Below are 459,344 nucleotides of genomic sequence, written 5' to 3' on the forward strand. Positions count from 1 at the left end.
GACGGCCTGCCAGAACTGGTGCTGGAAACCCTTCGAGACGATGGCGATGTACGGCGTGTCCTCCTCGGCGCCGGCACCGCTGCTGCAGGCCGCGAGCCCGAGCGCAAGGGCCAGCGCGGCCACGGCCGCTCCCGCACGTCGGATCTTCATCTGTCACTCCTTCATGAGTTGGTGCTGGGGCTGGAGCCGCCGCGACCGGTCGGCAGCGATGGTGCACCGCGCGCTCGCACGCCAGGGCGAGCGCGGGTCGTCTACGCCTCCCGCTTGCGGATGATGTCGGCGTACACGGCGACGAGGATCACGGCGCCGAGGATGACGTTCTGCCACTCCTGCGGGATCGACATGATCTGCAGGCCGTTGTTGAGCACGGAGATGATGAGCGCTCCGATGAGCGTCCCGACGATCGATCCCTTGCCGCCCGCGAGCGACGTGCCCCCGATGACGACGGCGGCGATGGCCTGCAGCTCGTAGCCCTGCCCCCCGGAGGGCTGCGCCGAGGCCAGCCGCGCGGAGATCATGACGCCGGCAAGACCGGTGAACACCCCGGCGAGCGTGTAGATCGCGATCTTCCAGCGGCGCACGTCGATGCCCGACAGCGCCGTCGCCTCCTCGTTGCTGCCGATGGCGTACGTGTACCGGCCCAGGAGCGTCGTGTTGAGCACGACGGCGCTGCCGACCGTGACGACCAGGAGCACGAGCACGGCGTTGGGGAAATCGAACCCCAGCAGGCTGCCGGTCGAGATCTTCGTGTAGCCCGGCGCGTCCTTGAAGTAGATGGGCGTGGTGTGCGAGACGACGAGCGCGAGCCCCTGGGCCACGAGCATCATCGCGAGCGTGGCGATGAACGGCGGGATCCGCAGCAGCGCCACGGTGACGCCGTTGAGCATGCCGATGAGCGCCCCGAACGCCAGCGTGCCGAGCACGCCCAACCAGACCGGAGCGCCCGCGTTCGTGATGAAGACGCCCGCCATCACCGCGCACAGCGTCATGCCGGTGCCGATCGACAGGTCGATGCCGCCCGCGATGATGACGAACGTCGTCCCCAGGGCGAGCGTGCCGATCACGACCGTCGAGAACAGGATGTTCGTGACGTTGCCGTAGGTGAAGAACGCCGGGTTCGCGAAGGAGAAGAACGCGACGATCACGATCAGGCTCGCGAAGGCCAGCAGCTGCTGGACGCGTTCGCGCAGGCGTGGGGTCCAGCCCGCCGCGGCGGCGCCGCGCGGGGCGATGTCGGTGACGGTGCTCATCGATGGTCCACCTTCGGGCGGTCGTCGGGAACGGTGCCGGGCCGGAGCGTCGCCAGGTGCATGACGCTCTCCTGGGTGGCGTCGGCGCGATCGAGCACGCCGGTGACGCGGCCCTCGGCCATGACGACGACGCGGTGCGCCAGGCGCAGCACCTCGGGCAGCTCGCTGGAGATCATGACGATCGAGGCGCCCTGCGCCGCGAGGTCCTGGAGCAACGCGTAGATCTCCTCCTTGGCCCCCACGTCGATCCCCCGCGTCGGCTCGTCGACGATCAGGACGTCGCAGCTCTTGAGGAGCCACCTGGCGATGACGACCTTCTGCTGGTTGCCGCCCGAGAGGTTCTTCACGCGCTGCGTCAGCGAGGGCGTGCGGATCGAGAGCGTCTCGACGAGCTCCCCGGCCCGCCGCCGGACGTCCGCCGCGCGCACGAGGCCGAGGCGGGTGAACCGCTCGGCGAGCGCGCTCAGGCCGATGTTCGTGGTCACGTCGTGATCGAGCAGCAGGCCCAGGCCCTTGCGGTCCTCCGACAGGTACCCGATGCGGTGCCGCGCGGCGTCGGCGGGGCTCGCGATCCGCACCGCCCGCCCCCGCAGCCGCACGGTCCCGGCGGTCGTCCGGTCGGCGCCGACGACGGCGCGCGCCACCTCGGTGCGACCCGCCCCCATGAGCCCCGCGACCGCGAGGATCTCGCCCTCGCGCACGTCGAAGCTCACGTCCCGCAGGAGGTCCCGGGTCGTCAGGCCCTCGACCTGGAGCACGACCGGCCGGTCCGCGCGCACGTCGCGCGGCTGCGCGTCCACGTCGATCGTGCGGCCGACCATGAGCGAGATGACCTCGCGCAGCGTCGTCGTGCGCGTGTCGAGCGTGTCGACGTAGCGGCCGTCGCGGATCACGGTGATGCGGTCGCTGACGGCCGTGAGCTCGTCCATGCGGTGCGAGATGTAGATGACGCCCGTCTCGGGGCTCGTGAAGCGCCGGATCAGGCCGTGCAGCGTCTCGACCTCGGCGTCGTTCAGGGCCGCGGTGGGCTCGTCCATGATGAGCACCCTCGCGTCGTACGACAGCGCCTTGGCGATCTCCACCATCTGCTGCTTCGCGACCGTCAGGCCCCCGACGACGGCCCGCACGTCGAGCGGCAGGCCCAGGCGCTCGACCAGCTCACCGGCCTGGCGCACGAGCGCCCGCTCGGACACGAACGGGCCCGTGCGCGGCTCCCGCCCGATCAGGATGTTCTGCGCCACCGTCAGATGCGGCAGCAGGTTGAACTCCTGGAAGATGATGCTGATGCCCTGCTGGAGCGCGTCCCGCGGGCCCGAGACCGTCAGCGGCTCCCCGCGCAGGCGGAACGTGCCGGCGTCGGGCGCGTGCACGCCCGACAAGAGCTTCATGAGCGTCGACTTGCCGGCCCCGTTCTCGCCCACCAGGGCGAGCACCTCCCCGTACCGCAGCGCCAGGTGCATGCCGTCGAGCGCGCGCACGCCGGGGAACCCCTTGCTGACGCCCTCGACCTCCAGCAGGTAGCCGCTCATCGCCCCTCCCCGGGGCCGGCGTCGAGCCCGTAGGCGCGCACCGCCGCACCGGCCAGCACCTGCGCCCGCTCGTCCGGCGCGAGCTCCGCGACCAGCCCGCGCACCACCGCCCAGTGCGGCCCGTACCCGCCGTCGGGCACCGTCATGGGCCAGTCGCCGCCGTACAGCAGCCGGGCAGGGCCGAACACGTCGAGCGCCACGTCCCACACGGGGCGCAGGGCCGCCGCGGTGAACGGCTGCCCGGCCTGCTGCAGCCCCGACACCTTGGCCACGGTGCCCGGCCGCGCCGCCACCTCGCGCAGCGCCCGCTCCCACTCCGCCATGGCTCCGGTGCCGCGCGGCGGCTTGCCCAGATGGTCGACGACGACGGTCAGCCCCGGCACCGCATCGGCGAGCGCCGCCACCGCGCCCAGGTGCCGCGGCCACGCGTCGGGCACGTCGAACGCCAGGCCGGCCTCGGCCACCAGCCGCAGGCTCGCCCGCACGGACGGCAGGGCGAGGAAGTCGCGCGGGTCGTCGTGGACCAGATGGCGCACCCCGCACAGGCGCTCGCCGTACGCCGCGAGCTGGGCGGCCGCCGTCGGCGGGTCGTCGAGCCGCACCCAGCCGACGACGCCCGCGACGACGCCGCCGCCGACCGGGTCGTCCGCCGCCGCGAGCATGGCGCGCGTGTCGGCCGTCGAGTCCTCGGCCTGGACCAGCACGGCCGCGTCGACACCGGCCGCGGTGAGCTCGGCACGCGCCTCCCCCACCGTGAACGTCCGGTCCAGCGGCCCCGGCGGGATCCACGCGTAGGCGCTCGCGGACCGGTCCCACAGGTGCAGGTGGCTGTCGAGGATCACACCGCCAGCCCTTCGCTCGCGAGCGCCGCCCACAGGGCCTCGGGCACGGGCCGGGCGAGGCGGGCGGCGTTCTGCCGCACCTGCTCGGGCCGCCCCCCGCCGACGACGACGGACGCGACGACGTCGGCGCGCAGCGGGTACTGCACGGCCGCGACGGGCAGGTCGACGTCGTGCTCACGACACACGGCGGCGATGCGTCGCACACGGGCCAGGAGCTCGGGGGCGGCCGGGCCGTAGTCGAAGCGCGCGTCGTCGGGCGGCTCGGAGCGGGCCGTGAGGCCCGAGTTGAACACGGCGGCGGCGACGACCCGCACGCCGTGGCGGCGGCAGGCGGGCAGCACCTGGGCCGCGGCGGAGGGGTCGGCGAGCGTGAACCGCCCGGCGATCATGAGCAGGTCGACGAGCCCCGAGCGTGCCGCGCGCAGCAGCGCCTCGTCGACCATCGACCCGACGCCGACCGCGCGCACCAGCCCGGCGTCGCGCAGCGCCGCCACGGCGGGCAGGCCCTCGCCCAGCCCGCGGTCGAGGTCGAACCGCTCGGGGTCGTGCAGGTAGACGACGTCGACGGCGTCCAGGCCGAGCCGCGCGAGCGACTCCTCGAGGCTGCGGCGCACGCCCGCCGCGGTCACGTCCCACTCGCGGCGCACGTCCGCGGGCACCGCGAAGCCCTCGGCCAGGTCGAGCGTGCCCGCGCCGGCGGGGTGGGGCACCAGGAGCCGCCCGACCTTGGTCGACACGACGTACTGGTCGCGCGGCTTGGTGCGCAGGAACGCTCCGAGCCGGCGCTCGGACAGGCCCAGCCCGTAGTGCGGTGCGGTGTCGAAGTGGCGGATGCCGGCGTCCCACGCAGCCTGGAGGATCGCGTGGGCGTCGTCGTCGGTCATGGCCCGGTAGAGGTTGCCCACGTTGGCGGCGCCGTAGCCGAGGCGCCCCGGGCCGGACAGGAAGCCGGTCAGCGCTGCGGCGCCCGGGCGCGCGGGCGGCGCGAGGTCGTCGTCCCGCGCGCCGGGGTCGGGCGCGGCGGGCTCAGGCATGGCGGTACGCCTCGATCGAGTCCGCGAGCATCTGCGCCCCGCTGCCCGGCGCGGTGGGCGTCTGGTAGCGGCCGCGCGTGACGACGGCGGGGGTCACGAAGTGCTCGTGCAGGTGGTCGACGTACTCGACCATGCGCCCCGCGGTCGTGCCCGAGACGGCGACGTAGTCGAACATCGACAGGTGCTGGACCACCTCGCACAGCCCGACGCCGCCCGCGTGGGGGCACACGCGCACGCCGAACTTGGCGGCCAGCAGGAGGTTCGCGACGTTCTCGTTGACGCCCGCGACGCGGCACCAGTCGAGCTGGAGCACGTCGATCGCCTGCGCCTGGAGGAGTTGCTTGAACACCACCCGGTTGGCGACGTGCTCGCCGGTGGCGACGGGGATCGGGCTGACCGCGCGCGCGATCGCCGCGTGGCCCAGCACGTCGTCGGGGCTCGTGGGCTCCTCGATCCAGGCGACGTCGTAGGGGGCCAGCGCGGCCATCCACTCGACGGCCTCGGCGACGTCCCACCGCTGGTTGGCGTCGACGGCGATGGCGACGCCGGGGCCGACGGCGTCGCGCGCGAGCGCGAGGCGCCGCACGTCGTCCGCGCGGTCGGCGCCCACCTTGAGCTTGATCTGGGTGAACCCGTCGGCGACCGCCTCGCGGCACAGGCGGACGAGCTTGGCGTCGTCGTAGCCGAGCCAGCCGGGCGTCGTGGTGTAGGCCGGGTAGCCGGTGGCCAGCAGGTCGGCCTCGCGCTCGGCGCGTCCGGGGAGCGCCTTCTCCAGCAGGTCGATCGCCTCGGCCGGCGTCAGGGCGTCGGACAGGTAGCGGAAGTCGACCAGGTCGACGATCTCGGCGGGGCTGAGCAAGGCGAGGACCTGCCACAGGGGCCGCCCCTCGCGCTTGGCGCGCAGGTCCCAGGCGGCGTTGACGACGGCGCCGATCGCCATGTGCGCGATGCCCTTCTCGGGGCCGAGCCAGCGCAGCTGGGAGTCGTGGACGAGCTCGCGCCACAGGCCGCCGAGGTCGGCGAGCGTCTCTTCGACGTCGCGGCCCAGGATGCGCTCGCGCAGCAGGTCGATGGCGGCGACCTGGACGTCGTTGCCGCGGCCGATGGTGAACACGAACCCGTGCCCCGTCAGGCCGTCGCCGGCGTCGGTGCCCAGCCGCAGGTAGGCGGCCGAGTAGTCGGGGTCGGGGTTCATGGCGTCGGAGCCGTCGAGCGACAGCGACGTCGGGAAGCGCACGTCGTCGGTGGCGAACGTGGTGAAACGACTCACGGTGATCCTTCGGGCTTGGCGTGCACGTCGTGGGTGGTGAGAGACGTCACACGATAAACATCGGATGTCTGCGCCGTCAACGAGATGACATCTCCGTTCTTGCTCGCCTAGGCTGGCCGAGACATCAGACCCACTCGTTCGTCCTGAGGCGCAGCGGCCTCGCGGCGTGAACGGAGCAGCATGCGATTCGCCCGACTCGGCCCGCGCGGCGCCGAACGTCCCGCGCTCGTCCACGACGGGACCACCTACGACCTGTCCGGCATCACCCCCGACATCGACGGCGCCTTCCTGTCGGACGACGGGCCGCGGCGCGCCGCCGCAGCCCTCGCCGCCGGCCTGCTCCCGCGCCTCGACACCACCGGGCTGCGCACGGGCGCCCCGATCGCCCGGCCCGGCGCCGTCATCTGTGTGGGCCTCAACTACGCGGCGCACGCCGCCGAGTCCGGGGTCGCGCCCCCGGACGCACCGGTCATGTTCCTCAAGACGCCCTCGACCGTCGTCGGCCCCGACGACGACGTCGTCATCCCGCGCGGCAGCGTCGCGACCGACTGGGAGGTCGAGCTCGGCGTCGTCATCGGCCGGCATGCGAGCTACCTCGACTCCCCCGGCCAGGCGCTCGCGCACGTCGCCGGGTTCGTGCTCGCCAACGACCTGTCGGAGCGCACCTTCCAGCTCCAGGACTCGGGCGGGCAGTGGAGCAAGGGCAAGTGCGCGCCCGGTTTCAACCCGACCGGCCCGTGGCTCGTCACCCCCGACGAGCTCGACCACCGCGCGCTGCGCCTGCGCAGCTGGGTCAACGGCGAGCCCCGCCAGGACTCGACGACGGCCGACATGATCTTCGGCGTCGAGCACCTCGTGCACCACCTGTCGCAGTACCTGGCGCTCGAACCCGGCGACCTCGTCCTGACCGGCACCCCGGAGGGCGTCGCGCTCAGCGGGCGGTTCCCCTACCTCGCCCCCGGCGACGTCGTCGAGCTGGAGATCGACGGCCTCGGCCGCCAACGCCAGGAGGTCCGCGCCTGGTCGCCGCCCGAGGGCGGGCGCACGGTCGGCGCGGCAGCCACCGCGGGGCGGGCACGATGAGCGCCGACCTCGACGGCCTGGTCGCCGTCGTCACGGGCGGCGCGAGCGGCATCGGCGCCGCCGTCGCCACCACGCTCCAGCGTCGCGGCGCGCGCGTCGCCGTGCTCGACCGAGACCCCGCCGGCGCCCCCGCCGGCACGCTCGCCGTGCGCGCCGACGTCTCCGACGACGCCTCGGTGCGCGACGCCGTCGCGACGGTCGTGCGCGAGCTGGGCCGGCTCGACATCCTCGTCAACAACGCCGGCGTCGGCGCGCAGGGCACCGTGGCCGACAACCCCGACGACGAATGGCGGCGCGTGCTCGACGTCAACGTGCTCGGCGCCGTGCGCGTCAGCCGCGCCGCGCTCCCCCACCTGCGGCGCTCGCCGTCGGCCGCCATCGTCAACACGGGGTCGATCGCCGCGACCGCGGGCCTGCCGCAGCGTGCGCTGTACAGCGCCAGCAAGGGCGCGGTGCTCGCGCTGACCCGCGCGATGGCCGCCGACCACCTGCCCGAGGGCGTCCGCGTCAACTGCGTCAACCCCGGCACCGCGGACACCCCGTGGATCGGGCGGCTGCTCGCGCACGCCGACGACCCGGCCGCCGAGCGCGCCGCGCTCGAGGCACGCCAGCCGCACGGGCGCCTCGTCGACCCGCAGGAGGTCGCCGACGCCGTCGCCTACCTCGCGAGCCCCGCCGCGGGCTCGACCACCGGAACCGCCCTGGCCGTCGACGGCGGGATGAACGACCTGCGGCTGCGGCCGCGAACCTGAACGGGAGGGTCCGGCATGCGCGTCGCCCTGTTCGCCACCTGCTACAACGACACGGTGTGGCCGCAGACGCCCCAGGCCGTGGTGACCGTGCTCGAGCGCCTCGGCTGCACCGTCGAGTTCCCGCTCGGTCAGACGTGCTGCGGCCAGATGCTCACCAACACCGGGTACGGCCGCGAGGCGCTGCCCCTGGTCGAGCGGTTCGCGGACGTGTTCGAGGGGTACGACGCCGTCGTGGCGCCGTCGGGCTCGTGCGTCGGCTCGGTGCGCCACCAGCACGCGACCGTGGCACGCCGGTGCGGTCAGCACGCGCTCGCCGAGCGCGCGACGGCGCGGGCCCGCACCGTCTTCGAGCTCAGCGAGTTCCTGGTCGACGTGCTCGGCGTGACCGACGTCGGGGCGGCGTTCCCGCACCGCGTCACCTACCACCCGACGTGCCACTCGCTGCGCATGCTGGGCGTGGGCGACCGGCCGCTGCGGCTGCTGCGGGCCGTGCGGGGCATCGACCTCGTCGAGCTGCCGGCGGCCGAGGAGTGCTGCGGGTTCGGCGGGACGTTCGCCGTCAAGAACGCCGCGGTGTCGGTCGCGATGGGCGCCGACAAGGCCCGGCACGTGCGCGAGACCGGCGCGGAGGTGCTGGTCGCGGGCGACAACTCCTGCCTGGCCCACATCGGCGGGCTGCTCGGCCGCCAGCGCGCCGGGGTACGCGTCATGCACCTGGCCGAGGTGCTGGCCGCCACCGAGGAGGTGGCCGCGTGACGGGCACCTTCGTCGGGATGCCGGCGTTCCCCACGGCCGCGCGGCGGGCCCTCGACGACGCCCAGCTACGCCGCAACCTGCACCACGCCACGCACACCATCCGCGCGAAGCGGGCCCGCGCCGTCGCCGAGGTCGACCAGTGGGAGCGGCTGCGCAGCAACGGCGCGGCGATCAAGGACCACACGCTCACCCACCTCGACACCTACCTCACCCAGCTCGAGGAGTCGCTGACGCGAGCCGGGGCGAGCGTGCACTGGGCGCGCGACGCCGAGGAGGCCAACCGGATCGTGACGGGCCTGGTCCGCGCCACGGGCACCGACGAGGTCGTCAAGGTCAAGTCGATGGCGACGCAGGAGATCGAGCTCAACCAGGCGCTCGAGCAGGCCGGGATCCGGGCGTGGGAGACGGACCTGGCCGAGCTCATCGTGCAGCTCGGCCACGACCAGCCCAGCCACATCCTCGTCCCGGCGATCCACCGCAACCGGGCCGAGATCCGCGAGATCTTCCTGCGCGAGATGGGCCAGGTCGGGGTGGGCGCACCCGCCGACCTGACGTCCGAGCCCGCCCGGCTCGCCGAGGCCGCGCGGGGCCACCTGCGCGAGAAGTTCCTGCGGGCGAAGGTCGCGGTGTGCGGGGCGAACTTCGCCGTGGCGCAGACCGGCACGCTCGTCGTCGTGGAGTCCGAGGGCAACGGGCGCATGTGCCTCACGCTGCCCGAGACGCTCATCGCCGTCGTCGGCATCGAGAAGGTGGTGCCCACGTTCGCCGACCTCGACGTGTTCCTCCAGCTCCTGCCGCGCAGCTCGACCGGGGAACGCATGAACCCGTACACCTCGATGTGGACGGGGGTCACGCCCGGCGACGGCCCGCAGGCCGTCCACGTCGTGCTGCTCGACAACGGCCGCACCGACGCGCTCGCCGACGACCTCGGGCGCCAGGCGCTGCGGTGCATCCGCTGCTCGGCGTGCCTCAACGTCTGCCCCGTGTACGAACGGGTGGGCGGGCACGCCTACGGCTCGGTGTACCCCGGGCCGATCGGCGCCGTGCTCAACCCCCTGATCCGCGGCACGACGTCGGCGGTGGACAGGGCGCTGCCCTCGGCGTCGTCGCTGTGCGGCGCCTGCTTCGACGCCTGCCCGGTGCGGATCGAGATCCCCGACCTACTGGTGCGGCTGCGCACCCGCGTGGTAGACGAGAAGCGTGGCGGCCTGCCGACCCCTGAGGCGCTGGCGATGAAGGCTACGGCCTGGACCCTCGCGTCGCCCGCGCGCCTGGAGGGCGCCCAGCGAGTGAGCGCGCTCGCCGGGCGTGCGCTGCGCGGGCGCGAGCGGATCGGCAGGCTGCCCGGACCACTGGCCGCCTGGAGCGACGCGCGCGACGCGCCCGTGCCGGCTCCCGAGACGTTCCGGTCGTGGTGGAAGCGCGAGAGGGGCGAGCGATGAGCGCGCGCGACGACGTCCTGGGCCGGGTGCGGGCGGCACTGCGCACCGCGGACCGACTGCCGGCGCCCGACCGGAGTGACGGCGCGGGAGACGACACGGGAGACGACACGGGAGACGACGCGGTCGCGGGCGCGGCCGACGTCGCCGCGCTGTTCACCGCGCGGGTCGAGGACTACCGCGCGACCGTCGTCCGCGTGGCTCCCGCCGACGTCGCGGCGGCCGTGCGGGACGCGCTCGGGGCGGCGCGGCGCGTCGTCGTGCCGCCGGGCCTGCCGCCCGCATGGCTGGGGGACGTCGCTGCCGACGTCGACGACGACGCCGACGCCGCCGCGCTCGACCGCGTCGACGCGGTCGTCACGGGCGCGACGCTGGGCATCGCAGTGACGGGCACGATCGTGCTCGACCACGGGCCGGGCCAGGGGCGGCGCGCGCTGAGCCTGGTGCCCGACCTGCACGTGTGCGTGGTGCGCGAGGCCGATCTGGTGCCGGACGTCCCCGAGGCCGTCGCCCGCCTGGCGGCGCCCGTGCGCGCGGGGCGCCCGCTGACGTGGATCAGCGGGCCGTCCGCGACGAGCGACATCGAGCTGGAGCGTGTCGAGGGAGTGCACGGGCCGCGCACCCTGCGCGTCGTCCTGATAAAGTGATATCAGTTTGGTATCACAGGATGACGAAGAGGGAGACCGATGTCCGACATCAGCGTTGCCGCCCACCCCGTAGGCCACCAGGGCGTGCGCGTCGACGTCGACGAGCGCCCCGCCTGGACGCTCGGCACCGGCCCGGCCGCCGCGGCCCTCCTCCTGGCCCTCGGCGGCCTCGTGCTGGCCGTCGTCCTGTGGGTCCGCGCCGACGCCGACGGCAGCGCGGCGCTCGGCTCGCTCGGCGCCGTCGTCTTCCTGGCCGCCCTCGTGCTGTGCTCCGGGATCACCGTCATCAGCCCGGGCAGCACCCGCGTCGTGCAGTTCTTCGGCAGGTACGTCGGGACGATCCGGCACACCGGCCTGCTGTACACCGTGCCGCTGTCGCTGCGCCGGCGCGTGTCCGTCCGCGTGCGCAACTTCGAGACCAGCGAGCTGAAGGTCAACGACGCCGACGGCAACCCGATCAACATCGCGGCCATCGTCGTCTGGCAGGTCGCCGACACCGCCAAGGCGGTCTTCGGCGTCGAGGACTACCAGGACTTCGTGCGCGTCCAGTCGGAGTCCGCGCTGCGGCACATGGCCATGGCCCACCCCTACGACGAGCCCGAGGCCGGCGAGAGCTCGCTGCGCGGGGCCACCGACGTCGTCTCGGGAGAGATCGCGGCCGAGGTCGCCGCCCGCATCGGCCTCGCCGGCGTCGAGGTCATCGAGGCCCGCATCTCCAACCTCGCCTACGCCCCCGAGATCGCCCAAGCCATGCTGCAGCGCCAGCAGGCCGGGGCGATCATCGCCGCCCGGCACCGCATCGTCGAGGGCGCCGTCTCCATGGTCGAGGACGCCCTCGCACGCCTCGAACGCGACTCCGTCGTCACCCTCGACGACGAACGCCGGGCCACCATGGTGTCCAACCTGCTCGTCGTGCTGTGCGGCGACAGTCGCGTCAGCCCTGTCATCAACACGGGGTCGCTCTACCAGTGACCGCCCCGGACGAACCGCGCGACGAGCCCCCGCAGGCATCCGCCCGCGAGCGCAAGGCCGTCCTGCTGCGGCTCGACCCCGCCGTCCACGGCGCGCTCGCGCGCTGGGCCGCCGACGACCTGCGCAGCCTCAACGCCCAGATCGACTGGGTGCTGCGCGACGCGCTCGCGCGCGCGGGCCGCACGCCTGCCGGGCTGCGGCCCGCGCGGCGGCGCGGGCGTCCTCCGGCGGACGACCCGCCGCCCGCTGACCGCGCCACCCGCTGACCGCGCCCGCTGACCGCGCCGCCCCCGGACCCGCACACGACGGCGTCGCGCGACGACCGGCCACCGACACGCGACGCACGGGACGCGACGCCCGCCCCTACGCTCGGGTGCCATGGCACGACGACGACCCGGGTGGGTGCCACACCAGCACGGCGCGTGGGCCATGCTCGCGCTGCCGTTCGCCGTCGGCGCCTGGCGCGGCATCGCCGCCCACGGCCCGCGCCCCGCGCTGGTCGCGCTGCTGGTGACGTGGTTCGTCGGCTACTTCGCCTACGACGCCGTCGGGCTGTGGCTCAAGTCGCGGCGCAAGGCACGCTACGCGCGGCCCGCGCAGGTGTACGCCGTGGCGGCCGCGGCGACGGGCCTGACGACCGTCGCGCTCGACGCGCGCCTGCTGTGGTGGGCGCCCTGGTTCGTGCCCCTGCTCGCGGTGGGCCTGTGGGCGTCGGCGCACCGTTCGGAGCGGACGGTGCTGGCCGGCGGAGCGCTGGTCGCGGCAGCCTCGCTCATGACGCTCGTCGCCGCCGCGGCCTGCCTCCCGCCCGCCGCACCGGCCGGCTGGGACGCGTCGCTCGTGCCCGTGGCCGGCGCGGCGGGGTTCGTGCTGGCGTACCTGTTCGGCACCGTGCTGTACGTCAAGTCGATGATCCGCGAGCGCGGCGTGCGCTCCTACGCCGTCGCCTCGGTCGCCTACCACGCCGTGGTCTGCGCGGTGGCGGGCGTGTCGGCCGTGCTGCACGACCTGACGTGGTGGTGGGCGACGGCGCTGCTCGCGGTGCTGACGGTGCGCGCGTGGGCGGTGCTCGGCCGCGCCGTGACCCCGCTCGCGCTGGGCCTCGGCGAGGTCGCCGCGTCCGCGGCGGTGCTCGCGGTGGCCGTGGCGCTGCACTGACGGCGCAGCAGCGGCCCTACGCGGGTGCGCCGGTGAGATCGGCCTCCCGCGGCGCCGGCACGCCGCCCGCCTCCCCCGCCCCGTGCCCCGGCACGACGAGCGCGGCGATCGCCGTCGTGATCGGGATGGCGAGCACGAGGCCGATCGAGGCGACGAGCGTCCGCACCACCTCGTCGGCGATCTGCCCCGACCCGACCGCGTTGAGCACCGGCTGGTCCATGAGCCACAGGTTCATCAGCACCGCGAGCGCCGCGCCCACGTACGCGAAGGCCATGGTGTAGACGGTCGAGGCGATGTGGTCGCGGCCGATGCGCATCGCGCGGGCGAACAGCACCCGCCGCGGGGTGTGCGGCGCGGCCTCGCGCAGCTCCCACACGGCCGACGCCTGCGTGATGGTCACGTCGTTGAGCACGCCCATGCCGGCCAGCACGAGCCCGCACAGCGCGATCTGCGGCAGCGTCACGCCGGGCGCGATCTGCGGCAGCCACATGGCCTCCTCGCTGGTCGCGCCGGTCAGCCGGGCGGCACCGACCGCCCACACCCCGATGCCCGAGGTGAGCCCGAGCCCGACGAGCGTGCCCAGCAGCGCCGTCGTCGTGCGTGCCGAGAACCCGTGCGCGAGGAACATGACGACGAACATGACGGCCGACGACGTCACGAGCGCCACGAGGAGGGCGTTCTGCGCGGCGAGCAGCGCGGGGATCGTGAACCCCACCACGACGGCGAACGCGATTGCCAGGCCCGCGAGCGCGGCCAGGCCGCGCCATCGCGCGACGGCGAGCACGACCGCGACGAACGCGGCGACCAGCAGCCCGAGCGGCGCCTTGCGCTCGAAGTCGATGAACACGTACGGGTCGCTCTGGCCGGCCTGGGCGACGAACAGGGCCGTCACCCGGTCCCCCGGCTCGATGAGGATCCACCGGTCGGGCGACTGCAGGGTCGACTCGCTGCCGTCCGCGGCGCGGATCGGGAACGACCCGGTCACCTCGTCGCGCGGGCCGGTGACGGTCACGGTCTCGAACCACGTGCCCTCGGCCGTGACGGGCGCACGCTCGGGACGGCGTCCCGGTCGGGCCAGAGCGCGACCATGCCCCACACGGTCGCGAGCATCGCCGGCAGGAGGATCAGGGCGAGCACGAGACGGGTGCGGGACGGAACGGGGGTTGCCGGCCCGTGGGCGTGCGGGTGTCGTGCCTCAGCCATGCGGCCCAGGCTGGCATCGCGGCCCGGCCGCGCCGCCGAGGCGCGCGGGGCTGGCGGCGGGTGTCAGCCCTGGCGGGCCTTGATCCGCGGGTTCTGCTTGTTGATGACGTAGAGCTTGCCGCGGCGTCGCACGACCTTCGAGCCGGGCACCTTCTTGAGTGCGCGCAGCGAACGACGGACCTTCATCGCGGGCCTCCCTTGGCGTCGTGCGGGTGTCCATCTTCGTGTCCCGTCCTCGGGGCGAGGACGCTCGCATGCGGCGCGGCCGGCCACGCCCGAGGTCCGTGTCAACGAAGGACGGCCCCCTGCGATTCCCGAGAGCCGCCGCAGGCCCTCCCCGGGATCCGCGGCAAGGCCGTCGCCGGCCTACTGCACCGGCCGCGGCGGACGGTTGCCGTCCTCGACCAGGACGAGGATGCCGGAGATCAGGCCGCAGAAGATCAGCGTGCACACGCCGAGCGCCGTGTGCTTGTACGGGTCTTTCGCCGCCTTGTGGAGACTGATCGTCATCGGGACGAACCAGGCGGCGGCGATCACACCGAACCCCAACGTGAAGACGATCGTGATGCCCAGCATCGCCCAGTTGATGATGGCGGCCGCGAGGTAGAGGCCGCTACCGGTGTAGGCGAGGCCGCCACCGGTGTACGCGGGCTGCTGGTACGGCGACGGCTGCTGGTACGAGGGAGCGGGCTGCTGGTGGACGAGGGCAGCCGTCGGATCCGCGTAGGGCACCGGATCGGACGTGGGCACACCGTACGGTTCAGGCGGTACCGGCGACGACGACGCGGACGGGTTGCTCGGGGGCTGGTCTGGTGGCGTGGTCATGAGCCGCACCGTATCGGGACGACGACGAGTCGTAGTGCCCGGAGTCCGCAACCTACGAACCCCGTCCAGCCGGCTGTACACATCGTCCCGGTGGTGCCTGCGACCTGGCGCCGCGACCGGGCCGCCACCGATCGGTGCCGGACGACGGCGCGCGCGGGACACGGTCGCCCGTGGGAGGCTCAGAGCCGACTGCCCGCCCTCTTTCACGGCGGCGCCCCGACGACGAGGAGCGGCACGATGACCGATGCGAAGCCCGGCTGGTACGACGACGGGACCGGCACCCAGCGCTGGTGGGACGGGCAGCAGTGGACCGACCAGACGCAGCAGGCGCTACCCGCCGAGGGTCTCGGCGGGGTCATCGACCGGATCCAGGCGGAGGCCACCTCGGGCGCCCGCCCGCGGCAGGCGGGCGCCGGGATGAGCTACGTCGTCCTCCAGGTCATCCTCAAAGAGAAGATGTGGGGAACCGGCTCGGGCAACCTCACGGAGCTGGAGCAGGCGATCAACAGCCAGGCCGCGCTCGGGTACCGGTTGCACACGATCACCACCGCGTCGTCGGGCAGCAAGGGCCTCGGCGGCGGCGACCGGATCCAGGCGACGCTGGTCTTCGAGAAGCTCGTCTGAGCGCCGGCGGACGCCGACGCCGCATGTGACGTCACCGACATCGCCGCGGCCCGGCGCTCGTGCCGCGGCTGGTCGCCGCGCCCGGTCCGGGGCGACCCGGCCGGCAGGCCCGCGCAGGGGCGCGCGGGCCGCTCCACCCTGCGTCACCTGCGCGCGCGCCACGCCTGGCGTGCTGCCCGGGCGACGAGCCGGCGGCTGACCACCTTCGCCGCACGTGGCGGTCGCATCGCCGGGACGTGACGATCTTGGGGGCCAGACCCCGACGTCACCCGCTCGCGACCGGGGGCTACACTCCACCGCGGCGCCGCACCGCGCGCCACGAGTTAAACCTTTTCGCGCCATCGGCGCCCTGTCCGCCCTCCGGGCGTGCTAGGGCGCCGAGCGGTGTCGCGAGGAGTGCCGCGAGAAGAGCCATGGACCAGGGGGTGGATCAGTGGCGGCCAGCCTACTGGTGTGCGTCGTCGGCGAACGTGGTCGAGGCCTCGACGACGACGTTCTCGCCGGGGCCGCCGTGCTGCCGCGCACCGGCGCCGACATCGACGCCACCCTGCGGTCGCACGCCGCACCGCACGTCGTCGTCCTCGCCGAGCGGCGCGACGAGGCGCTCGCCCTGCGCCTGGGGGCCGCCATGACCGACCGCGGCCGCAGCGTCGCGGTGCGCGTCCTGCCCCACGGTCCCGCCGCCGTCCTCGTCCTCGCCCTCAACGCGGCGCGGCTGGAGTGCGACGCCGGCCAGGTCGTCGGCTGGCTCGACGCGGCGGCGCCCCGCACGTGGAGCGGCGCCTGGGTCCCCTCGGTCGCCAACCTGGAGGACCCGGCGCCGAGCGTCGCCGAGCACCTACGGGGATACCTGCCCGCGGGCCCGGGCTTCGTCGTCGGCCTCGCGGGTCACGACGGCCGCGCCATCGTCAAGGCCTCCGCCGTGCCCGCCCCCGCCGGCCGGGAGCCACGCCCCCACGTGTTCGTCACCGCTGCGACGTCCGACGCCGTCGCGCGAGCGCTGCTGGGCGCGTCGGGTGCCGCGAACCTCGCTCCGCTGCCGTTCGGCGCCGACGCCGCGGCACGGCGTTTCGGTCACCGTGCCGCCGTCGAGGGCGTCGCGCTGCCGGCCGACCCGCTGACCCTCGTGCCGCACGTGCGCGAGACCTGCCGCGTGTGCGGGGCGGCGGTCGCCACCGCCTACTGCTCGTTCTGCCGTGTGCGGCCCGTGTCGCTCGGCTCGCTCGTCCCCGGAGGTGCCCTGTGAACCCGCGCCAACGACGCGGCGTCGTCTTCGTGAGCCTGGCGGGCGTGATGGCGCTCGTCGTGTTCGTCGCGGTCGCGCTCTTCGTCGCCAGCGTCAACAGCAAGGTCGGTGACCTGGTCACGGTCTACCGCGCCGCGGACGACCTGCCCGCGTACGCCGAGATCACCGAGGGCTCGGTGACCGGCGAGGAGGTCCCCCGCCGCTGGGTCTCGGACAACGCCGTCGTCCGGCCCGAGGACCTCGTGGGCCGCCGCGTCGCGTTCAACGTGGCCGGGGGCACGATGCTCAGCGACGACATGCTCGTCCCGGCGTCGGACCTCGCGCCCGACGAGCGCGAGATCGCGGTCAACGTCGACTCCGTCACCGGGATCGCCGACCGCGTCGCCCCCGGCGACCGGGTGGACATCTACGCCGTGTTCGCGGACGTGCCCGGCCTGCCCAAGCAGGTGCGCGTGCTCGTGCGCGACGTGCGGGTCGTCTCGGTGCGCGGCTCGCAGGTCGCGGTCGACGAGGACAGCCCCACGGGCCAGTCGAGCGTCATCCCCGTGACCCTGGCGCTCTCGCCGAACGACGCGCTCGCCGTCACGTACGCCGCGTCGTTCGCGGCCGAGGTGCGGCTCGTGGGCCTGCCGGTCGGATCGAGCGAGGACCGCGCCGGCGAGAACGGCGACTTCGACGCCGGGGACCTCGGCGGCCAGGCGATTCCGGAAGGGGGCCGGGGCTGATGGCCGGTTCGATCGTCATCGGCTGCGTGGACCAGACGCTCGCCTACGAGCTGCGCGCGCAGCTGGCCGAGCTCGCCGACGTCGAGATCGTCGGCATCGCCGAGTCGACCAGCGAGCTCGCCGAGCTCGTCGTCGCGCTCGAACCGAACGTCGTGCTCGTCCACGACCAGCTCGGGCCGGCCCGCGCGCACCAGGTGGTGCGCGACCTCGGTCTGCGCAGGCCGGGCACCGTGGCCGTCGTCGTGTCGGGCGACCCCGACGCCGAGGCGCTGGCCGCGGCGATGGACGCGGGCGCGCGCGGCGTGCTGACCTACCCGCTCTCGTTCGAGGCCGTCCAGCAACGCGTCACCAACGCCCTCGAGTGGTCGCGCCAGATCCAGGGCATGCTCACCGCGGCGGGCGACGGCGAGGTGAGCGCGCGCGGGCGTGCGACCGTCCTGGGGGTGACCGGGTCGAAGGGCGGCGTCGGCACCTCGTCGATCGTCACCCACCTGGCCTGGGACCTGCGCCGCCGCACGCCCGACCTGAAGATCGTCGTCGTCGACGCCGACCTCGAGAAGGGCGACGTCACCAGCTACCTCGCCGCCAGCGCCCGCACCTCGCTCGCCGACCTCGCCAAGGTCGCCGACGACCTCTCGCCGCGCACCGTGGAGGACGCCGTCTACGAGCACGAGTCGGGCCTGCACCTGCTCCTGCCGCCCGACGACGTGCGTGACGTGGAGTGGATCACGCCCCAGGCCGTCCGCCAGGTCCTGTTCCTGCTGCGCCAGCTCTACGACGTCGTGATCGTCGACGCGGGCGCGCACGTCACGCCCGTCCAGGCGGCCGTCGTGGAGGTCGCCGACGAGGTCGTCCAGGTCGTCACGCCGGACCTGGTGAGCCTGCGGGCGCTGCGCCGCAACCTGGGCTGGTGGGAGTCGCTCGGCGTGCGCAAGACGGAGTCGGTCCACGTCCTGGTCAACCGTCGCACGACGTCGGACGAGGTCCAGCTCGAGGCGATCACCCAGCTCGCGCCCGCCGCCGTCATGACGACGTCGGTGCCGCACGTGGGTCGCCGCCTCGAGACGGCGACGAACTCCCGGGCGCCGCACCTGGCGGACTCGGACGAGTGGTGGAACGCGCTGCGCGCGGTCGGCGACGAGCTCCACCTGCTGCGGGCGGTCGCCGCTCCCGCCGCCACCGGGTCCGGCCGCCGGTGGGCTCGCTCCGACGAGAGCGCGCCGACGACGTCGGCCGGCGCCGCCGCACCCCGCCGGTCGCGCAAGGCGCTGCGAGAGAGCGAGACGGGCGCGGTGTCGCTCGAGCTCCTCGGCGTGCTCCCGGTCCTCGTCGTGCTCCTGCTGCTGCTCGCACAGGTCGCCGCGACCAGCCTGACCTACGTGTGGGCCGGGCACGGCGCCGCGGCCGCCGCGCACGCCGCCGCCGTCGACCACCTGAACACGGCCGAGGTGACGGCTCAGGCCCGTGATGCGGTCCCGGCCGGGCTGCGCGACGACGTCGACGTCACGGTCGGCGCGTACGACGCGGCGGCCGGGGCCGTCGAGGTCACCGTCACCGCGCCCGTGCCGCTGTTCGTCCCCGGCGCGGCGGGCACGCCCTGGGACGTGACGGTGCGCCGGCAGGTGGTGACCGAGCCGTGAAGCAGCCAGACGACGAGCGCGGCGCCAGCACGATCGAGGTGCTCGGCGCGATCCCGGCGGTCGTCCTCGTGATCCTCGTCGTGGTCCAGGTGTGCGCGTTCGTGTGGACCGTCACCGCGGCCGACCAGGCCGTGCGCGACGGCGCCCGCGCGCTGTCCCTCGGCGGGTCTCCCGCGCAGGTCGCCGCCGCCGTCGAGCGCTCGCTGCCGGGCGGGCTCGATGCCCGGTCCCTGGACGTCGTCGGCGAGCGGGTCATGCTCCAGGTGGACGTGCCCCGGTTGCCCGTGGTCCCGGCCATGACCATCACGCGTGACGCCTCGATGCCGAGGACGGCGCGATGAGGGGGTTCTCGGAGTGGGCGCCGGCCCGGCCGGTGGCGCAGGCGTCGTCCGCCATCCACCGCAGCGATCTCGACGAGGGGTTGGTTGCGCTGTTCCGGCGCAAGCTGCTCGAGGAGGTCGATCTGCATGAGCTGGCGCGTCTGGACGCGGGCCAGCGGCGTGTGCGCCTGGAGCGGGTCGTGGCGCACCTGGTCTCGACCGAGGGCGTCATCCTCACGACGCGTGAGCGCAACGCGCTCATCCGCCGTGTGGTCGACGAGGCGGTGGGACTGGGCGTGCTCGAACCGCTGCTCGCGGACGAGACGGTCTCGGAGATCATGATCAACGGGCACCAGACGATCTACGTGGAACGCTTCGGCCAGGTCGAACGCGTCCCGACGGCGTTCGCCTCCGAGGAACAGCTGCGCCAGACGATCGACCGCATCGTCTCGACCGTCAACCGGCGTGTGGACGAGTCCAGCCCGATGGTCGACGCCCGCCTGCCCGCCGACGACCGCATGCCACGCGGCGCCCGCGTGCACGTGGTGCTCCCACCGCTGGCCCTGGGCGGACCGACCGTGACGATCCGCCTGTTCCCCAAGGCGTACGGCCTGGACGAGCTGCTCAACCGGCGCAGCCTCGACCAGACCACGGCCGAGCTCCTGGCGGCGTGCGTGCGGGCGCGGCTCAACATCATCGTCTCGGGCGGCACCTCGTCAGGCAAGACGACGCTGCTCAACGCACTGTCGGCGTTCATCCAGCCGCGTCAACGCATCATCACCATCGAGGACGCCGCCGAGCTCTCACTCTCCCAGGAGCACGTGGTGCGCCTGGAGACACGCCCGGCCAACGTCGAGGGCCGCGGCCAGGTCACGATCCGTGACCTGGTCCGCAACGCGCTGCGCATGCGCCCCGACCGGGTCATCGTCGGGGAGGTCCGTGGCGGTGAGGCCCTCGACATGCTCCAGGCCATGAACACCGGCCACGAGGGCTCGCTCGCGACCGTGCACGCCAACACCACGGTCGACGCGCTGATCCGCCTGGAGACGCTCGCGTCGATGAGTGACGTCGAGGTCCCCTTCACCGCCCTGCGCGACCAGGTCAACGGCGCGGTCGACATCGTCGTCCAGCTCCTGCGCGGCTCGGACGGCGCCCGCCGGGTCGTCGCCGTCGACTGGGTCTCCTCACGACACCGCGAGGACTTCCGCGTCGACCACCTCATGCACTGGGACCCCGAAGGCATCGGCGAGTCCGGCACACGCGGACGCTTCGTCGTCCACCCACTACCCCCACCCCTGCTCGACCGCCTCCGCATCGCCGGGGAGCCGCTGGGGACGCCGCTGGCCAGCCAGGGAGCGGTCTCATGATCCTCGCGCTCGTCCTCGCCGGGTCGGTGCTGCTGTGCGCCTTCCTGGTCGCCGGGCTCGTCGAGCTCGCGACCGTCGCCCAGCGCCGCCGCGACCTGGTGCGCGCACTGGAGTCGGAGGACGACACCACGTTCGCCCACCGGCTCACCCGCTGGGACCGGTCCTTCCGCCGCACCCGGCCGGGGCACTGGGTCGAGCGGCAGCTCGTGCTCGCCGGCGAGGAGCACCGCCGTCCGCTCGTCGTCGTCGCCGTCGCCGTCGCGGGCGGCCTCGCACTGGGCTGGGTCCTCGCGGTCACGCTCGCGCCGGCCTTCGGCGCCGTCGGCCTGGTCGCCATCGTCATCGGGACTCGTTGGTACCTCGATCGCGGGCGTGAGCGGCGTCGCGAGCAGTTCGTCGCGCAGATGCCCGAGCTCGCACGGGTCCTGTCGAACGCGACGAGCGCGGGCCTGTCGATCACCGGTGCGATCGGCGTCGCCGCGTCCGAGCTCGCCGCGCCGGCCGGGGCCGAGCTGGCCCGCGTCTCGTCGCGTCTGCGGTTCGGGGCCGGGCTGGAGGACGCAATGAAGGAGCTCGAGGAGCGCCTGCCCTCGCGCGAGGTCGCGGTGCTCGTCTCCACCCTGCTGGTCAGTGCCCGCAGCGGCGGCTCCCTGGTCACGGCGTTGCGGGACATCGCCGACACGCTCGAGGAGCGCAAGGAGGTGCGCCGCGAGATCCGCACCACGCTCGCCGAGTCCACCTCGACCGGCTACCTCGTCATCCTGCTCGGGTTCGGCCTGCTGTTCCTCCTCAACACCATCCAGCCCGGCACCGTCCAGGCCATGACGACCCACTGGGTGGGCCAGCTCGCCCTCCTGGTCTCCGGCTCCATGTTCGCGGGCGGGTTCCTGCTCATCCGCCGCATGACGAGGCTCGAGCCGTGACGCCGCTGCTGCTCATGGTCGTCGGCGGCGCGGCGGCCGCGGCCGCGACCGTGCTGCTGCTCGTCGGCCTGCGCTGGGCGCGCTCGGACGCGCTGGACATCCTGGAGGTCGACGACCTCACGCTGCTGCGCAAGGAGCAGCGGCGCCGGGCCGAGGGTGAGGGCCTGATCTCGCGGCTCGCGCGCGCCCAGGTGCCCCGGCTTCGCCGCTTGCTCGGCCCGGCTCGCATCGCGAGCCTGCAGCGGCGGATCGACGAGGCCGGCCGCCCCGACGGGCTGACCGTCGACCTGTTCCTGCAGCAGTGCGCGTTCTGGGCGGTGCTCGTGCTGCCGATCGTGTTCCTGTTCCTCGTCCAGGGGAACTTCCTCATGATCCCGCTGTGCGCCGTCGTCCCCGTGCTGCTGCCCCTGGTGCGGGTGGCGGCCGAGCAGCGCAAGCGGCGCGAGCGCATGGAGCGCGACCTGCCCGACTTCCTCGACGTGCTCGCCGTGACCGTCATGGCCGGTGTGACGTTCCGCGCGGCGCTCGCCCGCGTGGCCGCCCGCTTCGACGGACCCCTCTCGGAGGAGGTCACCCTGACGCTGCACCAGATCGCCAACGGCGCCTCGGTGCGCGAGGCGTTCGACGACATGCGGCGCCGCTCCTCCTCGGAGCCGGTGTCGCAGTTCGTGGGCGCTCTGCTCCAGTCCCAGGAGCTCGGCGCGCCGTTGGCCGAGTCTCTCGGGCAGATCGCCGAGGACATCCGGCGCGACTCGGCGCAGCGGCAGAAGCAGGCGGCCGCCAAGATGTCGCCCCGGGTGACGCTGGTCAGCTCGATGATCCTGCTGCCCGCGGCCCTGATCCTGGTGCTGGTGGGCCTCGTGCTGGGCCTGGACGTCGACTTCGGCGCCCTGCTGGGCGGCCTGGGATGACGACGCACGTGGTGGCGAGCGACGCCGACGAATACACCCGCCGGTTCGTCGGGGTGAGCATGCTCGTGCGCCTGCTGGCGATCCTCGTCGCGTTCGTCGGGCTCGTCGGCCAGACGATGACGCTGCCGGTGCTCGCGTGCGCCGTCGCGCTCACCGCGAGCGGCCTGGCGGTGCTGATGTCCGAGCGGGTCGCGGCGTTCCTCGCCGAGCACCCGTTCGCGTTCGTCGCCGACGTGCTGGTCACGCTCGCCGTCATCGCCGTCCTCGGCACCGAGACCCCGTTCGTCCTGGTCACGATCTCGACGGCGATCGTCGTCGGCTTCCTGCTGCAGCCCGCGCTCGCCGCGCTGTGCGCCGTCGTGCTGGTGGCCGGCTACCTGCTCGTCGAGACGCTCCAGCCGCCCGCGGTCGCAGGGTTCATGCTCACCGCAGGGGTCCCCGCTCTGTACGTCGGCGCGGTCGCCGTCGGCGGAGCCGCGCGCCACGCCCACCGGGCGCACGTCGCGGCGTCCCGCCAGGCGGGCGAGGCTCTGCTGGCCGCCGCCGCGGCCGAGGAGCGCGCCCGGCTCGCCCGCGAGATGCACGACTCGCTGGGCAAGACGCTGCACGGGATCGCGCTGGGCGCCCAGGCGCTGCCCCGCGTCGTGGAGCGTGACCCCGCCCGGGCTCAGGGCTTCGCCGCCGAGCTGGCCCAGGGCGCGAACCGCGCGGCGCTCGAGGCCCGCCAGCTCCTGGCCCGCATGCGCGCGGACCAGCCCGACCGGCCGCTCGCCGAGGTGCTGCGCAGCCAGTGCGACGCCTGGCAGCGGGAGTCGGGCGTGCCCTGCCACTTCCGCACCGACGGCGCCGTCGACCTGTCGACCTCCGCGCGCTACGAGCTCCTGGCGATCGTGGCCGAGGCCCTGGAGAACGCCCGCCGCCACGCAAACGCACGGCTCGTCACCGTCCGTCTCACGGGCCACGCCGACGGCGGCCTGGAAGCCGTCGTGACCGACGACGGCGCCGGCTTCGTCGTCGGCCCGCGCGCCCGGAGCCCGCACGGGCACTTCGGCCTCACAGGCATGGCCGAGCGAGCGGCCTTCGCCGGGCTCTCGCTCCAGGTGCGTTCGACCCCCGCAGGCGGCACCACCGTGGTCGTCTCCCACCCCGGGCACGCAAGGGAGGCCGCATGACGACGGGCACCGTCGGCGTCGTGATCGTCGACGACAACGCCGTGATCCGCATGGGCCTGCGGGCGCTGCTGGGCACCTCGGACCGCGTCGAGGTCGTCGGCGAGGCGCAGGACGGCGAGGAGGCGGTGCGGGTCGTCACGGAGCTGAGCCCCGACGTGACGCTGCTCGACGTCCGGCTGCCCGGTGGCCGCGACGGGGTCCAGGTGCTGTCCGCCATCCGCGACCGCACGCGCGTCCTCATGCTCACGTCCTCCGAGTCCCCCGACGTCGTCCATGCGGCGCTGACGGGCGGCGCTCACGGGTACCTCGTCCACGGCCACTTCGCGGCCGAGGAGCTCGAGCAGGCCGTGCGGACGGTCGCCGCAGGCGGGATGCTGCTCGCCGGCCCCGCCGCCGAGCTGGTACGCCGGGGCCTGCCGGCGCCGACCCCGCCCCATGCCCCGCGCGTGGGAGCGCAGGCCCTCGGGCTGTCGGTGCGCGAGGTCGAGGTGATGGACCTCATCGCCGACGGCCTGGACAACCGCACCATCTCCACCGTGCTGTTCGTGTCCGAGAAGACGGTGAAGAACCACGTCAACCACATCTTTGCCAAGCTCCGCGTCCAGACGCGAGCGGAGGCGATCGTGGCCTGGCTGGGCCCGGAAGTGGGCCCGGAGGTGGGCCCGGACATGAGCCCAGGCATGAGCCCAGGCATGAGCCCACGGACCCGCGACGGGCACGACCAGGCTCGTTAAGTTCCTCCACGTCACGAAGGAAGCCGGTCATCGCGTCGGCGCCGAAACCCTGAAAGGGACCCACCATGACCCGCACGTTCCTCACCGCAAAGGCTCGTCTCCAGGCTGCGCTCGCCGGGCGCGAGCGAGGCGCCAGCACCATCGAGTACTTCGGCGTCATCGTCGTCGCGGTCATCCTCATCGTCGCGCTCATCGGCGCGTTCACCACGTTCGACCTCGGCGGCAAGGTCTCCACCGAGCTTGCGAAGATCCAGTCGGGTTCGTGATCCGAGCGACGGACGACGAGGGCGCGGCCAGCAGCGGAACGCTGGCCGTCGCCCTCGTCGGCGTCGTCGTCCTGCTGTTCGTGGCGACGATCCCGCTGCTGAGCGGGATCGACCAGTCCGCCCGCGGGCGGACGATGGCGGAGTCGGCGGCGCTCGCCGGTGCCGAGTCGATCCGCACCGACCTCCTCACGACCCTCGACGACGTCCGGCAGGGCTGGCTCGTCGGGGACAGCGACGTGCACCAGCACTGGCAGCCCGACGGGATCTTCGCCCTGTCCGGCTACGGAGCGGCCTCGAGCTACGCCGCACGGAACGACGGCGAGCTCCCGGCCGACTGGTACCGGTTCGACGTCGGCCACGGAATCGTGGACGTCCGCGCACGCCTGACCGAGGCGGCCCCCTCGGGCGGACACACCGAGTCCACGGCCAGGGCCCGGCTCGGGGTCGACCCCACGTCGTGCCGGTTCCGGGCGGACCGGACGGTGACGTGGGTGACCCCACCGCCGCCGAGCCCGACGCCCACCCCGACCCCGACCCCGACCGAGACGTCGACGCCCACGCCCTCGCCCACCCCGACGGAGACCCCGGAGCCTCCGCCGCCGTACGCGGTGTACTCGCCCTGGGTGTTCAGCTTCGGGTGCGAAGGGACGCCGACGGTCAGCGGCGGCGACTTCACCGAGGTCCGGGACGACGCGATCGACCTGCTGCGGGACGCGGCCCGACCGCGCCTGATCGACTGAGACCAGCCCCACCCCCGTCCCGCGGACGGGGAACGCGTCACCGGACGCCGGAAGGAATCGACACGATGACGGGACGACACAGGCTCGCCGCCATGGCGCTGCTGGCCGGGGCAGCCCTGCTCCTGGGGGCGTGCACGGCCGAGGAGACCCCCGGCGGCGACGCGACGGACGCCACGACGAGCGGTGCCGCCTCCGGGCCGAGCGCCGCGCCGAGCGACCCCGAGTCCGTGGTCGAGTCCTTCCCGTTCGTCGCCGGCGGCGGCGAGGCGCGGGTGGACGTCCACCCCCTGGTGCACACGGGCGACCACCTCGTGCTGACCCTCGACATCACGCCCACCGCCACACCCGGCGGAGGGGACGACCTGGCGCTGCTCGACGTGCTCTACGACGACGTCACCTCGCGCCCCGCCGCCGGGGGCGCGATCCGCCTCGTCGACCTCGCGGGTGGGACCGTCGCCCTGCCCGCGGTCGACGCCGACGGCCGCGCCGTCGGCGCTCCCGCAGATCTCATGACCGTCCCCGGCGACGGCGTGCGCGTCCAGCGCGCCTACGCGGCGCCGGCGGGCGACCCCCCGTCGCTCGGCCTGCTCTTCCCCGGCCACTACGTGCCCGAGGTCCCCGTGATCGACGCCGGCCCGCCGCCCGCGTCGCTCACCGACGACGGCGCCCCCGAGATCGACCTCACGGCCGTCGCCGACGCACCCCACCCCGAGCTCAACCGGTACACGGCCGAGCTGGACGGCGCCGTCCAGGTGCTCGAGTCGACCGAGACCGTCACGGTCAGCCTCGGCGGCGACGTGCTGTTCGCGTCCGGCTCGGCCGACCTCGGCCCGCAGGCGCAGGCGGCGCTCGAGGCCGCGGTGACCCACCTGTCGGGCCGTGCCGGTGGCGTGATCGACGTCGTGGGCCACACCGACGACGTCGGCGACGACGCCTCCAACCAGGACCTGTCCGAGCGCCGTGCCGCCGCCGTCGCCGCGGCGCTCGGAGGCCTGGTCGACACCGGCACGTTCTCGCTCCGGCCCTCGGGCCGCGGCGAGACCGAGCCGTTCGTCGCCAACGACACCGACGCCCACAGACAGCTCAACCGCCGCGTCGTCCTCACGCTCACGTCCCAGGTCACCACCCCATCGACGGTGACCGCCCAGGGCGAGCTGCCGCCGTTCGAGGGCGGCCCCGTCGCCACCGGCGCCGAGGGCGTCGAGGTGGGAGCCAACCGTCGCTTCCGCATCACGGTCCCCGAGGCGACCCGCGTCGGCGACTCGCTCCTGGTGGTCGTGCGGGCCGAGGCCCTCGACACGGAGGTGGGTTCCGACTTCGGCGTCGGCGGGCTGACCGGCGTCGGCTCCTACCGGGGCGACACGACCGTCCTGCCGCAGCACGCGCTGAGCGTCGCCGTCGTCAGCGGCTCGACGGCGGTCTACCCGTACGACTACACGCTCGGGACGAACCCGGGCGGGCTCGACGTGTGGCGCCCGCTCGCCGACCTCGACACGCTGCGCCGCATCGACGGCGGTCAGACGCTCACTTTCGTGGGCCTCTACCCAGGGATCGCCGACACCGACACCATCGCCGTGCAGGTGCGGCAGGCCCTCGGCACCGACGCCTTCCGGCTGACCGACATCCCCGTGTCCGGGAGCTGATCACGTGCCCGTCCCCGATCACGCAGCGCGCCGAGTCCACGCGGGCGAGCGCGGCGCCGCCTCCATCGAGTCGCTCGGCGCGATGACCGTCGCCGTCGTCCTGGTCATCGCGCTGACCGTGAGCTTCCTGGCCTTCGACCTCGGCCCGAAGATCGCGGAGCAGCTGTGCCGCATCGGCGCGGCCGTCTCGGGCTCCAGCGCCGCCGCGTGCGGCGACGACCGCTCCCCGGCCCGCTCGGCGGAGGACTACGTCCCGCCTGCGCCTTGCGTCGTCACGGGAGACGGCAGCGCCGTCAACGCCTCGGTCGCGGTCGCCGTCCAGGTCGACATGGACACGTCGTTCCTGGTCGAACAGCTCAACGACGGCCAGATGCGGATCACCGTGCAGAACTCCTCGGGAGTCGGGGCCGAGGTCGGCGTCGGCTTCGACGTCTCGGCCACCGTCGACGACAACCGCTACGGTGCCGCGGCCTCCGCGGGCGCGACGGCAGGCATCACCAGCCGGATGGGCGACGTGTACTACGCGTCCACCCCGGACGAGGTCGACGACGTCATCTCGGCGCTCATGACCGACGCGACGAAAGACGCCATCGCCGGCAGCTCCGGGCCCGTCCGCGCCGTCGTGGACTGGGGTGCCGGGCTGTTCGGCGCGGACCCCCGTGAACCCGACGCGACGTTCCAGGTGGCCGGTGTCGACGCCGCCGGTTCCGCGGCGGTGACGCTCGTGACCATGGACGCGAGCGCAGCCGTGGAGGCGGGCATCTACGAGGGTCGCACCACCTACAAGGACGGCCGCACGACCGACGTCTACACGGCCTCCGCCTCGGGATCGGCGCGCGCCTCGGGCCTCCTCGGCAACGGCCTCGAGACCGACGACGTGTCGGCCGTCGCGTCGTTCTCGGGCACCATCACCGTCGAGATCGACAGGGATGAGGACGACAACCCGGTGGCGATGCGGCTCGTCCGCAACGGCATGGCCGCAGCAGACGTGTCCGCGTGGTCGAACGAGAAGGTCCCCCCGCGCTACACCGAGACGACCTGGCAGGTGCCGCTGGACTCCACGTCGGACAAGCAGACCGCGGCCCGGGTTCTGTGGGGTCTGGGCATCGACGCCGCCGGCGTCAACGACTCGCTGGGCCCGATCGACCTGAGCGGCCTCAACTACGCTGCGTCCTGGCAAGACCTCCACGACCTGGCCAAGGCGGACGGCTACGACTGGACGCAGGAGTACGTGAGCGACTCCTCGACCTACGGCGGCACCTTCGATGCGAAGTGGCTGCTCGAGGCAGGGCTCTCAGGCGGGTACACGACGACGAGCCGGTCGGCCACCGGCTACACCTACTGGAACGGCGTCGAGTATGTCTCGCGCCCTGCGTGCGTCGCCTGACATGAAGGGGCAAACGAAGATGAGGACGTCGATCCTGCGGGGGGCCGCGACGCGGTCGACCGCGCTGATGTCGGCCGCCGTGCTGTCGACCACGCTGCTGCTGACCACGCTGCTGCTGACCGCCTGCGGCGGGGGCAGCCCCGAAGCCGCACCCGTCCCGGACGACTGGCAGACGTTCACCGCGGGGCGCGTGGTGGTCAAGGCCCCGCCCACGTGGCGGAAGCTCGACGCACCGTCGGCCGGCGACGGCACCACGACGACGACCTTCGGCCTGCCCGACGACGGCAGCATGGTGCGCCCCGGCGTCAGCGTCACGTCCGTGCCGCATCCGGACCGTGACGCGGCGGACGAAGCGTCCGCCCTGGTCACACGCGAGAAGGCCACCAACGGGGCCAAGGACGTGACGACCACGGAGGTCGAGCGGGCCGGCGCGACATCGGCCGTCGAGGTCACCTTCTGGCAGGAGTTGCGATCCGCCGAGGGCCCCGTCGAGGTTGCCCACCACTGGCTCGTCGCCGACCTCGACGACGGCAGCCAGGTGCTCGTCGGCGCCCTGGGCGCTCGCGCGGACTTCGAGGAGCTTCCGCTCGACGAGGCGATCGCGGCCGTCGACCTGCGCGGCGGCGACTCGTGACCCCCGGCCCTCGGGTCCCGCTGCGCGCGTCCGGCTACCTCGCCATGCTGGCCGTGGTCCTGTTCGCCGTCGTCGGCACGATCATGCTGGTCTCCGGGGACACGCCTCGGGGCCCGTTCCGCGACGCGCTCGTGGTGGCCGGTGGCCGTGACCCGGTGCCCGCGGGAACCCAGAGGGTGGTCTGGGGCGTCGGCGCGGCGCTGGTCCCCGCCGACGTCGTCTGCACGGTCACCCTGGCGACGGGCGAGACGCGCGACGTCGACACCACGGCGCTCGGTCCCGACCGGCCGACGGCGCAGGTCGCCGGGTTCGGGACGGCGACCCAGCTCGGCGTGACCATGCGGACCCGCGACGGCGACCTGTCCTGCGCGGGCGGCGGGCTCGAACGGTTCGCCACCGCCGACAGACGTGGCGGCCCGCCGGGTGCCGTCCTGGCCGTGTTCTTCTACGTCCTGGCGGCCGTGGCCGCGCTGTGGGCGCTGGCCACCCTCGGGCTCCGGCGGTCGGCACGATGAGGCGAGACGCCTCGGCCGCCCGCCTCATCGCCTCCGGGGCGGGGATCGTGCTGTCGTACGCGGTCGTCCCCTTCGCGATCCTTGTCGTCATCGCGGTCCTCACCCGCTCGACCAGCGACCTCGACGGGGTCCTCGCGCTCAAAGCCGTCGCGATCACCGCATCGCTCGTCGCGATCACCATGGCTACGGACCGCCGCTGGCACCCCGCCGTCCTGCTCGGCCTCGCGGCCGCAGGGCTCGCGGCGAACCCCTCCACGTGGGCCGCACGGACCTACCTGGCCCAGCTGTGGGTCGAGCCGGGTCCCACGGCGATCATCATCGACGCGATCGCGTGGCTGGCCGTCGTCGGGCTCGTCGTCGCCGTCCGGCGCCGGCATGCGGCGCGGGTTCGCGCGCGCTGCTGACCCGCGTCACTGTCATGCTGAGTCCCGCGCCGTCCCGCTCCGCGTGGGCGCGCAGCACGGCACAGACCGGCTCCTCGCGCTCGACGAGATCGGCAACCTCGCGCCCCTGCCTGCTCTCCCCCACCTCCTGTCCGACGGCGGAGGCTCCGGCATCACCAGAATGCCCGTCCTGCAGTCCATAGCCCAGGCTCGATCGGAGGGGCGTCGACGACGCCGGGACGATCTGGGACTCCTCGATCGTGAAGGTGCTGCTCGGCGGCTGGTCGGTTGCCAAAGGCCTCCAGGACGTCTCGGCGCTGAGTGGCGAGCGCGACGAGAGCGCAGACACGGTTCTCAAAGCTCACACCTCGCAGCTGACCGAGGTGCGCGCCTGGCGGTGATTCATGCGATCGAGGCGCCACGGAGGGCACCTGGGCCGGGCGGCCGGCCCACACATCAACAAGAAATCGATGCCTGGCGCGGCCTCTGAATTGAAGCTGTACGGTCATGGGCATGACGCCCAGAACTCCGAAAAGAATGGCGCCCCTGATTGCGCTGACCTCTGTGCTCGTCGCTTGTCTCAGCCTCACGGCTTGCTCGAGCGGCGGCAGTGACGACGCTGCGGCGGACTCGACGGCCGCCACCACGACGGTGCCCACCGATGGCACGACCGCTGGGAGCATCGACGCCGAGGCTCCTGCGGGCGACGCACCAGTGGATCTCAGCGGGGAGTGGAAGCAGACTAACTCGAACGCTGACGATTCATGGCAAGCCGCGACGATCACCGACGCGACCATCCAGATCAACTGGGTCAGCGACAACGGCGACACGAAGTCGCTCTACTGGGCTGGAACCTTTGAGGTCCCGGCGGACTCAGCCGACTCGTTCACCGTCGTGTCGACAAACGACCACGAGCAGACTGACGCCGCAATGCTCGCTTCATCGGACGACACGAAGGACTTCACATACAAGGACGGCGAAATCTCCTATGAGGTCTCGGCGCTCGGCACGACGACGACGGTGAGGCTCCAGCGCCAGTGAGGAACTCTTTGACGCGGTACCGCAGGACACGCACGTCCAGGGCCACCCACGTCACAGCCCCTTCCTCCATGCGCCCAATCGCCTCGCGTTGCTTCACGGTGGACTCGCCGGCCGAGACGAGCCCTTGATCGAGCATCGGCGTGAGCCGGGCAGGCGCGGCGGGCATGAGCTTCAGCGTCGCCGCGCGACGATGAGTCCGTCCCAGCCCTTGACGCCGACGGTGTGAACTGCGGTGGCGTCGAGTTCGGGGTGGGCGGCGATTTCGCCTGCGACGGCGCGCACTTCCACCCTCGGATCGCCGCTGTCCGGTCGTGTCACTGCGCCGTCGCGCACGACATTGTCGATGATGATGACCGCGCCGCGGGTGGTGAGTTTGAGCGCTGCGTCGAGGTAGGCGGGGTTGTTCGGCTTGTCAGCGTCGATGAAGACGAGGTCGAAGGGCTCCGTCTGGCTGCGGATGAGTTGTTGTGCTGAGTCTGCGGCGGGGCCGACGAGCACATCGATGCGGTTCGCCTAACCTGCGCGCTCGAAGTTTGCTCGCGCGACTTGTGCGTTCTCTTCTGCCAGTTCGAGCGTCACAACGTGACCGTCCGCGCGAGCAGCCTCGAGGCGGTCCGCGCCTCGCATCCGCGTCTGGATGTGCTGCACCCGCACGCCCGCCGCGGACTCTTCGGCGCGCGCCGCGTTCACGGCTCCGATGGCCGCCAGTGCGAGAGGAATCAGAACGATCTCGATGCTCGTCAGAAGTCGACCCTTCGGCCGCCACGTGCCAACGGTTCAGCAGGGCTCGGAGTGGGAGTGGACGCTGGCGGCTCCTCCGTTGCCTCGTACCCCGATCGATCTTCCGTCGCCGTTGCCGCGACCGCACGGGTTGCCGCCCACGCCCGGACCGCGGCGATCTGCTCGGCCTGGGTCACGCCGAGGGGGACCATGCTCTCGACCGCGTGCACGACGTCGGCCTCCGCCAACGGCCGCCGGTCGGCGTACGCCTCGAAGAGTGCCGCAACGACTGCCTGCTCGATCTCGGCGCCCGAGTACCCCTCGGACGCCGCTGCGAAACGCGCGCAGAGCGGTTCGTCCACCAGCAGCGCACCACCCGCCACGCTGTTCGCCAGCCGCTTCGACAGGTGCAGCGACCAGATGTCCTCGCGCTCCTGCTGGGTAGGCAGGTCGACGAAGAAGATCTCGTCGAACCGGCCCTTGCGGAGGAACTCGGGGGAAGCCGGTCGACGCTGTTCGCCGTCGCGATGACGAACACCGGCGCAGACTTCTCCTGCATCCAGGTGAGGAAAGACCCGAACACCCGGCTCGAGGTTCCCGAGTCGCCGTCTCCCGACACTCCGGAGAACCCCTTCTCGATCTCGTCGAGCCAAAGAATGCAGGGGGCAGCCGCTTCAGCCGTGCGCAGCGCGGACCGCATGTTCTGCTCGCTCGACCCGACCAGGCCAGCGAACACCTTACCGATGTCGAGCCGCAGCAGCGGGAGCTGCCAGGCCGCCGCGATCGCCTTGGCCGTCAGCGACTTGCCACAGCCCGGGACGCCAGTCATGAGCACGCCCTTGGGCACGGGGAGCCCATAGGCGGCCGCTTCGTCGAGCCACGACCCGTTCCGCTTTGCCAGCCACCGCTTGAGGTTCTGAAGCCCACCGACGTCGTCGAGGTCGAGATCCGCGTTGACGTACTCCAGCAGGCCAGCCTTACGGACCGTCTGACGCTTCTCCTCCATGACGACGTGGACGTCGTCGGCGACGAGCCTGCCGTCGTTCACCATCGCCCGCGCGAAGGCGTTCGAAGCCTCGTTGAGCGTCAGGCCGAGGGCCGCCTTGGCGAGCCGCTCGCGCCCGGCATCATCGAGGTCGATGTTGATGCGTCCCGAACGGTTCGCGTCGATCATCCCGTCAAGGACTCGGCGGATCTCCTGCTCGGTCGGCAGCGGGAAGTCGACAAGCGTGATGTCCTTCTCCAGCTCGGGCGGGATGCGGAGCAGGGGCGAGACGATCACGAGCGCACGAGCATCGAGGCCCGCCTGGAACGCACCCACGACATCCCTCAGCGCGCGAACGAGCTGCGGGTCGGCCGGACGTCGCTCATCGCCGAGGTGGGCGTGCAGGTCGAGCATCACGTAGACGCCGGCACCCGGCTGGCGCTGCATCCACCGGACTGCCTGCGCGGGGTCTGTGGTGTTCCCCGCGACAGACCCGTCCGGTGCCATGAACCCCTGCGTCGCGCTCCACACGTAGACGGGTCTCACGGTCCTCATCTGCGCCTGGTCGCCGGCAACAGCCCGCACCTCGGCCAGGACCCGAGGTTCTTCGAACGACTCGACGTAGAGCACGGGAAAACGCGCGCGGAAGAGAAGCGCAAGGCTCTCCCTGAACGAAGGGGACTGCGTGGCCACGAGACTCCCATCCCTGCTCATCGGGCACCTTGGGCTGATCTTGCCAGCGCACCCCCGTCGAACGACGCCCTGAGCAACGACGCGCTGCCAACCGGTCGTCGATCTGGCGAGCTTTGAGCAGCCATGCGCCGCAATGCGGTCCGACACAACACCCCGCCACCACACGGTTCTGCCTTGCGTCCAACGACGATGGCGGCGGACTGCACGCCGCACCCGAGTACGGATGCGGCGATGGCTGGAGCTGCCGCCCGTTCGAAGGGGCGGAATGCCCGACCCGATCCCGACCCGCCTGGGTCGCGTGGCTGCGCAAGGCGCTCGGCCTGCCGCACACCCTCGTCCCGCCGCTGTGGCACCGGCACGACGAGCTCGTCTGGGAGCTCTCCGCCCTGCACACCCACTGGCTCGTCTGCTACGACCCCGACGCCTCACCGTCGGCGCCGATCACGTGGATGCGCGACGTCGCCGACGCGCTCGCCGCCCGCGACCACCTCACCGACCCCGCCCTGGACACCCACGAACTGGTCGCCGCCCAGATCTGGCGCACCATCAAGGCCCTCGGCCACCGGGGCGGGCACGTCCTGACCACTGGCGACAACAGCGCAACCCTCCTCGGCCTCCCCCGCGCGACCGGGCCGCGACACGGCTCCCTCACCGCGCACCTCTTGGGCCGACGCTCCGCCGCGCGGGCTCGCTCATCGAGCCACGCCCAGACGTCCGCCTCGTCGAGCATGAGGTGCCGTCCGATCGGATTCGCCATGGGCGCCGTCCCGCGCTTGCGCCACGAGTGGACGGCAACGCGGGTCGTGTGGCGCCTCTCGCACAGCTCGTCGAAGCGTCCAGGGCCACTAACCCTCAGACGGCCCCCAAGATGGCCCCCAAGGCCACCGCACCCCCGACATGACGAAGGCCCGGAATCGGCGGGATTCCGGGCCTGTCACCTGGTGGAGCTAGGGGGATTCGAACCCCCGACCTTCTCATGGCGGGTCATGCGACCCAGCGCTCCCGAAGTCCGTTGCTTCGATCGTCGACCGTCAACACCGCGACCGCCAGAATCGGCGGAATCTCGGCGATCCACAGGCCAACTCCACCAGGCTGGCACCGTCCGCCGGTGACAGTCAAACCTGGGCACCCTCCGTGCGACAGCCCGTGGAACTCGCGTGCAACCGGCACCTCGCGTGGAACTCGCGTGGAACCCATAACCGCGTTGGCCACGGCGTCCGGAGCAGATTCGGTCGGCATGGCGCGGAGACCGTCATCCTGGGTCCACAACCGGGCCTCGACCCACGGGGACTCCGACGACGAGCGAGTGGTTGTCGATGAGGGTCAGGGCGCACGGCGGAGGGGTCCTCCGGACGACCTGTCGAACGCGAGCTCGGATGTCGCATTCTTCGCTACGGCTCCCCGAGAGTCAACAGTTCGCCGAGAGCAACGTACGTCTGCAGGAAGATGAACCGGGCCTCGGCGACACCAACCTCGGCGTGGGTGCCCGCCGAGCACCTCTCGTAGAGGTCCGACAGTGTGCGGCGCAGCCTGTCGCGTCGGCTCTTCGGGGCGCCCGTCGAGTGAGCGTGAGCTTGCAGGCGGTTGAGGACGTTAGGCGACCCGACCGCCAACTGCACACCGTCCCCGATGTCGTACTTCTCGGGCCGGGCAGCAAAGAGATGCTCTGCGCAGGAGTCGATCAGGCGCCTGCACGTGGTCAGCGCCTGGCTCACAGACTCCGGGTCCGCGTCACGGAGCCGGTCAGACACCCGTTCGATCTTCTCGAGCGCGCTCCCGCTGGCCTCCGCGAGGGCTCCGTCCACCCGGCTCTGCGTGTCGCCGAAGAGGGTCGCCTGCAGCTCGCTGAACAGCAACTCGTGATAGATCTCGACGACCGCCGTGTACACGGTTGCAACGACCTGTCCGGTGATCCCGGAGAACGTCGCGATCGCTCGTGCGTGCGCGCCGACCTTCTGGTCGTGCTCCCGCGCCGCGATCACGACAGACTCGCCCGAGTAGTTGCCGCCACCACGGAGCGTCTGCAGCGCCTCGCGCGACGCATCGAGCATCCCCTCCACCTTCGCTAGGGGCATCGGATAGAACTTCCCGTCGTCGGCGTCAGCCCAGCGGCCCGCCCGACCGATCCACATGTTCGCAGCCGCGCCAGCGCCTGAGTACCCGTCCCGCTCGAGCCTGAGGAACTCCATCAGCTCTTCATGGTTGACCAACCGTGCGAGCCGGCTGGCCTTCAGCGCGATCTCCGATGCCTTGAGCCGCTGCATCTCGATGTCAGCTAGCAGGTCCTCGGCCAACTGCCGCGCCTCATCCGTCCTGTTCACGACGCCCATGACAGCACAGCGACAGAGGCATGCGTGTCATAGAGACGTCCAGACGGCCATGACGGTGGCGGTCCCCGGAGGGACGCTCGCCACACCCGGGCAGACAGACCGTGCCGGCGTCGAGGGCGCCGTGGCGTGGAGCTTCGCCCTACCCGAGGCAGGGCTCCGGCAAAGTCGCCGGTAGTTGGCTGGCGGGCGTGTGACCTGCGTCTTTGCAGGTGGGATGGGTGTGCGTGGGCGTGCTCGCCTCGGTTGGATCGGTAGTTCCTACACTGCCCGTCCGCCCGAGGGAACACACCCACGCGATGTCATCGTCTCCTGTCCCCGCGCCTTCGTCCAAGCCCGTCTCGCGTCAGGCGCTGCTGCTGGAGATGCTCTCTGGGGTGGAGGACCCGCGTGATCGTCGCGGGCGGCGGCACACCGTCGGCGCGCTGCTTGCGGTGGGGGTCTGTGCGGTGTTGACCGGGGCGCGCGGCTTCACAGCGATCGCGCAGTGGGCCCAGGACGCCGGCCCGGCCCGGCTGTCCGCCCTCGGCATGAACCGGGTGGCGGACGAGTCGACGTTCCGGCGCGTGTTCGCCCGCCTGGACGCCGACGCCCTCGACCAGATCCTCGGCGCCTGGGCTGTGACCCGCGCCCGGACGGTAGGCGGACGCCGGGTGCTCGCGATCGACGGCAAAGCGGTCCGCGGGGCACGCAAACGCGGGGCTGGCGTCTCGTTTCTCGTCGCGGCGCTCGACCACACCACCGGTGTCGTGGCCGGACAGATCGGCATCGACGACAAGAGCTCGGAGATCATCGCGGCGCGCACCCTGATCGAGCGGCTCGACCTGCACGGAGCGGTCGTGACGATGGATGCCCTGCACACCCAGCGCGAGACGGCCGCGAAGATCCGCGCCGCGGGCGCGGACTTCGTCCTCGTGGCGAAGGCCAACCAGAAGACGTTGCACGCCCGGCTCAAGGCGCTGCCTTGGAAGGACGTCCCCGCGTTGACCACCACCCAGCGCGGGCACGGGCGCCGCGCCACCCGCACGATCAAGGTCATCCAGGCACCCCGGTGGATCGAGTTCGCAGGCACCGTGCAGGTCGCCCAGTTGCGCCGCACCGTCACGGTCAAGGGCAAGAAGAGCGTCGAGGTCTGCTACGTAATCACCTCCGCCGACGCCCACGCCGCGGACCCGGCGACCCTCGCCGCCTGGGTCCAAGGCCACTGGACGGTCGAAGACCGCCTCCACTGGGTCCGCGACGTGACGTTCGACGAGGACCGCTCCCAAGCCGCGACCGGCGCGGCCCCGCAGGTCATGGCATCCATCAGGAACACCGGCATCGCGATCTTGCGCCTCGCCGGAGCGACGAACATCGCCCACGCCCTACGACATCACGCCCACGACCTCGACAGGCCCATCCGCGCCCTCCTCGCCGCATAACATCGCCGCAGGTCACAGGCCTAGACGACCGAGAATGCCGGAGCCCTGCTACCCGAGGGAGTCGACAGTGTCGACCAGCTCAACCGCGACGACTGATTGACCTCATCGACGCCTGCGACTGCACCATTCTTCGCGCTCTATCCCGTCGGCGGCGATCTCGGAGTGGCCCTTCGCCGCCTCCAGGAACAGCAGCGCGTTCGGCGGCTTCGAGCTCTGCCGATACGCCCCCTCAAGGGCGCGCACATCATCACCACTGCGGCCGAGCCGAACGCCATCGCCGACTCTCCTGGACCAGCCATCGCTAGCCCGTGCCGAAACAAGCCGATGGGGAGGCATGCCCGGGCACGGCACCCACGACGGCGTCCAGCCATGCGGATCGCACGAGCCGACACCACGGTCGCCCTGACCAGCGCCGCCCGATTAGCTTCGCCAGGCGGGAGCTGCGAAGCTCACGCCCGTGGATGGCTACTCGCGGCAGGTAAAGGCGGTCGTTCCGCCCGAGCTCGCCAGCGAACTGGCCATAGTCGACGGCCTGGCACTCCAGCTGGTCGAGCACATCGCAGCAACGCGGAACGTGATCGCAACCCTCCACATCCACGGCGCCTCGAGCCTGGCGATCCAGAACCACATCGCCGAACTCCTCCGGGTGAAACTCGGATTCGGTGAGGAAGTCGTCCTGACACCACAGACCGGCTTCGTCACCCAAGCCCGACCCGACTTCTTCTACCGACTGGCACCGGGCCGGGGCATCATCGCGGAAGTCGAACGTGGCGGCACGACGACGAACAACCACGACCTGAAGGACGTCTGGAAAGCGCACATCGCGCCAGACGCCCACCACCTTTTCCTGGTCGTGCCGAGGAACAACTGGAAGGCCGACGGGACACCCCGCGAGAGACCGTTCCAGCTGGTCTCGCGCCGGCTCGGGGCATTCTTCGGTGAACCACGACGGGAGATCGACGTCCTAAGCGCGCACGTCTTCGCCTACTAGACTCCGTGGCGTCCCACCCCGACGTCCAACTCCTCGAGCAGGTTCCATCCCAGCCCGTCACCAACGCGGTCTGCTGTGCGCCACCCCGACGGCGTCGGGTGCGCGTGGGGCGGCAGACGCGGCTGGGACGCCGCTGCCGCCGAGTGATCCGCAAGCAACCTCAGCACGAAGGTCGGACTCAGCGCGGCACCGTGCGCATGCGCCCGCGACGAGTGGCGTCACTCATCGAGTCTCCCAGCGACCGCGAACGGTCGTTGTTGAGCTCCGACACCGTACGTCGACTCAACCTTCGTTCGCTAGGGAGCCGGCTGGCCCGGCGTCGGCGACGGCGGGCATGAAGCCATACCTTCCAACGTTCACGCGCTTCGTGAAGCGGATGTCGAGGGCGTCGGGTGCAAGAGGGTCCAGTGGATCGGTGTTCTCCATGACGATGACCTGACCGCCGAAGCCATCCTGGATGTCGCGGTAGAAGGCCCGGACGACTTCCTCTGGTGGCTCGTCGCCAGCCTCTGCGGCCTGGTCTGGCGGCCGGTAGGTGACGAGGGGCGAGTCGAGCACGACGAACCCAGGGTGCGGCAATTCTCGGTCAATGCAGAATTGGGCGAGGGCGAGCGCAAATGCGGCGTGCAGGACCGCGCGCACGCCCTTGCCGTGAGCCGAGCGCCGTTGGTCGCCAGCGATGATGTCGAGTTCGTTGCGGTCGTAGCGGACGGACGCTGCGGACGGGTAGCCCCATTCTGCGAGACGCTTGGAGATCTCTGCCGAGAACTCTCGTACGGCGGTGAGGCTCAGTCCCGCGACCGCTGTTGCGACTTCTGCTTCAGTCTCGTCGGCGATCCGCCGAATCATACCCTCTAGGGTCGTGACTTGCTCATAGAGTCCGAGGTGCTTCTCTATCTCGCTGCGCTTGGCGAGAAGATCACGAAGGTTCCCCTTCTCGGGGTCATCGTCGCGTCGAGTTCACCTATGCTCTTCTGTAGCACAAATGCGTCTCGACGGGTCTTTCTGATCGATGCGCGAAGGACCTCTATTCGCGCGTCCAGGCTCTCGATCGTGACGCGAAGATCGTCGAGGAGGCCCCGCGTCTTTCGAGTCTCGGAGTCGACAGAGACGCCGAAGCTGGTCGTGTCTTCTCCGCAGTCCATGTTGTGGTGCTGGCTGGACGGCTCCGCGCCGCAGAATACACACGTGCCGCGCCGGAAGTATCCGAGAAGACTCCCAGCTTCCCGGATCATTCCAAGGCGTGCCAGATCGCTCTCGTACTGCTTCTGCAAGAGTGCGAATCGCTGCCGGAGCGCCGTTGCATCCGAGTACTCCGATCGCAGGGCGCTGTCTGCCGATTGGATACGATTGTGCTGCTGCAGCAGTTGACCGCGCTGTTCCGTGAGGCTCCCGATCACGGTGCTGTACTCGTCAATCGTACGGCTGAGCCTGCCGAGCTGCGAAGTGAGCACTGCTGGCTCGGCAACGTCTTGGAGCTGCGACTCAAGTTGGCCGAGCATCCTCTCGACGACTTCCTGCCGGGCGCCTCTTAGCCGCTTCTGCTCTTGCGCCGAGGGCACAGCAGTCAATGCGGAGTCATCCTCGCCTGACAGCAAGAGTTTGAGGACTGAGACCTCCTTTGTCTTGTTGACCGGGTTTCCGCTGAGGCCAGGGGCTTCCTCGGCCTGCATCTCTGTCTCGCCGATGAGGCACAGGCGAGTCAGGTCGCGAAAGCTGAGCATGTGGGTCTCGTTGCGCGCGTTCTTCCTCACCTGCTTCTCGTCGAGGCCGACTTGGTCGAGAAGGAATCGGGAGACATTCTTGGTGTTCGCGGCGCTGTGCTTCGCAGCGAGCGTATCGTCTGCAGGGGACGATGGCGCGACGCGGATGTCGGCTCGATAGAGGGAGATCCCGCCGCCATCCACCGAGCGTGCAAGCGTGATGGGTTCACCGGTGGGGAGCTCAATTCCAAGCAGTACGCGGCTGTACCCCGCTCGTTCGGGGATCTCCTTAAGTTCCTTGGCGCCAAGAACGAAGTCGATCGCGTCGACGATGAAGGACTTGCCCGTGTCTGAGGGGCCGTGGATGACGGTGACGTGTGGGCTGAAGTCGACCGACGCTGGAGCGGCATTGGTGCCAGTTAGCGTCAGGTGTGAAAGCTTGAGTCGACCCATCAGATGTCGTTCCCGCTCTCGTGCTGCATGACCTCGAACTCTTCCGACCAGTGTGAGGAGATCTCCCTCATGCGCTCCCGCAGGAGCGCGTCATCAACGGCGCCGAGTTCTTCAACAACCCAGCGGGCTCGGTCGTGCAAGGCGTGCGCGTAGTCGCTTTCGAACAGCGCCAGAAAACTCTCAGAAGTCTCGTTGGCCCAGAACTCGATACCACTGTCCTCGGCCGACATCTGAACGAGGCCTGCCCGAATCATGACTTGGAGTCCGTCTTCGATGTGCTGTCGCTTCACTCCGAGTTCGCCGACTCGTACCGGGATCGGCGGGTGGAGGCTCTCAGGACCGTCTAGGTCCGCACTGTGCAGTAGTCCGTGGTCGAGAAGAACCAGGCGATTGATATCGAGATGTGCGGGGAAGGCTTCAACCAGGATCATCAGAACGCGCATCCCCACTTCGAGAGGCCCATTGAGGGGGTTACTCATCAGCGGCTACCCACGTCAGTTTGTCGGCGTTGGCTAGCTGATGGCAGATGCCTTGACGATCTTGGAGCTTTGAGACCGATATGAGCGCATGGGCGCCAAGATCGAGTTGACCTGACTGCGCGAGAACAGCTCGAAGTCGATCGAGCCCACTGTCGTGGTTCGCATCCGCCGTATCAATCACTCCGGTGTAGACGTCGTCTTGGAGCAGTTCGTACGTACCGTCGGGCACGGAGTCCCTCGCGTATAGGCGCAGCGCCTCAGCGGAGTAGAACGCCTCTCGCTGCCTCTGGAGGTGCGGACCGTACTTGGCGTGTGCGGCAACTGAGCTAGAATCGAAGCAGGATGTGGGATCCTGTTCTTCGTACACGTCTACCAGTTTTTTGACATAGGTCGCTTCGCCTGGCGCGGGATGCTCCGGGGCACGTCCAACGGGAGGCCGGGCCGGGAGTGCTGTTCCGAACCTTGCGGCGTAGTATGGAGTCTTGCGGTGTACGTCGAGCATCTCGTTGAGCTCGAGTGACTGGAACATTGAGAAGTTCAAAGCTTCGGCAAGTTCACGGATGGACTGCAACGCTTGCTCGTCGTATAGCCGCGTGGCGGCGCCTCTGGCATCGAGTAGTTCGAGGAACTTCTTTCGAAGCTCCGTCGGCTTGCTCAGGAGACGATTGAGCGTCGGGCCGCACCCCCGTGGCGCGACGAACACGTATCGGTCAGGAAGACGATAGAAGGCGTCCACAACGCCGTGGAAGATCTTCAACATTTCGGGAAATGCGTCGGATAGAGTGAGCGATCCGTCGTAATGCTTGGCTTGGAAGCAGTCCCATGCGCCTTCAAGGCCCTGGTCGGTCTTGAACGCGGCGACGTCCACTCCCCGGTCTCCGGAGCCTCCGAGTTGCTTGATTTGCCTATATGAGACGGCGACTCCGGTTGCCCACTCAGTGATGAAGATCTCCCATTCGTCCGGCGAATAGAAGTAGATGCGGTGCGCCGGGGGCACGGGCGGCCCAGGGAGTGCCGAGTCTGGGGAGCCCGCTGCTGGGGGGACGGGAAAGTCGACAAGATCAGGGGCGCCGTTGGACGCGTTCGGCGGGGTCGCCAAGGACACGCGGGCACCTCCTCGTTCATGCGTCATCTCGGCCCTACCCTACGGGACCACGAGGGACCGCTCTGGGATCGTCTGCCCGCGGGTCGAGCGCCACTCGCCGCGTTCGCTATCTCTAGTGCGCTCCACGCCGCAACGGTGCGCACAGGCGGCCCGACGACACGAGAGCCGCCAAACAGAGCGGGCCCTTGCGAGGGGCCGCTCCTTGGTGACGTGGAGGTGCGACACGGGCGAGCTGGTGTCGACGACGCTCGAAAACTGAACACTTTCGGCGTTCGAAAAGTGAACGGTGTGGGGCCAGCCTAGGTCGGCTGGGGGTCGGTGGTCTCGCGGATGCTGGGCAGGGTGTCGAGGCCGCGGTTGCGTAGCCGGTAGCTGGCGCCTTTGAGGGTCAGGACGTCGGCGTGGTGGACGATGCGGTCGATCATCGCTGCGGCGACGACTTGGTCGCCGAAGACGCCGCCCCAGCTGCTGAAGGGCAGGTTGGAGGTCAGGATCAGCGAGGCGTGTTCGTAGCGGGCCGAGACGAGTTGGAAGAACAGGTTCGCGGCGTCTTGCTCGAAGGGCAGGTAGCCGACCTCGTCGATGATGATCAGACCGTAGCGGCGCAGTTTCGCCAGGTCCTGGGGCAGTTTGCCGGCGCGGTGGGCGTCGGTCAGGCGGGTGACCCAGCCGGTTGCCGTCGCGAACAGGACCCGGTAGCCGTGATGAGCGGCGGCGATGCCCAGACCGATGGCCAGGTGGGTCTTGCCGGTGCCGGGTGGCCCGAGCAGCACGACGTTGCGTGCCTCGGTCAGGAACCCGCCGGAGGCCAGCGCGGCGATCGGCTGGCGCACGGCGGGCTGGGCGTCGAAGTCGAACTCCTCGATCGTCTTGCGGGCGGCGAACCCGGCGGCACGGATGCGTAGCTGGGCGCCGGAGGCGTTGCGTGCGGCGACTTCGCGTTCGAGGACGGCGGCGAGGTACTCCTCATGGGTCCAGCCGGCATCGCGGGCGTGGTCGGCCAGCCGGGCGGCGGACTCGGTGATCCGTGGTGCCTTGAGCGCGGCGGCAAGGTAGTTCAGCTGCTTGAGCGTCTCGCCCGCCGCGGGCTTGGTCGCGGCCGCCATCAGACCGCCACCTCGCCGGTGATGATGCCGAACGCGCGGTCGTACTCGCCCAGGTCCCGCACCATCGACTCGGCCTGTGCCGGGCGGGGCGCCTGGAACCGCTCGCGCAGCATCTTCGCGGTCGCCACGTGGGCCGGGTCGGTGATCGTCATGCCGCGCGCCCAGACCCGGTCGTGGGCGGCCACCACGCGCCCGGCGTGGCGGACCTCGACCCGGGCCAGGTCGGCGTGCACGTCCACGAACCGGCCGATCATCGCCGGGTCGACCGAGTAGTCGTTTGTATCGGCACGCACGTAGTAGTCGTTGCCCAGCCGGATCCGGTTGACCCAGCCCACCGCCGGCGCCACCGGCGGCAGCGGCAGCATCGCGGCCTTGTCGGCCTCGAGCAGGTCCAACGGCCTGGTCCGGATCGTGCGCACGATCCTCGCGTTCGCCCCGGTCAGCCAGTCGGCGAACTGGTCGTTGAAGTCGCCCGGAGAGGCGAAGTCGCGCCCGGGCATGAACGAGGTCTCGAAGAACCCGTTGCGTCGTTCCACCACGCCCTTGGACTGCGGGTCATACGGCTTCAGGCGCAGCAACGTCGTGGCCAGGGTGCCGGTGAACGCCGCGACCCCCTCGGCATGCCGCTTGCCGCGCCCGATGCCCGACTCGTTGTCCCAGATCAGCCGCCGCGGAACCCGGCCCAGCTGCTGCAGCAGCACCCACATCCCCAGCAGCAGATCCTGCGTGTGCCGAGTCGGGATCATCGTGGCGAGCATGAACCGCGAGTACGCGCACGTGAGCACCAGCACCGGCAGCAACGTCATCGACCCGTCCTCGAGCGGGATCTTGCGCGGCGGGAACCACAGATCGCTGTGAGTATCCCGGTGGCTGATCTGGGATCGGCTCGTCAGGGTGGTGCTGGCCGTCCTGCCCGTGTGTGACTCGACAGATCGCTGACCCCGGCTCTGGGTGTCGTTGCAGTGACTTGTCCGCACGAGCAGGCGGCCGGCGCCGCTCTGGCCCACCTCGGTGTCCTGATCAGGAGACTGCCCGACCTGCGGGTCGTGGCCCATCACAGTGTTGCCCCGGAGTGACTCTTCCCCAGACCGGCGCCGGCCCTCGACGGCCGTTCAGTTCCCGATCTGGAAGGAAGCACGACCGCCGTGACCATCGTCGCGCAGGCCCGCCCCTACGTCATCGGCGTGGACACCCACGCCCGCACCCACACGCTGAGCGTCCTGGAGGCTCCGACGGGAGGCTTCATAGACTCGGCCCAGTTCCCGTCAACGCCCGCAGGACTCAAGCGAGCAATCGCCTGGGCGGCCCGCCGGACTGTTGGTGATCTCGATGCACTGTGGGTCATCGAAGGCATCGGTACCTACGGGGCGCTGCTCTGCCGTGCCGTGCTCGAGTCCGGATACGACGCCGTAGAGGCTCCACGCATGGCGGCGCGCAGCAACCGGGGACTCGGGAAGTCCGACGAGCTCGACGCCCGCAGGATCGCAGCGGCGGCCCTGCCTCTGACGGAGAACGAACTGCGAGTTCCTCGCACCAGCGACGGTGAGCGGGCAGCGCTGCGGGTTCTCGTCACCGCACGCGAGCACATGACGACCGAGCGCACCGCTGCCATCAATGCGCTGACCGCTCTGGTGCGCGCCATGGACCTCGGAGTCGACGCCCGCCGACCCTTGTCTGCCAAGCAGATCACCGAGGTCTCGCGCTGGCGCGCCCGGAAGGAAGAGATCGGCGCTGCCACCGCTCGCGCGGAGGCCGTGCGGCTGGCCAGCCGAGTCCAAGCCCTGGACGACGACCTGTCGACCAACGCCACGCGGATCGACGCCCTCGTGCGGACCACCCCTGCGGCCGGACTGCTGGAGAAGGCCGGGATCGGGCCAGTCACGGCAGCCGTCGCACTCACTGTCTGGTCGCACCCGGGACGCGTACGGTCTGAGGCCGCGTTCGCGGCGATCGCGGGAGTCAACCCGATCCCCGCATCGTCGGGAAACACCACCAGGCATCGCCTCAACCGCGGAGGCGACCGACGCCTGAACCGCGCCCTCCACATGGCCGTGATCACACGCATGGCGCACGACCCGGCCACCCGCGCCTACGTCGCTCGACGCACCGCCGAAGGATCCACGACGCGCGAGATCCGCAGGTGCCTCAAGCGCTACCTCGCACGGCACATCTACCGCTACCTCAACGCGGCCGCCGTGCCACTGCTCACGACTTGACGAGACATAGGAGAGTCACTGGCACGCGTCCCCGGCCAGCCACGTCAACCGGTCAGCGGGATCCACCGGCGCCTGCTCGGGCCGCAACCGCCGCACGTTGTCCCGAAACCACGTGATCGACCCCGTCCACCCGACCCGCTCGGCGATCACCGTAGCCGGCATGTCCGGGGTGTCGTTCAGCAACCGCCGCACCGCCGCCTCGAACGGCGTGAACGCCGTCGACGCTGCCCGCCGCTCGTACCTCGGCGGCCCGGCAGAGGCCACCGCCTTGACCACCGTCGTGCGCGAGATCCCCAACCGCGCCGCGATCTGAGCCTTCGGAACGCCCTCGCCGGCCAACCGCCGGATCAACGCCCAGTCCTCCAAAGTGATCACTCTCCGATCGTCGTGAGTGTTCACCTTTCGAGCGTCGCAACCGTCCAGACTTCAGGCGTCGTCGACAGCTGGGCGGAGCTGTGCAAGCGCGCACGTGTTCGCCTACCTGTCTCCGTGGCACCCCACCTAGACCTCCAACTCCTCCAGCAGGTCCCTCCCCAGCCCTTCTCCAACGCGATCCGGCGTTCCGATGAGTGCCACGCGGTCAAGGTAGATGTTCCGGTGTTCGCAGCTCGTTTCGGGCAAGAGCAGGCATGCGTGGCAGGCAGCGAGGTTTAGCCCGTCGGCGCCGGACGGTCCGGACTCCGAGCAGACCGGATCGTTCGAGCACCAACTGGCCCGATTGAAGGCTGCCACGAGGGCCTGCGCGAACCGCTGCTCGTCCGCGAGGGCGGCCAGACCACCAAGGCTCCCCGCCGCATCCGACGACGCCGTGTAGACGAGGAAGCCCGCCTGGTCCGCGTCGGCGTAAACGCGCTCGCGCAGCGACCCGACAGGGTAGCCGGCGTCAAGGCTGAGCTCCTTCAGCACTGCATGCGCGAGGGAGTGAATGGCGATGAACCGCGCCGTCGGCGCCACGGGGCTCTCGATGCCGGACTCAGCGGCTCGGCGTTCGAGCGACGTGGCCAGCTTGGCCTGCCGGTCAACCGCGAACGCCGAGTTCTCCCATGTCGCGACGAGGTCGTCATCGAGCTGGACGAATACCCCCTCGCCCAGCACCTCGGATGCAGGAAGCCAGTCTCGGGGTTCGGCGTTGAGGCGGGCGAGATGTGGAGTCGTCGAGTCTGTCGGCATGGGCGTAACCCGCGAGAAGCCGGTCAGCGCCCGGACCTCGCGCAGGCGGGGCGCCTTCGACACCTGACGAACGAACCCTCGCAGTTCGGGTGCCACGTCGACCGCGAAGCACTGGAAGGTGTCGTGCGACCCGCCGTCGTTGCCGTCTATGAGCGCTCGGTACTCCTCGGCGCGGAGGTCGGCGTCCGTGGGTACATGGTTGGGGCTGAGGCCCTTCCGCCGGTGCACCTGGTCGAGGACCCCTTCGACGCTCAGCCCGGGCGATCGCATGGACTTCACCGCCGCTTCTACTGCGGCAGTGATCGCGGCGTCAGGAAGGTGCTCGAGGATGTGCCAGTTCTTCGTGACGTACTGAGCGTTCGGGCTCGACCATGGCGGGATGGAGATGCTGGACCGAACGGCGGCAAACCACACGTTCGACGAGCCTCGCTGGAGGACTCGCAGCGGCTTCTCACACGCGTCGTTCTCGACACCGAGCAGCCACGGCCGCCGTCCGGAGCAGGACTTGATCTGTTGAAGCGCACCGGCAGCGAAGGATCCGTCCATGTCGTGGGCGGGGACGCCGCACGAACATGAGATGACGATGTCCGCGAGGGACGACGAGGCCCCTCGCGTCGTGAGCTTGAGCCGATGGTTGTCGCCGACGACGTCGTGGCCGCGGTGGACCCACTTGAAGTACGGGAAGTCCTCGATGTGCCCGTTCTCGCAGCAGGCGACGAACCGGGAGGGCGTGAGGTCGGTGTCACAGTCAGGACACTCCATCTTGCGTGCGTCGAACCGGTAGAAGTAGTCGAGGCGGCGACACTTCGGGCAGTAATGGAACTCCGGGAACCGCACGGCCGGGACGTCTCCCCGGCGCGATCCCACCGACGGCGCACGGAACGTCCGAACGCCCAGTGACCGCGCGAGGCGGGGCTCCTCAACCTCCGCACACCACTTCTCGTCCCACTCGTCGGTGCCGACGATCATGAAGCTCTCGTCACCCGCAGGAAACAAGGAGCCGACACCGTACGTGGTGACCAACTGGCTCTGTCGCGCCTTCGGCCTGTCAGTCGTCGACATCGGGGCTCCCTGTCTTTGTCCTCGTCCGCCGGATGATCCGAAGCGTGCTCTCCCTGTCGACGTTGCGTAGCGACGTCAACGTCGGCCATGGCGTCTCCCCTGGCGGGAATGCTTCGGCGAGCGCACCGCCCGCGCCGTCCCGTGGTGGGCTCCCGGCCGGCACCATCAACGCCTTGTCACCCGCCCCGCGCCAGCTCGCGTACGTGGCCAGGACTCCGTCGTCCCAGGAGGACGCCCAGGCCTCGGTGAGTTCGTCCAGTGCCCTCTCGACGTCGCCCGCGGTCGCCGATCCCGCGACCCTGTCGGCACGCTCGGCGATGATCCGGGCGATGCCGTCAAAGGCATCGGAGTCGACCGGCACTCCCACCGATCCATCAGCCGCGGCCCCGGCCGTGGTGTGCCTGGCAAGGATGGTCATCAGCCCGTGCAAGCCGCGGTCGAGCGCTCGCGGCGCGAAGGGCGTTGCGCCGGTCGCCTCGACCTGCTTGTAGAGCGCTCGGTGGTACGACGTGAAGGACTCGAAGTGCGAGAGGTCCCGTGACCGCGAAGCGTTGAACAACGTGAAGACCAGGCCCGGGTATCGGCGTCCGACTCGGCTCGTCGACTGGATGTACTCCGACGTCGTCTGTGGCTGGCCCATGACCGCCATGAGCCCGAGCCGGTCGACATCGACGCCCACGGAGATCATGTTCGTGGCAAGCACGACATCGGGCGTGTCGGGGTGCGGCAGCGAGGTCTGGAGTCGCTCGAGCTGCTCGGGGATCTCGCTCGATCGCTTGCGGGAGGTCAGCTCGGCAGGCTCTCGGATGTGGCGCATGGGCGTTCCCAGACGCCCGGCCACCACCTTGACGCGGTCGCGCACGTCGTCGCTTGTCTGGATGTACGCGGCACCGAGCACGCGCAGGCTGTTGAAGTACCCCAGCAGCGTCCAGTAGGCGTCCTTGACCGAGTCATCGGCATCGAGGTCGTGCGCCCCCTGGAGAAGCGCCGCATAGGTGCGGACCAGGAGCGTTGCATGGCTGGTGCTGGGCGCCATCAGGCCGACGTATCGTCGGGTTCCCTTCTCCTCCGGCAATGCGTCGACTGCGAAGAACGAGTCACCGGCGTCGATCCCCGGCGGCGGGAACTGCTGCGACCTCCGGTCGAAGACGGCGCCGACCTGGTCGCCGGCGCGCCGAATCGTGGCCGTCGACGCGATGAGTTTCGGACGGGCGTGCGTGTCCGGGTCGGTCGCGAGGAAGTCGATCGCGGTCTCGTACAGGCCGACGAGCGTGCCAAGGGGACCCGAGATCAAGTGAAGCTCGTCCTGGACGATGAGGTCCGGTGTGGCATCGCTGCTCGCGGTCGCGCCTCGGCCGAAGAGACGGCCGCCCTTCTCGCTCCAGGCAAGCATGGCGAACTTGTCGACCGTGCCGATAATCAGCGACGGGCGTTGGTCGTAGACGTCCTCGTCGACGAGACAGACGGGCAACCCGTCGCCGCGGTGGAACCGGCACTCCACGTTCGGGCACCGGACATACATCCGCGGTTCACGGATCTTCGCGTCGTAGTTGGCATTGGTCAGCCTGGTACCACACCACGGGCATCGCAGGAGCTGAACGGGGTTCCCGAGGTCTCCCGGGTCCTCGTGGTTGGCGAGCTTTCGTAGCGCTCGGGCGGCCGCGTCGACGGTGTTCGGCGTTGCACCCTGGCCCACCCAGAGACCGACGGTGAACGGAGCCGAGCGAGCAAGGGCGGCATCCGTCGCACGCAGGTTCTCGAGTGCGCAGATCAGGCCTGCCGCGCGCTCGAACTGCTGGAGTGTCAGGAGTCGCAACGTGTACCGCATGATGACGCCGACGCCCGCGCCCCGTCCGTCGTCGCCGTCGCCTCGAAGACGGCGATGGATCAGTGTGAACGCGATCAGACCGAGGTACGCCTCGGTCTTGCCGCCGCCCGTCGGGAACCAGAGCAGGTCGGCGACGTCACGGTCTTCGGCTGTGGGATCCACGAGCCCCTCAAGGTTCAGGAGGATGAACGCGATCTGGAACGGGCGCCACGAGCCGACGACGTCCGTCGCCCCGTTGCGAACGAACTCCTGCCTCGACCGCTGCTGCTGCATGACGGCGTTCATCATCTGGAACGACCGCCGTGAGACGGGGTCCCGCTCGAGCAGCGCGATGCCTGCGCGCATGCGGCCGGCGGCGCGCCGGGCGTCGGCGACGTGCTTCTCCGCGGTCTCACGGTGGTGAGCAGGTAGGCCCTCGGCGTGGGCCCGGCCATCCTGCTCGGCGATCCACCCCTCGTACGTCTCGACCAGCCCGAGGAGGGGTGCGGTCAACGCGGCCACGTCGGCGGCCTCTGCGAGGCTCGGCATCGAGAGGCCAGGGACGTCCGTGCGGTCCGCCTTCGCCAGCGCCAGGTCGTGCTGCGGAAAGAACGTCGTCCGAAGTTCGTCGACACGGGCGCCCTCGTCCCAGGTGACTGCGACGCCGTGCCCGACGGCAAGGTGACGCTCTCGGCGGTAGAGCAGTTCGCCGCCGCGCTCGTCTGCATCAAGATGCGCGAGGACCCGGTCCGGACGTCGATCCTTGAACTCGCCGTCGACGGCCTGGATGGTTAGTTCAGGACGGAACCAGCAGAGGTCGTCGACCCGACCTTTCGCGGGCCTCCGGCGGCCGTTGACCAGAACCAACGTCACATTGATGACGCCGTCGCGTACGGGCCGGACGACGACGCGGAGTTCCAGGCCTTCGACGAGGGTTCTTGGCTCCGGGGAGCCCTGCGTCAGGTCGACGACGACTGGCTCCGGTGCGGCGGCGATCCGACGCCACCGCCGAACACGTCGGGTTCGCGCGCGGGTTTCAGGACCCTCCGGGTCGTCGGCCGTGCCGGTCGGTTCGTCGGGCTCATAGCGGTCGGCGGCGACAAGGACTCGTACGGATGTCGTCGACTCCGATACCCCGAACGTGAGTCCGATCGTCGACGGGTACCGAAGGTGAGCGAACGAGACACCCGGGTCGTACTCGGCGTCCGGCGCCGCACCTTGTTCTGCCTCGGGCACCTCGTTGGCGTCCTGGATCTCGGCATCCACGCCGACGCTTGCCTGCGGGTAAAGGATGCCGACGATGAACCGTTCGAGCGGTTCCTCGCCGAGTACTTCGTCGTCGGCGCCGCCGTACAGGTCGGCTCGGACCGCGTCGACCATCTGATCGCGCGCCGTGTACCAGGGAGTGAGGTCGGTCATCTGTCACCGCTCCAGTCGAATCGCAGCATTCCGGCACAGACCGCTGAGAGCCACAGCCCATTTCGCCCGACGTTGCCACTTTGGGCGTCGCCCGAGATCGTGGCGATGCTTTCGACGCGCCCACCCGTGATGCGCGGCCAAGGGATCTTTGCCCTGTCACGCGGGCCGAGCCATCGCGCGATGCCCTCACCGAACTCCCGCGACGTCCGCGCGACGAGGTGGCCGTCGTGGAACAGGTTCCATGCAGGGAAGCTCAGCGACGTTCGGGTCAGGTCCAGCTCGAACCGAAGAACGTCACCCGGCCGCAGCGTCTGGGCGATGTACGCCTGAGTCGCGGCCTTGTCGTCGCCCGGTGGTTCGCTGCGGTCAAGATCGGTCACCCTGAACTGGTACCCGAGCTTCTTCCATCTCTGCCTGCCTGACAGGTACCAATGGTCCGTGCCGTCCCCCGGTGCGCGCAGGCCGCGATCGTCGGGTCCGTCACATCGGACGATGACGTCTCGCGCTCGCGACAGGGCGACGAAGAGCCTCCGACTCGCCTCGCCGTCATCGGGCGCGTTGTCTTCGAGCCAGGGCTTGTCAGGAAACTCGACGCGGACGACGTTGTCGAACTCCAGGCCCTTGGCTCGGTGGACCGTCGAGACGATGAACCGAGAGCCCATCGGCTCGATGAGGTCGGGAACGAGGGGCCTGGGACGACGCAGTCCACGTGCGAGTGCAGGAAGGCTGACTTCTTGTCCTCTTCCCCCGGTGACGGACCGAAGGGCACGCCACAGCGACGCGGGATCGCGGTCCGGCGCAACGGCACTCGCCCGGGCCTCGAGCTCGTCCCTCGTGATTCCCGTGGTGGGGTGGTCGGCCGCCACCCGGGCAATCCATTGCGCGAGGACCCTTTGGTGCGCGCTGCGGCGGACCTCGACGGGCTCGCCGGCGGCGGCGATCGCCTCGGCGGTCAGGAGGGCCTGTCCGTTGTTGTCCGTCAGGAAGACCGTGGTGCCTGCCCAACGGCGAGCGTGTTCGACGACGGATTTGATGTCGCCTGCGGGTACCAGGCCGGCGAAGAACTCGTCGAGCGGCGAACCCGGCTCGCCCCGCAATGCGGCGTCGCGAAGACCCACGACGGTACGCGCGTCACGGGATCTCGCCCGGTACTGGCCGGTGAGCTCGCGGACCTGGACCCCCGGCATGGCGCGAACGCTCGCGAGGAACGCGAGAGACGTCGTCTCGGACAGCGGCTTGTTCGCAGCCCGTAGCTGCCAGTCGTAGATGCCCTGCGCCGGGTCGCCCAGAAGGCTGAACCCGGCATCGTCCGGCAGCCCATTGAGGATCGCGAGGAGGAAGTCGGCGCGCACCCCGACGACATCCTGGATCTCGTCGACGACCAGATGCTGCAGAGCGTCGAGCCGGTCCCACGGCTCGGTGCGCAGCAGTGCGGTGGCCCGCTTGATTCGCCGGTCGAACCCCATACCGGCGACGTCCTCATCCGAGAGGTCCCGGATGACTTCTCCTGCGAGCGAGTCCATCGTCTGCACGACGACAGGAGCAGCCCCACGTGTGCGGAGGCGCGCGTCGGCAGCATGAACTGCGGCGTTAGAGAAGGAGATCACGAGGATCCCGTCTGCGGCGTCGACGCCCTCCTCCTCGACGAGATGATCGACGAGGTTCGACACTACTTCCGTCTTCCCCGATCCGGGCCCGGCGATGACGAGCTGCCGCGTCGTCGGCTCGACGAACGCCGCATCGGATTGGCTCTCGTCGAGCCGTGAGGTCGTCATCGCCGGGTCCAGAGGTACTCGAACTCGTTGAACGCGAGCATCTCCCCGTACTTCTGGAAGTTGTCCCTGACGTTGATGATCAGGACCTCCTCGGAGCCGCCGTTCTTCGGCCCACGAAGCCCTCGACCGATCATCTGCTGATACACGTTCGGGCTGAACGTCGGTCGCGCGACGAACACGGCCTGAACCTTGGGCGCGTCGAAGCCCTGGGTCAGGACGTTGTAGTTCGTGATGACCCGGATCCGGCCATCCTTGAACTCCCTGACGTAGTGACGTCGGGCCGCAGGCTCCGTGTCCGCCGAGATCGACACCGAGGGGATGTCGCGGTGCGACAGAAGGGCGGCGATGACTCGAGCGTTCTCCACCGACGGCGCGAACGTCAGGATCGTCCAGTCCTCCGGGAGCGCCGCGATCGCGTCGACGATCCTCTGCGTGCGCACTAGGTCCGCTCCGAGTCGGGTGTTGACCGAGGAAGGCAGACGACGCGTCTTCTCGATCTCCGCCAGGTCGCCCGGCGTCAGCTCGACATCGGTCCCGTCGATCACCTGATGACGCACCTGGGCGAGAACGCCCATGGCCTGGAGCTCGCCATAGGGATCATCCGCGTTGCGGAACGCGCCTCGGTCGAGCCGGTTGGAGTCGTATCGCTTGACCAGGCGCTCGGTTTCCTCGCTCGACGTGCCGCGGAACGGCGTGGCCGTGAGACCGATGAGCGGCTTCGGGTTGCGGGCGTCGCGCCCCCGCGTACCCCGTCCCATCCACTCGAGCACCTGGGTGTAGGTCGGGGCAATGGACGAGTGCGCCTCGTCGATCACGACGATGGACGGGTCCTTCAGCCACTCGTACTCGCCCGAGGACCGCTTGGCGACAACGTCGAGCTTGTCGATCGTCGCGATCACCAACTGGAAGGTACCCGGTTCCTCGGGCACCTCGTTTGCTCCCCAGAGCCGGCCGAGTCGCATCGGGGCGGAGCTGCCGATCGCCCGCCAGACGTAGGTCCACGTCTCGGCGGCCTGCTCGCAGAGCTCGTCCGTCTGTGCGATCCAGACGAGTGGCCGCTCCACGTCGAGGGTGCCCGCGTTGATCTCGTTCACCAGCGCCTCGACGGTCACACGTGTCTTGCCTGCACCGGTCGGGAGGGAGACCATGCCACGGTCGCTCCCCACCCCGCGCAGCATCGCGGCGATGTTGCGCGTGACCTGTACCTGGTAGTCGTGCAGCTCCCCGAGGATTGCGGGGCCGTCGATGACTTCGATCGCAGGACGCGACGACGACGGGAACCCTGCCCACTCCGCCGGGAAGCCGAGTGCCGTGACCCATTGCCGGGTCGTCCTCCGCCCGCTCCATTCCCGGGGCGGGTCGAGGCGAGCGTCCTCCAGTGCAGGGCGGAGCTGCTTCAGGATCCCTACGCCGTACACGGCCCGGGCCAGCGCGGCGATCTCCTGCGGCTGCGTCTCCTGCGGGCGATTCTCCAGCGCGGCGAGTGCCTGCGCGGGCACGATGGGGCGCAGGGCATCGACACCCACGGCGGCGAGCAGACGCTCGTCGTCATTCGCCGCCTTCCTGATCTCGACTCGCCGCTGGTTCGCGGCCGTCTCCTCCATCTGATCGAAGACTCGGGCGATGTCGGCGCTCGACATTCCGAGGCCGAGCACCTCCGAGACCTGCTGCAGTCGCCCGGCCGGAGTCGGCGCCGTCGTCAGGATGGTCTCGCCCTCTCGGCGCGCGGCAATCGTTCGCGCCTTCTGACCTTGCGGCGTTGCGATCATGCGCTCCAGCCGGCTGCACGGCTGGAGCATGAGGTCACGGTCCTCGATCGCCAGTCGAAGCTTCAGCGGAGGGAACAGGTCCGTGAGGTACTCGGCCTCACCCGCCGTCTCGACGACGATCTCCTCCTGGAGCAGGTCCTTGCCCAAGGGCATGTTCCAGTTCTCGACGAAGATCTCGACGTCCTCGGGCTCCTGGACGCGCAGTGCCGGAACCTGGGCCTCGATCATCGCGGCGTAGACGCCGTCGTCATCGGTGACGCCGACGTTCTTCGGCTCCACCAACTGTCGGCGGTGGCCGACGCGCACCATGATCGTCTCGGGCTGGATCGAGTCCGCGGTCCACACGTAGAACGCGGCACGGCGCGCGTCGTCGGCGTCGTCGCGGATCCAGGTGTCCGCGATGGACTTGTAGAGCGCCCAGTCCTCCGCACTCACCGATGCGGGGTCGTCCTTCAGCTGGAGCATCCGCGCGACTTGGGACGACGCCTCGTAGGCCGGTAGCGAGTCACAGGGCACGGAGTCGCTCGCGACGAGCACGTGGCGCGGCTTCATGAGCCCGAACGATGTGCGCAGCAGCCCGTATCTCCGAAGGAACCATGCCTCAGGCGGGATGACCTTCTTCTGCCCGTAGCTGGCGTTGCTCCGATGGCGAACGATCCGCGCTCCTGGGAGGCCCTGGGCAATGATGCGTGCCGTCGCCGCCGCGCGCGCCTCCGGGGACATCTCCGTCAGGATCTGCATCGGCCATAGCGGCAACGCACCATCGACGAGGACATAGTCGGGGTCGGGTTTCGCACCATGCTGATCCGCGATGAACCGCTCCTTCATCGCCTCGAGATAGCTCAAATACCACTGCTCGCGTGACATCTCGTCGTAGCGCGGCGATGGAGCCTCGACGGCGCCGATCTCCCGCAAGAGCTCGGCGTCGTCACGGTGGTAGCGAGGATCGATGAGGAAGTCTCGGTCGCGCGAACCGTCTGCCGGAACGATGTCGCCGGCAAGGAATGCCGCCCCTGGCGGGACCCATCTGCCGGCCGCGGTCTTGACCCTCGTGCGGAGGGTGATGTCGCGCGGCTCCTTGCAGTTGAGATCCGTCCGGAGGATCGAGAGCGCCGTGTCGTGGGGATCTCGCGGAGGATGTCCCAGATCTGGGGCCACACCGATGCCGGCTCCCTAAGCCCCGTCACGGTCATCGCCCGTGTCAGGAGCTCACGGAGCTGCCCTGAGCGGTCCATGAGGACGACACCAAGCCTGACGAGACCTTCCTTCACCCCGGGTACGGCGACGAGCTCGGGGTCGACGAAGTCCACCCCCGCTCGGTCCTCCCCCTCGACCTTGACGAACACGCGACCCTTCGTCGCCGCCCTGAGGCGACCTGTCTCGAGCCGGACGATCTGCGCCGTCGAGACCTCGGAGGCAAGTTTGCGCGCGGCCTCGAGATCGGTGAGCCTGCTCGACTGGTCGAGGGCCCACGCAGCGAGCTCGATCGCCTTGGCGCACTCGTCGACGGAGCCCTTCTCGACCAGGTCCTCGAGCCAGACATCTATGCCCGAGGGCGGCGTCTCCGTACGCCCGGGCGCCGAAAGGAGGCGCTGAACCTTGAGTCGCCGCTCGCGATTGGTGTAGACGAGAGGGTGGACCCACCGGTCGAGGTGGCCGCCCGCCTCACGCCAGCGCTCGAGCCACGCCACCGAGACAGGCGAGTTCTTACCGAGCGTGTCGCCACCCAGCCACCGAAGCTCGGATGCAACACGGAGGCGCCCGGACCCGTCCGGCAGGGAGGGGACGGTGCGCAGGTGCTCGAAGACGGGCTTGTTGATGATGTCGTCGGCGTCGCTTCGAGGCTCGTCACCTCGAGCGGGCATGGCATCGAGCACGGCGGCGATGCGGTCGGTTCCCTGGAATGCGCGGAACGCTCGAGACACGAGCGGAGGAAGCACCTGGGTGAGAAGTTCCTCGTTGAATGCTCCCCGCAGCAGGTGCTTGCGATCGTCCGACAACTTCCACGGGGCGTTCACGATGCCGGACAGCGTCGTCGCGTCCGCCGTGGGGAAGTACGACCAGAACTGGCCGATGTCGTAAAGGTCGTCCGTCAGGCAGACGGCGTACGCAGCCTCGACAATCTCGCGGCCTGCCGCGTAGGAACCCTCCGCCCGCGCGCGTGCACTTGGCGTGTGCGTGATGCGCGCCACCGACCAGTCTGCCGTGTCTTCGTTGACCTGGATCCTGTGCACGCCGCCGCCGACATCCGTGACGCCCAGGACCCGGTCCCGTGCAGGCTGCTTGGTAAGGAGGAACTTGATCTCCTCGGGGGAGAGCCCAAGACCGAGCACCTGACGGGGCGCCGTGAACCGGATCTGGTCCTCGTTCCTGATCGCCGCCCGCACGATGTGGGGCGAGAACAGCACGAACTCATTGCGGAACAGGTCGAGCTGGGCGGAGAGCAGGCGGTGTGCCTCGGCGTCGCGCAGGGGCAGGACGACGATCGTCGTCGCCCATGCCTTGAGCCTGGCGAGCGTCGGATCGGCGTCGAACGCTGCCGTGGGCTCCAACACCTCTGCCGTCCGCATGGTCGGGTAGACGCGCGACTGAAACCCGGCCTCGCGAAGGACCGCTTCGGCACGCGACTTGTCGAAGCCGAACGAGACGGACTCGCTGTACACACGAGGGCAGTCACTGACGGCGAGTACGGACTTGAAGCCGATGCCGAAGCGGCCGACCTGCGCCTCGTCCTTCGACGAGATGTCCGAGGCCATGATGGCCCGCACACCCTTCTCGGAGAACGGTGCACCGTCGTTGGCGACGTACAACGCGTCCTGGGTGAGGACGACCTCGATCTGGCGGCCACCCGATCGGGCAGCGTCGACTGCGTTCTGGACGAGCTCCTCGATCTGACGGGTGCTGTAGCCACCCGTGGAGATCTTTGCCTCGTTGTTTGCGTCCTCGAGGATTCGGGCCGGGTCCTCCCGGTAGACCTTGATGCAGGTCACGGTCTGGTTCTCGACTACTGCGGCCAGCTCAGTGCGGCCGTGGGTCCAACTCGGCACCGACTCACTCCAGATGATCAACGTTGGTCACGCGGACGATGCCCCCAGCGAGCATCATCGACTGCCGGTGACTGTACGGGGCACCGGTGACAGAGTCCGAGCCGCGGCGACCTGGAGGCGCCCATCCACCGGCGATCGAGCGCAAACTTCACCCGCTGCTCGGGATGCGCTATAGGGCTTGGGCCAGGTGGCTCCCGATCGCCTCCGCGAGCGGGACCGGGACGGCGTTGCCGATCTGCCGCGCAACCTGAGCACGGTCACCGACCCAGAGGTAGTCATCCGGGAAGCCCTGAAGCCTCGCCGCTTCCCAGTGCGTGATCGCGCGGTGCTGTGTCGGGTGGATGAACCGGCCCTTCTCTGGCTTGAAGAACTCGGTCCGGATCGTCACCGACGGCTTCTCCCACTCGAGCCGGCCCATCACATCCGATGCGCTGCGAGGGTTGTTGCGCCAGCAGTCCATGCTGAGCTCGTCGGGCAGGTCGTGCCGGTTCCCGGCATAGGGGATCGCGCGGAACCTGTCCTGGTAGAGCGGACTCCAGTCGCGCGTGATGTGGAGATCCGAACCCTTGAAGGCGCCGGGAAGCCATACGCCGCGGAACCGAGTCTTCCGCGGCGGGAGCGAGAGGCTCCCCGCGAACCCAGGAATGCCCGCGAGTGCGTCACGCACCGTCGCCGGCACGCGACCAGATGGTTCGGGGTGACCAGGGTGCGGGATGTCGCGGCGTACACCGATCACGATCACGCGCTTGCGGACCTGCGGTGCGCCGAACTCGGCAGCGTTGAGGATCTCTGCCCGGATCTCGTAGTCGCACAGCTCGCCGCTCGCGAACGTCTCCATGAACGCGGTGTACTCCCCGAGCGGAGGAACGCCGGAACGTTCTCCATGACGAACGCACGCGGCATGACCCGTCGGACGACCTCGACGTACGGCCGCCACAGCGTGTTCCGCAGGTCCAGGGGGTCACGCTTTCCGATCATCGAGAACCCTTGGCAGGGTGGACCCCCCAGCACTAGATCGGCGTGCGGGGTCGACTCGTCCGCGAGCCAATGCAATATGTCGCCGACGTAGACGACGTCCCCGAAGTTCTGCGCGTACGTCGCCGCTGCCGCGAGGTCCATCTCGACCGCGCGAGTCGTCGCGTAACGATTGCTGCTCTGGTGGAACCCCCGACTCAGCCCACCGGCACCTGCAAACAGATCGATGACCGGCACCTGGCGACCACCCGCCGACGTCGAACTGCCGATCTGCTCTGGCGGCGATACGTCGGAAGGCACCGACGCATCCTAAGCGCGGCCGAGAGAACAGCGCGGCAGCACAGGCCGAGCTATCCGAGCGCCTGGATCTCCGCCACGAGCTCGTCATAGTCGCGGATGCGACGTTGATCGACGAGACGTCGGAACTGATCCCGCCCCCGCACACGGGCGGGTGTCGAGTAGACGGCATCGACGGCCGTCGTGAGTGCAGGCAGGTCGAGGTGATAGACGCAGTCGACGTCGCCGGACCCGCCGCCGAGCAGGTTGAGCATGTACGGGCGGGGTTCCATGGTCACTACGGCGAAGTGCGGCATCCGCCCGCGGCGAAGCGCCGACATCTTCGCCCCCTGCGAGCGGCAGTCCTGGGCCCGATCGGTGCGCAACGACCACTTGAGGGATAGGCCGACCTCGAGCGTCGGCAGGCGATCCAGACGCCCTTGGCGTGCGACCGTGAGGTCCAGTCCGAGGAGCGACTCGTCTCCGATCTCGTCCAGGAGCTTGCGGAGGACCGCGTCCGCGGCGTCGACGGAGGTCTCGACGGCGGAGATCATCTCTTCGACACGGCGCGCATCGGCCTCCCGCGTCGGTTGCTTGCGCACGTAAGTGGTCAGTCGGCGCCAGGCAGCGTTGAACTCCTTCGACCGCCCAGGCTTCACGTCACGGATTGCGCCGACGTGACGGTACTGCTCGAACTCGAAGAGCTTCCGCTCGGGCCGGACCTCGATCCCACCTACGGCGATCGGAAACCGTTGACCGAGATCAGTGGTCACGGCGGCCGCGAGCACGCCGCCCGTTGGCTCATCCTTCTCGACACCAGCGGTGACACGGCTGACGCCGAGCACATCGAAGAGGGCCTCACCGATCTCCACGCTGAGGGCGTCCCCCGCGTCGGAGGTGTTGGGCTTTCCGTTCTTCGTCCTGTACTTGCAGAGGTCCTTGGCGAATGGCGCGGGCACGCCCGCGACGATAGGGGGTTTGGCCGTCGCACGGTTGGCGACACGGCGGCTCAGATGCCATCGGCGTTGCCGAGAGCCGCCTCGATGACGTCGGCGGCGGACGTGGCCGGCTCGTGCTCCCAAACGCGCACGACCCGCCAGCCCGCAGCCTCAAGGTCTGCATCGGTCTGCCTGTCGCGCGCGACGTTGCGGGCGAGCTTCTCCGCCCACCACGCGGCGTTCGTCTTCGGACGGGTCGCGTGCTGTGGGCAGGAGTGCCAGAAGCAGCCATCGACGAACACGGCCACCTTCGCGCGCGGGAACACGATGTCGGGCCGTCGTCGGCCCGGAAGGATGGCTCGTTGAACGAAGTACCTCCGTCCACGCCGGTGGAGCTCACGGCGAACCGCCAGCTCGGCGGCAGTGTCGCGGTTCCGAACGCGCGCCATGCGCGCGCTGGTCGCCGCATCGGTACGCATGGCGTCCATGGTCCCGCAACCTGCAAGCGGATCCGGTAGCGTCCGCGGCGTGACGGATCCTGCGGCCAGGCCGCCGCTGCCCGCTCCCGGGCACATCTGCACCCCTGATCCACGACCGGGCCGGGCCCGCGAGCCACATGTACTCGTTGCGCCCGACGACGATCTCGAGCTTCAGCAGGTCCATGCCTGGCTGACGCCGTCACCCGTCGAGCGTGCATTCACACACGCCGTCGACGACGCGGTCAAGTACGTACTCGACGGTTCTCGGACGGGTCGTTTCGATCTCATGAGCGCTGACGTCGACTCTGATGAGCGGGCATCCGTCGGCACGAAGCTGCAATACCGGATCCTCAACGAGCTCAAGCTCGTGAAGGAGCCGCCGTTGGATACCACGATCCTGGGCATCCCGGTCGAGCTGAAGGCGACCGTTCGGTCGAACTGGATGATCCCGACCGAGGGCCAGTGCGAGATCTGCCTCCTCGTCCAGGTCGACGCGGCACGATCCCGTCACCGCGCGTTCCTCATGCGCACCCACCGTGCGTGGCTGCGCGACGGAGCCAACAAGGACGGGAAGCGCGGGATTGCCAGCGCGGCGCTCGGCATGTATGCCTTGCCGGTTCTCGAGTGGACGCCGCTCCCACCCGAGCCCCTCAAGCTGTTGACCCGGCCGCAGCTCGACGTGGTCTTCGCCCCTCGCGTGGGCCAGACGGAGCGTCTTACTGCGTTGTTCGGGTACCTCCCCGATGTCGTGGTGCCGCGGTCGTCGATCGAGACCGTCTGTGCCGGTAACAGGGATCCAATGCGGCGCGCGCGTCAGGCCAAACCGCTCGTTGCCGAGCGGCACGGCCTGACGCTTCTCTGCGGGACTTGGCGCGAAGACCTTGAACTCGCGGCGTCGCGCGGCTTCGACATCTCGGGCGACGCGTGGGTGGCGCTTACGCCTGCGGCTCTCGACCGTCCAGGACCGGTCTGATCTGACGAGCGATCGCACGGGCCAAGCCGCTCGGCACGGCGTTGCCGATCTGCCGAGCGATCTGGATCTTGGTCCCAACCCACTTGAAGTCCTTCGGGAAGTCCTGAATCAACGATGCCTCGTAGTGCGTCAACACACGGTTGACCGAAAGCTCATCGTCGCCTCTGACCTTGCCTTCGTACCCGTGGTCCTGAACGGCGGCCTCGACCCACTGGGGGTGAAGGTACTGGCCCTTCTCCGGCTTGTAGAACTCCGTCCGGATCGTGACGGAGGGAGCGTCCCAGCGCCCGCGGCCCATGACGTCGGTCGTGCCCGTCGGCTTGTTCTTCCAGCAGTCGGGTAGCAGGTCGAACGGCAGGTTGAACCGCCCCCTCCGGGCGGCACGAACGCGTATCGCTCCAGGCTCTCCTTGCGCGGGTTCCGCTTGATGTGGAGCTCGAGTCCACGGTACGAACCTGGCATCGTCATGCCGTCGAACTCGAAGGCGTAGCTCGTTCCCGAGGGCAACTCGGTCGAGTCTGGCGCCTGCTCAGCCAAGTGCCCGATCACATCTCGGAGCGTCACCCACGGCTTGAGTCTGGTGCCCTCGCCACCGTTGCGGTCGTGAGTCGGTTCGGGCATCTCGATCTTGCCTACGCGCGAACCGATGACGATCGTTCGCTTGCGCCGCTGCGCAACTCCGTAGTCAGCCGCGTTCAGAACTGCATGTGTCAGTTCGTAGTCCTTGAGCGCACCGTGGTCCTGCTCGGCGAGGAGCATCTGGAACTCTGGGCTCTTGGAGAACCGATCCACATTCTCGATGACGAAGATCTCGGGCTTGGCAGCACCAACGAACCGCAGGTACTCGCGCCAGAGCTGGTTGCGCGGATCGTTGATGTCCTTGAGGCCGAGGTTGCTGAACCCTTGGCACGGTGGGCCGCCGATGATGACGCGCGCACGTGGGATGTCTTCGGTCGGCACCTCTGCGATGTCGCCTGCGATCACGTGCTTGTGGCCGAAGTTCGCGGCGTACGTCGCGGCCGCCGCCTTGTCCCACTCGACCGCAAGGATGGGCTCGAACCCCTCCTCGACGAACCCCTGAGTCATGCCGCCGCAGCCTGCAAAGAGGTCGATCATGGGGATGCCAGTCATGCGGGAGATCGTACGGCGGCCAACCGACACGCTCGTGATCCCCCGCGCAGGGGCGGCCTCATGCCGTTGGGCGCGGTTGCCTGCGGTTACCTGCGCCATCGATCTCATCCAGCCTCTCATCCCGGGTCACGACGACCGCATCGAAGCACGATGTGTGCGCCACATCGGTCGGCAGTCCTGGCCGCCTGTGGACAAGTGGCTCCTCGCCGATCTGCTGGGGAGGGGCCCGACGGCGAGACAAGCTGGGTGTATGGGTCGAGGCCCCGCTGATCGAAACCTTCACGACCGCGACCACTGGCAGACCGCAGCACTGAGCCACGCGTCACCTTCACCGACGATGCCTGACCCGCTCGCACCGGCAACGCGCCACCACGGCGCGCGTCATGGACACGCCGCCGAGATCTGCGTCGACTCACGACAAGATGGGCCGAGGATCTCGGCCCGCGATACCAGGCGCCATGGCCGGCGTAGGTCTCGCCCCATACCTTCGGGCGCGATCGAGTTCTCCAGCCGTCTCCACGATCCGGGTGAACTCGTCCCGCTGCGGCCCGCCGTCCACCAGCCTCGCCGACTCCCCCGCCGGTGCCAGCGCCTTCACCGCCGCGTACAGGTTCGGGTGGTTCCGCCCGTCGATAGGCTCGTACTTCCGCACGGCCCGCTTCATCCCGCCGAGGTCGACCCCCGACAGTGTGAACTCGTTCCACACGAAGTACCGGCGCTGCTCGATGCCCTGCCTGGTCCGCGCAGCGACGTACGCGTCGGTCATCATGAAGAGCCGGCGCAGCCACGCGAGCTGGTCGTCGCTTGCCCGCTCCCCTGTCCCCACGGCGTCCTCCATCGCTGTTTGGGCTGCCTGCGCGTCGTCGACGGCCGACCGCCCTCGCCCCAGCGGCCCGGCGACGCGACCCATCAGCATGGCGAGGAGCGTCTGGTAGTTCTCGGCGCGGCGCCCGAACCGGGTGGCCTGGTCGTCGGCGCCGACGTCGGATGCCGCGCGGGCGGCCAGCGCGGAGACCACTCTCTGGGCCCGCACGACGGCGGTCAGCGAGTCCGCGGAGGGGAACTCGGCGCCCAGCCGGACGAACAGGTTGTGCTGAGCGGCGATGGCTCCGTCGAACCCGAACGGGTACGGCACCGGCATGAGCGCTGTCGGGGCGCGGTAGCCGAGCCTGTCGACGGCGGCGGCGTCGGCGGCGGAGACCCCGGCCGCCCACGACGAGCAGAGCTGGGCGGCGGACAGCGCCGAGTCGACGAGATGGGGCGCCTTCGTGGAGTAGGCGTCCTGCCACTTGGACTTGGTGCTCAGGCGCTGCCACCCAGGCAGTGGGAAGTACCGAGCGTCGAGCGAGATCAGCGCCCAGGTGAGGTCCGCGGCGTCGCGCATCAACACGCGGGCGCCGTCAAGGCGAATCCTGTCGGCGACGTTCGGCAGTTCGCGCTCACGGCCGGCCATCGCGGCCACCGCTGCCAGGCGCCACGCCTCGGACAGGCGCGTGTCCTGTACTGAGGCGAGCTCGGCGGTGTTCACCCCTCGACCACCGGGCAGCGCGGCGGCGGTGGGCTGATCCTTCTGGAGCCAGTGCAGCAGGCGGCGTGGCGCCTCCCAGCCGTCGCTTGCGTAGATGGGGGTCGCGGTCTCGGCGAGCGCCAGCGCGTAGTCCCAGATCACCTTCCGGTAGCGCAGGATCTTCGCCGTCGCGGCCAGCCGTTCGGCAGGCGTGGTCGTCGCCGGGCGGTTGCCGTTGGCGCCGCCGAGGAAGAACGACGGGCGGCGCATGGCGAGCAGCTGCGTCATGGACGTGTGCAGGGCTGCGGTGACCTCGCCGTACATCAGGCCCGCCCCGGCAGGGCGGCGTGGCTGTCGCGCGACCACTCGCGGTCGAGAACGTCGCGGATCGACAGGATCACGCGGTTGTCGAGGTGGAACGCGCACAGCGCGGTGATGGCCGCGCGAGCGGTCGCGCAGTGCAGCGCCCGGTCGTTAGTGATGGGTGGCTCGGCAGCGGGTCTGCACAGCGGGTCGTGCAACGAGTCCAGGAGTTGCACGACGAACCAGTAGTCGGCGATCTCGACCGCAGGCGCGGTACGGGCCAGGGCGACGAGGTGCGTTCGCGCGACGCCGTAGAGCAGGTAGTGGTCCAGCGGGAGCGCGACCGTCCGGGCGATCGTCTCCACGCGGCAGTCCTCGCGGGAGGTGACGCGCTCCAGACTCCAGCCGTCGACGACGTCGGCCAGCACGGGGTACACGGCGTCCCAGGGAATGCCGAGGCCGATCAGCTGCCCGACGCACTGACGTGCCGCCAGGTACAGCTCACCCCGGCCGCCGACGCCGATCCTCCTGGGGTACTGCTCCCCAGTGGGGCGCCCGTCAGTGCCCAGAGCTTCGACAGCGCGCGGGCGTACCGGTAGCGGGCGTTGTCCGAGATGGCGGGGTCCACCTCGAGCGCGGCCAGGGCCTGGCCGGCGATGGCGAGTGTTCGACGGCGGTCAGGTTCCACGGGGTGCTCCGTCCTGATTGGCGCCGACGGCGATCGCCGGCCATGGGCTCAGGTGCGGCGGGAGCACCGAGGTCATGCGGACGCCTCGCTGCCACGGTGTGGGCGGGCCCGACGACGCATCGCGCGGACGGCCCAGACGAACGGTGTCCGGATGCCGACGGAGAGGAACTTGAGCGCGCCAAGGAGCGACCAGGCGAGCAGCGCCCACCACCACTGCGAGCCGCCGGCGTCGATCCGCCCCTGCGCCACCTGCCCGACCGTGACGTATGCAGGGATGAGCGCGGCGGCGATCGGCACACCCCACTTGAGGCCGCGGTCGGTGTAGATCCACCGCACGAGAAGGTTCGACGGCAGCCACGCCTGGCACATGCCGAGCACCCCGCCGACAGCGGCGAGACCGAGCCGAACGACCATGACGACCACCTCTGAAGGTTCCAGGCCGCCCGCGGCTCGGGCGGCACGGATCCAACCTCGTCGACCGCGCGTCCCCGGCGGCGCCGCGGCCGCTCGCTTTGTGGAGAACCCTCAGGATTCGCCAGCGGACCGGGCGGTAGGAGAGCGCCGCCCAGGAAGCTCCTCACCTCGTGAGACCAGCGCGCTCCCGTCCCGGTGCCGTCACAGTCGACGCCGAGAGGGCACGCGCGTCCCGCAGCGCGGCTCGGGCACGGTCGGCGTCACGCCGTTGGGCGGCGTCGACACCCTCGGGCCCCAGCGGGTCGCGCCCGGTGATGCCGTACCTGTCCCGGTAGGCAGCGATCGCCGCGAGCCGGTGCAGCCACCGTTCCCGGTCGATGACACCCTGCGGCAACTCGCCGACACGCTGCACCCACGGCGCCCGGCCCTGTACCGCACCTTGCGCGAGCGCCGTGGCGCGGGCGGTGATGAGGTCGCGGCGGGCGTCGAGCGCGGCGCGCACGTCGGGCGCAACGTCGGCTCTCAGGTCCGGCACGAGTCCAGCGATCAGGCAGGCGTCGCCGGCGTGTCTCCCCTTGCGTGCGGCCAGGGCGATGCGGGTGGCGAGGACCGCGCCGACGTCGTCGGCGTCGAGGAGGGTCTGCCCGGAGGCGGCACGTGTAAGGACCGCATCGACGGAGCTCCCGCACGCTTCGGCGTGCCGCAGCTCTCCGATCACCGCACCGAACGATCCGCCACGCACGACGGCGTCGGCCTCGGAGGGCGTGAGGCGTCCCTCCGCCACGAGCGCTGAGCGCGTCAGGTCGGCCCAGCGGGTGCGGACGGCGTCGACGGCGATCACCTCGTACTCGTCGGCGAGCTGCGCGATGCCGCCCCATCTCTCCTGCTCGGCGCGCATGGTCTCGTGCGCCGAGAGTTCGCGGCCTGTGTGCTGCAGGACGCCGTAGAGCACCGATGCGGCGGTCGCGTCGCCTGGGTGCGGCGGCGCGTGGGATTCGTCGGGCTTGTCGAGCGCGACGTAGGCAGTGTTCGAGTACCGGCCGCGCGTCATCGCGACGTAGAGGTTCTCCCGCGTGGTCGATCCGCTGACGACGACGTGGCAGGTGTCGACGGTGACTCCTTGCGCCCGGTGCGCGGTGACCGCGTAGCCGAGGTCGACGTGTTCGGTGACGTACCAGGCGGGCAAGGTGACGACGCCGCCGCGCCGCCCGGCCCGCCGGACCTCGAGCGAACCGTCCCGGCGGACGCGCAAGACCTGCCAGCGGTCCCCGTTGCGGACCCAGTCACCGTTGCCGGTGCGCAGTCGCCGGTCGTTGAGGCGGGTGATGACAAGATCGCCCGCCGAGACGCGCAGGTCGCCGAGCGTCGCCTCCCGCCAGGCGCGAGTCTCGCCGTCGAGGATCCGCTCGGCGCGGGCACGCTGGTTGAGCAGCCGGACCGAGTCCGCCGAGTCCGTGACGAGGATGCTGGCCTTGCCCGCGGCCTGGTCGGCGCGCCATGCCCCGTAGGCGGTGTCGACCATCTGCTCGGTCGTCCCGTCATGCAGGCGGCCGTGGTTCGCGTAGAGGTCGATGGCCTCGACACCGCCACGGCGAAGCGCCAAGGAGGCGACCCGCTCCCAACCGTGGACGAAGCGGTGCACGTCCGTCAGCTCTGCGACGTCGTCGCCGCGATCCTCAACGAGCAGGGAGAACGCGCCACCCGCGTCGACGGACTGCAGCTGCGCCCAGTCCCCGACGAGCAGGACCTTGGCGCCCGCCGCGCGGGCCGCGCCTGCGATCGCGTCGAGATCGCGTGTCGAGGCGAGTGTCGCCTCGTCCACGATCACCAGCTGCCCGCGGCGGAACGCCGCCCGGCCGTGGCCGTGCTCGTAGAGCCACTTCGCCGTAGTCTCGCACCCGATCCCGAGATCCGCCGCGAGCACTCCTGCGGCGACCGCAGACGGCGCAAGTCCGACGACGGCGTCGGCACCGTGCCGGATCGTCCACGCAAGCTGGAGCACGCGCATCGCCGTCGTCTTGCCCGCCCCGGCGGGGCCAACGAGCACGTCGATCGCTCGTCCCGACGTCGCCACCATCGTGACGGCCGCTGCCTGCTCGATGCTCAGGCGGCGGCCCTCGTGTTCGACCCCAGCAGCGCGGTCGAGGGCGGCCGCGTCGACCATAGGAGCGTCCACGGCGGCGGCGCCGTCGAGCAGGCGGGCCTCGGCCAGCAGGTGGTGCTCCGACGTGAAGCAGGCAGCGTGCCGCGGACGCAGCACGCTCGACCCGTCATCGCGCTGCAGCGCCGCCGGCGTGGGCGCAAGCTCGTCCGGCGTGAGGCGCACCGACAGCCGCGTCGCCTCCGCGACCACCCGCCCAACGGCTTTCTCACGCGCCTGCGCGGTGGCGAAGCGCCACCCCATCGTCTGCCTCGCCGCCTCCGCCCACAGGTTCCAGTGCCGCCACGTCGACCGCTTCTCCCCCACTACCTCGACAACCCGCCGCGCAACCGCCGCGACGTCATCGCCGGTCGGCCCGGCAGACCCGAACGAGCCGGACGCCCCGCGCATCAGCACCCCGCGCGCCCACTGACCGGCGTCGGTGCGCAGGACCGCGCCGGCGCGCCGGCGCCACGACGCCGACAGGTCGGACAGCGAGTGGACAACCTTCTCCGGCCGGGTCGCCAGCGTCGCGCGGGCGCGCATCGCCACGATCGCCGTGCGCGACGGGCGGCGCCCGTTCGCCGCCACATACCCGGCGACCATCTCGTCGGTGGCGACGTCGATAGCCCGCGATCGGCTCGAGAACTCAGCCATCAGATCGCCGGGAACGCCGACGACATCCCACGACGGGTTCCGGTCGGTGCCACGCGCCCGCTGCTCCCACCGGACCCCGAACGCGCCGGAGAGACGGTCGGCGAGGACGGCGTGGTAGTGCTCGGACAAGGCGACGACGGCGCCATGCAGCGCCCGGGAGTCCAGGGTCCGCCACAGGCCGTCGACCACCGTGCGGACCTTGTTCGAGACGACGACGTGCGTGTGCAGATGCGGGTCGTTTGCTCGCGAGTCGTAATGGTCGAACGCCGTCGCAGCCACACCACGGACGCCGACCTGAGCGATGCCGTGCGCTCCGACCCGCGCGGCCGCCACCTCACGTTCCAAGAAGTCGAGCACCTCGGCGACGGCAGCATGATGAGCGGCAACGATCTGCTCCTGCAGACCCGCGTCGGCGACCGCCCACAGCGCCGAGACCGACTTCGGGACGGCGAACGTCAGGTCGAACCCGGCGACGGCGATCTGCGGACCGCGCTTCATCTCGGCCGCGGTGATCGTTGCGACCTTCTCTTCGTACTCAGCTGCAGGCAGCGATCGATCGACCTTCGCGACCTGGGCCGCGACCCTCTCCGCGACCGTCGAGTAGCGCTGGTACGGACGTCCGAGCACCTCGCCGGTCAGGGGGTCAAGGCCCTTCCCGAGCAGCATCTGCAGCTGCTCGGGCGTCATGGTCATGCCTGCCCGGAGCTCACCGTTCCCGAACTCGACGACACCACTCCCCATCCAGGTGCCGGGTGGTGTGCCCTTGTCGGTGTAGTACCGCGTGAGAGCCGAGAGCCGGTCAGCCGTGCCGTCGCCGACGACGACGGTGCGCAATAGGTACGCGTACCCATCCCCGGCCGACATCACCCGCATCGAGACCGTCACGCTCACACCTCCGAACCGCGAGGTGCGAAGGGCCACCCTTGGCCGGCGTGTCCCTGATGACTCTGACAGCGGCGGCGTAGCCATCGAGGACCGCAACATCCGCCACGCAGTCACTGGGTTGCGACCTATTGGGCGTGGCGCCGCCGCCGCGCGCCATCAGTCGGGACATTGCCAGCCGATACACATCGACCTGAGGACATCCCACCGTTGACTGGGGTGGCGTGGCACGCGGCAGTCGGAGGGCGGCTCACGCGATGTCCAAGCGTCAGCGCTGACGACGTACCTGCCGAACACAGCGCCGACTTCCACGCACGCGGAAGAGCACACGATGAACCGAAACCGCCTGTACCGCCTGAGCGCCGCCGTCAGTCTCGGGGCCCTGACCGGCACGATCCTGGTTGGGTGCGCTGGCGAGGCCTCGCCCGAGAGCGGTCCGTCCACCACCGCGCTGGCGGGCTCCGCGGCCCCAGAGGCGACCGAGCAGGTGGACGACTCCACCGCCGAGTCTGCGCTGGTCTGCGACGCCGGAGCCGTTGTCGCCCGGGAAGACATCGAAGCCGTACGGGAGACGCTCCCGGAAGGCTGTGACATCTGGCTTGGCCCAGACCCTGAGCCGGAGCCCGCAAGCCTGCGCCAGCGACGCTTCTTCGAGTGGTCTCTCGCCGGGAACGACCTCGCCGAATTTCCCGAGATGGAACTGATCTACCCGGACGGCATCGTCTTCGACACGACCCAAGACCCGCCGACGGCAGTGGGCGATGTCGTAGCTCCGTACCGGGTCGACGCCGCCCGAGCCGCCGGCGCGTCGGTCTACGTCTCCCCGCACGGCGACGGCACCGGACTCGTCGTCGACCCTGACGGACCACTGCCGACAGAGGTTCGCTCAGACATGGACACGGTTCCGAACGAGATCATTGGCCTCGACGGCGCCGAGGACTTCACGTGGGGTGCAACCCCCGTGCTCGAGGCCCTACGCGACAGCAATCTCCTCGCCTTCGTGGTCGTGTACACGAACCTCCAGCCCACCCTTGGCCCAGGCACGTGGAGCGTGATTCTCTTCGGTCGTCCTCAGCCTCCACCCGGCGAGATTGTCGAGGGCGCGTCGGGCAACACTCGACAGCGGGCCATGGACAGAGCGGCGCAGCTGCACGCTGACCTCTGGGGGCGGGTGGAAGTCTTCGGCTGACGCTGCCGTGTTTCCCGGGCGAGGCTCGACGACTCCGATACCGCCCCTGTGTCGTGTGCTGGACTGCGCGGCAGCGTCGTCGAGCGGGCGTGACGGCGCGAGCGGCGTCGGCGCAGTGATGCTCAACGGCGAGGTCGTGGACGTGTCAACCGGATGAGTCGACGAGATGCCGGATCCTCGCGTCGTCCACAGATTCCAGACGCCGACGATCGGAAGCGACACGACGGCGCACCTTGGCTTCATGAGATCCGCAACCCCGCGTCCTCCGCGGGAGCCGCGCCTGAGTGCCAGAGGCGTGACCACCCTCGACCCGTCGGCTCCCGTCCCACCGACCCTTGCCTCGCCGCCGACCGTCACGCATCCCAGCCACCGTCAGCCCGACGCTGCCCCGCTGCACGCAACAACGGCGCCGCACGGCGCACCCGTCATCCCACGGCGCTCCTCCCACGGGCTGCCCGGATCCGACCCCGCACCTCTCCCCCAGGACGTACGACCGCGTGCCGCACGTCCGAGCCGGAACGAACGTTTGCGCATCGTCAAGGGCGCGCGTCCAATGGTTGCCAGGAGCGACCCGTGCCGCATTTCGCGGTGCGAGGCCGTTCGTGTTTCGAGAGGGCAGGGACGGCCCACTCGAGAGGGGTATCGGGGTATGCACATGAGACGGGTCGGCGTTGCCCTGGCTGCGGCGGTCATCGCGATGACCGCCGTCGCAGGCTGCACCGGCTCGCCTGGGTCCAGCCCGGTACCCACACCTCCGGCGGACACTTCCACGACGTCGGAGCCTGCGACCGGAGCGCCCTCACCGACCAGCGCTCCCTCCCCGGAGTCGGAGTCCGAGCAGGCGGCCGCGAGCGCGGAGGACGCCGTCCGCGACTTCTACGCCGTCGTCGACGAGCTCCGTTCCGATCCGGCGAGCGACGTCGCCGCGCTCGACGACGTCGCGACCTCGATCGCGCTCTCGTCCCGGCAGCGTCAGCTCGAGCGCGAGCGAGGCGACGGCTGGCACCAGACCGGCGAGACCAAGATCGTCACGCTCGACGTCAAGGGCGTGGACCTCACCAACACGGACGCGGACGGCGCTGTCGCCCCCGTCGTCCAGTTCGATGTGTGCATCGACGTCTCCGGCGTCGATGTCCTCGACGCGAACGGCAGCTCCGTCGCTGCCGCTGGCCGCCCCACCACCGGGTGGGAGCGACAGACCGTCGTCAACCACGACTGGGCGGACGACCCCGTCGGCGGGTGGCGGGTATCGACGAGCGAGACCCTCGGACAGCAACCATGCGAAGCCGACTCCTGACTCATGGCGTCGTCGTAGCCCTCGCCATCCTTGGCCTCGTCGCACTCCCGGGGAGTGCTGCCGGGGGCGCTCCACAGTGCCAGCAGGTCGACCTCGTCACGGGTATGTGCATCATCGCCGTCGAGGCGCCGAGCGGATCCGATGCCGAGCCGGCCGTCGACGACGGGCCGGCCGACACAGGTGACGGCTCGTCGTGCTGGCTCGATCCGACGAAGCAGTACGCCTCGGGCGTCGAGGCGCAGGCGGTCCCGTGTGAGCAGGACGGGATGTGGTGGTCGAACGGTTACGGCTGCTACTTCCGAGCGCTGGAACCCCAGCCCGATCCGTCCGACCCTGCGTGGGGCGGCCGCGACCCGGCCGACGGCGGGGCGATCTATGAGTGCTGGCAGCCGTTCACGGACTACTCGGTGTACCTGTGGCTCGCGAACCCGCCGGAGCGCTCAGGGCAGGGGCCGTCGCCGCGGGCCGTGGCGGAGATCGCGGTCGAGCAGATGAACCTCACGGCGATCACGATCGGCATCGTCCCCGAGCCGGGTGCGGGGTCCATGGGCATCGTCGGAATGCCGGTGTGGATGTGGGCCGCGAACCCAGGGCCGACGACGGTCGGCCCGATCACCGAAAGCGCGTCCGCCGGCGGCGTCACCGTCACCGCGACGGCGCGGATCCACACGATCACGTGGTCCATGGGAGACGGCACGACCGTCGTCTGCCGTGGGGCAGGAACTCCGTACGACGCGAGCCGGGGCGACGCCCCGTCCCCGGACTGCGGTCACGTCTACACCCGCACGAGCGCAGGCCAAGCTGGCGGTGTCTACACCGTGACCGCTACCTCGGACTGGGTCATCACGTGGGAGGGCGCCGGGCAGACCGGGACCATCCGCATGGGCGACCTCGAGCGGTCCACCCAGATCGCCGTCGGCGAGGCGCAGGTGCTCGTGACGCAGTAGTCACGACGAGCTTTGCAGGGGAAGGCAGGAGTCATGACCAGCACCACCCAGGGCAGCAGCACGCAGACGACGACGGCGGTCGAGGCCGCTCCGACACCGCCACCGAAGCCGCGTCGTCGGGCGTGGCAGGTCGCCGTCGCGGTCGTGCTCGGCGCCGCCGGAGCGATCGGCGGGACCCTGGCGTGGACGTCGACATCGGCGATGACGCCGGTCCTCGTCGCCAAGGAGTCGCTGCATCGCGGTGACGTGATCACCGCGGAGTCCTTCACGACGGCGCGCACCTACGACGACGCGGCACTCGACCCGGTCATCCCGGCCGAGCTCGCCGACCTTCTCGGCGAACGGCTGTCGCTCGACGTCGCGGCGGGCAGCATCGTCACGCACGACGCCGTGCGCGGCTTCGAGCCGACCCGGGCGGGCAAGCTCCTCGTCGGCGTCCGGCTCGACACCGCCCACGCTCCCGGGTCGCCCCTCCTCGTCGGCGACGACGTGCTCGCCGTCGTGACTCCCCCGTCCGGCGGGACGCCCGACGAGGCCATCCCGACCTCGGCACACGCGGAGGTCGCGTCGGTCGCCGTCGACCCGGAGACCAGCGACACGATCGTCGACCTCCTCGTCGCCGAGGGCGACGGACCGATGGTCGCCGCCAACGCCGCCGCGGGGAACGTCGCGGTCCTCCTCGAACCCCGGGGCGGGGCCGACTGATGGCCGTCATCACCCTGTGCTCGGCGTCGGGATCGCCCGGCGTGACGACGACGGCCGTCGGCCTCGCGCTCTGCTGGCCACGGCCGGTGCTCCTCGTCGAGGCCGACCCGCGCGGCACCTCGACGATCCTCTCCGGGTTCTTCCAGGGCGCGCGCGAGTACGACGGCGGACTCGTCGAGCTCGCCCTGTCCCCGCTCGAGACCTCCGACGCCCTCCGCGAGGTCGTCCGACCCCTCGCCGGCCAGGCGACGTTCGTCGCCGGCACTCGCTCGTACGCACAGGCACTGGGGCTCAAGGAGCTGTGGGGGCGGCTGTCCGAGGCCCTCGACAACCTCGAGGAGACCGGCCAGGACGTCATCGTCGACGCCGGGCCGCTCGGCTTCCCGGGCTCCCCGGAGGCGCTGCTCTCGCTCGCCGACCTCACGCTGCTCGTGACGCGATCCCACCTCCCAGCCCTGTTCGCGGCACGGTCCTGGACGGAGGCGCTGCACCGTGACGGACACGCCTGGCAGCACCCGGGACTGCTTCTCGTCGGCGCGGGGCAGCCGTACACGGCGCGCGAGGCGGGCAGGCTGCTCGGCCTGCCCGTCGTCGCCTCGATCGCCGATGACGCCGAGGCCGCCGCTGTGTACCACCGGGGTGCTCGCGCCCCGCGGAAGTTCTCCCAAGGCCCCTACATCCGCTCGCTGCGGGCCGCCGTCGACGCGATCGGCACCACCGTGAGCACCCGGCGCAAGGAACTCCTCCGAGAGGTGACACCGTGACCGACCTCCGCGAGACCCCGACTACGAGCGGCATCGACGAGGTGCCCCGCGTCGACCCGGCGGATCTCCCGTTCCTCGCTCAGCCGACCGCACCCTCGCCGGCGCCGCCGTCGGCAGAGACGTCGACCATGGGCGCCGCGGCCGCCGACGTCGACTGGCGGCTCGTCGCCACCCTGCGGGCGCGTGCCTCCGACCTGCTCTCCCAGGCGACCGCCGGTGAGCGCCTCGACAAGGAGAACGAGGAGCAGCTCGGTCGGTCCATCGTCCTCGACCTCATCGAGGCGGCGATGGCCGAGGACGCGAACACCGGGCGTCCCGTCTGGTCACCGGCCCGGCAGCGCGCCACCGCGAACGCCGTGTTCGACTCCCTGTTCCGGCTCGGGAGGCTCCAACCCCTGGTCGACGACGACCGCGTGGAGAACATCATCATCACCGGTTACGACCACGTCGTGCTCGACCTCGTCGACGGCTCCCGCACCGACGGTCCGCCCGTCGCCGACTCCGACGAGGAGCTGCTCACGTTCCTCCAGTTCCTCGCGTCGCGGTCCGAGGTCAACGCGCGCCCCTTCTCCGAGGCAGCCCCGTCGCTGCACCTGCGGCTCGACGGCGGCGCGCGCCTCGCGGCGCTCGCGTGGGTCACGCCACGCCCGTCCGTCGTCATCCGCCGTCACCGCCTGATCCAGGTCACGCTCGACGACCTCGTCGCCCGGGGCCTGATGTCCGACGTCGCACGCTCGTTCCTCGCCGCAGCCGTCCGCGCCCGCAAGGCGATCGTCGTCGCCGGCGACCAGGGCGCGGGCAAGACCACGCTCATGCGGGCCCTGTGCGCCGAGATCCCGTACGACGAGATCCTCGTGACGATCGAGACGGAGTACGAGCTCCAGCTACACTTGCTCCCCGAACAGCACCGGATGGTGCACCCCATCGAGGCCCGCCCCGGCTCCGGCGAGCGGGGCCCTGACGGGCGCGCGGCGGGCGAGTACTCGCTGTTCGACGGGCTCTACGACTCGTTCCGCCTCGACGCCTCGCGGCAGATCATCGGCGAGGTCCGCGGCAAGGAGATCTGGCCGATGATCCAGGCGATGGAGTCGAGCAGCGGCTCGATGTGCACGACCCACGCCACGAGTGCGGCCGGGGCGCTCGAGAAGCTCGCATCCTGCGCGCAGAAGGAGGCACCCGGGATCGAGGACCGGGTCATCGGCCGCAAGCTCGCCTCGACCATCGACCTCGTCGTCTACATCGACCTGCGCGACGTCGTCGACGCCGACGGCACGCGACGCCGGCAGCGGCGCATCACCGAGATCGACGCCGTCTCCCGCGGCGAGCGGGACACCGGGTACGCGCTGACGCACGTCTTCCGGAACGTCGAGCGCGGCGGCGTCGCCTGCCCGCACACCCTGCCGGACGACCTGCGCGAGCTCGAGGACTTCGGGTTCGACCTCGCCGGCTACCTCGCGAGCCGGCGGAGGGCGTCATGAGGGGCGTCGGGCTGATGGTCTCGGGCACGCTCGTCGGCCTGTCGATCGCGTGGCTCATCTTCGCGCTGCGACCAGAGCCCGACGGCGGCGACCGGGCCGCGCGAAGGCCTGGCCGGCTGAGCAAGGTCACTCGCCAGACGTGGATCCTGTTCGGCGTCGGCGTCCTCGCCGGCATCGTCACCTGGTTGCTCACCGGGTGGATGATCGCCGTGGTCGCCGTACCGGTCGGCGTCATCGGGCTGCCGATGCTCCTGACGAACACCGCGGCGAGCGCGCAGATCGCGCGGCTGGAGGCCATGGAGGAGTGGACGCGGTCCCTCGCCGGCGTGCTGACGGTCGGTGTCGGGCTGGAGCAGGCGCTCGGCGCGACCCTGCGGTCCGTCCCGCCGACGATCGCGCCCGAGGTCCGGCGTCTCGTCGCTCGGCTGCGCGCACGGTGGAACACCGAGGACGCGCTGCGCGCGTTCGCCGACGAGCTCGACGACGCGACCGGAGATCTCATCGCGGCCAACCTCATCCTCGGCGCACGACGGCGAGGCGCGGGCCTGGCGGCGGTGCTCCAGGCCCTGGCCGAGTCCGTCGCCGCGGACGTGCGGGCGCGACGGCAGATCGAGGCCGACCGCGCCAAGCCCAGGTCGACGGCGCGGTGGGTGACCCTCATCTCGGCCGGCGTCCTCATCGCCTTCACGCTCTCCGGGAAGTACGTCGAGCCGTACTCGACGGCGGTCGGACAGGTCGTCCTCGTCGTGCTGCTCAGCGCCTACGTCGGCACCTTGATCTGGATGAAGCGGATGGCCGGCGGCAAGCCCGCGCCGCGGTTCCTGACGGGGGGCTCGCGATGAGCGCCGGTCTGCTCGTCTTCATGGTGAGCGGCGCACTCATCGGGCTCGCGCTCTTCGTGCTCCTCATGGCGGTGCTTCCCGCTCAGCACGTCGACCTCGCCGACGCCGTCGCGCGCATCGGTCACCGGCAGCCGACGTCTCACCGGGACACAACGGCGGAGGACCGCAGTGCGAAGGACCGGCTCGGCAACTGGGCGATGAAGACCCTCCCCGCCGCCGCGTGGGTGCGCACACCGCGTCGCGAGCTCGCCCTGCTGCAGATGCCGCTCGAACGGTTCTACGGCGAGAAGGTCACCCTCGCGGCCATCGGTGTCGTCGCCCCTCCCGTCCTCGTGACGTTCTTCCGGTCCATCGGGCTCGGCATCCCATACCAGGTCACGCCCCTGCTCTCCCTGGGTCTGGGAGCCTTCCTGTTCTTCTACCCGAACCTCGACGCCGTCGACCAGGCGAAGAAGGCGCGCGCGGAGTTCCGCCGCGCCCTGGGCGCCTACGTCGACCTCGTCGCACTCGAACGGCTCAACGGCGCGGGGACGCTCCAGGCGATGGAGTCGGCCGCCGACATCGGCGGATCGTGGGTGTTCCGGCGATTGTCGGAGGACCTCGGCCGGTCGCGCTGGTCGGGTGTCCCACCGTGGGACTCGCTCGAGTCCCTGGCGGACGACCTCGGCTTACCGGAGCTCGACGACTTCGCCGACATCATGCGGCTCTCAGGCGAGCAGTCCACCGCCGTCTACGGCCACCTGCGCGCCCGTGCCGAGTCCATGCGCTCCGCGCTTCTCGCGGACGAGCTCGCGCAGGCCAACGCCGTGGGCGAGCGCCTCCAGATCCCCGGCGCCCTGCTCGGCGTCATCTTCATGGCCCTGGTCATCGCCCCCTCCCTGCTGAGCATGGCGCTGCGCACCTGACCGTTCCGATGCGCCGCCGAACGACGCACCGCACCTCTCACGAGCACTCCCGGAAGGAACCGAGAACATGTCCCACTTCTTCGCCATGATCGCCGTGGCCAAGGCCTGGCTGATCAAGCCCGACGACGACCCCGAGCGCGGCTCCCACACGACCGACGTCGTGCTGTGGACGCTCGGCGTGATCGTCATCGCCGGCATCGTCATCGCTGCAGTGACCGCGTATGTCACGGCGCAGGCCGGCAGGATCCAGTAGGCCCCGGCACGCCCGGGCGACCATCCGACGCCGTGAGCGGCGCCGGTGGGACGAGCGTGGCTCGACGTCGGTCGAGATGGCGATCCTCCTGCCGGCGCTGCTCATCACCTTCTGGCTCGGCGCCCAGGCCGCGCTCTACTACCACGCCCGCAACGTCGCGCTCGCCGCAGCGACCGAGGGAGCGCGGGCTGCCGCCGTCGAAGGTGGGCGCACCTCGGACGGCGTCGCGGCCGCCGCCTCGTTCGTCGCCGACGCGGGAGGCGATCGCGTCGTCGAAGGCCTCGACGTCGGTGGCGATCGCACGGCGGATCGCGTGGTCATCACCGTGCGCGGGTCGAGCGTGACCCTCGTGCCGGGCTGGTCTCCCACGTTCGAGGTTCAGGCCGTCGCACGGACCGAGCGGCTGACGGCGGCGGCACCGTGACGCGGCTTCTCCGCCTTCTGCGCGGCCACGACGAGCGAGGCTCGTCGTCGGTGGAGGCCGCCATCATCATCCCGGCATTCGTGCTGTTCCTCGGCCTCGTCATCTTCGCCGGACGGACCGCCCTCGCACACCAGGCCGTCCAGGCCGCCGCCTACGACGCCGCCCGAGCCGCGTCGCTCGAACGGGCACCAAGCGTGGCCCAGTCCGCGGCAGCGGACGCAGCTGCGCAGACCCTCGCGAACCGCGAGCTTCGGTGCTCGAGCACCGGCGTCGACGTCGAGACGTCCGCGTTGGGCGCGCCGCTCGGCGAGTACGGAACGGTGACCGTCGAGGTGACCTGCGTCGTCGACATCGGCGATCTCGCGGTGCCCGGGGTTCCTGGGAGCACCACCGTCACTGCCTCCATGTCGTCGCCCGTCGATGCCCACCGGGAGCGACCATGACGATCCCGTCCCAGCTCCGCGACGACGAGCGCGGGTCCGTCAGTGCCTGGGCGGTCCTCGCCGCCGTCGGGATGGTCCTGCTCGTCGGCCTCGTCGTCGACCTCGGAGGTCAGCTCACCGTCCAGCAGCATGCGCGCGCCGTCGCCGCGCAGGCGGCTCGAGCGGGGAGCGAACGGCTCGACGCACCCCAGGCGATCCTGGGGCGCAGCGCGTCGGTCGACGTCGGCGCCGCGAAGGCAGCGGCGCGCGGCTACCTGGAGGCCGCCGGCGTCAGCGGGACGGTGACTGTCCGCGACGGCACCACCGTGACGGTCGCAGTCAGCGACACCTACGACACCGTCTTCCTGGCCGTCATCGGCATCGGCCGGCTCGACGTCACCGGGACCGCCAGTGCCCGCGTGATCCGAACGTTCGGAGGAGTGGAACGATGACCTTCCGCCGCCGTGCCGCCGGCGTCGCCGCGACCCTCGGGATCCTCGCCCTCGTCGTCGGGGTTCCGACCCTGCTCGTGTGGGCGTACCGACGTCTGTGGACGTTCACCTGGTCCGAGCTGTGGGTGCGGGCGCAGATGCCCGACGACGGCACGCTCGTCATCGCGCTCGTCCAGGTCGTCGCATGGGTGGCGTGGGCCTACCTGGCCTGGGGACTGGTGCTGGAGGCCGTCTACCGGGTGCGCGGGATGTCGGCACCGCGGGTCCGCGGGCTCGGACTGTCGCAGGGCGCGGCGCGGCGCCTCATCGACGCCGCCGCGATGCTCTTCGTCGTCGTCCCGGCCACGCCGATCGTCGCGGCGCCCGCTCACGCGGTGGCATCCGCGAGCACCGGGCGGCCTGCACCCATCGTCGCCACGGCCGCTCTCGCAGCGCCCATCGTCGAGCGGACCTCGACTCCAGTGGTTGCGCCGGTCGAAACCACACCCCCGCCGCCCGCGACGTTCGACTACACCGTCAAGCGCAACGAGTCGCTGTGGAAGATCGCCGAGCGCAACCTGGGCCACGGCGCCGAGTGGACCCAGATCCGTGACCTGAACCGCGACGTCATCGGTGACAACCCGTCCTTCATCGAACCCGGGATGGTGCTGCGGATCCCCCAGACGGCCGATCAGCCGCCAGGCGCCGGCGGAACCTACGTCGTCGAACCCGGCGACACGCTCTCGGCCATCGCCGAGGAGCAACTCGGCGACGCGAACCGGTACCCGGAGATCTACGCGGCCTCGACGCAAACGACGCAGCCCGACGGCGAACACCTCAACGACCCGGACCTCATACGGCCCGGCTGGACACTCACGATCCCCGGCCCGGCGCTGGCTGAGGCCGTCGACGAGACCGATCCTCACGCCGGACTCCCGCAGCAGGCAGCCTCCTCGGCGCCGGAGCCGACTCCGACACCGTCGGGCACGGCATCGACGCCGTCGGGCACGGCATCGCCCGGCGAGACCCGCGTGCCTGCCGAGACTCGGAGGCCCGATCGTGGGAACGCCGCGGATGCCCCAGCCGACCCGACGGCCGATCCCACCGCACCACCGTCGCCGGACGACCAGCCCGACAGCGCCGAGATGCCTGCATGGCTCGTGCCCGGTCTCGCTGGCGCGGGCGGGATCCTTGCCGGAGCTCTGCTGCTGACCGTCGGCGCACGCCGCCGCACCGCCGCCCGGAGACGCGAGACCGGCATGATGCTCCCGCCGCTCCCGCCCGAGCTGCAGGCCACGGCGCGGACGGCGGCCGCCGTCGGGCAGGCACCGTCGGAAGCCGTGTCGCACCTGACCGGCATGCTCGCCGCGGTCGCCGCCGCGTCCCCCGACCGGGAGCTCCCGCCCAGCGTGGTGACGGCGATCATCGATAGAAGCGACGTCGTGCTGACGCTCGTGGACGATGCCGTCCTCCCGGCGCCGTGGGATGGCGACGGCACGTCCTGGCGGGCGCCGCTCACCGCGACCGATCCCGTGGAGTGCGATGCCCCATACCCGCTGCTGGTCCCGGTCGGCTCCGATGGCCGGGGCCGCATCCACCTCGTCAACCTCGAGCGCCTCGGGACGTTGAGCCTCGTCGGCGACCATGACCATGTCGCAGCGTTCGCCCGGTTCCTGGCAGCGTCCGTGGCGCTCAACCCGTGGTCCGCACGAGTCCACGTCTACGCACTCGGCGTTCTCGAGGAGATGGCGGACATCGATCACCTCCGCCTGCGGTACTTCCCCTCGGGCGACACCATGGGCATCGACGAGGCGAACCAGGCCGTCGCTGATGCGAGCAGCACGTCCGCGGACAACTACCTTCTGGTCCTGACCGCCGCACCGGGCGACACCGAGCGCAACCTCGCGGCATCGATCGCCGGGCACCCCGGTCGCTCACCGGTCGTGCTCGTCTCCCTCGGCGCCGAGATCCCCGGCTCTGCACGCGCTGAGATCACCGATGTCGGCCGGCTGCGCATCGCCAGCCTCGGGATCGACGTCGAGGCGCCGGGCCTCACCCGGGACGAGGCCGAAGCATGCGCCGCGGTCGTCGCGGCGACCGATGCTGCGACGAGCGTGCCCATCCCCGTGGACGACGCCGCGACCAAGGGCTGGCAGGTGCACGCGAACCTGGCCGGTGCGCTGCGGCCCGAACTCGTTGCCGACCGTCCCGTCGACATCGCTGCGCCCGCCGGCGAGTCATCCCTACTCCCCGCCGCAGCGGCCGAGTACGCGGCCACGGCACCCGTCACGACTGACGACGTCGCGGTGCTCGCACCGCTCGTGCGCGAGGGAGTCCGGGCCACCGTCGAGGAAGACCTCGACGACCTCGACCGCGACATCGCGCTGTTCGGGAAGAAGCCGCCGCGCCGCCCCTGGATCCGCCTCCTCGGGCCCGTCGAAGCGGCCGGGTGCGGTGACCGGACCGCCGCCCCGTACCGCGACAGCACACGACTCGAGACCTTCGCCTACCTCACACTCCACCCACGAGGAGCCACCGCCGCCGAGCTGAAAGAAGCCGGCATCGCGGGCAACAGCATCGCCCAACGGACAACCGAGCTCAGGACATGGCTCGGCCGGGACCCGGAGACGGGACGGCAGTTCCTCCCGAACGCCCACGCCTCGCCCGACCACGGCAAGGCCGGGCTCGTCTACCAGCTCGAAGGCTGCCTCTGCGACATCAACCTCTTCCGAGCCCTCCGGGTCCGCGGCGAGGCACGCGGCGGGGAGGGAGGGATCGCGGACCTCGTCGCTGCACTCGGACTCGTCAAGGGCATCCCGTTCGCACAAGCGCCCGGCCACTTCACCTGGGTGTTCGAAGGCGAACGGCTGGACCACATCATGACCATCGCCATTCTCGAAGTCGCATCCATCGTCATCGCACACGCCCTGGCCACCGGCGACCTCGCGACCGCGCGGTTCGCCGCCGAAGCCGCACACCGGGCCGCACCCGACGACGACCAGGCCAAGCTCGACCTCATCGCCGTCGCCGCCCGCGAGGGCCACGGCGATACCGCAGCGCTCCAGATGCTCGACGCCATCGGAGCGACATCAGAGGACTACCGAAGCCCCATCGACCCGTCCAACCGGACGAAGGCAATCATCGCCCGGCTTAGGACGTCAGCTGACGCACGCTAATAGGCGGCCCAGTGATCGTTCGTCGTCTCCTCGAGGCAGGTTCCGGAAGCCGCCGGGAACGTCCCATCACACGCTTGACGCAGGACGCTCGGCTCCCCGCTACGACCGCTTGCCCAGACTGGGGAGTCCCCCAGCCACAACACTCTTCACGAGCACGGGGTCGAGCTTGAAATCAGCCCAGGGGTCATCCATGACGTGACTCTTCCAGGCAGCCAGTGCGCTCCTCCGGATCTCGGTCTTGGACCCCACGGGTGCGACATCCTCGCGCCAGTCCTGCTCGCATGAGCACGCCGCCATGTATAGAGGGAGGAAGTTCGCCACGTCGGCGGGTGTGTCGTAGTCCGACCAGTCCACGAACTCGAAAGTGTGCCCAGCGCGCTTCGCCGCTGACTTGAATCGGTACTCCGAAAGCTCAAGAGGGCTCGTGGGCGATGATGCAGTGGTCGCCGCCTTGATGTCCTGATCGAGCGAGGCCGATGAAGGATCGATACGCTCATTGGCCCATTCAGCGATCTCTGCGTCGAGCGCTGCCTGTTCTTCCACGCTGAGGACTGGAGCCGCGCTGGACGGAGCGAAGACCTGCTTCAACCGGTCCGCGATCCACTTTCGAACGGCCTCGGGCGCAGACGACAAGGATTCCCATGCGGCCTGCGGTTTCGACTGCGTAACGGGGACCGGAACGTAGCCAGGGTCGCTCGATGCCAGTCGCTTCGCGATGGCCTCCGTAACGAGAGGGTTACCCTTCCAGCCCGCCGCTTCACGATCGGCCATTACCCTGATCAGTTCGAGCGGGGTCTGCGGGTCACGTGCGACTGCGAGCCGAGTCCCGTCTGCGACGTACCCCACCCTTGCGGCATCCCACAACTCCTGAGGGATCGCTGTTGGTCTCGCCACGACATCTCCTTTGAGTCTCAGGCCTGAGGCGACCTACGTGGTCCGATCGTGCGCGACCCGACGCGCCACCGCCATCAGTCTGTCTCTCGCTGAACCCCGGGGGACTACGCATCCCGACTGGACGACCGTCGGGACCGATGTGCGGGACGCACCTGGCCTGCAGCGGCATAGCCTCCCAGGATGCCGGACGCCCCTATGCGGTGACCCTTCTGGTCAACCGTCGGCGCGACGGTCGAAGGCATGGATGAGACGAGACCCACGCAAACGGGCGCTGTCGCGGCGTTCCGGGCAGCGGACCGTGCGCCCTCTCTGGCTGATTCCGCGCTGGCCTATGCCCGGTCTGGCATCCCGGTCTTCCCCTGTGTCCCCGGCTGCAAGCCGCCGCTGACCGGAGCCGGCTACAGATCCGCGACGACAGACGTCGCCCGCGTCGAGGCGTGGTGGCGTGCCCGCCCCGACGCGAACATTGGCATCCCGACAGGCGCCGTCTCGGGCCTCGACGTCGTCGATATCGACATCCACGGCGGCGCCTCGGGCCGCCCCACCTTCGAGCGTGCTCGTGACGCGCACCTCGTCGACGGGTGGGCGTGGTCGGTGCAGACACCGTCGGGCGGGCTGCACGTCTACTACCCGCACGACCGGGCAGTGGCGCAACGCTGCTGGACGACGTCGTCGCACGTCGACTTCCGCGGCGACGGCGGGTACGTCATCGCCCCGCCGTCGCGCATCGTCTTCGACAGGACGCACTCGGCCGCCTACGTGCTGGGCGCGGTCTCGACCGAGCCGGCCCACGCAATCGACGCGACGGCGCTGCGACGTTTCATCGACCCGCCTCGACCACCACGACCGACGCCAGGGCTCATCCCGGGGCGCGGCGGCAGCATCGACCGCCTCGTCGACTGGGTGGGTCGCCGCGGCCCGGGCACCCGCAACTCGGGCCTCTTCTGGGCGGCGTGCGAGATGGCCCGCCACGGGTACACCCATGACGTCGCCTTGTCCTCGCTCGGCCCGGCCGCGCTCAAGGCCGGCCTCGACGAGCGCGAGATCCGGGTCACTGTCGGCTCGGCCTACGACCGCCAGCCACCGCTCACCTCGTCGCAGCCCCCTGCCCGGCCCAGCGCGCGCGAAGGAGTCTCGTTGTGAACACGTCCGAGTTCTACGAGCGGCAACACAACATGCCGACGACGCCGCCTCGCGCGGCGCACCCGCAGCGGCCGACCGACGCACGCGAGCTCGCTGCGTTCGGCGACCCTTCCATCCAAGGCGCGGCGACAACGCAGGCCGCTCCCGCTACCGGCCCCGCGCGGGCTACCCGTTGGCTTCGCCCGACGGAGCTGACCGACGTCGGCATGCGCGCGATCGGTCGGGTCATCGACCGCGGCTTCGACGCGCAGGCGCGCACGATGCGCGCGGCCATCCGGGGCGTGGGCGCGGCAGCGAAGCACGTCGCGCCCCGGCGAGTCCCGCCGACGACGTCGCACCGGCACGACGGGATGACGCTGTGATGTCCGCCGCCGACCTGACCGATCCGGGAACACTGCGCGCTCTGCTCGTCCGGCTCCACGAGCTCCCCAGCCTGTGGAACGGCTCCGAGGCACACGAGCTGCTCCTGATGTGCCGAGCCAGGTACGCCGCCCTCGCGCGCAAGCACGGGCAGACACCCGACGACGCGATGCGGATCGCGTTCGAGCAGCTTCGCGCCGCGGGCGTGCGCTGGGCGCGCGATCCGTGGGGGTCGCTGACGACGGCGATGCGGATCGCCCTGGCGACAAGCTCGCTCGAGGACGCGCTGATGTGCAGCCGCGACCAGGCGTCGCATCTGCTCAAGACGCACAGCCCGCGTGACGTCGCCCGGCTCGGCGAGCACGAACACCTCGCGCGGTACGTCGAGAACCGGACCGCACACTCCCCTGGACCCGCGACCTCGGGCCGTGCCTTCGAGGCCGCCGAACGGCTCGTCGACGACGCCGTCCGGACCCTGGTGATCTGCGGCTGGCCGACCCAGGTCGCCTCGCAGGCCGTCGGGCTCGTCACCTCCCGGCTCATCGAGGCCGAGGATCGCCGTCGAGCACACGAGTACCTGCGCCACGACCACGAGACACCGCTTCTCCTCGGAGTGCCCCACTCGTCCTGGTGCGCGCTGGTGACCGCTCTCCTCGGCAGCCCGGCAACGACCACCGAGCACACAGCCGCTGGACGCGGCATCCTGTGGCGCCTCGCAGCCGGCACCTCTGTCGACGAACTCCTGACCGACGCCCGCGTCGTCGAACCGCTCATCGCCGCCGCCCCGTCGCAGCCGCCGGCGACGTCGAACCCCGATCGGGAGGAGGCGGCCTCCCATGTCTGAGCGCAGCACGGTCTTCCCACCGAGGAGCGGGCCATCGACAGCATCCGCGTCGGCGAACGCCGGCGTCGGTCGCTGGGCGACATCGAGAGTCTGGCCGTCTCGATCGACACCATCGGGCTGCTCCACCCTCCGCTGGTCACGGCCGACGGGATCCTGCTGTGCGGGGCCCGCCGTCTCGAGGCGGTGCGGAGCCTGGGCTGGGCGACTGTCGAGGTGCGCATCCACCCCGGCGCCTCGACGGACCTGAGCACAGCCCTGGCCGAGCAGCACGAGAACGGGCAGCGGCTCGACCTCCTGCCGACCGAGGAGGCCCGGCTCTTCGTCGAGCTCCGTGACCTGTACCGCGCCGACGCTCGGCGGCCGACCGAGACGGACGCGTACGCAGGCGCGCTGCCCGGGAGCGTGGTTGGGAAGGATTCCTCCCCACGGCGCGCGGTGCTCCGCAGCCGGCACAAGGCGGCCCTCGCGATCACGGGCAAGCTCTCGTTCCAGCGACTCGAACAGATCGCCAAGATCATCCAGATCAGCGAGGACCCGGACGCAGCGTGGCACGTGCGCCGCATCGCGGAAACCGCCCTGGCCGCGATCGACGACGGCGCGCCCGTCGATCCCCACCACCGCAAGGTCCAGGCCGCGCAGACGCTCTCGACGCTGCCCAGCGTGGACCGGGTCCCAGAACCTCCCACACCAGATCAGCCGCCCCGCCAGGCATCCCAGGACGAGGTCGCGGCGATGTCGAAGGCGGCCGAGGAGATCGCCCGCGCCCGCCGGGCCGCCGAGATCCGGGCCGCGGCGAAGCGGCGCCTGGCCGAGAAGCCGGTGCAGCGCAGCGTCAAGGCGCTCTTCGCGTGCGTGCAGGAACTCGACGCGCTCATCAAGCACTACGACGAGCGCCAGGTCGCCAGCGCCCTGACCGCCGTCGAGTGCGAGGTGCTGTGGCACGTCGACGCGTTCCTGCGCTCCGTCGCCGCCGCCCGCGAGCAGCTCGCGACCGAGAACGCACCCACCGGCGCGGGCGCGTCCTTCGCCGAGGCGGTGTGACGACCATGCCGCTCCCCCGTCTCGAAGGCCGCCGCCTCCCCACAGCCGCGGTGGTCCTTGGGCTCGGCCTGGCACTGGGTGCCGCGGTGTGGGCCTCCGTCGGTGCGTGGGTTCCCGACGACGCAGGCAGTCGTCCGGACCCCTCGTCGTCGGCGGCCACCGAACCGCCCGCACCGCCCACCCGGCCGACGCCTGCTACCCCAGCAACCGATCTCGCAGACGATCCGGGACGTACCGACCCGGAGGCGTTCGCACGCGCGGTCGGCGAGGCCCTCTTCACCTGGGACACGACCACCACCGAGCAGGGCGAGGTCCGTGGCCGACTGCTCGCCGTCGCCGACCCGACCGGGGCGGAGTCGCCCGGCCTGGTCAGCGACCTCGACGGGTACGTTCCGACCCCTCAGGCGTGGGAGCTCCTGCACCGGTACGCCACCCGCCAGTGGCTGGAGATCTCCGCGGCTGCCGAACCGGCGGGCTGGGAGGCCGCCCGCGCGAGCGCACCGTCGGGAGTGGTCGCGGCGGGCACGACGGCGGTGACGGTGACCGGGACCCGGCATCGCGCAGGGGTGTGGGAGGGAGCGCCCGTGACCTCGCAGCACGAGGTCGCGTTCACCGCCTTCGTCGTCTGCGAACCGGCCTACCCGACCTGCTACCTGCTGCGGCTGTCCGAGCTGGACAACCCCCTGCGCTGAGGGAGGCGAACCGACGTGGCACGCACACTCGCAGCCGGAGCCCTCGCTCTCCTCGTCGTCGCACCCGTGGTCGCGGTGCTGGGGGTCGCGGGCCTGGCCGCACACGCCTTCGCCGACGACTGCGCCTCAGGGCCGACCCGGGTCGGTACGATCCCCGACGGCTTCATCGGACACCAGGCCGACGGCACCGCCGTCCGCCTCACCCGCTCTCAGCTCGGGCATGCCGCGACGATCATCGACGTCGGCTCGCGCATCCCAAACGTCGAGCATGAGGGCGTGATCGTCGCGCTGACCGCAGCGCTCACGGAGTCGAGGCTGCACAACCTCGCCAACCCCAGCGCCTACCCCGAGTCCACCCGGTTCGCGAACGACGGCATCGGCTCCGACCACGACTCTCTGGGCCTGTTCCAGATGCGCCCCGTAGCCGGGTGGGGAACCGTCGCGCAGCTCATGGACCCGACCTACCAGGCCGAGGCGTTCTACGGCGGGACCGGTGGCCCGAACCACGGATCGCCGCGCGGGCTGCTCGACATCCCCGGCTGGTCCGAACTTGAACCCGGCGCCGCCGCGCAGGCCGTCGAGGTCTCCGCCCACCCGGACCGCTACACCGCATGGGTCCCGGTCGCCGAACAGGTGGTGGCCGCACTCACCCACGCTGCTCCGCTGGTTGAGCCTGTCGAAACCACTTCACCGGATGCCGGGAGTCCAGGGATGGCTTCAGCGGGCTCGGCCACCGCGACGGTCGTGTTCCCGCTCCCCCAGAGCACCTGGACGCGGACCAGCGGCTACGGCACCCGCACCAACCCCGTGCTCCATGTCGTGCGGCTCCACGCCGGGGTCGACCTCGCGGCGGTGGCGGGAACGCCCGTCCTGGCGACGGCCGACGGTCGCGTCGTCGTCGCGGAGCACTCCGGCGGCCTCGGCAACCACGTCGCCGTCGAGCACACGATCGACGGGACCCGGGTCGTGTCCGTGTACGGGCACCTGCTCGCCGACTCGGCCGCCGTGACCGTCGGCGCCGACGTCGTCGCGGGACAGGTCATCGGGCACGTCGGCTCGACGGGCAACTCCACCGGCCCGCATCTGCACTTCGAGATCCGCCCCGGCGGCGTGGACCAGCCCGCCATCGACCCCACGGCCTGGCTCAACGCCGCGATGGCGGGCGGCCAGATCGACCTCGGCGACGTCATCGACCGGCCGCCCGCCTGCACGAAAGGGGCCACGGGCCCATGAGAACCGTCACCCCCGACTTCGGCGCGGTCGCCGCGGCTGGCGACCTGTCCGCCGTCATCGGCGCCCTGCTGACCATCGCGCTCACCGTGGCGGTCGCGACCCTGATCGTCTGCTCGGTCACCTGGGCGATAGCAGCCGGCACCGGCGCCTGGCAGGTCACCGCGCGCGCCCGCACCGGCGTCCTCGTCGCCCTCGGCGGCGCAGCCCTCTCGGGCGGCGGGCTCGCGTGGCTCAACTGGCTCCTGAACACCGGCGCCCACCTGTAGACACGCACCCACCGGAGGTTCGCATGTTCCCGCACCGCATCCTCACCGACATCTCCATCACCCCGAACGCCAACGGGCTGCCCGGGATCGAACAGCTGCGCTCGGTCGTCGGGGCCGTCATGACCGTCGGCCTGATCCTCGCCGTCCTCGCCCTGATCGTCGCGGCGATCGTCTGGGCATTCGGGTCCAACAGCTCGAACCCCCACCTGGCCGGGCGCGGCAAGACCGGTGTGCTCGTCTCGCTCGCCGCCGCGATCGTGTGCGGCGGGTCGGTCGCGCTGGTCAACTTCTTCTGGAACGTCGGGCAGTCGGTCTGATGTCCATCTGCGACGTCATCCTCGTGTGCCGGGCCGCGCGCGCCGGCGTCGACACCGTCAAGGACGGCGCGACCAACCTCTTCGTCAGCGGCATCCAGTGGCTCGCCGACGGCGTCGCCGGCGTCGCCTCGTTCCTCCTGGAACGGGTCTGGCTCGTGTTCGAGGCGACGACGTTCGTCGACGTCACCTCCGACCGCTTCACGCGCGTGTACGCGATCCTGTTCGGGATCGCGGCGTTCGTGATGGTCGGATTCTTCCTGCTCCAGGTGATCGGCGCCATGATCCGCCGCGAGCCAGCCGCCCTGTCGCGTGCGGCGCTCGGGCTCGGCAAGTCGGTCCTCGGGTCGTTCGTCGCGTTGACACTGATCGCGACCGCGTTGGAGATCGTCGACCGCCTCTGCCTCGCCGTCATCGACGTCGCCGGCACGACGACCGAGCGTATGGGCGACCGGCTCAACCTGCTCACCGGAACGGTCGGGGTCTCCGTCGTCGGCGGACCCGCCGTCACGCTGCTGCTCGCGCTGTTCCTCGGCGGGCTCGCCGTCGCCGCGGCGTTCATCGTCTGGCTGACCCTCCTGGTCCGCAAGGCGCTGCTGCTCGTCGCCGTCGTGTTCGCACCGCTCGCCCTGTCCGGGGCGTCGTGGGACGCGACCCGCGGCTGGGTGTCGCGATGGGCGCAGTTCGTCGTCGCGCTCATCGTGTCCAAGCTCGTCATGGTCGTGATCTTCCTGCTCGCCGCATCCCAGGTCTCAGCGCCCATCGACGCCGACCTCGCCTCGATCGCCGACCCGCTCGCCGGGATCGTGCTGCTCCTCGTCGCCGGGTTCGCTCCCTACCTGACCTACAAGGCGATCAGCTTCATGGGCGTGGACTTCTACCACGCGATGAGCACCGAGCAGGAGGCCAAGCAGGCCCTCAACAGGCCCGTGCCCGTGCCGCCCACCCCGATGCGTCGCACGCCGCCCCGGGTGCTCTCGTCGGTCGGCGGCAACGGCGCGGGCGGGGCCGTTCCTCCACCGCCCGCGCGGTCGTATGCGGCGGGGCCCGGCAATGGGTTCGGCCAAGGCGGTGGGTCAGGTGCCGGTGGCGGCTCGGCGGGTGCTGCTGCGGGTCGCGGCGCTGGCCTGGTGCACGGCGCTGGTGGCGGCGCGGCCTCTTCGGCTGCCGGCGCCGGTGCGGCAGGCGCGGCAACCGGCGGCGCGGCGGTCGCCGCGGTCGCGCTCAAGGAGACCGCGACGGCCGGGCCACACCTCGGCGCCGCCGTCGGACAGCAAGCCAGCAGCCAGGCCGACGGCACCCAGGAGCGAGGAGAACGACGATGACGACGTCGAACACCACCACCGATGGCGGGACGACAGCCACGTTCTCCCGACTCACGCGGCGAGGAGTCCTACTCGGGCTGGGGCCTTCACAGCTCGTGGTGCTGGCGTTCGCGGGTGTTGCGCTGGTCGCGGCTCTCGTCGCAGGCGGCATGGCCGTCGCCTACGCCGCCCCGCTCATCCTCGCGTGCGCCGCACTCTGCTGGATCCGACTCGGGGGCCGACCCGTCGTGGAGTGGCTGCCGGTCGCCACCGTCTGGGTCCGCCGCGGCATCACTGGCCAGCTCGACTACCGGGCCCGGATCGGCACGCCGAGACCCGCAGGCACCCTCGCCCTTCCAGGGGATGCCGCCCGCCTGCGCCAGTGGGTCGACGCGGAGACGGGCGGGGTCATGATCCACGACCCGCACGCTGCGACGCTGACCGCCGTCGTCGGCGTGACGCACCCGTCGTTCGTGCTCCTCGACGCCGCCGAGCAGGCCCGCCGCGTCGCCGCCTGGGGGCGCGTCCTCGCTAGCACGTGCCGCTCGGGCAACGTCGCCACGCTCCAGGTCCTCGAGCGGACGCTGCCCGACTCCGGCAAGGGTCTGGCCGCCTGGTGGACGACCCAGGGCACCGACGACGGCGGCTGGGCCGCCCGCACCTACGCCGACCTCATCGACCGCGCCGGTCCCACCGGCGAGCGGCACGCGACGACGATCGCGCTGACGATCTCGCTACGCGCGGCGGCGCGGGCCGTTAGGGCGGCCGGCGGCGGACTACGCGGAGGCGCCACCGTTCTGCGTCAAGAGGTCACCTCGCTGACGACAGCCCTCCGAGCCGCAGACCTTACGCCGACCGGCATGCTCGACGCCGGCGAGGTCGCGCTCGCGATCCGCGCCGCCTACGACCCCACCGTCGGCGCCGCCCTCGAACGCCACGGAGCCATCGGCCGCGACCTCGCGACCGCGGGACCGCTCGCCGTCACCGAGTCCTGGGGGCACCTGCGAGCGGACGGCGCCTACCACTGCGTCCTGTGGATCTCCGAGTGGCCCCGCACGGTCGTCTACCCCGCGTTCCTCACCCCACTGCTGCTCGCACCCGGGGTGCGACGCACCCTCTCACTCACCTTCACGCCCGTACGCGCCGATGTCGCCGCCCGCGACTTGCGGCGCAAGAAGACCGAGTACATCTCCGACGCCGCCCAGCGGAACAGGCTGGGACAGATCGAGGACGCGTCCCAGGCCGCGGAGTACACCGACGTGCTCCAGCAAGAAGCCGACCTCACGGCCGGGCACGGCGTCCTGCGCGCTGTCGGGCTGGTGACTGTGACCGCCCCGACACTCGAGGAGCTCGAACGCGCGGTGGCCGCCGTCGAGCAGGCCGCGATCCAAGCGTCGTGCGAGACACGACGGCTCTGGGGGCAGCAGGCCAGGACCTTCATCAGGGCTGCGCTCCCCGTGGCGATGCCCATCTGAGGAGTCCTCGCATAGGTCTTCCGCTGCTGCGGCCCGAGGCGAACCGAACGGATCCGGGGCAGCCGGACCGCAGGCAGCCCATGTGGAGATGATGCTGCCCGCCCGAGTTTGGGTCCAGGTCCAGGTCGGCACGGGGCGAGGCATCCGCTCGCCGCGGTGCCGACGGAGGTACAGATGCTCGAGATGACTGGTGTGTCGCAGCGGTCACGAGGTGACCTCAGACCGGCTGCCCGATGTCGGGTCCTCGGCGCGCTCGTGCTCTGCGTGATCGCCGTCATCTACGTGGTCGCAGTGTCCCGCCACGCAGCGATCCTCTGGATGGCGTCAGCGCTGAGCTCCACGTAGTCGGTCGCGCTCGCTGTGTTGGTGGTCTTCGGGGTGTCCTTCATAGTGACCGTCGCCATCGACAGCCAGGGCCGCGGCGCCCTGCGCCTTGTCAGCAGCGCGAAGGCCACGTGGATGGCGTCAAGCAAGACCCTGTCCCCGTACGGACCTCAACGACGTCCCGGTCTCCTTCCGCGGTCCGCTGCGCGAGCCGTGGCGACAGGATCACCAACCCGCCACAGGGCCTCAGTCCGGCCGAGGCGGCCTGGGCGAGGGCGGGGGGTGAGCGTCTCAGGCGCCGTCGGGAAGCCCCAGTACTGCCTCAGGCTCGCCGCGTTCCCGTCGGCGCCTCATAACGACGATTCCGGTGACGACTGCTCCCGCCACGGCCAAGGCCGCTATCGCGCCTTGCGCTCGGAGGCGCGGCGTCGCCGCTTCGACGGCTGCACGCGTGATGGCGGGGGTGGCCGCTTCGACGGCTGCACGCTCAATAGCAGGGGTGGCCGCTTCGACGGCTGCACTGCCGATCAACAGGATGAGGTTACCGATGCCCCCGACGCCCTTCGCTGTGGTTGTGAGGCACTGGTATGGGGCCCATCCGGTGTTCAGTGCCGTCACTGCGGCGAGCGTCGCGTCTCCGCGTACCAGGTCGAAAGCAGTTCCAACGAGGCTGTCCACATCCATCTCCGTTCACTCAGTCGGATGGTCCGTCACGCGACGAACCCTGGTCAGGTCAGGTCAGGCCACTCTACCTCCTTTCTGCCACCGTCGCGCAATGTCGCCCGGCCGCGTACGGCGTCATGTCGACGGGCACGTGACCTCGTGGTAGAAGTTCTTGATGCACATCACTGACGTCGAGACCGACAATGAGCGGTTCGCCGAGTGCTTCGCCCGCCTGCTCACGGGACTCCCGTGGTTCTGGATGAGCGGAGGTTGGTCCAGCGGGGACACGCCGCCGATGCTGGTTCTGATGGACGAGGCAGCAAGGCACCAGAGCTTCGAGACCTGGTCGTACGAGGAAGCACGCGACGCGGCCCCGGCGTTCACGCGGGAGCAGAGGCTCCTGCTCACTGCGTGGCACTGGCCGGACCGAGAACTCCGATCGGTCGACGAGGACAAACTCACGCCAGCCTTGAAGATGGCATCCTCGCTGGAGATGGCGTCCTGGGTGATCCGCGAGGCGGCGGACAGGACATGCACGTTGGACGAGGGCGATGAACGCCGCGAATGGGCCCTTCGTGTGCTCGCGCACGTGAAGTGGCATACAGGCCTCTCCTCGCGGGAAGTTTCCGCCGTGGTGAGAGGTCGGGTGGATCGCGACAGGTTCGCGTTGACGTTGGATGAGGTCGAGACGTTAGCCCGCGTCCTCCACCTTGAGTACGACACCCAGACGAACGGGTGGGTTCTCGTCGACGCGCCGGGACTGCGGCGCGAGATCGAGGCATCTGCTCTGGCGATCGATCGGGTGGATGAGTTACGGCGGATGTCGCCAGCGCAGATCGCGACGACGGTGAAGAGGATTCCCGACGCAGCAAGCGCCGCCGGACCCACACCGCCAACGAGGACGAGTCGTTACCGCCCCCTCTACGCGACGCTCCGCAAGCGCGTCGACCAGGCATTCGTGCTGCCTTTTGGTGAGCTTGACAACATCTTGAGCGGCGACGGGGAACGTGAGGGTCTCCCGGAATCCGCGCGGACAGCGGGCTGGTGGACTGGAACGGTACGCGCTGCTCCGAGGCGGCCGCACCTCGGAGCGTGGCTTGCCGCCGGCTACACGGCGGAACCGATCACTGATGGCGGCCCCGTGGAAGCGGTGCAATTCAATGCTCTGCCAGACCGAGACGACTGGGTTGCGCACCGAGACGAGAACTTGGACAACGGGTTTCCGACGCAGCCGATCGCTGAAGCCTCGCGGATCAACCTCGGAAGGCGGCCGGGAGACGTGCGGGAACTGTTGATGGTCCACGAGGCGCAGTACCCGGACCCGCTAGCGGAGAAGCACGGGTTGATCCATCCGCGCTACCAGGTCTTGGCCGAGCTGGTCTCAAACGCCATCGCTGATGGGCGAGGTCCCGACGCCTCCCACACATCGCTCGCCGTCGAGACAATCGTTGAGGTTCTGAGGATCAATCCCGCCGGGCTTGGGCGAAGTGACATGCTGGCGGAGCTCGCCCGACTCGGATGCGATGTGAGGGCGGCAGACACGTGTCCGATCCCGTCGTGGCACAAGTGGTTCTCGTCGGTGCTGACGGTGGCGCGCCGAAGGGGGCTAATCGCGAACCACGGGACTCGCTCTCGGCCCCTTTGGAGGCTCACGCCAAGCGCCGTCCGGTGAAGCGGTGTCGTCTCTGTGTCGAACGACGGCGGTTGGGAGACACGACATGTCGGACGAGGCGTGAGGAGTGCTCCGGATGTCGGCAGCCTGCCATGCTGGCCAGCCCGCCCGTACGACGGTAAGTCCACCGCTCCCTGGTGGCCGGACGCGGGGTCTCCGACGCGGTTCGTACCGTAGTTTCATGGACGCGGGCTTCGACGACGACGGCATGTCGGAGAACTACCATCCGGGACGACCGCCGTCCCGAGGCGTGATGGCGCCCGTGATCCCCTGGTTTCGCGCCGTTCTGGTCACGGTGACCACCGTGCTCGGTGGCGCGGCAGCGTTCCTTGTGGACGACGCGGGCTCGCGCTGGACCCTCATCGTGTCGAGCCCGCTGGCCGCGGCAGCGGTGCTGACCGACGTGCGGACCCGTCGGATCCCCGCCGGCTCGCCGCCGCATGCGGCGCCATCGCGTTGGTTGCCTGCGTCGTGGCCGCGATCGTCGACCTGAGCTGGGCGCCGCTGCTGGCCGGATTGACCGCCGGCGCCGCAGTCGGTGTCGTGTTCCTGGCGTTGTGGCGGTTCACCGGGCTCGGCATGGGCGACGTGCGCCTCGCGACCGCCCTCGCCCCGATCGCCGGGCTCGCAGGCTGGCAGACGGTCGTCGCGTTCGTCGTCCTGACACACCTGCTCGCCGCTCCGGTTGCGCTGTGGGCGCTGGCCCGACGACGCCGCGACATCGCGTTCGGTCCTGCCGTCGTCGCCGGGCTCTACCTCGCCGTCGCGCTGGCACCGATGCTCTGACGGTCGCGAGCACGCACCTTCCTGGCACGAGACCCGGGAGGATGCCATGCCGAACTACGACCAGCCCGTCACCTCAGCACGAGAGGCGTCCGAGGCGGTGCGCGCTCTCGCGCACGCGACGGCCAAGTTCGCGAACCGCCCGCAAGACACGTTCGACGTCATGGGCGACATGCTGATGATCACCGCCGCCGTCGCAACCATCTTCCAGAACCTCGCCCGCGTCCACGACCAGCACGCCGAACACGCCGTCACCGACGACGACCCGCACGACCCGCACGCCGGTCGCGCGCGGGCGCAGGCTGCCGCCCGCTATCTGCGCAGGGCCGCCAGCGGAGTCGCCGACTCCTACGCGAGCGCCGACTACGCGCTCGCAACGACGAGCCACCTGATCTGGCAACACGACTACCCGGCGCGGGCGCCGCGCTCGACCGTGCGCCCCGCTCCATCACCCGGCCGGTCGTCGGTGGAAGCGCCAGGCGGGCTCTCACGGTGACCGTCAACGATCGGGTCCACGCCGCCGTCCTGGTGACACCGCACGGGGAGCGGCGCCGCCGTCGTCGGGCACGCGAGCGCGTGGCGTCCGCCGTCGTCACTACCACACGACAGGCGGACCATGCGGCGCGACAGGCGCGGCGGGACGACGAACGCAACGAGCGCCGTGCCACCAGGCTGCTCCCCGCCGCAGGCGAACCAGGCCAGGCCGCGCTGCGGATGCCCGGCAGGTTTCGGATCCCGAAGCACCAGGACACCTCCGCCACGTGGGACCATGCCTACCCGTTCCTCGCCGAGGGCGGACTCGGGCCCGAGGGGGTGTTCGTGGGCCAGGACCTCTACTCGGGGTCCTCGTTCGTCTACGACCCGTGGGTGCTCTACCAGCGAGGGCTCATCACCGCACCGAACGTCGTGCTCGCCGGGATCGTCGGCGCAGGGAAGTCCGCGCTCGCCAAGTCCCTCTACACCCGGTCGTTGCCGTTCCGGCGGCGCGTCTACGTGCCCGGGGACCCGAAGGGCGAGCACACCGCCGTCGCTCGCGCCGTGGGCGGCAGGGCGATCGAGCTCGGACCCGGGCTGCCGAACCGGCTCAACCCCCTCGACGCCGGCCACCGGCCATCCGAGATCCTCGATGAGCGGTGGGCAGCGGAGGTTACCGCCCGACGCCGTGACCTCGTCGGAGCGCTCACCGAGACCGTCCTCGACCGGCCCCTGACCCCGCTCGAGCACACCGCCGTCGATGTCGCGCTCGCCGCCGCCGTGCGAACGGCGACCGTGCCGGTGCTGCCCATGGTGGTCGACCGGCTGCTCCACCCCGACCGGGCCGACGACGTTGACCACCGGCTCGCCGAGGACGGACGTCTACCCGGGCACGCGCTCCGGCAACTGGTCGCCGGCGACCTCGCGGGCATGTTCGACGGACCCTCGACCGTCTCGTTCGACCCGAGCCTGCCGATGCTTTCGCTCGACCTGTCCCGGGTCTCGCAGAACCCGACCGCGCTCTCAGTGCTCATGACGTGCTCATCCGCGTGGATGGAGTCTGCGCTCCTCGACCCCGACGGCGGACAACGGTGGGTCATCTACGACGAGGCGTGGCGGCTCATGCAACACCCCGCGCTACTGCGGCGCATGGACGCCCACTGGCGGCTCGCGCGGCACTACGGCATCGCCAACATGCTCATCTTCCACAAGCTGACCGACCTCGAGAACGTCGGCGACGCCGGCTCCGCCAACCGCGCCCTGGCCACATCGTTGCTGGCCAACGCCGAGACACGGATCATCTACCGGCAGGAGACCGACCAGCTCGGGGCGACCGCCGCGGCGCTCGGGCTGAGCCGAACCGAGCAGGCGCTACTGCCGACGCTCGGGGTCGGGCAGGGACTGTGGCGGATCCGCGACCGAGCCTTCGTCTGCCAGCATCAACTCCATCCCGAGGAGCTTTCACTGTTCGACACGTCAAGCCGAGCAAGATCATCACCCCGTGCCTCAGAGCGCACACTTCCGTCTGCCGACTCCGCGAGTTCGAGACTTCAGTCCCGGTGATCGTTCCTGCGCGGTGGCGAACTCCGACGCTGTGCACACGGACAATGGAGCCGTGGAACGGTTGATCGACTTCTCCCGCGATCGACACATGCTGTGCCCGAGCTGCAAACATCGGTTCTGCGTCGACCTGGACTGGATCCATCGCTGGGAGCAGGCGAAGGAGACATGCCCCGGCTGCGGCCTGACGTGCGAGCACGAGGACGGGCCCCGAGTGACGGTCCGCCCTGACGACCTTGCCCTGGACGACGATCGGGTCGCTCAGTTCTTCTGGTACCACACGAGCACCCAGGCGGACTGGCCAACGAGGGACTTCGATCCGACAGCCGATCTCACGCCCCAGGCTCGCAGAATGATGGGCGGCGATCGGCGGGTGAGCGCATGGGCGGCGCGCCAGCGGGCGAAGGCTCTCCACGTCGGCACGTATGAGGCCGCGGTCCACAACATGCTTAGGCGCATGCGGAACCAGGCCGACCACAGCAGCCAGTTCTACCTCTACCGGGTTCACCTGAAGCCATCGATCGCCGTGCGGGAGGGTTGGCTGATCGATCCGAGTGACTTTACTGGCGGCGTCGTCCTGGACGAGGTCTGCCCTCCAGGTGTCGACGTCGCGCGCTACCTCAACTACCACGAGGACCCAGGCGGGCTCTCCCTTGCCCTGGGGCGGGAAGCGATCGCCAGCGTGCAGCGCGTCTCCATACCGTTGCCCGATGCATGGGACGATCACTGGGCGCGGGAGACGGTTGCGGCACTGGGGAGCGCTTCCGATGCGCCTGTCCCGACGACCGGTGCGCTGGGTCGGTTCCTGCCGCCGTCCTCGCCTCGGGCAGCGCTGGGCCGCGAGCTCGCCACGGCTCTCGCTGGCCGCGTGCCGATCAATCTACGGGACTGGTTCGGCTGGGCAGTCACGTTCAGAGAGGGCGACGATCCTGTGGAGTGGGGACGCCGAACGAGTCGCCTCTTCTCCCTGATTGAGAACCCAGGCGGGGCGCTGGCTGCGCTCGACGAGGCCGAGCACCGCCCGGTCTGACACCCCGATTTGCCTGCCCCAAGCATGGTCGTGCAGCGATCGGCCTTCGAAGCGCCCATGTCTACGCCTTCCAGGCGCGCGGCGGGGGCCGGCCGGGATCCCATATCTCCCAACCAATCGTCTTTCCTAGCTCACCGAAGCAGCCCTGGACGCCGAGCCGGTGGACGCAGAACCACCAGGCATCCAGTTCGTCCGCTATGAACCCTCGGAGCCTCTTCTGGTAGCCGTCGAACGCGGCGTTGTCGCCGAACGGGACATTCTGAAACTCAGGCCGGATCTCCCTGACGTGCCGCTCGACTCGCTCCCAGTACTCGGTCGGCTGGTCCAGTATCCCAGGGTCGTCGGTCGCCAGGATGTCGAGATGGTGGAACCGCCCGGACCTCCCGTACCGGGCGAACGCCGCGAAGAGCAGCGGCAGCACGGTGCTCTGCTGGACGTGCTCCGCGAGCCGAGCGGAGTACCCGGTTGCCGTCGTGGCCTCCACGCCGGCGCCAATCGTGGTGAGGACGCGAGCGTTCAGGCTCTCGACGTCGTGCCCCAGGCTTTGAGCTGCTTCTTCGTCGGCCAACTGCCCGCGTTCTCGACTGCCGCGCACCCGAGGAGGACCTTCATGGTCTTCTCCGTGCCGATGCTCCCGAGCGTCAAGACGGCGTCGCCGTTGGTGCCCACGAAACGCATGCCCCGTATCGCCTGGATCGAGTCGCGCATCAGGTTGCGCACGGACTCAGCCTCTTGCAGGAGGGCGAACCCCTGGCGCATGGAGAGCCCGGGGTGCAGCCTCGATGGGCGGTCGGCTGGCATCGGCGTCACTGGCCTCGTCTCTTCGTCCTGGCGACGGGTGGTCATCGCGAGGCCGCCCGACCGCTGCTGTCCCCCGCGTCACCAACGATAGGAACCGGCACCCACAACGTTGCAGCAGTCCGACCAGCGAGGCAGGACCGGTCCTGGAGCTGCCGAGATACGTGGAACCGGCCTCGGTGAGTCCCGTGCGTGGCAATGGAGCGGGGATCGCCAGGCGCTGCGTCAAGGTCGTCACGCGGCGGTGCTCCCGTCGAACTCTGAGAAGACACCACGCCACGCGTGTTCCGAGCTCGCGCGTAGTTGAGCGGGCACGTCGCGGCGGCGCTCCGCGCGCACCTTCCGACGGATGGGGAGGTGCGTGATGTACAGGATCGACGAGCCAAAGCGGGCCGAGCAGGAAGCCCACCTCAAGGCCCTGCACGAGAAGCTGACCACCGCCGTCGGCAACCTCGTCACGGGCGAGGACTGGATGCGTGCCCTCATGGTGAGCGCACGTCTCCGGGCCTACTCGGCGATGAACTCCGTGCTCATCTGGGTGGGCCTTGCCGAGCAATACGCGCAGGGCCTGGTGCCGACGGACACGCCCACGATGGTCGCCGGCATCAAGCAGTGGAACTCGCTGGGCCGAACCGTTATCAAGGGCCAGCACGGCCTCGAGATCCGCCTGCCCGTCTTCGGCCGCTACGCCGCCGAGCACCCCGATGCTCCCGAGGCCACGTGGCGTCGCCTGGGCAGCTGGGAGAAGCTCGCGCCCGGCGAGGTCCTCAAGCGCAAGCTCGTGAACACGAAGGTCGGCCGGGTCTTCGACGTCTGCCAGACGGAAGGGGCACCCGTCGAGCCGCTGCCATCACCGGTCCTACTGACGGGTCAGGCGCCGTCGGGTCTGTGGGATGGCGTCGCTGCCCAGATTGCCGCCCGCGGCTTCGACCTCCGGCTCGTCGACTCTGCGAAGGCGATCGGTGGCGCGAACGGCCTGACGAACTACCTCGCCAAGACGGTCCAGGTCCGCACCGACGTGGAACCCCTGTCGGCCGTTCGTACGCTGACGCACGAGCTCGCCCACGTGCTGGCGCACGGCCCCGACGCCGAGGACGCGGCGACACACCGCGGCATTGCCGAGGTCGAGGCCGAGTCCACGGCCGCGCTCGTGCTCGGTGCCCATGGTGTCGATACGAGCCAGTACACGGTTCCGTACGTCGCGACGTGGGCGTCGTCGGTCCCGGGCGACCAGGTCGAGACGGTCATGCGGACCTTCGACCGCGTCGCCAAGACCGCGACGACGATCCTGTCCCTGCTCGACACGACGCAGGTCGGTAACGGTCTGCCGCCCGGCCTGGACCGCGAGGCGCATGCTCACCAGCACGCCCCGGACCGTGGAGGCCCGACGCCGCGGCGCGCAGTCGGCCGAACCCGCGAGGCGGTGGCCCGATGATCCGCCACGACACCCGCGAGCGTCCCGCCCCGACGCCGATCACCCTCCCGCTGGTCGAGGTCACGATCCCCGACGACGGGCTGATCACCGTCGCCATCGACGGCACCCCGCTGACGCCGACGACGCCGCTGGACCGGTCCACCCTGCGAGCGCAGATCATCGAGCTCGCCCGCGCCCGCGGCACCGCGCTCCAGGTCCGGATCACCGAGGGCAACCTGCCGCCGTTCACGGACGTGATCACTCCCGACGACACGGCAGCAGCACCCGAACTGGCTGGTCCTGCCAGGTCCGTAGTGCCAGCCGAGCCCGGCGACGTCGCCCCGGCCGCACGGCCAGGCCCCAGCCGGGAAGGGCCGCGGTTGGCCGTTTCGACGCCGTCGGAGACGCCGTTCCACGTCGTCGACGACGGCACCGTCGTCGGGCTGACAGGCGAGGGGTTCCTCCCGGGTGAGCACGTCGCGTTCGCCGTCATCGTTACCCGGCACGTCGCCGACGACGGCGGCACCGCGTCGCTGCGTCTGCGGGGCGGCCTCCTGCAGCGCCGCCTGGGACCGTTCGTCCTGTTCGGCCAGACATCCGGCACGCTCGTCCTTGCCGATCCGTTCGGCGGCGACCAGCGATGACGACCCCCCGCACCACGGTCACCGGCAACGACCTGCTCGTCAACGTTGGCCTCGTGCTCCTCGCGGTCGCCGTCGCACTGGCCGGTCTGCTCCGGGGCGCCGCCTCGATCGCCGCACGCCTCACCAGGTCGCCGACGCCGTCGGGCGGCCTGGAAACCATCATCGACGTCGTGCGCCACCCGGGGCACCCCGGGGCGGCGTTCGGCACTCCCTCGCTGAGTACCGTCGCCTACTGGGGCATCGTCGCCGTTCTGCTCCTCGCGGTGGCAGCGACCACCTCGGGCGCCTCACGGCTGTTCCACGAGCACGCCGGCACGACCCGCCGCGACCCGCACCACCAGCCCGGAACCGCGAGCGCCGCCGACGTGCGCAAGGCGGCCTCCAAGCGTCAGCTCATCAAGCGGGCCAAGGACCTGCGCCCGACCCTGGCGCACCCGAAACCCACCGATGTCGGCTACCTGCTGGGTACGTGCCACGGCCAGCAGGTCTGGACGTCGGTCGAGGACTCCACCCTCGTGCTCGGCCCGCCCCGCTCCGGCAAGGGCCTTCACTTGGTGGTCAACGCGATCCTCGACGCCCCCGGCGCCGTCGTGACCACCTCGACCCGGCCCGACAACCTCGCCATCACCATCGCCGCCCGCGAGCGCGTCGGCCCGGTCGCCGTCTTCGACCCGCAGGGCCTCGCGGCCGGGATCACGTCGGCGATGCGCTGGTCACCTGTGCGCGGGTGCGAGCGCGCCCAGACCGCGATGGCGCGTGCCCACGGGTTCGCGGCGTCGACCGGGCTGCAGAAGGGCGGCGGGACCGACTCCGGCGGGTTCTGGGAGAAGAAGACCAAGACGACCCTCCAAGGCATGCTCCACGCCGCTGCCCTCGCCGGGCTCGGCGCCCGCGACCTGTACGACTGGTCCCTCTCCCCCGCCGCCGCCGAGGCCGCCGTCCAGATCCTCGCCTCCCACCCGGGTGCCGCGCCCGGCTGGGCCGACGCCCTGTCCACCGAGATCCATGCCGACCCCCGCACTCGCGACTCCGTGTGGATGGGCGTCTCCCTCGCCCTGGACTGCCTCGCCGACCCCCAGGTCATGGACGCCGTCACACCCAGACCCGGTGAACACTTCGACCCCGCGGCGTTCATCTCCCAGCGCGGGACGCTCTACCTGCTCGGCACTGCAGGCGGCGCCGCAGGCGCCGGCCCCTCGTCGCCGCGTTCATCGAGGACCTCGTCGAGGTCGCCCGCCGCATGGCGTCAACGCTGCCCAAGCAGCGCCTCGACCCGCCGCTGCTCCTCGCGCTCGACGAGATCGGCAACCTCGCCCCGCTCCCCTCCCTGCCCCAGCTCATGTCTGACGGCGGAGGCTCCGGCATCACGACCATGCCTGTCCTGCAATCCATGTCCCAGGCCCGCTCCAAGTGGGGAATCGACGACGCCGGGACGATCTGGGACTCGTCCATCGTCAAAGTCCTCCTCGGTGGCGGGTCGGTTGCGAAAGACCTCCAGGACGTCTCCGCGCTCATCGGCGAGCGGGACGAGACCACCGACTCGGTCTCCCTCGGCGCCGATGGGATGCGGTCCACGCAGAGGTCGACACGACGGATGCCGATCATGCCGCCCGAGGCCCTACGGACGTTGCCCTTCGGAACCGCGGTCACGCTGCTCAGGTCGGCGCCGGTGATGATCACGGACCTACGCGCCTGGACGTACCGATCGGATGCCGATGACCTATCGGTGGGACGTGTCAGCATCGAGGCGGCCATCCGAACCACGAGGGTGCCAGCTCATGCGTCCTCCGGCGCGTGGACAGCCCCGTCGATCAGCGAGCATCGAATGCAGTGATCGCGCAGCCGGAGGCGACCTCGCGCATGGGGTCGAATGCGTAGTCGGAGTCCACATCCCCAAGGTCGGGGATCTTCCAGTCGGTCATCCTCTGCGCCTGGATGCCCAGGGTGAAGAGTTCGCCGTCGCGCAGCGCGAAGTCAGGGACGGACTTGGTGCCTGCCTTGTGGAAGACGCCGTCAGGGAAACCGTCCGTCACGACACCGAGGTAGGTCACATCAGGGTGCTGCTCGCCAACGATCTGGTAAACCACGACGACGGGGACAGGCGACACGAACGCAGCGGCTACGCGCTCAACGACATCGGCCGGCGCTGTCACGCAACGAGCGTCAGCCACCGGTTCTGCGCCGTCATTCTTGTCCGCTCCGAGCTCCACCAACGCACCACTCATCACCTGATCGGTGACGGTCCAGTTCGACTCGACCAGGACGGCCCGCGCCTCGGACGTGCTGTCGTGCACGACCACCTCGTAACCCATTTCCTCAAGCACGGCACGGGCATCCGGGACGGACTTGCCGACGACGTTCGGCGCGTCGACGGCGGGAGCAGGCGAGGGAGGAGCTGAGTCACCGATGGCCGAGGCTGTTGCCGCAGGTGGAGGGGTGACAGTGGCGTTTGAGTCGTCTGTCACCATCCCGATAATCCCGAGAAGCGTGATGAAGCCGCCGAACGCGACGAGTGCGACGTTGAGCCGTCCGGCCGACTTGCCCTGCTTGCGGTTCGCGGCGATGCGGTAGATCCCGACACCGAGCGCGACTGGGGCGAGCAGGAGCGCGAGGAGCAGAAGGCCCGCGACCTTCCAGAAGCCGAACTTGGTCCGGCTGGTGACTACGCCAGCGGCCAAGCCGCCAATCGCTCCGGCGCCGATCGCGCGCCTGTTCTCCGAGAGCCAGGCACCGGCTCCGGTGAGAGACGACGGCTGCTGCGGGGTGGACGCCGTCGGGTTCGGCGTGGTTGTGGTCTGGTCGCTCATCGCGGAGGTGCGGTCCTATCGCTCGGTACTGAAGATGCGAGACCCGCACAGCGCCGGGGTCCCGGTTCGCTTGGGTCGAGGTGATCGTCGCATCGCGCATTGACACGTTTCGTCCTTCGCTGGGCGAGCTCGGCACTTTTCACCCTCGGCGTGCCGAGCGCACCTGGCAGTCATCGGCCACGACAGACCAGGCCGCCGCTATCACGTCAGGAGCAGCGCATGTCCGACACCATTCCGACCCGCGAGGCGCTCGCGGGGTTCATCGTCACCGAGCCCAGGCTCACCACGACGGCCGGCGGCATGTACCGCCTCGCAGCGCGCGTGGGCGTGGAGCACTGGCAGAGCGAACCCGACGGCGCGCGCTCGATGGCCGACCCGTCGTTCCATACGCTCGCGATCTACGGCCAGCTCGCCGCGAGGCTCGCGGGCGAGTTCCACAAGGGCGAGCGGTTCGTCGCCGTCGGCCGCACCCGGGGGTATCCGATCGACCGAGTGGGCGTCGAGGATGTGCGCTACGAGTTCGTCGCGACCCGGATCGGGCACGACGCAGCCGACGACGCCCTCGCCCGGTCGATGTCGCGGCACCCGGCGAGCCGGGCCCGGCACCTCGACACCCGCCACCCGCTCGAGCCCGCCGAGGCTCCGGCGTCGGGACGACGGCTGCGGGCAGTGCCGGACCTGCCCGCCCAGCCGACCTCAGTCCGGCACGACCGTCCGCTCGACGGCGTCGGCTCGCCGCTCGGAACCTGAGCGGCGGTGAACCACTATGAGCAGCACGCCCGAACCGGACGAGTGGCCCTTCGACAACATGTCCCTGCTGTTCGACGCGACCGGGCTCAGCGCACTGCCCGAGATCCACGACGACCCCCTGCCCACGCTCGCCCACGACGACGTCGTCCCGGTCAACTGGAACCACCTCAGCCCCGACGAGGCTCACGCCGCGTGGACCGACCTGAACGCCTGGGTCACCTGGCTGCGCAAGGCGTTCGGCCTGCCGCCCACGATCGTCCCGCCGCTGTGGCACCGCCACGACGAGCTCGTGTGGGAGTTGTCCGCGCTGCACACGCACTGGCTCGCCTGCTACGACCCCGACGCCTCACCGTCCGCCCCGATCGCGTGGATGCGCGACTTCGCCGACGCCCGTCACCGCCTGCGCGACTGGGTCGCCGCATGCGGCACCCGCCTCGACCGCGACCGCCCCACCCGCACCACCATGTGGCCCGGCGAGCCCCCGGAACCGGTCGCGGGCGACCAGGCGATTACCGACCGTGACGCCGACTTCGCCGCCTTCGTCGACGACGACGTCGCCTCGCGCCGCCGCCTGACCCACGAGCCGGGAGGTGCGTCATGAGCCCCGAGATCCCCCGGGAGATGAAGATCGCCGCCGACGCGCTCGCCGCCCATGACCACCTCGACGACCCGGCGTGGGCGACCCATGAACTGGTCGCCGCCCAGATCTGGCGCACCTTCAAGGCCCTCGGCAACCAGGGCGGGCACGTCCTGACCATCGGCGACAACTGCGCAACCCTGCTCGGGCTCCCGCGCGGGATCGGGCCGCGGCACGGCTCCCTCGTCGCTCACGTCGACCGGCACGACAACGCCATCGGGCCGCTCTCCGACATCACCCGATGGGACGAGCGCGAAGACTTCGACGTCGTCATCGCCGCGCTCGCCGGCTTCGACGTCCGCCTCACCTACGCCCCGAACATCATCAAGCGTCGTTCCGACCACCTCGTCGACACCGCCCTGGCCGTGTCGGTCACCAAGCCCGGCGGGCTCGCCGCCGTCATCGCCACCCACGACCTCATGGACAACCCCATGCCGTTCGGACGCCGTCAGATCGGTGACCTCGCCGACCTCGTCGGAGCAGTCCGCTTCCCCGCCGGCGCCTACCGCGGCGCCACGGGTACCGACGAGATCGCCGACCTCCTCGTCTTCCGCCGCCGCGAGGCCGGCGCCCCGCGCCGCGGCGTCGAATGGGAGGAAGCGACGGCCGTCCAGCTCGATGACGGCATGGTCTTCATCAACACCTACTTCGACACGAACGTCGACCAGGTCCTCGGCTCCACCCAGTACGACCCCACCGGGCGCGCACCCACGAACCTCACCGTCGTCGGCAACCGAACCCTCTTCCCCGGTCTCCTGACGAGCGCGCTCAACAATGTCATCGCCTTCGGACAGCGGGTGGGACTCACCGTCCCGCACGACACGGCCAACGACCGTCTCGACCGCGGCTTCACAACCAAGGGAAGGGCTCGGGCGGCACGGGAAACGGTCGCCCGCTCTCAGCCCGCCGAGCCTCGCCGCACCGCGCGGCCTGAGCCCGGACGCGGGCTGTGGTGACGCGGGCTTCTTCATCGCCCCACGGCGGCATCTGCCCCGGCTGTCTTGCCGTCATCCCGCTCGGCTTGTGCCGCTGCCTCCTCCTCGCCGATCTCGACCATCGCCTGCAGGATCGACGACACGTCCGGCGCGATGAGGAGGCGCTCGACGTAGTGCCGCTGCGTCACACCGCCCTGGATCTTGTGTCCAAGAAGCACCGCGGCGTCGGCGGTGCCTCTCTCGCGGGCAACGAACGTCGCCACCGTGGATCGCAGAAGGTGGGGATGGACCTCACCCTTCATGCCGGCGAGTTCCAGAGCGGCACGGAGCATACGCCGCACGTTGTGCGGGGTCTGCGGTCGAGGCTCCGCGCGACCCGCCCGGCGCCGCGACGGGAACACCGGGTCGGTGGGAGACGCGCCGTCCGGGTACAACCCTCGCAGGGCGTCGGCCGTGAACCGCGGGATGATGATCGTGCGCTTCCCGGAGTCCGTCTTCGGCATGGCCTGGCGAACGGTTCCCTGCCCCTTGATGTCGACCATCGTGGCGTCCACCCTCACGGTCGGCAGCCCTTCGGTGGTGAGGTTCACTTCGGACCAGTTGAGCGCGAGTACTTCTCCGATCCGCAGGCCCGTCCCGAGCATGACGTCGACCGCGACGGGAAGGTGCCCGTTTGGCGGGGACCTGGCCGACCGGCGCGAGCAGCCTCCCACGCCCGGACAGCCTCCCGGAGCCGATGGACGCTGGTCACGGTCAGCGCGGTCGGGTTCGGCTGTTTCCGCGGTGGCGTCGTCGTCTTGTCCATGGGGTTCGAGTGCAGGGCGTCGTGGACGATCGCGCGATCAAGGACCGCCTTGAAGACCATCCGCACTTGAGCGGCCGTGACGACCATGTCATGCGGGCCGCCCTGGCCCTGCTCGATGATCTCGTCGATCCATGCCTGACACCGCGCCGTCGTCAGCTCGTTGAGCCTGAGCTTCCCCAGCTTCGGGACCAACAGGGTTCCGAGGAGTCGCTCGTACTCGTCGATCGTCTGCGGCCTGCGCCGCGGCCGAGGCCAAGTTGCCTGCACTCGGAGTTCGTCGATCCACTGCCGTGCAGCGAGCCCGACCTTGCTGTCGGGCTTCAGGTCGACCGAGCCCCTGGGGCGCTTGAGGCGCTCATCGATCTCCGCCTGGACGGCGAGCCGTGCGGCGGCCCTCGTCTTCCGGCTTCGGGAGATCTGCGTGTCCGAGCCGTCCAACAGACGAACGCGAACACGGGCCTGAAACGAGCCGCTGGGCGTCTTCTTGATGAAGATCTCTCCGTGCTCTCCGGGGTTGAGCCTGTCGTGAGTCATCGCGCTCACCAGCCCGATCCGGAGCCCGTGCTGGGCTCGTCGTCGGTACGAGCGGTCCGAGCATCGAGCCACGCCCGGACGTCCGACTCCTCGAACATGAGGTGCCGTCCGATGACGTACGCCTTGGGCGCGGTCCCGCGCTTGCGCCAGGTGTGCACCGTCTCGTGGCTCACGCGGACCTTCTCGCACAGTTCGTCGAGGGTCCACATCGGCGTGTGCGTGAGCGGGGGTTCGTCTCTCGTGACCATGAGTTCCAGGTGCGCCGTCACGACCGGCGACCTGGGTCGATCACCGTCGCTCGCACGCATGCCCGGTGAGCACTCGCGTGGAACCTCGCGTGGAATCATGACGATCTCGGTCCTCTCGTTTGGAGGACTCCGGGAACGTCGAAGGCCGCTGACCAGGATGTTCATCCCGACCAACGGCCTTCATGGGGTGGAGCTAGGGGGATTCGAACCCCCGACCTTCTCATTGCGAACGAGACGCGCTACCAACTGCGCCATAGCCCCAAGGCGTGCCCTAGGTTAGCACCCGACCTGCCCGATCCTCCAAATCGCGCGGCGGCCGTCAGCCCGCCGCGCGCCGCCGCGCGAGGATCTGCTCGAGCGGCAGTCCCAGCGTCTCGGTGCGGGGTCGCGGCTCCTCGGCCGTGACCGGGTCGACGCTTCCTGCGGCGTCTCGGGCGGCGAGGGTGCCGGGTGCGGGCGCTGGCGTCGTCGCGGGTCCCAGGGCGGCCTCTTGCGCTGCCCGAGCGACCATGACGTGGTGGCTTCGCCGACCTCTTCTGCGGGGTTCTCGATGCGCCGCCACGGCGAGGTCGACCATCCGGTCGACACGGCGGGCTGGCTCGCGGTGAGCGGTCGGGGCTCGCGCCGCGGGGCGGCGGGCTTGGTCACGTAGGTCGGCAGGGGGACGGCCCGGGGCTCCCATGCGCCGCCGGCACCTGCCGCGCCTTCCGAGGCCGTGCGTTCCGAGGCCGTGCCTTCCGCGGCCGCCGTGCGCGTGGGCGCGGGTGTTTCCGCGCGGGTCTGCGGTTCGGAGTCACGCTCGTGTGCTGCGGCCGTCGGGGCGTGCGTGGTCCCGCCCTCTTCGGCCTCACCGTCGACGACGGTCACGGTCACGCGCGGGATCATCGTCGTCATCGTCGACGACCCGTGGACGGCTCGTCCGGTCACTCTCGCTCGGTTGCGCGGAGCGCGCGGGCCGCCTGCGGCGAGCGCGCGGGCCTGCACGGCGCGGCGCTCTGCGGCGCGACGTTCGGCGACCCAGCGTGCGTCTGCACGCCGCGCTGTCGCCGCGGCGGCACGTCCGAGCACGAGGACGACGCCGAGGAGCGCGGTCGGCGCGAGGCCCGCGTACCAGAGCAGCGGTGTCAGGGACACGGCGGCCCAGGTGGCGGCGGTCGCGGTGAGGAGGACGAGCGTGAGCGTGAGCCGACGCCGGGCGCGCTTGGCGCGCAGTTCCAGGAGCTCGAGGCGCGTCGTGCGCGCGGTGGCCTGCGGCTCGGCCATCGGTGTCTCCTCTCGGGCGCTGCGGGTGGCGGGGACCGGTACCTTCACGGGCCCGGGGCTGGCGGCCATGGTGAGCAGGCCGACGGACGGGAGGGGCGCCGCGGGCGCGGGTGTGCCGACCGTCGCGACCGCGAGGATGCGCATGCTGTCGGAGAATCGGTCGTCGGACCTGGCGTCGGCGAGCTCCTGGCGGGCGCGCACCTTGCGCGGCACCCAGTATCCGAGCACCAGGACGAACAGCACGAGGGCTGCGAGTCCGGATGCTTGGGATTCCACATCCTGACGGTAGGCGAGCAGCGCGCCGACGTGGTGGAGTGCCTCTCGGCGTGTCTTTCACGACCTGTGTGCGCGTCCCGTGTCATTCGGTGGGCCAACGCGCCTCGCGGGCCTTCTGCCAGCGCGCCAGGAGCCCTCCGGGGACGTCCTCGCTCGTCAACGCGAAGGTGCGATGGTCGCGCCACTTCCCCTGGATGTGCAGGTAGCGCGCGCGTGTCCCCTCGTCTCGGAAGCCGAGCTTCTCGACGACGCGCAGGCTGCGGTGGTTCTCGGGCCGGATGTTGATCTCGATGCGGTGCAGGCCGAGCACCTGGAGGCAGTAGTCGGTTGCCAGGGCGACCGCCGTCGGGATGACGCCCCGGCCGGCGACGTCGCGGGAGACCCAGTAGCCGATCGCGGCCGAGCACAGCGAGCCGTAGGTGATGGACGACACGGTGAGCTGACCCACCAGCGCACCGTCCAGCTCGACGGCGAACGGCAGCGTCGTGCCCGCGCGCGCCTGCTGCGAGAGCAGGCGCACGTACTCGCCGAACGTCGTCGACCCGCCCAGGCCGCGCGGGGAGGTCGCTTCCCACGGTTCGAGCCACGAGTGGTTGGCCGTGCGCAGCCGGAGCCACACCTCGGAGTCCCGACGGCGCAGCGGCCGCAGCACGACCGACCCCTTCGCGTCGTCCTCGCGCAACGTCACCGGCCACGCCTTGGTCACCGTCGTCAGCCCTCTCGCGCACGTTTGCGTCGACCGCGCCACCTGCGGTCCCCCCACGTTCTACCGCCTGTCACTGTGTCGGGTGGACACTGACACAATGTGCGCATGCGTGGCGACTCCAGAGACGCGTTGAAGCACCAGCCGTACCCGCTGACACCCGGCATGGAGCCCGCTGAGGCGAAGGACGAGCTGCGGCACGTCATCCGCCGGCAGCGTGCCGCACGGTCCGCCCGCCAGCGCGCGGACGCCGCGGTCGCGTTCGCCGACGTCCTCGAGACCATCCCGGCGGTCCGTGACGCCGCGTGCGTCGCCGCGTATGCGGCCCGGTCGAACGAGCCGGGCACGGGGGTGCTGCTCGAGCGGCTCGCCACGCGGGGCACGCGCGTGCTGCTGCCCGTGCTCGGCGCGGGGCTTGCGCGCGACTGGGCCCCTTACACGACCGCGGACGACCTGCGCGAGCGCGCTCCGGGGCGCCCCCGGAGCCGGGCGGCCCGGCCCTCGGTGCGTCCGCGATCGCGACCGCCGACGTCGTCGTCGCCCCGGCGCTCGCGGTGGACACCCGTGGGCGTCGGCTGGGTCAGGGCGGCGGTTGGTACGACCGCGTGCTGCGGCTGGTTCCTGAGGGAGTGTCCGTCGTCGCGATGGTGTTCGCGGACGAGGTCTACGACGCCGAGGAGCGGCCGCTGCCGACCGAGCCGCACGACGTGCGCGTGCACGCGGTCGCCACGCCGCAGTGGTGGCGTCCGCTCACGGCGTGAGCGTCAGCACGTCCGACGACGCCGCGTCGACCGCGGCCTTGGTGAACGGGAACGGGAACGTCCGCCCCCGGGACCACGCGTCGATCTGGTCGGTGTAGTGCCGGGTGCCCGGGTGCCCTGAGGAGCCGGTCACGACGACCCAGGTCGAGGCGTCGATGTCGCCAAAGTCGACGACCATGCGCATCGACGGGCCGGTCAGGACCTCGAAGCTGCCCGTTCCTGCGTCCCACCCGGTCGCGTTGACGACGGACGACGACCCTGGCATGGGCACGGGCGAGGGGTTCACGAGCCGACGCACGGGTGCGGGGATCGACTCTCCGCCGAGCACGGGGTGCTCGAGGCGGAGCTGGTGCAGCGTGCCCCATCTCCAGTCAGCAGGGTTCTTCGACATCTCGACCGTGAGGTCACGGCGGGCCGAGACCATCACCTGGTGGAGCACCTCGTCGCGCGACTCGGTGACGTTGAGCGTCGAGCGGTCGTCCCAGAACGGGTCGTTGGGCTTGTCGAGCATGTCGCGCACGACGACGAGCCACTTGCTGCCGCCGTCGGGGCGCATGTCTTGCGGCAGGTCGTCCCAGAACGTGTCCTGGAGGAGGTTGCGCCACACGGCAGCGAAGTAGGCGGCGCCGGCCGAGTCGGCGGACATGCGACGGTCCCAGCCGCGCAGCAGCCGCTGGCCGGCCGCCGAGTAGTCGTCGTCGAGCTGGACGTCGAGCAGCGCGGGCAGCAGCACCTGGGTGTACGGGCTCCAGTCGTCGTTCTGGATGGTGTTGAAGTCGCCGACGGTGAGCTTGCGACCCGAGTCGATCTTCTCCTGGAGCAGCGTGCGGATGCGTTCGGACCGGAACCCGTAGTCCCAGTCGTTGGTGAGGAACGGACCCGCGCCGTCGGGCAGCACGGCCTGGTTGGCGGCGACGATGAAGCCGCTCGCGGGGTCGAGGGCGCGCGGCATCTGGTCGGCCGGCACCCAGCCCTGCCAGTCGAAGCGGGGGTCGCGCCCGTCGCGCGGCCACGAGCCGTCCGAGGGCACCGGCCCGGGCACGCTCTCCCGCACGGGGATGCGCCCCGGCGCCTGGTAGCCGATGTGACCGTCCGCGGTGGCGAACACGATGTTCTGGGCGGGCACGTCGAACAGGGCTGCCGCGGCGCGCATGTCGGCGGCGTTCTGCGCGGTGTTGAACGCGAAGACGGCGTCGGCGGTGCGGCCCGGGGTGAGGGCCGTCCACCCGAGCGAGACGGCGTAGGTGCCCAGCAGCGTGCCCTGCCCCGTCGGGGATCCGGCGACGTTCCCGACGTCGAGCACGTCGGACACGATGGGTCCGTGCACCGTGGAGCGCACCTGGAGGTCGATCGCGGCCGACCCGGCGACGCGGATCGTCTCGGTCCGCGTCTCCACCGGCACCCAGTCGTCGCCACGCTGGTAGGTGTCGTCGCGCACACGCTCGATGAAGAAGTCGGTGACGTCTGCGCCCATGTTCGTCAGGCCCCAGGCCAGCGCGCCGTTGTGGCCGATGATGACGCCTGGGAACCCGGAGAACGAGAATCCGGCGACGTCGAACGGGCACTCGGTGCCCACGGTGGTGCAGTGCAGGCCGACCTGCGCCCAGATGCTCGGCGCGGCGAGCGACAGGTGCGGGTCGTTGGCGAGCATCGGCTTGCCCGATGCCGTGTGGTCGCCCGAGACGACCCACGAGTTCGACCCCGTGCCTTCGCCGCGTCCCACGAGCACGGGGACGGCGTCCAGCGCACTGCGTGCCGAGGCGAGCGCGGCGTCCAGGACCGGTGTGCTCGACGGCGCCGTCGGGGTGGTCGCGGCGGCCGCGGCGGCCTGCGCGGACCCGTCGTCCGCGGCCGGTGCGGCGAGGTCGACGTCGATGTCGGCCGGGTCGAGGATGGTCGCGTTGCCGCCTGCGGCGAACGACGGGAAGAGCTCGGCCACGAGCCCGACGTCGTCGAGCGTCGAGTACGCCAGGGCGCGCTCCAGCTCGTCGTCGTAGTTGCCGCGCAGGTCCCAGGCCATGGCCTTGAGCCAGGCGAGCGAGTCGACCGGATCCCACGGCTCGGGCTGGCCGACGTCGACGCTCAGGCCCAGCACGGTGTACTCGACGGCGATCTCGTCGGGCTTGCGTTCGGCGAGGTAGGCGTTGACGCCGTCGGCGTAGGCCTGGAGGTACGAACGCGTCTCGGGGGTCAGCAGGTCGAGCTCCTGCTGGGCGACGAGGCGCCAGCCGAAGGTCCGCACGACCTTGTCGGCGTCGATCGCCGCCGGGACGTTGCCGACGAGCTCGGCCAGCCGCCCGGCGGTCACGTGCCGGCGGTAGTCCATCTCGAAGAACCTGTCCTGCGCCGCCACGAAGCCCTGCGCACGGAAGAGGTCCACGGCCGTGTCGGCGTAGATCTGCGGCACCCCACGATCGTCGCGGACCACGCGCACGTTCCCGGTGAGCCCGTCGAGCTGCGCGGTGCCGCTCGTCTGCGGCAGCGGGCGGCGCACGACGACGGTGGCGAAGGACACCGCTGCCACGAGCACCAGCACGAGCACCACGGCCACCGCGACGACGACGCGGCGCAGCGTCGACCGGCGGCCACGCGGGGCAGGGGCGGCTGGCTCTTCAGCGGGAACGGCGGCGGTCGCGGGGGCTGACACGCAGGCGAGACTACCGTGGTAGCCCCGACGACAGGCGGGTTCCTGGTGGGTGTGGCCGATGCGCGCGTATCATTGGCACTCGGTAAGCCGGAGTGCCAGCGTTCCGGGGCTCGTCCGCCCGTGTCAGCCGCGCACCCGCCAGCGTCAGTTCCCGAGGAGATTCCGTGCCCACCTACGCCTATCGGTGCGCCGCCTGCGACCACGCGTTCGACATCCACCAGGCGTTCACCGACGACGCCCTCACCGTGTGCCCCGAGTGCGGCGGTGCGCTGCGCAAGCAGTACGGGAGCGTCGGCGTGACGTTCAAGGGCTCCGGCTTCTACCGGACGGACTCGCGCAAGGGATCCTCGAAGTCGTCGTCGTCGTCGTCGTCGTCGTCCTCGACGTCGTCGTCGTCGTCCTCGTCGTCCTCCTCGAAGAGCACGGCCCCGGCCTCGGGCTCCTCCTCGTCGTCCAGCAAGGCTGCCTCAGCCTGACTCCGCGCGCCGCCGGGCAACGGCGGACTCGGGCGGCGAGCCCGTCCCCAGCACGTCGAACCACGGTGGGTTCCACAGGTTCCCTGCGGCGCAGACCGACGCCGAGGCTGCCCACCTAGCCTCGCCCGGCATGAGCCACCCCGAACCACGCCCGTCCGGAACGACAGACCGCAGGCGCCTGCACCGCGCGGTCCGGCGCTGGCTGTGGCGCTCACGCTTCGCCGTCGTCGCGGTCTGCTGCGGCGTCTCCGCCACGAGCGCGGTGCAGGCGCTGCGACCCGAACCACCACCGATGCGCGACGTCGTCGTGCCCGCCCACCGGCTCGCGGCCGGAGTCGAGGTCGAGCGCACCGACCTCGAGGTCCGCCCCGTCCCCGCCTCGCTCACGCCCCAGGGGGCGCTCACCGACCCGGCGGACGCGGTCGGCCGGGTGCCGCCCGTCGCGCTCCCGTCCGGGCTGCCGTTGTCGGCCGACCTCCTGGCCGGCGGCGCCGTCACCGCGCTCGCCCCCGGCGGGACCGTCGTGGTCCCTGTGCGACTCGATGCGGCGACCGCACGGCTGCTGCGGGCCGGGGACCACGCGGACCTCGTCTCGTCCACGGCACTCTCCGCCGACGACGGCGCAGCAGACTCCCCCTACCTGGCGCGACGCGCGCTCGTGCTCCCCGCGGCCGGGCGCACCGCACCGGACGACGACGACGGCCCGGCAGGGCTGCTCGGGGGCGCGAAGGGCACGGACGCCGACCCGGTGACGCTGTTCGCGGTCGCGCCCGACGAGGCACCGGGGCTGTCGGCGGCATCGGGAGCCGGGGCGGTCGCGGCCGTGCTCGTCCCGTGATCGCGCCCCAGACAACGCCCACGAAGCCGCGTGGCTCTCGCACTCGGCCGTGTGCGACTCAGCGTGGGCGCTTGCGGGTGCGACCACCCGGCGCCCAAAATCGATTCCGGTCTGCGGGTCACCCGCGGGCGTGACGCCCATCCATCTCAGGGGAGAACATGCTCAAGGGTTTCAGGGAGTTCCTGCTGCGCGGTAACGTGCTCGACCTCGCCGTCGGCATCATCATCGGCGCGGCGTTCACCGGCGTCGTCAACGGGCTCATGGACGGGGTTCTGAGCCCGCTCATCGCCCTGATCTTCGGCCAGCCGGACGTGAGCGATGTCTCCATCCCGCTCACCGGCACCACCAGCATGCCCGTTGGTCTGTTCCTCCAGGCGGTGCTGAACTTCCTCATCGTCGCGACCACGCTCTACTTCGTCGTCGTCGTTCCGGTCAAGCGCTTCACCGAGCGCTTCAAGAGCGGCGAGGAGCCCTCGCCCGAGCCCGCTGCCCCGAGCGAGGACGTCGTGCTGCTCCAGGAGATCCGGGACCTGCTCGCGTCATCCCGGCGCGACTGACCGCCTTCGCCGCCGGCCGGATGGCGGTCGCAGTCGACCGGATGGCGGTCGCCGCCGACCGGAGCCTGGTCGCCGCCGGGCGGACCGCGGTCGCCGCCGGGCCGTGCGCGACTGGACGCGACGGCGAGGTCGGCCCGGCGAGACCGGACCCGCAGGTCAGCGGCGTCCCCAGTGGGGTGGCACGTCACCCAGCAAGCGCTGGTCGTTGTCGCCGTGCCCGCCGCGTTCGTCGTCGCTGACGCCGGGGACCTGCTCGCGCTCGTTCCCGGCCCGGACGACGCGCCGGTGGCGGCGGCGTGGGCTCGCGTCGCCGGGCGGCGACGCCGCCCCCGGGCCCGCCACCGTCTCGGGGTCTCTCCAACCGTCAGTCACGGGTCCATCCTCCCCGCTGCCAGGAGGCGTCGCGCCCTCCAGGGACCTGCGGGCGCGGGAGCCCGGCCACGACGGCCCGCGGCAGGGAACGGGCGCCCCCTGCGTGCGAGGGCCCTCTGCTCGCGACGCTCTGAGCCGCAACGCTCTGAGCCGCACCGGTCGCCGACCACGACCACGACCACGACCACGGCCACGGCCACGGCCACGGCCACACGCTGGCTCGCGCGCCCACGCCCGCGCACGGCACGCGTCGCCCGCGCCGGAACCCTTCGTCGGGAAGGGGCGGCGTCAGGAGGGGTCGCTCGGGAGGGGCGCCGGCGCAGCAGGCTCCTCGTCCGACGCGTCCCGCGCCGCCTGATCGTCCCGCACCCCGTGTGCGTCCGGCTCGTCCAGCCCACGGGTCTCGTCCCCGAGGGCGACAGCGTTCCCGTCCGGTCCGTCCACCACGCGGGCCGTGTCGCCCGCGCCCGTCCGGTCCGGCTCCTCGGGCTCGCCCGCCACGTCCCGTGCGGGTGCCGCGGTCTCGTCAGGATGCGGCGCGGCCGGCCCGGCGAACGGTGCCTCGTCCTCGTCGTCGTCCTCCGCCGGAAGGTGCGGCACCACGACCTCGCGCGGCGGCACGACGCCGCCCGCGGTTCCGATGCGCTCGTCACGCACCCGCTGGACGAGTCCACGCACCCGGTCGGCCTCGCCGTCCGGGTCGAGGAACGCGGCGGCGCTCCACACCTGGGTGACCACCCAGCCGAGGCGTTCGAGCCGTTCCGCGACCTGCCGCGCGCGGACCCGCACCGACGGCTCGGCCACGTAGGCGTCGTCGTCGGTGAGCACGGCGACCAGCAGCTCGCCGGGCAGGTCGGGGTGGCCTACCACGAGCGGGATGCGGTCGCCGTCGGGCAGGCCGTAGTCGGTCTCGACGAGGTAGCCGAGCCGCCACAGGCGCTCGCCCAGGTCGACCAGCAGCCGGTCGGGCGCGCTGGACACGTCGACGCCGTTGCCGAGCGCGACCTGGTCGGCGACGTCCGACCGCACCTGCGCGAACTGGAGCACCTCGGCGAGCAGGCGTGGTCCGGCGCCACGCAGGCGTTCGGGGTCGAGGTCGCCGGCGAGGAAGCAGGTCACCACCCGCAGCCGGCGCCGGGTCGCGCCGAGCGCGCCCAGCAGCATCGCGTCACCGCCGGGCTCGCTCAGCACGCCGAACCGGTGCAGCACGCGCCCGTGAGGTGTGCGCCCGAACCCGAGCGACAGCACGATCGCGTCGCGGGACAGGCCTGAGACGCCGGTGACGTCGGCGACGACGACGGGCTCGGGCCGTGCGCCGGAGAAGAACGGGGCGAGCGCGGGGTTGGCTCGCACCTCGGCGAGCAGGGCCTCGCGGATGCGGTCCGCGTGCACGGACGTCACCGTCACGATGCCGAGCGTCTCCTCGGGGCGGGTCAGCGCGTGCTCGATCGCGAGCTCGACGACGCGGTCCACCTCCGCCTGCGTCGACTCGACCGTCCCGGACGACGGGTCGGGCATGCCAGAGCCGTCGACGAGGTCGAGGTGGACGAGGGCTTCGGCGCGGGGCAGCGGCGCGGGCCGCACCAGCCCGGCGTACCCGTGGCGGGCCAGCAGCCGTGTCAGCTCGGGGTCGCGCCGCGACTCGCGCGGCTGGACGGTCACGTGCGGCAGCACCCCGGCGAGCTCGAGCACGGCCGTGCCCGACGCCGATCGCACGTCGCCGATGACGACGATCTGCCGGCCGCGGGCGAGCGCCGGCACGACGGTCTCCAGCGGCACGTGCTGGATCGCGTCGAGCACCACGAGGTCGACGGTCCGGACGGCGGGCAGCAGGCGCGGCACGAGCGTGGGTGTCGCGACGACGGCGGGCCGCAGGCGACGCAGCACCTCGCCGTGGCGGGTCGCCAGGTCGCGCAGCGACGTCAGCCGCCCTTCGATGAGCTCGGTGAACAGTGCTTCGGCGTCGGCGCGGTCGTCGCGCATCGCCGCGCCCAGGTGGGCGCGCACGGCGGCGCGCACGGGGCCGGACAGCGAGGCGACGTGCCGCCGGTCGAGCTCGCGGAAACGCCGGGCGAGCGCGTCGAGGCCGGCACCGTCCTGTCCCGCGAGCGCCGGGTCGGCGGCCAGGAGCTGCTCGAACACCGAGCTCCACCAGGCGAGCTCGAGCTCGGGGATGACGAGCGAGACGTCGACGCGCCGGGCGATCAGGTCGTCGACGAGCTCGCCGACCCCGGCGGCGCGGGCGCGGCGCAGCGCGGCGGTGCGCGCCGGCAGCGTGTCGAGGGAGTCGGCGTCGGCGGCGAGGCGTTCGAGCCGCTCGGCGAGCCCGTCCAGGGCGAGGTCCGCGAGCCCGCCGCCGAGCGGCGTCGTCGTGAGCACGGGTTCGAGCGCGTCGAGGTCGATGCGGACGGCCTCGTGGGTGTCCTCGATGGTCGCCAGGCCCTCGGGCAGGGTGGGCCAGCCGCCGCGTTCGGCGTGCTGCGCCCACACCTCGCGCTGGGCCTGCACCTCGCGCAGCGCGGCGTGCATGTCGGGCACGCGCACACCGGGGCGCACCATGTCCTTGGCGTGCTTGCGCAGTCGCCGCCGCGTGAACCAGCCCATCTCGACGCCGTGCTCGGCGCGCCACTTGCGCGTGGCCGTCGCCTGCACCATGTCGGCCGCGGTGCGTTCGAAGACCATCGGGTGGAACAGGTCGAGGGTGCCGCGCATGCCGCCGAGCATCGTGAGCTGCTCGCCGAACGCCCCCACCGTCGTCGGCGGGGTCAGGCCCGTGATCTCGGTGACGAACGCGACCTGACGGCGCAGCTGCGGCAGCGTCGTGTCCTTGAGCCTTCGCACGCGCACGAGCGCCTCGCGGGCGTCGTCGTCGGTGAGCAGCAGCGCGTCGAACCACGGCGTCGACGTCGCGCGCAGCGTGAACGCCCCGAGCTCGGCGGCCTGCTGGAGATCGGCGGCGACGGCGCGGCGCGCGTCGCCGCTGAGCGCGACGACGGTCGAGGGCGCCAGCCGCACGCTGGTCGACGGCGCGGGGCGGTCGGCGGTGAGGCGTGCGAGCGCCTGGAGTGCGTCGTACGCCGAGACCTGCCACGGTGCCCGGCTCTGGTGCAGCGCCGCGATGTACCCGGCGAGCTGGTGGCCCGCCCCGATGAGGGCGTCGCGGAGCTGGGCCACGCCGTCGTCGTCGAGCGGTTCGGGCTCGCTCGCCATGGCGGTCAGCAGCCGGCGCGCGACCTCCTGGCGCCACGTCGGCACGGGCGGGACGTCGAGCAGCAGCCCGTCGAGGTCGAGGGACGCGAGCCTCGCGGCCAGCGCGTCCGCGGCGCGGCGGTGGCCGGTCACGTAGAGCACGGAGCGGCCCGCGGCCGTGGCCTCGGCGACGACGGCGGCGACCGTCCCTGCGGCGTCGGAGCCGACGGGGGCGTCCACGTACAGGTGGCCGCCGGTCGCGAGCGCGTCGACCACGTGACGCTGTGACGGGTCGAGGTCGCCGACGCCACGCTCCTGGGCGGGCGGGGCGTCGCCGCGTGCGGGTGCCGGCACCTGGAGGGCGGTCACGGCGGCGGCGGCCGCGTCGACGCCGGCGAGCGCCGCGACGACCTCGTGCCGTGCGAGCGACGACGCGAGCTCGTCGATGTCGTCGACGAGGGCCTGCCCGGGGTGGACGAACGTCCCGACCAGCATGCGGCGGTCGAGCGTGAAGCCGTCGAGGACGGCCTCGCCGAGCGCTGCGATGCGGTCGAGCACGTCGGACGGGTCGAATCCTGCGGTGGAGAAGGTGGCCTGGGCGAGCGAGGCGGGGTCGAGCAGCGCGCCGTGGGCACGCAGGGTGCGTGCGACGACGGGGTTGAGCTCGGCGGTCGCCTCGAGCGTGAGGTCGTAGTCCGCCTCGCCGTCGCCGCGCGGGGTCAGGGTCACGGGCCGCAGGAGCACGGGGGCGTGGACGACGCGCACGGCCTGGGTGCCCGCGCTCGCGTCGCGGGCGCCGGCACCGACGCGGTCGGTCGCCCGGTCGGGGCCGGGCGCGGTGGCCGCGGCGCGCGCGGCCACCGTGACGACGGGCAGGGACTGCGTGAGGAGCAGTGTGTCGTCGGCGTCGGTCGCGGCCGGGTCGCTCGGGGCGTCCGAGGTCGCGGCGACGTCCGTCGCGGCGTGCGCGGCGGGTGTCGCGTCGAGGACCGGCGTCTCGCTGGCCTGTCCGGGTCCGAGGGGCCCGGGGGCCGCGGCGTCCGAGGCGTCGGTCGCAGCCTCGGTGGCGTCGGCCTCGGTCGGCCGCGGGTCGCGCTGCGCGGTGACGCGCGCGAGCGCGGCGACGTCCTGCGACAGGCCGCTCGACGGCGGGGGGCCGCCGACGGGCTCGGTCCAGGTGGCGACGCCGATCGCGAGGTAGGTGGGTGCCACACCGAACCGTTGCGCGTGCTCGGCCGACCGGGCGGAGACGGCGCGGGCGCGGCGGCGCGCCGCGGGGAGTGCCGCGCGTTCGCGCAGGAGGTTGGTGAGCCGGGTGGGCCGCCCGGCGAAGAGCTGCGCGACGCCCGAAGGGTGGGCCGCGGACAGGTCGATGACGGCGTCGCCGAGCAGGCCGACGTCGGCGAGCGTGGACCCTCCGACCTGGGCGACGAGCCGTTCACGCCAGCGCGCGACGGCTTCGGCCACGGCCTCCTCGGGCGAGGCGGGCGTGACCAGGCGTGGGCGGGGCGGCGCGGCGTCGGCTGGTGCCGCGGCCGACGGCCGGCCCTCGCGGGCGGCGGTGGTGCGTCGGACGGCGTTCACGCGCGCCACGCTAGGCGCCGTCGCGGCGCGGCGTGCGACGGCACGCCGGGGCGGGCCGAGGCCGACCGGGCTGACGCGCCCGGCTGCGGGGCGAGGTGTGCGGGAGCAATGGCGCCGGAGATGACGATGCCCTCCGGCAGGGGGTCCGAAGGGCATCGTTTCCGGGCCGGAACCCGGTCGAGGGTGGCGCACGCCACGCAGGGGGCGGGCGGCACGCGCCACCACGGGAGAGTGTTGCTCTAGGTGCGCCCGCACGTCAACCGTTTCCGAACAATCGTCCAACTCAGCGGGACGGCCGTGGTCGAGCCGTGAGACGTAGGATCTCGTACTCGTGACCGGAGTCCTCGAGGTGATCGCGCCCCGCTCCCTCGGAGGCCCGTACCGGTGGCTCCTGGCGTCCGCGTGGACGAGCAACATCGGCGACGGCATCGCGCTGGCCGCGGGCCCGCTCCTCGTGGCCTCCCAGACCCGCTCGGCCGTGCTCGTGGCCCTCGCGGCGCTGCTGCAGCGCCTGCCGTGGCTGCTGTTCGGGCTGTGGGCGGGGGCGGTCGCGGACCGGCTCGACCGCCGCCGTGTCGTCATGGTCGCCAACGTGCTGCGCGCCGTCGTCGTCGCGTCGCTGTGCGCGGCGATCGTGACCGGGGCGGTGAACATCCGCGTCGTGCTCGCCACGATGTTCCTGTACGGGGTCGCGGAGGTCTTCGCCGACACGACGTCGCAGACGCTGCTGCCGGCGCTGGTGCCGCGTCGTCACCTGTCGGTCGGTACGCACCGCATGCAGGCCGCGTTCCTGACGTGCAACCAGCTCGTGGGGCCGCCCGTGGGTGCGTTCCTGTTCGCGCTGGGCGCGGTGTTCCCGTTCGTGGTGCAGGTGGTGTGCGCACTGCTCGCGGTGGTGCTGGTGGCGCGCATCGCGTCCTCGCCCGCGCCCGACGGCGCCCCGGGCCTCGTGGTGCAGCGCGGCGCGGAGCGTACGCACGTGCGCCGCGACATCGCCGATGGCGTGCGCTGGGTGTGGGGGCATGCGCCGGTGCGGACGCTGGCGCTCGTGATCCTCGTGTTCAACGTCACCTGGGCTGCCGCGTGGTCGGTGCTGGTGCTGTGGTCGCGTGACCACCTGGGGATGAGCGAGGTGGGCTTCGGGCTGCTGACGACGGCGTCGGCCGTGGGCGGGCTGGCCGGCACGGCGCTGTACTCGCGCATCGAGCGACGGTTCTCGCTCGCGGCGGTCATGCGCGGCTGCCTGCTGCTGGAGGTGGCCACGCATCTCGCGCTCGCGCTGACGACGGCGGGGTGGCTCGCGATCGTCATCATGGTGGAGTTCGGTGCGTACGCGTTCGTGTGGGGCACGGTGTCGACCACCGTGCGCCAGCGGGCGGTGCCGCAGCGCCTCCAGGGCCGTGTGGGCTCGGTCTACATGATGTGCGTCTTCGGCGGCCTGGTGGCGGGTCAGGCGCTGGGCGGGCTGATCGCCGAGCGCTGGGGCCTGACGGCCCCGTTCTGGTTCGCGTTCGCCGGCGCCGGCCTGACCCTGGCCTGCATCTGGCGCCCCCTGGCCCACATCGCCCACGCGGACGCGGCCCCGACACCCGTGTAGGAGGGCGTCAGGTCGGCATTCCGTCGTCGGGTCGTGCGCCCGGGGGCACGAGTAGACGACGGAGTGCCGACCTGACCCGTCGTCCCCCGGGGGGACGGCGACGGGGCGGGAGTCGGGCGGTGGGGGGACGCGTCGTGGGGCCAGGGGTGTCAGCCTGGGGGCATGAGTTCACTTCTGAGTGCCCGTGGCCTGGGCATGGCCTACCGGGGCGCGCCGGCTGCGGCGCTCGACGGCGTCGACCTCGACGTGGCGGCGGGCGAGTCCGTCGCCGTCATGGGCGCCTCCGGCTCCGGCAAGACGACCCTGCTGCACGTGCTCGCCGGCATCCTGCGCCCGACGTCGGGCACGGTCACCCTCCAGACCGCGCGGGGCCCGGTGGGCGTCCACGCGCTCGACGACGCCGGGCGCTCGCGGCTGCGGCGCGAGGAGCTCGGCTTCGTGTTCCAGCAGGGCCTGCTGCTCGACGAGCTGAGCGCGCTCGAGAACGTGGCGGTCGCCCGCATGCTCAGCGGCGTGCCGCGCGCCCAGGCAGAGGCGGAGGCCGCGCAGTGGCTCGCCGCGCTCGGCCTGGCCGGGCTCGAGCAGCGGCGGCTCGGCGCGCTGTCGGGCGGGCAGGCCCAGCGCGTCGCGATCGCCCGGGCCCAGATCACCGGGGCCCGCCTGCTGTTCGCCGACGAGCCCACGGGCGCCCTCGACTCGCGCACCGGGGCCGAGGTGCTCGACCTGCTGCTGGGCGCCGTCGCGCAGGGGCGCACGCTCGTCGTCGTCACGCACGACGCCGGGATCGCCGCGCGCTGCGACCGCGTCGTCGAGCTGCGCGACGGGCGCGTCGTCGGGGACCGGCACCGTGCGGGAGCGCGGGCATGACCACGCTCGCCCTCGCCCGCCTGTTCGCGCGCCGCACCGAGGGCGACCGGCTCGCCTCCGCGCTCCCCGTCGCCTCGTTCGCGCTCGTCACGGCGCTGCTGCTCGTCGTGCTGGGCGGCGCGCGGGCGTTCTTCCGGATGCCGGGGCCTGAGGCGGGCACGTACCAGGTGCTGGCCGTGACCGCGCTGACGCTGCTCGTGGTGCCGCTGTTCACGCTCGGCGTGGCGGCCGCGAAGAACGCGGCCCGGCGCCGCGACGACCGGTTGTCGTCGCTGCGCCTGCTCGGTGCGACGACACGCACCGTCTCGCTGCTGACCGTCCTGGAGGCTGCGGGCGGCGCGCTCACTGGGGCCGTCGCGGGAACCGTGCTCTATGCCGCGCTCGCCCCGCTGGTCGGGCTGCTGCACTTCGCGGGCAGGCCGCTGGGGGCACAGGTGTGGCTGCCCTGGTACTGGCTGCCGGCGGTGTGGGCCGGCGTGGCGCTGGTCGCGGCCGGGTCGGCGGCCGTGGGGCTGCGTGGCGTGGCGCTCACCCCGCTCGGGGTCCGCACGCGGCAGCGGCCGGGCCGGGCCGGCTGGTGGCGGGCGGTCGTGGCGGTCGTCGTCGTGCTGCTGAGCGCGGTGACGACGGCTGCGCTGCGCGAGCTCGGCTCACGGTGGGGGTTCGCCGCGATCCTCGCGGGTGTCGCCGGGGCGTTCGGCTGCGCGCTGCTCGCGCTCGACGCCGTCGGGCCCTGGTACGTGCGGGTGCGTGCGCGCCGCCTGCACCGGCGTGCGGGAGACGTGCCGCGCCTGCTGGCGGCCCGGATGATCCTCGAAGACCCGAAGGCCGCATGGCGGCAGGTCGCCGGGGCCAGCGTGACGACGTTCGTCGGCGTGGTCGCCGGTGCCGGGCTCGCACTGGTCCAGCGCGACCCCACGTCGCGCTCCGAGGACGTGCTGTTCACCGACATCCGCACGGGCGTGTTCCTCACGCTCGTCATCTCGTTCCTCATGGTGGCGTGCACCGTGGCCGTCAACCAGGCGACGGCGACGCTGGACCGGGCGCGCGTGCACGTGTCGCTCGACCGGCTCGGCGTGCCGCCCGCGCTGCTCGCGCAGGCCTCGCGGCGCTCGGTCATGTCGGTGCTGTGGACGGTCGTGGTGGGCTCGGCGGCCGTGTCCGTGGTGCTCGTGTTCCCGATCGTGGGGGCGGCGGTGCTGATGCGCCCGCTCGCGGTGGGTGTCGTCGTCGCGGTGTTCGCGGGCGGGTTCGCCCTGGTGCGCGCCGGGGCGTCGGTCGCGGCACGGCTCGTGCCGGGGATCCTGGCGAGGCCCGAACGGGTGCTGTAGCGAACGCCGAGGCCCCGCCCGGGATCTGGTGGATCCCGGGCGGGGCCTGGCCCGCACGGCCTCGATCAGGCCCTGCGGCGCCGGAAGACGCCGACGGCCACCCCGGCCAGCGTCACCAGCGCGATCCCGACGGCCGGCGGTACGCCGCCCGTCCTTCCTGGCCCGCCTGTGAGCGGGAGCTGGAGGTACAGCTCGTCCGGCACGACCAGAGGCCGTTCCACCGGGTTCTCGGTGCACCGCGCGTCGCCGGCCGGGCACGCGTCGGGTGCCCGTTCGCCCGTGGCGGTCACCACGTTGCGCAGCACGGCCGACTGCGGCCCGTCGTGCGCAACCTGCACGGTGTAGCTGACGGTCGCCGTCGCCCCGGCGGGCAGGTAGCCGGCAACCCGGATGACCTGCGCGTCCTCGTCGAGCCTCGCGGCGATCGGGACGTCGGCGCCCGGTCCCGTCTGGAGCGACCCGGGCACGATCGCGGCGTCGTCGAGCACGTCCGCGAGGTGGTCGGTGAGGTCGACGGTCGCCTCGGTCCCCCCGCCGTTGCGGAGCGTGATCGTGTACCGCACGGCCTGCTCGCCCTGCACGGTGGTGCCGTTGCCGACGTCGGGCGACTTGGTCACGGTGAAGCCCTGGTTCAGCAGCCGCACGCCGGCGGCGTCGCCGGCGACGAGCACCGGGCCGCCCGGGTCGAGCGGGTCGTCGCCGGCCTTGACGGCCTGCGCGCTCGCGGTGTCGACGACGACGCCGGGGGCCGAGTCGTCGTAGACGACGTCGTACCGGCGGCACTCGCTCTGCCCGACGGCGAGCGCCGCCACGCCGAACCCGCCCAGATCGGGGTGCAGGTCGTCGGACACGACGACGTCGTGCAGCACGCCCTGGCCCGTGTTGGTGACGCACACGCGGTACGGCACCGGCTCGCCGACGGCGTACACCGGGTAGCCGGCGGCGTCGTCCGCGTCGAGCCACGACGCGTCGTCGTCGGGGTCGGCGCCGGGGCTGAGCACCGACTTGCGGACCACCGCCGAGGAGAACGGCGCCACCGTGACCACCGCCGACGCGCGCATGGCGAGGCGGGTCCTCCCCGCGCGTGCCGTCGCCGCATTCTCCAGCACGTCGTTGGCGCTCATCCCCTGCGTCCGGTACTCGACCTGGAAGCTCCGGATCCCCTGCGGGGCGAGGCTGCCGCCGATCACGCGGATCGCGGTCGGGTGCGGGGTCGGGTCGGTCGTCCAGCCCACCGTGTTCCCGGTGACCGATCCTGCGGAGCCGTTGCTCGCGCCGGCCGGGTCGGCCGAGATGAGCGACGGGTCCGCCTGCGTGTAGTACACCGTCGAGCCGGGGTCCGCGTCGACTGCCGTGATCTCGTAGGAGCCCGTGAACTGCGTCCTCCGCCCGTCGCCCACATAGGGCAGCACGTCGATGACGTCGGTGAAGGATTGCGGCACCGGGTCGGCCGAGGACACCGCCACCTGCCAGGTGCCCGTTCCCGTGCCCGTGCCGTCCGGGTTCGCGATCACCGGCGAGCCGGAGGTCTTCGACAGCCGGGTCACGCCCATGTCCATGATCCACACGGGTGCCGAGCTGTTCGCCGTCGTGCCGTCCACGGTGGCCCGGACGGAGTCGGTGACGACCGCGCCCGGTGTGGCGCCCGCGGGCAGCGTCACGTCGAAGGAGAGCTGTTCGGGGCGGTTGACCGCGAGCCCGTCGAACACCCAGGTGAGCACCTGGCGGCCGCCCGCCACCGTGACCTTCGGCGTGGCCGTCGCCGATCCGGGGACGTACATGACCCCGGGTGGCAGCGTCTCGACGAGCTCGAAGCCGTTCGCGACGCGGATGGCGTCCGCGTTGCCGCGCGCCTCGTAGGTCAGCGAGTACCGGACCGTCGCCCCGGGCAGCGCGGCGGCCTGGTCCACGGTCTCGGTGACGACGGGCCGGGTGGCCACGACGCGCAGCACGTCGCGCATGTGGCTGACCCACGGGTAGCGCAGCCCTGGCGTGGGCAGAGGCGTTCCCAGGTCGCTCCCGCCCACCCGGGTGTAGTACCGCCAGTCGGCCGCGGCCAGCGTGGTCGTCGTGGCGTTGGCGTACGTGGCCCACATCCAGACGTCCTGGCCGACCGGGGTGCCAGGCTTGATGACGGAGACGACGTCGAGGCCGACCCGGTCGGCGCGGACGCGTTCGTTGATCTGGTAGACGGCGCGGACGGCCTTGACCGAGCTCCGGTCGGCCGGAACCTGGGAGGTCCAGCCGTTCGCGGCTCCGCACCCGCGCCACGCGTCGGGGTTGTAGGCGGCGCTGCGCGGGTCCATCTGGGGGTCGGACCCGACGTAGTACTCGATGGTGGCGGTCGCGACGCTGCCGACCGCCTCACCGGAGTCGAGCGTGAGGCTCGCCGACTCGAACGTCACGTACTTCGGGTCGAGGATGCTGCACAGGCCACCCGTGCGGTCGGAGGCCGCCGAGGCAGGGGCGGACCGGTAGGCGAACCCGACCCGCTGGGAGACCCGGGCGCCGATCGGGGCGGTGTACGTGTTGGTGAGGGCACCGGCGTTCGACCCGCTGACCGAGGGGGTCCACCAGCCCGAGATCGTCCCCGACGTCCACAGCACCGACGCCGCGTTGTTCTTCGGGTCGTCCTTGACGAGGGTGTGGTTCTGATCCTGCGCGGTGTACTCCGGAGCGCTCGCGGTGATCGCCACGTTGCCCGTGGCTGCCGTCGTGACCTGTCGCAGGACGATCTCCCCGGACGCCACCGCGGCGGTCCCCGCGGGCAGCAGCTTGCCCCGGGAGTCCTTCGTGGGTCGCGTGACCTGGGAGTAGTCGATGCCCGACAGGTGCATCACGACGACGGCGTCACCGGACTGGGGCGTCTTCTCGCGCACGCTCACCGTGCACGACCTGACGAACGGCGCGGTGCGGTCCGGTTCGTGCCCGCCGCCCGACCAGGGGTGTCCGGCGACGGGCCCCGACGTGAACGCCCCGCACGACAGCGCCTGCCAGTCCCCGCTGACGGAGCCGTCGACCTGGATCTGGATGTCGATGTCCTGCGGACCGGCGGCCGCACGCCGGTTGTGGAACAACGTCCACTGGAACGTGAACACGCGCCCGGTGCCGTCCTGGTAGGAGTTGGGTGACGCGTCTCCCCAGGCCATGTCGAGGCCGAACGGGGTCGCGATGGGAACCGGGTCGAGCGTGACCTCCTCGCCGCCGTAGCTCCCCGACAGCTCGACGGCCTCGCCGCCGACGCCGTCGGCCACGACCGTGGTCGCCAGCCGCAGCGCGGTGCCCTCGGCCTGCGTCCCCAGGTTGCAGACGAGGCTTCGCCCGTCGGCGGAGATACCTGACGGCGGCGTCACGCCATCGACCCGGCACGCGATCGGGAGCCTGTCGAACGTGCCGTGGACCACCGTGAACGTCGCGGTGACGTTGTCGACCGCCGCGGGCTGGTCCCCGTCGTCGCCGACGTTGACGCTCAGGTACCAGTTCGCGGTCACCGAGCTGGCGACCACGACGACGTCCGGCACCGCGGCGCCCCACTCCCCCACCAGGAGCGCCTCGGCACCCACCGCCGGCAGGGGTGCCGCGATCAGCGCGAGCACTGCTGCGAGCGCCGCCACCCCGGCAGCGCGGGCACCACGCCACACGCCGTCACCGCCCCGGCCCATCGCATTCCTCCGTTTCCACGCGCCGCCCCCACCGGGCCACGCACGGCAGGATCGTGGGCCCCTCGGCGAGCGCCCACGACCGGGGGCGGCGAGACTTCCCCCTCGGTTCACCCCTGGGCCAGGCGTCGTTTTCGGCCACGCCGCGCGGCGCGTGCCGGGGCGCCGACGGCGTTCGCGCAGGCCAGCCCCGCCCCTCGGCGGGGTCTTTTCCACGCGTGGCACCGAACGGACGCCGGGCGATACGTTCTCGGCTCGACCCCCCCCCGGCACAGGGCACGACCCGACGCCGGGCACCCTCGCGAACTGGAGAACCCGTTGCCCGAGAACCCCGGGCTGGGCCAGGTGCTCGCACGGCCGACCGCGCCCGCGCACCGCCACCCCCACCCGTCCACGCTCGACGCCGCCGCGTCGCAGGTGCTGAGCGCATGCCTGCCAGGGTCGGCCCCGGTACGCCGGTCGGCGCTCGACGCCGTCCTCGACGCCCCTCTGCACTCCGCCCGCCGGTCCTGCTCGTGCTCGACGGCGCGGCTCACGGCCGCGCACGTGCGCGCCCTGCTGGTCTCGGGCCACGCCGCGCGGGCGGCCGGGTACGCCGACCGTGCCGCGCTCGCCGCGGTGGGCTCGGGCGCGGCGGCCGCACACGCGCCGCTCGCCGAGCGGGCGCTCGCCTATGCGGCGATCGCCGAGGCGTACCTGGCGACGGGGCGGCTCGAGGACGCGCTGACGTGCGCGCGCCGCGCCTGCGAGTACGCGGCCGAGGCGGGCGACGATCGCGTCCTGGCCGCGGGCCACGCCCTGCTGAGCCTCGGGCTCGCGACGCACGGCGAGGTGGCCGCGGCGCAGGAGCACCTGGAGGCCGCGGAGCGCCTGCGTGCCGCGCACGCCTGGGGGTCGACGACGTGGCCGCTCGCGTTCGCGACGGTGCTGCTGGCGATCCGCCGCAGCGACACCGCCTCGATGGAGGCCGCGCTGCGCGATCTGGAGGCGTCGGGGCAGGCGTCGACGCGCGACCACGTGCAGCGGGCGGTCCTCGGCCTCGGCCGCTGCCACCTGTACGGGGTGCGCGGCGACTACCCGCGCGCCATCTCGACGGCGCAGACGCTCACCCACGGCAGCCTCGCGCCGCTGGTGCCGCCCGCGCTGCTCGATCAGGCTGTCGCCGTGGAGGCGCTGTCCCTGCTCCAGCTCGGCAACCCTGCGGCGGTGCTCACGCTCCTGCACGAGCGCCCGTCGCCCCCGACCACCCGGTGTGCTTCGACGTCCTCGTGGCGACCGCGCACCTCCAGCTCGGCAACCCGCGTCAGGCCCTGCGCGCCACCGAGGGCTGCATCCGCGGCAACCCACGCCACAGCCTGGCCTCGCTGCCGTCGGTGTTCCTGCGCCGCGCCCTCGCTCAGGAGGCCCTGGGGCTGACGCACGCCGCCGACGCCGACTTCTCGCGCGCCGCCCACCTGGCCGCCGAGCTGGGGGCGGTCACGCCGTCGCTGGGCGTCAGCCTGGGGGCGGTCGGCGCGTTGCACGCGCGCCTGCGCGCCGCCGAGCCGGAGTTCGCGCGCACGCTCGCCGCGTCGCTGCCGCCCGACTCGAGCCGCCCGGCGCCCCGCCCCCTGGCGTTCGACCCGCCGTGCCTGACCAAGCGGGAGACGTTGCTCGCCGGGTGGCTGGGGACGGAGCGGACGCTGACCGAGATCGCGTCGGCGCTCCACGTCTCGCCGCACACGATCAAGAGCCAGTCGCGGTCGCTGTACCGCAAGCTCGGGGTCGGTACGCGGACGGAGGCGGTGGCGGCGCTCGATCGGACGGGGTTGTTCCCCGCCCCGGCGGATGCCGCGTGACAGGCGCCGCGTGACGGACGCCGCGTGACGGGCGCCGCGTGACGGCCCGCACCCGGGCAAGAGTGCGCCTGAAAGGATTCGAACCTTCGACAACCCGCTTAGGAGGCGGGTGCTCTATCCACTGAGCTACAGGCGCTCGCGGCCACTAGCGTACCGGGGCGTTCCGGGCGGGTCTCACACCCAGTCGGCCGGTGCGGCCAGCACGTCGCGCAGCACCTCGTGCGCGCCGCCCGCCATCGCGGCGTACGGCCCGGCCACGGCCCCGCGTACCTCGACGGGCGCGAAGGGGGCCGACAGCACCCGGTCGGCCAGCACCCCGGCCACGGGCTCGTGCAGCCACGGCAGCAACGTCGTGTACGCGCCGCCGAGCACGATGGTGCACACGTCGACGAGGTTCACGAAGTCGGCGAGCGCCGAGCCGAGCGCGAGCGCTGCCCGCCGCACTGCCGCCTCGGCGCTCGCCGAGCGCGCGTGCAGCGCGTGGACGAGGGTCTCGAGCGGCGCGTCGGGGCTGAGCCCGGCGGCTCGCATGACGGCTTCCTTGCCGGCGTACTGCTCGAGGCACCCGAGGGCCCCGCACCCGCAGCGCGGCCCGGCGGGGTCGACGACGACGTGCCCGATCTCGCCGTTCCACCCGCGCTCGCCGAGGAAGAGCCGTCGGTCGACGACGACGGCGGCGCCGATGCCGACGTCGGCGGAGACGTAGAGGAACGAGGAGGCGACGTCGCCGATGAGCTCGGCGAGTCCGGCGAGCTTGGCCTCGTTGGCGACCTCGACGTGCAGGTCGTCGAGGTCGAGCAGCGGGATGGGTTGGACGGAGGACCATCCGAGGTTGGGGGCGACCTGGAGGAGCCCGGCCCGCGAGTCGACGAGCCCGGGCAGGGCGAGGCGGGCGCCGGCGACGCGCATGCCGTCGGCGAGGCACGCCTCGACGAGCTCGCGCGCGAGCGCGCCGACGCGCGGGAGCACCACGGCGGGGTTGCTGTCGTGGAATGCTCCGGGGACGACTCTCTCGTCGACGATGTCGCCTGTGAGGTCCATCACGCTCGCGCCGAGGTAGCCCACGTTGACCTCGAGGCCGATGCCGACGACGGACCGCGCTGCGGGGATGAGCGGCACGGCGGGCCGCCCGGCCCGCTGTGCTGAAACCGGCGCCAGCTCGGAGAGCAGACCGCCCGCGACCAGCCGATCCACGAGTGTCGACACGGTGGCTCGCGCCAGTCCGGTGGACGCTGCGACATCGGCGCGCGACAGTGGATCCGGCGAATCGAAGACCGCTCGTGCCACCAGTTCGAGGTTGCGCTCACGCAACGTGTGCTGGCGGGCGGCGGACCCGTGAGACGTCGTCAGCGAATCGGCTAGCACGCCTTGACTGTAGCGGAGTCTCACGCAATAGTTCAGCCGTACAACTAATGCCGTGCGGGGTTGCTGCGCGGCTCGACGAGGAGAAGACAACCCGTGAGCGACATCAAGTACTCCTTCGGCCTCTGGACCACCGGCTGGCAGGGCGTCGACCCGTTCGGTGACGCGACCCGCCCCCACCTCGACCCGGCCGAGAACATCCGCAAGCTCGCCGAGACCGGCGCGCACGCCTTCACCTTCCACGACAACGACGTGTGGCCGATCGACGCCACCGACGACGAGAAGCGCGCCGCCATCGAGTCCGTCAAGGCCGCCGCCGCCGAGACCGGCCTCGTGTGCGAGATGGTCACCACCAACACGTTCTCGCACCCGGTCTTCAAGGCCGGCGCGTTCACCTCGAACTCGCGCGACGTGCGCCGCTACGGCCTGCGCAAGGTGCTGCGCCAGGTCGACCTGGGCGCCGAGCTCGGTGCCACCACGTTCGTCATGTGGGGCGGGCGCGAGGGCGTCGAGTACGCCAACTCCAAGGACCTGGGCACCGCGCACGCCCGGTACGCCGAGGGCATCGACACCGTCGCCGCGTACATCAAGGCGAAGGGCTACGACATGCGCGTCGCCCTCGAGCCCAAGCCCAACGAGCCCCGCGGCGACATCTTCCTGCCGACCATCGGTCACGCCATCGCGCTGATCAACACGCTCGACAACGGCGACATCGTCGGCGTCAACCCGGAGACGGGCCACGAGCAGATGGCCGGCCTGGACTACACGCACGGCCTGGCCCTCGCCCTGTACGTCGGCAAGCTGTTCCACATCGACCTCAACGGTCAGAACGGCCCCAAGTACGACCAGGACCTGGTGTTCGGCCACGGCAACCTGCTCTCGGCCTTCTTCACGGTCGACCTGCTCGAGAACGGCTCCCCGAACGGCACGATCGCCCCCTACCAGGGCTACCGCCACTTCGACTACAAGCCCTCGCGCACCGAGTACATCGACGGCATCTGGGAGTCGGCCGCCGCCAACATCAAGACGTACGAGCTGCTCGCCGCCGCGTCGAAGGCGTACCGCGCCGACGCCGCGGTCCAGGCCGCGTTCGAGAAGGCCGGCGTGCTCGACACGACGACCACGCTCGCCGAGGGCGAGTCGTTCGAGTCGTTCCTCGCCGAGGCCGACGAGAACATCGAGGACCTGGGCAAGCGTCACGAGGGCCTGGTGCACCTGCACCAGCTCGCGCTCAACCACATCCTCGGCGCCCGCTGAGCCTGAGCTCACCGAGCCCACCGAGGCACGCGAGCCCCGCCGTCGGCACCATGCCCGACGGCGGGGCTCGTCGCCGTCGCACCCCCTCCCCCCGCCCCACCGCCACCGCATCCCAAGGAGCACCGATGCCCCTCGTCGCCGGGGTGGACTCGTCCACCCAGTCCTGCAAGATCGTCGTCCGTGACGCCGAGACCGGTGCGCTGGTGCGCAGCGGGTCGGCCAAGCACCCCGACGGCACGTCCGTCGACCCCCAGCACTGGTGGACCGCGTTCACCGAGGCGGCGGCCGCCGCCGGCGGCCTGTCCGACGTCGCCGCACTGTCGGTGGGCGGGCAGCAGCACGGCATGGTGGCCCTGGACGCTCAGGGCAACGTGGTGCGCGACGCCCTGCTGTGGAACGACACCCGCTCGGCGCAGGCGGCCGAAGACCTCATCGCCGAGCTCGGCGAGGGCGACCGCGCGGTCGGCGCGCAGCGCTGGGCCGACGCCGTCGGCTCGGTGCTCGTGGCGAGCCTGACCATCACGAAGCTGCGCTGGCTGCGTGACGCCGAGCCGGCCAATGCCGCCAAGGTCGCCGCCGTGGCCCTCCCCCACGACTGGCTGAGCTGGCGCATCGCCGGCTACGGCCCCGCGGGCGACCCGACGGCGCCGCTCGGCCCGCAGCTCGACAAGCTGTTCACCGACAAGTCCGACGCCTCGGGCACCGGCTACTACGACGCCGAGGCCGACGGCGGCGCGGGCGCCTACCGGCTCGACCTGCTGCGCCTGGCCTTCGGCCGCGACGACCTCGTGCTGCCGCGCGTCGTCGGCTCGACCGAGGCGGGCGCGACGGCACACCCCAGCGTCGCCGGCACGGGCGACACGCTCGTCGGCCCCGGTGCGGGCGACAACGCGGGCGCCGCGATCGGCCTGGGCATGCGCCCCGGCGACATCGCGATCTCGATCGGCACCTCGGGGGTCGTCTCGGCGGTCGCCCCGGCCCGCACGGCCGACGGCTCGGGTGCCATCAACGGGTTCGCCGACTGCACCGGCAACGCCCTCATGCTCGCGGTGACGCTCAACGCCGCTCAGGTGCTCGACGCCGCGCGCGCGATCCTCGACGCCGACTTCGCCCAGCTCGCCGACCTGGCGCTCGCCGCGCCGGCCGGTGCGGACGGCCTCGTGCTGGTGCCCTACCTGCAGGGCGAGCGCACGCCGAACCGCCCGAACGCGTCGGGCACGCTGCACGGCATCCGGCTGAAGAACCAGACGCGCGCCCACATCGCGCGCGCCTACATCGAGGGCATGCTGTGCGGTCTGGCCGACGGCCTCGACGCGCTGCGCGCGCTCGACGTGCCCGTCGAGCGGGTCATGCTCATCGGCGGTGCGGCGCAGTCGCCCGCGGTGCAGCGGATCGCCCCGCAGATCTTCGGGCTGCCCATCTCCATCCCCGAGCCGGGCGAGTACGTGGCCGACGGCGCCGCGCGCCAGGCGGCGTGGGTGCTCGCGTCGGCGGTGGCGGGCGCACCGACGGCCGCGCCGTCGTGGTCGACCGCGATGTCGACGACGCTCGCGGCCGACCCGGTGCCGCTGGTCCGCGAGCAGTACGCGGCGGTGCGCGACCTGGTCTGAGAGGCGTCCTCGCCTGGTCGCGCGCCTGGTCGCGCACCCGTCAGGACCTCGCACGCCGCACGGTGTGCGAGGTCCTGGCACGTCCGGGATCCCCCGGGCCGATGCGGTGCCCTGGGCAACGGGCGGGACCTACGTCACGCGACCGCGGGGCCAAGCGTCCCTTGCGGCGCGCAGGGCATCGATGGTGGCCTTGTGGGTCGAGGCGCCCACGACGGAGTGGGCGCCCGCACTCTAGGAGGTTGTCCATGAAGGCCCTCGTCTACCACGGTCCGGGGAACAAGTCCTGGGAAGACGTGCCCGACCCGCAGATCCTCCGGCCGACCGACGCGATCGTGCGGATCGACACGACCACGATCTGCGGCACCGACCTGCACATCCTCAAGGGCGACGTGCCGGCTGTGGACGACGGCAGGATCCTCGGGCACGAGGGCGTGGGCACCATCACCGAGGTCGGGCCCGGCGTGCAGAGCCTCGCCGTCGGCGACCGCGTGATCATCTCGTGCGTCTCGGCGTGCGGCACCTGCGGGTACTGCCGCAAGGGCCTGTACTCGCACTGCCTGGCCGACGAGGGCATGTCGGGGATCGGCTGGATCCTCGGGCACCTCATCGACGGTACGCAGGCCGAGCTCGTCCGCATCCCGTTCGCCGACAGCTCGCTGCACAAGGTCCCCGCGGGCGTCGACGACCAGACCGCCGTCATGCTGTCCGACATCATCCCGACGGGGTTCGAGATCGGCGTGCGCAAGGGGAACGTCTCGGAGGGCGACATCGTCGCCGTCATCGGCACCGGACCCGTCGGCCTCGCGGCCATCGCCACGTCGATGCTGGACGGGCCCAGCCGTGTGATCGCCGTCGACCTCGACGACAACCGCCTGGAGCAGTCGCTGCGCTTCGGCGCGACCGACACCGTCAACTCCAGCACGCCCGGGTGGTACGACACGCTCATGGCGATGACCGACGGGCTGGGCGTCGACGTCGCCATGGAGGCCGTCGGCATCCCGCAGACGTTCGAGATGTGCACCAGGATCGTGCGACCGGGCGGGCACATCGCCAACCTGGGCGTGCACGGCGCGTCCGTCGACCTGCCGTTGCAGGACCTGTGGATCAAGGACATCACGCTGACGACCGGCCTGGTCAGCACGTCGACGACGCCGCTGCTGCTGAGGCTCGTGGAGCACGGCAAGCTCCGGGCGAGCGCGTTCGCGACCCACACGTTCGCCCTCGACGAGATCGACGAGGCGTACGACGTGTTCAGCCGCGCCGCCGACACCAAGGCGCTCAAGGTCATGCTGACGCGCTGACCGGCTGACCCACCGACCCCGCGGCCTGCCCGCCGTCGCCCGAGAGGCGGCGGGCAGGCCGCGGTCGTGTGCCCGGGCAGGGCCGGAACACGGCGAAGAGTCCCTCAAAAACTCGACAACGTTATTCACGCGTCCCGAGTGGCACAATCTGGTAGTCGCTGACTATGGTCGTCATACGTCCCTAGAAAGACAGGGACGAGCAAGAGCGGCCTACTGGAGAGGGGCCGCAAACAGTGTCGCGGACGATCGCCCGTCCGAGGTGCGACCTTGACGCAGGCCCGGACACGCTACTCCCGGGGCCACGCGAGGTTCTCCGCGACGCACGACGCCGCGAGCAACTCCAGATCAATCACCGTTGATTGCTCCTGCCAGCCACGCCGCCACACCGCGCATTCCCGCGGCCTGGGTCTGATGCGGCCTTCAACACCCTTCGCGACCCAGGAAAGGCGCTGACGCATGTCCACGAACCACCGCATCGCACAGCGATTCGCGATCGCGAGCGTCACCGTTCTCGGCGTGACCGTCGCCACGATCGGAATTGTCCCGACCGTCGCGGCGTGGACGGCGACGGCGTCCTTTTCCGGGACCGTCACGTATGACCCAGGCCCGAACCCGGAACCCCGCTCGAACTCGAGATGGGACGACCCCAGCGGTGACGCCGAGGCACCCGAACCCGGCACCGGCGCCGAGGCACCCGAACCCGACCCCAGCACGACCCGACCCGCCGACACCGGGACGCCACCCCACAGGCCCCCACGACACCGGCCACGTTCCTCGAGGTGCGCTCCGCCGAACCCGACCCGTGGGGCCGCGGCCCGATCAGCCTCACCGCGCGCCTCGGCCCGGACTCCGAGATCGCGTTCGACGTGCGCTCCGCCCCGGGTCCGGGCTCACGCTCGACCCCGACTCGATCGACGCGCAGATCGTTGACCAGGACGGACACGTGCTCAAGCTCGGCGACATCACCGTCACCCCGGGCTCACTCGCGACCGGCGGAACCGCCTGGTACCACGTGACCGCCACCCTGGCGGCCGCCGACACCGGCCCCGGCGCCGGCACCTTCACCCTCGCGGTCAGCGCCACGGCCGGCTGACCGGCGAGCGCCCTCCCCAACCTCTCTCTCCCCGGCGCACGGCCACAGACGTGACGCCCCCACCAGAAGGGAAGAACCATGAAAAAGAACACCCGGATCAGGGCGAGCCTCGCCGGCCTGGCGGTACTCGGCCTCGGCGCCGCAGCAACCGCGGCGGCTTGGACCACCGAGGCCACATTCGAAGGGAGCGCGAGAACGGCTGACTTCACAGTGACAGGAACGCTGAGCGGAACCCTGATTCCCGGATCCAGCCAGACCCTGTATGTCGCGGGAGTTCAGACCACTGGGGCCGAAAGCACATACGCAGTTGCCGACCTGGTGTTCGACGCGGCGACCGTATCGCTCCACCTTGAGGAACCCGACGCGGACGCTTGGGATTTCGGCTCTGCCGAAATCGATGGCGTCACGTTCACTGATGAAGGCTGGAGATGGAGGGTCGATCTCACGCTTACAGACGCCGGACTCGCCGAACTCAATACATTCGGTGCGGGTCGGGAGTTCGAGAACTCGATTCTCAGCATCGAGGCCTCACTCAAGTCCACCACGTAGAACCTGCCAGGACACTCCTGTTGCCGGGCGCCACTATTGCGGTGCCCGGCAACTTCCTCCCTCCTCTCCCCCTGCCCAACCCTGTCCTTGTCGATCTCGCGGGAGCCACCATGCGCCACCCCACCCTTCGCCTCGCTGGCGCCGCCCTGGTGGCCGCCGGTCTGATCGGCCCGGCTCTCCCTGCCGCCGCGGCACCGCCCGCGCCCGACCCGAGCAGCGCCGAGGTCACCCTCAACGCCACCGGCTGGTCGCTGTCCTTCACGCTGGACGGCCCGGACACCCCGGCATGGCAGACCATCGACCTGACTGCCTCCGCGCTCACCGCGTGGTCGGCCACGCACCTCGCGGTGACAGGCGAGGGCGACCTCGCCGACACGATCACCACGACCGTGCTGGGCTGCACCGTGCCGTGGGACGACGGCACCTGCCCCGGTCGGCAGGTCGTCCTGGCGCAGGACTGGACGTTCGACCACGAGGCGGACGTCCCGTACCTGCCGATCGGCCCGGCGGGGGCCGCCCACCTGCGCGTCGGCGTCACCGCCACGCACGACGCCTCTCCCGGCGAGACGGCCACCGTCCGCTACGTGCTGACCGCGAGCGGCGACGACGCCCGTCCCGCCCTCCCCGGCAACCTGCCTCGGACGGGTGCCACGTCCCTGCCGGCCCTGCTGGCGGCCACGGCCCTGCTCGGGGCGAGTCTCGCGCTCCTGGGCGCGTCGCTGGCCCAGCGGCGCCGGGCCACCGTCCGCTCACGAACAGGAGAGTCCTGATGACCCGGAACGCACGACGCCCGAGCCGCATCCGGGCGGCCGCGGCCGCGAGCGTGCTCGCACTGCTGGCGACGGCCATCCTCACGAGCGCGGCCCCCTTCGACACCGCGGACGCGCCCGCCGGCGACATCGCCGCCACCGCACCTGACGGAACCGCACCTGACGCCACCACACCTGACGGAACCGAACCCGGCGCCACCGAACCCGACGCCACAGGGCCCGTCCGCGACGTCGTCGAGATCCAGGTGACCTGGACGCTGGCGGACCCTGCTGACGACTCACGCGCACCGGAGACCGTCGCACCCGAGGACGCCGAGGACGCCGCGACGCTCCCCGTGGTCGTCCAGGACCCGGAAGGCACGGCCGACACCCCGACCGACCCCGGCAGCACACCCGGCAGCACACCCGGCAGCACGCCGGGCACCGTCCCGCCGCTTGTCGACCCACCGGAAGGAGGCTCGGCGCTGCCCGCGGACGCCGACGACACGTCCGCGCACTCCCCCGCCGACCTGCCCGCCCCGATGGCTTCGCACGGCGAGCCCGTCGCCATGCAGGAGCCGCGCCCGTGACGTGGCTTCGTCGCATCGGCGCGGTCGCCTTGACGCTCGCCGCGATCGCCGGGGTGCTGAGCGTCGTGCTCGCCGTCGCCGTCCAGGCGGGCACCCTGCGGCTGCTGGTGGTGACGTCCGGCTCGATGACCCCGACGATCTGCCAGGGCGACGCGCTCGTCTCCCACCGGGTCGCGGCCTCCGACCTCGGCGTCGGTGACGTCGTCACCGTGCCCCAGGCCGACGGCTCGCTCGTGACGCACCGCATCATCGCCGTCGCCCCCGCCGACGACGCCGACCCGCAGGCCCGCACGCTGACGCTCCAGGGCGACGCCAACTCCATCCCGGACAGCGCCACCTACACGGTCTCGACGGCGTGGGTCCCGGCGGTCCGCCTGCCGCAGGGCGGTGCGATCGTCGACACGTTCCGCGATCCCGTCGTGCTCGTGCCGGCCGGGATCGCGATGCTCGCGCTGTTCGCGCTGACCTTCATCCCGGCCGCCAAGCACGACGATCGCGCTCCGGCCGGCCCCGAGGCGGCGCCCGACGAGGAGCCGCACACCGACGAGGCGTCCCAGGGGACCTGACGGGCGGGCGGGGCTCGTCAGCGGGCGGCGTACTCCCGCACCCGGAACCGCGGCCCGTCCGGGGCGGACGAGACGGCCCACGCCCCGTCGACGTCGAGCCGCCAGCGCGCCACGTCGACGGCGGGCGCGAACGCGTCCCCCTCGACCTGCGCGTCGATCTCGGTGACCACCAGCCGGTCGGCGTGGCCCAGCGCGGCTGCGTAGATCTGCGACCCGCCCATCACCCAGACCTGCTCACCACCCGGCGCTCGCCGGGCCAGGCCGAGAGCCCGCACCACCGAGCCGGCCGCGAGCACCGGCGCGGCGTCGTCGGCGGCGGGCGACCACCCGGCGTCGCGCGTGACGACCACGTTGGTGCGCCCCGGCAACGGGCGTGAGCGCGCGGGCAGCGAGTCCCAGGTGCGCCGCCCCATCACCACGGGATGCCCGGAGGTGACCCGTCTGAAGTGCGCGAAGTCCTCGGGCACGCGCCACGGGATCTGCCCGCCGACGCCGATCACGGGCCGCCCTGCCGCGTCACGCGCCTGGGCCCAGATGAGTGCGATCACGCTAGACCGCCACCGACGCCTTGATCGCCGGATGGTGCTGGTAGCCGAGCACCTCGACGTCGTCGAACGTGTAGTCGAAGATCGAGCCGCGCGCCGCGAGCGTCAGGCGCGGGTAGGGGTACGGCTCACGCGAGAGCTGCTCGCGCACCTGGTCGGCGTGGTTGTCGTAGATGTGGCAGTCGCCCCCGGTCCACACGAAGTCGCCGACCTCCAGCCCTGCCTGCGCGGCGACCATGTGGGTCAGCAGCGCGTAGGACGCGATGTTGAAGGGCACCCCGAGGAACAGGTCCGCGGAGCGCTGGTAGAGCTGGCACGAGAGGCGGCCGTCGGCGACGTAGAACTGGAACAGCAGGTGGCACGGCGGCAGCGCCATGTCGGCGATCTCCGCGACGTTCCAGGCCGTGACGATGTGTCGCCGCGAGTCCGGGTCGGTGCGGATCTGCTCGATCACCTGCGCGATCTGGTCCACGTGCCCGCCGTCCGGTGTGGGCCACGACCGCCACTGCACGCCGTACACGGGCCCGAGCTCGCCCGACGGCGCCGCCCACTCGTCCCAGATCGTCACGCCGTGCTCCTGCAGCCAGCGCACGTTCGACTCCCCGCGCAGGAACCACAGCAGCTCGTACACCACGGACTTCAGGTGGACGCGCTTGGTGGTCACGAGCGGGAAGCCCTGCGAGAGGTCGTAGCGCAGCTGGCGGCCGAACACCGACGTCGTCCCCGTGCCCGTGCGGTCGTCCTTGTGGGTGCCGTGCTCCAGCACGTCGCGCAACAGGTCCTCGTACGGCGTCGGGATACCCATGGGGGGATTCTACGGTTCGTGGCGCACACCCTGCGGGCGTGCGTCAGCCCGCGATCTGGTGCGCGATGACGACCGTGTTGTGCGTCGTCGGGCGGCGGCCCTGGTCGGGCTCGCGGAAGCAGCCGATGATCACGAGCCGTCCAGGGACGGCCTCGTTGATGCGCTCGTCGTACGGCAGCGCTTCCTTGCTGACCGGCTCCAGGATCTCCTGGACCTCGTAGTGGATCTCGCCCGCCTCGGTGACGACCGTGACGACGGTGCCGGGCGTGACGGTGTGCAGGTGGTTGAACACGGCTTCGAGCCGCGAGACGTGACCGTACAGGTACACGGTGTTGTCAGGGTTCGACGACGGCGTGCCGCCGCCCTGCCACCACGAGACGACGTCGGCAGTGCTGGGATCGATCCAGCCGTTCGCCGCGGCGACCATCTCGTCGGTGTACACCTCGATGGGCGCGTCGACACCGATCGCGGGGATCAGCACGCGGATCGGGGTCGCCGCCGGGACGGGTTCCGGCTCCGGGTCGGGTTCCGGGAGCTGCGGCGGGGGCGGAACGACCTTGACGCTCGAGTCGAGCGGCGCGGCATCGGCACGCAGGTCGGCCCAGGTCGCGGTCGAGCCTGCCGTGGTGAGTGCTACGCCCACGCCGATGGCGAGTAGCGACAGCAGACGCGGGCCGCGGGAGGCGCGGCGAGCGTGCCTCAGAACGGGTGGCGGAGTCATGGTGGCGTCTCCCTTCTGTGGGGTGGGGCGGGGGTGTGCCAGAGCGGCCCGACCCTCACACGGAGGGCCGGGCCGCTCGGGCTGTGCGTGGTGCGGGTCAGCGCTGTGCAGCGCGACGACGGACCGTCAGCACGCCGGCGGTGGCGACGCCCAGGCCGAGCAGGGCGACGACGGCCGGGGCGATCCCGCCCTCGGCGTAGCCGGTGGCGGCTCGGGGCACCTGGTTGCCCGCGGCCGGCTTGTCGGCGTTCGGCCCGGGGGCGGCGGGGGCCTCGATCGTGACGTGGCTCCACGCCAGAACCGCGCCCACCTCTCCCGCGGCGGCCATCTCCGTCACGACGACGCGGTGGCTGCCCACGAGGTCGGCGGGCAGGGTCAGGTTGACCGTGCCGTCAGCGTTCACGGGGAAGCGGCCGATGAAGCGCGGCGTCGAGAACATCCAGACGTCGACCAGGTCGCCCACGCGGTCGGTGCCGACGTACAGCGAGGTGGCCTGGCCGGCCACGAGGGTGTTGCCCGCGGACGGCACCAGATCCTGCGACTGGATCTCCGGGACCAGAGCCTCGGGGGCCGGCGGCGCGGGGGCGGGGTGGGGGAGGGGGAGGGGGCCAGGTCGGGCTCCCGCACCGGCTCGGGGTTGAAGGTGAAGGTCGTCCCGCCGAAGGTCAGCCCGCGCAGCACTCCGGCACCCTGCACGCCCGATCCGAGCGAGAATCCGACAGACGCGACCCGTGCCGGGCCGAGTTTGGCATTGTCGATGGCGGTGACCCATTCGCTCAGCGTGCCCCAGGCAGACGAGCCGTGGCCGCCCGCTGTGTTCGGGGCGATCCCCTGAAGGATCGGATTCGACGTCCACCACGTGTTGCCGGATTCCTGCCAGACCCCGCCGGGCTGGTAGATCGCCTCGCCGACGAGAGTCCCGCCCCACGTGTCCTCGCCGAGAACCAATGTGATCTGGAGCCCAGGCTCGGCGCCCGACGTCTTTGTCCAGTCCATCGACGGCTCGGCAGCGTTCGCGACCTCAGCGAGGTTGGCGCCGAAGGAACGAAGAGCGCGAACCTGCGAATTACGTCCGCTGGTGGTCGAGACCTCCACGCCACCGTCGTCCAGGAAGACGCTCTGTCCGCCATCCTTGATCGTCGTCTCCCAGTTGTCCCAGCTCGACGAGTTGATCGTCGTCGCCGCGTGGGCGGGTGCTGCAAGGGAAACCGCGGTCACAGCGGCGACTGCCGCCAGTGCCCCGGCTCGTCCCAGTCGAATTCTCATGGTGATTGCTCCTGCTCCGAAGTGGTGGGCGTATCGCGAAGGCGTTGCGCGTCTGCTCGGGGCGAGACCGAACCCTACGACCAGCCCTCTGATCGCTGTCGCGTTCCCTTGACAGCAGAGGGGTATTCCATGTAAACACCGGTGTTTCCCCCATGGGCTTCGACTGGCGCTCAGCACTCGCCGGGCTGGCGTCAGATCGCACATTCCGCGGGAATGAGCACACCGCGCGAGAAACGCGCCGACGTTGCCGCGGTTCTCAACCGGGCCAATCCTGCCGTGCGCCGACGGGTTCGCAACCCGAAGCAACAAATCAATGCACGCCGACATGACGCGCACAGTGCGCCAAGAATGGACACCTGACACGGGAAGAACGGCAACCGCGCAGGTCGGGCACCACGAGCAGCGCGCCCGGCACCGTGCCCGGCACCGTGCCCGTCACGGCAGCTTCGGCACCCGCCCGCCGGTCGCGGACCGCGTGATCGGCAGCACCGGCACCAGCAGCGGAACGCTCACGCGGTCGCACGGTGTTGCACAGCGGTGTGGCCTGGTGTCACGGTGCGGACGGTCGCCGTCGTCCGAGGCCGCCGTGACGCCACGAGTGGGAGGATCCCCCTATGAGCGAGCAGAACCCGCACCATGCCGTGGCCGACGACGACGTCGCTCCGATGAGCCCCGTGCCGACCGACCCGCTGTGGGTCGAACGCAACGGAACACGCACCTACACGGGGTTCTCGGGCCGGGGCGCGCGCGTCGACATCGGCCCCGCGAGCGCGGGTGCGGTGTTCACGCCGGGCGAGCTGCTCAAGATCGCGCTGGCCGCGTGCGCCGGGATGAGCAGCGACCTCAAGTTCTCCCGCGTGCTGGGCGACGACTACGCGGTCACGATCCGCGTCGACGGCCCGAAGCACGCGACCGAGGACCGCTACCCCGAGCTGCACGAGACGTTCGAGATCGACCTGTCGTCGCTCGACGAGGACACCCGCGCCAAGACGTTGCTGCTGGCCCAGCGCTCGATCGACCGTGCCTGCACCGTGGGCAACACGCTGCGCGAGGGCGCGGCGGTCCCCCCCGTCGAGTACGTCCAGCCACGCGCGGCCCAGGCCTGACCCGATGGGCGCGATCGAGCCGGTGCCCGACGCCGACGTCGCCGCGGCGTCCCGCTGGGAGGCATACCACCCGACGTCGATCTTCGACGCGATGGTCGACAAGGCCGTGACCGTGCCGTCGTCGACCATCCGCAAGCACGTCGAGAACGTGCGGCGCCGCAACCCCGAAGCCTCGCCCGAACGGGTCATCAAGCTCCTGGAGAAGGAGTACCTGCGGGTGGTCACGGCGGCAGGCGGCGCCGTGGGAGCGGCGGCGGCAGTGCCCGCGGTCGGCACCGGCACGGGCGTGGCGCTCACCACGGCGGACGTCGCAACATTTTTCGCCGCCTCGGCCGCCTTCTCGCTCGCCGTCGCCGAGGTCCACGGCGTCCGGTCCGACGACGTCGCTCGCCGGCGCGCGCTCCTGCTGGCCAGCGTGCTGGGCGCCAAGGGCGCCCGGGACGTCGAGTCGGCCGTGGGCGGGTCGGCGACGGCGTGGGGCAAGGTGCTGCTGACGACCATGCCGCAGGGTTCGGTACGCAAGGTCAACCGCGCGCTGACCGGCGCGTTCATGCGTCGGCAGCTCGCCAAGCACGGGTCGCTCGCGATCGGCCGGCTCGCACCGTTCGGGGTCGGCGCGGTCGTCGGGCTCGCCGGTGCGCGCGCCCTGGGTCACGGCGTCGTCGGGCAGTCACGGCGCGCGTTCGGCCCGCCACCTGCGCGGTTCCCGCAACCGGGCGCGTGAGCGGCGCTACTCCCCCAGCCAGGTCGCCACGGCCTGGGCCAGGGCGTCCGCGCCGCTGACCCCCGACTTGCGCGACGCGTTGTACAGGTGCGTCTCCACCGTGCGGACGCTCGCCTGCAAAGCGTCGGCGGCGCGCGACGAGCTGCCCCACCGGGCGCGCGCCTGCACCACCTCGACCTCGCGCGCCGAGAGCGCCACCTGGGAACGCAGCCGCACGAAGAAACCCGCGCGGTGGCGCCCGCACGCCTCCGACATCTCCCACGCCTCGTCCGCCGCGAGCGCCGCCTCGCGCAGCTTCCCCGACTCGTAGAGCAGGACGCCTCGCGTCACCGCCGCCTGGACGGCATACCCGAGGACGCCCAGGTTGCCGAGCCGGATCGTGACGTCGGCGAGCCGATCGGCGTCGGCGAGGACGGCCGCCTCGACGTACTCGCCGAGCATCCGCATGACGGGGCTCTCCATGCGCGCCGCGACCTGGCAGACGCTGTCGGTGAGCTCCAGGTCCCGGCCCAGCTCGGCCGCCGCGACGGCGAACGGCACCGCGCTGGCCACGTGGCCGCGCTCGAGCCGCTCGCGCACCGCCTCCCACACGCCGGCGGCGTCGTCGGGCCGCGGCTCGGGGCCGCGCGCCGGGAGCGTCGAGGGCAGCAGCCCCCGGAACATGCCGTCGACGGTCCGGTACACCGGCGGCTGGACGGTCATCTGCCGCGCGAACTCGGGGCGCCCCTGGAGCACGGCGACCTCCGCCCCCATCGCCAGCAGACCCGACCGGTGCGGGTCGCGGGGCGGGAGCACGGACGACACGGAGAGCGCACGCTCCAGCACGTCGTCGGCCTCGTCGAGCCGACCGCTCATGTACAGGCCGGCCATCGCGGCCGTCGACCTGTGCTGCACCGCCTGCGGGTCCTGGTCCTCGTAGGCCTCCTCCAGCCCGCGCAGGTTGTCCTCGACCGCCCCGCGCACGTCGTTGCCGAGCATCCGGGCGTGGGCGTTGAGCGTCGCCAGCGCGGGAGCGAGCGCGCGGTGCGGGGACCGGACGCCGTCGGCGATCTCGGCGGCGGTGAGCACGTTCCCCAGCTCGAGCGCCACCTCGGCGCGCGCCAGCGCGACCACCTCGGCGCACACCGGATGGTCCGCGGGATCCGGGTCCGCGAGGAGCGCGTCGGCCGGGATCCGGTCGCACAGGCAGACGACGTACGCCTCGGCGGCGCGCAGCAGGGCGCCGAACCCCGGCAGTCTCTCGCGCGCACCACGCAGCAGGTCGACCGCGGCGGCCAGGTCGCCCAGGTCGACCGCGCGCCACACCGCCTCCCAGAAGACGAGCATGGCCGCGTCGAGCACGTCGCCCGGACGCGAGTGCTGCAGCACGCACTCGATGCTCGCCGTGGGCGCACCGGTTCCCCGCAACGCCTCGACGAGGTCGAGGGCCGCGCCCGGGCTCGGGTCCGCCTCCCAGGCGTCGCGCTGCCGGTCGACCCAGGCGGTGGCGATGCGTCGCAGCCGTTCGCTGACGACGGCCGCGTGCGCGCGGCCCGGACCCTCGGTCCGGCACATGAGCGCACGGTGCGCGTACGCCCCCGCGCGCTCACGCACCAGCAACCGGCCGACGGGCGACCCCTCGCGCCGCAGGTGCGAGGCCAGCAAGGGCGGGACGAGGCCCACGAGGGTGCGCGGCCCGTCGGCCACGTCGTGAGCGAGCCCCGCCGACAGCAGCGCGTCGAGCGCCGGCTGCCCGAAGATCGTGACGGCCTCCTTCGGCTCCAGCGGACCGGTCAGCGCCAGCGCCGTCGCACAGTCACGGGCCGTGTCCGACGTGCCGGCCAGGAACGTGTCCGCGAGCGCCGCGAGCTCGTCCGACCACAGGGACCCGGGCGCGAACCACGCGCCCTCGCCCTCGGTCAGGGCCCCGGTGTGCCGGCCGACCCGCATCATCGCCCGGGCCAGCCCGAACGACCCGCCCGTCAGCGTCGCGACCCGGGACAGCGTCCTCTGGTCGAGGGGCGCCCCGAGGGTGTCGACCGCGATCCGCTGGATCCGGTCGTGGCTCAGCGGAGGCACGGCGAGCTGGACGAGGGGTGTCAGGCCGACGACGAGCCCGTCCGGGTCGAACCGCTGGGCGCCGCGCGTCGTCGCGACGAAGACGAGGCGCCGACGCCGGCACATGGCCAGCAGCGCGCCGACCGTCTGCTGGTCGAGGTCGTCGGCGTCGTCGCACACCACGAGCCAGCGTCTGGAGCCCAGGAGCCTCGACAGCTCCACGACCGCCTGCGGCGAGGAGCGCAGGCCCGACGAGAAGTCGAGGCCCGACAGCGCGAGGGCGGTGAAGGGCTCCTTGCGCCAGGCAGGGTTGCCGGTGACGGTCAGCACCCCGAAACCCTCGTTCCGGGCGCGTTCGGCGATCTCGAGCGCGAGGAGGCTGCGCCCCGACCGGCGCGGACCCACGAGGTGGACGCTGATGTCGTCCCGGAGGAAGTCGGACGCCGACGTCAGCAGCTCCCCGAACGTGTCCTCGAGAACGTTGCTGGACATCTGACCCACCCCTTCCGCGTCAGGTCCGGTCGGCTCGCCGTCGTACCTTCGGCCGCGAGGGGCGGCACGCCGAGGGTTCCGGCGCACGCTGTGCACGGTCGCGTCGTCGAGGGCGGTGCGTCCATTGTTGGTCACGGGCCAGGGGTCCTTCCTGGAGGGGTGCGCGACGAGCCCGCTTTGGGTACCGGCCGGTGCCGCAACGGGTACGTCCTTGCACGGACCCCGGCAACGCGTCGCCGCCGGGTGCGCGGTCGCGGGCCGCGGTCCGCAGGCTCGAGGGCGCGGACGCCGTCGGCGCCCTCGGGCGCCGCACCCCGCCACGGTGGGGGGCTTGCCCGGCGCCGACCGGCCTGCGTGTCGCTCACGGCGCTCTCCTGTCGGTCGGGGGCGGCGTCGTGCGGGGTGAACCGGCGGCGGGCGGCCTGGAGGAACCACCCGCCGCCGGCCGGTGCCGGTCGGCCATCGCCTGCCGACCGGCGATCTAGGGGGCCAGGAGATCCGTTCGAGTCCCGGCGCGCGCACTCACCCCCGCACCTGTCGCCTGCGCGGACGCCGTGGTCGCCTGCTGGCCCGGGGCGGCGAGCACGCGGCTCGGGCGGGCGGCCGGGCGAGGACCGAGGGTGCGGTGGCGCGGTCGCTGCACGTGCCCTGCACCTCCTTCGGCTCCGGTTTGCCCGAGCGGCGGGTGGTGTCCGCCGACCTCGTGCTGTCTGACTCGGACGGTAGGTGCCACGGGCGAGCTTCCGGAAGAGCGGCAGGAGACCCTGCGTGCCTGGTGCGAACCCGTCCGGCACGTTTCAGGGACGACCGTCCGCGACCTGCGCATTGACGTGATCTCGCTACGTAACGGGCCGGAACGTGCCACACCGCGACCGTCGTGCCCCCCAGCCCGGGTGGGTGCTCGCACCTCGCCACGGACCGCGACAGGCGCAGGCGTGCCCGCTAGCCTTGGCCGACGTGAGCACTCCGACGTCGCCCGCCACACCCGCCGCTCCCTCCGCCGACCTGCCGGCCCTGCGCGAGGAGTACGCCGCGCTCCAGGCGCGCGGTCTCGCGCTCGACCTGACGCGCGGCAAACCCTCAGCGGCCCAGCTCGACCTGGCCGAGCCGATGCTCGCCCTGCCCGGCCTGGGCGTCCACCGCGACCCGGACGGCACCGACGTGCGCAACTACGGCGGGCTCGCGGGCCTGCCCGGCCTGCGGCGCATCTTCGCCGAGCTGCTCGACGTGCCCGCCGAGCAGCTGCTCGCCCTGGGCAACGCCTCGCTCACCCTCATGCACGACGCGATGACCTACGCCCACCTGTGGGGGGTGCCCGGGTCGCAACAGCCCTGGGGGCGCGAGGACAAGATCACGTTCGTGTGCCCGGTGCCCGGGTACGACAGGCACTTCACCGTGTGCGAGGCCTTCGGCGTCCAGATGGTCACCGTGCCGATGACGCCCGACGGGCCCGACGCCGAGGCGGTGGCCGACCTCGTGGCGAACGACCCGTCGATCAAGGGCATGTGGGTCGTCCCGACGTACGCCAACCCCGACGGCGCCGTCGTCTCGCAGGCCGTGGCCCGGCGCCTGGTCAGCATGCCGACCGCAGCCCCCGACTTCCGCATCTTCTGGGACAACGCGTACGCCGTCCACCACCTGACGGAGCACGAGACCACGTCGGCGGACGTCCTGCGCCTGGCCGCCGAGGCAGGCAACCCCGACCGGCCCATCATGTTCGCCTCGACCTCGAAGATCTCGTTCGCCGGTGCGGGCGTGGCGTTCCTCGCGGCCTCACCCGCGAACATCGCCTGGTACACCCAGCACCTGAGCGTCCAGTCGATCGGCCCGGACAAGATCAACCAGCTCCGGCACCTGATGTTCTTCCGCGACGCCGAGGGCGTGCGCGCACACATGCGCAAGCACCGCGAGATCCTCGCCCCGAAGTTCGCCGCGGTGGACCGCGTGCTGACGCGCCGGCTGGGCGACCGCGGCGTCGCCACCTGGACGCGGCCGCAGGGCGGCTACTTCGTCTCGCTCGACGTCGTGCCCGGCACTGCGTCGCGCGTCGTCGAGCTCGCCGCGGGCGCGGGCATCGCGCTGACGCCCGCCGGGGCGACATTCCCCTACGGCCGCGACCCGCAGGGCTCCAACATCCGGCTCGCCCCGTCGATGCCCCCGCTCGCTGAGGTCGAGGAGGCCATGGACGCGGTGGCCACGTGCGTGCTGCTCGCTGCCGCGGAGGCCGCCGCCTGACACCACGGGCGCGGCGCCGTCACGACACGCCGCGCAGGCCGGCCGCCAGCCGGCTCCTGCAGCCGGTGCACAGCGCGGGCGCGCGTCCGCCGTCGGCGGCTGGCGTCGGCTGACCGGAGTGCTGCGTGCGGTCCCTGCTCCCGCACAGGTCGCACCGACGGCGCGTGCTCGCCAGCAGCACCCGCCCGAGGCAGGCGAGCGCGACCGCGATCACGGCGGCCTGCACGCCCCTGCCGCCCGTGCGGGGCAGCAGGCCGGCACCCGCGCCGCCCGCCGTGGCGGGCGACGTGTCGTCGTGGAGCGCGACGACGACGTCGAACTCCACGCGCCCGGAACCCTGCCCGGACCCCAGCGGGGCGGCGTCCGGGGCGACGGCGAACCCGACGCGCACGGGCACGCTCTGCCCCTTCGCGACATGCACCTCGGCCACGTCGGTGTCTGGCCCGTCACGCAGCGTTCCGAACTGCTCGCCCCCCGCCACACCCGCCACGTCCCACTCGAGCCGTACGGCACGCTCGAGCGCCCGGTCGGTACCCTCCGTGGTCAGGGCACGCAGCACCAGGTCCACCGACAGCAGGCCGTCGGCGGAGCCCGCGTTGGTCACCACGAGCGTGCGGGTCACGCGATCGCCTGGCACCATGACCCGGTCGCCGACGAAAGTCGCCTGGGCGGCCGCCTCCCCCGTCCGGCCCTGCCAGTCGAGGCGGACGGCGGGGCCGTCCCACGAGGCATGGATCGCACCAGCGGTCGGGTTCACGTCCGGCACGCCCGGCGCCGGATGCGCAGAGGCGCGCGCCACCTCGCCCGCGGGCGCGCCCGCGACGCCCACCTGCGCGCCCTCCCGCAGCGCCCCCGCCGCCGACCCGGCGACGACAGCCACCGCGAGGAGGACGAGCAGCACCGCGGCAGCCCGCGCGGCAGGCAGACGGCGCGCGGGCCGCGCGGCCCGCGGGAGCAGCCCGGGAACCACCGCTCCGTCACCGCAGGCGCTCATCGCGGGTCGCCCTCGCTCGACGGTGGCGCCGCGTGCCTGCCGCTCGCGCGGTGCGCGCCGGGGGCGGTCCGGACGCTCACCGCGGCGCCCGAGGGCGACGCCAGGCGTGACGGCGACATGTACGACGGCGACATGTACGACGGCGACGTGTACGACGGCTCGGCCACGTGCTGCGGCTCGGCCACGTGCTGCCGCCGAGTGACGTGCTGCGGCCGAGCGACGGGCGGCTCCGGCTCCGGCGCCTCGGACGGCGCGGGCGCTGCCTGCGCCACGTGCTGCGGCACGTGGCGCGCCACGTGCTGCGCCACGTACTGGGCCACGCGCTGCGACGGAGCCTCGGGCATGCGCGCCCGAGGCGGCAGATCGGGCACCTGCGTCTCCACAGAGGCCTGCGTCTCCGCAGAGGGCTGGGGCACCACCGAGGGCTGGGGCACCACCGAGGGCTGGGGCACCACCGAGGACTGCGGCACCTCGGAAGGCCGGGCCACCTCAGGCGCCCACGGTGCCGCGGGCGCCTGCGCCACCTCTGACGCCTGCGCCACCTCCGACGGCTGCGCCACCTCTGACGCCTGCGCCACCTCGAGGACCAACGGCACGGCAGCCGGGCGCGGCGCCTGGTGGAACCGCGGCGCGACGGGCTCCGGCGGGGCGTCCGGCGGTTGCGTGGACGTCGGCGGGACGACCGGCAGCGCGGTTCGCCTCCGCACCGCGGGCGGCGGCGCGTACTGCTGCTCCACGGCCGGCGGCGGCACGACGTACGACCCCACCGTGTGCGGCCCCGCCACGTACGGCACCGGCACCGGCGACCACTGGTCCTGGAGCGGCAGCCCGTGCTCCGTCTGCACGACGTCGACCGGCACGACGTACGACGGCGCCCGTGATGGCGCCACGTACGGCGGCGGCACGGCGTCTCGCGACGCCACGGCCGGCGGCGCCTCCAGCGCCAGGGCCAGGGGCACGTCGACGACCCGCGTGCGCACGCGCCTGCCCATGCCCAGGACGCCCACTGCGGCGACGAGAATGATCGCCGCTGCGGCGGCCAGCACCGGCTGGTTGCCGGCCCACGTCCGCACGTGGCCCAGCCACGGCACCGCGTACATGACGACGCCGCGCACCTGGGACGGCGAGATGGGGTGGTCGGCAGCCTCGTTGGCGTCCCCTCGGGTCAGCAGGCGGCAGGACGTCCCGTCGTCGTAGGTCCCCACGGTCTTGCCGACGACGCGGTGGGTGACCAGCGCCGCGTCGTCGGACTGCGGCATGTACGTCACCGCCTGGCCCACGCGCACCTCGGCGCACACCTGCGTGCTCTGGACGCCGCGCAGCACGAGCACGTCACCCGGTGAGTACGCCGGGACCATGGATCCCGAGAGCACCGTCAGGCTTGTCCCGCCGGTGACGCGCGGGACCACCGCCACCGCGACGACGAGGCCCACCAGGACGACCGTCACGGCAAGCGCGACGACGCGCGTGACGACCCGCCAGGGCGACCCGTACCACGGCCGGACGCCGACATCGTGGCCTTCCTCAAACATGACACGTCCTCCTCGTTCTACGTCGGTCGCGTGGGCGTCCGGTGTGCGGCGCACCACCTGGCCGCCGCGGCGCCTAACGCTCGTTCGCAGCGGCACCCGGCGCTCAGGGCGCCACGAACGAGCCGAGACCCTGCGTGCGCACCTGCTCGAGCGAGAGCTGCACGTTCGCGAACGTGTACGTCTTCGACATGAACTGCTGCGCGTCCGCGTCGAACGTTGCCGTCACCAGCACCGTGAGCCGGTCCGTGGTCTGCCCGTCCGTCATCGCGAGAACGGTGCTGCCGTCCGCGTCGTCGGCCCCGGCCTCCTGGCCGTCGGTCGCGGCAGACAGGTACAGCAGCGGAGCGCTCAGGTCCGTGAGCGGCTTCGGTGCGACCAGCGTCGCGCCGTCGCGGTAGACCGCGTACGTGTAGGTGACGCCGTCGGACGCCAGGTCGATGCCCGTCGACCCGTCGAGCGTCAGGGCTGCGACCAGGTTGTCGCCCTCGAGCGTGACGTCCGCGGTCACGGTGACCCCCACGCGGTCCTCGGGAGACATCCGCCAGGCGGACGGGTCGTCGATCTCGTGCCCGAACACCGCGTCCGGGCCGTCGTCCTCGCCGTCGGGGAGGGTGCCGGGCAACGCCGTCGTGGCGTCGGCGCGATCGGCCGACACGTCCCAGAACTGCATCTCGCCGACCGGTGAGACGTCGAGCGTGCCGGAGACGATCGACCCGCCGGTGTACGTCTGGGCGTCGTGCCAGTAGGCGAAGGTCGATCCCCCGCCGAGCACGAGCACGGCGGCTGCGGCGACCCACAACGGACCGCGTCCGCGCCGCCTCTCCTCGGTCATGACGATGACCGGTGTGGTGGAACTCATGGTGCACTTCCTCTCGAAAAGTCACCCGGGACGGAGTCCCGGGAAGAGCGCGGCCCGGCGGGCCGATCGTGTGCCTACGGGACGAAGGGCCCGGAGGAGTCGTTGTGGCGGGTGACGAAGGGGGTGATCGTGATCGGCGTGTCCGGCTCGCCCTCGCTGCCAGGCGACACCAGCGCCCACCACTGCGCGCCCGCCCGCGCGGTGTCCCCGTTGTCGTCCAGCGCCTCGACGACGGCCGAGTTCGTGTGCTGGACGTCCTGGGGCCAGCCGCCGTCGGCCGTGAAGCACCACTCCTGCTCGGCCGGGGAGCCGGCGGCGCCGTCCCCCGGCGGCTGGAGCACCAGCGACCACGGCTCCTCCTGCGGCGCGGGCGGGGCCGAGCAGCCGTCGTCGCCTGCAGGGAAGACGCGCATGGTCGACGTGGAGGCAATCGATCCGAGCTCCGGCGCGGGGGCGGACACGCTGTACGACAGCCCGGCGGCGCCGTCCGCGTGCCCGCGCACCGTGAAGCGCCACACGACGGGCCCGTCCATCGCCTGGGCGACGACCGCACCCGGCACACGCACCTCGATCGGTTCCGCGGACGACGACGGCGTTCCCGCACGTGCGTACTGCGTCGTCCCGTCCTGGCCCTCGACCGCGAACCACACGCCGCCCACCGGGACCGCCGCGAGCGGCACGTCCGTGGCCGCGTACCACAGGCCCGAGGCGCTGGTCGCGACGGCGACGGCGATCCCCGCGCCGGCGGCGGCCCGCAGCGCACGCCGCACCCCGCTCACGGCGTCCCTCCCTCGCGCGTCACGAACCCGGGCCCCTCGCGCACCTGGTCGAGCGTGACCCTCAGGCCCCGCACGTCCCACGCGCCGCGTGTCGGCTCGTCGTCCGGCGCCCACGTGTACTCCCCGAGCACCCGGACGTCGACGACGACGACCCACCTCGCCTCGGTGCCACCGTCGGAACCGGCCAGACCCTCGACGGCCACCGGCTCGCCGAGCGCGGCCTCGCCGTCGGACGGACCCGCCAGCGCGCCGCCCGGGGCCTCCACGTGGTACGTGACCTCGGTCGGCACCCCCGGCACGACGTCCGACGCTCTCAGCGTCAGCGCCGCGGCCAGGTTGTCGCCCCGCAGGTACGTCGTCACCGGCAGGGTGACGCGGATGACGTCGCCCGGCATGGTCACGTCGCCGGGGGTGAGGGGCACCAGCCCCTCCTCGGGAACGACGCGGTTCCAGACCGGCGCCTGGGCCGTCAGCCGCAGGTCGCCGCTCGCGACGCTCCCGCCGGCGAACGGCGCGCTCGCGTGCCACATCCCCCACGCCACGCCGCCCACGGCCAGCGCAGCCGCGAGCGCGGCGGTCGCCGGAGCGGCGGCCGCGGCCACGACCCACCGACGCGGCGTCACCGGGTGCCCCCCGCGCGCGCCATGAGGTGCGGGCCGTAGCCGAGCAGCGCCGTCTTGCCCTGCGCGAGCGTTGCGACGGTGCCGATGTCGCCGAGCACGTCGTCGTGCACCTGGACGTCGTTGAGGCTGGTCGCCCACGTGCCCGACGAGGTGTTGCGCACCTCGAACACGAACCAGACCGGGGTGCCCGCGCCGATCTGCGCTCCGGCTTGCAGCTCCGTGCCCGTCGCGATGATGCGCTGCGGCGTGGACTGGTCGGTCACGCCGGCGAACGCGCGCTTGGTGAGCGTGACCCGCGGTTCGGCGGAGAACAGCAGCAGCTGCGCCGGCTCGACCACGAGCCCGTCGTAGGCCGGGTCCCCCGACGAGACCGTGTGCCGGACCGTCACGGGCGTGCCGTCGGTGGGAGGGCCGGCCGGCGCCGTCGCCGTGACCGACGCCGTCCGGCACCCCTCGGGGACGACGGGTTCGTCCGGGCCGAGGGTGAGGCCGTGCTCCTTGCCGACGTCGTCGATCTGGGTCGCGAACCGTAGGTCCGCCTGCGGGGCGGGCGCACCGTCCCGCACCTTGAGCGTGTACCGGCCGCCGTCGGCCTCACCCATCACGACCACGGCAGGGCTGGGCGCGACCACGATCGGGTTGACGAACCGTGCCGTGTTGCCGCTGCCGGACGGGCCGGCGACCGACCCCCTCGGGTTCTGCTGCCCTGTGGCGGTCGAGACCCGTCCGGGGGCACCGACAGGGACGCCGTCGTCGAGTTGGACACCCGCACGACGACGTCGAACTCGGTGCCGTCCGAGCCCTCGACGGCTCTCACCGACGCCACGTGGGGATCGGACCCCGCGCTCGCGTCGGACTCGCTCACCTCGAAGTCCTCGGGGCTGACGGTCGACGGGTCGAGGGACACCGAGGACGTGAGCCGGAACACGATGTCGCGTGCCATGGTCGGCTCGGTGCCGCCGTCCTGTCGCGTGATCACGAGCGTGGGCAGGCAGGTGCCCTCGACCCGGACGGCGCGCGAGTACTGCGCGGACTGGTGCTGCTCGCGCTCGACGTGCGCCTGGATCCGCACCGCGCCGTCGACCGCGCCCGTCCCAGGGTTGACCGGCCGGACGGTCGAGCCGTCAGGCAGCGTGATCTCCCCGAGCGGGAGCGAGAACAGGAGCGTCCGCGCCGCGCCGGGGGCAGCCGAGGCTCCGCTGACCGATCCGAGATAGACCTCGGCCTTGGTGCCGCTCGTCCAGTACAGGTCGATCGTGACGGGATCGCCCGGCACGTGGCCGTCGCTGAGAGTGGGGCGGGCGGCGGCGACGGTCGCCAGGCAGACCGGCGTGCCGGCCTGCGCGTTCGTCGACGCGAGGGCGTCCACCGGCACGGGACCTGTCAGCACCGTTGCCGCTCGGGTCGGGTACCACGTGCGGATCTTCTGGTTGGCCGTGGCGCTGACGTTGGTGAACAGCACCGTGCTGGTGGCCGTCTCCTCGTTGACGGTGATGTCCTGCGAGGCCGACGCCCCCCGAAGGTGTTCCGCTCGACGGTCGCCGTGCCCGCCGCCAGCAAGCGCACCGAACCGGAGGCGTTCCGGTACCCGTTGAAGTAGTTGTCCGAGATCGTCACCCCGAGGGCTCGACCGAGCCTGCGGGCTTCTTCCCCAGGAGATAGATCGCGACGTCACCGCTGCCGGGGGCCGAGGTGAAGACGTTGCGCTGGACCGTCGTCGTGCCGGTCAGCCTGTCGTCCATCGGCAGCAGGAGGAATGCCTCGCTCTCGCCCGTGCCGTAGACGTTGTTTCCGAGGAACACGCCGTCGGTGATCTCCAGGTCGTTGACCCATGCGAGCGGCATGTGCAGCGCGTGCACGTCCCGGAGGTTCGCGATCTTCAGGTGGCGCAGCGCAAGGCCGTCGATCCTGGCTCCGATGGCGCTGATGATGCGCGCGGCACAGCCGGTCCCGTCCAGGGAGCCGCACCCGCCGCCGGCCGACGGCGGGTAGCTGGTCACGACGTCGTCGATGACGACGTGCTCGACGGCCGACGCTCCGGAAGCGAAGTAGTAGATGCCCGCATCCGTCTGGCTGCCGTAGTACCCCCGCACGTCGTAGTGCTGGATCGTGACGTTCCGCGCGCCCGGGAGGAACGTGGCGAACCGTTCGGGGTTGTAGTTGTCGGTCGCGATCACGTGGCCGCGGGTACCGTCTGCCGACCCGTCGAGCACCACGTCCCTCGCCGCGGGGCCGAACACGAACGACGACCCCGCGGAGAGCACCTGGTCGGCGTTGCGGACGGTGATGCCGGGGCCGTTCAGGTAGAACGCCGCGCCCTCGGACGAGTCGCATGTGGTCGCGGAGCTGCACGCCGGGGCCGAGGCGCCGTTGACCAGGAGCCGGTGTCGCAGGTCGATGGTCACCGGGCCGGTGACCTCGAAGAACGCGCCGTAGTAGTCCTGGGACCAGATGGGCGTGACACGCATGCGTGCCGCCCTGGCGTCGAGGGAGGTCACGGACTGCCCGCCCACCATCCGCGTCGCCGGGCCGATCGAGTCGGCGACGGTGATCTCGATGCTGCCTGCCGCCCCGGCCGCGTTGAGCGCGTTGGCCTGCTCGACCGCCGCGCGCAGCGTGCACACCGGGGTGTCACCGTCGGTGCGGGTCCGGCAGATCCCGTCGCCGAGGTTGTCGTCGGGGCCACCCCACTCGACCGAGTTGACGACGAGCAGATGGTCAGGCGTCTCGGCCGCCTCCGCTCCCGCAGGCCACACCGCAGGGGTGGTGGCGAGAACGAGCAAGGCGATCACGGCCCCCCACGACCACCGTGACGCGGCAGCGCGGGGGCGCCGACGCGCGCGCCCAGACTCCTCCATGTGTCCCTCCTGGGGCCACGCCATGTGGCCCTACGGACAGAAGGACGCAGGAGATTTGGCACGTATGGCGCTCACGCGCGCCGACGGGCTTGTGAAGAAGTGCACAGGTGGCGTCGCCCGCGATCGCCGCCGAGGGAACACGCCCGGCCATTCGGGCGACGAATCGCGCCACCGGGCATCAGGGCACCTCTGCGGGAACTACCCCTCCGGCTGGCTCTTGCGGTTGATCACCAGCACCGGGCAGCTCGCGTGGTGGAGCACCGCCTGGCTCGTCGACCCGAGCAGCAGCCCGCGGAACCCGCCACGGCCACGCGACCCGACCACCAGCAGGTCGGCCGCCGTCGAGAACTCCGTCAGAAGCTCGGCACCGGTGCCGTCGAGGACGATGCGCTTGATCTTCATCCCGTCCGCCTCGGCCTCGAAGCGGTCGACGATGACGTCAAGCCCAGCCTTGACGTCGGCCAGCACCTGCTCATGGTCGATCTGCGCGGGCAGCCACGCCAGCACGCCGGCTCCGCTGCCCACCGGAACACCCGCGACGGCCACCAGCTCGGCGTCCCACACCTTCGCCTGCCCGACCGCAGCCCGCAGCGCTACCTCAGCCGACGGCGAACCGTCTACCCCGACGACGATGCGGTGCACCGTGCGCCCCGTGCCGCCCCCTGCGGGTTGCTTCTCGTCGGCGTGCGGCCGCAGCGGCACGACGACGACGGGGCACGCCGCGTGCGCCGGCAGCGCCGACGACACCGTGCCCAGCAGTCGCTCGGTGAACCCACCGTGCCCACGTGTACCGACCACGGCGAGCCCGTAGTCCTTCGACAGCTCGACCAGCACCCCGGCGGCATCGCCCGTCGCGACCGCGGCGGTGATCGGCACCCCCGAGTCCACGACGCGCTCCTGCGCCTCGATCAGGACGGACTTGGCCCCCTCCTGGATCGCGGTGTCGTCGAGCGCGGCGTACCCGCCGTCGAGGGACGCCGCGGTGAACGACGGCAGCGAATAGCTGCACACCATGTGCAACGCCCAGCCCACGCGCTTGGCGTAGGCCACCGCCCAGTCGAGCGCATGGAGGCTCGGTGCCGAGCCATCCACACCCACAAGGACGATCTCCGGTCGAGTCATCGTTACCTCCGTCGTCGCAGGTGCGCCGCGCAGTCGGCGCCCGGGCCGCTTGGTCAAGACTATCGAACGTCCTGGCAAAGCAGCATAGAACGCGTCTCGCCACGCGCGGGCCACGCGTGACGCCAGCGGACCCCGTCGCAGACGACGACGCCCCGGCCCGCCGAGAGGCGGACCGGGGCGTGTGAAGGTGCGGCGTCAGGAGACGCGCAGGAAGACGGGGTTCGACTGCCAGAGCTTGTGGACGCTCGCCGTCGTGCCGGGGCGCGATGCCTCGATCTGCATGCCGTCACCCAGATAGATCGCCACGTGACCGGGCGACCAGATCACGTCACCGGGCTGGGCCTCGGCCCGCGAGACCTGCGTCGTGTGCGACGAGTTGAGGATGCCGCGCGACTGGTGCGGCAGGTCGATGCCGAGCTGCGCATAGACGTACGAGACCAGGCCCGAACAGTCGAAGCCGCTCGGCGTGGCACCCCCGTACACATACGGGACGCCCACGTAGCGCAGCGCGACCGAGGCAGCACCCGAGGCACTGGACGCAGCCGGCGCTGCGGCACGCTCGGCCGACCGCGACGCCGTCGCGGCGCGTGCGGGCGCGGCCTGTGCCGGTGCGGCCGGCGTGACCTGGACGGCACCCTCGGCCGCGATCGACTCGACCTCCACCTGCGCGTCGGCGGGGACCGTCACGACCGGGGCTGCCTGAAGTGCCTCGCGAGCCTGCGCGGTCAGCGCGTTCAGATCGGCACCCGCCGTCTTCGTCGCGACGCCGCCCTCGGCCGGGGCCGCGTGCGCGGTCGTCGCGAAGGACGAGACGAGGATGCCACCCGCGGTGGCGACGACGGCGGCTCGACGACCGACGGCGGCAGCGTTCTGGTTCAGCCCGCTCAGCGGGGTCAACGGGCGGCGCGCGGCGCGATGCCGGGCGCGCGTCGTGCTAGCTGTCACGTGATCCCTCTCCGGAACGCCTGCGAGGTGAGCTGTCGGGTTCGGGTAGGAGATGTACCCGGCCGGTCGCGGCCCGGAGGCCGTGCCCGGCTTCACCCCAAGGCCGTCGAGACGGCCGGAGAACATGGTTCCCCCGTCCCCGTCAAACGGAAGGTCGTCACCACATCCCGGTGACGGGGCTCGGCGTCCGGGTGTGGACCGGGCTGGAGAACCAGCCCGGCGAGATCGACGGTATCGGACGCTCGACCAATTGTCACGGCCGGATCACGAACCGATCGGATTTCACCACGGCCGCTGCTCGCCGAGTGCCACCGCATCGGCCCGGCAGGGGCCCTCGAACCCTGTCCGCGTACGCCTCGGGGCCCCGTCGCACGCGACGGGGCCCCGAGGCTCTCGTTCCGGGTGAGCGGTTCAGCCGACGCGGATGAAGACCGGGTTCGACTGCCAGAGGCTGCGGAACTGGATCGACATCCCAGGCCGCGGCGCGTCGATCTGCATGCCGTTGCCCGCGTAGATGGAGACGTGGCCGGGCGTCCAGATGATGTCACCCGGTCGCGCGTCGGCCGCAGAGACGACGGTCCCGGCCGAGCGCTGGCCGCTCGACGTGCGCGGCAGGCTGATGCCCACCTGAGCGAACACGTACTGGGTGAAGCCCGAGCAGTCGAAGCCTGCGGGAGTGGTCCCACCCGCGAGGTAGGGCACGCCCACGTAGCGCCCGGCGATCGACACGACGTCCGAGCCGGCCGCGAAGTCAGGTGCAGGGGCCGCCGTCGCCGTCTGGGCGGGAGCGGCCGCGGTCGTGGTCCGCTCCGTCGTGCGCGAGGTCGCCGCGGCGCGCGCGGGACGGGCGGCGGCACGCGGCTGGGGCGCCGGGGTGACCTCGACGGTCGCGACACCGCCGTCGGGGCGATCGCCTCGACCTCGACCTGCGCGTCCGCAGCGACGGTCACGACGGGTGCGGCCTCCAGGGCCTGGCGGGCCTGGGCCGTCAGGGCTCCCAGGTCCACGGTGCTGAGCCGGGCTCCGGCGTCGTCGCGGGCCGGAGCCGCCTGCGCGGTACCGGCACCGAGGGTCGAGATGATGAGGCCGCCAGCGGTGGCCACGACGGCGGCGCGTCTACCTGCGCCCGCGCCGACGGTCTGGGCGATCTCCGTGAGGGGGGTCACGGGACGACGGGCGGCGCGGTGCCGCGCGACGTTCGCTGCGCTCACAAGCTCTACCTCTCCATGCCGCCAACGAGGTGAGCTGTCGGGTTCGGGCAGGAGATGCACCCGGCCTCGGCCGGCCCGCAGGCCGCCCAAGGCTTCACCCCAAGGGCTCCGTCTCCGGGAGCCCGCAAGTGGGTCCCCCGCCCCTGCCTTCGGAGGTCAGTCCGTAGCGCGGGCGGTGGCAGGGTTCGGCGTCCGTTCGCGCGCACTCGGGGGAAACCCTGAGTGCGTAAGGGACCGTACCCGAGCCGGTCCCGCGATGTCACGCTCTGGTCACGAATTCAGTCGGAACCGACCGGCACCCAGCGCGCAGTGCACGGTCGCTGGCGCGCAGACGACCGTGCGGGCGCGTCAGCGCTGCGTGACGAACAGGTGGCGAGCGGCGTCCTCCGGCAGACCGATCGCGTCGTCGCGGCCCGCGACCACGACCATGTACGTCCCGTCGGCCAGCGACGCCGACACGCTCGCGCCCGGCACCAGCCCCGCACCCGAGAGCCGCACGAGCAGCTCGACATCGGTCTGCAGCGGCTCTCCGATCCGCTGGAGCACCAGCTCCACCGGGCCGCCGGCGCCCGGGGCCGCGACGGCCGCCAGCGCCTCGAACACGCTCGGCAGCGGCGCGACGCCCGCGAGGTAGGGCTGCTCGCGGCCGGCGTCGTCCGTGCCGAGCTCGGACAAGCCGGGGATCGGGTTGCCGTACGGGTCCTGGTGCGGGTGATCGAGCAGCGTGAGCAGGCGACGCTCGACGTCCTCGCTCATCACGTGCTCCCACCGGCACGCCTCGGTGTGGACCTGCTCCCAGTCGAGCTTGATGACGTCGGTCAGCAGCCGCTCGGCCAGGCGATGCTTGCGCATGACCCGGCGGGCCTTGTCCATGCCGGGAGCCGTGAGCTCCAGGTGCCGGTCCCCGGTGACGACGACGAGGCCGTCACGCTCCATGCGCGCGACCGTCTGCGACACCGTGGGGCCCGAGTGCCCCAACCGCTCCGCGATCCGGGCGCGCAGCGGGGTGATGCCCTCTTCGACGAGCTCGTAGATCGTCTTCAGGTACATCTCGGTGGTGTCGATCAGGTCGGCCACGAGCTTTCCTTCCGGTCTCCAGGATCCACCGCGCACCGCGCGGACGACGCGCGGCGGAACGCACGACGAGACGGCGCGGGGGCGGGGCAGCAGGCCCGCTTAGTCTATGGCCATGCCGATGACGATCCCCGCCCACCTGCTCCCCGCCGACGGCCGGTTCGGGTCGGGGCCGTCCAAGATCCGGCCTGCGCAGATCGACGCGCTGACCTCCGCGGGTGCCGCCGTGCTCGGCACCTCGCACCGCCAGCCCGCGGTCAAGGACCTGGTGCGCCGGGTCCGTTCCGGCCTCGCCGACCTGCTCGCCGTCCCCGACGGCTACGAGGTCGTCCTGGGCAACGGCGGGTCGACGGCGTTCTGGGAGATCGCCGCGGCCTGTCTCGTCGAGCGCCGCGCGCAGCACGCCAGCTTCGGGGAATTTGGGGCGAAGTTCGCGGCAGCGACCGCGCGGGCCCCCTTCCTCGCGGCCCCGCAGGTGCTGCGCGCCGAGCCCGGCACCGTCGCGCTGCTCGAGCCGTCGCCCGGCGAGGACGCCGTCGACGTGCACGCGACACCGCACAACGAGACCTCGACGGGCGCGATGATCACCCCGACGCGCGTGCCCGGGTCCGCAGAGCGCGGGGCGCTCATGCTGATCGACGCGACGAGCGGTGCCGGCGCCCTGCCCGTCGACCTCACGCAGACCGACGTGTACTACTTCGCCCCGCAGAAGGTGTTCGCGGCCGACGGCGGGCTGTGGCTCGCGATCGCCTCCCCCGCCGCGATCGAGCGCGCGGCCCGCGTGGAGGCTGCCGCGCCCGCGGACGGACGCTGGGTGCCCGAGTTCCTGTCGTTCACCACGGCGCTGACCAACTCGCGCGCGAACCAGACCCTCAACACCCCGGCGGTGGCCACCCTCGTGCTGCTGGCCGAGCAGGTCGACTGGCTGCTCGCCCAGGGCGGCCTGGAGTGGTCGGCGGCACGCTGCCGCGAGTCGGCCACGGCCCTGTACGACTGGGCTCAGGCGCGCACGTGGGCGTCCCCGTTCGTGGCCGACCCAGCCCACCGGTCGACCGTCGTCGGAACGATCGACCTCGACGCCACGATCGACGCGGGCGCGGTGGTCGCGGCCCTGCGCGACAACGGCGTGCTCGACGTGTTCCCCTACCGCAAGCTGGGGCGCAACCAGCTGCGCGTGGGGATGTTCCCCGCGGTCGACCCGGCCGACGTGCAGGCGCTGACCGCCTGCGTCGACTACGTCGTCGAGCACCTGGGCTGACGCACGGCCCTCACGCGGTGGCCGTCTGGTAGACCACCTCGACGTGCGGGCGCGGGTGCAGGTGCGGGCGCAGGCGCAGGTTCCAGTTGCGCACGGCCCACACGGAAGCCGCGCCGACCACCAGGAACGTCGCGATCGACCCGACGAGGATCGACCAGCGCGGCCCGAACTGCGAGCCGATCCACCCCACGAGCGGCGACCCGATGGGCGTGGCGCCCTGGAACACCATCATGTACAGCGCCATGACGCGCCCGCGCATGGCCGGGTCGACCGACGTCTGGAGGGTCGCGTTCGCGGCCGTCATCATGGTCAGCGACGAGAGCCCCACGGGCACGCAGAAGATCAGGTAGCTCCAGAACGTGGGCATCAGCGCGTTGAGCGTCGTCGCCACCGCGAACGCCAGCCCTGCCCCGAGCACGAGCCGCACGCGCGGCCGCTCGCGGCGCGCGGCCAGCAGCGCACCCGTCAGCGAACCGATCGCGAGCACCGACCCGAGCACGCCGAACTCACCGGCCCCCTTGCCGAACTCGACGCGGGCCATCATGGCGCTCGTGAGCTGGAAGTTGAGGCCGAACATCGACACGACGGCCATGACCGCCATGATCATGACGATGTCGCTGCGCCCCCGGACATAGCGCATGGCCTCGCGGATCTGGCCCTTGGACCGCGGCGCCGAGGGCAGCACGCGCAGCGTCGCGGTGTTCATCACCGCGAGCGCCACGATGGTCGCCGCGAACGAGACGCCGTTGATCAGGAAGACCCAGCCCGCGCCGACGGCGGCGATGAGAAGACCGGCGGCGCCAGGTCCGATGAGACGCGCAGCGTTGAACGAGGCGGAGTTCAGACCGATCGCGTTGGGCAGGTTGTCCGCCGGCACGAGCTCGGCGACGAACGTCTGGCGCACCGGCGAGTCGATCGCCGAGGCGACCCCCAGCAGGAACGCGAGCGTGTACACGTGCCACAGCTGCACGGTGCCGCTGAGGGTGAGGGCGGCGAGCACGAACGCGAGCACGCCCATGGCTGCCTGGGTGGCCATGAGGAGCTTGCGGCGCGGGAGCCGGTCGGCCAGGAGCCCCGCGTAGGGCGACAGCAGGAGGAACGGCAGGAACTGCAGCGCCGTCGTGATGCCCACCGCGGTGCCCGAGTTGTTCGTCAGGTGGGTCAGCACCACCCAGTCCTGCCCGACGCGCTGCATCCACGTGCCGACGTTGGCGACGAGGGCCGCGCCGAACCACAGGCGGTAGTTGGGCTGGCGGAGGGAGGTGAAGGTGGAGGCCATGGGTCCTTCGGTTCGACGGTCAGGCAGGGGGCGGGTTTCGGGCGCGTGAGCGCTCGGGGTCTGGGCTCTCAGCAGGCGGCGAGGTCGGCGAGCAGCGCGCCGGCGCGGTCGAGAAGCGCGCGGTCCTCGGCGCTCAGCGTGTCGAGCTGGCGGGCGAGCCAGGCGTCGCGGCGCCGCCGGGTCTCCTCGACCTCACGCCGCCCGGCCTGGGTGAGCCGCACGACGACGAGCCGCCCGTCGGTGGGGTGCTCGGCCTTTGCGACCATGCCGAGCTCGGCGAGCGCGTTGACGGTGCGGGTCATCGACGGCGGCCGGACGCGCTCGCGCTGGGCGAGCGCGCCGGGCGTCTGGTCGCCGTGGCGCATGAGGTAGGTGAGGACGCCGAACTGCGCATCGGGCAGGTCGGCTTCGCCTCGTTCGGCACGAAGCCGCCGCACGAACCGGCCGACGGAGACGCGCAGCTCGCTCGCGAGAGGAGCAGGTGCAACAACCATTCCCTTACCTTAGGTCATTACCTCTGCTAATGACCACCCCTCCGGGCCGTCGCCTCGGCAGTCCGTCGTCCCCGCGTGCCCCCGGGCGCACGCGCTGACGACGGACTGCCGACGTGACTCCCGGCAACCCACAGGGTTGTGCACAGGGAGGCAGGGCGGGGGCAGCACCTGGGGCGGGCGCGGGCAGGGTGAGCGGATGGAGGGATCACCGAGACTGCTCATCTCCCGCGAGCACGACCGAGACGAGCTGCGCCGCGACCTGGCCGCAGGGCGACTGGTCCGGGTGCGGCGCGGTGCGTACGCGCCGGGACCCGCATCCTTCGACGCGCAACGAGCCCGGGTCCTCGCCGTCCACCGGCAGCTGGTCGCACCGCACGTCTTCGGCTTCGCCTCGGCGGCCGTGGTCCACGGGCTGCACTCCTGGAACCGCCCGGAGCAGGTCCACGTCGTCGTGGGCTCGCGGCCCTCGGGCCGCAGCGCGGCCGACATCGCGCGGCATACCGCCGAGCTCGGCCCCGCCGCGGTCACGACCGTCGACGGCCTGCCGGTCACGACCCTGACGCGCACCGTCGTCGACTGCGCGCTGACGATGCACCCGATGGAGGCCCTCGTCATCGCCGACGGCGCGATGAACCGGCTGGAGTTCGACCGCGACGCGGCGCTCGCCCAGGTCGCCGCCCGGCGCCGTCCCAACGGCAAGGCCCGCGCGGACTGGGTGCTGCGGAACGCTGCGGCGGGGACGCGCTCCGTCTGGGAGACCTGGCTGCGCTACCTGCCCTTGCGCGAAGGGTTTCCCACACCGGTGGTCGAGCCTCCCGTCGTGACGAGGCTCGGCGTGATGCACCCGGACATCGGGTGGCCCGACCTCGGTCTGTACGTCGAGTTCGACGGCCGGGTCAAGTACCGGGACGACGGCCTCCGGCCGGGGCACAGCGCGGAGCGCGAGCTCCTGGCGGAGAAGCGCAGGTTCGACGCCATCCGGGAGACAGGCGTGAACCCGCTGCGCGTCATGGCCGCCGACGGCCCCTACCGCTACATGGAGCGCCTGAGGTCCCGCCTCCCCCCGCACCTCAGATCCACATTGCGGGTGAACCCCGGCTCCCCCTTCCGCCCCAGCGCGTCAGGTAGGCAGTTCGTCGTCAGCGCGTGCGCCCGGGGGCACGCGGGGACGACGAACTGCCGACCTGACAAGGACGACCCTCGTCTGGGCAAGGCTCTTTAGGATGAAGCGGTGAAGATCGCCATCGCCGGTACCGGCTATGTGGGACTGTCCAACGCCGTCGTCCTCGCGCAGCACCACGAGGTGGTCGCGGTCGACATCGACCCGGGCAAGGTCGACCTGATCAACCGGCGCCGCGCGCCCATCGTCGACACCGAGCTCGAGCAGTACCTGAGCGAGAAGCCGCTGTCGCTCACCGCCACGACGGACGGCGACAACGCGTACGCCCACGCCGAGCTCGTCGTCGTCGCGACTCCCACCAACTACGACGAGGTGACGCAGTTCTTCGACACCTCGAGCGTGGAGGGTGTCATCGACCAGGTCTTGGCGGTCAACCCGGCCGCGCTCATCGTCGTGAAGTCGACGGTTCCGGTCGGATTCACCACCCGCATGCTCGCCGAGCACGACGGCGCAGCGATCGTCTTCTCGCCCGAGTTCCTGCGCGAGGGCCGGGCGCTGTACGACAACCTCCACCCGTCTCGCATCGTCGTCGGCGACCGCTCCGACCGGGGCCGGCTGTTCGCGAACCTGATGCTGGAAGGTGCGATCGACCAGGACGTGCCGGTGCTGCTGACCGATCCCACGGAGGCCGAGGCGATCAAGCTGTTCGCCAACACCTACCTGGCGCTGCGCGTGGCCTACTTCAACGAGCTCGACACGTACGCGGCCACCCGCGGGCTCGACACCGCGCAGATCATCGAGGGCGTGGGGCTTGACCCGCGCATCGGGTCGCACTACAACAACCCGTCGTTCGGGTATGGCGGCTACTGCCTGCCGAAGGACACCAAGCAGCTGCTGGCCAACTACCAGGACGTGCCGCAGAACCTCATCAGCGCGATCGTCGATGCCAACACGACACGCAAGGACTTCATCGCCGCCGACATCCTGCGTCGAAAGCCCCAGGTGGTCGGCATGTACCGGCTCATCATGAAGTCGGGTTCGGACAACTTCCGGGCCTCGTCCATCCAGGGTGTGATGAAGCGGCTCAAGGCGAAGGGCATCGAGGTCGTGGTCTACGAGCCCACCTTGGAGCAGGAGGAGTTCTTCCGCAGCGAGGTCATCCGCGACCTGGAGGAGTTCAAGGCCCGCTCCGACGTCATCGTGGCGAACCGCCGCACCGAGTCTCTCGCGGACGTCGCCGCGAAGCTCTACACCCGCGACATCTACGGCCGCGACTGACACCGCCTCCGTCCGGCTCAGTTCGGCAGTCCGTCGTCAGCGCGCGGCCCGGGGGCACGCGGTGACGACGGACTGCCGAACTGAGCGGGACGGAGTCAGGCAGTGCGGGCCGGGAGGGTGAGGAGCGGGTCGCCGGCGGCGACCGTGGTACCCGGTGCCGGCACCGGGAGTGCGCCGTCGGGGCCGGCGTCGAGCGCGACCACCGGCACGAGCGCGGACCGGCCGCCCGCGGTGACGGCGGCCGGGTCCCAGGTCACCACGACCTGCCCCGCCTCGACCGCGTCCCCCTCGGCGACGTGGAGCGTGAACCCCTCGCCCTCGAGCTGGACGGTGTCGATGCCCAGGTGGACGAGCACCGCCCGCCCGTCGGGCGCGGTCACGACGAACGCGTGCGGGTGCAGCTTGACGACGGTTCCGCTCACGGGCGAGACGGCGTCGCGGCCCGTGAGCGGGTCGGGGTCGACGGCCACGCCGGGGCCGACGAGCCCGGCCGAGAACACCGGGTCGGGCACGTCGGCAAGCGCCCGCACCGTCCCGGCGACCGGCGCCAGGACCGTCAGAGCCTCGCTCATCAGCGAAGGTCCTCGATGTCGGACGCGATGTTGTCGGCATCCGGCCCGACGACGACCTGCACGGCGGAGCCGCTGCGCACGACGGCGATGGCCCCCGCGGCGGTCAGGGCCTTGTCGTTGACGAGGGCCGGGTCCTCGACCTCGACGCGCAAGCGCGTGATGCACGCTTCGAGCTCGATGACGTTGTCGTCGCCGCCGAGCGCGTCGAGGATCTGCTGAGCCTTGGACATGTGTGGTTCTCCTTCATGACGGCGTCGCTGCGGCGCGGCGCCTGGTGCGGACCGGACGGGAGCCGGGATTACATGAGGTCCTCGAGCGCCGAGGCGAGGTTGTCGACCTCGGGGCCGATGACGATCTGGACCAGGCGTCCGGTCCGCATGACGCCGTGGGCGCCGGCGGCGCGCAGGGCGTTGCAGTCCACCAGGTCGGGGTTGTCCACGAGGGCACGCAGACGGGTGGTGCACGGGTCGATCTCGACGACGTTGTTCACGCCGCCGATGGCGTCGAGCACCGCTCTGGCTTTGAGGGCAAGGGACGTCATCGTTCCTCCGGGTGGGGTCTACCCGCGCTCATCGGGGGCGGAGTCCGAGCGTCGGGTGCGCGGCACGATCGTAGGTTGGGGTTCGCGCAGCGGCACGACGAGCGTGTGTCTGTCGCCACGAGTGCAGTTCTGACCGAACATGACGGGGGTGTCACCGCTGAAGGTGATGCGCCTGGTGCGCAGCACCGCGTGAGGCAGGGTGACATCGAGGAACTCGGCTTCGCGGTCGGACGCGAGCCCGGCCGAGATGGCGTCCTCCCCCAGGTGGGGGGCAGCTCGGCGGCGCGCAGGGCGTCGTAGAGCGACGGCGGGACGCCGTGGTCGAGCAGCTCGGGGGCGAGGCTGACGGGGATCCAGCTCTCCTCCAGGGAGACCGGCAGACCGTCGGCGGTCCGCAGCCGCTCGAAGTGGTGCACCAGCGCGCCAGGGTCGATCGCGAGCGCGTCGGCGAGCCATCGCGGCGCCTGCAGGCACTCGACGACGAGGGCCCGTGAACCGGGGACGAGCCCGCGGTGCCGCATCTCCTCGCCGAACGTCGTGAGCCGCAGCTCGAACTCGCTGTGCACGCGATCCGCGACGAACGTGCCGCGACCGTGCTCCCGGCGCAGCACTCCCTCGCTGACCAGGCCGTCGATCGCCTGGCGCACGGTCATGCGTGAGATCCCGAAGCGGTGGGTCAGGAAGCGCTCGGACGGGATCAGGTCGCCGACACGGAGCTCGTCCGCGATGAGCTCCTCCAGGTACTCACGGACCTGGAGGTGCTTGTAGGCACCGGCAACGTGCCCGTTCACTGTGGTCGTGGGGATCACCTTCCTGTGCCGTGCCCGGGACCGCGTCGTCATACCCGTGCCGCCGACGTTCTCTTCGCGCTGCTCGGGTTGACACATTATCTGGTCTGGACCACTCTTGCCGCAAGTGGTCCAGACCAGACCGAGGACGGTGTGAAAATGTCTGCTCAAGCAACGGTGCCTACCACCAAGAAACGCTCGATCCCAGGGTTCGCTCAGCTCCAGCGCATGGGGCGCTCCCTCATGCTCCCGATCGCGTCCCTGCCGGCCGCAGCGCTCCTGCTGCGGCTCGGCCAGCCCGACATGCTGGGGGCCGACGGCCTCGCCAAGTCGTGGGGCGACTGGCTCCTGCCGGTCGCCGACGTGCTCGGCGCAGCGGGTAACGCGCTCTTCGCCAACCTCGCGCTGCTGTTCGCGCTGGGCGTCGCCGTCGGGTACGCCCGCAAGGCCGACGGGTCCACGGGCCTCGCGGCACTCATCGGCTACCTGGTGTTCGACGGCGTCAGCAAGGCGCTGTCGCCCTATGTGCTCGGCCGCGCCGCCGAGGGTGAGACGCAGGCGCTCATCAACTACGGCGTGCTGGGCGGCATCGTCATCGGTATCACCGCCGCGCTGCTGTACCAGAAGTTCTACCGGATCAAGCTCCCGGCATACCTCGCGTTCTTCGGCGGCCGCCGGTTCGTACCCATCATCACGGCGGGCACCGCGGTGCTCATCGCCGTCGTCGGCGGCCTCATCTACCCGGCCTTCGACTGGCTCATCAACGACCAGATCGGCGGGTTCGTCACCGGATCGACGATCCTCGGCGCGTTCGTCTACGGCACGCTCAACCGCCTTCTGCTGCCGTTCGGCCTGCACCACCTGCTCAACTCGCTCCCCTGGTTCCAGTTCGGCGAGTTCACCGACGCGACCGGCCAGGTGTGGCACGGCGACATCGCCCGCTTCCTGCACGGCGACCCGACCGCCGGCACCTTCATGACCGGCTTCTTCCCGATCATGATGTTCGCGATGCCGGCCATCGCCCTCGCGTTCATCCACACCGCGAAGTCGGACAAGCGCAAGATCATCGCGGGCATCATGGGCTCGGCCGCTCTCGTCGCGTTCGTCACCGGCGTCACCGAGCCGCTCGAGTTCGCGTTCGTGTACGTCGCGTTCCCGCTGTACGCCGTCCACGCCGTGCTCACCGGCACCTCGCTCGCCCTGGTGAACGCACTCGGCATCCACTCGGGCTTCGGGTTCTCGGCCGGCGCGATCGACTTCACGCTCAACCTCGGCATCGCGCAGCGGCCGCTGTGGTTGATCCCGATCGGCCTCGCCTACGCCGTGGTGTACTACGCGATCTTCCGGTTCGCGATCACCAAGTTCAACCTCAGGACCCCCGGCCGTGAGGACGACGACCTGGCGACGGCCGACGGCACCGACATGTTCGAGCCCGCCCGCGAGGCCGCGGGCACCGTGACCGACACTCCGGCCCGCGGCGCGAACGACGACACCGGGTCGCGCTGATGACCGGCACCACGCCGAGCGGGTCCGGGCTGACGGGTGCACCCGTCAGCCCGGGCCTCGCGGCCGGCGTCGTCGCCACCATGCGCACTCCCGTCGGCGAGCCGGCAGCGGCCGCGCTCGCCCCCGCCGACGTCGAGGCCGCCGCCGAGCGGATCGCGACGTCGTCGGCGGCCGTGCGTGACGAGCTCATGCGCCGCGCCGGGATCGCCAAGGGCGAGGGCGCGCAGGTGCTCACCGCCACGGCGGCCATGGCCGCCGACCCCATGCTCGTGGGCGACGCCACACGGCGCGTGCGCGAGCAGGGCCTGTGCGCCGAGCGGGCGGTGTGGGACGCGGCCGAGGCCGTGGCCGCACAGCTCGAGACGCTCGGCCCGCCCCTGTCGGAGCGGGCGCGCGACGTGCGCGACGTGCGCGACCGCATCATCGCCGACCTCACGGGGCAGCCGGCGCCGGGCGTGCCCGACCCGGGCAGCCCGTTCGTGCTCGTCGCCGTCGACCTGGCGCCGGCGGACACCGCGCTGCTCGACCCCGAGACGGTGCTCGCCCTCGTCACCTCGGAGGGCGGCCCGACGTCGCACACGGCGATCCTCGCGCGGTCGCTCGGCATCCCCGCCGTCGTGGCCGTCGCGGGCGCTGCCAGCCTCGTCGACGGGCAGGTCGTCCTGGTGGACGGGACTGCCGGCACGGTGACGGTCGACCCGGACGAGGCCGCCGTCGCGGCCGTCCAGGCACGGCCCAAGCGGGCGGCACGCGTGTTCGACGGCGTCGGGCAGACGGCCGACGGCGTGCGCGTGCAGCTCCTGGCCAACGTCGCCGACCCCGACGCGGCGCGCGCCGCCGTCGCGGCCGGGGCCGAAGGCGTGGGGCTGTTCCGCACCGAGTTCTGCTTCCTGGGCCGCACCAGCGAGCCGACGGTTGCCGAACAGATCGAGGCGTACCGCGGGGTGCTCGCCGCATTCGCGGGCACGAAGGTCGTGATCCGCACGCTCGACGCCGGAGCCGACAAGCCCCTGCCGTTCGTCACCGCGGACTCCGAGCCCAACCCGGCGCTCGGCGTGCGCGGGCTGCGCACGGCCACCGCTTATCCCGGCGTGCTGGACCGCCAGCTCGAGGCGATCGCAGCCGCGACCGCCGCCGAGCAGGCCGAGGTGTGGGTCATGGCGCCGATGGTCGCCACGCCCGACGAGGCGCGCGACTTCGTCGCCGCGTGCCGCGCACACGGCATCACGACCGCGGGCGTCATGGTCGAGATCCCGGCCGCCGCGCTGCGGTCCGCCGCGATCTTCGAGCATGCCGACTTCGCCAGCCTGGGCACCAACGACCTGGTGCAGTACACGATGGCGGCCGACCGCATGCTGGGCGACCTCGCCGAGCTGTCCACCCCGTGGCAGCCGGCGGTGCTCGACCTCATCGCGGCCACCTGCCACGGGGCCCGGCCTCACGGCCGGCCGGTCGGGGTGTGCGGCGAGGCCGCCGCCGACCCTGTGCTCGCGCCCGTGCTCGTGGGCCTCGGCGTCACGTCGCTGTCGATGACGCCGCGCGCCCTGGCCGACGTCGGGGCGGTGCTCGCCGCCCTCGACCACGCCGAGTGCGTGCGCCTGGCGGAGGTGGCCCTCGGGCACAGCACCGCCCGCGAGGCACGCGACGCCGTGCGCGACCAGCTTCGACCGGTGCTCGATTCGCTCGGGCTATGACGCCCGTGCTGGGAACGAAGGAGAACTGACATGCTCGAACGCCCTGTGACCGTTGCCATCCTCGAGGGCCTGCACGCGCGGCCCGCGGCCCTGTTCGCCCAGCTCGCGGCGAGCCAGCCCGTCCAGGTCAGCATCGTGCGGCCGGGCGGCGACCCTGTCCCGGCGGCCAGCGTGCTCGGCGTGATGTCGCTGGGTGCGAAGGTCGGCGACACCGTGACGCTGTTCGCCGCTGACGAGGCGTCCGCCCAGGAGTCCCTGGACACCCTGGCGGAGTTCCTCCTCCAACGGGAGATCGCCTGATGGAGCTCGTGATCGCTCCCGCTGATGAGCTGGCGGTGCTGGCGGCGGATGCGGTGGAGTCGTTGTTGCGGGCGAAGCCGGATGCGGTGCTGGGGTTGGCGACGGGGTCGAGCCCGTTGGCGGTGTACGGCGAGCTGGCGCGGCGTCATGCCGAGTCGGGGTTGTCGTTCGCGTCGGCGACGGGGTTCATGCTCGACGAGTACGTGGGGATCGCGGCGGATCATCCGGAGCGGTACCGCAACGTGATCGAGCGGGAGATCGCCTCCCCGGTGGGGTGGCCCAGCCGGCAGGTGCACGGCCCGGACGGGTCGGCGGCGGATCTGCCGGCGGCGTGCGCGGCGTACGAGAAGGCGATCGTGGATGCCGGGGGTGTGGATCTGCAGCTGCTGGGGATCGGCACCGATGGGCATATCGCGTTCAACGAGCCGGGTTCGTCGTTGGCGTCGCGGACCCGGATCAAGACGTTGACGAGCCAGACGCGGCAGGACAATGCGCGGTTCTTCGGCGGTGATGTCGAGCAGGTGCCGCGGCACTGCCTGACGCAGGGGCTGGGCACGATCATGGCGGCACGGCATCTGGTGCTGCTGGCCACGGGGCGGGGCAAGGCCGAGGCCGTGCACCAGCTCGTGGAGGGCCCGGTGTCGGCGTTGTGGCCGGCGACGGTGATGCAGCTGCACCCGCACGCGACCGTCCTGGTCGACGAGGGCGCGGCCTCACGCCTGCAGCTGGCGGACTACTACCGCGAGACGTACGCGAGCAAGCCCTCCTGGCAGGGCCTGTAACCCACGCCCGCCGCGGGGTTGTCGAGGGCACGGACCGTGCCCTCGACAACCCCGCGGCGTCGCATGCTCAGCCCAGGAAGACCTGGGAGCACAGCAGCTCGTCGCTTCCCGGGCGCGCGTCCACCGCGCACGCGATGCCGATCTCCGTGACCGCGGCACTGCCGCCGCAGCCGCCTGCAGAGCGTGGGCGGCGGCACGGACCGGCGGGTTCACGGGACTCACCGCAGGCGTGGACGCACCGTGCCCGTGTGCGTCAGCAGGATGTCGTCCACCTCCGGGCGCGCCGAGCACGCCACCGGGTACCTGTCGCGCAGGTTCCCGAACCCCACCAGGCAGACGACGGACTCGTCGTCGGCCAGGGGGACGCGTGCGCGCAGCACGGAATCGTCCGGCGTCCCGTTGAGGACCACGCTCCCCAGCCCTTGGGCGTGCAGGCCGTAGACGAACGACATCGCGAAGAAGCCCCCGTCCACCCACATGTCGCGGCGCTCGCTCGCGTCCGGGCCGACGGGCCGGGTGGTCGTGATCACGGCGAGGCCACGCAGCTCGCTCACGAACCCGTAGGCGCCCCGGTGCGCCGCGAGCAGCCGCGCGATGACGCCACGCCTGGTGAACACGTGAACCTTGAAGAAGCGACGGTCGCCGTCGGCCGGGGCCGTCGCGGCGATCCGCACCGCACGGCGGATCTCCGCATCCGAGACGGGCACCGCGGAGAACTGCCGCACCGACCGGCGCGTCAGGAAGAAGTCCTCCCGGATGCCTGCGACCGCCGCCAGCACGCTCTTGCGGTTGACGGCGCAGATGCCCGCGTCGCTGGCGCCCGCGTCGATCACCGCGCTCATGCGCGCGATGTGGGGGATGTCGTGCGCGGGGTGCCGTGCTCGACGCGGAACATGATGTAGGCGTCAAGCACCCCGGCACAGTTGCGGGCGAGCGCGTCGTGGCCGAACCGCTCCCGGTACGCCTCGACGAGGTCGAGCAGCTCGGCGATCGCCCCGTCGCCGAAGACCGGCGGGGGCTCCGCCAGGCTCATCGTCTTCTCGACCACGTGGCACCGGTACATGATCGCCGCGCGCATCCCCGCTCGGCTCGCCTCGGGACGGTCCCCACGACACGTCATTCGCTCCCCACCATCGCTTTCGCCGTCCGGAGCGGGGAGCAGGTCGCCCGGGGCGGACCCTCGAACCCGAGGTCCGCCTCCACCCCGGCGCGGCAGTACCGAGGACTGCTTCGAGAACGACCGGGAGTGCCGCTCGACGGGAGCGAAGCAGAAGCCACGTGGGCGTCGAGCGCCGAATGTCGCCCGTTGACTGGAAAATCGATGCAGATAGCGGTTTATTTCACCTGCTGCACGCCGAACTCCCCCAGCCGCACCCCGCGCCCGAGCAGCTGCGCGATCGCGGCCACGACACGCTCCGCTGCCGCGCCGTCCCCGTAGGGGTTCGCGGCCTGCGCCATCGCCGTGTACGCGCCGGCGTCGGTCAGCAGCGTGGCAACCTCCGCCACGATCCGCTCCTCGTCCGTGCCGATGAGCCGCACGGTCCCCGCCTCGACCGCCTCGGGCCGCTCGGTGTTGTCACGCATCACGAGCACGGGCTTGCCGAGGCTCGGCGCCTCCTCCTGCACACCGCCCGAGTCGGTCAGCACCACGGTGGCGACCCCGAGCAGCCGGGTGAACTCCCCGTACGGCAGCGGCTCGGTCACGAGCACGTTGCCGAGCCCGGCCACCTGCGGCAGGACCGCCTCGCGCACGACGGGGTTGCGATGCGCGGGCAGCACCACGGTCAGGTCGGGGAACTGCCGGGCCAGTCGCGCGATCGCGCGACCGACGCCCTCCATGGCCTCGCCCCAGTTCTCACGCCGGTGCGTGGTGACCAGCAGCACCCGTCCCCCTGCGTCCGCGAGTGCCTCCAGCGCGGGGTCCGTGAACGGCGTCCGCCTCCCGGCCGAGGCGAGCAGCGCGTCGATGACGGTGTTGCCGGTCACGACGACGTCGGCGCCGTCGACGCTCTCGCGCAGCAGGTTCGCCTTGCTGGTCGCCGTCGGCGCGAGGTGCAGCGCCGCCAGCTGCGAGGTGAGCTTGCGGTTGGCCTCCTCCGGGAACGGCGAGGCGATGTCGCCGCTGCGCAGCCCTGCCTCGACGTGGACCACCGGGATCTGCCGGTGGAACGCCGCGAGCGCCGCTGCGGTCGACGTCGAGGTGTCGCCCTGGACGACGACGGCGGCCGGCCGCTGCGCCTCGAGCACCGGGTCGAGGCGTTCGAGCACGCGCGCGACGATCCGCGACAGGCTCGCGCCGTGCTCGAAGACGTCGAGGTCGTGATCGGGCACGATCCCGAAGAGGTCGTTGACCTGGTCGAGCATCTCGCGGTGCTGCCCGGTGACGACGGTGACGACGTCGAGCACCTCACTGGCTTCCAGGGCGGTGATGACGGGAGCGACCTTGATGGCTTCCGGGCGGGTTCCGTAGACGACCATGATCCGAGGGCGCGTCGGCATGCCTCAGTCATATCCGACCGGCGGCCCAAGTCCAAGAGCCTCGGTGCGGCCGACGGCGGGCGTCGTCGTCTGGTCGGGGTGCCGCGCAGGCCCGTGCTTCAGCGCACCGTCGCCGGGAGCACGTTCAGGTCGGCGGCGTGCTCGGCCACGTAGGCCGTCGCGGTGTCGGCGGCGAAGGAGGCCATGAGCGGGTCGAACCTGGCGTGGTCGAGCACCACGATCGACTGCCCGTCCGCGCTGCGGCCCGTGCCGGAGTCGGGGGCGGTCATGAAGGTGACGTCGTTGGTCGCCAGGCCCCGCGCGCTCAGGTACAGGCCGCGCATCCGGGTGATGGTGAATCCGTCGTCGGCCGCCACGGACCGGCTGACCGCCGTGAGGAAAGAGGTCATCGTGCCGACGTCGTTCCGGTTGTTGTTGACCTTGGCGAGCATCGCGCGCATCCAGTTCTGCTGACGCTGCACGCGACCAAAGTCGCCATTGACCAGGCCGTGGCGCTGGCGGACATACTTCAGGGCTTCCTCGCCCGCCATCTGGTGAATGCCCGCGGTGAAGAAGACCTGTTTGCCGTCGCCGATGTCCTGCGGGACGCGGATCTGCACGCCGCCCAGTGCGTCTGTCATATTTCCGAACGACGTGAAGTCGGTGACGACGAAGTGGTCGACATGGATTCCCGTGAGCTGTTCGACGGTCTGGATCAAGAGCGACGGCCCGCCAAAGCTGAAGGCGGCGTTGATCTTCGCCTCGCCGTGGCCCGGGATCGGCACCCAGGAGTCACGCGGGATCGACACGACCTGCGCGGCCTGACGGTCGGCGGGCAGGTGGACCAGCATGATCGCGTCGGTGCGCTGTGCACCGGCTTCCCACTGCGACGGGTCGCCCGCGCTGATCCGGGAGTCGGAGCCGAGCACGAGAATGTTGACGGCTTCGTCCGGCTCGGACGGGTCCGACGGCGCCGGCGCCGGGCGGCCGGGAATGCCGGCGAACGGGTCACCGATGCGTTCGATGTTGCCGTCGAGGCTGTTCTGGAACCAGAGCGCGGCACCGAACCCCGCGCCGCCGAGCACAAGAACAAGAATCCCGAGAGCCGTCAGCGCCTTTGCCGTCGGGCTCGTGCTGCGCGGGCGCAGGTGCATCGGTGCTCTGGACATGACCAAGAGTCTAGGAACTGCCTTGCGGCGTGTTCGCATCACGTCGCATTCCTTCGCCTAGGCTGGTTCGCAGCACAATCGCACAGGCGCCGGAAACCCGAATGAGCACCGCACCCGCCGTCGCGGAAAACCGATTGAACCAGGAGAATTGCGGAGTCCTTTATGGCAGCGAGCACATCCAGGCCCCCCACGGGGTGCATCCGCGTGCTTCTGGTCACCCACCATTTCGCGCCCGAGGGTGGCGCGCCGGCACGCCGGTGGGAGTCGCTCATCGAACGGCTCACCGCGTTCGGCTTCGAGTTCGCCGTGCTCGCCCCGCCCCCGCACGACGCCACGGGCCGGGTCACCGACCCCCGGCCCGAGTACCGCCGTGGCCACGCCTCCCGCGGCCCGTGCGGTGAGCTGATCCTGCGGACCGGCTACCGCAGGCACTCGGCATCCCTTCCCTCGCGCACGCACGACCAGGTCGTCGCGGCGCTCTCGTCCGTGGCGATCGGCGTGCGGCGGTTCCACCGCCGGGACGCACGCCCGCACGTCGTGATCGGCACCGTGCCGGGCATCCCCAGCATGTTCGCCGGGTGGGCGCTCGCGCGGATCCTGGGCGCCCGGTTCGTCATCGAGATGCGCGATGCCTGGCCGGACCTGATCGACTCCAGCGGCATGCTCGGTACGACGTCGCGGCTGGGCGTGCGCCGTCGTCTGCGGGTGCTGGTCACGCACGTGGCCCACCGCACGATCTCGCGGCTGCAGACGCACGCCGACCTCGTGGTGACGACGACGGAGACGTTCGCCGCGGTGCTGCGAGACCGGGGCCAGGAGGCCGTCACGGTCGTGCGCAACGGCACGAGGCCGCCGGCGGTGCTCACGCTCGACCCCGACGCACCGCCGCGCGGCCGGCCCGGGGTCGACCGGCCGCTGCGAGCGCTGTACCTCGGCACGGTGGGGCGTGCGCAATGCCTCGACACCGTGGTCCAGGCGGCGCGCCTCGTGGCCGATCGGGGCTACCGGCTCGAGGTCCGGATCGTCGGCCGCGGCGCGCACGCCGCCCGTGTCCACCGCCTCGCGCGGCAGCTGGGTGCGCCCGTGACCGTCGAGCCGCCCGTGCCCCACCATCAGGCGATCGAGCTCTACCGCTGGGCCGACACCGCGATCGTCGCGTTGCACGGCTGGGGCCGTTCGAGTGGACCATCCCGTCGAAGGTGTACGAGGTCATGGCGCGCGGCACCACGGTGACCGCAGCGCTGGCCGGTGAGGCGGCCGACCTGGTGCGGACCACGGGTGCGGGCGTCGTCGTGCCCCCCGACGACCCCCGGGCGATGGCCGACCTGTGGTCGCGGTGGTGCGAGGACGGCGCCGTGCCGCCCGCCTCGCGCAGCGCCGCGCACTGGGTCATGGTCCACGCCACCTGGGACGTGCTCGCACGGCAGTTCTCGCGGGCGCTCGACGACCTGGTCGCCGCATGACGGCCCGGTTCTCCAGGGTGACCGAGCTCGCGAGCAACGCCCGCTTCGCGGCCTCGTTCGCGCTCCGCGCGCTCGCCGAGGACCCGGCGCGGCTCGCACGGCTGGCCGGCCGTCGAGCCGGGATCGCGCTGCGTGCCCATCGTCGGGCGCGCCGCGCCGCTGCCGCCGTTCCCGCCGCAACCGTGCCGCCCCCATCCGCTGCGCCGGCTCCGCGGGCTGCACCCGTGGCCACGTCGCCCGGGCAGGACGCGGGGGTCCGGGTGCTCCACCACCTGACCAACTCCTTGCCCCACACCCTGTCGGGCTACACGCTGCGCTCCCACGCGATCCTGCGCGCCCAGCGTGAGGCGGGCATCGTCGCCCACGCCACGACTCGCGCCGGCTACCCCCTGTCGATCGGTGCCCTGGCCGCCCGCCACACCGACGTCGTCGACGGCATCGCGTACGAGCGCCTCATCCCGCGTGCCGTCCGGCGCGGCCCGGCGCGGAGCCTCACCGAGGCGATCGACCTGCTCGCCGACGTCGCCACGCGCGAGCGCGCCCAGGTGATCCACGCGACCACCCCGGCAACCACCGGCGAGGTGGCGCGCGGAGCGGCCAAGACGCTGGGCGTGCCGTGGGTCTACGAGGTGCGCGGGCTGCCCGAGGAGACGTGGGCGGCGTCCCACGCGACGCTCGCCGGGCGCGAGGCCGCGGCGGCCTCGGACCGGTTCCGCGAGATGCGCGACCGCGAGACCTCCCTCGCGCTGGCCGCCGACGCCGTCGTGACGCTCAGCAACACGATGCGCGACGAGCTGGTCGGCCGGGGCGTGCCTGCCGCACGCATCAGCGTCGTGCCCAATGCGGTGGCGGACTCGCTGTTGGAGGCCGAGCACCCGACGACGGCGCAGGCGCGCGCCGCGCTCGGCCTGCCCGCCGACGGGGTGCTGCTGGGCGCCGTCTCGAGCCTGGTGGGGTACGAGGGGCAGGACACGATCCTGCGGACGGTCGCCGAGCTGCGCGCGCGGGGGATCGAGGCACGGGCGCTGATCGTGGGCGACGGTGCGGCGCGGCGGTCGCTGGCCGCGTTCGCAGCCCACCTGAGGCTGGAGGTCGGTCGCCTCGCGATCCTGCCGGGGCGCGTGTCCCGAGCCGACGCGATCACCTACGTGGCGGCGCTCGACGTCGTGATGGTGCCGCGCCGGCCCGACCGGGTCACGCGGCTCGTGACGCCGCTCAAGCCGGTGGAGGCGATGGCGATCGGGCGCCCGGTGGTCGCCTCGGACCTTCCCGCGCTCGCGGAGGCGTGCGGCGGGGCCGGGGTGCTGGTACCGCCGGACGACGTCCTGGACTGGGCGGATGCGGCCGAACGGCTGGTGACGGACTCGGCGTTCCGGACCGGGCGGGTCGCGGCCGGGCATGAGGTCGCGCTGACCCGCACCTGGGGCCGGCTGACCGCCACCTACCGTGGCGTCTACGCGCAGGCAGCGAGCAGCCATGCGGAAGGCAGGCGAAACCGGCTGCCCCGCCCGTACGCCGGCAGACCGGCCAGTCACTCCGATGACGTCTAGCCACGAGCGCACCGCGAGCCCCGGGTCGGCGTCGACGGGCCAGCATTCCGCGGCCTTCGGCACGCGGGACCCGAAGGTGGAGGTCGTCAGCGCGAGCCGCCTGAGCCGCGTGGGCGCACGGCCCTCGCTCGGCAGATACCTCATGGAACTCTGGCGACGGCGGCACTTTCTGTGGGCGGAGGCGCGGGCAAAGGTCGGCGCGGGGAGCCGCGAGACCCGCCTGGGCCAGCTGTGGCTCGTCATGACGCCGATGCTCGACGGCCTGGTCTTCTATGTGATGTTCGGTCTGGTGCTCCGGGCCGGCCGCGGCGTCCCGAACTTCATCGGGTTCCTCCTGATCGGCGTGTTCTTGTTCGGGTTCGCGAGCCGATGCATCACCGCCGGGTCCAACGCCATCAACTCGGGGAAGAACCTCATCAAGGCGTTCCAGTTCCCACGAGCCTCGCTGCCCATCGCGGTGGTGCTGCGCGAGGTGCTCAACCTGGGGATCGTGCTCGCTGCGCTCGGTGTGCTCCTGCTCGCCTTTCCCCCGGCCGAGATCTGGTCGTGGCGCGTTGCTCTGGTGGTCCCCATCCTCGGCCTGCTCATCGCGTTCGTCACGGGAGTCGCCCTGTTCTTCGCGCGCATCTGTGCCGCAGTTCCCGACGTCAACCGCCTGATCTCCCTGGGCATGCGGTTGTTCATGTGGGGCTCGGGCGTGATGTTCCCCCTCGCGCGGTTCGAGAACCAGCCCGCCCTGCTCGCCGTCATCCGCGCCAACCCGCTGTTCATCGCGATCGACATGGCACGCTCAGTCATCCTCCACGGCCTCATGCCTGGCGGGGCGCAGTGGCTGGCGATGTCCGGCTGGGCCGTCGGGGCACTGGTGCTCGGTCTGATCTTCTTCTGGAAGGCCGAGGAGTCGTATGGCCGCGCCTAGTCCGTTCGCACCGGCCACCGTGGCAGTCCAGAACGTGCACGTGCGATACAAGGTTCCCTCGGTGGACGCCGCAGAGCGCCGCCGTGGGAGCCACGCGACTCGCCTGGTGCAACGCGTCCTCCAGCAGCAGCCGAAGGTCGTCGTGCGCGCCCTGAGCGGCATCTCGTTCGTCGCACGCTCGGGTGAGCAGATCGGCATCGTCGGCCAGAACGGCTCGGGAAAGAGCACGCTCCTGCGCATCATCGCCGGGCTCGAACGCCCCGCACGCGGGCAGGTGCTGGCCGCGTCCACGCCCGTGCTCGTCGGGGTCAACGCCGCCCTCGTCCCGGACCTGTCGGGGTGGAGAACGTGCACCTCGGCTGCCTCGCCATGGGCATGACGCCCGCCCAGGCCGCGAGCGCTGCACCAGACGTGATCGACCTGGCCCGGCTAGGCAAGTCGGTCTACCTGCCCATGAAGACGTACTCGTCCGGGATGGGGGCGCGGCTCCGGTTCGCGATCGCCACCGCGGCACGCCCCCGCATCCTGCTCATCGACGAGGCGCTCGCCACCGGTGACGCGGCGTTCAAGGAGCGCAGCGAGGCGCGTATGCAACGCATGCGAGCCGAGGCCGGCACCGTGTTCCTGGTGAGCCACGCCGCCCAGACCGTCGAGGAGACGTGCACGCGCGCGATCTGGCTCAACTACGGTCGCGTCGTCCTCGACGGCCCCGCCGACGACGTCGCCCTCCGGTACCGCAAGTGGGCCTGGGCGATCGCCAAGGACAAACCCGACGACGCCCGGCACATCATCAGGGCAGCGTTCGCGCAGAGACAAGAGACCTTGGTGCGGGTCAACGTGCCGGTCGACGCTCGCGCGTTTCCGCCTCGCCACGCACGAGGGGCAGGGACGCGAGCCTCGTGACCGGCGATCCTCACGCCCCGGGCATCGGGGTCTTCATCTGGGGTTCCTGCGTGTCCCGGGACACCTACAGCCGGATGACCCCTGGCACGTACCGGCTCCTTGCCTATGTCGCTCGCCAGTCGGCGATCAGCGCAGCCACGCCGCCGGTCACGGGCGTCGCACCGCCCCGCCTGGACTCCGCGTTCCAGGAACGCATGGTCCGCGGCGACTTCGAGTCGAACCTGCTCCCCATGATCAAGGCGGCCGCCACGAGCATCGACGTTCTCCTCGTGGACCTCACGGACGAACGCCTGGGCGTGCTCACGGTCCCGGACGGCACCGCCATCACCCGCTCGAACGAACTCATCGCCTCCGGGGCCGACAGGTCTCTCCGGGAGGAATACGCGCACCGCACATTCGGGAGCGATGCCCACTTCGAGACGTGGCTCGACGCGGTCGACGCCGTCGGGCGTTCCATCCGTGCCGCGGCACCCGGCCTGCGCATCGTCCTCCTCGACATCGCGTGGGCGAGACACTTCGAGAACGGAGAACCGACACCGGCGAGCTATGGTCTGTCCGCGGCCGCCGGCAACGGCCTCATGCGGCGGTATGTGGACGCGGCCGCCGCCGCGCTCCGGGCGCACGTCGTGTCCTTGCCGGAGTCGGCGGTCACCGCCGACGCGGCGCACGTCTGGGGTGAGGCGCCGTTCCACTACACCAGCGCTACCTATGCGAAGGCGGTCACCGCCATCGAGCGCATCCTGAACACTGCGCCTCAACCTCCTCGGCCTGAAGGCTGAGGAGGGTGTCACTCTCCATCAGATCCGAGGCTGAGAACCAGGCGGGATCAGCGCCGTGATATCGGCTGGATCGACACTTCAGCAGACCCGCTCGCAGGCAGGCGAGCCTTCAATGGTCGAGTTCAATGCGTCCCGGCGACACGCTGTTGATCCGCGCTCAGACGCACACGTGTTCAAAGGGCGCCCCCGAGACGACGTATCGCCCGGCGGAGAAGAGTTCGTCGTCGGATACGCGCCAGGTGTGACTCTCGGGGTCTGCGACGCGCCTGATCACGAAGTTGAACCGGTCCGCACCGTAGATTCTCCCGCCGCCGGCCCGCACCTTCGCAAGGAATGTCGAGTCCTCGGAACAAGCGAGTGCCTCGAACCCCACCTCGGCGAAGAGGTCCCGCTTCCCTGTCAGAGTCGCACCGCGCACGAAGTCCGTGTACCGGTTGGCATGGCTTTCGTAGCTGAGCACGGTCGCGTCCTTGCTCTCGAAGTAGATGTAGGACGCGGCCTTGCCCACGATATCCGCCTCGGAATAGTAGGAGGCGTTCAGGAGGTCCCGAAGGTAGTTCGGGCCGTAGAAGTCGTCATCGTCCATCTTCGACACCATGTCGCCCGAAGAGGCCCGCACCAGCTCGTTGAGATTCTCCCCGAGGGTTGCGCCCGCATCCGCCTCGAGCAACGTCAGCTCGTCAATTCCGAGGTCCCGCGCGATCGCTCTCACCTCTTGGCCGTCCACCGAGAACCCATGGCACAGGAGAACGAGCTCCGGCGACACGCCAACCTGCCGGCCCACGTTCTCCAGCACGGAGGTCACGTTCTCCGGCCGCACCGTCGACACGATGACGGACGTCGACGGCCGCGTGTACGGGTCGGGCATCCGGACGGCGTCGAGGACCGCACCCACGCGGTCCGTGTACGTGTGGGCCTCCCAGATCCGCCGCTGCGCGCGGTGCACCTGGCGCTCGCGGTACTCCTCGGATCGCAGCAGCGTCCTGAGCGCGGTCGTCGCTTCGGCCTCGTTCGAGACCACCGGAATCTCGCCCTCCGGGAAGAACCCGTCGACGGCGGGGCTCGGCGGAGTGAGCACCGACGCGCCGCAGGCGCTCACCTCGAAGATCCGCCGTGCACACATGCTCGCCGAATCGACCACGGAGTTGACGTTCAGGAACACGCGGTACCGGTGGTATGCGTGGAGCATCTGTGGGTACGTCAGGGATCCGCGCACGTGCTCGGCGTAGCGGCTCGGGAACTGATAGTCCTGGTTCGTGCTCTCTGCATGACGCGAGAAGATGTCGAACGTGTGCCTGCGTGCAGCCGGGAGAAGGTAGTCCAGCTGTTCGCGGCGCTCCGGGTACTTGTGGCGGAAGTACATGCCGCCGAACGCGACCTCTCGGTCGCGCGGCGCGCCCTGCGGGCGGGTCGGGTTGTGATATCGCGCCTGAGCAGCAAAGGGCAGGACGCCGACGCGGTCGTGCCCGAGCCGCCGCTTGTATTCCGCGACGCAGTTGACATCCGTCGTCAAGACGAGATCGAAGAGAGCCGCGGTGGCGAGGAAGTCAGAGAAGTGGGGCGGGTCCTCCTTGTTCCAGAAGACCGTGGGAATGCGGCGCTCTCGACACTCCGCGACCAGTCCGACGAGCGCCGGCCGCGGAGCAGTCGGCCCGACGACGTGGTGGAGCCACGCGCCGTCGTTCCCGTTCCAGGCGGACTCGACGAACAGGAGGTCCGGCATCTCGGCGTCGAGCACCCGCATCCAGTCGTCCGGCGCGACGGGGACCTGAACCCACTCGGGGGCAAACGCGAGCATCGAGAACTCGTCGAGAATCACGGCCGCCTTGAGGTGCGGGCGGCGCGGCGGCCCTGGCGTCGGGCTGAGCTCGGGCAATGCCTCGCGGCGCTCGATGGGCGCCCGTCGTCCCGCCGTCGGGACGGACCCCGCGACACCCGGCCTCACGAGCGGGAACGTCCCCCTCTCGAGCCCGTCTCGGATGGCCCGGACGTGGGGGCGGAGCGTCCCGCCGACCCGGCGATGTCGGCGATCGTTCGCGTGTCGCGGCGCTGGCGCGCCACCATCTCCTGGAGAACCACGTGGTTCCGCGCGAGAGCGTCCGTGATTCTCGAGAACGCCATCCCACCGCCGACGACGAACGCGGCGATGACGACGGCGAGCACGACTCCTCTCCACCAGACGCTCGTGAACGCGACCCCTGAGATGCTCCCGAGGGCCACGCCCACGGCCTGGTGCAGGCGCGTCCGCGTCAAGGATGCTGCACGGCTCACCTCTTCGACACCAGGCCCCGCGTGTCGACGAACTTTGCGGAGTTCTCCCGGATCTGGTCCGCCTCGATCCGGAACGCGGTGTGGTCGACGAGGACCACCGTCGCGTCGGATGCGGCGAGCGCGGTATCGAGGCTCACCAGCTCGATGTTGTGGCTGTCGGAAAGCTCGGTCGGCAGTGCATCGATATGGGGCTCCACCGCGAGGATTCTCCCGGAGGCGTACTCGCCCGACAGGGTCTTCGCGATCCTGAGTGCGGGAGACTCGCGCAGGTCGTCGATGTCCGGCTTGAACGCGATTCCGAGCAGCGCCACCGTCGGCGCTTCGGAGTCTTGCAGCATCTCGTGGACCTGGTCGATCACCCAGCCGGGCTTGGCGTCGTTGACCTCACGGGCGGTGCGAATCAGCCGGGACGCCTCCGGTTCGGCATCCACGATGAACCAGGGGTCGACGGCGATGCAGTGCCCGCCGACGCCGGGGCCAGGCTGCAGGATGTTGACCCGTGGGTGGTGGTTGGCGAGACTGATCAGCTCCCAGATGTCGATGCCGAGGTTCTTCGCGATGATCGACAGCTCGTTCGCGAACGCGATGTTGACGTCGCGGTACGAGTTCTCGACAAGTTTCGCCATCTCGGCCGTGACGGCGTTGGTGAGCAGGATCTGCCCCTCGCAGAAGACGGCGTAGAGCTCCTGGGCCCGCAGGGCCGCCTCGTGCGTCAGCCCGCCCACGATCCTGTCGTTCGTCACGAGTTCATGCATGACACGACCGGGAAGGACCCGCTCCGGACAGTGAGCCACGTGAATCCGCGGCCCGGTCCTGCCGTCATAGCCCAGATCGGGCCGCACCTCGGTGATCCAGCGCGCCATCTGCTCCGTCGCTCCCGGCGGCGACGTCGATTCGAGGATGACCAGGGCGTCGTCCCTCAGGTGCGGTGCGAGCGCCCTCGCCGCCGACTCGATGTACGAGAGGTCCGGCTCGTGGTTGCCCTTGAACGGCGTCGGCACCGCGACGATGAAGGCGTCTGCGGGCTCCGGCTCGGTCGTCGCACGCAGCGTTCCGCGCTCGATGGCCGCGGCCACGTACGTCGACAGATCGGGCTCGACGAACGGCACGACCCCGCGGTTCACTGCATCGACCGTGCGCGGGTCGACATCGACTCCGATCACATCTATGCCATTCGATGCGAGGATGGCGGCCGTCGGGAGGCCTATGTAGCCCAGGCCGACGACGACAACAGAACTGATTCCCATGGTTCTCCGACCTATGCCAACACGTGCGCGTTCCCGCGCCCGTAGAACTGGACGTCACCGCTCGCAAGCAGTTCGGTCTCTGTGATGTCCCAGGCGTGCGCGTCGCTGCGTCGCACCTGGATGAATCCGAAGCGGTCGGCCGAGTAGATCGTCCCGTCCGCCTCGACGACTCCCCGAAGGAACTCGGAGTCCTCGCCGCGACTCACCGCGGCGAACGGGACCTTCCGAGCGATCTGACGGCACGCCACGATCGTGGGTCCCATCACGAATTCGGTGAAGCGGTGCTCCCTCTCCGCGAAGCGCAGCACGGTCGCATCGGCGCCGGAGAGGTACATGTAGTGCGCCTGCTTTCCTACGACGTCCGCGCCCGAGTACGTCAGTGCGTCGAGCTGGTCGCTCAGGTAGTGGGCGCCGTACACGTCGTCGTCGTCGATCTTGGCCACGACCTCACCGTCGGCCACCCCGACCAGCCGGTTGAGGCACGCCCCCAGGGGCACGTCGGCGTCGGCATGGAGCAGCACCAGGTTCTCGACGCCCACGTCCCTGGCCAGGACGCGCAGCTCCCGTGCGTCGATCTCGAACCCGTGCGTCAGCAGCGCCACCTGCAGGTCGACGTCGCGCTGCCCGCCCAGCGTGCCCAGCACATGCTCGAGCCGATGAGGGCGGTTCGTGGAGACGAGCGCCGTGACCGTGGGCCGCGGCCGCACGGCCGAGCTCGCCAGCCCGACGTCGTGCAGCACCGACTGCGCGCGCAAGCCGTAGGTGTGCTCGCGCCAGATGCGGCGCTGGGCCCGGTGGACGGCGCGGTCACGCAGCTCGGGCGATCGCACCAGGGCGCGCAGCAACGCGGTCGCCTGCGTGCGGTCCGTCGCGACGAACACCTCGTCCGGCGCGAAGAACCCGCCAACGGCGGCCGACGGCGTCGTCACCACCGGGGTTCCGCAGGCGGTGATCTCGAAGATCCGCCGCGCACACATCGACGGCGAGTCGACCACCGAGTTCACGTTGAGGAACACCTTGTACTCGCGGTAGGCGGTGAGCATGCGGGGGTAGTCGAGCGATCCGACCACCCGCTCGGCGAAGGGCGGCGGGAACTCGTAGTTCGGGTCCTCACCCTGGAAGCGGGAGAAGATCTCCAGCCCCGTCTCCATCCGCGCCGACGCGTCCACCGCCGCGCCCAGCAGCATCTCCATCTGCTCGCGTCGCTCGGGGAACTTCTGCGCGAAGTACGTGCCGGCGAAGGCGATGTCGCGTCTCGGCCCCTGCCCGTGCGTCCGGATCGGGTTGTGGATGGCCGGCTGCACGGCGAACGTCAGGACGCCGACGCGATCGTGACCCAACGCCTCGGCGTAGGCGGGAACCCGCGCGGCGTCCGTCGTGTAGACGCGGTCGAAGAGCCTGGCGGTCTCGAGGAAGTCCTCGAAATGCGCGGGGTCCTCCTTGTTCCAGAAGACCGTCGGAATCCCGGCCGCACGCGCGGCCGCCAGCATGTCGACGACGGCGGGACGCGGCGCCGTCGGACCGGTGAGGTGGAACTGCCACGCACCCTCGTTCCCGTTCCAGGCGGACTCGACGAAGACGAGGTCGAGCCCGGCCTCGAGATCGGTGCGCCACGACGTGGGGTGCAACGGCACCTGCCGCCATTCCGGGGCGAACGCGAGACGCGAGAAGTCGTCGAGGATCACGCCGACGCGCACGTCACGGGCAGGCTTGCGCTCGGGAACACGCCACGGATCGAACGCCAGTCCCTGCCTGGTGACCCTTGCGCCACGGCCCACGGGACCGGTCGCGGCAAGCCTGCGCCGGTGCGTCGCGAGTTGGCTGAGTCCCCCGCGGCGCAGGTGCCACAGCCCCGTCCGCAGGGCGCGCAGACCGCGGGCTCCTGAACTCACGCCCGGAATCGTAGAAACGTTCCGCCGGGTCTACTTCCGATCATTGGCCACGGGAGAGCGGATATCAGACCGCGGCCCCATGAAGTCCGAGCACAGGGCGTTTTTCGCGGTCGGAAAGAATGCGGCGGGGGCACCGGCGGGCGCACGCCGTCTCGCGCCATCGCTGGCGCGAGACGGCCTTGCGGCACCACCGTCGGAAATCACAGGCACGAGTGAAGACGAATGACGCGCGCAAAGGCCCCGGTGCGTGAACGTTTCGCGATGGGCCGGCGGCTGGAACGCCGAGCGCGTCTGACGGTGCCCGGGACCGGCCCTACCCGAGCACTCCCGCCGGCGCCTGCGAGACGCTCACGGCACCCGGCTCGCGCGCCGTCCTGCCCGCGCCGCGCCCCCATCGCCCGAGCCCGCCGCCGTCGGCCGGTCGCCGCCCCGAGCCCATCGCCCGCAGCGCCCACAGGATCGCGACGACGTCGACAACCTCCTGAAGCCACGCCCCCACGACGGCCGGCAGCGCCCCCGTGGTGGCGAACAGCATGAGCCCCACGCTCACGGCGATGCCGATCCAGATGCTCTGGAGCGCCACGTTCACGGTGTGCCGCCCGATCTCCAGGGTCTCGGCGACGCGCCCGAGCTCGTCGGGCAGGATGACGACGTCGGCCGACTCGCTCGCCGCGGTCGAGCCGCGCGCGGCCATCGCGATGCCGACATCGGCCGCGGCGAGCACCGGGGCGTCGTTCACGCCGTCGCCCACCATGACGACGGGCCGATCCGGCAGCCCGCGCACGGCCTCCACCTTGTCGGCAGGCAGGCACCCGGCGCGCACGTCGTCGATGCCCAGGCGCCCGGCGACGTGGCGGGCGGTGGCCTCCTCGTCGCCCGTGAGCATGACGATGCGGCCGATGCCGCGTGACCGCAGGGTGGCCACGGTGGCCGCGGCGTCGTCGCGCACCTCGTCGCGCAGCACAAGACACCCGGCGTAGGCGCCGTCGACGGCCACGTGGACGGCGAGCTCGCCGGGGGCGAGGTCGGCGGCGGCGACCTCCTCCCCCACGACCGCAGCCACGAACGCGCGCTTGCCGACCACGACGTGCGCGCCCTCGACGGTCGCGGTCACGCCGCCCGCGGTGGTCTCGGCCACGTCGAACGGGGCGGGAAGCGCGAGGCCACGCGCGGTCGCGGCGTCGACGACCGCCTCGGCGAGCACGTGGGCCGACGCCTGCTCGGCGGCGGCGGCCAGCCGCAGGACGACGTCGGCGTCATGCCCGGCGGCGGCGTGGACGCCGGTGAGGGCGGGCGTGCCGCGCGTGAGCGTGCCGGTCTTGTCGAACGCGAAGGTCGCGGCGCGGTGCAGCTTCTCGAGCGTGGCGCTCGAACGGATGACCGCACCTCGACGGGCGGCGCGGCTCATGCCGGCCATGAACGCGACGGGCGCGCCGATGATGAGCGGGCACGGCGTCGCGACGACGAGCACCTGCGCGAACCGGACCGGGTCGCCCGACGCCCACCATGCGATGCCCGCGATCGCGAGCGCCACGGCCGTGAACGGCAGCGCGTACCGGTCGGCCAGGCGCACCATGGGTGCGCGGCTCGCGGCGGCCTCCTCGACGAGCGCGACGATGCGCTGGTACTGGGAGTCCTCGGCGCGCTGGGCGACCTCGATCGTCACGGCGGCCGCGCCGTTGATCGCGCCCGAGTACACGGTGTCGCCCGCGACGCGCTCCTGCGGCAGCGACTCTCCCGTGAGCGACGAGTCGTCGAACACGCCGGCGTCGGAGACGAGCACGCCGTCGAACGGCACGATCTCGTGCGCGCGCACCAGCACGCGCTCGCCGATCTCGACGTCGGCGACGGGCACGTCGCCCACGCCGCCGTCGGGCGCCAGCCGGTGCGCGACGCGGGGGCGTTGGAGGCGAGCGCGGTCAGGTCGCGGCGAGCCCGCCCGGCCGCGAACTCCTCGAGCGCCTCGCCACCCGTGAGCATGAGCACGATGACGATCGCCGCCCATGTCTCCCCCACCGCGACCGTCGAGACGATGGCGGTGACGGCGAGGATGTCGACGCCGAACGTCCCTGCGCGCAGCTCGCGCACCATCGCGACGGCGGCGCGCAGCGCCATCGCGCCCGCGAAGGCGCCCAGCAGCCACGGCACGGCCGCCGGGCGGGCGGCGCAGAGCACGCCCGCGGCAGCGATCACAGCGAGGGTCGCGGCCAGGAACGGATAGCTGCGCACGGCGAGAAGAATGCGGGGCACACTCGATGGTCACCCGCGATTCGGTATTTCTCAAGCAAGCAGAGCCTCACCATATCCGGCATTTTCACCTGCGAGAAAGGGAAGCCTTACCGAATAGTGATCACCGAACGAGCCGATGCGCACGCGAGTTTCCCTGCCCTGGCGCATGCCCGTGACCTGAGCGATGGCGACACCCCGAGATACCACTGGTGAAATCGGCGGGCGCCGCCTCGCCATTCTCGACGCCGCCGGCGTGCCGTGCGGGTTCGACGTCGACGGGTTCTGCGCCCCTGTGCGATCCCGCGCCCGGCGAGCGCGAGGTCCTCGCTCCTGCAACGATCGGGCTCATCGGCGGCGGCACCTGCCGACCCGTCGGCGGAGCGGCTCACGTCCTGGCCTCCGTGCGACACCTCGACGCTGCGGTCGCGGTGCCGCCGTATCGTGAGTCGCCGACCGGCCCAGGGTCCGGTCACGGTGGCCGCGCGGGTGCCGGCGCCGTCCGGCCCGCCTGATGGGGGTTCCTGTGTACTGCGTGCTGTGCGTCTGCACCGGCAACATCTGCCGGTCCCCCGCCGCCGAGCTGCTGCTGTCGGCGGCGCTGGACGCGTCCGTCCAGGTGACCTCCGCCGGGACGTCGGGGCTGCCCGGGGCGCCGGTGAGCCCGCCGATGGCGGCGCTGCTCGCCCGCGACGGCATCGCCTCCGACGGCTTCGCGTCCCGCGCGCTCACGGCAGCCGACGTCCGCTCCGCCGACCTCGTGCTCACGCTCACCGCCGCGCACCGTGCCCTCGTGCTCGACCTCGAGCCGCTCGCCCTGCGGCGCACGTTCGCGCTGGGCGAGCTCGCCCAGCTCGCCTCCGCGGTCACCCCCGCGGAGGTCTCCGGCGACGACGACGCGGCACGCCTCGCCCGCGTGGCCCAGGCCGCGGTCAAGCGGCGGCACCACTTCGCGGGGGCGCGCCCGCAGGACGACGTCGTCGACCCCTACCGGAGGGGCGACGCCGCGTACGCGCAGTCCTATGCACAGCTCAAGGAGCACGTGCAGCGGATCGTGGGGGCGCTGCGGGCCTCCGGCACGAGCTGACGCACGGCACCTCGGCACATCCCGAAAGCGCGGCGGCGGCCCGCCCCCAGAGGGGCGGGCCGCCGCCGTTCGAGCGAGCGCGTCAGAACCCGACCCAGCTCCGCAGCGGCCCCTGCAGGAAGTACAGGACGAACAGCACCGCCGCCCCGTACAGGAACGGGTGCACCGCCTTCGCCTTGCCGACCGCCAGCTTGATGACCACGTACGTGATGATGCCCGCACCGATGCCCGCGGTGATCGAGTACGTGAACGGCATGAGCACGATGGTGAGGAACGCGGGCAGCGCGACCTCGTAGTTCTTCCAGTCGATGCCGGTGACCTGCGTGAGCATGAGGAAACCGACGACGACGAGCGCCGGCGTCGCGGCCTCGTAAGGCACCATCTCGACGACGGGCGCGGCGAAGATCGCCAGCAGGAACGCGATGCCCGTCACCACGGACGCGAGGCCGGTGCGTGCGCCGTCGCCGACGCCTGCTGCCGACTCGATGTACGAGGTGTTGGACGACACCGAACCCACGCCACCGGCGGCTGCCGCCACGGAGTCGACGATGAGGATCTGCCGGGTCTTGGGCGGGTTGCCCTCCTCGTCGAGCAGACCGGCCTCGCCGCCGACGGCCACCATGGTGCCCATCGTGTCGAAGAAGTCGGCCAGCATGAGCGTGAACACCAGCAGGATGACGGCAATGACGCCGATGTTGCGGAACGAGCCGAGCAGCGAGAAGTTGCCGAGGATGCCGAAGCTGGGCAGGCCCCAGGAGTCGGTGAGCTGCGGCACGTTGAGCTTCCAGCCGGCCGGGTTGTCGACCTGCGACCCGAGCGAGCCGATGGCCTCGACGATGATCGCCAGCACGGTGCCGGCGACGATCGCGATGAGGATCGCGCCGCGCACCTTCTTGAGCATGAGGATGATCGCGGTGAACAGGCCGACGACGAACACGAGGATCGGCCACGAGCTCAGCGACCCGCCGATGCCCAGCTCGACCGGCGTGGCGAGCGAGGCGGGGATGCGCACGAACCCGGCGTCGACGAACCCGATGAACGCGATGAACAGGCCGATGCCCACAGAGATCGCGACCTTGATCTCGTGCGGCACCGCCTTGAACACCGCCTCCCGGAACCCGGTGAGCACCAGGACCAGGATGATCAGGCCTTCGAGCACGATGATGCCCATGGCGTCGGCCCAGGTCATGCCCGGGATGGTGGCGATCGAGTAGGCGACGACGGCGTTGAGGCCGAGACCTGCGGCGAGCGCGAGCGGGAAGTTCGCGAAGACGCCCATGAGGATCGTCATGACGCCCGCGACGAGCGCGGTGACCGCGGCGATCTGCGCGGTGTCACCCCCGGCGAGCAGCTGCCCGGAGCCGTCGGGCACGTTGCCGAGGATGATCGGGTTGAGCACGATGATGTACGCCATCGTGAAGAAGGTGACCAGGCCGCCGCGGATCTCTGTCCCGACGGTCGAGCCACGCTCGGTGATCTTGAAGAAGCGATCGATCGCGCCCAGCTCCTTGGCCGGCGCGGTGGTCGTGTTGGCCATGCGCGTATCGTGCCAGGGCCGTGAAGGCAATGTGAATCTGCGGGCGCCGTGGCGCGCTGCGCAGCCGTCGCGGTCGTTCGGACGACGATGCCCGGAGGCGTCAGTACGCGCCGTCTCCGGCGAGCACCGCCTTGGCCGTGCGGGCGAGAATCATCAGGTCTCCGAAGATCGTCCAGTTCTCGGCGTAGTACACGTCGAGCCGCACGCACTCCTCCCACGGCAGGTCGGAGCGCCCGCCCACCTGCCACAGCCCGGTGAGCCCCGGCTTGACCAGCAGCCGACGGCGCATGCGCGCCTCGTACCGGGAGACCTCCGCGGGCAGCGGCGGGCGCGGGCCGACCAGGCTCATGTTGCCCGACAGCACGTTGAGCAGCTGCGGCAGCTCGTCGAGCGAGTAGCGGCGCAGCACCTTGCCGACCTTCGTCACGCGCGGGTCGTCCCGCTGCTTGAACAGCGGGCCTGCGCCGTCGTTGCCGCCGTCGGACGCGACGTCGTCGACCATCGCCTCCGCGCCGACGCACATGCTGCGGAACTTGAGCATCTTGAAGGTGCGGCCGCCGCGTCCGACACGGTCCTGCCGGAAGAAGACCGGGCCGGGGCTGGTCGCCTTGACGGCGACCGCGATGGCGAGCAGCGCCGGGGAGGCCAGGAGGGTGAGCATCGCGGCCCCCACCCAGTCGGTCACCGCCTTGAGCAGGAACTTCGGCCCCGCGAACCGGGGGGCGTCGACGTGCAGCAGGCTCACGCCGGCCGCCGGGGTCACCATGATGCGCGGCCCGGCGACGTCGGCGAGCTCGGCCGTGAGCATGAGGTCCACGCCCACGGGCTCGAGCTCCCAGCCGAGGCGGCGCACGACGTCCGCGGTGATCGCGTCGGACCCGCTGACGGCGACACAGTCCGCGCCCACCTGGGCGGCGATCGTCCCGGCCGTCCTGAGGTCGCCCAGCACCGGGACGCCTTCGATCGTCTCGCCCGCACGGGCGGTGCCGACCGGGATGCACACGCCCACGACGCGGTAGCCCGACGTGGGTCGTCCGTTCATCTCCCGGATGAGCCGCTCGGCCTGATCGCGCAGACCGATGGCCAGCACGGCCGTCGTCATCTCCCGCTGCTCGCGGTGCCGGTGCAGCCAGCCACGCCACAGGTAGCGGGCGGCCAGCAGGCCCACCAGGCCCACCGGCAGCGCCACCACGAGGTAGGTACGCGCGGCGTCGGCCTTGACGAGGAACGCCGCGACGGCCACGAGGCTGAACAGCTTCCACGACGCGTCGAACACGCGGTGGAACTCCAGCGGGCCAGAGCCGAACGTGCGCGGGTCGTACGACTTGTCCACCCCGAGGGCGCCCAGCCACAGGACGGCGAGCACCAGCGAGGCCCCCGCCTGCTCCGCCGCACCAGGCACGCTCGCCTCGTTCGACCGCACCCAGGCCGCCAGTGCGACGGCCGCCGCGACGACGACCGTGTCCGTGAGCGCCAGGCGGCGACGGTACGCCGCGTGCCAGGGGCTGCGGCCGAAGGCGGCTCGGGTCATCTGGAGCCCGCGTGCGCGCAGCGCGGCTCGCGGACTGGCGAGGTGGCTCTGGGTCGCAGTGCTCACGGAGTGTGTCCTTGTGTGCGAGGGAGTTGGTGGGAGGGACGTTCCCGACTCTAGGAGCGCCCGGCTCGCACGGTCAGGCCCTCGGGTGCCTTTCACCCCGCCCCTCACCCGCAGTTCACCCGTGCGGCATGACGGGTGAGGTGCCGGATCGCGCGATCACCTCACCGCGGCCCGGTGGCTGCTCCACGAGTACCGGCCGACCCCACGGCCCGTCTGCCGAGACATTCGTCGAAGGAGACGACACCGATGACGAGTGACACCCTCGTTCGCCCCTGCTCGACAGGTACCTCGTGCACGCCCTAGCGTCCTGAGTCAGGAATTCTGTTCAGATATGTGGCGAGGCGTTCGAGGATCTCGTCGGCGGTCTTGGTCCAGACGTAGGGGCGTGGGTCGGTGTTCCAGTTCGCGATCCAGTCGCGGATGTCCTTCTCGAGCGCGGTCACGGACTTGTGCGCGCCGCGGCGGATCTTCTTGTCGGTCAGTTCCGACACCACCGAGTGACCGCCGACCGGATGGGCCGTGCCGAGCAGCCCGGCCCATCCGGTGTGGCCCGGGTCGAGCCCGCGGCCCATCGAGGGCCGGGGCTCGAGCGACGGGGCACCGCCCCCTCGCCTGCCCACCCAAGGTCGCGGTCTCGAGCAACGCGGGCTGATCGGCCACCTGCGGTCTCGCAGTAGCGGGGAGAAATCCGACGGTTTCTGGGTGACGTCTGAGGACGCGGTCGCCGGTGGCCTGGCGTCGTCGTCGTTGCTGCGTCCGGGTGTTCGGTGGGGTTCCCTCAACGAACATGGGCCAAGGTCCCGAAGTGCGAACGACCGCACCGCGCGTGTCGTCGGTCAGGGCAGGACTGACCACTGGGATCCCTCCGCGCGGGCGTCGACTCGACAGACTCTCGCCGTTCGTGCCGACGCCCACGCGGTTGGATGTTTCACCGCGGCATCTATGACACGACGAGGAAGGTGATGCCGACGAGTGCAAGCGGGGCCACGAGGCCGGCAAGCAACCCCCACGCCCACGTGCGGCCACGACGGCCCTGGGCGACCAGAACCCCTGCCGTGGCAAGAAGTCCGATGGCCAGTACCGCCCATGGGACCGCGAACTGCCACCCGGGGAGCTCGCCTGCCGCCGCATCTGCGCGATATCCCGTGCTGATGAGCAGCACCACGCCAACGATGATCACCACCACGGGCACCACGCTGGCAATCGTGCCGACGCCACGGCGGCGGCCGGAGAACGCTGTTGAGGTCATGTCATCTCTCCGTCAGTTGCATGCGTGGGCGACAATCTGAGCGTACGAGCCTCGCTTGATCCAGGTGTCGAGGTTCCAGGTGGACTTCAACGGCGCGAACTGAGCGTGGCATCCAAGCTGCCACAGCATATTCGTCGTCTCGTACTTGGTCGCGACCTTCGATTGGTACTCGCTCTTGTAGGACCCCACGGCGAAAGCGTTGTTGCCGTTCGCGCGACCCCACCCGGTGGGCGTGACGCTAACGGTCGTGCCGCGGGGTCACGGTTGACCAGCGCGATCTTGCTGAACAGAGCCTTGCCGAAGTACGGATCCGCCACTACGGGGAAGGCGGCGACGTCGGAAAGGTCCACGTCCTGGACGAGCGCGGAGCCCTCAACCCGAAATGACGTCGGGACGTCGTCGCCGTTCGCGTCCGCTGCCCAGGGGGCGGCGACTCCGGCGATCCACCCTCCGTCCGGGTTGGTGAAGTTGATTGATCCGTCGGGGCTCGTCACCGCGATGGTGTCGGCAGGCAGCCCGAGGTCGTAGGTGAAAGAGGTGGGCCCGGATGCGTCAGGGATGATTGTCTGGATGCGCACCGATGCCTCGTCGATGACCTGTACCGCGACGTCCGCGCCGCGGTCGACTGCCTCGTAGACGAGGGTTCCGTCGCTGGCGACTTGCGCTGGGGCGACGGCGACCTCGTCGGGCAGTGAGACCTTCAGCGGCGTGTCGGGCGTCGCAGCCGACTCGATCAGGATCGGCTCATCAGGGTCCAGCGAAACCGTGGCTGTCCCGCGCGGGGACGCGAGCGCGACTTCTCCGGCCACAACCGGCAGGGCAGCGACTGTGCCCTGGTCGGGCGCGACCTGTGCAATCAGGTCAGCCGTCGACTCGATCTCGTTCTCATCCGCGGCTGATGCCGGTGCCGCAAGGCCAAGTAGCCCGAGAGTGGCTGCGGCCGCGATTAGCGGTCTGGTGGCGTGTTTCCCCATCACAGTCCCATCTGAACGAGGGACGCCCTTCGTGGGCGTCCGGGGCTGGAACGATGCGGCACCAGCGTGACGTGGCGCCATCCAAGGGCACAAAATTGCGCGAAGTGGTCATCGGAAGAGAACGTCGAACCCTCACCGTGGGTCCATGCCCGCGAACGGACGAACGCCGACAGACGCTGCTCGTCGCCGAAGTCGATCGGCCGCCCGGGCCGTTTGCGGCGGTGAGCGATCTGGTCGTCACGCTCCGAGATCGTTGCCACGATCCCGCGCTCGCGCAGCCACGCCCTGTTCGCTCGGGACGGCCGACCCTGACCAGGACGCCAGTCCGCGCGATTACACTCACCGGGTGCCCTCGCTCGTCCGGCTCCTGACCCACCCTGAGACGCGTCGTCCCGGTCCCCCGCCGGTGTCGGTCGACCTGCGCAAGGTGGTGCTCTGGGGCATGGCGGCCTGGGGGGTCGCACTCGTCGTCACGGGGATCCTCGCGCTCACGGGGACGCTCCGGTGGACGGCCGCCGCCGTCTGCGCCTCAGGCCTGGCCCTGGGCGGACTCGGCCTGCTGTGGGAGCGCCGGCACCGCTGACGGTTCCCTGCGGCGGCTCGCGCCGCCTTGCCCGGCAGCCGGAGCGCACGGCCGCCGTCACGCACGGCCCCGGCCCGCACGCCGACGTCGGGCACGAGCGCACCTGCGAGAAGCCGTGCCTGCCTCAGCGGCTCCACGCCTGGGCGGTCCACACCGCGGTCGCGGTGTGCGGGGCGGCCAGGGCGGCCGCGAGGGGTGCGGCCAGGTGCGGGCCGCCGAGCAGGTCGGCCAGGGCGCGTGCCAGGCCCGCCTCGTCGGTGGCGTGCGCGATGCCGTCCGCCACCCAGTACCCGACGCCGACGCCACCCACCTCGAGTCGTTCGTGGCGCCGCCACCGCGTGGGCAGGCGCGCGTCGAGCGCGACGACACGCGGGTCGAGGGGCACGTCCGTCCCCGCGGGGTCGTCGGGTCGCACGTCGTGCGCGACGGGCAGGTCGAGCAGGTCCGCGAGGGCCGCCTCGGCCCCGGCGGGCGCGGGGACCACCGGCCCGAGCTGGGCCCAGCGCATCCCGGGGGCCACGACGACGTCGTCCGCGTCGGCGACCTCGACGGCCTCGCCACGCACGGCGGGCAGGCGGTCGGGCAGCGCGGTCAGCGCCGTCGTGCGCGCGGCCGGGTCGAGATGGCGGGCGAGCTCCGTCAGGCCGTGCCAGACGGCGAGCGCGTCCCGCAGCGGCAGCGGCGACCCGGCGTCGGGGAGCGCGTCGAGCACGGCGGGCCAGTCGGCGGGGCCGGGCTCGTCGAGCGACCCGACGCCGCCGAGCGCCCGCAGCATGCCCTCGTCGAGACCGCGGGCGGCGTCCGGGACGGGCGGCAGGAGCGGGACGCCGTCGTGCAGCGCGAACGGCGCGCCCAGGTGCCGGCGCAGCCACCACGCCGTGTACGACGGCGCGGGCGCGGCACCGCGGCGCGCACCGGTGCCCGGTCGTGGCGCGGCGACCAGGGCGCGGCGCAGGCTGGGGTCGGCGGCGATGCGGGCGAGCGCGCCGGGCCACGCGTCGTCGGCGACGGCGTCGAGATCGGCGACGGCGTCGAGCTCGTCGAGGAGCACGTCCGGCCCCCAGCGTTCTGCAAGGTCGGCGAGGTAGTCGGACCATCCGGCGAGCCACCCGGCGGGATCGTCCTCGCCGGCCTGCCCCGGCTGGTCGCCGGGCCCGGGGGTGAGGGCGTCCCGCACCGTGTACACGTCGAGCCCGGCATGCGCTCCGGCGGCGTGCAGCGCCGCGGCGCCGAACGCCTCGACCTCGCGCTGGTCGACGACGGCGAGCGCGTCGAGGTGCCGCGCGGCCCACGACCCGGGCAACGCGGTCTCCCGCAGGGCGGCCACCTCGCCGTCCTCGACCCGCACGGGCATCTCCCCCACCCAGAACGGCACCCGCGCGGACGCGGGCCGGGCGTCCGCGAGATCGTCGGCGGGCTCGGCACTCTCGGTACCGCCGGCACCGTCGGCACCGTCGGCACCGTCGCCCCGGCCACCCGCGGTGCGCTCGACCGCTCCCACGAGTCCCACGAGTCCCACGAGCGCGAGCACCGCACCGACGACGGCGCCCGGCCCGGCGTCGCCCGCTCCGCAGTCGGCGTCCGCCGCGTCGTCGCCCTCACCGAGGTCACGCCCGCCCAGGCCCCCCTCGCCCGGCCCGCGACCGCGCGCGCCCTCGCCCTCCGCGACCGGGCCGCCGAACCCCTCACCCTCGAGCACGTCCTCGGCCGCCGCGAGCGCCACCGACCGCACCGCAGGGTCCGCGAGGATCGCGCGCGGGTCGAACGGCGCCGCCCCGACCCGCTCGAGCACGGCGTGCGCGGCGTCCGGGTGCACGATCCGGACGCCGAGCGTCTCGGCCGCCCTCAGCGCCGGGGCGGGTCCGCGCGCGTGGCCGTCCGCGCCCGCCCGCGAGCGGGCGCCGTCGGCGGCACCGCTCGCGGCCCCGGCACCGGCCGGGGGCAGCACCAGGCCACGCACGCCGTGCGCGACGCGCCCGTCCGCGAGCGGCACGGGCACGCCCGCGAGCGCCTCGCGCACCGCGGCGTCGCCGGCGTGCGGGGCGAGCGCGGCGTAGACGGCCCGCCATCGCCCGGGCGGCGACGTCGTCGGGAGGTCGTCGAGCAGGTCGGCCAGGGGAACGACGCGTGCGCCGAGGCGCCGCGCCGTCGTGTGGAACCGTGCCGCGAGGGGCACGGTGCCGAGCGCGGCCGCGACGGCGGCGTCCTCGCCCGGCGGCCCCACGAGGAGCACGGCGTCCTGCGGTGCCACCCGGTCCCCGACCGCCGGGCCGGCGCCCGGCGGCGCGGCACGCAGCAGCGGTGTCGTGCGCAGGGCGTCGACGGCGGACTCCCGGATCGCGGCGTCGAGCTCGCCTGCCGGCAGGTCGCCGGGGACGAGCGCGAGGGCCCTGTCGCCGCGGTCGGCGGAGACCTCGGCGAGCAGTGCCGCGTATGCGCGCCCGGCCTCGGCGGCGAGGCGGTCGGCCGCGGGCCCGGGCAGCACACGGCGGCGCCCGGGGTCGACGGGGAACGTCGCGACGAGCAGGGCCGGGAAGGTGAGGGGCACGTCCGTCGGCGTGGGGGCGTGCAGCACGGGCCTGGCGGTGGCCGCACGGTCCGCCTCGCCGGTTCGCGGCAGCGCCCACACCAGCGACCACGCGGTGCGGCGCTGCTCGGACGGCAGGTCGGCGACGTCGGCGGGCGCCAGCTCGCCGACGGCGCGGCGGATCGTCCACCGGGAGGCGACGTCGTCGAGCACGCGCCGCCCGGCCCCGGTCTCGACCACGACCTGCGCGAGCGCGGGCAGGGCGAGCAGCAGGGCGTCGTCGACGGCGTCGAGCTGGGCGCGCACGGCGGCGACGGCGGTGCCGTCGCGCAATGCCAGCTCGACGACGGTCTCGCCCGGCGTCGCCGCGGCGGGGAAGGGCAGGCGCAGCGCGGCGACGTGACGGCTGGAACGCGGTCCCGCGCCGAGTCCGTGGCGTGCGAGCTCGGCGCGGGTCAGCGACTCGGCGAACCGGACCCCGCCTGTCGCGGACCTGATCGTGACGTCGTCGCTCACCGAGCGCACGGCGGCGAACCCGACCCCGAACCGGCCGACGTCGCCGGCGCCCTTCGACGACGCGCGCAGGGACGCGAGGGAGGCGACGCCGTCCGCGTCGAGCGGGGCGCCCACGTTGGTGACGGTCAGTCGCGGCGGGTCGGCGGACTCGTCGAGGCGGAACGTGACCCGGCCGGGGATGCCGGCGCGGGCGGCGGCGTCGGCGGCGTTCTGGGCCAGCTCGACGACGACGCGGTCGCGGTAGTAGCCGCGCGCGTGGTCCTCTTCGAGGTTCGCGTCCTCCCGCAGGCGGGTCGGTGACGCCCGCCACGCGTCGACGACGGCGGCGCGCAGCGCCTCGGTGCCGAACGGGTCGGCGGTCACTCCGCCTCGGGAGCCGTCTCGGGCAGGGAGAGGGCGGGGGGCGCGTCCGCGCCGGAGGCGTCGGCGCCTGCCGGGGGAAGCGTCTCGGCCGGCGCGGCCGGGGGGACCAGCTCCAGCGTCGTCTCGTCGATCAGCGGGTCGGCGGCGGGCCAGTCGGACGGGCCGGGCTCCACGTCGGTCTCCGAGTGGGCGCCGCAGCCGTGGTCGAGCGAGACGACCTTGCCGTCGTCGGGCGACCACGCGTTCGCGCACACCCCGAACAGCTGACCCAGCGAGCCGCTGAGCGGCACGAGGTAGCCGCACGACAGGCACTCCGCGGCCGATGCGACGGCGGTCGCGGACGTCGGGCCGCGCGATCCGCGGTACCAGCGCTGCGCGGTCTCCTCGCGCCCGAAGGGGGACAGCACGCGCTGGCGGGCCAGCGCGAGCTCCTCGATCGCGACCGCGTCGACCTCCGGGTCGCCCGTCGGCGTGTACCCCGGTTCGAGCCGCGGGTCGTCGGGCCTGAAGGGCAGCACGTCGCCAGGGCCGATGTCGCCCGGCCGCAGCCGTTCGGCCCAGGGCAGCCACTCGGGTGCGAGCAGCGCTTCGTCGCCCGGCAGCAGCTCGACCTCGCACACCGTGGCGTTGCGTCCGCGCGGCACGCGCGCGAGCGTCACGACCCAGGACCAGCCGTGGTAGCCCTTCATCGCCGCGGTGAAGCGGTGCGAGACCAGGCGTTCGCCGTCGACGACGGCACCGAGGTGCTCGCCGACGTCGGACGCCGACTCCGCGACCTCGACCGCGGCGGCGCGCGCGAGCTCGACGGCGCCGACCAGCACCACCTCCTTGGCGGGGCGGCCGGTCGTGCGACGGGGACGGGCCGGGGCGTCGGCGGCAGCAGTCACTGGGGTATTGTCCCTCAGGCTTCGAGGTCGTCGGCCACGGCGCGCAACAGCTTGGCGACGCGCTCGCCGGCCTTGTCGTCGGGGTAGCGGCCGTGCTTGAGCGAGTCGCCCACGCGGTCGAGCACCTTGATGAGGTCCTCGACGATGGTCGCCATCTCGGCCGGCGCCTTGCGCTTGGCCTTCGCGACCGACGGGGCGGCGTCGAGCACCGTGACGGCGAGCGCGGACGGACCACGCCGGCCGTCGGCCACGCCGTAGTCGACCCGCGTCCCAGGCTTGGGGCTGGCGGCGTCCGCCGGCAGGGCGGACGCGTGCAGGAAGACCTCGCCACCGTCGTCGCCGGCGATGAAGCCGAACCCGCGTTCCGCGTCGAACCACTTGACCTTGCCGGTAGGCACCGTGACCTCGTTCTCGTTGCTGCTCGTGACGTTCCAGGTCCCGGGTGGGACGTACGGAAGCGGCCCGCCACCGGGCCGCGCCACAAGGCTACCGGCCCGTGCCCCCGCGGGCCGTCCATGTGCCGTTCCTGTCCACCGCTCCCGTCCACCGCGCCGAGCACCGGACGGCTCCGCGCGCCGCTCCCGCCCGCGTAGCATCGACGAGATGGCCTCCTTCTCCGACGCCGTGCGCGCCCTGCCCGACGACGCCCTCGTCGCGCTGCTGCGAGCGCGCCCGGACCTGGCCTCGCCCTCGCCGTCGACGCTGCGTTCGCTCGCGGCGCGCGCGTCCTCACGCACGTCGCTCGACCGGGCGCTCGCGCAGGCCGACACGCCCACCCTCCAGGTGCTCGAGGCCGTGCTCGCGCTCGAGGAGGTCATGCCCGCCGTCCGTGTCGACGACGTCGCGGCGGCCGTCGGCGCCACCGACGCCGACGACGCGGCCGCCGTCGCGCGGCTCGTCGCCCAGGCACGGGCGCACGCCCTGCTGTGGTCGCCGGGCGCGGACGGGTCGCTGCGCGCGGCGCCCGGCCTGGCCGAGGCCCTGGGCCCCTACCCGGCGGGCCTGGGCCCCGCGGCCGCCGTCACGCCCGGCCCCCGGCCCTCCCCGGACACCCTCCAGGCCCTCCGTCCGTCCGCGTCGGCGCCGGAGCCGGCGCCGGAACCGGCGCTGGAGCCGGGTGCCCGCGAGGTTCTCGACGCGCTCGCCTGGGGCACTCCCGTCGGCACCCTGCCCACGGCCGGCACGGCCGCGCACCGGGCCGTGCGCGCGCTGCTCGCGGCCGGCCTGCTCGCCGAGGGCGGGGGTGGCACCGTCGTGCTGCCGCGCGAGGTCGGCCTGGCGCTGCGCGGCGGCCGCACCCACGCGAGCCCGCGGCTGCGACCCCCGGTCCCCGACGGCGCCCGCCCCGTCGAGTCCGCGACCGCCGACGCCGAGGCGGCGGCCGCGGCCGTCGAGGCGGTCCGCCTGGTCGACGCCCTCCTGCGCACGTGGCAGGACGCGCCACCGCCCGTCCTGCGCGCCGGTGGCGTCGGCGTGCGCGACCTGCGCCGCACCGCGCAGGCGCTCGGCGCCGACGAGGCGACGACCGCCGCCGTCGTCGAGCTGGCGGCCACCGCGGGGCTCGTCGACGACGACGGCGGCGCCCGCTCGTCACGCCGCGCGGCCTGGGGCGACGACCGGTCGCCACGGGCCGACGGCGACACCCCGCCGTCGTACGTGCCGACGACGCGCGCCGACGAGTGGGACGACGCCGGCACGGCCGAGCGCTGGGGCGTGCTGGCCGCCGCCTGGGCGGGCAGCCGGCGCACCCCGTGGCTCGCCGGGACGCGCGACGACAAGGGGAACGTCCGGGCCCCGCTGAGCTCCGACCTGAGCCGCGGCTGGGTCCCGCGCCTGCGCGCCCAGGTGCTCACGGCGCTCGGCGCTCTGCCCGGGCGGACCGTGCGTGCGCCCGACGTCGTCGCCGACCTCACCTGGCGCACGCCACGGGCGGTGCCGCCCGAGGCGGCCGTCGTGGGGCTCCTGCGGGAGGCCGCGCTGCTGGGCGTGACCGGCGCGGGGGCGCTCGCCGCGACGGGGCGGGCGGTGCTCGCGCTGCTCGACGCCACCGACCCGGGCGACGCGCACGACGCCGAGGCGGTGCTCGGCGGGGCGCTGGGCACGATCCTCGCGCCGGCCGTCGAGGAGGTGCTGCTCCAGGGCGACCTCACGGGCATCGTGCCCGGGCGGCCCTCGCGCGAGCTGGCCGCGCTGGTCGAGCGCGTCGCCGACGTCGAGTCGCGCGGAGCCGCGACGACGGTCCGCTTCACGCCGGCCTCGGTCACGCGAGCGCTCGACGCAGGCGACACCGCCGACGAGCTGCTCGCCGAGCTCGCGCGCCGGTCCCCGGTGCCGGTGCCGCAGCCGCTCGACTACCTCGTGCGCGACACCGCTCGCCGGCACGCCGCGCTGCGTGTCGGCGCGGCCGGGTCGTACGTGCGGGCAACCGACCCGACCGTGCTCGCGGGCCTCGTCGAGGACCCTCGCGTGGCCGACCTCGGGCTGGTGCGCCTCGCGCCCACGGTCGTCGCCGCCGCGGTCCCCGCGGCGCGGCTGCACGCGGCGCTGCGGCAGCGTGGGCTGCTGGCCGCGCTCGAAGGACCCGACGGACGCCCGCTCGGCCGGTGGGGCCGCCCGCCGCGCCTCGAACGCGGCGGCGGGCGCGGGGTCCGGTCACCGTATGCGGCGGCCGGGGCCCCGACGTCGGACGGCGAGCGCCGTGCGCTCGTGGAGCGGCTGCGCGTCGCCGACGGCGAGGGGCGGCGCTCGCCGTTCGCCTCGACGGCGACGGGCGAGGCCGGTGCGCGCCTGGGCACGCCGGCGCCGCCGCGCGCTCCCGGCGACCGTGCACCAGGTGACCGCGCTCCCGGCGATCGTGCTCCCGGCGACCGTGCTCCCGGCGACCGCGCACCCGCGGCCAAGGCTGCGTCGTCGGGCGCCACGACGGGAACAGCCGTCCCGGGTGACGCGTTGGCCCTGCTGCGCGACGCCGTCCGTGACGGTGGCCATGTGTGGCTCGAGCTGGTCGACGGCCACGGCCGCCCGATCCGGCGCCGCGTGCGGCCCCTGCGCGTGGAGGCGGGCCGCCTGCGCGCCCTCGACCCGCAACGTGCCGCCGAGCTGACGATCGCGGTCCACCGCATCGCCCGCGTCGACCCGGACGACTCCTGACCCACACGACACCGCCCGCGTCCCGCCGCGGGCGGCACGCGTCACCCACCCTCCTCGGAAGGACGCCGCATGGCCGACGGACCCTTGATCGTGCAGTCGGACAAGTCGCTGCTCCTGGAGGTCGAGCATCCCCTCGCCGACCAGTGCCGTCGGGCGATCGCTCCGTTCGCCGAGCTGGAGCGGGCTCCCGAGCACGTCCACACCTACCGGTTGACCAGCCTCGGCCTGTGGAACGCGCGCGCCGCGGGGCACGACGCCGAGCAGGTCGTCAACACGCTCATCGAGTTCTCGCGCTACCCCGTGCCGCATGCGCTGCTGGTCGACGTCGCCGAGACCATGTCGCGCTACGGGCGCCTGACGCTGCACGCGCACCCCACGCACGGGCTGGTGCTCCAGGCCTCCGACAAGGCGGTGCTCGCCGAGGTGCTCAAGTCCCGGCGCACCTCCGGGCTGCTGGGCGACCGCATCGACGACGAGACCGTGGCCGTCCACCCCTCCGAGCGCGGGCACCTCAAGCAGGTGCTGGTCAAGCTCGGCTGGCCGGCCGAGGACCTGGCGGGCTACGTCGACGGCGAGAAGCACCCGATCGCGCTGTCCCCGGTGGCGACGCCTCGCACCGGTGAGACCGGCCCGGCCAAGCCCTGGGAGATGCGCCCCTACCAGGCGCAGGCCGTCGACACGTTCTGGTTCGGCGGCTCGGGCGTCGTCGTCCTGCCGTGCGGGGCGGGCAAGACCATCGTCGGCGCCGGCGCGATGGCCAAGTCGGGCACGACGACGCTCATCCTCGTCACCAACACCGTCTCCGCCCGGCAGTGGAAGGACGAGCTGGTGCGCCGCACCACGCTCACCGAGGACGAGATCGGCGAGTACTCGGGCACCCGCAAGGAGATCAAGCCGGTCACGATCGCCACCTACCAGGTGCTCACCACCAAGCGCCGCGGCGTCTACGCGCACCTGGAGCTGCTCGACGCCCGCGACTGGGGCCTCATCGTCTACGACGAGGTCCACCTGCTGCCCGCCCCGATCTTCCGCATGACGGCGGACCTGCAGGCCCGCCGGCGTCTCGGGCTGACGGCGACCCTGGTCCGGGAGGACGGCCGCGAGGACGAGGTCTTCAGCCTCATCGGCCCCAAGCGGTACGACGCCCCGTGGAAGGACATCGAGGCGCAGGGGTACATCGCCCCGGCCGACTGCGTCGAGGTGCGGCTCACGCTTCCCGAGAGCGACCGCATGACGTATGCCGTCGCCGAGCCGGAGGACAAGTACCGGCTCGCGGCGACGGCGTCGGGCAAGAACCGCGTGGTCGAGCAGATCGTCGCACAGCACCCCGACGACCAGATCCTGGTCATCGGGCAGTACCTCGACCAGCTCGACGAGCTGTCCGCGCACCTCGACGCGCCCCTGATCACGGGCGCGACGACGGTGCGCGAGCGGCAGCGCCTGTTCGACGCGTTCCGCTCGGGCGAGATCTCGCGGCTCGTGGTGAGCAAGGTCGCCAACTTCTCGATCGACCTGCCCGAGGCGTCCGTGGCCATCCAGGTCTCCGGGTCGTTCGGGTCGCGGCAGGAGGAGGCGCAGCGGCTCGGCCGCGTCATGCGGCCCAAGCAGGACGGGCGCACCGCGCACTTCTACGCCGTCGTCTCCCGCGACACGGTCGACCAGGACTTCGCGGCCCACCGGCAGCGCTTCCTCGCCGAGCAGGGCTACGCCTACCGGATCGTGGACGCGGAGGACCTGGAGCCGGTGTAGCGCGAGGCCGCGGCGCGTGGTGACCACCCGGGGCACACCGGGCCGGGGTCCCCGTCCGCCGTCGCACACCGCGTGTCGCACCGGCTGGAGACCCGAACCCGGGGCCCGGCGGCGCGCCAGAACGCCCCTGGTGCCCTCTCACCAGGGCAGGGACCGCCTGTCACGACGGACTTATCGCGCCCGCAGACCGGGCGATTCCCGTTCACCCCGATTGCGTCGCCCTGCCCCGCACGGCACGATCGAGAGCGTGAGCCACGCCGTCACGGGCACGCCGCGCCGCGTGCCCGCATTCCTCGCTGCCATCGCCGTCGCCCTGCTGGGAGGCGCGCTCGCGCTCGCCCCCGCGCTCGTGCCCGACGGCGTCGCGCCGACGCTGCTCGGCGTGGCGCACGCGGAGCAGCCGCTCGCGGACCTCGACGGCGAGATCACGGACCGCGTGGGGGTGCTGGGCGACCGCACGGCCGACGTCCAGGCGGCGCTCGACCGCGTTGCCGACGAGACGACGTTCCGCCTGTTCGTGGTCTACGTCGACTCGTTCGACACGCTGGACGGCCGGAGCTGGGCGAACCAGACGGCCACCGCGGCGCACCTGGGTCTTCACGACATCCTCCTGACGGTCGCGACGGGCGACCGCTCGTTCGGCCTGTCGGTCGACAACAACGTCGACCTGACCCCGCAGAACATCGATGCCATCGAGAACGCCGCGACCGACAAGCTCCGCGCGGCGGCCAACGCCCCCGAGGGCGAGGGCGACTGGGGCGCCGCCGCGATCGCCGCGGCCGACGCCATCGTCGGCATCGGCGGCACCTCGGGCGCCGGCGGGGCGGGCGCTCCCCTCGCGCTCGGCGGCGCCGTCGTCGTGGTGGGCGGCGTGGGTGGCTGGCTGTGGTGGCGGCACCGGCGCAAGGCGGCCGGGCAGCAGGCCGCGACGAGCCAGGACGAGCTCGCACGCCTGTCCACCGAGGAGCTCGAGAAGCGGGCCGCGACCGCGCTGGTCGCGATCGACGACGCGCTCAAGACGTCCGAGCAGGAGCTCGGCTTCGCCCAGGCCGAGTTCGGCCTCGAGCCGACCACCGAGTTCCAGCGGGTCCTCGCGCAGGCCAAGGAGAGCGTCTCGCAGGCGTTCGTGCTGCGCCAGCACCTCGACGACGAGACGCCGGACCCCGAGGCCCAGCGCCGCCAGTGGCTGGCCCAGATCATCACGCTCGTCGACGGCGCGGCCGACGCGCTCGACGCGCAGACGCAGTCGTTCGACGAGCTGCGCAAGCTCGCGGAGCGGGCCCCTCAGGTGCTCGACGAGACCGCGCAGCGCGCCGACGAGCTCACGGCGCGCGTCGCGCTGTCGCAGCAGGCGCTCGTGACGTTGTCGGCCACCTACCCGCAGTCCGCGCTCGCCTCCGTCCTGGGCAACCCGGACCAGGCGGCCGCGCTCGTGGAGGGCGCGCGCACCTGCGTGGGGCTGGGCCGGGCCGCGCTGGCGAAGAAGGACCGCAACACCGCCGTCGCGCAGGCGCGCGGGGCGCAGAACGCGCTCGGTCAGGCCGTGCGGCTGCTCGACGCCGTCGATCACGCGGGCGAAGACCTGGCCGAGGCCGGCCCCCGGCTCGACAAGGGCGTCGCCTCGATCACGCAGGACATCGCCGACGCGGCGCGGCTCGCGCCGATCATCGCCGCCGCCGGCGACGGCTCCGTCGATCCGGCGACGGCGGAGGCGCGCGAGGCGGTCGCACAGGCGCAGGCGGCGCGACAGGGCGGCGACCCGCTCGCCGCGCTCGCACGGCTCACCGCGGCCGAGGCCGCGCTCGACAAGGCACTCGAGCCGGCGCGCGCCAAGGCCGAGGCGGACGCCCGCGCGGCCGCCCTGCTGCGCGACACGCTGGGCCGGGTCGAGTCGCAGGTGCGGGCGACGGACGACTTCATCTCGACGCGCCGCCAGGCCGTCGGCCCTGACGCGCGCACCCGGCTCGCCGAGGCCATCCGGCTCATCGGCGAGGCGCGTGCGCTGCAGCCGAGCGACCCGTCGACGGCGCTCGCCCGCGCGCAGGAGGCCGAGGGCCACGCCCGGGCCGCCGCGCAGCTCGCCCAGAACGACGTCTCCGGCTGGGGCCAGCAGGGCGGCGGCGGGTCCAACATCGGCGGAATGGTGCTCGGCGGCATCCTCATCGACTCGATCCTGCGCGGGTCGGGCGGCGGGATCGGCGGAGGGATCGGCGGCGGTGCCGGACGTGGGCGCTCGGGCGGATTCGGCGGCGGCTACGGTGGCAGCGGGTTCGGCGGCGGGCGCTCGTCGGGCGGCGGTTTCGGCGGCGGCCGCTCCGGCGGGCGCGGCGGCAGGTTCTGACCGGCGTCCGCGCCGCGGCGGCACGGATTCTCCTGAGCACGAACGATCTGAGACGAGGAAGGCACCATCCCATGACCGCGAAGCAGAGCGTCCTCGGACGCATCGCCCAGCTCACGAAGGCCAACATCAACGCGCTGCTGGACCGCGCCGAGGACCCGCAGAAGATGCTGGACCAGCTCGTGCGCGACTTCACCAACAACATCGCGGAGGCCGAGCAGGCCATCGCCCAGACGATCGGGAACCTGCGCCTGGCGGAGCAGGACTACAACGAGGACGTCTCGGCCTCCCGGGAATGGGGCGGCAAGGCGCTCGCCGCATCCCGCAAGGCCGACGAGTACCGCGCGGCCGGCGACACCGTCAACGCCGACAAGTTCGACCAGCTCGCCAAGGTCGCCCTGCGCAAGCAGCTCGACGCCGAGTCCGAGGTCCGGCAGGCGCAGCCGATGATCGAGTCGCAGCGCGAGACGGTCGACAAGCTCAAGACGGGCCTGGCGGCGATGAAGGACAAGCTGGGCGACCTCAAGGCGCGACGCGACTCGCTCGTGGCGCGTCAGAAGTCGGCTGCCGCGCAGCAGACCGTGCAGACCGCGATCAGCTCGATCAACGTCCTCGACCCGACGAGCGAGCTCGGCCGGTTCGAGGACGCGGTGCGCCGCGAGGAGGCCAAGGCGATCGGCCAGGCAGAGATCGCTGCGTCGTCGCTCGACGCCCAGTTCGAGGAGCTCGCCAAGTCCGACGACGAGATCGAGCTGGAGGCACGCCTGGCCGCCCTCAAGGCCGGCACCGCCCCTGCCGCCCAGATCGCACCGACCGTGGTCACCCCGTCGGAGGCCGCTCCCCTCGACTGACCCGCCCGCGCCTGCGACGGGCGGGAGCCGGTCACCGACGTCTCACCCTCCGCGAGCGAGCCCGTCCCCGGCCCGAGCGACGTCGCGCGGCCCCGGTCCCCTGCGGGCCGGGGCCGCGCGACGTCGGCCCCCGTGCCCACGCGGGTCGCTCCTGGCCCGGCGCCGTCCGTGGGGCGTCGTGCCCGGCACGTTCGCGGAGGCCGGGCCGCCCGCCGGTCAGCCGGGGTCGACGGCGTCGACCTGAGCGGCGAAGGCGCGGCCCAGGCCGATGACCAGCGTCGCCAGGTCCGCGCCCGCGGCGGTGAGCTGCTCGTCGACGGCGTGGGTGTCGACGTCGTCGTGGACGCGCGCCCAGCCGAGAGCGATCGACTTGCCCGCCTCCGGGTGGAACTGCACCCCGAGCGCCGAGCCCACCCGGAACGCCTGGTACGGGTACTGCTCCGACCAGCCGAGCCAGCTCGCACCCGGCGGCAGCTCGGACACGGCGTCGGCGTGCATGCTCACCGCGCTCGTCACGCCGTCGCGCGCAGCCGCGACGACCGGTCCGAGCACCGGGTCCGACGACGCCCCGGCGCGCCAGCGCACGCCGATGACGCCGGCCTCGCGTCCGGGCGGCGCCGCGACGGCGACGGTGCCGCCGCAGGCCACGGCCAGCAGCTGGGCCCCCAGGCAGATCCCGAGCGTGGGGACACCACCCGTCGCGGCGTCCGCCAGGAGCGCCCGCGTCGCCGGGAGCCAGGGGGCCACGTCGTCGTCGTACGCCGACATGTGGCCGCCGAGCACCACGAGGCCGGCGCCGACGGCGTCGAGCGGCGGCACCGGCTCACCGAGGTCGAGGCGCACGAGGCGGACACGGTCCCCGAGGGCGGCACCCAGCAGGCCGAGGGGCACGTCGGCGGAGTGCTGCAGCACGGTCACCCGGGGCGCCGGCTCGCCGGCACCCCCGGCCCGGGGCCGCTCTGAAGCTCCACAGGTTGCACAGTCACAGCGAGACACCGTACCTGCGCGCAACGATTCGCAGGGAACTCCTTCTCGTCCGACGCGTGGGACCTGCAGAGGGGCCGTGCGCGCGCTTAGGCTGACCGCATGTCCCAGCTGCACGCCCCCACGCCGGGCGCCGAGCCCGTCGGCCGCAAGACCTACCTGCTCGTCGACGGCGAGAACATCGACGCGACACTCGGCATGAACGTGCTGAACCGCCGCCCGAGCCCGGACGAGCGACCCCGCTGGGACCGGGTCACGGGGTTCGCGCACAAGGTGTGGGGGCAGGACGTCGTCCCCCTCTTCTTCCTCAACGCGACGAGCGGGCAGATGCCGATGCCGTTCGTGCAGGCGCTGCTCGCGATGGGCTACCGCCCCATCCCGCTTGCGGGCAACGGCACCGAGAAGGTCGTCGACGTCGGTATCCAGCGCACGCTGGACGCGCTCGCGACCCGTGACGGCGACGTGATGCTCGCGAGCCATGACGGGGACTTCCTGCCCCAGATCGAGGCCCTGCTGGGTGAGGGCAGGCGCGTGGGCCTCCTGGCGTTCCGCGAGTTCGTCAACGCACGGTTCGCCGAGCTGGGCACGCGCGGGCTCGAGACCTTCGATCTCGAGGGCGACGCCGACGCCTTCACGACGCTGCTGCCACGTGTCAGGATCATCCCGCTCGACGAGTTCGACCCGCTGCGCTACCTCTGAGACGCCCGGGCGGCAGACAGCGCGGGTCGGAGGTTCACTCAGACGACACTCAGGACACTTCCCAGGCAGCATCCAGCGATCGGACGCACACTGACCCCATGAGCACCACTGCCACCCCAGAGGCGCGACTCGTCGTCGTGGACGACGAGCCCAACATCCGCGAGCTGCTGTCCACGTCCCTCCGGTTCGCCGGTTTCGAGGTCCACGCCGCAGGCGACGGCCAGAGCGCACTCCAGCTCGTCCGCGATCTCGAGCCCGACCTGGTCGTGCTCGACGTGATGCTGCCCGACATGGACGGGTTCGCCGTGACCCGTCGCATGCGCGAGACGGGCCGCCACACACCCGTGCTGTTCCTCACAGCCAAGGACGACACGCAGGACAAGGTCCAGGGGCTGACGGTCGGCGGCGACGACTACGTCACCAAGCCGTTCTCGCTCGAAGAGGTCGTGGCCCGCATCCGTGCGGTGCTGCGCCGCACCAACGCTGCCCTGCCCGTGGACGACGGCGTGCTGCGCGTGGGCGACCTCGAGCTCGACGAGGACTCGCACGAGGTGCGCCGCGCCGGCGTCGAGGTCGACCTGTCCCCCACCGAGTTCAAGCTGCTGCGCTACCTCATGCTCAACTCGGGCCGCGTGCTGTCGAAGGCGCAGATCCTCGACCACGTGTGGCAGTACGACTGGGGCGGGGACGCGAACATCGTCGAGTCCTACATCTCCTACCTGCGCCGCAAGATCGACGCTCTCAAGCTGCCCGACGCCGACGGCGTCGACCAGGCGCTGCCGCCGCTGATCCACACCAAGCGAGGCATCGGCTACCTGCTGCGGGCACCGCAGGTCGCGCGCGTCTGACGTGGCTGGGGAAGGCGCGACGAAGGTCACGACCGTGGCGCTCGCGGAGGTTCCCGGGGGGACCTCCGCGAGCGGCGGAGACGAGACGCCGCCCGGGGGTGGCCTGCTGACCCAGCTCAACGACTGGCTCGGCCACGTCCCGCTGCGCGCGCGTCTTGTCGCCGTCATCGCGGTGCTGCTCGCGGCGGGGCTGGTTGCGGCATCGTTCGCGACGCAGACGATCGTCTCGCGCTTCCTCATCAGCCAGGTCGACGACCAGCTCCAGCGCACCAGCAGCAACCTGAACGCGCTCGTGGGCACGGTCACCACCGCGCGCTCGGCGCCGTCGGACTACTACGTGCTGGTCCGCACGTCCGCGACCGAGGGCCCGCCGGCGTTCACCTGGGCGCCGACGGTCGCGTTCAACGGCGAACCTCAGATCCCGGCGATGTCGTTCGACGCCGTCCGGGCCCGCGGTGGCGAGCCCTTCACGGTCAGGTCGAGCGGGGGAACGCACCCGACGCAGTGGCGGGTGCGCGCGGTGATCGCGCCGCTCACCGACACGTTCCCGCCGTCGCAGGTCGCCGTGTTCGTCGCCCGGCCGCTGTCCCAGGTCCAGGACGCGTCGGCCTTGCTGGCCCGGACGCTCCTCCTGGTCGGCGCGAGCATCGTGATGCTCGGGGCGGCCGCGGCATGGCTCCTGGTGCGGCGATCCCTGCGTCCCCTGCAGGAGATCGAGGCGACGGCGGCCGCGATCGCCGCGGGCGACATGGCCCGCCGCGTCTCCGCGGGCCCGCCGACCACCGAGGTCGGTTCGCTCGGGATGTCGCTCAACGCGATGCTCGCCCATATCGAGCGCGCGTTCGCCGTGCGCGAGGAGTCCGAGCGGCGCATGCACCGCTTCGTCTCGGACGCGAGCCACGAGCTGCGCACACCGCTGGCCACGATCCGCGGCTACGGCGAGCTGTACCGCATGGGCGCGCTCGACACGGGCGACAAGGTCGACGACACGATGGGCCGCATCGAGGACGCCGCGCGCCGCATGGGCACGCTGGTCAACGACCTGCTCGAGCTTGCCCGCATGGACGAGGGCCGTCCGCTGCGCTCCGAGCTCGTCGACCTCGTGGCGATGGCCGACGACGCCGCCCAGGACCTGCGCGCGCTCGACCGCACCCGCACCGTGACCGTCGTCGGGCTCGGCGGCTCGGGCGACGCCGGCGTCCCCGCACCGCCGTCGTCGCTCGTGGTGACGGGCGACGCCGACCGGCTGCGCCAGGTGCTGACCAACCTGGTCGGCAACGTCGCACGGCACACGCCGGAGGGCACGGCTGCGCAGATCGCGCTCGGCACCACTCTCGACGACGCGCCCGCGGGCCGGGAGAGCGTCGTGCTCGAGGTGCGCGACCACGGGCCGGGCGTGACGCCCGAGCAGGCCGCGCGCATGTTCGAGCGGTTCTACCGCGCCGACTCGTCGCGCAACCGCGAGTCGGGTGGGTCGGGGCTCGGGCTGGCGATCGTCGCCGCGATCGTCGGGGCGCACGGCGGGCACGTCGAGACGCGGTCGCCGGAAGGCGGCGGTCTCGTGGTCCGCATCCTCCTTCCTGCGACGAGCTCGGCGAGCACACCCGTCACACCGTGAGGCCGGACCCCGCTACGATGACGCGTCGTCGCCATCCGGCCTGCCGTACGCACCCCACGGGGTCGTAGGCTGGACGCGAGGACACCCCGTACTCACCGACCGAAGGTCTGATAGTCATGGGCGTCAACTGGTCTGACGCACCCCAGTGGTTCCGTTCCTCCTTTGCCCGAGCCGCCCGCGGCGCGGGCGCCACCGCCACCGACGACGAGCTCGCCGACGCCGCCGAGTCCCTCGTCGCACGGTGGTCGGGCGAGGCCCGCCACTTCCACAACCTCAAGCACCTCGCGACGACGCTGCACCGCGTGGACGAGCTCGCGCAGGAGACGCACGACCCGGACCTGGTGCGGCTCGCCGCCTGGTACCACGGCGCCGTCTTCACCTCCGACACCAAGTCGACCTACGAGCTCAAGGGCGGCGAGCAGACGCCGGCGAGCGCCGAGCTCGCCCGCAAGGAGCTGACGCAGCTCGGCGTCCCGGCTGCGGGCGCGGATCGCGTGGCCGCGCTCGTCGACTCGCTCCTGCGCCACCAGCCGGCCCCGGGGGACACCGACGCGCAGGTGCTCAACGACGCCGACCTGTCGATGCTCGCGATCGAGCCGCAGCACTACAAGGTGTACGCGGCGGCCGTGCGCGCCGAGTACGCGCACATCCCGCGCAGCGACTTCCTGCACGCGCGCATCCGGATCCTGGAGCGCCTGCTCAAGCGCGGCAGGATCTACTCCAGCCCGATGGGCGCCGCGTGGGAGAACCCGGCCCGCCAGAACGTCGAGGCCGAGCTCTCCCGCCTTCTCAAGGAGCAGTCCACCCTCCCCCAGAGGACTCCCCCACCGTCGACGCCTGAGTGTCAGTTCGGCAGTCCGTCGTCAGCTCGTGCCCCCGAGCGCACGAGGAGACGACGGACTGCCGAGTTGACGCGTTTCCACAGGGTGTGGATAGAGGCGGGCCCGCGGCAGGGGTCCGGCCTACCGTCGTCGTGCCCGGGGAGGCCGGGCTTCACGACGGCGGGCCGCTGCGCCCGCAGGACGGAGACGGACATGCGGTACGACGTCGACAGCGAGCGGGTCGCGCAGGCGAGCGCGGCCGTCAGCGGCTCGGTGGGGGCCATCCGGGGCGAGGTGGGCGCGATGGTCCACCACCTGCAGGATCTCCAGTCGAGCTGGCACGGCGGTGCGGCCACGGCCTTCGCGGGCGTGATGTCGCAGTGGCACGCGGCGCAGTCGCAGGTCGAGCAGGCTCTCGACGCGATCCAGCAGGCGCTGGCCGCGGCGTCACGCACCTACGCGGACGCCGAGTCGCAGGCGGCACGGCTCTTCGCGACCCGCTGAACCCCGCGCACACGACAGCGGCCCGCCGCCCCAGGAGAGGTCCTGGAGCGGCGGGCCGCTGTTGTGGTTCAGCGCGCGTGGATCAGAAGTCCATGCCGCCCATGTCGCCACCGGCCGGGGCCGCAGCGGCCTTCTCCGGCTTGTCGGCCACGACGGCCTCGGTGGTGAGGAACAGCGCGGCGATCGACGCGGCGTTCTGGAGCGCCGAGCGAGTCACCTTGACCGGGTCGTTGACGCCCGCGGCCAGCAGGTCCTCGTACACGCCGGTCGCGGCGTTGAGGCCCTGGTTGACCGGCAGACCGCGGACCTTCTCCGCCACGACGCCGCCCTCGAGACCGGCGTTGATGGCGATCTGCTTGAGCGGGGCCGAGATGGCGGCGGCCACGATCTGGGCACCCGTCGCCTCGTCGCCCTCGAGCTCGAGCTTGGCGAACGCGGCGGCACCGGCCTGGATGAGGGCCACGCCACCACCGGCGACGATGCCCTCCTCGACGGCAGCCTTGGCGTTGCGCACGGCGTCCTCGATGCGGTGCTTGCGCTCCTTGAGCTCGACCTCGGTGGCCGCGCCGGCCTTGATGACGGCGACGCCGCCGGCCAGCTTGGCGAGGCGCTCCTGGAGCTTCTCGCGGTCGTAGTCCGAGTCCGACTTCTCGATCTCGCTACGGATCTGGTTGACGCGACCGGCGATGAGGTCGGCGTCGCCGGAGCCCTCGACGATCGTGGTCTCGTCCTTGGTGACGACGACCTTGCGGGCCTGGCCGAGCAGGTCGAGCGTCGCGTTCTCGAGCTTGAGGCCCACCGTCTCGGAGATGACCTGGCCGCCGGTCAGGATCGCGATGTCCTGCAGCATGGCCTTGCGGCGGTCGCCAAAGCCCGGGGCCTTGACGGCGACGGACTTGAAGGTGCCGCGGATCTTGTTGAGCACGAGGGTGGCCAGGGCCTCGCCCTCGACGTCCTCGGCGATGATGAGCAGCGAGCGACCCTGCTTCATGACCTGGTCGAGGATCGGCAGCATGTCCTTGACGTTCGAGATCTTCGACTCGACGAGCAGGACGTACGCGTCCTCCAGGACGGCCTCCTGACGCTCCGGGTCGGTCTCGAAGTAGCGGGCCAGGAAGCCCTTGTCGAAGCGCATGCCCTCGGTGAGCTCGAGCTCCAGGCCGAAGGAGTTGGACTCCTCGACCGTGATCACGCCCTCCTTGCCGACCTTGTCGAGGGCCTCGGCGATGAGCTCGCCGATCGCCGGGTCGCCGGCCGAGATGGCGGCCGTGGCGGCGATCTCGTCCTTGGTCTCGATCTCCTTGGCGGCGATGAGCAGCTGCTCGGTCACGGCCTCGACGGCCTTCTCGATGCCGCGCTTGACGGCGATCGGGTTGGCGCCGGCGGCGACGACGCGCAGGCCCTCCTTGACCAGGGCCTGGGCGAGCACGGTGGCGGTGGTGGTGCCGTCGCCCGCGACGTCGTCGGTCTTCTTGGCGACCTCCTTGACGAGCTCGGCACCGATCTTCTCGAACGGGTCCTCGAGCTCGATCTCCTTGGCGATGGAGACGCCGTCGTTGGTGATCGTCGGGGCGCCCCACTTCTTGTCGAGCACGACGTTGCGGCCCTTCGGGCCCAGGGTCACCTTGACGGTGTCGGCGAGCGCGTTGAGACCGCGCTCCATGCCACGACGAGCCTCCTCGTCGAAAGCAATGATCTTGGCCATGGGGACTTGTCCTCCGCTGGATGGCTATTGCGTGGCCGGCGAGGTGCCCGCGACGGACGGCAAGCTCCCACGCGTTCAGGTCACGCGTGGGCGCAGGCCTCACCTGTCGGCCGGATATCGGTTCACCCTCCGTGGTCGGCGCCTGTCGCACCGGGCCACACGACGGAGCTTCCCGCCGCACGGACCCGGTCACGCGCACTGTCACTCGACACCGGAGAGTGCTAACGCCATATTGGCACTCGACCCTTGAGAGTGCAAGACGCTCAGCCGTGGACGAACCCGCATCGCGCATGGCGCGACACGACACCGTCGCGCCGGAGCAGCGGCCGGGCCCCGCCGTGACCCGCGCGACGGCGGTGGCGGGGCCCGGCCACGGACCTGTCAGAGGGGCGGACCTGCTCCGCCTGGGGGCCCTTGGTGCCCTGACCGACCTCGAACTCGACCTGCTGCCCCTCGTCGAGCGAGCGGTAGCCGTCCGTCTGGATCGCGCTGTAGTGGACGAACAGATCCTGGCCGCCCGAGGTCGGGGTGATGAACCCGTAGCCCTTCTCAGCGTTGAACCACTTGACGGTGCCCTGCGCCATGAAACTTCTCCTTGTGCTTCCCCAAAGCCCGGGGCGCCGTCCGGCCCCGGGTGAGCGCGAGCCTAGTGGCCAGGCTCACAGCGGGGAAGCACCGAAAGGCCACGATCGGGGCACGACCCGCTCGCTCGCCCGTCACGGACCGGCCCGATCCGCCCCGCTCAGCCGACCGGGGTCAGCGCGCTCTTGACGACGACCACCACGTCGCCGCTGCGGACGGTCTGCTGGACCACGTGGTCGCTCGGGACGCCGAGGATCGCCGCGACCGCGGCCGCGGTGTCACCGCGGTTCGCCGCGTACCAGATCGTGGTCTCGGTGACGCCAGAGCCGCCGGCCGGGTAGTTGGTCGCCTCCAGATTGGTGAAACCCTTCGCGGCGAGCGCGTCGCGCCCACGGCCCGCCTCGCCGGCGGGGCCACCGTCGTTGAGCACGCGCACCAGCGCGCCCGTGTCGGCCGCCTGGAGCAGTGCCGTGACGTCTGATGCCGGGTCCGTTGTCGCACCAGGTGTCGCGTCGTCACCCTGCTCGCCGTCGGTCGGTTCCTCACCGGCGGGGGACGCAGGATCCGTCGCCTCTCCGCCGGGATCGGCAGTGGTGTCGTCGGCGGGAGCGCCGTCGTCCTGCGACGGGCCCTGCGTGGTGCCGTCGGCGACGTCGCCGGTGCCCGGGTCGCGCGACAGGTACAGGACGCCGCCCACGGCAAGCCCGACGGCGAGGACCGCGACGAGCAGGAACGGCCACACGCTGCTCCAGCGCGTCCTGGGCGCCCGGTGCACGCCGACGGGCGCGTCGTCGGGACCTCGGACGTCGAACTCGTCCGGCGGGAACGGGTACTGGGTGCGGCTCACGCCGGACAGGGTAGCGGCTCGCGCGCGTCCGCGGCCCGGATCAGGCGCCGTGCTCGCCGAGACGGCGGGCCGAGCGCGCACGCTGGCGCGTCGCGCGCAGGCGCCGCAGCCGTTTCACGAGCATCGGGTCCGCCTCGAGCGCCGCATGGGAGTCGATGAGGGCGTTGAGCACCTGGTAGTAGCGCGTCGCCGACATGTCGAACAGCTCGCGCACCGCCTGCTCCTTCGCGCCGGCGTACTTCCACCACTGACGCTCGAAAGCGAGGATCTCCCGGTCGCGCTCGGACAGCGCCGTGCCGTCGGCGGACGACGCCGTCGACTCCGTCGGCACGGACGACGCGGCCTTCAGGGTGACCTGCAACGCGGTCTCGCTCATGCGGCTCAGCGTAAGCCGCAAACGACACCCATGTCATTCACCGGCCTGTGCGCGGAGCGCGCACGGCCGCCCACCGTCGGCAGCCGGTAGCCTCGCCGTCGTGACGACGCAGACCCGCCCGCTCGCCGAGGTGATCGACCCCGGGTGGGCACACGCCCTCGCGGACGTCGAGCCGCAGATCCACGCGATGGGCGCCTTCCTGCGCGCCGAGCTCGCCGCCGGTCGTCAGTACCTGCCCGCCGGGCGGGACGTGCTGCACGCGTTCCGCCGACCGTTCGCCCAGGTGCGCGTCCTGGTCGTGGGGCAGGACCCGTACCCCACCCCGGGGCACCCCATGGGACTGTCCTTCTCGGTCCAGCCGGACGTGCGGCCCGTCCCGCGCTCGCTGGCCAACATCTTCACCGAGCTCACGGCCGACGTGGGGGCCCCTCCCCCGTCGAACGGCGACCTGCGGCCGTGGGCCGACCAGGGTGTGATGCTGCTCAACAGGGTGCTGACGGTCGAGCCCGGCCGGGCCGCGTCGCACCGGGGCAAGGGCTGGGAAGCCGTGACCGAAGCGGCGATCCGCGCGCTCGTGGCGCGTGGCGGCCCGCTCGCGGTGATCCTGTGGGGGCGCGACGCGGCGTCGTTGCGACCCTGGCTCGGCTCGGTGCCCTGCATCGAGAGCGCCCACCCGAGCCCGCTGTCGGCGCACCGCGGGTTCTTCGGCAGCCGCCCGTTCTCGCGGGTCAACGCGTTGCTGGAGCAGCAGGGCGGGGTCCCGGTGGACTGGCGTCTGCCCTGACATCCGACAGGCCGTGAGTCGGTTCAGGGACCTCCTGTGCCCACGGCCTGGTCGCGGGGCATAATCGCGGCGTGAGCGAGCACCCTCCAGGAAAGGCACCCACCGCCCACGCCGACGTCGCAGCGCCCCGGTGGGAGCGCTACATCGCCGTCGGCGACTCGTTCTCCGAAGGGCTGTGGGACCCGTACCCCACCAGCACGCCCGACGACGTCCAGCGCGGCTGGGCCGACCGGCTCGCCGAGGCGCTGTCGGCCCGCCGCGAAGCGGCCGGTCTTGAGCCGCTCGAGTACGCCAACCTGGCGATCCGTGGGCGGCTGCTGCGTCCGATCGTCGCCGAGCAGGTGCCCGTCGCGCTCGCGGCCGAGCCCGACCTCGTGTCGCTGGTGGGGGGCGGCAACGACATCCTGCGGCCCGGCGTCGACGTCGACGACATCTCGCAGGCGCTGGAGGACGCCGTCGTGACGATCCGGGCGACGGGCGCCGACGTGCTGCTCGGAGCCGGCTTCAAGGCCGGCGGGGCGCTGAGCTTCACACGCGGGCGCGTCGGCGTGTACAACGCGAACATCTGGTCGATCGCCCGGAAGCATCGCGCCTACGTGCTCGACCTGTGGAGCCTGCGCTCCCTCGCCGACCTTCGGCTGTGGGCCGACGACAGGCTGCACCTGACGTCCGAGGGGCACCGCCGCGTCATGAACGCCGCGCTCGAGGCGCTCGATCTCGCGCCGGACGACGCCGCGTACGACGAGCCGCTCGCTCCGCCGCCGCCCGCCCCGTTCGTGGAGAAGGCGAAGGCCGACGCCGAATGGGCCCGCGAGTACGTGGTGCCCTGGGTCAAGCGGCGCATCACGCACACCTCGAGCGGCGACGGCCGCGCGCCCAAGTGGCCGCAGCCGATCCGCTGGCCCGCCGACGGGCGCGCCGGGGACGACGCGCCGTCCGCGTAGGGGCGGGCCGGTCGGCTTCGCGCGGAGACGAACCGGCCCTCTCGGAGCCGCCTGCGGGATTCGAACCCGCGACACAACGCTTACAAGGCGAATGCTCTACCAGCTGAGCTAAGGCGGCGCGCCCGGTGTCCGGGCGGGTACAGACTACCGACCTCCGCCCGGTGCCCGGGCGGAGGTCGGTGCCGGAGGCACTACTTCGTCGCGTCCTTGACCGCCTGCGGCAGAGCCGTCGGGTCGGTCCAGTTGCCGTCCCAGCGCACTCCGTCGATCGTGATGGTCGGCGTTCCGAATCCTTTCGTCTGCGGGTTCGCCAGGGCCGTGTCGTCACTCGCGGCGCGGGACGCCGAGAAGACCCACTGGCCGAAGGTCTGCCGCGCCTGGCCCGACGCGATCCCGGCTGCCACGTCGTCGGGAACGCCTGCGTCCCGGGCGATGTCGGCGATCTCCTCGTTGGTGAGGCCCGGCGTCAGCTCTTCCGGCTCGTTGGCGAACAGCGCCTCGTGGAAGGCGAGGAAGCTCGCGGGTGCACGGTCGGCGACCCACGCGGCGGCCGAGGCGGCACGCGTCGAGTAGGCGGTGCCGTTCGACTGGCGGTCGAGGATCGAGACCGGGAACAGCACCACGTTGGCGGTGCCGTCCGTGAGGAAGCCCTCGAGGGCTTCCTTGTTGATCTGCTCGAACTGCCCGCAGATCGGGCACATGTAGTCGAAGTAGATGCCCACCTCGGGGACGCCGGCGTCGACCGTCCCGCCCGCGGACCGGTCGGCGGCGATGACGATGCCGCCGTCGGCACGCGCGGTGGACGGCACGTCCTGGACCTCGCTCAGCGGGATCTGGTCGACGGCTTCGGCGGCTTTGTTCTTGTTGTCCTGGACGAACAGGTAGACGACCACCGCCAGGAGCGCGACGACGACGACGCCGAGCACGCTCATGGTGATGAGGCGGGCGCGGCGGTCTGCCGCCTCCTGCTTCTTCTTCAGGGCCAGGGCCTGGGCGCGCGCGGCATCGCGGCGCTGCGCCTTGCTCTGGTTCGGGCTGTTCGTCGACATCGCAGTCCTTCGTCTCCAGGCATGCGGGCTGCATGCGTGCCACCCGTCGGCGGCTCGCCGCCAGCCTAGCCGTCGCCCTGCGGCAATCGGGAGGCTCGGCGGGCCACGGCGCAGCACGGCGCAGCACGGCGCCACCGTGCGTGTGACGTCTGTCAGAGCTGCGGCGGGCCCGACACCGGCCACCAGTGGATGACCGGCGGCAGGTCGAGCAGGGGCGCGGAGAGGATCCACGCCCCGATCAGGCACGCGACCACGGCCACGGCGCCGCCGATCCACCCTGGGGCGAGCCCCCGCAACAGCACGCGCGCCCCGTCGCGACCGAGCGCACCGGCGGGCCCGAACCACGCCGTGACTGCCGCGAGCACCATCGCGAAGGCGAGCACCGCGCAGAACACGACGGTCGCGTTCATCCCGCCGACAGACCGGGCCTCGATGTCGGTGCGCGGCAGCAGCATGACTCGCCCCGGCCCGAACAGCCAGAACCCTGCCACGACGGCGAGCACGCCCAGGCAGCCGCCGACGAGGAGCTGGGGGACGGAGCCGACGACGCCGGACACGGCATGCCACGGCAGCTTGACGGCGACGACGAACGCGTCGGACCGGCGTCTTCCACCGCCGCGCTCGCGCCGGTCGGCGAGCGACCGCGCGCCGTGGCCGGCGACACGGCACAGGACGACGAGGACGGCGAACGCCGCGAACGCCGCGCCCGGTCGTGTGGCCGCGAGCACGGCGAGGGGCGCGAGGAACGCCGCGACCGTTCCCGTGCGCCGCCGGTGGACGGGACGCGCGTACGAGGCGAGGGGGCCGAGGTCGTCGCGGTCGTCGAGGTCTCCGAAGTCGTCGAGGTCGCCGAGGTCGCCGCCCGCGTCGCCTGCGAGCGCCTCGTAGGGCTGGTATCGCACCTCGCCCGCGGGCACCGTCGCGGGCACGACCGGGACCGCGCGCGTGAGACCGTCGTGGACGGCCCCCGGCACGACTCCCGGAACGACCTCCGGAGCGGCACCCTCCGGGACGAGCTGGGTGGGGTTGCCGACGAGCATCGTCGCGGGCCCGACGACGCGTGTCGGGTCTCGCTGGTCACGCGCGCCCGGGTGGACGGCGATGCGCTGGGTGGCGTCGTCCGCGGGAATCGCGGACGCGACACGCGCCGTCGAGGTGTCCTCGCTGTCGCGGCGCAGGGCGCGCGCGACCTGCGTCGGCCCCCAGCGCGTGGCGGGGTCGGCCTGGAGGGCGCCCGCGAGAGCGCGCGCGGTGCGCGCGGGCAGGCCGACCAGGTCGGCGCGCCCCTCGCGCGAGCGGCGCAGCACGAGGTCGGTGGGGCGCACGCCGAAGGGCGAGCGGCCGGTGGCGGCGAAGGCGAGCAGCGCCGCCCAGCTCCACCAGTCGGACTCCGGGGTGGGCGCGCCGCCGTCGATCAGCTCGGGCGCGAGGTATCCGGGAGTGCCGATGACGAAGCCGGGCGAGGTCAGCGTGGGGGCCGGCGTCCCGGTGTCGCCGAGGGCTTGGGCGATGCCGAAGTCGATGAGCACGGGCCCGTGCTCGGTGACCATGACGTTCGACGGCTTGAGGTCGCGGTGGACGACGCCCGCGAGGTGGACGGCCTCGAGGGCAGCGGCGAGCTGGTCGGCCAGCTCGTACAGGTCGACGGCGTCGAGCGGGCCGCCGTCGTCGATCTCGGCCTCGAGCGTGCGGCCCTGCACGAGCTCGGTGACGACGAACGCGCCCTCGCCGTCGAGCTCGGCGTCGAGGACGCGCGCGACGGCGGGGTGCCGCAGCCGCTGGAGCGCGGTGACCTCTCGGCGCAGGCGTTCACGTGCGACGGGGTCGCGGTCGAGGTGCGCGTGCAGCACCTTGAGCGCGACGGCGGTGCCCCCGCCGTCGACGGCCTCGTAGACGGCGCCCATGGCGCCGCGCCCGAGAAGGTCGCTGATCGTGTAGCCGCCGAGCTCGGTTCCCGCGGGGAGGCGTCCGGACGCGCGCGCCGGGCTCCCGGCGGTCGCCCCTTCGACATCGGCGTCACCCATGGCGACACCGTAGTGGCCGGTCGGCGCAGCGGCGCGCGCTCGGGCGGCGCGCCCGCGCACCCGTCCGGCGAGCGGTGCCGCCGGACGCCCGAGCGCGTGCGGGGCCCGCGCCGCGGCACACCTTCAGCCGCTCGTTCGGCCCCGAACGGTGCCCACGAGTAGGTTGTGGATCGTCAAGCGACTGCCAGCACCACCGGGAGGATTCCCATTGACCGGCAAAGAACAGACCGGCCGACATGATCGGTACGACCTCGTCGTCGTCGCCAACCGGCTGCCCGTGGACTTCTCCGTGCGTCCTGGCGGGGGTGTCGACTGGCAGCGGTCGCCGGGTGGTCTGGTCACCGCGCTCGAGCCGGTCATGCAGCACGCGGACGGCGCATGGGTCGGCTGGTCGGGCGCGCCCGACCTGGCGTCGGACCCGTTCGACGCGGACGGCATGCGGCTGGTTCCGGTCACGCTGAGCGAGTCCGAGATCGAGCGGTACTACGAGGGCTTCAGCAACGACACGCTGTGGCCGCTGTACCACGACGTCGTCTCGACACCCGCCTACCACCGCCAGTGGTGGGACGCGTACCGCCGCGTCAACCAGCGATTCGCGGAGGCCGCGGCAGCGCAGGCCGCCGACGGTGCCGTGGTGTGGGTCCACGACTACCAGCTCCAGCTCGTACCGCGGTTGCTGCGCGAGCTGCGCCCGGACCTGCGCATCGGCTTCTTCGACCACATCCCGTTCCCGCCGGTCGAGCTGTTCCAGCAGCTGCCGTGGCGGCGGCAGATCGTCGAGGGCCTGCTGGGCGCGGACCTGGTCGGCTTCCAGCGCGGCGGGGACGCCTCCAACTTCATCCGCGCGGTGCGCCGCCTGACGGACTACACGACGCGCGGCCCGATCGTCACGATGGACGAGGGCCGCGGGCGGCAGAGCGGCACGGCGGCTCGCCACGTGCGTGCGGGCGCGTTCCCGATCTCGATCGACGCCACGCGCTTCGACGCCCTGGCCCGCACGCCCGAGGTGCAGACGCGCGCCAAGGAGATCCGCGCCGAGCTCGGCGACCCCGACGTCGTCATGCTGGGCGTCGACCGCCTCGACTACACGAAGGGCATCCGCCACCGCATCAAGGCGTACGGCGAGCTGCTCGGCGACGGCCGCATCGACGCCGCGCGCACGACGCTCGTGCAGGTGGCCAGCCCGAGCCGCGAGAACGTGGGCGCCTACCAGGAGCTGCGCCAGCAGGTCGAGGTGCTGGTGGGCCGCATCAACGGCGAGTTCGGCGAGCTGGGCCACTCGGCGATCCACTACCTGCACCATTCCTACCCGCCCGAGGAGATGGCGGCGCTGTACCTCGCGGCCGACGTCATGCTGGTCACCAGCCTGCGCGACGGCATGAACCTCGTGGCCAAGGAGTACATCGCGGCCCGCTCCGACGAACAGGGCGTGCTGGTGCTCTCGGAGTTCACGGGCGCCGCCGACGAGCTGGGCGCGGGCCCCGTGCTCATCAACCCGCACGACATCGAGGGCACCAAGGACGCCATCGTCACCGCGGCCCGCATGACCGCGCGCGAGCAACGCCGCCGCATGCGCCGCCTGCGCCGCAAGGTCATCGCCGACGACGTCGCCAAGTGGTCGCACACCTTCCTCGGCGTGCTCCAGGCGATGCCCCGCCGCACGTCGCCGCACGCCCCGGCACCCGCGCCCTCCGTCGGGGGCGGGGTGTCCGCATCGCTCGTGCACGCGCTCGACGCGCTCGCGACCGCCGACGGCGCCGCGGTGCTCGTCGGTCTCGACTTCGACGGCACGCTGGCCCCGCTGGTCGACGACCCGACGGCGTCGGCGATGACGCCCGCGGCTCGCGCCGCCGTCGACCGGCTTGCCGCGCTGCCCGGCACGCGCCTGCGTCTCGCGCTGGTCTCGGGGCGTGACCTGGCCGACCTGGCCGAGCGCGCACGGCCCCCGGCCGGCACCTACCTGGTGGGCAGCCACGGCGCCGAGACGGGTCATGTGCGCCCGGACGGCACGATCGAGGCCATGCCTGTCGACCTGACGCCCGAGCAGTCCGCGGCGCTCGCCGCGGTGGCCGCCGGCCTGGAGGACATCGCGGCCCAGACCGAGGGCGCGTGGGTCCAGCACAAGCCCTCGGCGGCCGTGCTGCACACGCGCCTGGCGGAGCCTGCCGCGGCGGCCGCGGCGACGGCGCGGGCCCGCGAGATCGTCGCCCGCCTCGGGCTGGAGGCGATGCACGGCAAGGACGTCGTCGAGGTCGCCGTCCTTGCGGCGGACAAGGGGACGGCGCTGGCCCGGCTGCGCGACGTCGTCGCGCGGGAGGGCGACGGCGGCACGCGCCCCGTTCATGTGCTCTACGCGGGTGACGACACGACCGACGAGCACGCGTTCCGTGCGCTCGGCGCGGGTGATGTCGCGGTCAAGGTGGGCGAGGGTGCGACGACCGCCGCGCACCGTGTCGCCGACGCCGACGCGCTCGCGGCGGCGCTCGCTCGGCTCGCCGACGCCACCGCGTGGCGCTCTGGTGAACCCTTGACCGGCGCATGACGATCCTCACGGCCACGAAACGGTCCCGACAAGGTAGGCTCACACCGTCACCCGCGAGGTGACGGTGACGGTGTCGTCTCGACGCACGGAGCAAGCAACCGCGAGCGACGTCGACAACTCAAGATGTGTCAAAGGAGATGCGGACGGCGTGCCAACGCGCCGCAATCATCCGGCACCCGACCACAACGGATCGTCCGGCACGTACCTGCCGGTGGAGGGAACCACAACATGGCTACGGTCACTTTCGACCACGCGACCCGCGTCTACCCGGGCACCGAGCGCCCGGCCGTCGACCAGCTCAACCTGCACATCGAGGACGGCGAGTTCCTCGTTCTCGTCGGCCCCTCGGGCTGCGGCAAGTCGACCTCCCTGCGCATGCTCGCGGGTCTTGAGGACGTCAACGGCGGCCGCATCCTCATCGGCGACCGCGACGTCACGGACGTCCAGCCGAAGGACCGCGACATCGCGATGGTGTTCCAGAACTACGCGCTGTACCCGCACATGTCCGTCGCGGACAACATGGGCTTCGCGCTCAAGATCGCCGGCACCCCCAAGGCCGAGATCCGTCAGCGCGTCGAAGAGGCTGCGAAGATCCTCGACCTGACCGAGTACCTCGACCGCAAGCCCAAGGCTCTCTCGGGTGGTCAACGTCAGCGTGTCGCCATGGGCCGCGCCATCGTGCGCCAGCCGCAGGTGTTCCTCATGGACGAGCCGCTGTCGAACCTCGACGCCAAGCTCCGTGTGCAGACCCGCACGCAGATCGCCTCGCTCCAGCGCCGCCTGGGCGTCACCACGGTCTACGTCACGCACGACCAGACCGAGGCGCTCACCATGGGTGACCGCATCGCCGTGCTCAAGTCCGGTCTGCTCCAGCAGGTCGGTACGCCGCGCGAGATGTACGACACCCCGGCCAACGTGTTCGTCGCCGGCTTCATCGGCTCGCCGGCCATGAACATCGGCACCTTCGAGGTCAAGGACGGTGCCGCCCTCGTCGGCTCGGCCCAGATCCCGCTGGAGCGCTCGATCGTCGGCGCGCTGACCGAGGCCGACGGCGGCAAGGTGACCGTGGGCTTCCGCCCCGAGTCGCTCGACGTCGTGCCCGCCGGCACCCCGGGCTCGCTTCAGGTCGAGACCAACCTCGTCGAGGAGCTCGGCTCCGACGCGTTCCTCTACGGCTCGCTCAAGGGCGACGCCGCGGGCGAGCTGTCGGCCGGCGACTCGGACCAGGTCATCGTCCGCATCCACCCGCGCGACGTGCCCATGAAGGGCGAGGTCATCAACGTCGCCATCAAGCCGGGCCAGACGCACGTCTTCTCGGCTGCCACGGGCGCCCGCCTCAGCTGAGGCGGAGCGGTTGCCTCGACCGTGGCCGGCACGGCTGAACACGGCTGAGGCACCAGGCTGATTTCTTCACAGGGCGGGTCCGGCGTCTTCGCCGGGCCCGCCCGTCGCCTATGGCAGGTTAGGACTTCGTGGAGACCCTCCAGATCACCGCAGCGACACCCGAGTCGGCGCTGCTCGACCTGCCCTGGCGCACGCCTCTCGAAGAGTGGCCCGCCGAGGTGCTGGCCGCGCTTCCCCGCGGCATCTCCCGGCACATCGTGCGGTTCGTGCGGCTCGGCAAACGGGTGCTCGCCGTCAAGGAGACGCGCGACCACTACGCGTTCCGCGAGTACGAGCTGCTGCGCCGCCTGCAGAAGCTGGAGATCCCCTGCGTCGTGCCCCTCGCCGTGGTGACGGGGCGCGTGGACGACGACGGCGAGCCGCTCGAGGCGGCGATCGTCACCGAGCACCTCGCGTTCTCGCTCCCCTACCGCGCCGTCTTCAGCCAGTCGCTGCGGCCGGACACGGCCACGCGGCTCATCGACGCGCTCGCTGTCCTGCTGGTGCGCCTGCACCTGGTCGGCTTCTACTGGGGCGACGTCTCGCTGTCCAACACGCTGTTCCGCCGCGACGCCGACCGCTTCGCGGCCTACCTGGTCGACGCCGAGACCGGTGACCTGCACCGCGAGCTCACGCCGGGCCAGCGTGCGTACGACCTCGACCTCGCGCGCACCAACATCATCGGCGAGCTCTTCGACCTTGAGGCGGGCGAGCTGCTCGACGAGGAGGTCGACGCGGTCGCCATCGGCGACGCCCTCGTGGCGCGCTACGAGGAGCTGTGGGCGGCCCTCACCAAGGTCGAGTCGTTCTCCGGCGAGGAGCGCTGGCGCGTCGACGAGCGCATCCGCCGGCTCAACGACCTCGGCTTCGACGTCGGCGAGCTGGCCATCGTGACCGACATCGACGGCACCACGGTGCAGATCCAGCCCAAGGTCGTCGACGCCGGCCACCACTCGCGGCGCCTGCTGCGCCTGACGGGCCTGGACGTGCAGGACAACCAGGCGCGACGCCTGCTCAACGACCTCGACGCCTGGCGTGCGGCCACCGACCGCCTCAACGACTCCGAGCAGCTCGTCGCGCACGACTGGCTGCTGCACTCGTTCGAGCCGACCGTCGCCGCGGTGCCGCGCGAGCTGCGCAAGAAGCTTGAGCCGGCGCAGCTCTTCCACGAGGTCCTCGACCACCGCTGGTACATGTCGCAGCACGAGGGCCGGGACGTGCCGATGCCCGAGGCCGCGGTGTCGTTCGTCGACCAGGTGCTGCGGCACCGTCCCGACGAGCAGGCGCTGATCGGACAGGCCGAGGAGGAGCTGTACACCTGACGGGCGTGCCCGCCAGGTGTCAGGCCCGCCGCGCCTGCGCGATCTCGTAGAGCGCGATGCTCGTCGCGACCCCGGCGTTGAGGGACTCGACGGCGGTCGAGTCGATGGGGATGGACGCGACGACGTCGCACGTCTCGCGGATCAGGCGCCCCATGCCCTTGCCCTCGGAGCCGACGACGACCACCAGCGGGTCGGTCGCCAGGTGCAGGGCGCCCACCTCGGTGTCGCCGTCGCCGTCGAGCCCGACGACGAAGCAGCCGGCCTTCTTGAGCTCGCCGAGCGCGCGGGCCAGGTTGGTCGCGCGGGCGACGGGCACGTGCGCGGCCGCCCCGGCCGACACCTTCCACGCCGAGGCCGTCACGCCGGCGGCACGCCGCTCGGGCACGAGCACGCCGTGCGCACCGAACGCGCCGGCCGAGCGCAGCACGGCGCCCAGGTTGCGCGGGTCGGTCACGCCGTCGAGCGCCACGATGAGCGGCGGCCGCCCGGACGCCTCGGCGACGTCGAGCAGGTCCTCGACGTCCTTGTAGGCGTACGGCGGCACCTGCGCGGCGACGCCCTGGTGGACCTGCCCGTCGGTGAGCCGGTCGAGCTCGGGCTTGGTGACCTCGAGCAGCGCGAGCCCGCGCGTCGAGGCGAGCTGGAGGATCTCGCGCGTGCGGTCGTCGTGGTCGAGGCGCGTGGCGATGTAGACCGCCGTCATGGGCACCTCGGTGCGCAGCGCCTCGAGCACCGAGTTGCGCCCGGCGACCACCTCGGTGCCCTCGGTCGACCTGCGCGTGCCGCGCACGACGCCGCGCGCGACGTCACGCTGCCGCTGCCCGGCGGCCTGCTTCTCGGCCGCGACCTTGCGCTTGTACGCGGGGTGGTACTCGCGGTCCTCGGCCTTGGGGGTCGGCCCTTGCCCTGGAGGGCGCGCCGCCCGTGCCCGCCGGTGCCGACCTGCGCACCCTTCTTGCTGCCGGCTTTCCGGACAGCCCCGGGTCGCCTCGTGTTCCCAGCCATGGTTCCCTCTTCCGGGTGTCAGTTCGCCAGCGTCCAGCGGGCGCCGTCGGGCCCGTCCTGGACCAGGATGCCCGCGGACGCGAGCCGGTCACGGATGGCGTCGCTCGTCGCCCAGTCCTTCGCGGCCCGCGCGGCCGCGCGGGCGTCGAGCTCGGCGCTCACGATCCTGTCGAGCGCCTCGTGCGCAGCTGTCGCCGCGTCGCGCGCGGCCCAGTGCGGGTCGCCGGGGTCGAGGCCGAGCACGTCGAGCATGCCACGGACCGCGAGCAGCTCGTCGCGCACGACGGCGTCGCCGTCGGGTGACGACGGTGCCGCGAGCGCCGTGTTCCCGGCCCGCAGGTGCTCGTGGACGACGGCGAGCCCCGCGGGCACGTTGAGGTCGTCGTCGAGCGCGGCGGCGAACGGCTCGGGCAGCGGGGCGTGCGCGACGTCGTCGGCCGTGGGCGCGGAGGCGCCGAGCCGTTCGGTGGCGCGCGCGACGAACCCGGTGAGGCGGTCCCAGGTGGTCTGCGCCTCGGCGAGCGTGTCGGGCGCCCACTCGAGCATCGACCGGTACTGGACCGAGACGACGGCGAGGCGCACGACGGCGGCCGGGACGGCCGCGAGCAGCTCGGAGGCGAGCAGGCCGTTGCCCAGCGACTTGCTCATCTTGACGCCCGACTGGGTGATCCAGGCGCTGTGCATCCAGCGGCGCGCGAACCCGAAGCCCGCGGCACGCGACTGCGCCTGCTCGTTCTCGTGGTGCGGGAATCGCAGGTCGAGGCCGCCGCCGTGGATGTCGAACTCGTCGCCCAGGTACCGCTGGGCCATGGCGGAGCACTCGAGGTGCCAGCCGGGGCGGCCGCGGCCCCACGGGGTGGGCCAGGAGGCCGTCGCGGGCTCGCCCGCCTTCGGGGCCTTCCACAGGGCGAAGTCGTGGGCGTCACGCTTGGCGTGGCCCGGGTCGGCGACGTCGTCGGGCGACTGCGGCTCGGGGGCGAGGTCTTCGAGGCGCTGGCGTGTGAGCTCGCCGTAGGCGGGCCACGAGCGCACGTCGAACCAGACGTTGCCCTCGCCCGTGGTGTAGGCGTGGCCCGACTCGACCAGGCGCTGCATCAGCTCGACCATCTGGGGCACGTGCTGGGTCGCGCGCGGCTCGTAGGTGGGCGGCAGCACGCCGAGCGCGTCGTACGCGGCCGTGAACTCGCGCTCGAACCGCGCGGCGTGCGCCCACCACTCGATCCCGGCGGCGGCGGCCTTGGCGATGATCTTGTCGTCGATGTCGGTGACGTTGCGCACCAGCGTGACCTCGTACCCGTTGCGGGCGAGCCAGCGGCGCAGCACGTCGAACGCGACCGCGGGGCGCAGGTGGCCGACGTGCGGGGCGGACTGCACGGTCGCGCCACACACGTAGATGCCGACCTGGCCGGGGGTCCGGGGCACGAAGTCGGACACCGTGCGCGTGGCGGTGTCGTACAGGCGAAGAGTCACCTGCCCAGGGTACCGGCCGACGCCGTCCCGGCCCCCGGCATGACGGCGCCCGTCGCGCGCGTCACGCGAACGCCTTCCGCTCCCCGCGATAGGTCGCGACGACGTCGGCGATCTGCTCGCCCCGGACCAGGTGGACGGCCTCGAACCGCTCCATGAGCTCGCCGGCCTTGGCGTGCCGCAGCCACACCCGGTCGCCCACGTTCAGCGCACCGCCCGGCCCGCGCCGGCGCAGGGGCGTCTGCACCTCGCCCGCGCCCTCGCGGCGGGTCAGGCACCAGCCGGGCGTGTGCACGCGCGGCAGGCGCGTGGGACCCGCCGGCCCCGAGGCGACGTATCCGCCCGCGTACGCCGTCGCGAAGCCCGGGGTGGGCACGCGCACGACGTCGAGGCCGAAGAACGCGGCGGGGCGCGGTCGCAGCGCGCGGTAGCCGTCGAACGTCGCGGGCACGAACAGCCCCGACCCGGCGGTGACCTCGGTGACGGCCGGGTCTGCTGCCGAGACCTCGAGCGACCCGGTGCCGCCCGCGTTGACGAGCGCGACCTCGTGCCCGACGGCGTCGCGCACGGCGGCGAGCACGGCGGCCCTGCGTGCGGGCAGCTCGCGCACGGACAGCCTCTTGACCGCGCGCACGGCGGCCTTCGTGTCGGGCAGGCCGGCGATCTGGGCCTCGTACGTCATGACGCCGCGCAGCCGTACCCCGCGCGTGCCGGCCACGCGTGCGGCGAGGCGACCGACGTCGTCGGCCTCCCGCAGCGGCGAGCGCCGCACCCCGGCGTGCAGCATCAGCGGCCCCCAGCCGAGGCGTAGCGACGCGTCGACGTCGAGGCAGACCTGGACGGGCGGGCCCTCGTCGCGCCCGGACGCCTCGGCGAGGGCCCGCGCGACGAGCGTGAGCTGTGCGTCGTCGTCGATCATGAGGGTCACGGCCGCGCGCGCCCTGGGGTCGCGGGCGAGCGCGCGCAGGCTTGCGGCGTCCACGCTGGGGTAGCCGACGAGCAGGTCTCCCACGCCGTCGGCGGCGAGCCACAGGGCCTCGGCGAGCGACGTCGTCATCACGCCCTGGAAGCCCGCGTCGAGCGCACGGTGAACGAGCGCGCGCACGCGCACGGACTTGCTCGCGAGCCGCACGGGCGTGCCGCCCGCCCGGTGCAGCAGGTCGGCGGCGTTGGCGTCGAACCGGTCCAGGTCGACGACGGCGACCGGGCCGGTCACGCCCGCGGTCGCGCGCGTGAGCCGCTGCGTGAGCGCACCGGGCGTCTCCATGCGCGGAGACTACACGCATGTGGCTTGCGTCACTCCGGGGGTGTGTCGGGCCGGGAGAGAGTGGCAGACTGCCTCCGTGCCCGCCAACGACGCCGCCCCCGTCTGGGAGAACTGGGCGCGCACCGCGCGCGCGACACCCGCGCGGATCGCGCGCCCCCGGGACGAACCCGAGATCGCCGGGCTGGTCGCGCGAGCCGCCGCGTCCGGGATGCGCGTGCGCGCCCGCGGCGCCGGCCACTCGTTCACGCCCGCGGCCGTCACCGACGGGCTGCTGCTCGACCTCGACCGGCTCGCCGGGATCGAGGCCGTCGAGCGCCGCCACGACGGCACGGCCCGCGTGACGGTGCGCGCCGGCACCCGCCTCTACCACCTGCACCACCTGCTCGCGTCGCACGGCCTGGCGATGGCCAACCTGGGCGACATCGACCGGCAGACGATCGCGGGGGCGATCTCGACGGGCACGCACGGCACAGGGCTCGCTTTCGGCGGCCTCGCCACGCAGGTGAGCGGCGTGCGCGTGGTGACCGCCGACGGCACCGTGCGCGCGGGCGGCGTCGACGACCCGGCCGGCTCGCCGGCGCGCGAGCTGTTCGAGCTCGCCCGCCTGGGCCTGGGGTCCGCGGGCGTGATCACGGCGCTGACGCTCGAGGCCGTCCCGGCGTTCTGGCTGCGGGCGCGCGAGGAGCCCGCGCCGCTGCGGCCCGTCCTCGCCGACCTCGACGCGTTCGCGCGTTCGGCGGACCACGCCGAGTTCTTCTGGTTCCCCGGCACGCGGCGCGCCCTGACGATCCGCAACGAGCGCCTGAGCCCCGACGACGCCGCGCGCTGGGCCACCGACCGGTCGGGCCTCAAGGGGCGCCTGCGGCTGGTCGGACAGGAGGCACGCGGGCTGGTCGACGAGGAGCTGCTCAGCAACGGGATGTTCGAGGCGATCAACCGGCTCGCCACGGCCGCCCCCGGCCTGACCGCGAGCCTCAACCGCCTCTCGGCGCGCGCGCTGGCACCGCGCGAGCACGTCGCACCGTCGTACGAGGTCTACTGCCACAGGCGGCGCGTGCGGTTCCGCGAGATGGAGTACGCCGTGCCGCGTGCCGACCTCGGCGACGTGCTGCGCGAGCTCGACGCCTGGCTGCACCGCACCGCCGAACCCGTGCCGTTCCCCGTCGAGGTGCGCTTCGCCGCACCCGACGACGTGTGGCTGTCGACGGCGCGCGGCCGCGACACCGCGTACGTCGCCGTCCACCAGTACGTACGCATGTCGCACCGCCGCTGGTTCGACGCCGCCGAGCGCATCCTGGTCGCGGCCGACGGGCGGCCCCACTGGGGCAAGCTCCACACCCGCACCGCCGAGCACCTGGCACGCCACTACCCGCTCGACGACGTGGCGCGCGTGCGTGGGGCGTTCGACCCGGACGGCGTGTTCTCGAACCCCTACGTCGACGCCGTGCTGGGCCAGCCCGCGGGCGGCTCCAGGGCGTAGACCACCAGCAGGTCGGCCAGGGCGTGGAACCCTTCGAGCGCGCGCTCGTCGTCCCCGTCCAGGAGCCACGCGAGCTCGACGCCGTCGATCAGCGCGGTGACGCTGCGCGCGACCTGCGCCGCATCGACCCGGTAGGTGATCCCCGCCGCCTCGGCGCACGCCGTCACGAGCCCGAGCGCCATCTGGGTGGACTGCTCGAGATGCGCCAGCGCCGTCGGGCGCATCGCGGTGTTGCGCGCCCCCGTGGTCGCCATCTCCAGGAGCAGCAGGCGCACCTGCCGATATCGTTTCAGACCGGCGAGAAGGGCGTCCGCACACTGGTGCGCGAGCGTCGCGAAGTCCAGGCCCGCGTCCCCGGCCGCCGTGAAGATGGCATTGATCTGGTCCGACGCCTCGACGCGGATGGACTGGCCCATCGCTTCGAGCAGCTCGTCCTTGTCCTCGAAGCAGTAGTGGACGGTGCCGAGCGAGACGCCGGCCTCGTGCGCGACGGCGCGGATCGTGACGGCCTCGACGCCCGAGTGCGAGGCCACACGCAACGCAGCCTCGATGAGCTGCGCGCGACGCCTGGCCAAGGGCAGGCGGTTCATCGTGCGGCTCCCGTGGCGGGTCCGGCCTCGTCGCGCGCAACCGGTACGACCAGCGCGGTCGCGACGGCGGCGACGCCCTCGCCACGGCCCGCCAGCCCCAGCCCGTCGGTCGTGGTCGCGCTGAGTGTCACGGGCGCCCCCGCGGCCGCGCTGAGCGCGGCCACGGCCTCGTCGCGCCGCGGTCCGATCTTGGGCCGGTTGCCGATCACCTGCACCGCGACGTTGCCGATCTCGAACCCCGCCGCGCGGACCCGCCGTGCCGCCTCGGCCAGCAGGGCCACCCCGGCGGCGCCCTCCCATCGAGGCTCGCTCGTGCCGAAATGCTGGCCCAGGTCGCCGATCCCGGCCGCGGAGAAGAGTGCGTCGGCCGCGGCGTGCGCCGCGACGTCGGCGTCGGAGTGCCCGGCGAGCGCGCGCTCCCCCGGCCAGCGCAGACCCGCGAGCCACAGCTCGCGCCCCGAGTCCGCGGGCGCGAAGGCATGAACGTCGACACCGATGCCCGTGCGCGGCATGGGCGTCACGGCCGGGTCCCTCCGTCGTCCGCGTAGAGCGCCGCGAGCACGAGGTCGCGCTCGGTGGTGATCTTCAGCGCGGCGTCCTCGCCGGGCACGACGACGACGGTCTCGCCGAGCGCCTCGACCAGCCCGGCGTCGTCGGTCGAGGGGGCGTTCGCGGCGTGCGCGGCACCCGCGGCGTGCGCGCGGTCGAGCAGCGCGCGGTCGAATCCTTGCGGCGTCTGCACCGCGCGCAGGAGCGCGCGCTCGGGCGTCGAGGCCACCGGCTCGACAACGTTGTTCGCGCCGGTCGGAACCTCGTCCCGAGCGCCGACGGCGCACTGGTCTGCGGCAGACACGGCCTTGATGGTATCGACGACCGGGACACCTGGCACGACGGCGCCGTGCCCTGCTCGCACCGCGGCGACGACACGCCGCACGAGCTCGGGCGAGGCGAACGGCCTGGCCGCGTCGTGCACGAGCACGACGTCGGTCTCCGGCCCCGCGGCGGCGAGCCCTGCGGCCACCGACTGCTGCCGGGTGTGGCCGCCCTCGACGACCCGCACCGGTACCGTCACCGCGGCGTCGCCCCCGACGAGGCCGGAGATCGCGGCTACCAGGCCGGGCGGGGCGGTCACGACGAGTGCGTCGACGACGCCTGAGGCGGCAAGCCTGCGTGCGGCATGCACGACCAGCGCAGCCCCGTCGAGCTCGACGAGCGCTTTGGGAAGGTCTCGGCCCAGCCGCGTGCCCGATCCGGCCGCGGTGAGGATCGCCATGGTCGTCACGGGTCCACCCTCGAGGAACGCCGACGCCCCCGCGCGTTGCGCGGGGGCGTGGGCACTGACTGACGGGCGAGCGACCGCTCGCCCGCTGAGCACGGGCTCAGGACGCGAGCACCTCGTCGAGGATCGCCTCGGCCTTGTCCTCCTCGGTGTGCTCGGCCAGCGCGAGCTCGGAGACGAGGATCTGACGGGCCTTGGCGAGCATGCGCTTCTCGCCGGCGGACAGGCCGCGGTCGGCGTCTCGGCGCGAGAGGTCGCGGACGACCTCGGCAACCTTGATGACGTCCCCGACGCGAGCTTCTCCAGGTTGGCCTTGTACCGGCGCGACCAGTTGGTCGGCTCCTCGGTGTAGGGCGCGCGCAGCACCTCGAACACGCGGTCCAGACCCTGCTGGTCGACCACGTCACGCACGCCGACGAGGTCCACGTTCTCGGCCGGGACCTCGATGGTCAGGTCGCCTTGGGCGACCTTGAGCTTGAGGTACATCTTCTCTTCGCCGCGGATCTTGCGAGTCTTGATCTCCTCGATCAGAGCCGCTCCGTGGTGCGGGTAGACAACCGTTTCGCCTACTTCGAAAGTCATCTGCAGATGTCCCCTTTCCCAACGGCCAGTCTACCATGCGCCTCCCCGCCGACCCAGAGGCGATCACAGCACATCTGCGCAGGTCAGGCGCTTTACCATCCGATTGTCTTGACGTCAAGATTCTCCGGCTAGGATGCCGGCCGAGGGGGCGCCGCCCCCGTCGCAGACCGAGGAGAGCACGTTGTCCCGCACCCGCCACGCCCGTCCCGCCGCCCTTGTCACGGCCGCCGTCGCCGCGCTCACGCTGGGCGCGTGCGCGCCCACGATGACTGCCACCCCCTACTCGCCGTCGGACGGCACGCGCGTCGACGTCAGCGACGCGCTGCGCGGCGTCAACCTGCTGGTCGTCGCCGCCGAGGAAGGCGGCGAGGGCGCCGTCCAGGGCGCGCTGGTCAACCGCACCGACGGTCCGCTCACGTTCACGCTCACCGTCGACGGCGCCTCCCCCGTGCGCGTCCCCGTCCCCGCCGCGCAGACCGTGACCCTGGGCACCGACGACGGCGTGGACGTCGTGCTCGACGCCGTCGCCAAGGCGCCCGGGTCCTACCTCACCGCGACGCTCGAGGTCGCGGGCACGTCACAGGACTTCCAGCTCCCGGTGCTGGACGGGACGCTGCCCGAGTACGCCGGGTCGCTCCCCCGGGCGTGACCTCGCGCGGCGGCCCCTGCCCCGCGACGCCCGACCAGACATGACGGTGGCCCGGTTCCCGCAAGGGGACCGGGCCACCGTCGTGCGCGGCGCCGACCGTCAGCCGAAGCGGCCGGAGACGTAGTCCTCGGTGGCCTTCTCCCGCGGGGTCGAGAAGATGGTCGCGGTCTCGTCCATCTCGATCAACCGACCCGGCTTGCCCGTCCCGGCGATGTTGAAGAACGCCGTCCGGTCACTCACCCGCGCCGCCTGCTGCATGTTGTGCGTCACGATCACGATCGTGTACCGCGACTTCAGCTCCTGGATCAGATCCTCGATCGCCAACGTCGAGATCGGGTCCAACGCCGAGCACGGCTCGTCCATCAACAACACCTGCGGCTTGACCGCGATCGCCCGCGCGATGCACAACCGCTGCTGCTGACCACCCGACAACCCCGACCCCGGCTTCTCCAACCGGTCCTTGACCTCGTTCCACAGGTTCGCACCCCGCAACGACGACTCCACCAACGCATCGGCATCCGACTTCGAGATCCGCTTGTTGTTCAGCTTCACCCCCGCCAGCACGTTGTCCCGGATCGACATCGTCGGGAACGGGTTCGGCCGCTGGAACACCATCCCCACGTTGCGCCGCACCGCCACCGGATCCACGTCCGGCCCGTACAGGTCGACCCCCTCCAGCTCGACCTTCCCCTCCACCCGAGCACCAGGAATCACCTCGTGCATCCGGTTCAACGTCCGCAAGAACGTCGACTTACCACACCCCGACGGGCCGATGAACGCCGTCACCGACTTCGGCTCGACCACCATGGACACACCCTCCACGGCAAGAAAATCACCATAGAAGATGTTCAGATCCGTCACGTCGATGCGCTGGGACATAATGAACGCTCTCTCTCGCTTCTCTCAGCGCAGCTTCGGCGCGAACAAACGGGTCACCAAACGACCCACAAGATTCAGAATCACCACAAGGATCACCAACGTCAGAGCCGCCGCCCACGCCCGGTCGAAGTTGATGTTCGTCAGGCAGTCGGCGACGCCGGCACGGCAGGGCACGGGGCCCGCCTTGTACTGGTCGAAGATGAAGACCGGCAGGGTCATCATGCGCCCCGCGAACATGTCGAAGTTGATCGACGCCGTGGTGCCCGCGACGATCAGCAGCGGTGCGGTCTCGCCGATGACGCGCGAGATCGCGAGCAGGATGCCCGTCGTGAGGCCTGCGACCGACGTGCGCAGCACGACCTTGAAGATCGTCAGCCACTTCGGCACGCCCAGCGCGTAGGAGGCCTCGCGCAGCTCGTTGGGCACCAGGCGCAGCATCTCCTCGCACGAGCGCACCACGACCGGCGTCATGAGCAGCGCCAGGGCCACCGAACCCATGACGCCCAGGCGGATGCCCGGCCCGAAGAAGATCGCGAAGAGCGCGAAGGCGAACAGGCCGGCGACGATCGACGGGATGCCCGTCATGACGTCCACGAAGAACGTCACCGCTCGCGCCAGGCCCCCCGGCCGTACTCGACGAGGTAGATCGCCACGAGCAGCCCGATGGGCACCGAGATGACCGTCGCGCCCGCGGTGATCAGGAGCGTGCCCACGATCGCGTGGTACGCGCCGCCGGCGTCCATGCCACCGAAGACGTTACGCATCGAGTAGAGGAGGAAGTCCCCGTCCAGCCGGGTCAGCCCGTTGGCGACCACGGTGTACAGCAGCGAGACCAGCGGCGCGGCCGCCAGGACGAACGCGGCCCAGACGAGCGCGGTCATGGTGCGGTCGGTGCGCGTGCGGCGCTTGTCGCCGCCGGCCAGCAGGGCCCGCGTGGCGGCGGTCGACTCCGAGGTGACGGCACTCATCTCAGTTCGCTCCCGAGAAGTCCTTGCGACGCGCGACGATCGCGCGCGCGGCCATGTTGACGGCCAGCGTGATGACGAACAGCGCGAGGCCCGTGGCGATCAGGGTGTTGACCGCGAGCCCGCTCGCCTCCGGGAAGTTCGCGGCGATGTTGGCCGCGATGGTGGTGTGCTGGCCCGCTCCGAAGATCTGGAACGACATGCTCAGACCCGGCGACAGGATCATCAGCACGGCCATCGTCTCGCCGAGCGCGCGGCCCAGGCCCAGCATCGCGGCCGAGATGACGCCCGACCGGCCGAAGGGCAGCACCGCCGTCCGCACGACCTCCCAGCGCGTGGCGCCCAGCGCGAGCGCCGCCTCCTCGTGCAGGCGCGGCGTCTGCTTGAACACCTCGCGCGAGACGGCCGTGATGATCGGCAGGATCATGATCGCGAGCACCACCGACGTCGTGGCCAGCGCGCGCCCCGTCGGCGTGTAGGCCACGGTGAGGCCAGGGATCAGGTTCAGGGCGCCCGCGACCCACTTCCAGACCGGCGCGATGACGGGACCGAGCGTCTGCACGCCCCACAGGCCGAAGACGACCGACGGGATCGCGGCGAGCAGGTCGATGACGAACCCGACGGCGCCGGCGAGGCGACGCGGCGCGTAGTGGGAGACGAACAGCGCGATGCCGACCGCGACCGGCGTGGCGATGACGAGCGCGAGCAGCGCCGCGAGCAGCGTGCCGAAGACGAGCGGCGCGACGTACTGGGCGAGGCTGGTGAAGCCCGACGGCAGTCCGCCGCGGGCCTGCATCTCGGCGTCCGACGCCGTCAGCGCGGCCCAGCCGCGGACCAGCAGGAAGAGCGCGACGGCCGCCAGGACGAGCAGCAGGAGGATGCCCGCGGCGGTGGCGATCAGGCGGAACCCGCGCGAGAAGCCACGCTCGGTGTCCTTGTGGCGGTGACGGCGTTGCCGCGGGCGTTCGTCGTCGACGGGTCCCGTCTCGGTCGTGCTGTCGGTGGTGGTCACGTGCGTGGCTCCCGGTGGTGAGCGGCCTACATGGCGGTGCCGGTGGGCGGGCGGCGCACCGTCGAGGCGCGCCGCCCGGCCACCGGCGGCCGGATCAGATGATGCGGGCGGGGATCAGCCGGCCGTGATCGAGTCGACCGCCGCTGCGGCCTTCGTGGCGACGTCGCCGGCGAGCGGAGCCGAGCCCGCGGCCTGGGCCGCGACCTGCTGGCCCGCGTCCGAGACGATGTAGCCGAGCCACGCCTTCACGAAGTCGCCCGTGCTCTGGTCGGAGTAGTGCGAGCAGGCGATCGCGTACGAGACGAGCAGGAGCGGGTAGTCGCCCTCGGCCGAGGCCGTGCGGTCGATCTGCACCGAGACGTCGTTGGCGCTGCGGCCCTCGGCCAGCGGCGAGGAGGAGACGACGTTGGCGGCACCCTCAGGGGTCAGGGCGGTGAACGTGTCGCCCACCTTGATCTTCGCGATGTTGAGGTCCGGGGTCACGCCCGACTCGTCGATGTACGCGATCGCGCCCTCGGTCTGCGAGACGACGCCCGCGACACCCGAGGTGCCCTGGGCCGAGTCGCCACCCTGCAGCGGCCAGACGTCGTTCTTCTCGTTCGTCCAGATGTCACCGGCGTTGGCGTGCAGCCAGTCGGTGAAGTTGTTCGTGGTGCCCGACTTGTCCGAGCGGTGCACGGGCGTGATGTTCGTGGCGGGCAGCTGCGCGTCGGGGTTGTCCGCGACGAGCGCCGGGTCGTTCCACGTGGTGATGGCGCCCGTGAAGATCTTGGCGACGTTCTCGGCCGAGAGGTTGAGGTCCTTGACGCCCGGCAGGTTGTACGCCACCGCGATGGGCGAGATGTACACCGGGATGTTGATGGCGCCCTCGGCGCCGCAGAAGGTCTTCGAGGCCTCGAGCTCCTCGTCCTTCAGCGCCGAGTCCGAGCCCGCCCAGGCGAGCCCGCCGGCGATGAACTGCTCGCGGCCGGCGCCCGAGCCGGACGGGTCGTAGTTGATGGTGACGTCCGGGTTGGTGCCCTGGAATGCGGCGGTCCACGCCTTGATCGCGTTGGCCTGGGCCGACGAGCCTGCGCCGGCGAAGGTGCCGGTGATCGCCGCGGCGGGGGTCTCGCTGGAGTCGGAGGTGCCCGTGGCGGTGCCGGTCGGGTCGTCCGAGCCACAGGCAGCGAGGGCCAGCGCGAGCGCGCCGACGAAAACGGCCGTACCAGCGCGGGAGATGCGGCTGAGCTTCACGTGTCTATCCATCCTGTTCACACGTCTGTCGCGCCGACTGCGTGCCGACGTCGCTTCGGACGCTAGGCAGGCAAGGTGGCCCTGCGCCCGACAACGGGTTAACGGAGGATGAACAGGCGATCTCGAAGCAGGTGATGTGCGACACCTCGGGCGCGCGAACGCGCCACACTGGGCGGTCGCCCGCACCCGTGTGGGCCGCTCCAGGTCAGCCGAAGCGGCCGGAGACGTAGTCCTCGGTGGCCTTCTCCCGCGGGGTCGAGAAGATGGTCGCGGTCTCGTCCATCTCGATCAACCGACCCGGCTTGCCCGTCCCGGCGATGTTGAAGAACGCCGTCCGGTCACTCACCCGCGCCGCCTGCTGCATGTTGTGCGTCACGATCACGATCGTGTACCGCGACTTCAGCTCCTGGATCAGATCCTCGATCGCCAACGTCGAGATCGGGTCCAACGCCGAGCACGGCTCGTCCATCAACAACACCTGCGGCTTGACCGCGATCGCCCGCGCGATGCACAACCGCTGCTGCTGACCACCCGACAACCCCGACCCCGGCTTCTCCAACCGGTCCTTGACCTCGTTCCACAGGTTCGCACCCCGCAACGACGACTCCACCAACGCATCGGCATCCGACTTCGAGATCCGCTTGTTGTTCAGCTTCACCCCCGCCAGCACGTTGTCCCGGATCGACATCGTCGGGAACGGGTTCGGCCGCTGGAACACCATCCCCACATTCCGCCGCACCGCCACCGGATCCACGTCCGGCCCGTACAGGTCGACCCCCTCCAGCTCGACCTTCCCCTCCACCCGAGCACCAGGAATCACCTCGTGCATCCGGTTCAACGTCCGCAAGAACGTCGACTTACCACACCCCGACGGGCCGATGAACGCCGTCACCGACTTCGGCTCGACCACCATGGACACACCCTCCACGGCAAGAAAATCACCATAGAAGATGTTCAGATCCGTCACGTCGATGCGCTGGGACATAATGAACGCTCTCTCTCGCTTCTCTCAGCGCAGCTTCGGCGCGAACAAACGGGTCACCAAACGACCCACAAGATTCAGAATCACCACAAGGATCACCAACGTCAGAGCCGCCGCCCACGCCCGCAGGATGTTGACGTCGGGGATGCAGGTGAGATCACCCGGCGCGCACGGCACCAGGCCCACGCGGTACTGCGTGTAGATGAAGACCGGCAGAGTCATCATCCGGCCCTCGAACGGGTTGAAGTTGATCGAGTCGGCGAACCCCGCGGTGATGAGGATCGGGGCCGTCTCGCCGATGACGCGCGCGACGGCGAGCAGCACCCCCGTGGTGATCCCCGCGATCGAGGTCCGTAGCACCACCTTGACGATGGTCAGCCACTTCGGCACCCCGAGCGCGAGCGACGCCTCGCGCAGCTCGTTGGGCACCAGGCGCAGCATCTCCTCGCACGAGCGCACCACGACCGGGATCATCAGCACCGACACCGCCACGCTGGCCGCGATGCCCAGGCGCACGCCCGGGCCGAAGAACAGCGAGAACAGCGTGAAGCTGAACAGGCCGGCGACGATCGACGGGATGCCCGTCATGACGTCCACGAAGAACGTCAGCACGCGCGCGAGCGGCCCCTTGCCGTACTCCACGAGGTAGATCGCGGTGAACAGGCCGACGGGCACCGAGATGACCGTCGCGATGAGCGTGATCGTGACGGTGCCGACCATCGCGTGGTAGACGCCACCGGCGTCCATGCCGCCGAACACGCCCCGCATCGACACGGTCAGGAAGTAGGGCGAGAAGCGGGTGACGCCGCGCACCACGACGGTGTACAGCAGCCACACGAGCGGGACCATCGCGACGGCGAACGCGCCGTAGACCAGGCCCTTCATGACGCGGTTGACGCGCCGGCGCGCGGGGTCGACGGTGCTGAGCAGGTCGCGCACCTGATCCTGCGAGAGCGCGGCGCCGGCCGCGGCGTTCGTGGCGCTCATCAGTTCGCCCCCGAGAATTCCTTGCGGCGCGAGACGATCCAGCGCGCCGCCATGTTGACCAGCATCGTGATGACGAACAGCGCCAGACCCGATGCGATGAGGACGTTGACCCGCAGGCCTGCCGCCTCGGGGAACTGGCTCGCGATGAACGCGGCGATCGTCTGCTGCTGCCCGCCGTCGAAGATCTGGAACGAGACGAGGATGCCGGGCGACAGGATCATCAGCACGGCCATCGTCTCGCCGAGCGCGCGGCCCAGGCCCAGCATCGCGGCCGAGACGACGCCCGACCGGCCGAAGGGCAGCACCGCCGTCCGCACGACCTCCCACTCGGTCGCGCCCAGCGCGAGCGCCGCCTCCTCGTGCAGGCGCGGCGTCTGCTTGAAGACCTCGCGCGAGACGGCCGTGATGATCGGCAAGATCATCACGGCGAGCACGACGGACGCCGTCGCGACCGAGCGGCCCGTCGCGGTGGCGCGCACGTCCCAGAACGGCAGGAGGCTGAGCACCTCGGCCACCCGGTTCCACACGACGCGGATGATCGGGGCGAGCGTCATGCCGCCCCACAGGCCGTAGACGACCGACGGGATCGCGGCGAGCAGGTCGACCAGGTAGCCGACCGCCGACGCCACGCGCCGCGGCGCGTAGTGCGAGATGTACAGCGCGATGCCGACGGCGATGGGCGTCGCGATGACGAGCGCGAGCAGCGCCGCGAGCAGCGTGCCGAAGACGAGCGGCACGATGAGCTGCGTCAGGCTCGTCATGCCCTGCGGCAGCACGTTCTGCGCGACGAGCTCGTCGGAGCCCGCGGTCAGGGCCGGCATCGCCTGCTGCACGAGGAAGACGGCGACGGCGGCGAGGACGACGAGCAGGAGGACGCCCGAGCCCGTCGAGATCCAGCGGAACCCGCGGTCGAGTCCACGCTCGGTCCCGCGGCGGCGCCGGCGTGTGCCTCCCCTCGCGAGGGGAGGGCTGGCGGTGGTCGTCACAGTTCTCCTTGCACGGTGCGGATGGACCGGTCGAGGCGCTCAGCCGGCACGGTGGGTGATGGCCGCGAGGGACCCGCGGATGCCGTCGGCGAGGTCGGCGGAGATGGGTGCCGAGCCGGCGATCTGGGCCGCGATGCGCTGCCCGGCGTCCGACACGACGAATCCCATGAAGGAGCGGACGAACTGCGCGTCCGCCTCGGTCTCGTACTGGAGGCAGACGACGGCGTACGAGACGAGCAGCAGCGGGTAGGCCCCCGCGACGTCGGTCGCGCGGTCCAGGGCGATCGCCATGTCGTGCTCGTGCCGGCCGGCGAGCCGCGGGGAGGCGTCGACGGCGGCCGCCGCGCCCTCGGCCGAGAACCCGACCCACTGACCGCCGACGAGGACGGCGGCCGTGCCGAGGTCGCCCACGCGCGAGGCGTCCGCGTAGGTGATGGCGCCGACCGTCTGCTGGACGGCGTTGACGACGCCGGAGGTGCCCTGGGCGGAGTCGCCGCCGGTCAGCGGCCACACGCCCGACACGTCCCAGGTCCACACGTCGGGCGCGACGGCGGCGAGGTAGTCGACGAAGTTCGCCGTCGTCCCCGAGTCGTCCGAGCGGTGCACGGGCGTGACCGCCAGGTCGGGCAGGTCGACGCCGGGGTTGTCGGCGACGAGCGCGGGGTCGTCCCACCGCCGCAGGTCTCCCGTGAAGATGCGCGCCATCACCTCGGGCGACAGGTTGAGCGTCTCGATGCCCGGCAGGTTGAAGGCGACGGCGATGGGCGAGACGTAGATCGGCAGGTCGATGGCCCCGTCGGGGCCGCACACCGTGCGCGACTGCTCGATCTCGGCCGCCGAGAGAACGTTGTCGGACCCGGCGAAGACGGCGCCCCCCGCGAGGAACTGGCGCCGCCCACCGCCCGACCCGACGGGGTCGTAGTTGACCGTCGCGCCCGGGTGCATGCCCTGGAACTGGGCGCGCCAGGCGTCCATGGCCGCCTCGATCGAGGAGGCTCCCGCCCCGGCGAACGTGCCCGAGACGGCGGGCCCGTCCACGACGCCGACCTCACCCGCGGTCGCCCGCACGGCCGCGTTCGGCGACCGGCCGATCGGGTCGTCGGAGCCGCAGGCGGTGAGGGTCAGTGCGAGCGCGCCGGCCAGGACGGCGACGCCGGCACGGGAGATGCGGCTGGGCTTCACTGGTCGGTCCATCCCGTCGACGCGTGGTGCGCGCCGAGGACCCGGCGCCGGGCAGAACGTATGCAGCCAGGGAAACCCCTACTGGCGTCACGGTGAACAGTAGGTGAACACGAGGGCACGACTGAGGGGACGACGCACACGTGACCAGGGTGGACACATCACCCCTGGGGGCGCATGTCGACCGCGACCGACGGTCGCACCGCGCCTGCTCAGGCGACCCTGAGCGTCAGCCCCCGGTCACCCCTCGCCGTCGGCGAGCTTGTACCCCAGGCCGCGCACCGTCAGCAGGTAGCGCGGGTTTCCCGGATCGGGCTCGATCTTGGCGCGGATGCGCTTGACGTGGACGTCGAGCGTCTTGGTGTCGCCCACGTAGTCCGCGCCCCACACGCGGTCGATCAGCTGCCCGCGGGTCAGCACGCGCCCGGCGTTGCGCAGCAGCAGCTCGAGCAGGTCGAACTCCTTGAGCGGCAGCGCGACACGCGTGCCGTCGACCGTCACCGTGTGCCGGTCGACGTCCATGCGCACCGGCCCGACGTCGAGCACGCCGTCGTCGTCGGCGTCGTCGAGCAGCGCGTGCCCGCCGGGCTCGGCCGGCACCGGGGAGCGGCGGCGCATGACCGCGCGCATGCGGGCCAGCAGCTCGCGGAACGAGTACGGCTTGGTCATGTAGTCGTCGGCCCCGATCTCCAGGCCCACGACCTTGTCGATCTCGCTGTCCTTGGCCGTGAGCATGATGACGGGCACGTCCGAGCGCAGGCGCAGCCGGCGGCACACCTCGGTGCCCGACAGCCCGGGCAGCATGAGGTCGAGCAGCACCATGTCGGCGCCCTCGGCGTCGAACCGTTCGAGCGCCTCGGTGCCGCTCGCCGCCTCGACCACGTCGAAGCCCTCACGGGTGAGCTGGTAGGTCAGCGGGTCGCGGTAGGACTCCTCGTCCTCGACCACGAGGATGCGCGTCACGCATCCACCTCCTTGGGTGTCGTCTGCGAGGTCGCAGATGGCTGGTCCGGGTCCACCGTGACCGGGTGGGCTGCCGGGACGTCCGCCGCGGGGATGCGCAGCGTGAAGGTCGAGCCTTTGCCGGGTTCCGACCACATCTGCACGTCGCCGCCGTGGTCGGCCGCGACGTGCTTGACGATGGACAGTCCCAGCCCCGTGCCGCCCGTGTCGCGCGAGCGCGCCGGGTCCACACGGTAGAACCGCTCGAACACGCGGTCCTGCTCGTCCTGCGCGATGCCGACGCCCTGGTCGACGACGGCGATCTCGACGAGCCCGTCGCGCTCCGAGACGCCCACGCCCACGCGCGTGTTCGGGCCCGAGTAGGACACCGCGTTGTCGAGCAGGTTGCGCACCGCCGTCACGAGCAGGTTGTGGTCACCGTAGACGAGCGCGTCCTTGCCACCGCCGACGGTGATGACGATGTTCTTGCCCTGCGCCGTCGTCCGCGCGCGGTCGACGGCCTCGTCGACGACGTCGGACACGTCGACCGTGCGGACGTCGGACAGCGCCCCCGACGCCTGGAGGCGCGAGAGCTCGATGATCTCGTGGACCAGCGCCGACAGGCGCTGTGCCTCGCGCTGCATGCGCTCGGTGAAGCGGCGCACCGCGACGGGGTCGTCCGCGGCGTCGGCCACGGTCTCCGCGAGCAGCGCGATCGCTCCGACGGGGGTCTTGAGCTCGTGCGACACGTTGACGACGAAGTCGCGGCGGATCGCCTCGACCCGGCGTGCCTCGGTGCGGTCGTCGGCGAGCACCAGCATGCGGTCGACGCCGAGCGGAGCCACCCGCACCTGGAGCAGGACCATCCCGGACCCGATGGGCCCGCGCTGCAGCTCGAGCTCGTGCTCGCGGATCACGCCGTCGCGGCGCACCTGAGCGACCAGGTCGCGCACCGCCGGGTGGACCAGGGCGTCGTTGCGGACGATGCCCAGCGCATACGCGGGCGGCGAGGCGCGCAGCACGTCGTCGTCCGCGTCGAGCACGACGGCAGCCGAGCGCAGCACCGACAGGACGCGCACCAGACCGTCGTCGAGGTCTGGCTCGCGCCCCTCGGGGACCCGGCGCTGCTCCCGGTCGGAGAGGTAGAAGGCGATCGTGGCCACGACGCCCACGATCAGGCCCAGGAGCCCCGCGAGGACCGCCGGCAGCCCGGGGATGGTTCCGTCCACGACATCAGCGTATGCGGGTGCACCGTACGAACAGCGCCGAACGGGCGTTCCGACGGGAGGACGTCAATCGCCGTTCACCGACACGGCGCCTAGTGTTTACCGAAAGGCCCCTGAGGCCGTGAGACGGTGGACTCAGCGCCCCTGCGTCCGTGACGCACCGGGATCGGGCGCACGTGGGAGAGGAATCAGATGCGAGAGATCTTCGATGCCGAGCTGCGGCAGATCGGCGACGACCTGGTCCAGATGAGCAAGCTGGTCGAGTCCGCCGTGACGCGCGCCGGCAAGGCGCTGCTCGAGGCAGACCTTCAGGTCGCCCAGGAGGTCATCGCGGCCGACCACGAGATCGACGCGCGCCAGCGTGAGCTCGACGAGCGCTGCGTGCACCTGCTCGCACAGCAGGCGCCCGTCGCGACCGACCTGCGCATCGTCGTCAGCGCGCTGCGCATGAGCGCCACGCTCGAGCGCATGGGCGACCTCGCCCGGCACGTCGCCGAGGTCGCGCGCGGGCGCTACCCGGCGCACGCCATCCGGCATACGGCCGAACCGACGTTCGCCTCGATGGCGGCGGCCGCGAGCGAGGTCGCCCGCGAGGTCACCACGCTGCTGGGCACGCGCGACCTCGGCCTCGCGAACGAGATCGAGAAGAACGACGACGTGCTCGACCTCCTGCACCAGCAGACGTTCGCGACGCTGCTGGCCCCCGAGTGGGACGGCACCACGCAGGAGGCCGTCGACATCACGCTCGTGGGGCGCTACCTGGAGCGTTTCGGCGACCACGCGACGTCGATCGCCCGCCGCATCGTGTTCCTCGTGACCGGCGACGTCGACGAGGGCGCGACGCACGCCTGACGACGGCCGCACGGACGACGACGGCGCCGCACCCCGAGGGGTGCGGCGCCGTCGTCACGTCAGGCGGGCCGGGTCACTTGCCCTGGTTGGCCACCGCGGCGATGGCGGCCTTGGCCGCCTCCGGGTCGAGGTAGGTGCCGCCCGGGTTGGTGGGCTTGAGCGTCTGCTCGTCGAGCTCGTAGAGCAGCGGGATGCCCGTGGGGACGTTCAGGCCCGCGATCGTCGCGTCGTCGACGTCGTCGAGGTGCTTGATGATTGCGCGCAGCGAGTTGCCGTGCGCGGCGACGAGCACCGTCTTGCCGGCCTGGAGGTCGGGGACGATCTCGCCCTCCCAGTACGGCAGCGCGCGCACGAGCACCTGCTTGAGCGCCTCGGCGCGCGGGATCGGCTCGCCGGCGTAGCGGACGTCCGCGTCCTGCGACCACTCGGAGCCGAGCTCGATGTCCGGCGGCGGGACGTCGTAGGAGCGGCGCCAGAGCATGAACTGCTCCTCGCCGTACTCGTCACGGATCTGCTTCTTGTCCTTGCCCTGGAGGGCGCCGTAGTGGCGCTCGTTGAGGCGCCACGAACGCTTGACGGGGATCCAGTGGCGGTCGGCGGTGTCGAGCGCCAGGTTCGCGGTCATGATGGCGCGGCGCAGCAGCGAGGTGTGGACGACGTCGGGCGAGACACCCGCATCCTTGAGGAGCTCGCCGCCGCGGGCGGCCTCCCCACGGCCCTTCTCGGACAGGGCCACGTCAACCCAGCCGGTGAAGAGGTTCTTGGCGTTCCACTCGCTCTCGCCATGGCGGAGCAGCACGAGGGTGTAGGTCATGGCCCCTATCTTGCCCCCTCATGGCCTGACCACGCGCGCGTTGTCGCCCCGAGCGCCTCCCGCTCCGCGCGCCCCGCAGCACACGCGGCGAGGCGATTATCGCAATGACATTCTTTCGTTAATCGACAATGGTCGGATCGAGACACGACAAGACAATTCATCGCGCGATAGACCAGTTTTCGCACTACCGTGGTCAGCGTCCGCCACGCGCTCCGGACGGAGCCGGAGCCCCCACCCGAGGTGAGCGGACCGAGGGAGAGGACGAGCGCATGAGCACGCTGCAAGAACTTCCCGAGGTGACCGAGTGCACCGTCGACGGCTGCGGATACAACCATGACCATGGCTGCCACGCCGGAGCCGTGACGATCGCAGGCACGTCCGGCGACGCCTCGTGCGCGACGTTCATCCCGCTGGACACCAAGGGCGGCCTCGAGAAGGTCATGGCCCACGTCGGCGCATGCCAGCGCACGGACTGCCGGTTCAACGCCGGGCTTGAGTGCTCGGCACCCCACATCCGCGTCGGCGCGGGGCAGCGCTCCGCGAGCCCGGCCCACCCGGACTGCCTGACGTTCGAGGCGCGCTGACCCCACGCCACACCGACGGCCGCGCGGTACAGCGCGGCCGTCGGTGCGTTCGAGCGCGTCAGGCGCGCTCGAGCACGAAGACCGGGATCACCCGGTCGGTGCGCTCCGCGTACTCGGCATAGGGCGGCCAGGTGGCGACCGCGCGCGCCCACCACGCCTCGCGTTCGGCCCCGTGGACCTCGCGCGCGACGTAGTCGTGCTTGCCGTCGACGTCCTGCAGCTCGACGTGCGGGTTCGCGACGATGTTGTGGTACCAGACCGGGTGCTGGGGTGCGCCACCCATCGACGCCACGACGGCGTAGGCGCCGTCGTGCTCGACGCGCATGAGCGGGATCTTGCGCACCGCGCCGGTACGCGCGCCGATCGTCGTCAGGATGATGACCGGACGGCCGTTCAGGGTGTTGCCCTGCGCGCCACCGGTGCTCTCGAAGAGCTCGACCTGGTCACGCGACCGTGCGCGCGGGCTGGGGATGTACTCGCCGGAGAGAGGCATGCCGCCATCATGCACCCGCCGTGCGACAGCTCGTGCCCGCGTGCCGCGACCCGCGCGGGGCGCCGGAGCGTGGTCAGGCCGAACGGTCGGGGGCGCGCGCCTTGCGGGCCTGGGCGTAGACGTCCAGGACCGCCGACGCCGTCGCGTCCCAGCCGAAACGGCTCGACGCCGCACGCGCGCCCGCCGCGAGGCGTGCGCGCCGCGGATGGTCGGCGAGCAGCGCACCGAGCGCCTCCGCCCAGGCCGCCGGGTCGTGGCCCTCGACCAGCACGCCCGTGACGTCGTCGATCACCACCGTGCGCAGCCCGCCGACGGCCGCCGCGACCACCGGCGTGCCGCACGCCTGCGCCTCGGCGGCCACCAGCCCGAACGACTCGTTGTGCGACGGCACGGCCACGACGTCGGCCGCGCGGTACCAGTCGGCGAGCCGTGCGCGCGGCACCGGAGGGTGGACGATCACACGGTCGCGCACACCGCACTGGTGGGCGAGCGCCTCCAGCTCGCGCACCGCCGTCGGGCGTCCGCTCGCACCACCCAGGACGACGAGCCGCACCGCGGGATCGAGACGGGCGAGCGCCTGAACCAGCACGTCGGGGCCCTTGAGGAGCTGGACGCGACCCGCGAACAGCGCGACCGGGACGTCGGCCGGCAGGGCGAGCCGCGCCCGCAGCGCGCGCCGCGCCGCGCCGTCCGCGCTGGTCGGCGGCGTGAAGACGTCGAGATCGACGCCGGGAGCGACCACGTAGACCTTGCCCGGATCGGCGCCGTACTCACGCACGAGGTCGTCGGCCTCCGCGCGGGTGCTCGCCACGAGCGCGTCGGCCACCTCGACCACCTGCTCCTCGCCGATGACGCGCCCGGGAGGCTCCGGCGCGTCGCCCGGTGCCAGCGCCGCGTTCTTGACGCGAGCCATCGTGTGCATGGTGTGCACCAGCGGCACGTCCCAGCGGTCGGCGGCCAGCCAGCCCGCCTGCCCCGAGAGCCAGTAGTGGGTGTGGACGACGTCGTACCAGCCCGCGGGCCGGTGCGCCTCCGCGCGCAGCACCCCGGCGGTGAACGCGCAGAGCTGGCCGGGCAGGTCGTTCTTGTCGAGGCCCTCGAACGGCCCCGCGGGCACGTGGACGACGCGCACGCCGGGCTGCACCTCCACCACGGCCGGCTGCGCCGAGCTGGTCGCGCGCGTGAAGATCTCGACCTCCGCGCCGCGCCGGGCCAGCGCACGTGCCAGGTCCAGCACGTACACGTTCATGCCGCCCGCGTCCCCCGTGCCCGGCTGGTCGAGCGGGCTCGTGTGGACGGAGAGCATGGCCACGCGCGGGGTGCGGGCGCCGTCGGCGGTCATGACGCCTCGAGGACGCACGCGGGCGGCGTCGGCAATGGCAGCGAGTCGACGACGGCGCCCTCACCCGTCCGCGGGTCGAGCAGGACGGCGGCCAGGTCACCCGCGCCCTGGCGCGCGACGACGACGAGCAGGCGACCGTCCTGCGCGAGGCCCAGAACCGCATGGTGACGCGGCATGGCGCCCGCGCCGAGCGCGACCTCGGCGACGAGCGACGGGACGTCGCCCGGCGCGACGCGGTGCACCGCCAGCACGTCCGTTCCGCGGACGCCGACCGTGAGCAGGTCACCGGTCAGGGCGACGTGCGACGGGACCGCGCGGCCCCCCGCACGGCCACCGCCGGCGCCGGGAGCGGCATCCGTGGCCGGGACAGCACTGACGGGCCGCCAGGCGGTGGGCGCGGCGTCGGGGGCGAGCACGTGCAGGCGGGCGTCGAGCTCGCCCGCCACGACGAGCGCTCCGCCGGGAAGGACCACCAGGTGACGAGGGCCCGTGCCGGGAAGAAGGACGGCGGCCGTCACCGCCGCAGCGCCCGGGCCGGGCCGGGCCGGGTACCGGCGCACGACGTCCGCACCGAGGTCGACGACGAGCACGTCGTCACCGCTGGGCGCGACGAAGTGCGCGTGCGGGCCGTCCTGGCGCTCCGCGTCCGGACCGCGGCCGCCACCCTCGAAACGCTCGACGTGCGCGGCCGCGAACGCCCCGCTCGCCGGGTCGAGCGGCACGCTCGCGGCGACGCCGTCGCCGTAGTTCGCGATCCACAGCACGTCCGGCAGCGCGAGCAGGTGGCACGGCAGCCCACCGCCCGACGCGAGCACCGCCGGAGCGCCGAGCGCGCCGTCGTCGGACACCGGGAAGGCGCGGACGGAGCCCGGCACGTCCTCACCGACGGCATAGAGCGTCCGGCCCGTGGGGTGCACGGCGAGGAACGACGGCGCGGGCGAGGTCGCGGCGAGGGTGGCCTCACCGAAGCGGCCGTCGGCCCCGATGCCGACACGCCAGATCCCCTCGCCCGAGCCCGCCGGCGCGGCCGGCGCCTGATAGGTGCCGATCCACAGCAGGCGTGGCACGGGGGCGGTCATGATGGCAAGCGTAGGCCGCGAGCGCGGCCGCGTTCGGCGCGTGACCGCCACCAGTCGAGCGTCGTCACGAAGACGCGCGAACGGCGGCGACCCGGGCTCGGGTCACCGCCGTTCGCGGAGTCAGTGTCGTGAAGTCAGTGCGACGAGGTCAGTGAGCCGCCTCGAACGCCTTCACGACCTCGGTCGAGATCCGACCGCGGTCAGAGACCTTGAAGCCGTTCTCCCGCGCCCATTCGCGGATCTTTGCGAGTTGTGCGCGATCCGCAGAAGTGCGTCGCGCGCCGCTTCGCGTACTCGTGACGGCACGGCCGCCCGACTTGCGCGCGTGGCCGATCCAGGGCGCCAGCGCCTCACGCAGTTCGGAAGCATGCGCAGAGGTGAGGTCGATCTCGAACGAGACGCCGTCGAGCGCGAAAGTGACGGTTTCGTCAGCCTCCGCGCCGCTGATGTCGTCAAACAGCACGACCTGGGTCTTCTGAACCACAGGGGACCGCCTTTCTCGGAGGAAGTTCCAACGACCCCGAGCATGACTGAAACGTATTCGTATGTCAACAACACGCCAGGAAGACTGGCACTCATTCTCCCCTGGAGCGCCCGCGCTCCCGGAGGAATCACGACCGCCCGCTGGCCCGGCCCTCGCGTTCGGCGATAAACCGAGCGGCGTCCTCGGCGTCGAGGCGGGCAAGCGCCTCGCGCTCATTGCGGTCTGCTCGCACGATCTTGCGCATCGCAAACCAGAAGATCAGCCCGACGCCGACAGACGGTGCGACACCTGCGGCGATAGCCCAGAACGTAGTCACCGGAGCCTCCTCACACCTGCGGCTTCACGAGCGGGAAGAGAATCGTCTCACGGATACCCAGCCCGGTCAGGGCCATGAGGAGCCGGTCGATTCCCATCCCCATTCCACCGGTCGGCGGCATCGCGTACTCCATGGCGACCAGGAAGTCCTCGTCGATCTTCATGGCCTCGTCGTCGCCCGCCGCGGCAAGAAGAGCCTGCGCTTCGAACCGCTGGCGCTGGATCACAGGGTCTACGAGTTCCGAATAGCCCGTCGCCAGCTCGAAGCCGCGCACGTACAGGTCCCATTTCTCCACCTGGCCCGGAATGCGGCGATGCGCCCGAACCAGCGGGCTTGTCTCGACCGGGAAGTCGCGCACGAAGGTCGGGGCGGTGAGATGATCGCCCACCCGGTGCTCCCAAAGCGCCTCGACGAGCTTTCCGTGGTTGACCGCCTTGCGCTCGACGTCGATGTCAAGCTTGTTGGCGATACCGATCAGCGCTTCGACCGACGTCTGGGGAGTGATCTCCTCCCCCAGCGACTCGGACAACGACCCGTACATCGGCAGCTTCGCCCATTCGCCGCCCAAGTCGTACTCCGTGCCGTCGGGCAGCGCCACCACGGTCGTCCCGAGCACGTCGTGCGCCGCCGTCTGCACCAGATCCTGGGTCAGCGCGCCGATCGAGTCGTAATCACCGTAGGCCTCGTACGCCTCCAGCATCGCGAACTCGGGCGAGTGCGTGGAATCCGCTCCCTCGTTGCGGAAGTTGCGGTTGATCTCGAACACGCGCTCGACCCCGCCGACCACCGCCCGCTTGAGGAACAGCTCGGGCGCGATCCGCATGAACAGCTCGATGTCGTACGCGTTCATGTGCGTGGTGAACGGCCGTGCCGCCGCACCCGACGCGACCGTCTGCAGCATCGGCGTCTCGACCTCGACGAACTCGCGCCGGTGGAAGTTGTCGCGCAGCGAGCGGACCATCGCCGCACGCAACCGCACCATGTCACGAGCCGCCGGACGGGCGATCAGGTCGACGTACCGCTGCCGGACGCGAGACTCCTCCGAGAGGTCCTTGTGCAGCACGGGCAGCGGCCGCAGCGACTTGGCCGCCAGCCGCCACTCGTCGGCGAAGACGCTCAGCTCGCCGCGGCGCGACGACCCGATCCGGCCGTGCACGAACAGGTGGTCGCCCAGGTCGACGTCGGACTTGAACGCCGCGAGCGACTCCTCACCCACGACGGCCTGGCTCAGCATCGCCTGGAGGCGGTGACCGGCACCGTCCTGCAACGTCACGAAGCACAGCTTGCCGGTGTTCCTCAGGAAGACCACGCGGCCGGCGACGCCCGCGACGTCGTCGGTCTCCTGCCCCGCCTCGAGGTGGCCGTACGCCTGGCGCACCGCGGCGACCGTCCGGGTGACGGGCACCGCGACCGGGTACGGTTCAAGCCCCTGAGCCAGCAGGCGCTCCCGCTTCTCGCGCCGGACGCGCAACTGCTCGGGCAGGTCGTCGCCATGCCCCGGCTCAGCGTCGACGGGGAGGTTCGCGGCAGAGCCGTCCGCGGCAGAGGCGTGCGCAGCAGGGTTCGCGGGGTGGTCACCCCCAGATTCTACCGAGGTGAACCTGGGCGCCCACCGAGGAGCGCGAGGCAAGCACAGCTACCCGGCGTCGAGCGCGTCCAGCAACGCGCGTGCCGTCTGCGCGTCGATCCTGCGCGCGGCCAGCGCACGCCGCACCGACGCGCGCGTCAGGTCGGCATACGACGACGGGACGTCCGTCGCGCCAGAGTCTGCGGCCAGCGCCGCCAGCGCGTCGGCGTGCGCGCGCACCGCCGCGTCGTCCCCGCTCGCGACGGCGCCGCCGAGCGCGGCGATCGCTCCGGGGCCGACGCCCTCCTCGCGCGTGTCGGCGGCGCGTGCCGCGCCGTCGAGGACCGCGCCCAGCAGCGGGTGGAGCAGACGTCCCGGGTGCTCGACGCCCGCGGCCTCGAGCGCCTGGGCGGCCTGGGCGACGAGCACCACGAGATGGTTCGCACCGTGCTCGAGCGCCGCGTGGTACAGCGGTCGCGCCGCCTCGTCGACGACGACGGGCTCGCCACCCACCTCGACGACCAGCGCCTGACCGATGGGCAGCACCGCAGCGGGGGCCGTCACGGCGAACGACGTCCCGACGAGCCGCGCGAGGTCGAGCGAGGTGCCCGTGAAGCTCATCGCCGGGTGGATCGCGAGCGGGATCGCACCCGCACGGAACGCGGGAGCGAGCACGTCGGTGCCGTGACGGCCCGAGGTGTGGACGACGAGCTGTCCCGGCTGCCAGCCTCCGACCCGCGCCACACCCTGCACGAGCTGGGCGAGCGCGTCGTCCGGCACCGTCAGCAGCACCAGCTCGGCACGCTCGACGATCTCGCCGATCTCCAGCACCGGCACGCCCGGCAGCATCGCCGCCGCGCGCTCCCGCGACGCGTCGCTGATCGCGCTCACCCCGACGACGGCGTGACCGGCGCCACGCAGGGCGTTGCCGAGCACGGCACCGACCCGGCCCGCGCCGACGACGCCGACACCGAGCCGGCCCGGTCGACGCTCGCTCACGGACCCGGGTCCGGGTCCGGCGCGGAGGCAGGGTCGGGGCGCTCGGACGGCGGTGCCGGGACCCGGCCGGACCGCGAACCCTCTGCCGCGACGACGACCGGCGACGCAGACGTCGGTACCAGCCCGGGCCGCGCCTCCGGACGCTCCATCCAGCGTTCGGGCCCCGCGACCGCACGCGCCGACCGGGCACGCGCCGTCTGCTCGCCGAGCAGGCGCGCGGCGTCGGCGGCGTCGAGGTGCGGCACCGAAGGCGCAACCGAACCGGGGGTCGAGTGGACGGTGAAGGTCGCCACGCGCAGGCGGCGCTGGAGCGGCCCCTGCTGGACCGCGAGCGACTGCGTGCGCTCGTGCGGGACGACGTCGAGGCGGCGAACGAGTCGGCCCCGGCGCAGCAGCAGCGCCCGATCGGTGACGGTGAAGGCGTCACGGCGCCAGGAGATCGGGTCGACCCACCGCGCGCGGCGCGGCGCGTTGGTGAAGCGCGCCGGAGCATCCCCGACGGGCCGTGCGCCGCCGTCGGGAGCGACCTTGCCCGTCAGGCCCTCGTCGAGCAGGGCGAGCGGATCGGGGGCGCCCAGGTCGGGCAGCACGAGCCACAGCGCGGTGAGCGCCTCCTCGCGCGTGCCGACCGGCAGCAGGATGCTCTGCGACTGGTTGGTGCCGGTCTGGGTGTACCCCGCGACGTTGACGGTCACGCGCCACCAGTCGGGGCCTCGCCACAGCGGACCCTGGGCCAGGGACACGGCCTGGACGCGGCCGGGCGGGATGGTCTGCGCGCGAGTCTCGAGCAGGCCGTGGCGCAGGCGGATGCCGTCGGGCGACAAGGCCGCGCGGAAGCCGAACTCGCCGGAGAACCTGTTGAAGACGTAGCCGCCGCCGCCCAGGACCATGGGCGCAGCGGACGCGAGAATCGAGAGCTCGCGCGTCACGACGACCGCGACGACGATGCCGACGAGCCCGAGCACAAGGACCCAGATCCCGGGCGACCGCACGAGCGACGCGACGAGACGCCCGGGCGGCACGGCGTACATCTCCTCCTCGGGCGCCTCCGTGGCCGGGCCGTCGTCGCCACGCCCGGCTCCGCTGTCGCGGACCTCGGCCGGGCCGTCGGCCGGGACCGGCTCCGCGGCCCCGGAGACGTCCACCGGCCCGTGCACGGGCGCGGCCGGGGTGGCGGCGTGCGGAGCGCGCACGCCTGCGGCGCGGGCAAGCAGGTCCGCGCGCAGCGCGCGCGCGTCGGCCTCGCGCAGGAACCCGATCGCGATGGCCGAGCCGCTGCCCCCGGCCACCTCCAGCGTCAGCTCCGCCAGCCCGAACAGACGGGCGAGCACCGGCTGGCGGATGTCCACGGCCTGGAGGCGGTCGAGCCGGGCGTGCCGCTGCTGCCGGAAGACCACGCCCTTGCGCAGGTGGACGTCGTCGTCGTCGACCGCGTAGGCCGTCATGCGCCACGCGCACGCCGCGTACCCGAACGCGACCGCCGCCACCACGACGATGGCGAGCACGAGCTTCCACCAGATCCCGCCGACGGCCCCGGCGATCTCGGACGCCTGGCCGATCTGCTCCACGGCCCGCTGCCCGACGAGAGCCAGCACGACGGCGACCACGGTCCAGCCACGCACCAGCGGGGTGACCGGGTGAAGCCGGCGCCACTCAAGACCGTCGGCACCGGCGTCCGGGTTTCGAGGACGGCTCACAGGCCTGCCAGCCTCGCCTCGCCGCGTGCCGACAGGCGGTCGCGCAGACGCTCCGCCTCCTCGGGCGGCAGGCCCGGGATCGTCGCGTCGGTCGCGGCGGCCGCCGTGTGGAGCTGCACCTCGGCGATGCCGAGCTTGCGGTCGAGCGGCCCCGCCTGCACGTCGACGTACTGCATGCGCCCATAGGGCACCACGACGAGCGAGCGGAACAGGATGCCCTTGCGCACCAGCAGGTCGTCGTCGCGCTCGGCGTACCCGATCGCGCGCACCTGCCGCGGGATCAGCAGTGCCCGCCAGGCGAACAACGCCGCCGGCACAGCCGCGAGGAGGAACCACCAGGGGGACAGGACGGCGCCGAGCACCACGCCGACGACGACCGGCACGCCCGCCGTGATGCCGGACGTGATGAACCGGGACGTGACCAGGCGAGGCGAGACGTGGTGGAACGTGACACCCGGAGGGTCGAACAACGTTGCCTGATCGCTCATGCTCCCCATCCTGCCCTGCGCCGGTGTCACGGTCAGCCGGCGAGGACCTCCGGACCGTGGTCTCCGTCGCGTTCCGCCTCGTCCTCGGGTGGCGGCAGCTCGCAGAACTTCTCGACGACGACGCCGACGACGGTGAGCACCACCGAGCACACCACCGCGACCCCCGCGGCGAGCGCCCGATCGCGCTGCGACGGGATGCCGAGGTCGCCCACGACGTCGAGCACCGCCGCGAGGTAGCGGCCGGCGAGGATCGCGCCGGTGAGCGCCGCAGCCTTGGCCAGCACGAACGTGCGCGCGGCCCGCACCGGGTCCAGGTTGGGGCGGGTGCCCTTCTGGTACGCGCGCACTGCCCAGCCCATCCAGAAGATCAGCGCCGCCAGCGCGAGGATCGCGATCCACTCGACCCACGCGACGCGCGGCAGGCGCGCGCCCGTCGTGGCGAGCGCCCTCATGACGAGCGCGGCCACTCCGGTGACCCCGACGGCGGTGAGCACGAGGACCCGCAAGGGGGTGCGATGCATCTCAGTGCCCCGCATCGGGCGCTGGCGGAGCCCAGCTTTCGGCTCCCGCGTCCTCGGGCGCCGGGCGTGAGCCCTCGCGGCCGCGGTCGGCGGAGGTCGCGCTGCGGGGAGGCTCGTCGCGGGCGACGAGGCCGTCGTCGGCGTCGGGTGCGCCGGACTCCGCTGCGGGCCCGGGCACGCCCTCGCCAGGCGCAGGCGCGACCGGCGCGTGAACCGGGAGCCACGAGACGGGCAGGGCAGCAGCCGGCGGCGCGGGCGGCGGCGGCGGAGGCGCGAACGGCGAGAGGCCCGGCTCGCGGCCCAGGTCCGGGCCGGGCGTCGGGTGCGCGCCGGGAGCGGGTGGAACCGGCTCTGCGGGGACCTGCTGCGGAGGCGTCGCCGCAGGCGGCGCGAGGGGGCCGGCGGCGCGACGGGCGCAGGCGGCACGGTGGGCTCCGGCGACGCGTTCGGCGCGGTCGGCAACGGCGGCGCGGTCGGCAACGGCGGCGCGGACGGCGGCGCGGTCGGCGGCGCGGTCGGCAGCGGCGACGCGGTCGGCTCCGGAGACGCGGTCGGCAGCGGCGGCGCGACGGGCGCGGGCAGCGCCGGAGGCTCCACGCCGGGCGAGACGAACGCGGCGGAGGGCGAGAGGTCGGGCTGCGCCTCGAGGAACCCCTGCGGCGCCGGCTCGGCGTGCGGAGCGCGGGCAATCGGATCGCCCTGCGGGATCGGCGGAGTCTCCTGCGGCGGCGCCGCGGCCGCCACGTCGGCGGGACCGGCCGGAACCGGGGGCTCCTCGACCGCGAACGCGGCGCCGCCGGGGTGCGCGGCCGGAGCGGGCTCCACCGGCACCTGCGACGACTCGTGCGGGGCCGCCACGGGCTCCGGGTGCGCCGCCGTCTGGCTGGAGGCGGGCGCGGCCAGCCAGTCGAGCGCGAGCCACCTGATGCCTGCACGGTCGGGCGCCGTCTCGGCGAGGCGCGCCACCGGGCCCCCGCCCAGCCCCGGCAGGTCGGCGTCGGGCTGCACCTCGGCCCAGGGCACCAGGACGAACGCGCGCTCGTGCGCGCGCGGGTGCGGCAGCTCGAGCTCGTCGTCGCGCGCCACGAGCGACCCGTACCGCACGATGTCGATGTCGAGCGTGCGCGGACCCCACCGCACCTCGCGGACGCGTCCGTGCGCGTTCTCGACCGCTTGCGCGACGCGGAGCAGGCCACGCGGCGAGAGCGTGGTCCGTGCGATCAGCACGGCGTTGAGGTAGTCCGGCTGAGCGTCGGGGCCGCCGACGGCGGTGGTGCGCGCGAGCGGCGACACCTCCGTGACCTGGATGCCGGGGATGCGGTCGAGGTCGGTGACGGCGGCGCGCAACGTGACCTGCGGGTCGCCGAGGTTGGCGCCGATGGCGAGAACGACCTCGACCGGGTCGGCCGGGTCGAGGTCGAGCCGGTCGACGGCGGGCGTCACGGGCTCGGACGGCACGGGTGGCGGGGTCGGAACCGGCGGCTCGATGGGCGCAGGGACCGCGACCGGTGCCGGGGCGGCGAGCGCGTGTGCCGCCACGACGTCCTCCCCCGCGCCGGCCGCAGACTCCGTGTCCGCGCCGACGGGCGCGCCGTCGGGGAACGCCTCGACGACGGGGAGCTTGGCCTGGTCGCGGCGGATCGCGACCTCGACGTCCTCGAACGGCACGGCGACGGGGGCCTGCGGCTTGTGGACGCGGACGTCAGCGGCGACGACCCCGGGGTGGGCGAGGACGGCCGCCGCGATGCGCTCGGCGACGGTCTCGACAAGGTCGGCGGGCGACCCGGCGAGGACGTCGTGGACGTCTTGGGCGACCTCGGCGTAGTTGACCGTCGCGGCGAGGTCGTCACCCGCGGCAGCAGCGCGCGTGTCCAGGTGGAGCACGACGTCGGCGCGGAACTCCTGGCCCTCGACGCGCTCGTGCGGCAGCACGCCGTGGTGGCCGGTCGCGGTGACGCCGCGCAGCCGGATCTGGTCGAGCGGCCGCCCGTCCGCTCCGAGCACTGCGCTCTGGAAAACCGTCATGAGGAGTCCACCTCTCCGTCCGTACCGCCGGGCGTCGCGCCCGCCGCCCATGCTGCCGCGACCCGGACCGCGTCGCGGCTCGCACGCGCCGCGTGGACGCGCACCGCCCATGCTCCTGTCGCTGCGGCCAGCGCGCTCACTGCGGCCGTGGCCTCGTCCCGCGCGAGCGGCGGCGCGGGCTCGGCGACGTCGCCGTGACCCGTGGCGAGAAGCCGGCCGAGGAACCGCTTCCGTGACGCGCCGACGAGAACGGGACGCCCGAGCGCGTGCAGGGCGTCCAGCCGGGCGAGCAGCGGCCAGTTGAGGGCGCCCGCCTTGGAGAACCCGAGCCCGGGGTCGAGCACCACCTGCTCGCGCCGGACGCCGTCTGCCTCCAGGGCCGCGAGCCGAGCGGCGAGCTCGTCGCGCACGTCGGCCACGACGTCGTCGTACACCTCGAGGGAGTCCATGACGTCGGCGTGGCCGCGCCAGTGCATGCAGACGTACGCGGCGCCGGTCTCGGCGACCGCGCGCGCCATGCCGGGGTCGGCGAGCCCGCCCGAGACGTCGTTGACGATGCGCGCGCCCGCGGCGACCGCACGCTCGGCGACCGAGGCGCGCGTCGTGTCGACCGAGACGACCGCGCCGGCGGCGGCCAGGCGCGAGATCACGGGGATGACGCGCGCGAGCTCCTGCTCCTCGGGCACCCGCGCCGACCCGGGCCGGGTCGACTCGCCTCCGACGTCGAGGATGTCGGCACCCTCGCCCAGCAGCTCGAGCCCGTGCTGCACGCCCGCCTCGGGCGAGAACCACTCGCCCCCGTCCGAGAACGAGTCCGGCGTGACGTTGACGACGCCCATGACCAGGCAGCGCCCGACGCCCGACAGCTCGGGCAGCCCGGCGACGGCGGCATCTCGCGCGGCCCACCTGGCCCGCGGCTCGATCCTGACGGCGCGCGACGGCACGACGGCGCCTACCTCGCGCTGACGAGGCTCATCGCCTCGGCACGAGTCGCGGGGTCGCGCATCTGCCCTCGCACGGCGCTCGTGATGGTGCGCGAGCCGGGCTTGCGCACTCCTCGCATCGCCATGCACAGGTGCTCGCACTCGACGACGACGAGCACGCCGCGCGGTCGCAGGATCCGCACGAGGGCGTCGGCGATCTGCGTCGTCAGCCGTTCCTGCACCTGCGGGCGGCGTGCGTACACGTCGACGAGGCGGGCCAGCTTCGACAGGCCGGTGATCACGCCGTCCGCGCTCGGGATGTAGCCGACGTGCGCGACGCCGTGGAACGGGACGAGGTGGTGCTCGCACGTCGAGTACACCTCGATGTCGCGCACCAGCACCATCTCCTCGTGGCCGAGGTCGAAGGTGGTGGTCAGGACGTCCTCGGGTTCCTGGCGCAGGCCCGCGAAGATCTCCTGGTAGGCGCGAGCCACGCGGGCCGGCGTCTCGCGCAGGCCCTCGCGGTCCGGGTCCTCGCCGACCGCGAACAGCAGCTCGCGCACGGCGGCCTCGGCGCGCGCGAGGTCGACCGGCGGCACGTCCGCGGCGGGGCGTGCCGCGCCGTCGGTCGCACGATCGGTCTGGGTCACTCCGCGACCTCGCCGCCGGGCCGCGCCGGCACCTCGCCGCCGTCCGTCACGGCCTCGTCCTGCGGGACCACGGGCTGGGAGTGGCCGTTGCGCTCCGCGGCCGTCAGCACGGGGCCCCGGGTGTGGACCGTGCGCTGCTCGCTGGAGAGCCAGACGTCGCGGGCCTCGCGCTTGACGACGGGCGCGAAGACCTCGGCCAGCTCGTGCTGGTTGAGCGTCTCCTTCTCGAGCAGGCGCAGCACCAACTCGTCGAGCACGTCGCGGTACTGGGTCAGCACCTCCCACGCCTCGTCGTGCGCGGACTCGATGAGCTTGCGCACCTCGTGGTCGACGGTGCCCGCCACGGCCTCGGAGTAGTCGCGCTGGTGACCGTAGTCGCGGCCCAGGAACGGCTCCCCGGCGCCCGTGCCGAGCTTGATCGCGCCGACCTTCTCGCTCATGCCGTACTCGGTGACCATCTTGCGGGCGATCGCGCTCGCCTTCTCGATGTCGTTGCTGGCGCCCGTGGTGGGGTCGTGGAACACGATCTCCTCGGCGACCCGCCCGCCCATCGCGTACGCGAGCTGGTCGAGCAGCTCGTTGCGCGTCGTCGAGTACTTGTCCTCCAGCGGCATGACCATGGTGTAGCCGAGCGCACGCCCGCGCGGGAGGATCGTCACCTTGGTGACCGGGTCGGTGTAGCGCATCGCCGCCGCGACCAGGGCGTGCCCGCCCTCGTGGTAGGCGGTGATCTTCTGCTCCTTGACGTTCATGACGCGCGTGCGCTTCTGCGGGCCGGCGACGACGCGGTCGATCGCCTCGTCCAGGGCGCGGTCGTCGATGAGCTGGGCGCCCGAGCGCGCCGTCAGCAGCGCGGCCTCGTTGAGCACGTTGGCCAGGTCGGCGCCCGTGAACCCCGGGGTGCGGCGCGCGACGGCCGCCAGGTCGACGGCCGGGACCATGGGCTTGCCCTTGGCGTGCACCTGGAGGATCGCCTCGCGGCCCTTGAGGTCCGGCGCCTCGACGGCGATCTGCCGGTCGAAGCGGCCCGGACGCAGCAGCGCGGGGTCGAGGATGTCGGGCCGGTTGGTGGCCGCGATGAGGATGACGTTCGTCTTGACGTCGAATCCGTCCATCTCCACGAGGAGCTGGTTGAGCGTCTGCTCGCGCTCGTCGTGCCCGCCGCCCATGCCCGCGCCGCGGTGGCGGCCGACGGCGTCGATCTCGTCGACGAAGATGATGGCCGGCGAGTTCTGCTTGGCCTGCTCGAACAGGTCGCGCACGCGGCTGGCGCCGACACCGACGAACATCTCGACGAAGTCGGACCCGGAGATCGAGTAGAACGGCACGCCAGCCTCGCCCGCGACGGCGCGCGCGAGCAGCGTCTTGCCGGTACCGGGCGGGCCGTACAGCAGCACGCCCTTGGGGATCTTGGCGCCCACGGCCTGGAACTTGGTCGGGTCGGCGAGGAAGTCCTTGATCTCGTGCAGCTCCTCGACCGCCTCGTCCGCGCCCGCGACGTCGACGAACGTCACCTGAGGGGTGTCCTTCGAGATGAGCTTGGCGCGCGACTTGCCGAAGCCCATGACCCGGTTGCCGCCGCCCTGCATGCGCGAGACGAAGAACCAGAAGATCACGCCGAGGATGGCGAACGGGATGACCAGGCCGAGGATCGACGACAGCAGGCTCGGCTGCGGCACGCGCGAGTCGAAGCCCTCGGGTGGGTTGGCGGACTGGATCGCGTCGACGATCGCCGGGCCCTGCGGCTCGACGTAGAAGAACTCGACCGACTTGCCGTGGTTGCGCTCGCTGTCACCCGACCCGCTCACGAAGTCCTTGCTCAGCCTGAGCTCGACCCGTTGGTCGCCGTCGACGACGAGCGCGTGCTCCACCGTGCCGCTGCCCAGCAGCGCGATGCCCTGGTACGTCTCGATGCGTGAGGTGCCGGAGCGCGTGAGCGTGAACATCGCCAGTCCGAGGATGGCGACTCCGACCACGACCCAGACGAGCGGGCCACTGAGGATCTTCTTGGTGTTCATCGGCAGCGAGGCGACCCCCCGCATCCCTTCGTTCGCACAGGTTTTCCGACGAAACTACACGTTGGCCCTGACAGACCGCCGAGTGTTCGCCCAGGGCAGGAAGCCGCGGCGCGTGGCGCACCGACGCCTGGCATCGCCGTCGGCCCCTGCGGGTGCAACGCTCGGATGCGCGCCACAGTTCCCGCCGGGAGCCCGTCGGGGCACGTCAGGAGTAGACGTGCGGCGCCAGCGTCGCGACGAACGGCAGGTTGCGGTACCGCTCGGCATAGTCGAGGCCGTAGCCCACGACGAACTCGTTGGGGATGTCGAACCCGACGTACCTGACGTCGACGTCGACCTTCGCGGCGTCGGGCTTGCGCAGCGCGGCCGCGATCTCGACCGACGCCGGGCCGCGCGAACGCAGGTTCGCCACGAGCCACGACAGCGTCAGACCCGAGTCGATGATGTCCTCGACGATCAGCACGTTGCGTCCCGTCAGGTCCGTGTCCAGGTCCTTGAGGATGCGCACCACACCCGACGACTTCGTCCCCGAGCCGTAGCTCGAGACGGCCATCCAGTCCATCTCGGCCTTCGTGTGCAGGCGCCGCGACAGGTCGGCCATGACCATGACCGCACCCTTGAGGACGCCGACCAGGAGCAGGTCCTTGCCCGCGTAGTCCTTGTCGATCTGGGCTGCCAGCTCGTCGAGCTTGGCGCCCAGCTGCTCCTCCGTGAGCAGGATGCTGGCGATGTCGCCGGAGACGTCCGACTGGTCCACGGGCTACTCCTCGGGGGTGTGACTAGAGGTGCGACGAGAGGTACTGCTGGAGGTGCTGCTGAAGGTACTGCTCGAGGTACTGCTCAAGGTCTGACGAGAGGGCGCGCCGTCGGGCCCGGGATGCAGGAACAGCCTGCCATATGCCCGGTGCGCGCTCGCACCCGACGGCAGGAAGGTGACGCCCTGACCGCGCCATCCGACGACGAGCGCGTCGAGGGCGTCGACATGCCGGCTGCCCGTCGCGCCGGCCGGCGCACCGACGTCGAGCGCGGCCAGGCGCAGCGCACGCCTGCGGACGGCGGAGGGCGCCCGGCCGAGCAGCGCGACGTCGAGCACCAGCGCGGGCCCCGACCCACCGGAAGCACCCCCGCACGCTCCCGACGACGGCTCGCCGACGCCGTCGGCATCCTGCCCGCGCACCCCCGCGGCAGCGGCCGCCGCCCGCGCCACCAGGTCCGCCGCGAGCGCGTCGAGCGCGTCGGCGTCCGCGCGAAGCTGGTCCGCCGAGCGGGCCAGCGCGCGCACGGCCCCGGGGCCCAGCACCTCCTCGAGCAGGGGCAGCACCTCGTGCCGCACGCGCGTGCGCAACGGAACCCCGGACGGCGTACCCGATGCCGGCACGGCGGGAAGAGCGTTGGTCGGGTCGTCCCACCACACGAGCCGCTCTGCCGCGCACGCCGCGCGCGTCTCGGCCCGGCTCACGTCGAGCAGCGGACGCCGGTAGTGCCCCCGCACGCGCGGCATCCCGGCGAGCGAACGTGCCCCGCTCCCCCGCCCGAGACCCAGCAGCACCTGTTCCGCCTGGTCGTCGCGCGTGTGGCCCAGCAGGACGGCGGCGGCACCCGTTGCCGCGACCGCCTCCTCGAACGCCGCGTAGCGCGCGGTCCGTGCAGCCGCCTCGACGCCGCCCTCGCGCCCCACGGCGACCCGCCGCACCAGCACCGGGTCGAGCCCCAGCGCACGGCACCGCTCCGCGGCCGCCGCGGCGACGGCGCCGGACCCGGCCTGCAACCCGTGGTCGACGACGACGGCGCCGGCCCGCACCCCTGCCGCGCGCGAGCGGACGGACCGCCCCACGCGCGGCGCCTCGTGGGCGAGCGCGGCCGCGAGCGCCGACGAGTCCGACCCGCCCGAGCATGCGACGAGGACGAGGTCGCCGGGCGCGGGGCCGAGCGCAGCAAGGTCGCGACGCACCGCGGAGCGCACGGCCGCGACGGCGGGGTCGACCGCGCCCATGCACGCTCCCTTCGGTTCGGCGCTCGCCGCGGACCGGACCGGGCCCGCGGCGGCAGTTTCAGCCGTGGACGCGACGCACCCAGGCTCGCGGGTCGGCGATCTCGCGTGCCGTCGGCAGCGCCTGCACCGAGGTCCAGACGGCGTTGAGGCCGTCGCGCCCCACCTCGCGCTCCACGGCCCGGACGAACGACACGCCGTCGCGGTACTGCGCGAGCTTGGCGTCCATGCCGAGCAGGCGGCGCAGCACGAGGTCGAGGCGCGGGGCGCCCTCGCCGTCGCGGCGCTTGTCGAACCGTGCGCGGATCTGCCGCACGGTCGGGACCACGCGCGGCCCGACGGCGTCCATCATGACGTCGGCGTGCCCTTCGAGCAGGGCCATGACCGCGGTGATCTCGGCCATCTCGTCTTTCTGGGCGGGGCTGAGCATGCGCTCGAACGGGGCACGGCCACCCTCGCGGAACGGCCCGGTGACGACGTCGGCGACGCCGCGGCCGACGGCAGCGACCTTGTCCAGGAGGGGTGCCCTGCTCAGGTCCAGGGCCGTCCGCGTGATGTCCTGCAGGAGTCCGCCGACGCGGCCGCGCAGGTGCTCGGCGAGCCACGGAGCGGCGGCGAACTGCAGGGCGTGCGTCTGCTCGTGCAGGCAGACCCACAGGCGGAAGTCGTGCGGCGTCACGCCCATCGCACGCTCGGCGTGCAGCATGTTGGGCGCGACGAGCAGCAGGCGGCCGGCGCCACCGGACTCGTCGTGCGACGCGGGCCGGGCGGGCGCGCCGGGTACGTGCGCCGGGTCGCTCGGGTCCGGCGGCGTCGGCAGGGCGAGCCGCGCGTAGGGGTCGAACTGTCCGAGCACGCGCGGGGCGAGCACCGCGAGCAGGCCGCCGACCTCGACGGCTCCGCCCATGCGGGAGGTCTGTGACGGTGCGGAGCCGGCGTCGTCCAGGGCGGCCGCGAGGGGCTCCGTCATGGACGCCATGACCTCGGTGTTCGCGAGGGCCCAGCGGGCCCGGTCGACCACCAGCACGGATCCGAGCTGGGCTGCGCCGTCGCGCGGGCCTCCCGCGACGCGGCGCACGCCCCCGGCCGGGGTCATGCGTGTCGTGGCCAGCACGTGCTCGGTGGCGTCGCCCGCGGCCTCGCGCAGCCCGCCGACGAGGTCCTGGAGCTCGCCGCGGCTCGCGCGCGGGCCGGGCGGGGCGAGCCGTCCTGCGATCTCGGCGGCCGCGGGCCAGTCGACGACGGGCGGCAGGCTGGTGCGGGTCACCGTCTCACCGTATCTACCGCACGGTGCGTGTGGGCGCCCTGTCGTGGTCCGGCGCTCCTGGGGCCATGGCGCTCGGCGTGCGCCGTCACGCGGAGCCGAGGCGGGCGAGGTCCCCCACGAAGGCGTCGAAGATGGCACGCGCCCCCGCGGTCGCCCCCGTCTCGACCTGGTCGGCGAGCAGCGCGAAGACCAGCAGCCGGTCGTCAGACGTCACGACGGTCCCGGCGAGGCCGACGACGCCGGGCAGGGATCCCGTCTTGGCGCGCACGAGCCCGCGCGCGGGACTCTCACCGCCGAATCGCGATGCGAGCGTGCCGTTGAGCGCACCGACCGACAGGTCCACGGCGACGTCACGCAGCCGCGGCTGGGCGGGGTCCGTGGTGAGCCGCAGGACGTCGGCGAGCTGGCGTGGCGTGAGCGCCGAGCCTCGCCCGAGGCCCGAGCAGTCCACGAGCACCGCGCCGTTCACGTCGACGCCGAGCCTTCCGGCGACGGCGAGCACGGCTTGCGTCGCCCCGTCGTTCGACCCAGGCCGACCGGTCTCCAGCGCCACCAGCCGGCCGAGCACCTCGGTGACCGTGTTGTCCGAGTGCTGCATCGCCCAGCCCGAGATCTCGCCCACGCTCGCCGAGCTCACGGTGCCGACGACACGGGCGCCGTCGGGCGCCTCCGCATGGCCGATGCCGCCCGTGACGCTGACGCCGTGCTCGCCGAGCGCCTGCGCGAAGACCTGCGCCGCGGCCACGGCCGGATCGGGTGCGCGCGGGCCCCACGACCCCTGGCCGAGCATCGCGACGTTGACCGCCAGGGAGGCGACCGGCGCGACGAACCCCATGGTCGCCTCCTCGGGCGGCACGGCGGGCGCCACCGCGGGTCCGGTGAACAGCGTGTCGTCGACGGCGAGCCGGATCGCGCCGTCCCCCGAGAGCCGGACCTGCGCGGCGGCCTGCGCGGCGAGGTCGCCGAGGCCGGCCCGCCCGTTCACGGCGCTCGCGTCGCCTGCGCCGGCGGCCAGCATCATGTCGCCGCCGCCGACGAGGATCAGCCGGTCGCCGTCGAGCACCGCGCGCGTCTCGAGCGTGCGCGTCGGCCCGAGCTCGCTCAGGGCGGCGACGGCGGTCAGGACCTTCTGCGTCGACGCGGGCGTGAACGGGGAGTCGGCCCCGGACGCGGCGAGCGTGGTGCCCGTGCTCGCATCGACGACGACCGCACCCACGTGCGGGCCGAGCCGGGCGTCCGCGGCGAGCGCGCCGACCAGCGAGCCGACGTCGGCCGCCGACGGGGCCGGGGCGTCGTCGGGCAGCGTGTGCAGCACGGGGGACGGTGCGGGACCGGGGAGCGCGCCCGGGGCGGTCGGGAACGGAGCCGGGGCGGGCGGTGCGGGCTCGAGCGTCAGCATGCCGGGGACGACGTCGTGCGCGTCGGCGACGAGGTAGCCGCCCATGAGCGCGACAACGGTCGCGGCGGTCGCACCAGCGCGCAGCCGCCACCCCATGCCGAGCCTCCTTCGCTGCCGACGCGGCGCCGGACCCGTGCTGCCGCAGCACCAGGGTCGGGCACGCGTTACCGATCTGGCTGCATCATGGCACGTCCGGCTCGCTCGGTGGGCGTGAAGGGACCACGCCGCGCGCATGGCAGACTGGTCCCCGCGTACGCACCCGCATCAGGAGGAACAGTGGAGTTCGACGTCACGATCGAGATCCCGAAGGGACAGCGGAACAAGTACGAGGTGGACCACGAGTCAGGTCGCATCCGACTGGACCGCATGCTCTTCACCTCGACCCGCTACCCGGACGACTACGGGTTCATCGAGGGCACGCTCGGCGAGGACGGCGACCCGCTCGACGCCATGGTGCTGCTCGAGGAGCCCACGTTCCCCGGCTGCCTGATCAAGTGCCGTGCACTGGGCATGTTCCGCATGCGCGACGAGGCCGGCGGCGACGACAAGGTGCTGTGCGTCCCGCTCGGCGACCAGCGTGCCGCGTGGCGTCAGGACATCGACGACGTCTCGGACTTCCACCGCCTGGAGATCCAGCACTTCTTCGAGGTCTACAAGGACCTCGAGCCCGGCAAGTCCGTCGAGGGCGCCCACTGGGTGGGCCGCGCCGAGGCCGAGGCCGAGATCGAGCGCTCCTTCGAGCGCGCCCGCAACGCGGGCTACTACCAGCACTGACGCCACCGCGAGCCGCCGTCTCGCGCACCCTGGGCACGGCCTGGGGGATCGGGACGATCCTGGGCGTTAGCGTGTGCCCATGCTTGCTGCAGTCATTCATGGGGCGCGCGACGTGCGCGTCCAGGAGCGTCCCGAGCCCGCGCTCCGTACCCCCCACGACGCCGTGGTGCGGGTCGTCGCGGCCTGCGTGTGCGGGTCCGACCTGTGGCCCTACCGGGGTGTCACACCCACGCACGCGCCGCACCCCATCGGGCACGAGATGGTCGGGGTCGTCGAGGCCCTGGGCGACCAGGTCACCTCGGCACAGGTCGGCGACTTCGTCATCCTCCCGTTCTCGCTGAGCTGCGGGCAGTGCCAGGCGTGCCGTGCCGGGTTTCCGGCCGTGTGCGACGTCGTCACGTTCTTCGGCTCGACGGACCGGGACGGTCATCCCGTGGACGGCGCGCAGGGCGAGCGCGTGCGCGTCCCGCTCGCGCAGCACTCGCTGTTCCCTGTCGGACAGAGCGAGGAGGAGGTCGAGGCGCGCGGCCTCGTCCCGCACCTCCTGGCGCTGGCCGACGTCATGTCCACCGGCATGCACGCCGCCACGGCCGCGCGGGTCGAGCCGGGCGACGTCGTCGCCGTCGTCGGCGACGGGGCCGTCGGGCTCTCGGGCGTGATCGCCGCGCGGCTGCGCGGAGCCGGCCGTGTCATCGCGATGAGCCGCCACGCCGACCGCGCGGCGCTGGCCCGCGGGTTCGGCGCGACCGACGTCGTCGCCGAGCGCGGAGACGACGCCCCCGGGGCGATCCGCGCGCTGCTCGAGGGCGACCTCGCGGACGCCGCCCTCGAGTGCGTCGGCACGAAGGAGTCGATGGCGCAGGCGCTGTCGGTCGTGCGCGGCGGCGGGCGTGTCGGCTTCGTGGGCGTCCCCAACGGGGGCCCCGAGCTGCCGATGCGCGAGCTGTTCGCGCGCAACCTCACGGTGGGCGGCGGCATGGCCTCGGCCCGGCGCTACATGGAGGAGCTGCTGCCGCTCGTCCTGTCCGGGCAGATCACGCCGGGCGACGTCTTCGACCTCACGCTGCCGCTGAGCGAGATTCCCCAGGCGTACGCGGCGATGGACGAGCGCCGCGCGACCAAGGTGCTGGTGCGCCCGTGAAGCTCTCGCTGTGGCCCAGCTCGGCCGAGCCCGTCGCCGACATCCTCGCCGAGGCCCGGGCCGCCGACGCCGACGGCTGGCACGGCGTCTGGCTCGCCGACCACTACATGCCCAACACGGGCGACCTGTCGCGCGACGACGGCCCGATGCACGAGGTGTGGGGCCTCCTGCCGGCCGTCGCCGCGGTGACGTCGCGCGTACGCGTGGGCACGCTGGTCAGCCCGACGACGATCCACCACCCCGCGCTGCTCGCCAAGCGGGCCGCGACCGTCGACCACGTGAGCGGCGGACGGTTCGTGCTGGGCATGGGCGCCGGGTGGCAGCGCAACGAGCACGACGCCTATGGGTTCGAGCTGCCCGGCCCGCGCACCCTCGTGGACCGGTTCGACGAGGCGCTGCGGGCCACCCGCTCGCTGCTCGACGAGAAGCGCACCACGTTCCGCGGCCAGTTCTTCGACATCGACGACGCCCCAGCCGAGCCCAAGCCGCTCCAGGAGCGGCTGCCGATCCTCGTGGGCGCCAAGGGACCGCGGATGCTGCGGCTGACCGCCCGGCACGCCCAGGAGTGGAACACCTGGGGACTGCCCGAGAGTGCGGCACGCGTGCGCGCCGCACTGCTCGCGGCCGCCGAGCAGGTGGGCCGCACCGACCCGCTGTGGACGACGACGAACTGGATGCTCGACGTCGACGGCGCGACACCGACGGCCGGCCGCGTCGCGACGGGCTCGGTCGCCGAGCTCCAGGACCTCGCGGGCCGCTACGTCGAGGCCGGTTTCGACGAGTTCATCCTGCCGACGTGGAACCTCGGGGCGACGACGGCGGAACGTCAGGACCGCGCAGCCCGCATCAAGGCCGACGTCTTCGGACCGGTCCTCGACGGCTGACGCCGCGTGCCGACCACGTGCGGCGTCAGGGCCGCCCGGCGTAGGGCATCATGTCGCCCGCCCAGCGCACGGGCAGCTCACGGATCGCGAAGCCCGGGCTGGGCGCCTCGATCATGTTCCCGCCGCCCGTGAACATCGCGACGTGGCGGATCGTCGAGGGGTCCGACGGGTTGTCGGCGTAGAACAGCAGGTCGCCGGGGCGCAGCTGGGAGTAGCTGATCTTGGCCACCTGGGCGTACTGCGACCGCGACGAGCGCGAGATGTTCACGCCCACCGACAGCCACGACGCGGAGGTCAGGCCCGAGCAGTCGTAGCCGGGGTTGCCGTTGCCGCCCCACTGGTACATCACGCCGATCTTGGTGCGCGCGAACGCGACCGCCGCCTGCCCCTTCGCTGCCGTGCCGACGCTGACGCCGGACGTCGGCGGTGCCGGTGCGGGCGTGGGCGTGGGTGTGGGCGTCGGCGGAGCGGGCTGGGTCGGCTGCGGGCTCGGCGTCGGCGCGGCCGGCTGGGTCGGTGCGGGGTCGGGGGTCGTGGGCGTCTGCGGCCGCGAGACCTCGTGCGCGCCGTCGCCCGACGACCCGGACCCGTTGCCGGACGTGAGGTTCTTCTGCGCCTCTTCGGCGGCTGCCTCGTCGGCGGCCGCCTGGCGAGCCTCCTGACGCTCGCGCTCGAGCGTGACGCTCGTGTTGCGCAGCTGCGCCAGGCGCGTGACGAGCGCGTCGCGCTCCTGCTCGGCCGTCGCGGTGCGGGCCTGCAGCGCCGACTGGGCGGCCTGCGCCCGGGCGAGCGCGGCGTGCGCCTCGGTCGCGGCCTCCTCCTGCGTGGCGCGTGCCGCTTCCCAGCGGGCGCCCGCCGTGCGCGAGGCGGCGCGCGCGTTGGCGTGGTCGGCGATGGAGGTCGCGGTCTTGCGTTCGACGGCCCGTCGGGCCGCCCCTTCGGCGACGACGTCGCCCACGGCCCGGGCCCCGGTGACCGCGGAGAGAGCGCCGAAACCGTCGCCTCGTGCGTCGAGGCGGTAGGCCTCGGCGAGCTGCCGGCGGGCGGCCTGCTCCGCGGCCGCGGCGGCGTCGGCGTCGGCCTTGGCCGCCTGGGTGGCCAGCGTGGCCTGGTCGAGCCGCTCCTGGGCCTGGGCGTAGTCCTCGCCCGCGGTGGCGACAGCGTCGGAGGCGGCTCTCAGGTCGGCACGGATCGTGTCGAGGCGCTGCTCGGCCCCGGCCACGTCGAGCGCGGCCGCGCCGGCTGCGGCCTGAGCGGCCGTGACGTCGTCGTCAGACGGCGCCGCGATCGCGCTTGACCCACCGAGCACGACCCCGCACGCGAGAGCCACGCCTACCGTTCGTCGCCAGCCCCGACCCATGCACACCCCTTCCATCGGGCGTGCCCGGGACCTCGCCCTGAAGGGTGCGAAGCGGGAGTTCCGGACACGCGAGCCATCCTAGGGTGGCCTGAATCGGGCGTCAGCGCCAGGCGAGGTGACGCTCGACGCCTCTTGGCAAGCGACACGCCGTCTCAAATGCCTGTCTCAGATGACAAGACCCGGCTTTCGCGCTCCCCCACGGACGGTTACCGTCGCTCGCATGACTCGTCGAATGTGCCGCTGACCCAGCGCACGTTCGCCTGCCCGGGAACCCTCCGGACCGCGTGCGCAGAAGCCCGCCGCGGACCACTCTCCGACGCAGCAGGCCCCCGCAGGGCGCGCCGCGGCCGCATCGCAGCAGCCATCTCCCCCACCAAACCGCCCGGAGGAACCCCGTGAGCACCAGCACCCCGGCCCAGTGGTCCTTTGACACGCGCCAGATCCACGCCGGCCAGACGCCAGATCCCGTCACCGGGGCCCGCGCCCTGCCGATCTACCAGACGACGTCCTACGTCTTCCCGAGCGCCGAGGTCGCGGCCGACCGGTTCGCCCTGAAGGACCTCGGCCCCATCTACACCCGCATCGGCAACCCCACGCAAGAGGTCATCGAGAACCGCATCGCCAACCTTGAGGGCGGCGTCGGCGCATTGCTCGTCGCCTCCGGGTCGAGCGCGATCACGCTCGCCGTCCTCAACGTCGCGCAGGCGGGCGACCACATCGTCTCCTCGTCGTCGCTGTACGGCGGCACCTACAACCTCTTCCACTACACGCTGCCCAAGCTGGGCATCGAGACGACGTTCGTCGAGGACCCGTCCGACCCGCAGCAGTGGCGCGACGCGGTGCGCCCCGAGACCAAGCTGTTCTTCGGCGAGACGATCCCCAACCCCAAGTCCGACGTGCTCGACATCGAGAGCGTCGCAGCGGTGGCCCACGAGGTCGGCGTGCCCCTCGTCGTGGACAACACCGTCCCCACCCCCTACCTGCTGCGCCCCATCGAGCACGGCGCCGACGTCGTCGTGCACTCGGCGACCAAGTACCTGGGCGGTCACGGCTCCTCGATCGGCGGCGTGATCGTCGACGGCGGCACGTTCGACTACGCGCAGGATCCCGAGCGCTTCCCGAACTACAACGAGCCCGACCCCAGCTACCACGGCCTGGTGTACGCCCGCGACCTGGGCGTGGGCGGCGCCTTCGGCGTCAACCTGTCCTACATCCTCAAGGCGCGCGTCCAGCTGCTGCGCGACCTCGGCCCGGCCATCAGCCCGTTCAACGTGTTCCTGCTCGCCCAGGGCCTGGAGACGCTGTCGCTGCGCATCGAGCGCCACGTCGCCAACGCCCAGAAGGTGGCCGAGTGGCTCGAAGCCCGCGACGACGTGCGCGTGGTCCACTACGCCGGCCTGGAGTCCTCGCCGTACCACGCCACCGCGCTCAAGTACGTGCCGAAGGGCGCGGGCGCGGTGCTCGCGTTCGAGCTCGGCTCGCCCGACGACGACAGCGCGCGCGCCGCCGGCCAGGCGTTCGTCTCGGCGCTCGAGCTGCACTCCAACGTCGCCAACATCGGCGACGTGCGCTCGCTCGTCATCCACCCGGCCTCGACCACGCACAGCCAGCTCAGCCCCGCCGAGCAGGCGCTCTCGGGCGTCACCCCCGGCCTGGTGCGCCTGGCCGTGGGCATCGAGAACGTGGAGGACATCCTCGCGGACCTCGAGCTCGGCTTCACCGCCGCCAAGGCCCAGCTCGACGACGGCGCGCAGGCGGCCACGCCGGCGGCCTCCGCGTGAGTCACGGCACCGTCACGGCCAGGCAGCCCGCCGCCCCGCCCCGAGCCACGAGGACCACCCCCATCGACGCCGAGCCCACCCCCACGCCCGCCCGTCCCGCCCTGCGGCCGACGGCGATCGCCTCACGCGCCCGCATCAAGGCGGCCGTGCCGGCGTCGGGCGCGTGGCGCGACGGCGACGACCCTGGGCGGCGGCAGTTCGCCGCCCTGGGTGGCCTCGAGCTCGAGGGCGGCGGGCTGCTGCCCGACGTGACGCTGGCCTACGAGACCTACGGGACCCTCGACGCCGGCGGCCGTAACGCCGTGCTGGTGCTGCACGCCCTGACCGGCGACTCCCACGTCGCGGGACCGGCGGGGCCCGGCCACGTGACGGCCGGGTGGTGGGACGACATGGTGGGGCCCGGCAAACCCATCGACACCGACCGGTACTACGTCGTCGTGCCCAACGTCCTCGGCGGCTGCCAGGGGTCGACGGGGCCGTCGTCGGCGGCCCCCGACGGGCGGCCCTGGGGGGCGCGCTTCCCGCGCGTGACCACGCGCGACCAGGTCGCCGTCGAGGTGCGGCTGGCACGCGAGCTCGGCATCACCGGCTGGCAGCTCGTCGTCGGCGCGTCGATGGGCGGGCTGCGCGCGCTCGAGTGGGCGGTCCTCGGCCCCGAGGCCGGCATCGAGGTGCGGGGCCTGGCCGCCATCGCGACGACGGCGCAGACCAGCGCCGACCAGATCGCCTGGTCCCACCCGCAGCTCGCGGCCATCCGGCTCGACCCGGGCTGGCACGACGGCAGCTACTACGACCAGCCCGACGGGCAGGGCCCGCACGCGGGCCTCGCGGTCGCGCGGCAGATCGCGCACACGACCTACCGCTCGGCGCACGAGCTCGACACGCGCTTCGGGCGGCTGCCCCAGGGCGGCGAGGACCCCCTGACCGACGGCCGGTACGCCGTCCAGTCCTACCTCGACCACCACGGCGACAAGCTGGCCCGCCGGTTCGACGCCAACTCCTACCTGGTGCTCACCGACTCGATGAACACCCACGACCTGGGACGCGACCGCGGCGGCGTCGAACAGGCGCTCGGGCAGATCGCGGCCCGCACCCTCGTGGTCGCCGTGGACTCCGACCGGCTCTTCCCCCCGGTGCAGTCCGCACGCATCGCGCGCTGGGTTCCCGGCGCCGACGACCTGCGCATCATCACCAGCCCGTACGGGCACGACGGGTTCCTCATCGAGTTCGACCAGCTCGGCCCGATCGTGCGCGAGTTCCTGGAGTCCCTGGAGGTCGGCGAACGGGTGCGGACGGCGGGCTGAGAGTCGCACACTGAGGAGCGGGCTCCGCGATGAGCCTCGCGCTGCCACGTCGTCGTACGACGTGGCAGCACTCCGTTCGCACCCCCAGGAGCCCGACATGGCCAAGCTCAACCCCTACCTCAGCTTCAAGGACACGGCACGCGACGCGCTCGAGCTCTACCAGGCGGTGCTCGGCGGCGAGCTCAACGTGATGACGTACGGCGACATGCCCGGTCTCCCCGACGTCAGCGAGACGGACGCCACACTCGTCATGCACGGCCAGCTCGAGACGCCCGGCGGGCTCACGCTCATGGCGTCCGACGCGGGATCGATGATGCCGCACGTCCCCGCCACGCCCGGCGTCACCGTGGCCCTCACGGGCGGCCCCGACGACCTCGCCTACATCAGCGGCGCCTACGAGAAGCTGCTCGACGGCGCCACCGAGATCCTGCCGTTCGAGCTCGCACCGTGGGGCGACCACTACGGGCAGCTCACCGACCGGTTCGGCATCTCCTGGGTGTTCGACGTCGGCACGCAGCAGGGCTGAACGGACCCCGCTGGCGCCAGACTCCGGGCATCGCGGCGCTCATCGCCCGACGTGACACCCGGTCGAGGCCCGCAGGCTAGGTTGGCCGCATGCTCGCCGCCTACGCCGCCCGGTTCTCGCCCGACTCCCCGTCGACGGCCTGGAGGTGGGGCAGCGGCCCGAACCCGCCGAACGCGCGCACTGGTCCGTCGTCGAGGTGCGGGCCGCGAGCCTCAACCACCACGACCTGTGGTCGTTGCGTGGCGTGGGCCTGCGGGCCGAGCAGCTCCCGATGATCCTCGGCACGGACGCCGCCGGCATCGCGCCCGACGGCACCGAGGTGGTCGTCCACGGCGTCATCGGGGCCGACGGGCACGGCGTCGGGCCGCGTGAGCCGCGCACGCTGCTCTCCGAACGGTACGACGGCACGCTCGCCCAGTACGTCTCCGTGCCCACGGCGAACCTGCTGCCCAAGCCGGCCGAGCTCACCTTCGCCGAGGCCGCCTGCCTGCCGACGGCGTACCTGACCGCCTACCGGATGCTGTTCTCGGTCGCCCGGCTCACCCCTGGCCAGTCGGTGCTGGTGCAGGGCGCCGGAGGCGGCGTCGCCACCGCCGCGATCGTCCTGGGTGCTGCCGCCGGGCTGGAGGTCACCGTGACGTCGCGGTCGGCCGACAAGCGCGAGCGGGCGCTGGCGCTGGGCGCCGCGCACGCCGTCGAGACGGGTGCGCGCGTGCCGGCGCGCGTGGACGCCGTCGTCGAGTCGGTCGGGCAGGCGACGTGGGCGCACTCGGTGCGGTCGGTCAAGCCCGGCGGCACGATCGCCGTGTGCGGGGCGACCTCGGGTGACGCGCCCGGGGCCGAGCTGACGCGGATCTTCTTCCAGGAGATCGCCGTGCGTGGCGTGACCATGGGCTCGCGCGCCGAGCTCGCCGCGCTGCTCGCGTTCTGCGCCCGCACCGGTGTGCGACCCGTCATCGACTCGCAGTACCCGCTGGCGGACACCTCGCGGGCGCTCGACCGGATGGCCGCGGGTGCGCAGACCGGGAAGCTCGTCGTGCTGCCCTGAGCGGGCACGCGACACCGGGCGCGCGTCAGGCGAACCGCGCCCGGAACTCCTCCGTGAGAGTGCGGCCGGCGCTGCCGCCGACCCGCCACACGGACCAGCCCTCCGCGGTGTAGGCGCCCGACGCAGCGCTCGCCGCGACGTCCGGGTGGCGGTACCGGCTGCCGTCGGGAAGCTCGATGCTGCCGTCCGGGTGCAGCGTCGCCACGAAGCGTTGCCCGCGCCGCGGACGCTCCCACACGAGCGTCGTCGCCGCACCGAGACGCTCGGCGAGCGCGGCCAGGTCCGCATCCTCGGCCTCGTCGAGCACGATCGGCGGCGACGGCGCGTCCCACGCGCGCGACCCACCCGCGGTGGGAAGCCACCACGGTTCGGGTGCGGGGCCGTCGTTCAGCCGCGGCGGCTCGAACGGAGCCTCGGCCCGCGCCGGCGCGCCGGGCAGGGCCGGCCCGGCGGGGCGGCTCGTGCCGCTGGCCGCGGAGAACACCTCGCCGAACGCGATCGCCACGGGTTCCGCGACCGCGGGGACCGGGTCCTCCCCCGAGTCCGGGTCCCAGGCGTCGGCCGGGCTCCAGGAGCTCAGGACGCGGCTGGAGTCGGGCGCGGTCGGCGTGCGGCGGCGACGCGGCGTCGGCGACCAGGCAGCGCCCGGGGCGTGGTGGGCGAGCGCGGGGGGAACGAGATCGGCGGCCGGGCCCTGCGCGAGGCCCGAGGTCGTGATCGCGGTCGCCGTCGTCGCCGACGTCGCCTCAGCGCGGGGTTCGGGTCCGCCGGCGAACGCGAGCGGGGGCCGCCGGTGAATCGTGGCGCGCGACACCCGGGGCGGCACGGGCTGCGGCACGTGCTGCGGCGTCACCTCGGATCCGGGCGCGGCACCCTCCGGCTGCGCCTGCGCAGCCGGCACCGCCGAGCCCACCGCCGAGCCCACCGCCGAGCCCACCGGCGAGCCCACCGCCGAGCCCACCGCCGAGCCCAGAGCGTCGACCGGCGCATCGACCCGCGCATCGACCCGCGCATCGACCCGCGCATCGACCGGTGCGCCCGCGGGGGCGTCCGCCGGCGTCGTGAACCGGTCACGCCGGGAACGCCGCCGCACCCGCACGGTCGCCGACGCGGGTGTCGCGCCCCCGTCCCGCGCGACTCCGCGAGGCGCGTCCGGACGGGCCTGCACGGGCAGCGGCTGCCCGGCACCGGGCTCGGCCGTGACGACCGGCACCGCGGCCGTCGGGACGCGGTCGGGCGCCGGCCCCACCGCGCGCACCGCGGGCTCGCCCTCGGTGCCGCTCACGATCCGCGGCCGGTCGGGGGCCGAGCCAGGGTGGATCACGAGCGGCGAGACGTCGACGAACCTCCGGCCGTCGGCCCCGTGCACCACGCCCAGCCGCAGCACCTCGACCGGCATGAACGGCTGCCTCAGGAAGTCGACCGCGTTCAGGACGTCGTCGTCGGCGTCCTGGCAGATGACGATGAGCCGTGCCCCGCCGCGGCCCGGCTGCGAACGCGTGACCGGCACCGAGTCGTAGAACCCGGCGACGTCGCGCCGGAACGCCTGCGCGCCGCCGCTGTAGCGCGCCGCGAACTGGCTGAGCGTCATGCGGCCCGCGGCGCCGGCGTGGTCCAGGGCGCGTGAGAGCGCGGCGTCGTCGAGCCGGGAGACGAGCTCGACCACGACGGGAGTGCCGGTCGCGTCGAGCGCCAGCAGGTGCGGCTCGTGGGGAGCGCTGCCCTGGGCGACGGGGAAGATCTGCTCACCCAGCAGCCCGTCGATGTGCGTGTCGACGACCCGGTGCGCCGTCGTCCCGACGCCGGAACCCGGCCCCGCGACGACCTGGGGACGGTCCCTGTCCACCTCGAAGAGCGGCAAGGGGCTCCCACCTCCGTCAAGTCGGTCGATCGTGCGGCTCAGCAGAGAACAGGCCCCGCACCGTCCTGGATGACGAGACCCGCGAGCGCGCGCCGCCGCATACCCTACGCGTCACACGCGAGCCTCAGGGGGGTGCGAACACACAGATTGACCACAGGCGCGCAAACGCTCGTCGTTCTGGCGCGAGCGCCATCATCCGGTCCGGAGAAAGCGTTCACCTCGCCCGTGCGGCACGCCCCCGGCGCGGCCCGCTCCGGCGGGCGTGGCACGCGGTCGACGCCGGCCTCGGGTGACCTCAGCCTCGGGTGACCTCAGTCTCGGGTGACCTCAGCCTCGGGTCACGTCGTCCGCGGCGAGGCGCTCCTCCACGCGTGCGACCTTCGCGTCGAGCTGCCCGGTGAACCCCGGGCGGATGTCCGCCTTGAGCACGAGCGACACGCGGCGCCCTCCGGCACCGACGGCGTCGGTCGCCGCCTTGATGACGGGCATCACCTCGTCCCACTCGCCCTCGATCTCGGTGAACATCGACGTCGTCCGGTTGGGCAGCCCGGACGCCCGCACGATGCGCACCGCCTCGGCCACCTGGTCGGCAACGGACTCGCCCGCCCCGAGGGGCGCCACGGAAAACGCGAACACAGCCATCCCCCTATCTTCCCCCGGGCCGGGCCGCGAGTGGTTATGCACAGACGTTGCCGGCGGGGCCGGTGCGGGCGTCCGGGCGCGTAGGCTCGGAGCGTGGGTGTGCCTCGGGTGACAGTGCTGGCCGGTGGCGTGGGCGGCGCCCGGGTGGCGCACGGTGTGGTTCTCGCCGGGGTGCGGCCCGACGTCGTCGTGAACGTCGGCGACGACACCGAGCTGCACGGCCTGTGGATCTCCCCCGATCTCGACACCGTGCTGTACACGCTCGCCGGGCTCAACGACGAGGAGCGCGGCTGGGGGCTGCGCGGCGAGACCTACGCGACGCTCACCCAGCTCGCCGCGCTCGGCGAGGACACCTGGTTCACGCTCGGCGACAAGGACCTCGCCACGCACATCGCACGCACGGCCCGCCTGCGCGCGGGCGCCGCGCTGAGCGAGGTCACCGCACAGCTCGCGGCGGCGCTCGGCGTCACGGCCCGGCTGCTGCCCGTGACCGACGACCGCGTCGCCACGCTCGTCGACACCCCCTCCGGGCGCCTGGCGTTCCAGGAGTACTTCGTGCGCCGCCGGCACGCCGACGCCGTGCTCGACGTCGTCTTCGAGGGCATCGAGGAGGCACGCCCGGCACCCGGCGTGCTCGACGCCGTCGCGGGCGCGGACGTGCTCGTCGTCGCGCCGTCGAACCCGTTCCTGTCCGTCTTTCCCGTGCTGGGCGTGCCAGGCGTGCGCGAGGCCGTACGCACGACGACGGCGCGCCGCGTCGCGGTCAGCCCGATCGTCGGCGGCCAGGCCGTCAAAGGCCCGGCGGCCCAGATCCTCGAGACGCTCGGGCACGACGTCTCGGCGCTCGGCGTCGCGCGCCTGTACACCGGGCTGGTCGACGTCATGGTGGTCGACGACGCCGACGCCGCGCTCGCCCCGGCGATCCGCGACCTGGGCTTCGACGTCGTCGTGACCGACACCATCATGGGCGGCGCAGCGGGCCGCGAGCGCCTGGCGCGCGAGCTGCTCGCCGTCGCGGGTCACCCGCTGCCGTGAGCGGCGAGTCCGTCGTCGCCGTCGTCCCGCTGCGCGACGGCGTGAGCGGCAAGTCGCGGCTCGCGACGGGACTGACCCCGTCGGCGCGGCGGCGGGTCGTCACGGAGCTTGCCCGGCACGTCGTGGGGACGCTCGCGGGCGCCGCGCCGATCGACGGGATCGTCGTGGTCACGACCGACCCGGCGTTCGTGACGCAGACGCTGGCCGGGGTCGCCGAGACCGTCCTGGCCACCTCCCCCGCCCGGCACGGCCCGCCGGCCCCGCCCCGCCCGGCCTCCGGTCACCCCGTGACGGTGAGCGTCCTCGACCAGCGCCGCGGGCGGCCCGGGCTCAACGCCGCGGTCGACCTCGCGCGCGGCCACGTGCGCGCGCACGCGCCCGCGGCGACGCTGCTCGTCGCGCACGCCGACCTGCCGTCGCTCGCTCCCGACGACGTCACCGCACTCCTGGCCGCGCGCACGGGACCTCCCGCTGCCCCGGTCGTGATCGCCACCGACAGGCACGGCACGGGCACCAACCTGCTGGTGCTGCCCGCGGGCGCCGCCTTCGGCTTCCGGTTCGGCGCGGGCTCGCGTGCCGCGCACGAGGCCGAGGCCGCGCGCCGCGGGCTGGGCGCCGTCGTCGTGCGGCGCCCGGGGACGGCCGCGGACCTCGACACGCTCGACGACTGGGCCGACCTGCCCGCGCCCCTGCGCGCACGCCTGGCCGGCCCCGGCCGCACCGCCCGTCCCTGACCGCACCCCCGCACGCCGCCGCCCTTTCGCCGCCGGCCGCGCGTCACCCAGCCGCCGAGAACCTCCCCCGGTGCACGACCTCGTCGAGCGGGCGCCGCGCCCGCCGCGCGGGCGATCCCCCGCCGCGGGCTCGTCGGGGTGCCCGACGGCGACGACGCCCGTGGGCTCCCACGCGCCCGGCACGTCGAAGGCGGCGTGGAACGCCGGGCGCTCGGGCCCGCCGATGCCGAAGAAGCACGCGCCCAGCCCCAGGTCGACGGCCGTCTGCAGCATCAGCAGCGACGCCATGCCGACGTCGACGTGCCAGTACGGCACCGGCCACCGCGCCTCGTCCTGCGGCGTCCACGCGCCCGGGGTCGCGAGCCGCGCGCCCGCCTTGTCGGGCTCGGCGTAACGGCGCAGGTAGGCCTCCTTGGAGGCCATCGGCACGACGATGAGCGGTGCCCGCCGCAGCCCCGCACGCCACGTGCTCAGGTCGCGTGCCGACGACGCCGGGGTGGCCGCGGCCCAGAAGCGGTCACGGTCGGCCGCGGTCTCGAGCACGAGGAACGCCCACCCTTGCGTGAACCCCGCCGACGGGCCGCGCACCGCGTTGCCGAGGATCCGTTCGACCTGCTCACCGGTCAGCGGCTCGTCGGTGAACGAGCGGACCATGCGCCGTCGTCGCACGACATCCTGGAAGTCCATGCCACCATCGTCGCAGCCCGTCAGCACCCCCCGTCAGCACAGCCCGTCAGCGCGGCCCGGTCACCGGGGGCGCCGGCGGGACCGGCCAGCGCAGCGCCTCGACCACGACGACGAACCCGAGCGAGTCGTACAGCGCACGCGCCGCGGTGTTGTGGCCGAGCACGCTCAGCCCCAGCACGCTCAACCCCCGCTGCCGGCACCACTCGGCGCCCGCGCGCACGGCGGACCGCCCCAGCCCGACACCGCGCGCACCGGGGTGCAGGTACACGTCGTAGACGAACGCGGCCGACGGCGGGCGCACCTCGAGCCACAGCGCGCCCACGGTCACCTGGGTCGAGCGTTCGACGACGTCGAGCAGCACGTGCCCGGCCGAGCGCAGGCCCTGCGGCAGCAGGTCCTCGTAGTCCTTGCGCGAGTGGTCGAGGGCCTCGCTCCACGCGACGTGGTCGGTGCTGCGGATCTCGCGCGCGTACTCGTCGATCGCCGCGTCGAGGTAGGCGTCGAACGAGGTCTCGGTCATGGGTCGCAGCACGGCGGCCTCAGGTTCGCCGCGCGCCTCGCCGGGGCCGGCGGACAGGTCGAGCACCATCGTCTGGCTCACCGTCGTGAACCCGGGCACGGCCGCGAGCGCCGCCGTCGTCGGTGCCGCGGCCATCCGGTCGAGCACGATGGCCGTCGCGTCGCCGGCGCGTGCGTGCGACTCCAGCAGGACCAGGAGAGCGTCCGCGGGGCACGTCGCCTCGGCGTCGAGCACCAGCAGGTCGGACTCCTGACGCGACAGCCACACCCAGCCGGCGTCGCCGTCGTCATCCAGGACGCGGTGGAGCTTGGTGCCGGAGAGTCCCTCCGCGGGTGCGAGCTCGTCGACGGCGGTGCGCGCCTGCACCGCCGCGGCCTCCTCGTCGCCGCACAGCGGGCCGAACTGCCAACGCCGACGACGCGCCAGCTGCGCGGTGCGCCAGGCGGCGTAGTCGGCAGCCGGGAACGGCAGGAGCTGGAGTGTCACGCCCGGCAGACTACGTGGCATCTGGCCGATGCCCGATCTCGAACCGAATGTTGTCTCGGGGTCTGGCGCTCGCCGGGTCCCGGCGGCCACCCGGCGCACGGAGGACCGCGCACGGCACGGACCGCGCGCAGGTCACAACCGTTCGGCGATGACCTCCACGAGCGCCTTGCCCTCGACGCCCGCGAGCTGCACGGCCTGCGTCCGGCACGAGTAGCCGTCGGCGAGGTACTCGGTGCCCTCGTCGGCTGCGCGCAGCGCGGGGAGCAGCGCGTTCTCCGCTACGGCGACCGAGACGTCGTAGTGGCCCTTCTGCATGCCGAAGTTGCCGGCCAGCCCGCAGCAGCCGGCGAGCACCTCGATGGAGGCACCGCCGTCGCGCAGCAGCTTCTCGTCGGCCTGGTAGCCCATGACGGAGTGGTGGTGGCAGTGCGGCTGGACGACGGCCTTGAGGTCGCTCAGGTCGGGCATCGTCCATCCGGTCTCGGGCCGCGGGGCGGTCTCGGGCTCGGTCAGCAGCTCGGCGACCGTGCGCGTGGCGGCCGCGACGGCGGCCGCGCGCGGGTCGTCGGGGAACAGGTCGAGCAGGTCGGAGCGCAGCACCGCGGTGCACGACGGCTCGAGCCCGAGGATCGGCACGCCGTTGACCGCGTACGGCCCCAGCACCGACAGCAGGTTCGCCAGGCGGCGGCGGGCGCCGTCGAGCTGGCCGGTGGAGATCCAGGTCAGGCCGCAGCACGCCTCCTGGTCGGGCACGACGACGTCGTAGCCCGCCGCGGTGAGCACCTTGACTGCGGCCTTCGGCACCGAGGGCGCCATGGCGTCGCTGAACGAGTCGGTCCACAGCACGACGCGCGGGTTGCCCTGCGGGGCCGGCCGGCCGGGCTCCTGCCGGTGCGAGAGACCGGGCACGCCGTGCGTGGCCCCGCCACGCTTCCACCAGGTGTGGAACGGCACCTCGGCGAACGTCATCATCTGCCGGCGCGGGTCCATGCCGCCCAGCCAGAGCACCGCCTTGGCGATGGCGCGCACGCCCAGCACCTTGTTGACCAGCGGCGCGAACGGTCCGATGAGCCTGGTCCAGCGCGGCAGCCAGCCGAGCACGTAGTGGTCGACGGGGCGCACGCGCCCCTTGTAGGTGCGGTGCAGCACCTCCGACTTGAACTGCGCCATGTCGACCCCGGCCGGGCAGTCGGCCGAGCAGGCCTTGCAGCTCAGGCACAGGTCGAGCGACTGCCGCACCTCGACGGCGTTGAGCCCGCCGATGAGCTTGCCGTTGACGGCGTCCTGCAGCACGCGGGCGCGGCCGCGCGTGACGTCCTTCTCGTCCTTGGTGGCCTGGTAGCTGGGGCACATGAACCCGCCGCCGGCGTGGTTGTCGGCGCGGCACTTGCCGACGCCGACGCAGCGGTGGACCGCCGTCGTCAGGTCGTGGTGGTCGTGCTGGAACGAGAAGCCCGCGTGGCCCGCGACCTTCTCGATGCCGCGCAGGGCGCCCGAGGACCGCGCGCCGCCGTCGCGCGCGTCGATGCGCTGGCGCGAGGGCGTCGGGCGGGCCTGCGGGCGGCGCAGGTCGGCGTCGACCGCCGCGGGGTGGACGACGACGCCGGGGTTGAGCACGTCGTCGGGGTCGAACAACGCCTTGAACCGCTCGAGCAGCGCGATCGCCTCGGGGCTGTACATGAGCGGCAGCAGCTCGGAGCGTGCGCGGCCGTCGCCGTGCTCGCCGCTCAGGGAACCGCCGTAGCGGGCGACGAGCTCGGCGGCCTCGGTCATGAACGTGCGCAGCACCGAGCCCGACGCTTCGAGCGGCAGGTCGATGCGCAGGTGGACGCACCCGTCGCCGAAGTGCCCGTAGGGCAGGCCGTCGACGCCGTAGCGCCCCATGAGCGCGTCGAGGTCGCGCAGGTAGGCCCCGAGCTTCTCGGGCGGGACGGCGGAGTCCTCCCAGCCGGGCCACGCCTGCTCGCCCGCGGGGGTGCGCCCGGCCAGGCCCGCGCCGTCGGCCCGGATCTGCCACATCTTGGTGGCCTCGGGTCCCGCGGCGTGGATCTGCGAGGCCACCGCGCTCGACGCCGCGACCACGGCCTCGGCGTTGCGCACGGCGTCCTCAGGGGTCGCGCCGGCGACCTCGATCATGAGCCAGCCCGCGCCGTCGGGCAGCGGCGGGACGGCGTCGGCGCCGCGCGCCTTGCGCACGACGTCCACCAGGCGCGCGTCGAGGCCCTCGATCGCCAGGGCAGCCGTGCCCGCCTCCTGGGAGCCGACCGCGAGCAGCGCGGGGACGTCGTCGGCCGCCGACGGCATGTCCGCATACCCGAGCACGACGAGCGTGGGCTGCTGCGGCAGCGGCACGAGCCGCAGCGTCGCGCCGATCACCGTGACGCAGGTGCCCTCGGTGCCCACCAGGGCCTTGGCGAGGTCGGAGCCGTTCTCGGGCAGCAGGTGCTCGAGCGAGTACCCCGACACCTGCCGGCCGAACCGCCCGAACTGCGTGCGGATGAGCGCGAGGTTGTCCCGGACGAGCTCCTTGAGGCCCGGGACCTGCGGGAACTCCGGGTCGCCCGCGCCCGCCAGGAAGCGCCGCCCGCGGCCGTCGACGACGTCGAGCGCGACGACGTTGTCCGCCGTGCGCCCGTACGCGACGGCGTGCGGGCCGCACGCGTTGTTGCCGATCATGCCGCCGAGCGTGGCCCGGTTCTGCGTCGAGGGGTCCGGGCCGAACCGCAGGCCGTGCCCCGCAGCGGCCTTCTGCAGCGTCGACATCACCGCGCCGGGCTGGACGACGGCGGTGCGGGCGTCGACGTCGACGCTCACCACGCGGTGCAGATGCCGCGACAGGTCGATGACGGCGCCCGGCCCGACAGCGTTGCCCGCGACGCTGGTGCCCGCGCCGCGGGCGGTGACCGGCACCTTCAGCTCACGCAGCACGTCGAGCGCGGCGACGAACTCGTCCTCGGTCGCGGGGAACACCACGAGGTCGGGCACCACGCGGTAGTTGGAGGCGTCGGTCGCGTACTCGGCGCGCCGTCGCGCACCGGTCTCGACCGCACCGGTCACGACGACGGTGCGCAGCGCCTGGGCGACGGCCTCCCGCGCGGCAGCGGCCGCACGCTCCGCCTCGTTCGCCTCACCGGCCCGGGGGCGGGGAGCGTCAGGACTCTGGTTCTCGGTCGAGGTCATAGCTCCAGGCACGGCCCGATTCTTGCATCCACCCCCGCCCGGCGACGCTCGCCCCGCGCCGCCGCCCCACCGTCACCCTCCCCGCGGGACGGAGACCACCTCGCGAGGAGGGACGGCGAGCCGGTGCGGGTCAGGACTCGAAGGTGACCGCGAGGGTGATCTCGGCGACGGAGGCCAGGGCCTTGGAGACCGGACAGCCGGCCTTGGCGCTCTCGGCGGCGGCCTTGAACCCGGCCTCGTCGAGACCCGACGCGTAGCCCGTGACCGTGAGCGCGATGCGCGGGATGCGGAAGCCGCCCGCCGGGTCCGGGCCGAGCGTGACGTCGGCGGTGACCTCGATCTGCTCGGGCGTGCCGCCCGCCGCAGCGATGTCGGCCGAGAACTGCATCGCGAAGCACGCCGAGTGGGCGGCCGCGATGAGCTCCTCGGGGCTGGTGACGCCCTCGGCGTCGTCGGCGGCGCGGCGCGGGAACGAGACGTCGAACGTCGCCGCGCCCGAGCTGGAGAGCTCGACCTGGCCGGCGCCCTGCTCGAGCGTGCCGTTCCAGGCGGTGCGTGCGGTACGGATGGGCATGGAGACCTCTTCGTGACGGAGTGGGGGTGGCGTCGTGCGGCGCCACCCCCGAAACTAACCCGCCGCGCCCGCCTGCGCCGCCCTTCCTCGTGCCTCGGCTCGTGCCTCAGCGGTCAGGGACGGAGAAGTCGAGCGCGTCGTCCGCTACGGCCATCACCGACCACGTGTGCCCGTCGGCGTCCGTCAGCTCGTAGGCGGGCACGAAGAGCACCGCGCCCTGCGCCGTCCACAGCTCGGTCAGCCCGAGCCGCGCCCCGGTGATGGTCACCTCGCTCACCGGCCAGGCGATCCGCGCGCCCGCCGCCGGCGGCGCCGGGACGGCGTCTGCGGGGGCGCCGTCGCCGAAGGCACCGTCTGCGGAGGCACCGTCTGCGGAGGCACCGTCCGCGGAGGCGACCGCACGATCCTCGGTCCCGAGCGGCATGACGGCCGACGACGCCCCGAACCGGGGGTCGCCGAGCCGCCGCACCGCCTCCGCCGGGCTGACGACGGCGTACGTGCCGAGCTCGACGACGTCGGCGAGCGCGCCGTCGAGCCACACGATCCCGGCGTCGGCGACGGTCGCGATCCACTGGTCGTCGCTCAGGGTGCCCCCGACCACGCGCCGTGCCGTCACCTGGCGCACCGCGTCCTTGTCGCCGCGTGGTGCGACGGCGACCTCGAACTGTCCCGGGTCGAGCCCGAGCGCCCGCATGGCGTCGGCCAGGGCGGTCGCCGCGCCGGCGTCGTCGACCGACGTCGGCGCCGGCGTCCGGCATGCGCCCGCGACGTCCGGGGCCGCGCACGACCACGGGTCGATCACCTGGTTCGCGTACCCGAAGGAGGCGCGGCCGTCGCCCAGCAGCCACACCTGCGGGCCCGAGCCTTCGTCCGGGCCGACGAACCACTGCTGCCCCTGCCGGCGCGGCTCGCCCGCGACCCCGAGCGCCCGCGCGACGCGCGCCGCCGTCTCGGCGTTCGCAGCCCCTCCGGCGTCGAACGCGAACACCGCGGCGCTGCCGCCCTCCTCGGGCAGGCCGACGCCGCGGAAGACGGTGTGCCCCACGAACGGATACCAGGCGGCACGGCTCCCGGCGGCGCTCGGCGCCGCACCCGAATCGCGCGCAGGCTCGGTGGCCTGCTCGCCCGCCGACAGCGCACCGTCCGCCGCAGACCCGATCGCGGGCACGGGCCGCTGCGCCGACCCTGGCACCGCGAACCCGGCGGCGTCGGCGACGGCGCTCGCGTCTCCCGCGGTCCCGCCGCCCGTCAGGACCCCGAGCGCGTACCCCCCGCCTCCGAGCACGACCGCGCCTGCGACGGCCGCGGCAACCAGCGCGGGCGCCCGGCGGTGCCGCCACGCGCGTCGGCCGGCGGCACCGGTCCCGGCAGCGCCGGTCGGCAGGGTGGCGTCCACGGCGGCAGGCACACCGCCTGGCGCAGCTTCCGGCACGGTTTCCGGCACGGTTTCCGGCACGGCGCCCCCCGGAGGGGTCCCGCGAGCCTCGCCCGCCGAGGCACCATCCGCGACCTGCACCTCGACCTTCGCGCGCAGGACGCCCCGACGCGGTGCCGCACCAGCGCCCGGGTCCGCGCCGACCAGCCGCTCGTACGCCTCGTCTCCCCCCAGACCCCCTGCACCCTGCGACGCGTCCTCGTTCATGACGACCTCCTCACCTCGGCCCGCACGGCCGCGCCGGGCGCCGTCGGTTCACCGCCCGCACCTGCCGGTGTTCCCTGTCTGTGTCGTGACCCACCGACCGCTTGCGGTCTCCGCCCGATCCCGCGCGCCCGGTCCCGTGCGCCCGGTCCCGTGCGCCCGGTCCCGTGCGCCCGGTCCCGTGCGCCCGGCCGCGCCGGCGCACTCACGACTCGCCGCTCGCCGCGTCCGGTCGCGCGTCCTCCCACGCCTCGCGCAGCCGTGCCCGCGCCCGTGACAGGGCCGCGTCGGCACCGCCGCGCGAGATGCCCAGCACGGCCGCGAGGTCGTCGCGACCCAGACCGTCCCAGGCGACGAGCAGCAGCACCTGCCGATCGCGGGGCGTCAGGAGCGCGAGCGTGCGCCGCACCCGGTCGTCCGCCACCGCAAGCGCGGCCGGGTCGACGTCGTCGGGCACCTCGGGCACGACGGCGAGCGGCACCGCGCGCGCCTTGCGCCGGTGGTTGGCGAGCACATAGCCGGCGGCGCGGTAGAGCCACGGAAGCTCGGCCCCGCGCGGGACGTCGTCGCGGCGGCGCCACGCGGTGGCGAGCACCTCGGCGGCGAGGTCCTCGGCGGCGTCGGCGCGCGTGCCGCCGTCGGGCAGGCGCCGCACGAAGTAGCGGTGCAGCGCCGCGGCGTGCTCTTCGAAGAGCACGTCGAACCACGCCGCGTCGTCGCGGCCGTCGGCCACGCGGGACCGGTCCATGCCCCCACTGTGTCGCCGCCCGCGCGGTCCTTGCACGGTCGCGGCGCACGGTGTCGTTTCATCCGCTGTTCACCCCGTCGGGCAGCCGACCGGCCGCCGCACCCGACCTAGCGTGAGTGTCCGTGTCGACGGAGCAGCCCCTGACGGTCCCCGGTCCCGTGCCGGCCGCGGCGAGCGCCGGCGTCCGCCCGGAACCCGGCCCGGCGGCGCAGCGCCGCCGCACCCGTCGCCGCGCCCGCCGGGTGGTACTCCTCGTCGCCGCCGCCCTGGTCGTGGCGATCGCCGTCGCCGCCCTGCTGCTCGCCCGCGACGCCCGGACCGCGCAGCGCGCCCTCGACGACGCCGCCGGGCGGGTCCCCCAGGTCGAGCGGGACCTCGCCGACGGCGGCGACCCGGCCGCGCTCGAGGCCCAGCTCGCGGCGCTCCGGCGCGACACCGCAGTCGCCCGCGCGCACACGGACGGCCCGCTGTGGGCGATCGGCGCCCGCTTGCCCGTGGCGGGCCCCAACATCGACGCCGTGGCGCGCATCGCTGCCGCGCTCGACGACGTCGCCCGTGACGTGGCTCCCGCGCTCGTCGAGGTGCGCGCCACCGTCGCCGGCATCCAGCGCACCGAGGACGGCGGGATCGACCTGGCCGCGCTCACGCGCGTCGCGCCCCGGCTGACCACCGCGCAGACCGCCATGGACGCCGCCACCGCGAGCCTCGGCCGGATCGACGGCCAGCGGCTGCTGCCCCGGCTCGCCGGTCCGCTCGACACCCTGCGCGCGCGGCTCGACGGCATCGGCTCGATGGTCACGACGGCCGGCCGCGCCGCCACGCTCGTGCCGCCGATGCTCGGTGCCGACGGGCCGCGCACGTACCTGGTGCTCGCGATGACGAACGCCGAGCTGCGCTCGGGCGGCGGCATCGTCGGTTCGGCCGTGCTGCTGCGTGCCGACGGCGGCCGCGTCGAGGTGATCACCCAGGTCGCGGCGACGGACGTGCCGACGTTCACGACGCCGGTCGAGGGTCTCGACCCCGAGACGACGGCGGTCTTCTCCGACCGGCCGGCCCGGTTCGTCCAGGACGTGACGATGACCCCGGAGTTCCCCACGACGGCGGCGCTCGCCGCACGCATGTGGGCCCAGACGCACGGTGAGCAGGTCGACGGCGTCGTCGCCACCGACCCCGTCGCCCTCGCCCGCCTCCTGGCGGCCACCGGACCGGTCGACGTGCCGCTTCCGGCGGCGAGCGCCGCGCGCCTGGGCATGCCGAGCGTCTCGGTGAGCGCCGACAACGCGGTCCAGCTCCTGGAGCACGACGTGTACGTGTCGCTCGCGCTCGGCCCGCACGACGCGGACACCTTCTTCGGGTCGCTGGTCGCCGCGACGGCCGCGCGGCTGGAGTCGGCCGACGTCGGCGCGTCCGCGCTGGTGAAGGCGCTCGCCGCTGGAGCGGACGACCATCGCGTCCTGGTCTGGTCGGCGCGGGCCGACGAGCAGGCGCGGCTGGCCGGGACGGTGCTCGGGGGCACGTTCCTGTCCTCCCCGCGTGCGGCCGACGCCGTCGGGGTGTTCTTCGACGACGCGATCTCCGGGAAAATGAGCTGGTTCCTCGACTCGTCGGTCACGCTCGTGTCCTCGACCTGCACGGACGCCGGGCGGGTCGACACGGTCGACGTCACGCTGACGTCGACGGCCCCTGCGGACGCCGCCACCCTGCCGACGTACGTGGCGGGATGGCCCAACGGGATCGACCCGCAGGGCATCGTCCGCACCGTGGTGCGCCTGGCCGGGCCGGTCGGTGCGCCCACGCCACGGCTGCACCGCGACGGCGTCGTCCTCGGCATGGAGACGCACCCGCTGCGCGGCCGCTCGATCGCGTCGGGAACCATCACCCTCGCCCCCGGTGAGACCACGACGCTGCGCGTCGAGTCGACCGCGTCGGCGGCCTCGAGCCGGGGCGAGGGGCCCCAGCCTGCGGGGACGCTGGATCTGTGGTCGACGCCGACGGCGCACGCGGGCGGTCTGCACGTCGTGCCCGTCCCGGTGTGCCCGGAGGCCCGATGAGACCTGGCCGCGGCGTCCGGGTGAACCTGCGGATCCCGGCCGTTTCACCCCGGCAGGGTGATGCCCCCGATCGCCCGGTAGCCCTAGCGTGAACTTACGAGCGCTCCTCGGCACCACACTCGACAAGGGACCTGACATGACCGCTACGACGTGCAGCAACGCACAGTGGCTCCGCGCACGCGGACGGATCGGCGTCGCGGCTGCGGCCGCTCTCGGGGCCACGCTGATCCTCGCCGTGGGCGGTCCCGCATCGGCCGAACCGACGGCCGAGCCGACGCCCGATCCTGCGGCGACGGTGCTGTATCCCCCGGAGTTGATGTCCTCGCTCGCCCTGACCGTGCTCGATCCCATCTGTGACGGCGACGTCCCGTACCTGCGGTACGCGGTCGTGCCCACGGGCACCCCGAACACCACGGTGACGATCACGTGGCTGAACCCGAACGGCCCGGACGTCGTCCTGCCGAACCTGCCGCTCACGGGCCGGGTGAGGTGGCCCGGAGCCGAGGTCGACGCCCAGGGCAGGGCGGTCGACTGGCCGGGCTGGCGCCTCGAGGGCGACACCTGGGTCGAGGGTGACGAGTACGACTGGGTTCGTCCGTCGGTCGACGTGAAGTTCGTGGTCAACCCCGAGGCGACCACGACCGTGGCCTACCCGCCCTCGTCGCCCAGCTGCAGCACGAACCCTCCGGGATCCACCCCGATGACGGCGCAAGCGGTCTCTCACAGGACCGCCGCGCTACCGCGCACGGGAACCGAGGCCCTTCGGCTCGCCCTCGTGGCGGCCGGTCTCCTCGTGCTCGGCACGGCTGCCGTCGTGCTGACCAGGCGTCGCCGCGCCTGACGGACGCTTGCGCGACGGCGACGACGGCCCTGGTGGTGCGGTCCACCGGGGCCGTCGGTCCCCCCTTTCCCGGGCGGCCCGGCGCACATCGGGCGCCCGCGCGGGCGCTCAGACCTCGAGGAGCAGCGTCACGGGCCCGTCGTTGACGAGCTCGACGGCCATGTCGGCCCCGAACGTGCCCGTGGCGACCTCGAGCCCGCGCTGGCGAAGACCTGCGACGACGGCGTCCACGAGCGGCTCGGCGACCGGCCCGGGTGCGGCGGCGCTCCAGCTCGGCCGCCGGCCCTTGCGTGCCTCGCCGTAGAGCGTGAACTGGCTGACCACCAGCACGGGAGCGCCGTCGTCGAGCGCCGAGCGCTCGTCGCGCAGGATGCGCAGCTCGGCGATCTTGCGCGCCATCGTGTCCGCCTGGGCGGGGCCGTCGCCGTGCGTGACGCCGACGAGCGCGACCAGGCCGGGCCGGTCGATCGCGCCGACGACGTCGCCTGCGACGCTCACGCTCGCGCGGGTGACGCGCTGCAGCACGGCCCTCATCCGGTCATGCCTCCAGGTCCTGCCGCAGTGGCACCCGCACCTCGCCCACCGGTCGGCCGTGGCCGAGGACGGGAACCGTCCCGAGGGTGGTCAGGGCGTGCGCGTCCGCTCCGGCGACGTCGAGCGCCCCGGCCGCGCGCAGCACCGCGGCCAGGATCACGGGTCCTGGCCGGAACGAGCCGTCGAGCACCTTGACCGCGAACGACACGCCGTCGGGCAGCGCTCCCGCGAACACCGCTTCGGCGCCGTCCTTGCACACCAGCCCCGGCACGGCCCGCATGGCCGCGGTGACCTCACGGCCGTCGCCCGCGACCATCTCGGGGCGCGCCACCATCGCGTCGGCCACCCGGCGCTCCGGCGTCCCCGCAGCGGCGAGGACCAGCCGGCCGTAGGCGAGGGCGAGCCCGCGCAGCGACGTCGACCACAGCGGCGCGCCGCACCCGTCCACCGTGACGTGAGGCGGGCGCGGGTCGCGCGTCTCGTCCCGCGTCAGCTTCGCGACGGTGGCGGCGATCTCGGCCTGCAGGGGGTGCGCCGGGTCGAGGTAGCTCGCGGTGTCCCAGCCCGCGGCGACGCACGTGGCGAGCATCGCGGCGTGCTTGCCCGAGCAGTCCTGGGTCAGCGATTCCGGGCCGCCGCCTGCGCGCTGCCAGTCGAGCGCCACGCGCGGGTCGAGCGGCAGCCCGGGAGTGTTCGCCAGCGCCTCGGGCCCGAGGCCCGCGGCGGCCAGCATTGCGCGCACGCCGTCCCGGTGCACCTGCTCGCCGCTGTGGCTGGCGGCCGCGAGGGCGAGCTGGCCGTCGTCGGCGGGTTCGAAGCCGCGTCGCAGCATCGCCACGGCCTGCACGGGCTTGAGCGTCGAGCGCGGGTAGATGTCGGCGTCGGGGTCGCCGACGGTGAGCAGCGGCGTGCCCGCGGGGTCGAGCACGACGAGGTGGCCCAGGTGGACGGACTCGACGAGGCCGCCGCGCACCACCTCCGCCAGGACGCCGGCGCCGCGCGCGAGGGTCACCACTGCGGGCCCTGCGGCTTCCGGGGGCCGCCCGTGCCGTAGGGCTTGATCGCCGGGCGCACGTCGTACCAGTAGATGAGCGCCGGGGCGAGCGCGATGAGGTTGAGGAACGTGCTGCTGGTGGCGTACATCGGGGAAGGCCCAGCAGCCCGATCACGGCCGCGATGCCCAGGACGACGAGCCAGAAGCCGCGGGTGCGCTTGCCTTCGGCGGTGTAGGCGCGCGCCGGCCTGCGCGCGGCGTCGACGAGCGCGACGACCTGCACCACGAACACGGCGACGGCGAGCACCGTCAGCACGAGCAGCTGCACCGATCCCAGGAGATTCACAGCGCTGACCCTACGGGACGACGGTGAGCGCGTGGGCCCTCGCGGCCGAAGCGACGTGGTCGTCCCAGGCCGCGACGATCGTCTCGGGGTGCGCGACGGTGAGAGCGGACGCCACGTGCATCGCGTCGCCCGCGCGCAGCGGCAGCGTGCTGTCCGCGAGCAGCCCGGCCGCGGCCTGCGCGACCTGGTCGCACAGCTCGACGACGGCGAGCGACGGCCACAGCCGCTGCCAGGCGTCGACGGCGTCGGCGTGCGCGACGTCGTCGAGCAGCCCCGAGCGGTGACCGGCCGCGAGCGCGGCACGCACCTCGACGTCGGAGATGCGGCTGGTGACGGCGACGTCGGCGCGCGTGTAGAGCGCCGACGCGAGCGCCGACCCGCTCTCGCGCACGACGAGCTTGACCAGTGCTGACGCATCGAAGTAGACGACGGCCACGGCGCGGCCCCTTTCCCTGGTGTCGCGGCGCAGGTCAGCGCCGGATGCGGCGCACGAGGCCCGAGACCGCGGCCCGCGCGCCGGCCGCCCCCACGCTCGACGGCAGCTCCGGCGGCACCTCGTGGGCGCCGCGCTGGAGCTGGGCCGGCGTCAGCAGGCCGTCGCGGACGAGCCCCTGCACCAGGTCGGCGGCGGCGATCCCGGTCAGCCGCGCGACCGGCACCCCGCGGTCGGTGATGATGATCTCGTCACCGGCGCGGGCCCGCTCGATCCAGGACTTGAGCTCGGCGCGCAGCGCGCTGACGGCGACCTCCATGGGACGGGACGCTACCGCCACCGGTGGGCCGGGGCCAGGGACCACGGCCATCGGTCCGGGGCGTGGCCGACGTTCCCGCCCGCCGCGGCGCGCAACGACCCGCTCGAGGCCCGAGCGGTGGGCCCGGGTCACAGCTCGCCGAGCGCCTCCCTCGCCTCGCGCGGTCCGGCCCCCGCGGCCTCGAGCACGTCCACGACGGGCGAGCGCAGCAGCAGGACGAGCGCCTGCGTGCCCCAGTCCTGGGTGGTCGCGTGCGGGTCGAGGGACCCGGCGAGGTCGGTGAGCGTCGTGCGCGCCACCGCGGCGTCCTGCCCGGTCGTGACCGCCGAGGCGAGCAGCCGCACCCCGGCCGCGTACCTGTCCAGAAGGTCGGCCAGCGCGGCCCGGTCCGCCGCGGACGCGTTGCGCAGCTCGTAGGGTGCGCGCCGCACCAGGACGCGCACGGTGCGCATCGCCCGCTCGACCAGCACCGCCTGCGCCCCGAGCCGTTCGAGGTCGTCGCGGTGGACGCGGTTGACGCTCACCCGGGCCTGCTCGACCGCGTGCTGCGCGCGGTCGAGCCACTCCGACAGCGCGGGGTCGGCGGTGCGCGCCCGCACGAGCGCGGCGTGCAGCCCGTCCTCGTCCCCGGCCCGCACGGCACCTGCCGCGAGCTCGACGACGGAGGCCAGCGCCGTCGTCGCCACGTTCCCGAGCGTTCGCACCCCGCGCCGCGGGTCGGCGGGGGTCAGCAGCGCCACGGCGAGCGCGACGGCGCCGCCCACGAGTGCGTCGCCGGCCCGGCCGAAGGGCCCTCCGGTCAGTGAGGGCAGCCCGACGACGACGATGGCCTGCGTCCCCGCCTGCGCCGCGAGCACGGCGCCCCGGTCGACGAACCGCGCGAGGACGGCCGCGACGACGAGCACCGTGGACAGCTGCCACCAGCCCGAGCCGATGAGCTGCACCACGAGGTCGCCGACGCCGACGCCGACGGTCACGCCGAACGCGACCTCGGCGATCTTGCGCACGTCACGGTCGAGCGTGAACCCGAGGCACGCCCACGCGGCGATGGCCGCGAAGAAGGGCTGCGCGTGCCCGAGAAGCCACCCGCTGAGCAGGTAGGCGGTGCCCGCCGCGGCGGCGGCCTGCACGATCGGCCAGAACGACGTGCGCACCCGCGAGACGCCCTGACGCGCCCGCGCCCGCAGCACGAGCCGCCGCACGACGCGGCCCGCGAGACGGCCCGAGGCGTCCTCGGCGCTCTGGCTCATGGCGGTGCTCCCCTACGGCCTCGGTGCGACAGGACGCATCGCTCACAGGGCTCCGAGGCCGCGGTGGCCGGGTGCGGACAGCCCCCGCGCGACGGGCCCGCGCGCGGCGGGCCGGTCGGCCGAGACACCCTCGCCCGGCACGACGACCTCCTGCGCTGCGGCGACCTCGACGCGCTCGCCGGAGATCTCGCCCACGACCAGCAGCTCGGCATCCTCGGGCACGCTGCGCCTGACGACGGCCAGGCCCACGGGCCCGAGCTCGTGGTGCCGCGCGACCGAGGTCATCGTCCCGACGGCGCGTCCGCCCAGCATCACCTCGGCGCCCGGCTCGGGCAGCACGTGCCCCGAGCCGTCGAGGTGCAGGAACACCAGCCGCCGCGGGGGGCGGCCCAGGTTGTGGACCCGGGCGACCGTCTCCTGGCCGCGGTAGCACCCCTTGTGCAGGTGGACGGCGGTGCGCAGCCAGTCGAGCTCGTGCGGGATGGTGCGGTGGTCGACCTCACGCGCGAGCCGGGGCCGGTAGGCCTCGACCCGCAGCGCCTCGGCGGCCCAGGTGCCGGCCAGCCGCCACCCGGCGTCCTCGCGTGCGGCGACCTCGGCGGCGAGCGACGTGCGCGGCACCAGCACCAGCCGCCACGGGCGTCCCGTCCCAGGGTGCTCGGCCTCGGCCGGCCCGTACCGCGTACCGCCCGCGGCGACGCGCGGCCACGTGTCCCACCACGTCACCGGCTCGCCCTCGCGTCCCTCGGCGGCGACCGGCTCGCCGATCGCGGCCCACTGCGCGCTCTCGTCCGCGACCTCGACGCGGCGCAGGAACCGCATCCGGTCGAGCCATGCGGCCAGCGGGGCGGCGTCGTCGGTCTCGGTGACCAGCCACGTGGCCGCGCCGTCGTCGACGACGCCGGCGGCGTGCTCGACATGCCCCTGGGGACTGAGCACCAGCAGCTCGGTCGAGGTGCGTGGGGCGAGCGTCGCCACGTCCTGCGACGTGATGTCGTGCAGCCACGTCAGCCGGTCGGGGCCGGTCACGCGGACGACGCCCAGGTGCGACTGGTCGACGATCGCGCCGGGTCCCGTCGTGGTCGCGCGCGCGAGCGCGCGCTGCTCGGCCACGGGGTCTCCGTAGTGCCAGGCGACGCCGGCATCGGGGCCGGTCGCCGCCACGGCGCCGTGGCGGGCGAGCAGCGGGCTGTCCATCAGGCGTCGAGCCGGGTGAGCTGGCCCGCGACGTACGACTGGAGCGGGTTGCCGAACGCCGCGAGGTCCTCGCTCCAGAACAGCCGCCCGTGGACGGAGCCGTACAGCCGCCGCGACTCGCTCACGTCCGCGCCGGTGGGCGAGTGGATCATGCGCTGCGACGTCAGCTCGACGCGGCCGCGGCCGACCCAGCCGAAGTACGCCGTCAGGCGCCCCGCCGCGTCGGCGAGCATGACCTCGACGGGGTGCTGGTCGTCGGCGAGGCCGTCGACCGCCTTCGTGGAGACGCGCCAGTACCCCGTCTCCGCGGACCAGACCGTGGCCCCCGCGACCTGCGCGTCGGCGGGCAGCGCGAAGTCCGCGTCGGGGGCGCCCAGGTCGATCCGGTCGGGCACCTCGCCGTCGAGCACGCGCAGCGTCGACTCGTACCGCAGGTACGGGCCGCCGTCGTGGTCGACGACGACGTCGGCCACGACGCGGCTGCGCGTCACGCCCGGATACTCCAGCACGCCCACCCCGCGCCACCTGCCCACGAGCCACGCGAGCGGGTACACCTCGGGCGCGAGGCCCTCGGGGAAGGCGAAGGGCATCAGCGCTGGCCCGCGAACAGCTTGTAGACGACGAAGCCGGCGAACCACGCGATCGCGACCGCGGTGATGACCAGCAGAGTGATGAAGAATGCTTCGAGACCTGCGTACATGGGGCCGATCCTAGCCGCGCCCGGCGCGCTTCGGGGCGTGATGTCAGGCAGCGGCGGTACCCGCGCGCAGGCGCCGTCCCAGCAGGTACAGCTCACATCCCAGGCACAGCCCGACGACGGCGTTGAGCGCCGCCGCCACGAACGCGAGCGCGGCGGCCACGGGGACGGCCGCCCCGGCTCCCAGCAGCCCGAGGATCACGCCGACGCCGGTCACGACGAGTCCGACGAGCTGCGCGAAACGCGGCGGGCGCGGGTCCTCGAGCTCTTCGGGGCGGCAAGCCGGGGCCGCACGACCGTGCGGAACACCCAGCCTTGCCAGGTGTGCTGAGCGCCACGCGCGGCGCCGACGGCGAAGCTGAGCGCGAGCACGGCCAGCAGCACGAGCGCCGCGCGGCGCGTCGGCTCCGCGACGCCCAGCAGCACGACGACGGCGAGCAGCACCGCCGTGATCCCGGCTGCGACGCGCGGGCCGCGGGGGTCGATCCCGGCCGGCCGGCCGGTGGAAGCGGGGGTGGGGGCGGGGGTGGGGGCGGGGGTGGGGGTGCTGCGAGACATGAGGACTCCAGGAGGTCAGGCGGGAACGTGCCGGCGCGGCGCACGGGTGCGCCGGCGTGCGGACCGGGCGCGGGGCCGCGGGGGTCAGCGACAGGGGTTCACGTGCAGGGGTTCACGTGCAGTGGTTCACGTGCAGGGGTTCAACGACAGAGGGCCAGTGCCTCGCGGGCCTGGGACGGGCTCATGGCGCCGCTCGCGCGGGCGAGCTCGACGCCGTCGGGGTCGAGCACGAGCACGGTGGGGGTCGTCAGCACGCGCAGCCGGGCGACGAGGTCGAGGTGCGCGTCGACGTCCAGCTCCTGGTGGGCGACGCCGTCCTCGGCCGACGCGAGCGCTCGCAGGACACGGGCGGTGGCGCGGCACGGGGCGCAGATCTCGGCGGAGAGCTGGAGGAACGTGGCGCGCGTGCCGAGGATCACGCCGCGCGCGGCCCACTCCGTGGCCGGGCTGGTGTCCCCTGCCGACGGCGCGGCGGCGCGCGCCACACGCACCCGCCCCTGGCGGGCACGCCATACGGCGCCGATCACTGCCGTCACGGCCAGGAGCGCGACGAGCGCGAACGTCTGGGGCACGCCCGTTCCCTTCTGCCGACCTGCACGATGACAATAGTTGAAAGCGGAATCTATAGAGTGATCCCTGCTCGGCGATCAATGATCACCCCGCCGTCCGCGTGCACACCACCATGATCCCGAATGCTGGACGGCAGGCGTCTCGGATCGCGTCGCGCGCCGCCACACCTGCCCCCGGAGGATCTGCGATGACCGACCTGCCCCTGCGCACCTGGAACGATCTCGTCATCCCGGCGCCGGGTCCCTACCACCTGGACACCGAGCACATGCGGCTGGGCTTCAACGCGACCCACATGATGGTCAGCACCGTGCGCGGCGAGTTCACTCGCGCATCCGCACAGGTCTGGGTCGACGAGGACCCGCTCGAGTCCTGGGCGAGCGCGACGATCCAGTCGGCCTCGATCGACACCGACAACGCCGAGCGCGACGGCCACCTGCGCTCGGGCGACTTCCTCGACGCCGACACGCACCCGACCATCGGCTTCCGCTCGACCGGTCTGACCTGGCAGACGCAGCCCGACCCGATCTTCTCCTGGGCGCGCCTCAAAGGGCACGCCCAGGGGCGCACCGCCGCCCCCGACGCCGCGACGCGCCCGCCGTCGCGGTTCCAGCTCCACGGCGACCTCACGATCCGGTCCACGACGCTTCCCGTCACGCTCGACGTCGAGTACGGCGGCGCCCGTCGCGACCTGTACGGGCGCGACATCTGGGGTTTCTCGGCCACCACCGCGATCGACCGCGAGGCCTACGGGCTGCTGTGGAACGTGGCGCTCGAGGCGGGTGGCGTCCTGGTCGCCAAGACGGTGCGGCTCGAACTGGCGGGCGAGTTCATCCGCTCCGACGGCGTCACCGCGCGTCCGTAGCGGCACAGGGCCCGGACCTCACCCCAGCAGCACGCGCCCGACGGCGAACACCAGGATCCCGCCGACCGCCACCGGCACCACCGCCGCCGCGATCCCGGCCCAGCGCCCCGTCACCCCCGGCAGACGCTCGAACAAGATCCGCACCGCCCCGACGCCCAGCCCGCCGACGAGCCCCGCGACCAGACCCGTCACCGGCTCCACGTCTGGAACGAGTGCACCGGCCCCCGCGCCCGCCACGGCGGCGACGGCGACGGCGGACAACGCGCCGAGCCAGCCGCGTGCCGCGGGGAGCGCCGAGACCGCGGCAGCGGCAGCGACCGCCGTCGCCGCCGTGACGACCAGCGCGGTACCGCCCGTGGAGCGGGTCGTGGCGATCCACCCTGCCGCGGCGACGGCGACGAACGCGCCCGTCACGGTGCCGCTGAGCGACTCGACCAGGCGCGCACGACCGTCGCGCCGCAGCATCTCGGACAAGAAGGCCAGCACGAGCGACATCGCGACGACGAGCGGCAGGTGCCGCAGCACCGGCTCGCCCTGCGTGCGCCAGGCGACAACCGCGGCACCGAGCCCTGCGGCGAGGACGACGATCCGCAGTCCGCCCGGCGCGGGCGCGGCCACGACGGCCGGCCATCCGATCACGAGGAGCACGACCAGCGCCACGGCGACGCCGACGAGAGGCAGCACGCCGAAGGACGCGGCGGCGGCGACGACGGCGGCGAGGACGGCGGTCGTCACGGCACGGGTGCTCAGGGTCACGGTCACGAGTATCCCGGACGGTCTCGCCGTGTGTGCTCTTCGGCTTCCCACGACACATGCCCGACACGTGGTCGATGCATACTGCGCCATCAGGCGGGTGTCGGGCCGGTGTGCGCAGGTGCGCCGGGAGGTAGTTTGTCGGCAGGCCGACACCCGATGGAAACGAAGGACCAGGAGGGACGCGCATGGCAGAACTGTTGATCCTCACGCCCGCGACGGGCGGGTCGGTCGACGTGCTGCCCGCGCTCGGTCTTCTCTCGCACCGGGTCCGCGTGCTGCCCATGGAGCCGTCGGCGCTCGTGGACGCGCCCGACTCCGACGTCGTGCTGCTCGACGCCCGCCGCGACCTCGTGGCCGCGCGCACGACGTGCCGCCTGCTGCACGCCACCGGGCTCGACCTGCCGCTCGTGCTCGTGCTCACCGAGGGCGGGCTCACCGTCGTCACGCACGAGTGGGGCGTGGACGACCTGCTGCTCGAGCACGCCTCCCCCGCCGAGGTCGAGGCACGGCTGCGCCTGGTGATCGAGCGCTCGGCGCGCGGCTCGGTCGACGACGGGCCGCAGGAGATCGCCGCCGGGGACCTGGCCATCGACGCGGGCGGCTACACGGCCCGGCTGCGTGGGCGGCCCATCGACCTCACGTACAAGGAGTTCGAGCTCCTCAAGTACCTCGTCCAGCACCCAGGCCGGGTGTTCACCCGCGCCCAGCTCCTGCAAGAGGTCTGGGGCTACGACTACTACGGCGGCACCCGCACGGTCGACGTCCACGTGCGGCGTCTGCGCGCCAAGCTCGGGCCCGAGCACGAGCAGCTCATCGGCACCGTGCGCAACGTGGGCTACCGCTTCGACCCGCCGCCCAAGGAACGCTCCCCCCGCGACGAGCCCGCGGACGCGCCCCCGTCGGCCTCGGCCACCGCCCCGTCGCCGCGCCCGGACGGCGCGATCCCGAGCCCGGCCACCCCCGACGGCGACTCGCAGCCCACGACACCCCGGAGCCGATGATGCCCGACGCCAGAGAGGTCGCCGACTACTCGTCCGCGCTCGTCGACGGGCCGTGGCGGCACGAGTTCGTGACCGCCAACGGGGCCCGGTTCCACGTCGCGCTCGCCGGGCCGGGGCGCACCGCGTCGCCGTCGGCGCCGCTGGTCGTGCTGCTGCACGGGTTCGGCCAGTTCTGGTGGACCTGGCGAAACCAGATCACCGCGCTCGCCGACGCCGGGTATTCCGTCGCCGCGATGGACCTGCGGGGCACCGCGGCGTCCGACAAGCCGCCGTCGGGCTACGACACGCCCACCCGCACGCGTGACGTCGCCGGCGTGGTGCGCTCGCTCGGGCACGACCGCGCGATCGTCGTCGGGCACGGGACGGGCGGCACGGTCGCCTGGTCGATGGCGGCGCTCCAGCCGGCCATGACGGCCGGGGTCGCCGCGCTGTCGAGCCCGCACCCGGCGCACCTGCACGTGCCGCTGGTGCAGCAGCTCACGCCGCGCGCGCTGCGGCTGCTCGCGCTCGCACAGATCCCGACGCTGCCCGAGCGGCGCCTGCGCGACGCGGACGTGCTGGAGCGGTTCTTCGCTCTGGGCGCGGGCCGGCCGCTCGACCCCGCCGCCGTCGAGCTCTACCGCACCGTGCTGCGCATCCCGTTCGCGGCCCACACGGCGGCCGAGGCCTTGCGCTGGTCCGTGCGCTCGGTGCCGCGGCTCGACGGGAGGCGCTTCACGGCCGCGGTGCGCCGCGTGCTCACGCTCCCGACGCTCCAGGTGCACGGCGAGCGCGACGGCATCGTGCGCCGCGACCGGGCCGACGCCGACGCCGCGGCCTTCGCACGCGACTACCGCTTCGAGGTGCTCGAGGGCGCGGGCCACTTCCTCCAGGAAGAGGCGCCGGACGCCGTCACCGAACTTCTCCTCGCCTGGCTCCCCGCTCCCACGCGCTAGGACTCCCGAGCGTCGCCGGGCCGGGTGCGCGACCTACCGGGGAGGCCCCTGCTTGACGAGCTTCGCCGCCGCGTCCGGGGTCGTCTCACCGATGCCGTAGGACGGGCACCACGACGCGACCGGGCACGCACCGCACGCCGGGCGCTTGGCGTGGCAGATGCGGCGCCCGTGCCAGACGACGTGATGGCTGAGCATCGTCCAGTCCTTCTTCGGGATGAGCTCGGCGACCTCGAACTCGACCTTGACGGGGTCCTCCGCGCTCGTCCACCCGAACCGGCGGGCGAGCCGCCCGAAGTGCGTGTCCACGGTGATGCCGGGGATGCCGAACGCGTTGCCGAGCACGACGTTGGCCGTCTTGCGCCCGACGCCGGGCAACGTGACCAGGTCGTCGAGCCGGGGCGGCACCTCACCGCCGAACCGCTCGACGAGCGCCTGGCCGAGCCCGATCACCGCGCGCGTCTTGGCGCGGAAGAAGCCGAGCGGCTGGAGGATCTCCTCGAGCTGCGCAGGGTCGGCCCCCGCGTAGGCCGCGGCCGTCGGGTAGCGCGCGAACAGCGTCGGAGTCGTCGCGTTCACGCGAACGTCCGTCGTCTGCGCGCTCAGCACGGTCGCCACCAGCAGCTCCAGCGGGGACGTGAAGTCGAGCTCGGCACGAGCGTCGGGGTAGGTCGCGGCGAGCTCGCGGTCGATCCGGCGGGCGCGGCGTACGAGCGCCAGCCGGGACTCCCCGGTCGGGGTCGGGTGCGGCTGAGTCGTGGGCACCCAGGCAGCGTACCGAGCGGACGCGATACGTATCTTCGGTCGTCGAGCCACGCCCCGAACGCCATCCTGACCGGCGAAACGCGCAGTGTGAGGCAAACTTGAGAACTGGAACACATTCTGGCCGAGGTCCGGAGCGGCCCGGACGCCCGGCCCCGAGTACGTGAGGATTCTCTGTGGACGACACCGTCGTGCTCTCCGCCCCGCTCTTCGCCGACATGGACGACGTCGAGTCGCGGGCCCTGCTCGAGACGATGATCCCTGTCGAGCTGTCCCGTGGGGACGTGCTCTTCCGCGAGGGCGAGCCAGGCGACCGGCTCTACGTGATCGCCCAGGGGAAGATCAAGCTGGGCCGCCGATCGAGCGACGGACGCGAGAACCTGCTGTCGGTGCTCGGCCCCGGCGAGATGTTCGGCGAGCTCTCCCTCTTCGATCCGGGCCCCCGCACGGCAACGGCGTCGTCGGTCTCCGACTCGGTCGTGTACGAGCTGCGCCACCAGGCCCTGGTCGCCTGGGTCGGCGAGCACCCCAACGTCGCCACCCACCTGCTCGGTGCGCTGGCCCGCCGCCTGCGCCGCACCAACGAGACCCTCGCCGACCTCGTCTTCTCCGACGTGCCCGGTCGCGTCGCCAAGGCCCTGCTCGACCTGTCGACACGCTTCGGCGAACCGTCCGACGACGGCGTGCGTGTCGCGCACGACCTCACGCAGGAGGAGCTCGCACAGCTCGTCGGGGCGAGCCGCGAGACGGTCAACAAGGCGCTCGCCGACTTCGCGTCACGTGGCTGGGTGCGTCGCGAGGGCCGCGCCGTCGTCCTGCTGGACGTGGACCGCCTGGAGCGCCGCGCGCGCTGAGGCGCCGGCGCGCACCGCGCGACGCCACCGAACGACGGCGCGCCGCGCGGGACGCCCACCAGATCAGTCTCGGCGCTGGGTGCGCACCTCGACGAGGATCTCCACCTCGACCGGCGAGTCGAGCGGCAGGACCGCGACGCCGACGGCGCTGCGCGCATGCACCCCGGCGTCGCCGAAGATCTCGCCCAGCACGTTCGACGCGCCGTTGATCACGCCGGGCTGACCGGTGAAGCCCGGGTCGGACGCCACGAAGCCCACGACCTTGACCACGCGCACGACGTCGTCGAGCGACCCGAGCAGCGACCTCACCGCGGCCAGGGCGTTGAGCGCGCACAGGCGCGCGTACCCGGCGGCGTCCTCGGGGCTCACGAGCCCCTCGCCGACGCCGACCTTGCCCGTGGCCTGCAGGGCACCGTCGACGAACGGAAGCTGCCCCGAGGTATGGACGTAGTCACCGCTGCGCACGGCCGGGACGTACGCGGCGACCGGCGCCGCGACGTCGGGCAGCGTGATGCCCAGCTCGGCGAGCCGCGCCTCCACGCCGGCCATCAGCGGTCGCCCGTCGGGCGCTTGAGATAGGCCACCAGGCCCACCCCGTCTGGTCCGGGTACCACCTGCACGAGCTCCCACCCGTCGGCGCCCCATTGGTCGAGGATCGCCTTGGTGTTGTGGATCAGCAGGGGGATCGTCGCGTACTCCCACGTCGTCGCCATGCGCCAAAGATAGCCGCGCGAGGCCGCCGCGCCCTTTCCACAGGACCTGCACACAGATCCAGCGACGCTCCCGACCCCGTGACAGGCCCACCACGTACCCTGGCACCCATGGCACGTCGAAGAGCGGTGACCCCGCATGAGCCGCGACGCATCACCCGCACCATCCCGGCCACGCAGCTCGTCGCCCTCCTCCTCGCGTTCGTCCTGGTGGCGGGGGCAGGCGGCATCATCGCGGCCGGGCTCGCCATCCCGGTGGCCGCAGGCGCGAGCTCGACGACGAACGCGTCGATCGCGATCTTCGACGAGGTGCCGGACGAGCTCAAGCCCGGACCGCTGTCCCAGGCGTCGACGGTGTTCGCCGCGAACGGCGAACCGCTCGCGACGTTCTACGCGCAGAACCGCGTCGTCGTCCCGCTCGACGAGGTGTCGGACGCGATGAAGCACGCCGTCGTCGCGATCGAGGACGAGCGCTTCTACGACCACGGCGGCGTCGATCCGCAGGGCATCGCGCGCGCGGCGGTCAACAACCTGATGAAGCGCCCCAAGCAGGGTGCGTCGACGCTCACGCAGCAGTACGTGAAGAACGTGCTCATCGACCAGGCAGAGCAGTCGGGCGACGCGTTCGGCGTGTTCGAGGCGGCCGAGGACTCCAACGCCCGCAAGGTCAAGGAGATGAAATACGCCATCGCTCTCGAGAAGACGATGACGAAGGACCAGATCCTCGAGGGCTACCTCAACGTCGCGCAGTTCGGGAAGAACAGCATCTACGGCGTGGAGACGGCCGCTCGCTACTTCTTCAACAAGCCCGCCAAGGACCTGACGGTCGTCGAGGCCGCGACCATCGCCGGCATCACGAAGGCCCCGAGCACCTTCGACCCGACGGTCGACCCTCAGGAGGCGCAGAACCGCCGCCACGTCGTCCTGCACAAGATGTACACGCTGGGCTACATCTCCACGCTCGAGGAGTACCGCGCGGCCGACGCCACACCCATCGAGGACACGCTGCACATCACGCCCGTGCCGACCGGCTGCCAGGCCGCCGGAGGCGCAGCGTTCTTCTGCGCCTACGTGATCTCCGAGATCACGAACAACCCGGTGTTCGGCGAGACCAAGGACGACCGCAAGGCGCTCCTGTACCGCGGCGGCCTCTCGATCACGACGACGCTCGACCTGAGCAAGCAGTCCGCCGCCGAGCAGCAGGTCAGCGCGCACGTGCCGAACGGCAACACCGCAGGGCTCGAGTCCGCGGTCGTCTCGGTCGAACCCGGGACGGGCAAGATACTCGCGATGGCGCAGAACGTGCCGTTCGACGCGAGCAAACCGCCAAAGCCCGGCACGACGGCGGTCAACTACTCGGCCGACCCAGCGCACGGGGCGTCCAAGGGGTTCCAGCCCGGCTCGAACTTCAAGCCGTTCGTGCTCGCCGAGTGGCTCAAGTCCGGGCACACGCTCAACGACGTCGTCAGTGCGACCAAGACCAAGCGGCTCCAGAGCGCCTGGCACGCCTCGTGCCGTGGTCCGTTCAGCAGCCGCCCCAAGGACGCGTGGGGCCCGGCGAACTCCGAAGGCAACATCTCCGGCGACATCTCGGTGCTCAAGGCGACATACAACTCGGTCAACACCGCGTTCGCGAGCATGGGAACCCAGCTCGACCTGTGCTCGCTCGCCGACACCGCCTGGAGCATGGGGTTCCGCCCGACGACCAAGGAGGGCGGCGAGACCCTCCACAACCCGACCAGGGACGACATCTACATCACCCCGTCGATGCTGATCGGCACGCAGACGACGTCACCGCTGCAGCTCGCCGCAGCCTTCGGGACACTCGCCTCCAACGGCACCTACTGCTCCCCGATCGCGATCACCGCAGTGACGACGCCCGACGGGGAGCAGCTTCCCGTGCCGTCGGCGGACTGCAACGCCAACGCGCTGCCCGCGAACGTCGCAGCCACCGTGGTGTCCGCGATGGAGAACGTGCTGACCCAGGGCACGGCCCGGGGCAACTCGCTCGCGGGCGGTCGCGCCGCGGCCGGCAAGACGGGCACCAACCAGTTCTCGGCTCAGACATGGTTCACCGGCTTCACGCCGCAGCTCGTGACCACGGTGTGGGTGGGCGAGGCGAGCGGCGAGGTCAGCCACCTCAACATCAACTTCAACGGGACCCGGATCGCGCCCCTGTACGGCAGCACGCTCGCCGCACCCCTGTGGAAGGACTACATGAACCAGGCGCTCGACGGCGCGCCCCTCGTCGACTTCCCGGCACCCGACCCGGCACTCGTCGGCTCGGCACCCAAGCCGTCCGCGCCGCCCACCCAGCCGACCGACGAGAACGGCGTCCCGGTCGGCCCCGACGGCGGCCAGCTCCCGGAGGTCACCATCCCGGCCGGGGACGACCACGGCAACGCCGGCGGCCACGGAGGCGGGCACTGAGCGCGCGGGCTGCACGGCGCACACTGGGCACCCTCGGCGGCCTTCTCGCCGTCGGCGCCACAGGAGTCGCGTACGCGTACGCCGAGACCAAGCTCTTCACCGTCCGCCATGTCGCCGTACCCGTCCTGCCGGCCGGGCAGGCCGACATCCGGGTGCTGCACATCAGCGACCTGCACGTCACGCCCACCCAGCGCCGCAAGCTCGCGTGGGTCCGCTCGCTGGCCGACCTGCGCCCCGACCTCGTCGTCGACACCGGCGACAACCTGGCCCACAGGGACGCCGTCGGGCCGCTGCTCGAAGCGCTCGAACCGCTCCTCGCCACGACACCAGGCGTCTACGTCATGGGCTCCAACGACTACTGGGCGCCGATGCTCAAGAACCCGGCCCACTACCTCCGGGCCGACCCGCGCGCACATCGAGCCACACCGACACCCCTGCCCTGGGAACGGCTCACCGCAGGCTTCGCGGCCGCCGGCTGGAAGGACCTCGACAACCGGCGCGACACCGTCGCACTGGCCGACGGCCGATCGCTGACGTTCGTCGGCACCGACGACCCCCACCTCGACCTCGACGAGATGCCGACACGCCCCGCCGACACCGGACTCACCGGGGTGACCAGCGGCAGCGCCGCGACAGGGACCGACCAGGCCGCGGCGCTCCACGTCGGCGTCACCCACGCCCCCTACCGGCGCATCCTCGACGGATTCCGTGCCGACGGCGCCGAACTCATCCTCGCCGGACACACCCACGGCGGGCAGCTACGACTGCCCGGCTTCGGGGCCATCGTCACCAACTGCGACCTGGACCGACGCCGAGCCTCGGGCCTGCACGGCTGGCCCGGCACCCGGCCCGACACCCCCGGCGGAGCCGGCTCGGTCTGGCTGCACGTCTCGGCCGGAGCGGGCACGTCGCCCTACACGCCCGTGCGGTTCGCGTGCCGACCCGAAGCGACACTGCTCACGCTGACAGCCCGGTTTTCGTCCTGAGCCGATGCTCGGCTATGCTGGGCAGGCTTCACCGCGCGGGTCCCCCGCGGCCTGGTGAGCAGTCCCTCGGGGTGTGGCGCAGCTTGGTAGCGCGCTTCGTTCGGGACGAAGAGGTCGCAGGTTCAAATCCTGTCACCCCGACCAGCCGAAAGGCCCTCTGACCAGCGGAAACGCTGGATGCAGGGGGCCTTTCGCTTTGCCTCACGGGACCACGAGACGCGCTGGGGGGTTAGCGGCCAGAAAGTGTGTCCTCGCCGGGCGTGTCGCGGGTCAGTGCGAGCGTCCGGCCCAGCCTGTTCGGGCCCAGAGGCCTTCCTCGGCGGTGGCGCTGGTGCCGTAGCCTCCCGGGACGTGTTCGTCGTCGGGGATGACGACGGCGGTGGGTGGGGGCTTGTAGTGCTCGGGCCGGATCAGGGTGGCTGGTGGTGCTGGCCGGGTGGAGTGCAGGTAGAACCACCACTGGGCGGCGCGCCGGCGGTGGGCGTCGGTCATGCCGCGGTGGCGGCGGAGCAGGTCTTTGACGGGGTGGTTGCACCCGCCCTCGATCCGGTTCGTCGTGGAGTGGATGGTGAGCCCGTCGAGGTCCTCGCGCAGGTGGGTGAACAGCACGCCCTGCCTCGAGAGGCGTTCCAGGAGCCGGTAGGCGTGGCGGGGTCGTTCGTGGGTCCACCTGTCGCGCGTCAGACTATGTGGCAGGGCCCGTTGGTTGCGGGCCTGACCTGTGAGGAGTCTGATCGTTCATGGCAAGACCAGCGGCCGTTCCGGCTGAGGAGAAGACCAGGATCGTGTTGTCGGTCCTGGCCGGGGAGGTCACCGTCGCCGAGGCCGCCCGGCGGGCGAAGGTGTCCGAGCAGTCGGTCGGGAACTGGAAGCGGCAATTCCTCGAGGCTGGCAAGACCGGCCTGGCGGCGGGGAAGTCGGGCCCCTCGACGCGGGAGCAGCAGCTGGAGTCCGAGGTCGCCGAGTTGACGCAGGCCTTGGGCGAGGCGCACCTGGAGGTCCGGGTGTGGAAGAAGTCCGCGGAGGGCCGGCTGGGCCCTTCGAGGACCTCGAGGTGATCCGTCTGGATGCGGGCATGCCGACCACGAGGTTCTGCTCTCTGATCGGCGTGCCCGAACGCACGTGGCGGCGCTGGCAGGCCCGCGCCCGCACCGGAGCACCGACGAAGGGGCCGTGGCCGCGCCCGGCCCGCGAGAGTGTCGCCGAGGCTGCCCGTCGGCACGCGCTCAAGCATCCCGCGTGGGGGCACCGCAAGATCTGGGCCATGTGCCGCTACGAGGGTCACACCGCATCGCAGGCGTCCGTGCTGCGGCTGCTGCGCGACGAGGGGCTGATCCTGCCCGCGGCCTACCAGCGTGAACACCGCCAGCTCGCCGCGCGTAGGAAGGCGGCGTTCGCGACCGAGCCGACGGGGCCGAACCAGGTGTGGCAGCTGGACTTCTCCGAGTTCGAGACCACCACCGGCGGGACGTGGCGGATCGCCGGGTGCCGGGACTACTGGAGCAAGTACGAGCACCCCTGGCATGTGTCCCCGACCGCGAACCAGCACGACGCCATCGCCGCGATCGAGCTCGCGCTGACCGACTACGAGACGATGTTCGGCCGCCCGCTGATCGACGCCTGCGAGCGAGACGGCGACGGGAACGTCATCTCGGCGGTCACGGTCGTCACGGACAACGGCGGCCCGTTCCGCTCGTTCCGGTTCGAGCACTTCATCACCGCCCACCCCGAGCTGCGGCACGTGCGCACCCGCGTGCGCACGCCCGGGCAGAACGGGTCACGCGAACGCGGCTTCCAGTCATTGAAGTACGAGCGGCTCTTCCTCGAAGAGATCGACGACGTCCTGGCCCTCGTCGAGTACGCCGACGACTACCGCGACGACTACAACACCGTGCGCCCGCACGAGACGATCGCCTGGAACCGGCCCCTGGAGGTGCACCTCGGCCTGGCCGACCCCACCATCCCCAACTTTGAGAACACCCAAATCCTGCCAGCCGCTTGACGCGAGACACACCACCAGGTCGCGTTCGGTCGTGCGGAGGCGGGGCGGGTGCCGGTGTCCTTGAGGTAGGTCTTGGTGTTGATCAGGTCGGGGTAGACCTGGTGCCAGTCGTGCAGGCGTACCTGCCAGGCGGTGGCCTGGTCGCGGGTCGTGATCCTGGTCAGTGCCAGGCTGATGGCCCGCAGCGCCTTGCCGGCGTCGGTGCGGGGGCGGGTGGTCAGCTCGCGGCGTACGTTGCGTTGGACGTGCACCAGGCACCGCTGCACGAGGGTCTGGGGCCAGCAGGTCTTGAGCGCGGAGGCCAGCCCTGAGCCGCCGTCCGTGACCACGACACGTGGGGCCGGGATGCGTTCGAGCAGGGCGACCCAGGCGGCGCTCTTCTCCGTGTCGCACCACTGCCAGGCGATCACGTCGCCGGTGGTCCCGTCGATCGCCAGGAGCAGGCACCACCCGCCGGACAGGTAGGTTCCGTCGACCTGGACCTCGTCGTAGACCTCCCCGGTGATCGGGATGTGCGGGTCGATGTTCCAGCACCACGCGTGCTGACGGCGGAACGACCGCGCTGACGAGCCGACGTCGTGCTGGGTGTTGTTGCCGAGCAGCCAGGCGACGAAGCCGTCGAGCTGCGCAGCCCGAGTTCGATCGGGGCGCCGCTTCGTTGACGAGCCACCACATCCCGTGCACCGCCAGCGTGTGGTCCCAGCGCTCGTCGTGCCGTTGCGCTTCAGCCGTGCACCGCATGCCGAACACGTCCCTGGATGTCCAGCACCCGCTCGAGGCATGCCCCCAGAGGATTAACTACCTCCCAAATCGCCGGGCTGACCTCCCGAGACACCCCGATCGCGGACACACTTTCTGGCCGCTAACCCACACAAGACGACACAAGACGACCCGAGCGGTGGATCAGGGCTGAGTCAGTGGTGGCGCGCACCGCTCACCGTTGACGGCGTCCGGTGCGCGGCGGCGAGGCACCGGATGATCGCACAAAAGGCCGAACTCTTCGAAGACGCAGAAGCCGAGACTGCCGCCGTCGACGCACCGAGCCCGGCGTTGCGGGCAATCGGCAAGCCTCCGGAGTTACGCGGGCCGCTTCGTCTAGCCTGAGCACATATGGCCTCGAGGAGCGACGGAACCGAGATCTCCCACGCCGACGCACTCGCCGCGTGGGGCAACGTGGCGTACGCGGAACTCAAGGCGATCGCGCGGACATACAACGAGGTCGTCAGCGATGCGCAGTTGAGCGAGGTCCTCCAGAAGGAGACCACCATCACCACCGACATGCCGAGGCAGAACTGGATCGGCAGTGTCCTGGAGATCGCTGCACAGAGGGCGGCCGACGAGGGTGAGCCACCCCTCACGTCGCTGTGCGTCCGCCCTGACGGAACAATCGGCCCCGGGTACGCGGGCGCACCGAAGTCCGCAATGGCGAGTGCGGCATCTGATATCGAGGTCCGTGCAGCCGAGGACCGCCTGCTCTGCTACAAGGAGTTCGCGACCGATCTGCCACCGAGTGGAGGAACTCCGACGCTGACCCCACAAGTCGAGATCCAACGGCGCGATCAGACCGACGGCGCATGGTTGAGGCGCCTCATCGAGCGCGGCGTCCTCACAGTCGCAGACCGCGTCCCGTTCCAGAACCACCTCGAAGTTGCCGCTCTCTTTGGACGCACCTACAGGAGCCACCAGAGCGCGATCATCCGGCTCGATGAGTTCACCGAGATCTGGTTCCCGAAGATGTACCAGAACGGTGACTGGGACAACTCCTTGTCATCGGACGGCAACGTGATCACGATGCGCCACGTCCCGGGCGGCAAGTACGGGGCCGTCATGGAGACGAAGCCGATCCGACAGTACGTGATCACGTTCGGTCACATTGGGCCGTCGAGACCGCGCTACTACCGCTTCCTTGGCGTTTTCGAGGGCGCTCCACACCTGTCGGACAGCTCCAAGTGGGTCAACCAACGCGTCTCAGACACGGTGCTCTTCGACGGCGAGGGCGGGTTCTCCTTCGAGGCGACGAGGACACGTCCCGTGCAGGACGATCAGACCGCCGAGGCGGCCGACCCCGATCCGCAGGTCATGGCCGCGGCACAGGAGCAACTCGACCAGGAGATCTTCGCTGTCGACGACCAACTCGGCACGGCCAAGTCGCGAGGCAGCTACCAGGCCGTCTTCGCGAAGCGCGTCAAGAACAACTACGGCTGGGAGTGCGCGGTCACCGGCATTCGAACGAAAGCGTTCCTAGTGGCCTCGCACATTGTCCCGTGGAGCGAAGCCAAGGAGATCCGCCTCGACCCCTCCAACGGCATCTGCCTCTCAACCTTCGTTGACCGCGCCTTCGACGCGGGGTACCTGTCGATAACCCCCGAAGGCCGCACTGCCGTTCGCTGGGAGAAAGTCCAAGGGGACCCGATCCTCAAGTCCGAGCTCTCCAGGATCGACGGGGTCGAACTGAAAAGGCCAAGCAGCGATCCACCCGACCCAGCCAAACTCGCGAGACGCATCGAGCTCGGATACTGACCTCGCACGGAATCGGCCTGCGAGCGGGATTCGTCCTGTCAGCAGTGTCGCAGGACGCACATGCTGGTGTCGTGAGAAGGCCGGCCGATGCGTCTTCGCGGCCTACCGGTCGCCCGCCATGCAGCCGCGCGCACGGGGGTCGCATCGACGAGGAGGGCGTTCGAGGTGACGGACGGCGTCTTGGTGCGCCCCGGCGCGCTGCCGAGAAGGGCGGCCTACGCCGTCGAGTCCCTCACCGGGACGGAGTCCACGATCTGCTCGAAGGTCACGGCCTTGCCGTCCTCCAGACGCCACACGTGCGCCACTCGTGCGGTGAAGCTCTTCCCTGTCTTTCGGTGGGTGCCGGTGTACGTGCCGACCGCCACCTGCGCGTCGCCTGCGTCGAGCAAGGACTCCAGGGTGAAGGCGTAGCGGTCGAACTCGCGGGCGATCGCCTCGAACACGTGGGTGCGTACCTCGTCGGGGCCTTGGTAGGTCCCTGCGCTGGGGAGGCCCGCAGCCTCGGTCCAGAGCGTCGACTCGGTGAGCGGGGCGAGCATCCCCTCCAGGTCGCCGACGGCGGAGGCCGCGTAGTGGGCCGCGATGATCTCGTGGTGGGTAGGCATGAGTCCTCCTAGACCGGTTGCACGTCGGGGTATCGCACGGAACCGAGGGGGAAGATGTGGCCGCCGGCCTTCCGGTGGTCGGCCCGGCCCTCGGCATTGATGCCGAGGAAGATGCCGGTGGTCCGCATCTCGTACCCGAGGTCGTGCAGCCACACGCTTGCCACCGGGATGACGAACTCGCGGAAGCAGAACAGGTACAGGCCGTCGGCGAACTTCCACAGCGTCGACAGGTCGACGTCGCCGTGCCCGCGTTGCTCGCCCTGCAGGCACTGCCACGCGTAGCGCTCGGAGCTGAGGTACACGTGCTCGTACAGGTGGTGGGGGCTGTACCGGTAGATGTTGCGCACGCCGACCAGGTCGCGTGTCGGCGCGGGCTTGGCGCCGGTCACGGCGACGCCCGCGAGTTCCCCGGCGGCGAACGTCTGCCCCACCTGCGGCACTCCCTCGGTCTTCTCCGGGGCGATCACCGAGTGGACGAGCAGTGCGCGGCCCGAGGTCTGCGACCAGATGACGGTCAGCGCCTCGCCGTCGCGCGAGGTGAAGGGAAGGCTGCAGAACATCACGTCCGCGCGCACGCGCACGGCGTCGTACGGGTCGGACGTGCCGCCGTCGGCGCCCAGCAGCGCCGCTGAGGTCCAGCGCACGGTCTCGGCGCCCAGGAACTCCAGGCGCAGGTTCACGCCGTCGTCGAACGTCGCCTCGACGGTGCTGCCCGTCAGGTCCGCGGCGGGCAGGCGATAGGTGTCGATGCCGGCTGCGAAGTCGTCGTAGGTCCTCCACCTGGACGGGTCGGCGGCGTCGACCCGCGCGCCGACCTCGATCTGCTGAGCGGTGGTCATCGTGCTCCTCACGTCGTTCCGGATCGTCCTGGTCACGCCGCGGGCGGGACCAGGACTGCCTTGGTCAGTCCCTCGGTGCGCGCACGGACCGCTGCGAACGCCTTCTCGACGTCGCTCAGCGGGTAGACGTGCGTGATCAGCGAGGCGAACGGGAACCGCCCCTGGGCGAGCAGGCCGAGCGAGCGCTCGTAGCCGCCCACGGCCAGGAAGGACGGCAGGATGTCGATCTCGCGGGTCAGGAGCATGTCGTCCGACGCGAGTGCCAGCACCGACCCGGAGCCGCAGGCTCCGGCGAGCACCACGCGCCCGCCCCGCCGCACCGCCTGCACGGCGGTGGCCTGGGCCTCGACGGCCCCCGCGGCCTCGATGACGACGTCGGGCCCGCCGCCGAACCGCGCGCGGAGGTTCGCGACGAGCGCGGCCCCCCGCTCGGTGACGGTGGCGGTCGCGCCGAACGCGCGGGCCAGCGCCCGGCGCTCTTGCCGCCCGCCGACGACGACGATCTCCGCCGCCCCCGCGGCCGAGGCGGCGGCCGCGGCGAGCAGGCCGATGGGTCCGGGGCCGATGATCACCACACGGTCGCCCAGCCCGACGCGCCCGCGTTCCACGGCGCGGACCGCGACCGCGAGCGGCTCGGCGAGCACGGCGGTCTCCAGGTCGAGGCCGTCCGGCACGCGGTGGACCACGCCCGCGCGGGGCACGAGCAGGTGCGTGGCGTACCCGCCGGAGTACGGGGCGGCGGTGCGCGGGATGTTCACGCCCATCTGCCGTCCTGCTCCGGGGTGGAGCGCGTGGTCGTCGAGCTCGCACAGGTTGTGCCGCCCCTCGCGGCACCGGTCGCAGCGGCCGCACGGGACGAGCATCTCGACGGCGACCGGGTCGCCCGTGTTCAGCCCGCGGTCGTCCTCGGGGCCGACGGCGTCCACGACGCCCACGAACTCGTGCCCCGGCACCAACGGGAACGGGTCACCGATGTGCCCGTCGAGCAGGTGCAGGTCCGTCGCGCAGATCCCCACGCTGGAGATCCGCACCACCAGCTCGCCCCGCCCGGGTACCGGGGCCGGTGTCCGCTCGAGCGTCACCTGCCCCCGGGCTGGAAACACCACCTGGAGAGCGCCTTCGTCTTCGCGCACCACGACTTCGCGCACCATCGCGTCTCCTCAGCGTCTGCCGACACGTCGATCTTTGCCGGGGTGGGTCGGCTCGGGCTTGCGCCTGCGCGCGCTCACGTTGCGTCCGCGCGCAGTGCCTGACCGCCCAGGACGCCCGCCGGACCGCCGGCCCGCGCGCGCTCAGCGCAGCCGGGCACGGAACTCCGACGGCGTCTCGCCGTAGGTCGCCTTGAAGGTGCGGGAGAAGTGTGCGGCGTCCGCGAACGACCACCGTGTGGCGATGCCGGCGACCGTCTCGCCCGCGAGCGCCGGGTCTGCCAGGTCGGTGCGGCACCGTTCCAGCCGCCGCGTGCGGATGTACGACGACACGGACACCTCGGTGTGCTTGAACAGCAGGTGCAGCGACCGCACGGAGATGTAGTGCGCGTCGGCGATGGTGGTCGGCGACAGGTCCGGGTCGCCCAGATGCGCCTCGATGTAGGCGAGCACGTTCTCCAGGCGCTCGGCCGGAAGGCCGGTGCGCTCCTCCCCGAGCTGGTCGCGCAGCAGGATCGTCACGAGGTCCACCGCGTTGCGTGCCAGCCGCCACCCGGTGGAGGCGGTGACGAGCTGGAGGCGGCCGGCGAGCTGTGCGAGCACCGACCCGACCATCTCACCGAGGGTGTCGTCGCGGCCCAGTGCGGTGGCCGTGAGGCGAGCGACCCTGTCGTCGGCGAGGTCCACGAGCCGCTTGGGGAACATCGCCACGATGGTGCGCATGTGGTCGTCGAAGACGAGCGTGTAGGGCCGGGTCGTGTCGTACACGGCCACGTCGCCGGGCTTGAGCACGACGTCGTGCCCGTCCTGGCAGATGTAGCCGGTGCCCTCGAGCATGAGGCTCGCCTTGTAGGCGGGCTCGGTGGTGGTCTCGCCGAGGAGCTTGCGCGTGCGCTCGACGACGTGCGGCACGGCCGCGATCTCCACGAGGCTGAAGCCTCGCAGCGTTGCGGCGCGGACCGCGGCGCTGAAGTGGTGCGCACGCTGGCTCGACACCTTCAGCGGCACGAACGAGCGGTCGACCGTCGCCTGGAAGTCGGCGAACGATCCGATCCGCTGGAGCGGTGCGACCGCCCCGGACGGGGGCGCGTACGTGAAGGACATCTCTCACCTCCGGAAGGACCCATCGACTCTGATGTGACCGAGGTCACAGCGATCCTAGCCGGAACCCGTCCGGGGCTGGCCCGCCCCTCGATCACCGCTCACCGGCGTGCACGGAACGACAACCGTCGTTCGCGCCGGTGCAATCCAGCGGTCTGCCCGCTCCGGTTCCCTGGCGCTGGCAGGGCGTGCGTTCATGCCCGCCCACGGTACGAAGGAGTACTGACCGATGAATCGCATCCTCAAGGCTGCGGCCCCGCTCGGCGCCGTGACGCTCATCCTCTCCGGCTGCGTCTCCGAGACCGGCTCCGGCAGCACCGGAGGCGCGCCGGCCGTCAAGGCCGGCGACATCGCGTGCGGCCTTGGCACCGGCGAGAAGGCCACGGGAGAGCCGATCAAGGTCGCGGCGGTCGCCACGGCGTCGGGCGGCGTGGACTTCTCGTCCTCCCCAAGTCCGCCAAGGCCTACTTCGACTGCGTCAACGACAACGGCGGCATCAACGGCCGGCCGATCCAGTTCGAGTTCGGCGACGACGCCCTCGACCCGACCAAGACGGCGCAGCTCGCGGCCGGCTACGCGGCCGACACCGACGTCGTCGCGCTGGTCGGCGACGCGACCTTCGTGGGCTGCGATGTGGCGAACGTCGAGTATGCCAAGGCCGGCCTCTACTCGATCACCGGGGTGGGCGTGCCCCAGGCCTGCTTCGAGTCCTCGAACATCGCCCCGGTGAACGCGGGCCCCCGCACGTCGGCGCTGCACGTGGTGCAGTACTTCGAGCGGCAGGGCCAGGCGGACACGTTCTTCGCCATCGGCCTCAACACCCGCGGCAATGGCGACTGGGTGGCCGACGGCATCGCGAAGTACGCGAAGGAGGCCGGCATCGACCTGGTCGGCAACGTGCTGTCCGACCCGGCCGAGTCCAACTTCCTGCCGCTGGTCAGCCAGGTGAAGCAGGCCGCCCCGGCGAGCCTCGTGATCGCAGACCCGGCGCCGATCACGGCGTCGATCCTCGCGGCCGCAGAGCAGCAGGACGCCAAGGGCGACATCCCGTGGGCCTGCACGGCCTCGTGCTACGACGCCCAGTTCGGCACGCAGATCGGCGACTACTGGGAGGGGTTCGTGGCCAACTCCGAGCTGGCGCTGGTCACGGCCGACGGGAAGGACTCGAACGCCTGGCGCGCCGGCATGGACCAGTACGCCGCCCCGGACGCGCCGCGCGACACGTTCAGCCAGGCCGGCTGGCTCGCGGCGAAGATCTTCGTCGACGCCCTGCTGCCGCTCGACGCGGACACCCTGGACCGCACGACGGTGTCCGACGCGCTGCTCGGGGTCAAGGGCTACACCTCCGACCTGCTGTGCTCCCCCTGGTACTTCGGGGTGGCCGACGAGCACCACGCCAACCACGCCACGCGCATGGCGAAGATCGAGAACGGCCAGTACGTCGAGCTCGAGGGCTGCCAGGACGTCGCCGACCCCGACATGGCCGGCATCCTCGAGCGCGAGCAGTCCGAGGGCCTGCTCGTCGCCGGCTGAGGCCGCCCGATGAACCTGCTTCCCTTCGTCGTCGCCGGGCTCGTCATCGGGTCGGTGTACGCGCTGTCCGGCGTCGGGGTCCTGGTGCTCTACCGCACCACGGGCGTACTGAACTTCGCCCACGGTGCCCTCGGCGCCCTGGCGGCGATGCTGGCGTGGCAGACCATCGGGCTGCGGATGCAGCCCCCGGTCGCGATCGCCGTCGGCGTCGCGGCGGGGGCTGCGGTCGCCCTGCTGTTCGGGCTGGTCGCCGGGCCGTTCCTCGCCCGGATCGACCCGCTGCGCAAGGCGATCGCGACCCTCGGCCTGGCCCTCGCCCTGCTGGGCGTGATGCTGTTCACCTGGAACGACAAGGCGCGCACGCTGCGGCTGGACACCAGCCGGATCTCGTTCGGGATCGCCGGCGCCCGGGTCAACCTCACGCAGATCATCTGCCTGGTGCTGGCGCTGCTCGTCGTGGTCGGCACGCTCAGCGCGCTGCGCTGGACCTCGGTCGGCACCTCGATGCGAGCCCTGGCCAGCGACCGTGAGCTCGCCGCCGTCGTGGGCACCAACGTGCGCCTGGTGGAGAACCTGGCCTGGGCGATCTCCGGCGCCATCGCCGGAGTCTCCGGCGTCCTCCTGGCCGATCAGACCCGCCTGGAGCCCGCCTTCCTCACCTTCCTCATCATCCCGGAGCTTGCCGCCGTGGTCATCGGTCGGTTCACCTCGCTGTGGCTGACCCTCGCCGGCGGCCTCGCCATCGGGCTGGGGCAGTCGCTGGTCTCCGCCTATCCGTCGGTCAGCGCGTTCAGCACGGCCGTGCCGTTCGTCGTCGCGACGCTCGTGATCCTGGCCGCCACCAGGCGCCGCCCCGTCACCGTGGCGGTGGTGCGCGCATGACCACCCTGACCCTCAAGCGGCCCGACGTGCGCGGCGCCCTCGTCGGGCTCGTCGTCGGCCTCGTCGTGGTAGCCGTCCTGCCTGCCGTCCCCGGCATCGGCAGCGGGCTCTCGCTGCGCACGCTCACCGTCAGTGCCATCTACTCCCTCGCTGCGGCCGGGGTCGGCGTGCTGTACGGGCGCCTCGGGCTCGTCTCGATCATGCAGGTGGGCCTGGTCGCCGTGGGCGGCTGGGTGAACCTGCGGATCTACCACGCCACCCACCTGCCGTTCGAGGTGGTCATGCTCCTCGCGGCACTGGTCACCGCGGTCATCGGCACGCTCGTGGGCCTGCCCGCGCTGCGCCTGTCCGGCCTCAGCCTGGCGATCGCGACGCTCATGGTGGCCGGGGCGCTCGAGGTGCTGGTCACCTACGCCGGCTTCCCCAACGGCGGCGACGGCTACCTCGGCCGCGTCTCGGGCGGCACGCTCGCAGTGATCATGCCGCGGCCCGGCCTCGGCGAGTCCGACGCCGCGTTCTTCCGGTACGTCGGCGTGGTCGTCGTCATCGTCTTCGCCGTGCTGCGCTGGCTGCTCATGGTGCGGCCCGGCCGCACCTGGGCGGCGATCCGGCAGGGCGAGGCGGGCGCCGTGTCGCTCGGCATCAACACCGTCGCGCACCGCCTCTTCGCCCTGGCCGTGACCAGCTTCGTCACCGGCATCGCGGGCGCCCTGCTCGCGGCGACGTCGGGCATCCTCGACCCCGCCTCGTTCAAGGCCCAGCAGTCGGTGCTGCTGTTCGCCACGGTGCTCATCGGCGGCACGTTCTCGCTGTTCGGCGCGGTGATCGGTGGCCTGTTCTTCTACGCCGTGCCTCAGCTGCTCAACGCCGCGGGCCTCAACGGCAACCTCGTCTTCGTCGTGCTCGGCCTGGGGCTGGTGCAGGCCATCACCACGGCGCAGGCCGGGATCGCCGGCCAGCTCGGCGGGCTCTGGCGCCGGCTGTCCCGGCCACGGCGGCCGCGAGCCGACGACGCCCCGCCCGCCGGCCCGACGTCGGCGCCGACGTCGCGGGACCCCGCCGCCCCCGACTCGAGCGGCACGGAGGTGACCGCATGACCCTCACGCTGTCCGGGATCACGGTGCGCTACGGCGGCGTCACCCCGCTCGACGACGTCTCCATGACCTTCGAGTCCGGCGTCTGCGGGATCATCGGCCCCAACGGTGCGGGCAAGACCACCACGTTCAACGTGCTGTCGGGGTTTGCCCTGCCCGCGGCGGGCACCGTGGACCTCGACGGCGACGACCTGCTCGCGGTCGCCCCGCACCGCCGCGCCCGCTGGGGGCTGCGTCGCTCGTTCCAGCAGGTTCAGGTGGTGCGCACCCTCACCGCCCGCGAGAACGTGCTGCTCGCCGCCGAGCACTCCGGGGCCGGGGCCACCGACGTCGACCGCGCCCTGGACTACGTAGGGCTGACGCGGGTGCACCGCCACGGCTCCGAGCTGACCCAGTTCGAGCGCCGGCTTGTGGACCTCGCCACCTGCGTGGTCGGCTCGCCGCGCCTGGTGCTGCTGGACGAGCCCGCCGCCGGGCTCGACCCGGGCGAGTCGGACCAGCTGCTCGGACTCATCACCCAGATCCCCGCGCAGGTGGGCGCGCTGGTGCTGCTCGTCGACCACGACATGGACCTGGTGCGCGCCGCGTGCGCCAACGTCGTCGTGCTCGACTTCGGCAAGCGCATCGCTGCGGGACCCACCCTCGAGGTGCTCGCCTCGCCCCCGGTGCGCAAGGCGTACCTGGGCATCGACGAGGAGGTGTCCGCGTGACCACCCTGGAGCTCCACGGGCTGCGCGTCCGCCGCGGCGGACGCGACGTCGTCCACGGGATCGACCTGACGGTCAACGAGGGCGAGGTGACCGCACTGCTCGGGGCGAACGGCGCGGGCAAGTCCTCGACCGTCCTCGGCGTCGCAGGCCTCGAACGGGACACTGCAGGGTCGGTGACCGTGGACGGCACCCCGATCCGCGGCCTGGCCCCCAATCGCGTGCGGCGTGCCGGGGTGGCCACCATGCAGGAAGGGCACCGGGTGTTCGGGGACATCTCGGTGGCCGACAACCTGCGCATCGCCGCGCTGCTCCTGCCCTCACCGGCCCGCAGCGGGGCGGTGGAGGAGGTGCTCGCGCTCTTCCCCGAGCTCGAGACCCTGGCCGACAGGCCGGCCGGGTCCCTGTCCGGAGGGCAGCAGCAGATGCTCGCCCTCGCCACGGCCCTCGCCGCGCGGCCGCGATTCCTGGTGATCGACGAGATGTCGCTCGGCCTCGCTCCCCTCGTCGTCGCCCGGCTGGTGCCCGCGCTGCGGCAGGTGGCCGAGAGCGGCGTCGGCGTGCTGCTCATCGAACAGTTCACCCAGGTCGCGCTCGAGCTGGCCACCCGCGTGACCGTGCTCGCCCAGGGGCTCGTGACGCTCGAGGCCCCGGCGTCCGAGCTGCGGGCACACCCCGAACGGCTCACCGCCGCGTACCGACTGACGGCATGACCTATCGAGAGGAGACGGCGATGACCGAGTACGACGTTCTCGTGGTGGGAGCAGGGACGGCAGGAAGCATCGTGGGACGCCGCCTGGCGGATGCCGGACGCACCGTCGCGATTCTCGAGGCCGGCGGGACCAACCGCGACGACGCGGTCCAGGACGTCAGCCGCCTGCTCCAGCTGTGGCACACCGAGAAGGACTGGGACTACTTCACGGTGCCGCAGCAGCACGCCGCCGGGCGCCGCCTCCACCTTCCGCGCGGCAAGGTGCTGGGCGGCTCGCACTCCCTCAACGCGGCGATCTGGGTGCGGTGCGCCCCGCAGGACTTCGACGGCTGGGCCGCAGAGGGGTGCACCGGCTGGTCCTGGGCCGACGTCGAACCTGTGTACCGGCGCATCGAGGACTGGCACGGCGACGCCGACCCGGCCCGCGGCACCGACGGCCCGCTGCCGGTGGCCCCCAACGAGCCGCTGCACCCGGTGCAGCAGTCGATCCTCAAGGCCGCCGGACAGGCGGGCCTGCCGGTGAACGCCGACTACAACGTGGGCCCGCTCGACGGCATCGCCGTCCAGCAGGTCACCGTGGCCGGCGGCGAGCGCATCACGACGTGGGACGCCTACGCCGCACCCGCCGTCGCCGAGGGACGGCTCACCCTGCTCACCGGCGCCCTCGTCCACCGTGTGCTGTTCGACGGCGCTCGCGCCACGGGCGTCGAGCTGGCCGACGGCCAGGTGCTCACCGCGGGCACGGTGGTGCTCTCGGCCGGGGCAGAGGGCAGCGCCGAGATCCTGCTGCGGTCCGGCGTCGGGCCCGCCGAGCACCTGACCGACGTCGGCATCGACGTCGTGGCCGACCTGCCCGTGGGCGAGAACCTGCACGACCACTGGCTCGTGCCGGTGATCTTCTCGACCGGGCGCGAGGTCGAGCCCCCGGCCCCGCAGCGCAGCGTGACACAGACGCACTGGTTCTGGCGCTCCTCCCCCGACCTCGACGTGCCGGACACGCAACCGATCACCTTCTCCGTGCCGATGCTCGAGCCCGACATGGAGCCGATCCCGTGGGGCTTCACGCTCGCGGCAGGCGTGGTCGCCACCAAGTCGCGCGGCACCGTGCGCCTCGCCTCCGCCGACCCCGCGGACGGGCTGCTCATCGACCCGCAGGTGCTCTCCGACGAGCGTGACGTCGCCGCGCTGCTCGCCTCGGTGAAACAGTGCCTCGAGGTCGCCGCCCAGCCCGCGCTGGCCGAGGACTGGAAGGCCCGGCCGCACTACCCGTCGGCCGGGCTGAGCGACGAGGACCTCGTCGCGTACGTCCGCCAGCGCGTCATCACCTACCACCACCAGGTGGGCACCTGCCGCATGGGAACCGACGAGCGGGCCGTCGTCGACCCGACCCTGCGCGTGCGGGGGCTCGACGGGCTCGTGGTCGCAGACGCCTCCATCATGCCCACCGTGACGACCGGCAACACCAACGCGCCCGCAGCGGTCATCGGAGAGAAGGCGGCCGACTTCCTGATCTCGTGATCCGTCGTCTCGGCTCATCCCCGGGGCCGCGGGCGGCCTCCGGGTGGCGCTGCCGCGACCGGCCGACCTGTACGGCGATCGACTCTGGCGCGCTCTGGCGGACTTCGCGCGTTGTCAACCTGTCTGGAGTCGTTGGAGTTCGCTCCGGTCGCGCGCGCTGCGCGCGCCTACGGTTCTACCCCACCGTGCGCCCTGGGCCTGCGTCCGGAACGGTGCGCGAGCACGACGGTCCGAAGGCCATAGCCGAGCAGCGCGATGCCTGCGACCGTCGTGGCATGCGGCGCCCATTCCGCTCCTGTCAGGCGCCCCACCCAGGGCACCGAGTACAGGACCTTCCCCATGACCTGGTCGGCGACGATCGGCTCGTCGGGCGCACTGTTGGCGTCGCCCTGGGTGGTGAGGCCGTGCACGCCGTCGCGCCCGAGCGTGAGCCCCGTGACGCGGTGCGTGACGAGCGTCGGGTCCGCGGAGACCGGCTGGAACGTGACGACGTCGCCGATCTGGAGCCGGTCGGCGGGAGTCGGCCGGACGACGACGAGGTCGCCTGGCGCGAGCGCGGGTTCCATCGACCCGGAGAGCACGGTGAGCGGGACGGCACCGAGCACCCGGGGGATCCCGCTGACCAGCGCGACCAGGACGGTGAGGCCGAGCAGCAGCACTGTGAGCAGGGCCGTCGTGATCGAGCGCGCTCTTCGGGCGCCGCTCACGGGGCACCCTGCCCGGTGGGTTCGTGAGCGCCGGGCGTCGTGGCGCTGCGGGGTGTGTCGACGAGGGTGGTCTCGTGCGACGCGCTGGCGAGGTGTCGGCCGCGAGTGAAGAAGTCGACGAACTCGTAGGCGTCGGCCGCGAGCGTGACCGTCGCGAGCAGCGACGCTCTGACCCGCAGGGTGACTGTGAAGTCGGTGATCCGGGACGTGTCGTAGAAGAGGTGGAGGCCGTGCCCCGAGACGTCCGGTTGCCCCGAGATTCCCGTGACCGTCCAGTGGCTCTCCGGTGCGTCCTGCGGGGTCCAGGCGAGCTGGATCCATGCGACGCTCCACGGGCCGTGCGCGGTGACGGTGAAGTCGATGGTGCACCAGCCGCCGTCGCACTCGTGAGTGCTCGGGACGATGGCGACGGTGGTCTTGGCCGGCCAGTCGCCGACGCCGATCGTTGCGCCGTGGATCGTCGCGGCGGCGCGCCAGGAGGCCGTGGTGGCGGCGGGAACGCATGCCAGCAGGATCACCGCCAGGGCGGCGACGGCGACGCCTGCGGCTCGCGCCGGGTCCTTGAGCCGGTTCACATCGTGTCCTGTGCGGTGCCCGGCGTCGTGGGCCACCCCGGTTCCGGGGGACCGGGGTGGCCCACGACGCGCTCGCCCGTTCGGGCCTACGCCCTCTGCGTGAGGGTGACCGTGATGTCGTCGAGGACGGCAGCCGTCGGCTCGCCGACGTTCCTCGTCACTGTCACGGTGAGGGTGCCGGTCCCGTCGTGTTCGACGGTCTCCGTGTATTCGGCGTCGCCCTCGGCGCGTGTGCCGGACTCGGACTGCGCGCCGTCCCATGCCCACGACGCCTCGACGGTCAGGCTGGCGGGATCGACGTCACCGTTCACCGTCACGGCACCGACCTCAAGGTCTGCGGTGAGCCCGACGACACCCGCAGAGATCGTTGCCGTGCCGACGGCCGTCGCGCCTTCGGGCAGCGTGAATGATGCGGGAGCGCCGGAGGCGGCGATGGGCTCGGGCGCCTCGAGCGTGTCGCTCGAGAACCTCCACTCGAACCCGTCGACGGCCAGCGAGATGGTGCCCGCCGTGATGCGAGCCCCCTGGATCGTGTCGGTGGCCTTCCAGACCGCGAACGTGCCCCCGGTGCTGAGGAGCAGGACGCCCCCGAGCGCGGCGGCGATCCAGCCTTTGGTCTTGTTGTTCATGACGTGGTTCCTCTCGCACGTGTGCTGCACGCGGTGCGCAGCGGGTGCGGACACCTCGCCATGAGGGGGCCGCACGCACAGGACTTGGCGGGGCCTTCCCGCGGACCGCGAGCGCTCGGGCGCACCCCGTCCCACACCTGTGAAGAGCGACGAGCACGCGCTGTTTGTGGCATACAGCCGTCATGTCGCGTTTCATACGGTAGAAACCGATCAGTACCTTGGCGTCGTTTTGGCGTCGATGGTGCCGATTTCTGGCACTTCGCCCGGCCGCGGCCGGGTCCGCCCGCACATCCGGCCCGAGTTCCGGCGCCGGAAGCCGGCCCCGCCGCGCACGCCCCGACGCCGGGGACGCCGTGCGCCGCCGCAGGCAGGGCCTCGCGCTCTGCCCCGGAACCCGGCAGGATCGTGGGCGAGGTCCCGTGTCCCCGCGCTGCCGGAGGTTCCCGTGCCGAAAGACCCGATCGTCGTCGTCGGTGGAGGGCTCGCCGCCGCGCGGGCAGTCTCGACGCTCCGGGAGGAGGGTTACGACGGCGACCTCGTCGTCGTGACGAGCGAACCGCACCGCCCCTACGAGCGCCCGCCGCTGTCCAAGGACTACCTGCGCGCCGACGCCGAGCGCGAGTCGCTCTTCCCGCTCGGCGAGGACTGGTACCGCACCCACGACGTCGAGGTGCGCACGTACGCGACCGCCGTCGGGCTCACTCTGGACGGTCACCGGCTCACGCTCGCCGACGGCGCCGTGCTGCCGTTCGGGCGCCTGCTGCTCGCCACGGGCTCGACCCCGCGCCCGCTCCCCGTTCCCGGCCACGACCTGCGCGGCGTCCACCTGCTGCGCACGCTCGACGACGCCGACCGGCTCTCGGGTGCGCTCCTGGCCGCGCGCGACGGCGGCGGCGAGGTCGCCGTCGTCGGTGACGGGTGGATCGGGCTGGAGGTCGCCGCGTCGGCGCGGCAGCTCGGGCTCGACGTGACGGTCATCGGCCGGGGCACGCACCCGCTGGGCCGGGTGCTCGGCCCGGAGATGGGTGAGGTGTACGCCCAGCTCCACACCCGGCACGGGGTACGCCTGCTCCGGCGCGCGTCGGTCGTCGGCTTCACGGGCGCCGAGGGCCGGGTGACGGGTGTCGACCTGGCCGACGGCACGCACGTCGCCGCGTCGGTGGTGGTCGTGGGCGTCGGCGCGTCCCCCAACGTGGGCCTCGCGGCGGGCGCCGGCCTGACGCTGCGACCGGCCGCGGAGGGCGGCGGCGTCGTCGTCGACGGGACGTTGCGCACCGCGCACCCTGACGTGTGGGCGGCCGGGGACGTCGCGTCGATCCCGTCGGCGACGTACGGGCGTGCGCTGCGCGTCGAGCACTGGGCGCGCGCGAACGACTCCGGGCCGCACGCGGCGCGCGCGATGCTGGGCGCGACGGACGCCTACGACGTCCTGCCGTACTTCTACTCCGACCAGTACGACCTGGGGATGGAGTACACGGGGTTCGTCGACGGCCCGGGCGGCTACGACGAGGTGGTGGTGAGCGGTGCGCCCGAGGACGGCGAGGGGTTCGCGTTCTGGCTGCGCGCAGGCCGCGTGCAGGCCGGCATGGGCGTGAACGTCTGGGACCGCATGCCCGAGGTGGAGTCGCTGATCCGCTCGGCGACCCCACCTGCGCGCACCGCCCTGGAATCGTTCACGCAGCCGGGCTAGGCCTCGCGCCGCGCACGCGCCGCGGCGGCCAGCTCGCGCAGCAGGCCCTCCGTCGTGGGCCAGTCGATGCACTTGTCGGTGACGGACTGCCCGTACACCAGCGTGTCCAGCGGCCCGGGGTTCTGGGCGCCCGCGACCAGGAAGCTCTCCATCATCAGGCCGGTGATCCCGCGCTCGCCCTCGGCGAGCCGGGCCGCGATCTCGCGCACGACGGCGGCCTGCCGCACGTGGTCCTTGCCCGAGTTGCCGTGCGACGCGTCGACGACGACGCCGGCCTCGACGGCACCCCCGAGGCCCGAGCGGGAGGCGACCGCGAGCGCCGCCGCGACGTCCTCGCGCGAGTAGTTGGGTCCGCCGCGACCGCCGCGCAGGATGACGTGGCAGTCGGGGTTCCCTGCGGTCTCGACGGCGGCGGCGCGGCCCTCGGAGTCGGCGCCGAAGAAGGTGTGCTCGCTCGCCGCGGTGATGCAGCCGTCGACGGCGATCTGGACGTCGCCGTCGGTGGCGTTCTTGAACCCGACGGGCATCGACAGCCCGGACGCGAGCTGGCGGTGGACCTGCGACTCGGCGTTGCGGGCACCGATGGCACCCCAGGTCACGGCGTCGGCGATGTACTGCGGGCTGGTGGGTTCGAGGAACTCGGTGGCGGCGGGCACGCCGGCGTCGAGCACGCCCAGCAGCACCTCGCGGGCCAGGCGCAGGCCTTCGCGCACGTCGTGCGAGCCGTCGAGGTGGGGGTCGTTGATGAGGCCCTTCCACCCGACGGTGGTGCGCGGCTTCTCGAAGTAGACACGCATGACGACGACGAGGTCGTCGGCCAGCTCGTGGGCCAGGGGGGCCAGGCGGGACGCGTAGTCGAGTGCGGCGGCGGGGTCGTGGACCGAGCACGGCCCGACGATGACCAGCAGCCGGTCGTCCTCGCCGCGCAGGACGTCGCGCACCTCGCGGCGCGACGTCGTCACGAGGTCGCTGCGCTCGGTGCCGAGCGGCTGTGTGACGCGCACGGCGCGCGGCGCGGGCAGCGCGTCGAGTGCGCGGATGCGAAGGTCGGAGGTCTCGGCCAACAGCTCAGCCTTCCGTTCGTATGCCGGGCGGTCGGTCACGCCCGCGGCGTCGGCAAGGCTATCGCTGGTGGCGGTGTTGCTCACGGTCATGGGATGGCTCCTGGGTTCCGGGTCGAGCGGGACGCCTGCGATGAGGTCGTGACCGGTCGGCTCTCCCGCTGGCCCGGGTGGTGCCCGAGCGGCGACCGGAGCGCCTCGTCTCACGACGAAGGCCCTCGACGTCGGACGTCGAAGGCCTGTGCTGGCTCCGGTGGAAGGTCGTTGGTCAGGCGCGAACCCGCCACGCTCCACACGGAGCCGGCGTAAAGCGCCAATACCAGCGGTTGTTCACGGGTCGTAACGTACCCGCGGGCACGGTCGGGACCAAACCCGTGTCCACGATGTGGCTCACGCGCTGAAGACGGCGGCGCCGCTGCCCGCCTCGAACGCGTCCAGCAGGGCGAGCCGAGCGCGCGTCGACGGCTGGAGGTCGTCGGGCAGCGAGCCGGGCGCGAACCAGCCGACGGCGAGGTTCTCGTCGTCGCCCACGCGTGCCGCCGCGGCGGACTCGGGCGAGACGGGCCGGGCCCGGAACAGCAGGTCCAGGTAGACCGACCGGTCGCCGTTGGCGTAGACCGTCTCGGGCGTCGTCGACACCGCGGCGAGCGCGTCGACGACGACGTCGACGCCCGTCTCCTCGGCGACCTCACGCACCGCTGCGACGGCCGGCTCCTCGCCCGGGTCGACGATGCCGCTGATCAGAGCCCACAGCCCGGAGTCGGCGCGGCGCGCCAGCAGGAGCAGCCCGGCGTCGTCACGCACGACCACGGTCACACCGGGCAGCCACAGCAGGTCGGTGCCGATGCGTTCACGGAGACCGGCGACGTACGGGGGATGGGCATGGAACGAGGGTAGGCGCTCGCGGGGCGGCGCGCGGCGGGCGGCGCGCGCGAGGATCCGCACCGCCGAACGCCCACGACGCCGCGGATCCGGCCGTGTGCCGTAGGCTCGTCCACGCCTCGGTAGCTCAGTTGGTCAGAGCAGCGGACTTTTAATCCGCGGGTCCAGGGTTCGAGCCCCTGCCGGGGCACCAGTAGGCCCGGAATCTCCGCGATTCCGGGCCTTAGTCTTTCCGCTCCACGTCCACGACCCAGCGGAAACCCAACGCTTTCCGTCAGGCACCGAACGCTTCCAGCAGCCTGGAGTGGTCCGTAGCAGCCTCGGGACGGGCCACGTAGTGCTTCGCCGTGACGGCGGTGTTCGAGTGCGTGAGCTGCTCCCCGGCGGCGGCCAGACCAGCCTTGCGCGCCACCTCCGTGCCCACGGTCTTCCTGAACGTCTTGGGCGTGACCCACGACCACTGTGGGTTGCGCGCCCGGAACGCCCGCCACTGCTTCTCGACAGTGGAGACCTCCCGGAGTCCGTCAGCGGCCGAGGGGAACACCAGCCCCAGCGGCCCGGCAGGCACCGTGACGAGGTGCTTCTCGAGCACCTCGACGCACCACACGGGCACCCACAATGCAGTGGTCTTCTTCCCCTTGGTGGTGTCCTGCCGGAACAGCCCTTCCTTCGGGTCGCGCACCACGGTGCCGGTCAGGTGCACGACGCCGGCCACGAGGTCGACCTCCGCCCAGCGCAGCGCCAGCGCTTCACCGATCCGGCACCCGGTGGCGAGCATCACGTCGACCAGCTCGGGCAGGTGCACGGAGACGGCCGAGGCGTCCTCGCGTAGGCATGTTCGCAGTTCGACGACCTCACGCACCGAGAGTGCTCGCACCTCCGTGGACTCCGCCGCCGCGACCGTCTCGACCTCGCGCATCGGGTTCACGTCGAGCGCTCCCTCACGGACGGCGACCGAGAACATCCCTTGCAGGCAGGTACGGGCCAGGCGCGCGTTCCCCTGGCCGCCGTCGGCCGCGTAACGCTTCACCCAGGCGTCCAGGCGGGCCGTCGTGCACTCCCGCAGCAGCAGCCCGCCCAACCCGGGCACGATCGCCTTCTCGGTCACCCAGCGGTAGCGGTACCTCGTGTTCACCGCGAGGCCGCTGCCGTCCACCTTGGTGCGCAGCCAGAAGTCAGCCAGCTTCTCCACGCGCGTGGCCGAGGTGATGGTGTCCCCGGCCGCCTTCGCCCGGTCCTTCAATGCCTTCACGAGCGTGCGCTCCGCCGCCGCGCCGGACTTCCCCCACGCCTCGACCTGTCGCGTGCGGCCGTCGATGTCACGGAACCTGACCCTCGCGACGTGGCGGCCAGCCTCGATCTCCGTGCGCTTGATCCGGCCCCAGGTGCCGACCTCAAGCGGGGGTCTAGGCATCAACGTCCCCTGCCGGGACTACTCCGCGCGCGCGCATCTTCTCTCGGTGCTCGCGGAGGGCATCGCGGGCCGCGGCGACACGGGCCCGAAGCCGATCGACGTCATCCTGGGTGGCCGCGGGACCGGAGGACGGAAGCCCAGCCGCTGCGCGCTCGACGGTGTCGACGGCCTGGGCGCGCTGCGCCATCCAGCCGACCACGTCGCGTGCGAGCCGTCCTTCCTCCCGTACGAGGTCGAGGTCGTCTGTGTTGCTCGGTAGCTCCTCGGTCAGGCCGTTCAGGCCGACGAACCATTCAAGGGCATCGAAAGGGAGTTGTTCGATCGTCGGCAGAACCTCGATGGCCGTCGCTCCCTCACGGATCGGGTAGAGCAGGCGCACGGGCGGCACGCCGAGGGCGGCCGCGAGGACCGCCACTTCCTGCACCGTGACGTTTGGGCGTTGCCCGTTCTCCATGTTCGCGATCGTGCTGCGAGGGATGGGAAACCCCAGCACCGCACACCTGTCTGCGAGCTTCTGCACCGACCCGAAACCCGCTGGCTCGCGGAGCATCCGAACCTGCGCACCGACTGTCGCGGTCCACTTCGGACCCCAGCTCTCCTGACTCATGCAGGTCAATCTAGCGTGTCAGTTGCCCCGAGGTCATCGTTGTGGGTAGTGTGACTTCCACAAGTCAGTGCGAGCCACGCACTGACCTGACACGATCAATGGAGGCAACCGTGGCGGAGTCGACGCTCCCGGCCCTACTGACACCGGCCGACCTGGTGCGACTTGGTGTCTTCCCGAGCGTGAACACGCTCTACAAGCGGCGCACCGAGGGGAAGCCCACCCCCGAGCAACGCGGATCGGCAAGCACCTGCGCTTCACCGAGCAGGCCGTCGCTGACTTCATCGCCGAGCAGACCGAACCGGCGGCCTGACCCCAGACACAAGCGCACCCCGCGCCGATCTGCGGTCGGACGGGGTGCACGGACCCAACTGAGTAGGAGTTGAGAGCCTTGTCCCAGGATAGCAAGCACCACCCACACGACCCGATCGCCCGCGAGCTGCGCGACCTGCTCGACTACGAGGCCGCCGTCGAGGACGCGCTCAAGGTCGCCAACTGGCGCCCGGAGCCGATCGAGCGCCCGACGCTCACGAGCGCCGAGGTCTACGGCATCATCCGTGGCCGCCTGGTGGCGCACCTGATCGTCAAGACGCCCGACGGACACGTGACCACGCGGCCGTACCGGAACCTCGGTGCCGCCCAGCGGGCCGAGGACCGCGCCCACCACCGCGGCTGCGCGGCGACCATCGTCATGGTGCGCCAGGACGTCGCCCCGCTCGTCGGCGGCGGCGTCTCCCACGGTGGCCGGCACGAGGTCTACCTCGACGAGCACGGCCAGTACCGCTCGAACCTGCGGGCCGAGGGCGGTGCGGCATGAGCGCGCTGACCTTCGCCGTGGGCGACCGCGTCGTCTCGACGTCGCCCTACAGCGTCGGCCGGATCGGCACGGTGCGCGGCATTGAGGTCCACCCTGCCCGGTTCGATGACGACGGCGCGCTGTCCCTGCCGAAGCGCACGGTCGTCAGCGTCACGATGGACAGCGGCGACCACCTGGCGTTCGTCGCCGACGGTGACCAGGCCTTGCAGCTCATCGCGCTGGACCCGCTTCCCGCGCCGCTGTGCCCGCCGTGGTGCGACCGCACGCACGGGGGGTTCGACGCCACGACGTCGCACGGCGACATCGCCGTGGAGCACGCGGCGCGGCGCGGCGACGCGACGGTTGGCGCGATGGAGTTCCTCGAACCGAACGGGGCGCGCGAGATGACCACGCTCGCGTTCGACGGCCTGAACTCGTCGGACGACTTCGTGGCATCTACCCCGGCAGAACTCGCCGCCGACCTGCGCGGGTACATCGCTGACCTGACTGCCCTCGTGAACGTGCTCGACGGCGGTGCGTCGTGATCCTCGACGGCGACCGCGTGCAGCTCGACGCCGATGGGCGTCAGGGCGTTGTCCTGTGGCGGTACGTGACCTTGATCGTCCGTCTCGACGACGGCGCCACGGTCACGGTCTCCCAGACCGACGTGACGGAAGCCCCGTGCTGAACTCCGCTCTCGACCTGGCAGCCCAGGGCTGGGCCGTGCTCCCGTGCCGCGAGGCCGGGAGCACGGCCAAGGCCCCGTACCTACGCCACGGGTTCCACGAGGCGTCCCGCGACCCTGGCGTGATCCGGGCGTGGTGGGAGCGCTGGCCGCACGCGATGATCGGCGCCCCGGTGCCCGAGACGCTGCTCGTGCTCGACGTCGACCCGCGCAACGGCGGGTCGCGCACCGAGCTGGAGGACGTGCTCGGCCCGCTGCCCCACACGCTCACGGTCACCTCGGGCCGTGGCGACGGCGGGCAGCACCTGTACTTCCTGCGCCCGGTCGGGCAGGTGGTCTCTGCCCGCCTGCCCGCCGGGATCGACCTCAAGGTGTCCGGGTACTGCATCGTGCCGCCGTCCCTGCACCCGGCCACCGGGCGCCCGTACGTGTGGAACGACGCCCTGCCCGTGGCGCTGCCGGCGCGCGCGCTGGCCGCCCTACGCCCGGCGCCCCGGCCTCGACCACGGCCGTCACGGCCGGGGTCGGCGGACCGCTTCGCCGGGCTGGTGCGGGCGGTCGGGTCGGCCAGTGTCGGCGGGCGTAACGCAGCACTGTTCTGGGCCGCGTGCCGCGCGGTCGACGAGGACGCCCCGGAACAGGTCTTCGACGACCTCGCCGCGGCGGCCCTGTCGGCCGGGCTGACCGAGCGCGAGGCCCACCGCACGATCGACTCCGCCCGGCGGAGGAAGGAGCTGGCATCTTGAGCCAGAGCAAGCGCCCGAGCGTGCCCGGGTTCGCGACCCTCACCCCGGCCCGGGTTCCCGCGGTCCCCGCACCCGTGAGGCTCGACGGCGACGCCCTGCTTGAGCGCGTGTTCGACGTCATCGCCCGGTACACCGTGCAGCCGTCCGCGCACGCTTACGTCGCGCTCGCGCTGTACGCGGCGTACACCCACGCCGCCGGCGTCTTCGACTACGCGCCGCGCCTGCTGCTGACCAGCGCCGAGAAACGCTCGGGCAAGACCCGCACGATGGAGGTCGTCGGGAACCTGTGCCACGCCCCGCTGTTCGCCGCCAACGCCACGGTCGCCGCCCTGTTCCGGTCCCTGGACACCCCGCGCACCGTCCTGTTCGACGAGGCCGACACGATCTTCGGCACCAAGATCAAGGCCGAGCAGAACGAAGACCTGCGCGGGCTGATCAACGCCGGGTTCCAGCGCGGCACCCCCGTCCTGCGCACCGTCGGCCCGAACCACACCCCACCGAGTTCCACACCTTCGCCCCCGTGGTCATGGCCGCGATCGGACGCCTGCCCGACACGATCACCGACCGCGCCGTGAACATCCGCCTGCGCCGCCGCAAGCCGTCCGAGACCGTGCACCCGTTCCGCCAGTCCCGAGACATGCCCGACCTGCACGCGCTGCGCGACGACCTGGCCGCATGGGTCGGCGAGCACGCCGACAAGCTGCGCGACGCGCACCCCGACACCCCGCTCGAGGACCGCGCCGCCGACCTGTGGGAACCCCTGCTCGCCGTCGCCGACCTCGCGGGCGGAGGCTGGCCCACCCTGGCACGCCAAGCCGCCGTCGCGCTGTCCCACGAGGCCGCCAAGGCCGACTCCGACCACTCCGACGGACACGAGCTGCTGGTCGACTGCCGCGACCTGTTCCACGCCCTGCTGCGAGCAGACTTCGTGCCCACCGAGACGCTGCTCGCCGCGCTCAAGGCGATCCCCGACTCCCGCTGGGCCGAGGACGGGCTCACCGGCCGACGCCTCGCCGCGATGCTCAAGCCCTACGCGATCGAACCTGTCCGCGACCCGTCCGGCACCAAGCGCGGATACAAGCGCGTGCGCTTCGACGACGCCTTCGACCGCTACCTCTCCGACCCCGTCGCCCCCACCGCACCCGACCTTCCGTCAGAACCGTCAGACGTGTCAGAACCCCAGCAACCCTAGGGAAAACGGCCTGACGCTTCCCTGACGCTTCCGACACGACCCGTCAAACCGTCAGCGAACCGTCAGACCTCAAACCGTTGAAAACACAGCACTTCTGACGCATCTGACGCTTCTGACACAACCCACGACGCAACACCGAAACGGAGACCCCGAGATGACCACCGAGAACCTGCCCGAACAACTGCTCGTGACCGACACCGCCGGACTCCCGATCGCGTTCGTCGACGTCGACACCGTCCAGAGCCAGGCCATCCGGCTCGCCTACGACATGGCCGAGGCATGCCACGACCCCGACGCCCTCGACGACGTCGCCGCCCGGCACCTGACCGAGGCCGGGACCGACGCCTTCGGGTACGTCGCCGCCGCCGCGCTGCGCATGCTCGCCCGCCACGTCCTCGACCCCGTCCTCGACGTGACCGACGCCCTGCACGACCACGGCCGCGGACCCCTCCAACACGACCTGCGCGCCGGGCTCGCCGACGCCGCCCGCAACGCCCGGCAGGATCTCTCGTGAGCCGCGACGGCCTGCTCGACGACGCTCTTGCGCTGGTGCGAGCAGCCGGGTCTGACAGGGAGGGGTTCGCCGCCCTGGTGAACGGGACCGACTGCGTCGAGCACCACGGGCTGATCGTCCGGCTGTGCCAGATGGTGCGTATCTCCGCGCGCGACGATCTGGAGTACCTGGCCGAGTACGTCGAAGCGATGCAGGAGCGCGGCCTGTGAACACCTGGGGTTGGTGGCGGCTGCGAACCCAACCGGACGACACCGGAGAGCTCAACGACCCGGACGAGACGCGCACGGAGCGCCTGACGACTCGCCGGGACATTACCGGAGAGACCGAAGCCGTTTGGGCGACGCCGGCCGCTGCGGGTCAGTGGGACGCCCGCACGTGGAGAGAGCGCCCGTGACAGGCGTCTTGTCGGTCTTGTCCGGTAGAATGCAGGCAGCGGTGAGCGACAAGTTCCCGGCCAAGAACGAGGAGCCCGACGGGCCAAGTTCGAGGAGCCGGATCGAGGATCGCGCAACGACAGGAGCCGGGTCCGCCTGGTCCCGAATCGCAGGAACGAACGGCCAGCGGTCATACCGTGCGCCACCAACGGTGTTGGTGCACTGGGTCACCCCGTCCGTCGCTACGTCCGCGACAACCCTCACCCGCAGGCACGCGGCGACGCGCCCCCTTCCGGCGCCACGCCAGCGCGTGCCATTCGCAAGGAGAACCACCGTGAAGATCAACACCAAGGCCGGACGAGACGCCGCGCTGAAGACAGCACAACGGATCGTCGACGGCGCCAAGGCCGCGAACCGCGACCTGACAGAGACCGAGACCGCCACGATCGAGCAGACCGTCGCGGACGTGAAGGCGTTCGACGAGCACGAGGTCAGTGCCGAGCAGCAGGAGCGATACCGGAAGGGAGCAGAGCTGCTGGCGTACTTCGCCAACGACGACCGCCCACCGGGCGAGAAGTCCGGCGCGCACCTGTCGCTCAAGCGCCTCGCAGACGACCTGACGGCAGGCATGGCGGGCTACTCCGGCAGGGTCAGTCCGGGGATCAAAGGCCTGGTGCCCGCCGGAGAGACCGTCATCCCGATCCCGCTGGTGAACACGACGCCCATCCCCGGGGCGGCAAGCCTGGAGACCCCGCCCCGCCTGGTCGACGTCCTGCCCGTCGAGGTGCGGCAGGCGCCGGTCTACTCGGTCCTGAAGCAGACCGTCGTGCCGAGTGCCGGCGCTGCGAGCGTGGTCGCTCCCGGCGACGTGAAGCCGACCAAGAAGCTCGGGGTCGAGCGCGTCGACTCCCGGTTGCGCGTGCTCGCCGTGCTCTCTGAACCTCAGGACAAGTACCTCCTGGAGGACGCCCAGAACCTGCGCACCTGGGTTGGTTCCGAACTCGCCGAGGAGATCCAGTCAGCCCTTGAGGCTGAGGTGCTGACCGGCGACGGCACCGGCGAACACTTCACCGGGCTGGCGAACACCTCGGGCGTGCAGACCCAGGCGTTCGTGCGCGATCCTCTCGTGACGGTGCAGTACGGCCTGTCGAAGCTCGCGAACCTCGGTATCGCACCCTCGTTCGTCGCGCTGTCCGCTGCGGACTGGCTCGCCATCCAGACCACCCGCAACGCCTCGGGCACGTTCGACGTCGGCGGCCCCATCGACAGCACGAACCAGACCGCGTGGGGCACCCGCGTCGTCGTCGTCCCTGGCCTGGCCGAGGGCGTTGGGTACGTCGTGGGAGCCGAGTCCTTGACGCTGTCCACCGACAACCATGGGGTGCGGGCCGAGTGGGGAAACCCTGGCGACACCTTCACGCGGAACCAGGTCGTCGCCCGCGTCGAGGGACGGTTCAACCTCGACGTCATGCGACCGCACGGCATCGTCAAACTCTCGCTCGCCGAGAGCTGACCCCGAACCGGCGTCAACCACGCCTGCCCTCACGCCTGAGCGGACCAGGCATGATCTGCCCGAGGGACCGGGAACGGATGGTCGGACAGCACCGTCGGTAAGCGCTCCGCCGCCGACAGCCAAGACCTGACCAGCGCCACCAGGCCCGGCCGCAGCGAACCAACGCGCGGCCGGGCCTCGCTGTCGCCCGAGGGGGTTCGGATCGCCAGACCTCGCCTCGTCGGCCGGGTCCGCCGGCAGTGGTCCGTCTCTCTCCGAGGTTGCCGAAGGGGGGTCGCGCGCGCGAGGCAGACGACCCTAGATCGCCCCTACCAGAGCGATCTTGCTGCCCGTCCTGCGGCCCGTGTGAAGCAATGAAACGCCCGCTCCATGTCCACGACCCAACGCTTACCCAGCGGATTCAACGGCGAACGACGGTTGACGACGGTTTCCGACAGAGCGCCAAAACACCGCCTGACCTGGCCCGGAGCAGCGCCGGGAACCCAACGGGTATGCGACGATATCGACTGTCCCCGAATCCGCGGGTCCAGGGTTCGAGCCCCTGCCGGGGCACTCATGCTCTCCCCGCGCCCTAGGTGCGGTGCAGCCACCCGGTCAGGCGTGCCGTGACCCACGGCAGCACCCAGAACGACATGATCGGGGTCAGCACCAGCGTCGAGACGAGCACGCGCACGGGCAGCGGCCAGCCGCCCGACGCCGGGACGGCCGACCCGAGCAGCCAGGTGAACATGAGGTTGACGGGGAAGAACCCGAGCCAGATCACGACGGCCTGCTTCCATCGCGGTGGCGGAGGCAGCAGCGGCGGGCCGGCGTTCTCGTCCTGGCGTGAGGGTGCGTCGAACCAGCCCTCGATGCCGGTGCGTCGTTCGACGCGCCGTTCCTCGACGAGTCCGGCGCCGCGGGCGAGCCAGGCCGCGCGTTCGCCGGACGCCTCCCAGGCGGCGAGCCGTTCGGCGTCGGCGAAGCGGTACAGCATGTACCAGTCGCGTGATCCTTCGGCCCCGCGCAGCCAGCCCGAGCCGAGGAACCCGTCCCACCGGTTGGCGAGGTTGACTCCTTCCTGGACCCACACGGTGACGGCGGGCACGCGGTCGGGGCTGACGACGCGGTGGATCGACACGGTGACGGGCTGCGGGCGGTCCGGCGTGCTCATGGCGGCAGTCAACACCGCCACGGTCCGGCCGCCCAGCGTGCGGCTCGCGCGCTGCGCGTCCCGCGTCGCGGTGTGAGGATGTTCCGGTGGCTCCCGCCGTGACTCCCCCACACGTCTCCCCGCGCGTCTCCCCGCCTGTCCCGCTGGTCGTCGCGCACCGTGGCAACAGCACCGTCGCGCCGCAGAACACGCTCGCGGCCTTCGAGGCGGCGTGGCGCGCGGACGCGGCGATGATCGAGTGCGACATCCAGGTCGCGGCCGACGGCGGCATCGTCGTCATCCACGACGACTCGGTGGACGCGACGACGGACGGGCGCGGCGACGTCGGCGCGCTGTCGCTCACGGACCTGCGCGCGCTCGACGCGGGCGCGTGGTTCGCGCCGCCGTTCGCCGGCCAGCGCATCCCGACGCTCGGCGAGCTGCTCACGTTCCTGGACGACCGCCCGGGCACGGACCTGCTGCTCGAGCTCAAGGGGGTGTGGTCGGTCGAGGACGCCGCGCGCGTCGCCTCGGCGGTCGACGCCGCACGCCTGGGCCCGCGCACGATCGTGCAGTCGTTCTGGCCCGAGACCGTCGCCGCGCTGCGTGACGCCGCCGGGCATCTGCGGCGCGGCTGGCTCATCGAGCGTCGGCACGAACCGCTCACGGAGATCTGCGCCCAGCTCGGTGTCATGACGTGCAACCCGTCGGTGGAGCTCGTCCTGGAGGACGACGGCCTGGTGCCGCTGCTGCACGAGGCCGGCGTGCAGGTGATGGTCTGGACGGCCGACGACGTCGCGCAGTGGGAGGCGCTGACCGCGGCCGGGGTCGATGCGATCATCACCGACCGCCCGGACCGCCTCGCGGGGTGGCTCGCGGGCCGGTTCCCTGCCTGACCCGGCGCCCCGCCACCCCTCGCGCAGCCTCCCGGTGTGACGCCACGGCGCCACCCGCACGATCAGCGTGCGCCACCCGCGTGTTGCTCGCGGCCACTCATGCACGCCTTCCGCTCTCCCCTAGGCGGCCTCAGGACTCCCCTCGGTGACGGTTCCCGGTGGTTTGGTCAGACCACCCACGCCACCACCGAGGAGCATCCGTGCCGCAGCCCCACCCGACCCGCGCCGCCCTGCACCGGGCGCCGAGACGTCGTCGCCGGCCCCGCACCCGCGTCGTCGCGTCCGGCCTCGCGACCGCCGCGGTCGCCGCGCTCACGTTCACGACGGCCGTCCCGGCCTCCACCTCGACGGCGAAGGCCACGGTCCGTGCCACGGACCCCACCGGCGCGACGGGCCCGGCAGCCGTCACCGTCCCGGGCCCGGCCGCCACGCCGGAGTCCACCGCGGTCACGGTCACTGCCGCCGACCCGGCGGCCGCGCAGGAGGTCGAGGCTGCCGTCGCGCAGGCGTCCGGCGCGCTCGTCAAAGCCGAGCACGTCGCCGCCGAGGGCGCGGACGCGCCCGCCGAGAACGTCGAGGAGATCACGCAGACCACCGCCGTCGTGCGCGAGCTCGTGCGCCGGGCGGCCACGGCCACCACAGGCCAGGCCGACGCCGCCACCGCGGACGCCGCGGACGCAAGCAACACCGAGGCCGCACTCGCGCCCGTCGACACCACCGCGGCCGGCGGCGCGTCGAGCGAGTCCGTCCACGCGGCCGCCGACGCCGCCTTGACGGCGGCGGCCGAGTCGGCCGGCGTCGACCTTGAGGCCTCGCGCGCCGTCGCGGCTGCCCTCGCGCAGCAGACGGCGACGCTCACGGGCCTCATCGAGGCGGTGTCGGCGACCGCCGTCAGCGTCACCCCGGCACCGCCGACCGCCGCGCAGATCGCGGCTCAGAAGGCCGCCGAGGCGGCCGCCGACGCCACGCACCTCGCGCAGCTCGCCGCCGCGACGGCCGGCTTCGCGAACGGGCAGATCCCGCGCGACCTGCTGCGCGAGATCCCCTGGACGTCCGGGCAGATGCTGCGCGCCGACGCGGCGATCCAGCTCGAACGCCTCAACGCGGCGTTCGCGGCGCGCTTCGGCACGAACCTCGTCGTCGTCGACGCGTACCGCTCGTACGCCGCCCAGGTCGCGACCAAGCGGGCGCGCGGGTTCTGGGCGGCCGTCCCCGGATCCTCGAACCACGGCTGGGGGTGGCCGTCGACCTGGGCGGCAACGTCGCCGGGTTCGGCAGCGACGGCTACCGCTGGCTGGCCGCGAACGCCGGCGCCTTCGGGTGGGAGAACCCGGACTGGGCCCGCCCGGGCGGCTCGAAGCCGGAGCCGTGGCACTGGGAGTACACCCGCTGACGGCCACGCCCCGGCTGCGAGCGCGGCGTCAGCCGCCGATCCGCCGCGGCCCGGCCTGCCAGGCCTCCCACGCGGACGCGATGATCTCGGGCAGCCCCGCCTCGGCCCTCCAGCCGAGCGTGCTCTCGATCAGGTCGGGCGAGCCGACCAGCGCGGCGGGGTCGCCCGCGCGGCGCGGCTCGACGTCGGCCGTGACGTCCAGCCCGGACACCCGGCCGATCTCGTCGATGACCTCGCGCACGCTCGACCCGATGCCGGTGCCGACGTTGAACGCGTCGTGCGGGCGCACGTCGGACGTGAGGTAGTCGAGGGCCGCCAGGTGCGCCCTGGCGAGGTCCAGCACGTGGATGTAGTCGCGGATGCACGTGCCGTCGGGCGTCGGGTAGTCGGTGCCGAAGATCTTGGGCCGCTCACCACGCTCAAGGCGGTCGAGCACCATCGGCACGAGGTTGAGGATCGCCGGGTCACCGAGCTCGGGCCATCCGGCGCCCGCGACGTTGAAGTAGCGCAGCGCCACGAACCGCAGCCCCCACGCGACACCGGCCGCGCGCCCGAGCCACTCGCCGACGACCTTGGTCTCGCCGTAGGGGTTGATGGCGTGCCCGGAGAGCTTCTCGGCCACGCGATCGACCTCGGGCTGCCCGTAGGTCGCGGCCGAGGAGGAGAACACGAGCCGGTCCACGCGGGCGTTCTCCATGGCCGTGATCAGGTTGGCCATGCCGCCGACGTTCTGCTGGTAGTACCAGGCGGGCCGGGCGACCGACTCCCCGACCTGCTTGCGCGCCGCGAAGTGCACGACGGCGTCGACCTTGTGCTCGATCATCGTCCGGGTGAGCACGTCGACGGCGTCGCACGCCGCCAGGTCGAGCTTCACGAGGGTGGTCTGGCCGATGCGGGAGGCCGCGCCCGTGGTCAGGTCGTCGACGACGACGACGTCCTCTCCGCGCTGCTGGAGGAGCCGCACGACGTGGGCGCCGATGTAGCCGGCGCCGCCGGTGACAAGAGTGGTCATGGGCGCCAGCCTAGGGGCACCCGCCGAACCTCCCGCCGTCATCGGACGCCGAGCGCCATGAGAGCGACGGACCCTGCCCCGGCCAGTACCTCGACGCGGGTCAGGGCCGCGGTCCCGCGCTCCCCCTGACGGCGCCCGGCCGCCACGAGCACGCTCGCGACGACGACCGCCGCCGAACCCGCGAGCGCGAGCGTGAGGACCGGGTCACCGCCGTGGCCCGGGTGTCCTGCGTGCCCCAGGTGGCCCAGGTGCCCGGATCCGGCGGCGTCTGCGTGGCCGAGGTCCATGGCGGCCGTGAGCACGCCCATCGCCAGCAGGCACGCGACGTGCAGCCGGTGCAGGGGGCGGCAGGCGTCGTCCGTGTCGCGGCCGGCGAGCGCCGCGGCCACCCCCGCGCCGAGCAGCACGCCAGCCCAGACGAGCGCGGGCAGACCTCCGGGGGCGATCGCGACGTCGGCCATCGCGGCCACCATGAGCAGCCCGGTGACGACGGCGGTCGTGCGCCCGCTCCCGGCGGGGCGGCGTGCGGCGCAGGCCACCGTCACGCCCGCCGGGAGCAGTGCTGCCACGTGGAGCCAGTGCATGTCAGCCGTGGTGCGGGCAGGGGCCGTCGCCGTGCGCGCCGCCGCAGCACTGCCCCGCCGGGCGCAGTGGGACGACGCGGATGCGGGGACGTCGAGCGCGGGGTTGCGGTCGAAGAACCCGCAAGGCTTGAGCGTGAACTTCGCGTAGTCGACGGGCATGACGGGCCAGTCCTCGGGGCGGGGGAAGTGCGTGAGTCCGAACGTGTGCCATACGACGACGTCGGTGCCCTCGAGTGAGCGGTCGGCCGCCTGGAAGGCCGGCAGGCCGGCCCCGCCGGAGTGCTGGTTGACGTGCGTGCCGGCGGCGTAGCGCTCGTCGTCGGCGAACTGCGTGACCCACACGTGCTTGGTGGCGAACGCGGCGCGCTGCGCGATGGACGAGCCGGACGCGGCCATGAGCGTGGGGGTCTCCTGGGCGTAGAGCGCGTACGCCGTCGGGCGGCCGAGGCGGTTGGTGCGCTCGGTCGAGCTGATGTGCCACGTGCGGCCCACGGCGCCGTCGGCGACGCGGGCGGCCTGGGACTCCGACGTGAGGCGGGTGCGGCGGCTGGTGAACGCGTTGCCCCACGGGTTGGCGTCGCTGACGGGCAGGCGCACCGCGTCGACCTCGTCGACGGCGTTGGCCGTGCCGTCGACGTCGAGGTCGAGCCGGGCCGAGAACAGGTGCTGGTGGTAGGGCGCGCCCAGACCGGGGGCCACCTCGGAGGCGAAGCCGTAGGGCTGCCCGTCCGCCCCGTCGCCGGGGTAGGCCGAGGAGAAGAGGAACCCGGTGAGCTTGGCCTCGCACTCGATGGTGCCGTCGAGGTACAGGTACCAGTAGAAGCCGTAGTCGTAGTTGCCGACGGTGGTGAAGAACGAGATGACCATGCGCCGCTGGCGGCGGGTCTCGTTGACGCCCGTGAAGATGTCGGAGTGCTTCCACAGCACGCCGTAGTCCTCCTCGTGCATGCAGATGCCGTTCTTGACCACGCGCGGGTTGCCCGACTCGTCGGCGAGCGTGACGTCCAGGTAGTGGATCTCGCCCAGGCAGTCGCAGCCCAGCTCGAGCGAGTTCACGTACCGCCCGAACAGGTACTCGCCGGTGTCGAAGTAGTTCTGCCAGAACCGCGTGGGCGACGGGTCGGCATACGGCACGACCATCTCGGAGATCGAGGCGCGGTAGACCACCGAGCGCTGCTCGTCGCCGTCGGCGATCGACATGCGGTGCAGCACCAGGCCCTCGCGCGCGTCGAAGGCCACGCGCAGGCGCCAGCCCTCCCACGTGACCTCGCCGTCGTCGGACACCTGGAACGAGGCGCCCTGCGGCTGGGTGATCTCGATGGGCTTGAGCGTGCCGTGCGCCGTCCCGGTGATCCCCGCGAGCGACGGGTCGGTGTAGTTGCCGTGCTCGGCCGGCACGGGCATCGTCGCGTGGTCGATGACGCGCGTGACCTCGCGGCGCGTGAGGTCGACGTAGGCGACCAGGCCGTCGACGGGGTGCGCCCACGGGTGGTCGGCGGCGTGGTCCATGCGGAACCCGAAGACGCGGGCCATGCGCCGGCCGGCCTCGCCCTCGAAGCCGAACTCCCCGGCCGACAGCGGCACGGTCACGACCTGCTCGGGGGTCAGGTCACGCTTGGCCAGCGCCGCGACCCACGCGGGCGAGGCGGCGACGATCTCGGGGATCAGCTCGAACTCCGTGTCGAGGATGGGCAGCTGGCCCACCCGCGCGGTGTCGAGCTGCTCGACCGAGACGAGGTCGCCGCCGGTGACGTCCGCGACGACGTCGTGCTGGACCCCGGTGGCGAGCTCGAGGAGCTGGACGCGCACCTGCCGGGCAGGCAGCGCGCCGGTGCCTGACTCCCAGGCGAGCACGGCGGCCTTGGGCGCCTCGAGCAGCCCGACGTAGACGAACTTGGTGGTCTCGCGCACCAGGCCGGCGTCGGCGACGATCGCGGCCGCAGCCGTGATCTCGTCGGCGCGCAGCGTGGCGAGCGGGTGGGTGGTGGTCGTGGAGAGCGTGGCGGTCATCGTGATCGTTCCTTTCAGCCGATGGCCTCGGTGATGCGGGCATAGGACTCGGGGCGCCGGCGGCGCAGGATCGCGGCCTGCACCCAGCCGACGAGGGGGAAGAGCGCGACCAGGCCGAGCAGCACGGCGCTGACGGCTCCGAAGCGCTGGGCGCCTGCGGCGTCGACGTCGCCGACCAGCAGCGGGAAGTTCGCGACGATCGCGACGGCTGCGGCGGCCAGGCCCAGCAGGCCGAGCGTCGGCGCGACCAGGGTGTTCCACCGCCGGGAGTCCACGCGGGTGCGCCGGAACCAGACGATGACGGCCAGCGACGTGACGGCCATGAGGATCGCGATGGCGAGCGTGGCCACCCCCGCGAACCACGTGAACACCTGGAGCACGGGGTCCAGCCCGAGCAGCGCGAACACGCCGACGAGCACCGCCGCCGTCGCCGTCTGCACGAACGACGACGTGTGCGGCGACAGGTGCCGCGGGTGCACGGACCCCACGGCCGCGGGCAGCAGACCCGCGTTCGACATCGTGTGCTGGTAGCGCGTGATGACGTTGTGGAAGCTCAGCACGCAGGCGAACATGCTGGTCACGAGCAGCACCTGGACGATGACCTCGCCTGCGGTGCCGAGGTACGTGGCCGTGGTCGCCACGATCATGCCGCCCGGGTCGGCGGCGACGACGTCGAGCACGTGGCTCGGGCCCCACGCCATGACCAGGCCCCACGACGCCAGCGTGTAGAAGACGGCGATGCCGATGACGGCCGCGTAGGTGGCGCGCGGGATGGTGCGCTCGGGGTCCCGGGCCTCGTCGCGGAAGATCGCCGTCGCCTCGAAGCCGATGAACGCCGCGATGGCGAACATGAGCCCGATCGCCGGCGAGCCCGACAGCACCGTGGACGGCTCGAACGGCGCCGCCGACAGGCCCTCGGCGCCGCCCGTCAGCAGCACTCCGGCGACGACGGCCAGCACGATCCCGACCTCGCCCACCAGCAGCGCGCCCAGCACCTTGGACGACAGGTCGATGTGCCGGTACCCGAGCACCCCGACGACGGCGACCACGCCCAGCGCCCACAGCCACCACGGCAGCACGGGCAGGCCGAGGCTCGCGAACGTCCCCGAGAGGATGAACCCGACGTACCCGTACACCGACACCTGGATCGTCGTGTAGGTGAGCAGCGCCAGGTAGGCGGCGGCCAGGCCGGAGCGCCGCCCGAGCCCGTACCCGACGAACGAGAAGAACGCTCCCGGCCGCGGGACGACGCGCGTCATCGCGGCCAGCCCGACCGAGAACAGCAGCAGGATCACCCCGGAGACGGCGTACAGCGCCGGGAACCCGACGCCGTTGCCGAGCAGGATCCCGAGCGGCGCCGCCCCGCCGACGACGGTGAGCGGGGCCGCGGCCGCGACGACCATGAAGACGATGGCGACCGGGCCGAGCCTGCCGGTCAGCGCGCGCGGCGGCGCGGCCTGACCCGCCGGGCCCGGCGCGGTGGTGGGGACGAGGGCGGACATCTGACCTCCCGGTGGAGCGCTCGTGACGAGCGACGGTTCGTGGCGGCACCAGCGTCCGTGGCGGCGGTTGCCCCGCCGTCTCGGCCCCGTAACGGTTGGCGCAGCGCGTGTGAGACCGCGGCCGCCTGCCCGTCTCGTTCGAGGTCACACCCCCGAAACACAGGCCGCGGCGCCCCGCAACAGCCGGTCGGTACGGTCACGCGCGTGAGCTCCCGCCCCGTCGTCGCCGTCCGGTCGCCCGTCCACGGGCTGGCGCGGCGGTCGCTGCCCGTGATCGACGTGATCGCCCAGCCGTTGTCCGCCGTCGCGCCGTCCGCGGCCGCGACGACGCTGCCGCTGCTGGTCGCGGCGGCGTCCGGTGCCGGCGCGGTGCTCGTGGCGGTCGCCGTGGCGCTCGTGCTCGCCGTGGCGGTGGCGGCGTGCGTCAACCAGTTCACGCGGCGGATCGCCGCGACGGGGTCGCTCTACACGTTCGTGGTGCGCGGGCTGGGTCCGCGCGCCGGGGTCGTGACGGGCGTGGCCATGCTGCTCGGCTACGGGTTCGTCGCGTCGTTCGCGCTCGCCGGCGCGGGCTGGTCGGCCCAGCGCCTGGCCGCGCGCGCATGGCCGGGCCTGGCGACCGGCGACGCGCCCGCCCTCGTCGCGGTCGTGGCCCTGGGCGCGGCCGTGTGGTGGGTGCTGCGGCGCGGGATCCGGAGGTCGGCCCGCGTCACGCTCGTGGTCGAGGTCGTCTCGATGACCCTCATCGGGGTGCTCGTGGTCGCGCTGCTCGCCGCGGCAGGGCCGGGCGCGGTCGCGCGGGCGGCCACCCCGCAGACCACGGTCCCCGACGTCGTCGTCGGCACGGTGGTCGCGCTGACGGCGTTCGTCGGGTTCGAGAGCGCGGCCACCCTCGGCGCGGAGGCGCGCCGGCCGTTCCGCACCGTGCCGCGCGCGATCCTGTGGACGGCCGCCGGCACGGGCGCGCTCTACCTCGCGGCGGCCTGGGCGCAGCTCGTGGGCTACGCACGCGCCGGGACCAGCCTCGCCGACGGCGTGTCGCCCGTCGACGAGCTCACGACGGCGTTCGGCGTCGCCTGGGCGGGTCCGGTGCTCGACGCGGCCGTCGTCGCGTCGTTCGTCGCGTGCGCGATGGCGTCGACCACCGCGCTGGTGCGCGTGCTGTTCACCATGGGACGCGAGGGCCTGGCTCCCCGCGGGCTCGGGCGCGTCCACCCCGGGCTCGGCACGCCGACGCCGGCCCTGCGGGTCACGCTGCCGCTGCTGACCGCCGTGCCCGTCGTCGCCGTCCTCGCCGGGGCGCGGCTGTGGGAGGTCATGCAGGCGCTGCTGGTGGTCGCGGCGGGCGGGTACGTCGCCGCGTACGCGCTGGTGTGCGCGGCCGTTCCGCCCTTCCTGCGGCGCGTCGGTGAGCGCACGCGCGGACCGGTCGTGCTCGCGCTCGCCACCGCCGTCGTGCTCTCGGGGGCGCTCGCCGGGATGCTGCTGCTCGCGCACGGCACGCCACGCCGGGCCGGCGCGTGGGCGTTCGCGATCCTGCTCGGCGCCGGGGCGGTCGCCGGGCTCGCGCGCCTGCGACGGCGTCCGCCGCTGCGCTCACGGCTCGGGGTCTACGACGAGCCCGTCGCCGCGGACCTGCTCGGCGAGGCGGCCTGATGGGCCGTCCGGTCTTCGCCAGCCCCGACGCCGCGGCCCGGCTGCTCGGCGCGCCCGCCGCCCCGGGCGACGACGTGGGCGGCCGTCAGCCACGCGCGGTGCGTCACGCGCTCCAGGTGCTCGCGTGCGTCGCCGCCGCGGGTGCGGGCGTGACCGCGCAGGAGATCTCGGCAGCGCTGGGCCTCTCGCGCGCGACGACCTACCGGCTCGTGCAGATCCTCGTGGAGGACGAGTACCTGGTCCGCCTGCCCGACCTGCGCGGGTTCGCGCTCGGGCACCGGGTCGCGGCCCTGGCCCCGCGCCCGACGCCGCCCCGCCCGCCCCGGGCGGCGCGCGACGTGCTCGCCCGCGTGCGCGCCGAGACGCGCGGGGGCGTGCACCTGGTGCGGCTGGACGCCCCGGTGCCCGTCGTCGTCGACGAGGACCCCGACTTCCCGCTCGTCGCGGGACCGGGGGCCCGTGAGCTGCTCGACGCCGCGTGCGACTGCCTCGCGTCAGGTGCCGGGAGCGTGCTGCGCTCGGCGGGTGCCTGGTCCGCCGCCGGGGCCGTGACCACCGACGACGACGGGCGGGCGGTCGCCGCGCTCGTGGTCCTGGTCCCGTCCGACCGGCTGCCCGACCCGGAGGGGACGGCCGCGCGGCTCGGCGCCGCGGCTCGGCGGCTGGGCCCGCTGCTGGCCTGAGCGGGCGGCGTCAGTCCCAGCCCAGCTCGTGCAGCCGGTCGTCGTCGATGCCGAAGTGGTGCGCGATCTCGTGGACGACGGTGACAGCGACCTCCTCGACGACGTCGTCGCGCGAGTCGCAGATCGCGAGCGTGGGGTTGCGGAAGATCGTGATGCGGTCGGGCAGCGACCCGGCGGCCCACGACAGGCCGCGTTCGGTGAGCGGGACCCCCTCGTACAGCCCGAGCAGCTCGGGATCGTCGCGCGGGGCGTCGTCCTCGACCAGCACGACGACGTTGTCCATCATCGCCGTCAGCTCAGGGGGAACGATGTCGAGGGCGTCGGACACGGCATCCTCGAAGTCGGCACGGGAGAAGTCCATCACGCGACCATCTTCGCCCAGGTAAGATCGTCCCGTCCTGCCCCATCGTCTAGCGGCCCAGGACCCCGCCCTTTCACGGCGGTAGCACGGGTTCGAATCCCGTTGGGGGTACTGAGGAAGTGCATCACAGCAGGTCAGCGGCCGATTTCGGGTTTGCGGCGCTGGTGGGGTACGCTTCTACCCGGCCCGAGAGCGACATGATCGCCAAGGGTCGAGGCCCTGTAGCGCAGTTGGTTAGCGCGCCGCCCTGTCACGGCGGAGGTCGCGGGTTCAAGTCCCGTCAGGGTCGCGCATGTCACGCCCGGTGTCGGCAACGACCCGGGCGTTCGTGTCCAAGGCTCTGTAGCTCAGTTGGTAGAGCGCACGACTGAAAATCGTGAGGTCAGGGGATCGACGCCCCTCGGAGCCACCTCAAGCCCCCGGATCCCCGATCCGGGGGCTTTTCACGTCGTCGATCTGAATCCGACGTTGGAATTGCCGCGACCAGCGGAAACGGGTTGAGTGTGAGCATGAGTGACCCGGACGACTCCCCTACCCTCGGACGGCTCGTCGAGCAGCTCTCCGAGCAGACCAGCCGGCTCGTCCGCGCAGAGGTCGCACTGGCGAAGGCCGAGCTGGCCACGAAGGCCAAGGCCTCCGGCATCGGCATCGGCCTGTTCGCCGCGGCCGGCGTCATCGTGCTCTACGCGATCGGGGTGCTCATCTGGTCGGCCGTGCTCGGCCTGGGCGAGGCCTGGCCGTTGTGGCTGTCCGCCCTCGTCATCGGCGTCGTCATGCTGCTCCTGGCCGGTGGCCTCGTCATGGGCGGCGTCAATCTGCTCCAGCGGGCGTCGACCCGGCCCGAGTCGATCGACCGCGTGAAGCGCGACATCGCGACCGTGCGCAGCAGCCTCGCCTCCACGACCACGAAGGAGGACCTGTCGTGACCGCCGAAGAGCAGCTCCCCCGCCCCGCCGTCGGCTCGCCCGCCGGCACCGGCGCAGCCCCGCCGGCAAGCACCCCCATGACAAGGGCCCCAGCCCGCTCGAGCTCCAGGCCGAGGTCGAACGCACGCGCGCCGAGCTCGGCGCGACGATCGACGCGCTCACCACACGCCTGTCACCCGGCTACCAGGCGAACCGGGTCAAGGAGTCGACACGCACCGCCGCCGCGGACGCCGCCGCGTTCCTCACGGGGGGCGGTCTGCCCGCCGACGACGCGAAGCGTGCCCGCAACGTCAAGGTGCTGTTCGTCGCCGCAGCCGCGCTCGCCGTCGTCGTGACGATCACGGTGACCCGGCGGGTGCGGCGCTGATCCGCCACACCCGGCCGAACCCGCGACGCGTCACCGGGTCCCCGACCCGCCGCTTCCGTGCTAGTCCGCGGGATGCTCAACGTTCTCCGACGCCGCGCCGAGCAGCGCACGCACCTCGGCCTCGCGGTAGCGCCTGTGCCCGCCGAGCGTGCGGATCGACGAGAGCTTGCCCGCCTTGGCCCAGCGCGTCACCGTCTTGGGGTCGACCCGGAACAGGCTCGCCACCTCCGCCGGTGTGAGCAGGACCTCAGACTCTCCGTGGAGCGACATCCTGTACCTCCCCTGTCACAGCAACTGTGCCGGCCGGGCCCCGGCGGAGCTCGGTGTGACGTCCACGACCAGCACTCATTCATTGTGGCCCCGTGGCCGATTTGTGCGACTTGGCGCGTGGATGAAATGGGCGGAACCCGTCACCGCGGGGTGCTCCTCGCCCCACCCGGGCCAGAAAACGATCGCGGAGTGGAGGGAATGCCTGGCGCTCATGTACCGTTGGTCTCTGAACAGACACGCACTTGATCCGGGGCCGCACGTCTGGAGACGTCGCCGCCCCGCTCCACGTTGAGGGGAGCCATGGGCCGCGGCCGTCAGAAGGCAAAGCAGACCAAGGTTGCTCGCGAGCTGAAGTATTTCAGCCCCGCGACGAACTACCACGCGCTGGAGCAGGAGTTGCGAGGCAGCGGACACACCGACGTCGCCACCGAGGATCGGTACTCCGCGCACGACGAGGACTACGACAACACGTACTCCGCGTGGAACGACGACGAGCGCTGACCGAGCGCCTCACTGCACGTGCGAAGGGCCCGGACGGCTGATGCCGTCCGGGCCCTCGTGCATCGGCCCTCATGCATGACAGGGCCGTACCGGCCCGGCTCCCTCAGAAGCGGTAGTCGCCCACGAGGCGCACGGCGCCGCCGTCGACGCCCTTCGTGCCCGCGACCAGATCCTCCCGCGTCGCGGACGCGTCGAGCGGCGCGACCGTCCCGAGCTCCCAGGCGGGAACACCCAGTGCCGCCAGACGCGCCAGGGCCGCGTCGACACCCTCGGCCCCGACCACGGCGACCATCCCCACACCCAGGTTGAGCGTGCCTTCGATGTCGCCCGTGGGCACCTGGCCCAGCGCGCGCACCAGGCCGAACACCGGGGGCACCTGCCAGCTCGCACGGTCGACGGTCGCGACGAGACCCGCCGGCAGCACGCGGGCCAGGTTGGCGGCCAGGCCGCCACCCGTGACATGCGTGAAGGCGTGCACCTGCGCGGCGTCGTCGGCCGCGAGAGCCAGCACGTCCGAGGCGTAGACGCGCGTGGGCTCGAGCAGCTCCTCGCCGAGCGTGCGGCCCAGCTCGTCGACCTGCCGGTCCAGCTCCCAGCCCGCGTGCCGCACGACGGCGCGCACCAGCGAGTAGCCGTTGGAGTGCAGGCCGCTCGAGGCCATCGCGATCAGCACGTCGCCCGCGCGCACGCGGTCCGGGCCGAGCACGCGGTCGGCCTCGACGATGCCGGTCGCCGCGCCCGCGACGTCGTACTCGTCCGGGGCGAGCAGGCCGGGGTGCTCGGCGGTCTCGCCGCCGACCAGCGCCGTCCCCGCGACCTCGCACGCCTGCGCGATGCCGCGCACGATGTCCGCGATGCGCTCGGGGACCACCTTGCCGGTGGCGATGTAGTCCGTCATGAACAGCGGCTTGGCGCCCACCACGACGATGTCGTCGACCACCATCCCGACCAGGTCGAAGCCGATGGTGTCGTGCTTGTCGAGCGCCTGAGCGATGGCCACCTTGGTGCCGACGCCGTCGGTCGACGTCGCCAGCAGCGGCGCGCGGTACTCCTTGAACGCCGCAAGGTCGTACAGGCCGGCGAAGCCGCCCACTCCCCCGAGCACCGCCGGGCCGTGCGTGCGGCGCACGGCGTCCTTCATCAGCTCGACGGCCTTGTCGCCCGCCTCGGTGTCGACGCCGGCGGCGGCGTACGTCAGGCCTTCGTTGCTCAATGCTGCTCCCTGGTGGTGCGTCACGGGTGGGCAAGGGCGCCGGCGCCGCCCAGGGCGACCGACAGCGTGTGCAGGCCGTCCTCGGGCGCGCCGAGCGGCAGCTCGTCCTGCTCGAGCAGGTGCTTGCCGAGCTGGTCCTCGGGCGGCAGCTCGATCGGGTACTTGCCCGTGAAGCACGCGGCGCACAGCTGCGAGGCGGGCTGCTGCGTCGCGGCGATCATGCCGTCGAGCGAGATGTACCCCAGCGAGTCGGCGCCGAGCGACTGGCCGATCTCGTCGACCGCCAGGCCGTTGGCGATGAGCTCGGCGCGCGAGGCGAAGTCGATGCCGTAGAAGCACGGCCACGTGACGGGCGGCGAGGAGATGCGCACGTGCACCTCGGCCGCGCCCGCCTCGCGCAGCATCCGCACCAGGGCGCGCTGGGTGTTGCCGCGCACGATCGAGTCGTCGACGACGACGAGCCGCTTGCCGCGGATGACCTCGCGCAGCGGGTTGAGCTTGAGGCGGATGCCGAGCTGGCGCAGCGTGTCCGACGGCTGGATGAACGTGCGGCCCACGTACGCGTTCTTGGTCAGGCCCTGCCCGAACGGGATGCCCGACTCCTGCGCGTACCCGACGGCGGCCGGTGTGCCCGACTCGGGCGTCGGGATGACGAGGTCGGCCTCGACGGGGTGCTCCTTGGCGAGCGCCCGGCCCATCTCGACGCGCGCGGAGTGCACGGAGCGACCGTTGATGACGGTGTCGGGGCGGGCCAGGTACACGTACTCGAAGACGCACCCGGCACGCTGCGGCTCGGCGAACTTGCGCGACCGCAGGCCGTCCCCGTCGATCATGATGAGCTCGCCCGGCTCGACCTCGCGCACGTACGACGCGCCGACGATGTCGAGGGCCGGCGTCTCGGACGCCACGACCCAGCCGCGTTCGAGGCGGCCCAGCACGAGCGGGCGCACCCCCTGCGGGTCGCGCGCGGCGTACAGGGTGCGCTCGTCCATGAAGACGAGCGAGAACGCCCCGCGCAGACGCGGCAGCACCTCGAGCGCCGTCGCCTCCAGGGTGTGGTCGGGGTCCCCGGCCAGCAGCGCGGTGACGAGCGCCGTGTCGGTGGTGTTGCCGCGGGCGAGCTCGCCCCGGCGCTGCGCGCCGTAGCGCTCGGCGACCAGGTTGACGAGCTCGGCCGAGTTCGTGAGGTTGCCGTTGTGGCCCAGGGCCACGGTGCCCGACGCCGTCGCGCCGAGCGTCGGCTGTGCGTTCTCCCACGTGACCCCGCCCGTGGTCGAGTAGCGGCAGTGGCCGACGGCGATGTGGCCGCGCAGCGCGTCGAGCGCCGTCTCGTCGAAGACCTGGGACACGAGGCCCATGTCCTTGTAGACGAGGATCTGCTCTCCGTTCGAGGTGGCGATGCCGGCAGACTCCTGGCCGCGGTGCTGGAGCGCGTACAGCCCGAAGTAGGCGAGCTTCGCGACCTCCTCACCGGGAGCCCAGACCCCGAAGACGCCGCACGCGTCTTGAGGGCCCTTCTCGCCGGGCATCAGGTCATGGTTGAGGCGACCGTCAGGGCGCAAAGGCATGCCTCAAGTATCACACGGAGCGATTGGCGTCACGGCGCCGCACGCTGCGGCGGTCGACGACGCTCGCGACCAGGCCCGCGAGCAGGGTCGTCAGCGCCGTCGTGCCCAGGACGGTCACCGTCAGCCACACACCGGGCTTGCCGAGCTCCTGGTCGCGGCCCGGCTCGAACGTGGACAGCAGGTAGAGCCCGAAGGCGAGGCCCAGCACGAGGCCCGCGACGACGCCGACCACGAAGAAGCCCTTGTACCGGGGGGCCCGGCGGACGGTGGCCGGATCGACGAGCGCCCGCACGTCGACGTCGGCGGGCACGGTGTCGGGCACGGTGTCGGGCACGGTGTCGGGCACAGCCGCGGGCTCGGGTGCAGGCTCAGCCGCGGGTTCGGACTCGGGCGCGGGGGCGTGGTCTGGCTCGGGCGCGGTGCTCACCCGGCCAGGGTAGCCGCGTGCCCCCACACGCCCGCACACGCCGGAGGCCGGGCCCTCCCCTCGCGGGGACGGCCCGGCCTCGGGCGGTCAGGGGTGCGGCAGAGCCGGCGTCAGATCGCCCCCAGGTCCTTCCACGGGCCGTACGCGTCGGCCCCCGGCTCCTGGTTGCGGGTCCACCACTGGGCCTTCCAGCGGTGCCCGTCGTGGACCACCGTCTCGCCGCCCGTGTAGACCCACGAGCCGGTCCACTCGAGGAACGTGCCGGCCGGCGTCTTCACCTCGGCGCCGATCTCCATCCACGATCCCCAGGGCGAGGCGTCGGGGGCCGTGCCCAGCGTCCACCACTGGGCCTGGTACGCCGTGCCGTGGTAGGTCACCTTCTCGCCGCCGGTGTAGACGAGGCCCGGCAGGAACGCCGGGTACAGCGGGGCCGGGGCGGCCTCGACCGTGACCGGCAGCAGCGTCGTCGTGCCCGACGGCGTCGCGACCACCTTGAGCGCGTAGGCACCCGCCGCGGTCCCGGCCGGGATCGTGACGGCGACCGTGGCGGCACCGCCGCTGACGGCCGTCTCGCCCAGGGCGACGCCGTCGGACGCGGTGTCACCGGCGGGAACGAGCGAGACGGACGCCGACGTGTTGGCCGGGGAGCCCAGCGAGGTCAGGTCGAGCCCGCTCAGGGACGCCGTGGCCTGGCCCCCGGCCGTGACCGTGCCAGGCAGGGTGCCGGCGACGGTCCGCGTGCGGGCGAACGACGGCGTGAGCGGCGAGTTGGCCTTGATGTAGTCGATCCACGCGTCACGGTCGACGAGGCCCGAGTCGCGCACGTCGGTCGCCTGCGTGAAGGCGCGGAAGTTGTCGCCGCCCGTGCCGAGGAAGCTGAACGTCGCCACCCGGAAGGTGTCCGTGGGCTTGACCAGCGTGCCGTTCACGTAGACCGCCAGGACGTTGCCGCCCGGGGTGGCGTTGCCGTCGGCCGTCTTGGCGACCCACGTGACGTTGTCGGACAGGCCCAGGGCCAGGTACGGGCGCGACGGGCGCGTGCCGTCCGTGTTGGTCTGCCACTGCTGCTCGAGGACCTCCGTGAGCTGGGCACCCGTGAGCGTCAGCGTCCAGAGGTTGTTGACGAACGGCAGCACCGCGTTGGCCTCGGCGTACGTGATGACGCCGTCGTCTCCCTTGAGGAGCTCGGCCCGCAGGCCGCCCGGGTTGACGATGCCGATCTGCGCGCCGCCGCGCTCCGGGGAGGCGAGCGAGTCGCGCAGCGCGTCGCCCACGAGGTTGCCCAGCGTGGACTCGGACGCGCGGTCGTCGCGGGCGCCGCCCGCGAAGGCCGTCGTGATGTCGGCCGTGACCTTGCCCACCGGCTGCGAGCCGATGACGTCGGCCTGGGCGAGCGCCGCGTCGACGATCGTCTTGACCTGCGCCACGCGCGGGTAGGTGGCGACCAGCTCGGCCGCGGGCGTCGTCGAGCGGGGGACGTTCTCGACCGTGTAGTCGGTGACCTCGTCGGTCGCGGGGTCGACGGTCAGCGACGTGTGGCCGACGAACTCGCCGTAGTTGCCCGTCTGGATGATCGGGCGCGTGCGGTCGGTGCCCGTGATCGGGGCGTCCCACGCGTACTGCTTGTGGGTGTGGCCGGTGAGGATGGCGGCCACGCGCGGGTCGGTGTCGGTGACGATCTCGGCGAACGGGCCGCCCGCGGCGACCTCCTGCTCGAGCGTTGCACCGTCGGGCGTGCCGGCGGAGGCGCCGTCGTGCACGAGGGCGATCACGACGTCGGCCTCGCCGTTGGCGGGGTCGCCGTCCTTGAGCTGGGCGGTGACGCGGTTGAGCGCCTCGACCGGGTCGCCGAAGTCGAGGCCGGAGACGCCGGCCGGCGAGACGAGCGACGGGGTCTCCTGCGTGACGACGCCCACGAAGCCGACGTCGAGACCGTTGACCTCCTCGACGTCGTACTCCGGCAGTGCCGGTGTCGTCGTGCCCTTGGTGTAGACGTTGGCGCCCAGGTACGGGAAGCCGGACTGGTCGGCGACGCGGCCCGTGAGGTCCGCGAAGCCCTGGTCGAACTCGTGGTTGCCGACGGCGCTGACCTTCAGGCCCAGCGCGTCGAGCACGTCGAGCGTCGGGGTGTCCTGCTGGAGCGCGGAGGCGAACAGCGAGGCGCCGATGTTGTCGCCCGCCGAGACGAAGACGGTGCCGTCCGGGTTCTGGGCGCGCAGCTGCTCGACGGTGCCCGCGACGTTGACCGTGCTGGCGTCGATGCGGCCGTGGAAGTCGTTGAGGTTGACGATGTCCAGGTCGACCGGGCCGGGGTTGCCGGCCTCGCCGCGCGTGAGGCCCACGACCACCGGGTCGTGGTCGGAGGACGCGTAGGGGTCGGGCGCGTAGAAGAGCGTGCCGTGGTAGTTGTACCGGCTGTACTCCAGCGCGATGGACTCCTCGGCGTTGATCTCCCAGATGTCCGCGCCCGTCGCGCGCTCGAGCGCGGGGGCGTTGAGGAGCACGTGGTCGAGCGAGCCGGACAGGCCGCTGAACGAGTACGAGTACTGACCGCTCGAAAGGTGCGACGCGGCGTCGGTGTATCCCGCCGCGTAGAGCACCTGCAGCGGGTCCTCCTGCGTGTAGGAGTTGAAGTCGCCGATGAGCGCGACGGCCTCGCCCGGCTCGGTCACCGTGCCGACCCAGTCACGCAGCGCGGTGGCCTGGCGGACGCGGGACTCGTTGGACGAGCCCTGGCCGTCGCCCGTGTCGGCGTCGCCCGGCCAGGGGCCGGCCGACCCCTTCGACTTGAGGTGGTTGACCGCGACGAAGAACGGCTCGCCGCCGCCCACGGGCGCGAACTCCTGCCCGATCGGCTCGCGCGCGTTGTCGAACGCCTGCCCGGCGGCCGACGCCGTGCCCAGCGCGCGCGACTGCCCGACGCGCTCGACGGCGGCCGGCTTGTAGATGATCGCGTTGCTGATGACGTCCATCTCGGCCGGGTCCGGCAGCTCCGACGACGACGGTACGTAGGCCCACACGTCCGAGCCGGCCGCCTCGTTGAGGGCGGCGACCAGCGTGGCCACGGCCTCGTCCTTCGGCTCGCCCAGCGCGACCGAGTTCTCGATCTCCAGCAGGCCCACGACGTCGGCGTCGACCGCGTTGATCGCAGCGACGATCTTGCTCTGCTGACGCTGGAGGCTAGCGGCGTCCCACGCGCCGCGCGGGCCGTTGCCCGGGCACGTGTTGACCGCGATGGGGTTGCCCTGGCGGTCGGCGTAGTACGAGCAGCCGCCGTAGGCGTCGCCCGTCGTCGTGAAGTAGTTGAGCACGTTGAACGTGGCGACCTTGAGGTCTCCGCCCACGTTCTGCGGGGCCGCGGTGCGGGTGTGCTCGAACGTCACCGGCGTGGGGCCGCCGGCCGTGACCTGGTGGGTCGGGTTGAGCTTCCATGCGTCGTTGCGGTAGTCGACGATCACCGGCTCGGTGAACGTCACGGCCGCGCCGACCCGCACCGGGTCGTCGAGCGAGACGTAGGGCGGCGTCAGGCCGCTGTTGGCCGAGCTGAGGAAGTTGAGCGTCGAGGCGTCGTCGAGCACCACGCCGCGGGCGGCGTTGTCGGCCTTGATCGCCTCGGCCTCGGTGCTGCCCGGGCGGGCGGCGTCGGTCCACTGGATCAGCGGCGTGTCACCGGCGGCCAGGCCGACCTCCGAGTACTGGTTGGCCGTGTAGGCGTTGCTCACGGTGAACGCGCCCGGGGCGTAGAGCATCGACTCGATGGACTCGCGCTGCGCGGCCGAGCCCGGCCAGGCGGCCGTCGCCGGGGCGACCGGTGCGGCGTCGGGCAGGAGGGCCAGGTGCTGCGTGCCGTCGACGGTGATCTCGGTCAGGCCGTTGAACTCGCTCACGGTGCCCGTCACCTGGACGGTCTGGCCGACGCGGACCGCGGCAACCGTCGAGGACGAGTAGACGAAGACGGCGTCCGAGGCGGTGTGCGTCGTCAGGTCGAGCGCGCCGCCCGTGCCCGGCGTCTGGATGACGTAGCCGTTGAGGCCGCCGGTCGGGTAGGCCGCGGTGACGACGCCCGTCGTCGTGACGGTCTGGCCCACGAGCGGCGAGGCCGCGCCCGTGCCCTGGATCTGCGCGATCGTGTGCGTGTCCTGGCCCGGGGTGGCGGTCGGCGTGGGATCGGGCGTCGGCGTCGGCGTCGGGTCGGGGTCGGGCGTGCCGCCCGTGTCGGCGGCGTTGGCCGGTGTCGGCGCTCCCGCCACGAAGTCCGCGCCGTTGACGCCCGTGTTGGCGTGGTCGGCGCGCGCGATCGAGGTGCTGTTCGACGTCGCGGGGGCCGCGGTGGCTCCGGCCCAGGCGTTGACGCCCGATCCCCAGCCGACCAGGTCGACGACGTCGGGGACCGTGGCGCAGGCGGCGCCCGTGCAGCCCAGCCGCGTCGTGGTCTGGACGAGCGCGACCTTCGCGCCCGTGCCCGACATCGCGATGGTGCCGGTGGCGTCGGGCGCCGGCAGCGACGGCAGCGCGGTGTTCGCGCCGAACGCCTCGCCGACGAGGTAGTGCCCGTGGGCGGGGATGGTGCCCGTGAGGTTGGTCTGGGCGCCGTTGGCCCAGGTGCCGCCGCTCGACGCGTACTGGATCGACCAGCCCGCGAGCGAGACGGGCTCATCGGTGGTGTTCCACAGCTCGACGAAGTCCTGGCTCAGCGGCGCGCCGCTGTTGCCGCCGCCTCCGAACACCTCGTCGATGACGACCGGGGACTGCGGGCTGACGTTCGCCGCCGCGGGGGCGGCGAGCGCGAGAGTGGTAGGGACGGCGACGGCCGCGGACAGGAGCGCCGCGAGGGCGCCCTTCCTGCGTCGTCCGGCAGGGGACGTGATGGTCACACTGGCTCCTCGGTGAATGCGCTGGTGGCGGACACACGCAAACAGGCACAGGTGAACCGGTAGTGAACGTTCTCCATCGCGACGGCGTCCGCCGGACGGCGAGCGCACAGTGACCGGGATCACGCTGCGAGGGGCACCGTATCCGCAGGTTGTGACGCGGGCATGTCAGCGCTCGCGCGCCGCCTGCAACGGAAGGAGCGACGAGAGGTCCGAACGCTCGCCCGAGGCGCGCACGCGCCCGTCGTCGACGGCGTCGGCCCATCGCACGCGGCCGGTGACCAGGCCCAGCCACGTCTCGACGTCGGTCTCGACCACGTTGGGGGGCGTGCCGCGCGTGTGCCGGGGGCCGGGCACGGCCTGGACGGCACCGGCCGGCGGCACCCGCACCTCGACGGCGTTGCCGGGCGCGACGTCCGCGAGCTCCTCGAGCGTGAAGCGCACCGCCGTCGTCGTCTGCGCGCGCACGGCCTCACCACGCAGCCAGGCGCCGACGGCGGCGCGTCCGGCGGCGGGGTCGGTGCGGCGTCGGGCGGGCATGGCGCGACCCTATCCGCCCGCCCCGTCAGAGGCGGAAGCGGACGCGGCGCTCCGGCACCGACGCCTCGGCGAGCGTCACGCGCGTGCGCGCACCGAGCGGCAGGTTCTCACCGTCGACGCGGGCGCGCACCGCGGGGTCGCGCAGCACCACCTCGCCGCGGGTCGCGGGTCGGCCGTTGCGCTCCTCGACCTCGACGACGACGGCGTCGAACGTCTGGCCCACGCGCGCGCCCAGCAGCGCGGCCTCGACGACGTCGACGCACGAGCGCTCGAAGGACGACGCGACGCGGCCCGTCGTGCTCATGGTGCGCGGCAGGCCGGGCAGCGCGTCGGCGACCCAGCGCGGCACGTCGCGCCCGCCCGAGTGGGCGAGGCACACCTCGATGCCGTAGCGGTCCACGAGGCGGCGCAACGGCGCGGTGACGTGCGCGTACTCGGCGGCGATGGCGGCGTGGCGGGCCCCGCCCTCGGCGGCCGAGGCGCCGTCCGGGAGCCGTACCGTCGTGCCGTCCTCGCCGGGCACGCCGAACGCGAGGTAGCCCGCGCCGCGGAACAGCGTGGTGGCCTCGTTGAGGAACGCCGCGTGCGTGGGGCGGCGCGACTCGAGCCGGTGCAGCAGCTCGGCGTACGGCAGGTCGTCGGGCCAGTCGATGCCCAGCGCGACGGCGGTGCGGCGCAGGCGGGCCAGGTCGCGCGGGTCGGCGGGCGGCAGCGTGCGGAAGATGCCGACTCCGGCCTCGCGCATCATGCGCGCCGCCGCGATGCCGGTCAGCAGCGAGATCTGCGCGTTCCAGCCCTCGACGGGCAGGGTGCGGCGGAAGGCCAGGGCGAACGAGCCGTCGGGCCGCTCGACGACCTCCTGCTCGGGCACGTCGAGCGACACGCCGCCGCGGTCTCGCTCGCGCGCCTGGCGCAGCCGGCCGACGTCGGCGAGGAGCTGGAGCGGCTCGGGCGCGGTGCCGTCGTCGAGCGCGGACTGTGCCTCGCCGTAGGTGAGGCGGGCGCGCGAGCGCACGAGCGCGCGCGCCACGGTCGCCGAGGTGAGCTCGCCGTGGGCGTCGAGGCCGATCGTCCACAGGGCTGCGGGGCGGTCCTCTCCGGGCAGGAGGCTCGCCGCGCCCTCGGACAGCACGGGCGGGTGCAGCGGCGTGCGCGTGTCGGGGCCGTAGACCGTGGTGCCGCGGCGGTGGACCTCGCGGTCCAGCCGGCTTCCCGGCGTCACGAAGGCGGCGACGTCGGCGATGGCGTAGCGCACGATGTACCCGTCGCCCGACGAGGCCACGTGGACGGCCTGGTCGAGGTCCATCGAGCCTGGCGGGTCGATGGTGACGAAGTCCACGTCACGGCGGTCCTGCCGGTCGCGGGTGACGTCACGGGCCGCGGCGGCGCGCGCCTCGTCGTTGACCGCGAGCGAGAACATCGCGGGGAGGCCGAGCTCCGCTCGCAGCGCTGCGAGCGCGGCCCGCACCTCGTCGGAGGAGGTCGAGGCGAGGCTGAGGTGTCGGGAAGGCACGTCTCGACAGTAGGGCCGCGCACCGACGTCGGCGCGCCGACGCGGCCGCTGCACGGGTGGGTCGTGCCGCGCGCGCCCGCTCGCTCGACGACGATCAGCGGGTCTACTATGGTCTGACCACATTCCTGCCACGCCGAGAAGCAGAGGCCGTCGTGTCCGAAGTCCTGACCATCGCCAGCACCGTCTCGCCGACCGCCGTCGTCGACGAGATGGTCGCATCCGGGGCCTACAAGGCCGCGCGGCCCGCCCGCAAGATCATGGTGCAGGCGATCCTCGCCTCGTTCGTCTTCGGAGCCGTGACCCTGCTCGCGGGCACCGTAGCCACGCAGACCGGCATCACCTTCACCGGGGCGCTCGTCTTCCCCATGGCACTGGTCATCGTCATCCTGCTCGGGCTCGAACTGGTGACCTCGACCATGGGGCTCGTACCCCTCGCCTGGTGGCGCGGTCAGGCGCGCGGCGTCGACGTGTTCCGGGCGATCGGCTGGGCCCTGCTCGGCCACATCATCGGCTGCGGAATCTTCGCGGTCGTCGCCTGGGCCACGGTCACCGAGATGGGCCACACCATGGACGCGCCCGTCGCCGAGTGGATCCGGAACCTCGCCGAGCACAAGACCCTCGGATACCAGGCGCTCGGCGCCGGCGCCGGCCTCGGTCTCGTGTTCCTGCGCGCGATCCTGTGCAACTGGCTCGTCTCGCTCGGTGCCGTCATGGGCATGACGGCACGCACCACGGGCGCCAAGATCGCCGCGATCTGGCTGCCCATCACGCTGTTCTTCGGGCTCCAGTGGGAGCACTCGGTCGTCAACCTCTTCGTCATCCCCGCGGGCATGCTCATGGGTGCGGACATCTCGTTCTCCGACTGGTGGCTGTGGAACGAGATCCCCGTCATCCTCGGCAACCTCGTGGGTGCGGCGACGCTCACCGGAGCGGGCCTGTGGCTCGCGCACCACGGCACGCTGCCGTGGAACCGCCGCGACGCCGTCGACGCACCGCACTGACGTCGGCGGGACCACGCGTCCCGCACCGCGGGCATCCCGCATCGTGAGACTCATCACCCTGAGGGTGGACGTCCTCGCACGGCAGCCGTCAACTACTGCCAGGTCACGAGTCCCAGCGCCAAGTCCCGGCTCGCTGGGCAGCAACCCCAAGCCACGACGGGGTGCTCCGGGAGATGACCTGGCCGCCGGCCGCCCACGGGCGAGTCGCCGCGCGGCAAGCGTGCGACCACGAGGAGCCCACGATGCCCACACCCTCGTCCCCCACGACCCCGGTCGTCGTCCTCTCCGGCAACCCACGTGCCGGGTCACGAACCCTGACGGCCGCACAGGCCGTCGCCACCCGCCTCGCCACCCGGCTCGGCATCGGAACTGACGACACCCTCGACACCATCGAGCTGGCCGACCTCGCCGGCGAGATCCTCGCCCCCGCCCACCCGGCCGCCGACGCCGCCCGGCACCGCCTCGCCCAGGCGACGCTCGCCGTCGTCGCCACCCCCGTCTACAAGGCCTCCTACACCGGCCTGCTCAAGGCGTTCCTCGACCTGTACGGGCCCGACGGCCTCGCCGGCGTCGTCGTCGTCCCCGTCGTCGTCTCGGGCAACCCCGCCCACCAGCTCGCCGGGGAGGTCCACCTGCGGCCCCTGCTCGTCGAGCTCGGCGCCGTCGTGCCGACCCGCACGTTCGCCGTCACCGAGGCCCAGCTCGCCGACCTCGACACCGTCGCCGACGACTGGGTCGCAGCCAACGCCCCGCGCTCGAACGCGCGCTCGGCGCGGCGCTCGTGGGGTCGACGCGATGACCACCGAGAACCTCACCACGCTCGAGGTCCTGCTCGCCGAGCAGGACGAGCCGCAGCTCACGGCCGCGGCGTTCAAGGACGTCTTCCGCCGCCACCCGGCCGGCGTCGCCGTCGTCGCCCTGCGGCACGGCGACCAGCCCGTGGGCTTCACCGCGACGTCCGTGATCTCGGTGTCGGCCCAGCCGCCGCTGTTCGCGTTCTCGCTCGCGTCCTCGTCGTCGTCGTGGCCCGCCGTCAGCGCGGCGCAGACCCTCGCCGTGTCCTTCCTCGCCGACCACCAGGGCGACGTCTCGGCCCGCTTCGCGACCAGCGGCATCGACCGGTTCGCGGCCGGCGGCTGGACCGCGCTGCCCACCGGCGAGCCCGTGATCGACGGCGCCGTCTCCTGGATCCGGGCGCGCATCGTGCAACGCACACCCGTCGGCGACAGCTACCTCGTCTCGCTGCGCGCACTCGACGCCGGCACCACACAGGCCCCGCCGCTCGTCTACCGCGACCGGTCCTACCACCGCCTGAGCCACGGCACGGCGAGCTGATGACCGCCCTCGCGGAAACCGGCACGGACGTCCTCGACGCCGCGCCCTGGTCGTCCCTCACGGGGGCGCACGCGCACCTCGCCGAGGGCAACGAGCTCGTGCTGCGCTACCCCGCCGACGTCTCGCCCTTCGCCGCGGTGCGGTCCTGGGACGAGCCCGAGGTGTTCGCGGCGATCCTCGCCGTCGTCGGCCCCGGTGCGTCGTTCCCCGCGCCGCCCGACGACGTCGCGCTCCCGCCCGGGTGGGCGCGCGAGCCGCACCTTCCCGGCGTGCAGCTCGTCGAGACCGACGCGCTGCGGGCCCGCACCCGGCCGGACGACGAGGCCGTGGTGCTGGGCGCCGACGACGTGCCCGAGATGCTCGACCTCGTCGAACGCTCGCGCCCCGGACCCTTCCTGCCGCGCACCTACCTGCTGGGCCGCTACGTCGGCATCCGGCGCGACGGGCTCCTCGTGGCCATGGCGGGCGAACGCCTGCGCCCCACCGGGTGGACCGAGATCAGCGCCGTCACGACCGACCCCCGCCACCGGGGCCGCGGGCTCGCGACCCGGCTCGTGCTCGACGTCGCCCACCACATCCACGCGCGCGGCGACCGTGCGCTCCTGCACGCCGCCGCCTCCAACACCGGCGCCATCCGCCTCTACCAGACCCTCGGCTTCACGCTGCGCAGGACGACCGGCTTCGGGTCCGTGCGCACACCCGAGGCATAGGAGACATCATGACCATCCCCTTCTTCGTCGGCCTCGACGTCGACGGCGCGGGCGCCCACCCCGCGGCCGCCACGGCGTCCGGTCAGGCCCCCGCCGACCTGCTCTCGGGCGCACGACTCGCCCGCTCCGTGCGACAGGCCGAGAACGCCGGCGTCACGTTCGTGACCTTCACCGACGCCCTGCTGCCCGCCGTGACCGGCCACGCGTCGTCCGGACGGCTCGACGCCGTGACACGCGCCGCGTTCGTCGCACGCACGACGACGGCGATCGGCCTCGTGCCGCAGGTGCCCACCACGTACCCCGAGCCGTTCCACGTCGCCGCACAGCTCGCGTCCCTCGACCACGCCGCCGCGGGGCGCGGCGGGTGGCTCGCGGGCGTGACCCGCACGCCCGAGACCGCCGCCGCCTACGGCCGCGCGGCCGTGGACGACGTCGAGCGTGAGGCGCGCGACGTCGTCCAGGTCGTGCGCGACCTGTGGGACACGTGGGAGGACGACGCCGTGATCCGCGACGTCGCCACCGGACGCTACGTCGACCGCGACCGCATCCACTACCCGCGGTTCGAGGGCGCCAGCTTCTCGGTGACCGGCCCCCTCATCACGCCGCGACCGCCGCAGGGCCAGCTCGTGGTGCTCGCCGCCGCGGGTGACGTCGCGCCCGGCTCGCGCGAGCCGCTCGTCGACGTCGCGCTCGTCGGCGGGACCGGAGCCGCCGACGCGACGGCGGCGGCGCTGGAGTCGCGGGCACGGCCCGCCGGCTCCGCGCTTGGCACCGCAGGACCGGACACGTCGCAGCGAGGCACGGCCCAGGCCTCCGATGCGCGCGCCGTCGACGGCCGTGCGCCGCGCGCGGGCGTCGAGGTCGAGGTGGTGCTCGACGCCGACGGGCGGCGCGCCGCCGACCGGCTGCGCGACCTGGACGCCGCCACACCCGGCGGCGTGCGCTCACCGTGGGGCGCACCCGCACCGTCGGGCACGAGCCCGCTGCGCTACGTCGGCGACGGCGCCGGACTCGTCGCGCTGCTGACCTCGCTGGCCGCGAGCGGTGTGGACGGTGTGCGCCTGCTGCCCGCGGTGCTCGACACCGACCTGCGCGCCCTCGTCCGCGAGGTGCTGCCCGCGCTGCGCGCCGCCCGCGTCGTCGTCCCGCCCCGGCCGGGAGCCACGCTGCGCGAGACGCTCGGCCTGCCGCGACCCGCCAACCGCTACGCACGCGTCGCCTGACGCCCGGCATCGACCCAGGAGCTTCCATGAGCACGCAGCACCCGATCGTCCGCCCCGGCGCCCAGGTCCACTTCGGCGTCTTCTTCCAAGGCGTCAACCACACCACGATCTGGTCCGACCCCGAATCCGGGTCGCAGACCGAGTTCGCATCCTTCGAGCGCGTCGCCCGCACCGCAGAGCGCGGGCTGTTCGACGCGTTCTTCCTCGGCGAGGGCCTGCGGCTGCGCGAGTCGCGCGGCCTGCTCCACGACCTCGACGTCGTCGGGCGCCCCGACGCCATCACCCAGCTCGCCGCGCTGGCCGCCGTCACCGAGCGCATCGGCCTGGTCGCCACGCAGAACACCACGTACAACGACCCCGCAGACCTCGCGCGACGCCTGCAGAGCCTCGACGTGCTCTCGGGCGGGCGAGCCGCGTGGAACGTCGTGACGACCGACAACGCGTGGACCGGGGCGAACTTCCGTCGCGGCGGGTACCTCGACCACGCCGACCGCTACGAGCGCGCCGCCGCCGTGCTCGCCACCGCGCGTCGCATCTGGGACGCGTTCCCCGACGCCGGCACCCCCGGGACCGTCGCGCGCGTCACGGCATCCGCCGCCGACCTGCGCACACCGCTCGACGCCGTCATCGACCCGACGACGCCGCGCAGCCCACAGGGCCACCCGGTGATCTTCCAGGCGGGCGACTCCCCCGCCGGGCGCGACTTCGCCGCCGCCAACGCCGACGTTATCTTCTCCGCACACGGATCGGTGCTGACCGACGCGCTCGACTTCGCCGCCGACGTACGCCGGCGCGTCGTCGCCGCCGGACGCCCCGAGGACGACCTCAAGATCTTCCCCGGCACCTCGATCATCGTGGGCGACACCCCCGACGAGGCCGAGGAAAGGGCTCGCTGGGTCCGCACCCAGCAGGTCACCCCGGCCACCGCGCTGTCCATCGTCGGCAACATCTGGGGCGAAGACCTGTCGGCCTACGACCCCGACGGGCCCCTGCCCGCACACGACCCCGTCGTCGAGGAGCTCGGCGGCGAGCGCGGGTCGGCCACCACGGGCGCGCGCACCCGTGAGATCGCGCAGCGCTGGCGTGCGATCGCCGAGACCGAAGGACTGTCGATCCGCCAGCTCGTCATCCGCAACAGCGGAGAACGCGGGTTCGTCGGCACACCCGGCTCCGTGGCCGAGGACCTGACGCGCTGGGTGCGGACGGGAGCCGTCGACGGGTTCAACATCAGCCCGTGGATCGTGCCCAGCGGACTCGACGACATCGTCGACCGCGTGGTGCCCGAGCTCCAGGAGCGCGGTGCGTACCGGACGGCGTACGAGGGCACGACGCTGCGCGAGCACGTGGGGCTGCGCGAGCCGCTGCCGTGGCGCACGGAGCGACGAGACGAGCCGCGCGAGAGCGGGGCACGCGCGGGTGCAGGGCAGGAGGGAGAGGCGGCGGAGTCGGCGGCGTGACGGCGTGACGGTGTGGCGGCGTGACGGTGTGACGGCGCGACGGCGCGACAGCGCGACAGCGCGACAGCGCGACAGCGCGACAGCGCGACAGCGCGACAGCGCGACAGCGCGACAGCGCGACAGCGCGACAGCGCGACAGCGCGACAGCGCGACAGCGCGACAGCGCGACAGCGCGACAGCGCGACAGCGCGACAGCGCGACAGAGCGACAGCGCGACAGCGCGACAGCGCGACAGCGCGACAGCGCGACAGCGCGACAGCGTGGGCGGCATGACGGAGCAGCAGCGTGACGGCGCGGGGACGCGGGGACGCGGGGACGCGGGGACGCGCATGGTGACGCGGCACGCGGCAGACGCCCGCGCGGCACGTCAGAACGGCGGGTCGCCCCAGTCGGGTGGTTCGTCGCCGGGGTCGGGTGTCCGGTGCACCGTCGCGGGCACCGGGTCGGGCCGGGTGACGTAGGTGCGGCCCGTCGGGGTGGTCCACGTCAGCGTGCCGTCACCGACGGCGGACTGACTCACCGTGAAGCGTGACTGGTGCTTCAGCACGTGGTGCCGGCGGCACAGTTCGGCGAGATTGCCCGCATGCGTGCCGCCGCCGTCGGCGCGGGCGATCGTGTGGTCCGCGTCGGCGGCCGACGCCGGGCGCGCGCACCCGGGGAACCGGCAGGTGACGTCCCGCACCTTGAGGTAGTGACGCAGATCGGCGGGCGGGCGATACGACGAGGAGCCGACAGCCAGCACCGCTCCGTTCTCGGGGTGGGTCAGCAGGCGGGTGAACGACGTCGCAAGACCGGCGAGCTCGCGCGCCGTCTCCGGGTCGATGGGCACGCTGCCGTCGAGCATCGCGGGCTCGTCCGCGCGGCCCAGCAGCGTCAGCACGGGGACCGTGACGTAGATCTTCGGGCGCACCGAGCGCGCGACGGTGGCGAGCGAGAACCCGGTGCGGCCGAACGGCTCCGACCCGGCGCGTGTGCCGTCGTCGTCGGCCCCGACCGCGTCCCCGCCGTCGAGGTCGGCCCCGGCGCCCGAGGCGCCGCCCTGGCGCGACCCCGCGCATGCCGCCACGGAGGCAGCCGAGGCGAGGTCCAGGGTGCCGTCGTCGAGCAGGAGCGCGCACGCCACGTCGGCCCGGAGCTGGGCCAGCGTCCGAGCATCGCCATCGGCACGCGCGGCGCGGCCCACGGTCTCGATCCGGTCGCCGATCGCATGCACAGCAGGCGCCGGGGCGCACAGGGTCAGATAGGCCATGCCGTCTGCGGCACGGTCGATCCAGACGCCTCGCTTGGTCGCGGCCTCGGCGTGACGGACCTCGGCCGGCGTCGCGTGCACGGACTCGCGCACCCTTCGGACGGTCCTCGCAAACCGCTGCGGACTCTGACGGGCGGCGTGGTGCGCGACAAGCTCGTCGAGGCGGGCCGCGGCGGACAGGTCCAGCTCGGCCACGGCGTCGGCCACCTTCGTGGCATTGCGCCACGCGACTCGCCCGGCCAGCGCACCAGCCAGGGTCTGCGGTGCCCGTTCCACGAGCGCCTGCGCACACCCCGCGCGCACGGCGACCGCGTGCTCGTCCTGATGGATCGCCAGCGCGATCTCGGAGACGACGGCGCGGCGGGCGAGGTCACCGCGCCGAACGGCGCCCGCCGCGCGCACCTGGGAGTCGCCGTCGTCGAGCACCACCGCCTCGGCGCGCAGCGCCTGCCGACGCGCACGCTCGAGCAGCAGCGCCTCGACCGCCTCCCAGGCGTTCACCTGCGCCCGCGCTGCGGCGACGGCGTCAAGCGTCGCGTCCAGGTCGTCGATCCCGACGGCACCGCGCACGTCCACCAGCGCGGCCGCGTCTGCCGGCAACCCCCGGGCGTCGCTGCCCGCACCGAGCGGGTCGATCGGAGCCCGCCCGAGCAGTGCGTCGACCAGGTCCGGCTGGTCCCACAACCTCGACGCCAACGACCCGTCGTCCGCGATCCCGGCGCGCGCCAGCGCCGCCGCACGCTGCCTGACCAGGTCGCGGAACGACGCCCGCTCCTCGTCCTGGTGTGCACGGAGCGCGTCGGCGCGGAGCACGTCGGCGCGGAGCGCGTCGGCGCTGAGCACGTCGGCGCGGAGCGCGTCGGCGCTGAGCACGTCGGCTCCAGGGCTCGCGCCCACCGGCCGCTCGTTCGCCGTGCTCGGCGCCGTGTCGATCATGCCGTCATGATATCGAACATATGTTCGACATGCGAGGTCTGTGCGCGAACACGTCATCACGACACAGGTGCGTTCACCCGCATCACCGACCGCACGCCGACGGGCGCGCACGCCGCAACCACGCGGCTGCACCCGCGCGCGCCTCAACCGCTCGACTGAACCACGCGGACACCCCGACGCCGGAGGCGCTCGCCGGCGAGATCGGCGCCGTCGGCGCCGGAAGGCGCAAGGACGTCGTCACCAAGGCCCTGGTCGAGGCCCCACGCCCGCCGTCGGCCAGCGCCCCCTGCGAGACCTGCGCCGGGCCGTCGATCGCGGGCAGGACGACCTGCACGAGACCCTCGCGCGCGGCACCGCCCGCGCTGCCCAGATCGCCGACCGCACGCTCGACGAGGTCCGCGACCTCACGGGTTGGCGCGCCGACGTCAGACCGCCTCCGCCGGACCAGACCCGGCCCGCGGCCGTCCAGCGCGGGTCGACGCCGTCGTGCCGGTCTGCGAGGAGGGCATCGCGTTCGCGCGCGGAGCCTGGCCCGTCGGCGCGGGTGACGGCAGCAGTCCTGGCGCCTCGGCGCCGGCGCGATCCCATCAGTTCCGTACGAGGCCCCAGGTGCTGCGGTTGCTCTCCCAGGTCAGCGCGCCACCGACGTCGCCCCGCGGGCACCAGCGATGGCCGTCGTGCTCGTCCGGGCTTGTCGTCACCGCTACCGGGGACCGCAGGTGGACGACGAACAACGTCTTGACGACCTGGAGGCTGTCACTGATCGGGACGACGACGCCCTCCGCGACCTGCACGAGCGCGTCCGGCTCGAGGCGCAGGGCGGTCTCCTCCCAGACCTCTCGCACCGCGGCGTCACGTGGGCTCTCGTCCCGCTCGATCCCGCCGGTGACCGGCTGCCAGAAGCCGTCCGGTGGGAACGCCCCAGCCGCGACGTGCAGCAGCAGCACCAGATCGCTGCCCGCAAGGACCCAGCACTCGATGCTCTCTCGCGTCCGCACCGCCCTGCCCCGCCCCATGCCGCTCGCACCCGATGCCGACCACCCCGCTGGACGCTACAGGTGCGTGACGCAGCCGACGCCGCCCGCGCCACGCAGGGCACCGGCGTCGGAACGACCGCATTCTCCAGAGCACCACCACCGCGCGGAGCGTGCCCGGGGCACATTCCGCGAAGACGACCGGCGAAGACGCCGTCCTACCCGCCGACGGCCTCGCGGTGCCGCCGGGCCAGCTCCTCGTAGTGGAGGGCGTTGCTCGCCACCCGCTCGCGGCCCGCGTCGTCGAGCTCGCCGCGCACCTTCGCGGGCACGCCGACGGCGAGGTGGCCCGCCGGGATCACCTGCCCCTCGCGGACGAGCGCCCCGGCGGCGACGAACGCGCCCTCACCGATCACGGCGCCGTTGAGCAGCGTGGCTCCCATGCCGATGAGGCTGCCGTCGCCGACCGTGGCGCCGTGCACGATCGCGCCGTGCCCGACGCCGACGCCCGCGCCGATGTGCGTAGGGACGCCCTCGTCGGTGTGGACGACGCAGTTGTCCTGAAGGTTGGAGCCCTCGCCGAGCACGATCTCGTCGAGGTCGGCGCGCAGCACCGCACCGTAGAAGACGCTTGCGCGCGGTCCGATCGTGACCCGCCCGACGACGGTTGCCGTCGGGGCGAGCCACGCCGTCGGGTGGATCTGCGGGGTGTGACCGCCAAAGGAAAGCACCGTTGCCATGTGCCGGACCCTACCGGGACGCGCTCCCGGCGGTCGCGGGCACCAGGGCGGTGAAGCCCTTCGCCCGCCGCTCGTCCGCCGTCGTCCACAGGTCCGTCGTCACCTCGGCCTGGACCACGGGGATCACCTCCTGCGCGAACCTGCGCAGCACGTCCTCCTGCTGCGCGGGCGGCAGGAGGTGGTTGACGGACACCGACTGGAGCACGTGGCCGAAGCTCCGGTGGTAGTCGAGGATCTTCTCCGCGACCCGCTCCGGGGACCCGACCAGGGCGGGGCCGCGCTCGACGGCCTCCTCGATCGTCTCGAAGCTCAGCGCCTTGCCGACGTGCGTCGCCGGGTCGTACCCGCGCCGGCGCATCGACGCGACCTGCGCCTCGTACAGCGGCCGGTACTCCTCGACCGCCTGCTCGGTGGTGTCCGCGAGGAACAGCCCGCCCGACCCGGAACCCACGAACCCGTATCGCGCGTCGTGCCCGTGGGCGGCGTACTGCTCGCGGTAATGCTCGAGCAGCACCTGGTAGTTCTCACGCGGCTGCAACGCGTTGGCGGTGATGACGGGGTCGCCGTGCTTGGCGGCCAGCTCGACCGCGAACCGCGACGTCGCCGAGCCGTGCCAGATGCGGAACGGCCCGGCGAACGGTCGCGGCAGCGTGGTCGCGTGCTCCAGGCGGTGCCGGTGGCGGCCCTCCCAGGTCACGTCCTCCTGCGAGAGCAGCAGGCGCAGCAGCTCGTAGTTCTCCTCCAGGTACTCGTACTGCTTGGTGATGTCGAGGCCGAGCAGCGGGTACTGGAGGTCCTCGTTGCCCTTGCCGATCGTGATCTCCAGGCGGCCGCGCGAGAGCTGGTCGACCGTGGCGAGGTCCTCAGCGACGCGGATCGGGTCGAGCAGCGAGAGCACCGTGACGCCCGTGCTCAGCAGGATCCGGTGGGTCGCCTGGGCGACCGCACCGAGGATCACCGTCGGCGCCGACGACAGCACGTCGCCCGCGTGCCGCTCCCCCACCGCGAACGAGTCGAACCCGAGCTCCTCGGCGAGCACCGCGTGCTGGACCACGCGCTCCAGGCGGTCCGACGGCGGCACGGCCTCGCCCGTGACCGGGTGCGGCGGGTTGAACACGATGTCCAGGAGCTGGAAGCGCATCAGGCGTCCCTCCCCTCGTGCACGGCCGCTCCCGCGGCGTCGCGTCTGCCAGTCCTCGTGGTGGCGGTCGTCAGGAAGTCGACGGGCACGGCTCTCTGTTCTCCTTCGGGTGCGGTTCAGGGGGTAGGCCGGGTGCTGCTTGCGGTCAGGCGCCGTCGGCGGCGAGCAGGCCGGCGTCCTTCCAGGCGCCGAATCCGCCGTCGACGTGCGAGACGTCGGTGTACCCGCGGGCCGCGAGCGCCTCGGCGACGGGTCCGGAGCCGTTGATCGACCCGCACACGACGACGACGGGCGTGTCGTGCGCGACCGCGGGCGCGGCGGCCGGGCCGAACAGTGCGTCGAGGTCGTCGCGGTCGGCGATCGTCGCGCCGGGGATCTCGCCGGTCGACGCGCGCAGGGCGGCCGAGCGGACGTCGATCAGCAGGGCGCCGTCGGCGACCTTGGCGCCGGCGTCGGCGGCGGTCTGGAGCTCGGGGCTGGTCACGTGGTCCTCCTGGGGTTGTGGGAGTGGGTTCTAACCGGCGAACGCGGCCGCTTGTTCCGTGCGCGGGGCGCGGTCGGCGCCCGCGCCGGCCCATGCCTGGGCCAGCAGCGCGTACGAACGGCGGGCGTCGGCGGGGTCGTGGGTCGCGGTGGTGACGAGCAGCTCGTCGGCGCCGGTGACGCGCTGGAGCGTCGCCAGGCGCTCGACGGCGGTGGCCGGGTCGCCGACGATGCGCGTGTCGACGCGGTCGGCGACGACGGCGCGCTCCGGTTCGGTGCGCTCGGTCCACGGCGTCGCGTCCTGGGGGCGCGGGTAGGCGATCGCGCCGTCGGCTCCGCGACGGATCGAGGCGACCCAGTCGGCGAAGGGGGCGGCGAGGTCGTGCGCGCGCTGGGTGGTCTCGGCGACCAGGACGTCGGCGGACACGACGACGTACGGCTCGGCGAGCACGCCGGGACGGAACGCGGCACGGTAGGCCGCCACCGTGTCGAGCGTGGTGTGGGGGCTGACGTGGAAGTTCGCGGCGATCGGCAGGCCGAGCCGGCCCGCGACGCGCGCGGACTCCCCGCCTGAGGACGCGAGCACGAACAGGTCGAAAGCCGCGTCCTGGACGGGCGGCGACACGTAGTGGTGGCCGGCGTCGTCGGTGAACGTCCCGGCCCGCAGCCCCAGCACGAGCTCGAGCTCGGCCTGGAAGCTCGCGGGGGCGCGCGACGCCCCGACGACGGCGGCCTGCGCGAGGAATCGCTCACGCAGCGCGGAGTCGTTGAGCGTCGGGGGTGCGGCGGGCACGTAGAGGCCGTCGACGACGCGCGGCCCGGCCTCGCGGGGTGCCGGGCGGTCGGCGGGCCTGGGGGCGTCGGCCTGCGGGGCCTCCCCTGCCTTGTGCCGTGCCGCGCGGTCGCCGGTCGGCGGGGTGAACGCCCGGCCCAGGCCGAGGTCGACGCGCCCGGGGTGGAGCGCCGCGATCGTGCCGAACTGCTCGGCGGCGACGAGCGGGCTCGTGGTGCTCAGCAGCACCGCCCCGGATCCGACGCGGATGCGTTCGGTGCGTGCGGCCGCGGCCGCGGCGAGCACGGCCGGTGACGCCGACGCGACGCCGGGCGACAGGTGGTGCTCGGCGTACCAGACCCGGCGGTAGCCGAGGCGGTCGAGGTCGACGGCGAGCGAGACGGCGTCGCGCACGGCCTGTGCGCCCGTGCCGCCGTCGGGCACGAGGGCGAGGTCGAGGACGGAGAGCGGGACCCGGGTCGGGACGGTCATGGTGAGCTCCGAGGGTGACGGTGGGCCGGCCGGTGGCGGCGCCGCGGGGCGACGCCACCGGACGGGGTGGCGGGTGCGGGGCGGGACGCGGGCGCGTCAGCTCGTCTTGGGCAGGCCGGGCGGGTTGGTCTCGGGCTGCTCGATGGCCTCGGCCTCCAGGCCCCACCGCTGGAGCACCTTGGCGTAGGAGCCGTCGTCGAACGCGCCCTGGAGCGCGGCCGTGACGGCCGGCGCGAGGTCGTTGCCCTTGAGGGTCGCGACGGCGATCTGCGCCTTGTCGGGCCACCCACCGTTGAGCGTTCCGACGACGGCGAAGTCCTGCGGGGAGACCTTGGCCTTGTACGACGCCGACGCGTTGGGGCCGAACGACGCGTCGATGCGGCCCGACTGCAGGGCGAGGGTCGTGTCGCTGTCGTTGTCGAAGTACTCGACCTTGACGGGGGCCAGTCCCGCCTTCGTGTTCTCCTCGTCCCAGGCGAGCAGGATCTTCTCCTGGTTGGTGCCCGAGCCGACGGCGACCGTGAGCCCGGCGATGTCCTGAGGCTCGGTGATCGTCGTGTCCGCGAGCTTGCCGCCCGCCTTCACGAGCCAGCCCAGCTCGTCGTTGCGGTAGGAGGAGAAGTCGTACAGCTCCTTGCGCTCCTCGGTCACGGTGACGTTGGTGATGACGGCGTCGACGTCGCCGGACTGCACGGCCAGCGGCCAGTCGGCCCACGCCTTGACGTCGAGCTCGAGCTTCTTGCCGAGGGCGTCGGCGACGAGCTGGGCGATGTCCGTCTCGTTCCCGATCGGGGTCTTCTCGTCGTCGGCGAGGAACACCAGGGGTGGGGCGCCCGTGGCGCTCACGGCGACCTTGAGGGTGTCCGTGTCGGCGAAGGCCGGCGGGAGGAGCGCGATCGCCTCCGGGTTCGCAGGGGTGTGGATCCGGTCCTGATGCGGGGAGGTGCTCACCTCGAGCCCGGCGGCCTGTGCGGCGTGCTGCAGGTCGTCGGACTCCGCGGCGCCGGACGTGCCGCCGCAGGCGGCAAGGAGTGCGACGACGGGTCCTGCTGCGAGCGCGGCGAGCGCGGCGCGGGGGCGCCGGCGGGCGATGGAAGTCATGGGTGCCTCTCGTGGTAGGCGGGTGGTCGGTGGCTGGGAGCTGTGGCTGGGGGGTCTAGGGCAGGGGCTACAGGACCTTGGCGAGGAACGCCCTGGTCCGCTCGTGGCGGGGGTTGCCGAGCACCTGCTCGGGCGGTCCTTGCTCGACGACGCGGCCGGCGTCCATGAACACGACGGTGTCGGCGACCTCGCGCGCGAAGCCGATCTCGTGCGTGACGACGACGAGCGTGGTGCCGCCGTGCGCGAGGTCGCGGATGACGTCGAGCACCTCGCCGACGAGCTCGGGATCGAGCGCCGACGTCGGCTCGTCGAACAGCAGCACCGAGGGCCGCATCGCGAGGGCGCGGGCGATCGCCACACGCTGCTGCTGCCCCCGGAGAGCTGCCGGGGGCGCGCGTCGGCCTTGTCCGCCAGCCCGACGCGGGCGAGCAGCTCGCGCGCCTCGGGCTCGACCTCGGCGCGGCGCCGGCCCTGCGCCGAGACGGGCGCCTCGACGACGTTCTCGAGCGCGGTCAGGTGCGGGAAGAGGTTGAACGACTGGAACACGAACCCGATCCGGGTGCGCTGCCGCAGCACCTCGCGCTCCTTGAGCTCGCGCAGCACCTCCCCGCGCCGCGTGGCACGGCGCGCGTAGCCGACCAGGTCGCCGTCGAGCTCGACGAACCCGGCGTCGACCTTCTCCAGGTGGTTGACCAGGCGCAGCAGCGTCGACTTGCCCGACCCGGACGGTCCGAGGATCACGGTCACCTCACCCGGGCGGACCTCCAGGTCCACGGCGTGCAGCACCTCGAGGGTGCCGTATGACTTGCGCACGCCGTGCAGTCGCAGGTGGCCGCCCGCGGGGTCGCAGTTGTGTTCACAGTCGTGCTCGCCGTCGTGTTCGCGCTCATCGTTGTGCTCCGTCGAGGGCCGGGGTCGTGGCCGCGGTGCGGGTCAGGTGCCCGCGTGCACGCAGGGCGCGCACGAGCCGCTGCCGGGGAGTGGGTGGCACGGTGCGCAGCGCGCCGCGGGCGTAGTGCCGTTCGAGGTAGTACTGCGCGACGGTCAGCACCGTGGTGATGACCAGGTACCAGATGCCCGCGACCAGCAGCAGCGGGACGACGCGCTGGTTGCGGCCGTAGATGATGCCCACCGTGTAGAACAGCTCGCCGTAGGCCAGGACGTAGACGACCGAGGTGCCCTTGACGAGGCCGATCATCTCGTTGACCGACGTCGGCACGATGGTGCGCATGGCCTGTGGCAGCACGATGGCCCACTGCTGGCGCCAGCGCGGGATGCCGAGCGACGCGGCGGCCTCCTGCTGGCCCTGGTCGACGCCGAGGATGCCCGCGCGCACGATCTCTGCGCTGTAGGCGGCCTGCGACAGCCCCAGGCCCAGCACCGCGGCGCCGAACTTGTCGACGATGTCGAGCGTGTCGAACGAGGCGAAGCCGGGCCCGAACGGGATGCCGACGCTCAGCTCGGGGTACAGGTAGGCCAGGTTGTACCAGAGCAGAAGCTGCAGGATCAGCGGCACCGAGCGGAACACCCACATGTAGGCCCAGGCGACGGACTGGAGCAGCGGCGAACGCGACAAGCGCATGAGCGCGAGCACCGTGCCGAGCCCGAACCCGATGACGATCGAGGCCGCGGCGAGCCGGATCGTGCCCCACAGCCCGTCGAGGACCGACGGCCAGGTCAGGTACTGCGCGACGACGTCCCACTCCCAGTGGTCGTTCGTCACGAGCGAGCTGACCACCATGGCGAGCAGGACGGCCACGACACCGGTCGCCGCCCATCGTGCGGGGTGCCGCGCGGGCACCACGCGCAGGCCCGCGTACGACGGCGCGGCCGACGGGCTCGCGTCGGCACCTGCCGAATGATCGGCCGACGGCGGAGCGACCACCCGCGCCGTGGGCAGGGCCGTGGCGCTCATCGGGGCGCCTTCTCCCCCGCCGGCACCGCGAACGGCACGTGGTTGCCCGGCGCCGGGGCGGGGCACGTGCCGTGCTCGGTGAACGCGAACGGCAGGTTGCGGGCCTCGTTGAAGTCGACGCGCACCGTGCCCGACCCACCGGGGGCGAGCGTGCCCGGCAGGTCGACGGCGAGGATGCGCCACGGCGCCACGCCAGGGGTCTCGTCGGAGAACAGGATCGAGGCCCGGTCACCCGTGCCGGTCAGCAGCAAGGTCACGGCGTGGCCGGCGTGCGCGAGGTCGACCTCGCCGATCACCTGGACGTGATGGAGCAGGCCGGGGCGGGCCGCCCCCACGACGATCTCGCGCGGCTCCGCGTACTGGCGCACGCGCCCGTCGAGCACCCACGCCGGGTCGAACGGGAACGTCGGCACGCCCGCGAAGTCCGCGCGCGCCGGGGCGTGCGGGTCGCGCAACCGGATCGCGTAGCGGCCCGTGCGCTGCACGACCTCCACGGCCACCACCGCGGTCTCGCCCCCGCCCCCTCGGGCAGCGGGGCCCGGCCTGCGGGCAGGTACGACCCGAGCACCACCGACCCGCCCTCGGGCACGACGACGTCACCGGACCCGCGGGCGAGACGCTCGCCCACGAGGCCACCAGCCCCAGGCGCGGCGGCACCGGGCCCCGACGCGAGGCGGTCGCCGGCGAGCGCGGAGGGGACGTCCTCCCGCGCTTGGGCGGCATGCCCGACGAACACGGCGTCGGCGGCGCGACCAGCGGCGGCGTCGGCGGCGCGACCGGCGGCGGGACCCGCGCCGTCGGCGGGCCGCACGTGCGCCCCGGCGGCGTCGGCCCACCACAGGCCGGGCACGCCGGGCAGCGCGGCGGGCTCGGCGGGCAGCCAGTGGAACGCGACGACCGACAGCCAGCCGTGCGGCGCGGCCAGGGCGCGCTCACGCTCCGCCTGCCGCGCGGGCCTGTCCAGGATCTGCGTGCTCATGCGATGCCTCCCACAGGACTCTCCTCGGCCCCGGCGCGGGCGCGCCCGGGGATCGCCGAGACCAGCTCGGCGGTGTACGGGTCGGCCGGGTGGTCGAAGACGTCGGCCACCGGCCCCGTCTCGACCAGCCGGCCGCGGCTCAGCACGCCCACGTGGTCGGCCACCTGCCGCACCACGGCGAGGTCGTGCGAGATGAACAGGTAGGTCAGCCCGCGTTCGGCGCGCAGCTGGCCGAGCAGGTCCAGGACGTGCGCCTGGACCGAGACGTCGAGCGCGCTCGTCGGCTCGTCGAGCACCAGCAGCTCGGGGTCGAGGGCGAGCGCGCGAGCGATCGCGACGCGCTGCCGCTGCCCGCCCGACAGCTCCTCGGGGCGGCGCGCGGCAAGCTCGACGGGCAGCCGCACCGCCGCGAGCAGCTCGGCGACACGTTCGCGACGCTGTGCACGCGAGCCGGAGCGGTGCGCGCGCAACGGCTCCTCGATCACCTGCGCGACGGTGAACCGCGGGTCGAGCGACGCGTACGGGTTCTGGTGGACGAGCTGGGTGCGGCGGCGCAGCGTACGCAGCACGTCGCCGCGCGCCGCACCCACCTCGCGGCCGTCGAACCGCACCGAGCCCCCGTCCGGGCGTTCGAGGCCCAGCACGAGCCGCGCCGTCGTCGACTTGCCCGAACCGGACTCGCCGACCAGCGCGAACGCGGTGCCGCGCGGCACGGCGAACGAGACGTCGTCGACGGCCCGCAGCGTGCCGCGAGCGCCGAGCGGGAAGTCCTTGCGCAGGTTCTCGACGACGAGCAGGTCCGGGGCTGTGAGCAGGTCCGGGGCGGCGGGCGTAGTCGCGGACCGCTCGGCCACGCGCAGGGACGCGGCGGAAGGCGCAGGCGTGGCCCTCTCGGCCACGCCGAGGGACGCGAAAGGCGGCACATCAGTCACCCCCTCGGCCACGCGCGGATCCGGAGCGACGGGCGCTGGCGTGGAACGCTCGGCCACGCGCAGGGACTCGACAGACGGCACATCAGCCGCCCCCTCGGCCGGTCGCGGATCCGGGGCGACGGGCGCGATCGCGTCCCGCTCGGCCCCGCGCGCGGGCGCCTCGGCCGGCGCGGGGCCCGCCTCCTGCGGCGCGGCGGCAGGCCTCGTCGTCGAGCGGTCGGCGATCCCGTCGGCGGTCCCGGCCGCATCGGTGACGGCCGCGGTCCGGGCGCTCGCGCCTGCGCGGGAGACGGCGCGCAGCGGGGCCGCCGCGAGCAGCTCGCGCGTGTACGGGTGCTGCGGGTCGCGCAGCACCTGCGCGGTGGGTCCCTGCTCGACGACCTCCCCGCCCTGGAGCACGACGACGCGGTCGGCGCGGTCGGCGGCCACGGCCAGGTCGTGGGTGATGAGCAGCACGGCCGACCCGGCCTCGCGCGTGAGCCGGGCGAGCAGGTCGAGCACGCGGCGCTGGACGGTGACGTCGAGGGCGCTCGTGGGCTCGTCGGCGATCACGAGCTCGGGCCGGCAGGCGAGCGCGATGCCGATGAGCACGCGCTGGCGCATGCCGCCCGAGAGCTGGTGCGGGTACTGCCGGGCGCGCTCCTCGGGTGCGTCGAGGCCCACAGAACGCAGGATCTCGACGGCGGCCGCGGCGGCCTCGCGCCGCCCCGCGCGCCCGTGGATGCGCAGCACCTCGGCCACCTGGTCGCCGATGCGCACCACGGGGTTGAGGGCCACGCCCGGGTCCTGCGGGACGAGCCCGACGCGCGTGCCGCGCACCCTCTGCCACGCCCGCACGGGCAGGCGGGCCAGGTCGAGCCTGTCGTGGAGGTCGGCGCCCAGGTCGAGGCTGCCGGCCGTGACGTGCCCGGTGTGCGGCAGCAGCCCGACGGCGGCGTGCGCCGTCGTCGACTTGCCGGAGCCGGACTCGCCGACCAGGGCGACGACCTGCCCGGGCAGCACGTCGAACGACACGCCGCGCACGGCCTCGACCGTGCCGCGGCGGCCGCGGTAGGCCACGCGCAGGCCGCGCACGGACAGCACGGGCGCGGGCCGGTCCGCGGGGCCGGACGGGTGACCGGACGTGTGGCCGGTTTCGGGGCGCTCGCTCGCCGCCTGCACGAGCGGGGGCGCCGCGACGCTGATCGTCGGGGTCTCGCTGAGGGTCATCGCACGGGCCTCCGGTCGTGGGAGAAGGCGCGCCCGAGGCGTCCCACGGCGACCACGAGGGCCGCGATGACGACGCCGGGCAGGGTCGAGTACCACCAGGCGGTGGCGAGGTAGTTGCGCCCCTCGGCGACGAGCGAGCCCCACTCGGGTGCGGGCGGCGCGGCACCGAAGCCGAGAAAGCTGAGCGCGGAGACGGCCAGCACGACGGCCCCGAGCTCGACGGCGGCGAGCACGAGCACCGGCCCGGCCGCGCCCGGCAGCACGTGCCGCAGCACGACGGCGGTCTCGCGCACCCCGGCCAGTCGTGCCGCCTCGACGTACGTCGCACCGCGCACGCGCAGCACCTCGACGCGCATGACGCGCGCGAACGTCGCGACGGTGGCCACGCCGACGGCGACGGCGACCTTGACGGTGCCGAAACCGAGCGCGGTCACGACGGCCAGCGACAGCAGCAGGCCGGGGATCGCGAGCAGCACGTCCGACGCCCGCATGACGACGGTGTCGACCCACCCGCCCACGAACCCGGCCACCAGGCCGAGCGCACCGCCGACGAGCAGCGCGATCGCGATCGCGATGAGCGCCGCCTGCAACGACAGGCCGGTGCCGTGCACGGTCCGGGAGAACAGGTCGCGGCCGAGGTGGTCGGTGCCGAACCAGTGGGCGGCGCTCGGGCCCTGGAGCTTGTCGGCCGGGACTCCCGTGACGGGGTCCTGGTGGGCGAACACCCCGGGCAGCACGGCCCACGCGAGGATCACCAGCACGACGGCGAGGGCGAGGAGCGCGCCGGGCCGCAGCAGCGGGTGGCGCACCGCCCGCACGCGCTGCGCCGTCGGGTCGGCGAGGGCCGCGGCCGCGCCGGGTCGGTGGCCGGGGATGCGTGAGGCGGACAGCAGGCTCATGCGGCCCTCCCGAGGGCGGTCGTGCGCCGGGCGGCCGGCGCACGGCGGGGGCGGAGCACACCGGTGAGGTCGATGCGCGGGTCGAGCAGCGGGTAGGCCAGGTCGACGGCGAGGTTGACGACGACGAACACGGCCGCCGCGACGACGACGAGGCCCTGGACCACGGGGATGTCCTGCGTCGTGACCGCCTGCTCGACGAGGCGGCCGAACCCTTGGCGGGAGAACACCGTCTCGGCGACGACGGACCCGGCCAGGAGCTGGCCGACCAGCACGCCCAGCACGGTCAGGACGGGCAGCACCGCGTTGCGCAGCACGTGCCGCCCGAGCACCCGGCCGCGTGAGGCGCCTTTGGCGAACGCCGTCTCGACGTAGGGCGAGCGCCAGGCGGCGCCCAGCCCTTGCGAGAGCACCTGCGCGACGGTCGCGGCGCCGGGGATGGCGAGCGTCACGGCCGGCAGCACGAGCGACGCGAAACCGTCGTTGCCCACGGCGGGGAACCAGTACCAGCGGAAGGAGAAGAGCTGGAGCAGCAGCAGCCCCACCCAGAAGCCGGGCACGGCCACGCCGAGCGGCGGCAGGGCGAGCAGCAGCCCGCGCAGGCGGCTCGACCGTGTCCACGAGGCGAGCACCGCGGTGCCGCCGCCTACGGCGACGGCCAGGACGAGCGCGAACGCCGCGAGCGCCGCCGTCTGCGGGAAGGCCTGCGCGATCAAGGTCCGCACGGGCGCCCCCGAGGTGAGCGACGTGCCGAGGTCGCCGGTCACGGTGTGGCCGAGCTGGCTCAGGTACTGCTCGACGGGGCCGCGGTCGAACCCGTACTGGGCCCGCAGGGCTGCGGCCTGGGCGGGGTCCACCGTCTGACCGGCCGACGCGTTGTCGAGCATCACGCTCACGGGGTCGCTCGGGAGCAGGTACAGGACCACGAAGGACACCGTGACGGCGGCCCACAGGACGGCGACGGCCGCGACGACCCGGCCCAGGACGTAGCGCGTCATGTCAGCCCTGCTCCACCCACGCGTCGTGGAACAGCAGGCGGCTGGAGGCGTCGAACGTGACGCCGTGGACCTTCGCGCCCACGCCGATGGACTGCGCGAGCTCGAAGAGCGGGATGGCGTAGCCCTGGTCGACGATCTGGCGCTGTGCCTGCGCGATGGTGTCGGCGCGCTGCGCGGCGTCGGACTGCGTGAGCTCGGCCGCCAGCAGCGGGTCGAGCGCGGGGTCGGCGGGGCGGCGGTTGCGGTTGCCTTCGGCGGCGGGGAACTGCGTGCGCAGGATGTCGCCGTCGGCGCGGGTGACGTTGTAGTAGTAGGTGTCGTAGTCGCCGCTCTTGTCGAGCGCCGACTGCTCGGCGGGGGTGACCTGGCGCAGCGTGAGGTCGACGCCGACGGCGCGCAGCTGCTGCTGGGCGAGCTCCAGGACGGCCTGCGAGCCGGTGAACAGCGGGGCGTAGACGACGTCGAACGTGGCCTTCTGGCCGTCCTTCTCGCGGATGCCGTCGGCCCCGGGCTTCCATCCGGCGGCGTCGAGGGCGGCCTTCGCGGCGTCGGGGTCGAACGCCAGGTCCTGCGACAGGTCGGTGTACCCGGGTGTGGTCGAGGCGAGGACGCTCGTGGCGGGCTTGAACGCGTCGGACAGCACGGTGTCGACGAGCTCGGGGCGGTTGATCGCCTGGCTGACGGCGCGGCGCACGGCGACGTCGGCGAGGAACCCGCGGGTCACGTTGGGCTGGAGCACGAACGTCACGCCCGGGTTGGTGCGGGTGAGCACGGAGCCGCCGGCGGCGGAGATCTGCTGGACGTCCTGCGGCAGCACGTCGCCGACGGCGTCGAACTGGCCCGAGGCGAGGCCTCCGGCGCGCACGCCCGACTCGGGGACGATGCTGAAGTCGATCTCGTCGACGTAGGCGGGGCCCTCGTGGTCGGAGACGGCCGAGGCCCAGCCGTAGTCGGCGCGCCGGGTCAGCACGGCCCCCTGGTCCTGCGTGTAGGACTTGAGGACGAACGGGCCCGAGCCGACGATCGTGCCTTGCAGGCGCGCAGCCGCGTCGGCGCCGACCGACGCGTCGGACAGGATCGCGAGCGACACCGTCGAGGTGGCCTGGAGGAACTGGGCGTTGGGCGCGTCGAACGTGACCGTCACGGTGTGGTCGTCGACGACGGTCGCACCCTGGTACCCGGCCAGGTAGGAGGCGGCCAGCGGCGCGGAGGCGCCGAACGGGCCGGTCAGCGCGTCGAGGTTGGCCTTGACGGTGGTGGCGGTCAGCGGCGTGCCGTCGGAGAACGTGACGTCGTCGCGCAGGTGGAAGGTGAACGTCGTCAGGTCGTCGCTGACGTCCCACGACGTGGCGAGCCACGGGACGATCTCGCCGGTCTTCGGGTCCTGGTCGGTCAGCGAGTCCGCGAGCTGGCGGGCGATGTAGATGCTCACGTTGGTGCCGACCTGCTGCGGGTCGACGCCCGACGGCGAGGCGCCGAGCGCGAAGCGCAGCGTGCCGCCCGGTGTGGGGTCTCCGGTGGGCGCGGCCCCGGCGGGGCCGCCCTGGGTGGCGGCACCGCCAGGTCCGGCGCACGCGGCGAGCGCGAGCGCGGGGGCGAGCAGGGCGACGGCGGCGACGTGGCGCCACCGGGGCGTGGTGCGTGGCATGGGTGTCTCCTGGATGGGCGTGGCGGATCGACGTGACGGGATCGACGTGACGGGATCGACGTGGTGGATCGATGCACCGGACGGGCGTGGCGTACCTGGCTGGTGGGGTGTGGTTCGGACGCCGCGGGTGCGTGGCGGGCACCCGCGGCGTGTGCTCAGGCGGGTTGCAGGGCCCGCACGGGAGCGGCCGGGCCGTGCAGGCCCAGGCGTTCCCGGAACGAGCCGGTGGTCTTCTCGACGGGGAACAGCCCGCGCGCCTGCAGGTCGGGCACGAGGCCGGTCACGATGGCGTCGAGGTCGGCCTCGAGCGCGGCGGGCCGCAGCACGAACCCGTCGACGGTCCCGGCGGTGACCCACTCGGCGACGACGTCGGCCAGGTGCCGCGGCGTCCCGGCGACGACGAAGGCGCCGCCCCCGGCGCTGGCGCCCTCGATGTCCTCGATCATCGCGAGCCGGGCCAGGGCGCTCTCGCGCTGGGCGGCGAGCACCACGTAGGCCTCGGCGAGCACGCGCAGCTCGTCGGGGTCGCGCCCCTCGGCGGCGGCGGCCTCGCGCACCGCGGACCGCAGCGCGAGGACGCCCGCCTGGTCGGGGGCGACGATCCGGACGACGTCGGCGACGAGCGCCGCGGCCCGTGCCCCCGTCTCGTCCGTGACGCGCACGACGACGGGCGGGCGGCCGTGCGGCGCGGCGATCGGCTCGGCCGGGCGGCTCACGGCGAAGCGGATGCCGTCGTGGTCGAGGCGCCGCCGGCCGTCAGGGTCGCGCGTTGCGGTCCGCGCGTCGGCGTGGTCCCACAGCCGCCCGATGCGGCGGGCCGCGACGACGGCGTGCCGGGCGAGGCGTTCGTCGCCTGCGGGCAGGCCGACCTGCCAGGCGGCGCGGCCGCCGCTCGCGCGGTCGATCCCGGCGACCGCGCCTGCGATCGCGGACGGGTCGAGGTGGAGGGGGTCGACGCCGGCGACCAGGCCGATGCCCGGCGCGTGCGGCGCGACGCGGGCGGCGGCCACGGCGGCGTCGAGCCGGCCGGCGACACGGCCGCGCCCCGGGTGCAGCAGGAAGGCGGCGTCGAGCACGACGAGGTCGACGTGGCCCTGCTCGGCGGTGCGTACGAGGCGCACGAACCGCTGGCCGTCGAACGGCAGCGCGGCGATCCCGCCGCGGGTGCGGTGCGCGCCGGGCCGCGCTCCGGCGGCGGTGAGGTCGACGCCGACGATCGCGCGGGGCCGTCGGAGGGGACGGGGGCAGGAGGAAAGAGCACGGGGAGGCTCCGTTCATGAGCGTCGCCGCGCCACGCGTCAGCGCGGCGGCAGGGCGACCGGGATGCACAGGACCGCACGGGGGCGGCGATGGCCGTAGGCCGGTGTGGATCGAGGGGACGGGCTCAGGCCCGCGGACCGCGCGTAGCGGCGTCGCTGGTCAGCGACAGCAACAGCGACACTGGCTCCGGTACATCGTTCCTCCTCTTCGCCCGCGAGGGCTCGCGTGTTGTCTCACCGCTGGCGCGGCCAAACCTGGTCCTCACCCGGGGCACCCACCCGCGCGGGGGGTTGCCGTCCGACCAGCCGGGGCTTGACGTCGGAGCTCATGACCCGAGGCCCGGGGGCCTCGACACGCAGGACACTACGGAGCGCTCGTACGCAGGGCAACGGCCGTTTCACATTTCGAGACATCGTTTTGAGACGCACGAAGCGCGTCGCGCATTCCGGTGAGCACGGCCCGTCAAGTATCTTGATATCGAGAAAACCCGCCCCGCTGCCACGAGCAGCGGCACACTCACCAGGGAGCGACGCCGCCCATGGCCGGTCAGTCCACGATCATCTACACCCACACCGACGAGGCCCCGCTGCTGGCGACGTACTCGTTCCTGCCGATCGTCCAGGCGTTCGCCCGGCAGGCCGGAGTCGCCGTCGAGACCCGCGACATCTCCGTCGCCGCGCGCATCCTCGCCCAGTTCCCCGAGCGCCTCACGCCCGAGCAGCGCGTCCCCGACGCCCTCACCGAGCTCGGCCGCCTCGCCGAGGAACCGACCGCCAACATCATCAAGCTCCCCAACGTCTCCGCCTCCGTGCCGCAGCTCAAGGCCGCCGTCGCCGAGCTCCAGGCCCAGGGCTTCGACGTGCCCGACTACCCCGAGGCGCCGTCGTCGGACGAGGAGAAGGACGTGCGGGCCCGCTACGACCGCGTCAAGGGCTCGGCCGTCAACCCGGTGCTGCGCCAGGGCAACTCCGACCGCCGCGCCCCCGCCTCGGTCAAGGCCTACGCCAAGGCCCACCCGCACCGCATGGGCGCGTGGTCGCCGACGTCACAGACCACCGTCGCCACCATGACGGCCGGCGACTTCTTCCACAATGAGAAGTCCGTCGTCATGCCCGCCGACGACACGCTGACCATCCGCCTCGTTGCCGAGGACGGCTCCGTCACCGTGCTGCGCACCGGGCTGAAGGTCCTCGCGGGCGAGGTCGTGGACGGCACGTTCCTGTCGGTGCGCGCCCTGCGCGCCTTCCTGACCGAGCAGATCGCGCGCGCCAAGGCCGACGGCGTCCTGTTCTCGGCGCACCTCAAGGCCACGATGATGAAGGTCAGCGACCCGATCATCTTCGGGCACGTCGTCCAGGCGTTCCTGCCCGAGGTCTTCGAGCAGTTCGGCGACTCGTTGCGCGCCGCGGGCGTGTCCGCCAACGACGGCCTCGGCGCCCTCCTGGCCGCCACGCAGACGCTGCCCGACGGCGAGGCCATCCGCGCCGCCGTCGAGCGCGGGCTCGCGCAGGGCCCCGCGCTGGCCATGGTCAACTCCGACAAGGGCATCACCAACCTGCACGTGCCCTCCGACGTCATCATCGACGCGTCCATGCCCGCGATGATCCGCGGCGGCGGCAAGATGTGGGGCCCCGACGGCGCCGAGCACGACACGCTCGCCGTCATCCCCGACTCGTCCTACGCGGGCGTCTACCAGGCCGCCATCGACGACTGCCGCGAGCACGGGGCGCTCGACCCGGCCACCATCGGCACCGTGCCCAACGTCGGCCTCATGGCCAAGGCCGCCGAGGAGTACGGCTCGCACGACAAGACGTTCGAGATCCCCGTCGCGGGCACCGTCGAGGTCGTGACCGCGGCAGGCGAGGTGCTTTTCTCGCACGACGTCGAGGCCGGCGACATCTGGCGCGCCTGCCAGACCAAGGACGCCCCCGTCCGCGACTGGGTGGGCCTGGCCGTGCGCCGCGCACGCCTGTCGAACACCCCCGCGGTGTTCTGGCTCGACGCGCAGCGCGCGCACGACGCCAACCTCATCGAGAAGCTCGAGAAGTACCTCCCCGACCACGACACCGACGGCCTCGAGATCCACGTCATGGCCCCGGCCGAGGCGACCGCGTACTCGTTCGCGCGCATGCGCGCCGGCCTCGACACCATCTCCGTGACCGGCAACGTGCTGCGCGACTACAACACCGACCTGTTCCCCATCCTCGAGGTCGGCACCTCGGCCAAGATGCTCTCGATCGTGCCGCTCATGAAGGGCGGCGGCCTGTTCGAGACGGGCGCAGGCGGCTCGGCACCCAAGCACGTCCAGCAGCTCGTCGCGGAGGACTACCTGCGCTGGGACTCGCTCGGCGAGTTCTTCGCCCTCGCCGCGTCACTCGAGCACCTCGCGCAGACGACGTCGAACACCCGCGCGCAGGTCCTCGCCGACACGCTCGACCGTGCCACCGGCACGTTCCTCGACGAGGACCGCTCCCCCGGCCGCAAGCTCGGCACCATCGACAACCGCGGCTCGCACTTCTACCTGGCCCTGTACTGGTCCCGTGAGCTCGCCGCCCAGACCGACGACGCCGGGCTGGCCGCCGCGTTCACCCCCCTGGCCGCGGCCCTCGCGGCGAACGAGGAGGCCATCGTCGCCGAGCTGCTGTCGGTCCAGGGCAAGCCCGCCGACATCGGCGGCTACTACCGCCCGGACGACGCGCTGACGACGGCGGTCATGCGCCCGAGCACCACGTTCAACACGGTCCTCGCGACCCTCTGAAGCGAGGCCACGCCGGGAGCCCCGGTCCCCCGCCGCGCGGGGGCACCGGGGCTCACCAGCTCCAGCCGCGCGAGGCCAGCTCCAGCTCCTCGCGGAGCCGTTCGGCCTCCGGGGTGCGGTCGGTCACCAGGTGCGGGGCCTCGACGGGCAGGCCCGCGCGGCGGCACGCCTCCGCCAGGAGCGCGTCGTAGGCCGCCTGGGCCGCGCGCGTGTGGTGCGCGACCGCGAAACCGCGGCTCCCGGCCAGGGCCTGGATCTCGCGGGCGATCTCACCGAGGCGCAGCTGCAGCGTCAGCGTGTCGATCGGGTCGCCCGCGGCCTTGCGCCGGCGTTCCGCCCGACGACGCAGGCGCGTGCGCACGATGGCGCACAGCAACCCGACCGCGACCGCGAGCATCGACGCCACGGACAGGCCGAGGAACATCGCGAGCTGCCACGTCATCGCGCCTTCGCCTCCCTGTCCGGGCGCCGCTCTGCACCGGGAGCACCCCTGGTGCGAGCGGCCCCTCGCACCCATGATGTGCCCATGACGCGGTTTCGGAGAGCGGTAGGCGCCTGGGTCGCTGCGATGACCCTGCTCGTGCTCGCCGCGTGCGGGCCGGCGGACCCGACGACGGCGGGCGCCACCGGCCCGCTCGCCACCGGCCCGCTCCCCGCAGGGACGTCGGGGCAGGTCCCGCTGGACGGCCGCCCCTTCGCGCTGACCGTCCCCGCCGGGTACGACGCGGGCACGCCGGTGCCGCTCGTCGTCGGACTGCACGGCTACACGTCGTCGGGCGCCGAGCTGGCCTCCTACCTGGGGCTCACGGCGCAGTCGCAGGACCGCGGGTTCCTGCTGGCGACCCCCGACGGGACGCCCGACGCCGACGGCAAGCCGTTCTGGAACGCGACGACGGCATGCTGCGACTTCCACGACACCGGCGTCGACGACTCGGCATACCTCGCGCACCTCATCACGACCGTCGAGGCGCAGTACGCGGTCGACCCGGCGCGCGTCTACGTCGTCGGCCACTCCAACGGCGGGTTCATGGCGCTGCGGATGGCGTGCGAGCACGCCGACCTCGTCACCGCCGTCGTCTCGGTCGCCGGGGAGATGACCGACGACGTCTCGTCGTGCACGCCCGCACGTCCTGTGAGCGTGCTCCAGGTGCAGGGCGACGCCGACGAGACCATCCGCTACCGCGGCGGCAGCAACGGCCCGGGCCGGCGCTACCCCGGCGCGGAGCAGACGGTCGCCGACTGGGCCGGCCTCGACGGATGCGCGGCGGCGCCCCAGGAGGGGCCGGCGCTCGACCTGGAAGACACCGTGAGCGGCGCCGAGACGACGCCGCTCACGTGGTCACCGTGCGAGGCCGGCACCGAGGTCGCGCTCTGGACGATCGCCGGCGGCCGCCATGTGCCGGCATGGTCGCCGACGTTCGGTCCGGCGCTCGCGGACTGGCTGCTCGCCCACGCCCGCTAGCGCCGTCGTCACCCCTCGGCGTCACGGACCACGGCGCACGCCCCCGGTCCGTACCCGGCGCCCTCCAGCACCCGCCGGGTCTCGTCGCCGACCCGGGACACCAGCGGGGTCGCCGTGGCCACGACGGGAAGCGTCTTGACGTCGACGGCCCCGGCCGACCGGAGCGCGGTGAGGCCGAACAGAGACGTCGACGTGTCGAGGCTGGTCTGACCCCCGACGTTCCACGCGAGTCGCTGGAACGTCAGCGGGGAGCGCACCCCGTGCAGTCGCGCCGCCATGGTCGAGAGCATGGCGCCCACGCCGGCCGCGCGGTCGAACGCGCCGGTGCGGTCGTCGACCTGCTGCCACACGCCGTCCACGAGCGTCTCGGTGTGCCGGGAACGCACCAGCGACAGGGCCTGCACCCCGTCGAGGCGCTGGACCCCCGCGGGCAGGTCGAGGCCCGTGCTCAGGTCGCGCGTCGGGGCGGGAAGGGTGACCTCGACGCCGCCGACCGCGTCGACCGCGCCCGCGAAGCCGCGCATGGTCACGGCGACCAGATGGTCGGTCGGGATCCCGAGGCCCTCGCACATCCCCGTGACGAACGCGTCCCACCCCCGCGCCACGAGAACGCCGACCCGGTCGGGCTCACCGTCGGCCGGCCGCACCCGCAGCTCGCGGGGCACCGCGAGCGCCGTCGCGTGACCGTCCTCGACGGTGAGCACGACGATGGCGTCGGCGTGCGGCGGGTCGGTGACGGCCTCCGCGATGCCGTAGTAGTCGGGCCCGTCGGGGGCGGCGTCGCGCGAGTCGAGACCGACCAGGACCCAGGTCTGCCGGTGGGTGCTGCGGGCGCCGGTCGACGCGGTCGCAGGGATCGCGACGCGGTCGACCCGGGCGGCGATCGTGGCGACGTCTGCCGCGACGGCCGCGACCAGGGCGAGGACGGCCGTCAGGACGACGGCGCGGCGACGCGGCCAGGCCGTCACCGCTGGGCGGTGGTGGTCTCGAGCTGGGCGAGGACCACGATGTTGTCCTCGGCGTACCCGGCGCCGGTCAGCGCAGCACCGGCGCGATGGTCGCAGGTGACCAGCAGCAGGCGCCCGGGGACCTGCTCGACCGCCTTCGGCAGGCTCGTGTAGCCGTCCTTGCCGACCGTGATCACCTCGTGCACGTCGTAGGTCAGGGGGCCCGCGCTCGTGGTGATCTCGATCGTGTCGCCCGCCGCGAGCTCGCCGATGCGGGAGAAGATCGCCGTGCCCGTCGCGTCGGCGTGCCCGAAGAGGTACACGTTCTGCTGGGCCTGAGCCGAGGGGGCCGCGCCGTAGAGCACGCCGTCGCTCGCGCCCTGCTGCCACACGACGTCGGCGAGGTCGACCGGGTCGATGCACACGATTCTGCCGTCCACCAGGCACGGCGTCCCTGCGACCTCGTCATACCCCTGAGCGGCCTCTTCGGCCGTGTAGGCGTGCAAGGGGGCGTCGATCCCCAGGCTGGAGATGGTCAGCTGCGGGGCCTGGCCGAACGCGAGGGACGTAGCCGTGGGCAGCGGGGCCGCCGGCGTCGCGCTCGCGGTCGGTGAAGCCGCTGCCACCGGATCGGGCTTCGGCGCGTGCCCGAAGACGAGGACGCAGGCCGCCACGACGACTGACACACAGGCGACGGACACCAGGGCGAGCGTGACAGCGGCCCGCCGACGCGGTGCGCGTCGACGGGCCGTTGCGTGATTCGGAGCTTCGCCCACGTCAGAGGACGACGTCGTTGGCTGCGCTGGGCAGGACCCCGGCGCCGCTCGGCGACTTGGCCGGCGCGGTCGGAACGAACGTCGGCGGGGCCGGCGCGGCCGGGACCGGAGCAGCGGTGGCGCTGACGACGGTGAACGGCAGTTCCACGGCGCCCTTCGTGCTGACACCGACCAGGCGCAGCGTGTGGGCACCGAGCGTGCTGCCGTTGCCGGTCGCAAAGGTTCCCGAGATGGTGCCGTCGGCATCGGCCGTGTCGGTCGCGAACCGCTCGCCGTCGAGGTAGACCTCGATCGACTCGCCCGGCGCGAAGCCGCCCGCGGTGACCGCGGTCTCCTGACCGGTGATCAGAAGCGACGTGTCCTCCATGGCCCCCGACAGCTTCGCCAGCGTGGTCCAGCCACCCGATGCCGGCGCGCCGGTCGCGCCGGCATAGTCGATGCAGTGGGCGGTGTAGGTCCACGTGCCCACGGTGGCGCCGTCGATGATGGTCCCTACAACGGCCCACGACCCGTCGTCTTCGAGGTCGTACACGCCGCCCTCGTTGTCGACAACCGTCCCGTTGTACGTCGCGGTCAGTTCGACATAGCCAGTCTCGCCCGTCAGCCCCGAGCACGTCCCCCGATGGAGACGGCGTCGCCGTAGCGGACGTACTGCGTGGCCGGCGTGAAGGTGATCGTCGCGTCGGCGGGCGCGGCATCGGCAGTCGCGGCGCCCGCTCCCATGACAAGAAGGCCGACCATGGGGGCGACGAACCCCGCTCGGCGCAGTGACAGAGAACCGCTCACAGGAACTCCCCTTCGGTAGGGCGGCAGGTCAGAGCCGGGGACTGGCCGACTCACCGAAGGAACTATTCCCCGCCTTGGCGCGCACGGTGCCGCGATGTCGCAAGGAGGCTGACCGTCGTCGCACCGCGGCACGTGCGCTGCCTGGACATCAGCCGAAGAGCTGCGGCAACGTCCCCTCGTGGGCCTCGCGAGCCTCGGCCAGCGCGATGGTCACGTCGTCGATCACGACGGCGTCGCCGCCCGTCGTGCCGAGCGGCAGGACCGGGACGCCGGCGGCCGTCGCCGCTGCCACCAGGTCGGCCTCGCGTGCCGGGTCGACCGCGACGAGCGCGCGCGCCGTCGTCTCGCTGAACAGGGCCGCGAACGGGCTGACGCCGTCTCGCTCCACCACGCCCGCGACCGATGCGGTGACGCCCACGCCGTAGCGCAGCGACGACTCGACGAGGGCCTGGACCAGGCCACCCTCGGACAGGTCGTGCGCGGCCACGGCGAGGCCGGCCTCGCGGGCGCCGATCAGCACCGACGCGAGCGCCTTCTCGGCCGCGAGGTCGACGCGCGGGGGCACGCCGCCCAGGTGACCGTGCTCGACGTCCGCCCAGGCGGACCCGTCGAGCTCGTCGGCCGTCGCGCCCAGCAGCAGCACGCGCAGCCCCGCCGCACGCCAGCCCGAGGGCACCGCGGCGCGGACGTCGTCGAGCACGCCGAGCACGCCCACCACGGGCGTCGGGTGGATGGCCGAGTCGGCCAGGCCGGGGGCGCCCGTCTCGTTGTAGAGCGAGACGTTGCCGCCGGTCACGGGGACGCCCAGCGTCTGGCAGGCGTCCGCCAGGCCCTCGATGGCCTCGACGAGCTGCCACATGGAGTCGGGGTTCTCCGGGGAGCCGAAGTTGAGGCAGTCGGTCACGGCCATGGGCGTGGCCCCCGCCGTCGCCACGTTGCGGTACGCCTCGGCGAGCGCGAGCTGGGCGCCCGTGCGCGGGTCGAGCTTGGCGTACCGGCCGTTGGCGTCCGTGGCGAGCGCGACGCCGAGGTTCGTGGTCTCGTCGACGCGGATCACGCCGCCGTCGTCGGGCTGGGCGAGAGCCGTGTTGCCCTGCACGAACCGGTCGTACTGGTCGGTGACCCACGCCTTCGAGGCGAGGTTGGGCGAGGCGAGCAGGCGCAGCGCGGCGGCCCGGAAGCCCGCCGCGTCCGACGGACGCGGCAGCGTGGCCGTGGTGTCCGCGACGAGCGCGTCCTGCCAGGCCGGGCGCGCGTAGGGCCGGTCGTAGGTGGGGCCCTCGTGCGCGACGGTGCGCGGGTCGACGTCGACGATGCGCTGGCCGTGGTGGTCGATGGTGAGGCGCCCCGAGTCGTTGACCTCGCCGACGATCGACGTCTCGACGTCCCACTTCGCGGTGATCGCCATGAACTGGTCGAGCTTGGCCGGCGTGACGACGGCCATCATGCGCTCCTGCGACTCCGACATGAGGATCTCGCCCGCGTTGAGCGACGGGTCGCGCAGCAGCACGTCGTCGAGGAACACGTGCATGCCGCCCTCGCCGTTGGACGCGAGCTCGGAGGTGGCGCACGAGATGCCCGCGGCGCCCAGGTCCTGGATGCCCTCGACCACCTGGGCGGCGAACAGCTCCAGGCAGCACTCGATGAGCACCTTCTCCATGAAGGGGTCGCCCACCTGCACCGACGGGCGCTTGGCGGGCACGCCGTCCTCGAACGTCTCGGACGCGAGGATCGAGGCACCGCCGATGCCGTCGCCCCCCGTGCGGGCACCGAACAGGATGACCTTGTTGCCCACCCCGGACGCGTTCGCGAGGTGGATGTCCTCATGGCGCAGCACGCCCACGCACAGCGCGTTGACGAGCGGGTTGCCCTGGTAGGAGGCGTCGAACACGAGCTCGCCGCCGATGTTCGGCAGGCCGAGCGAGTTGCCGTACCCGCCGACGCCGGAGACCACGCCGTGCACCACGCGGGCCGTGTCGGGGTGGTCAACGGCACCGAAGCGGAGCTGGTCCATGACGGCGACCGGGCGTGCGCCCATCGAGATGATGTCGCGCACGATGCCGCCGACGCCGGTGGCCGCACCCTGGTACGGCTCGACGAACGACGGGTGGTTGTGCGACTCGACCTTGAACGTCACGGCCCAGCCGTCACCGATGTCGACGACGCCGGCGTTCTCGCCGATGCCCACCAGCAGGTGCTGCTTCATCTCGTCGGTGACGCGCTCCCCGAACTTCTTCAGGTGCACCTTGGACGACTTGTACGAGCAGTGCTCGCTCCACATGACCGAGTACATGGCGAGCTCGGCGGCCGTGGGGCGGCGGCCCAGGATGTCGCGGATGCGCTGGTACTCGTCGGGCTTGAGGCCGAGCTCGGCGAAGGGCTGCACCTCGTCCGGGGTGGCGGCGGCGTTCTCCACGGTGTCGAGCGTGGGGCGGGCAGCGGCGGCGGTCATCAAGCTCCCTCGAGGTCGCACTGTTGCCACGGCCGGGTGAGCTCCGCGCTGGTGAGCGGCGGTTCCGGCGTCGGCCGTGGCGGGTGTGGTGCGCGAGACGCGCGTGGACAGTCTATCCGCGCGCGGCGGCGCTCCCCGTGCCCGGGGCGCGGCGACCGGCGGCGAGTCGCCGGGCGGCCGGCTCACACGATCGAGCCGGGCGGGCCGGGCGCAGCGCCATGGCCCGCACTCGGTCTCGCGGAGGTGATGGCCGGCGCGATGGTCGTCCCCGCGCGGCACGCGGAGCGGCCGACGACCGGTCGCCGCGCGCCAGAACCACCGTCCCCGGGCGCCAGACGGGCCGATCCTGGTCCACACGCCGGGCGGGCGCCCGACGCTTCTCCGGCAGGAGGTGGGCACGATGGCGGTTCCGGACGCGGTGTGCTGGGGGCTCAGCGACGAACCCTCGAAGGACCGGCTCGTGACGCACACCCGCCTGCCCGTGGTGCCGTGGCGTGTCCGGCTCCCCGCCCCGATGCCCGCGAGCTGGGTCGCGTACCTGCTGCTGGCGGCCTTCGCGATGTCGCTCGTGACGTTCATCGGCATCACGTCCACGGGCCACTCGGCCCGGGTCGCGGTGGTCGCCGCGGCGTTCGCGGCGTGGGCGCTCGGGCGCTGCCTGCGCCCCTTCGCCGAGGTGCGGCTGCGGCGCGAAGCCTTCGCCGTGCTGAGCGTCCTGTACGAAGACCGACCCGACTCGCGAGACGCCGGGACGTGACGGGTGGGCGCGGCGCGGATGCGCGACGCCGCGGTTCGTCGCCCCGTGGGGCGAGAGGCTGAGGGAGCAGCCACCTGAGGGCCCGTGCTGCTGGCCGGAGCGAGGATCGCCGTCGTGGACGCGGCGGTGCTCGACACGAGCCTCCTCATCGAGAACGGGTCGCCGCGAGCGGCCGGTGCGCACGACCTCATGACCGGTGCGCGATATGCACTCTTGGTGCACAACTCGTGCACAACCAGGTGCTGGAGGACACGCTAGCGAGGGCGCCGGAGCCGCTCCCCGTCGCGGCCGCGGCGTCTTGACGACGTCGCGGCCGCGACCGGCCGGCACCTTGCCGACGCGTCAGCGCGCGCGGGCCTTGAGCGACTTCTCCGGCGTGGGGGCCTTCCCCGACTCGCGCTCGGCCGCGTAGTACGCCCGGGCCTCGTCCTGGCGGACGCGCTCGGCGCCCGTGGCGATCGCGGCGCGCAGGTGGTCGTCGCCCAGACCCCACGCGTCGACCAGGTCGAGCACGTGGGGGCGCAGGCGGCGCAGCAGCCCGTCGAGCTCCGACTCGACGGCGCGGGCCCGCGTCGTCGAGAGACGGCCGTGGGCGAGGAACCAGGCGAGGTCCTGCTCGATCACGGTCAGCGCGTAGACGTCGCGCAGCCAGCCGAGCACGGTGCGCGTGCCGGCGTCGGGCGTCGCGTCGACCGCTGCGGTGAACGCGTCCCAGCGCACCAGGTCGGCGTGCGCGCGGGCGGCGTCGACGAGCGCGACCTGGTGCCGGTCGAAGATCGCCTGCCCCGTGACCGGGTCGGCCGAACGCGCGGGCCGCAGCGCGAGCGCCACGGCCTCGACCTTCGCGGCCACGCGCCCCGCGAGCAGCTCGTGCTGGGAGCCGGCGTCGAACCACGCCCCGGCGGCGGGGCGCGCGACGGCGTCGGCGACCGTCTGGACGGCGGCGCGCAGCGGCGTGCGGTGCAGGGCCGTGTCGATCACGCGGTCGAGCACGAACCGGGCCTTGCCCTGACCGGTGCGCACCTGCGCGCCCATGGCCTTCGCGTAGTCGCCCACGAGGCGCTTGCCGACAAGCTGGAGCAGCACGGTGTTGTCGCCCTCGAACGTCGCGTACACGTCGAGGTCGGCGCGCAGGCTCGTGAGGCGGTTCTCGGTGAGGAAGCCCGCGCCGCCGCACGCCTCACGGCACTCCTGAAGGGTGCCGAGCACGAAGTCCGTCGAGGTCGCCTTGAGCGCGGCGGCCATGGTCTCCAGGTCCTGGCGCTGCTCCGGGGTGTCGCCGCGGCCGCTGAACACCTGGTCGAACAGGTCGAGCAGGCGCTCGTGGGCGTAGTGCATCGCATACGTCTCGGCGATGCGCGGGAACAGGCGCTTGCGGTGCGTGGCGTAGTCGAGCAGCACGACCTCGTCCTGCGGGCGCGCGCTCGCGAACTGGCGGCGCTGCGCGCCGTAGCGGATCGCGATGGCCAGGCCGATGCGCGAGGCGACGCCCGCGGCGCCGTCGAGCGAGACGCGACCCTGGACCAGGGCGCCCAGCATGGTGAAGAAGCGGCGGCCGGGGCTGTCGATCGAGGACGTGTAGGTGCCGTCCGCGGCGACCTGGCCGTAGCGGGCCAGCAGGTCGGCGCGCGGGACGCGCACGTGGTCGAACCAGAGCCGCCCGTTGTCGACACCGCGCAGGCCGCCCTTGAGGCCGTCGTCCTCGCCGCCGACGCCCGGCAGGAACCGGCCGGTCGCGGCGTCGCGGATCGGCACGTAGAAGCAGTGCACGCCGTAGTCGACGCCGCCCGTGACCAGCCGGGCGAACACCGTCGCGGCCGTCGCGTGCAGGGCCGCGTTGCCCAGGTAGTCCTTCCACGCCGCGCGGAACGGGGTGTGGATCACGAACTCCTCGGTGTCCGGGTCGTAGGTCGCCGTGGTGCCGATGGCGGCGACGTCGGAGCCGTGGCCCGTCTCCGTCATCGCGAACGCACCCGGCACCGACAGGTCCATCGCGCCCGGCAGCAGGCGGTCCTGCTGCTCGGGCGTGCCCAGGTGCAGGATCGCCGCGGCGAACAGGCCCCACTGCACGCCCGCCTTGATCTGCAGCGACGGGTCGCCGATCGCGAACTCCTCGAACCCGGCGAGGTTGGCGCCCGGGGCGTCCCGGCCCCCGAGCCGCTCGGGGAACGCGAGCCACGACTGGTGCTGCGGGTCCTTGGCCATGAGGTGGCACTGGGAGAGCACGCGCTCGCGATGCTCGTCCATCGACAGCGACTCGTCCTTCCAGAACTCGGGCTGCGCCGCCCGGGCCCGCGCAGCCGCACGCCACTGCGGCCAGGCGCCCAGGAGCGCGTCGTGCAGCGCGGCGACGGCGACGCGCGGCTGGCCGGCAGGGCTCGTGGCCTCGGCCACGGGTGCCTCGGCGGGCGCGGCCAGCGGGCCGGGCTCGGTCGTGGTGGTCATGCGTGGATCCCCCTCGTGTCGTGGTGGGTGGGGTGGCTGCCGGCCGTGGCGCCGGCGGGTTCGCGGTGCAGGACCCCGACGGGGCCCTGCCAGAGCCAGAGCGTCACGTGCTCGGTGAGCTCCTCACGGGTCATCGCGGTCGTGCCCGCCTCCCGGTGGGCCAGCCACCACTCGCCCGCGCCGCGCACGTGCCCGACGGCGCCCGCCGCCCAGGCCGCGGCGACGTCGTCGGACACCCCGGCGAGCTCGGCGAACGGGCGCGCGACGATCTCGATGACCGAGTCGAGGTATGCCGACAGCGGCGCCTCGGGCGTCCCGACGACGCCGGGGCCGGCGTCGCGGTCGTCGGGCTCGACACCGGCGATCGAGGTGCGGGTGACGAACCAGTAGACCTGCGGCGACTGCTCGATCATCTCGAGGTAGACGCGCACCATGGCGCGCAGGCCGCCGAGCGGCGTCGGCGCGTCCTCGGCTGCCCGTGCGAGCGCGTCACGCATGTCGGCGACGACCGCGGACGAGACGGCGAGCCGCAGGCCCGCCTTGTCCTCGAAGTAGCGGTAGACGATCGACTTCGACGTCCCCGCTGCGGCAGCGATCTCGTCCATCGAGACGCCGGGGCCGCCGCGGTGCACGGTCTTGCGGGCCGCGCTCACGAGCTCGGCCCGTCGCGCGGCGCGGTGGTCGTCCCAGCGGGTCGAGCGCCCGTCCTGGTCGCGTGTCATCGCGTTCCCCGGTGAACACGATCTCCTGTGATGTGGCTCACGGGACGAACAGTATCAGGTACTGTGAGTCCTACGTCACAGTTGCTCCACCACGGGGGCAGCGCGACGATCGACGAAGATCACGGCCAGGCGGCGCGCGGGACGGCGCGCCATCGGCCCAGAGCGAAGGAAGCGACGCAGTGGCCACACGAACCACCACCCGCACCAGCCCGCCCGGCGTCCGCGACGCCGTCGTCGTCGGAGGCAACCGCATCCCGTTCTCCCGGGCCGGCCGCACCTACGCCGACGCCTCGAACCAGGAACTGCTCACCGCAGCCATCGACGGGCTCGTCGCCAGGTTCGGCCTCCAGGGCGAACGCCTGGGCGAGGTCGCGGGCGGCGCGGTGCTCAAGCACTCGCGCGACTTCAACCTCGTGCGCGAGTGCGTGCTCGGATCGTCGCTCTCGCCCCAGACCCCGGCCTACGACGTCCAGCAGGCATGCGCGACCGGCCTGGAGGCCGCGATCGCCGTGACCAACAAGATCCGCCTCGGGCAGATCGACTCCGGCATCGCGGGCGGCACCGACACCGTGTCCGACGCCCCCATCGCCGTCGGCGAGGGGCTGCGGCGCGTGCTGCTCGAGGTCTCGCACGCCAAGACCGTCCAGGCGCGGCTGCGAGCGCTCGCCAAGCTGCGCCCCGCCGACCTCAAGCCGCTCACGCCCGTGACCGACGAGCCCCGCACCGGCCTGTCCATGGGAGAGCACCAGGCGGTCACCACCGCCCGCTGGGGCATCACGCGCGAGGCGCAGGACGAGGTCGCGCTGGCCTCCCACCAGCACCTCGCGGCGGCATGGGACGCAGGCTTCTTCGACGACCTCGCCACCCCGTTCCGCGGGCTGACGCGCGACGACAACCTGCGCCCCGACACCTCGCTGGAGAAGCTCGCCGCGCTCAAGCCGGTGTTCGGCAAGGCGCTCGTCGGCCCTGCCGAGCCCACCATGACCGCCGGCAACTCCACCCCCCTGACCGACGGCGCCTCGGCCGTGCTGCTCGCCTCGCGCGAGTGGGCGCACGAGCACGACCTGCCGGTGCTGGCCCGGTTCGTCGACGCCGAGACGGCCGCCGTCGACTTCGTGCACGGCCACGAGGGCCTGCTCATGGCCCCCGTCCACGCCGTCCCGCGCCTGCTGGCGCGCAACGGGCTCACGCTCGACGACGTCGACTTCTACGAGATCCACGAGGCGTTCGCCTCGACCGTGCTGACCACGCTCGCCGCGTGGGAGGACGACGAGTACTGCCGCACGGAGCTCGGGCTGCCGGGGGCGCTCGGCAAGGTCGACCCGGCCCGCATCAACGTCAACGGCTCGTCGGTCGCGGCCGGGCACCCGTTCGCCGCGACCGGGGGGCGCATCGTGGCCACGGCGGCCAAGCTCGTCGCCCAGCGGGCCGCGCAGACGGGCAAGCCCGCGCGAGCGCTCATCTCGATCTGCGCCGCCGGTGGGCTCGGCGCCGCCGCGATCCTCGAGTCGGCGTGACGCCGCACCACGCCGGACCTCAGGGGAAGAACCATGACTGACGCGTACACCCGGGCCGTCAACACCGGCCTGACCAAGACCCTCGCCAGGAAGCTCGGCCTGCCTCGCCCGGCGCTCCTGCGCCGCTACAAGCCGGGCGCCCCTCTCACGACGGGCCCGGTGCTGCTGATCTCCGACCCCGCGAGCGCCGCGACCGCCGACGCCGTCGCCAAGGTGCTGGCGGGCTGGGACCTGGCGGTACACCGCGGCAGTTCGTCGTCCGATCGTGCGCCCGAGGGCACGATCGGACGACAGACTGCCGAGGAGCCCCGCTGGGGCGCGGTCATCCTGGTGCTGGCCGACGCCGAGGGGCCGGGCGAGGTCTCTGCCGCGGTGCTGGCAGCGGGGGCGGCGGTCAAGCGGCTCGCACCCAGCGGGCGCGTCGTCACCGTGTCCCGCGCCGCGGAGCCCGGCGACCCGCCCGCGGTCGCCGCCGTGCGGCAGGGCGTCGACGGGTTCGTGCGCTCGCTGGCCAAGGAGCTGCGGGCCGGGGCCACCGGGAACGGCATCGTGCTGACCGGGGGCGCCACCGGCGACGACACGAGCACGCAGGCCGCGTTGCGGTTCTTCCTGTCCGCCAAGAGCGCCTACGTCGACGGCCAGCTCCTGTCCGTCGGCCCGACGCCGTTCGGGCTCGCGGCGTGGACGCCCGCGTACTGGGACAAGCCCCTCGACGGCAAGGTCGCGGTCGTCACGGGTGCCGCGCGCGGCATCGGTGCGGCCATCGCACGCACGCTCGCGCGCGACGGCGCCACCGTGGTGTGCGTCGACGTGCCGGCCGCCGGCGAGGGCCTGGCCCGCACCGCCAACGCGGTGCGCGGCACGGCACTTCAGCTCGACGTCACCGCGCCCGACGCCGGCGAGAAGATCCTCGCGCACGCCACGGCACGCCACGGGCGCCTCGACGTCGTCGTCCACAACGCAGGGATCACCCGGGACAAGCTGCTGGCCAACATGGACACGGCGCGGTGGGACTCGGTGGTGGCCGTCAACGTCGAGGCACAGCTGCGCATCAACGCGCACCTGCTGGAGGCGGCCGGGCGAGGCGAGCTCGACGGGCTGCGCATCGTCTCGCTGGCCTCGACGTCGGGCATCGCGGGCAACCGCGGGCAGACCAACTACGCGTTCACCAAGGCGGGAGTCATCGGGCACACGGCCGCGACGGCGGCGCTGCTGGCGGAACACGGCGGCACCGCCAACGCCGTCGCGCCCGGGTTCATCGAGACCGACATGACGCGGCACATCCCCTTCGCGACCCGGCAGGTGGCGCGGCGGCTGTCGTCGCTGCTGCAGGGCGGCGAGCCCGTCGACGTCGCCGAGGCGATCGCGTTCCTCGCCTCACCGCTCGCAGCGGGCGTCACGGGGCAGACCCTGCGGGTGTGCGGGCAGAACATGGTGGGCCGGTGACGGCGGCGGCGCAGGTGAGCGCCGGCGGTACCGCCGGCGACCTGAGCGTCGAGACCCTTCCCGCGCTGCCGGGCCTCGCCGGTCTCTACGCGCGCGGGGCGGCGTCGTCGGGGCGTATCGCCGCCGGGCGGGCGCTGCCGGGCCGCGGGCCGGCACCGGCGTCCGACGGGCTGCTGACGCTGCCGCGCGTCGCCTACCGCGTCGCGGGCGTGACCACGGACGGCCTGGCGAGCCACCTGCGCGACTACCAGCGGCTGCTGCACGAGCCCGGCACCGACGCCCTGCCCGCCGGGTACCTGCACGTGCTCGCGTTCCCGCTCGCCACGGCCGTCATGGTGCGCGGCGACTTCCCGCTGCCGCTGCTGGGCATGGTGCACCTGGCCAACGACGTCACGCTGAGCCGGCCGGTGGTGCTGGGCGACGTGCTGGAGGTGCACGCCTGGGCCGAGGGGCTGCGGCCCCACCGGCGCGGGGTCCAGGTCGACCTCGTGGCCGAGGTGCGCGTCGAGGACCGCGCGGGCGGGGAGCCGCAGCTCGCGTGGCGCGGCGTCTCGACGTACCTCGCCAAGGGGTTCCACCTGCCCGACGACGACGCACCGGAGCAGGCCGCTCCTGCGACCGAGGGCGGACCCGAGGGTGCCTGGGTGCCGCCGCTTCCGACGGGCCGGTGGGCGCTGCCGGGCAGCACGGGCCGGGCCTACGCGGCCATCTCGGGCGACCGCAACCCGATCCACCTGTCGGCGCTGTCGGCCAAGGCCTTCGGGTTCCCGCGGGCGATCGCGCACGGCATGTACACGGCGGCGCGCGCGCTCGCGGAGGTCGGGCCGTCACGCGGCGCGACCTACCGGTGGACGGTCGAGTTCGCCAAGCCGGTGCTGCTGCCGGGCACGGTGGACGTGGCGATCAGGCCCGCCGACTCGGGCCACACGTATCTGGGCTGGGCCTCGACGCGGCGGCTGCGGCACTTCCAGGGCGAGGTCACGCCGCTGTAGCGGCGCGACGGGCCGGGGCCCAGGTCCCGGCGCGTCGGGGCTTAGGTCCCCGCGCGCCGGGGCCTGGGTCCCTGCGCACCGGGGTTCGGTGCCGGGCTCGGTGACGGGCTCCGTGACGGGCTCGATGCTGGGCTCGCTGCCGCGTTCGGTGACGGGTTCAGTGACGGGCCCGTGACGGGCTCGGTGACGGGCTCGGTGACGGGCTCGGTGGCGGGTTCGGTGACGGGTTCGGTGATGGGTTCGGTGACGGGCTCAGCACCGGGTCAGGCGACGAGCCGGGCCTGCAGGCCGGACCGGACGCGGGGCCACTCGTCGTCGAGGATCGAGTAGTACGCGGTGTCGCCCGGGCTGCCGTCGGCGGCCAGGCGGTGCTTGCGCAGCACGCCCTCGGGCGTCGCGCCCAGCCGCGTGATCGCGGACCGCGAGCGGGTGTTGCGGGCGTCGGCGCGCAGGGCGACCCGCTGGAGCCCCCACGTCTCGAACGCGTGCGTGAGGAGCAGCAGCTTGCACGCGGGGTTGTTCGACGTTCCCCACCAGCGGCGCGCGGAGAACGTCGTGCCGATCTCGACGCGGCGGTGCGCCCGGTGCAGGTCGTAGAACGAGGTCGACCCGCGCACCTCGCCGTCGGGGCGCGGGCGCCCGTCGCGGTCGGCGGCGTCGCCCGCGCTCACGACGGCGAAGGCGAGCCGTGCGGGGTCCGCCACCTGGCTGCCCACCCACGCCTGCCACTGCGCGAGGCCCTGCGGGCGGGGCGAGCCCATGCAGAACCACAGGTCGTCGTCGACGATCGCGTCGAAGGCGGGGGCGTGGGCGGGCGTCAGCGGTTCGAGGCGCACGCCGTGGCCGGTCAGGACGAGGTCGTGGATCACGCGCGCATTTCATCACGCGCCCGTCGGTGCCTGCTCCTAAGGTCGGCGCATGGTCACGCTCGGGTGCATCGCGACGCCGGATCTCGCCCCGGCACGGTTCCTGCCGCTCGCGCGGGCGGCAGAGTCGGCCGGGCTCGACGAGCTGTGGCTCTGGGAGGACTGCTTCAAGGAGTCGGGGGTCGCGGCGGCGGGCGCGATCCTCGGGGCGACCCGCCGACTGCGCGTCGGCATCGGGATCCTGCCCGTCCCGCTGCGGAACGTGGCGTTGACGGCCATGGAGCTCGCCACGCTCGACGGCATGTTCCCGGGACGGCTCGTGCCCGGCATCGGCCACGGCGTCCAGGACTGGATGGCGCAGATCGGTGCCCGGCCGGCCTCCCCGCTCACCCTGCTGCGCGAGCACGCCGACGCCCTGCACGGCCTGCTGCACGGGCAGCGCCTGACCGTCGGCGGCCGGTACGTCACGCTCGACGACGTCGCGCTCGACTGGCCGCCCGCGGCACCGCCACCCGTGCTGATGGCGGGTCAGGGGCCGCGCACGCTGCGACTGGCCGGCGAGGTCGCCGACGGCGTCGTGCTCACCGGCGGTACGACGCCGTCGGGGGTGCGGGACGCGTTGGCCCTGGTCGAGGAGGGCCGGGCGGCCGCGGGGCGCACGGACGCGTTCGCCGTCGTCGCCTTCGTCGCGGTGCCGCCCGGGTCACGCGCCCGCGGCGCGCAGGCGTGCGCCGACCGGCTGCGCGCCTGGGCCGAGGCCGGGGCGACGACGATCGCGGCCATCCCCCTCGACGGGGCCCCGCAGGAGGTCGCGTCCTGGCTGGGGCAGGAGGTCCGCCCGCTGCTGTGACGTCCGTCACGAACCGCCGGAAGGGCGCTCGCTAGTGTCGAAGAACCGCCGCGTCCCACGCGTCACCGCCGACGGGACGCGGCGTACCGCGTGCCCGTCACCCGAGGGCCGCGGCTCGACACGACCGAAGGGAACCGACGATGAAGCACCTTCGAGCCCCCAGCGCGACGACCGGTCGCCTCGGGACACTGTGCCTGGCTGCTGCGACAGCGCTCACGCTCGCCTCCTGCGCGCCCGGTCAGGCCGGGGGCCAAGACCCGCCCGCGGCGACACAGAGCGCCACCCTGAGCCAGGAGAACTTCGTCGGGGCGGTCGTCGCCTCGGTGGAGGGCATGACCTCGATGCACCAGGAGATGACGTTCGCCGGCAACGTGTTCGACTCCGCAGGGTTCGGCGAGACCCCGATCAGCGCCGACATCAACCTGGCCGGCAAGACGCCGGAGATGCACATGACGATGTCCACGGCGGGCGGCAAGACGGAGGTGATCATGACCGGCGGCGAAGTGTTCATCTCGCTGGGCGACCTGTCGGGAGGCAAGTACCTGCACATGACCAAGGCCGAGCTCGCCGGCGACGACGGCTTCTCGCGGATGCTGGAAGGCGCCGGAGCCGACGACCTCGCCGCGCAGGTGGAGGGGTACATGGCCGGTGTCACGTCGTTCGAGTCGACGGGCACGGACGTCGTCGACGGCACCGACGTCACGCTCTACACGATGACGGTCGACCCGTCCAAGGTGAACCACGGCGCCCTCGGGCTCGAGGAGAGCGCGCTCTCCTCGGCCGGGGAGATGACGGTCGTGTACGCGCTCGACAAGGACAACCTCCCGCGCCGGGTGGCGGTCACCATGGCACCCTCGGGCGAGGGGAAGACGATGACAGTGACCAGCGTGATCTCCAAGGTCAACGAGCCCGTGACCATCCAGGCGCCCGCCCCCGAGGAGACCGTGCCGTACAGCACCATGTTCGGCAGTTCCGGACCGTGATGGGGTGACCTCGTGACCGACCTGCACGAACGTTCCGCCGTCGAGCTGCGCGAGCTGCTGCTCGGCGGGAGCGTGTCCCCCGTCGAGCTGACCGAGCACTACCTGGGCCGCGTCGCCGAGCGCAACCCCGCCCTCGGAGCCTTCGCGACCGTGACACCGGACCGGGCCCGCGCTCGCGCGCACGAGCTGCAGCGCGAGCGCGAGGTCGGCGACGCGCTGGGCGACCCGGGCGACCCCGTCGACGAGCAGGTGCTGTGGGGCCTGCCCTCGGGCGACAAGGACCTGTGGGACCGTGCGGGCGTGCCCACCGGCTTCGGGTCGCGGGCCTTCGCGGGCACCCACGCCTGGGTGCCCGCCGTCAGCGCCGACGTCGTCGCGCAGCTCGACGCGGTCGGCACGATCAGCCTGGGCAAGACCGCCGCACCGGAGCTCGGCTTCCCCGCGTACACCGAGCTGCTCGCGGGGCCGCCCGCGCGCAACCCGTGGGACCCGACGCGCACCGCGGGCGGGTCGAGCGGCGGCGCGGCCGTGGCCGTCGCCGCCGGGATGCTGCCGTTCGCGCCCGGGTCCGACGGCGGCGGGTCCATCCGCATCCCCGCCGCGGCGTGCGGGCTCGTCGGGCTCAAGCCGAGCCGGGGCCTGCTGGCCGCGGGAGGCGGCCTCGACGGCCCGGGCGGGCTCGTGGTGAACGGGCCCCTCGCGCGCACCACGGCCGATGCCGCGCTGCTGCTCGAAGGGCTCATCACCCGCACCCCCGACGGCGCGGCGGCACGCCCCTACACGCTCGGGCAGGCCGTCGGGCCGCGGTGGTCGTACCTGGCGGCGGCCCTCGACGGCGAGGTCCGCGGCGGCCCCGGCCGCACGACCCGGTTCCGGCTCGGCGTCAGCCGGTTCAGCGCCTGGGAGGGCTTCTACGACATCGCTCCCGAGCCCGAGGCGCTCGCCGCGCACGCGGCGGGGGTCGCGGCGCTCGCGGGCCTGGGTCATGACGTCGAGGAGGTCGCCTGGCAGCCCGACGCCGCCTACGCGCCCGCCTTCCGCACGCTGTGGATGGCGGGTGCGGCGGCCCTGCCGATCGACGACCCGGAACGCCTCGCGCTGCTCGAGCCGCTGACGCAGTGGCTGGTCGGGGTGGGCCGCAAGGTCGGGGCCCGCGAGCTGGTCGACGCGCTGCGCGCGCTGACCGCGTTCGAGCGCGCGACGGTGGCGCGGCTGGCGCCCTACGACGCCGTCGTGCTGCCCGCCCTCGGCATGGTGCCGCCCCCGCTCGGGTGGTTCGACCCGGCCGACCCGGAGCGCAACTTCGAGCAGCAGTGCCTGTTCACGCCGTACACGGCGATGGTCAACGTGGCCGGCCTGCCCGCGATCACGCTTCCCGTGCAGTGGACGGAGCCGACGGCGTCGGCGCCCGCGGGCATGCCCATGGGCGTGCAGCTCGTCGGGCGGCCGGGGGGCGAGCACGCGCTGCTCGCGCTGGCCGCGCAGCTCGAGGGGGCGTTGCGCCGGCCCGACCGGCGGCCGCCGACGTGGTGACGGTGCCCCCGGAGGTGCCCATGAGGTGCCCCCGGACTCGCCTCAGTACGTGACGCACCCGAAGGCGTCGGTGGTCGTCGCCGACGTGGTGACGGCGCCCCCGGAGGTGCCCATGAGGTGCCCCCGGACTCGCCTCAGTACGTGACGCACCCGAAGGCGTCGGTGGTCGTCGCCGCCGTCGCCAGCAGGGCGTCGAGGCCCAGCCCGTCGGGCACCGGGCGCGGGTCGTCGACCACGACCCACAGCCCGTCGACGACGTCGTAGCGCGCCTGCGGACCGTCGGCGACGAGCGCGCGCACCGCGGCGAGCAGCCGCTCGACGTCGGAGCCCGGCGTGCCGACGCCGACCGACGCGCGCACCGCCCCCGCGTCGAAGCCCAGGCGGCCCAGCAGCGGGTGCGCGCAGAAGCGGCCGTCGCGCACGCCGATGCCGTGCTCGGCCGACAGGTAGGTCGCCACGAGCCCCGGGTCGTAGCCCACGACGGTGAACGTGACCACGCCGACCGGGTCGACGGCGTCGTCCCAGGCGCGGACCACCCGGACACGCTCGATGGCCTCGAGCCCCGTCACGAGCCGGGCCCGCAGCGTCGCCTCGTGCCGCTGGAGCACGCCGGGGTCGAGCGCGCCGAGCGCGTCGGCGGCGGCCGCGATCGCCACCGCGCCGATCACGTTGGGCGACCCGGCCTCGTGCCGCGCGGGGCCCTCGTGCCAGCTCGTGTCGGTGACGCGCACCCGGCGCACCGCCCCGCCGCCCGCGAGGTACGGCGTGCCGGCGTCGAGCCAGTCACGGCGACCTACCAGCGCTCCCGCGCCGTAGGGCGCGTACGTCTTGTGGCCCGAGAACGCCACGTAGTCGACGCCGCTGCGCGCCAGCGAGAAGCGGCGGTGCGGCACGAGCTGGGCGCCGTCGAGCGCGACGCGTGCGCCGACGGCGTGCGCCGCCTCGACGACGGCACCCACCGGGAGCGCCTCGCCCGTGACGTTGGAGGCGCCGGTGACCGCGACCAGGGCGTACGGCGCCCCGGAGCGCGCTGCGTCCTCGAGCTCGGTGCGCAGCTCGTCGAGCGTCGCGGCGACGCTGCGGGCACCCGTGAGCACCGTCGCCTCGGTGTCGCGCTGCCACGGCAGCAGGTTGGCGTGGTGCTCGACGTCGAGCACCAGCACACGGCCGGGCTCGCCGGTCGCCGGGTCGGCGGGCACGCAGCCGGCGAGCAGGTTGAGCGAGTCGGTGGTGTTGCGCGTGATGATCGTCAGGTCGTCGTCGCGCGCGTCGACGAGCCGTCCGACGGTGCGGCGGGCCTGCTCGTACAGCGCCGTCGAGACCTGCGACAGATACCCGGCCCCGCGGTGCACGCTCGCGTACAGGGGCAGCACCCGCTCGACGCGCTCGGCCACGGCCACCAGCGCGGGCGCGGACGCGGCGACGTCGAGGTTGGCGTACGGGACCTGGCGCCCGTCGACCAGCGGCACGAGCGTCGACCCGCCGACGACCGGCAGGACCGGTGCGACGTCGTCGACCCGGGCGGTGGTGGGTGTCACGGTGAGCGTGGTCATGCGTCCTCCTCGGCGTCGCCGGGGAGCGTGTTCTCCCCGCGCTTGCCGCACCGAACCGTGCGGCCAGGTCGTCACCCGGGGCACCCCGCCGCGAGGGGAGGGTTGCCGGCCAGCGAGCCGGGGCTTCGCGCTGGCGCTCATGACCTGGCGTCAGGTTGCCGTGCCGAAGGCGTGGACGTCAACCGCTGGGCCGAGCAGTCCCGACAGCCGGGACGCCGGGCACCTGACGTCAGCGAACGCGCGCAGCGAGGCCAGGAGCCGCCCCTCGTCCGGCGAGAGCACACCGCTGCGGATCAGCTCCGCGAGGAGGGTGTCCTCCTCCTCGGCCGCGAGCTCGCGGACCACGACGATCGACGCGGGCCGCCGCCGCGGAGGGTCGACGGGACCGCGGCGCCGTCCGCTTGCCGACCAGTCCGGCAGGTCCGGCGCTCCTAACGGCACGCGCGACGCCGCCGACCCGTCGACGTGACCTGGGCGGGCCCGGCAGGCAGGGCCGCGAGGGCGCCGGCGATCCCGGCGGCCGGCACGTCGTCGGGACGCTGCCCGCCCGGGGAGGGGACGGGAGCCGGCACCGAGGTCGCGGCGGGGGAAGGCTCCTTCCCCGGCGCCGACGGCGACGGCGACGGCGCGGGTTCTGAGGTCGCAGGGGGACGAGGCGTCGCGGAGGGTGCGGAGGTCGCGGGCGGCGACGGCGGCGCGGGCGCCGGCTCGGTCTTGCCCGGTGACGGCGCGGGCGTCGGGGAAGCCGGCGTCGGGGAAGCCGGCGTCGGGGAAGCCGGCGTCGGGGAAGCCGGCGTCGGCGCAGATGGCGACGGCGTGCGCGGAGCGGCCGACGGCGACGGCGACGGCGACGGGGACGGGGACGCAGGTGACGGTGTGGGTGACGGTGCAGGCGACGGTGTGGGCGACGCCGTGCCGGGCAGGCCGGAGTCGGTTGCCGCAGGGGGCTCCGACCCGGTCGCCGGCGCGTCGGGCGTGCCCGCAGGGGCCTGCCCCACCGGAGACGTCCCCGTGTCGGACGCGAGCCCCGTGGTGGTCGTGCCGTTCGTCGACCCGGGCGCGGGGGCCTTGGCGCCCGGCCTGCCCTTCGTGCCGCCCTTCGTCGTACCCTGCGTGCCGTTGAGAGCGGCGATCTCGTCCTCCGAGAGCGCACGGTTCGGCACGGGGCCGGCCGCGAAGAACTCGAAGTGCCAGGGTTCGGGCTTGGAACCGTCGAGCCGTGCCCACGACGGGTTGTCCCACCCGTAGTCGGGTCCGTGAAGCCGCAGCCAGCGGTACTCGTCACCGAGGCCGGAGCTCACCGGGGCCCCCAGGTCGACGGCCAGGCCCCACCCGTGGTTGGAGTAGCCGGGCGTCGCGGCGAGAGCAGGCTTCGTCTGCCGCAGACGGATCTGCGACTCGATCGACCGGTAGGAGTCGGTGACCGCGAGGTGCGCGCCGAACTGCTCCGCGAACGCCGCGTCGAGCGCGACGAGCTGCGCCGCGGCGTCGCAGCGCAGGCGCTGCCCGGGGGCGAACGGCAGCGGGCACAGCACGTCGGCCGGGATGCGGCCGTTGCTGTAGCCCGACGTCGAGTTGCCGTACCGCGAGACGACCTCGCGCAGGCTCGCGGCGAGCGAGCCGTCCCCCGCGGCGTCGTCGCCGCTGACCTCGACGACCGTGCCCTCATAGGCGCGTGACGGGTCGAGCATGTCCGCCAGGCGCAGGGCGGCCGCGAAGAGGACCTCGAACGTGACCTCGGCCTCGTCGCCACCCGGCTCGGTGGCGTCGGCCCGCGCAGCGCTCGACAGGAGGGTGCTGGTCAGCCCGCTCGGGTCGGCCGGCGTGGGCAGGGCGTCCAGGTCGGCGGCATGCTGGTCGAGGTACGTCGCCAGGAGCACGCCGAGCTCGCTCGCGGACTGCTGGGCGGCCGGGGTGATCGTGACCCCGGCCGCGCGGCCCGACCGCTCCGCACGATCGACGACCGACAGGACCTGCGAGATCGACCACAGGACCTCGGGGTCGACGACGTCGACCACGGAGGTCGCGCCCTCTTCGCTCGCGTGCGCGACGTTGAGGGACAGCCCGAGGCGGGGCACGTCGGGCGGCAGCGCCACCGACGAGGCGAGCGTGCCGGTGGCCAGCAGCAGCGCTGCAGCCATGCTCGCCGCACGCCACGCGCGGCGACCGCGCGCGGAGCGAATGCCCCAGGCAGGAACCCTGGCCTGACGGAACGGCTTCACGACACTCTCTCCCGTCTGCGGTCCGCGCGCCCAGGGGGCGGAGCCTGGACGCCGTCACGTCGCAGTCTTTCCCCCGGAGGCATCGGGGCCGCGACCGTGACGCATCGAGACGGGCCGGCGTCGCGCCTGGGCCGACCGCGCCGCGCGACCAGCCCGACCAGCCCGACCAGCCCGACCAACACGGCGAGCACGGCGAGCACGGCCGCCGGGCTGCCGAGCGCGGCCGGCCACGCGCGCCCGGCCACTGCGTGCCCGCCCGTCCCCGCGACCGCGCCGTCCTGCGGGGTCGGGGTCGCGGACGCCGCCGCGGGCGTGGGCACGCTCGCGGCAAGCCCGACGACGGCCTCGGACGCCCGGCCCTCGACCGGCTCGACCCCTGCGGGGCCCTCGGCCAGCACGACCCCGGCGCCCCGGACGGTCAGCGGGTCGCCGAGCGGAGGCTCGACGTCCACGACCCCGACGCACCGCGTGTCCTCGCCCGGCGCCAGCACCGCGGCGTCGCACGGGGCGTCCACGTCGACGACGCGCGCCCCCGCCGTCACCTGGAGCCGGGCGGCAAGACGGCGCAGCGTGACGTTGCCGTCGGCCGTGACGGCCACGGCGAACTCCACCCGTGCGCCCTCGCCGGCGTGCCCGGGCCGGTCCAGGACCGCTGCCGTCGTCCGCACGGCCAGCGACGGCACCTGGCGCGCCTCGACGGCCGCGACGGACTCGGCCTCCGCGCCCGCACCCGCGGCGGCGAACCGCACGACCACGACACCGTTGTCGAGATCGGCCTGCGCGACGTCGTACCCCACGGTGCACCGCGTCGACTCACCGTGACCGAGGGCGGCGGAACCGCACGCCGTCGCGGCCCCGAGCCGGCCGAGGGCCAGCTCCGGCCGGCTCTCGACGCGCAACCCCCGCACCGGGTCGGACCCGCGGTTCGTCACCACGACGTCGAAGCGGATCTCGTCGTCCGCGCTCGCGACGACGGCGGTGCCGGCGCCGTCGACACGGGCCGACACCGTCACTTCGAGGGGATCCTCCCCGCCCTCCCCGGCACTCGCCGCGGCCGGCAGCACGGCCGGCACCGCGGCGAGCGCCAGCACGGCCAGGCACGCTCCGCCGCCGGTCCACCGGCGCGGTCGCAGGGACGGGGGGCGCGGGATCACTCTGCCAAGGTGGCCTCGACCACCAGATTCTTCAGCGAGCGCCCGGCAGCGCGCTGCAAGCAGGTCACGAGCACGAGGCGCCCAGGCTGCGGCTCCCACAGGCGCGCCACCGACGGCAGCTGGGTCTTGGGGATGAGCTCGACCGCCGTCACGTGGTAGACGAGGTCGGAGACGCGCACCTCGTCGCCAGGTCCGACGGTCGCGATGCCCTGCGGGATGTTGATCAGGTAGTTGCCGGGCGCACGCCCGCCGCGCACCGAGTGGGTCGCCATGTAGACGGTGCCCTCGGAGGCGTGGTCGAGGTCGACGCCCATGTTGCGCACGAGGTACACGGACGTGAACCCCGGCGGCCGGATCATGCCGTCGACCTCGTTCATCTCGCCCAGCGGTGCGTCCAGGCCCACCTTGGGCACCTGGACCCGCATGCCGATGTCGTCGACCAGCTTCATCCGGGAGACCTCGCTCACGCTCGGGACGCTGCCCGGGTCGGCCACGACGAGGTGGCCGTCCATGTCGGGGAGCGGCTCACCGTGCGTCGACGGCGCGGTCGCCGCTACCAGCACCAGGGCGACCAGCGCCGCGGCGGAGACACCCGCCGGGCGCCACACCGGCCACCAGCGCCGCCGTCGGCGCACTGCGCCGTCCGACGCACCGGACGCCGGGGCGCTCGGCATGGTCGCGTCCGGCTGGACGTGACGGTGTCGGGGCACTTGCTCCTCCTCGGGTGAACACGCGCACACAGCGCCGGGCAGGCGCGCGGGCGTGGTCCGCGCCTCCTGCCCGGCGTGTGCCGCATCAGATGCCGACGTTGCTGTACTGCTCGCGCAGCTGCTTCTTGAGCACCTTGCCCGTCGCGTTCTTGGGCAGGGCCTCGACGACGAACACGTGGCGAGGAACCTTGAACCCGGCGACGTGCTTGCGCGCGAAGCCCTGGACCGTCTTCTGGTCGAGGCGGGCGCCGTCGCGGGGAACCACGACGGCGACGATGGCCTCCAGGTAGACGGGGTCGGCGACCCCGAACACGGCGACCTCGGCGACGTTCTCGTGGGCGAGGATCGCGTTCTCGACCTCGACCGTCGAGACGTTCTCGCCGCCGATGTTGATGGTGTCCTTGATCCGGTCCACGAAGTACAGGCGCCCGGTGGGTGCCCGGTACCCGACGTCGCCGGTGTGCAGCCAGCCGGAGCGGAAGAGCTGGCGGGTGGCGGCCTCGTCGTTGTAGTAGCCGAGCGAGGCGTGCGGCGACCGGAAGCAGATCTCCCCCAGCACGCCGTCGGCGACGGGCTTGTCCGCCTCGTCGAGGATCGCCATCTCCACGTTGAGCGCAGGGCGCCCGGCCGAGCCGGGGAACGCGATCTGGTCCTCGGGCGGCAGGATCGTGGCCAGCGGAGCCATCTCCGTCTGCCCGTAGTAGTTCCACAGCCGCACGTGCGGCAGGGCCTCGCGCAGCTGGCGCAGCACCTGCACCGGCATGGCCGACGCGCCGTAGTAGGCCTTCTTGACGCCGTCGAAGATCGCCGGGTCGAACTGGTCGGAGCCCAGGATCTCGATCCACTTGGTCGGCGTGGCGAAGATCTTCGAGACCTTGTACTGCTTGATCGCCTTGAAGACCTCGGCCGGTGCCCCGCTGCGCACGATCACGTTCGTCGCACCGATGTACAGGTCGGGGCCGAAGAACCCGTCCATCTGCCCCGTGTGGTACATCGGCATGAAGTGCAGGTCGACGTCGCCGCGCTCGTACTCGCCGTCGGCGACGACCGACGCGTACTGCCACAGCAGCGAGCGCGACGTCAGCACCACGGCCTTCGGGGTCGCCTCGGTGCCCGAGGTGAACATGTACCGCACCGGCTCGTCGTCCTCGACGTCGACCGGCTCGGGCGTGCCCTCCTCGGTCACCCACGCACCCAGATCACCCCACCCGGCCTCGGTGGCCTTCTGGTTGGGCTCGATCGCCAGACGCACGACGTCGCCACGCCCGGCCAGCTCGAGCGCCGCGGCGGCCGTCTCCGCCGACTGCCGGTCGGTCACGAACACCTTCGGGTTCACCAGCTCGATCAGCTTGGCGACCTCCTCGGAGGTGAAGAACGTGTTGACCGGGGCCAGCACCGCCCCCGCGCGGGCCATCGCCCACGGCAGAACCCCGAACTGCCAGCAGTTGCGGGACATCACCATGACGACCTGGCCCTTGCCGACCCCGCTGCCTGAGCGGACGCGGCGACGTTGTCGCACAGGACATCGAGCTGCTGGTAGGTGATCTTGGTGTCGCCGTCGATGATCGCGAGCGCGTCAGGGTAACGAACGGCAGTACGACGGGGAATGTCCCCGATGGACTGGCTACGCACCACACTCGGTGCCGTGAACTGGGCCATGGTGTTCCTTCTCGTGTGATCGGTCTTGCGAGTGCTGTGAAGCGGTCCGGACAACCGGCCGCGGTCAGGAGGTGACCTCGGCGTCGAGGAACTCGACCGTCGAGGGCTGCGCAGTCCCCAAGAGCCCGTAGTGGGTGCGGACCGTCACCGCCCGGATGGCGACATGCAAGGTCTCCCCGCTGCCCCACCACTGCGTGTCCCAGTCCGGGCCGACCGCGCGCAGCGCGGGCGCCCCGTCCCCCCCGCAGAAACGCACCACCGCGGTGAAAGTGCCGTCCCCCGGCGCCTCGACCACCGTCTCGGCCGCCAACGGCTCAGCCCACTCGAGCGAGGACAACGAGCTGAGGTTCTGCCCCCAGTCGCCGTGGCTCTCGTCGGCCACCCACGCCTCACCGTGCCCGCGGCCCGCGTCGAACTCACCCACGCACCGGCGCGCGACGTCCTGCGCACGCGCCTTGGCCTCGACGATCCCCTTCAGGTTCAGCCGCGGGATCGCGTTCGGGTCAGTCAGGTCGAAGATCAGATACGGATGCAGCGCCGACGTCTCCTCGTCCGTCACCGGCGCCTCGTCGTCGGCGCCGTCCGCCGGGACACGCACCGCATCCGCGGACAACGGAGCCTCCACGCTCACGGGCGCGTCCGCGACCGCCACCTCCAGGGCAACGGCCGGCACCACCTCGGGCGCCCCGGCCGCCGGCTCCGACACCACGTCGTCGTCCTCGTCGAGCGCCGGATCGGCGAACGGGTCCCAGACCTCCTCCTCGACCTGGCCGACGACGCCCCCGGCCCAGCCGGAAGCGGCCGACCCGACCGTCGGCAGCATCATCGTCGCGGCAGCCGGCGGGATCGACGGCGGCATCTCCCGGGCAGGTCCCGTCTCGCGCGCCCACCCCGGCATCGGCTCGATCTCGATCGGCTTGGACCGCACGATCCGCTCCGGCTCACGCGGCAACTCCGCGAACGGCTCGGCGACGGGCTCGGGCGCGGCTGCGGGCTGCTCGGATACGGCTGCAGGCTGCTCGGGTGCGGCTGCGGCGGCAGCGGGTGCCGTCAGGTCCGGCAGGTCCGGCAGGTCCGCGGGCGACAGGTGGCCGACCGGCTCGAGCGTGACGACGCGCAACGCTTCGGGCTCGGGCTCAGGTGCCGCAAGGGACGCGGCGGCAGGTTCGGGCTCGGGCTCGGGCTCGGGTTCGGGCTCGGGTTCGGGCTCGGGCTCGGGCTCGGGTTCGGGTTCGGGCTCGGGTTCGGGCTCGGGTTCGGGCTCGGGCTGCGGCTCCGGCTCCGGCTGCGGCTCCGGTTCGGGCTCGGGCTGCGGCTGCGGCTCCGGTTCGGGCTCGGGCTGCGGCTCGGGCTCCGGCTGCGGCTCGGGCTCGGGCTCCGGCTGCGGCTCCGGTTCGGGTTCGGGCGCAGGCTGCGGCTCCGGCGTCGGCGGCTGCTCCTTGTCGGCAGCCGACGTCGGTGCGGCCTCCGGCTTCCCGGACCCCGCGAGCCAGCGTCCTGCGGCGTCGTCACCGAGAGCCATCGCCAGCAGGTGGCGGGCCATCGTGCGCTCCAGAGCGCGCAGGTCCGACACGATGCGCCGGCACCGCTCGCACGACTGCACGTGCTCACGCAGAGCCTTCGCAGCGGCCGGCTCCGGGCGCTCACCCTTGGCGAGCCGAGCCACCAGCTCGACCGACGTCCGGCACGCACCCAGGTTCGTCTCACCCTCGAGCCGGGACTTGAGCCACGACGTACGCAACACGCTGCGCGCCTTCGCGAAGCGTGCGTCCAGCGACTCCACCTCGGTGCCCAGGTGCGTCGAGGCCTCCGCCGACGACACCCCCTCGACGTCGTGGTACCAGATCGCCTCACGCACCAAGCCGGGCAGCGCCACGAAGAGCTTCTCGACCGGCGCACCACCGGGCCGGTCGTCGCTCGCAGGCCGCTCCTTCGGCGAGCCGTCCGCACGCTGCAGCAGCGTGTACAGGAAGAGCCTCAGGTCATACCCCGCCGGGCCGTTCCCGCCGCGCACCGCACGCCACAGCTGTGTCCCCACGGCATCGAGAGGCACTTCCCGCCCCTCCACGCCGGCGCTCAGCGCCGCCCAGGCGCGCCGGACCGCCGGCTGCGTCCGCTCCCACAGCCAGGCGAACGCGGTCTCGTCGCCTGAAGCGGCTCGCTGGACGAGCTCCGCGTCACCCGGTGCGCGAGGGAACCCTGCAGGCGCCTCAGCCACGGTCTCCGCCGTCATCTCGCGTTCCTCTCTCGCCGTGAGCAGCGCGCTCACCTTGTGACGGTCCTTGCCTGTTCGATCGGTCGTGCGCCGCATCGACTACTCCTCCTCACCAAGGAGCGCGGTGAGCCAGTCGTCGTCGTCCTGCCCGGCCGACGTGCCGTCCTCCGTCGACGAAGCCGCCACCTCAGGTGCGGAGCGGGCCGGGGCGGGCGGCTCCGCCGCGCCGTCGAACTCGTCGGAGAGGTCCAGGACGTCAACGCCGAGGTCATCGAGCCAGTCGAGACCCGACTCCGTGACGCCCGCGTCCGCCGAGAGCACCGGCGCCGCACCGACGGCGACGTCGGCGTCCACGCTCGCGTCGGCGGCATCCTCGTCGTCGGCGCCCCACAGGTCCGCCAGCCAGTCGTCGCCCGGGTCGAGCCCCGGGTCGTCGCCGGCCACGGAGGGCTGCACCGTCTCGGCCTGCTCCTCCGCGGGCTCCGCGTGCTCTTCCACGACCTCGACGTCGGCCGACACGGTAGGTGCCGCCTCCGCGGCCACCTCGTCGAGCACGCCCTGCGCCGCCTCCCCGTCCGGGGCGGCCGACTGCGCGACCGACGGCCACTTCGGCTGGAAGACGGGCGCAGCCGCGACGGCCGCGACGTCGACCAGCGGTTCGGGCTCGGGCTCGGGCTCGGGCTCGGGCTCGGGCTCGGGCTCGGCCTCGGGCTCGGCCTCGGCCTCGGGCTCAGGTTCGGCCTCGGGCTCGGGCTCGGGCTCGGCCTCGGCCTCGGGCTCGGGCTCGGGCTCGAGCGCCGACTCAGGCTCAGCCTCGACCTCGGGCTCGACCTCGGGCTCAAGCTCGGGCGTGATCTCCAGGTCGACGTCCGGATCGACGCCGAACGTCTCCTCCGGACCCTCGAACGGGAAGTCCAGCCCGACGCCGGAACCGGACACGTCGAGAGCGGGCGCGTCGAGGATGGCCCCGCCGCCGGCACCTCGGCCTGGCCGCGCCGCAGCCTGCGGTAACGCGCGATCGCGACCCCAGCCGACGCGACAGCGATCGCCGCGAGCGCACCGAGCACGACAGGCCGCCAGCCTCCCATGACGCCTCCAGATCCCGACAAGCTCGTCTGTTCCGCGGTGACGACGCCGAGCACGCAGCGCGCGTCAGCGCCGCCCGTGACCGCGCTCGCTCTCCACGGCTCCGTCTCGCCCGCCGCAGCGGTCGCGACCGCCTGTGTCCGGCCGACGACGGTGCCTTCCGCGGTCGCGAAGAACACGTCGATGTCGAACGCGAGATCGCCCCGCGTCGGGTTCGTGACCCGGCCCTTGGCGACATATGACTCGCCTTCGGCGCCGCACGAGTCGATCGTCACGTACTCCCGCGCCTGCTCTCCGGCGCCCGACTGCTCAGGCGAAGCCGCCGGCGCGGGCGTCTCGGCCGGCGCGGGCGTGTCCGCCGGCGCGGGCGTCGTCGGCTCGTGCGCGACGCGCGCCGCCGACCTGCCGGCGAGTTCCAATGTGGCCGCCGAGCTCGTGCTGGCACCGAGTCCAGTGCCGAGCACGGCTACGAGGCCGGCCACAGCGAAGAATCGCCTCACGTTGTGCGTCCTTGTCGAATTCGGGCGCTCGCGCGCCGCTCCCCCCGCCCCCGCATCTGCGGCAGGGGGGCGACTCCGGACTGAGTGTGGCCCGTCGGAACCGCGGACCGGCCGACGTGTCGCACGCAGGCCAAGCGGCGTCGCGGTCCGTCCCTTCGGCGCCCGTGCGCTGCACCCGGAAGCATGCCTGACCTGCGGTCCGGCGCCGTCTCCGGGCGTGAAGAAGGCTCGGGCCCCTCCCCGTGGGGAGGGGGCCCGAGCCCGTTCAGACGGTCATCCGGACCTTCCGGTGACCGTGTGGGTCAGCGAACTGCCCAGCGGCGCTTGCGGATCACCGTGGCCTCGCCGAGCACGCCCGGCAGGGTCGTCCCCGCCGGAGCCTGGCTCGGCGCGGGAGCGGACCCGCCGGCACCACCGGTGCCGAACGACGGACCGCGGCCCGTGGTCCGCGAACCCGGCCAGGAGTCGGCGTCCCGGTAGTCCGGGATGCCGTCACCGTCGGTGTCGCCCTGGCCCTCGTTGGCGTCGGGAACCCCGTCGCCGTCCGAGTCGGTGTCCTGGTAGTCCGGGACTCCGTCGCCGTCGGTGTCACCCTGACCCTCGTTGGCGTCGGGGATGCCGTCGCCGTCCGAGTCGGGGTCCTGGTAGTTCGGCTTGCCGTCACCATCAGGGTCACCGGTGCCCTCGTTGGCGTCGGGGATGCCGTCGCCGTCCGAGTCGGTGTCCTGGTAGTTCGGCTTGCCGTCACCATCAGGGTCACCCGTGCCCTCGTCCGCGTCGGGGATCCCGTCGCCGTCCGAGTCGGTGTCCTGGTAGTTCGGCTTGCCGTCACCATCAGGGTCACCCGTGCCCTCGTCCGCGTCGGGGATCCCGTCGCCGTCCGAGTCGGTGTCCTGGTAGTTCGGGATGCCGTCACCATCAGGGTCACCCGTGCCCTCGTCCGCGTCGGGGATCCCGTCGCCGTCCGAGTCGGTGTCCTGGAAGTTCGGGATGCCGTCACCATCAGGGTCACCCGTGCCCTCGTCCGCGTCGGGGATCCCGTCGCCGTCCGAGTCGGTGTCCCGGTAGTCCGGGATGCCGTCACCATCGGTGTCGCCATCACCCTCGATCACGTCGGGGATGCCGTCACCATCGGTGTCCTGGGCGTCGTTGTCCTTGTAGTCCGGGATTCCGTCGCCGTCCTTGTCGCCAGTCCCTTCCTGCCGGTCGGGGATGCCGTCGCCGTCGGAGTCGGTGTCCTTGTAGTCCGGGATGCCGTCACCATCGGTGTCGCCGTTCCCTTCCTGCCGGTCGGGGATGCCGTCGCCGTCGGAGTCGGTGTCCAGGTAGTCCGGAACGCCGTCACCATCGGTGTCGCCGGTGCCCTCGACGCGGTCGGGGATGCCGTCGTTGTCCGAGTCGGTGTCCTGGAAGTTCGGGATGCCGTCGTTGTCGGCGTCACCCGAGCCCTCGGTCCGGTCCGGGATGCCGTCACCATCGGAGTCGGTGTCCAGGTAGTCCGGAACGCCGTCACCATCGGTGTCGCCATCACCCTCGATGCGGTCAGGGATGCCGTCACCATCGGAGTCGGTGTCCTGGTAGTCCGGAACGCCGTCACCATCGGTGTCGCCATCACCCTCGTCGACATCCGGGATGCCGTCACCATCGGAGTCGGGATCCTGGTAGTCCGGGATACCGTCACCATCGGTGTCGCCATCACCCTCGTCGACATCCGGGATGCCGTCACCATCGGAGTCGGGATCCTGGTAGTCCGGGATACCGTCACCATCGGTGTCGCCATCACCCTCGTCGACATCCGGGATGCCGTCACCATCGGAGTCGGGGTCCTGGTAGTCCGGGATACCGTCACCATCGGTGTCGCCATCACCCTCGTCGACATCCGGGATGCCGTCACCGTCGGAGTCGTCGGTCGCGGCCCGCGTGGGGATCACGACCGAGGACGCCGCGGTGTTGACCGAGCGGCCCACGGCAGCGGGCGCCTGAAGCGTCGCCGTCGCGGTGTTGACGATCTGACCGGCCGCGAGATCCGCCTGGGTGACCTGGTAGGTCGCCGTGCAGGCGAGGTTCTCTCCCGGCGCGATCGCCTGGGTCGCCGGGCAATCGACCGCGGACAGGCCCGCGAGCGGGTCGGAGACCTGCGGCCTCGTGAGGGTGACACCACCGGTGTTGTACAGCGTGAACACGTACGTCACCGTGTCGCCCACCCTGTTGGCCCGCGCGACGACGGTCGGCTGACCGTTGACGGTGCGGGTCACCTTGGCCGACTTCACCAGCTTGGCACCGACCGAGACGCCGCTCACCGTGACGCTGTCGTCGCTACGGTTCGAGGTGACCTTGGTCACCGTCACACCGTCTGCGGCGTGGGCGTCGCCGGTCACGACGGCCGCGACCGTCACCGTGCCGTTGTCGAGGTCGACCTGCGTGACGTCGTAGATCGCCGAGCAGGTGACCGCCGCGCCGGGAGCGAGCTCCCACGACGGGCACGCGATGTCGGACAGGCCGTCCGCGTGACCGAGCGGGAACGACGGGGCGATGGTCAGACCGCTCACCGTCTCGTCGCCGGTGTTCGTCACCGTGAAGGTGACCTTCACCGTGTCGTACACCGAGTCGATGCTCGCAGCCGTCGCGCCGTTGGCGTCCTTGGCCACCGCGTCCACGGTCACGTGCAAGCCGGGGTGACCCGCCTCGCCCAGGACCAACGCGGTCGCCTTGTCGGACACGTTGCCAGCGGCGTCCGTTGCGGTCGCGGAGACCTCCTCGCCCGGCGTGAGAGCCCGGTTCGGGGTGATCGACCACTCACCGTCCTCGTCGGCCGTGACCGTGCCGAGAACCTTGCCCGTGGCGTCCTTGAGGACGACCTTCGAACCAGGCTCGGCCGTCCCACGGACCACGCTGCCGTTGCCGGGGTTCACCACCGGGGCATCGGGAGCGAGGCTGTCCGTCGTGACGGTCGTCGCCGGGGAGGTGTTGCCTGCCTTGTCCGTCGCCGTCACGTCCAGAACGGTGTCGTTCGGGGCATCGGGGTCGACGTCGCAGGTGAACTTGCCGGCAGTGTTGACCTTCGCGGTGCACAGCACCTCTCCGGTCCCACGGTCGGTCACCGTCACGGTCGAGCCAGGCTCAGCCGTGCCCGTGACCTTGTCACCCTGGGTGGGTGCCACCGTCGGCGCGGCCGGCGCCGAGGCGTCGACTGTCACATCGGTGGCCGGGGACTCGTTGCCGGCCGGGTCGGTCGCCGTCACCTCGACGGTGGCGCCGTCCTCGATGGCCGGGTTCGGCGTGCAGGTGAACGTACCCTGCGCGTCGGCCGTCGCCTTGCACAGCAGGTCGCCGGTCGACGGGTCGGTCACCGTCACGGTCGAGCCAGGCTCGGCCTTGCCCGTGACCTTCTCGCCGTTGCTCGGGTCGACGACCGGTGCCGCGGGGGCCGTGGAGTCCACGGTCACCTCGGTCGGGCGCGACTCGTTGCCGGCCGGGTCGGTGGCCGTCACCTCGACGGTCACCCCGTCGGCGATCGGCTCGTCCGGCGTGCAGGTGAACCTGCCCGTCGTCGCGTTGGCCTTCGCCGTGCACAGCACGTCGCCGGTCTCAGGGTCCGTCACCGTCACGGTCGAGCCAGGCTCGGCCTTGCCGGTGAACGAGGCCCCGTCGCTCGGGTTGACCTGCGGCTTGCCCGGCGCCTTGGAGTCCGTGGTGAACTCCGTCGGGTCCGAGACGTTGCCCGCGGGATCGGTCGCCGTTGCCTCGAGCTGCGTCCCGTTCGGGACGGCAGGGTTGATGGCGCAGGAGAACTTGCCCGCAGAGGTCGCCGTCGCCGTGCACAGCACGTCGCCGGTCTCCGGGTCGGTGACCGTCACGGTCGAGCCGGCCTCGGCCGACCCCGTCACCTTGTCACCCTTCGACGGGTTGACCACCGGGGCGTCCGGAGCCGTCGCGTCGATCACCTTCGTGGTCTCGCCCGACTCGTTCCCGGTCTTGTCCGTCTCGGTGACCGTGATCTCGTCGCCGTCCTCCGGCGTCGGCTGCGGCGTGCACGACCAGGTCTTGTCGGCCTGGACCGTCGCGGTGCAGAGGGTCGTGCCCTCGTCGTCCGTGACGGTGATCTTGTCGCCCGGCGTCTCGCCGGTGCCACCCACGTTCGACCCGTTCGACGGGTCCACCACCGGGGAGCCCGGAGCCGAACCGTCGACGGTCACCTCGGTCGGGTTCGACACGTTGCCCGCCGGGTCGGTGGCCGTCACGTCGACGGTCGTCCCGTCGGCGATCGGGTCCTCCGGCGTGCAGGTGAAGTTGCCCCGCGAGTCGGCCTTCGCCGTGCACAGCACGACGTCGGTCTCCGGGTCGGTCACCTTCACGGTCGAGTCGGGCTCGGCCACGCCGGTCACCTTGTCACCGTTGGTCGGGTCGACCTTGGGCGCCTTCGGCGCCGTGGCGTCGACCGTCACCGTGGTCGAGTCCGACACGTTCCCCGTGGGGTCCGTCTCGGTCACGGTGAGCTCCGCGCCGTCACCCGGGGTCGGGAGCGGCGTGCAGGACCAGGTGCCGTCGGCCTTGACCTTGGCGGTGCACAGCGTGGTGTCGTCCGACTTCACCGTGATGGTGTCGCCAGGAGTCTCACCGGTGCCCGTGACGGTCTTGCCGTTCGTCGGGTTCACCTCCGGGGCCGCCGGCGCCGAGGCGTCGATGGTCACGTCGGTGGCCGGGGACTTGTTGCCGGCCGGGTCGGTCGCCGTCACCTCGACGGTGGCGCCGTCCTCGATGGCCGGGTCAGGCTCACAGGTGAACTTGCCCTGTGCGTCGGCCTTCGCCGTGCACAGCACGTCGCCGGTCTCCGGGTCGGTCACCTTCACGGTCGAGTTGGGCTCGGCCGAACCGGTCACCTCGCCACCGTTCGACGGGTCGACCACCGGGGCCTTGGGGGCCGCGGAGTCCACGGTCACCTCGGTCGGTGCCGACTCGTTCCCGGCAGCGTCCTTCGCCGTCACCTCGACGGTGGCCCCGTCGGCGATCGGCTCGTCCGGCGTGCAGGTGAACTTGCCCGTCGTCGCGTTGGCCTTCGCCGTGCACAGCTCCGCACCCGTCGCCGGGTCGGTCACCGTCACGGTCGAGCCAGGCTCGGCCTTGCCCGTGACCTTGGAGCCGTCGGTCGGGTCGACCACCGGCTTGCCGGGCGCCTTGGCGTCCACCGTCACCTGCGTGGCAGGCGAGGTGTTGCCGCTGGCGTCGGACTCCGTCACGGACAGCGTGGTGCCGTCCGTGGGCGTCGGCGACGGGTTGCAGCCCCACGTTCCGTCGGACTTGACCTTGGCGGTGCACAGCACCGAGTCGCCCGACATCACCGTGATGGTGTCGCCCGCGGTCTCGCCGGTACCCGTGACGGTCTTGCCGTTCGTCGGGTTGACCGCCGGAGCCGCCGGAGCCGCCGTGTCCACGGTCACCTCGGTGGCCGGGGACTCGTTGCCCGTCGGGTCGGTCGCCGTGACCTCGAGGTTCGTGCCGTCCTCCGTGACGTCGGGCACCAGGTCACACGTGAACCTGCCCGTCGTCGCGTCGGCCTTCGCCGTGCACAGCACGTCGCCGGTCTCCGGGTCGGTCACCTTCACGGTCGAGTTGGGCTCGGCCGAACCGGTCACCTCGCCACCGTTCGACGGGTCGACGACCGGGGCCTTGGGGGCCGCGGAGTCCACGGTCACCTCGGTCGGTGCCGACTCGTTCCCGGCAGCGTCCTTCGCCGTCACCTCGACGGTCGTCCCGTCGGCGATCGGCTCGTCCGGCGTGCAGGTGAACTTGCCCGTCAGGTCGGCCTTGACGGTGCACAGCTCCGCACCCGTCGCCGGGTCGGTCACCGTCACGGTCGAGCCAGGCTCGGCCTTGCCCGTGACCTTGGAGCCGTCGGTCGGGTCGACCACCGGCTTGCCGGGCACCTTGGCGTCCACCGTCACCTGCGTGGCAGGCGACTCGTTGCCCGTCGGGTCCGTCTCCGTGACCGACAGCTTGGTGCCGTCAGCGGGAGCGGGGGCCGGCGTGCAGGACCACGAACCGTCGGACTGGACCTTGGCGGTGCACAGCACCGAGTCGCCCGACTTCACCGTGATGGTGTCGCCCGCAGTCTCACCGGTACCCGTGACGGTCTTGCCGTTCGTCGGGTTCACCACCGGCGCCGAAGGCGCGGTGGCATCGGTGAAGCTGATCGTCACCGACTTCGACGGAACGGCGGCGCCGTTCAGCCGGAACGAGACGACACCCGTGCCCTCCACCAGCGAGCCAACCGTGGCGGTGTAGGTGCCGTCACCGTTGTCCGTGGTGCTCGAGACCGAGCCCTCGCCGTCGACGACGTAGATCTCCACGTCGCCGCCCGACGTCGTCAGGGCGTGCCCCTGAGCGTCGCGAAGACGGACCGTGACGGTCGACTTCGCAGTCCCGCCCGCGCGCACCGAGGTCGGCGCGGCGGTCAGGTCGGACATCGACCCCACAGGAGCGCCCGTCACGAAGACGACGTCCTGCTCCTGGCCGATCTGCGAGGTGCCGGTCTTGGCCGTCACCGGGTACGACGGGTCCGCCGTCGTGTTGGGCGTGGTCGAGGTGATCAGCGCCGTGTAGGTGCCCGGGTGTGCCGGGTCCTCGACGACCTGACCGATCTTGACGACGTTTCCGGCGCTCGAAGAGACCGAGAGCTGGCTGGCGACGCCGGACACCGGGTTGCCGCTGCCGTCCTTCGCCACGATCGTCGCGGTCCACGACGCCCGGCCGTCTGCGACGACAGTCGCGGAACCGTCGGTCGTCGCGACCGAGAAGGTCGACTTCGACGCGTCGACGTTCCCGGCGACGAACTCCAGGGTGGAGTCGGCACCGACCTGGGTCGAGCCCAGGTAGGCACCCACGCCCGCGTAGCTGCCGGCGGCCTTCGAGGTGAAGGTGACCGTCGCCTTGCCCTTGTCGTCCGTGACGACCGTGACCGTCCCGGCTCCTGCGTCACGCGTGAGCGTGCGGCTGGACGAGTCCGTGACCGTGACCTCCGCCGGGACCTTGATGGTCACGGTGGTGTACGGCACCGGGTTCGACGTCGCGTCGTTGGCCTGGAACGTGCCCGTGTAGGCCTCGATTCCGTCAGCCTTCTTCGGGCCCGCGCCGGTGACCTGCCACGTCGACTTCGTCGCGTCGGCGGCGCCGACGGCGAAGAGCGCGTCCGTCGCACCCGCGGCACCCGTCAGGTTGCCCGCGGCGACGCGAGCGGTGACCGCGTACCTTCCGGCCGTCGCCGAGGCGATCGGAGCGGTGGCCACGCCGTTGGCGTCGGTCTGGACGTCGATCGCCTGCGCACCGTTGGAGAAGTGCGCCGGGCTCACGACGTTGAACGTGACGCGCTCACCGGAGACCGGGTTGCCGCTCGCGTCCTTGATCGTCGCCGTCACCGTGTGCGTCGCCGTGTCGTCGGCGGCGACCTGACCCGAGCTCACCGAGTAGCCCGAGGTCTGGACCGAGACCGGACCCGAGACGAACTCGTACGACAGGCTCGCAGGGTTGATCTGCTTGTCGTCGCCACCCACCGTCACGAAGGCCGAGCCGGTGTACTGGCCCTTCTTGGTCGAGGTCAGCTCGACGGTGTACACACCGGGCTGACCGCTGACGGCCACCGGCGCGCTCGCCTTGACATCCGACGACGACGGCGTGACCTTGACCGCACCCGCGACCGGGTTCCCGTTGGCGTCCACCAGGTGGATCGTCGCGGTCACCGAGTCCTTTCCGTCAGCGGTCGCCGGCGAACCCGCCAGCTCCCACTTCGTGCCCGAGTTGGTCACGTCGGGGTCGGTGCCGACGAACACGAGGTTCGTCTCGGAGTCGACCTGGCTGCCGCCCAGTGCCGCGCTCACCGGGTAGCCCGGCGACGCGTTGGCCTTGAGCGTCACGAAGGACACCGTGACGGTGCCGTCGCTCCCCGTGGTGACCGTCACGGTCCCGCCGCTGTTGGCGAGCAGGTGGTCGCCCGCGTCACGGGTCTGGACATCGCTCGGGACGCGGATCGTGACCGAGGTTCCCGGCACGAGGTTGCCCTTGGCGTCCTTCGCCGTGAACTTCCCGGTGTACGCGTCCTTGCCGTCGGCCTTCTTCGGGGCCGATCCCGTGACCACCCAGTCGGAGTTGGCCGCAACCGCGACGCCCTCCTTGTACGTGGCGGTGTTGAGCGGGTTGTTCGACCCGTCCTTGACGATCGGGACGGACGTCCCGCCGATGGTCGCGGTCACCGCGTAGGTGCCGGCGGTGTCCGAGGACACCGTGGCCTTCGCGATGCCGTTCGCGTCGGTCGTGACCTGGCAGGTGGTGCCAGAGCACGAACCGGTGAAGTGCAGGCCGGTCGCGGCGGTGAGCTGAACGGTCTCACCGGCCTTGGCCGCGTTGCCGTTGGCGTCCTTGACGGTCACCGTCACGTCGTGCGTGCCGCCAACCTCGACGGCACCCGTCGTGACCTGGATCGTCGACTGCGCGGCCGAAGCGGGGCCCGCCTCGAAGACCACGTTCTGCGGCGAGGTGCTGACGGTCTTGAAGGTGCCGTTCGACATCACCTGGACCGAGACCGGGTACGTGCCGGACTTGGTCGACTTCAGGGTCGCCGTGTAGGTGCCAGGCGTGCTCGACTGCGTGACGGTGGAAACCTGCACGGCAGAGTCGGTGTCGATCCTGAACGACGCCGCGGGGAGGTCCTTGACAGGAAGATCCCCGGAGTCGCGCAGTGTGATCTGCACCGTCGCCGTGTCCTGGCCGTCGGCAGTCGCGGGCGAGTCCAGCAGGACCCACTTGGTGTTCGGGTTGTTCGTGTCCGGTTCGGTGGACTCGAACTGGAGGATCTCGGCGTCGCCGACGCGATCGGCCGAGTTCACGAACGCACCGACGGAGTAGCTGCCGCCGGCCGTCGTGGTGTAGGTGATGACGACCTTGCCGTCAGCGCCGGCGGTCACCGTCTGGCCGTCGGTCACGGCCGAGCCGTTGACCTTGGCCGTCAGCCCCGCGGGCACGGTCAGCTTGACGGGTGCGCTGGGCACCGCCACACCGTGCGCGTCGTTGACGGTCACGGTGCCGGTGTACGCGTCCTTGCCCGAGGCAGGAAGCTTCGTGGTCGCGTTGTCCGGGGTGATGACGAAGGTCGACTTCGCCGCGGACGGTGCTCCCACCGTGAAGGTCGCCGTGTCGTTCAGCAGCTTGCTGACGGCGTTCGCGCCGATGCTGGCAGTGATCGTGAAGGAACCCGGCTTGTCGGAGACGACAGCAGCCGTCCCGCGACCGTTCGCATCGGTCTGCACCGTCGCGCTCGGGGCCGTGGTGCCGTCGGCGAGCTTGATGAGCGCACCGTTCGGAGCCGTCAGGGTGACCTGACCGGGCACCGGGTGGCCGCTCGCATCCGCCGTCGTGACGGTCACCGGCACGCCCGCGGCCACGTCCGTGGTCACCGCGGTGGGCGAGACGTCGAAGGACGAGTGGGCGGCGTCTGCCGCACCGGCGGTGAAGCTCACCGTCTTCGCGGGCAGGATCTCCGCCGGGGAGCCGCGCACCGTGACGACGGCCTTGACGGCGCCGTTGACGACGACCTTGGACGACTTCATCTTGATCGTGTAGGTGCCGTCGCCGTTGTCGACGGTCGGGGAGACCGACGTGACGTCGGAAGGAACCTGGAGCGCGACCGTCGCACCCGGGACAGCGTGCTCCTGGGTGTCCTTGACCGTCACGGTCGCGGTGATCTCCTCGGTGCCGTCGGCGGCCGCCGAGACCTTGTCGACCACCCAGGACGACTTGGTCACGTCAGGGTCGCTCACCGTGAACGACACCGTCTTGTCGATGCCGACCTTGGTGGGCGTGCCGCTCATGTCGAGGAAGGCCTGCACCGTCCCGTTCGTGATGACGTCGTTCGACGTCAGCTTGAACGTGTACGAGCCGCCGCCGGCGTCCACCGGACCCGTGACGCTCACGCCCGCAGGAACCTTGAGCGAGACGGAGTCAGCGAGGCCCGCGATCCCACCGTTGGCGTCCTGGACCAGCACGGTCGCGGTCACCGCGTCCGTACCGTTGGCGATCGCCGTCGTCTTGTCGAGCGTGAGCGTCGACTTCGACGGGTCGGGCGAAGCGATCCGGAACGTGGTGCTCGCCGGGTCGGACGTCATGTAGAAGCCCGAGTCCCGTTCCGTCTGCTCGGCCGTCAGGACGTACGTCCCCGCGGCCAGGGCAGGCGTCAGGTCCCACGACCACTTGCCGTCGGCGCCGACGATGACGCTCGCGTCAGCGCCGTAGCCGTTGAGCAGGATCGTGTTGCCGTTCTTGATGGTGATCGAGTCGCCGGGGACACCGGTGCCGGAGATCGTGGGCGTCGTGTCCGCAACCGTCGACTGGCTCGCGGGCGACGTGATGGTCGGCGCAGCCGGACGCTGGAGGTCGAACTTGTAGAACTGCGTGGCCAGGACCTGTGCCTGGTCGACCGCACCGGCAGCCGCAGCCGCGTCCGGGTAGGACGGGCAGGGGCGGTTCGCCTGGGTCGAGGTCACGGTGGCGGGGTCGTGCGCCTCGGGCCACACCAACAGCTTGTAGTAGCCGGTGTCAGACGGGTCGTCCGCAGCCTTGACCTGGTTGAAGTCGATCGATCCGTCAGCCTTCATCGCCCCGTTCGGGGTGAGACCGGGCTGCCCGTGGTTGACGAACCCGCTCGGCTGCATGCCGTAGCCGGTCTGCGTGGCGTTGACCACGCGGTAGGCGGCGCTTCCGAGCTGGTTCGGGGTGATGCCCGTGACGTGCACCGGAGCGGTGTTGATCGCCGTGATCGGTGAGTTGTCCTGATACACCCACTCGTACCAGAACGAGTCGCTGACCGAGCAGTTCGGTCCCGACAGGGTGCCGTTGGCCGGGTTGAATGCGGGGTTCTTGATCTCGACGCCGTAGGTGTTCGGCCCGAGGATGCCGGCCCCGGGGTTGCCCCCGATGCCGCCGAAGTTGATCCCGTAGTCAAGCGTCGTGCCCCAGTTCACCTGGCTCGACGGGTTCAGCGCGTACGAGCCGTCGAACGGGGTCGGGATGACCGGCCCGCTGACGTTCTCAGCCCTCGGGGTCGACGAGAAGTACGTCGTCGGGACGTTGTAGGACGTCGGCGTGCTGGACGCCTGGCCGTTGTTCCACAGCGTGAAGCGCAGGCCCAGCGGCCCCTGCACGCCGCCCGGGTCGGAGTAGTCGTACATCGACGGCGCACCCATGTCGCCCTCGAGCGACATCACCAGGTAGTCGTACGCACCCGACTTGATGACCTTGTGGACGGTCCACGCCTGGCCCGTGTTCTGCGCCTCGAGCTGTGCCCCCTGAGCGCCTCCGGACAAGGTGTTGATGTACACCATGTCCATGTTGGGCGTCGGGCCACCCTGGAAGGCGAACTCCACACGCAGGTGGGTCGTGTTCCAGTCGCTGGTTCCGCCCGGGTTGGCGTTGAGGTTGACCGAGTCCGCCGGAACCTGAAGGACCAGGTCGATGCGAATCTCGTCGTCCTGCTGGTCGACGAGTGTATTGGCCAGCAGCGTCTGCACCTGTGGTGCATTCGTCGCCGCCGACGCGGTGGTGGGGGTTACCCCGACGAGGAACGAGGCTGTGATGACGGCCGCAGCCGACACCAGCCCCGTTATCCGTCGAGGCACCGGCGTTCGCCCGCCGGCGCGTTGACGAGAGGTTCTCACGTCACTCCTTCGATTGGACAGACCCGCCGCACGCACACGACAGGCGCGGCTAGTTTGTCCGCGGAACACAAACGAACATGACGTGCTGACACCGCCAGAGCAGGGCATGTCGCGCCTAGCCCATCTCGCTCCCGCGCCACATGGGCTATAGGCCAGCAGGGCGATCCGGGGCGCCGTCCGCCCGCGCACGGTCCTGCGCACGGCTCGGGTCTCGACCGCTCCCGACGACTGCCCGCGGCGCGGGGCGGTGGCGCCCACCGTGCACGCCGTCGCGCGACCGGGCGGCACCAGCGACCACCCGCGGGCACGACAAGGCGCCCGGCCCGAGCATCCGCTCGAACCGGGCGCCGTGTATCCGACGACGGGCCGTTGACCGGCCTCGCCGGGTCAGCCTTCGTCGCCCGCGGGCGACTCCTCCGGTGCTGCCGACGCCTCGGGCGACGCCGCGCCCTCGGGGCTGGCCGACGCGTCCGGCGCGGGCGTCGCGGCGTCGCCCTTGGCGCGTGCCACGACGCCGTACTCCAGGTCCTTGCCGTCGGCGCTCACCCCGACGCGCACGGAGTACTCCGTGCTCGACAGCGAGTACGTCGGCCCGGCGTCCGTCCGGGACTGCCCGACGACGGCGAACCCGGCGTCCTTGAGCTTCGAGACCGCGTCGGCGATCTGGTCCGCGTGCCCGTCCACCGTGAGGTTCCAGGCGTCGCCAGATCGCTCGGCCGCGCGCAGGCTGGTCGACTGCAACGGCACCTGTGCGACGGGGAAGCCGTCGGGCACCTTCACCGAGCCGCACCCTGCGAGCGGCAGGATCAACCCGCCTGCAAGGGCAGCGATCAACACGGATCGGGAGACCCGGTTCCTCAGGGGACGCATGTGCACCTCTCCGATCATCAACACGAGGACGAGCGCCCCGCGGCCAGGGGCCGGGCGGCCGTGGGGCAGGGCGCTCCAGGCTAACGAGCGGCCCCTCGTGGGGCTGCGTCCCCTTTCACCTGCGGATCGACCCGTGTCACCATCTGGCCTCTGCCCCGGCCTCGGGTCAGTGCCCGAGCAGTGCTTCCGGAACGCCGGCGTCGTGCTCGGCCCAGCCGACCAGCGTGCCGGTCACGACCCAGCGGTGGTCGTTGCCCCAGGACCCGAGCGTCAGCGAGTGGCCGGTGTAGAGCGTGACGAGCCGTTGCGTGGGCTGCGCATCCGGGTGGCCGGGCACCGGTGCCAGCACGTCGCCGCGGGTCGCCGCGACCGCCTCGGACCCGGTGACCTCGTAGACGAACCACGCCGTCGTCGTCTCGACGACCAGCGTGTCTCCTGCCCGCAGGTCCGGCAGACGGAGGAAGCCGCTGCCGTACGTGCGGCGGTGCGCTGCCAGGACGAAGTTGCCGATCTCGCCGGGTGCCGCCGCACCGACCTCGTGGCCCGCCGCGCCGCTGTCGAGGACGCCGTCCGTCGTCCCTTCCTTGATCGGGATGCCGTCGGCGAGCGCCTCGCCGTCGGCGGCCCAGCTGGGCACGTAGAGCATCCCCCAGGGGCTCGTGCGCAGGTCCGCCGCGGGCGGCTGGGCCTCCGCGAGGTCGGTGTGCAGCTGTGCCGTGCGCTCGACGACGTCGTGCGCCTTCGCGCGGAACTGCGTGACGGCGCGCGTCTTGGCCTTGCTCGCGACGACGTCCGTCCCGAAGGCCGACCAGGCGACCCCGGACCCGGCGCCGAGGCTCAGGCCCAGCGCGAACGCGCCCAGGCAGGCGAGCAGACCCCTCAAGCCGGGGCGGCGTCGCGGTGCGGAGACCCGGCCACCGTGCTTGCCTGCGTGGCCGCCCGTCTGTCTCTTCTCGGAGCGGGAGACGGTCGAGCCGACTGTGCGACCCTCGGTCACGCGTGCTCCTCGTGTGGTGGTTGGCGGGGTTCGACGGCGCCGTGGACGTTAACCTCTGCCCGTCGCGGCCCCGTGGTCGTGTCGCGTCGTGACCAGCGCGGGTGTCGCGTGGTGACGCCGCCGCCGGTGTCCGCCCGGCCCCGCGGGCATGAGACACCGTGGCCGCGCCCGAGCGGCGCGGGCTACGATCGCCGCGACCATCCCGAGCGGCCGAGTGACGTGGCACGACGACGCCGCAGCAACCCTGTCCGCAGGGTGCTCCCGCCACGAACGATGGAGGACGACATGAGCGACGTCACCGTGGTGCCCGCCGACGGCTACGCCGGGGACCTGAGCCCCGCCGACACCTGGGAGCTGCTGAGCACCGACCCCCGCGCCGTCCTGGTGGACGTGCGCACGCAGGACGAGTGGGAGCAGATCGGCGTGCCCGACGTCGCGACCGCCGGCAAGCGCACCGTGTTCGCCCAGTGGGTGCTGCGCGACGGCCGCCCCAACCCCGAGTTCCTGGCTCAGCTGCGCGCCGGGCTCGCCGAGTCCGGCGCGGGCGCGGACGCCCCGGTGGTGTTCCTGTGCCGCTCGGGCCAGCGCTCGGTCGGCGCGGCGCGCCTCGCCACGCAGTCCGGCATCGCGCCGTCGTTCAACGTCCTGGAGGGCTTCGAGGGCGCGCCCGGGCCCGACGGCGTCCGCGACCGGGAGGGCTGGAAGGTCGCCGGCCTGCCGTGGCGCACCACGTTCGCCGACGGCGCGCCCGCTGGCGACGCGCGATGAGCACCGTCTTCACGGGCCCGGCGGGCGACCGCTTCCCCTACGGCGGATCGGGCCGCGGCCCGCTGCCCGCGTCGGCGCGCCCGCGCACGCTCGCCGTGCGCGGCGGCCACCACCGCACCGAGTTCCAGGAGACGGCCGAGCCGGTCTTCCTCACGCAGGGCTACGTCTACGACAGCGCCGCCGACGCCGAGGCGGCGTTCGCGGGCGACCTGCCCCGGTTCGTGTACTCGCGCTACGGCAACCCCACGGTGCACACCTTCGAGGAGCGCCTGCGCCTGGTCGAGGGCCCCGAGGCGCAGGCCTGCTACGCGACGGCGACGGGCATGAGCGCCGTGTTCACCACTCTCGCCGCGCTAGTGCGCAGCGGCTCGCGCATCGTCTCGGCGCGTGCGCTGTTCGGCTCGACCAACGTCATCTACGAGGAGATCCTCGCCAAGTGGGGCGTCGTCGTCGACTACGTCGACGGGCACGTGCCGTCCCAGTGGGAGGAGGCCCTGTCGCGCCCGGCCGACGTCGTGTTCTTCGAGACGCCGTCCAACCCCATGCAGGACCTCGTCGACGTGCGGCACGTGGCACGGCTCGCGCACGCGGCCGGGGCCGTCGTCGTGGTCGACAACGTGTTCGCGACGCCCGTCCTGCAGAAGCCGCTCCAGCTCGGCGCCGACGTCGTCGTCTACTCGGCGACCAAGCACATCGACGGTCAGGGACGCGTGCTGGGCGGGGCGATCCTCGGCTCGCGCGAGTTCCTCGAAGGGCCCGTGCAGACGTTCATCCGCAACACCGGGCCGTCGCTGTCGGCGTTCAACGCCTGGGTGCTGCTCAAGGGACTGGAGACGCTCGACCTGCGCGTACGCGCCCAGGCCGACGCCGCACTGCACGTCGCCCGCGCGCTCACCGACCTGCCGGGCCTGAGCACGGTGCGCTACCCGTTCCTGCCCTCGCACCCGCAGCACGAGCTCGCGGTGTCACAGCAGTCGGGCGGCGGGACCGTCGTGACGTTCGACCTCGCGGTGCCCGACGGCCTGGACCCGCGCGAGGCCAAGCAGCGGACCTTCCGGTTCCTCGATGCGCTGCGGATCGTCGACATCTCCAACAACCTCGGCGACGCCAAGTCGATGGTCACCCACCCGGCCACGACGACGCACCGCAAGCTCGGGCCCGAAGGCCGCGCGAAGGTCGGCATCGCCGAGACGACGGTGCGCCTGTCCGTCGGGCTGGAGGACCCGGCCGATCTGGTCGAGGACGTCGAGCAGGCGCTCGCGGCCGCCTGAGGGCGGCTGCGTCACCGGCCGCCGTCGGCGCCGGGGGCGTCAGGCGAGGCGGAACGGGCGGCCCGCCGCAAGCCGGGTCAGGCCCGCGCACACCTTGTCCGTGAGCAGCGCACGGACCCGGTAGACGCCGGGGACGACCCCGGACAACGGCAGGCGCGCGCGCCACTCGCCGTGGTGCCAGCCAGGCTCGACGAGCCCCGTCGAGACGACGACACCCTCGGCGTCGTCGCACACCAGCATGACGACGAGCTCGCGGCCCTGCTCGTGCGTCCCGAGGCCGAGCTCGCCCGAGGCGACGAGGTGGGCGCCCGCGTCGGGCTCGTCCGTCACGACATGATGACGGTCGACGTGGACGAACCCGTCGACGAACTCGTCGACGTTGACCCACCGGGTCGCGTGAGCCTGGTTGAACCAGGTGTCGGTGACCCGGGCGGCGACGGGCCGCACGCCCATGTGGCGACGCGACAGCGCGCCGTCCTCGAACCGCACGAGCCAGCGCCCGCCCTCGACCCGCCCGGTGCGCATGACGTCCGCCACACTCACCTCGACCTCGGCGCCTTCGACCCGCGAGCCGTGCGCCCGGCCTGCGACGGCGAACCCGTCGAACGTGGAGAGGGTGCGCGGGCAGTCGGTCACCTCAAGTCGCGGTGCGACGTAAGGATCGGTGTCGGTCTCGGCCCTCAAGGCCGTCGGCTCATCGACGAGCGACATGGTTCGCGCCTTCCTGCGGGTCCCTGGTGACGCCCATCCTGTTGCATCGTTTTCGCTCGCCTCCAACGATGCGGTCGCAACTGAGTACTGGGCCGCTCCCGCTAGAGTGGCCGCATCCCGCCGCGACTCCAGGCCGTCGCACGACCGCGGCCAGCGCGCCACCGGATGCGACGTCCCCAGCGTCGCGCGAACGCGCGGCGAGTAGCGTTGTACCAGGCACCGGGAGCACCCGGTGCGTTCATCCAGGGAGAACGAGTGACCGACGGCATCGCGAGTCCCCCACGGCCCCTCGGAGCGCCGGAAGGCCCGCACGGCTATGGCCAGCGGATGGAGCGCATGGTGGCGATGGCTGCCGCCGAGGCTGCGGAGGCCGTGAGCGACGCACGCGAGAAGGCCGCGCAGCTGCTCGCCGACGCTCGCCGCGACGCCGACGCCAGATTGTCCGAGGCCCAGGTCCAGGCGACGACGACGGTCGCCTCCGCGCGCGCGGGGCCGAGCGGCTTCTCGCCGAGGGACGCGACGACGCGCAGACCACGCGCCGCCAGGCGACCGCCGCCGCCGAGAGCCTCACCCGCGAGGCCCAGCAGGCCGCCGCGGACGAACGCCGTCGCGCCGAGCACGACGCCCACGTCACCGTCGCCGACGCCGAGGAGAAGGCACACCGCCTCGTCGAGGAAGCCCGCGCCCAGGCGGCACGCCTCGAGGCTCGCGCCCAGGCGCTGCGCGACGAGGCCGAGGCCACCCGTGCCCAGGCACTCACCGAGGCCGACGAGATCCGTCGCACCGCGGTCGCCGATGCCGACGAGAAGACGGCCACCGCGTCCGCACACGCCGCCAGCCTTGTCGCCGAGGCCCAGGCCGAGGTCGCGCGCGTACGCGCGGAGGCCGAGCGCAGCACGCGAGAGCTCGTGCAGCGCCGCGACCAGATCGCCGTGCAGCTCGAGGCGCTGCGCCGCTCGCTCGGGCTCGGTGGCACCGCCGCCCCAGCCTCCACCACCACGAACCACGGAGTCGAACAGTGAGGCCCTGGCGCCGCTCCAACCCGCACGACGAGGCCACCGGACCGGAGACGCCCCGGCCCTGGTGGGACAAGGCCCAGGGCGTGCCCGCACCGCCCGACTTCGACGCCATCGTCGGCGACGCACCTCCGCTTGAGCCACCCGTCGACGCCGTGCCGCCGGCAGGTGTGTACGCGCCGGTCCGCCGCACCGTGCTGGGCGGGATCACGCGACCGGCCGGCCCCTCCGACCAGGCGCCGCCGCCGTTCGACCCGGTGCTGCCGCCGTCGTTCGCACCGTCGGCGCCCCCCGCCGACGCGTTCGCGCCGCCGGCGGACGCGAGCGCGGAGGAGCGCGACGATGCAGACGGGATCGGTGCCGCGGTCGGCGCCGACGAGACGAGCGCCGACGAGACGAGCGCCGACCAGACGAGCGCCGAGCTGGCCGGCCCGGACCCGGTGAACACCGCCGACACCAGCGTCGGCGTGGACGAGGCCGGCTGGGACACGGCCGGCGAGGACGAGGCCGGCTGGGACACGGCCGGCGAGGACGGGGCCGACGAGGACGAGGCCGGCTGGGACACGGCCCGCCGGGACGAGGCCGGCGAGCCGGGCGCGGCGCGGCACGACGAGGAGCTCGACGTACCGACAGCGCTCGACGTGCCGGCGAACCTCGCCGGGACAGACCTCGAGCTGCCCGAGACCAGCGAGCCTGCAACGGACTCCGACGGCCACGAGGACGGGCACGAGGACGGGCACGAGGACGGCCACGAGGACGACCCCGCAGACGGCACCGGGTACGGCGCTGAGGACGGCACCGACGACGGCACCGCCGCGGGAAGCGACGCACCCGTCGACGCCTGGTCGGACACCGACGAGGGTCAGGCGGACGACGGCCTGGCCGACGCGGGCTGGGGCGACCCGCTGACGGACCACGCCATCCCCGTCGACGCCCTCACCGCGGAGAGCCTGCCCGAGGACGTCTCCGCCGACGTCCCTGACGCGGTCGCCGAGCACGGCACGCTCGCCGACGACGACCCGCCCGTGCCTGTTGCCGACACGGTCGTCGGCTTCGGCGAGCGCATCGAACGGCTCGTCGCCGCCGCCGTCGCCGAGGCGGAGAACACGCGCGCCGACGCCGAGAAGGAGGCCGAGCAGCTCGTCCAGTCCTCCCGCCTCGACGCCGAGCACACCGTCGCGGCGGCGCAGCGGCAGGCTTCCGCCTTGATCGCCTCGGCGCAGCGCCGCTGCGAGGACGAGCTCGCGGCCGCCCAGCGCACGCGCCACGAGGCGGAGGAGGCGATCGCCCAGGCGCGGCAGGAGGCCGAGGAGCTGCGCATGCGGGTCCGCAACGAGGTGTCGGAGCTGCGCGCCGAGATCGACCAGCACGCGCAGTCGATGCTCGCCCGCGCGCACGCCGACACGAACCGCACGCTCGCCGAGGCGCGCGCCGAGCTCGACGAGCTCGCCGCGCGCAAGACCGAGCTCGAGGCTCAGCTCGCCTCCATCCGGTCCTTGCTCAGCGACGCCGTCGTCGCTCCGCTGCCCCAGGAGGTCAGCGGGTTCCTCCACGTGCCCGCACACGACGCGGGCACGGAGACGGGCGCGGGCACGGAGACGGGCACGGAGACGGGCACGACGACGTACGGCGAGGCCACGGACGGCGAGGCCACCGGCGAGGCACCCTCCGAGGATCTCGAGAGTGCCATGGCCGACGACACCGACGAGGCAGCCGACGACGAGGCAGCCGGCGACGAGACGCCCGACGAGGACACGCACCCTGAAGGCGGCCTCGCGGGCGAGGCGGTGCAGGCCTGAGGCCGGCGGCGCCGACCCCGGGCACCGGCTGACCACGCGCACGAGGCACGGCCCGCGCCGAGCGCGGGCCCGAGCGTGTCCGCGACGTCCCGGCCTGCGGCGACCTCTCGCCTTCGGCCAGGTCCGCGCGCCCAGGCGCGCAGCCCCGTGTGCGCGTGCGGGCGCGATGCTCCCCGCGGCGCCTGCCGTCTGATGCGCCCAGCGCCAGCCGCCCCTCGCTTCGCGCTCCCCCACCGAGACTCGGAGGATGACGGCCACCTCGACCAGGCTCGGGAGGCGACGACTGGGCATCTCCGGCCGGCGCCGCCCGCCGCGCGACGTGCCGCCGCGCACCGCGCTGCGGGCGGGGGTCGTCGTCTACATCGCCCGGCACGCCGCCGACGCCGGGCTGACCCCGGCCCGCGTCGCGGCACGGTTCGGCGTCTCCCCGCGGACGCTGAGCAGGGCGTTCGCGCGCACCGCGCTCGACGTGCCCGGCCACATCGCGCACGCGCGTCTCGACCTCGCTCTCGAGGCGCTCCGCGACGCGCGCCTGGCCCACCTCGACGACGACGCGGTCGCCGCCCGCTGCGGGTACCGGTCCGCGACAGGTCTGCGCTGCGCCGTCGTCGCCGCCACAGGGATGTCGCCCGCCGGCTACCGCGGCCTCGTGCTCGACGGCCCCCGCCAAGGCAGCGGCGCACCCGCCTGACACCCTCGCGGTGGCGCACGTCGCAGGGCCACAGGTCACCGACCGCCGGGACCTTGTACCCACTGCGCGCCACGGCGGCCCTGCGCGGCACCGACCAGGAGCACGATGGGGCCGTGAGCACGCGCCCGGTCCCGCTGTACTACTACTCGTCGGCGTCCGGGATGGTGCGGCTGTTCGCCGAACGCGTGTGCGAGGGGACCGGCAGGCAGGCCCACGACCTCGGCGTCCGAGCCGTCCGCCAGTCCGTGCCCGACGAGCCGTGGGTACTGGTCACGCCGTCGTACAAGACCGGCAACCCTGACAACGACACGATTCCCGAGGCGGTGCGCCGGTTCTTGGCGAACCCGGTCACGCGGCGCCGTCTCGTGGGCGTCCTGGGATCGGGCAACCGCAACTTCGGCCGCCACTACCAGGCGGCGGCACGCCAGATCGCCGCGGCGTCGGGCAGGCCCCTGCTGCTGGAGTTCGAGCTTCAGGGCACGCGCTGGGACGTCGACGACGCGCGCCGCATCCTGGCCGACCTCGACGCCTCCCTTGCGGGCACCGCGCTCGCGGACGGCACGCTCGCAGCACCCACCCTCTGATCCCAGCGGACCCGACCACCAGGAGCACAGTCCATGCCCTCAGCCCCCACCCCACCGCAGCGATCGGCGCCGTCCGGCACGAGAACTTCGCGTACCAGCGCGCGCCCATGATCGTCTACTGGGAGCTGACGACGGCGTGCGGCCTCGCGTGCCGCCACTGCCGGGCCGAGGCGGTGCTCCAGGCACCACCAGGGGAGCTGACCACCCGCCAAGCCCTGCGCGTGCTCGACCAGATCACCGAGTTCGGCGACCCGCTGCCCCACGTCGTCATGACGGGCGGAGACCCGCTGCGCCGCCCGGACCTCGACGAGCTCATCGCCGCGGCGACCGCGCGCGGCATCGGCGTCTCGCTCGCGCCCGCCGTCACGCCGCTGCTGAGCCGCGCACGGCTCGAGGAGCTCAAGGAGCTGGGCGTCCAGGCCGTCTCGCTGAGCCTCGACGGCTCGACGTCGGCGCTGCACGACGGCGTGCGCCAGGTCCCAGGCACGTACGAGGCGACGCTCGCCGCGCTCGACGTCGCCGCCGAGGTCGGCATACAGGTGCAGGTCAACACGCTCGTCACCGCCGACACGCTGCCGGACATGCCCGCGGTCTACGAGCTGCTGCGCACGCGCACGCTCATGACGTGGAGCCTGTTCTTCCTCATCTCGACCGGGCGCGGCACCGCGCTGCGCGAGCCGTCGCCGGGCGACGCGGAGCGGCTCATGCGCTGGCTGGGCGGCGTCGCCCGCGAGGCGCCGTTCCAGGTCCGCACCACGGAGGCGACGCACTACCGCCGCATCGCCGCGGCACGGCACGAGAAGGCGGGGCTGACGGCACCCGAGATCGAGGCGCTGCCCATGGCGCGCGGGTTCGGCATCCGCGACGGCAACGGCATCGTGTTCGTGTCCCACACGGGCGACGTCACGCCGTCGGGGTTCCTGCCGCTCGCGGTCGGCAACGTCAAGGAGCGCTCGCTCGCCGAGCTGTACCGCGAGGACCCGACGCTGCTCGCGCTGCGTGACCCCGCCGGGTTCAAGGGCCGCTGCGGCGAGTGCGAGTACCACCTGTGGTGCGGCGGCTCGCGTGCCCGCGCGTACGCGTGGACGGGTGATCCGCTCGAGTCCGACCCGCTGTGCCCGTACAAGCCCGGGACGCGCACGACGGCGCTGACCGCGACGCCCTAGCGGAACTACGGTGGGGGCGTGCTCACGCCCGTCACGCCGTTCGCGTTCGCGCTGCGCGCCGACAACCCCGGCCCGATGACGCTCGACGGCACGCGCTCGTACGTGCTGCGCGCCCCCACGGGCGCGGCGGGCGCCACCGGAGACGTCCCGGCGCACCACGGCGACGCGCCGCGCTCGCCGCACGCGGGCGCCGTCGTCGTCGACCCTGGGCCGCTCGACGAGGCCCACCTGCGGGCGCTCGCGGCTGCCGGGCCGGTCGCGCTCGTCCTGGTCACGCACCGCCACGCCGACCACACGGCGGGCGCGGGGCGCCTGCGCGAGCTCACGGGCGCCCCGGTGCGGGCGCTCGACCCGCACCACTGCCTCGGCGCCGCCCCGCTGCGCGACGGCGAGGTGCTCCACGCCGCGGGCCTGCGCGTCGAGGTGCTGGCGACGCCGGGCCACACGGCCGACTCCGCGTGCTTCGTGGTCACGCCCGACGACGGCGACCCCGTGGTGCTGACGGGCGACACCGTGCTGGGTGCCGGCTCGACGGTGCTTGCCGAGCCGGACGGGTCGCTGGCCGGCTATCTGGCGAGCCTCGACCGTCTGGAGCGGGTCGCGACCCCGTCGTGCCGGGGCCTGCCGGGCCACGGCCCGGTCGTCGAGGACCTCGCGGGGAGGGTACGCGCCTACCGCGCGCACCGGCTCGAGCGGCTCGGTCAGGTCCGGGCCGCCCTGGAGGCGCTGGGCGCGGACGACGGCACGGGCGTGAGCGCGGACGCCGTCGTCGCGCTGGTGTATGCGGACGTCCCGGCGGCGGTCCGGGCCGCGGCCCGCCAGTCGGTCGTGGCCCAGATCGCCTACCTGCGGTCGCGGCCGCGCTGACGGGGTCGTCCCGGCGTCCGGCCGGGTCGGCGGGCGCCGGCGTCGCCTCCGGCGCCCACGGGGTACGGCCCGGCCGGACGCCGTTCGCGCCGGATTCGTACCGGCTCCTGATCACCAGGTGCCCATCCGCGCCTCGCACCGCGTGGCGCCGCATCGGCATCCCGTATTCTCCCTGTCGATGGCCACTTTCGTCGTCCCCCGCAGCATCCGCACGGCCGCCGTCCCGGCGGCCGTCGCCATGGTGCTCTGCAGGGTCAGCGCCGCGTGCGGGCGCGTGCCCGGCGGGGAAGGAAGGCCCGTATGAGCACCTCGCCGGGGAGTGCCGGGCGCGCCGGCGTGGTGCGCGAGATCGCGCTGTGCCTCGGTCTGTACGGCCTGTACACGGTGACGCGCCTGTGGGCGAGCGGCGCGTACCCGGCCGCCGCACGGAACGCGCTCGACGTCCTGCACGTCGAGCACCTGCTGGGCCTGGACATCGAGCGGGCCGTCAACCATGCGCTCAGCCCCGTGACCTGGGTCAGCGTGGCGTCGTCGTACTGGTACGCGACGATGCACTTCATCGTCACGCCGCTCATGCTCGTGCTGCTGTACCGCTACCGGCACGACGTGTACCGGGTGGCGCGCACGGCCCTCATGGGGGCGACGTTCTTCGCGCTGCTGGGGTACTTCTTCTTCCCGACGGCGCCGCCGCGGCTGCTGCGCGGCTACGACTACATCGACACGGTCGCCTCGACCGCCCGCTACGGGTGGTGGCCGTCGCAGGAGGCGCTCGACACGGGTGCCGGGGCGGCGACGAACCAGTTCGCGGCGATGCCCTCGATGCACGTCGGGTGGGCGCTGTGGGTCAGCATCGTGCTGGCCGTCCTCGTGCGCCGCCGGTGGCTCAAGGTGCTCGCGTTCACCTACGTCACGGCCACGACGGTCGTCGTCGTCCTGACGGGCAACCACTGGGTGCTCGACGCCGTGGCGGGCGGCGCGCTCGTGGCTGCGGCCTGGGGTCTCGCCACCTGGTACGAGCGCACCACGCAGGGCGCGCGAGAGCCCGAACCCGCTCTCGTCGCCGCCGATCAGGCGCTCGACGAGAGCGTCGCCCGGTCGGGCTGACCTCCCGCAGCTCTCAGGCGCCGACGAGCGCGGCGAGCGCCGAGGTGAAGAACGTCAGCCCGTCGGTGCCCTGGCGCGCACCCGCGTCGGAGTCGGGGCCGAAGCCCTGCTCGACGGCGTGCTCGGGGTGCGGCATGAGGCCGACGACGTTGCCTCGCTCGTTGGTGATCCCCGCGATGTTGCGGCGCGACCCGTTGGGGTTCCAGCCGTCGTAGCGGAACACCACGCGGCCCTCGGCCTCCAGCGCGTCGAGCGTGCGCTCGTCGGCGACGAACTGGCCGTCCTGGTTCTTGAGCGGGATGGTGATGCGCTGCCCTGACGCGTACTGGTTGGTCCAGGCGGTCGCGACGTTCTCGACGACGAGCGTCTGTTCGCGGCAGATGAAGTGCAGGTGGTCGTTCTTGACCATCGACCCGGGCAGCAGGTGCGCCTCGGTGAGGATCTGGAAGCCGTTGCAGATGCCGAGCACGGGCATCCCGCCACGCGCGGCGTCGGCGACCGACGTCATGGCCGCGGCGAACCGGCTGATGGCGCCGGCCCGCAGGTAGTCGCCGTAGGAGAACCCGCCGGGGATGACGACGGCGTCGACGCCGTGCAGGTCGGCGTCCGCGTGCCAGAGGGCCACGGGGGTGGCGCCGGCGAGGCGGACCGCGCGCTGCGCGTCGCGGTCGTCGAGCGTCCCGGGAAAGGTGATGACGCCGATGCGGGCGCCCTCGGCCCCCGCCATCAGGCGGGCACCCCGGACGCGTCGACCACCGAGACGACGTCCTCGATGATCGGGTTGCTGAGCATGGTCTCGGCGGCCTGCTGCGCGGCGGCGAGGATCTCGGGCGTCACGTCGCCCTCGACCTCGAGCTCGAACCGCTTGCCCTGACGCACGCTGGTGAACTGCGTGAACCCGAGGCGCGGCAGCGCCCCGACCACGGCCTTGCCCTGGGGTCCAGGATCTCGGGCTTGGGCATGACCTCGACGACGACGCGTCCCACGGGGGCTCCTTCACGTTGGGTCACCGTCGCTCCGGGGTCCCTCCCCGTGCGGGCCTGCGGCAAGGCCGGGCGGCGCGGTTCGAGCGGGAGCACGACGGCGGGGTTCCGCGCGTCAGTCTAGCGGGCGGGCGCGGCGGTGCGGCACGCCCAGGCGCTGCGTCTCGATGCGCCATACAGACTATGCTCAGGTTTTGGTCAGAGACAAAGGAGTCCCGATGGCCCCAACGCAGCCCCGACCGATCCGCGGGCCGACGGCGGCGACCGCCTGCCGCACGGCGTCACCCCGCAGGGCACGCCGCCGCCCGGGGTCACACCCCCGGGCGTCACGCCGCCAGGCGTCACGCCTCCCCCTGCGACGCCTCCCCGCGCGACGCCGGGCCCCGCCACGCCGCCCTACGGCACGCCTCACTACGTCATGCCTTCCCACATCACGGCGCCCCGCGCCACGCCTTCCGACGGCACGCCTTCCCACAGCACGCCTTCCCGTGGCACGCCGCCGCCCGCGACGCCTCCCCGCGCGACTCCGGGGCCCGCCACGCCGCCCTACGTCACACCTCCCCTGCCGCGCCCTCCTCCGGTAGGCCTCCACACGGCACCGCCGACGGCGCGCGCCCCCGGGCTCCCCGCCCCGGCAGCCTGCCGGACCTCCCGGAGCGGCCTCCGGCCCGCCCGTCCCGATGCCGCCGGGCGGCCAACCGGCCTCCCCGGGTCCCGGCGGCCAGCGGGCCACCGACGGCGTCTCGATCGCGGCCCTCGTCACCGGGGTCCTTGCGATTCCTCTCGTGCCCTTGGTCCTCGGCCTCGTGGGCCTTCGCCGCACCCGGCGCCTGAACCTCACCGGCAGAGGCTTCGCCATCGCCGGCATCGCGCTGGGCGCCGTGACGACCGTCGTGTGCTCGGCGCTCGTCTTCTACCTCGTCATGATCCTCCGGTCGGACGCCTTCCAGGAACTCGTCCACATCGGGTTCGCCGAGACGGAGCTCACGCAGGCACCGCAGATGTCCCTCGGCGAGTGCTTCGACGTCTCGGGCGACGACCTGGCGCCGGGCCCCACCGTCGACTGCGCGCACGCGCATGACGCCGAGGTGGTCGGCGTCCAGGACGTGCTCTTCGAGTCGTACCCCGGTGCGAGTGCGCTCGACGCCGACACGCGCGACTTCTGTCTTGAGACGTTCCCGGAGTATGTCGGGGTCGAGTACGAGGACTCTTCGCTCGACATGAGCTATCTCTTCCCGAGCATGACGTCCTGGGCGCAGGGCGACCGGCAGCTCGTGTGCTACGTCGTCGCCGGCATCGGCGAGCCGCTCGTCGACAGCGTGCAGGGATCGGGCCGCTGACCCCGGCGTGACCGCCGCGCGGCTCCGAGCGGCCACTCGGAGCCGCTCGTAGGCACTCGTGGGCACTCGTAGGCACGAGTACGCCTGACACCACACGATCTTGTGGCGACACCATCATGGTGTCATAGTGGTGTCATGGACCTTGCGCGCTACGTCGACGACCTCCAGCAGCGGCTCGCCCAGGCGGCCGATCTCGCCGGGGACGACGCCACCCGGCTCGTCGAGCGGCTCACCGCGCCGCTCGACGCTGCCGTGCGCCTCGTGCTCCTCGACGCGCTCTCGGTAGCGGCCGGCGAGATCTCGGCCGAGCTCGCGCCCGGGACCGTCGACCTGCGCCTGCGCGGCGGCGACCCCGAGTTCGCCGTCGTCGCCCCGCCCGCCCGGCCCGCCGGCAGCGCGGCACCCGACGCGCCCCCGCCCGTCCCGCCGACCGACGGCGACGAGGGCACCACGACCCGCACGACGCTGCGCCTGCCCGACCACCTCAAGGCGCAGGTCGAGTCCGCCGCCGCTCGCGACGGCGTCTCCGTCAACACCTGGCTCGTGCGTGCCGTCGCTGCCGGGCTCCCGGGCGCCGCCCCGCAGCCCGCCACGCCCACCCGCCCCGAGCAGCGCGGCAACCGCCTCACCGGCTGGGTGCGCTGAGCACCCCCTCGTCCCTGGAGCCCGACATGCCCACCTTCCCCGCACCCGCCCCCGTGCCCGTCGTCGTCGACGTCCCGTTCGGCGCCCTGCACGTCGTCGCCGGCGAGCGCGACGACGTCGTCGTCACCGTGCTGCCCGCCGACCCGGGCAGGTCCGGCTCGGTGCGCGCCGCCGAGGACACGCGCGTGACCCGTGACGGGGACGCCGTCACGATCGTCTACCCGAGCCAGTGGAAGCAGTGGGTCCTGCCGTTCGCGGCCGGCGGCGCGCACGTGACCGTCGAGGTGCCCGCGGGCTCGGACCTGCGCGGACGGGCCGGCTCGCTCCTCGCGGAGGGCCGGCTCGGCGAGGTCGACCTCGCGCTCAACGGCGGCGACGCCCGCCTCGACGAGGCGACCCGGCTCGACCTGCGCGTCTCGGCCGGCAGCGTCGTCGTCGGGCGCGTCACCGGGCGCGCGAACGTCAAGGCGAGCGCCGGGTCGGTCCGCATCGGGCAGGTCGCCGGGGACGGCACCGTGCGCGCGAGCAACGGCACCACCACGGTGGGCGCCGTCGTCGGGACGCTCGACGTCGCCGGGGCGCACGCCGACGTCGTCGTCGGCACGGTGCGCGGCACCCTCACGGCCCGCACCGCGCACGCCGGCATCCGCGTCGGCAGCGTCGACACCGGCGAGGTCACGCTCACGTCGTCGTACGGGACGATCGAGATCGGCGTCCCCGCAGGCGTGGCGGCCTGGCTCGACGTGTCGTCCGAGCACGGCTCCGTGCACCACCAGCTCACGCCCGCCGACGGCCCGGCCGACGGCGACGCCACCGCCACGGTCCGCGCGTCGACCGGGTACGGCGACGTCATCGTGCGCCGCCCCGAGCACCTCCCCGCCTGAGCCGGCACGAGAAGGCCACCACCATGCCTGCCCCAGCCATCCAGGTCACCGACCTGCGCGTGTCGTTCGGCGCGAACGACGTGCTGCGCGGCGTCAGCTTCGACGTCGCACGCGGCGAGATCTTCGCCCTGCTCGGCGCCAACGGCGCCGGCAAGACCACCACGATCAACGTCCTGTCGACGTTGCTGCCCGCCGGCGGCGGCCACGCCGTCGTCGCCGGGCACGACGTCGCCGGCGACCCGGCCGGCGTGCGCCGCGCCATCTCCCTGACGGGCCAGTTCGCGGCCGTCGACGAGATCCTCACCGGGCGCGAGAACGTCGAGCTCGTCGCCACCCTGCGCCGCGAGCGCGCGCCACGGCAGGTCGCCACCGACCTGCTGGCCCGCTTCGGCTTGGCCGACGCCGCCGACCGGCGCGCCGGGACGTACTCGGGCGGCATGAAGCGCCGCCTCGACATCGCGATGAGCCTCGTCGGCGCACCCGAGGTCGTCGTCCTCGACGAGCCGACCACGGGCCTCGACCCCGCGGGGCGCCTCGAGGTGTGGCGCAGGGTCACCGAGCTCGCCGACGGCGGCACCACGATCCTGCTGACCACGCAGCACCTCGACGAGGCGGAGGCCCTGGCCGGTCGCATCGCCATCCTGCACGACGGCGTCATCATCGCCGAGGGCACGCTCGCCGAGCTCAAGGCGCTGTTCCCGCCCGCGACCGTCGAGTACGTCGAGAAGCAGCCGAGCCTCGAGGAGATCTTCCTCGCCATCACCGGCACGAAGGAAGGTCGAGATGTTTCATGACACCTGCGCCCTGACCGGGCGCCTCATGAAGCAGATCCTGCGCAGCCCCGACACCGTCATCACGGTGGCCGTCACCCCGCTGGCCCTGTTCCTGCTGTTCCGGTACGTGTTCGGCGGGGCGATCGGCGGCACGGGGAACTACACCACCTACCTGCTGCCCGGCATCCTGCTCATCACGGTCGCGTCCGGCGTCGCCTACACGGCCCTGCGCCTGTACGACGACCGGACGAAGGGCATCAACGCCCGGCTGGCGACCCTGCCGATCGCCCGCTCGGCCGTCCTGTGGTCGCACGTGATCACGTCGGTCGTCTCCACCCTCGTCACCGCGGCCGTCGTCGTCGGCGCCGCGTTCGCGATGGGGCTGCGCCCGCACGCCTCGCCGCTCGGCTGGCTCGGGTTCGTCGGCGTGCTCACGCTCTTCACGCTCGCGCTGACCTGGCTGGCCGTCATCCCCGGACTGACGGCCCGCTCGGTCGAGGGCGCGTCGGCGTTCTCCTACCCGCTGATCTTCCTGCCGTTCCTGTCGTCGGCGTTCGTGCCGACGCAGACGATGCCCGGCCCGGTGCGCTGGTTCGCGGAGCACCAGCCGGCGACGTCGGTCGTCGAGTCGATGCGTGCCCTGATCGAGGGCGAGCCGGCCGGCACCGCCCTGTGGACGGCCCTGGCCTGGATGCTGGCCCTCACCGCGCTCGCCTCCGTGGTCGCCGTGCGCACCGCCGCCCGCCCGGCGGTGCGCGCGGGCGGCCGGGCAGGCTGACGGGTCGCACGCGGCCGCAGGCCGGGGCCCGGCCGGTCAGGCGAGCGGGGCTCCCGTGAGCCTCTCGTAGGCGTCGAGGTAGCGCTCGCGCGTGCGGGCCACGACGTCGGCGGGCAGGGGCGGCGGGGGCGTGTCGCTCGCCCTGTCCCAGCCCGACGCCGGCGACGTCAGCCAGTCGCGCAGGTACTGCTTGTCGAAGCTCGGCTGGGCGCGGCCCGGCTCCCACTCGTCGGCCGGCCAGAACCGCGACGAGTCAGGGGTCAGCACCTCGTCGCCCAGCACGACGGCACCCGACCCGGGGTCGACGCCGAACTCCAGCTTGGTGTCGGCCAGGATGACGCCCCGCTCTCGCGCGATCTGCTCGGCGCGCGAGTAGACGGCCAGCGTCAGGTCGCGCAGCCTGGTCGCAGCGGCCTCCCCGAGCGTGCCGACGACGGCCGAGAACGGCACGTTCTCGTCGTGCTCGCCCACCTCGGCCTTGGTCGCGGGCGTGAAGATCGGCTCGGGCAGGCGCGACCCGTCCACCAGCCCCTCGGGCAGCGCGATCCCCGTGACCGACCCCGAGACGCGGTACTCCGCGAGCCCCGAGCCGGTCAGGTACCCGCGCGCCACGCACTCGACGGGGTACATCCGCAGGCGCTTGCAGATCATCGCGCGGCCGGCGAAGACGTCGGGCACCAGGCCGTCGAACGGCTCGGCGCTCGGCGCGACCGAGACCACATGGTGGGGCACCAGGTCGGCGAGCTGCTCGAACCACCACAGGCTGAGCTGGGTGAGCACCACGCCCTTGTCGGGGATGCCGGGGCTGAGCACATGGTCGTAGGCGCTCACCCGGTCGGAGGCGACGACGAGCACGACGTCACCCAGCGGGTGCGCCCCGCCGAGGGCCGGCAGGTCGGGCTCGTACAGGTCGCGCACCTTGCCCGAGTAGACGTGCCGCCAGCCGGGAAGGTCGAGCGGGCCACCAGCGAAGGCGTCGTAGGTGTCGGTCACGCGGCCTAGTGTCGCACCCGATGCGCCCGGCGACGTCGCCCGCGTCGCGTCCTCACGGCGACGTGACGGTGATCTCTCCCCGCGCGGCCTTGAGCGCGATGTCCGTGCGGTGCTGCGACCCGTGCAGGCCGATCCACGCGACGGCGTCGTACGCGCGATCGCGCGCCTCGTCGAGCGTCGCACCCTCCGCGACGACCGACAGCACGCGCCCGCCGGCCGCGACGAGCGCCCCGTCCTGCGCGTGCGCCGTCCCGGCGTGCAGCACGTGGACGCCCTCGAGCGCCTCGGCGTCGACGATGCCCGTGATGGGGTCGCCCGTGCGGACCGTGCCGGGGTAGCCGTCCGCGGCGACGACCACGTTGACCACCGGCGACGGCGACCAGCGCAGCGGCGGCAGGTCGCCCAGCGACCCGGTCGCGGCGGCGAGCAGCACCGCCGACAGCGGCGTGCGCAGGCGCGTCAGCACCACCTGCGTCTCGGGGTCCCCGAACCGCGCGTTGAACTCGACCACCCGCGTGCCGCGCGAGGTCAGCGCCAGGCCCACGTAGAGCACGCCCGCGAACGGGGTGCCGCGCCGGGCCATCTCGTCGATCGTCGGCTGCGCGATGCGCTCCACGACCTCGTCGACCAGCCCGCCGGGCGCCCAGTCGAGCGGCGAGTAGGCGCCCATGCCGCCCGTGTTGGGCCCCTCGTCGCCGTCGAAGATCCGCTTGAAGTCCTGGGCCGGCGCCAGCGGGACGACGGCGGCGCCGTCGGAGATCACGAACAGCGACACCTCAGGGCCGTCGAGGTACTCCTCGACCACCACGCAGGGCTCCGTGCCGTCCGCGCGTGCCGCGAGCGCCGCACGCGCGTGGTCGAGCGCCGCGTCGCGGTCGCCGGTCACGACGACGCCCTTGCCCGCGGCGAGGCCGTCGTCCTTGACGACGTACGGGGCGCCGAACGCGTCGAGCGCGGCGGCGACCTCGTCGACCGTCGCGCACACGTGGGCCATCGCCGTCGGGACTCCGGCGGCCGCCATGACGTCCTTGGCGAACGACTTGGAGCCTTCGAGGCGGGCCGCGGCGGCCGTCGGCCCGAAGACGGCGATGCCCGCGGCCGCGACGGCGTCGGCGACCCCGGCGACGAGCGGCGCCTCGGGGCCGACGACGACGAGGTCGGCGCCGAGCGAGCGCGCGAGCGCGGTGACGGCGGCGCCGTCGTTCTGGTCGACGGCGTGCAGCGTGGCCTCACGCGCGATACCGGGGTTGCCGGGGGCGGCGTGCAGCTCGTGCGCGGCGCCGCCCGCGGGCCCGGTCTCCGCGGCGAGGGCGTGGACGATGGCGTGCTCGCGGGCTCCGGTCCCGACGACGAGGATTCTCACGGGTCGCAGTCTACGGAGGCCCCGCAACGCGCACGGCGGGTGGCCGGGGACGAACCCCGGCCACCCGCCGTGCGGGGGGATGTACCGACCGTCAGTGGCCCATGTCCATGACGATGCGGCCGTCGATCTTCGCGGCGATCATGTCGTCGAAGATCTCGTTGACCTCGGCGAGCGGCTGGACCTTGTAGGTCGGCTTGATGAGGCCGCGCGCGAAGAAGTCGATCGCCTCCTCCATGTCCTTGCGGGTGCCGACGAGCGAACCGCGGATCGTCAGGCCGAAGAGGACGGTGGAGAAGATGTCGAGCGGGAACGCCTCCGGCGGCAGGCCCACCAGCGAGACGGTGCCGCCCGAGCGCAGGGCGCCGACGGCGAGCGGGAACGCCTTGCCGTTGACGGCGGTGACGAGGCCACCGTGGACGCCACCACCGGTGGCCTCCTTGATCTTGGCGTCGAGGTTGTCGCCCTCGGTGATCGCGTTGAACGTGAGCTCGGCGCCGTGCTTGCGGGCCAGCTCGGACTTCGCGTCGTCGACGTCGACGGTCGCGACGCGCATGCCCATCGCGACGGCGTACTGCACGGCGATGTGGCCGAGGCCGCCGACGCCCGAGATGAGGACCCACTCGCCCGGCTTGACCTCGGACTCCTTGAGGCCCTTGTAGACGGTGACGCCGGCGCAGAGGATGGGCGCGACGGCGGCGAGGTCGACGGTCTTGGGGATGCGGGGCGCGAACTTGGCGTCGACGACCATGTACTGGCCGAACGAGCCGTCCTTGGTGTAGCCGCCGTACTGGGCGTTGGGGCAGAGCGTCTCGCGGCCCGTCTGGCACCACTCGCAGTGGCCGCAGGCGCTCCACAGCCAGGCGTTGCCGGCCCAGTCGCCGACCTGGAGCTCGGTCACGCCCTCGCCGACGGCGACGACCTCACCGGCACCCTCGTGACCCGGGATGAACGGAGGAGTCGGCTTGACCGGCCAGTCACCATGCGCAGCGTGCAGGTCGGTGTGGCACACGCCCGAGTAGAGCGTCTTGATGAGGACTTCGCCAGGACCCGGTGTGGGGATGGGCAGGTCCTGGATCTCGAGCGGAGCCTGGAACTGGGTGACGACAGCAGCCTTCATGGTTTCCGTCATTGAATGTTCTCCTTCGAACCGGAGGCCGGCACCGGGGGTGTGGTGCCGCCGGACCTCTGTTGTCAGAGTCGCACCGCGCGGGCGCGGCTCGGTCAGGAACGGCGCGTACCGACCAAGCGTCTGGCGCATCGCCGCAAACCTTCCCAGGCCCACCCTGTCCGCCTCCCGGCCCTTTCGCACCCCGGGACGGACCCGGGGTGCGAAGAGGCACGTCAGCGCGGGTGGATGAGGTCGTGCACCGGCACGATCTCGTCGCGTCGCGGACCCACGCCGACGGCGGAGATGCGCGTCCCCGACACGTCCTCGAGGTAGCGGAGGTAGCGCTGCGCGTTCTGCGGCAGGTCGTCGAGGGTGCGGGCACCCGAGATGTCCTCCCGCCACCCCGGCAGCTCCTCGTAGATCGGCGTGGCGTGGTGGAAGGCGCTCTGGTCGTCGGGCATCTCGTCGAAGCGCTCGCCGTCGACGTCGTAGGCGACGCACACGGGCACCTTGTCGAGGCCCGTGAGCACGTCGAGCTTGGTGACCACGAGGTCCGTCAGGCCGTTGACGCGCGAGGCGTAGCGCGCGATGACGGCGTCGTACCAGCCCGTGCGGCGGGCGCGTCCGGTGGTCACGCCGTACTCGCCGCCCGTCTTGCGCAGGTACTCGCCCGCGTCGTCGAACAGCTCGGTGGGGAACGGGCCCTCGCCGACGCGCGTGGTGTACGCCTTGATGACGCCGATGACGGAGTCGATGCGCGTGGGGCCGATGCCCGACCCCGTCACCGCGCCGCCCGCGGTCGCCGACGACGACGTCACGAACGGGTAGGTGCCGTGGTCGATGTCGAGCATGGTGGCCTGGCCGGCCTCGAACAGGAGCGTCTTGCCCGCGTCGAGCGCCTGGTTGAGCGCGAGCGGGGTGTTGGCGACCATCGGCTTGAGCCGTTCGGCGTACGCCAGCAGCTCGTCGGTGACGGCGTCGATGTCGACCGCACGGCGGTTGTACACCTTGACCAGCAGGTGGTTCTTCTGGTTGAGCGAGCCCTCGACCTTCTCGCGCAGGATCTTCGGGTCGAACAGGTCCGCGACCCGGATGCCGACGCGGTTGATCTTGTCGGCGTACGCCGGGCCGATGCCGCGCCCGGTGGTGCCGATGCGGCGCTTGCCGAGGAACCGCTCGGTCACCTTGTCGAGCGTGCGGTGGAAGCTCGTGATGACGTGCGCCTGGCTGCTGACGAGCAGCCGCGAGACGTCGACGCCGCGCGAGATGAGCGCGTCGAGCTCCTCGAACAGCACCTCGATGTCGATGACGACGCCGTTGCCGATCACGGGCACGACGCCCGGCGAGAGGATGCCCGACGGCAGCAGGTGCAGGGCGTACTTCTCGTCCCCGATGACCACCGTGTGACCGGCGTTGTTGCCGCCGTTGAACTTGACCACGTAGTCGACGCGGGACCCGAGCAGGTCTGTTGCCTTGCCCTTGCCCTCATCGCCCCACTGTGCACCGACGAGCACGACCGCTGGCATGGGGGATCCTCTCCCTTGGTGTGAACGAGGCCGCGGTTCGCTCCAGGCGCAAGCCGCCGGGGCGCCGGGCCGGTGGGCAGTTTACCCGTGGTTGACCATCAGGCCGTGGTGAAGTGACGTACTCTCGGCACCATGATCGAGATCGCGACGTCGTCCACGACGACGACCCTCGTGATCACCGGCGACCTCGACCTCGCCGAGCGCGACCAGTTCCCCGAGATCGCCTCCCGCGTGGTGGGCCTGCGCCGCCAGCTCCTGGTCATCGACATGTGCCACGTCCGGTTCATGGACTCCACGGGCGCCGCGTTCCTCATCTCGCTCGCCGACTCCGGCCGCAAGCGCGGCGGCGCCACCGTGCTGCGCGGGGCCGACGAACGCAGCCTGTTCGTGCTCGAGGTGTGCGGGGCGCTCGACATGTTCCGCGTGGACACCGAGCACAACTGCGAGGGGTCGTCCGCCCGCGCCGCGTTCCCCCGGCCCGTGCCCGCCATCGCCGAGCCGAGCCCGCAGGCGCTCCCGCTGCGCCCGCGCCCGCAGACGTGACGCTGCGCCGCACCTCACGCTCCGGCTACTGCGGCGGCGCGGTGCCGTCGCGCCGCCGAGGCGGCATCAGCACCAGCCACGTCAGCCCGGCCGCGCCGACCGTCGCACCACCCCAGATCACCGCCCACCAGGGGAACCCCGGCGCAGGGTTGACGTGCGACAGGTCCTGCAGGGCCTCCGCCGGCGGATCGCCGCGCACGCCGCGCACCAGCAGCCGGTCGCTGTTGACACCGATCGGGGTGCAGGTCACCAGCGTCACGTAGTCCTTGCCGGGAACGGTCTCGACGGCGTCCACGGCCTGCGGCTCGACGACGCGGATGTCGTCCACCACGTAGTACAGGACCTCACCGGCGGCGCTGACCGAGAACCAGTCGCCGACCTGCACGTCCTCGAGCCGAGTGAACAGATCGGCCTCGGGGAGCCCGGAGTGCGAGGCGAGCACCGCGTGCCCCTCACCACCCACCGGCAGGGACGAGCCATACCAGTGGCCGACACCTCGCGACAGGCTCGCATCGGTCGTGTCGCGGTACACCGGCAGCGACACGTCGATCGCCGGGATGCTCACCCACCCGATGGAGTCAGCGCCCAGGTGGGACACGGCGGCGTCGTAGCGCGCCCGTCCCGCCGCGGACTCGGGGACGACCCGGCCGGCAGCAAGGTCGGCGTTGTACGCGCGCGCCTCGGCAAGAGCCGCCCGGAGCTCCGCGGGCGAACGACCCGCCGTCGTGCGCGCCGACGCCTCGTACACCCCGGCCACCGACCGGGCGAAGAACCAGTCGGACGTTGCGTGATACTGCAGCAGGCCCGCGGACAGCGCCGCCAGCACGGCGACGACGCACGTCCCGACGACCTGCATCCTCCGGGCCCTCGACGGGCCGCCGGCCGTGCGGCGTCCGGCTCTGCCTCGCGATGTCACCGCGCCTCCTCTCGGCCGTCGCTCAGACCGCCACGTCGGCGGCGACCCGGTGGCCGGGTCGCCGCCGACGTGGCGAGGTCAGGACGGGATCAGCCCACGACCGACTGGCGGCGCCTGACCACGACCACCATGACCGCGGCACCCGCGGCGACGACCAGGCCCAGCACCGTGAAGACCATGACGCCCGTGCCGCCGGTGAACGGCAGGGTGAACCCGCCGTGCTTCTTGACGTCCTTCACGAGAACCGACGTCACGTTGGTGGCGCTCTCGTTGTCCGCGACGGAGAACGCGATGGGGTCGGGCTCAGCTCGTACCCCACCGGCGCCTTGACCTCGACCAGGAGGTACGCGCCGACGGCCAGGCCGTCGATCGACACGACGCCGTCGGCGTTCGTCGTCCACGTGCTGACGGGGTTCAGGAGGCCGTCGTCGGTGGCGTCGATCGCGACCGGCGTGGTGAGGCCGGCGTCGGACGCCTGGTAGACCCGGAACGACGCTCCGCCGAGCAGCGTCGACGCGCTCGCGGCGTCGACCTTGGTGAGATGGGCGCCGCCGACGACAGTCTCGACAGCGTTGGTCGGCACGGGCAGGTTCACCGCGTCGTCGTCGTCGTCGGTAGGATCCGCCAGTTCGCCCATCCCGCTCTTGACCTGGGCGGAGGGGACGAACTGGGCCGCGTTGACGATGTCGCCCGACGCGAGGACGCGAGCCTTGAAGGTCACGGTGACCTGGGTGGCATCGACAAGCTTGGCAAGACCCGCGTCATCCAGCTCGACGACGAGGACGCCGTCGCGGTCGGTGACCGTGTAGTCGTCGCTGGTGAGCGCGGTTCCGTCGGACACGACCTTGATGCCCTCGGTCGCCTCGGGGTTGAGCCTGACCTCGTCGTAGTCGTCGACGAACGCGAACGCCGTCGGGGCGACCCTCTCGCCGTCCAGCCCCACGTTCTGCGGGACCTTGCCCGTGATGGTGTAGGTGAGGTCCTCGCCGATGTTGGCCGTCTCCTTGTTGACCGTCTTGGTCGCCTCGACCGAGTCGTTCTTCGGGTAGGCGTACACGTCGGTCAGCCAGGTGCCGGTGCCGGCCGGGTCGGTCATCGGCAGGGTGACGAGGAACGGCACCGACGGGACGACGCCCGCGGGCGTGCGCGTCTCCGTGACGACGTAGACGCCCGGCGCCAGGTCATCCTTGACAGCCCAGCCGTCGTCGCCCGTGGGGCCCGCGACGACCGCCGGCCCGGGAGTGCCGGACGCGAGCAGCGACGCTGCGGTGCCGCCAAGGTCCTGGAACTGCGCGAGCAGGGTCCAGCCGCCCGGGGTGGTCAGATCCAGGGTGCCGTTCGCCGGATCGGCGTCCGTGTCGGTGATCGGTGTGATGGTGAACTCGACGCCCGGAATCGGGCCGTCCGGGTCCGTGGCGAGCTTCAGTCCGTCGCTCGAGGTCCCGGCGGCCGGGGTGGCGCCCTTGAAGAGGTGCAGGGTGCCCTTCGCGGTGGGGTCGATCGTCGGGGCGGCGATCGCGGGTGCGGCCACGCCGAACCCGCCGATGCCGAGGGTCAGGGCCAGGGCGGCGATCAGCCGCACGCCCTTCGATGTCGCAGTGCCCATCGGTGTCAGCCTTCTGTCGTCGGTGCGGGCCCGGGCACCTGGGGCCCGGGTGGTCTCTGAAGTCGTGCCGGCCGTGCCAGGCCAGGACAGGTCGCCTTGATCACCTGCCACCCCCTGAGGGAGAGGCGCCGTTCTCGGCGCGCCCCCGACGGGAACGCGAGGCCAGCAGGAACACGACGCCTCCCGCGACGAGCGCGACGGCCACGGCGGCCGGCAGCAGGCTCGTCCCGGTCCGTGGCAGGGCGCCGACCACCTGGGCGAGCGGCCCTGGCGCCTTCGGCGACGGGGACGGGGGAGCCACGGCGCCTGGCTCGCCGTTCTTGGGCTCGGCCGTCACGTCGTAGGCCCACTGGCCCGCGCCGTCGAGCGCGGCCCGGTCCCACGTCGGCAGCATCACCAGGAAGGGCACCGACGCCGTCGCGCCGGCAGCGCCGCTGCCGGACTCCACGACGTAGTAGAGGCCAGGCACGAGCCCGCGGAAGACGGCGTCGCCGTCCGTGCCGACCGGAGCCGTCACCGGACCGGACAGCGTCATCCGTGCGATGTCGCCGGCCTTCAGCGCGGCAGCGGCGGCGTAGCCGGCCGCGGTGCCCAGGTCGACCTGCGCACCGCCGGGCCCGGCCAGCACCCGCGTCGCCGTGTAGGCCTCGGCGCCGGCGACCGCAGCACCCGCAGGGTCCGCACGGTGCTTGTGCACGGTCAACGTCACCGGCTCGCTCAGGTCCGGCGGGGTGTACCTCTCGGCGGCGCTCGCCGCGGGTGCGAGCGCCACGAGGGCGAGCAGCATCGTCAGCGCGACGCCGATGCGGTTCCGCGCGCGGCGGAAACGACGAGCAGTGCAGATCCCGGACACGGGTCACACCTCCTTGGTGAGGGCGAGCTGGCGCCGCCGGACGGCCCAGGCGGCGCTCGCGCCACCCACCGCCACGAGCAGACCGAGCAGCACCTGATCGCGAGTGCCTGCGCCGCCGCTCATCGGCAGGCGAGGATCGGTGACGGGCACGTACACGTAGGTGACTTCGACGCCGTCGTCGTCCACGGTGCCGGCCGGGGTGTCCCCGGTCTGATCCCACAGGACGTAGCCGGGGAACGTCGGAGGCCCGGACTTGCCGAAGTAGGAGTCGTACCCGGAACCGACGTCCTGGGTCGTCTTCGACGACTCGCGGAGGGGGTCTCCGTTGGAGTCCACCCAGTTCACGACGACATCGGCCCGGGGCTTCTCGTTGGTGACCACCAGCTCGCCGTCGGTGTCGCCGGCGTCGCCGACGGTGACCAGGGCGGCACCGGTCTGCGCGGACTCGACGTTCGCGACGATCGACGCGACGCCGTCTGCACCCACCGCGACCTCGAAGTCATCCGGCAGCGGGTTGTAGCCCGTCGGGGTCCGGGTCTCCCTCACCCGGTAGGTTCCCGGCTCGATGCCCGCCGCGGTGAAGACGCCAGGAACCTTCTCCCCTGGTCGTCGACCTTGTTCGTCAGCGGCACCACGGTCTCCGGGTCACCGGTCACGAGGGCGAACCCAGCGCCGTCGAGGGGATGGCCGGCCGAGTCCACCTTGTTCAGTTCGAACGCCTTGAGAACCACGGCGTCCTCGTTCGGCTCGAGGATCCCGTCGACGTCCACGTTCTCCGGGCCGTTGACGTACCGTCCCGCGGTCTCACCGATGACGTGCACGAGCACGATCTGCTCGGCCTCGCCCGCGGCGAACGAGCCCGTCACGGTGATCTGACGGCCTGAGTCGGCGACGGCGATCCGCACCGCGCCACCGTTCACGGTGGTCACCGCGGAGCCGCCGTACCCGGCCTCCCGACCGTTCACGGTCGGCACGAAGGACGTGTCCACGGTCAGCCCGTCGGGGAGGTGATCGGTGAACTCGTACGTCCCCGCCGCCAGGGCGTCGCCATTGCTCATCGTGAACGTGAGCGGGACGGAGGTGCCGGTCAGCGCCGTCTCCGGCGCGAAGTCCTTGGTCAGCATCGGCAGGCCCGGCACGGTCGCCGTGTCGGTGGCCGAGACGCTCTCGTCGTGAGGTCGCGGCCCGTCCGCGGTGTTCTCCGTCCAGGTGCCGGTGCCCGTCGCGGTAGCGGTGTTGACCACCGAACCGCCGGACGACACCTTCTCCACGTCCGCCTGCGTCGTCGTGTAGGTGCCGGTGCAGGTCATGGACTCGCCTGGGGCAAGGTCGGTCTTCGGGCAGACGGGTGCGCCGGCGTCGGGCGGAGCCGGGAGCATGGCGTCCTCGACCGTCACGTCCCTCAACGTGATGTTGCCCTTGTTGGTGACGACGAACGTGTAGGGGATCTCCTGGCCCGCCTCGGTCACGTTGGCGACCGTGGTCGACTTCTCCAGGCCGATCGCCGGGTCGGGCCCGAAGTCCACCGCGACATCGGCGCTGTCGGACGCCGTCAGAGGTGGCGATACCACCTCCTTGCCGTCGTAGTCGTGCCACGTGAACTCCACCGAGGTGCTCGCGGTGTTGGTCAGCACCCCGCCGTCGCCGATCGCCGCCGCCTCGTCGCCGGTCAGCGTGCGCTTGCCGGTGCACGTCACCGACTCGCCCGGGGCGAGCGTGTGCCCGATGCCGGCGGCGTAGGCGACCGCGTAACGCTGCGCGTCGGTGCCGACCCCGTCCACGGTGTGGGTCAGCGGCGTGCCGTCACCGGCCGTGCACGCGACGTCCGTCAGCGGCATCGGGTCGGCGATCAGGACGTCGTCGCTCGCCGCGGCGACGTTGCCGCTGTTCTTCACCGTCACCGAGTAGGTGAACGGCTCGTCGGCGCGCACGGTCTGCGCGTCCACCGTCTTGTCGATGGACACGCCAGGAGCCGGCACCGCGTCGTCGAGCGTGGTCGAACCCGGCTCGTACAGACCCCACGTGGTCACGTTGTCGGCGTCGTTCGTGTAGGTGCCCTTGGCGGTGGCGCGCACCGGGACGGTCACCGTGACCGCCTTCTCGCCGCTCTTGAGGTCACCCTCGACCGTGATGCGGCCCCCGTCGGCAACCACCGACACGTGCTCGCCGCCGCTGGTGGTGATTTCTCCCTGGTCGAGGTCCACCACGAGGCCGTCCGGCAGCGAGTCGGTGAAGGTCCACCCCGCCTTGGCGAGCAGGTCGGAGGTGTTCGTGACGGTGAACGTCAGCGTCGTCGCCTCACCGGCGACGACGCTGTTCGGGGAGAACGACTTGTCGAGGCGCGGCGTCACGTCCTTGATCACCGGGTTGTCGATCGCGCCGTCGTTGCCGATCGTCGCCAGCGAGTTGTTCGTCAGCTGGAACCCGAGTTCGACGTTGGACTGGTCCTTGGTCCCGACCTGGTAGGCCGTGGTCGCCGGAATGCTCACGACGGCGACCGGGCTGACATACGCCTGGAGGTTGGCCGGGTTTCTGCTGCCCGGACCAGAGGTGTCCGCGTTGTCGTTGACCGCTGCGGGGCGATCGATCGCGAGCGGGTCCTTCAACAGGTCGACAGGAACGAGAGTGACCGTCGGGTCGGTGAACGGATCGACTCCCTCCGGCGAGGTGACCTCCATCGGGTCACCGTCGACGACGAGGTACATGTGGTACTCCGGGTCGGTGCGGCTCTGATCCGCCGACGCCGGGTGCATCGCGGCGACATCGGCACCGACGACGTAGTAGTGCCCGGCCGTCCCGGACAGCGTCTTGGCCGTCGAGAGCATGGTCGGACCAGAGGGCTCGCCGTCGTACTTCCCGTTCGTCTCCATGGCGAGAACGCCGTTGCTCACCGGGTCCACCGCGCCCGCCCCCGTGCCGTACCGGCCCAGGACGTAGGCGAGGTAGCGCAGGAAGTACCAGGACGAACGCATCTGGCCGTTCTGGAAGTCGACCTTCTTGCCGGACCCGTCGTTGTAGTCACGGCCGCCTTCGCTGGTGCATCCGGTGTCGGCCACAGGGTTGTCCTTGGTCGGGCTGAGGGTCGCGGCCGACAGCACCCATCCGTTGCACAGGTTCGCGTCGGCCGAGAAGAACGGGTCGGCCGTGTAGTGAAGGGCGCCGTCCGCACCCGCGCCGACGTACTCGTCGATCGGCACCGCAGCGCTCGGGATCGACGACGGTCGCTGGAAGTCCTCGCTCCACACCAGCACGGGCTCGGCAGGGCTGCCCGGGGACAAGCCCGTCCCCGCGGCGGAGGGCGTGTCCACGGCGTAGGCCGCCGTCAGCACGCCCGACGGCGCACCGACCGCGGCAGCGGCGAGCGGTAGCAGAGCCACCGCCATCGCCGTCAACCCCGCACCGACGCGCGACCGCCGGGTCGCGGCGCATCGAACTCTGGCCTGGTCGGACATCGTGCCGCACGCCCTCTCTTGTCGCTGACCACGTCCATCTCGCGCGGAACACGGTGAGTGCCGCGGTGCGAAATGGGCGAATGTTCGTTATCGCAAACGATTGTCCACATCGGCGGCAGAGGGTGACGCTTCCTGATCCCCGACTGACACACCGCGATCAGGCAACCTCCGGGTTTGCCCGAGGCAGGCCCGGTTCTCGGGCTCGCCCAGGAGGCGGCGGCCCGGGAGCACCGACCGCACGAGCGCGACCGGGCGACGGCGCGAACCCGCGCCATCGGTCAGGGGCGAACGACGACGCCCGACGCCCACGGCGGGCGCGAAGGCCGACGCCCGACGGCGGCATGAAGGCCGGCACGCCGCGCTGCGGGCCGTCCTGCTCGTGCCCTCGGCTACCGCACGGCGAGCGACGACGTCGGCTGCTTGAGCCGCGCCCAGACGAGCTTGCCCGAACCCGCGGGACGCCAGCCCCAGTCCGCGAGCCGCTCGACGATCTGCATGCCGAACCCGCCCACGCGGTTGGGGTGCCCGTCGGTGGTCACGGGCGGCGCCGGGTTGGCGTCCTCGACCTCGATGCGCAGACCGTCACCGGTGTCGAACAGGCGCAGCGCGATGTGCCCCCACCCGTGCAGCACGCCGTTCGCGACGAGCTCCGACACCACGAGCTCGGCCGACGCCGACTCGGGCAGCCCCCATGCCTGGCACGAGCGCACCACGGCATGGCGGGCGCGCGCGATCGACGCGGGCTCGCTGGGCAGCACCCACCGCCGCGAACGCGGGCTGAGCGCAGGCGTCGACGCATCGGCCACCGGGTCGGGCAGCCGCACGACGACGATGGCGACGTCGTCCTCGGGCGCGTCGGCCAGACGCGAGAGCAGCTCCTCGCCGACCCCGGCGGCGTCGCGCGCGGTGATGCGCGCCGACGTCTCGACCAGCGCGTCCAGGCCCGTCTTGAGCGAGCGGTCGCGGCGCTCGATCAGACCGTCGGTGTAGAAGAGCAGCACGTCGCCCGGGAACAGCACCTCGTGGGCGGTCCGGCGCTCGGTGAACCCGAAGCCGACGAGCGATCCCCCGCTGCTCGCGAGCTGCCGCACCTCGCCGTCGCGCAGCAGGAGCGGCGGCAGGTGCCCGGCACGCGTGTACTCCATGTCCCACGACTCGTCGGCACGCACCTCACCCGGAACGTCGCTGGTCTCGTCGGTGCGCCGCCGCAGCGTCGCGTACACGAGGCTCGCCGAGCGCGGGATGCGCATGCCCTGCACGAGCGTGTCCACACGGTCGAGCACGACGCCCGGCGTCGTGAGCTCGTACGCGTACGAGCGCACCACCGAGCGGAGCTGACCCATCGCGGCGGCGGCCTCGACGTCGTGCCCGACGACGTCGCCGATCACCAGGCCGACGGTCGAGCCGTCGATGTCGAGCACGTCGTACCAGTCGCCGCCCACCTGGGCGTGCTCGGCGTTGGGCGCGTAGTACGTCCACACGTCGAGCCCGGTGACGTCGGCCTGCTCGGGCAGCATCGCGCGCTGCAGCGCCTCCGCGAGGTGGTGCTCCCGCGCGTACAGGCGCGCGTTGTCGATCGCCGTCCCGGCGCGCCGGGCGACGACCTCGACGACCGTGCGGATGTCGTCGGGCTCGCCCAGCGCCTCGCCGGCCGCGCCCTGGGCGCCGGCCTGGTCGCCGTTCCACGTGACCAGCAGCCCCAGGACCTGGCGGCGCCCGCCCACGGCATGCACGACGACGGAGCCGGGCCGCACCCCGGTCTCCTCCAGCACCCGCCGCACCAGGTCGCGGCGCAGCCATCCCGACGCCGAGTACGGCGGGTAGGCGACGTCCAGGCGCACGAGCACCGGCCCGTCGACCAGGCCGTCGAGCAGATCCTGCACCGCGTCGATCGACTCCAGCCCTGCCGCCGGCAAGGTCTCGTCGACGGGTTCCGGTTCGGAGCCGTCGACGTAGCGCGCATGCCGGCGTCCGCGGCCACCCGGCGGGGCGGCCATGTCGATCCCCTCGGCATACAGCAGGCCGTCGTCGTTGAGGTAGAACGCGGCCCACGGGACGACCGAGCGCAGCAGCTCGGCGATGTCGCGCAGCGCGTGCGGGTACTCCAGGTCGCCGAGCAGCTCGGTGGTCTGGGCGATGAGGTCGAGATCGGCGCGCTGACGACGTTCGACGGCGAGCGTCTGGAGCTGTGCCGAGCGCTCGTCGACGTATGCGGAGACGTCGACGCTCACACCGAAGAAGTGCGTGGTCGCACCCGAAGCGTCCCGCCGGGGCGTGAAGGTGACGTGCGACCAGTACGTGGTCCCGTCAGCCCTGAGGCACTGCAGCGTGAAGGTGCCGCCCTCCCCCGCGACGAGCGCCGGGACCGCCAGCATCCCCTCGGCCGGGTCGGCCAGCACGCGTTCGAGCGGGCCGATCGACGCGCGCCCCAGCGCCGTCGGCGGCGCGCTGGCGCCCGCCGTGACGCCCGTCTTCTGGGCGAACGCCTCGTTGACCCACAACAGGGGCATACCCTGCTCGTACGAGCCGGTGAGGAACACGCACAACGACGTCCCCTCGATCAGCTCCGCAAGCAGATCCGGGGACGGCAGGGGGTGCTGACGGTCGGCCTCCGCCATTCATCCTCCGCCCTCGTGATACGTGTCAAGACAGATAGTGTCCCTGCTGGTCACTTAACCGTAGTGTGGTCCCCGACGGCACGCGAGGCCGGGACTCGAAAGGAGCACCGTGCGGGACACATCGGACCCCGAGTCCGCCATGCTCGGCAGGACGGGCGAGCGCGACGGCCTACCTGAGCTCGGCGACCCAGCAAGCGTCCACCTCATCGTGGGCGCCTCCCGGGCCCGGATCGTCCTGTCGGGCGAGATCGACGCCGACATCGGCCCGAGCTGGGCGAGGCGACGGCCGAGGCCGAGGCCACCGGCCTGCCCGTCGAGATCGACGCCCACCACATCACGTTCATGGACTCCTCAGGCGTCGCGTTCCTCGCACGCCTCGGGTCGCGGATGCCGCACAAGGTCCGCATCCTGCGCGCACCCCCCACGGTCAAGTTCCTGCTCGAGGTCACCCGCATCGGCGAGCTCCTGGAGATCGTCGACGAGGACGAGGGCCTGGACTGAACCGCCCAGCACCTGCACGACGCGTGAGGCCCCCACCCGGAACCGGGTGGGGGCCTCACGCGTCTCGCGTGCTGACGCAGGTCAGCGCATCTTGTTGCCGGCCGAGCGCAGCTGCTGGCTCGCCTCGATGATGCGCTGGGCCATGCCGGCCTCGGCAGCCTTGTACCAGGCGCGCGGGTCGTAGGCCTTCTTGTTGCCGACCTCGCCGTCGACCTTCAGGACGCCGTCGTAGTTCTTGAAGAAGTGGTCGGCCACCGGGCGCGAGTACGCGTACTGCGTGTCGGTGTCGATGTTCATCTTGATGACGCCGTTGTCGACCGCCTCGGCGATCTCCTCGGCCGTCGAGCCCG

Annotated in this window: 414 protein-coding genes, 8 tRNA genes, 19 pseudogenes and 6 riboswitches (2 of these 447 running past the window's edge); of the genes and pseudogenes, 200 read left to right on the forward strand and 241 right to left on the reverse strand. The window is 72.7% G+C overall.

The annotated features are described in order from the left end of the window. From ET495_RS09665 to ET495_RS09690, 6 genes are all read right to left on the reverse strand, one after another. On the reverse strand, positions 1-150 hold the beginning of the coding sequence (locus ET495_RS09665) for an ABC transporter substrate-binding protein (RefSeq protein ID WP_129204572.1). 810 nt of this gene lie to the left of the window's left edge; the window shows 150 of its 960 coding nt (coding positions 1-150); the start codon lies at positions 148-150; its stop codon lies beyond the left edge, outside the window. A gap of 101 nt (positions 151-251) precedes the next feature. Continuing rightward, positions 252-1,250 carry an ABC transporter permease gene (locus ET495_RS09670; RefSeq protein ID WP_129204574.1) on the reverse strand — a complete coding sequence of 333 codons (999 nt, stop codon included), beginning with the start codon at positions 1,248-1,250 and terminating at the stop codon, positions 252-254. Next, positions 1,247-2,779 carry a sugar ABC transporter ATP-binding protein gene (locus ET495_RS09675; RefSeq protein WP_129204575.1) on the reverse strand — a complete coding sequence of 511 codons (1,533 nt, stop codon included), beginning with the start codon at positions 2,777-2,779 and terminating at the stop codon, positions 1,247-1,249. The genes ET495_RS09670 and ET495_RS09675 overlap by 4 nt, the downstream gene beginning before the upstream one ends. After that, positions 2,776-3,621, reverse strand: coding sequence for an amidohydrolase family protein (locus ET495_RS09680; protein ID WP_129204577.1), 846 nt, complete (start codon positions 3,619-3,621; stop codon positions 2,776-2,778). The genes ET495_RS09675 and ET495_RS09680 overlap by 4 nt, the downstream gene beginning before the upstream one ends. Continuing rightward, positions 3,618-4,655 carry an aldo/keto reductase gene (locus ET495_RS09685; protein WP_129204578.1) on the reverse strand — a complete coding sequence of 346 codons (1,038 nt, stop codon included), beginning with the start codon at positions 4,653-4,655 and terminating at the stop codon, positions 3,618-3,620. The genes ET495_RS09680 and ET495_RS09685 overlap by 4 nt, the downstream gene beginning before the upstream one ends. Further along, the gene (locus ET495_RS09690) at positions 4,648-5,925 is read right to left on the reverse strand and encodes an enolase C-terminal domain-like protein (protein ID WP_245993006.1); all 1,278 of its coding nucleotides are present in this window, start codon (positions 5,923-5,925) and stop codon (positions 4,648-4,650) included. Before ET495_RS09690 ends, ET495_RS09685 begins: the two co-directional genes overlap by 8 nt. Positions 5,926-6,105: 180 nt before the next feature. Here ET495_RS09690 and ET495_RS09695 point away from each other — a divergent pair, with 180 nt between their 5' ends. The 8 genes from ET495_RS09695 (at position 6,106) to ET495_RS09730 (ending at position 12,732) form a co-directional block, all read left to right on the forward strand. Then, positions 6,106-7,008, forward strand: coding sequence for a fumarylacetoacetate hydrolase family protein (locus ET495_RS09695; RefSeq protein ID WP_129204580.1), 903 nt, complete (start codon positions 6,106-6,108; stop codon positions 7,006-7,008). Further along, positions 7,005-7,760 carry an SDR family NAD(P)-dependent oxidoreductase gene (locus ET495_RS09700; RefSeq protein ID WP_129204581.1) on the forward strand — a complete coding sequence of 252 codons (756 nt, stop codon included), beginning with the start codon at positions 7,005-7,007 and terminating at the stop codon, positions 7,758-7,760. The genes ET495_RS09695 and ET495_RS09700 overlap by 4 nt, the downstream gene beginning before the upstream one ends. 15 nt (positions 7,761-7,775) lie before the next feature. Further along, complete coding sequence (locus ET495_RS09705) at positions 7,776-8,516, forward strand: (Fe-S)-binding protein (protein ID WP_129204583.1); 741 nt, start codon at positions 7,776-7,778, stop codon at positions 8,514-8,516. Between the two features lie 17 nt (positions 8,517-8,533). Then, a complete protein-coding gene (locus tag ET495_RS09710; protein WP_129205972.1) occupies positions 8,534-9,958 on the forward strand; it encodes a LutB/LldF family L-lactate oxidation iron-sulfur protein in 1,425 nt (474 codons plus the stop codon). Next, a complete protein-coding gene (locus tag ET495_RS09715) occupies positions 9,955-10,602 on the forward strand; it encodes a LutC/YkgG family protein (RefSeq protein ID WP_129204585.1) in 648 nt (215 codons plus the stop codon). Before ET495_RS09710 ends, ET495_RS09715 begins: the two co-directional genes overlap by 4 nt. Positions 10,603-10,641: 39 nt before the next feature. Further along, positions 10,642-11,574 carry an SPFH domain-containing protein gene (locus ET495_RS09720; protein ID WP_129204587.1) on the forward strand — a complete coding sequence of 311 codons (933 nt, stop codon included), beginning with the start codon at positions 10,642-10,644 and terminating at the stop codon, positions 11,572-11,574. Continuing rightward, positions 11,571-11,840: a type II toxin-antitoxin system antitoxin gene (locus ET495_RS09725; RefSeq protein ID WP_129204589.1), complete on the forward strand. Its 270-nt coding sequence runs from the start codon at positions 11,571-11,573 to the stop codon at positions 11,838-11,840. Before ET495_RS09720 ends, ET495_RS09725 begins: the two co-directional genes overlap by 4 nt. Positions 11,841-11,952: 112 nt before the next feature. Continuing rightward, complete coding sequence (locus tag ET495_RS09730; protein ID WP_129204591.1) at positions 11,953-12,732, forward strand: YwiC-like family protein; 780 nt, start codon at positions 11,953-11,955, stop codon at positions 12,730-12,732. Positions 12,733-12,748: 16 nt separating this feature from the next. On the opposite strand, the gene ET495_RS09735 is transcribed toward ET495_RS09730, so the two are convergent. From ET495_RS09735 to ET495_RS09745, 4 genes are all read right to left on the reverse strand, one after another. Continuing rightward, positions 12,749-13,744, reverse strand: a complete 996-nt coding sequence (locus ET495_RS09735; RefSeq protein ID WP_245993007.1) for a YibE/F family protein — start codon at positions 13,742-13,744, stop codon at positions 12,749-12,751. Continuing rightward, positions 13,741-13,935, reverse strand: coding sequence for a hypothetical protein (locus ET495_RS18700; protein ID WP_245993008.1), 195 nt, complete (start codon positions 13,933-13,935; stop codon positions 13,741-13,743). Before ET495_RS18700 ends, ET495_RS09735 begins: the two co-directional genes overlap by 4 nt. A gap of 63 nt (positions 13,936-13,998) precedes the next feature. After that, the gene (locus ET495_RS09740) at positions 13,999-14,121 is read right to left on the reverse strand and encodes a ribosomal protein bL36 (RefSeq protein WP_129204593.1); all 123 of its coding nucleotides are present in this window, start codon (positions 14,119-14,121) and stop codon (positions 13,999-14,001) included. A gap of 180 nt (positions 14,122-14,301) precedes the next feature. Then, positions 14,302-14,760 carry a hypothetical protein gene (locus ET495_RS09745; RefSeq protein ID WP_129204595.1) on the reverse strand — a complete coding sequence of 153 codons (459 nt, stop codon included), beginning with the start codon at positions 14,758-14,760 and terminating at the stop codon, positions 14,302-14,304. A 237-nt stretch (positions 14,761-14,997) separates the two neighbouring features. On the opposite strand from ET495_RS09745, the gene ET495_RS09750 reads away from it, so the two are divergent. From ET495_RS09750 to ET495_RS09840, 20 genes and pseudogenes are all read left to right on the forward strand, one after another. After that, entirely contained in the window at positions 14,998-15,384 is a 387-nt protein-coding gene (locus tag ET495_RS09750) for a DUF2510 domain-containing protein (protein WP_129204597.1), read from the forward strand. 433 nt (positions 15,385-15,817) lie between these two features. After that, positions 15,818-16,630, forward strand: a complete 813-nt coding sequence (locus ET495_RS09755) for a hypothetical protein (protein WP_129204599.1) — start codon at positions 15,818-15,820, stop codon at positions 16,628-16,630. Beyond that, a complete protein-coding gene (cpaB, locus tag ET495_RS09760) occupies positions 16,627-17,355 on the forward strand; it encodes a Flp pilus assembly protein CpaB (RefSeq protein WP_129204601.1) in 729 nt (242 codons plus the stop codon). The genes ET495_RS09755 and cpaB overlap by 4 nt, the downstream gene beginning before the upstream one ends. Beyond that, positions 17,355-18,995: a CpaE/TadZ family protein gene (locus ET495_RS09765; protein WP_129204602.1), complete on the forward strand. Its 1,641-nt coding sequence runs from the start codon at positions 17,355-17,357 to the stop codon at positions 18,993-18,995. Before cpaB ends, ET495_RS09765 begins: the two co-directional genes overlap by 1 nt. Beyond that, positions 18,992-19,336, forward strand: a complete 345-nt coding sequence (locus ET495_RS09770; RefSeq protein WP_162616428.1) for a TadE/TadG family type IV pilus assembly protein — start codon at positions 18,992-18,994, stop codon at positions 19,334-19,336. Before ET495_RS09765 ends, ET495_RS09770 begins: the two co-directional genes overlap by 4 nt. Further along, complete coding sequence (locus tag ET495_RS09775) at positions 19,333-20,682, forward strand: TadA family conjugal transfer-associated ATPase (protein WP_129204606.1); 1,350 nt, start codon at positions 19,333-19,335, stop codon at positions 20,680-20,682. Before ET495_RS09770 ends, ET495_RS09775 begins: the two co-directional genes overlap by 4 nt. Next, complete coding sequence (locus ET495_RS09780; RefSeq protein WP_129204607.1) at positions 20,679-21,605, forward strand: type II secretion system F family protein; 927 nt, start codon at positions 20,679-20,681, stop codon at positions 21,603-21,605. The genes ET495_RS09775 and ET495_RS09780 overlap by 4 nt, the downstream gene beginning before the upstream one ends. Further along, a complete protein-coding gene (locus tag ET495_RS09785; RefSeq protein WP_129204609.1) occupies positions 21,602-22,516 on the forward strand; it encodes a type II secretion system F family protein in 915 nt (304 codons plus the stop codon). The genes ET495_RS09780 and ET495_RS09785 overlap by 4 nt, the downstream gene beginning before the upstream one ends. Continuing rightward, positions 22,513-23,688, forward strand: coding sequence for a sensor histidine kinase (locus tag ET495_RS09790; RefSeq protein WP_129204611.1), 1,176 nt, complete (start codon positions 22,513-22,515; stop codon positions 23,686-23,688). The genes ET495_RS09785 and ET495_RS09790 overlap by 4 nt, the downstream gene beginning before the upstream one ends. After that, positions 23,685-24,422 (forward strand): response regulator, encoded by a 738-nt coding sequence (locus tag ET495_RS09795; RefSeq protein ID WP_129204612.1) that lies wholly within the window; start codon positions 23,685-23,687, stop codon positions 24,420-24,422. Before ET495_RS09790 ends, ET495_RS09795 begins: the two co-directional genes overlap by 4 nt. 65 nt (positions 24,423-24,487) lie before the next feature. Beyond that, positions 24,488-24,688: a hypothetical protein gene (locus tag ET495_RS09800; RefSeq protein WP_129204614.1), complete on the forward strand. Its 201-nt coding sequence runs from the start codon at positions 24,488-24,490 to the stop codon at positions 24,686-24,688. Then, positions 24,685-25,428: a hypothetical protein gene (locus tag ET495_RS18135; RefSeq protein WP_211340818.1), complete on the forward strand. Its 744-nt coding sequence runs from the start codon at positions 24,685-24,687 to the stop codon at positions 25,426-25,428. Before ET495_RS09800 ends, ET495_RS18135 begins: the two co-directional genes overlap by 4 nt. Before the next feature lie 65 nt (positions 25,429-25,493). Further along, positions 25,494-27,071, forward strand: a complete 1,578-nt coding sequence (locus ET495_RS09810) for an OmpA family protein (RefSeq protein ID WP_129204616.1) — start codon at positions 25,494-25,496, stop codon at positions 27,069-27,071. A 4-nt stretch (positions 27,072-27,075) separates the two neighbouring features. Then, positions 27,076-28,458 (forward strand): hypothetical protein, encoded by a 1,383-nt coding sequence (locus tag ET495_RS09815; protein ID WP_129204618.1) that lies wholly within the window; start codon positions 27,076-27,078, stop codon positions 28,456-28,458. 19 nt (positions 28,459-28,477) lie between these two features. Further along, positions 28,478-29,092 (forward strand): hypothetical protein, encoded by a 615-nt coding sequence (locus tag ET495_RS09820; RefSeq protein WP_129204620.1) that lies wholly within the window; start codon positions 28,478-28,480, stop codon positions 29,090-29,092. After that, entirely contained in the window at positions 29,089-29,607 is a 519-nt protein-coding gene (locus ET495_RS09825; protein ID WP_129204622.1) for a hypothetical protein, read from the forward strand. The genes ET495_RS09820 and ET495_RS09825 overlap by 4 nt, the downstream gene beginning before the upstream one ends. Continuing rightward, positions 29,604-30,011, forward strand: coding sequence for a hypothetical protein (locus ET495_RS09830; RefSeq protein ID WP_129204624.1), 408 nt, complete (start codon positions 29,604-29,606; stop codon positions 30,009-30,011). Before ET495_RS09825 ends, ET495_RS09830 begins: the two co-directional genes overlap by 4 nt. Further along, positions 29,983-30,147 (forward strand): annotated as a pseudogene (locus tag ET495_RS19685) (hypothetical protein); the annotation flags it as partial. The gene ET495_RS09830 and the pseudogene ET495_RS19685, both read left to right, overlap by 29 nt. A gap of 103 nt (positions 30,148-30,250) precedes the next feature. Then, positions 30,251-30,391, forward strand: a complete 141-nt coding sequence (locus ET495_RS19690) for a hypothetical protein (protein WP_425471242.1) — start codon at positions 30,251-30,253, stop codon at positions 30,389-30,391. Between the two features lie 112 nt (positions 30,392-30,503). Beyond that, on the forward strand, positions 30,504-31,031 hold the full coding sequence (locus ET495_RS09840) for a hypothetical protein (RefSeq protein ID WP_211340819.1): 528 nt from the start codon (positions 30,504-30,506) through the stop codon (positions 31,029-31,031). Between the two features lie 171 nt (positions 31,032-31,202). Here ET495_RS09840 and ET495_RS09845 read toward each other — a convergent pair whose 3' ends face one another. The 3 genes from ET495_RS09845 to ET495_RS09860 all read right to left on the reverse strand — a co-directional run bounded on the left by ET495_RS09845 (position 31,203) and on the right by ET495_RS09860 (position 35,759). Continuing rightward, positions 31,203-31,529 carry an O-methyltransferase gene (locus ET495_RS09845; RefSeq protein WP_245993009.1) on the reverse strand — a complete coding sequence of 109 codons (327 nt, stop codon included), beginning with the start codon at positions 31,527-31,529 and terminating at the stop codon, positions 31,203-31,205. Positions 31,530-31,944: 415 nt separating this feature from the next. Continuing rightward, positions 31,945-33,291 carry an AAA family ATPase gene (locus tag ET495_RS09850; RefSeq protein ID WP_245993010.1) on the reverse strand — a complete coding sequence of 449 codons (1,347 nt, stop codon included), beginning with the start codon at positions 33,289-33,291 and terminating at the stop codon, positions 31,945-31,947. 1,529 nt (positions 33,292-34,820) lie between these two features. Beyond that, positions 34,821-35,759 carry an AbiTii domain-containing protein gene (locus tag ET495_RS09860; protein WP_245993011.1) on the reverse strand — a complete coding sequence of 313 codons (939 nt, stop codon included), beginning with the start codon at positions 35,757-35,759 and terminating at the stop codon, positions 34,821-34,823. Between the two features lie 296 nt (positions 35,760-36,055). On the opposite strand from ET495_RS09860, the gene ET495_RS09865 reads away from it, so the two are divergent. Next, positions 36,056-37,177: an ISAs1 family transposase gene (locus tag ET495_RS09865; protein WP_211340820.1), complete on the forward strand. Its 1,122-nt coding sequence runs from the start codon at positions 36,056-36,058 to the stop codon at positions 37,175-37,177. A gap of 457 nt (positions 37,178-37,634) precedes the next feature. Continuing rightward, entirely contained in the window at positions 37,635-38,168 is a 534-nt protein-coding gene (locus tag ET495_RS09870; protein ID WP_129204625.1) for a hypothetical protein, read from the forward strand. 282 nt (positions 38,169-38,450) lie between these two features. On the opposite strand, the gene ET495_RS09875 is transcribed toward ET495_RS09870, so the two are convergent. The 6 genes from ET495_RS09875 to ET495_RS09900 form a co-directional block, all read right to left on the reverse strand. After that, positions 38,451-39,017, reverse strand: coding sequence for a hypothetical protein (locus ET495_RS09875; protein WP_129204627.1), 567 nt, complete (start codon positions 39,015-39,017; stop codon positions 38,451-38,453). Positions 39,018-39,061: 44 nt separating this feature from the next. Next, complete coding sequence (locus ET495_RS09880) at positions 39,062-40,324, reverse strand: AAA family ATPase (RefSeq protein WP_129204629.1); 1,263 nt, start codon at positions 40,322-40,324, stop codon at positions 39,062-39,064. Next, on the reverse strand, positions 40,324-40,803 hold the full coding sequence (locus ET495_RS09885) for an ABC-three component system middle component 2 (protein ID WP_129204631.1): 480 nt from the start codon (positions 40,801-40,803) through the stop codon (positions 40,324-40,326). The genes ET495_RS09880 and ET495_RS09885 overlap by 1 nt, the downstream gene beginning before the upstream one ends. After that, on the reverse strand, positions 40,796-41,908 hold the full coding sequence (locus tag ET495_RS09890) for an ABC-three component system protein (protein ID WP_129204633.1): 1,113 nt from the start codon (positions 41,906-41,908) through the stop codon (positions 40,796-40,798). The genes ET495_RS09885 and ET495_RS09890 overlap by 8 nt, the downstream gene beginning before the upstream one ends. A 299-nt stretch (positions 41,909-42,207) precedes the next feature. Beyond that, positions 42,208-43,014, reverse strand: a complete 807-nt coding sequence (gene istB / locus ET495_RS09895) for an IS21-like element helper ATPase IstB (RefSeq protein ID WP_129204634.1) — start codon at positions 43,012-43,014, stop codon at positions 42,208-42,210. Beyond that, on the reverse strand, positions 43,014-44,069 hold the full coding sequence (locus ET495_RS09900; RefSeq protein ID WP_211340821.1) for a Mu transposase domain-containing protein: 1,056 nt from the start codon (positions 44,067-44,069) through the stop codon (positions 43,014-43,016). The genes istB and ET495_RS09900 overlap by 1 nt, the downstream gene beginning before the upstream one ends. Before the next feature lie 90 nt (positions 44,070-44,159). Here ET495_RS09900 and ET495_RS09905 point away from each other — a divergent pair, with 90 nt between their 5' ends. Continuing rightward, on the forward strand, positions 44,160-45,230 hold the full coding sequence (locus ET495_RS09905) for an IS110 family RNA-guided transposase (RefSeq protein WP_129204636.1): 1,071 nt from the start codon (positions 44,160-44,162) through the stop codon (positions 45,228-45,230). Between the two features lie 15 nt (positions 45,231-45,245). On the opposite strand, the gene ET495_RS09910 is transcribed toward ET495_RS09905, so the two are convergent. From ET495_RS09910 to ET495_RS09950, 10 genes are all read right to left on the reverse strand, one after another. Next, positions 45,246-45,596 carry a helix-turn-helix domain-containing protein gene (locus ET495_RS09910; RefSeq protein WP_211340822.1) on the reverse strand — a complete coding sequence of 117 codons (351 nt, stop codon included), beginning with the start codon at positions 45,594-45,596 and terminating at the stop codon, positions 45,246-45,248. A gap of 135 nt (positions 45,597-45,731) precedes the next feature. Then, complete coding sequence (gene drmB, locus ET495_RS09915) at positions 45,732-47,462, reverse strand: DUF1998 domain-containing protein (protein WP_129204638.1); 1,731 nt, start codon at positions 47,460-47,462, stop codon at positions 45,732-45,734. Continuing rightward, positions 47,449-50,688 carry a helicase-related protein gene (locus ET495_RS09920; RefSeq protein ID WP_129204640.1) on the reverse strand — a complete coding sequence of 1,080 codons (3,240 nt, stop codon included), beginning with the start codon at positions 50,686-50,688 and terminating at the stop codon, positions 47,449-47,451. Before ET495_RS09920 ends, drmB begins: the two co-directional genes overlap by 14 nt. Next, positions 50,685-52,463, reverse strand: a complete 1,779-nt coding sequence (locus ET495_RS09925) for a UvrD-helicase domain-containing protein (RefSeq protein WP_129204642.1) — start codon at positions 52,461-52,463, stop codon at positions 50,685-50,687. Before ET495_RS09925 ends, ET495_RS09920 begins: the two co-directional genes overlap by 4 nt. Then, positions 52,460-55,147 (reverse strand): DEAD/DEAH box helicase, encoded by a 2,688-nt coding sequence (locus ET495_RS09930; protein ID WP_129204643.1) that lies wholly within the window; start codon positions 55,145-55,147, stop codon positions 52,460-52,462. The genes ET495_RS09925 and ET495_RS09930 overlap by 4 nt, the downstream gene beginning before the upstream one ends. Beyond that, a complete protein-coding gene (locus ET495_RS09935; RefSeq protein WP_129204644.1) occupies positions 55,075-57,279 on the reverse strand; it encodes an ATP-binding protein in 2,205 nt (734 codons plus the stop codon). The genes ET495_RS09930 and ET495_RS09935 overlap by 73 nt, the downstream gene beginning before the upstream one ends. Positions 57,280-57,448: 169 nt before the next feature. Continuing rightward, the gene (locus tag ET495_RS19165; protein ID WP_281276118.1) at positions 57,449-58,117 is read right to left on the reverse strand and encodes a DNA cytosine methyltransferase; all 669 of its coding nucleotides are present in this window, start codon (positions 58,115-58,117) and stop codon (positions 57,449-57,451) included. Next, positions 58,018-58,554, reverse strand: coding sequence for a DNA cytosine methyltransferase (locus ET495_RS19170; RefSeq protein ID WP_342770093.1), 537 nt, complete (start codon positions 58,552-58,554; stop codon positions 58,018-58,020). The genes ET495_RS19165 and ET495_RS19170 overlap by 100 nt, the downstream gene beginning before the upstream one ends. A 50-nt stretch (positions 58,555-58,604) precedes the next feature. Beyond that, positions 58,605-59,489, reverse strand: a complete 885-nt coding sequence (locus ET495_RS18140) for an NgoMIV family type II restriction endonuclease (protein WP_211340823.1) — start codon at positions 59,487-59,489, stop codon at positions 58,605-58,607. 50 nt (positions 59,490-59,539) lie between these two features. Then, complete coding sequence (locus tag ET495_RS09950; protein ID WP_211340824.1) at positions 59,540-59,947, reverse strand: very short patch repair endonuclease; 408 nt, start codon at positions 59,945-59,947, stop codon at positions 59,540-59,542. A gap of 49 nt (positions 59,948-59,996) precedes the next feature. Between ET495_RS09950 and ET495_RS09955 the strand changes: the two genes are divergently transcribed. Beyond that, a complete protein-coding gene (locus ET495_RS09955; RefSeq protein WP_162616429.1) occupies positions 59,997-60,920 on the forward strand; it encodes a NaeI family type II restriction endonuclease in 924 nt (307 codons plus the stop codon). On the opposite strand, the gene ET495_RS19695 is transcribed toward ET495_RS09955, so the two are convergent. From ET495_RS19695 to mobF, 7 genes are all read right to left on the reverse strand, one after another. Continuing rightward, entirely contained in the window at positions 60,883-61,056 is a 174-nt protein-coding gene (locus tag ET495_RS19695) for a DNA cytosine methyltransferase (RefSeq protein WP_211340825.1), read from the reverse strand. The two genes, ET495_RS09955 and ET495_RS19695, sit on opposite strands and share 38 nt — an antisense overlap. Continuing rightward, positions 61,050-62,051: a DNA cytosine methyltransferase gene (locus ET495_RS09960; protein ID WP_211340826.1), complete on the reverse strand. Its 1,002-nt coding sequence runs from the start codon at positions 62,049-62,051 to the stop codon at positions 61,050-61,052. The genes ET495_RS19695 and ET495_RS09960 overlap by 7 nt, the downstream gene beginning before the upstream one ends. A gap of 412 nt (positions 62,052-62,463) precedes the next feature. Further along, positions 62,464-63,882, reverse strand: coding sequence for a hypothetical protein (locus tag ET495_RS09965; protein ID WP_129204650.1), 1,419 nt, complete (start codon positions 63,880-63,882; stop codon positions 62,464-62,466). Beyond that, on the reverse strand, positions 63,882-64,298 hold the full coding sequence (locus ET495_RS09970; RefSeq protein WP_129204652.1) for a hypothetical protein: 417 nt from the start codon (positions 64,296-64,298) through the stop codon (positions 63,882-63,884). Before ET495_RS09970 ends, ET495_RS09965 begins: the two co-directional genes overlap by 1 nt. A 26-nt stretch (positions 64,299-64,324) precedes the next feature. Beyond that, positions 64,325-64,549, reverse strand: coding sequence for a hypothetical protein (locus ET495_RS09975; protein WP_129204654.1), 225 nt, complete (start codon positions 64,547-64,549; stop codon positions 64,325-64,327). 72 nt (positions 64,550-64,621) lie between these two features. Continuing rightward, positions 64,622-64,963 (reverse strand): hypothetical protein, encoded by a 342-nt coding sequence (locus tag ET495_RS09980; protein ID WP_129204656.1) that lies wholly within the window; start codon positions 64,961-64,963, stop codon positions 64,622-64,624. A 163-nt stretch (positions 64,964-65,126) separates the two neighbouring features. Continuing rightward, positions 65,127-68,645, reverse strand: a complete 3,519-nt coding sequence (gene mobF, locus ET495_RS09985; RefSeq protein ID WP_245993012.1) for a MobF family relaxase — start codon at positions 68,643-68,645, stop codon at positions 65,127-65,129. Between the two features lie 328 nt (positions 68,646-68,973). Here mobF and ET495_RS09990 point away from each other — a divergent pair, with 328 nt between their 5' ends. The 13 genes from ET495_RS09990 (at position 68,974) to ET495_RS10050 (ending at position 81,475) form a co-directional block, all read left to right on the forward strand. After that, positions 68,974-69,831, forward strand: a complete 858-nt coding sequence (locus tag ET495_RS09990) for a hypothetical protein (protein ID WP_129204658.1) — start codon at positions 68,974-68,976, stop codon at positions 69,829-69,831. Between the two features lie 655 nt (positions 69,832-70,486). Further along, positions 70,487-71,128 carry a hypothetical protein gene (locus ET495_RS09995; protein WP_129204660.1) on the forward strand — a complete coding sequence of 214 codons (642 nt, stop codon included), beginning with the start codon at positions 70,487-70,489 and terminating at the stop codon, positions 71,126-71,128. Between the two features lie 104 nt (positions 71,129-71,232). After that, positions 71,233-72,075 carry a hypothetical protein gene (locus ET495_RS10000; RefSeq protein ID WP_129204662.1) on the forward strand — a complete coding sequence of 281 codons (843 nt, stop codon included), beginning with the start codon at positions 71,233-71,235 and terminating at the stop codon, positions 72,073-72,075. Between the two features lie 33 nt (positions 72,076-72,108). Next, a complete protein-coding gene (locus ET495_RS10005; RefSeq protein ID WP_129204664.1) occupies positions 72,109-72,780 on the forward strand; it encodes an SAF domain-containing protein in 672 nt (223 codons plus the stop codon). Further along, positions 72,780-73,544, forward strand: a complete 765-nt coding sequence (locus ET495_RS10010) for a CpaE/TadZ family protein (protein WP_129204666.1) — start codon at positions 72,780-72,782, stop codon at positions 73,542-73,544. Before ET495_RS10005 ends, ET495_RS10010 begins: the two co-directional genes overlap by 1 nt. Next, positions 73,541-75,022 (forward strand): TadA family conjugal transfer-associated ATPase, encoded by a 1,482-nt coding sequence (locus tag ET495_RS10015; RefSeq protein WP_245993013.1) that lies wholly within the window; start codon positions 73,541-73,543, stop codon positions 75,020-75,022. Before ET495_RS10010 ends, ET495_RS10015 begins: the two co-directional genes overlap by 4 nt. Next, positions 75,019-75,864, forward strand: coding sequence for a type II secretion system F family protein (locus ET495_RS10020; protein ID WP_129204668.1), 846 nt, complete (start codon positions 75,019-75,021; stop codon positions 75,862-75,864). Before ET495_RS10015 ends, ET495_RS10020 begins: the two co-directional genes overlap by 4 nt. Further along, entirely contained in the window at positions 75,861-76,769 is a 909-nt protein-coding gene (locus ET495_RS10025) for a type II secretion system F family protein (protein WP_129204670.1), read from the forward strand. The genes ET495_RS10020 and ET495_RS10025 overlap by 4 nt, the downstream gene beginning before the upstream one ends. 67 nt (positions 76,770-76,836) lie before the next feature. Next, positions 76,837-77,022: a hypothetical protein gene (locus tag ET495_RS10030; protein ID WP_129204672.1), complete on the forward strand. Its 186-nt coding sequence runs from the start codon at positions 76,837-76,839 to the stop codon at positions 77,020-77,022. A 76-nt stretch (positions 77,023-77,098) separates the two neighbouring features. After that, positions 77,099-77,446, forward strand: coding sequence for a TadE/TadG family type IV pilus assembly protein (locus ET495_RS10035; protein WP_245993014.1), 348 nt, complete (start codon positions 77,099-77,101; stop codon positions 77,444-77,446). After that, a complete protein-coding gene (locus ET495_RS10040) occupies positions 77,443-77,889 on the forward strand; it encodes a TadE/TadG family type IV pilus assembly protein (protein WP_211340827.1) in 447 nt (148 codons plus the stop codon). The genes ET495_RS10035 and ET495_RS10040 overlap by 4 nt, the downstream gene beginning before the upstream one ends. Next, entirely contained in the window at positions 77,886-78,320 is a 435-nt protein-coding gene (locus ET495_RS10045; RefSeq protein ID WP_129204675.1) for a pilus assembly protein, read from the forward strand. The genes ET495_RS10040 and ET495_RS10045 overlap by 4 nt, the downstream gene beginning before the upstream one ends. Next, positions 78,317-81,475 (forward strand): LysM peptidoglycan-binding domain-containing protein, encoded by a 3,159-nt coding sequence (locus ET495_RS10050; protein WP_129204677.1) that lies wholly within the window; start codon positions 78,317-78,319, stop codon positions 81,473-81,475. The genes ET495_RS10045 and ET495_RS10050 overlap by 4 nt, the downstream gene beginning before the upstream one ends. A 99-nt stretch (positions 81,476-81,574) precedes the next feature. Here ET495_RS10050 and ET495_RS10055 read toward each other — a convergent pair whose 3' ends face one another. After that, the gene (locus ET495_RS10055) at positions 81,575-82,369 is read right to left on the reverse strand and encodes a hypothetical protein (protein ID WP_129204678.1); all 795 of its coding nucleotides are present in this window, start codon (positions 82,367-82,369) and stop codon (positions 81,575-81,577) included. A 240-nt stretch (positions 82,370-82,609) separates the two neighbouring features. Between ET495_RS10055 and ET495_RS10060 the strand changes: the two genes are divergently transcribed. From ET495_RS10060 to ET495_RS10105, 11 genes and pseudogenes are all read left to right on the forward strand, one after another. Continuing rightward, positions 82,610-83,512 (forward strand): bifunctional DNA primase/polymerase, encoded by a 903-nt coding sequence (locus ET495_RS10060; RefSeq protein WP_129204680.1) that lies wholly within the window; start codon positions 82,610-82,612, stop codon positions 83,510-83,512. Beyond that, positions 83,509-83,874 (forward strand): hypothetical protein, encoded by a 366-nt coding sequence (locus tag ET495_RS10065; RefSeq protein WP_129204682.1) that lies wholly within the window; start codon positions 83,509-83,511, stop codon positions 83,872-83,874. Before ET495_RS10060 ends, ET495_RS10065 begins: the two co-directional genes overlap by 4 nt. Beyond that, on the forward strand, positions 83,874-84,716 hold the full coding sequence (locus ET495_RS10070) for a hypothetical protein (RefSeq protein WP_129204684.1): 843 nt from the start codon (positions 83,874-83,876) through the stop codon (positions 84,714-84,716). Before ET495_RS10065 ends, ET495_RS10070 begins: the two co-directional genes overlap by 1 nt. Positions 84,717-84,818: 102 nt before the next feature. Next, positions 84,819-84,920: pseudogene (locus tag ET495_RS19700) on the forward strand (ParB N-terminal domain-containing protein); the annotation flags it as partial. A gap of 9 nt (positions 84,921-84,929) precedes the next feature. After that, positions 84,930-85,757: a hypothetical protein gene (locus tag ET495_RS18150; protein WP_211340828.1), complete on the forward strand. Its 828-nt coding sequence runs from the start codon at positions 84,930-84,932 to the stop codon at positions 85,755-85,757. 5 nt (positions 85,758-85,762) lie between these two features. Beyond that, complete coding sequence (locus ET495_RS10080; RefSeq protein ID WP_129204688.1) at positions 85,763-86,449, forward strand: hypothetical protein; 687 nt, start codon at positions 85,763-85,765, stop codon at positions 86,447-86,449. Positions 86,450-86,464: 15 nt separating this feature from the next. Next, the gene (locus ET495_RS10085; protein ID WP_245993015.1) at positions 86,465-87,682 is read left to right on the forward strand and encodes a M23 family metallopeptidase; all 1,218 of its coding nucleotides are present in this window, start codon (positions 86,465-86,467) and stop codon (positions 87,680-87,682) included. Beyond that, entirely contained in the window at positions 87,679-87,948 is a 270-nt protein-coding gene (locus tag ET495_RS10090) for a DUF6112 family protein (protein ID WP_129204690.1), read from the forward strand. Before ET495_RS10085 ends, ET495_RS10090 begins: the two co-directional genes overlap by 4 nt. Before the next feature lie 23 nt (positions 87,949-87,971). Next, positions 87,972-88,265 (forward strand): DUF6112 family protein, encoded by a 294-nt coding sequence (locus tag ET495_RS10095; RefSeq protein WP_129204692.1) that lies wholly within the window; start codon positions 87,972-87,974, stop codon positions 88,263-88,265. Next, positions 88,265-89,587, forward strand: a complete 1,323-nt coding sequence (locus ET495_RS17655) for a conjugal transfer protein TrbL (protein WP_162616430.1) — start codon at positions 88,265-88,267, stop codon at positions 89,585-89,587. The genes ET495_RS10095 and ET495_RS17655 overlap by 1 nt, the downstream gene beginning before the upstream one ends. After that, positions 89,584-91,041, forward strand: a complete 1,458-nt coding sequence (locus tag ET495_RS10105; RefSeq protein ID WP_129204694.1) for an SCO6880 family protein — start codon at positions 89,584-89,586, stop codon at positions 91,039-91,041. Before ET495_RS17655 ends, ET495_RS10105 begins: the two co-directional genes overlap by 4 nt. Positions 91,042-91,656: 615 nt before the next feature. Here the strand turns inward: ET495_RS10105 and ET495_RS10110 are convergent. Then, on the reverse strand, positions 91,657-92,043 hold the full coding sequence (locus ET495_RS10110; protein ID WP_129204696.1) for a hypothetical protein: 387 nt from the start codon (positions 92,041-92,043) through the stop codon (positions 91,657-91,659). Positions 92,044-92,203: 160 nt separating this feature from the next. Here ET495_RS10110 and ET495_RS10115 point away from each other — a divergent pair, with 160 nt between their 5' ends. From ET495_RS10115 to ET495_RS10135, 6 genes are all read left to right on the forward strand, one after another. After that, positions 92,204-93,700, forward strand: a complete 1,497-nt coding sequence (locus tag ET495_RS10115) for a hypothetical protein (protein ID WP_129204698.1) — start codon at positions 92,204-92,206, stop codon at positions 93,698-93,700. Between the two features lie 181 nt (positions 93,701-93,881). After that, positions 93,882-94,193, forward strand: a complete 312-nt coding sequence (locus ET495_RS17660; RefSeq protein WP_162616431.1) for a hypothetical protein — start codon at positions 93,882-93,884, stop codon at positions 94,191-94,193. After that, on the forward strand, positions 94,172-94,486 hold the full coding sequence (locus tag ET495_RS17665; protein WP_162616432.1) for a prepilin peptidase: 315 nt from the start codon (positions 94,172-94,174) through the stop codon (positions 94,484-94,486). The genes ET495_RS17660 and ET495_RS17665 overlap by 22 nt, the downstream gene beginning before the upstream one ends. A gap of 46 nt (positions 94,487-94,532) precedes the next feature. Then, entirely contained in the window at positions 94,533-94,979 is a 447-nt protein-coding gene (locus ET495_RS10125; protein WP_129204702.1) for a hypothetical protein, read from the forward strand. After that, positions 94,976-96,520: an ATP-binding protein gene (locus tag ET495_RS10130; protein ID WP_129204704.1), complete on the forward strand. Its 1,545-nt coding sequence runs from the start codon at positions 94,976-94,978 to the stop codon at positions 96,518-96,520. Before ET495_RS10125 ends, ET495_RS10130 begins: the two co-directional genes overlap by 4 nt. A 52-nt stretch (positions 96,521-96,572) precedes the next feature. Continuing rightward, entirely contained in the window at positions 96,573-97,547 is a 975-nt protein-coding gene (locus tag ET495_RS10135) for a hypothetical protein (RefSeq protein WP_129204706.1), read from the forward strand. 61 nt (positions 97,548-97,608) lie between these two features. On the opposite strand, the gene ET495_RS10140 is transcribed toward ET495_RS10135, so the two are convergent. Further along, complete coding sequence (locus ET495_RS10140) at positions 97,609-98,031, reverse strand: hypothetical protein (RefSeq protein ID WP_129204708.1); 423 nt, start codon at positions 98,029-98,031, stop codon at positions 97,609-97,611. Positions 98,032-98,063: 32 nt separating this feature from the next. Beyond that, positions 98,064-98,267: a hypothetical protein gene (locus ET495_RS10145; RefSeq protein ID WP_129204709.1), complete on the reverse strand. Its 204-nt coding sequence runs from the start codon at positions 98,265-98,267 to the stop codon at positions 98,064-98,066. A 442-nt stretch (positions 98,268-98,709) separates the two neighbouring features. Here ET495_RS10145 and ET495_RS10150 point away from each other — a divergent pair, with 442 nt between their 5' ends. The 3 genes and pseudogenes from ET495_RS10150 to ET495_RS19705 all read left to right on the forward strand — a co-directional run bounded on the left by ET495_RS10150 (position 98,710) and on the right by ET495_RS19705 (position 102,237). Continuing rightward, complete coding sequence (locus ET495_RS10150; RefSeq protein ID WP_129204711.1) at positions 98,710-99,780, forward strand: ArdC-like ssDNA-binding domain-containing protein; 1,071 nt, start codon at positions 98,710-98,712, stop codon at positions 99,778-99,780. After that, positions 99,777-100,403 (forward strand): hypothetical protein, encoded by a 627-nt coding sequence (locus ET495_RS10155; RefSeq protein WP_129204713.1) that lies wholly within the window; start codon positions 99,777-99,779, stop codon positions 100,401-100,403. Before ET495_RS10150 ends, ET495_RS10155 begins: the two co-directional genes overlap by 4 nt. Then, positions 100,400-102,237, forward strand: a pseudogene (locus ET495_RS19705) (type IV secretory system conjugative DNA transfer family protein). The gene ET495_RS10155 and the pseudogene ET495_RS19705 overlap by 4 nt, the downstream one beginning before the upstream one ends. Here ET495_RS19705 and ET495_RS10165 read toward each other — a convergent pair. Beyond that, positions 102,215-103,210, reverse strand: a complete 996-nt coding sequence (locus tag ET495_RS10165) for a hypothetical protein (protein WP_129204714.1) — start codon at positions 103,208-103,210, stop codon at positions 102,215-102,217. The pseudogene ET495_RS19705 and the gene ET495_RS10165 sit on opposite strands and share 23 nt — an antisense overlap. Positions 103,211-103,429: 219 nt before the next feature. Here ET495_RS10165 and ET495_RS10170 point away from each other — a divergent pair, with 219 nt between their 5' ends. From ET495_RS10170 to ET495_RS10180, 3 genes are read left to right on the forward strand one after another with little or no spacing between them, the layout of a single operon-like run. Then, complete coding sequence (locus tag ET495_RS10170; protein ID WP_129204715.1) at positions 103,430-103,960, forward strand: single-stranded DNA-binding protein; 531 nt, start codon at positions 103,430-103,432, stop codon at positions 103,958-103,960. A 16-nt stretch (positions 103,961-103,976) separates the two neighbouring features. Then, the gene (locus tag ET495_RS10175) at positions 103,977-104,561 is read left to right on the forward strand and encodes a hypothetical protein (protein WP_245993016.1); all 585 of its coding nucleotides are present in this window, start codon (positions 103,977-103,979) and stop codon (positions 104,559-104,561) included. Further along, positions 104,558-105,553: a hypothetical protein gene (locus tag ET495_RS10180; protein WP_129204716.1), complete on the forward strand. Its 996-nt coding sequence runs from the start codon at positions 104,558-104,560 to the stop codon at positions 105,551-105,553. Before ET495_RS10175 ends, ET495_RS10180 begins: the two co-directional genes overlap by 4 nt. 11 nt (positions 105,554-105,564) lie before the next feature. Here ET495_RS10180 and ET495_RS10185 read toward each other — a convergent pair whose 3' ends face one another. The 6 genes from ET495_RS10185 to ET495_RS10210 all read right to left on the reverse strand — a co-directional run bounded on the left by ET495_RS10185 (position 105,565) and on the right by ET495_RS10210 (position 109,346). Further along, entirely contained in the window at positions 105,565-106,176 is a 612-nt protein-coding gene (locus ET495_RS10185) for a tyrosine-type recombinase/integrase (RefSeq protein ID WP_129204717.1), read from the reverse strand. Then, entirely contained in the window at positions 106,119-106,871 is a 753-nt protein-coding gene (locus tag ET495_RS10190; RefSeq protein ID WP_245993439.1) for an N-terminal phage integrase SAM-like domain-containing protein, read from the reverse strand. Before ET495_RS10190 ends, ET495_RS10185 begins: the two co-directional genes overlap by 58 nt. Positions 106,872-106,876: 5 nt before the next feature. After that, positions 106,877-107,140 (reverse strand): helix-turn-helix transcriptional regulator, encoded by a 264-nt coding sequence (locus ET495_RS17670; RefSeq protein WP_162616433.1) that lies wholly within the window; start codon positions 107,138-107,140, stop codon positions 106,877-106,879. A 167-nt stretch (positions 107,141-107,307) separates the two neighbouring features. Next, a tRNA-Ala gene (locus tag ET495_RS10200) sits at positions 107,308-107,380 on the reverse strand. Positions 107,381-107,395: 15 nt separating this feature from the next. After that, entirely contained in the window at positions 107,396-108,658 is a 1,263-nt protein-coding gene (locus ET495_RS10205; RefSeq protein ID WP_129204720.1) for a hypothetical protein, read from the reverse strand. An 82-nt stretch (positions 108,659-108,740) separates the two neighbouring features. Then, complete coding sequence (locus ET495_RS10210) at positions 108,741-109,346, reverse strand: GNAT family N-acetyltransferase (RefSeq protein ID WP_245993017.1); 606 nt, start codon at positions 109,344-109,346, stop codon at positions 108,741-108,743. A 180-nt stretch (positions 109,347-109,526) separates the two neighbouring features. On the opposite strand from ET495_RS10210, the pseudogene ET495_RS19410 reads away from it, so the two are divergent. After that, a pseudogene (locus ET495_RS19410) lies at positions 109,527-109,775 on the forward strand (5-formyltetrahydrofolate cyclo-ligase); the annotation flags it as partial. Continuing rightward, positions 109,667-110,122, forward strand: coding sequence for a 5-formyltetrahydrofolate cyclo-ligase (locus ET495_RS10215; protein WP_342770094.1), 456 nt, complete (start codon positions 109,667-109,669; stop codon positions 110,120-110,122). The pseudogene ET495_RS19410 and the gene ET495_RS10215, both read left to right, overlap by 109 nt. Here the strand turns inward: ET495_RS10215 and ET495_RS10220 are convergent. Then, complete coding sequence (locus ET495_RS10220) at positions 110,112-112,769, reverse strand: penicillin acylase family protein (RefSeq protein ID WP_129204722.1); 2,658 nt, start codon at positions 112,767-112,769, stop codon at positions 110,112-110,114. The two genes, ET495_RS10215 and ET495_RS10220, sit on opposite strands and share 11 nt — an antisense overlap. Before the next feature lie 164 nt (positions 112,770-112,933). Here ET495_RS10220 and ET495_RS10225 point away from each other — a divergent pair, with 164 nt between their 5' ends. From ET495_RS10225 to mscL, 3 genes are all read left to right on the forward strand, one after another. Further along, positions 112,934-113,245: an FmdB family zinc ribbon protein gene (locus tag ET495_RS10225; RefSeq protein WP_129204723.1), complete on the forward strand. Its 312-nt coding sequence runs from the start codon at positions 112,934-112,936 to the stop codon at positions 113,243-113,245. Between the two features lie 130 nt (positions 113,246-113,375). Further along, positions 113,376-114,083, forward strand: a complete 708-nt coding sequence (locus ET495_RS10230) for an SAF domain-containing protein (RefSeq protein WP_129204724.1) — start codon at positions 113,376-113,378, stop codon at positions 114,081-114,083. A 158-nt stretch (positions 114,084-114,241) separates the two neighbouring features. Continuing rightward, entirely contained in the window at positions 114,242-114,640 is a 399-nt protein-coding gene (gene mscL, locus ET495_RS10235; RefSeq protein WP_129204725.1) for a large conductance mechanosensitive channel protein MscL, read from the forward strand. Positions 114,641-114,796: 156 nt separating this feature from the next. Here mscL and ET495_RS10240 read toward each other — a convergent pair whose 3' ends face one another. Further along, the gene (locus ET495_RS10240) at positions 114,797-115,012 is read right to left on the reverse strand and encodes a hypothetical protein (RefSeq protein ID WP_129204726.1); all 216 of its coding nucleotides are present in this window, start codon (positions 115,010-115,012) and stop codon (positions 114,797-114,799) included. A gap of 288 nt (positions 115,013-115,300) precedes the next feature. After that, positions 115,301-119,785 carry a hypothetical protein gene (locus ET495_RS10245; protein ID WP_245993018.1) on the reverse strand — a complete coding sequence of 1,495 codons (4,485 nt, stop codon included), beginning with the start codon at positions 119,783-119,785 and terminating at the stop codon, positions 115,301-115,303. Between the two features lie 331 nt (positions 119,786-120,116). On the opposite strand from ET495_RS10245, the gene ET495_RS10250 reads away from it, so the two are divergent. From ET495_RS10250 to ET495_RS10260, 3 genes are all read left to right on the forward strand, one after another. After that, on the forward strand, positions 120,117-121,382 hold the full coding sequence (locus tag ET495_RS10250; protein ID WP_129204727.1) for an MFS transporter: 1,266 nt from the start codon (positions 120,117-120,119) through the stop codon (positions 121,380-121,382). Positions 121,383-121,544: 162 nt separating this feature from the next. Further along, positions 121,545-122,249 (forward strand): ABC transporter ATP-binding protein, encoded by a 705-nt coding sequence (locus ET495_RS10255; protein ID WP_129204728.1) that lies wholly within the window; start codon positions 121,545-121,547, stop codon positions 122,247-122,249. Beyond that, complete coding sequence (locus tag ET495_RS10260; RefSeq protein WP_129204729.1) at positions 122,246-123,580, forward strand: permease; 1,335 nt, start codon at positions 122,246-122,248, stop codon at positions 123,578-123,580. Before ET495_RS10255 ends, ET495_RS10260 begins: the two co-directional genes overlap by 4 nt. Before the next feature lie 65 nt (positions 123,581-123,645). Here the strand turns inward: ET495_RS10260 and ET495_RS10265 are convergent, their stop codons facing one another. Further along, positions 123,646-127,242 carry a DUF7927 domain-containing protein gene (locus ET495_RS10265; protein WP_129204730.1) on the reverse strand — a complete coding sequence of 1,199 codons (3,597 nt, stop codon included), beginning with the start codon at positions 127,240-127,242 and terminating at the stop codon, positions 123,646-123,648. 315 nt (positions 127,243-127,557) lie between these two features. Here ET495_RS10265 and ET495_RS18725 point away from each other — a divergent pair, with 315 nt between their 5' ends. Together ET495_RS18725 and ET495_RS18730 are read left to right on the forward strand one after the other, a co-directional pair. After that, positions 127,558-128,655: a hypothetical protein gene (locus tag ET495_RS18725; RefSeq protein WP_162616434.1), complete on the forward strand. Its 1,098-nt coding sequence runs from the start codon at positions 127,558-127,560 to the stop codon at positions 128,653-128,655. Next, entirely contained in the window at positions 128,613-129,077 is a 465-nt protein-coding gene (locus ET495_RS18730; protein WP_162616435.1) for a helix-turn-helix transcriptional regulator, read from the forward strand. Before ET495_RS18725 ends, ET495_RS18730 begins: the two co-directional genes overlap by 43 nt. Positions 129,078-129,140: 63 nt before the next feature. On the opposite strand, the gene ET495_RS10275 is transcribed toward ET495_RS18730, so the two are convergent. After that, positions 129,141-129,213: transfer RNA gene (locus tag ET495_RS10275), tRNA-Arg, on the reverse strand. Positions 129,214-129,251: 38 nt separating this feature from the next. Beyond that, positions 129,252-130,283 (reverse strand): ROK family protein, encoded by a 1,032-nt coding sequence (locus tag ET495_RS10280; RefSeq protein ID WP_245993019.1) that lies wholly within the window; start codon positions 130,281-130,283, stop codon positions 129,252-129,254. Between the two features lie 252 nt (positions 130,284-130,535). Between ET495_RS10280 and xylA the strand changes: the two genes are divergently transcribed. From xylA to ET495_RS10295, 3 genes are all read left to right on the forward strand, one after another. Further along, positions 130,536-131,696, forward strand: a complete 1,161-nt coding sequence (gene xylA, locus ET495_RS10285) for a xylose isomerase (RefSeq protein ID WP_129204732.1) — start codon at positions 130,536-130,538, stop codon at positions 131,694-131,696. A gap of 125 nt (positions 131,697-131,821) precedes the next feature. Next, positions 131,822-133,306, forward strand: a complete 1,485-nt coding sequence (locus ET495_RS10290) for an FGGY family carbohydrate kinase (RefSeq protein ID WP_129204733.1) — start codon at positions 131,822-131,824, stop codon at positions 133,304-133,306. A gap of 245 nt (positions 133,307-133,551) precedes the next feature. Beyond that, positions 133,552-134,607 carry a zinc-dependent alcohol dehydrogenase family protein gene (locus ET495_RS10295; protein WP_129204734.1) on the forward strand — a complete coding sequence of 352 codons (1,056 nt, stop codon included), beginning with the start codon at positions 133,552-133,554 and terminating at the stop codon, positions 134,605-134,607. A gap of 287 nt (positions 134,608-134,894) precedes the next feature. Here the strand turns inward: ET495_RS10295 and ET495_RS10300 are convergent, their stop codons facing one another. Next, positions 134,895-135,200 (reverse strand): hypothetical protein, encoded by a 306-nt coding sequence (locus ET495_RS10300; protein WP_129204735.1) that lies wholly within the window; start codon positions 135,198-135,200, stop codon positions 134,895-134,897. A gap of 350 nt (positions 135,201-135,550) precedes the next feature. Between ET495_RS10300 and ET495_RS17685 the strand changes: the two genes are divergently transcribed. The 5 genes from ET495_RS17685 (at position 135,551) to ET495_RS10325 (ending at position 138,154) form a co-directional block, all read left to right on the forward strand. After that, positions 135,551-135,700, forward strand: coding sequence for a hypothetical protein (locus ET495_RS17685; protein WP_162616436.1), 150 nt, complete (start codon positions 135,551-135,553; stop codon positions 135,698-135,700). Between the two features lie 78 nt (positions 135,701-135,778). Beyond that, a complete protein-coding gene (locus tag ET495_RS10310; protein ID WP_129204736.1) occupies positions 135,779-136,249 on the forward strand; it encodes a hypothetical protein in 471 nt (156 codons plus the stop codon). Positions 136,250-136,359: 110 nt separating this feature from the next. Then, entirely contained in the window at positions 136,360-137,019 is a 660-nt protein-coding gene (locus ET495_RS10315; RefSeq protein WP_129204737.1) for a hypothetical protein, read from the forward strand. Then, the gene (locus tag ET495_RS10320; RefSeq protein ID WP_129204738.1) at positions 137,019-137,588 is read left to right on the forward strand and encodes a hypothetical protein; all 570 of its coding nucleotides are present in this window, start codon (positions 137,019-137,021) and stop codon (positions 137,586-137,588) included. The genes ET495_RS10315 and ET495_RS10320 overlap by 1 nt, the downstream gene beginning before the upstream one ends. Further along, positions 137,585-138,154, forward strand: coding sequence for a signal peptidase I (locus ET495_RS10325; RefSeq protein WP_129204739.1), 570 nt, complete (start codon positions 137,585-137,587; stop codon positions 138,152-138,154). The genes ET495_RS10320 and ET495_RS10325 overlap by 4 nt, the downstream gene beginning before the upstream one ends. Positions 138,155-138,171: 17 nt before the next feature. On the opposite strand, the gene ET495_RS10330 is transcribed toward ET495_RS10325, so the two are convergent. From ET495_RS10330 to ET495_RS10345, 4 genes are all read right to left on the reverse strand, one after another. Continuing rightward, the gene (locus ET495_RS10330; protein WP_129204740.1) at positions 138,172-138,702 is read right to left on the reverse strand and encodes a dihydrofolate reductase; all 531 of its coding nucleotides are present in this window, start codon (positions 138,700-138,702) and stop codon (positions 138,172-138,174) included. A 1-nt stretch (position 138,703) separates the two neighbouring features. Continuing rightward, positions 138,704-139,504 carry a thymidylate synthase gene (locus tag ET495_RS10335; RefSeq protein WP_129204741.1) on the reverse strand — a complete coding sequence of 267 codons (801 nt, stop codon included), beginning with the start codon at positions 139,502-139,504 and terminating at the stop codon, positions 138,704-138,706. 43 nt (positions 139,505-139,547) lie between these two features. Then, positions 139,548-140,147, reverse strand: a complete 600-nt coding sequence (locus tag ET495_RS10340; protein ID WP_162616437.1) for a class F sortase — start codon at positions 140,145-140,147, stop codon at positions 139,548-139,550. 175 nt (positions 140,148-140,322) lie between these two features. Next, complete coding sequence (locus ET495_RS10345; protein WP_129204743.1) at positions 140,323-140,754, reverse strand: hypothetical protein; 432 nt, start codon at positions 140,752-140,754, stop codon at positions 140,323-140,325. Between the two features lie 1,351 nt (positions 140,755-142,105). Here ET495_RS10345 and ET495_RS10350 point away from each other — a divergent pair. Then, positions 142,106-142,597 (forward strand): OsmC family protein, encoded by a 492-nt coding sequence (locus tag ET495_RS10350; protein WP_245993020.1) that lies wholly within the window; start codon positions 142,106-142,108, stop codon positions 142,595-142,597. 4 nt (positions 142,598-142,601) lie between these two features. Further along, positions 142,602-143,321 carry a hypothetical protein gene (locus ET495_RS10355; RefSeq protein ID WP_129204744.1) on the forward strand — a complete coding sequence of 240 codons (720 nt, stop codon included), beginning with the start codon at positions 142,602-142,604 and terminating at the stop codon, positions 143,319-143,321. 6 nt (positions 143,322-143,327) lie between these two features. On the opposite strand, the gene ET495_RS10360 is transcribed toward ET495_RS10355, so the two are convergent. Further along, positions 143,328-145,850, reverse strand: a complete 2,523-nt coding sequence (locus tag ET495_RS10360) for a helix-turn-helix transcriptional regulator (protein WP_129204745.1) — start codon at positions 145,848-145,850, stop codon at positions 143,328-143,330. A 948-nt stretch (positions 145,851-146,798) separates the two neighbouring features. On the opposite strand from ET495_RS10360, the gene ET495_RS10365 reads away from it, so the two are divergent. Next, on the forward strand, positions 146,799-148,085 hold the full coding sequence (locus ET495_RS10365) for an aspartate aminotransferase type Ic (RefSeq protein ID WP_425471127.1): 1,287 nt from the start codon (positions 146,799-146,801) through the stop codon (positions 148,083-148,085). Between the two features lie 19 nt (positions 148,086-148,104). Here the strand turns inward: ET495_RS10365 and ET495_RS10370 are convergent, their stop codons facing one another. The 12 genes from ET495_RS10370 to ET495_RS10425 all read right to left on the reverse strand — a co-directional run bounded on the left by ET495_RS10370 (position 148,105) and on the right by ET495_RS10425 (position 160,085). After that, positions 148,105-149,079 carry a hypothetical protein gene (locus tag ET495_RS10370; RefSeq protein ID WP_129204747.1) on the reverse strand — a complete coding sequence of 325 codons (975 nt, stop codon included), beginning with the start codon at positions 149,077-149,079 and terminating at the stop codon, positions 148,105-148,107. Continuing rightward, positions 149,076-150,611 (reverse strand): signal peptidase I, encoded by a 1,536-nt coding sequence (locus ET495_RS10375; RefSeq protein ID WP_129204748.1) that lies wholly within the window; start codon positions 150,609-150,611, stop codon positions 149,076-149,078. The genes ET495_RS10370 and ET495_RS10375 overlap by 4 nt, the downstream gene beginning before the upstream one ends. A gap of 103 nt (positions 150,612-150,714) precedes the next feature. Beyond that, positions 150,715-151,470: a SipW-dependent-type signal peptide-containing protein gene (locus ET495_RS10380; RefSeq protein WP_129204749.1), complete on the reverse strand. Its 756-nt coding sequence runs from the start codon at positions 151,468-151,470 to the stop codon at positions 150,715-150,717. Positions 151,471-151,544: 74 nt separating this feature from the next. After that, positions 151,545-152,249, reverse strand: a complete 705-nt coding sequence (locus ET495_RS10385; protein WP_129204750.1) for a hypothetical protein — start codon at positions 152,247-152,249, stop codon at positions 151,545-151,547. Then, the gene (locus ET495_RS10390; RefSeq protein WP_129204751.1) at positions 152,246-152,872 is read right to left on the reverse strand and encodes a hypothetical protein; all 627 of its coding nucleotides are present in this window, start codon (positions 152,870-152,872) and stop codon (positions 152,246-152,248) included. Before ET495_RS10390 ends, ET495_RS10385 begins: the two co-directional genes overlap by 4 nt. Then, positions 152,869-153,474, reverse strand: a complete 606-nt coding sequence (locus ET495_RS10395) for a hypothetical protein (RefSeq protein ID WP_129204752.1) — start codon at positions 153,472-153,474, stop codon at positions 152,869-152,871. Before ET495_RS10395 ends, ET495_RS10390 begins: the two co-directional genes overlap by 4 nt. Next, entirely contained in the window at positions 153,474-154,334 is an 861-nt protein-coding gene (locus ET495_RS10400; protein ID WP_129204753.1) for a hypothetical protein, read from the reverse strand. Before ET495_RS10400 ends, ET495_RS10395 begins: the two co-directional genes overlap by 1 nt. A 151-nt stretch (positions 154,335-154,485) precedes the next feature. Continuing rightward, on the reverse strand, positions 154,486-155,664 hold the full coding sequence (locus ET495_RS10405; RefSeq protein WP_129204754.1) for a hypothetical protein: 1,179 nt from the start codon (positions 155,662-155,664) through the stop codon (positions 154,486-154,488). 264 nt (positions 155,665-155,928) lie between these two features. After that, positions 155,929-156,852: a universal stress protein gene (locus ET495_RS10410; protein WP_129204755.1), complete on the reverse strand. Its 924-nt coding sequence runs from the start codon at positions 156,850-156,852 to the stop codon at positions 155,929-155,931. A 195-nt stretch (positions 156,853-157,047) separates the two neighbouring features. Further along, positions 157,048-157,797: a C40 family peptidase gene (locus ET495_RS10415; RefSeq protein WP_129204756.1), complete on the reverse strand. Its 750-nt coding sequence runs from the start codon at positions 157,795-157,797 to the stop codon at positions 157,048-157,050. A gap of 2 nt (positions 157,798-157,799) precedes the next feature. Further along, a riboswitch (cyclic di-AMP (ydaO/yuaA leader) is annotated at positions 157,800-157,963 on the reverse strand. A 245-nt stretch (positions 157,964-158,208) separates the two neighbouring features. Beyond that, positions 158,209-158,526 (reverse strand): C40 family peptidase, encoded by a 318-nt coding sequence (locus tag ET495_RS19415; protein WP_342770095.1) that lies wholly within the window; start codon positions 158,524-158,526, stop codon positions 158,209-158,211. A gap of 486 nt (positions 158,527-159,012) precedes the next feature. Then, a riboswitch (cyclic di-AMP (ydaO/yuaA leader) is annotated at positions 159,013-159,173 on the reverse strand. 183 nt (positions 159,174-159,356) lie between these two features. After that, on the reverse strand, positions 159,357-160,085 hold the full coding sequence (locus ET495_RS10425; protein WP_129204757.1) for an iron-dependent transcriptional repressor DtxR: 729 nt from the start codon (positions 160,083-160,085) through the stop codon (positions 159,357-159,359). Between the two features lie 106 nt (positions 160,086-160,191). On the opposite strand from ET495_RS10425, the gene serC reads away from it, so the two are divergent. Beyond that, entirely contained in the window at positions 160,192-161,340 is a 1,149-nt protein-coding gene (serC, locus tag ET495_RS10430; protein WP_211340829.1) for a phosphoserine transaminase, read from the forward strand. Between the two features lie 10 nt (positions 161,341-161,350). Here the strand turns inward: serC and ET495_RS10435 are convergent, their stop codons facing one another. After that, a complete protein-coding gene (locus ET495_RS10435) occupies positions 161,351-162,619 on the reverse strand; it encodes an MFS transporter (RefSeq protein ID WP_129204758.1) in 1,269 nt (422 codons plus the stop codon). Positions 162,620-162,687: 68 nt separating this feature from the next. Next, positions 162,688-163,113 (reverse strand): MarR family winged helix-turn-helix transcriptional regulator, encoded by a 426-nt coding sequence (locus ET495_RS10440; protein WP_129204759.1) that lies wholly within the window; start codon positions 163,111-163,113, stop codon positions 162,688-162,690. Between the two features lie 196 nt (positions 163,114-163,309). Between ET495_RS10440 and ET495_RS10445 the strand changes: the two genes are divergently transcribed. Together ET495_RS10445 and ET495_RS10450 are read left to right on the forward strand one after the other, a co-directional pair. Next, positions 163,310-164,335, forward strand: a complete 1,026-nt coding sequence (locus ET495_RS10445; protein WP_129204760.1) for a type IV toxin-antitoxin system AbiEi family antitoxin domain-containing protein — start codon at positions 163,310-163,312, stop codon at positions 164,333-164,335. 9 nt (positions 164,336-164,344) lie between these two features. Then, a complete protein-coding gene (locus ET495_RS10450) occupies positions 164,345-165,511 on the forward strand; it encodes a nucleotide sugar dehydrogenase (RefSeq protein ID WP_129204761.1) in 1,167 nt (388 codons plus the stop codon). 95 nt (positions 165,512-165,606) lie between these two features. On the opposite strand, the gene ET495_RS10455 is transcribed toward ET495_RS10450, so the two are convergent. The 5 genes and pseudogenes from ET495_RS10455 to ET495_RS19715 form a co-directional block, all read right to left on the reverse strand. Beyond that, positions 165,607-166,083 carry a PTS sugar transporter subunit IIA gene (locus ET495_RS10455; protein WP_129204762.1) on the reverse strand — a complete coding sequence of 159 codons (477 nt, stop codon included), beginning with the start codon at positions 166,081-166,083 and terminating at the stop codon, positions 165,607-165,609. Next, positions 166,083-166,313, reverse strand: a complete 231-nt coding sequence (locus ET495_RS10460) for a PTS sugar transporter subunit IIB (protein WP_129204763.1) — start codon at positions 166,311-166,313, stop codon at positions 166,083-166,085. The genes ET495_RS10455 and ET495_RS10460 overlap by 1 nt, the downstream gene beginning before the upstream one ends. Before the next feature lie 68 nt (positions 166,314-166,381). Next, a complete protein-coding gene (locus ET495_RS10465; protein ID WP_129204764.1) occupies positions 166,382-166,624 on the reverse strand; it encodes a PTS sugar transporter subunit IIB in 243 nt (80 codons plus the stop codon). A gap of 18 nt (positions 166,625-166,642) precedes the next feature. Continuing rightward, positions 166,643-166,981, reverse strand: coding sequence for a UTRA domain-containing protein (locus ET495_RS19710; RefSeq protein ID WP_425471233.1), 339 nt, complete (start codon positions 166,979-166,981; stop codon positions 166,643-166,645). After that, positions 166,948-167,511 (reverse strand): annotated as a pseudogene (locus ET495_RS19715) (GntR family transcriptional regulator); the annotation flags it as partial. The gene ET495_RS19710 and the pseudogene ET495_RS19715, both read right to left, overlap by 34 nt. A gap of 60 nt (positions 167,512-167,571) precedes the next feature. Here ET495_RS19715 and ET495_RS10475 point away from each other — a divergent pair. From ET495_RS10475 to nagB, 4 genes are read left to right on the forward strand one after another with little or no spacing between them, the layout of a single operon-like run. After that, positions 167,572-168,918: a PTS transporter subunit EIIC gene (locus ET495_RS10475; protein WP_129204766.1), complete on the forward strand. Its 1,347-nt coding sequence runs from the start codon at positions 167,572-167,574 to the stop codon at positions 168,916-168,918. Then, complete coding sequence (gene ptsP, locus ET495_RS10480) at positions 168,918-170,612, forward strand: phosphoenolpyruvate--protein phosphotransferase (protein WP_129204767.1); 1,695 nt, start codon at positions 168,918-168,920, stop codon at positions 170,610-170,612. Before ET495_RS10475 ends, ptsP begins: the two co-directional genes overlap by 1 nt. A 30-nt stretch (positions 170,613-170,642) precedes the next feature. Then, positions 170,643-170,912, forward strand: coding sequence for an HPr family phosphocarrier protein (locus tag ET495_RS10485; protein ID WP_129204768.1), 270 nt, complete (start codon positions 170,643-170,645; stop codon positions 170,910-170,912). Beyond that, positions 170,912-171,694: a glucosamine-6-phosphate deaminase gene (nagB, locus tag ET495_RS10490; protein WP_129204769.1), complete on the forward strand. Its 783-nt coding sequence runs from the start codon at positions 170,912-170,914 to the stop codon at positions 171,692-171,694. Before ET495_RS10485 ends, nagB begins: the two co-directional genes overlap by 1 nt. Positions 171,695-171,912: 218 nt before the next feature. On the opposite strand, the gene ET495_RS10495 is transcribed toward nagB, so the two are convergent. The 4 genes from ET495_RS10495 to ET495_RS10510 all read right to left on the reverse strand — a co-directional run bounded on the left by ET495_RS10495 (position 171,913) and on the right by ET495_RS10510 (position 175,341). Next, positions 171,913-172,536 carry a nitroreductase family protein gene (locus tag ET495_RS10495; RefSeq protein ID WP_129204770.1) on the reverse strand — a complete coding sequence of 208 codons (624 nt, stop codon included), beginning with the start codon at positions 172,534-172,536 and terminating at the stop codon, positions 171,913-171,915. Beyond that, the gene (locus ET495_RS10500) at positions 172,533-172,742 is read right to left on the reverse strand and encodes a hypothetical protein (RefSeq protein ID WP_162616440.1); all 210 of its coding nucleotides are present in this window, start codon (positions 172,740-172,742) and stop codon (positions 172,533-172,535) included. The genes ET495_RS10495 and ET495_RS10500 overlap by 4 nt, the downstream gene beginning before the upstream one ends. Positions 172,743-173,029: 287 nt before the next feature. Next, positions 173,030-174,193, reverse strand: a complete 1,164-nt coding sequence (wecB, locus tag ET495_RS10505) for a non-hydrolyzing UDP-N-acetylglucosamine 2-epimerase (protein ID WP_245993021.1) — start codon at positions 174,191-174,193, stop codon at positions 173,030-173,032. Between the two features lie 98 nt (positions 174,194-174,291). Further along, positions 174,292-175,341, reverse strand: coding sequence for an LCP family protein (locus tag ET495_RS10510; protein ID WP_129204772.1), 1,050 nt, complete (start codon positions 175,339-175,341; stop codon positions 174,292-174,294). A gap of 204 nt (positions 175,342-175,545) precedes the next feature. On the opposite strand from ET495_RS10510, the gene ET495_RS10515 reads away from it, so the two are divergent. The 7 genes from ET495_RS10515 to ET495_RS10540 all read left to right on the forward strand — a co-directional run bounded on the left by ET495_RS10515 (position 175,546) and on the right by ET495_RS10540 (position 180,955). Then, the gene (locus ET495_RS10515; protein WP_129204773.1) at positions 175,546-176,574 is read left to right on the forward strand and encodes a glycosyltransferase; all 1,029 of its coding nucleotides are present in this window, start codon (positions 175,546-175,548) and stop codon (positions 176,572-176,574) included. Further along, entirely contained in the window at positions 176,553-176,804 is a 252-nt protein-coding gene (locus ET495_RS10520) for a glycosyltransferase (protein WP_129204774.1), read from the forward strand. Before ET495_RS10515 ends, ET495_RS10520 begins: the two co-directional genes overlap by 22 nt. Next, the gene (locus ET495_RS10525) at positions 176,801-178,354 is read left to right on the forward strand and encodes a glycosyltransferase (RefSeq protein ID WP_129204775.1); all 1,554 of its coding nucleotides are present in this window, start codon (positions 176,801-176,803) and stop codon (positions 178,352-178,354) included. The genes ET495_RS10520 and ET495_RS10525 overlap by 4 nt, the downstream gene beginning before the upstream one ends. After that, positions 178,344-179,273 (forward strand): ABC transporter permease, encoded by a 930-nt coding sequence (locus ET495_RS10530; protein WP_162616441.1) that lies wholly within the window; start codon positions 178,344-178,346, stop codon positions 179,271-179,273. The genes ET495_RS10525 and ET495_RS10530 overlap by 11 nt, the downstream gene beginning before the upstream one ends. Positions 179,274-179,334: 61 nt before the next feature. Continuing rightward, positions 179,335-179,652 (forward strand): ATP-binding cassette domain-containing protein, encoded by a 318-nt coding sequence (locus tag ET495_RS18735; RefSeq protein ID WP_245993022.1) that lies wholly within the window; start codon positions 179,335-179,337, stop codon positions 179,650-179,652. Next, positions 179,613-180,176 carry an ABC transporter ATP-binding protein gene (locus ET495_RS18740; RefSeq protein WP_170220580.1) on the forward strand — a complete coding sequence of 188 codons (564 nt, stop codon included), beginning with the start codon at positions 179,613-179,615 and terminating at the stop codon, positions 180,174-180,176. The genes ET495_RS18735 and ET495_RS18740 overlap by 40 nt, the downstream gene beginning before the upstream one ends. After that, a complete protein-coding gene (locus tag ET495_RS10540) occupies positions 180,173-180,955 on the forward strand; it encodes a DUF6270 domain-containing protein (RefSeq protein ID WP_129204777.1) in 783 nt (260 codons plus the stop codon). The genes ET495_RS18740 and ET495_RS10540 overlap by 4 nt, the downstream gene beginning before the upstream one ends. 157 nt (positions 180,956-181,112) lie before the next feature. Here ET495_RS10540 and ET495_RS10545 read toward each other — a convergent pair whose 3' ends face one another. The 5 genes from ET495_RS10545 to ET495_RS10565 all read right to left on the reverse strand — a co-directional run bounded on the left by ET495_RS10545 (position 181,113) and on the right by ET495_RS10565 (position 188,229). Next, positions 181,113-182,774, reverse strand: coding sequence for a glycosyltransferase family protein (locus tag ET495_RS10545; RefSeq protein ID WP_129204778.1), 1,662 nt, complete (start codon positions 182,772-182,774; stop codon positions 181,113-181,115). A gap of 122 nt (positions 182,775-182,896) precedes the next feature. Further along, positions 182,897-183,226 carry a hypothetical protein gene (locus tag ET495_RS10550; RefSeq protein ID WP_129204779.1) on the reverse strand — a complete coding sequence of 110 codons (330 nt, stop codon included), beginning with the start codon at positions 183,224-183,226 and terminating at the stop codon, positions 182,897-182,899. Then, positions 183,223-184,473 carry a UDP-N-acetyl-D-mannosamine dehydrogenase gene (wecC, locus tag ET495_RS10555; protein ID WP_129204780.1) on the reverse strand — a complete coding sequence of 417 codons (1,251 nt, stop codon included), beginning with the start codon at positions 184,471-184,473 and terminating at the stop codon, positions 183,223-183,225. Before wecC ends, ET495_RS10550 begins: the two co-directional genes overlap by 4 nt. Before the next feature lie 11 nt (positions 184,474-184,484). Then, complete coding sequence (locus ET495_RS10560; RefSeq protein ID WP_245993023.1) at positions 184,485-186,365, reverse strand: glycosyltransferase family protein; 1,881 nt, start codon at positions 186,363-186,365, stop codon at positions 184,485-184,487. A gap of 313 nt (positions 186,366-186,678) precedes the next feature. Next, positions 186,679-188,229, reverse strand: coding sequence for a heavy metal translocating P-type ATPase (locus ET495_RS10565; protein ID WP_245993024.1), 1,551 nt, complete (start codon positions 188,227-188,229; stop codon positions 186,679-186,681). A gap of 876 nt (positions 188,230-189,105) precedes the next feature. Here ET495_RS10565 and ET495_RS10570 point away from each other — a divergent pair. Then, positions 189,106-189,678: an arsenate reductase/protein-tyrosine-phosphatase family protein gene (locus ET495_RS10570; protein ID WP_129204781.1), complete on the forward strand. Its 573-nt coding sequence runs from the start codon at positions 189,106-189,108 to the stop codon at positions 189,676-189,678. A gap of 82 nt (positions 189,679-189,760) precedes the next feature. Here the strand turns inward: ET495_RS10570 and ET495_RS10575 are convergent, their stop codons facing one another. The 5 genes and pseudogenes from ET495_RS10575 to ET495_RS19720 form a co-directional block, all read right to left on the reverse strand. Beyond that, positions 189,761-191,215, reverse strand: a complete 1,455-nt coding sequence (locus tag ET495_RS10575) for an NCS2 family permease (RefSeq protein WP_129204782.1) — start codon at positions 191,213-191,215, stop codon at positions 189,761-189,763. A gap of 100 nt (positions 191,216-191,315) precedes the next feature. Further along, positions 191,316-192,812: a sugar transferase gene (locus ET495_RS10580; RefSeq protein WP_129204783.1), complete on the reverse strand. Its 1,497-nt coding sequence runs from the start codon at positions 192,810-192,812 to the stop codon at positions 191,316-191,318. 299 nt (positions 192,813-193,111) lie between these two features. After that, a pseudogene (locus ET495_RS18745) lies at positions 193,112-193,300 on the reverse strand (IS630 family transposase); the annotation flags it as partial. Between the two features lie 452 nt (positions 193,301-193,752). Next, positions 193,753-194,061, reverse strand: coding sequence for a hypothetical protein (locus ET495_RS10590; protein WP_129204784.1), 309 nt, complete (start codon positions 194,059-194,061; stop codon positions 193,753-193,755). A gap of 12 nt (positions 194,062-194,073) precedes the next feature. Next, positions 194,074-194,253, reverse strand: a pseudogene (locus ET495_RS19720) (DUF2599 domain-containing protein); the annotation flags it as partial. A gap of 1,128 nt (positions 194,254-195,381) precedes the next feature. Between ET495_RS19720 and ET495_RS10600 the strand changes: the two are divergent. Further along, positions 195,382-195,618, forward strand: a complete 237-nt coding sequence (locus tag ET495_RS10600; RefSeq protein WP_129204785.1) for a DUF2530 domain-containing protein — start codon at positions 195,382-195,384, stop codon at positions 195,616-195,618. 124 nt (positions 195,619-195,742) lie between these two features. Here ET495_RS10600 and ET495_RS10605 read toward each other — a convergent pair whose 3' ends face one another. The 3 genes from ET495_RS10605 to ET495_RS10615 are packed head-to-tail and all read right to left on the reverse strand — an operon-like array spanning position 195,743 to position 200,309. Beyond that, positions 195,743-199,024, reverse strand: coding sequence for a sacsin N-terminal ATP-binding-like domain-containing protein (locus ET495_RS10605; RefSeq protein ID WP_129204786.1), 3,282 nt, complete (start codon positions 199,022-199,024; stop codon positions 195,743-195,745). Continuing rightward, positions 199,021-199,911: a DUF3027 domain-containing protein gene (locus ET495_RS10610; protein WP_129204787.1), complete on the reverse strand. Its 891-nt coding sequence runs from the start codon at positions 199,909-199,911 to the stop codon at positions 199,021-199,023. The genes ET495_RS10605 and ET495_RS10610 overlap by 4 nt, the downstream gene beginning before the upstream one ends. Positions 199,912-199,925: 14 nt before the next feature. Continuing rightward, complete coding sequence (locus tag ET495_RS10615; protein WP_129204788.1) at positions 199,926-200,309, reverse strand: cold-shock protein; 384 nt, start codon at positions 200,307-200,309, stop codon at positions 199,926-199,928. Between the two features lie 205 nt (positions 200,310-200,514). On the opposite strand from ET495_RS10615, the gene ET495_RS10620 reads away from it, so the two are divergent. The 4 genes from ET495_RS10620 to ET495_RS10635 all read left to right on the forward strand — a co-directional run bounded on the left by ET495_RS10620 (position 200,515) and on the right by ET495_RS10635 (position 207,999). Beyond that, entirely contained in the window at positions 200,515-203,061 is a 2,547-nt protein-coding gene (locus ET495_RS10620; protein WP_129204789.1) for a helicase-associated domain-containing protein, read from the forward strand. A 69-nt stretch (positions 203,062-203,130) separates the two neighbouring features. Continuing rightward, positions 203,131-204,810: a DNA repair helicase XPB gene (locus ET495_RS10625; RefSeq protein WP_129204790.1), complete on the forward strand. Its 1,680-nt coding sequence runs from the start codon at positions 203,131-203,133 to the stop codon at positions 204,808-204,810. Positions 204,811-205,057: 247 nt separating this feature from the next. Further along, complete coding sequence (locus tag ET495_RS10630; RefSeq protein ID WP_211340832.1) at positions 205,058-207,151, forward strand: TPM domain-containing protein; 2,094 nt, start codon at positions 205,058-205,060, stop codon at positions 207,149-207,151. A 71-nt stretch (positions 207,152-207,222) separates the two neighbouring features. Beyond that, a complete protein-coding gene (locus ET495_RS10635) occupies positions 207,223-207,999 on the forward strand; it encodes a PspA/IM30 family protein (protein ID WP_129204791.1) in 777 nt (258 codons plus the stop codon). 216 nt (positions 208,000-208,215) lie between these two features. Here the strand turns inward: ET495_RS10635 and ET495_RS10640 are convergent, their stop codons facing one another. Continuing rightward, positions 208,216-208,917 carry a type 1 glutamine amidotransferase gene (locus ET495_RS10640; RefSeq protein ID WP_129204792.1) on the reverse strand — a complete coding sequence of 234 codons (702 nt, stop codon included), beginning with the start codon at positions 208,915-208,917 and terminating at the stop codon, positions 208,216-208,218. Positions 208,918-209,085: 168 nt separating this feature from the next. Between ET495_RS10640 and ET495_RS10645 the strand changes: the two genes are divergently transcribed. From ET495_RS10645 to ET495_RS18755, 4 genes are all read left to right on the forward strand, one after another. Then, positions 209,086-209,682 carry an NYN domain-containing protein gene (locus ET495_RS10645; protein ID WP_129204793.1) on the forward strand — a complete coding sequence of 199 codons (597 nt, stop codon included), beginning with the start codon at positions 209,086-209,088 and terminating at the stop codon, positions 209,680-209,682. Positions 209,683-209,780: 98 nt separating this feature from the next. Further along, positions 209,781-210,530 (forward strand): response regulator transcription factor, encoded by a 750-nt coding sequence (locus ET495_RS10650; protein WP_129204794.1) that lies wholly within the window; start codon positions 209,781-209,783, stop codon positions 210,528-210,530. A 34-nt stretch (positions 210,531-210,564) separates the two neighbouring features. Continuing rightward, positions 210,565-212,148, forward strand: a complete 1,584-nt coding sequence (locus ET495_RS10655; protein ID WP_129204795.1) for a sensor histidine kinase — start codon at positions 210,565-210,567, stop codon at positions 212,146-212,148. Positions 212,149-212,264: 116 nt separating this feature from the next. Then, positions 212,265-213,473: a WXG100 family type VII secretion target gene (locus ET495_RS18755; protein WP_245993026.1), complete on the forward strand. Its 1,209-nt coding sequence runs from the start codon at positions 212,265-212,267 to the stop codon at positions 213,471-213,473. Between the two features lie 82 nt (positions 213,474-213,555). Here ET495_RS18755 and groL read toward each other — a convergent pair whose 3' ends face one another. The 4 genes and pseudogenes from groL to ET495_RS10685 form a co-directional block, all read right to left on the reverse strand. Further along, entirely contained in the window at positions 213,556-215,178 is a 1,623-nt protein-coding gene (gene groL, locus ET495_RS10670) for a chaperonin GroEL (RefSeq protein WP_129204796.1), read from the reverse strand. 386 nt (positions 215,179-215,564) lie between these two features. Next, positions 215,565-215,762: pseudogene (locus ET495_RS10675) on the reverse strand (cold-shock protein); the annotation flags it as partial. A 158-nt stretch (positions 215,763-215,920) separates the two neighbouring features. Continuing rightward, positions 215,921-216,607: a LytR C-terminal domain-containing protein gene (locus tag ET495_RS10680; protein WP_162616442.1), complete on the reverse strand. Its 687-nt coding sequence runs from the start codon at positions 216,605-216,607 to the stop codon at positions 215,921-215,923. Positions 216,608-216,647: 40 nt separating this feature from the next. After that, on the reverse strand, positions 216,648-216,983 hold the full coding sequence (locus ET495_RS10685; protein ID WP_129204798.1) for a DUF3263 domain-containing protein: 336 nt from the start codon (positions 216,981-216,983) through the stop codon (positions 216,648-216,650). Between the two features lie 100 nt (positions 216,984-217,083). Between ET495_RS10685 and ET495_RS10690 the strand changes: the two genes are divergently transcribed. Next, positions 217,084-217,767 (forward strand): uracil-DNA glycosylase, encoded by a 684-nt coding sequence (locus ET495_RS10690; protein ID WP_245993027.1) that lies wholly within the window; start codon positions 217,084-217,086, stop codon positions 217,765-217,767. A gap of 71 nt (positions 217,768-217,838) precedes the next feature. Then, positions 217,839-218,711: an SGNH/GDSL hydrolase family protein gene (locus ET495_RS10695; protein ID WP_129204800.1), complete on the forward strand. Its 873-nt coding sequence runs from the start codon at positions 217,839-217,841 to the stop codon at positions 218,709-218,711. A 45-nt stretch (positions 218,712-218,756) separates the two neighbouring features. Here ET495_RS10695 and ET495_RS10700 read toward each other — a convergent pair. The 3 genes from ET495_RS10700 to ET495_RS10710 form a co-directional block, all read right to left on the reverse strand. Continuing rightward, positions 218,757-218,829: transfer RNA gene (locus ET495_RS10700), tRNA-Thr, on the reverse strand. Between the two features lie 73 nt (positions 218,830-218,902). Then, positions 218,903-219,760 (reverse strand): DsbA family protein, encoded by an 858-nt coding sequence (locus tag ET495_RS10705; RefSeq protein ID WP_129204801.1) that lies wholly within the window; start codon positions 219,758-219,760, stop codon positions 218,903-218,905. A 152-nt stretch (positions 219,761-219,912) separates the two neighbouring features. Further along, positions 219,913-221,784, reverse strand: a complete 1,872-nt coding sequence (locus ET495_RS10710; protein WP_129204802.1) for a serine/threonine-protein kinase — start codon at positions 221,782-221,784, stop codon at positions 219,913-219,915. A 208-nt stretch (positions 221,785-221,992) separates the two neighbouring features. Between ET495_RS10710 and ET495_RS10715 the strand changes: the two genes are divergently transcribed. The 3 genes from ET495_RS10715 (at position 221,993) to ET495_RS10725 (ending at position 227,031) form a co-directional block, all read left to right on the forward strand. Then, complete coding sequence (locus ET495_RS10715; protein ID WP_129204803.1) at positions 221,993-224,326, forward strand: bifunctional alpha,alpha-trehalose-phosphate synthase (UDP-forming)/trehalose-phosphatase; 2,334 nt, start codon at positions 221,993-221,995, stop codon at positions 224,324-224,326. Between the two features lie 228 nt (positions 224,327-224,554). Continuing rightward, positions 224,555-225,670 carry an ABC transporter ATP-binding protein gene (locus tag ET495_RS10720; protein WP_129204804.1) on the forward strand — a complete coding sequence of 372 codons (1,116 nt, stop codon included), beginning with the start codon at positions 224,555-224,557 and terminating at the stop codon, positions 225,668-225,670. A 128-nt stretch (positions 225,671-225,798) separates the two neighbouring features. Next, on the forward strand, positions 225,799-227,031 hold the full coding sequence (locus tag ET495_RS10725; RefSeq protein WP_129204805.1) for a DUF4032 domain-containing protein: 1,233 nt from the start codon (positions 225,799-225,801) through the stop codon (positions 227,029-227,031). A gap of 19 nt (positions 227,032-227,050) precedes the next feature. Here ET495_RS10725 and rlmB read toward each other — a convergent pair. From rlmB to ET495_RS10740, 3 genes and pseudogenes are all read right to left on the reverse strand, one after another. Further along, positions 227,051-228,036, reverse strand: a pseudogene (rlmB, locus tag ET495_RS10730) (23S rRNA (guanosine(2251)-2'-O)-methyltransferase RlmB). 18 nt (positions 228,037-228,054) lie between these two features. Beyond that, positions 228,055-229,506, reverse strand: coding sequence for a cysteine--tRNA ligase (gene cysS, locus ET495_RS10735; protein ID WP_129204806.1), 1,452 nt, complete (start codon positions 229,504-229,506; stop codon positions 228,055-228,057). 61 nt (positions 229,507-229,567) lie between these two features. Next, positions 229,568-230,770, reverse strand: a complete 1,203-nt coding sequence (locus tag ET495_RS10740) for an alanine racemase (protein WP_129204807.1) — start codon at positions 230,768-230,770, stop codon at positions 229,568-229,570. Positions 230,771-230,846: 76 nt separating this feature from the next. On the opposite strand from ET495_RS10740, the gene ET495_RS10745 reads away from it, so the two are divergent. Then, the gene (locus tag ET495_RS10745; RefSeq protein WP_245993028.1) at positions 230,847-232,250 is read left to right on the forward strand and encodes a D-arabinono-1,4-lactone oxidase; all 1,404 of its coding nucleotides are present in this window, start codon (positions 230,847-230,849) and stop codon (positions 232,248-232,250) included. Here ET495_RS10745 and ET495_RS10750 read toward each other — a convergent pair. From ET495_RS10750 to ET495_RS10765, 4 genes and pseudogenes are all read right to left on the reverse strand, one after another. Further along, complete coding sequence (locus ET495_RS10750) at positions 232,202-232,840, reverse strand: TetR/AcrR family transcriptional regulator (protein ID WP_129204809.1); 639 nt, start codon at positions 232,838-232,840, stop codon at positions 232,202-232,204. The genes ET495_RS10745 and ET495_RS10750 overlap by 49 nt on opposite strands. Next, entirely contained in the window at positions 232,837-233,352 is a 516-nt protein-coding gene (ispF, locus tag ET495_RS10755) for a 2-C-methyl-D-erythritol 2,4-cyclodiphosphate synthase (RefSeq protein WP_129205989.1), read from the reverse strand. Before ispF ends, ET495_RS10750 begins: the two co-directional genes overlap by 4 nt. 5 nt (positions 233,353-233,357) lie before the next feature. Continuing rightward, entirely contained in the window at positions 233,358-234,122 is a 765-nt protein-coding gene (gene ispD / locus ET495_RS10760; RefSeq protein ID WP_211340833.1) for a 2-C-methyl-D-erythritol 4-phosphate cytidylyltransferase, read from the reverse strand. Positions 234,123-234,219: 97 nt separating this feature from the next. After that, positions 234,220-234,701 (reverse strand): annotated as a pseudogene (locus ET495_RS10765) (CarD family transcriptional regulator). 181 nt (positions 234,702-234,882) lie between these two features. Here ET495_RS10765 and ET495_RS10770 point away from each other — a divergent pair. After that, the gene (locus tag ET495_RS10770) at positions 234,883-235,350 is read left to right on the forward strand and encodes a hypothetical protein (RefSeq protein WP_129204810.1); all 468 of its coding nucleotides are present in this window, start codon (positions 234,883-234,885) and stop codon (positions 235,348-235,350) included. A 99-nt stretch (positions 235,351-235,449) separates the two neighbouring features. On the opposite strand, the gene pstB (ET495_RS10775) is transcribed toward ET495_RS10770, so the two are convergent. From pstB (ET495_RS10775) to ET495_RS10820, 10 genes and pseudogenes are all read right to left on the reverse strand, one after another. After that, entirely contained in the window at positions 235,450-236,229 is a 780-nt protein-coding gene (gene pstB / locus ET495_RS10775; RefSeq protein WP_129204811.1) for a phosphate ABC transporter ATP-binding protein PstB, read from the reverse strand. A 24-nt stretch (positions 236,230-236,253) separates the two neighbouring features. Beyond that, positions 236,254-237,197, reverse strand: a pseudogene (gene pstA / locus ET495_RS10780) (phosphate ABC transporter permease PstA). Between the two features lies 1 nt (position 237,198). Further along, positions 237,199-238,206 carry a phosphate ABC transporter permease subunit PstC gene (gene pstC / locus ET495_RS10785; RefSeq protein ID WP_129204812.1) on the reverse strand — a complete coding sequence of 336 codons (1,008 nt, stop codon included), beginning with the start codon at positions 238,204-238,206 and terminating at the stop codon, positions 237,199-237,201. A gap of 114 nt (positions 238,207-238,320) precedes the next feature. Then, a complete protein-coding gene (gene pstS / locus ET495_RS10790; RefSeq protein ID WP_342770096.1) occupies positions 238,321-239,442 on the reverse strand; it encodes a phosphate ABC transporter substrate-binding protein PstS in 1,122 nt (373 codons plus the stop codon). A 205-nt stretch (positions 239,443-239,647) separates the two neighbouring features. Further along, on the reverse strand, positions 239,648-240,427 hold the full coding sequence (pstB, locus tag ET495_RS10795) for a phosphate ABC transporter ATP-binding protein PstB (RefSeq protein ID WP_129204811.1): 780 nt from the start codon (positions 240,425-240,427) through the stop codon (positions 239,648-239,650). A 24-nt stretch (positions 240,428-240,451) separates the two neighbouring features. Continuing rightward, positions 240,452-241,411, reverse strand: a complete 960-nt coding sequence (pstA, locus tag ET495_RS10800) for a phosphate ABC transporter permease PstA (RefSeq protein WP_129204814.1) — start codon at positions 241,409-241,411, stop codon at positions 240,452-240,454. Beyond that, positions 241,411-242,397, reverse strand: coding sequence for a phosphate ABC transporter permease subunit PstC (gene pstC, locus ET495_RS10805; protein ID WP_129204815.1), 987 nt, complete (start codon positions 242,395-242,397; stop codon positions 241,411-241,413). The genes pstA (ET495_RS10800) and pstC (ET495_RS10805) overlap by 1 nt, the downstream gene beginning before the upstream one ends. Positions 242,398-242,436: 39 nt before the next feature. Continuing rightward, complete coding sequence (locus ET495_RS10810; RefSeq protein ID WP_245993029.1) at positions 242,437-243,579, reverse strand: phosphate ABC transporter substrate-binding protein PstS; 1,143 nt, start codon at positions 243,577-243,579, stop codon at positions 242,437-242,439. A gap of 237 nt (positions 243,580-243,816) precedes the next feature. Continuing rightward, on the reverse strand, positions 243,817-244,539 hold the full coding sequence (locus tag ET495_RS10815; protein WP_129204817.1) for a response regulator transcription factor: 723 nt from the start codon (positions 244,537-244,539) through the stop codon (positions 243,817-243,819). Further along, positions 244,536-245,747, reverse strand: a complete 1,212-nt coding sequence (locus ET495_RS10820) for a sensor histidine kinase (RefSeq protein WP_129204818.1) — start codon at positions 245,745-245,747, stop codon at positions 244,536-244,538. Before ET495_RS10820 ends, ET495_RS10815 begins: the two co-directional genes overlap by 4 nt. A gap of 189 nt (positions 245,748-245,936) precedes the next feature. On the opposite strand from ET495_RS10820, the gene phoU reads away from it, so the two are divergent. Next, a complete protein-coding gene (gene phoU, locus ET495_RS10825; protein ID WP_129204819.1) occupies positions 245,937-246,596 on the forward strand; it encodes a phosphate signaling complex protein PhoU in 660 nt (219 codons plus the stop codon). 73 nt (positions 246,597-246,669) lie between these two features. Here phoU and ET495_RS10830 read toward each other — a convergent pair whose 3' ends face one another. After that, positions 246,670-247,410, reverse strand: a complete 741-nt coding sequence (locus tag ET495_RS10830; protein WP_129204820.1) for a phosphoglyceromutase — start codon at positions 247,408-247,410, stop codon at positions 246,670-246,672. 269 nt (positions 247,411-247,679) lie between these two features. Here ET495_RS10830 and ET495_RS10835 point away from each other — a divergent pair, with 269 nt between their 5' ends. After that, positions 247,680-247,994 carry a DUF1540 domain-containing protein gene (locus tag ET495_RS10835; RefSeq protein ID WP_129204821.1) on the forward strand — a complete coding sequence of 105 codons (315 nt, stop codon included), beginning with the start codon at positions 247,680-247,682 and terminating at the stop codon, positions 247,992-247,994. Positions 247,995-248,052: 58 nt separating this feature from the next. Here the strand turns inward: ET495_RS10835 and ET495_RS10840 are convergent, their stop codons facing one another. The 17 genes from ET495_RS10840 to ET495_RS10925 all read right to left on the reverse strand — a co-directional run bounded on the left by ET495_RS10840 (position 248,053) and on the right by ET495_RS10925 (position 267,348). Next, entirely contained in the window at positions 248,053-248,487 is a 435-nt protein-coding gene (locus ET495_RS10840) for a nitroreductase family deazaflavin-dependent oxidoreductase (protein ID WP_129204822.1), read from the reverse strand. 73 nt (positions 248,488-248,560) lie between these two features. Beyond that, positions 248,561-249,829, reverse strand: coding sequence for a D-inositol-3-phosphate glycosyltransferase (gene mshA / locus ET495_RS10845; RefSeq protein WP_129204823.1), 1,269 nt, complete (start codon positions 249,827-249,829; stop codon positions 248,561-248,563). Beyond that, the gene (locus tag ET495_RS10850) at positions 249,826-250,908 is read right to left on the reverse strand and encodes a lactonase family protein (protein WP_129204824.1); all 1,083 of its coding nucleotides are present in this window, start codon (positions 250,906-250,908) and stop codon (positions 249,826-249,828) included. The genes mshA and ET495_RS10850 overlap by 4 nt, the downstream gene beginning before the upstream one ends. A gap of 148 nt (positions 250,909-251,056) precedes the next feature. Beyond that, on the reverse strand, positions 251,057-251,392 hold the full coding sequence (locus ET495_RS10855; protein WP_129204825.1) for a histone-like nucleoid-structuring protein Lsr2: 336 nt from the start codon (positions 251,390-251,392) through the stop codon (positions 251,057-251,059). Between the two features lie 127 nt (positions 251,393-251,519). After that, positions 251,520-251,708: a hypothetical protein gene (locus tag ET495_RS10860; RefSeq protein WP_129204826.1), complete on the reverse strand. Its 189-nt coding sequence runs from the start codon at positions 251,706-251,708 to the stop codon at positions 251,520-251,522. A 10-nt stretch (positions 251,709-251,718) separates the two neighbouring features. Continuing rightward, complete coding sequence (gene lysS / locus ET495_RS10865) at positions 251,719-253,191, reverse strand: lysine--tRNA ligase (RefSeq protein ID WP_129205991.1); 1,473 nt, start codon at positions 253,189-253,191, stop codon at positions 251,719-251,721. 153 nt (positions 253,192-253,344) lie between these two features. Then, positions 253,345-254,274: a Rossmann-like and DUF2520 domain-containing protein gene (locus tag ET495_RS10870; protein WP_129204827.1), complete on the reverse strand. Its 930-nt coding sequence runs from the start codon at positions 254,272-254,274 to the stop codon at positions 253,345-253,347. Further along, on the reverse strand, positions 254,271-255,971 hold the full coding sequence (locus tag ET495_RS10875; protein WP_129204828.1) for a PH domain-containing protein: 1,701 nt from the start codon (positions 255,969-255,971) through the stop codon (positions 254,271-254,273). The genes ET495_RS10870 and ET495_RS10875 overlap by 4 nt, the downstream gene beginning before the upstream one ends. After that, positions 255,968-256,459, reverse strand: coding sequence for a PH domain-containing protein (locus ET495_RS10880; RefSeq protein WP_129204829.1), 492 nt, complete (start codon positions 256,457-256,459; stop codon positions 255,968-255,970). The genes ET495_RS10875 and ET495_RS10880 overlap by 4 nt, the downstream gene beginning before the upstream one ends. Positions 256,460-256,491: 32 nt before the next feature. Next, a complete protein-coding gene (folK, locus tag ET495_RS18760; protein WP_245993030.1) occupies positions 256,492-259,005 on the reverse strand; it encodes a 2-amino-4-hydroxy-6-hydroxymethyldihydropteridine diphosphokinase in 2,514 nt (837 codons plus the stop codon). Continuing rightward, the gene (gene folP / locus ET495_RS10895; RefSeq protein WP_129205992.1) at positions 259,002-259,844 is read right to left on the reverse strand and encodes a dihydropteroate synthase; all 843 of its coding nucleotides are present in this window, start codon (positions 259,842-259,844) and stop codon (positions 259,002-259,004) included. The genes folK and folP overlap by 4 nt, the downstream gene beginning before the upstream one ends. 113 nt (positions 259,845-259,957) lie before the next feature. Further along, positions 259,958-260,578 (reverse strand): GTP cyclohydrolase I FolE, encoded by a 621-nt coding sequence (gene folE, locus ET495_RS10900; protein WP_129204831.1) that lies wholly within the window; start codon positions 260,576-260,578, stop codon positions 259,958-259,960. Further along, positions 260,575-262,596: an ATP-dependent zinc metalloprotease FtsH gene (gene ftsH / locus ET495_RS10905; protein WP_129204832.1), complete on the reverse strand. Its 2,022-nt coding sequence runs from the start codon at positions 262,594-262,596 to the stop codon at positions 260,575-260,577. The genes folE and ftsH overlap by 4 nt, the downstream gene beginning before the upstream one ends. Positions 262,597-262,801: 205 nt before the next feature. After that, positions 262,802-263,353 carry a hypoxanthine phosphoribosyltransferase gene (gene hpt, locus ET495_RS18170; RefSeq protein WP_129204833.1) on the reverse strand — a complete coding sequence of 184 codons (552 nt, stop codon included), beginning with the start codon at positions 263,351-263,353 and terminating at the stop codon, positions 262,802-262,804. 3 nt (positions 263,354-263,356) lie between these two features. Next, positions 263,357-264,589 (reverse strand): tRNA lysidine(34) synthetase TilS, encoded by a 1,233-nt coding sequence (gene tilS / locus ET495_RS10915; RefSeq protein ID WP_129204834.1) that lies wholly within the window; start codon positions 264,587-264,589, stop codon positions 263,357-263,359. A gap of 58 nt (positions 264,590-264,647) precedes the next feature. Next, positions 264,648-265,853, reverse strand: coding sequence for a zinc-dependent metalloprotease (locus ET495_RS10920; protein WP_129204835.1), 1,206 nt, complete (start codon positions 265,851-265,853; stop codon positions 264,648-264,650). 85 nt (positions 265,854-265,938) lie between these two features. Then, on the reverse strand, positions 265,939-267,348 hold the full coding sequence (locus ET495_RS10925) for a D-alanyl-D-alanine carboxypeptidase/D-alanyl-D-alanine-endopeptidase (protein WP_129204836.1): 1,410 nt from the start codon (positions 267,346-267,348) through the stop codon (positions 265,939-265,941). Positions 267,349-267,528: 180 nt separating this feature from the next. Between ET495_RS10925 and ET495_RS10930 the strand changes: the two genes are divergently transcribed. The 3 genes from ET495_RS10930 to ET495_RS10940 all read left to right on the forward strand — a co-directional run bounded on the left by ET495_RS10930 (position 267,529) and on the right by ET495_RS10940 (position 270,051). Further along, entirely contained in the window at positions 267,529-268,026 is a 498-nt protein-coding gene (locus ET495_RS10930; protein WP_129204837.1) for an inorganic diphosphatase, read from the forward strand. Positions 268,027-268,105: 79 nt separating this feature from the next. Further along, positions 268,106-269,167, forward strand: coding sequence for a zinc-binding dehydrogenase (locus ET495_RS10935; RefSeq protein ID WP_129204838.1), 1,062 nt, complete (start codon positions 268,106-268,108; stop codon positions 269,165-269,167). After that, a complete protein-coding gene (locus tag ET495_RS10940; protein ID WP_129204839.1) occupies positions 269,164-270,051 on the forward strand; it encodes an LLM class flavin-dependent oxidoreductase in 888 nt (295 codons plus the stop codon). Before ET495_RS10935 ends, ET495_RS10940 begins: the two co-directional genes overlap by 4 nt. Before the next feature lie 25 nt (positions 270,052-270,076). Here ET495_RS10940 and ET495_RS10945 read toward each other — a convergent pair whose 3' ends face one another. After that, the gene (locus tag ET495_RS10945; protein ID WP_245993031.1) at positions 270,077-271,381 is read right to left on the reverse strand and encodes a C40 family peptidase; all 1,305 of its coding nucleotides are present in this window, start codon (positions 271,379-271,381) and stop codon (positions 270,077-270,079) included. A gap of 425 nt (positions 271,382-271,806) precedes the next feature. On the opposite strand from ET495_RS10945, the gene ET495_RS10950 reads away from it, so the two are divergent. From ET495_RS10950 to ET495_RS10965, 4 genes and pseudogenes are all read left to right on the forward strand, one after another. Further along, positions 271,807-273,192, forward strand: a complete 1,386-nt coding sequence (locus tag ET495_RS10950; protein ID WP_129204841.1) for a bifunctional o-acetylhomoserine/o-acetylserine sulfhydrylase — start codon at positions 271,807-271,809, stop codon at positions 273,190-273,192. A gap of 101 nt (positions 273,193-273,293) precedes the next feature. Next, positions 273,294-274,496, forward strand: a complete 1,203-nt coding sequence (metX, locus tag ET495_RS10955) for a homoserine O-acetyltransferase MetX (protein WP_245993443.1) — start codon at positions 273,294-273,296, stop codon at positions 274,494-274,496. Positions 274,497-274,593: 97 nt separating this feature from the next. Then, positions 274,594-275,022, forward strand: coding sequence for a VOC family protein (locus tag ET495_RS10960; RefSeq protein WP_129204842.1), 429 nt, complete (start codon positions 274,594-274,596; stop codon positions 275,020-275,022). 89 nt (positions 275,023-275,111) lie between these two features. Beyond that, positions 275,112-276,070 (forward strand): annotated as a pseudogene (locus tag ET495_RS10965) (zinc-binding dehydrogenase). Positions 276,071-276,095: 25 nt separating this feature from the next. On the opposite strand, the gene ET495_RS19175 reads toward ET495_RS10965, so the two are convergent. Further along, complete coding sequence (locus ET495_RS19175) at positions 276,096-277,931, reverse strand: restriction system modified-DNA reader domain-containing protein (RefSeq protein ID WP_281276122.1); 1,836 nt, start codon at positions 277,929-277,931, stop codon at positions 276,096-276,098. A gap of 327 nt (positions 277,932-278,258) precedes the next feature. Beyond that, positions 278,259-278,573, reverse strand: coding sequence for an MTH1187 family thiamine-binding protein (locus tag ET495_RS10980; RefSeq protein WP_129204844.1), 315 nt, complete (start codon positions 278,571-278,573; stop codon positions 278,259-278,261). A gap of 93 nt (positions 278,574-278,666) precedes the next feature. On the opposite strand from ET495_RS10980, the gene cofD reads away from it, so the two are divergent. Both cofD and cofC read left to right on the forward strand, forming a co-directional pair. Next, entirely contained in the window at positions 278,667-279,608 is a 942-nt protein-coding gene (gene cofD / locus ET495_RS10985; RefSeq protein ID WP_129204845.1) for a 2-phospho-L-lactate transferase, read from the forward strand. Then, positions 279,605-280,342 (forward strand): 2-phospho-L-lactate guanylyltransferase, encoded by a 738-nt coding sequence (gene cofC / locus ET495_RS10990; RefSeq protein ID WP_129204846.1) that lies wholly within the window; start codon positions 279,605-279,607, stop codon positions 280,340-280,342. The genes cofD and cofC overlap by 4 nt, the downstream gene beginning before the upstream one ends. Before the next feature lie 198 nt (positions 280,343-280,540). Here cofC and ET495_RS10995 read toward each other — a convergent pair. The 6 genes and pseudogenes from ET495_RS10995 to ET495_RS11020 all read right to left on the reverse strand — a co-directional run. Further along, positions 280,541-281,029, reverse strand: a pseudogene (locus ET495_RS10995) (nitroreductase family protein); the annotation flags it as partial. A gap of 46 nt (positions 281,030-281,075) precedes the next feature. Beyond that, on the reverse strand, positions 281,076-282,035 hold the full coding sequence (locus ET495_RS11000; RefSeq protein WP_162616444.1) for a GNAT family N-acetyltransferase: 960 nt from the start codon (positions 282,033-282,035) through the stop codon (positions 281,076-281,078). A gap of 132 nt (positions 282,036-282,167) precedes the next feature. Further along, a complete protein-coding gene (locus ET495_RS11005; protein ID WP_129204848.1) occupies positions 282,168-285,215 on the reverse strand; it encodes an FAD-binding and (Fe-S)-binding domain-containing protein in 3,048 nt (1,015 codons plus the stop codon). Positions 285,216-285,345: 130 nt separating this feature from the next. Next, positions 285,346-285,789 carry an OsmC family peroxiredoxin gene (locus ET495_RS11010; RefSeq protein WP_129204849.1) on the reverse strand — a complete coding sequence of 148 codons (444 nt, stop codon included), beginning with the start codon at positions 285,787-285,789 and terminating at the stop codon, positions 285,346-285,348. A gap of 106 nt (positions 285,790-285,895) precedes the next feature. Continuing rightward, the gene (locus ET495_RS11015) at positions 285,896-287,431 is read right to left on the reverse strand and encodes a hypothetical protein (RefSeq protein WP_129204850.1); all 1,536 of its coding nucleotides are present in this window, start codon (positions 287,429-287,431) and stop codon (positions 285,896-285,898) included. A 202-nt stretch (positions 287,432-287,633) separates the two neighbouring features. Next, a complete protein-coding gene (locus ET495_RS11020) occupies positions 287,634-288,176 on the reverse strand; it encodes an RNA polymerase sigma factor (RefSeq protein WP_129204851.1) in 543 nt (180 codons plus the stop codon). 122 nt (positions 288,177-288,298) lie between these two features. On the opposite strand from ET495_RS11020, the gene ET495_RS11025 reads away from it, so the two are divergent. Both ET495_RS11025 and ET495_RS11030 read left to right on the forward strand, forming a co-directional pair. Further along, a complete protein-coding gene (locus ET495_RS11025) occupies positions 288,299-290,227 on the forward strand; it encodes a DUF4012 domain-containing protein (protein WP_129204852.1) in 1,929 nt (642 codons plus the stop codon). A gap of 136 nt (positions 290,228-290,363) precedes the next feature. Beyond that, a complete protein-coding gene (locus ET495_RS11030) occupies positions 290,364-291,068 on the forward strand; it encodes an LPXTG cell wall anchor domain-containing protein (protein ID WP_245993032.1) in 705 nt (234 codons plus the stop codon). 108 nt (positions 291,069-291,176) lie between these two features. Here ET495_RS11030 and dtd read toward each other — a convergent pair whose 3' ends face one another. The 11 genes and pseudogenes from dtd to ET495_RS11080 all read right to left on the reverse strand — a co-directional run bounded on the left by dtd (position 291,177) and on the right by ET495_RS11080 (position 297,968). Continuing rightward, positions 291,177-291,602 carry a D-aminoacyl-tRNA deacylase gene (gene dtd, locus ET495_RS11035; protein ID WP_129204853.1) on the reverse strand — a complete coding sequence of 142 codons (426 nt, stop codon included), beginning with the start codon at positions 291,600-291,602 and terminating at the stop codon, positions 291,177-291,179. Positions 291,603-291,606: 4 nt separating this feature from the next. After that, positions 291,607-292,614 (reverse strand): asparaginase, encoded by a 1,008-nt coding sequence (locus tag ET495_RS11040; protein ID WP_342770097.1) that lies wholly within the window; start codon positions 292,612-292,614, stop codon positions 291,607-291,609. Then, a complete protein-coding gene (locus ET495_RS18775) occupies positions 292,611-292,745 on the reverse strand; it encodes a DUF2516 family protein (protein WP_245993033.1) in 135 nt (44 codons plus the stop codon). The genes ET495_RS11040 and ET495_RS18775 overlap by 4 nt, the downstream gene beginning before the upstream one ends. Positions 292,746-292,816: 71 nt before the next feature. Next, a pseudogene (locus ET495_RS18780) lies at positions 292,817-292,942 on the reverse strand (DUF2516 family protein); the annotation flags it as partial. A gap of 10 nt (positions 292,943-292,952) precedes the next feature. Beyond that, positions 292,953-293,378, reverse strand: a complete 426-nt coding sequence (locus ET495_RS11050; protein WP_129204855.1) for a type II toxin-antitoxin system VapC family toxin — start codon at positions 293,376-293,378, stop codon at positions 292,953-292,955. Between the two features lie 34 nt (positions 293,379-293,412). Beyond that, positions 293,413-293,694 (reverse strand): type II toxin-antitoxin system Phd/YefM family antitoxin, encoded by a 282-nt coding sequence (locus tag ET495_RS11055; protein ID WP_129204856.1) that lies wholly within the window; start codon positions 293,692-293,694, stop codon positions 293,413-293,415. A 128-nt stretch (positions 293,695-293,822) separates the two neighbouring features. Further along, the gene (locus tag ET495_RS11060; RefSeq protein ID WP_129204857.1) at positions 293,823-294,944 is read right to left on the reverse strand and encodes an FUSC family protein; all 1,122 of its coding nucleotides are present in this window, start codon (positions 294,942-294,944) and stop codon (positions 293,823-293,825) included. Positions 294,945-294,986: 42 nt separating this feature from the next. After that, positions 294,987-296,141, reverse strand: a complete 1,155-nt coding sequence (gene ygfZ / locus ET495_RS11065) for a CAF17-like 4Fe-4S cluster assembly/insertion protein YgfZ (RefSeq protein WP_129204858.1) — start codon at positions 296,139-296,141, stop codon at positions 294,987-294,989. Beyond that, on the reverse strand, positions 296,141-296,731 hold the full coding sequence (locus ET495_RS11070; RefSeq protein ID WP_129204859.1) for a heme-binding beta-barrel domain-containing protein: 591 nt from the start codon (positions 296,729-296,731) through the stop codon (positions 296,141-296,143). The genes ygfZ and ET495_RS11070 overlap by 1 nt, the downstream gene beginning before the upstream one ends. A gap of 153 nt (positions 296,732-296,884) precedes the next feature. Further along, a pseudogene (locus tag ET495_RS11075) lies at positions 296,885-297,396 on the reverse strand (DUF4395 family protein). Positions 297,397-297,536: 140 nt separating this feature from the next. After that, positions 297,537-297,968 (reverse strand): thioredoxin family protein, encoded by a 432-nt coding sequence (locus ET495_RS11080; RefSeq protein ID WP_170220581.1) that lies wholly within the window; start codon positions 297,966-297,968, stop codon positions 297,537-297,539. A 185-nt stretch (positions 297,969-298,153) separates the two neighbouring features. On the opposite strand from ET495_RS11080, the gene ET495_RS11085 reads away from it, so the two are divergent. Beyond that, positions 298,154-298,828 (forward strand): YceI family protein, encoded by a 675-nt coding sequence (locus ET495_RS11085; RefSeq protein ID WP_129204860.1) that lies wholly within the window; start codon positions 298,154-298,156, stop codon positions 298,826-298,828. Between the two features lie 18 nt (positions 298,829-298,846). Here ET495_RS11085 and ET495_RS11090 read toward each other — a convergent pair whose 3' ends face one another. Further along, positions 298,847-299,584 (reverse strand): hypothetical protein, encoded by a 738-nt coding sequence (locus tag ET495_RS11090; protein ID WP_170220582.1) that lies wholly within the window; start codon positions 299,582-299,584, stop codon positions 298,847-298,849. A 185-nt stretch (positions 299,585-299,769) separates the two neighbouring features. Between ET495_RS11090 and ET495_RS11095 the strand changes: the two genes are divergently transcribed. Continuing rightward, positions 299,770-300,585 (forward strand): winged helix-turn-helix transcriptional regulator, encoded by an 816-nt coding sequence (locus ET495_RS11095; protein WP_129204862.1) that lies wholly within the window; start codon positions 299,770-299,772, stop codon positions 300,583-300,585. Next, a complete protein-coding gene (locus ET495_RS11100) occupies positions 300,585-301,520 on the forward strand; it encodes an alpha/beta fold hydrolase (RefSeq protein ID WP_129204863.1) in 936 nt (311 codons plus the stop codon). The genes ET495_RS11095 and ET495_RS11100 overlap by 1 nt, the downstream gene beginning before the upstream one ends. Positions 301,521-301,553: 33 nt before the next feature. Here ET495_RS11100 and nth read toward each other — a convergent pair whose 3' ends face one another. Next, positions 301,554-302,282 carry an endonuclease III gene (gene nth / locus ET495_RS11105; RefSeq protein ID WP_129204864.1) on the reverse strand — a complete coding sequence of 243 codons (729 nt, stop codon included), beginning with the start codon at positions 302,280-302,282 and terminating at the stop codon, positions 301,554-301,556. Positions 302,283-302,455: 173 nt separating this feature from the next. Between nth and ET495_RS11110 the strand changes: the two genes are divergently transcribed. After that, the gene (locus ET495_RS11110) at positions 302,456-303,133 is read left to right on the forward strand and encodes a Crp/Fnr family transcriptional regulator (RefSeq protein WP_129204865.1); all 678 of its coding nucleotides are present in this window, start codon (positions 302,456-302,458) and stop codon (positions 303,131-303,133) included. A gap of 63 nt (positions 303,134-303,196) precedes the next feature. On the opposite strand, the gene ET495_RS11115 is transcribed toward ET495_RS11110, so the two are convergent. Together ET495_RS11115 and sp36 are read right to left on the reverse strand one after the other, a co-directional pair. After that, a complete protein-coding gene (locus tag ET495_RS11115; RefSeq protein ID WP_129204866.1) occupies positions 303,197-303,682 on the reverse strand; it encodes a RidA family protein in 486 nt (161 codons plus the stop codon). Continuing rightward, the gene (gene sp36 / locus ET495_RS11120) at positions 303,682-303,846 is read right to left on the reverse strand and encodes a Sp36 family protein (protein ID WP_129204867.1); all 165 of its coding nucleotides are present in this window, start codon (positions 303,844-303,846) and stop codon (positions 303,682-303,684) included. Before sp36 ends, ET495_RS11115 begins: the two co-directional genes overlap by 1 nt. A gap of 108 nt (positions 303,847-303,954) precedes the next feature. Between sp36 and ET495_RS11125 the strand changes: the two genes are divergently transcribed. From ET495_RS11125 to ET495_RS11135, 3 genes are all read left to right on the forward strand, one after another. Next, positions 303,955-306,273, forward strand: coding sequence for a transglycosylase domain-containing protein (locus ET495_RS11125; RefSeq protein WP_129204868.1), 2,319 nt, complete (start codon positions 303,955-303,957; stop codon positions 306,271-306,273). Continuing rightward, complete coding sequence (locus ET495_RS11130) at positions 306,270-307,259, forward strand: metallophosphoesterase (protein WP_129205996.1); 990 nt, start codon at positions 306,270-306,272, stop codon at positions 307,257-307,259. Before ET495_RS11125 ends, ET495_RS11130 begins: the two co-directional genes overlap by 4 nt. 67 nt (positions 307,260-307,326) lie before the next feature. Beyond that, positions 307,327-307,403: transfer RNA gene (locus ET495_RS11135), tRNA-Pro, on the forward strand. Positions 307,404-307,529: 126 nt separating this feature from the next. Here the strand turns inward: ET495_RS11135 and ET495_RS11140 are convergent. Next, a complete protein-coding gene (locus tag ET495_RS11140) occupies positions 307,530-307,868 on the reverse strand; it encodes a hypothetical protein (protein ID WP_129204869.1) in 339 nt (112 codons plus the stop codon). A gap of 131 nt (positions 307,869-307,999) precedes the next feature. On the opposite strand from ET495_RS11140, the gene ET495_RS11145 reads away from it, so the two are divergent. Continuing rightward, positions 308,000-308,317, forward strand: coding sequence for a transposase (locus ET495_RS11145; protein ID WP_129202598.1), 318 nt, complete (start codon positions 308,000-308,002; stop codon positions 308,315-308,317). Positions 308,318-308,334: 17 nt separating this feature from the next. Next, positions 308,335-309,261 carry an integrase core domain-containing protein gene (locus ET495_RS11150; RefSeq protein ID WP_245993034.1) on the forward strand — a complete coding sequence of 309 codons (927 nt, stop codon included), beginning with the start codon at positions 308,335-308,337 and terminating at the stop codon, positions 309,259-309,261. A gap of 104 nt (positions 309,262-309,365) precedes the next feature. On the opposite strand, the pseudogene ET495_RS18785 reads toward ET495_RS11150, so the two are convergent. After that, positions 309,366-310,043: pseudogene (locus ET495_RS18785) on the reverse strand (IS1249 family transposase); the annotation flags it as partial. A 328-nt stretch (positions 310,044-310,371) separates the two neighbouring features. Between ET495_RS18785 and ET495_RS17690 the strand changes: the two are divergent. Then, complete coding sequence (locus ET495_RS17690) at positions 310,372-311,781, forward strand: HNH endonuclease (protein ID WP_162616445.1); 1,410 nt, start codon at positions 310,372-310,374, stop codon at positions 311,779-311,781. 215 nt (positions 311,782-311,996) lie between these two features. Here the strand turns inward: ET495_RS17690 and ET495_RS11165 are convergent, their stop codons facing one another. The 4 genes from ET495_RS11165 to ET495_RS11180 form a co-directional block, all read right to left on the reverse strand. Continuing rightward, positions 311,997-312,386: a nuclear transport factor 2 family protein gene (locus tag ET495_RS11165; RefSeq protein WP_129204872.1), complete on the reverse strand. Its 390-nt coding sequence runs from the start codon at positions 312,384-312,386 to the stop codon at positions 311,997-311,999. Positions 312,387-312,394: 8 nt separating this feature from the next. Further along, on the reverse strand, positions 312,395-313,225 hold the full coding sequence (locus tag ET495_RS11170; RefSeq protein WP_129204873.1) for a MoaF C-terminal domain-containing protein: 831 nt from the start codon (positions 313,223-313,225) through the stop codon (positions 312,395-312,397). A gap of 32 nt (positions 313,226-313,257) precedes the next feature. Next, on the reverse strand, positions 313,258-314,376 hold the full coding sequence (locus tag ET495_RS11175) for a zinc-dependent alcohol dehydrogenase (RefSeq protein ID WP_129204874.1): 1,119 nt from the start codon (positions 314,374-314,376) through the stop codon (positions 313,258-313,260). 141 nt (positions 314,377-314,517) lie between these two features. Further along, positions 314,518-315,477, reverse strand: coding sequence for an AraC-like ligand-binding domain-containing protein (locus tag ET495_RS11180; protein ID WP_129204875.1), 960 nt, complete (start codon positions 315,475-315,477; stop codon positions 314,518-314,520). Positions 315,478-315,828: 351 nt separating this feature from the next. Here ET495_RS11180 and ET495_RS11185 point away from each other — a divergent pair, with 351 nt between their 5' ends. The 6 genes from ET495_RS11185 to ET495_RS11210 are packed head-to-tail and all read left to right on the forward strand — an operon-like array spanning position 315,829 to position 321,920. Further along, the gene (locus ET495_RS11185; protein WP_162616446.1) at positions 315,829-317,007 is read left to right on the forward strand and encodes an ABC transporter substrate-binding protein; all 1,179 of its coding nucleotides are present in this window, start codon (positions 315,829-315,831) and stop codon (positions 317,005-317,007) included. 9 nt (positions 317,008-317,016) lie between these two features. Further along, positions 317,017-317,889, forward strand: coding sequence for a branched-chain amino acid ABC transporter permease (locus ET495_RS11190; RefSeq protein ID WP_129204877.1), 873 nt, complete (start codon positions 317,017-317,019; stop codon positions 317,887-317,889). Next, positions 317,886-318,986: a branched-chain amino acid ABC transporter permease gene (locus tag ET495_RS11195; RefSeq protein WP_129204878.1), complete on the forward strand. Its 1,101-nt coding sequence runs from the start codon at positions 317,886-317,888 to the stop codon at positions 318,984-318,986. Before ET495_RS11190 ends, ET495_RS11195 begins: the two co-directional genes overlap by 4 nt. Continuing rightward, complete coding sequence (locus ET495_RS11200) at positions 318,983-319,693, forward strand: ABC transporter ATP-binding protein (RefSeq protein WP_129204879.1); 711 nt, start codon at positions 318,983-318,985, stop codon at positions 319,691-319,693. The genes ET495_RS11195 and ET495_RS11200 overlap by 4 nt, the downstream gene beginning before the upstream one ends. Continuing rightward, positions 319,690-320,403: an ABC transporter ATP-binding protein gene (locus ET495_RS11205; protein WP_129204880.1), complete on the forward strand. Its 714-nt coding sequence runs from the start codon at positions 319,690-319,692 to the stop codon at positions 320,401-320,403. Before ET495_RS11200 ends, ET495_RS11205 begins: the two co-directional genes overlap by 4 nt. Continuing rightward, a complete protein-coding gene (locus ET495_RS11210; protein WP_245993035.1) occupies positions 320,400-321,920 on the forward strand; it encodes a GMC family oxidoreductase in 1,521 nt (506 codons plus the stop codon). Before ET495_RS11205 ends, ET495_RS11210 begins: the two co-directional genes overlap by 4 nt. 167 nt (positions 321,921-322,087) lie before the next feature. Here ET495_RS11210 and ET495_RS17695 read toward each other — a convergent pair whose 3' ends face one another. The 3 genes from ET495_RS17695 to ET495_RS11220 all read right to left on the reverse strand — a co-directional run bounded on the left by ET495_RS17695 (position 322,088) and on the right by ET495_RS11220 (position 323,831). Next, the gene (locus ET495_RS17695) at positions 322,088-322,627 is read right to left on the reverse strand and encodes a signal peptidase I (RefSeq protein ID WP_162616447.1); all 540 of its coding nucleotides are present in this window, start codon (positions 322,625-322,627) and stop codon (positions 322,088-322,090) included. Next, positions 322,624-323,202: a hypothetical protein gene (locus ET495_RS17700; RefSeq protein ID WP_162616448.1), complete on the reverse strand. Its 579-nt coding sequence runs from the start codon at positions 323,200-323,202 to the stop codon at positions 322,624-322,626. Before ET495_RS17700 ends, ET495_RS17695 begins: the two co-directional genes overlap by 4 nt. An 86-nt stretch (positions 323,203-323,288) precedes the next feature. Continuing rightward, entirely contained in the window at positions 323,289-323,831 is a 543-nt protein-coding gene (locus tag ET495_RS11220; RefSeq protein WP_129204882.1) for a SipW-dependent-type signal peptide-containing protein, read from the reverse strand. Between the two features lie 445 nt (positions 323,832-324,276). On the opposite strand from ET495_RS11220, the gene ET495_RS11225 reads away from it, so the two are divergent. Then, on the forward strand, positions 324,277-325,521 hold the full coding sequence (locus tag ET495_RS11225; protein ID WP_129204883.1) for an NAD(P)/FAD-dependent oxidoreductase: 1,245 nt from the start codon (positions 324,277-324,279) through the stop codon (positions 325,519-325,521). On the opposite strand, the gene ET495_RS11230 is transcribed toward ET495_RS11225, so the two are convergent. Together ET495_RS11230 and ET495_RS11235 are read right to left on the reverse strand one after the other, a co-directional pair. Further along, entirely contained in the window at positions 325,518-326,675 is a 1,158-nt protein-coding gene (locus ET495_RS11230; protein WP_129204884.1) for a 3-deoxy-7-phosphoheptulonate synthase, read from the reverse strand. The genes ET495_RS11225 and ET495_RS11230 overlap by 4 nt on opposite strands. Positions 326,676-326,972: 297 nt before the next feature. Further along, the gene (locus ET495_RS11235) at positions 326,973-327,527 is read right to left on the reverse strand and encodes an NUDIX hydrolase (RefSeq protein WP_245993036.1); all 555 of its coding nucleotides are present in this window, start codon (positions 327,525-327,527) and stop codon (positions 326,973-326,975) included. 53 nt (positions 327,528-327,580) lie between these two features. Between ET495_RS11235 and ET495_RS11240 the strand changes: the two genes are divergently transcribed. Beyond that, positions 327,581-327,657: transfer RNA gene (locus tag ET495_RS11240), tRNA-Lys, on the forward strand. 81 nt (positions 327,658-327,738) lie between these two features. Here ET495_RS11240 and ET495_RS11245 read toward each other — a convergent pair. Both ET495_RS11245 and ET495_RS11250 read right to left on the reverse strand, forming a co-directional pair. Continuing rightward, on the reverse strand, positions 327,739-328,878 hold the full coding sequence (locus tag ET495_RS11245; protein ID WP_129204885.1) for a site-specific integrase: 1,140 nt from the start codon (positions 328,876-328,878) through the stop codon (positions 327,739-327,741). Beyond that, positions 328,871-329,485, reverse strand: a complete 615-nt coding sequence (locus ET495_RS11250; protein WP_129204886.1) for a helix-turn-helix domain-containing protein — start codon at positions 329,483-329,485, stop codon at positions 328,871-328,873. The genes ET495_RS11245 and ET495_RS11250 overlap by 8 nt, the downstream gene beginning before the upstream one ends. A 388-nt stretch (positions 329,486-329,873) precedes the next feature. Between ET495_RS11250 and ET495_RS11255 the strand changes: the two genes are divergently transcribed. From ET495_RS11255 to ET495_RS11290, 9 genes are all read left to right on the forward strand, one after another. Beyond that, on the forward strand, positions 329,874-330,299 hold the full coding sequence (locus ET495_RS11255) for a hypothetical protein (protein WP_129204887.1): 426 nt from the start codon (positions 329,874-329,876) through the stop codon (positions 330,297-330,299). Beyond that, the gene (locus tag ET495_RS11260) at positions 330,296-330,823 is read left to right on the forward strand and encodes a hypothetical protein (protein ID WP_129204888.1); all 528 of its coding nucleotides are present in this window, start codon (positions 330,296-330,298) and stop codon (positions 330,821-330,823) included. The genes ET495_RS11255 and ET495_RS11260 overlap by 4 nt, the downstream gene beginning before the upstream one ends. Next, complete coding sequence (locus ET495_RS17705) at positions 330,820-330,966, forward strand: hypothetical protein (RefSeq protein WP_162616449.1); 147 nt, start codon at positions 330,820-330,822, stop codon at positions 330,964-330,966. The genes ET495_RS11260 and ET495_RS17705 overlap by 4 nt, the downstream gene beginning before the upstream one ends. After that, positions 330,960-331,709 (forward strand): bifunctional DNA primase/polymerase, encoded by a 750-nt coding sequence (locus ET495_RS11265; RefSeq protein WP_162616450.1) that lies wholly within the window; start codon positions 330,960-330,962, stop codon positions 331,707-331,709. The genes ET495_RS17705 and ET495_RS11265 overlap by 7 nt, the downstream gene beginning before the upstream one ends. Next, complete coding sequence (locus tag ET495_RS11270; protein WP_129204890.1) at positions 331,706-332,284, forward strand: hypothetical protein; 579 nt, start codon at positions 331,706-331,708, stop codon at positions 332,282-332,284. Before ET495_RS11265 ends, ET495_RS11270 begins: the two co-directional genes overlap by 4 nt. Next, positions 332,236-332,901 (forward strand): DUF3631 domain-containing protein, encoded by a 666-nt coding sequence (locus ET495_RS11275; RefSeq protein WP_245993450.1) that lies wholly within the window; start codon positions 332,236-332,238, stop codon positions 332,899-332,901. The genes ET495_RS11270 and ET495_RS11275 overlap by 49 nt, the downstream gene beginning before the upstream one ends. A gap of 154 nt (positions 332,902-333,055) precedes the next feature. Then, on the forward strand, positions 333,056-333,415 hold the full coding sequence (locus ET495_RS11280; RefSeq protein ID WP_129204892.1) for a hypothetical protein: 360 nt from the start codon (positions 333,056-333,058) through the stop codon (positions 333,413-333,415). Beyond that, positions 333,412-333,624, forward strand: coding sequence for a hypothetical protein (locus ET495_RS11285; protein ID WP_129204893.1), 213 nt, complete (start codon positions 333,412-333,414; stop codon positions 333,622-333,624). Before ET495_RS11280 ends, ET495_RS11285 begins: the two co-directional genes overlap by 4 nt. 499 nt (positions 333,625-334,123) lie before the next feature. After that, complete coding sequence (locus ET495_RS11290; protein WP_162616451.1) at positions 334,124-335,302, forward strand: phage major capsid protein; 1,179 nt, start codon at positions 334,124-334,126, stop codon at positions 335,300-335,302. Between the two features lie 571 nt (positions 335,303-335,873). Here ET495_RS11290 and ET495_RS11295 read toward each other — a convergent pair. Then, on the reverse strand, positions 335,874-336,455 hold the full coding sequence (locus ET495_RS11295; RefSeq protein WP_129204895.1) for a putative antibiotic biosynthesis monooxygenase: 582 nt from the start codon (positions 336,453-336,455) through the stop codon (positions 335,874-335,876). Positions 336,456-336,541: 86 nt separating this feature from the next. Between ET495_RS11295 and ET495_RS11300 the strand changes: the two genes are divergently transcribed. Next, positions 336,542-337,330 carry a glycerophosphodiester phosphodiesterase gene (locus tag ET495_RS11300; RefSeq protein ID WP_245993037.1) on the forward strand — a complete coding sequence of 263 codons (789 nt, stop codon included), beginning with the start codon at positions 336,542-336,544 and terminating at the stop codon, positions 337,328-337,330. Positions 337,331-337,460: 130 nt separating this feature from the next. Here ET495_RS11300 and ET495_RS17710 read toward each other — a convergent pair whose 3' ends face one another. Further along, on the reverse strand, positions 337,461-338,231 hold the full coding sequence (locus tag ET495_RS17710; protein ID WP_162616452.1) for a hypothetical protein: 771 nt from the start codon (positions 338,229-338,231) through the stop codon (positions 337,461-337,463). Positions 338,232-338,264: 33 nt separating this feature from the next. Continuing rightward, a complete protein-coding gene (locus ET495_RS11310) occupies positions 338,265-338,513 on the reverse strand; it encodes a hypothetical protein (RefSeq protein ID WP_129204896.1) in 249 nt (82 codons plus the stop codon). A 54-nt stretch (positions 338,514-338,567) separates the two neighbouring features. On the opposite strand from ET495_RS11310, the gene ET495_RS17715 reads away from it, so the two are divergent. After that, positions 338,568-338,723 (forward strand): M15 family metallopeptidase, encoded by a 156-nt coding sequence (locus tag ET495_RS17715; protein ID WP_162616453.1) that lies wholly within the window; start codon positions 338,568-338,570, stop codon positions 338,721-338,723. A gap of 28 nt (positions 338,724-338,751) precedes the next feature. Here the strand turns inward: ET495_RS17715 and galE are convergent, their stop codons facing one another. Genes galE through ET495_RS11325 form a run of 3 tightly spaced genes read right to left on the reverse strand, consistent with a single transcriptional unit; the run spans position 338,752 to position 343,831 of the window. After that, positions 338,752-339,735 (reverse strand): UDP-glucose 4-epimerase GalE, encoded by a 984-nt coding sequence (gene galE / locus ET495_RS11315; protein WP_129204897.1) that lies wholly within the window; start codon positions 339,733-339,735, stop codon positions 338,752-338,754. 38 nt (positions 339,736-339,773) lie between these two features. Continuing rightward, on the reverse strand, positions 339,774-342,329 hold the full coding sequence (locus ET495_RS11320) for a primary-amine oxidase (RefSeq protein WP_211340834.1): 2,556 nt from the start codon (positions 342,327-342,329) through the stop codon (positions 339,774-339,776). Positions 342,330-342,343: 14 nt separating this feature from the next. Continuing rightward, entirely contained in the window at positions 342,344-343,831 is a 1,488-nt protein-coding gene (locus ET495_RS11325) for an APC family permease (protein WP_129204898.1), read from the reverse strand. 204 nt (positions 343,832-344,035) lie between these two features. Here ET495_RS11325 and ET495_RS11330 point away from each other — a divergent pair, with 204 nt between their 5' ends. Both ET495_RS11330 and ET495_RS11335 read left to right on the forward strand, forming a co-directional pair. Further along, positions 344,036-345,487: an APC family permease gene (locus ET495_RS11330; RefSeq protein ID WP_129204899.1), complete on the forward strand. Its 1,452-nt coding sequence runs from the start codon at positions 344,036-344,038 to the stop codon at positions 345,485-345,487. After that, positions 345,487-346,170 carry a helix-turn-helix domain-containing protein gene (locus tag ET495_RS11335; protein WP_129204900.1) on the forward strand — a complete coding sequence of 228 codons (684 nt, stop codon included), beginning with the start codon at positions 345,487-345,489 and terminating at the stop codon, positions 346,168-346,170. The genes ET495_RS11330 and ET495_RS11335 overlap by 1 nt, the downstream gene beginning before the upstream one ends. 10 nt (positions 346,171-346,180) lie before the next feature. Here ET495_RS11335 and ET495_RS11340 read toward each other — a convergent pair whose 3' ends face one another. Beyond that, complete coding sequence (locus tag ET495_RS11340) at positions 346,181-346,531, reverse strand: metallopeptidase family protein (RefSeq protein ID WP_245993038.1); 351 nt, start codon at positions 346,529-346,531, stop codon at positions 346,181-346,183. Between the two features lie 39 nt (positions 346,532-346,570). On the opposite strand from ET495_RS11340, the gene ET495_RS11345 reads away from it, so the two are divergent. From ET495_RS11345 to ET495_RS11365, 5 genes are all read left to right on the forward strand, one after another. Continuing rightward, positions 346,571-346,642 (forward strand) — tRNA-Glu (locus ET495_RS11345). Between the two features lie 104 nt (positions 346,643-346,746). Further along, positions 346,747-346,820, forward strand: a tRNA-Asp gene (locus tag ET495_RS11350). Positions 346,821-346,867: 47 nt separating this feature from the next. Next, positions 346,868-346,940 (forward strand) — tRNA-Phe (locus ET495_RS11355). A 100-nt stretch (positions 346,941-347,040) separates the two neighbouring features. After that, positions 347,041-347,457 carry a phage holin family protein gene (locus tag ET495_RS11360; RefSeq protein WP_129204902.1) on the forward strand — a complete coding sequence of 139 codons (417 nt, stop codon included), beginning with the start codon at positions 347,041-347,043 and terminating at the stop codon, positions 347,455-347,457. Positions 347,458-347,605: 148 nt separating this feature from the next. After that, positions 347,606-347,824 (forward strand): hypothetical protein, encoded by a 219-nt coding sequence (locus ET495_RS11365; protein ID WP_245993452.1) that lies wholly within the window; start codon positions 347,606-347,608, stop codon positions 347,822-347,824. 60 nt (positions 347,825-347,884) lie between these two features. On the opposite strand, the gene ET495_RS11370 is transcribed toward ET495_RS11365, so the two are convergent. Further along, positions 347,885-348,094 (reverse strand): BldC family transcriptional regulator, encoded by a 210-nt coding sequence (locus tag ET495_RS11370; protein WP_129204903.1) that lies wholly within the window; start codon positions 348,092-348,094, stop codon positions 347,885-347,887. 300 nt (positions 348,095-348,394) lie between these two features. Here ET495_RS11370 and ET495_RS11375 point away from each other — a divergent pair, with 300 nt between their 5' ends. Beyond that, positions 348,395-348,595 carry a DUF3073 domain-containing protein gene (locus tag ET495_RS11375; protein WP_129204904.1) on the forward strand — a complete coding sequence of 67 codons (201 nt, stop codon included), beginning with the start codon at positions 348,395-348,397 and terminating at the stop codon, positions 348,593-348,595. A gap of 103 nt (positions 348,596-348,698) precedes the next feature. Here ET495_RS11375 and purM read toward each other — a convergent pair whose 3' ends face one another. The 6 genes from purM to ET495_RS11405 form a co-directional block, all read right to left on the reverse strand. Continuing rightward, on the reverse strand, positions 348,699-349,808 hold the full coding sequence (gene purM / locus ET495_RS11380; RefSeq protein WP_129204905.1) for a phosphoribosylformylglycinamidine cyclo-ligase: 1,110 nt from the start codon (positions 349,806-349,808) through the stop codon (positions 348,699-348,701). A 20-nt stretch (positions 349,809-349,828) separates the two neighbouring features. Beyond that, entirely contained in the window at positions 349,829-351,376 is a 1,548-nt protein-coding gene (gene purF, locus ET495_RS11385) for an amidophosphoribosyltransferase (protein WP_129204906.1), read from the reverse strand. Between the two features lie 10 nt (positions 351,377-351,386). Beyond that, the gene (locus ET495_RS19180) at positions 351,387-351,803 is read right to left on the reverse strand and encodes a hypothetical protein (protein ID WP_129204907.1); all 417 of its coding nucleotides are present in this window, start codon (positions 351,801-351,803) and stop codon (positions 351,387-351,389) included. 110 nt (positions 351,804-351,913) lie between these two features. Next, positions 351,914-356,671: an ExeM/NucH family extracellular endonuclease gene (locus tag ET495_RS11395; RefSeq protein WP_129206001.1), complete on the reverse strand. Its 4,758-nt coding sequence runs from the start codon at positions 356,669-356,671 to the stop codon at positions 351,914-351,916. Positions 356,672-356,842: 171 nt separating this feature from the next. Continuing rightward, positions 356,843-357,214, reverse strand: a complete 372-nt coding sequence (locus tag ET495_RS11400; protein WP_129204908.1) for a sterol carrier family protein — start codon at positions 357,212-357,214, stop codon at positions 356,843-356,845. Positions 357,215-357,239: 25 nt separating this feature from the next. Then, positions 357,240-358,727, reverse strand: coding sequence for an RNB domain-containing ribonuclease (locus ET495_RS11405; protein ID WP_129204909.1), 1,488 nt, complete (start codon positions 358,725-358,727; stop codon positions 357,240-357,242). A gap of 152 nt (positions 358,728-358,879) precedes the next feature. Between ET495_RS11405 and ET495_RS11410 the strand changes: the two genes are divergently transcribed. The 6 genes and pseudogenes from ET495_RS11410 (at position 358,880) to ET495_RS11435 (ending at position 364,453) form a co-directional block, all read left to right on the forward strand. Then, the gene (locus ET495_RS11410; protein WP_245993039.1) at positions 358,880-359,728 is read left to right on the forward strand and encodes a formate/nitrite transporter family protein; all 849 of its coding nucleotides are present in this window, start codon (positions 358,880-358,882) and stop codon (positions 359,726-359,728) included. Between the two features lie 101 nt (positions 359,729-359,829). Then, a riboswitch (SAM riboswitch) is annotated at positions 359,830-359,955 on the forward strand. 15 nt (positions 359,956-359,970) lie between these two features. Further along, a pseudogene (locus ET495_RS11415) lies at positions 359,971-360,366 on the forward strand (NADPH-dependent FMN reductase); the annotation flags it as partial. 157 nt (positions 360,367-360,523) lie between these two features. Next, positions 360,524-361,063, forward strand: coding sequence for a flavin reductase family protein (locus ET495_RS11420; protein WP_129206003.1), 540 nt, complete (start codon positions 360,524-360,526; stop codon positions 361,061-361,063). Next, entirely contained in the window at positions 361,063-361,773 is a 711-nt protein-coding gene (locus tag ET495_RS11425) for a GNAT family N-acetyltransferase (protein WP_129206004.1), read from the forward strand. Before ET495_RS11420 ends, ET495_RS11425 begins: the two co-directional genes overlap by 1 nt. 8 nt (positions 361,774-361,781) lie before the next feature. Further along, positions 361,782-362,996 carry an LLM class oxidoreductase gene (locus tag ET495_RS11430; RefSeq protein WP_129204910.1) on the forward strand — a complete coding sequence of 405 codons (1,215 nt, stop codon included), beginning with the start codon at positions 361,782-361,784 and terminating at the stop codon, positions 362,994-362,996. A gap of 26 nt (positions 362,997-363,022) precedes the next feature. Continuing rightward, positions 363,023-364,453, forward strand: coding sequence for an LLM class flavin-dependent oxidoreductase (locus ET495_RS11435; RefSeq protein ID WP_129204911.1), 1,431 nt, complete (start codon positions 363,023-363,025; stop codon positions 364,451-364,453). 367 nt (positions 364,454-364,820) lie between these two features. Here ET495_RS11435 and ET495_RS11440 read toward each other — a convergent pair whose 3' ends face one another. From ET495_RS11440 to ET495_RS11515, 15 genes and pseudogenes are all read right to left on the reverse strand, one after another. Continuing rightward, complete coding sequence (locus ET495_RS11440) at positions 364,821-366,638, reverse strand: HNH endonuclease signature motif containing protein (RefSeq protein ID WP_129204912.1); 1,818 nt, start codon at positions 366,636-366,638, stop codon at positions 364,821-364,823. Positions 366,639-367,225: 587 nt separating this feature from the next. Then, a complete protein-coding gene (locus ET495_RS11445) occupies positions 367,226-367,636 on the reverse strand; it encodes an NUDIX domain-containing protein (RefSeq protein ID WP_245993040.1) in 411 nt (136 codons plus the stop codon). A gap of 194 nt (positions 367,637-367,830) precedes the next feature. Continuing rightward, positions 367,831-368,352 (reverse strand): gamma carbonic anhydrase family protein, encoded by a 522-nt coding sequence (locus ET495_RS11450; RefSeq protein WP_129204914.1) that lies wholly within the window; start codon positions 368,350-368,352, stop codon positions 367,831-367,833. A gap of 10 nt (positions 368,353-368,362) precedes the next feature. Next, positions 368,363-369,493 (reverse strand): LLM class flavin-dependent oxidoreductase, encoded by a 1,131-nt coding sequence (locus ET495_RS11455; RefSeq protein WP_129204915.1) that lies wholly within the window; start codon positions 369,491-369,493, stop codon positions 368,363-368,365. A 145-nt stretch (positions 369,494-369,638) separates the two neighbouring features. Then, positions 369,639-369,977 (reverse strand): rhodanese-like domain-containing protein, encoded by a 339-nt coding sequence (locus tag ET495_RS11460; protein WP_129204916.1) that lies wholly within the window; start codon positions 369,975-369,977, stop codon positions 369,639-369,641. A gap of 30 nt (positions 369,978-370,007) precedes the next feature. Further along, positions 370,008-371,240 (reverse strand): LLM class flavin-dependent oxidoreductase, encoded by a 1,233-nt coding sequence (locus ET495_RS11465; protein ID WP_129204917.1) that lies wholly within the window; start codon positions 371,238-371,240, stop codon positions 370,008-370,010. Positions 371,241-371,336: 96 nt separating this feature from the next. After that, a complete protein-coding gene (locus tag ET495_RS11470; RefSeq protein WP_129204918.1) occupies positions 371,337-372,341 on the reverse strand; it encodes an ABC transporter substrate-binding protein in 1,005 nt (334 codons plus the stop codon). A gap of 67 nt (positions 372,342-372,408) precedes the next feature. Next, a pseudogene (locus ET495_RS11475) lies at positions 372,409-373,163 on the reverse strand (amino acid ABC transporter ATP-binding protein). Between the two features lie 64 nt (positions 373,164-373,227). Beyond that, on the reverse strand, positions 373,228-374,256 hold the full coding sequence (locus ET495_RS11480) for an amino acid ABC transporter permease (protein ID WP_129204919.1): 1,029 nt from the start codon (positions 374,254-374,256) through the stop codon (positions 373,228-373,230). After that, on the reverse strand, positions 374,253-374,756 hold the full coding sequence (locus ET495_RS11485) for a DUF1684 domain-containing protein (protein WP_162616454.1): 504 nt from the start codon (positions 374,754-374,756) through the stop codon (positions 374,253-374,255). The genes ET495_RS11480 and ET495_RS11485 overlap by 4 nt, the downstream gene beginning before the upstream one ends. 475 nt (positions 374,757-375,231) lie before the next feature. Continuing rightward, complete coding sequence (locus ET495_RS18795; protein WP_129204921.1) at positions 375,232-377,376, reverse strand: dipeptide ABC transporter ATP-binding protein; 2,145 nt, start codon at positions 377,374-377,376, stop codon at positions 375,232-375,234. After that, positions 377,373-378,275: an ABC transporter permease gene (locus ET495_RS11500; protein ID WP_129204922.1), complete on the reverse strand. Its 903-nt coding sequence runs from the start codon at positions 378,273-378,275 to the stop codon at positions 377,373-377,375. The genes ET495_RS18795 and ET495_RS11500 overlap by 4 nt, the downstream gene beginning before the upstream one ends. Beyond that, positions 378,272-379,270, reverse strand: a complete 999-nt coding sequence (locus tag ET495_RS11505; RefSeq protein ID WP_129204923.1) for an ABC transporter permease — start codon at positions 379,268-379,270, stop codon at positions 378,272-378,274. The genes ET495_RS11500 and ET495_RS11505 overlap by 4 nt, the downstream gene beginning before the upstream one ends. A gap of 1 nt (position 379,271) precedes the next feature. Continuing rightward, complete coding sequence (locus tag ET495_RS11510; protein ID WP_129204924.1) at positions 379,272-380,918, reverse strand: ABC transporter substrate-binding protein; 1,647 nt, start codon at positions 380,916-380,918, stop codon at positions 379,272-379,274. Positions 380,919-381,073: 155 nt separating this feature from the next. Beyond that, entirely contained in the window at positions 381,074-382,039 is a 966-nt protein-coding gene (locus ET495_RS11515; protein WP_245993041.1) for an LLM class flavin-dependent oxidoreductase, read from the reverse strand. Between the two features lie 357 nt (positions 382,040-382,396). Beyond that, positions 382,397-382,511, reverse strand: a riboswitch (SAM riboswitch). A gap of 205 nt (positions 382,512-382,716) precedes the next feature. Here ET495_RS11515 and ET495_RS11520 point away from each other — a divergent pair. After that, entirely contained in the window at positions 382,717-384,936 is a 2,220-nt protein-coding gene (locus tag ET495_RS11520) for an NADP-dependent isocitrate dehydrogenase (RefSeq protein ID WP_129204926.1), read from the forward strand. 52 nt (positions 384,937-384,988) lie between these two features. On the opposite strand, the gene ET495_RS11525 is transcribed toward ET495_RS11520, so the two are convergent. Then, entirely contained in the window at positions 384,989-385,378 is a 390-nt protein-coding gene (locus ET495_RS11525; RefSeq protein WP_245993042.1) for a hypothetical protein, read from the reverse strand. Between the two features lie 84 nt (positions 385,379-385,462). On the opposite strand from ET495_RS11525, the gene ET495_RS11530 reads away from it, so the two are divergent. Next, positions 385,463-386,398 (forward strand): CE1 family esterase, encoded by a 936-nt coding sequence (locus ET495_RS11530; protein WP_129204927.1) that lies wholly within the window; start codon positions 385,463-385,465, stop codon positions 386,396-386,398. Positions 386,399-386,406: 8 nt separating this feature from the next. Here the strand turns inward: ET495_RS11530 and ET495_RS11535 are convergent, their stop codons facing one another. The 5 genes from ET495_RS11535 to purL all read right to left on the reverse strand — a co-directional run bounded on the left by ET495_RS11535 (position 386,407) and on the right by purL (position 391,359). Then, entirely contained in the window at positions 386,407-387,366 is a 960-nt protein-coding gene (locus ET495_RS11535) for an LCP family protein (RefSeq protein WP_162616455.1), read from the reverse strand. Then, positions 387,363-388,046, reverse strand: coding sequence for a class F sortase (locus ET495_RS11540; RefSeq protein WP_162616456.1), 684 nt, complete (start codon positions 388,044-388,046; stop codon positions 387,363-387,365). The genes ET495_RS11535 and ET495_RS11540 overlap by 4 nt, the downstream gene beginning before the upstream one ends. A gap of 76 nt (positions 388,047-388,122) precedes the next feature. Next, the gene (locus ET495_RS17720) at positions 388,123-388,653 is read right to left on the reverse strand and encodes a hypothetical protein (RefSeq protein WP_162616457.1); all 531 of its coding nucleotides are present in this window, start codon (positions 388,651-388,653) and stop codon (positions 388,123-388,125) included. Positions 388,654-388,721: 68 nt separating this feature from the next. After that, positions 388,722-388,907 (reverse strand): hypothetical protein, encoded by a 186-nt coding sequence (locus ET495_RS11545; RefSeq protein ID WP_129204929.1) that lies wholly within the window; start codon positions 388,905-388,907, stop codon positions 388,722-388,724. A gap of 148 nt (positions 388,908-389,055) precedes the next feature. After that, on the reverse strand, positions 389,056-391,359 hold the full coding sequence (gene purL, locus ET495_RS11550) for a phosphoribosylformylglycinamidine synthase subunit PurL (protein ID WP_129204930.1): 2,304 nt from the start codon (positions 391,357-391,359) through the stop codon (positions 389,056-389,058). A 400-nt stretch (positions 391,360-391,759) separates the two neighbouring features. Here purL and ET495_RS11555 point away from each other — a divergent pair, with 400 nt between their 5' ends. Continuing rightward, positions 391,760-392,116, forward strand: a complete 357-nt coding sequence (locus tag ET495_RS11555) for a hypothetical protein (protein WP_129204931.1) — start codon at positions 391,760-391,762, stop codon at positions 392,114-392,116. Between the two features lie 342 nt (positions 392,117-392,458). Here ET495_RS11555 and ET495_RS11560 read toward each other — a convergent pair whose 3' ends face one another. Both ET495_RS11560 and ET495_RS11565 read right to left on the reverse strand, forming a co-directional pair. Beyond that, positions 392,459-394,561 (reverse strand): acyl-CoA dehydrogenase family protein, encoded by a 2,103-nt coding sequence (locus ET495_RS11560; protein WP_129204932.1) that lies wholly within the window; start codon positions 394,559-394,561, stop codon positions 392,459-392,461. Beyond that, positions 394,558-395,283, reverse strand: coding sequence for a TetR/AcrR family transcriptional regulator (locus ET495_RS11565; RefSeq protein WP_129204933.1), 726 nt, complete (start codon positions 395,281-395,283; stop codon positions 394,558-394,560). Before ET495_RS11565 ends, ET495_RS11560 begins: the two co-directional genes overlap by 4 nt. A gap of 179 nt (positions 395,284-395,462) precedes the next feature. On the opposite strand from ET495_RS11565, the gene ET495_RS11570 reads away from it, so the two are divergent. From ET495_RS11570 to ET495_RS11580, 3 genes are read left to right on the forward strand one after another with little or no spacing between them, the layout of a single operon-like run. Further along, entirely contained in the window at positions 395,463-396,800 is a 1,338-nt protein-coding gene (locus ET495_RS11570) for an acetyl-CoA C-acetyltransferase (protein ID WP_129204934.1), read from the forward strand. A gap of 33 nt (positions 396,801-396,833) precedes the next feature. Continuing rightward, complete coding sequence (locus ET495_RS11575) at positions 396,834-398,246, forward strand: 3-oxoacyl-ACP reductase (RefSeq protein ID WP_129204935.1); 1,413 nt, start codon at positions 396,834-396,836, stop codon at positions 398,244-398,246. Continuing rightward, entirely contained in the window at positions 398,243-399,238 is a 996-nt protein-coding gene (locus ET495_RS11580; RefSeq protein ID WP_245993043.1) for a MaoC/PaaZ C-terminal domain-containing protein, read from the forward strand. Before ET495_RS11575 ends, ET495_RS11580 begins: the two co-directional genes overlap by 4 nt. 263 nt (positions 399,239-399,501) lie before the next feature. Here ET495_RS11580 and ET495_RS11590 read toward each other — a convergent pair whose 3' ends face one another. Then, on the reverse strand, positions 399,502-400,107 hold the full coding sequence (locus ET495_RS11590) for a GNAT family N-acetyltransferase (protein WP_129204936.1): 606 nt from the start codon (positions 400,105-400,107) through the stop codon (positions 399,502-399,504). 49 nt (positions 400,108-400,156) lie between these two features. On the opposite strand from ET495_RS11590, the gene ET495_RS11595 reads away from it, so the two are divergent. From ET495_RS11595 to ET495_RS11605, 3 genes are all read left to right on the forward strand, one after another. Next, the gene (locus ET495_RS11595) at positions 400,157-400,954 is read left to right on the forward strand and encodes an LLM class flavin-dependent oxidoreductase (RefSeq protein WP_129204937.1); all 798 of its coding nucleotides are present in this window, start codon (positions 400,157-400,159) and stop codon (positions 400,952-400,954) included. A 140-nt stretch (positions 400,955-401,094) separates the two neighbouring features. Then, on the forward strand, positions 401,095-401,937 hold the full coding sequence (locus ET495_RS11600; RefSeq protein ID WP_129204938.1) for a hypothetical protein: 843 nt from the start codon (positions 401,095-401,097) through the stop codon (positions 401,935-401,937). Between the two features lie 12 nt (positions 401,938-401,949). Continuing rightward, a complete protein-coding gene (locus tag ET495_RS11605) occupies positions 401,950-403,470 on the forward strand; it encodes an amidase (RefSeq protein ID WP_129204939.1) in 1,521 nt (506 codons plus the stop codon). Between the two features lie 134 nt (positions 403,471-403,604). On the opposite strand, the gene ET495_RS11610 is transcribed toward ET495_RS11605, so the two are convergent. From ET495_RS11610 to ET495_RS11670, 12 genes are all read right to left on the reverse strand, one after another. Then, positions 403,605-405,023, reverse strand: a complete 1,419-nt coding sequence (locus ET495_RS11610; protein WP_129204940.1) for an aminotransferase class V-fold PLP-dependent enzyme — start codon at positions 405,021-405,023, stop codon at positions 403,605-403,607. Between the two features lie 33 nt (positions 405,024-405,056). Then, a riboswitch (SAM riboswitch) is annotated at positions 405,057-405,168 on the reverse strand. A gap of 5 nt (positions 405,169-405,173) precedes the next feature. Then, positions 405,174-405,464 carry a hypothetical protein gene (locus ET495_RS11615; RefSeq protein ID WP_129204941.1) on the reverse strand — a complete coding sequence of 97 codons (291 nt, stop codon included), beginning with the start codon at positions 405,462-405,464 and terminating at the stop codon, positions 405,174-405,176. Continuing rightward, complete coding sequence (locus tag ET495_RS19185) at positions 405,455-407,164, reverse strand: M15 family metallopeptidase (RefSeq protein ID WP_129204942.1); 1,710 nt, start codon at positions 407,162-407,164, stop codon at positions 405,455-405,457. The genes ET495_RS11615 and ET495_RS19185 overlap by 10 nt, the downstream gene beginning before the upstream one ends. A gap of 77 nt (positions 407,165-407,241) precedes the next feature. Further along, positions 407,242-408,399 carry a DUF7507 domain-containing protein gene (locus tag ET495_RS17725; RefSeq protein WP_162616458.1) on the reverse strand — a complete coding sequence of 386 codons (1,158 nt, stop codon included), beginning with the start codon at positions 408,397-408,399 and terminating at the stop codon, positions 407,242-407,244. Continuing rightward, complete coding sequence (locus tag ET495_RS11630; protein ID WP_129204943.1) at positions 408,396-409,109, reverse strand: class F sortase; 714 nt, start codon at positions 409,107-409,109, stop codon at positions 408,396-408,398. The genes ET495_RS17725 and ET495_RS11630 overlap by 4 nt, the downstream gene beginning before the upstream one ends. A gap of 85 nt (positions 409,110-409,194) precedes the next feature. Continuing rightward, complete coding sequence (locus tag ET495_RS11635; RefSeq protein ID WP_162616459.1) at positions 409,195-410,565, reverse strand: AMP-binding protein; 1,371 nt, start codon at positions 410,563-410,565, stop codon at positions 409,195-409,197. Further along, a complete protein-coding gene (locus ET495_RS11640) occupies positions 410,565-410,768 on the reverse strand; it encodes a hypothetical protein (RefSeq protein WP_129204945.1) in 204 nt (67 codons plus the stop codon). Before ET495_RS11640 ends, ET495_RS11635 begins: the two co-directional genes overlap by 1 nt. Positions 410,769-410,832: 64 nt before the next feature. After that, positions 410,833-413,037: a hypothetical protein gene (locus ET495_RS18190; protein ID WP_211340835.1), complete on the reverse strand. Its 2,205-nt coding sequence runs from the start codon at positions 413,035-413,037 to the stop codon at positions 410,833-410,835. A gap of 45 nt (positions 413,038-413,082) precedes the next feature. Then, positions 413,083-413,922 (reverse strand): hypothetical protein, encoded by an 840-nt coding sequence (locus tag ET495_RS18195; protein ID WP_211340836.1) that lies wholly within the window; start codon positions 413,920-413,922, stop codon positions 413,083-413,085. Between the two features lie 949 nt (positions 413,923-414,871). Beyond that, a complete protein-coding gene (locus ET495_RS11660) occupies positions 414,872-426,205 on the reverse strand; it encodes an Ig-like domain-containing protein (protein WP_162616461.1) in 11,334 nt (3,777 codons plus the stop codon). A gap of 450 nt (positions 426,206-426,655) precedes the next feature. Continuing rightward, complete coding sequence (locus ET495_RS11665; RefSeq protein WP_129204947.1) at positions 426,656-427,048, reverse strand: hypothetical protein; 393 nt, start codon at positions 427,046-427,048, stop codon at positions 426,656-426,658. Positions 427,049-427,304: 256 nt separating this feature from the next. Beyond that, a complete protein-coding gene (locus ET495_RS11670; protein ID WP_129204948.1) occupies positions 427,305-428,135 on the reverse strand; it encodes a sortase domain-containing protein in 831 nt (276 codons plus the stop codon). Positions 428,136-428,329: 194 nt separating this feature from the next. Continuing rightward, positions 428,330-428,415: riboswitch (SAM riboswitch) on the forward strand. Positions 428,416-428,420: 5 nt separating this feature from the next. On the opposite strand from ET495_RS11670, the gene ET495_RS11675 reads away from it, so the two are divergent. Both ET495_RS11675 and ET495_RS11680 read left to right on the forward strand, forming a co-directional pair. Then, positions 428,421-428,903 carry a rhodanese-like domain-containing protein gene (locus ET495_RS11675; RefSeq protein WP_129204949.1) on the forward strand — a complete coding sequence of 161 codons (483 nt, stop codon included), beginning with the start codon at positions 428,421-428,423 and terminating at the stop codon, positions 428,901-428,903. After that, positions 428,900-430,174 (forward strand): O-succinylhomoserine sulfhydrylase, encoded by a 1,275-nt coding sequence (locus tag ET495_RS11680; RefSeq protein ID WP_129204950.1) that lies wholly within the window; start codon positions 428,900-428,902, stop codon positions 430,172-430,174. The genes ET495_RS11675 and ET495_RS11680 overlap by 4 nt, the downstream gene beginning before the upstream one ends. A gap of 39 nt (positions 430,175-430,213) precedes the next feature. Here ET495_RS11680 and ET495_RS11685 read toward each other — a convergent pair whose 3' ends face one another. Both ET495_RS11685 and ET495_RS11690 read right to left on the reverse strand, forming a co-directional pair. Beyond that, positions 430,214-430,885 carry a hypothetical protein gene (locus tag ET495_RS11685; RefSeq protein WP_129204951.1) on the reverse strand — a complete coding sequence of 224 codons (672 nt, stop codon included), beginning with the start codon at positions 430,883-430,885 and terminating at the stop codon, positions 430,214-430,216. A gap of 314 nt (positions 430,886-431,199) precedes the next feature. Further along, positions 431,200-431,892: a hypothetical protein gene (locus ET495_RS11690; RefSeq protein WP_129204952.1), complete on the reverse strand. Its 693-nt coding sequence runs from the start codon at positions 431,890-431,892 to the stop codon at positions 431,200-431,202. Between the two features lie 11 nt (positions 431,893-431,903). Here ET495_RS11690 and ET495_RS11695 point away from each other — a divergent pair, with 11 nt between their 5' ends. The 6 genes from ET495_RS11695 (at position 431,904) to ET495_RS11720 (ending at position 438,112) form a co-directional block, all read left to right on the forward strand. Further along, positions 431,904-433,700, forward strand: a complete 1,797-nt coding sequence (locus ET495_RS11695) for an ATP synthase F0 subunit B (RefSeq protein WP_129204953.1) — start codon at positions 431,904-431,906, stop codon at positions 433,698-433,700. Positions 433,701-433,947: 247 nt separating this feature from the next. Further along, positions 433,948-434,391 carry a helix-turn-helix domain-containing protein gene (locus ET495_RS11700; RefSeq protein WP_129204954.1) on the forward strand — a complete coding sequence of 148 codons (444 nt, stop codon included), beginning with the start codon at positions 433,948-433,950 and terminating at the stop codon, positions 434,389-434,391. Between the two features lie 113 nt (positions 434,392-434,504). Next, positions 434,505-434,975, forward strand: a complete 471-nt coding sequence (nrdI, locus tag ET495_RS11705; RefSeq protein WP_342770098.1) for a class Ib ribonucleoside-diphosphate reductase assembly flavoprotein NrdI — start codon at positions 434,505-434,507, stop codon at positions 434,973-434,975. 107 nt (positions 434,976-435,082) lie between these two features. Continuing rightward, positions 435,083-436,141, forward strand: a complete 1,059-nt coding sequence (locus ET495_RS11710) for a TIGR04053 family radical SAM/SPASM domain-containing protein (protein WP_129204955.1) — start codon at positions 435,083-435,085, stop codon at positions 436,139-436,141. A gap of 75 nt (positions 436,142-436,216) precedes the next feature. Further along, entirely contained in the window at positions 436,217-437,008 is a 792-nt protein-coding gene (locus tag ET495_RS11715) for an MBL fold metallo-hydrolase (RefSeq protein ID WP_129206009.1), read from the forward strand. Positions 437,009-437,308: 300 nt separating this feature from the next. Then, positions 437,309-438,112: a phosphatase PAP2 family protein gene (locus ET495_RS11720; protein ID WP_129204956.1), complete on the forward strand. Its 804-nt coding sequence runs from the start codon at positions 437,309-437,311 to the stop codon at positions 438,110-438,112. 13 nt (positions 438,113-438,125) lie between these two features. On the opposite strand, the gene purQ is transcribed toward ET495_RS11720, so the two are convergent. Both purQ and ET495_RS11730 read right to left on the reverse strand, forming a co-directional pair. Next, on the reverse strand, positions 438,126-438,839 hold the full coding sequence (gene purQ, locus ET495_RS11725) for a phosphoribosylformylglycinamidine synthase subunit PurQ (protein WP_129204957.1): 714 nt from the start codon (positions 438,837-438,839) through the stop codon (positions 438,126-438,128). After that, positions 438,839-439,074, reverse strand: a pseudogene (locus ET495_RS11730) (phosphoribosylformylglycinamidine synthase subunit PurS). Before ET495_RS11730 ends, purQ begins: the two are co-directional and overlap by 1 nt. Positions 439,075-439,880: 806 nt before the next feature. On the opposite strand from ET495_RS11730, the gene ET495_RS11735 reads away from it, so the two are divergent. From ET495_RS11735 to ET495_RS11755, 5 genes are all read left to right on the forward strand, one after another. Continuing rightward, a complete protein-coding gene (locus ET495_RS11735; RefSeq protein WP_245993044.1) occupies positions 439,881-440,435 on the forward strand; it encodes a DUF4190 domain-containing protein in 555 nt (184 codons plus the stop codon). Between the two features lie 135 nt (positions 440,436-440,570). After that, entirely contained in the window at positions 440,571-441,080 is a 510-nt protein-coding gene (locus tag ET495_RS11740; RefSeq protein ID WP_129204959.1) for a histidine kinase, read from the forward strand. A 26-nt stretch (positions 441,081-441,106) separates the two neighbouring features. Then, positions 441,107-441,964: a DUF4097 family beta strand repeat-containing protein gene (locus ET495_RS11745; protein ID WP_129204960.1), complete on the forward strand. Its 858-nt coding sequence runs from the start codon at positions 441,107-441,109 to the stop codon at positions 441,962-441,964. 23 nt (positions 441,965-441,987) lie between these two features. After that, complete coding sequence (locus tag ET495_RS11750; protein ID WP_129204961.1) at positions 441,988-442,758, forward strand: ABC transporter ATP-binding protein; 771 nt, start codon at positions 441,988-441,990, stop codon at positions 442,756-442,758. Beyond that, positions 442,748-443,515 carry an ABC transporter permease gene (locus tag ET495_RS11755; protein WP_129204962.1) on the forward strand — a complete coding sequence of 256 codons (768 nt, stop codon included), beginning with the start codon at positions 442,748-442,750 and terminating at the stop codon, positions 443,513-443,515. The genes ET495_RS11750 and ET495_RS11755 overlap by 11 nt, the downstream gene beginning before the upstream one ends. Positions 443,516-443,551: 36 nt before the next feature. On the opposite strand, the gene ET495_RS11760 is transcribed toward ET495_RS11755, so the two are convergent. From ET495_RS11760 to ET495_RS11775, 4 genes are all read right to left on the reverse strand, one after another. After that, complete coding sequence (locus ET495_RS11760; RefSeq protein WP_129204963.1) at positions 443,552-444,508, reverse strand: phosphoribosylaminoimidazolesuccinocarboxamide synthase; 957 nt, start codon at positions 444,506-444,508, stop codon at positions 443,552-443,554. Between the two features lie 52 nt (positions 444,509-444,560). Continuing rightward, positions 444,561-445,871 carry a phosphoribosylamine--glycine ligase gene (gene purD / locus ET495_RS11765; RefSeq protein ID WP_129204964.1) on the reverse strand — a complete coding sequence of 437 codons (1,311 nt, stop codon included), beginning with the start codon at positions 445,869-445,871 and terminating at the stop codon, positions 444,561-444,563. 91 nt (positions 445,872-445,962) lie between these two features. After that, positions 445,963-447,000, reverse strand: a complete 1,038-nt coding sequence (adhP, locus tag ET495_RS11770) for an alcohol dehydrogenase AdhP (protein WP_129204965.1) — start codon at positions 446,998-447,000, stop codon at positions 445,963-445,965. 212 nt (positions 447,001-447,212) lie between these two features. Then, positions 447,213-448,505 (reverse strand): adenylosuccinate synthase, encoded by a 1,293-nt coding sequence (locus ET495_RS11775; protein ID WP_129204966.1) that lies wholly within the window; start codon positions 448,503-448,505, stop codon positions 447,213-447,215. A 132-nt stretch (positions 448,506-448,637) separates the two neighbouring features. Here ET495_RS11775 and ET495_RS11780 point away from each other — a divergent pair, with 132 nt between their 5' ends. Further along, positions 448,638-449,048: an STAS domain-containing protein gene (locus ET495_RS11780; protein WP_129204967.1), complete on the forward strand. Its 411-nt coding sequence runs from the start codon at positions 448,638-448,640 to the stop codon at positions 449,046-449,048. Between the two features lie 25 nt (positions 449,049-449,073). Here ET495_RS11780 and ET495_RS11785 read toward each other — a convergent pair whose 3' ends face one another. The 7 genes from ET495_RS11785 to ET495_RS11815 form a co-directional block, all read right to left on the reverse strand. Next, positions 449,074-449,904, reverse strand: coding sequence for a class C sortase (locus tag ET495_RS11785; protein WP_129204968.1), 831 nt, complete (start codon positions 449,902-449,904; stop codon positions 449,074-449,076). A gap of 149 nt (positions 449,905-450,053) precedes the next feature. Then, a complete protein-coding gene (locus ET495_RS11790; protein WP_129204969.1) occupies positions 450,054-450,218 on the reverse strand; it encodes an LPXTG cell wall anchor domain-containing protein in 165 nt (54 codons plus the stop codon). Continuing rightward, positions 450,215-451,570: a SpaH/EbpB family LPXTG-anchored major pilin gene (locus ET495_RS11795; protein WP_129204970.1), complete on the reverse strand. Its 1,356-nt coding sequence runs from the start codon at positions 451,568-451,570 to the stop codon at positions 450,215-450,217. The genes ET495_RS11790 and ET495_RS11795 overlap by 4 nt, the downstream gene beginning before the upstream one ends. Before the next feature lie 100 nt (positions 451,571-451,670). Then, complete coding sequence (locus ET495_RS11800; RefSeq protein ID WP_129204971.1) at positions 451,671-452,423, reverse strand: hypothetical protein; 753 nt, start codon at positions 452,421-452,423, stop codon at positions 451,671-451,673. A 3-nt stretch (positions 452,424-452,426) separates the two neighbouring features. After that, the gene (locus tag ET495_RS11805; RefSeq protein WP_162616462.1) at positions 452,427-452,969 is read right to left on the reverse strand and encodes a MucBP domain-containing protein; all 543 of its coding nucleotides are present in this window, start codon (positions 452,967-452,969) and stop codon (positions 452,427-452,429) included. After that, positions 452,966-455,806, reverse strand: coding sequence for a DUF7507 domain-containing protein (locus ET495_RS11810; protein WP_162616463.1), 2,841 nt, complete (start codon positions 455,804-455,806; stop codon positions 452,966-452,968). The genes ET495_RS11805 and ET495_RS11810 overlap by 4 nt, the downstream gene beginning before the upstream one ends. Positions 455,807-456,264: 458 nt before the next feature. Continuing rightward, positions 456,265-458,493, reverse strand: coding sequence for a SpoIIE family protein phosphatase (locus ET495_RS11815; protein ID WP_129204974.1), 2,229 nt, complete (start codon positions 458,491-458,493; stop codon positions 456,265-456,267). Between the two features lie 306 nt (positions 458,494-458,799). Between ET495_RS11815 and ET495_RS18805 the strand changes: the two genes are divergently transcribed. Next, positions 458,800-458,994: an STAS domain-containing protein gene (locus ET495_RS18805; RefSeq protein ID WP_245993453.1), complete on the forward strand. Its 195-nt coding sequence runs from the start codon at positions 458,800-458,802 to the stop codon at positions 458,992-458,994. An 81-nt stretch (positions 458,995-459,075) separates the two neighbouring features. Here the strand turns inward: ET495_RS18805 and fbaA are convergent, their stop codons facing one another. Next, a protein-coding gene (fbaA, locus tag ET495_RS11825) for a class II fructose-bisphosphate aldolase (RefSeq protein ID WP_129204975.1) crosses the window boundary here: on the reverse strand, positions 459,076-459,344 show its end. The gene runs 754 nt beyond the window's last position; only the last 269 of its 1,023 coding nucleotides appear in the window; its start codon lies off the right edge, out of view; the stop codon is at positions 459,076-459,078.

This window comes from Xylanimonas allomyrinae, assembly GCF_004135345.1.
Taxonomy (GTDB): domain Bacteria; phylum Actinomycetota; class Actinomycetes; order Actinomycetales; family Cellulomonadaceae; genus Xylanimonas; species Xylanimonas allomyrinae.

Coding starts and splice junctions, on each gene's coding strand:
- drmB (WP_129204638.1), bottom strand. CDS start 47,462: ATGTCGACGACTGACAGGCCGAAGGCGCGACAGAGCCAGTTGGTCACC.
- ET495_RS10025 (WP_129204670.1), top strand. CDS start 75,861: ATGAGCGCCGGTCTGCTCGTCTTCATGGTGAGCGGCGCACTCATCGGG.
- ET495_RS11055 (WP_129204856.1), bottom strand. CDS start 293,694: ATGGAGGTCGCCGTCAGCGCGCTGCGCGCCGAGCTCAAGTCCTGGATC.
- ET495_RS11510 (WP_129204924.1), bottom strand. CDS start 380,918: ATGCCACGCACCACGCCCCGGTGGCGCCACGTCGCCGCCGTCGCCCTG.
- ET495_RS10570 (WP_129204781.1), top strand. CDS start 189,106: ATGGGGGTTCCTGTGTACTGCGTGCTGTGCGTCTGCACCGGCAACATC.
- ET495_RS11720 (WP_129204956.1), top strand. CDS start 437,309: ATGAGCACCTCGCCGGGGAGTGCCGGGCGCGCCGGCGTGGTGCGCGAG.
- ET495_RS10020 (WP_129204668.1), top strand. CDS start 75,019: ATGAGGGGCGTCGGGCTGATGGTCTCGGGCACGCTCGTCGGCCTGTCG.
- ET495_RS10335 (WP_129204741.1), bottom strand. CDS start 139,504: ATGGGTATCCCGACGCCGTACGAGGACCTGTTGCGCGACGTGCTGGAG.
- ET495_RS11455 (WP_129204915.1), bottom strand. CDS start 369,493: ATGCGCTTCCAGCTCCTGGACATCGTGTTCAACCCGCCGCACCCGGTC.
- ET495_RS09830 (WP_129204624.1), top strand. CDS start 29,604: ATGAGGCGAGACGCCTCGGCCGCCCGCCTCATCGCCTCCGGGGCGGGG.
- ET495_RS10445 (WP_129204760.1), top strand. CDS start 163,310: ATGGAGGGATCACCGAGACTGCTCATCTCCCGCGAGCACGACCGAGAC.
- ET495_RS10620 (WP_129204789.1), top strand. CDS start 200,515: ATGGCCTCCTTCTCCGACGCCGTGCGCGCCCTGCCCGACGACGCCCTC.
- serC (WP_211340829.1), top strand. CDS start 160,192: ATGGCCATGCCGATGACGATCCCCGCCCACCTGCTCCCCGCCGACGGC.
- ET495_RS09925 (WP_129204642.1), bottom strand. CDS start 52,463: ATGACGACCTCACGGCTCGACGAGAGCCAATCCGATGCGGCGTTCGTC.
- adhP (WP_129204965.1), bottom strand. CDS start 447,000: ATGACGGAAACCATGAAGGCTGCTGTCGTCACCCAGTTCCAGGCTCCG.
- ET495_RS09865 (WP_211340820.1), top strand. CDS start 36,056: ATGTCATCGTCTCCTGTCCCCGCGCCTTCGTCCAAGCCCGTCTCGCGT.
- ET495_RS18795 (WP_129204921.1), bottom strand. CDS start 377,376: ATGACCCTCAGCGAGACCCCGACGATCAGCGTCGCGGCGCCCCCGCTC.
- ET495_RS10060 (WP_129204680.1), top strand. CDS start 82,610: ATGGATGAGACGAGACCCACGCAAACGGGCGCTGTCGCGGCGTTCCGG.
- ET495_RS09920 (WP_129204640.1), bottom strand. CDS start 50,688: ATGACCGACCTCACTCCCTGGTACACGGCGCGCGATCAGATGGTCGAC.
- ET495_RS10370 (WP_129204747.1), bottom strand. CDS start 149,079: ATGAGCGCCTGCGGTGACGGAGCGGTGGTTCCCGGGCTGCTCCCGCGG.
- ET495_RS10590 (WP_129204784.1), bottom strand. CDS start 194,061: ATGACCTCAACAGCGTTCTCCGGCCGCCGCCGTGGCGTCGGCACGATT.
- pstA (WP_129204814.1), bottom strand. CDS start 241,411: ATGAGCGCCACGAACGCCGCGGCCGGCGCCGCGCTCTCGCAGGATCAG.
- ET495_RS17690 (WP_162616445.1), top strand. CDS start 310,372: ATGGCCTCGAGGAGCGACGGAACCGAGATCTCCCACGCCGACGCACTC.
- pstB (WP_129204811.1), bottom strand. CDS start 236,229: ATGTCCCAGCGCATCGACGTGACGGATCTGAACATCTTCTATGGTGAT.
- ET495_RS11700 (WP_129204954.1), top strand. CDS start 433,948: ATGACGGCCACCTCGACCAGGCTCGGGAGGCGACGACTGGGCATCTCC.
- ET495_RS11435 (WP_129204911.1), top strand. CDS start 363,023: ATGAGCACGCAGCACCCGATCGTCCGCCCCGGCGCCCAGGTCCACTTC.
- ET495_RS11175 (WP_129204874.1), bottom strand. CDS start 314,376: ATGGTGCGCGAAGTCGTGGTGCGCGAAGACGAAGGCGCTCTCCAGGTG.
- ET495_RS09780 (WP_129204607.1), top strand. CDS start 20,679: ATGATCCTCGCGCTCGTCCTCGCCGGGTCGGTGCTGCTGTGCGCCTTC.
- ET495_RS10360 (WP_129204745.1), bottom strand. CDS start 145,850: ATGTCCAGCAACGTTCTCGAGGACACGTTCGGGGAGCTGCTGACGTCG.
- ET495_RS10710 (WP_129204802.1), bottom strand. CDS start 221,784: ATGGGTGACGCCGATGTCGAAGGGGCGACCGCCGGGAGCCCGGCGCGC.
- ET495_RS11710 (WP_129204955.1), top strand. CDS start 435,083: ATGATCGTCTACTGGGAGCTGACGACGGCGTGCGGCCTCGCGTGCCGC.
- ET495_RS19185 (WP_129204942.1), bottom strand. CDS start 407,164: ATGGCTGCAGCGCTGCTGCTGGCCACCGGCACGCTCGCCTCGTCGGTG.
- ET495_RS10090 (WP_129204690.1), top strand. CDS start 87,679: ATGAGAACCGTCACCCCCGACTTCGGCGCGGTCGCCGCGGCTGGCGAC.
- ET495_RS11400 (WP_129204908.1), bottom strand. CDS start 357,214: ATGCCCGCCCGACGCCGCACCGACCCCGCCGCCGGACGCGCCGCCGTC.
- ET495_RS09720 (WP_129204587.1), top strand. CDS start 10,642: ATGTCCGACATCAGCGTTGCCGCCCACCCCGTAGGCCACCAGGGCGTG.
- ET495_RS10155 (WP_129204713.1), top strand. CDS start 99,777: ATGATCCGCCACGACACCCGCGAGCGTCCCGCCCCGACGCCGATCACC.
- ET495_RS09965 (WP_129204650.1), bottom strand. CDS start 63,882: ATGTACGGCGAGGTCACCGCAGCCCTGCACACGTCCATGACGCAGCTG.
- ET495_RS10095 (WP_129204692.1), top strand. CDS start 87,972: ATGTTCCCGCACCGCATCCTCACCGACATCTCCATCACCCCGAACGCC.
- ET495_RS11450 (WP_129204914.1), bottom strand. CDS start 368,352: ATGGCAACGGTGCTTTCCTTTGGCGGTCACACCCCGCAGATCCACCCG.
- ET495_RS10625 (WP_129204790.1), top strand. CDS start 203,131: ATGGCCGACGGACCCTTGATCGTGCAGTCGGACAAGTCGCTGCTCCTG.
- ET495_RS10115 (WP_129204698.1), top strand. CDS start 92,204: ATGCACATCACTGACGTCGAGACCGACAATGAGCGGTTCGCCGAGTGC.
- ET495_RS10265 (WP_129204730.1), bottom strand. CDS start 127,242: ATGGGCCGGGGCGGTGACGGCGTGTGGCGTGGTGCCCGCGCTGCCGGG.
- ET495_RS09860 (WP_245993011.1), bottom strand. CDS start 35,759: ATGGGCGTCGTGAACAGGACGGATGAGGCGCGGCAGTTGGCCGAGGAC.
- ET495_RS11335 (WP_129204900.1), top strand. CDS start 345,487: ATGGGCCGTCCGGTCTTCGCCAGCCCCGACGCCGCGGCCCGGCTGCTC.
- ET495_RS10960 (WP_129204842.1), top strand. CDS start 274,594: ATGGCCAAGCTCAACCCCTACCTCAGCTTCAAGGACACGGCACGCGAC.
- ET495_RS10030 (WP_129204672.1), top strand. CDS start 76,837: ATGTCCCACTTCTTCGCCATGATCGCCGTGGCCAAGGCCTGGCTGATC.
- ET495_RS11125 (WP_129204868.1), top strand. CDS start 303,955: ATGGCACGTCGAAGAGCGGTGACCCCGCATGAGCCGCGACGCATCACC.
- ET495_RS11430 (WP_129204910.1), top strand. CDS start 361,782: ATGACCATCCCCTTCTTCGTCGGCCTCGACGTCGACGGCGCGGGCGCC.
- ET495_RS11190 (WP_129204877.1), top strand. CDS start 317,017: ATGAACCTGCTTCCCTTCGTCGTCGCCGGGCTCGTCATCGGGTCGGTG.
- ET495_RS10010 (WP_129204666.1), top strand. CDS start 72,780: ATGGCCGTCATCACCCTGTGCTCGGCGTCGGGATCGCCCGGCGTGACG.
- ET495_RS11420 (WP_129206003.1), top strand. CDS start 360,524: ATGACCACCGAGAACCTCACCACGCTCGAGGTCCTGCTCGCCGAGCAG.
- ET495_RS10380 (WP_129204749.1), bottom strand. CDS start 151,470: ATGAGTTCCACCACACCGGTCATCGTCATGACCGAGGAGAGGCGGCGC.
- ET495_RS11745 (WP_129204960.1), top strand. CDS start 441,107: ATGCCCACCTTCCCCGCACCCGCCCCCGTGCCCGTCGTCGTCGACGTC.
- ET495_RS09875 (WP_129204627.1), bottom strand. CDS start 39,017: ATGATTCGGCGGATCGCCGACGAGACTGAAGCAGAAGTCGCAACAGCG.
- ET495_RS09700 (WP_129204581.1), top strand. CDS start 7,005: ATGAGCGCCGACCTCGACGGCCTGGTCGCCGTCGTCACGGGCGGCGCG.
- ET495_RS11070 (WP_129204859.1), bottom strand. CDS start 296,731: ATGCCCTTCGCCTTCCCCGAGGGCCTCGCGCCCGAGGTGTACCCGCTC.
- ET495_RS11115 (WP_129204866.1), bottom strand. CDS start 303,682: ATGGCCGGCGTGGAGGCGCGGCTCGCCGAGCTGGGCATCACGCTGCCC.
- ET495_RS09775 (WP_129204606.1), top strand. CDS start 19,333: ATGAGGGGGTTCTCGGAGTGGGCGCCGGCCCGGCCGGTGGCGCAGGCG.
- ET495_RS09765 (WP_129204602.1), top strand. CDS start 17,355: ATGGCCGGTTCGATCGTCATCGGCTGCGTGGACCAGACGCTCGCCTAC.
- ET495_RS10005 (WP_129204664.1), top strand. CDS start 72,109: ATGACCAGCACCACCCAGGGCAGCAGCACGCAGACGACGACGGCGGTC.
- ET495_RS10375 (WP_129204748.1), bottom strand. CDS start 150,611: ATGTTTGAGGAAGGCCACGATGTCGGCGTCCGGCCGTGGTACGGGTCG.
- ET495_RS10740 (WP_129204807.1), bottom strand. CDS start 230,770: ATGGAGACGCCCGGTGCGCTCACGCAGCGGCTCACGCGCGCGACCGCG.
- ET495_RS09685 (WP_129204578.1), bottom strand. CDS start 4,655: ATGCCTGAGCCCGCCGCGCCCGACCCCGGCGCGCGGGACGACGACCTC.
- ET495_RS09900 (WP_211340821.1), bottom strand. CDS start 44,069: ATGGGCCACGACCCGCAGGTCGGGCAGTCTCCTGATCAGGACACCGAG.
- ET495_RS18700 (WP_245993008.1), bottom strand. CDS start 13,935: ATGGCTGAGGCACGACACCCGCACGCCCACGGGCCGGCAACCCCCGTT.
- ET495_RS10050 (WP_129204677.1), top strand. CDS start 78,317: ATGACCTTCCGCCGCCGTGCCGCCGGCGTCGCCGCGACCCTCGGGATC.
- ET495_RS10035 (WP_245993014.1), top strand. CDS start 77,099: ATGGCGATCCTCCTGCCGGCGCTGCTCATCACCTTCTGGCTCGGCGCC.
- galE (WP_129204897.1), bottom strand. CDS start 339,735: ATGACCACTCTTGTCACCGGCGGCGCCGGCTACATCGGCGCCCACGTC.
- ET495_RS10830 (WP_129204820.1), bottom strand. CDS start 247,410: ATGACCTACACCCTCGTGCTGCTCCGCCATGGCGAGAGCGAGTGGAAC.
- ET495_RS11595 (WP_129204937.1), top strand. CDS start 400,157: ATGGTCACGCTCGGGTGCATCGCGACGCCGGATCTCGCCCCGGCACGG.
- ET495_RS09980 (WP_129204656.1), bottom strand. CDS start 64,963: ATGGTCGTTCGGCTCGGTCTCGCCGCTGTCGGCGGGGTGCTCGGCATG.
- ET495_RS09995 (WP_129204660.1), top strand. CDS start 70,487: ATGAGACGGGTCGGCGTTGCCCTGGCTGCGGCGGTCATCGCGATGACC.
- purF (WP_129204906.1), bottom strand. CDS start 351,376: ATGCCTTTGCGCCCTGACGGTCGCCTCAACCATGACCTGATGCCCGGC.
- ET495_RS10840 (WP_129204822.1), bottom strand. CDS start 248,487: ATGCCTCTCTCCGGCGAGTACATCCCCAGCCCGCGCGCACGGTCGCGT.
- ET495_RS11100 (WP_129204863.1), top strand. CDS start 300,585: ATGCCCGACGCCAGAGAGGTCGCCGACTACTCGTCCGCGCTCGTCGAC.
- ET495_RS11320 (WP_211340834.1), bottom strand. CDS start 342,329: ATGACCGCCACGCTCTCCACGACCACCACCCACCCGCTCGCCACGCTG.
- ET495_RS10705 (WP_129204801.1), bottom strand. CDS start 219,760: ATGTCGACGAACAGCCCGAACCAGAGCAAGGCGCAGCGCCGCGATGCC.
- ET495_RS09675 (WP_129204575.1), bottom strand. CDS start 2,779: ATGAGCGGCTACCTGCTGGAGGTCGAGGGCGTCAGCAAGGGGTTCCCC.
- ET495_RS10465 (WP_129204764.1), bottom strand. CDS start 166,624: ATGACGTCCCTTGCCCTCAAAGCCAGAGCGGTGCTCGACGCCATCGGC.
- ET495_RS11200 (WP_129204879.1), top strand. CDS start 318,983: ATGACCCTCACGCTGTCCGGGATCACGGTGCGCTACGGCGGCGTCACC.
- ET495_RS17660 (WP_162616431.1), top strand. CDS start 93,882: ATGGACGCGGGCTTCGACGACGACGGCATGTCGGAGAACTACCATCCG.
- folP (WP_129205992.1), bottom strand. CDS start 259,844: ATGGGCGTCGTCAACGTCACGCCGGACTCGTTCTCGGACGGGGGCGAG.
- ET495_RS10125 (WP_129204702.1), top strand. CDS start 94,533: ATGCCGAACTACGACCAGCCCGTCACCTCAGCACGAGAGGCGTCCGAG.
- ET495_RS11360 (WP_129204902.1), top strand. CDS start 347,041: ATGAGTGACCCGGACGACTCCCCTACCCTCGGACGGCTCGTCGAGCAG.
- ET495_RS11785 (WP_129204968.1), bottom strand. CDS start 449,904: ATGCAGGTCGTCGGGACGTGCGTCGTCGCCGTGCTGGCGGCGCTGTCC.
- ET495_RS10260 (WP_129204729.1), top strand. CDS start 122,246: ATGACCACGCTCGCCCTCGCCCGCCTGTTCGCGCGCCGCACCGAGGGC.
- ET495_RS11245 (WP_129204885.1), bottom strand. CDS start 328,878: ATGCCTAGACCCCCGCTTGAGGTCGGCACCTGGGGCCGGATCAAGCGC.
- ET495_RS10575 (WP_129204782.1), bottom strand. CDS start 191,215: ATGGCCAACACGACCACCGCGCCGGCCAAGGAGCTGGGCGCGATCGAT.
- ET495_RS10635 (WP_129204791.1), top strand. CDS start 207,223: ATGACCGCGAAGCAGAGCGTCCTCGGACGCATCGCCCAGCTCACGAAG.
- ET495_RS10510 (WP_129204772.1), bottom strand. CDS start 175,341: ATGTCCAGAGCACCGATGCACCTGCGCCCGCGCAGCACGAGCCCGACG.
- ET495_RS10315 (WP_129204737.1), top strand. CDS start 136,360: ATGCGCCACCCCACCCTTCGCCTCGCTGGCGCCGCCCTGGTGGCCGCC.
- ET495_RS11525 (WP_245993042.1), bottom strand. CDS start 385,378: ATGACGTGGCAGCTCGCGATGTTCCTCGGCCTGTCCGTGGCGTCGATG.
- purL (WP_129204930.1), bottom strand. CDS start 391,359: ATGACCGCCGCCGCTGCCCGCCCCACGCTCGACACCGTGGAGAACGCC.
- wecB (WP_245993021.1), bottom strand. CDS start 174,193: ATGCCGACGCGCCCTCGGATCATGGTCGTCTACGGAACCCGCCCGGAA.
- ET495_RS11260 (WP_129204888.1), top strand. CDS start 330,296: ATGAGCGCGCTGACCTTCGCCGTGGGCGACCGCGTCGTCTCGACGTCG.
- ET495_RS11370 (WP_129204903.1), bottom strand. CDS start 348,094: ATGTCGCTCCACGGAGAGTCTGAGGTCCTGCTCACACCGGCGGAGGTG.
- phoU (WP_129204819.1), top strand. CDS start 245,937: ATGCGAGAGATCTTCGATGCCGAGCTGCGGCAGATCGGCGACGACCTG.
- ET495_RS11195 (WP_129204878.1), top strand. CDS start 317,886: ATGACCACCCTGACCCTCAAGCGGCCCGACGTGCGCGGCGCCCTCGTC.
- ET495_RS11170 (WP_129204873.1), bottom strand. CDS start 313,225: ATGACCACCGCTCAGCAGATCGAGGTCGGCGCGCGGGTCGACGCCGCC.
- ET495_RS10850 (WP_129204824.1), bottom strand. CDS start 250,908: ATGACCGCCCCCGTGCCACGCCTGCTGTGGATCGGCACCTATCAGGCG.
- ET495_RS11795 (WP_129204970.1), bottom strand. CDS start 451,570: ATGGGCACTGCGACATCGAAGGGCGTGCGGCTGATCGCCGCCCTGGCC.
- ET495_RS10350 (WP_245993020.1), top strand. CDS start 142,106: ATGAGCGAGCAGAACCCGCACCATGCCGTGGCCGACGACGACGTCGCT.
- ET495_RS11480 (WP_129204919.1), bottom strand. CDS start 374,256: ATGAGCGCCACGGCCCTGCCCACGGCGCGGGTGGTCGCTCCGCCGTCG.
- ET495_RS11295 (WP_129204895.1), bottom strand. CDS start 336,455: ATGAGCACGCCGGACCGCCCGCAGCCCGTCACCGTGTCGATCCACCGC.
- ET495_RS09885 (WP_129204631.1), bottom strand. CDS start 40,803: ATGAGTAACCCCCTCAATGGGCCTCTCGAAGTGGGGATGCGCGTTCTG.
- ET495_RS11145 (WP_129202598.1), top strand. CDS start 308,000: ATGGCAAGACCAGCGGCCGTTCCGGCTGAGGAGAAGACCAGGATCGTG.
- ET495_RS11085 (WP_129204860.1), top strand. CDS start 298,154: ATGACCGACCTGCCCCTGCGCACCTGGAACGATCTCGTCATCCCGGCG.
- ET495_RS10525 (WP_129204775.1), top strand. CDS start 176,801: ATGACGGCCCGGTTCTCCAGGGTGACCGAGCTCGCGAGCAACGCCCGC.
- ET495_RS10925 (WP_129204836.1), bottom strand. CDS start 267,348: ATGGGGTGGCGGCTGCGCGCTGGTGCGACCGCCGCGACCGTTGTCGCG.
- ET495_RS11425 (WP_129206004.1), top strand. CDS start 361,063: ATGACCGCCCTCGCGGAAACCGGCACGGACGTCCTCGACGCCGCGCCC.
- ET495_RS09670 (WP_129204574.1), bottom strand. CDS start 1,250: ATGAGCACCGTCACCGACATCGCCCCGCGCGGCGCCGCCGCGGCGGGC.
- purQ (WP_129204957.1), bottom strand. CDS start 438,839: ATGGCGGGGGCCGAGGGCGCCCGCATCGGCGTCATCACCTTTCCCGGG.
- ET495_RS09695 (WP_129204580.1), top strand. CDS start 6,106: ATGCGATTCGCCCGACTCGGCCCGCGCGGCGCCGAACGTCCCGCGCTC.
- ET495_RS11520 (WP_129204926.1), top strand. CDS start 382,717: ATGGCCGGTCAGTCCACGATCATCTACACCCACACCGACGAGGCCCCG.
- ET495_RS09705 (WP_129204583.1), top strand. CDS start 7,776: ATGCGCGTCGCCCTGTTCGCCACCTGCTACAACGACACGGTGTGGCCG.
- ET495_RS11675 (WP_129204949.1), top strand. CDS start 428,421: ATGAGCGACGTCACCGTGGTGCCCGCCGACGGCTACGCCGGGGACCTG.
- ET495_RS17655 (WP_162616430.1), top strand. CDS start 88,265: ATGTCCATCTGCGACGTCATCCTCGTGTGCCGGGCCGCGCGCGCCGGC.
- ET495_RS10750 (WP_129204809.1), bottom strand. CDS start 232,840: ATGAACCGCCTGCCCTTGGCCAGGCGTCGCGCGCAGCTCATCGAGGCT.
- ET495_RS11555 (WP_129204931.1), top strand. CDS start 391,760: ATGGCGGTTCCGGACGCGGTGTGCTGGGGGCTCAGCGACGAACCCTCG.
- ET495_RS11635 (WP_162616459.1), bottom strand. CDS start 410,565: ATGTCCCGCAACTGCTGGCAGTTCGGGGTTCTGCCGTGGGCGATGGCC.
- ET495_RS10295 (WP_129204734.1), top strand. CDS start 133,552: ATGAAGGCCCTCGTCTACCACGGTCCGGGGAACAAGTCCTGGGAAGAC.
- ET495_RS11750 (WP_129204961.1), top strand. CDS start 441,988: ATGCCTGCCCCAGCCATCCAGGTCACCGACCTGCGCGTGTCGTTCGGC.
- ET495_RS11230 (WP_129204884.1), bottom strand. CDS start 326,675: ATGACCGTGAGCAACACCGCCACCAGCGATAGCCTTGCCGACGCCGCG.
- ET495_RS10180 (WP_129204716.1), top strand. CDS start 104,558: ATGAGCCCCGAGATCCCCCGGGAGATGAAGATCGCCGCCGACGCGCTC.
- ET495_RS11775 (WP_129204966.1), bottom strand. CDS start 448,505: ATGCCAGCGGTCGTGCTCGTCGGTGCACAGTGGGGCGATGAGGGCAAG.
- ET495_RS11810 (WP_162616463.1), bottom strand. CDS start 455,806: ATGGCGGTGGCTCTGCTACCGCTCGCCGCTGCCGCGGTCGGTGCGCCG.
- ET495_RS11005 (WP_129204848.1), bottom strand. CDS start 285,215: ATGACCTCGACCGAGAACCAGAGTCCTGACGCTCCCCGCCCCCGGGCC.
- ET495_RS09795 (WP_129204612.1), top strand. CDS start 23,685: ATGACGACGGGCACCGTCGGCGTCGTGATCGTCGACGACAACGCCGTG.
- ET495_RS10980 (WP_129204844.1), bottom strand. CDS start 278,573: ATGGCTGTGTTCGCGTTTTCCGTGGCGCCCCTCGGGGCGGGCGAGTCC.
- groL (WP_129204796.1), bottom strand. CDS start 215,178: ATGGCCAAGATCATTGCTTTCGACGAGGAGGCTCGTCGTGGCATGGAG.
- ET495_RS11815 (WP_129204974.1), bottom strand. CDS start 458,493: ATGGCGGAGGCCGACCGTCAGCACCCCCTGCCGTCCCCGGATCTGCTT.
- ET495_RS10460 (WP_129204763.1), bottom strand. CDS start 166,313: ATGTCCAAGGCTCAGCAGATCCTCGACGCGCTCGGCGGCGACGACAAC.
- ET495_RS11530 (WP_129204927.1), top strand. CDS start 385,463: ATGACGCGGTTTCGGAGAGCGGTAGGCGCCTGGGTCGCTGCGATGACC.
- ET495_RS11280 (WP_129204892.1), top strand. CDS start 333,056: ATGACCACCGAGAACCTGCCCGAACAACTGCTCGTGACCGACACCGCC.
- ET495_RS10435 (WP_129204758.1), bottom strand. CDS start 162,619: ATGGCCTCCACCTTCACCTCCCTCCGCCAGCCCAACTACCGCCTGTGG.
- ET495_RS11715 (WP_129206009.1), top strand. CDS start 436,217: ATGACGCTCGACGGCACGCGCTCGTACGTGCTGCGCGCCCCCACGGGC.
- ET495_RS11375 (WP_129204904.1), top strand. CDS start 348,395: ATGGGCCGCGGCCGTCAGAAGGCAAAGCAGACCAAGGTTGCTCGCGAG.
- ET495_RS10190 (WP_245993439.1), bottom strand. CDS start 106,871: ATGACTCACGACAGGCTCAACCCCGGAGAGCACGGAGAGATCTTCATC.
- ET495_RS11470 (WP_129204918.1), bottom strand. CDS start 372,341: ATGACTTCCATCGCCCGCCGGCGCCCCCGCGCCGCGCTCGCCGCGCTC.
- ET495_RS11600 (WP_129204938.1), top strand. CDS start 401,095: ATGAAGCACCTTCGAGCCCCCAGCGCGACGACCGGTCGCCTCGGGACA.
- ET495_RS11340 (WP_245993038.1), bottom strand. CDS start 346,531: ATGGACTTCTCCCGTGCCGACTTCGAGGATGCCGTGTCCGACGCCCTC.
- ET495_RS10720 (WP_129204804.1), top strand. CDS start 224,555: ATGGCTACGGTCACTTTCGACCACGCGACCCGCGTCTACCCGGGCACC.
- wecC (WP_129204780.1), bottom strand. CDS start 184,473: ATGGGAATCAGTTCTGTTGTCGTCGTCGGCCTGGGCTACATAGGCCTC.
- ET495_RS11220 (WP_129204882.1), bottom strand. CDS start 323,831: ATGAACAACAAGACCAAAGGCTGGATCGCCGCCGCGCTCGGGGGCGTC.
- ET495_RS10045 (WP_129204675.1), top strand. CDS start 77,886: ATGACGATCCCGTCCCAGCTCCGCGACGACGAGCGCGGGTCCGTCAGT.
- ET495_RS10440 (WP_129204759.1), bottom strand. CDS start 163,113: ATGGTTGTTGCACCTGCTCCTCTCGCGAGCGAGCTGCGCGTCTCCGTC.
- ET495_RS11250 (WP_129204886.1), bottom strand. CDS start 329,485: ATGAGTCAGGAGAGCTGGGGTCCGAAGTGGACCGCGACAGTCGGTGCG.
- ET495_RS10290 (WP_129204733.1), top strand. CDS start 131,822: ATGCCCCTCGTCGCCGGGGTGGACTCGTCCACCCAGTCCTGCAAGATC.
- ET495_RS10170 (WP_129204715.1), top strand. CDS start 103,430: ATGTCCGACACCATTCCGACCCGCGAGGCGCTCGCGGGGTTCATCGTC.
- ET495_RS11575 (WP_129204935.1), top strand. CDS start 396,834: ATGACTGACGCGTACACCCGGGCCGTCAACACCGGCCTGACCAAGACC.
- ET495_RS09850 (WP_245993010.1), bottom strand. CDS start 33,291: ATGAGGACCGTGAGACCCGTCTACGTGTGGAGCGCGACGCAGGGGTTC.
- ET495_RS10000 (WP_129204662.1), top strand. CDS start 71,233: ATGTGCATCATCGCCGTCGAGGCGCCGAGCGGATCCGATGCCGAGCCG.
- ET495_RS11210 (WP_245993035.1), top strand. CDS start 320,400: ATGACCTATCGAGAGGAGACGGCGATGACCGAGTACGACGTTCTCGTG.
- sp36 (WP_129204867.1), bottom strand. CDS start 303,846: ATGGCGACGACGTGGGAGTACGCGACGATCCCCCTGCTGATCCACAAC.
- dtd (WP_129204853.1), bottom strand. CDS start 291,602: ATGAGGGCCGTGCTGCAGCGCGTCACCCGCGCGAGCGTGAGCGTCGCA.
- ET495_RS11640 (WP_129204945.1), bottom strand. CDS start 410,768: ATGGCCCAGTTCACGGCACCGAGTGTGGTGCGTAGCCAGTCCATCGGG.
- ET495_RS10255 (WP_129204728.1), top strand. CDS start 121,545: ATGAGTTCACTTCTGAGTGCCCGTGGCCTGGGCATGGCCTACCGGGGC.
- folK (WP_245993030.1), bottom strand. CDS start 259,005: ATGACGGTTTTCCAGAGCGCAGTGCTCGGAGCGGACGGGCGGCCGCTC.
- ET495_RS11325 (WP_129204898.1), bottom strand. CDS start 343,831: ATGTCCGCCCTCGTCCCCACCACCGCGCCGGGCCCGGCGGGTCAGGCC.
- istB (WP_129204634.1), bottom strand. CDS start 43,014: ATGGCGGCCGCGACCAAGCCCGCGGCGGGCGAGACGCTCAAGCAGCTG.
- ET495_RS11030 (WP_245993032.1), top strand. CDS start 290,364: ATGACCGCTACGACGTGCAGCAACGCACAGTGGCTCCGCGCACGCGGA.
- ET495_RS11560 (WP_129204932.1), bottom strand. CDS start 394,561: ATGACCACCACGACCGAGCCCGGCCCGCTGGCCGCGCCCGCCGAGGCA.
- ptsP (WP_129204767.1), top strand. CDS start 168,918: ATGACCGGCACCACGCCGAGCGGGTCCGGGCTGACGGGTGCACCCGTC.
- ET495_RS10475 (WP_129204766.1), top strand. CDS start 167,572: ATGTCTGCTCAAGCAACGGTGCCTACCACCAAGAAACGCTCGATCCCA.
- ET495_RS11275 (WP_245993450.1), top strand. CDS start 332,236: ATGGCCGCGATCGGACGCCTGCCCGACACGATCACCGACCGCGCCGTG.
- ET495_RS10455 (WP_129204762.1), bottom strand. CDS start 166,083: ATGAGCGAGGCTCTGACGGTCCTGGCGCCGGTCGCCGGGACGGTGCGG.
- ET495_RS10175 (WP_245993016.1), top strand. CDS start 103,977: ATGAGCAGCACGCCCGAACCGGACGAGTGGCCCTTCGACAACATGTCC.
- ET495_RS11165 (WP_129204872.1), bottom strand. CDS start 312,386: ATGCCTACCCACCACGAGATCATCGCGGCCCACTACGCGGCCTCCGCC.
- ET495_RS11015 (WP_129204850.1), bottom strand. CDS start 287,431: ATGAACGAGGACGCGTCGCAGGGTGCAGGGGGTCTGGGGGGAGACGAG.
- ET495_RS11680 (WP_129204950.1), top strand. CDS start 428,900: ATGAGCACCGTCTTCACGGGCCCGGCGGGCGACCGCTTCCCCTACGGC.
- ET495_RS09880 (WP_129204629.1), bottom strand. CDS start 40,324: ATGGGTCGACTCAAGCTTTCACACCTGACGCTAACTGGCACCAATGCC.
- ET495_RS09715 (WP_129204585.1), top strand. CDS start 9,955: ATGAGCGCGCGCGACGACGTCCTGGGCCGGGTGCGGGCGGCACTGCGC.
- ET495_RS09710 (WP_129205972.1), top strand. CDS start 8,534: ATGCCGGCGTTCCCCACGGCCGCGCGGCGGGCCCTCGACGACGCCCAG.
- ET495_RS10150 (WP_129204711.1), top strand. CDS start 98,710: ATGTACAGGATCGACGAGCCAAAGCGGGCCGAGCAGGAAGCCCACCTC.
- ET495_RS10645 (WP_129204793.1), top strand. CDS start 209,086: ATGTCCCAGCTGCACGCCCCCACGCCGGGCGCCGAGCCCGTCGGCCGC.
- ET495_RS09800 (WP_129204614.1), top strand. CDS start 24,488: ATGACCCGCACGTTCCTCACCGCAAAGGCTCGTCTCCAGGCTGCGCTC.
- ET495_RS11095 (WP_129204862.1), top strand. CDS start 299,770: ATGGCAGAACTGTTGATCCTCACGCCCGCGACGGGCGGGTCGGTCGAC.
- ET495_RS19165 (WP_281276118.1), bottom strand. CDS start 58,117: ATGGAGACGTTCGCGAGCGGCGAGCTGTGCGACTACGAGATCCGGGCA.
- ET495_RS09990 (WP_129204658.1), top strand. CDS start 68,974: ATGAACCGAAACCGCCTGTACCGCCTGAGCGCCGCCGTCAGTCTCGGG.
- ET495_RS10530 (WP_162616441.1), top strand. CDS start 178,344: ATGACGTCTAGCCACGAGCGCACCGCGAGCCCCGGGTCGGCGTCGACG.
- ET495_RS09840 (WP_211340819.1), top strand. CDS start 30,504: ATGACGCCCAGAACTCCGAAAAGAATGGCGCCCCTGATTGCGCTGACC.
- ET495_RS10410 (WP_129204755.1), bottom strand. CDS start 156,852: ATGACTCGACCGGAGATCGTCCTTGTGGGTGTGGATGGCTCGGCACCG.
- ET495_RS09730 (WP_129204591.1), top strand. CDS start 11,953: ATGGCACGACGACGACCCGGGTGGGTGCCACACCAGCACGGCGCGTGG.
- ET495_RS10320 (WP_129204738.1), top strand. CDS start 137,019: ATGACCCGGAACGCACGACGCCCGAGCCGCATCCGGGCGGCCGCGGCC.
- pstB (WP_129204811.1), bottom strand. CDS start 240,427: ATGTCCCAGCGCATCGACGTGACGGATCTGAACATCTTCTATGGTGAT.
- ET495_RS09790 (WP_129204611.1), top strand. CDS start 22,513: ATGACGACGCACGTGGTGGCGAGCGACGCCGACGAATACACCCGCCGG.
- ET495_RS11755 (WP_129204962.1), top strand. CDS start 442,748: ATGTTTCATGACACCTGCGCCCTGACCGGGCGCCTCATGAAGCAGATC.
- ET495_RS10165 (WP_129204714.1), bottom strand. CDS start 103,210: ATGAGCGACCAGACCACAACCACGCCGAACCCGACGGCGTCCACCCCG.
- ET495_RS11780 (WP_129204967.1), top strand. CDS start 448,638: ATGATCGAGATCGCGACGTCGTCCACGACGACGACCCTCGTGATCACC.
- ET495_RS10230 (WP_129204724.1), top strand. CDS start 113,376: ATGAGCCACCCCGAACCACGCCCGTCCGGAACGACAGACCGCAGGCGC.
- ET495_RS11685 (WP_129204951.1), bottom strand. CDS start 430,885: ATGTCGCTCGTCGATGAGCCGACGGCCTTGAGGGCCGAGACCGACACC.
- ET495_RS11150 (WP_245993034.1), top strand. CDS start 308,335: ATGCCGACCACGAGGTTCTGCTCTCTGATCGGCGTGCCCGAACGCACG.
- ET495_RS10395 (WP_129204752.1), bottom strand. CDS start 153,474: ATGGGTGAGGCCGACGGCGGCCGGTACACGCTCAAGGTGCGGGACGGT.
- ET495_RS09750 (WP_129204597.1), top strand. CDS start 14,998: ATGACCGATGCGAAGCCCGGCTGGTACGACGACGGGACCGGCACCCAG.
- ET495_RS10185 (WP_129204717.1), bottom strand. CDS start 106,176: ATGCTCGGGACGGGCCTGCGGATCGGAGAAGTACTCGCGCTCAACTGG.
- ET495_RS10070 (WP_129204684.1), top strand. CDS start 83,874: ATGTCCGCCGCCGACCTGACCGATCCGGGAACACTGCGCGCTCTGCTC.
- ET495_RS11500 (WP_129204922.1), bottom strand. CDS start 378,275: ATGAGCCTGCTGTCCGCCTCACGCATCCCCGGCCACCGACCCGGCGCG.
- ET495_RS18755 (WP_245993026.1), top strand. CDS start 212,265: ATGGGCGTCAACTGGTCTGACGCACCCCAGTGGTTCCGTTCCTCCTTT.
- ET495_RS11060 (WP_129204857.1), bottom strand. CDS start 294,944: ATGAGCCAGAGCGCCGAGGACGCCTCGGGCCGTCTCGCGGGCCGCGTC.
- tilS (WP_129204834.1), bottom strand. CDS start 264,589: ATGGGCGCGGTCGACCCCGCCGTCGCGGCCGTGCGCTCCGCGGTGCGT.
- mscL (WP_129204725.1), top strand. CDS start 114,242: ATGCTCAAGGGTTTCAGGGAGTTCCTGCTGCGCGGTAACGTGCTCGAC.
- ET495_RS11610 (WP_129204940.1), bottom strand. CDS start 405,023: ATGACCACGCTCACCGTGACACCCACCACCGCCCGGGTCGACGACGTC.
- ET495_RS09960 (WP_211340826.1), bottom strand. CDS start 62,051: ATGACTGGCATCCCCATGATCGACCTCTTTGCAGGCTGCGGCGGCATG.
- ispF (WP_129205989.1), bottom strand. CDS start 233,352: ATGCCGCGCACGGGCATCGGTGTCGACGTTCATGCCTTCGCGCCCGCG.
- ET495_RS09820 (WP_129204620.1), top strand. CDS start 28,478: ATGAGGACGTCGATCCTGCGGGGGGCCGCGACGCGGTCGACCGCGCTG.
- ET495_RS10835 (WP_129204821.1), top strand. CDS start 247,680: ATGAGCACGCTGCAAGAACTTCCCGAGGTGACCGAGTGCACCGTCGAC.
- ET495_RS10935 (WP_129204838.1), top strand. CDS start 268,106: ATGCTTGCTGCAGTCATTCATGGGGCGCGCGACGTGCGCGTCCAGGAG.
- ET495_RS10310 (WP_129204736.1), top strand. CDS start 135,779: ATGAAAAAGAACACCCGGATCAGGGCGAGCCTCGCCGGCCTGGCGGTA.
- ET495_RS10080 (WP_129204688.1), top strand. CDS start 85,763: ATGCCGCTCCCCCGTCTCGAAGGCCGCCGCCTCCCCACAGCCGCGGTG.
- nagB (WP_129204769.1), top strand. CDS start 170,912: ATGGAGCTCGTGATCGCTCCCGCTGATGAGCTGGCGGTGCTGGCGGCG.
- ET495_RS10880 (WP_129204829.1), bottom strand. CDS start 256,459: ATGAGCGATCAGGCAACGTTGTTCGACCCTCCGGGTGTCACGTTCCAC.
- ygfZ (WP_129204858.1), bottom strand. CDS start 296,141: ATGGACAGCCCGCTGCTCGCCCGCCACGGCGCCGTGGCGGCGACCGGC.
- ET495_RS10520 (WP_129204774.1), top strand. CDS start 176,553: ATGGCGCGCGGCACCACGGTGACCGCAGCGCTGGCCGGTGAGGCGGCC.
- ET495_RS09745 (WP_129204595.1), bottom strand. CDS start 14,760: ATGACCACGCCACCAGACCAGCCCCCGAGCAACCCGTCCGCGTCGTCG.
- ET495_RS10485 (WP_129204768.1), top strand. CDS start 170,643: ATGCTCGAACGCCCTGTGACCGTTGCCATCCTCGAGGGCCTGCACGCG.
- ET495_RS09810 (WP_129204616.1), top strand. CDS start 25,494: ATGACGGGACGACACAGGCTCGCCGCCATGGCGCTGCTGGCCGGGGCA.
- ET495_RS11010 (WP_129204849.1), bottom strand. CDS start 285,789: ATGCCCATCCGTACCGCACGCACCGCCTGGAACGGCACGCTCGAGCAG.
- ET495_RS10355 (WP_129204744.1), top strand. CDS start 142,602: ATGGGCGCGATCGAGCCGGTGCCCGACGCCGACGTCGCCGCGGCGTCC.
- ET495_RS11465 (WP_129204917.1), bottom strand. CDS start 371,240: ATGACCGTCCCGACCCGGGTCCCGCTCTCCGTCCTCGACCTCGCCCTC.
- ET495_RS10495 (WP_129204770.1), bottom strand. CDS start 172,536: ATGAGCGCGGTGATCGACGCGGGCGCCAGCGACGCGGGCATCTGCGCC.
- ET495_RS09740 (WP_129204593.1), bottom strand. CDS start 14,121: ATGAAGGTCCGTCGTTCGCTGCGCGCACTCAAGAAGGTGCCCGGCTCG.
- ET495_RS18775 (WP_245993033.1), bottom strand. CDS start 292,745: ATGTACGCCACCAGCAGCACGTTCCTCAACCTCATCGCGCTCGCCCCG.
- ET495_RS11740 (WP_129204959.1), top strand. CDS start 440,571: ATGGACCTTGCGCGCTACGTCGACGACCTCCAGCAGCGGCTCGCCCAG.
- mshA (WP_129204823.1), bottom strand. CDS start 249,829: ATGACCGCCGACGGCGCCCGCACCCCGCGCGTGGCCATGCTCTCCGTC.
- ET495_RS11180 (WP_129204875.1), bottom strand. CDS start 315,477: ATGTCCTTCACGTACGCGCCCCCGTCCGGGGCGGTCGCACCGCTCCAG.
- ET495_RS11020 (WP_129204851.1), bottom strand. CDS start 288,176: ATGGACCGGTCCCGCGTGGCCGACGGCCGCGACGACGCGGCGTGGTTC.
- ET495_RS11505 (WP_129204923.1), bottom strand. CDS start 379,270: ATGACGCGCTACGTCCTGGGCCGGGTCGTCGCGGCCGTCGCCGTCCTG.
- ET495_RS10685 (WP_129204798.1), bottom strand. CDS start 216,983: ATGAGCGAGACCGCGTTGCAGGTCACCCTGAAGGCCGCGTCGTCCGTG.
- ET495_RS11440 (WP_129204912.1), bottom strand. CDS start 366,638: ATGATCGACACGGCGCCGAGCACGGCGAACGAGCGGCCGGTGGGCGCG.
- ET495_RS11565 (WP_129204933.1), bottom strand. CDS start 395,283: ATGACACGCGACCAGGACGGGCGCTCGACCCGCTGGGACGACCACCGC.
- ET495_RS10105 (WP_129204694.1), top strand. CDS start 89,584: ATGACGACGTCGAACACCACCACCGATGGCGGGACGACAGCCACGTTC.
- ET495_RS10650 (WP_129204794.1), top strand. CDS start 209,781: ATGAGCACCACTGCCACCCCAGAGGCGCGACTCGTCGTCGTGGACGAC.
- ET495_RS09950 (WP_211340824.1), bottom strand. CDS start 59,947: ATGCGTACCGATGCGGCGACCAGCGCGCGCATGGCGCGCGTTCGGAAC.
- ftsH (WP_129204832.1), bottom strand. CDS start 262,596: ATGAACACCAAGAAGATCCTCAGTGGCCCGCTCGTCTGGGTCGTGGTC.